Annotated in this window: 403 protein-coding genes, 7 tRNA genes and 4 pseudogenes (2 of these 414 cut by a window edge); 225 read left to right on the top strand and 189 right to left on the bottom strand. The window is 63.5% G+C overall.

What is annotated here, in order from left to right; all coding sequences use genetic code 11:
• From GEV37_RS03370 to GEV37_RS03345, 7 genes and pseudogenes are all read left to right on the top strand, one after another.
• Positions 1-249: the final stretch of a glycosyltransferase gene (locus GEV37_RS03370; protein WP_227388752.1), read on the top strand. Its footprint begins 2,823 nt before the window's first position; the window shows 249 of its 3,072 coding nt (coding positions 2,824-3,072); its start codon lies off the left edge, out of view; its stop codon occupies positions 247-249.
• A gap of 242 nt (positions 250-491) precedes the next feature.
• On the top strand, positions 492-1,586 hold the full coding sequence (locus GEV37_RS03365; RefSeq protein ID WP_227389203.1) for a DegT/DnrJ/EryC1/StrS family aminotransferase: 1,095 nt from the start codon (positions 492-494) through the stop codon (positions 1,584-1,586).
• Positions 1,570-1,905: pseudogene (locus GEV37_RS17060) on the top strand (hypothetical protein); the annotation flags it as partial. The gene GEV37_RS03365 and the pseudogene GEV37_RS17060, both read left to right, overlap by 17 nt.
• A gap of 57 nt (positions 1,906-1,962) precedes the next feature.
• On the top strand, positions 1,963-3,603 hold the full coding sequence (locus GEV37_RS03360; RefSeq protein ID WP_227388751.1) for an NAD-dependent epimerase/dehydratase family protein: 1,641 nt from the start codon (positions 1,963-1,965) through the stop codon (positions 3,601-3,603).
• A gap of 78 nt (positions 3,604-3,681) precedes the next feature.
• The gene (locus GEV37_RS16990) at positions 3,682-4,239 is read left to right on the top strand and encodes an acyltransferase (protein WP_275951395.1); all 558 of its coding nucleotides are present in this window, start codon (positions 3,682-3,684) and stop codon (positions 4,237-4,239) included.
• A 121-nt stretch (positions 4,240-4,360) separates the two neighbouring features.
• Positions 4,361-4,810 (top strand): DUF1153 domain-containing protein, encoded by a 450-nt coding sequence (locus GEV37_RS03350; protein ID WP_227388750.1) that lies wholly within the window; start codon positions 4,361-4,363, stop codon positions 4,808-4,810.
• 111 nt (positions 4,811-4,921) lie between these two features.
• Positions 4,922-5,485 carry an IS3 family transposase gene (locus GEV37_RS03345; protein ID WP_338035099.1) on the top strand — a complete coding sequence of 188 codons (564 nt, stop codon included), beginning with the start codon at positions 4,922-4,924 and terminating at the stop codon, positions 5,483-5,485.
• 30 nt (positions 5,486-5,515) lie between these two features.
• Here GEV37_RS03345 and GEV37_RS16925 read toward each other — a convergent pair whose 3' ends face one another.
• Positions 5,516-5,641 carry a hypothetical protein gene (locus tag GEV37_RS16925; RefSeq protein WP_264477651.1) on the bottom strand — a complete coding sequence of 42 codons (126 nt, stop codon included), beginning with the start codon at positions 5,639-5,641 and terminating at the stop codon, positions 5,516-5,518.
• A 285-nt stretch (positions 5,642-5,926) separates the two neighbouring features.
• On the opposite strand from GEV37_RS16925, the gene GEV37_RS03340 reads away from it, so the two are divergent.
• The 7 genes from GEV37_RS03340 (at position 5,927) to thpD (ending at position 12,123) form a co-directional block, all read left to right on the top strand.
• Positions 5,927-6,703, top strand: a complete 777-nt coding sequence (locus tag GEV37_RS03340) for an amino acid ABC transporter substrate-binding protein (protein WP_227388748.1) — start codon at positions 5,927-5,929, stop codon at positions 6,701-6,703.
• An 81-nt stretch (positions 6,704-6,784) separates the two neighbouring features.
• Positions 6,785-7,453 (top strand): amino acid ABC transporter permease, encoded by a 669-nt coding sequence (locus GEV37_RS03335; protein WP_227388747.1) that lies wholly within the window; start codon positions 6,785-6,787, stop codon positions 7,451-7,453.
• Positions 7,450-8,205 carry an amino acid ABC transporter ATP-binding protein gene (locus GEV37_RS03330; RefSeq protein ID WP_227388746.1) on the top strand — a complete coding sequence of 252 codons (756 nt, stop codon included), beginning with the start codon at positions 7,450-7,452 and terminating at the stop codon, positions 8,203-8,205. Before GEV37_RS03335 ends, GEV37_RS03330 begins: the two co-directional genes overlap by 4 nt.
• Positions 8,206-8,361: 156 nt before the next feature.
• Positions 8,362-8,898 carry a type IV toxin-antitoxin system AbiEi family antitoxin gene (gene abiEi / locus GEV37_RS03325; RefSeq protein ID WP_227388745.1) on the top strand — a complete coding sequence of 179 codons (537 nt, stop codon included), beginning with the start codon at positions 8,362-8,364 and terminating at the stop codon, positions 8,896-8,898.
• A complete protein-coding gene (locus tag GEV37_RS03320) occupies positions 8,888-9,808 on the top strand; it encodes a nucleotidyl transferase AbiEii/AbiGii toxin family protein (RefSeq protein WP_227388744.1) in 921 nt (306 codons plus the stop codon). The genes abiEi and GEV37_RS03320 overlap by 11 nt, the downstream gene beginning before the upstream one ends.
• Positions 9,809-10,187: 379 nt before the next feature.
• Positions 10,188-10,796: a hypothetical protein gene (locus GEV37_RS03315; protein ID WP_227388743.1), complete on the top strand. Its 609-nt coding sequence runs from the start codon at positions 10,188-10,190 to the stop codon at positions 10,794-10,796.
• A gap of 358 nt (positions 10,797-11,154) precedes the next feature.
• Entirely contained in the window at positions 11,155-12,123 is a 969-nt protein-coding gene (thpD, locus tag GEV37_RS03310; protein ID WP_227388742.1) for an ectoine hydroxylase, read from the top strand.
• A 195-nt stretch (positions 12,124-12,318) separates the two neighbouring features.
• On the opposite strand, the gene GEV37_RS03305 is transcribed toward thpD, so the two are convergent.
• The gene (locus GEV37_RS03305) at positions 12,319-12,636 is read right to left on the bottom strand and encodes a hypothetical protein (RefSeq protein WP_227388741.1); all 318 of its coding nucleotides are present in this window, start codon (positions 12,634-12,636) and stop codon (positions 12,319-12,321) included.
• A 521-nt stretch (positions 12,637-13,157) separates the two neighbouring features.
• Here GEV37_RS03305 and GEV37_RS03300 point away from each other — a divergent pair.
• From GEV37_RS03300 to GEV37_RS03290, 3 genes are all read left to right on the top strand, one after another.
• Positions 13,158-13,661, top strand: coding sequence for a ferritin-like domain-containing protein (locus GEV37_RS03300; protein WP_227388740.1), 504 nt, complete (start codon positions 13,158-13,160; stop codon positions 13,659-13,661).
• A gap of 548 nt (positions 13,662-14,209) precedes the next feature.
• Positions 14,210-15,016, top strand: coding sequence for a Crp/Fnr family transcriptional regulator (locus GEV37_RS03295; RefSeq protein WP_227388739.1), 807 nt, complete (start codon positions 14,210-14,212; stop codon positions 15,014-15,016).
• 213 nt (positions 15,017-15,229) lie between these two features.
• Complete coding sequence (locus tag GEV37_RS03290) at positions 15,230-15,895, top strand: fumarylacetoacetate hydrolase family protein (protein WP_227388738.1); 666 nt, start codon at positions 15,230-15,232, stop codon at positions 15,893-15,895.
• An 80-nt stretch (positions 15,896-15,975) separates the two neighbouring features.
• Here the strand turns inward: GEV37_RS03290 and speA are convergent, their stop codons facing one another.
• Both speA and GEV37_RS03280 read right to left on the bottom strand, forming a co-directional pair.
• Entirely contained in the window at positions 15,976-17,895 is a 1,920-nt protein-coding gene (gene speA, locus GEV37_RS03285) for a biosynthetic arginine decarboxylase (RefSeq protein WP_227388737.1), read from the bottom strand.
• Entirely contained in the window at positions 17,892-18,854 is a 963-nt protein-coding gene (locus GEV37_RS03280; RefSeq protein ID WP_227388736.1) for a homoserine kinase, read from the bottom strand. Before GEV37_RS03280 ends, speA begins: the two co-directional genes overlap by 4 nt.
• 169 nt (positions 18,855-19,023) lie before the next feature.
• Here GEV37_RS03280 and polA point away from each other — a divergent pair, with 169 nt between their 5' ends.
• Positions 19,024-21,783, top strand: coding sequence for a DNA polymerase I (gene polA / locus GEV37_RS03275; protein WP_227388735.1), 2,760 nt, complete (start codon positions 19,024-19,026; stop codon positions 21,781-21,783).
• A gap of 61 nt (positions 21,784-21,844) precedes the next feature.
• Here the strand turns inward: polA and GEV37_RS03270 are convergent, their stop codons facing one another.
• Positions 21,845-22,858 carry a Fe(3+) ABC transporter substrate-binding protein gene (locus tag GEV37_RS03270; RefSeq protein WP_227388734.1) on the bottom strand — a complete coding sequence of 338 codons (1,014 nt, stop codon included), beginning with the start codon at positions 22,856-22,858 and terminating at the stop codon, positions 21,845-21,847.
• Between the two features lie 227 nt (positions 22,859-23,085).
• On the opposite strand from GEV37_RS03270, the gene GEV37_RS03265 reads away from it, so the two are divergent.
• On the top strand, positions 23,086-24,186 hold the full coding sequence (locus GEV37_RS03265; protein WP_227388733.1) for an ABC transporter ATP-binding protein: 1,101 nt from the start codon (positions 23,086-23,088) through the stop codon (positions 24,184-24,186).
• On the opposite strand, the gene GEV37_RS03260 is transcribed toward GEV37_RS03265, so the two are convergent.
• The 3 genes from GEV37_RS03260 to hisD form a co-directional block, all read right to left on the bottom strand.
• Complete coding sequence (locus GEV37_RS03260) at positions 24,164-25,858, bottom strand: ABC transporter permease (RefSeq protein ID WP_386111088.1); 1,695 nt, start codon at positions 25,856-25,858, stop codon at positions 24,164-24,166. The two genes, GEV37_RS03265 and GEV37_RS03260, sit on opposite strands and share 23 nt — an antisense overlap.
• 106 nt (positions 25,859-25,964) lie before the next feature.
• The gene (locus tag GEV37_RS03255) at positions 25,965-26,717 is read right to left on the bottom strand and encodes an SDR family NAD(P)-dependent oxidoreductase (protein WP_227388732.1); all 753 of its coding nucleotides are present in this window, start codon (positions 26,715-26,717) and stop codon (positions 25,965-25,967) included.
• A complete protein-coding gene (gene hisD / locus GEV37_RS03250) occupies positions 26,714-28,024 on the bottom strand; it encodes a histidinol dehydrogenase (protein WP_227388731.1) in 1,311 nt (436 codons plus the stop codon). The genes GEV37_RS03255 and hisD overlap by 4 nt, the downstream gene beginning before the upstream one ends.
• A 225-nt stretch (positions 28,025-28,249) precedes the next feature.
• Between hisD and GEV37_RS03245 the strand changes: the two genes are divergently transcribed.
• Both GEV37_RS03245 and GEV37_RS03240 read left to right on the top strand, forming a co-directional pair.
• Positions 28,250-29,182, top strand: coding sequence for a 3-hydroxyacyl-CoA dehydrogenase (locus tag GEV37_RS03245; RefSeq protein WP_227388730.1), 933 nt, complete (start codon positions 28,250-28,252; stop codon positions 29,180-29,182).
• 55 nt (positions 29,183-29,237) lie between these two features.
• A complete protein-coding gene (locus tag GEV37_RS03240) occupies positions 29,238-30,236 on the top strand; it encodes a LacI family DNA-binding transcriptional regulator (protein ID WP_227388729.1) in 999 nt (332 codons plus the stop codon).
• Positions 30,237-30,261: 25 nt separating this feature from the next.
• Here GEV37_RS03240 and GEV37_RS03235 read toward each other — a convergent pair whose 3' ends face one another.
• Genes GEV37_RS03235 through dctP form a run of 3 tightly spaced genes read right to left on the bottom strand, consistent with a single transcriptional unit; the run spans position 30,262 to position 33,245 of the window.
• Positions 30,262-31,596: a TRAP transporter large permease gene (locus tag GEV37_RS03235; RefSeq protein ID WP_227388728.1), complete on the bottom strand. Its 1,335-nt coding sequence runs from the start codon at positions 31,594-31,596 to the stop codon at positions 30,262-30,264.
• Positions 31,580-32,095 (bottom strand): TRAP transporter small permease subunit, encoded by a 516-nt coding sequence (locus GEV37_RS03230; RefSeq protein WP_227388727.1) that lies wholly within the window; start codon positions 32,093-32,095, stop codon positions 31,580-31,582. Before GEV37_RS03230 ends, GEV37_RS03235 begins: the two co-directional genes overlap by 17 nt.
• 55 nt (positions 32,096-32,150) lie before the next feature.
• Positions 32,151-33,245 carry a TRAP transporter substrate-binding protein DctP gene (gene dctP, locus GEV37_RS03225; protein ID WP_227388726.1) on the bottom strand — a complete coding sequence of 365 codons (1,095 nt, stop codon included), beginning with the start codon at positions 33,243-33,245 and terminating at the stop codon, positions 32,151-32,153.
• 295 nt (positions 33,246-33,540) lie between these two features.
• Between dctP and GEV37_RS03220 the strand changes: the two genes are divergently transcribed.
• Both GEV37_RS03220 and GEV37_RS03215 read left to right on the top strand, forming a co-directional pair.
• Positions 33,541-35,694, top strand: coding sequence for a GNAT family N-acetyltransferase (locus GEV37_RS03220; protein WP_227388725.1), 2,154 nt, complete (start codon positions 33,541-33,543; stop codon positions 35,692-35,694).
• 27 nt (positions 35,695-35,721) lie between these two features.
• Positions 35,722-37,188, top strand: a complete 1,467-nt coding sequence (locus GEV37_RS03215; RefSeq protein WP_227388724.1) for an aminoacyl-histidine dipeptidase — start codon at positions 35,722-35,724, stop codon at positions 37,186-37,188.
• Between the two features lie 78 nt (positions 37,189-37,266).
• On the opposite strand, the gene GEV37_RS03210 is transcribed toward GEV37_RS03215, so the two are convergent.
• Positions 37,267-37,743: a Dps family protein gene (locus GEV37_RS03210; RefSeq protein WP_227388723.1), complete on the bottom strand. Its 477-nt coding sequence runs from the start codon at positions 37,741-37,743 to the stop codon at positions 37,267-37,269.
• A gap of 159 nt (positions 37,744-37,902) precedes the next feature.
• Entirely contained in the window at positions 37,903-39,039 is a 1,137-nt protein-coding gene (locus GEV37_RS03205) for a glycerate kinase (RefSeq protein ID WP_227389201.1), read from the bottom strand.
• A gap of 142 nt (positions 39,040-39,181) precedes the next feature.
• Here GEV37_RS03205 and GEV37_RS03200 point away from each other — a divergent pair, with 142 nt between their 5' ends.
• Genes GEV37_RS03200 through GEV37_RS03185 form a run of 4 tightly spaced genes read left to right on the top strand, consistent with a single transcriptional unit; the run spans position 39,182 to position 41,863 of the window.
• Positions 39,182-39,724: a hypothetical protein gene (locus tag GEV37_RS03200; protein ID WP_227388722.1), complete on the top strand. Its 543-nt coding sequence runs from the start codon at positions 39,182-39,184 to the stop codon at positions 39,722-39,724.
• Positions 39,721-40,083, top strand: coding sequence for a hypothetical protein (locus tag GEV37_RS03195; protein ID WP_227388721.1), 363 nt, complete (start codon positions 39,721-39,723; stop codon positions 40,081-40,083). The genes GEV37_RS03200 and GEV37_RS03195 overlap by 4 nt, the downstream gene beginning before the upstream one ends.
• Before the next feature lie 20 nt (positions 40,084-40,103).
• Positions 40,104-40,760, top strand: coding sequence for a DUF1007 family protein (locus GEV37_RS03190; RefSeq protein WP_227388720.1), 657 nt, complete (start codon positions 40,104-40,106; stop codon positions 40,758-40,760).
• Positions 40,761-40,762: 2 nt separating this feature from the next.
• Positions 40,763-41,863: a nickel/cobalt transporter gene (locus GEV37_RS03185; RefSeq protein WP_386111080.1), complete on the top strand. Its 1,101-nt coding sequence runs from the start codon at positions 40,763-40,765 to the stop codon at positions 41,861-41,863.
• 7 nt (positions 41,864-41,870) lie between these two features.
• Here the strand turns inward: GEV37_RS03185 and GEV37_RS03180 are convergent, their stop codons facing one another.
• Positions 41,871-42,290, bottom strand: coding sequence for an HIT domain-containing protein (locus GEV37_RS03180; protein WP_227388719.1), 420 nt, complete (start codon positions 42,288-42,290; stop codon positions 41,871-41,873).
• A gap of 162 nt (positions 42,291-42,452) precedes the next feature.
• On the opposite strand from GEV37_RS03180, the gene GEV37_RS03175 reads away from it, so the two are divergent.
• On the top strand, positions 42,453-42,584 hold the full coding sequence (locus GEV37_RS03175; protein WP_227388718.1) for an entericidin A/B family lipoprotein: 132 nt from the start codon (positions 42,453-42,455) through the stop codon (positions 42,582-42,584).
• A gap of 98 nt (positions 42,585-42,682) precedes the next feature.
• Positions 42,683-43,051, top strand: coding sequence for an I78 family peptidase inhibitor (locus GEV37_RS03170; protein ID WP_227388717.1), 369 nt, complete (start codon positions 42,683-42,685; stop codon positions 43,049-43,051).
• Between the two features lie 15 nt (positions 43,052-43,066).
• Here GEV37_RS03170 and GEV37_RS03165 read toward each other — a convergent pair whose 3' ends face one another.
• The 8 genes from GEV37_RS03165 to GEV37_RS03130 all read right to left on the bottom strand — a co-directional run bounded on the left by GEV37_RS03165 (position 43,067) and on the right by GEV37_RS03130 (position 50,690).
• The gene (locus GEV37_RS03165) at positions 43,067-43,678 is read right to left on the bottom strand and encodes a LysE family translocator (RefSeq protein WP_227388716.1); all 612 of its coding nucleotides are present in this window, start codon (positions 43,676-43,678) and stop codon (positions 43,067-43,069) included.
• Positions 43,671-44,675, bottom strand: a complete 1,005-nt coding sequence (locus tag GEV37_RS03160) for an ion transporter (RefSeq protein WP_227388715.1) — start codon at positions 44,673-44,675, stop codon at positions 43,671-43,673. The genes GEV37_RS03165 and GEV37_RS03160 overlap by 8 nt, the downstream gene beginning before the upstream one ends.
• A 30-nt stretch (positions 44,676-44,705) precedes the next feature.
• Positions 44,706-45,227: an acyl-CoA thioesterase gene (locus tag GEV37_RS03155; RefSeq protein WP_227388714.1), complete on the bottom strand. Its 522-nt coding sequence runs from the start codon at positions 45,225-45,227 to the stop codon at positions 44,706-44,708.
• A 55-nt stretch (positions 45,228-45,282) separates the two neighbouring features.
• The gene (locus GEV37_RS03150) at positions 45,283-46,593 is read right to left on the bottom strand and encodes a short-chain fatty acid transporter (RefSeq protein WP_227388713.1); all 1,311 of its coding nucleotides are present in this window, start codon (positions 46,591-46,593) and stop codon (positions 45,283-45,285) included.
• Between the two features lie 63 nt (positions 46,594-46,656).
• Positions 46,657-47,982, bottom strand: coding sequence for an MATE family efflux transporter (locus GEV37_RS03145; protein ID WP_227388712.1), 1,326 nt, complete (start codon positions 47,980-47,982; stop codon positions 46,657-46,659).
• Between the two features lie 7 nt (positions 47,983-47,989).
• Positions 47,990-48,238, bottom strand: coding sequence for a YfhL family 4Fe-4S dicluster ferredoxin (locus tag GEV37_RS03140; protein ID WP_227388711.1), 249 nt, complete (start codon positions 48,236-48,238; stop codon positions 47,990-47,992).
• Positions 48,239-48,315: 77 nt separating this feature from the next.
• The gene (coaD, locus tag GEV37_RS03135; protein WP_227388710.1) at positions 48,316-48,807 is read right to left on the bottom strand and encodes a pantetheine-phosphate adenylyltransferase; all 492 of its coding nucleotides are present in this window, start codon (positions 48,805-48,807) and stop codon (positions 48,316-48,318) included.
• Positions 48,804-50,690 (bottom strand): beta-ketoacyl synthase, encoded by a 1,887-nt coding sequence (locus GEV37_RS03130; RefSeq protein WP_275951398.1) that lies wholly within the window; start codon positions 50,688-50,690, stop codon positions 48,804-48,806. The genes coaD and GEV37_RS03130 overlap by 4 nt, the downstream gene beginning before the upstream one ends.
• Positions 50,691-50,894: 204 nt before the next feature.
• Between GEV37_RS03130 and trmB the strand changes: the two genes are divergently transcribed.
• From trmB to GEV37_RS03105, 5 genes are all read left to right on the top strand, one after another.
• The gene (trmB, locus tag GEV37_RS03125) at positions 50,895-51,575 is read left to right on the top strand and encodes a tRNA (guanine(46)-N(7))-methyltransferase TrmB (RefSeq protein ID WP_227388708.1); all 681 of its coding nucleotides are present in this window, start codon (positions 50,895-50,897) and stop codon (positions 51,573-51,575) included.
• 79 nt (positions 51,576-51,654) lie between these two features.
• Positions 51,655-53,121 carry a D-alanyl-D-alanine carboxypeptidase/D-alanyl-D-alanine endopeptidase gene (gene dacB / locus GEV37_RS03120; protein ID WP_386111073.1) on the top strand — a complete coding sequence of 489 codons (1,467 nt, stop codon included), beginning with the start codon at positions 51,655-51,657 and terminating at the stop codon, positions 53,119-53,121.
• Positions 53,122-53,161: 40 nt separating this feature from the next.
• Entirely contained in the window at positions 53,162-53,533 is a 372-nt protein-coding gene (locus GEV37_RS03115; RefSeq protein ID WP_227388707.1) for a diacylglycerol kinase, read from the top strand.
• Between the two features lie 51 nt (positions 53,534-53,584).
• Positions 53,585-56,545: a bifunctional [glutamate--ammonia ligase]-adenylyl-L-tyrosine phosphorylase/[glutamate--ammonia-ligase] adenylyltransferase gene (glnE, locus tag GEV37_RS03110; protein WP_227388706.1), complete on the top strand. Its 2,961-nt coding sequence runs from the start codon at positions 53,585-53,587 to the stop codon at positions 56,543-56,545.
• Positions 56,542-57,435 carry an AEC family transporter gene (locus GEV37_RS03105; protein WP_227388705.1) on the top strand — a complete coding sequence of 298 codons (894 nt, stop codon included), beginning with the start codon at positions 56,542-56,544 and terminating at the stop codon, positions 57,433-57,435. Before glnE ends, GEV37_RS03105 begins: the two co-directional genes overlap by 4 nt.
• Here the strand turns inward: GEV37_RS03105 and GEV37_RS03100 are convergent.
• Positions 57,432-57,782, bottom strand: a complete 351-nt coding sequence (locus GEV37_RS03100; protein WP_227388704.1) for a hypothetical protein — start codon at positions 57,780-57,782, stop codon at positions 57,432-57,434. The two genes, GEV37_RS03105 and GEV37_RS03100, sit on opposite strands and share 4 nt — an antisense overlap.
• Between GEV37_RS03100 and GEV37_RS03095 the strand changes: the two genes are divergently transcribed.
• The 3 genes from GEV37_RS03095 to GEV37_RS03085 all read left to right on the top strand — a co-directional run bounded on the left by GEV37_RS03095 (position 57,781) and on the right by GEV37_RS03085 (position 60,984).
• Complete coding sequence (locus GEV37_RS03095; protein ID WP_275951394.1) at positions 57,781-58,974, top strand: methyl-accepting chemotaxis protein; 1,194 nt, start codon at positions 57,781-57,783, stop codon at positions 58,972-58,974. The two genes, GEV37_RS03100 and GEV37_RS03095, sit on opposite strands and share 2 nt — an antisense overlap.
• A gap of 183 nt (positions 58,975-59,157) precedes the next feature.
• Positions 59,158-60,789 carry a BCCT family transporter gene (locus GEV37_RS03090; protein ID WP_227388703.1) on the top strand — a complete coding sequence of 544 codons (1,632 nt, stop codon included), beginning with the start codon at positions 59,158-59,160 and terminating at the stop codon, positions 60,787-60,789.
• A 48-nt stretch (positions 60,790-60,837) separates the two neighbouring features.
• Entirely contained in the window at positions 60,838-60,984 is a 147-nt protein-coding gene (locus GEV37_RS03085; RefSeq protein ID WP_227388702.1) for a hypothetical protein, read from the top strand.
• Positions 60,985-61,039: 55 nt separating this feature from the next.
• Here GEV37_RS03085 and GEV37_RS03080 read toward each other — a convergent pair whose 3' ends face one another.
• The 3 genes from GEV37_RS03080 to GEV37_RS03070 are packed head-to-tail and all read right to left on the bottom strand — an operon-like array spanning position 61,040 to position 63,805.
• Positions 61,040-62,305: a GGDEF domain-containing protein gene (locus tag GEV37_RS03080; protein ID WP_227388701.1), complete on the bottom strand. Its 1,266-nt coding sequence runs from the start codon at positions 62,303-62,305 to the stop codon at positions 61,040-61,042.
• A complete protein-coding gene (locus GEV37_RS03075) occupies positions 62,302-63,009 on the bottom strand; it encodes a substrate-binding periplasmic protein (protein ID WP_227388700.1) in 708 nt (235 codons plus the stop codon). Before GEV37_RS03075 ends, GEV37_RS03080 begins: the two co-directional genes overlap by 4 nt.
• Complete coding sequence (locus GEV37_RS03070; protein WP_227388699.1) at positions 63,002-63,805, bottom strand: substrate-binding periplasmic protein; 804 nt, start codon at positions 63,803-63,805, stop codon at positions 63,002-63,004. Before GEV37_RS03070 ends, GEV37_RS03075 begins: the two co-directional genes overlap by 8 nt.
• Positions 63,806-63,956: 151 nt before the next feature.
• Here GEV37_RS03070 and GEV37_RS03065 point away from each other — a divergent pair, with 151 nt between their 5' ends.
• The 3 genes from GEV37_RS03065 to GEV37_RS03055 all read left to right on the top strand — a co-directional run bounded on the left by GEV37_RS03065 (position 63,957) and on the right by GEV37_RS03055 (position 66,117).
• Positions 63,957-65,300, top strand: coding sequence for an MFS transporter (locus GEV37_RS03065; RefSeq protein ID WP_227388698.1), 1,344 nt, complete (start codon positions 63,957-63,959; stop codon positions 65,298-65,300).
• 10 nt (positions 65,301-65,310) lie between these two features.
• Positions 65,311-65,826, top strand: a complete 516-nt coding sequence (locus tag GEV37_RS03060) for a retropepsin-like aspartic protease family protein (RefSeq protein ID WP_227388697.1) — start codon at positions 65,311-65,313, stop codon at positions 65,824-65,826.
• Between the two features lie 111 nt (positions 65,827-65,937).
• A complete protein-coding gene (locus tag GEV37_RS03055; protein WP_227388696.1) occupies positions 65,938-66,117 on the top strand; it encodes a PLDc N-terminal domain-containing protein in 180 nt (59 codons plus the stop codon).
• A 115-nt stretch (positions 66,118-66,232) separates the two neighbouring features.
• Here the strand turns inward: GEV37_RS03055 and GEV37_RS03050 are convergent, their stop codons facing one another.
• Positions 66,233-66,373 carry a hypothetical protein gene (locus GEV37_RS03050; RefSeq protein ID WP_227388695.1) on the bottom strand — a complete coding sequence of 47 codons (141 nt, stop codon included), beginning with the start codon at positions 66,371-66,373 and terminating at the stop codon, positions 66,233-66,235.
• Between the two features lie 268 nt (positions 66,374-66,641).
• On the opposite strand from GEV37_RS03050, the gene GEV37_RS03045 reads away from it, so the two are divergent.
• A complete protein-coding gene (locus GEV37_RS03045; RefSeq protein WP_227388694.1) occupies positions 66,642-67,349 on the top strand; it encodes a winged helix-turn-helix domain-containing protein in 708 nt (235 codons plus the stop codon).
• A 48-nt stretch (positions 67,350-67,397) separates the two neighbouring features.
• The gene (locus GEV37_RS03040; protein ID WP_227388693.1) at positions 67,398-69,005 is read left to right on the top strand and encodes an ATP-binding protein; all 1,608 of its coding nucleotides are present in this window, start codon (positions 67,398-67,400) and stop codon (positions 69,003-69,005) included.
• Here the strand turns inward: GEV37_RS03040 and GEV37_RS03035 are convergent.
• From GEV37_RS03035 to hemB, 3 genes are all read right to left on the bottom strand, one after another.
• Positions 68,968-69,906 (bottom strand): LysR family transcriptional regulator, encoded by a 939-nt coding sequence (locus GEV37_RS03035; RefSeq protein ID WP_227388692.1) that lies wholly within the window; start codon positions 69,904-69,906, stop codon positions 68,968-68,970. The two genes, GEV37_RS03040 and GEV37_RS03035, sit on opposite strands and share 38 nt — an antisense overlap.
• A gap of 122 nt (positions 69,907-70,028) precedes the next feature.
• The gene (gene ppk1, locus GEV37_RS03030) at positions 70,029-72,215 is read right to left on the bottom strand and encodes a polyphosphate kinase 1 (RefSeq protein WP_386111264.1); all 2,187 of its coding nucleotides are present in this window, start codon (positions 72,213-72,215) and stop codon (positions 70,029-70,031) included.
• A 104-nt stretch (positions 72,216-72,319) separates the two neighbouring features.
• The gene (hemB, locus tag GEV37_RS03025; RefSeq protein ID WP_227388690.1) at positions 72,320-73,333 is read right to left on the bottom strand and encodes a porphobilinogen synthase; all 1,014 of its coding nucleotides are present in this window, start codon (positions 73,331-73,333) and stop codon (positions 72,320-72,322) included.
• Between the two features lie 163 nt (positions 73,334-73,496).
• Between hemB and elbB the strand changes: the two genes are divergently transcribed.
• The gene (gene elbB / locus GEV37_RS03020; RefSeq protein WP_227388689.1) at positions 73,497-74,168 is read left to right on the top strand and encodes an isoprenoid biosynthesis glyoxalase ElbB; all 672 of its coding nucleotides are present in this window, start codon (positions 73,497-73,499) and stop codon (positions 74,166-74,168) included.
• Between the two features lie 79 nt (positions 74,169-74,247).
• Here elbB and tatC read toward each other — a convergent pair whose 3' ends face one another.
• The 13 genes from tatC to GEV37_RS02955 form a co-directional block, all read right to left on the bottom strand.
• Positions 74,248-75,024 carry a twin-arginine translocase subunit TatC gene (gene tatC, locus GEV37_RS03015; RefSeq protein ID WP_227388688.1) on the bottom strand — a complete coding sequence of 259 codons (777 nt, stop codon included), beginning with the start codon at positions 75,022-75,024 and terminating at the stop codon, positions 74,248-74,250.
• Complete coding sequence (tatB, locus tag GEV37_RS03010; protein WP_227388687.1) at positions 75,021-75,506, bottom strand: Sec-independent protein translocase protein TatB; 486 nt, start codon at positions 75,504-75,506, stop codon at positions 75,021-75,023. Before tatB ends, tatC begins: the two co-directional genes overlap by 4 nt.
• A gap of 3 nt (positions 75,507-75,509) precedes the next feature.
• On the bottom strand, positions 75,510-75,779 hold the full coding sequence (gene tatA, locus GEV37_RS03005) for a Sec-independent protein translocase subunit TatA (protein ID WP_227388686.1): 270 nt from the start codon (positions 75,777-75,779) through the stop codon (positions 75,510-75,512).
• 52 nt (positions 75,780-75,831) lie between these two features.
• The gene (locus GEV37_RS03000) at positions 75,832-76,182 is read right to left on the bottom strand and encodes a phosphoribosyl-ATP diphosphatase (RefSeq protein WP_227388685.1); all 351 of its coding nucleotides are present in this window, start codon (positions 76,180-76,182) and stop codon (positions 75,832-75,834) included.
• A gap of 73 nt (positions 76,183-76,255) precedes the next feature.
• A complete protein-coding gene (gene ubiB / locus GEV37_RS02995) occupies positions 76,256-77,878 on the bottom strand; it encodes a ubiquinone biosynthesis regulatory protein kinase UbiB (protein WP_227388684.1) in 1,623 nt (540 codons plus the stop codon).
• Complete coding sequence (locus GEV37_RS02990) at positions 77,875-78,522, bottom strand: ubiquinone biosynthesis accessory factor UbiJ (protein ID WP_227388683.1); 648 nt, start codon at positions 78,520-78,522, stop codon at positions 77,875-77,877. Before GEV37_RS02990 ends, ubiB begins: the two co-directional genes overlap by 4 nt.
• Positions 78,523-78,559: 37 nt before the next feature.
• Complete coding sequence (gene ubiE, locus GEV37_RS02985; RefSeq protein WP_227388682.1) at positions 78,560-79,315, bottom strand: bifunctional demethylmenaquinone methyltransferase/2-methoxy-6-polyprenyl-1,4-benzoquinol methylase UbiE; 756 nt, start codon at positions 79,313-79,315, stop codon at positions 78,560-78,562.
• Positions 79,316-79,433: 118 nt separating this feature from the next.
• Complete coding sequence (locus tag GEV37_RS02980) at positions 79,434-79,817, bottom strand: gamma-butyrobetaine hydroxylase family protein (protein ID WP_227389198.1); 384 nt, start codon at positions 79,815-79,817, stop codon at positions 79,434-79,436.
• 106 nt (positions 79,818-79,923) lie between these two features.
• Positions 79,924-81,246, bottom strand: coding sequence for an ATP-dependent protease ATPase subunit HslU (gene hslU / locus GEV37_RS02975; protein WP_227388681.1), 1,323 nt, complete (start codon positions 81,244-81,246; stop codon positions 79,924-79,926).
• A gap of 10 nt (positions 81,247-81,256) precedes the next feature.
• Positions 81,257-81,790 (bottom strand): ATP-dependent protease subunit HslV, encoded by a 534-nt coding sequence (gene hslV / locus GEV37_RS02970; RefSeq protein ID WP_227388680.1) that lies wholly within the window; start codon positions 81,788-81,790, stop codon positions 81,257-81,259.
• Between the two features lie 177 nt (positions 81,791-81,967).
• Entirely contained in the window at positions 81,968-82,705 is a 738-nt protein-coding gene (locus tag GEV37_RS02965; RefSeq protein WP_227388679.1) for an SPOR domain-containing protein, read from the bottom strand.
• 3 nt (positions 82,706-82,708) lie between these two features.
• The gene (gene argS, locus GEV37_RS02960; RefSeq protein WP_227388678.1) at positions 82,709-84,394 is read right to left on the bottom strand and encodes an arginine--tRNA ligase; all 1,686 of its coding nucleotides are present in this window, start codon (positions 84,392-84,394) and stop codon (positions 82,709-82,711) included.
• Between the two features lie 138 nt (positions 84,395-84,532).
• Entirely contained in the window at positions 84,533-86,779 is a 2,247-nt protein-coding gene (locus GEV37_RS02955; protein WP_227388677.1) for a primosomal protein N', read from the bottom strand.
• Positions 86,780-86,924: 145 nt separating this feature from the next.
• Between GEV37_RS02955 and rpmE the strand changes: the two genes are divergently transcribed.
• Both rpmE and GEV37_RS02945 read left to right on the top strand, forming a co-directional pair.
• Positions 86,925-87,140: a 50S ribosomal protein L31 gene (rpmE, locus tag GEV37_RS02950; RefSeq protein ID WP_227388676.1), complete on the top strand. Its 216-nt coding sequence runs from the start codon at positions 86,925-86,927 to the stop codon at positions 87,138-87,140.
• 300 nt (positions 87,141-87,440) lie between these two features.
• Positions 87,441-88,712 (top strand): malic enzyme-like NAD(P)-binding protein, encoded by a 1,272-nt coding sequence (locus tag GEV37_RS02945; protein ID WP_227388675.1) that lies wholly within the window; start codon positions 87,441-87,443, stop codon positions 88,710-88,712.
• A gap of 90 nt (positions 88,713-88,802) precedes the next feature.
• On the opposite strand, the gene GEV37_RS02940 is transcribed toward GEV37_RS02945, so the two are convergent.
• Entirely contained in the window at positions 88,803-89,621 is an 819-nt protein-coding gene (locus tag GEV37_RS02940) for an acyl-CoA thioesterase (RefSeq protein ID WP_227388674.1), read from the bottom strand.
• Between the two features lie 65 nt (positions 89,622-89,686).
• Here GEV37_RS02940 and tadA point away from each other — a divergent pair, with 65 nt between their 5' ends.
• Both tadA and GEV37_RS02930 read left to right on the top strand, forming a co-directional pair.
• Complete coding sequence (tadA, locus tag GEV37_RS02935) at positions 89,687-90,139, top strand: tRNA adenosine(34) deaminase TadA (protein WP_227388673.1); 453 nt, start codon at positions 89,687-89,689, stop codon at positions 90,137-90,139.
• A 15-nt stretch (positions 90,140-90,154) separates the two neighbouring features.
• On the top strand, positions 90,155-90,706 hold the full coding sequence (locus GEV37_RS02930) for a sterol desaturase family protein (protein WP_227388672.1): 552 nt from the start codon (positions 90,155-90,157) through the stop codon (positions 90,704-90,706).
• On the opposite strand, the gene crtB is transcribed toward GEV37_RS02930, so the two are convergent.
• From crtB to mltF, 7 genes are all read right to left on the bottom strand, one after another.
• The gene (crtB, locus tag GEV37_RS02925; RefSeq protein ID WP_227388671.1) at positions 90,621-91,556 is read right to left on the bottom strand and encodes a 15-cis-phytoene synthase CrtB; all 936 of its coding nucleotides are present in this window, start codon (positions 91,554-91,556) and stop codon (positions 90,621-90,623) included. The genes GEV37_RS02930 and crtB overlap by 86 nt on opposite strands.
• Complete coding sequence (locus GEV37_RS02920) at positions 91,553-93,049, bottom strand: phytoene desaturase (RefSeq protein ID WP_227388670.1); 1,497 nt, start codon at positions 93,047-93,049, stop codon at positions 91,553-91,555. Before GEV37_RS02920 ends, crtB begins: the two co-directional genes overlap by 4 nt.
• Positions 93,042-94,214, bottom strand: a complete 1,173-nt coding sequence (gene crtY, locus GEV37_RS02915) for a lycopene beta-cyclase CrtY (RefSeq protein WP_227388669.1) — start codon at positions 94,212-94,214, stop codon at positions 93,042-93,044. The genes GEV37_RS02920 and crtY overlap by 8 nt, the downstream gene beginning before the upstream one ends.
• On the bottom strand, positions 94,201-95,490 hold the full coding sequence (locus GEV37_RS02910; protein ID WP_227388668.1) for a glycosyltransferase: 1,290 nt from the start codon (positions 95,488-95,490) through the stop codon (positions 94,201-94,203). Before GEV37_RS02910 ends, crtY begins: the two co-directional genes overlap by 14 nt.
• Before the next feature lie 17 nt (positions 95,491-95,507).
• Positions 95,508-96,413, bottom strand: coding sequence for a polyprenyl synthetase family protein (locus GEV37_RS02905; RefSeq protein WP_227388667.1), 906 nt, complete (start codon positions 96,411-96,413; stop codon positions 95,508-95,510).
• A gap of 208 nt (positions 96,414-96,621) precedes the next feature.
• Positions 96,622-97,179, bottom strand: a complete 558-nt coding sequence (locus tag GEV37_RS02900) for a YtfJ family protein (RefSeq protein WP_227388666.1) — start codon at positions 97,177-97,179, stop codon at positions 96,622-96,624.
• 19 nt (positions 97,180-97,198) lie between these two features.
• A complete protein-coding gene (gene mltF / locus GEV37_RS02895) occupies positions 97,199-98,629 on the bottom strand; it encodes a membrane-bound lytic murein transglycosylase MltF (protein ID WP_227388665.1) in 1,431 nt (476 codons plus the stop codon).
• 163 nt (positions 98,630-98,792) lie between these two features.
• Here mltF and purL point away from each other — a divergent pair, with 163 nt between their 5' ends.
• Positions 98,793-102,725, top strand: a complete 3,933-nt coding sequence (purL, locus tag GEV37_RS02890) for a phosphoribosylformylglycinamidine synthase (protein WP_227388664.1) — start codon at positions 98,793-98,795, stop codon at positions 102,723-102,725.
• An 80-nt stretch (positions 102,726-102,805) separates the two neighbouring features.
• Here purL and GEV37_RS02885 read toward each other — a convergent pair whose 3' ends face one another.
• Entirely contained in the window at positions 102,806-103,054 is a 249-nt protein-coding gene (locus tag GEV37_RS02885) for a transposase (protein ID WP_227388663.1), read from the bottom strand.
• A gap of 113 nt (positions 103,055-103,167) precedes the next feature.
• Here GEV37_RS02885 and radD point away from each other — a divergent pair, with 113 nt between their 5' ends.
• The 11 genes from radD (at position 103,168) to GEV37_RS02830 (ending at position 119,454) form a co-directional block, all read left to right on the top strand.
• Complete coding sequence (gene radD / locus GEV37_RS02880; protein ID WP_227388662.1) at positions 103,168-104,958, top strand: DNA repair helicase RadD; 1,791 nt, start codon at positions 103,168-103,170, stop codon at positions 104,956-104,958.
• Between the two features lie 66 nt (positions 104,959-105,024).
• On the top strand, positions 105,025-106,014 hold the full coding sequence (locus GEV37_RS02875; protein ID WP_227388661.1) for a segregation and condensation protein A: 990 nt from the start codon (positions 105,025-105,027) through the stop codon (positions 106,012-106,014).
• Positions 106,011-106,799, top strand: a complete 789-nt coding sequence (gene scpB / locus GEV37_RS02870) for an SMC-Scp complex subunit ScpB (RefSeq protein WP_227388660.1) — start codon at positions 106,011-106,013, stop codon at positions 106,797-106,799. The genes GEV37_RS02875 and scpB overlap by 4 nt, the downstream gene beginning before the upstream one ends.
• Positions 106,786-107,655 carry a 23S rRNA pseudouridine(2605) synthase RluB gene (gene rluB, locus GEV37_RS02865; protein WP_227388659.1) on the top strand — a complete coding sequence of 290 codons (870 nt, stop codon included), beginning with the start codon at positions 106,786-106,788 and terminating at the stop codon, positions 107,653-107,655. The genes scpB and rluB overlap by 14 nt, the downstream gene beginning before the upstream one ends.
• 563 nt (positions 107,656-108,218) lie before the next feature.
• Positions 108,219-109,055 carry an OmpA family protein gene (locus GEV37_RS02860; RefSeq protein ID WP_227388658.1) on the top strand — a complete coding sequence of 279 codons (837 nt, stop codon included), beginning with the start codon at positions 108,219-108,221 and terminating at the stop codon, positions 109,053-109,055.
• A gap of 35 nt (positions 109,056-109,090) precedes the next feature.
• Positions 109,091-113,971 carry a BapA/Bap/LapF family prefix-like domain-containing protein gene (locus GEV37_RS02855; RefSeq protein WP_227388657.1) on the top strand — a complete coding sequence of 1,627 codons (4,881 nt, stop codon included), beginning with the start codon at positions 109,091-109,093 and terminating at the stop codon, positions 113,969-113,971.
• Positions 113,972-114,473: 502 nt separating this feature from the next.
• Positions 114,474-115,706 carry a TolC family outer membrane protein gene (locus GEV37_RS02850; RefSeq protein WP_227388656.1) on the top strand — a complete coding sequence of 411 codons (1,233 nt, stop codon included), beginning with the start codon at positions 114,474-114,476 and terminating at the stop codon, positions 115,704-115,706.
• Positions 115,703-117,898 carry a type I secretion system permease/ATPase gene (locus tag GEV37_RS02845; RefSeq protein WP_227388655.1) on the top strand — a complete coding sequence of 732 codons (2,196 nt, stop codon included), beginning with the start codon at positions 115,703-115,705 and terminating at the stop codon, positions 117,896-117,898. Before GEV37_RS02850 ends, GEV37_RS02845 begins: the two co-directional genes overlap by 4 nt.
• Positions 117,895-119,163 (top strand): HlyD family type I secretion periplasmic adaptor subunit, encoded by a 1,269-nt coding sequence (locus GEV37_RS02840; RefSeq protein WP_227388654.1) that lies wholly within the window; start codon positions 117,895-117,897, stop codon positions 119,161-119,163. Before GEV37_RS02845 ends, GEV37_RS02840 begins: the two co-directional genes overlap by 4 nt.
• Before the next feature lie 76 nt (positions 119,164-119,239).
• A tRNA-Lys gene (locus GEV37_RS02835) sits at positions 119,240-119,315 on the top strand.
• Positions 119,316-119,378: 63 nt separating this feature from the next.
• Positions 119,379-119,454, top strand: a tRNA-Lys gene (locus tag GEV37_RS02830).
• 107 nt (positions 119,455-119,561) lie between these two features.
• Here GEV37_RS02830 and GEV37_RS02825 read toward each other — a convergent pair.
• Entirely contained in the window at positions 119,562-121,022 is a 1,461-nt protein-coding gene (locus GEV37_RS02825; protein WP_227388653.1) for a M48 family metalloprotease, read from the bottom strand.
• Positions 121,023-121,188: 166 nt separating this feature from the next.
• Between GEV37_RS02825 and GEV37_RS02820 the strand changes: the two genes are divergently transcribed.
• Together GEV37_RS02820 and GEV37_RS02815 are read left to right on the top strand one after the other, a co-directional pair.
• Positions 121,189-121,464, top strand: coding sequence for a sulfurtransferase TusA family protein (locus GEV37_RS02820; RefSeq protein WP_227388652.1), 276 nt, complete (start codon positions 121,189-121,191; stop codon positions 121,462-121,464).
• Entirely contained in the window at positions 121,461-122,579 is a 1,119-nt protein-coding gene (locus GEV37_RS02815) for an AI-2E family transporter (protein ID WP_227388651.1), read from the top strand. The genes GEV37_RS02820 and GEV37_RS02815 overlap by 4 nt, the downstream gene beginning before the upstream one ends.
• On the opposite strand, the gene GEV37_RS02810 is transcribed toward GEV37_RS02815, so the two are convergent.
• Entirely contained in the window at positions 122,576-123,064 is a 489-nt protein-coding gene (locus tag GEV37_RS02810) for a peroxiredoxin (RefSeq protein WP_227388650.1), read from the bottom strand. The two genes, GEV37_RS02815 and GEV37_RS02810, sit on opposite strands and share 4 nt — an antisense overlap.
• A gap of 301 nt (positions 123,065-123,365) precedes the next feature.
• On the opposite strand from GEV37_RS02810, the gene dapA reads away from it, so the two are divergent.
• The 3 genes from dapA (at position 123,366) to purC (ending at position 126,037) form a co-directional block, all read left to right on the top strand.
• The gene (dapA, locus tag GEV37_RS02805; protein ID WP_227388649.1) at positions 123,366-124,250 is read left to right on the top strand and encodes a 4-hydroxy-tetrahydrodipicolinate synthase; all 885 of its coding nucleotides are present in this window, start codon (positions 123,366-123,368) and stop codon (positions 124,248-124,250) included.
• 64 nt (positions 124,251-124,314) lie between these two features.
• Positions 124,315-125,295, top strand: coding sequence for a lipoprotein, NlpB (locus GEV37_RS02800; RefSeq protein WP_227388648.1), 981 nt, complete (start codon positions 124,315-124,317; stop codon positions 125,293-125,295).
• Positions 125,296-125,320: 25 nt separating this feature from the next.
• A complete protein-coding gene (gene purC / locus GEV37_RS02795; protein ID WP_227388647.1) occupies positions 125,321-126,037 on the top strand; it encodes a phosphoribosylaminoimidazolesuccinocarboxamide synthase in 717 nt (238 codons plus the stop codon).
• 3 nt (positions 126,038-126,040) lie between these two features.
• On the opposite strand, the gene tsaA is transcribed toward purC, so the two are convergent.
• Positions 126,041-126,760, bottom strand: a complete 720-nt coding sequence (gene tsaA / locus GEV37_RS02790; protein WP_227388646.1) for a tRNA (N6-threonylcarbamoyladenosine(37)-N6)-methyltransferase TrmO — start codon at positions 126,758-126,760, stop codon at positions 126,041-126,043.
• 125 nt (positions 126,761-126,885) lie between these two features.
• On the opposite strand from tsaA, the gene GEV37_RS02785 reads away from it, so the two are divergent.
• Positions 126,886-127,413, top strand: a complete 528-nt coding sequence (locus GEV37_RS02785; protein WP_227388645.1) for a GNAT family N-acetyltransferase — start codon at positions 126,886-126,888, stop codon at positions 127,411-127,413.
• Between the two features lie 8 nt (positions 127,414-127,421).
• On the opposite strand, the gene nadC is transcribed toward GEV37_RS02785, so the two are convergent.
• Complete coding sequence (gene nadC / locus GEV37_RS02780) at positions 127,422-128,276, bottom strand: carboxylating nicotinate-nucleotide diphosphorylase (protein WP_227388644.1); 855 nt, start codon at positions 128,274-128,276, stop codon at positions 127,422-127,424.
• Between the two features lie 73 nt (positions 128,277-128,349).
• Between nadC and ampD the strand changes: the two genes are divergently transcribed.
• From ampD to GEV37_RS02745, 7 genes are all read left to right on the top strand, one after another.
• Positions 128,350-128,940: a 1,6-anhydro-N-acetylmuramyl-L-alanine amidase AmpD gene (ampD, locus tag GEV37_RS02775; protein ID WP_227388643.1), complete on the top strand. Its 591-nt coding sequence runs from the start codon at positions 128,350-128,352 to the stop codon at positions 128,938-128,940.
• Positions 128,941-129,326: 386 nt separating this feature from the next.
• Positions 129,327-131,999 (top strand): pyruvate dehydrogenase (acetyl-transferring), homodimeric type, encoded by a 2,673-nt coding sequence (aceE, locus tag GEV37_RS02770; protein WP_227388642.1) that lies wholly within the window; start codon positions 129,327-129,329, stop codon positions 131,997-131,999.
• A 56-nt stretch (positions 132,000-132,055) separates the two neighbouring features.
• Positions 132,056-134,101: a pyruvate dehydrogenase complex dihydrolipoyllysine-residue acetyltransferase gene (gene aceF / locus GEV37_RS02765; RefSeq protein ID WP_227388641.1), complete on the top strand. Its 2,046-nt coding sequence runs from the start codon at positions 132,056-132,058 to the stop codon at positions 134,099-134,101.
• 196 nt (positions 134,102-134,297) lie between these two features.
• Complete coding sequence (gene adk, locus GEV37_RS02760) at positions 134,298-134,951, top strand: adenylate kinase (protein ID WP_227388640.1); 654 nt, start codon at positions 134,298-134,300, stop codon at positions 134,949-134,951.
• Between the two features lie 83 nt (positions 134,952-135,034).
• Positions 135,035-135,733 carry a tRNA (adenosine(37)-N6)-threonylcarbamoyltransferase complex dimerization subunit type 1 TsaB gene (tsaB, locus tag GEV37_RS02755; protein ID WP_227388639.1) on the top strand — a complete coding sequence of 233 codons (699 nt, stop codon included), beginning with the start codon at positions 135,035-135,037 and terminating at the stop codon, positions 135,731-135,733.
• Entirely contained in the window at positions 135,730-136,434 is a 705-nt protein-coding gene (locus GEV37_RS02750; protein ID WP_227388638.1) for a class I SAM-dependent methyltransferase, read from the top strand. The genes tsaB and GEV37_RS02750 overlap by 4 nt, the downstream gene beginning before the upstream one ends.
• 28 nt (positions 136,435-136,462) lie before the next feature.
• On the top strand, positions 136,463-137,581 hold the full coding sequence (locus GEV37_RS02745) for a phospholipase D-like domain-containing protein (RefSeq protein WP_227388637.1): 1,119 nt from the start codon (positions 136,463-136,465) through the stop codon (positions 137,579-137,581).
• 3 nt (positions 137,582-137,584) lie between these two features.
• On the opposite strand, the gene GEV37_RS02740 is transcribed toward GEV37_RS02745, so the two are convergent.
• Complete coding sequence (locus tag GEV37_RS02740; protein WP_227388636.1) at positions 137,585-138,250, bottom strand: YecA/YgfB family protein; 666 nt, start codon at positions 138,248-138,250, stop codon at positions 137,585-137,587.
• A gap of 85 nt (positions 138,251-138,335) precedes the next feature.
• On the opposite strand from GEV37_RS02740, the gene GEV37_RS02735 reads away from it, so the two are divergent.
• The 3 genes from GEV37_RS02735 (at position 138,336) to GEV37_RS02725 (ending at position 141,909) form a co-directional block, all read left to right on the top strand.
• A complete protein-coding gene (locus GEV37_RS02735; RefSeq protein ID WP_227388635.1) occupies positions 138,336-138,884 on the top strand; it encodes a SprT family zinc-dependent metalloprotease in 549 nt (182 codons plus the stop codon).
• Positions 138,885-139,052: 168 nt separating this feature from the next.
• A complete protein-coding gene (gene acs, locus GEV37_RS02730) occupies positions 139,053-141,002 on the top strand; it encodes an acetate--CoA ligase (protein ID WP_227388634.1) in 1,950 nt (649 codons plus the stop codon).
• 244 nt (positions 141,003-141,246) lie between these two features.
• Complete coding sequence (locus tag GEV37_RS02725) at positions 141,247-141,909, top strand: response regulator (protein WP_227388633.1); 663 nt, start codon at positions 141,247-141,249, stop codon at positions 141,907-141,909.
• Positions 141,910-141,982: 73 nt separating this feature from the next.
• Here GEV37_RS02725 and GEV37_RS02720 read toward each other — a convergent pair whose 3' ends face one another.
• From GEV37_RS02720 to GEV37_RS02705, 4 genes are all read right to left on the bottom strand, one after another.
• Positions 141,983-145,924 carry a hybrid sensor histidine kinase/response regulator gene (locus GEV37_RS02720; protein WP_227388632.1) on the bottom strand — a complete coding sequence of 1,314 codons (3,942 nt, stop codon included), beginning with the start codon at positions 145,922-145,924 and terminating at the stop codon, positions 141,983-141,985.
• Between the two features lie 84 nt (positions 145,925-146,008).
• Positions 146,009-146,512 (bottom strand): hypothetical protein, encoded by a 504-nt coding sequence (locus GEV37_RS02715; RefSeq protein WP_227388631.1) that lies wholly within the window; start codon positions 146,510-146,512, stop codon positions 146,009-146,011.
• A 111-nt stretch (positions 146,513-146,623) separates the two neighbouring features.
• The gene (locus GEV37_RS02710) at positions 146,624-148,420 is read right to left on the bottom strand and encodes a sodium:solute symporter family protein (RefSeq protein ID WP_227388630.1); all 1,797 of its coding nucleotides are present in this window, start codon (positions 148,418-148,420) and stop codon (positions 146,624-146,626) included.
• A gap of 3 nt (positions 148,421-148,423) precedes the next feature.
• The gene (locus GEV37_RS02705; protein ID WP_227389197.1) at positions 148,424-148,684 is read right to left on the bottom strand and encodes a DUF4212 domain-containing protein; all 261 of its coding nucleotides are present in this window, start codon (positions 148,682-148,684) and stop codon (positions 148,424-148,426) included.
• A gap of 609 nt (positions 148,685-149,293) precedes the next feature.
• Here GEV37_RS02705 and GEV37_RS02700 point away from each other — a divergent pair.
• From GEV37_RS02700 to ttcA, 3 genes are all read left to right on the top strand, one after another.
• Positions 149,294-151,111, top strand: coding sequence for a putative nucleotidyltransferase substrate binding domain-containing protein (locus tag GEV37_RS02700; protein WP_227388629.1), 1,818 nt, complete (start codon positions 149,294-149,296; stop codon positions 151,109-151,111).
• A 4-nt stretch (positions 151,112-151,115) separates the two neighbouring features.
• Entirely contained in the window at positions 151,116-151,760 is a 645-nt protein-coding gene (locus tag GEV37_RS02695; RefSeq protein ID WP_227388628.1) for a 3'-5' exonuclease family protein, read from the top strand.
• A gap of 85 nt (positions 151,761-151,845) precedes the next feature.
• On the top strand, positions 151,846-152,742 hold the full coding sequence (ttcA, locus tag GEV37_RS02690; RefSeq protein WP_386111261.1) for a tRNA 2-thiocytidine(32) synthetase TtcA: 897 nt from the start codon (positions 151,846-151,848) through the stop codon (positions 152,740-152,742).
• Here ttcA and fnr read toward each other — a convergent pair.
• From fnr to ccoN, 11 genes are all read right to left on the bottom strand, one after another.
• Positions 152,739-153,479 carry a fumarate/nitrate reduction transcriptional regulator Fnr gene (gene fnr, locus GEV37_RS02685; protein WP_227388626.1) on the bottom strand — a complete coding sequence of 247 codons (741 nt, stop codon included), beginning with the start codon at positions 153,477-153,479 and terminating at the stop codon, positions 152,739-152,741. The genes ttcA and fnr overlap by 4 nt on opposite strands.
• 42 nt (positions 153,480-153,521) lie before the next feature.
• The gene (gene hemN, locus GEV37_RS02680) at positions 153,522-154,928 is read right to left on the bottom strand and encodes an oxygen-independent coproporphyrinogen III oxidase (protein WP_227388625.1); all 1,407 of its coding nucleotides are present in this window, start codon (positions 154,926-154,928) and stop codon (positions 153,522-153,524) included.
• Between the two features lie 109 nt (positions 154,929-155,037).
• On the bottom strand, positions 155,038-155,733 hold the full coding sequence (locus GEV37_RS02675) for a sulfite exporter TauE/SafE family protein (protein WP_227388624.1): 696 nt from the start codon (positions 155,731-155,733) through the stop codon (positions 155,038-155,040).
• Positions 155,730-155,924: a cbb3-type cytochrome oxidase assembly protein CcoS gene (gene ccoS, locus GEV37_RS02670; protein ID WP_227388623.1), complete on the bottom strand. Its 195-nt coding sequence runs from the start codon at positions 155,922-155,924 to the stop codon at positions 155,730-155,732. Before ccoS ends, GEV37_RS02675 begins: the two co-directional genes overlap by 4 nt.
• Positions 155,921-158,323 (bottom strand): heavy metal translocating P-type ATPase, encoded by a 2,403-nt coding sequence (locus tag GEV37_RS02665; RefSeq protein ID WP_227388622.1) that lies wholly within the window; start codon positions 158,321-158,323, stop codon positions 155,921-155,923. The genes ccoS and GEV37_RS02665 overlap by 4 nt, the downstream gene beginning before the upstream one ends.
• Complete coding sequence (locus GEV37_RS02660; protein WP_227388621.1) at positions 158,320-158,835, bottom strand: FixH family protein; 516 nt, start codon at positions 158,833-158,835, stop codon at positions 158,320-158,322. The genes GEV37_RS02665 and GEV37_RS02660 overlap by 4 nt, the downstream gene beginning before the upstream one ends.
• Before the next feature lie 3 nt (positions 158,836-158,838).
• Entirely contained in the window at positions 158,839-160,188 is a 1,350-nt protein-coding gene (gene ccoG / locus GEV37_RS02655; protein ID WP_227388620.1) for a cytochrome c oxidase accessory protein CcoG, read from the bottom strand.
• 93 nt (positions 160,189-160,281) lie between these two features.
• Positions 160,282-161,226, bottom strand: a complete 945-nt coding sequence (gene ccoP, locus GEV37_RS02650; RefSeq protein WP_227388619.1) for a cytochrome-c oxidase, cbb3-type subunit III — start codon at positions 161,224-161,226, stop codon at positions 160,282-160,284.
• The gene (locus GEV37_RS02645) at positions 161,223-161,399 is read right to left on the bottom strand and encodes a cbb3-type cytochrome oxidase subunit 3 (RefSeq protein WP_227388618.1); all 177 of its coding nucleotides are present in this window, start codon (positions 161,397-161,399) and stop codon (positions 161,223-161,225) included. The genes ccoP and GEV37_RS02645 overlap by 4 nt, the downstream gene beginning before the upstream one ends.
• Positions 161,399-162,007: a cytochrome-c oxidase, cbb3-type subunit II gene (ccoO, locus tag GEV37_RS02640; protein ID WP_227388617.1), complete on the bottom strand. Its 609-nt coding sequence runs from the start codon at positions 162,005-162,007 to the stop codon at positions 161,399-161,401. The genes GEV37_RS02645 and ccoO overlap by 1 nt, the downstream gene beginning before the upstream one ends.
• On the bottom strand, positions 161,997-163,439 hold the full coding sequence (ccoN, locus tag GEV37_RS02635) for a cytochrome-c oxidase, cbb3-type subunit I (RefSeq protein ID WP_227388616.1): 1,443 nt from the start codon (positions 163,437-163,439) through the stop codon (positions 161,997-161,999). The genes ccoO and ccoN overlap by 11 nt, the downstream gene beginning before the upstream one ends.
• Before the next feature lie 277 nt (positions 163,440-163,716).
• Here ccoN and GEV37_RS02630 point away from each other — a divergent pair.
• From GEV37_RS02630 to GEV37_RS02610, 5 genes are all read left to right on the top strand, one after another.
• A tRNA-Val gene (locus GEV37_RS02630) sits at positions 163,717-163,792 on the top strand.
• 43 nt (positions 163,793-163,835) lie between these two features.
• Positions 163,836-163,912 (top strand) — tRNA-Asp (locus GEV37_RS02625).
• A gap of 34 nt (positions 163,913-163,946) precedes the next feature.
• Positions 163,947-164,023, top strand: a tRNA-Asp gene (locus GEV37_RS02620).
• A 40-nt stretch (positions 164,024-164,063) separates the two neighbouring features.
• A tRNA-Val gene (locus GEV37_RS02615) sits at positions 164,064-164,139 on the top strand.
• 43 nt (positions 164,140-164,182) lie between these two features.
• Positions 164,183-164,259, top strand: a tRNA-Asp gene (locus tag GEV37_RS02610).
• 153 nt (positions 164,260-164,412) lie between these two features.
• On the opposite strand, the gene GEV37_RS02605 is transcribed toward GEV37_RS02610, so the two are convergent.
• The 5 genes from GEV37_RS02605 to GEV37_RS02585 form a co-directional block, all read right to left on the bottom strand.
• A complete protein-coding gene (locus tag GEV37_RS02605) occupies positions 164,413-164,814 on the bottom strand; it encodes a heme-binding protein (protein ID WP_227388615.1) in 402 nt (133 codons plus the stop codon).
• Positions 164,815-164,890: 76 nt separating this feature from the next.
• Positions 164,891-166,120, bottom strand: a complete 1,230-nt coding sequence (gene glcF, locus GEV37_RS02600; protein ID WP_227388614.1) for a glycolate oxidase subunit GlcF — start codon at positions 166,118-166,120, stop codon at positions 164,891-164,893.
• A gap of 12 nt (positions 166,121-166,132) precedes the next feature.
• Entirely contained in the window at positions 166,133-167,230 is a 1,098-nt protein-coding gene (glcE, locus tag GEV37_RS02595) for a glycolate oxidase subunit GlcE (RefSeq protein WP_227388613.1), read from the bottom strand.
• A 45-nt stretch (positions 167,231-167,275) separates the two neighbouring features.
• Entirely contained in the window at positions 167,276-168,775 is a 1,500-nt protein-coding gene (glcD, locus tag GEV37_RS02590; RefSeq protein ID WP_227388612.1) for a glycolate oxidase subunit GlcD, read from the bottom strand.
• 110 nt (positions 168,776-168,885) lie between these two features.
• Positions 168,886-169,566, bottom strand: a complete 681-nt coding sequence (locus GEV37_RS02585; RefSeq protein ID WP_227388611.1) for a GntR family transcriptional regulator — start codon at positions 169,564-169,566, stop codon at positions 168,886-168,888.
• 192 nt (positions 169,567-169,758) lie between these two features.
• Between GEV37_RS02585 and GEV37_RS02580 the strand changes: the two genes are divergently transcribed.
• From GEV37_RS02580 to GEV37_RS02540, 9 genes are all read left to right on the top strand, one after another.
• A complete protein-coding gene (locus GEV37_RS02580; protein WP_227388610.1) occupies positions 169,759-170,217 on the top strand; it encodes a GlcG/HbpS family heme-binding protein in 459 nt (152 codons plus the stop codon).
• Positions 170,218-170,514: 297 nt separating this feature from the next.
• On the top strand, positions 170,515-171,495 hold the full coding sequence (locus GEV37_RS02575; protein WP_227388609.1) for a TRAP transporter substrate-binding protein: 981 nt from the start codon (positions 170,515-170,517) through the stop codon (positions 171,493-171,495).
• Positions 171,496-171,547: 52 nt separating this feature from the next.
• Positions 171,548-172,108 carry a TRAP transporter small permease gene (locus GEV37_RS02570; RefSeq protein WP_227388608.1) on the top strand — a complete coding sequence of 187 codons (561 nt, stop codon included), beginning with the start codon at positions 171,548-171,550 and terminating at the stop codon, positions 172,106-172,108.
• Positions 172,109-172,112: 4 nt separating this feature from the next.
• The gene (locus GEV37_RS02565) at positions 172,113-173,396 is read left to right on the top strand and encodes a TRAP transporter large permease (protein ID WP_227388607.1); all 1,284 of its coding nucleotides are present in this window, start codon (positions 172,113-172,115) and stop codon (positions 173,394-173,396) included.
• 21 nt (positions 173,397-173,417) lie between these two features.
• Positions 173,418-174,221 (top strand): enoyl-CoA hydratase, encoded by an 804-nt coding sequence (locus tag GEV37_RS02560; RefSeq protein ID WP_227388606.1) that lies wholly within the window; start codon positions 173,418-173,420, stop codon positions 174,219-174,221.
• A 15-nt stretch (positions 174,222-174,236) separates the two neighbouring features.
• Positions 174,237-175,424 carry a CaiB/BaiF CoA transferase family protein gene (locus GEV37_RS02555; RefSeq protein WP_227388605.1) on the top strand — a complete coding sequence of 396 codons (1,188 nt, stop codon included), beginning with the start codon at positions 174,237-174,239 and terminating at the stop codon, positions 175,422-175,424.
• 104 nt (positions 175,425-175,528) lie between these two features.
• Positions 175,529-176,752 carry a pyridoxal-phosphate-dependent aminotransferase family protein gene (locus GEV37_RS02550; protein WP_227388604.1) on the top strand — a complete coding sequence of 408 codons (1,224 nt, stop codon included), beginning with the start codon at positions 175,529-175,531 and terminating at the stop codon, positions 176,750-176,752.
• Between the two features lie 13 nt (positions 176,753-176,765).
• Positions 176,766-179,765, top strand: coding sequence for an FAD-binding and (Fe-S)-binding domain-containing protein (locus GEV37_RS02545; RefSeq protein WP_227388603.1), 3,000 nt, complete (start codon positions 176,766-176,768; stop codon positions 179,763-179,765).
• Between the two features lie 50 nt (positions 179,766-179,815).
• Positions 179,816-180,340, top strand: a complete 525-nt coding sequence (locus GEV37_RS02540) for a gamma carbonic anhydrase family protein (protein ID WP_227388602.1) — start codon at positions 179,816-179,818, stop codon at positions 180,338-180,340.
• A gap of 117 nt (positions 180,341-180,457) precedes the next feature.
• Here the strand turns inward: GEV37_RS02540 and GEV37_RS02535 are convergent, their stop codons facing one another.
• Positions 180,458-182,152, bottom strand: coding sequence for an L-lactate permease (locus GEV37_RS02535; RefSeq protein WP_227388601.1), 1,695 nt, complete (start codon positions 182,150-182,152; stop codon positions 180,458-180,460).
• A 354-nt stretch (positions 182,153-182,506) separates the two neighbouring features.
• On the opposite strand from GEV37_RS02535, the gene GEV37_RS02530 reads away from it, so the two are divergent.
• Both GEV37_RS02530 and GEV37_RS02525 read left to right on the top strand, forming a co-directional pair.
• Positions 182,507-183,199 (top strand): glutathione S-transferase N-terminal domain-containing protein, encoded by a 693-nt coding sequence (locus GEV37_RS02530; protein ID WP_227388600.1) that lies wholly within the window; start codon positions 182,507-182,509, stop codon positions 183,197-183,199.
• Positions 183,200-183,342: 143 nt separating this feature from the next.
• On the top strand, positions 183,343-183,699 hold the full coding sequence (locus tag GEV37_RS02525) for a phasin family protein (protein ID WP_227388599.1): 357 nt from the start codon (positions 183,343-183,345) through the stop codon (positions 183,697-183,699).
• Between the two features lie 51 nt (positions 183,700-183,750).
• Here the strand turns inward: GEV37_RS02525 and uraD are convergent, their stop codons facing one another.
• Positions 183,751-184,299, bottom strand: a complete 549-nt coding sequence (uraD, locus tag GEV37_RS02520; RefSeq protein WP_227388598.1) for a 2-oxo-4-hydroxy-4-carboxy-5-ureidoimidazoline decarboxylase — start codon at positions 184,297-184,299, stop codon at positions 183,751-183,753.
• A 113-nt stretch (positions 184,300-184,412) separates the two neighbouring features.
• On the opposite strand from uraD, the gene uraH reads away from it, so the two are divergent.
• Positions 184,413-184,766, top strand: a complete 354-nt coding sequence (gene uraH, locus GEV37_RS02515) for a hydroxyisourate hydrolase (protein ID WP_227388597.1) — start codon at positions 184,413-184,415, stop codon at positions 184,764-184,766.
• Positions 184,767-184,806: 40 nt separating this feature from the next.
• Positions 184,807-185,523, top strand: coding sequence for a GntR family transcriptional regulator (locus GEV37_RS02510; protein WP_227388596.1), 717 nt, complete (start codon positions 184,807-184,809; stop codon positions 185,521-185,523).
• Positions 185,524-185,573: 50 nt separating this feature from the next.
• Here GEV37_RS02510 and GEV37_RS02505 read toward each other — a convergent pair whose 3' ends face one another.
• The 3 genes from GEV37_RS02505 to GEV37_RS02495 all read right to left on the bottom strand — a co-directional run bounded on the left by GEV37_RS02505 (position 185,574) and on the right by GEV37_RS02495 (position 189,380).
• On the bottom strand, positions 185,574-187,049 hold the full coding sequence (locus tag GEV37_RS02505) for an NCS1 family nucleobase:cation symporter-1 (RefSeq protein ID WP_227388595.1): 1,476 nt from the start codon (positions 187,047-187,049) through the stop codon (positions 185,574-185,576).
• A 74-nt stretch (positions 187,050-187,123) separates the two neighbouring features.
• Entirely contained in the window at positions 187,124-188,485 is a 1,362-nt protein-coding gene (locus GEV37_RS02500) for an NCS1 family transporter (RefSeq protein ID WP_227388594.1), read from the bottom strand.
• Between the two features lie 139 nt (positions 188,486-188,624).
• Positions 188,625-189,380, bottom strand: coding sequence for an aspartate/glutamate racemase family protein (locus GEV37_RS02495; protein WP_227388593.1), 756 nt, complete (start codon positions 189,378-189,380; stop codon positions 188,625-188,627).
• Between the two features lie 260 nt (positions 189,381-189,640).
• Between GEV37_RS02495 and puuE the strand changes: the two genes are divergently transcribed.
• Both puuE and GEV37_RS02485 read left to right on the top strand, forming a co-directional pair.
• The gene (gene puuE / locus GEV37_RS02490; protein ID WP_227388592.1) at positions 189,641-190,591 is read left to right on the top strand and encodes an allantoinase PuuE; all 951 of its coding nucleotides are present in this window, start codon (positions 189,641-189,643) and stop codon (positions 190,589-190,591) included.
• Positions 190,592-190,636: 45 nt separating this feature from the next.
• Positions 190,637-191,509: a MurR/RpiR family transcriptional regulator gene (locus GEV37_RS02485; protein WP_227388591.1), complete on the top strand. Its 873-nt coding sequence runs from the start codon at positions 190,637-190,639 to the stop codon at positions 191,507-191,509.
• Here GEV37_RS02485 and GEV37_RS02480 read toward each other — a convergent pair.
• The gene (locus tag GEV37_RS02480; protein ID WP_227388590.1) at positions 191,506-192,945 is read right to left on the bottom strand and encodes a YfcC family protein; all 1,440 of its coding nucleotides are present in this window, start codon (positions 192,943-192,945) and stop codon (positions 191,506-191,508) included. The two genes, GEV37_RS02485 and GEV37_RS02480, sit on opposite strands and share 4 nt — an antisense overlap.
• A 300-nt stretch (positions 192,946-193,245) precedes the next feature.
• On the opposite strand from GEV37_RS02480, the gene GEV37_RS02475 reads away from it, so the two are divergent.
• The 8 genes from GEV37_RS02475 (at position 193,246) to GEV37_RS02440 (ending at position 204,007) form a co-directional block, all read left to right on the top strand.
• Complete coding sequence (locus tag GEV37_RS02475; protein ID WP_227388589.1) at positions 193,246-194,073, top strand: bifunctional allantoicase/(S)-ureidoglycine aminohydrolase; 828 nt, start codon at positions 193,246-193,248, stop codon at positions 194,071-194,073.
• An 18-nt stretch (positions 194,074-194,091) separates the two neighbouring features.
• Positions 194,092-194,580, top strand: coding sequence for an ureidoglycolate lyase (locus tag GEV37_RS02470; RefSeq protein WP_227388588.1), 489 nt, complete (start codon positions 194,092-194,094; stop codon positions 194,578-194,580).
• Positions 194,581-194,668: 88 nt separating this feature from the next.
• Positions 194,669-196,144, top strand: a complete 1,476-nt coding sequence (pyk, locus tag GEV37_RS02465; RefSeq protein WP_227388587.1) for a pyruvate kinase — start codon at positions 194,669-194,671, stop codon at positions 196,142-196,144.
• Between the two features lie 11 nt (positions 196,145-196,155).
• On the top strand, positions 196,156-196,677 hold the full coding sequence (locus tag GEV37_RS02460) for a DUF192 domain-containing protein (RefSeq protein ID WP_227388586.1): 522 nt from the start codon (positions 196,156-196,158) through the stop codon (positions 196,675-196,677).
• Positions 196,678-196,839: 162 nt separating this feature from the next.
• On the top strand, positions 196,840-198,921 hold the full coding sequence (locus GEV37_RS02455) for a type VI secretion system Vgr family protein (RefSeq protein WP_227388585.1): 2,082 nt from the start codon (positions 196,840-196,842) through the stop codon (positions 198,919-198,921).
• Complete coding sequence (locus GEV37_RS02450; protein WP_227388584.1) at positions 198,906-199,727, top strand: DUF4123 domain-containing protein; 822 nt, start codon at positions 198,906-198,908, stop codon at positions 199,725-199,727. The genes GEV37_RS02455 and GEV37_RS02450 overlap by 16 nt, the downstream gene beginning before the upstream one ends.
• On the top strand, positions 199,724-202,978 hold the full coding sequence (locus tag GEV37_RS02445) for a hypothetical protein (protein WP_227388583.1): 3,255 nt from the start codon (positions 199,724-199,726) through the stop codon (positions 202,976-202,978). The genes GEV37_RS02450 and GEV37_RS02445 overlap by 4 nt, the downstream gene beginning before the upstream one ends.
• A gap of 24 nt (positions 202,979-203,002) precedes the next feature.
• Positions 203,003-204,007 (top strand): tetratricopeptide repeat protein, encoded by a 1,005-nt coding sequence (locus GEV37_RS02440; RefSeq protein ID WP_227388582.1) that lies wholly within the window; start codon positions 203,003-203,005, stop codon positions 204,005-204,007.
• Positions 204,008-204,268: 261 nt separating this feature from the next.
• Here the strand turns inward: GEV37_RS02440 and GEV37_RS02435 are convergent, their stop codons facing one another.
• On the bottom strand, positions 204,269-205,129 hold the full coding sequence (locus GEV37_RS02435; protein WP_227388581.1) for a DMT family transporter: 861 nt from the start codon (positions 205,127-205,129) through the stop codon (positions 204,269-204,271).
• A gap of 173 nt (positions 205,130-205,302) precedes the next feature.
• Here GEV37_RS02435 and GEV37_RS02430 point away from each other — a divergent pair, with 173 nt between their 5' ends.
• The 7 genes from GEV37_RS02430 (at position 205,303) to exaC (ending at position 214,279) form a co-directional block, all read left to right on the top strand.
• Positions 205,303-206,313 (top strand): DctP family TRAP transporter solute-binding subunit, encoded by a 1,011-nt coding sequence (locus GEV37_RS02430; protein WP_227388580.1) that lies wholly within the window; start codon positions 205,303-205,305, stop codon positions 206,311-206,313.
• 57 nt (positions 206,314-206,370) lie between these two features.
• Positions 206,371-206,850, top strand: a complete 480-nt coding sequence (locus tag GEV37_RS02425) for a TRAP transporter small permease (protein ID WP_227388579.1) — start codon at positions 206,371-206,373, stop codon at positions 206,848-206,850.
• Positions 206,840-208,144 carry a TRAP transporter large permease gene (locus GEV37_RS02420; protein WP_227388578.1) on the top strand — a complete coding sequence of 435 codons (1,305 nt, stop codon included), beginning with the start codon at positions 206,840-206,842 and terminating at the stop codon, positions 208,142-208,144. The genes GEV37_RS02425 and GEV37_RS02420 overlap by 11 nt, the downstream gene beginning before the upstream one ends.
• Positions 208,145-208,433: 289 nt before the next feature.
• Entirely contained in the window at positions 208,434-209,414 is a 981-nt protein-coding gene (locus tag GEV37_RS02415; protein ID WP_227388577.1) for a TAXI family TRAP transporter solute-binding subunit, read from the top strand.
• 162 nt (positions 209,415-209,576) lie between these two features.
• Entirely contained in the window at positions 209,577-212,171 is a 2,595-nt protein-coding gene (locus GEV37_RS02410) for a TRAP transporter permease (protein WP_227388576.1), read from the top strand.
• An 11-nt stretch (positions 212,172-212,182) separates the two neighbouring features.
• On the top strand, positions 212,183-212,611 hold the full coding sequence (locus GEV37_RS02405) for a universal stress protein (RefSeq protein ID WP_227388575.1): 429 nt from the start codon (positions 212,183-212,185) through the stop codon (positions 212,609-212,611).
• 147 nt (positions 212,612-212,758) lie between these two features.
• The gene (exaC, locus tag GEV37_RS02400) at positions 212,759-214,279 is read left to right on the top strand and encodes an acetaldehyde dehydrogenase ExaC (RefSeq protein WP_227388574.1); all 1,521 of its coding nucleotides are present in this window, start codon (positions 212,759-212,761) and stop codon (positions 214,277-214,279) included.
• Between the two features lie 117 nt (positions 214,280-214,396).
• On the opposite strand, the gene GEV37_RS02395 is transcribed toward exaC, so the two are convergent.
• On the bottom strand, positions 214,397-214,789 hold the full coding sequence (locus GEV37_RS02395; protein ID WP_227388573.1) for a hypothetical protein: 393 nt from the start codon (positions 214,787-214,789) through the stop codon (positions 214,397-214,399).
• Between the two features lie 149 nt (positions 214,790-214,938).
• Between GEV37_RS02395 and GEV37_RS02390 the strand changes: the two genes are divergently transcribed.
• The 5 genes and pseudogenes from GEV37_RS02390 (at position 214,939) to GEV37_RS02370 (ending at position 220,061) form a co-directional block, all read left to right on the top strand.
• The gene (locus GEV37_RS02390) at positions 214,939-215,859 is read left to right on the top strand and encodes an alpha/beta hydrolase (protein ID WP_227388572.1); all 921 of its coding nucleotides are present in this window, start codon (positions 214,939-214,941) and stop codon (positions 215,857-215,859) included.
• A gap of 139 nt (positions 215,860-215,998) precedes the next feature.
• Positions 215,999-217,012 (top strand): Bug family tripartite tricarboxylate transporter substrate binding protein, encoded by a 1,014-nt coding sequence (locus GEV37_RS02385; RefSeq protein ID WP_227388571.1) that lies wholly within the window; start codon positions 215,999-216,001, stop codon positions 217,010-217,012.
• A gap of 49 nt (positions 217,013-217,061) precedes the next feature.
• Positions 217,062-217,514: a tripartite tricarboxylate transporter TctB family protein gene (locus GEV37_RS02380; RefSeq protein ID WP_227388570.1), complete on the top strand. Its 453-nt coding sequence runs from the start codon at positions 217,062-217,064 to the stop codon at positions 217,512-217,514.
• Between the two features lie 9 nt (positions 217,515-217,523).
• Positions 217,524-219,029: a tripartite tricarboxylate transporter permease gene (locus GEV37_RS02375; protein WP_227388569.1), complete on the top strand. Its 1,506-nt coding sequence runs from the start codon at positions 217,524-217,526 to the stop codon at positions 219,027-219,029.
• 3 nt (positions 219,030-219,032) lie between these two features.
• A pseudogene (locus GEV37_RS02370) lies at positions 219,033-220,061 on the top strand (AbrB family transcriptional regulator).
• On the opposite strand, the gene GEV37_RS02365 reads toward GEV37_RS02370, so the two are convergent.
• From GEV37_RS02365 to GEV37_RS02340, 6 genes are read right to left on the bottom strand one after another with little or no spacing between them, the layout of a single operon-like run.
• Positions 219,994-221,415, bottom strand: coding sequence for a sensor histidine kinase (locus tag GEV37_RS02365; RefSeq protein ID WP_227388568.1), 1,422 nt, complete (start codon positions 221,413-221,415; stop codon positions 219,994-219,996). The pseudogene GEV37_RS02370 and the gene GEV37_RS02365 overlap by 68 nt on opposite strands.
• A gap of 18 nt (positions 221,416-221,433) precedes the next feature.
• Positions 221,434-222,135 carry a response regulator transcription factor gene (locus GEV37_RS02360; RefSeq protein ID WP_227388567.1) on the bottom strand — a complete coding sequence of 234 codons (702 nt, stop codon included), beginning with the start codon at positions 222,133-222,135 and terminating at the stop codon, positions 221,434-221,436.
• A gap of 32 nt (positions 222,136-222,167) precedes the next feature.
• Positions 222,168-222,887 carry a response regulator gene (locus tag GEV37_RS02355; RefSeq protein ID WP_227388566.1) on the bottom strand — a complete coding sequence of 240 codons (720 nt, stop codon included), beginning with the start codon at positions 222,885-222,887 and terminating at the stop codon, positions 222,168-222,170.
• A 15-nt stretch (positions 222,888-222,902) separates the two neighbouring features.
• Complete coding sequence (locus GEV37_RS02350) at positions 222,903-224,321, bottom strand: ATP-binding protein (RefSeq protein ID WP_227388565.1); 1,419 nt, start codon at positions 224,319-224,321, stop codon at positions 222,903-222,905.
• On the bottom strand, positions 224,318-227,419 hold the full coding sequence (locus GEV37_RS02345; protein ID WP_227388564.1) for an efflux RND transporter permease subunit: 3,102 nt from the start codon (positions 227,417-227,419) through the stop codon (positions 224,318-224,320). The genes GEV37_RS02350 and GEV37_RS02345 overlap by 4 nt, the downstream gene beginning before the upstream one ends.
• Positions 227,416-228,618, bottom strand: coding sequence for an efflux RND transporter periplasmic adaptor subunit (locus GEV37_RS02340; RefSeq protein ID WP_227388563.1), 1,203 nt, complete (start codon positions 228,616-228,618; stop codon positions 227,416-227,418). Before GEV37_RS02340 ends, GEV37_RS02345 begins: the two co-directional genes overlap by 4 nt.
• Positions 228,619-228,849: 231 nt before the next feature.
• Here GEV37_RS02340 and GEV37_RS02335 point away from each other — a divergent pair, with 231 nt between their 5' ends.
• Positions 228,850-229,452 (top strand): TetR/AcrR family transcriptional regulator, encoded by a 603-nt coding sequence (locus GEV37_RS02335; protein WP_227388562.1) that lies wholly within the window; start codon positions 228,850-228,852, stop codon positions 229,450-229,452.
• 90 nt (positions 229,453-229,542) lie between these two features.
• Here the strand turns inward: GEV37_RS02335 and GEV37_RS02330 are convergent, their stop codons facing one another.
• Positions 229,543-230,397 carry an SDR family oxidoreductase gene (locus GEV37_RS02330; RefSeq protein ID WP_227388561.1) on the bottom strand — a complete coding sequence of 285 codons (855 nt, stop codon included), beginning with the start codon at positions 230,395-230,397 and terminating at the stop codon, positions 229,543-229,545.
• Between the two features lie 534 nt (positions 230,398-230,931).
• On the opposite strand from GEV37_RS02330, the gene GEV37_RS02325 reads away from it, so the two are divergent.
• Genes GEV37_RS02325 through GEV37_RS02315 form a run of 3 tightly spaced genes read left to right on the top strand, consistent with a single transcriptional unit; the run spans position 230,932 to position 233,271 of the window.
• Complete coding sequence (locus tag GEV37_RS02325; RefSeq protein WP_227388560.1) at positions 230,932-231,606, top strand: hypothetical protein; 675 nt, start codon at positions 230,932-230,934, stop codon at positions 231,604-231,606.
• 49 nt (positions 231,607-231,655) lie between these two features.
• Positions 231,656-232,093: a phage holin family protein gene (locus tag GEV37_RS02320; protein WP_227388559.1), complete on the top strand. Its 438-nt coding sequence runs from the start codon at positions 231,656-231,658 to the stop codon at positions 232,091-232,093.
• Positions 232,090-233,271 carry a DUF3618 domain-containing protein gene (locus GEV37_RS02315; protein WP_227388558.1) on the top strand — a complete coding sequence of 394 codons (1,182 nt, stop codon included), beginning with the start codon at positions 232,090-232,092 and terminating at the stop codon, positions 233,269-233,271. The genes GEV37_RS02320 and GEV37_RS02315 overlap by 4 nt, the downstream gene beginning before the upstream one ends.
• 68 nt (positions 233,272-233,339) lie before the next feature.
• On the opposite strand, the gene xseA is transcribed toward GEV37_RS02315, so the two are convergent.
• Positions 233,340-234,680 (bottom strand): exodeoxyribonuclease VII large subunit, encoded by a 1,341-nt coding sequence (gene xseA / locus GEV37_RS02310; protein WP_227388557.1) that lies wholly within the window; start codon positions 234,678-234,680, stop codon positions 233,340-233,342.
• Between the two features lie 153 nt (positions 234,681-234,833).
• Between xseA and guaB the strand changes: the two genes are divergently transcribed.
• From guaB to GEV37_RS02285, 5 genes are all read left to right on the top strand, one after another.
• Entirely contained in the window at positions 234,834-236,303 is a 1,470-nt protein-coding gene (guaB, locus tag GEV37_RS02305) for an IMP dehydrogenase (protein WP_227388556.1), read from the top strand.
• A gap of 106 nt (positions 236,304-236,409) precedes the next feature.
• Positions 236,410-237,987 carry a glutamine-hydrolyzing GMP synthase gene (gene guaA, locus GEV37_RS02300; RefSeq protein WP_227388555.1) on the top strand — a complete coding sequence of 526 codons (1,578 nt, stop codon included), beginning with the start codon at positions 236,410-236,412 and terminating at the stop codon, positions 237,985-237,987.
• 94 nt (positions 237,988-238,081) lie between these two features.
• Complete coding sequence (locus tag GEV37_RS02295) at positions 238,082-238,876, top strand: DNA adenine methylase (protein WP_227388554.1); 795 nt, start codon at positions 238,082-238,084, stop codon at positions 238,874-238,876.
• 12 nt (positions 238,877-238,888) lie between these two features.
• Positions 238,889-239,410 (top strand): AEC family transporter, encoded by a 522-nt coding sequence (locus tag GEV37_RS02290; RefSeq protein ID WP_227388553.1) that lies wholly within the window; start codon positions 238,889-238,891, stop codon positions 239,408-239,410.
• A gap of 2 nt (positions 239,411-239,412) precedes the next feature.
• On the top strand, positions 239,413-240,600 hold the full coding sequence (locus GEV37_RS02285) for a DGQHR domain-containing protein (RefSeq protein ID WP_227388552.1): 1,188 nt from the start codon (positions 239,413-239,415) through the stop codon (positions 240,598-240,600).
• A gap of 353 nt (positions 240,601-240,953) precedes the next feature.
• Here the strand turns inward: GEV37_RS02285 and GEV37_RS02280 are convergent, their stop codons facing one another.
• From GEV37_RS02280 to GEV37_RS02270, 3 genes are all read right to left on the bottom strand, one after another.
• Positions 240,954-241,565: a pseudouridine synthase gene (locus GEV37_RS02280; protein WP_227388551.1), complete on the bottom strand. Its 612-nt coding sequence runs from the start codon at positions 241,563-241,565 to the stop codon at positions 240,954-240,956.
• A 15-nt stretch (positions 241,566-241,580) separates the two neighbouring features.
• Positions 241,581-241,844 carry a hypothetical protein gene (locus tag GEV37_RS02275; protein WP_227388550.1) on the bottom strand — a complete coding sequence of 88 codons (264 nt, stop codon included), beginning with the start codon at positions 241,842-241,844 and terminating at the stop codon, positions 241,581-241,583.
• A gap of 406 nt (positions 241,845-242,250) precedes the next feature.
• Entirely contained in the window at positions 242,251-243,195 is a 945-nt protein-coding gene (locus tag GEV37_RS02270; RefSeq protein WP_227388549.1) for an SDR family oxidoreductase, read from the bottom strand.
• A 2-nt stretch (positions 243,196-243,197) separates the two neighbouring features.
• Between GEV37_RS02270 and GEV37_RS02265 the strand changes: the two genes are divergently transcribed.
• Entirely contained in the window at positions 243,198-244,100 is a 903-nt protein-coding gene (locus GEV37_RS02265; protein WP_227388548.1) for a LysR family transcriptional regulator, read from the top strand.
• A 27-nt stretch (positions 244,101-244,127) separates the two neighbouring features.
• On the opposite strand, the gene GEV37_RS02260 is transcribed toward GEV37_RS02265, so the two are convergent.
• From GEV37_RS02260 to GEV37_RS02245, 4 genes are all read right to left on the bottom strand, one after another.
• On the bottom strand, positions 244,128-244,379 hold the full coding sequence (locus GEV37_RS02260; protein ID WP_227388547.1) for a type II toxin-antitoxin system Y4mF family antitoxin: 252 nt from the start codon (positions 244,377-244,379) through the stop codon (positions 244,128-244,130).
• Between the two features lie 168 nt (positions 244,380-244,547).
• Positions 244,548-244,754, bottom strand: a complete 207-nt coding sequence (locus GEV37_RS02255; protein WP_227388546.1) for a YrhK family protein — start codon at positions 244,752-244,754, stop codon at positions 244,548-244,550.
• Positions 244,755-244,798: 44 nt separating this feature from the next.
• Entirely contained in the window at positions 244,799-245,254 is a 456-nt protein-coding gene (locus GEV37_RS02250; RefSeq protein ID WP_227388545.1) for a carboxymuconolactone decarboxylase family protein, read from the bottom strand.
• Between the two features lie 52 nt (positions 245,255-245,306).
• On the bottom strand, positions 245,307-246,101 hold the full coding sequence (locus tag GEV37_RS02245; protein ID WP_227388544.1) for a helix-turn-helix domain-containing protein: 795 nt from the start codon (positions 246,099-246,101) through the stop codon (positions 245,307-245,309).
• A 346-nt stretch (positions 246,102-246,447) separates the two neighbouring features.
• Between GEV37_RS02245 and GEV37_RS02240 the strand changes: the two genes are divergently transcribed.
• The 8 genes from GEV37_RS02240 to GEV37_RS02205 all read left to right on the top strand — a co-directional run bounded on the left by GEV37_RS02240 (position 246,448) and on the right by GEV37_RS02205 (position 254,941).
• Positions 246,448-247,443 (top strand): DUF1852 domain-containing protein, encoded by a 996-nt coding sequence (locus GEV37_RS02240; RefSeq protein WP_227388543.1) that lies wholly within the window; start codon positions 246,448-246,450, stop codon positions 247,441-247,443.
• A gap of 66 nt (positions 247,444-247,509) precedes the next feature.
• Positions 247,510-248,526: a methionine synthase gene (locus GEV37_RS02235; RefSeq protein ID WP_227388542.1), complete on the top strand. Its 1,017-nt coding sequence runs from the start codon at positions 247,510-247,512 to the stop codon at positions 248,524-248,526.
• Between the two features lie 102 nt (positions 248,527-248,628).
• Positions 248,629-249,573: a DUF808 domain-containing protein gene (locus GEV37_RS02230; protein ID WP_227388541.1), complete on the top strand. Its 945-nt coding sequence runs from the start codon at positions 248,629-248,631 to the stop codon at positions 249,571-249,573.
• Between the two features lie 202 nt (positions 249,574-249,775).
• Positions 249,776-250,786 carry a TRAP transporter substrate-binding protein gene (locus GEV37_RS02225; protein ID WP_227388540.1) on the top strand — a complete coding sequence of 337 codons (1,011 nt, stop codon included), beginning with the start codon at positions 249,776-249,778 and terminating at the stop codon, positions 250,784-250,786.
• 51 nt (positions 250,787-250,837) lie between these two features.
• Positions 250,838-251,341 carry a TRAP transporter small permease gene (locus tag GEV37_RS02220; RefSeq protein ID WP_227388539.1) on the top strand — a complete coding sequence of 168 codons (504 nt, stop codon included), beginning with the start codon at positions 250,838-250,840 and terminating at the stop codon, positions 251,339-251,341.
• On the top strand, positions 251,338-252,624 hold the full coding sequence (locus GEV37_RS02215) for a TRAP transporter large permease (RefSeq protein ID WP_227388538.1): 1,287 nt from the start codon (positions 251,338-251,340) through the stop codon (positions 252,622-252,624). Before GEV37_RS02220 ends, GEV37_RS02215 begins: the two co-directional genes overlap by 4 nt.
• A gap of 24 nt (positions 252,625-252,648) precedes the next feature.
• Positions 252,649-254,253 (top strand): gamma-glutamyltransferase, encoded by a 1,605-nt coding sequence (ggt, locus tag GEV37_RS02210; protein ID WP_227388537.1) that lies wholly within the window; start codon positions 252,649-252,651, stop codon positions 254,251-254,253.
• Between the two features lie 22 nt (positions 254,254-254,275).
• On the top strand, positions 254,276-254,941 hold the full coding sequence (locus GEV37_RS02205) for a TetR/AcrR family transcriptional regulator (RefSeq protein ID WP_227388536.1): 666 nt from the start codon (positions 254,276-254,278) through the stop codon (positions 254,939-254,941).
• On the opposite strand, the gene GEV37_RS02200 is transcribed toward GEV37_RS02205, so the two are convergent.
• From GEV37_RS02200 to GEV37_RS02185, 4 genes are all read right to left on the bottom strand, one after another.
• A complete protein-coding gene (locus tag GEV37_RS02200) occupies positions 254,938-255,684 on the bottom strand; it encodes a YoaK family protein (RefSeq protein ID WP_227388535.1) in 747 nt (248 codons plus the stop codon). The two genes, GEV37_RS02205 and GEV37_RS02200, sit on opposite strands and share 4 nt — an antisense overlap.
• A 171-nt stretch (positions 255,685-255,855) precedes the next feature.
• On the bottom strand, positions 255,856-256,170 hold the full coding sequence (locus tag GEV37_RS02195; RefSeq protein WP_227388534.1) for a DUF6482 family protein: 315 nt from the start codon (positions 256,168-256,170) through the stop codon (positions 255,856-255,858).
• A 13-nt stretch (positions 256,171-256,183) separates the two neighbouring features.
• Positions 256,184-256,399 carry a hypervirulence associated TUDOR domain-containing protein gene (locus GEV37_RS02190; protein WP_227388533.1) on the bottom strand — a complete coding sequence of 72 codons (216 nt, stop codon included), beginning with the start codon at positions 256,397-256,399 and terminating at the stop codon, positions 256,184-256,186.
• Positions 256,400-256,542: 143 nt separating this feature from the next.
• On the bottom strand, positions 256,543-256,827 hold the full coding sequence (locus GEV37_RS02185; protein WP_338035097.1) for a Rid family hydrolase: 285 nt from the start codon (positions 256,825-256,827) through the stop codon (positions 256,543-256,545).
• On the opposite strand from GEV37_RS02185, the gene GEV37_RS02180 reads away from it, so the two are divergent.
• The 3 genes from GEV37_RS02180 (at position 256,828) to GEV37_RS02170 (ending at position 260,585) form a co-directional block, all read left to right on the top strand.
• Positions 256,828-257,328: a LysR substrate-binding domain-containing protein gene (locus GEV37_RS02180; protein ID WP_227388532.1), complete on the top strand. Its 501-nt coding sequence runs from the start codon at positions 256,828-256,830 to the stop codon at positions 257,326-257,328.
• A gap of 267 nt (positions 257,329-257,595) precedes the next feature.
• Positions 257,596-259,608: a TRAP transporter permease gene (locus GEV37_RS02175; protein WP_227388531.1), complete on the top strand. Its 2,013-nt coding sequence runs from the start codon at positions 257,596-257,598 to the stop codon at positions 259,606-259,608.
• On the top strand, positions 259,605-260,585 hold the full coding sequence (locus tag GEV37_RS02170; protein WP_227388530.1) for a TAXI family TRAP transporter solute-binding subunit: 981 nt from the start codon (positions 259,605-259,607) through the stop codon (positions 260,583-260,585). Before GEV37_RS02175 ends, GEV37_RS02170 begins: the two co-directional genes overlap by 4 nt.
• Before the next feature lie 76 nt (positions 260,586-260,661).
• On the opposite strand, the gene GEV37_RS02165 is transcribed toward GEV37_RS02170, so the two are convergent.
• From GEV37_RS02165 to GEV37_RS02135, 7 genes are all read right to left on the bottom strand, one after another.
• The gene (locus GEV37_RS02165; protein WP_227388529.1) at positions 260,662-262,164 is read right to left on the bottom strand and encodes a tripartite tricarboxylate transporter permease; all 1,503 of its coding nucleotides are present in this window, start codon (positions 262,162-262,164) and stop codon (positions 260,662-260,664) included.
• Complete coding sequence (locus GEV37_RS02160; protein ID WP_227388528.1) at positions 262,164-262,616, bottom strand: tripartite tricarboxylate transporter TctB family protein; 453 nt, start codon at positions 262,614-262,616, stop codon at positions 262,164-262,166. The genes GEV37_RS02165 and GEV37_RS02160 overlap by 1 nt, the downstream gene beginning before the upstream one ends.
• A gap of 49 nt (positions 262,617-262,665) precedes the next feature.
• Positions 262,666-263,637 carry a Bug family tripartite tricarboxylate transporter substrate binding protein gene (locus GEV37_RS02155; protein ID WP_227388527.1) on the bottom strand — a complete coding sequence of 324 codons (972 nt, stop codon included), beginning with the start codon at positions 263,635-263,637 and terminating at the stop codon, positions 262,666-262,668.
• 94 nt (positions 263,638-263,731) lie between these two features.
• Complete coding sequence (locus GEV37_RS02150; RefSeq protein ID WP_227388526.1) at positions 263,732-264,433, bottom strand: RraA family protein; 702 nt, start codon at positions 264,431-264,433, stop codon at positions 263,732-263,734.
• Positions 264,430-265,401, bottom strand: a complete 972-nt coding sequence (locus GEV37_RS02145) for a hydroxyacid dehydrogenase (protein ID WP_227388525.1) — start codon at positions 265,399-265,401, stop codon at positions 264,430-264,432. The genes GEV37_RS02150 and GEV37_RS02145 overlap by 4 nt, the downstream gene beginning before the upstream one ends.
• Positions 265,398-266,234, bottom strand: a complete 837-nt coding sequence (locus GEV37_RS02140) for a citryl-CoA lyase (RefSeq protein ID WP_227388524.1) — start codon at positions 266,232-266,234, stop codon at positions 265,398-265,400. The genes GEV37_RS02145 and GEV37_RS02140 overlap by 4 nt, the downstream gene beginning before the upstream one ends.
• Positions 266,231-267,490 (bottom strand): CaiB/BaiF CoA transferase family protein, encoded by a 1,260-nt coding sequence (locus GEV37_RS02135; protein ID WP_227388523.1) that lies wholly within the window; start codon positions 267,488-267,490, stop codon positions 266,231-266,233. The genes GEV37_RS02140 and GEV37_RS02135 overlap by 4 nt, the downstream gene beginning before the upstream one ends.
• A 232-nt stretch (positions 267,491-267,722) precedes the next feature.
• Between GEV37_RS02135 and GEV37_RS02130 the strand changes: the two genes are divergently transcribed.
• Positions 267,723-268,406, top strand: a complete 684-nt coding sequence (locus tag GEV37_RS02130; protein ID WP_227388522.1) for an IclR family transcriptional regulator — start codon at positions 267,723-267,725, stop codon at positions 268,404-268,406.
• 49 nt (positions 268,407-268,455) lie between these two features.
• On the opposite strand, the gene GEV37_RS02125 is transcribed toward GEV37_RS02130, so the two are convergent.
• Both GEV37_RS02125 and GEV37_RS02120 read right to left on the bottom strand, forming a co-directional pair.
• Positions 268,456-268,752 carry a DUF1330 domain-containing protein gene (locus tag GEV37_RS02125; protein WP_227388521.1) on the bottom strand — a complete coding sequence of 99 codons (297 nt, stop codon included), beginning with the start codon at positions 268,750-268,752 and terminating at the stop codon, positions 268,456-268,458.
• Between the two features lie 32 nt (positions 268,753-268,784).
• Entirely contained in the window at positions 268,785-269,729 is a 945-nt protein-coding gene (locus GEV37_RS02120) for a LysR family transcriptional regulator (protein ID WP_227388520.1), read from the bottom strand.
• A 185-nt stretch (positions 269,730-269,914) separates the two neighbouring features.
• On the opposite strand from GEV37_RS02120, the gene GEV37_RS02115 reads away from it, so the two are divergent.
• The 3 genes from GEV37_RS02115 (at position 269,915) to lldD (ending at position 273,821) form a co-directional block, all read left to right on the top strand.
• Entirely contained in the window at positions 269,915-271,039 is a 1,125-nt protein-coding gene (locus tag GEV37_RS02115) for a M20 family metallopeptidase (protein WP_227388519.1), read from the top strand.
• Positions 271,040-271,131: 92 nt separating this feature from the next.
• Positions 271,132-272,496: a YfcC family protein gene (locus GEV37_RS02110; protein ID WP_227388518.1), complete on the top strand. Its 1,365-nt coding sequence runs from the start codon at positions 271,132-271,134 to the stop codon at positions 272,494-272,496.
• A gap of 164 nt (positions 272,497-272,660) precedes the next feature.
• The gene (lldD, locus tag GEV37_RS02105; protein ID WP_227388517.1) at positions 272,661-273,821 is read left to right on the top strand and encodes an FMN-dependent L-lactate dehydrogenase LldD; all 1,161 of its coding nucleotides are present in this window, start codon (positions 272,661-272,663) and stop codon (positions 273,819-273,821) included.
• Here lldD and GEV37_RS02100 read toward each other — a convergent pair.
• The 6 genes from GEV37_RS02100 to GEV37_RS02075 form a co-directional block, all read right to left on the bottom strand.
• A complete protein-coding gene (locus GEV37_RS02100; protein ID WP_227388516.1) occupies positions 273,805-274,623 on the bottom strand; it encodes an ABC transporter ATP-binding protein in 819 nt (272 codons plus the stop codon). The two genes, lldD and GEV37_RS02100, sit on opposite strands and share 17 nt — an antisense overlap.
• Positions 274,620-275,663, bottom strand: a complete 1,044-nt coding sequence (locus GEV37_RS02095) for a FecCD family ABC transporter permease (protein WP_227388515.1) — start codon at positions 275,661-275,663, stop codon at positions 274,620-274,622. Before GEV37_RS02095 ends, GEV37_RS02100 begins: the two co-directional genes overlap by 4 nt.
• Positions 275,660-276,727 carry a FecCD family ABC transporter permease gene (locus GEV37_RS02090; protein ID WP_227388514.1) on the bottom strand — a complete coding sequence of 356 codons (1,068 nt, stop codon included), beginning with the start codon at positions 276,725-276,727 and terminating at the stop codon, positions 275,660-275,662. The genes GEV37_RS02095 and GEV37_RS02090 overlap by 4 nt, the downstream gene beginning before the upstream one ends.
• A complete protein-coding gene (locus GEV37_RS02085; protein WP_227388513.1) occupies positions 276,687-277,679 on the bottom strand; it encodes an iron-siderophore ABC transporter substrate-binding protein in 993 nt (330 codons plus the stop codon). The genes GEV37_RS02090 and GEV37_RS02085 overlap by 41 nt, the downstream gene beginning before the upstream one ends.
• A gap of 64 nt (positions 277,680-277,743) precedes the next feature.
• Positions 277,744-279,882 carry a ferric-rhodotorulic acid/ferric-coprogen receptor FhuE gene (fhuE, locus tag GEV37_RS02080; RefSeq protein WP_227388512.1) on the bottom strand — a complete coding sequence of 713 codons (2,139 nt, stop codon included), beginning with the start codon at positions 279,880-279,882 and terminating at the stop codon, positions 277,744-277,746.
• 145 nt (positions 279,883-280,027) lie between these two features.
• Positions 280,028-280,429 carry a MerR family transcriptional regulator gene (locus GEV37_RS02075; RefSeq protein WP_227388511.1) on the bottom strand — a complete coding sequence of 134 codons (402 nt, stop codon included), beginning with the start codon at positions 280,427-280,429 and terminating at the stop codon, positions 280,028-280,030.
• A gap of 70 nt (positions 280,430-280,499) precedes the next feature.
• Here GEV37_RS02075 and GEV37_RS02070 point away from each other — a divergent pair, with 70 nt between their 5' ends.
• Positions 280,500-281,516, top strand: a complete 1,017-nt coding sequence (locus GEV37_RS02070; protein ID WP_227388510.1) for an SO_0444 family Cu/Zn efflux transporter — start codon at positions 280,500-280,502, stop codon at positions 281,514-281,516.
• Between the two features lie 12 nt (positions 281,517-281,528).
• Here the strand turns inward: GEV37_RS02070 and GEV37_RS02065 are convergent, their stop codons facing one another.
• Both GEV37_RS02065 and GEV37_RS02060 read right to left on the bottom strand, forming a co-directional pair.
• Entirely contained in the window at positions 281,529-282,059 is a 531-nt protein-coding gene (locus tag GEV37_RS02065) for a hypothetical protein (RefSeq protein ID WP_227388509.1), read from the bottom strand.
• 80 nt (positions 282,060-282,139) lie between these two features.
• Positions 282,140-283,042, bottom strand: a complete 903-nt coding sequence (locus GEV37_RS02060) for a LysR substrate-binding domain-containing protein (protein WP_227388508.1) — start codon at positions 283,040-283,042, stop codon at positions 282,140-282,142.
• A 191-nt stretch (positions 283,043-283,233) separates the two neighbouring features.
• Between GEV37_RS02060 and GEV37_RS02055 the strand changes: the two genes are divergently transcribed.
• A complete protein-coding gene (locus GEV37_RS02055; RefSeq protein ID WP_227388507.1) occupies positions 283,234-283,812 on the top strand; it encodes an NAD(P)H-dependent oxidoreductase in 579 nt (192 codons plus the stop codon).
• A 15-nt stretch (positions 283,813-283,827) separates the two neighbouring features.
• Here the strand turns inward: GEV37_RS02055 and GEV37_RS02050 are convergent, their stop codons facing one another.
• The gene (locus GEV37_RS02050) at positions 283,828-284,559 is read right to left on the bottom strand and encodes a FadR/GntR family transcriptional regulator (protein WP_227388506.1); all 732 of its coding nucleotides are present in this window, start codon (positions 284,557-284,559) and stop codon (positions 283,828-283,830) included.
• A gap of 147 nt (positions 284,560-284,706) precedes the next feature.
• Here GEV37_RS02050 and GEV37_RS02045 point away from each other — a divergent pair, with 147 nt between their 5' ends.
• The 4 genes from GEV37_RS02045 to GEV37_RS02030 are packed head-to-tail and all read left to right on the top strand — an operon-like array spanning position 284,707 to position 288,701.
• On the top strand, positions 284,707-285,672 hold the full coding sequence (locus GEV37_RS02045; RefSeq protein ID WP_227388505.1) for a sialic acid TRAP transporter substrate-binding protein SiaP: 966 nt from the start codon (positions 284,707-284,709) through the stop codon (positions 285,670-285,672).
• The gene (locus GEV37_RS02040; RefSeq protein ID WP_227388504.1) at positions 285,672-286,241 is read left to right on the top strand and encodes a TRAP transporter small permease; all 570 of its coding nucleotides are present in this window, start codon (positions 285,672-285,674) and stop codon (positions 286,239-286,241) included. Before GEV37_RS02045 ends, GEV37_RS02040 begins: the two co-directional genes overlap by 1 nt.
• Positions 286,238-287,509, top strand: coding sequence for a TRAP transporter large permease (locus tag GEV37_RS02035; protein WP_227388503.1), 1,272 nt, complete (start codon positions 286,238-286,240; stop codon positions 287,507-287,509). Before GEV37_RS02040 ends, GEV37_RS02035 begins: the two co-directional genes overlap by 4 nt.
• A gap of 16 nt (positions 287,510-287,525) precedes the next feature.
• Positions 287,526-288,701, top strand: a complete 1,176-nt coding sequence (locus GEV37_RS02030; RefSeq protein ID WP_227388502.1) for a mandelate racemase/muconate lactonizing enzyme family protein — start codon at positions 287,526-287,528, stop codon at positions 288,699-288,701.
• Positions 288,702-288,817: 116 nt separating this feature from the next.
• Here the strand turns inward: GEV37_RS02030 and GEV37_RS02025 are convergent, their stop codons facing one another.
• On the bottom strand, positions 288,818-290,188 hold the full coding sequence (locus tag GEV37_RS02025) for a PQQ-dependent sugar dehydrogenase (protein ID WP_227388501.1): 1,371 nt from the start codon (positions 290,186-290,188) through the stop codon (positions 288,818-288,820).
• On the bottom strand, positions 290,185-290,622 hold the full coding sequence (locus tag GEV37_RS02020; protein ID WP_227388500.1) for a DUF2231 domain-containing protein: 438 nt from the start codon (positions 290,620-290,622) through the stop codon (positions 290,185-290,187). Before GEV37_RS02020 ends, GEV37_RS02025 begins: the two co-directional genes overlap by 4 nt.
• Positions 290,623-291,039: 417 nt before the next feature.
• Here GEV37_RS02020 and GEV37_RS02015 point away from each other — a divergent pair, with 417 nt between their 5' ends.
• The 4 genes from GEV37_RS02015 to GEV37_RS02000 all read left to right on the top strand — a co-directional run bounded on the left by GEV37_RS02015 (position 291,040) and on the right by GEV37_RS02000 (position 296,139).
• Positions 291,040-291,762, top strand: coding sequence for an MIP/aquaporin family protein (locus GEV37_RS02015; protein WP_227388499.1), 723 nt, complete (start codon positions 291,040-291,042; stop codon positions 291,760-291,762).
• Between the two features lie 58 nt (positions 291,763-291,820).
• Positions 291,821-293,326 carry a glycerol kinase GlpK gene (gene glpK, locus GEV37_RS02010; protein WP_227388498.1) on the top strand — a complete coding sequence of 502 codons (1,506 nt, stop codon included), beginning with the start codon at positions 291,821-291,823 and terminating at the stop codon, positions 293,324-293,326.
• 159 nt (positions 293,327-293,485) lie between these two features.
• Positions 293,486-294,667, top strand: a complete 1,182-nt coding sequence (locus tag GEV37_RS02005) for a M24 family metallopeptidase (RefSeq protein ID WP_227388497.1) — start codon at positions 293,486-293,488, stop codon at positions 294,665-294,667.
• A gap of 56 nt (positions 294,668-294,723) precedes the next feature.
• Positions 294,724-296,139, top strand: coding sequence for a YfcC family protein (locus GEV37_RS02000; protein WP_227388496.1), 1,416 nt, complete (start codon positions 294,724-294,726; stop codon positions 296,137-296,139).
• A 3-nt stretch (positions 296,140-296,142) separates the two neighbouring features.
• Here the strand turns inward: GEV37_RS02000 and GEV37_RS01995 are convergent, their stop codons facing one another.
• From GEV37_RS01995 to GEV37_RS01970, 6 genes are all read right to left on the bottom strand, one after another.
• Positions 296,143-297,075, bottom strand: a complete 933-nt coding sequence (locus tag GEV37_RS01995; protein WP_227388495.1) for a LysR family transcriptional regulator — start codon at positions 297,073-297,075, stop codon at positions 296,143-296,145.
• A 63-nt stretch (positions 297,076-297,138) separates the two neighbouring features.
• Positions 297,139-297,762, bottom strand: coding sequence for a protein-methionine-sulfoxide reductase heme-binding subunit MsrQ (gene msrQ, locus GEV37_RS01990; protein ID WP_227388494.1), 624 nt, complete (start codon positions 297,760-297,762; stop codon positions 297,139-297,141).
• A gap of 46 nt (positions 297,763-297,808) precedes the next feature.
• Complete coding sequence (msrP, locus tag GEV37_RS01985; protein ID WP_227388493.1) at positions 297,809-298,825, bottom strand: protein-methionine-sulfoxide reductase catalytic subunit MsrP; 1,017 nt, start codon at positions 298,823-298,825, stop codon at positions 297,809-297,811.
• 138 nt (positions 298,826-298,963) lie between these two features.
• Entirely contained in the window at positions 298,964-301,039 is a 2,076-nt protein-coding gene (locus GEV37_RS01980) for an FUSC family protein (protein WP_227388492.1), read from the bottom strand.
• 4 nt (positions 301,040-301,043) lie between these two features.
• A complete protein-coding gene (locus GEV37_RS01975; protein ID WP_227388491.1) occupies positions 301,044-301,916 on the bottom strand; it encodes an efflux RND transporter periplasmic adaptor subunit in 873 nt (290 codons plus the stop codon).
• Positions 301,916-302,134: a DUF1656 domain-containing protein gene (locus GEV37_RS01970; protein ID WP_227388490.1), complete on the bottom strand. Its 219-nt coding sequence runs from the start codon at positions 302,132-302,134 to the stop codon at positions 301,916-301,918. The genes GEV37_RS01975 and GEV37_RS01970 overlap by 1 nt, the downstream gene beginning before the upstream one ends.
• Before the next feature lie 167 nt (positions 302,135-302,301).
• On the opposite strand from GEV37_RS01970, the pseudogene GEV37_RS16920 reads away from it, so the two are divergent.
• Together GEV37_RS16920 and GEV37_RS01960 are read left to right on the top strand one after the other, a co-directional pair.
• Positions 302,302-303,958 (top strand): annotated as a pseudogene (locus GEV37_RS16920) (FMN-binding glutamate synthase family protein).
• A 112-nt stretch (positions 303,959-304,070) separates the two neighbouring features.
• Positions 304,071-305,807, top strand: a complete 1,737-nt coding sequence (locus GEV37_RS01960) for a mechanosensitive ion channel family protein (protein ID WP_227388489.1) — start codon at positions 304,071-304,073, stop codon at positions 305,805-305,807.
• Positions 305,808-305,885: 78 nt separating this feature from the next.
• On the opposite strand, the gene GEV37_RS01955 is transcribed toward GEV37_RS01960, so the two are convergent.
• Both GEV37_RS01955 and GEV37_RS01950 read right to left on the bottom strand, forming a co-directional pair.
• Positions 305,886-306,485, bottom strand: a complete 600-nt coding sequence (locus GEV37_RS01955; RefSeq protein ID WP_227388488.1) for a nitroreductase family protein — start codon at positions 306,483-306,485, stop codon at positions 305,886-305,888.
• 119 nt (positions 306,486-306,604) lie between these two features.
• Complete coding sequence (locus GEV37_RS01950; protein ID WP_227388487.1) at positions 306,605-310,072, bottom strand: acyl-[ACP]--phospholipid O-acyltransferase; 3,468 nt, start codon at positions 310,070-310,072, stop codon at positions 306,605-306,607.
• Positions 310,073-310,205: 133 nt separating this feature from the next.
• On the opposite strand from GEV37_RS01950, the gene GEV37_RS01945 reads away from it, so the two are divergent.
• On the top strand, positions 310,206-310,937 hold the full coding sequence (locus GEV37_RS01945; protein WP_227388486.1) for a helix-turn-helix transcriptional regulator: 732 nt from the start codon (positions 310,206-310,208) through the stop codon (positions 310,935-310,937).
• Positions 310,938-311,085: 148 nt separating this feature from the next.
• Complete coding sequence (locus tag GEV37_RS01940; protein WP_227388485.1) at positions 311,086-311,955, top strand: putative RNA methyltransferase; 870 nt, start codon at positions 311,086-311,088, stop codon at positions 311,953-311,955.
• Positions 311,956-312,035: 80 nt separating this feature from the next.
• Here GEV37_RS01940 and GEV37_RS01935 read toward each other — a convergent pair whose 3' ends face one another.
• Both GEV37_RS01935 and GEV37_RS01930 read right to left on the bottom strand, forming a co-directional pair.
• On the bottom strand, positions 312,036-312,242 hold the full coding sequence (locus GEV37_RS01935; RefSeq protein ID WP_227388484.1) for a cold-shock protein: 207 nt from the start codon (positions 312,240-312,242) through the stop codon (positions 312,036-312,038).
• Positions 312,243-312,478: 236 nt separating this feature from the next.
• Positions 312,479-313,255: a GntR family transcriptional regulator gene (locus GEV37_RS01930; RefSeq protein ID WP_227388483.1), complete on the bottom strand. Its 777-nt coding sequence runs from the start codon at positions 313,253-313,255 to the stop codon at positions 312,479-312,481.
• 236 nt (positions 313,256-313,491) lie between these two features.
• Here GEV37_RS01930 and GEV37_RS01925 point away from each other — a divergent pair, with 236 nt between their 5' ends.
• The 4 genes from GEV37_RS01925 to GEV37_RS01910 all read left to right on the top strand — a co-directional run bounded on the left by GEV37_RS01925 (position 313,492) and on the right by GEV37_RS01910 (position 317,973).
• Complete coding sequence (locus GEV37_RS01925) at positions 313,492-314,532, top strand: Bug family tripartite tricarboxylate transporter substrate binding protein (RefSeq protein WP_227388482.1); 1,041 nt, start codon at positions 313,492-313,494, stop codon at positions 314,530-314,532.
• Between the two features lie 60 nt (positions 314,533-314,592).
• Positions 314,593-315,060, top strand: coding sequence for a tripartite tricarboxylate transporter TctB family protein (locus GEV37_RS01920; protein WP_227388481.1), 468 nt, complete (start codon positions 314,593-314,595; stop codon positions 315,058-315,060).
• Between the two features lie 11 nt (positions 315,061-315,071).
• Positions 315,072-316,565 (top strand): tripartite tricarboxylate transporter permease, encoded by a 1,494-nt coding sequence (locus tag GEV37_RS01915; protein ID WP_227388480.1) that lies wholly within the window; start codon positions 315,072-315,074, stop codon positions 316,563-316,565.
• 127 nt (positions 316,566-316,692) lie between these two features.
• Complete coding sequence (locus GEV37_RS01910) at positions 316,693-317,973, top strand: dicarboxylate/amino acid:cation symporter (protein ID WP_227388479.1); 1,281 nt, start codon at positions 316,693-316,695, stop codon at positions 317,971-317,973.
• 77 nt (positions 317,974-318,050) lie between these two features.
• On the opposite strand, the gene GEV37_RS01905 is transcribed toward GEV37_RS01910, so the two are convergent.
• Positions 318,051-318,224, bottom strand: a complete 174-nt coding sequence (locus GEV37_RS01905; RefSeq protein WP_227388478.1) for a YqaE/Pmp3 family membrane protein — start codon at positions 318,222-318,224, stop codon at positions 318,051-318,053.
• A gap of 197 nt (positions 318,225-318,421) precedes the next feature.
• Between GEV37_RS01905 and GEV37_RS01900 the strand changes: the two genes are divergently transcribed.
• Positions 318,422-320,473 (top strand): TonB-dependent receptor family protein, encoded by a 2,052-nt coding sequence (locus tag GEV37_RS01900; RefSeq protein ID WP_227388477.1) that lies wholly within the window; start codon positions 318,422-318,424, stop codon positions 320,471-320,473.
• 91 nt (positions 320,474-320,564) lie between these two features.
• Here the strand turns inward: GEV37_RS01900 and GEV37_RS01895 are convergent, their stop codons facing one another.
• From GEV37_RS01895 to GEV37_RS01885, 3 genes are all read right to left on the bottom strand, one after another.
• On the bottom strand, positions 320,565-323,126 hold the full coding sequence (locus GEV37_RS01895; protein ID WP_227388476.1) for a glucose/quinate/shikimate family membrane-bound PQQ-dependent dehydrogenase: 2,562 nt from the start codon (positions 323,124-323,126) through the stop codon (positions 320,565-320,567).
• A 267-nt stretch (positions 323,127-323,393) separates the two neighbouring features.
• Entirely contained in the window at positions 323,394-324,398 is a 1,005-nt protein-coding gene (locus GEV37_RS01890) for an NADP-dependent oxidoreductase (protein WP_227388475.1), read from the bottom strand.
• A gap of 206 nt (positions 324,399-324,604) precedes the next feature.
• Entirely contained in the window at positions 324,605-324,982 is a 378-nt protein-coding gene (locus GEV37_RS01885) for a septal ring lytic transglycosylase RlpA family protein (protein WP_227388474.1), read from the bottom strand.
• A gap of 311 nt (positions 324,983-325,293) precedes the next feature.
• Between GEV37_RS01885 and GEV37_RS01880 the strand changes: the two genes are divergently transcribed.
• The 3 genes from GEV37_RS01880 to GEV37_RS01870 all read left to right on the top strand — a co-directional run bounded on the left by GEV37_RS01880 (position 325,294) and on the right by GEV37_RS01870 (position 328,192).
• Positions 325,294-326,730, top strand: a complete 1,437-nt coding sequence (locus GEV37_RS01880) for a hypothetical protein (RefSeq protein WP_227388473.1) — start codon at positions 325,294-325,296, stop codon at positions 326,728-326,730.
• A gap of 142 nt (positions 326,731-326,872) precedes the next feature.
• Positions 326,873-327,652: an RsiV family protein gene (locus GEV37_RS01875; protein WP_227388472.1), complete on the top strand. Its 780-nt coding sequence runs from the start codon at positions 326,873-326,875 to the stop codon at positions 327,650-327,652.
• A gap of 99 nt (positions 327,653-327,751) precedes the next feature.
• On the top strand, positions 327,752-328,192 hold the full coding sequence (locus GEV37_RS01870; protein WP_227388471.1) for an NUDIX domain-containing protein: 441 nt from the start codon (positions 327,752-327,754) through the stop codon (positions 328,190-328,192).
• On the opposite strand, the gene GEV37_RS01865 is transcribed toward GEV37_RS01870, so the two are convergent.
• Entirely contained in the window at positions 328,175-329,053 is an 879-nt protein-coding gene (locus GEV37_RS01865; protein ID WP_227388470.1) for a DMT family transporter, read from the bottom strand. The two genes, GEV37_RS01870 and GEV37_RS01865, sit on opposite strands and share 18 nt — an antisense overlap.
• 118 nt (positions 329,054-329,171) lie before the next feature.
• On the opposite strand from GEV37_RS01865, the gene GEV37_RS01860 reads away from it, so the two are divergent.
• From GEV37_RS01860 to GEV37_RS01850, 3 genes are all read left to right on the top strand, one after another.
• On the top strand, positions 329,172-330,044 hold the full coding sequence (locus tag GEV37_RS01860; protein ID WP_227388469.1) for a LysR substrate-binding domain-containing protein: 873 nt from the start codon (positions 329,172-329,174) through the stop codon (positions 330,042-330,044).
• Between the two features lie 51 nt (positions 330,045-330,095).
• Positions 330,096-330,653 carry a cytochrome b gene (locus GEV37_RS01855; protein WP_227388468.1) on the top strand — a complete coding sequence of 186 codons (558 nt, stop codon included), beginning with the start codon at positions 330,096-330,098 and terminating at the stop codon, positions 330,651-330,653.
• A 99-nt stretch (positions 330,654-330,752) separates the two neighbouring features.
• Positions 330,753-332,414 carry a multidrug ABC transporter permease/ATP-binding protein gene (locus GEV37_RS01850; protein WP_227388467.1) on the top strand — a complete coding sequence of 554 codons (1,662 nt, stop codon included), beginning with the start codon at positions 330,753-330,755 and terminating at the stop codon, positions 332,412-332,414.
• Between the two features lie 12 nt (positions 332,415-332,426).
• Here GEV37_RS01850 and fhuF read toward each other — a convergent pair whose 3' ends face one another.
• Positions 332,427-333,194 (bottom strand): siderophore-iron reductase FhuF, encoded by a 768-nt coding sequence (gene fhuF / locus GEV37_RS01845; protein ID WP_227388466.1) that lies wholly within the window; start codon positions 333,192-333,194, stop codon positions 332,427-332,429.
• Positions 333,195-333,415: 221 nt separating this feature from the next.
• On the opposite strand from fhuF, the gene GEV37_RS01840 reads away from it, so the two are divergent.
• Positions 333,416-335,581: a TonB-dependent receptor gene (locus GEV37_RS01840; RefSeq protein ID WP_227388465.1), complete on the top strand. Its 2,166-nt coding sequence runs from the start codon at positions 333,416-333,418 to the stop codon at positions 335,579-335,581.
• Here GEV37_RS01840 and GEV37_RS01835 read toward each other — a convergent pair.
• The 5 genes and pseudogenes from GEV37_RS01835 to GEV37_RS01820 all read right to left on the bottom strand — a co-directional run bounded on the left by GEV37_RS01835 (position 335,578) and on the right by GEV37_RS01820 (position 338,815).
• The gene (locus GEV37_RS01835) at positions 335,578-336,438 is read right to left on the bottom strand and encodes an ABC transporter substrate-binding protein (protein ID WP_227388464.1); all 861 of its coding nucleotides are present in this window, start codon (positions 336,436-336,438) and stop codon (positions 335,578-335,580) included. The genes GEV37_RS01840 and GEV37_RS01835 overlap by 4 nt on opposite strands.
• Positions 336,435-337,202: an ATP-binding cassette domain-containing protein gene (locus GEV37_RS01830; RefSeq protein WP_227388463.1), complete on the bottom strand. Its 768-nt coding sequence runs from the start codon at positions 337,200-337,202 to the stop codon at positions 336,435-336,437. The genes GEV37_RS01835 and GEV37_RS01830 overlap by 4 nt, the downstream gene beginning before the upstream one ends.
• 68 nt (positions 337,203-337,270) lie before the next feature.
• Positions 337,271-337,420, bottom strand: coding sequence for a cytochrome b/b6 domain-containing protein (locus GEV37_RS16910; RefSeq protein WP_264477648.1), 150 nt, complete (start codon positions 337,418-337,420; stop codon positions 337,271-337,273).
• Positions 337,421-337,550: 130 nt separating this feature from the next.
• Positions 337,551-337,859, bottom strand: a pseudogene (locus GEV37_RS16905) (cytochrome b); the annotation flags it as partial.
• A 29-nt stretch (positions 337,860-337,888) separates the two neighbouring features.
• A complete protein-coding gene (locus GEV37_RS01820) occupies positions 337,889-338,815 on the bottom strand; it encodes a siderophore-interacting protein (protein ID WP_227388462.1) in 927 nt (308 codons plus the stop codon).
• A 174-nt stretch (positions 338,816-338,989) separates the two neighbouring features.
• Here GEV37_RS01820 and fhuB point away from each other — a divergent pair, with 174 nt between their 5' ends.
• Entirely contained in the window at positions 338,990-340,990 is a 2,001-nt protein-coding gene (gene fhuB / locus GEV37_RS01815) for a Fe(3+)-hydroxamate ABC transporter permease FhuB (protein WP_227388461.1), read from the top strand.
• Positions 340,991-340,997: 7 nt separating this feature from the next.
• Here the strand turns inward: fhuB and ltaE are convergent, their stop codons facing one another.
• Positions 340,998-342,002, bottom strand: coding sequence for a low-specificity L-threonine aldolase (gene ltaE / locus GEV37_RS01810; RefSeq protein ID WP_227388460.1), 1,005 nt, complete (start codon positions 342,000-342,002; stop codon positions 340,998-341,000).
• A 172-nt stretch (positions 342,003-342,174) separates the two neighbouring features.
• On the opposite strand from ltaE, the gene GEV37_RS01805 reads away from it, so the two are divergent.
• The 29 genes from GEV37_RS01805 to GEV37_RS01665 all read left to right on the top strand — a co-directional run bounded on the left by GEV37_RS01805 (position 342,175) and on the right by GEV37_RS01665 (position 376,055).
• Entirely contained in the window at positions 342,175-343,425 is a 1,251-nt protein-coding gene (locus tag GEV37_RS01805; RefSeq protein WP_227388459.1) for an NAD(P)/FAD-dependent oxidoreductase, read from the top strand.
• Positions 343,394-343,912: a spermidine N1-acetyltransferase gene (gene speG, locus GEV37_RS01800; RefSeq protein WP_227388458.1), complete on the top strand. Its 519-nt coding sequence runs from the start codon at positions 343,394-343,396 to the stop codon at positions 343,910-343,912. The genes GEV37_RS01805 and speG overlap by 32 nt, the downstream gene beginning before the upstream one ends.
• A 365-nt stretch (positions 343,913-344,277) precedes the next feature.
• Entirely contained in the window at positions 344,278-345,990 is a 1,713-nt protein-coding gene (locus GEV37_RS01795; RefSeq protein WP_227388457.1) for a thiamine pyrophosphate-dependent enzyme, read from the top strand.
• A 367-nt stretch (positions 345,991-346,357) separates the two neighbouring features.
• Positions 346,358-347,413, top strand: a complete 1,056-nt coding sequence (locus GEV37_RS01790) for a type 2 periplasmic-binding domain-containing protein (protein WP_227388456.1) — start codon at positions 346,358-346,360, stop codon at positions 347,411-347,413.
• Positions 347,414-347,484: 71 nt separating this feature from the next.
• Positions 347,485-347,919, top strand: a complete 435-nt coding sequence (locus GEV37_RS01785) for a tripartite tricarboxylate transporter TctB family protein (protein WP_227388455.1) — start codon at positions 347,485-347,487, stop codon at positions 347,917-347,919.
• Between the two features lie 17 nt (positions 347,920-347,936).
• The gene (locus GEV37_RS01780; RefSeq protein WP_227388454.1) at positions 347,937-349,499 is read left to right on the top strand and encodes a tripartite tricarboxylate transporter permease; all 1,563 of its coding nucleotides are present in this window, start codon (positions 347,937-347,939) and stop codon (positions 349,497-349,499) included.
• Entirely contained in the window at positions 349,480-351,048 is a 1,569-nt protein-coding gene (gene garD / locus GEV37_RS01775) for a galactarate dehydratase (protein ID WP_227388453.1), read from the top strand. Before GEV37_RS01780 ends, garD begins: the two co-directional genes overlap by 20 nt.
• Before the next feature lie 61 nt (positions 351,049-351,109).
• The gene (locus GEV37_RS01770; RefSeq protein WP_227388452.1) at positions 351,110-352,435 is read left to right on the top strand and encodes a glucarate dehydratase family protein; all 1,326 of its coding nucleotides are present in this window, start codon (positions 351,110-351,112) and stop codon (positions 352,433-352,435) included.
• Positions 352,436-352,576: 141 nt separating this feature from the next.
• Positions 352,577-353,551, top strand: a complete 975-nt coding sequence (locus GEV37_RS01765; RefSeq protein ID WP_227388451.1) for a Bug family tripartite tricarboxylate transporter substrate binding protein — start codon at positions 352,577-352,579, stop codon at positions 353,549-353,551.
• Positions 353,552-353,631: 80 nt separating this feature from the next.
• Entirely contained in the window at positions 353,632-354,078 is a 447-nt protein-coding gene (locus GEV37_RS01760; RefSeq protein WP_227388450.1) for a tripartite tricarboxylate transporter TctB family protein, read from the top strand.
• On the top strand, positions 354,078-355,583 hold the full coding sequence (locus GEV37_RS01755) for a tripartite tricarboxylate transporter permease (RefSeq protein WP_227388449.1): 1,506 nt from the start codon (positions 354,078-354,080) through the stop codon (positions 355,581-355,583). The genes GEV37_RS01760 and GEV37_RS01755 overlap by 1 nt, the downstream gene beginning before the upstream one ends.
• Positions 355,584-355,833: 250 nt before the next feature.
• Positions 355,834-356,751: a 5-dehydro-4-deoxyglucarate dehydratase gene (kdgD, locus tag GEV37_RS01750; protein ID WP_227388448.1), complete on the top strand. Its 918-nt coding sequence runs from the start codon at positions 355,834-355,836 to the stop codon at positions 356,749-356,751.
• 105 nt (positions 356,752-356,856) lie between these two features.
• Positions 356,857-358,197 (top strand): enolase C-terminal domain-like protein, encoded by a 1,341-nt coding sequence (locus tag GEV37_RS01745; RefSeq protein ID WP_227388447.1) that lies wholly within the window; start codon positions 356,857-356,859, stop codon positions 358,195-358,197.
• Positions 358,198-358,268: 71 nt separating this feature from the next.
• Positions 358,269-359,207, top strand: a complete 939-nt coding sequence (locus tag GEV37_RS01740; RefSeq protein ID WP_227388446.1) for a tripartite tricarboxylate transporter substrate binding protein — start codon at positions 358,269-358,271, stop codon at positions 359,205-359,207.
• Positions 359,208-359,296: 89 nt separating this feature from the next.
• Entirely contained in the window at positions 359,297-359,803 is a 507-nt protein-coding gene (locus GEV37_RS01735; RefSeq protein WP_227388445.1) for a tripartite tricarboxylate transporter TctB family protein, read from the top strand.
• A gap of 34 nt (positions 359,804-359,837) precedes the next feature.
• Entirely contained in the window at positions 359,838-361,352 is a 1,515-nt protein-coding gene (locus tag GEV37_RS01730; RefSeq protein WP_227388444.1) for a tripartite tricarboxylate transporter permease, read from the top strand.
• 142 nt (positions 361,353-361,494) lie between these two features.
• Positions 361,495-363,072, top strand: a complete 1,578-nt coding sequence (locus GEV37_RS01725) for an aldehyde dehydrogenase (NADP(+)) (protein ID WP_227388443.1) — start codon at positions 361,495-361,497, stop codon at positions 363,070-363,072.
• Positions 363,073-363,217: 145 nt separating this feature from the next.
• The gene (gene yiaK, locus GEV37_RS01720; RefSeq protein WP_227388442.1) at positions 363,218-364,228 is read left to right on the top strand and encodes a 3-dehydro-L-gulonate 2-dehydrogenase; all 1,011 of its coding nucleotides are present in this window, start codon (positions 363,218-363,220) and stop codon (positions 364,226-364,228) included.
• Between the two features lie 679 nt (positions 364,229-364,907).
• A complete protein-coding gene (locus tag GEV37_RS01715) occupies positions 364,908-365,900 on the top strand; it encodes a TRAP transporter substrate-binding protein (protein WP_227388441.1) in 993 nt (330 codons plus the stop codon).
• A gap of 60 nt (positions 365,901-365,960) precedes the next feature.
• The gene (locus GEV37_RS01710) at positions 365,961-366,497 is read left to right on the top strand and encodes a TRAP transporter small permease (RefSeq protein WP_227388440.1); all 537 of its coding nucleotides are present in this window, start codon (positions 365,961-365,963) and stop codon (positions 366,495-366,497) included.
• A 3-nt stretch (positions 366,498-366,500) separates the two neighbouring features.
• The gene (locus GEV37_RS01705; RefSeq protein WP_227388439.1) at positions 366,501-367,781 is read left to right on the top strand and encodes a TRAP transporter large permease; all 1,281 of its coding nucleotides are present in this window, start codon (positions 366,501-366,503) and stop codon (positions 367,779-367,781) included.
• A gap of 19 nt (positions 367,782-367,800) precedes the next feature.
• On the top strand, positions 367,801-368,940 hold the full coding sequence (locus GEV37_RS01700) for a mandelate racemase/muconate lactonizing enzyme family protein (protein ID WP_227388438.1): 1,140 nt from the start codon (positions 367,801-367,803) through the stop codon (positions 368,938-368,940).
• Between the two features lie 462 nt (positions 368,941-369,402).
• The gene (locus GEV37_RS01695) at positions 369,403-370,266 is read left to right on the top strand and encodes an amidohydrolase family protein (RefSeq protein ID WP_227388437.1); all 864 of its coding nucleotides are present in this window, start codon (positions 369,403-369,405) and stop codon (positions 370,264-370,266) included.
• Between the two features lie 45 nt (positions 370,267-370,311).
• Positions 370,312-371,109 carry an NAD-dependent epimerase/dehydratase family protein gene (locus GEV37_RS01690; RefSeq protein WP_227388436.1) on the top strand — a complete coding sequence of 266 codons (798 nt, stop codon included), beginning with the start codon at positions 370,312-370,314 and terminating at the stop codon, positions 371,107-371,109.
• A gap of 106 nt (positions 371,110-371,215) precedes the next feature.
• A complete protein-coding gene (locus GEV37_RS01685) occupies positions 371,216-371,935 on the top strand; it encodes a FadR/GntR family transcriptional regulator (RefSeq protein WP_227388435.1) in 720 nt (239 codons plus the stop codon).
• Positions 371,936-371,983: 48 nt separating this feature from the next.
• On the top strand, positions 371,984-373,561 hold the full coding sequence (locus tag GEV37_RS01680; RefSeq protein ID WP_227388434.1) for an aldehyde dehydrogenase (NADP(+)): 1,578 nt from the start codon (positions 371,984-371,986) through the stop codon (positions 373,559-373,561).
• Between the two features lie 97 nt (positions 373,562-373,658).
• Complete coding sequence (locus GEV37_RS01675; RefSeq protein WP_275951393.1) at positions 373,659-374,672, top strand: Ldh family oxidoreductase; 1,014 nt, start codon at positions 373,659-373,661, stop codon at positions 374,670-374,672.
• Positions 374,673-374,801: 129 nt separating this feature from the next.
• The gene (locus GEV37_RS01670; RefSeq protein WP_227388433.1) at positions 374,802-374,990 is read left to right on the top strand and encodes a hypothetical protein; all 189 of its coding nucleotides are present in this window, start codon (positions 374,802-374,804) and stop codon (positions 374,988-374,990) included.
• 3 nt (positions 374,991-374,993) lie between these two features.
• The gene (locus GEV37_RS01665) at positions 374,994-376,055 is read left to right on the top strand and encodes a PQQ-dependent sugar dehydrogenase (RefSeq protein ID WP_227388432.1); all 1,062 of its coding nucleotides are present in this window, start codon (positions 374,994-374,996) and stop codon (positions 376,053-376,055) included.
• Between the two features lie 96 nt (positions 376,056-376,151).
• On the opposite strand, the gene GEV37_RS01660 is transcribed toward GEV37_RS01665, so the two are convergent.
• Together GEV37_RS01660 and GEV37_RS01655 are read right to left on the bottom strand one after the other, a co-directional pair.
• Positions 376,152-377,150 carry a phosphotransferase enzyme family protein gene (locus GEV37_RS01660; RefSeq protein WP_227388431.1) on the bottom strand — a complete coding sequence of 333 codons (999 nt, stop codon included), beginning with the start codon at positions 377,148-377,150 and terminating at the stop codon, positions 376,152-376,154.
• Between the two features lie 142 nt (positions 377,151-377,292).
• Positions 377,293-378,225, bottom strand: coding sequence for a cation diffusion facilitator family transporter (locus GEV37_RS01655; RefSeq protein ID WP_227388430.1), 933 nt, complete (start codon positions 378,223-378,225; stop codon positions 377,293-377,295).
• Positions 378,226-378,395: 170 nt separating this feature from the next.
• Here GEV37_RS01655 and GEV37_RS01650 point away from each other — a divergent pair, with 170 nt between their 5' ends.
• Positions 378,396-379,235: an alpha/beta fold hydrolase gene (locus tag GEV37_RS01650; RefSeq protein WP_227388429.1), complete on the top strand. Its 840-nt coding sequence runs from the start codon at positions 378,396-378,398 to the stop codon at positions 379,233-379,235.
• 74 nt (positions 379,236-379,309) lie between these two features.
• Here the strand turns inward: GEV37_RS01650 and GEV37_RS01645 are convergent, their stop codons facing one another.
• The 3 genes from GEV37_RS01645 to GEV37_RS01635 form a co-directional block, all read right to left on the bottom strand.
• The gene (locus tag GEV37_RS01645) at positions 379,310-381,238 is read right to left on the bottom strand and encodes a TRAP transporter permease (protein WP_227388428.1); all 1,929 of its coding nucleotides are present in this window, start codon (positions 381,236-381,238) and stop codon (positions 379,310-379,312) included.
• Between the two features lie 72 nt (positions 381,239-381,310).
• A complete protein-coding gene (locus GEV37_RS01640; RefSeq protein ID WP_227388427.1) occupies positions 381,311-382,339 on the bottom strand; it encodes a TAXI family TRAP transporter solute-binding subunit in 1,029 nt (342 codons plus the stop codon).
• A gap of 64 nt (positions 382,340-382,403) precedes the next feature.
• On the bottom strand, positions 382,404-383,189 hold the full coding sequence (locus tag GEV37_RS01635) for a GntR family transcriptional regulator (RefSeq protein WP_227388426.1): 786 nt from the start codon (positions 383,187-383,189) through the stop codon (positions 382,404-382,406).
• Between the two features lie 118 nt (positions 383,190-383,307).
• Here GEV37_RS01635 and GEV37_RS01630 point away from each other — a divergent pair, with 118 nt between their 5' ends.
• On the top strand, positions 383,308-385,101 hold the full coding sequence (locus GEV37_RS01630; RefSeq protein ID WP_227388425.1) for a gamma-glutamyltransferase family protein: 1,794 nt from the start codon (positions 383,308-383,310) through the stop codon (positions 385,099-385,101).
• A gap of 37 nt (positions 385,102-385,138) precedes the next feature.
• Here GEV37_RS01630 and nirD read toward each other — a convergent pair whose 3' ends face one another.
• The 3 genes from nirD to GEV37_RS01615 are packed head-to-tail and all read right to left on the bottom strand — an operon-like array spanning position 385,139 to position 389,345.
• Positions 385,139-385,510, bottom strand: coding sequence for a nitrite reductase small subunit NirD (gene nirD, locus GEV37_RS01625; protein WP_227388424.1), 372 nt, complete (start codon positions 385,508-385,510; stop codon positions 385,139-385,141).
• Between the two features lie 23 nt (positions 385,511-385,533).
• Positions 385,534-388,038 carry a nitrite reductase large subunit NirB gene (gene nirB, locus GEV37_RS01620; protein ID WP_227388423.1) on the bottom strand — a complete coding sequence of 835 codons (2,505 nt, stop codon included), beginning with the start codon at positions 388,036-388,038 and terminating at the stop codon, positions 385,534-385,536.
• A 2-nt stretch (positions 388,039-388,040) separates the two neighbouring features.
• On the bottom strand, positions 388,041-389,345 hold the full coding sequence (locus GEV37_RS01615; protein WP_227388422.1) for an NAD(P)/FAD-dependent oxidoreductase: 1,305 nt from the start codon (positions 389,343-389,345) through the stop codon (positions 388,041-388,043).
• Positions 389,346-389,978: 633 nt separating this feature from the next.
• Between GEV37_RS01615 and GEV37_RS01610 the strand changes: the two genes are divergently transcribed.
• Positions 389,979-392,708 (top strand): nitrate reductase, encoded by a 2,730-nt coding sequence (locus tag GEV37_RS01610; protein WP_227388421.1) that lies wholly within the window; start codon positions 389,979-389,981, stop codon positions 392,706-392,708.
• Positions 392,668-393,564: a uroporphyrinogen-III C-methyltransferase gene (gene cobA / locus GEV37_RS01605; RefSeq protein ID WP_227388420.1), complete on the top strand. Its 897-nt coding sequence runs from the start codon at positions 392,668-392,670 to the stop codon at positions 393,562-393,564. Before GEV37_RS01610 ends, cobA begins: the two co-directional genes overlap by 41 nt.
• Here the strand turns inward: cobA and GEV37_RS01600 are convergent.
• The gene (locus tag GEV37_RS01600) at positions 393,529-394,767 is read right to left on the bottom strand and encodes an MFS transporter (RefSeq protein WP_227388419.1); all 1,239 of its coding nucleotides are present in this window, start codon (positions 394,765-394,767) and stop codon (positions 393,529-393,531) included. The two genes, cobA and GEV37_RS01600, sit on opposite strands and share 36 nt — an antisense overlap.
• A 158-nt stretch (positions 394,768-394,925) precedes the next feature.
• Between GEV37_RS01600 and dkgB the strand changes: the two genes are divergently transcribed.
• The 3 genes from dkgB (at position 394,926) to GEV37_RS01585 (ending at position 398,572) form a co-directional block, all read left to right on the top strand.
• Complete coding sequence (gene dkgB, locus GEV37_RS01595) at positions 394,926-395,738, top strand: 2,5-didehydrogluconate reductase DkgB (protein WP_227388418.1); 813 nt, start codon at positions 394,926-394,928, stop codon at positions 395,736-395,738.
• 139 nt (positions 395,739-395,877) lie between these two features.
• On the top strand, positions 395,878-396,372 hold the full coding sequence (locus GEV37_RS01590) for a putative pterin-binding protein (RefSeq protein WP_227388417.1): 495 nt from the start codon (positions 395,878-395,880) through the stop codon (positions 396,370-396,372).
• Between the two features lie 22 nt (positions 396,373-396,394).
• Entirely contained in the window at positions 396,395-398,572 is a 2,178-nt protein-coding gene (locus GEV37_RS01585; protein ID WP_227388416.1) for an ATP-binding protein, read from the top strand.
• On the opposite strand, the gene GEV37_RS01580 is transcribed toward GEV37_RS01585, so the two are convergent.
• From GEV37_RS01580 to GEV37_RS01545, 8 genes are all read right to left on the bottom strand, one after another.
• A complete protein-coding gene (locus tag GEV37_RS01580) occupies positions 398,533-399,720 on the bottom strand; it encodes an EAL domain-containing protein (protein ID WP_227388415.1) in 1,188 nt (395 codons plus the stop codon). The genes GEV37_RS01585 and GEV37_RS01580 overlap by 40 nt on opposite strands.
• A gap of 93 nt (positions 399,721-399,813) precedes the next feature.
• Complete coding sequence (locus GEV37_RS01575) at positions 399,814-401,652, bottom strand: ABC transporter ATP-binding protein (protein ID WP_227388414.1); 1,839 nt, start codon at positions 401,650-401,652, stop codon at positions 399,814-399,816.
• A gap of 110 nt (positions 401,653-401,762) precedes the next feature.
• Positions 401,763-403,367: a gamma-glutamyltransferase family protein gene (locus tag GEV37_RS01570; RefSeq protein ID WP_227388413.1), complete on the bottom strand. Its 1,605-nt coding sequence runs from the start codon at positions 403,365-403,367 to the stop codon at positions 401,763-401,765.
• A gap of 29 nt (positions 403,368-403,396) precedes the next feature.
• Positions 403,397-404,899: a tripartite tricarboxylate transporter permease gene (locus GEV37_RS01565; protein ID WP_227388412.1), complete on the bottom strand. Its 1,503-nt coding sequence runs from the start codon at positions 404,897-404,899 to the stop codon at positions 403,397-403,399.
• Between the two features lie 16 nt (positions 404,900-404,915).
• Entirely contained in the window at positions 404,916-405,386 is a 471-nt protein-coding gene (locus GEV37_RS01560; RefSeq protein ID WP_227388411.1) for a tripartite tricarboxylate transporter TctB family protein, read from the bottom strand.
• A 63-nt stretch (positions 405,387-405,449) separates the two neighbouring features.
• Entirely contained in the window at positions 405,450-406,442 is a 993-nt protein-coding gene (locus tag GEV37_RS01555; protein WP_227388410.1) for a Bug family tripartite tricarboxylate transporter substrate binding protein, read from the bottom strand.
• A 110-nt stretch (positions 406,443-406,552) separates the two neighbouring features.
• Complete coding sequence (locus tag GEV37_RS01550; RefSeq protein WP_227388409.1) at positions 406,553-407,083, bottom strand: chromate transporter; 531 nt, start codon at positions 407,081-407,083, stop codon at positions 406,553-406,555.
• Positions 407,080-407,637 (bottom strand): chromate transporter, encoded by a 558-nt coding sequence (locus GEV37_RS01545; protein WP_227388408.1) that lies wholly within the window; start codon positions 407,635-407,637, stop codon positions 407,080-407,082. The genes GEV37_RS01550 and GEV37_RS01545 overlap by 4 nt, the downstream gene beginning before the upstream one ends.
• Positions 407,638-407,832: 195 nt before the next feature.
• Between GEV37_RS01545 and GEV37_RS01540 the strand changes: the two genes are divergently transcribed.
• Both GEV37_RS01540 and GEV37_RS01535 read left to right on the top strand, forming a co-directional pair.
• Entirely contained in the window at positions 407,833-408,501 is a 669-nt protein-coding gene (locus GEV37_RS01540) for a GntR family transcriptional regulator (RefSeq protein ID WP_227388407.1), read from the top strand.
• A gap of 10 nt (positions 408,502-408,511) precedes the next feature.
• On the top strand, positions 408,512-409,108 hold the full coding sequence (locus GEV37_RS01535; protein ID WP_227388406.1) for a DUF1415 domain-containing protein: 597 nt from the start codon (positions 408,512-408,514) through the stop codon (positions 409,106-409,108).
• Here GEV37_RS01535 and GEV37_RS01530 read toward each other — a convergent pair.
• The 8 genes from GEV37_RS01530 to GEV37_RS01495 all read right to left on the bottom strand — a co-directional run bounded on the left by GEV37_RS01530 (position 409,101) and on the right by GEV37_RS01495 (position 418,064).
• A complete protein-coding gene (locus GEV37_RS01530) occupies positions 409,101-410,756 on the bottom strand; it encodes a sensor domain-containing diguanylate cyclase (protein WP_227388405.1) in 1,656 nt (551 codons plus the stop codon). The genes GEV37_RS01535 and GEV37_RS01530 overlap by 8 nt on opposite strands.
• A gap of 100 nt (positions 410,757-410,856) precedes the next feature.
• Positions 410,857-411,351 (bottom strand): GNAT family N-acetyltransferase, encoded by a 495-nt coding sequence (locus GEV37_RS01525; RefSeq protein WP_227388404.1) that lies wholly within the window; start codon positions 411,349-411,351, stop codon positions 410,857-410,859.
• A gap of 3 nt (positions 411,352-411,354) precedes the next feature.
• A complete protein-coding gene (locus GEV37_RS01520) occupies positions 411,355-412,353 on the bottom strand; it encodes an LLM class flavin-dependent oxidoreductase (RefSeq protein WP_227388403.1) in 999 nt (332 codons plus the stop codon).
• 137 nt (positions 412,354-412,490) lie between these two features.
• Complete coding sequence (locus GEV37_RS01515; protein ID WP_227388402.1) at positions 412,491-413,180, bottom strand: SDR family oxidoreductase; 690 nt, start codon at positions 413,178-413,180, stop codon at positions 412,491-412,493.
• A 78-nt stretch (positions 413,181-413,258) separates the two neighbouring features.
• Entirely contained in the window at positions 413,259-414,527 is a 1,269-nt protein-coding gene (locus tag GEV37_RS01510; protein ID WP_227388401.1) for a nitrate regulatory protein, read from the bottom strand.
• Positions 414,528-414,580: 53 nt separating this feature from the next.
• Positions 414,581-415,933 (bottom strand): MFS transporter, encoded by a 1,353-nt coding sequence (locus tag GEV37_RS01505; protein ID WP_227389195.1) that lies wholly within the window; start codon positions 415,931-415,933, stop codon positions 414,581-414,583.
• Between the two features lie 289 nt (positions 415,934-416,222).
• Complete coding sequence (locus GEV37_RS01500) at positions 416,223-417,242, bottom strand: patatin-like phospholipase family protein (protein WP_227388400.1); 1,020 nt, start codon at positions 417,240-417,242, stop codon at positions 416,223-416,225.
• A gap of 84 nt (positions 417,243-417,326) precedes the next feature.
• Positions 417,327-418,064, bottom strand: a complete 738-nt coding sequence (locus tag GEV37_RS01495) for a murein L,D-transpeptidase catalytic domain family protein (protein ID WP_227388399.1) — start codon at positions 418,062-418,064, stop codon at positions 417,327-417,329.
• A gap of 185 nt (positions 418,065-418,249) precedes the next feature.
• Here GEV37_RS01495 and GEV37_RS01490 point away from each other — a divergent pair, with 185 nt between their 5' ends.
• Positions 418,250-419,902, top strand: coding sequence for a L,D-transpeptidase family protein (locus tag GEV37_RS01490; protein WP_227388398.1), 1,653 nt, complete (start codon positions 418,250-418,252; stop codon positions 419,900-419,902).
• Between the two features lie 76 nt (positions 419,903-419,978).
• Here the strand turns inward: GEV37_RS01490 and GEV37_RS01485 are convergent, their stop codons facing one another.
• Positions 419,979-421,640, bottom strand: coding sequence for a peptidoglycan DD-metalloendopeptidase family protein (locus GEV37_RS01485; RefSeq protein WP_227388397.1), 1,662 nt, complete (start codon positions 421,638-421,640; stop codon positions 419,979-419,981).
• Positions 421,641-422,382: 742 nt separating this feature from the next.
• Here GEV37_RS01485 and GEV37_RS01480 point away from each other — a divergent pair.
• Together GEV37_RS01480 and GEV37_RS01475 are read left to right on the top strand one after the other, a co-directional pair.
• Complete coding sequence (locus GEV37_RS01480; protein WP_227388396.1) at positions 422,383-423,303, top strand: LysR family transcriptional regulator; 921 nt, start codon at positions 422,383-422,385, stop codon at positions 423,301-423,303.
• Between the two features lie 76 nt (positions 423,304-423,379).
• The gene (locus GEV37_RS01475) at positions 423,380-424,384 is read left to right on the top strand and encodes a glutathione S-transferase family protein (RefSeq protein WP_227388395.1); all 1,005 of its coding nucleotides are present in this window, start codon (positions 423,380-423,382) and stop codon (positions 424,382-424,384) included.
• Between the two features lie 96 nt (positions 424,385-424,480).
• Here GEV37_RS01475 and GEV37_RS01470 read toward each other — a convergent pair whose 3' ends face one another.
• The gene (locus GEV37_RS01470) at positions 424,481-424,987 is read right to left on the bottom strand and encodes a PRC-barrel domain-containing protein (RefSeq protein WP_227388394.1); all 507 of its coding nucleotides are present in this window, start codon (positions 424,985-424,987) and stop codon (positions 424,481-424,483) included.
• Positions 424,988-425,143: 156 nt separating this feature from the next.
• Complete coding sequence (locus GEV37_RS01465) at positions 425,144-425,341, bottom strand: CsbD family protein (RefSeq protein WP_227388393.1); 198 nt, start codon at positions 425,339-425,341, stop codon at positions 425,144-425,146.
• 548 nt (positions 425,342-425,889) lie between these two features.
• On the opposite strand from GEV37_RS01465, the gene GEV37_RS01460 reads away from it, so the two are divergent.
• Positions 425,890-427,596, top strand: a complete 1,707-nt coding sequence (locus tag GEV37_RS01460; protein WP_227388392.1) for a DEAD/DEAH box helicase — start codon at positions 425,890-425,892, stop codon at positions 427,594-427,596.
• Between the two features lie 107 nt (positions 427,597-427,703).
• Entirely contained in the window at positions 427,704-428,423 is a 720-nt protein-coding gene (gene nfi, locus GEV37_RS01455) for a deoxyribonuclease V (protein ID WP_227388391.1), read from the top strand.
• Here the strand turns inward: nfi and GEV37_RS01450 are convergent.
• Positions 428,407-429,120 (bottom strand): glutamine amidotransferase, encoded by a 714-nt coding sequence (locus GEV37_RS01450; RefSeq protein ID WP_227388390.1) that lies wholly within the window; start codon positions 429,118-429,120, stop codon positions 428,407-428,409. The two genes, nfi and GEV37_RS01450, sit on opposite strands and share 17 nt — an antisense overlap.
• A gap of 116 nt (positions 429,121-429,236) precedes the next feature.
• Here GEV37_RS01450 and tpx point away from each other — a divergent pair, with 116 nt between their 5' ends.
• A complete protein-coding gene (gene tpx, locus GEV37_RS01445) occupies positions 429,237-429,743 on the top strand; it encodes a thiol peroxidase (RefSeq protein ID WP_227388389.1) in 507 nt (168 codons plus the stop codon).
• A 3-nt stretch (positions 429,744-429,746) separates the two neighbouring features.
• Here tpx and GEV37_RS01440 read toward each other — a convergent pair whose 3' ends face one another.
• Both GEV37_RS01440 and GEV37_RS01435 read right to left on the bottom strand, forming a co-directional pair.
• Entirely contained in the window at positions 429,747-430,415 is a 669-nt protein-coding gene (locus GEV37_RS01440; protein ID WP_227388388.1) for a gamma-glutamyl-gamma-aminobutyrate hydrolase family protein, read from the bottom strand.
• Positions 430,416-430,437: 22 nt separating this feature from the next.
• The gene (locus tag GEV37_RS01435) at positions 430,438-431,445 is read right to left on the bottom strand and encodes an amidoligase family protein (protein ID WP_227388387.1); all 1,008 of its coding nucleotides are present in this window, start codon (positions 431,443-431,445) and stop codon (positions 430,438-430,440) included.
• Positions 431,446-431,578: 133 nt separating this feature from the next.
• Here GEV37_RS01435 and GEV37_RS01430 point away from each other — a divergent pair, with 133 nt between their 5' ends.
• Complete coding sequence (locus GEV37_RS01430; protein ID WP_227388386.1) at positions 431,579-433,984, top strand: mechanosensitive ion channel domain-containing protein; 2,406 nt, start codon at positions 431,579-431,581, stop codon at positions 433,982-433,984.
• Here the strand turns inward: GEV37_RS01430 and GEV37_RS01425 are convergent.
• Together GEV37_RS01425 and GEV37_RS01420 are read right to left on the bottom strand one after the other, a co-directional pair.
• Positions 433,901-434,332, bottom strand: coding sequence for a hypothetical protein (locus GEV37_RS01425; protein WP_227388385.1), 432 nt, complete (start codon positions 434,330-434,332; stop codon positions 433,901-433,903). The genes GEV37_RS01430 and GEV37_RS01425 overlap by 84 nt on opposite strands.
• Positions 434,333-434,346: 14 nt before the next feature.
• Entirely contained in the window at positions 434,347-435,270 is a 924-nt protein-coding gene (locus GEV37_RS01420) for a J domain-containing protein (RefSeq protein WP_227388384.1), read from the bottom strand.
• 157 nt (positions 435,271-435,427) lie between these two features.
• Between GEV37_RS01420 and GEV37_RS01415 the strand changes: the two genes are divergently transcribed.
• Positions 435,428-436,852 (top strand): hypothetical protein, encoded by a 1,425-nt coding sequence (locus GEV37_RS01415; RefSeq protein ID WP_227388383.1) that lies wholly within the window; start codon positions 435,428-435,430, stop codon positions 436,850-436,852.
• A 41-nt stretch (positions 436,853-436,893) separates the two neighbouring features.
• On the opposite strand, the gene GEV37_RS01410 is transcribed toward GEV37_RS01415, so the two are convergent.
• The 8 genes from GEV37_RS01410 to GEV37_RS01375 form a co-directional block, all read right to left on the bottom strand.
• Positions 436,894-438,021, bottom strand: coding sequence for an aminotransferase class V-fold PLP-dependent enzyme (locus GEV37_RS01410; RefSeq protein WP_227388382.1), 1,128 nt, complete (start codon positions 438,019-438,021; stop codon positions 436,894-436,896).
• 97 nt (positions 438,022-438,118) lie between these two features.
• The gene (gene cdd / locus GEV37_RS01405) at positions 438,119-438,523 is read right to left on the bottom strand and encodes a cytidine deaminase (protein ID WP_227388381.1); all 405 of its coding nucleotides are present in this window, start codon (positions 438,521-438,523) and stop codon (positions 438,119-438,121) included.
• Positions 438,520-439,260, bottom strand: coding sequence for a purine-nucleoside phosphorylase (gene deoD / locus GEV37_RS01400; RefSeq protein ID WP_227388380.1), 741 nt, complete (start codon positions 439,258-439,260; stop codon positions 438,520-438,522). Before deoD ends, cdd begins: the two co-directional genes overlap by 4 nt.
• A 29-nt stretch (positions 439,261-439,289) precedes the next feature.
• A complete protein-coding gene (locus GEV37_RS01395) occupies positions 439,290-440,528 on the bottom strand; it encodes a phosphopentomutase (protein ID WP_227388379.1) in 1,239 nt (412 codons plus the stop codon).
• Positions 440,528-441,862, bottom strand: a complete 1,335-nt coding sequence (gene deoA / locus GEV37_RS01390) for a thymidine phosphorylase (RefSeq protein WP_227388378.1) — start codon at positions 441,860-441,862, stop codon at positions 440,528-440,530. The genes GEV37_RS01395 and deoA overlap by 1 nt, the downstream gene beginning before the upstream one ends.
• Before the next feature lie 2 nt (positions 441,863-441,864).
• Positions 441,865-442,650, bottom strand: a complete 786-nt coding sequence (gene deoC / locus GEV37_RS01385) for a deoxyribose-phosphate aldolase (RefSeq protein ID WP_227388377.1) — start codon at positions 442,648-442,650, stop codon at positions 441,865-441,867.
• A gap of 116 nt (positions 442,651-442,766) precedes the next feature.
• Positions 442,767-444,050, bottom strand: coding sequence for a NupC/NupG family nucleoside CNT transporter (locus GEV37_RS01380; protein WP_227388376.1), 1,284 nt, complete (start codon positions 444,048-444,050; stop codon positions 442,767-442,769).
• Between the two features lie 36 nt (positions 444,051-444,086).
• Positions 444,087-444,932 (bottom strand): outer membrane protein OmpK, encoded by an 846-nt coding sequence (locus tag GEV37_RS01375; RefSeq protein WP_227388375.1) that lies wholly within the window; start codon positions 444,930-444,932, stop codon positions 444,087-444,089.
• Between the two features lie 193 nt (positions 444,933-445,125).
• On the opposite strand from GEV37_RS01375, the gene GEV37_RS01370 reads away from it, so the two are divergent.
• The 6 genes from GEV37_RS01370 to cyoE all read left to right on the top strand — a co-directional run bounded on the left by GEV37_RS01370 (position 445,126) and on the right by cyoE (position 450,981).
• Positions 445,126-445,887 (top strand): DeoR/GlpR family DNA-binding transcription regulator, encoded by a 762-nt coding sequence (locus tag GEV37_RS01370; protein ID WP_227388374.1) that lies wholly within the window; start codon positions 445,126-445,128, stop codon positions 445,885-445,887.
• Between the two features lie 286 nt (positions 445,888-446,173).
• Positions 446,174-447,163, top strand: a complete 990-nt coding sequence (gene cyoA, locus GEV37_RS01365) for a ubiquinol oxidase subunit II (RefSeq protein WP_227388373.1) — start codon at positions 446,174-446,176, stop codon at positions 447,161-447,163.
• 3 nt (positions 447,164-447,166) lie between these two features.
• The gene (gene cyoB, locus GEV37_RS01360) at positions 447,167-449,143 is read left to right on the top strand and encodes a cytochrome o ubiquinol oxidase subunit I (RefSeq protein WP_227388372.1); all 1,977 of its coding nucleotides are present in this window, start codon (positions 447,167-447,169) and stop codon (positions 449,141-449,143) included.
• Positions 449,143-449,772: a cytochrome o ubiquinol oxidase subunit III gene (gene cyoC, locus GEV37_RS01355; protein ID WP_227388371.1), complete on the top strand. Its 630-nt coding sequence runs from the start codon at positions 449,143-449,145 to the stop codon at positions 449,770-449,772. The genes cyoB and cyoC overlap by 1 nt, the downstream gene beginning before the upstream one ends.
• 1 nt (position 449,773) lies before the next feature.
• The gene (cyoD, locus tag GEV37_RS01350; protein ID WP_227388370.1) at positions 449,774-450,103 is read left to right on the top strand and encodes a cytochrome o ubiquinol oxidase subunit IV; all 330 of its coding nucleotides are present in this window, start codon (positions 449,774-449,776) and stop codon (positions 450,101-450,103) included.
• On the top strand, positions 450,061-450,981 hold the full coding sequence (gene cyoE / locus GEV37_RS01345; RefSeq protein ID WP_227388369.1) for a heme o synthase: 921 nt from the start codon (positions 450,061-450,063) through the stop codon (positions 450,979-450,981). Before cyoD ends, cyoE begins: the two co-directional genes overlap by 43 nt.
• Before the next feature lie 78 nt (positions 450,982-451,059).
• Here cyoE and pta read toward each other — a convergent pair whose 3' ends face one another.
• Positions 451,060-453,246 carry a phosphate acetyltransferase gene (pta, locus tag GEV37_RS01340; RefSeq protein ID WP_227388368.1) on the bottom strand — a complete coding sequence of 729 codons (2,187 nt, stop codon included), beginning with the start codon at positions 453,244-453,246 and terminating at the stop codon, positions 451,060-451,062.
• Positions 453,243-454,427 (bottom strand): acetate/propionate family kinase, encoded by a 1,185-nt coding sequence (locus GEV37_RS01335; protein ID WP_227388367.1) that lies wholly within the window; start codon positions 454,425-454,427, stop codon positions 453,243-453,245. The genes pta and GEV37_RS01335 overlap by 4 nt, the downstream gene beginning before the upstream one ends.
• Before the next feature lie 191 nt (positions 454,428-454,618).
• Between GEV37_RS01335 and GEV37_RS01330 the strand changes: the two genes are divergently transcribed.
• From GEV37_RS01330 to GEV37_RS01320, 3 genes are all read left to right on the top strand, one after another.
• Positions 454,619-455,536: an EamA family transporter gene (locus GEV37_RS01330; protein WP_227388366.1), complete on the top strand. Its 918-nt coding sequence runs from the start codon at positions 454,619-454,621 to the stop codon at positions 455,534-455,536.
• Between the two features lie 77 nt (positions 455,537-455,613).
• Positions 455,614-456,123, top strand: coding sequence for a porin family protein (locus GEV37_RS01325; RefSeq protein ID WP_227388365.1), 510 nt, complete (start codon positions 455,614-455,616; stop codon positions 456,121-456,123).
• A gap of 235 nt (positions 456,124-456,358) precedes the next feature.
• Positions 456,359-457,229 carry the 5' portion of an HlyD family secretion protein gene (locus tag GEV37_RS01320; RefSeq protein ID WP_227388364.1) on the top strand. 191 nt of this gene lie beyond the right edge of the window, so the window shows 871 of its 1,062 coding nt (coding positions 1-871); its start codon is at positions 456,359-456,361; the stop codon falls past the right edge of the window.

Here is a 457,229-nt window from a genome sequence, read left to right as displayed (position 1 = left end):
AATAATGGTGACAGCTTCTTGATCGCTTTGCTGGGGCAGTATGGTAAAAGTTACTACATGGAGAATATAACACCTGCAGCTTACAGGCTTCATGGCAATTCGATATGGTCGAGCAAGAGTGTCAAGGAAAAGAATAAGATGCAGGCCAATACGTTCAAGTGGATGTCGCGGTACTATAAGCGGATGAAAAAAAAGGATCTCGCGGATTATTATGCTTGGCAGGAAAACAATTTCTTAAAAAAAAGCTAGCATCTGCTTTTACTGTTTGTGAAAGCCCCGCCGAATGGTGGGGTGTATTCATAGATAGTGACGGAAATATTTTTGGATACTGGCGATTGCTGCTTACTTTAGGCGGATAACGACACATGAAAAATCGTCAATGTCGATGAGAGGTTTGTTTGAAATAAGTAGGATGGTACTTATCTACAACAATTCGCATACGGCTTTCAACCAAGTCGTGGCGATTTATTTCGCTTAATAGAAGGCCTGTGATGATACCTGTAACAAAGCCTTATTTACCTTGCCGTGAAAAGTTTGACCGGTATATAGACGGCATCTACGATCGCACTTGGCTCACTAATAATGGTAAGTTGGTTCAAGAGCTTACTCAGCGTCTAGAAGAATACTTAGAAGTAGAAAATCTTCTTCTTGTAGCGAACGGCACTCTGGCACTACAAATTGCTTATCGAGCGTTGTGTGTTACTGGTCGTCATGAGCCTATTGAAGCTATCACCACTCCTTTTACCTTTGTAGCTACTGCCAGCTCACTCAAATGGGAAGGCGTAGAGCCGGTATTTGCTGATATTGATCCGAATAGCTGGTGCCTGAATCCTTCAAATATTGAAGACAAGATCACCGCCAATACACGCGCTATCGTTCCGGTGCATGTATTCGGCAACGCCTGTGATGTAGAAACTATTGTTACTATTGCAAAGAAAAATAATATTAGCGTTATTTATGATGCCTCCCATGCTTTCGGCGTAAAATATAAAGGGCAAAGTTTGCTCAAGTATGGAGATGCTGCTACCCTCAGCTTCCATGCAACTAAGCTTTTTCACACCGGCGAAGGCGGTGCAATTATCTTTAAGCGAAAGGAAGATTTAGAGCGCGCTAAGAAGATGATCAACTTTGGTATTACCGGCCCTGAGACAATAGAAGAATTGGGTATCAATGCCAAGATGAGCGAGCTGCAGGCCGCGATGGGGCTCTGTGTACTGGATGAAATGGAAGAGAATTTGCAAGCCAGAGCAGGGGTCTGGATAAGATATGAGCAAGCATTAAGTGATTTATTACAGCTTCAGACCAAACCTGAGGCGCTTGGCTACAATTACGCCTATTTTCCGGTGGTATTTGAAAACGAAGAGCAGGCCATACGAGTAGAAGCCATACTTAAGGAAAATGGTGTACTAGCAAGGCGATACTTTTACCCGTCACTAGGGTCATTGAAGTATTTAGATGTCCACCTAGACCAACCAGTATCAAAAGATATTGCCAGCCGAATTCTGTGCTTACCTATCTTTGCGCAGTTGAAGAATTGTACACAAGATAAAATTATCGAGATTATTACTCATGAGCTCAGGCGCTAATGCAAATAATACACAGCATTCGTTACGGCGGATTGTTGTAGGTATATGTTCCATTGGTAGTGGCGTCGGCCAATCTATCATAGACTCATGCCGTCTATCCCGTCTTCCCTTACGAACAATAGGGCTAGGCAATACACCCTTAGCCTATGGGCTGTACGAGTGTGATGATTACGCATACTTACCAAGCTATTATGACTCAGAATATATTGATCATCTACTGAGTATATGCTCAATAAAGTCTATTAATGTTTTGACCCCTGGTCATGATGATGAAGCGCTAATCCTTGCGGAAAATATCGATAAGTTCAAGGAGAGGGGAATAGACGTTATTGTCTCCCGGGCAGACCTCATTAGAGCTTGTCGCGCAAAGGAGACTATGGCGGAGTCTTTTCCTACTGTAGCAGATTTATTTGTTAAAAGTTTTACGCTTGTCGAAGCGCGTGATCTAGCAGCTAGTGGAAAGCTTCTATATCCTTTAATCGCCAAACCTAGAAATGGCTATGCTTCAAGGGGGATCGCCATTGTCAACACTGCCAGTGATCTCGAAAAGATTGATGAACCACTAATGCTTCAAGAAGTAGCTATTCCACATTCTGACGATCCATTTCATATCGATTACGTCAAAAGCCTGCAGGACGGGAAAAATTTGCAAGCGGCTGAAATATCAGTACAGTTATTAGCCGACAAAAGAGGTCAAATCAAAGCACAGTGCATTACCTACAACAAGCTTAATAATGGCGTACCCATTGAGATTCTTCCATACGAAAATAATACAGTGAATGGTGCTATATTACGATTGGTACCATTTCTACAGAAAAAGGGTTTGCAAGGGCCAATCAATATACAAGGCAGACTCACCGACAAGGGTTTCAAAGTTTTTGAAATCAACCCGCGATTTACTGGAATTACAGGTCTACGGGCAGCCATGGGTTTTAATGAGGTCGAAAGCTGCATTCGGCATTGGAGCTTCGGTAAATCCTTGGAAGGGTCTGCTTTGAACCCGCGTATTTTTGGCATACGGCAAACAGCAAATAAAGCCATACACATATCGAGAAATAAAAGAGTAGAGAGGTTGTATCGGAAAATTCATGGCGATAAAGAATATAATAAAGAAAAGCCTATAGTATTGGTTACCGGCAGTACAGGAACCATTGGCCGGAACCTTGTAGAAACCTTACTGCAACAAGGTGAGTTTGAGGTTTGGACATTAGACCGATCAAAAGAAACAGCAAGGAATATTCATTATGCGGTAAATAGCGTATTTGACTGGCACGACTTTGAATCAGGAGTGCTGAATTTTGGTGCTATAGACAAGATTGTTCACTTGGCATCAGCTCGTCCATTCCACGAAGCAAAAGAGATTGCGGATAGCCTAACTAAAGGCATGCAAATATTTTCAGAATATGCCGCACATGGCTCCGGTGAAATTATCTATGCCTCATCGCAAAGCGTTTATGGCAACCAGCCCGGCACACCTTGGACAGAAGACCTGACTCCGCAACCCACAACGCTTTACGGCCAACTCAAATTTGCCCTTGAGCAGCACTTGGAGGGGCTTAGGAAAGTCCATCCTGGTATTTCTACTGTTATTTTAAGAATTGGAGCGGTAACTGGAGATGATACGACGATATGCCAGCATGAGGCGTTAGCCCGTTTAACTCTCAGAGCTATCCAAGAGCAGGTAGTTGAGATATACGGCGGTAGACAAGTTCTTGCGCGAATTCACTACCGCGATGTGGTCAGTGGAATTCTTCAGGTCATCAATCAGCATTCGTATGAAAATCATTCCGTTTATAATCTTAGTATGAAAGAAGCTCACACATTACACGATATAGCAGTTAAAGTTATTGAGATTGTTGAGTCATCGAAGCCAGAAAAATCTATTTCTTTCATCAAACACGACATAGAAGAAGATAAGCTTAAAAGTTATGCAATAGATCCGACATGTTTTATGAGTAAATACAACTGGAGGCCAAAGTATTCCTTGTCTGATATAATCAAAGAGCTAGTAAGCTAAATGCTTTAAATAATTTTTTTTAAACACTATAGTTAATTAATCGAAGTGTTTGTCATCAACTATTTGTGATAATAATCAATGAGCTATAAACGACATCAGCTATGGCTAAGATTTATGCAAAATTTTTTTGGCTCTAAGTGGTTTAGCTACCCACTTTTATTCAGAGCTAGAATAGCACTTTATAGAAAGTCTTTTAACATGGGAGATTCATCTGTTATTGAAAATAATGTTTGGATCTATTGTACTCATGGAAATCAAGGGTGTATCTCAATGGGTCAAAGAGTTCTGTTGGCGAGAAATGTTCAAATAGATTATACAGGTGAGGTTGAAATTGAAGATGATGTTTGGTTCTCAGAAGGGGCTTCCGTTCATTCGCATCAGCATACAGTAACTAGAGATAGACTATCTCGTGGAGCAGCTACTCTGAAAACTACCAAAGTAGTTTTTAGAGCAGGTTGCTGGATTGGTAGTCGTGCTATTATTCTACCTCAAGTCAATGAAATAGGTGAAGGTGCGATTGTTGCAGCTGGTGCTGTTGTTACCAAAAACGTTCCTGCTTTTTCAATTGTTGCAGGGAATCCTGCAAAAATAATCCGGATGATTGATGACCGACATCAAGATAGCAGCGAGGTTTGATTTTAAGTATTTATTTCCGAATAGATCAAATGTCAACATCCCGGTTTAGTTGCATCTGTAATGACCCAGTGAATTTCTGCTCAGGGTATTATCCCAAGAAGAGACACCTGTAAGTATCGAGATGAACGAAGACATCAAGCGTTGGACTGCCAAGCGGAAATCGGCCCGGGTGATGGAGATTATCCAAGGCAAGCAAACAGTGACGGAAGCCAGCCGTGCGTTCGATCTTACCCCTTCCGAGATCGAAGAGTGGGTCGATCAAGCCAAGGCTGGCATGGAGAACGCGCTGCGCGCCAAGCCTAAAGATGTCCGCCAACAATACGAGCGCCAGTTGAAGGATCTTCAGGGAGCTTACGGCGAAGCCATACTGGAGCTACGCGCCCGAAAAAAAGTTGGCGTCCCTGCTGGGAAAGGACGAGTAGTGATCGACACGGTCCGTCAGGACCTGCGGGACGAAAGGTCCGATGTTTCTATCAGCAAGCTCTGCTGCTGGTTCGGCTTTCTTCGACGCACATGGTATTACCGATCCGTTGAATCTACCCTACGGGTGAAGCCCGAGCTGGAGACCTAAATCAAGGCGCTTATCGAGCAGGAGCCCTCCTTTGGCTACCGTACGGTGGCGCACCTGCTGGGCATGAACAAGAACACCGTTCAGCGCATCTTCCAGTTGCGAGATTGGTAGGTGCGCAAGCGAGCCGTCGGTTTCCGGCCTCGTATTCGAGCGTTGCCTTCCGTGGCGACGGCACCCGATCAGCGCTGGTCGACCGATCTCTGCCGAGTATGGGGCGGTCGCGATGGGTGGCTGACGTTGGCGCTGGTCATTGATTGCCATACGCGACAACTGCAGGGCTGGCACCTGTCTCGTTGCGGCAAGGCGAGCACAGCCGCCAGCGCTCTCGAGCAGGCCTTGAACAGCCGTTACGGTTCCTTGGGACGGGTTCCCGAACCCTTCCTGCTGCGCTCCGATAATGGGCTGGTTTTCACGAGTCGACGCTACACGAGCCTGGTTCGGAGTTACGGTCTGCAGCAAGGGTTCATCACACCGCATTGTCCGCAGCAGAATGGCATGGTCGAACGCGTGATCCGAACGTTAAAAGAGCAGTGCGTGCATCGCCATCGCTTCGAGAAGCTGCAGCATGCGATGCGCGTCATCGGGGACTGGATCCAGTTTTATAACCACCGTCGCCCTCATCAGGCGCTGGGCATGAAGACACCCGCTGAAGCGTACGCTCGTGCGTATGAATGAGCGGCCTGACCTGCTGAAACCGCTGGATCATTACAGGCATTTGTTAAGATCACCGCCGCGGGGCAGGATGTCGTCCAGCGCGGCTTTGAGCGGGCGGGTGATGCTGCGGATGATCATGAACGAGAGCGCCAGTGTCAGCAGCGTGACGTCGGGCAAGGAATTTGCCATGCTTGATGAGGAGCGACCGCCAGTTTCACATATAACCTGCAACAATAGGCTGGTCGTTGATACGGCTGTGGCGACATTTATTCCAGCGCTGTTACCACGTACCTGGCTGACGTTAAAGGGACTGTTCGAAACTCTAATAACCCTTATGCATAAAAAACTATTTTTAATATTCTTTTTTGTGTTTATGATGGACGTACCAGTGACGCGGTTTTGCCCCGCCAGGCCCACACACTATATAAGGCAATGTGTCTTTGCCGACGAGGAGGCTCAAAGATGACCCGAACACGCCGTTTAAATACAGTCATCGCGGTACTTTCATTAAGCCTTGCCAGCGGTTTTGCCGCGGTGCAGGCTCAGGCGGATACGCTGCGGGTGGGCATGTCCGGTGGCTACTTTCCGTTCACGTTTGTCGAGCGCGACCAGTTGAAGGGCTTCGAAGTCGACGTGATGAACGCGGTGGGCGAGGTAACCGGTGACGATATCGAGTTCGTGACGGCCAGCTTCTCCGGGTTGGCGGGTCTTCTGGATTCTGGTCGCATCGATACCATTGCCAACCAGATCACCATTACCCCTGAGCGTGAAGCCAAGTATGTGTTTACCGCGCCCTATGTGTATGACGGCGCTCAGGTCGTGGTACGTGCCGGTAACGAGTCGATCAATGGGGTGGAAGATCTTTCCGGTAAAAGTGTGGCGGTCAACCTGGGCTCCAATTACGAGCAGTTGTTGCGCGAGCTGCCCAATGCCGATGAGATCGATATCCGTACCTACGAATCCAACGTGGAGCAGGATGTCGCGCTTGGCCGTACCAACGCCTTCATCATGGATCGAGTCAGCGCCACGCAGGTAATCAAGGAGCGTGGGCTGCCGCTGGAGCTGGCCGGCCAGCCGTTCACGGTGATCGAAAATGCCTTGCCATTTCGTAACGATGCGGCAGGCCAGGCCCAGCGTGATCGGGTAGAGGCAGCGCTGGCAGAGCTTCGTGAAAACGGCACGCTGCAAGAGATCTCAGAAAAATGGTTTGATACCGATATCACCCAACAGCCAGAATAATCACTACGCTAGATAGTAAGCGTCATGTACTAGAACCGGCCGTGGATAAACCACGGCCGTTTGCTTATAAGCGAAACTGCCATGCTGAATCTGGGTTACATGTGGGAGCTATTGCCGGTCCTTCTAAGCTATTTGCCGCTGACGCTACAAATGGCGACCATCGCCATGCTGCTGGCACTGGTGCTGGCCTGTTTGCTCGCTGTCATTCGCGTGACGCGTGTGCCGGTGCTGAACGGTCTTTCTCTGCTGTTTATCTCGTTTTTTCGCGGCACACCGCTTCTGGTGCAACTTTTCCTGTTCTATTACGGGTTGCCTCAACTGGTGGAGGCGCTGGTATCGATCAACGGTATTACCGCCGCGGTGTTGGGCCTGACCCTTCACTTCGCTGCTTACATGGCGGAGTCCATTCGGGGGGCCATCCTGGGGATTGACCGCAGCCAAACCGAGGCAGCGCTTTCGATTGGCATGACCCAGTCGCAGCTGATGCGGCGTATTATTCTTCCTCAGGCGACCCGCGTGGCTACCCCTACGTTGATGAACTACTTCATCGATATCATCAAGGCGACCTCGCTGGCCTTTACGCTGGGCGTTACAGAGCTGATGGGTGCTACCCAAAAAGAGGCCGCCAGCAGCTTTCTCTATCTGGAGGCTTTTTTACTCGCGGCGATGATTTACTGGATCGTTGTGGAAATTCTCTCCTGGGGGCAACGTCGCCTGGAAATCTACCTGAATAAGGCGTACCAACGATGATCTCGCTCGAGGCCGTGACCAAGCGCTTTGGTCAGCAAGACGTCTTCACCAACATTGATTTGTCGCTTGAGCGGGGTGAGATCATTGTCATCATTGGACCCTCAGGCACCGGCAAGTCCACGCTATTACGCTGTATCAACTTTCTGGAGCGGCCCGAGTCTGGGCGTATTACCGTAGGTGATGTCAGCGTGGATGCGCAGCAGGCCAGCCGCGCCGATATTTTGAAGCTGCGGCGGCGTACCGCGTTCGTGTTCCAAAACTATGGCTTGTTCGCCAACAAGACGGCGCTCGAGAATATCAGCGAGGGCATGATCGTGGTTGATAAAATGCCCAAAGAGCAGGCCCATGCCCGTGCCCGGGAGATTCTCGAGCGAATTGGGCTTTCGGATAAAGCCGATGCGTACCCGGCCGCACTGTCCGGTGGGCAACAGCAGCGTGTGGGCATTGGCCGAGCCATGGCCGCGAACGCCGATGTCATTTTGTTCGATGAGCCCACGTCATCACTGGACCCGCAATGGGTAGACGAAGTACTAAGCCTGATGAAGCAGCTAGCCGCCGAACAGCAAACCATGATGATCGTTACCCATGAGATGCAATTTGCGCGAGACGTGGCCGACCGCGTGATCTTCATGGATGAAGGGCAAATCATTGAGCAAGCCCCGCCGGAGGAGCTGTTCACCGCTCCTAAAGACCCTCGCACGCAGCGCTTTCTGCGCAAGATTCTTGCGCCAACGGGGCTATCCTTGCCTTGAGATCATGCGACTATCGGCCCATACGTCACGCCATCGATATGTCTTCTTGCATGAGAATAAATCCGCTCATATTATGTGGACATAAACCGCTCTTTTTTGTGTGGTTGCTGGTGCTATAGCGCCATGGTGCCAAGTTAGTGCGTTAGTGAGGCGATGATGAAGCAGAGCGAAGCGGTCAAGCGTCTAAGCCATTTCGATCAGCAGGGACGATACGTTTTCTCCACACGTGATATGGCGCGGGTTTTTTCAGGGGAGTCTTCCCGTAGCCGAGAAGCCACCTTGAAGCGCCTGAGCGAGGCCGGCATTCTGGAGCGACCTTCGAAGGGGGTGTATGTCTATGCGTTGTCTCGGCACAAGGGCCCAGACACCCTGGAGCTGATTGCCCGAACATTGCGGCGAGGGGCGTATAACTACGTGAGCCTAGAGTCGTCGTTATCGGAGTACGGCGTCATTTCCCAAGTGCCGGTAGGCAGGCTGACCGTAATGACCACCGGGCGAAAGGGCGAGTACCGAACGCCTTACGGGGTGATCGAATTCACGCACACCCGGCGCGGCGTCTCGGACATTCTTGCCTCCACGCAGATGCGCCAGCGCCCGCTGCGCGTGGCTACCCCCAACACCGCGCTGCGAGATATCAAGCGGGTGGGGCGCAATACCCATTTAATCGATGAGAGGGCGCTGCATGATGATTGAAACGGCAGATTTCAACGCGCTCGTCGACCAGGCCATGCGAGAACCGGCGCTAGCACGGCTAAGGCCGGTCATCGAGAAGGAGCTTCTGCATTACGACTTGCTCTTCGCGCTGGATAAAGAAGGATTGCTGGAAGGGTTGGTCTTTCAAGGTGGCACCTATCTTCGGCTTTGCCATGGAGGGAGCCGGTTTAGCGAGGATCTCGATTTTGCTGGCGGGCCCGACTTCTCCTCGCGTGGACTCATGGAGATAAAAGGCTGCCTCGAGGATTATCTGACTAAACGCTACGGACTGGAGGTGAGTGTCAAGGAACCCGCATCGCTTAAAAGAGATGTCCGGTACGCGGAGCTCAATATCGAGAGATGGCAGATTGCCATCACGACGTCACCCCAGCGACGCGATCTTCCCAAACAGAAAATCAAGCTGGAAGTCGCCAATATACCGGCCCATACCCAAGAGGCGAGGCCACTGCTGCGCAATTATGAGTTCTTGCCCGACGGCTATGAAGATCTGTTGATCATCGGCGAGACGCGCAATGAGATCATGGCGGACAAGCTCTTCTCGCTGCCCGCGACCGAAAAGTATGTACGCCACCGCGATATTTGGGATCTGGTCTGGCTTACACAGCGGGGCGCCGAAGTCGATACTGACCTGGTGAAACGTAAGATGACCGACTACCGGCTTGAGGACTACCCGGCAAGGCTCGAGCGCATGATGACTCGACTGCCTCACATCATCGCCAGTAAAAGCTTTCATGATGAGATGGGGCGCTTCCTGCCCGTTGACGTATACGCACGAACGCTCGAGCAGGATAAATTCCACTCTTACATGACGGCTACGCTGATACAGCTACTGACAACGGTGAAGGCGGCCCTGAAAACGTCGCCAGAAAAGCCGCCTTTCCAGATGTAGTTCTCTTTGATTGGTTAACAACTTGCTGCTCGCTGGAGAATGCCAGTGATGTAGGCATTGAACTCACCGAGTTCCTGGTCGGCTCGACGGCGCTGGTCGGGAAGTTCGGCGCGAAAGTTCTGCCCGCCGCTGCGCAGGAACGCGGCAGACATCCCGCGAACGTCTCGTCTTGAATTCATGAGGCTTTTATTCAAATGAAACGTTTGATTTATCATGAGCATGTAAGCCACTGCACCAGTCATCATGCTATCGAGGCGCGCGGAACCGTTTGGTCCGCGAGCCTGCCCGTCATTCTCGTTTGACGTCACAAGGGGTACTCATGAGCGCATGGTGGGCCTATCATGTCGTCACCCCACGCCTTGCTATTCGAGAGACTTTCATGGATGCACTCACGCTCACCCTCGTCATGGCCATCGTCGCCATCTGGCTCAGCCTGACCTGCGGGCTGGTGGTGGTGTATCTACTGCTCAGTGGCCCTACACTGGAAGGAACCCTGACCCGCAAGCGAGCAGACAAGAAGGCATCGACGAACGATACGCCGACCGAGGGCCTTCAGGATGCCCCCGTGCTGGTAGACGATAGTGGTGCCGCCTGGGGCGTGCAGGTGCTCTTCAACGAACCATCGCTTGCCAACAACGCGCGGCTGGCCACCGTGCTGGCGGCGCTGGGCGCGGTGTACGAAGGCAGCCTCAAGGCGTATACGGTGGCGGGGGAGTCGTCGCGCACACCCATCATCGTCGAGAACGGCGCTTCCTCTCTCCCCCTACCGGCGCCGGACGATAGCGAGAATCTCTATGTGATCAATGCTCTGGGTATCAAGATCACCGCCCAGAACGAAGCCCTCAAGCCCAGCAAACTGCAGCTGGCGCGACTGGTCAAGATCGCCAAGGCCATCACCAAGGTGGGGGGAACGGTGGTCGATGCCCAGAAGGTACCCATCACCAAGGCGGGGTTCAACGCCGTGATCGCCGGCAAGGCACGAGTGTGAGCCCATCGCCATTTTGCATTCTCTGAATTCGATTCGAGTACTCGTTGCTCTCTACCATCTCTCGCTGTCTATTTATCATTAACGTTTATTAAATAATAAGCGGACATCGCCTTGATCGACGTCAGTGCACTTGATCTTTATCGATTGATATAACAAGAACTGCGTTAGGAATATCGGTAAATTACAGCTAAGTGCATTAAAAGAGCGACTTGCGGCTGTCATCATAACGCAGGTTAGTTATTGACGCTTCTCGGGTTGCAACCCGTTTTAGATTAGCTACTTTGACTACTACGCATGGAGTAGCTCTTTTTTGAGTACCATGTCGACCTGAAATTTAATCATACAAGGAGTGGATTAGATGACAGTCAGCAACACACCTCTCAATGTTGTGACCGCTCATAAACAGTTCAGCGAAATGGGCGATACGCCCTCGGCGCAGAGCGTGAAAAGGCAGGATGCCTACCCCACGCGCTTGACCGAAGCGCCTGCCGCGCTTACCCAGCCCCGTCAGGATGCGGTGGTGAAAGGGCGCGAATTGAGCGGTCCGCTCTCCCGGGAACAGCTCGACGAATTCGAGCGCAAGGGGTTTCTGTTCATCCCTAATCTGGTCAGCGGAGCCGAGCTCGACGAGCTGTGCGACGATATCAACGCGCTGATGAACAACGACGAGTACCGCAACCAGGAGTTCAGCATCACCGAGCCCGAAAGCAACGAGATTCGCTCGCTGTTCGCGGTACACAAGTTGTCCAATCGCCTGGGCGAGCTCGCTTTCGACGAGCGGGTGGCGGGGGCGGCGCGCCAGATCATCGGCGATGATCCTTACGTGCACCAGTCGCGTATCAACTACAAGCCGGGGTTTGCCGGCAAGGGATTCAACTGGCACTCGGATTTTGAGACCTGGCACGCGGAAGATGGCATGCCGCGCATGCACGCGGTGAGTGCCTCGTTGATCCTGACCGACAACCACGAATTCAACGGCCCCTTGATGCTGATTCCCGGATCGCATAAGAAGTTTGTACCGTGCCTGGGGGAAACGCCGAAGGACAATCACAAGAGCTCGTTGAAGGCGCAGGAAGTGGGCGTGCCCAGCCCCGAGGCGCTCACGGAGCTAGTGGCCAAGTACGGAATCGAAGCGCCCAAGGGTAAGGCGGGCGGGCTCTTGCTGTTCGATTGCAACACGCTGCACGCCTCCAACGCGAACCTGTCGCCGGACCCGCGCAGCAACGTATTCTTCGTGTTCAACCGGCCCGACAACCGCTGTGGCGAACCCTTTGCGGCACCCCAACAGCGCCCCGATTTCCTGGCCCACGGCCTGGAGGGCGACTAGTCTCTCGAACAGGCGGGCACGAGCGAAGTGTTCAGGGCAGGCGCTATCGAGGGCGCTTGCTCCTTGGCCTCTTCCCTAAAGCCTCCTTTGTTACTGACACCGCCCCCTGCAAGGTATCTTGCAGGGGGCGGTGGCATTATGGGCAAGGTTTTACCCCTCGAGCTGTCATGGGCAAGCGCGTGTGAAGAGGGCGTATCACTCGCTTCCCTTGGGATCCGCCTCGTCGCTTTGCCGGTCGATATTCTCCTTATGCGCTTTTTTCTCCTTGACGACTTGAGCGCCAGGGAAGGGCGCGGACTTCATCGACGTATTGTGGGCAGGGGTAGATGAATGCTTCTTCTGGTTGTCGACGTTTTCGTCGGGCCGGTAAGGCGCCGGTGCACCGGACGTGGCGCCTTTTCTCGATGGTGCACTGCTATCGGTATCGCGATCGACGAGTTTCTTGGCCTTGGAAGCCTCATCGCTTTTTTTCTGATCGTGTTCATTGCTCATCATATGCTCCTTTTCGTTCATGAGGCATGCCTTTAAAGCGTAGTCTTCAACAAGTTTTTAGCCATCTTCATCAAACAAAAAAGTTAATTTTTAAAGTCTGTTTATCTGTTTCGTTAATCTTGGTTATCTTTTCTTGATATATTAATTATAAATAAAGATCGTGTATTGAAATCGATGTAATAAGTACTACCATGGTGATTATACGGTCTCAGTAAAGATCTAGTTATTACTCGGATGTTTCTGAACGAAATAGATTTTAAGGTTGCAAAGAGTGGTTGAGAAAGGCTCTTAAATTCATGCTTCAAGTGCCTGTTAATATTGAATAGCTACCAATTATTAAGGAAGAATTCTCACGGAAGAGTGTCCTTGGCGAGGGTAAGGGAGTTTGCCATCTCGCCAGGGGTCACACCGCTCATGGATGAGCGAAAACTCTCTGCCGGTACAGGGACGGGCCGGCAGTTTTCAAGGTTGCATTCAGGTCGAGGCAGCTCGTGCCTGCACTGTGCGAGCCAATGCCACGACCATCGATTGAGGAGAGCGCAATGGAAAGCAAGCATCTGTTGGATTGGTTGCGGGACGCTCACGCCATGGAAAAGCAGGCCGAGAAAATGCTTGGCGCTCAAGCCAGCCGGCTCGAAAGCTATCCCGAGCTGCAGCAGCGTATCAAACAGCATCTGGAGGAAACCAAAGGGCAACTCGACAAGCTCGAGCATTGTATCGGCCTTCTTGATGCACACGCATCAGCCCTGAAGGATCTTGGCGCCGAGCTTACTGCATTCGGTCAGGCCATGGGCGGCATGATGGCAGGAGACGAAGTGATCAAGGGAAGCGTTGCCTGCTACACTTTCGAAAACTTCGAGATCGCCAACTACAAGGTCATCATCAGGGCGGCGGACCTGGCGGGCGAGGCAGAGATTTCGCAGATATGCCATGAAATTCTCCAGGAGGAGCTCGCCATGGCCCACTGGCTGGACAAGCATATTGGCGAAACCACCCAGGCATTTCTCGAGCGTGATCAGGCCGATCACCTGCGTTCCAAGACCTGACGACCCATTACCCACGTTGATACGATATGCGTAGGCTTGCCCGGGCCCCGGCTTCTGGCCGGGGCCTTGCATTTTTATCGGCTAACACTTTTTTATTCTTCAAGCGTTTTGCTAAAGGCTTAAATGGCGCCTGGAGTATTATTTCCTAAATTTATGATAAATCTTAACCTGTGTTCTTACAGCTAGTAGCAACCTCCGCTAAGCTTGTTTTCGCCTTTGCCAAGGGCTTATTGAAGATAAAGAATATCCCTTGTTTTCAATAACATAGGTTATGGTTTTGGCGTGCTTTATTCTTTGACAAAAAAAGCTTTTCTGTTTAATCATTTGTAGGCAAGCGCATAAAGACATGATTTTACATACGTAGGTTGGCCATTGAGCTCAATATTTTAATATTTGTTAAGAGCACTCTTGTGGTAGCGCGGGAAATTGGATTGTCAAATCCTTACTGCCATGTTTTGCCTTTCGGCTTTTTATTGTGCGTGTACATGGATTGTATTCTTTCTTTCTCGGGCATAGTTTTTGTATAGCGGCAATGGAGTGTTGAAAAAATGCGTGACGAGTATAACGCCGATAGGAAAAGTTTGATGAAAGAGAGTAGTTATACTCCGTTGCCAAATAACTCTTCACTACAAGATAGAAAAAGAAGTATCGCTAAAGTGCTGAGCCGCTATAGTGCCATCAGTGATCACTCGATGGAGCTTTTGTCCCGGGTGGGCGTCAAGAACGTCGAGTTGAAAAGACATCAGAAACTTTTTTTTCTGCACGAGGGAAAGCCGAAGATATTCATCGTCAAGAGAGGGTGGGTAAGTATCTGCCAGTCCGTGAAAAGCCACGGCCAGGATATCTGCAACGTCTATATGCCGGGCGATATCGTGGGGTTGCGGGAGAGTTTTTTCGATAATAGCGACGTCGCCATTCTGGCACTGCAGAACTGCGTGCTGGAGCGTATCTCCGCCGATGATATTCATGCGCTGCTGGCCGAGCACGATGATATAAGAAAGGCGATATTTTCTTATATCATGGTGAACGACAATATCTCCATCGTCCGGCTGAGAAGCTGCACCCATCACAAGGCCGAAGAGCGCGTGGCCCATTTTCTCCTCGAGGTCTACGCGCGCTATCGCTTCAAGCATATGATCGATTCGGACTTCTTCACGCTGCCCGTGACCCAGGAGGTGATCGGCGAACTCTTGGGCATCACCAGCGTGCACGTCAGTCGCTGCATGACGGCGCTCGAGCAAAAGAAGTTGATCCGCAAGAGTCGCACGGTGATCAAGCTGCTCGAACCCGAGCGATTGAAGGAAAACACCGGATTCGACGAACGCCTGGTTTACGGCCATATCTATCTGGCTTGATCGCCGTGCGATGAAGCGCGGCGCGCCCTTTCTCAGTCGCACTCTCGTTTTCCCCTCTCACGCATCGAAGCATCCTTGCCTTCGTCGCCCAAGGCGTGCGCTAGGGTGTTAAAAAAGCCGCCGCGGGGTTGCCGTGGCGCCGTCGAGGTGGGGTAGACTAGGGCGCCGATCGTTTCGAAGACGGCACGTATTATTAGAAGGAGAATGCCCGCCATGCGTTTTGTTCCACAGTTTACCGATGGTCAGGAGTTTCCCCACGCACTGGGCAAAGTCGTTTGCGTTGGCCGCAACTATGCCGATCATGCCAAGGAGCTGGACAATCCGGTTCCCACCGAGCCGCTACTGTTCATCAAGCCCGCCACCAGCGTGGTGGATCTGGCCAAGCCCCTCGATCCACCCTTTTCCCGGGGCGAGGTGCATTTTGAAGCCGAGCTTGCGCTCTTGATCGGCGAAACGCTGACCCACGCAACCCTCGAGGAAGCCGAGCGCGCCGTGGTCGGCATCGGCCTGGCGATGGATTTGACCCTGCGTGACCTGCAGACCAAGCTCAAGCAAAACGGTCACCCCTGGGAGACCGCCAAGGCCTTCGACGGCGCCTGTCCGCTCTCGGCCTTTCTGCCGCTTTCCCGCGTGCCCAACTGGAACGCGCTGACCTTTACCCTCGAGATCGACGGCGAGCTGCGCCAGCACGGCGAAGGCGCCGACATGCTGTTCGCGATTCCCTCGCTGGTGGCGGAAATGAGCCGCCACTTCACTCTCGAGCCCGGCGACGTCGTGCTGACCGGCACGCCGTCGGGCGTCGGCGAGCTGCCCCGGGGGGCGGCGCTCAAGCTGACCTTGACCGGCGGGCTCGAGGTGAACACCTCCGTTGTCGAGTAGCGTGCTGTCAAAATAGAGCACTACCAAAAAGCCGCCGGCTGGGGGAGCCGGCGGCTTTTTCGCGTCTGGCGAGCGATGACTCACTCGAGGTAGGTGTAACCCTCCAGTCCCTCGTGGAGGCTGGCCGCGAAGCGCTCCTGCTCCTGTTCAGAGAAGCCGCTGCGAGCGAGCTGATCGAACAGCTTGCGCTGCAGCACCCGGGCGTCGAAATTCACGTAGCCCAGCACGTTGGCCACGGTGTCGCCGGCCTGGAGGTTGGAAAGTACCCAGTCGCCGTTCTCGCCGAGCGCGGCGTCGATGGAGTCGGTGTCGCCGAACAGGTTATGCAGATCACCGAGAATCTCCTGATAGGCACCTACAAGGAAGAAGCCCAGCCAGCGTTCCTCCTCCTGCGGCCACTCGGGCAGGGGCAGCGTGCTCTCCACGCCCTGGCCGTCGACGTAGCTGTCGATACGCCCGTCGGAGTCGCAGGTGATGTCCTGGATCACCGCGCGGCGCGTGGGCGGGGCGTCGAGGCCGGTCAGCGGAAGCACTGGGAAGATCTGCTCGATGCCCCACACGTCCGGCACCGACTGGAACAGCGAGAAGTTGACGAACAGCTTGTCGGCGAGCTTTTCAGCCAGCTCGTCGAGGATCTCGCGGTGGGCGCGGTTGCGGCTGTCGAGCTGCGCCTTGAGCCGCACGCAGGCGGCCATGTAGAGCCGCTCGCCCTGGGCGCGGGCGTCGATGTCGGAAAGCCCGAGCACGAAGCGCTCGTGCAGCTCGCTGACCGCCTGCAGCACGTCGTGCCACGCCTCGACCAGCATGCGCGGCTCCTGGGGCGTTTCTAGCTGGTCGAACACCCGCCACAGCGCCTCGACCTGCGGGTCGTCCTGGTCGCTGCGCTCAGGGGGCGTATCGTCGATGCGCTCCTCGCCGATCACGTTGGTGATCAGCACCGCGTGGTGGGCGGTCAGCGCCCGGCCGGATTCGCTGATCAGGTGCGGGGCGGGCAGGCCCGCCTCCTGGCAGAGATGGGCGAAGGCGTTGACCACGTTGCGCGCGTATTCGCGCATCGAGTAGTTGACCGAGCAGTCGCTCCTGGAGCGGGTGCCCTCGTAGTCGATACCGAGGCCCCCGCCCACGTCGACGGTGTCGACCGGCGCGCCGAGGGCGATCAGGTTCTGGTAGAAGCGCGCGCACTCGCGCAGCCCGCGCTGGATGTCGCGGATGTTGGCGATCTGCGAGCCAAGGTGGAAATGCACCAGCTGCAGGCTGGCAAGCGCATCCTGGCGTTTGAGCGTCTCGACCACCTCGAGAATCTGGCTAGCGGTGAGGCCGAACTTCGATTTCTCGCCGCCGGTGTTCTGCCACTTGCCCTTGCCCACCGAGGCGAGCCGGGCACGCAGGCCGATGCGCGGGGTGACGTCGAGCTCGCGGGCTTCCTCCAGAATGAGCGAGAGCTCCGAGAGCTTCTCGACCACCAGATACACCTTGTGGCCGAGCTTCTCGCCGAGCAGCGCCAGGCGCACGTACTCGCGGTCCTTGTAGCCGTTGCACACGATCAGAGACGAACCGGCATCGGAGAGCGCCATCACCGCCAGAAGCTCCGGTTTGCTGCCCGCCTCGAGGCCTACACGGCCGCTGCCGCGCTCGGCGGTGGCGAGAATCTCCTCGACCACGCGGCGCTGCTGGTTGACCTTGATCGGGTAGACCGCGGTGTAGCCGCCGGTATAGTCGGCTTCCTGCATTGCACCATCGAAGGCGCTGCAGAGCTGCTCGACCCGGTCGTGAAGAATGTCGCTGAAGCGCACCAGTACCGGCAGGCGCAGGCCGGCCTCCTGAAGCTTGCGCGTCAAGCCGTTCAGGGCCAGTGCCGGGCCTTCGGCGTCGCTGCCCAGCGGGCGAACCAGCGCCTGGCCCTGGTCGTCGACGTCGAAGTAGCCGCTGCCCCACTGGTCGATGTTCCAGGTACGGCGGGCGCGCTGGGCGGCGCTGGGGGCGGTCAGCGATTCACTCATCGAGTAGTCACCTCGGGTAGCGGCAGCGCGCCGTGGTCGATGCGCGCCTTCAAGATGGTACGAAAACGCTCCGGGTCGTGGGGCGTCAGGTCATGGGCCGGCGGGTCGACGTAGACGACCAGCAGCCTTGAAAGCCAGTAGCGAAGCGCCGTCATGCGCAGCATCGCCGGCCACAGCGCGCGCTCGGCCTGGGTAAACGGGCGCCGCGCCAGATACGCGTCGAGCACGGCGTCGTGGCGCTTGGCGTCGAGCCTGCCATCGTCGTCTGTGGCCCAGTCGTTGATCACGATGGCCACATCGAACAATAGATCTCCGGTACAGCCGTTGTAGAGATCGATGATCCCACCCAGGGTATCGCCTTCGAACAGCGTGTTGTCGCGAAACAGGTCGCCGTGCAGCGCGCCGCAGGGAAGCTCTCCCGCTTCGGCGAAGGCGGCCTCGAACTCGTCGACCTGGTTTTTCATCAGCGTCTGGTCATCCGGACTCAAATAACCCAGCACCTTGTGATGGACCGCCTGCAGCCAGTGAAGATCCCGCGGGTTGGGACGCTGCCCGGGAAAGTGCTGGGAAACGAGGTGAAGCCGCCCCAGCGCGTCGCCCAGCGCCCGGCACTGGGCCAGGTTCGGGCTTTCCGGGTGGCTGCCCGGCATGCGCGGGAACAAGAGCGCCGGTTTGCCCGCCAGACTCTGCAGCGCCGTGCCTTCCCGGTCATGCACCGGGCCGGGCACCGGAATGCGATGCTCGTCCAGGTAATCCATCAATTCGACGAAAAACGGCAGCTCCTCGTGCTCGCCCTGCTCGAACAGGGTCAGCACCAGCTCACGCTGGTCGGTGGTGACGAAAAACGTCGAGTTTTCCGTGCCGCCGGCCACGCCCTTGAGCGCTTTGAACGCGCCCACGTCGAATCTTTCCAGAAAGGTGGCGACCTGCGCGTCGCCAAGCGGGGTGAATACTGCCATCGTTTTCTCGCCCGGATTTTTGAGCGCCCATTGTAGCGGCTTGTTTTACCACTTGGCAGCGTTAAGGCGATTTCCTCGCCCCAGGATTCGGCACCCGGGCCCGGGTGCGCGTATCATGAAGCGATACGCTCACGCGCTCTTGCGCCCAGTCACATCAGGAAACATGGTTATGGCCCGCGCTCCTATCGTGCTTGTCGACGGCTCGTCGTACCTGTACCGCGCCTTTCACGCGCTGCCCCCGCTCAACGCCTCCAACGGCCAGCCCACTGGCGCCGTGAAGGGCGTGCTGAACATGCTAAAGCGCCTGATCAAGGACTACCCGAGAAGTCCCATGGCAGTGGTGTTCGACGCCCCGGGCAAGACCTTTCGCGACGAGATGTACAGCGAATACAAGTCCCACCGCCCGCCGATGCCCGACGACCTGAGAAGCCAGGTGCAGCCGTTGCACGACTGCGTGCGTGCGCTCGGCCTTCCGCTTCTATGTATCGAAGGCGTCGAAGCGGATGACGTGATCGGCACGCTCGCCTTCCACGCCACGCAAGCCGGGCGCGACGCAGTGATCTCCACCGGCGACAAGGACATGGCCCAGCTGGTCAACGCCCATATCACGCTGGTCAATACCATGAAGGACGAAACCCTGGATGAAGCCGGGGTGGAGGCGAAGTTCGGTCTGCCGCCCAGCTTGATCATCGATTATCTGGCGCTGATGGGTGACAAGGTCGATAACATCCCGGGTGTGCCCGGGGTGGGGGAGAAGACCGCCATCGGCCTGCTTCAAGGCATGGACGGCGGGCTCGACACCATCTATGGCGATCTCGACAGGGTGAAGACGCTCGGCTTTCGCGGCGCCAAGACGCTGCCGAAAAAGCTCGAGGAGCATCGCGAGCAGGCGTATCTGTCCTACCAGCTTGCCACCATCAAGACCGACTGCGAGCTGCCGGTGGGTCTCGATGATCTCGAGATCGCCCATCCGGATCGCGAAAAGCTCACCGAGCTCTACCAGGCGCTCGAGTTCAAGCAGTGGCTTTCCGAGCTGCTCGATGGCCGCGACGAAGGCGTCGACGACGTGAAGGGCGGCGAGCCGGTGGCGGATGAGGCGGTGGAACCCGCCGCAAGCGCCGCGCGGGAAGATCACGTCATCACCGACCAGAAGACATTGGGTGCGTGGCTTGCGCGGCTCAGAAAGGCCGAGCGCTTCTGTTTCGATCTCGAAACCACCAGCCTCAACTACATGGAGGCGGAAATCGTCGGTGTGGGGCTTTGCCTCGAAGCAGGGGAGGCGGCCTACATTCCGCTGGCGCATGACTACCTCGACGCGCCCTCCCAGCTCGACCGTGGCGAGGTACTCAAAGCCCTTAAGCCGATTCTGGAGGACGCGAAAGCGGTCAAGATCGGCCAGAACCTCAAGTACGACATTTCCGTGCTGGCGAATTACGACATAACGGTGGCCGGGCCGCTTGCCGATACCATGCTGGCGTCCTACGTGCTCAACTCCACCGCCACGCGCCACGACATGGACTCATTGGCGCTCAAGTACCTGGGCGAGAAGACCATCTCGTTCGAGGAGATCGCTGGCAAGGGCGTCAAGCAGCTCACCTTCAACCAGATCGCGCTGGAACAAGCCGCGCCTTACGCCTGCGAGGACGTCGACATCACCTTGCGCCTGCACGACACGCTGCGCCCGCTGGTCGAGAAGGAGGGGCGCCTGGCTGACGTGCTCGATCACCTGGAGCTGCCGCTGATCAAGGTGATCTCGCGCATCGAGCGCAACGGCGTGGCGATCGATGACGAGCGCCTGCACCGGCAGAGCCAGCAGTTGGAAGCGCGCATCCGCGAGCTCGAGAGCGAGGCATATGAGCTTGCCGGGCGCGAGTTCAACCTCGGCTCGCCCAAGCAGCTCGGCGAGATTCTGTTCAACGAGCTGAAGATTCCGGTGCTCAAGAAGACCCCCAAGGGCGCGCCTTCGACCGCCGAGGCGGTGCTCGAGGAGCTGGCGCTGGATTACCCGCTACCCAAGGTGATCATGCAGCACCGCGGGCTCTCGAAGCTCAAGTCGACCTACACCGACAAGCTGCCACGCTTGATCGACAAGGCGAGCAAGCGGGTTCACACCAGCTACCACCAGGCGGTCACCGCCACCGGGCGGCTTTCATCATCTGACCCGAACCTGCAGAACATCCCCATCCGTACCGAGGAGGGGCGCAAGATACGCCAGGCGTTCGTGGCCCGGCCCGGCTACAAGATCGTCGCCGCCGACTACTCGCAGATCGAGCTGCGCATCATGGCGCATCTTTCTGAAGACAAGGGCCTTTTGGAAGCCTTCGCCGAGAACCGCGACATCCACACCGCCACCGCCGCCGAGGTGTTCGGCACCGCGCTCGACAAAGTGACCAGCGACCAGCGCCGCAGTGCCAAGGCGATCAACTTCGGGCTGATTTACGGCATGAGCGCCTGGGGGCTCTCGCGCCAGCTGCACATCGATCGCGGCCAGGCGCAGACCTACATCGACCGCTACTTTGACCGCTATCCGGGGGTCGCGCGCTACATGGAGCGCATCCGCACCCAGGCCGCCGAGGACGGGTACGTGGAAACCGTGCTCGGCCGGCGCTTGTACCTGCCGGAGATCCACTCCCAGAACCGTGCTCGCCGCCAGGGCGCCGAGCGCACCGCGATCAACGCCCCCATGCAGGGCACCGCCGCCGACATCATCAAGCAGGCGATGATCGATGTCGACGCCTGGCTGGAGGAAGGTGAGTTCGATGCGCTGATGGTCATGCAGGTGCACGACGAACTGGTGTTCGAGGTGAAGGAAGCTCAGGTCGAGGCGTTCATCAAGGAAGTGCAAAAACGTATGCAGGGCGCGGCGGAGTTGAAAGTGCCGCTGATCGTCGAGGCGGAAACCGGCGACAACTGGGACGAGGCGCACTAGCGCACCCCCGCCAACGAAACGGCCCGCCGAATGGCGGGCCGTTTCCGTTCTAGCGAAAGGCTTAGCGCCAGCCCACGCGGTCGAAGATACGCACCGCTTCCGGGTTGTTCTCGCCCAGAAGACTCATGTTGATGTCGTCGCGCTTGAAGTCGCCCCAGGAGTCGAGCAGCGGGTCCTTGGCCACGCCGTCGACTACCGGGAACTCGTAGTTGCGCTCGGCGAGAATTTCCTGGGCCTCGTTTGATGCGAGGAACTCCAGGAAGCGAATGCCGTTTTCCGGGTTCTGGGCATTGGCCACCAGGCCCGCGCCGCCCACGTTGATGTGGGTGCCGCGGTCGTCCTGGTTGGGGAACAGGATCTCCACGCGCTCGGCGGCTTCACGCTCGGCGTCGTTGTCCGAGTTCAGAAGGCGCGTGTAGTAGTAGTGATTGGCCACCGCCACGTCGCACTCGCCGCTGGCCACGCCCAGAATCTGGTCGGTGTCGCCGCCTTCCGGGTCGCGTGCCATGTTGTTCACCACGCCCTGAGCCCAGGCCTCTGCGTTCTCGGCGCCGTCGTGCTCGATCAATGAGGCGAGCAGCGACTGGTTGTAGATGTTGTTCGACGAGCGGATGCACACGCGGCCTTCGAGGCCGGGTTCGGCCAGCGCCTCATAGGTGTCGATCTCGCTCGGGTCGACGTTTTCCGGGTTGTAGAAGATCACCCGCGCGCGCTGGCTGAAGCCGAACCACATGCCGTCCGGGTGGCGCATCGTCTCGGGCAGGCGCTCGTTCAATACCTCGGAATCCACGCTCTGGAACAGGCCGTCCTCCTCGGCGCGCCACAGCCGGCCCGCGTCCACGGTCAGCATCACGTCGGCGGGGCTGGCGATGCCCTCACGCTGCATGCGTTGGATCAACTGGTCGGAATCACCCTCCAGTACGTTGACCTCGATGCCGGTCTCGTCGGTGAAGGCCTTGTAGAGAATCTCGTCGGAGTCGTAGTGGCGCGCCGAATAGATGTTGACCTGATCGGCCAGGGCGCTGGCGCTGAACAGGGCGGCTGAAACGGCCAGGGCGACGGGAGCTTGTTTCATGTGCGGTTTCCTTAAGGGCATTGATTAGCTTGCTACTTTTTGATAATGGTTTTCATTCGCTTTTATATTTAACGGGTCAGCGCCGTGTGCGTCAAGGTGAACGATAATCGAACTCACGCGCAAACGTTAATGGATGAAAGTGGCGGCGATAGAAAATACACTGTGGCCTTTCCTGGGCGGCCTGCCGCTTCATCGATTCAAAGCTCAATCGATTCAAAGAGTGATCCATGACGTCTACCACGCCCGTGACTCCGCAGAGCGCGCAGGCCTTGTCGCTGCAAGGTATCGAGCATCGTTTCGGCGCGAATCGCGTCGTCAAGGGTATCGATCTCGAGATCGCCCCGGGCGAGGTGATGTGCCTTCTGGGACCTTCCGGCTGCGGCAAGACCACGCTGTTGCGCATCGCCGCCGGGCTTGAGCCGGTGCAGCAGGGGCGGGTGGCGCTTGATGGCCACGAGGTCGCCGGGCCCAATCGGGCGCACCTGCCGCCGGAAAAGCGCAGCGTCGGCCTGGCGTTTCAGGAGTCGGCGCTGTTTCCGCACCTGAGCGTGCTGGAGAATGTCACCTTCGGGCTCAAGCACCTGGCGCGCCGCGAGCGCATACCTCGGGCGATGGAACTGCTGACCCAGCTGGGCATGGCGGACTACGCCGAGCGCTACCCGCACATGCTCTCCGGCGGGCAGCAGCAGCGCGTGGCACTCGCCCGGGCGCTGGCGCCGTCACCCCGGCTGATGCTGCTCGACGAGCCGTTCTCGAGCCTGGACGCGCGGCTTCGCGACCGCATTCGCGACGATACGCTGCACGTGTTAAAGACCCTGGGCACGGCGACGCTGCTGGTCACCCACGACCCGGAAGAGGCGATGTTCATGGCCGACCGCATCGCGCTGATGCGCGATGGCCGTATCCTGCAGGTCGGCACCCCCTTCGAGCTCTACTGCCTGCCGACGGACCCGTTCGTGGTGACCTTCTTCGGCGAGGTGAACGAGCTTTCCGGCGTGGTGAAAGGCGGTGAGGTGGCAACACCCATGGGCATGGTCAAGGCCGACTGGCTGGAAGACGAGACGCCGGTGCGGGTGATGATCCGGCCGGAGGCACTGAGCGTGCGCCAGCGCGCGCGCGCAGGTGTAGAGCCTCACCGCCATAGCCACGTCATCATGGCGAAGCTTCTCGGCCGCTCGAGCCTTCTGCACCTGTGCGCTCACGGCAGCGACGGCGAGGAGGCGCACCTTCACGCCCGCGTGCCCGGCGTTTACCTGCCGGCGCCGGGCGAGGAGGTCGACATCGCCCTTGATCACTCCCAGGTCTTCATTTTTCCGTGTCGCGACTAGGCTTGGCCCGACGCATCGCCAGGCTCAACAGAATCACCGGCACGATCCCTACCAGCACGATCGCAAGCGAGGCGGTCGAGGCCTCGGCCAGACGCTCGTCGGAGGCGAGGCTATGGGCGCGCACCGCTAACGTGTCGAAGTTGAACGGGCGCAGGATCATGGTGGCCGGCAGCTCCTTCATCACGTCCACGAACACCAGGATGCCGGCGGCGAACAGACTCGAGCGCATCAAAGGCGTATGCACGCGCTTGAGCGTGCTGCCTGCGCTGTGGCCCAGGGTACGCGAGGCGGCGTCCATGCTCGGCGTCACCTTGCCAAGGCTCGCTTCCACCGCGTTGAACGACACCGCCAGAAAGCGCACCACGTAGGCGTAGACCAGAATGAAGGCAGTGCCGCTGAACACGAGCCCCACGATCACCCCGTAACGTGCATGCAGCCAGGTGTTCAAGGTGCTGTCGAGCCAGGCGAAGGGAATCAGGATGCCCACCGCCACCACCGAGCCCGGGATCGCGTAGCCCATCGCCGCCACGCGGGTAAAAAGCCGCGCGGCGGGGGTATCGTTCAAGCGCACGCTGTAGCTCAGCACCACGGCGAGCGCCACGGCGATCAGCGCCGCGATGCTCGCAAGTCCCAGGCTATTGAGCGCGAAGCGCAGAAACCGCGTGCCCAGCAGCGCATCGCCCTGGCGGAGCGCCAGCTCGAGCAGGATGCCGCTCGGTAATAGAAAACCGATGAATACCGGAACGAAGCAGGCGAGTGCCGCCGCCACGGCGCGCGGGCCGGTCAGCGCGTACTCCGGCAGCGCCTGATAGCGGCTGCTGGCGTGGAAATAGCGCCGCTTGCCGCGCGAGAACTGCTCCAGCAGCACCAGCACGATCACGAAACTCAGAAGACACGCCGCCAGCTGCGCGGCGGCCACCGGCTCGCCAAGGCCGAACCAGGTGCGATAGATCCCGGTGGTGAAGGTATCCACGCCGAAGAACTGCACCGCGCCGAACTCGTTCAACGTCTCCATCAAGGCAAGCGCCACCCCGCCGACCAGCGCCGGGCGTGAAAGCGGCAGCGCCACGCTGAAAAACAGCCGCCAAGGCCCGCGTCCCAGGGTGCGCCCCACGTCCAGCATGCCGACGGACTGCTCCAGAAACGACGCCCGCGCCAGGAGATACACGTAGGGGTAGAGCACGAAGGTGATCAGGGTGGCGGCCCCACCCAGCGAGCGAATGTTGGGAAAGTAGTAGTCGCCATACTGCCAGTCGAACCACGCCCGCAGCGCGCTTTGAAACGGCCCCGCGACCTGGAAGAAATCCGTGTAAGCGTAGGCGATCACGTAGGTCGGCACCGCCAGTGGCAACAAGAGCGCCCACTCGAACACACGCTTGCCGGGAAAGCGGCACATCACCACGAGCCACGCGCAGCCGGCGCCCAGCACCAGGGTGCCGAGCCCCACGCCCACAGTCAGCCACAGCGTATTGACGAGATAGCGCGGCAGCACCGTGCTGGCCAAGTGTTCCCAGATGCCCTGCGTCGGCACGACGACGTGGCCCAGCACGATCAGAATCGGCAGCGCCACCGCCAGGGCCACCCCGAACAGCGCCACCGACCAGGGCGAGAACGAGAACCGGAACCTGGAAAACGCGCCGGTCGGCAAGAAAGGGTGGGTGGGAGGCGACACGACGAATCTCCTGATAGCGATCGGCTGCAAACGAGTCGAAACGCAAAGAGTATCATTCGCCGCCCGTGGGGGCAGCCCACGTATGGGCCTTGCCGCACTGGCGTGCCTAACGTGCCGTCCAGCCTCCGTCCACCATCAGGGCGCTCCCGGTGACCAATGCCGCAGCGGGGGATGCCAGAAAGACGACCGGCCCCATCATGTCCTCGACCTGACCGAGCCGGCCCAGCGGAATGTTGGCGAGAACGCTCTCGAGAAAGCCGGGCTCCTCGAAGAAGGGGCGCGTCATGGCGGTTTCGATGAATGTAGGGCAAAGGGAGTTGACGCGAATGTGGCGTGGCCCCAGCTCCACCGCCAGGGCGCGGGTCATGCCCTCTACCGCGGCCTTCGAGGCGCAGTAGAGGCTGCGGTTGGCCGCCCCCACGTGGCCCATCTGAGAGGACATGTTGATGATGCTGCCCCCGGCGGGCATGTTCGCCACGACGGCCTGGGTCATGAAGTAGCAGGCGCGCACGTTAAGATCCATGACCGCGGCATAGTCCCCGGGGCCGACCTCTTCCAGCGGCCGTGGGCGGTTGGTCCCGGCGTTGTTCACCAGGATGTCGAAGTGTTGTCCTGCCAGGTGCCGGGTGACCGCCGCGTGATCGTGGACATCCAGCGCCAGTGCCGTTGCCTCGTGCCCGGCGGACGTCAGGGCTGCTACCGCTTCATCGAGCAGGGCCTGCCCGCGTGCCACCAGCGTGACGTGAGCACCGGCCTGGGCCAGCGCACAGGCGGCGGCAAGCCCGATGCCTTGGCTTGCCCCGGTGACCAACGCCCGCTTGCCCTCCAGACGCTGGCTGGGTGTCTGGGGCAGGTTCATGACGTGACGGCCGAGGCGTAAGGTACTTCTTGGCGACCGTAGCGGCGTACCCGCTCGTTGGCCTGCTCACCGTGGCCGACAAAGCCTTCGAGAGCGCAAAGCCTTGAACAGTAGCGGCCGATTTCCGCCGAGGCCTCGTCCGTCAGGATACGTTGATAGGTGCAGGTCTTGAGAAACTTGCCCACCCACAGCCCGCCGGTATAACGCGCGGCTTTTCTGGTTGGTAGGGTATGGTTGGTGCCGATGACCTTGTCACCGAAGGCAACGTTGGTGCGCGGGCCTAGAAAGAGCGCGCCGTAATTGATCATCCGCTCGAGATAGAACTCCGGATCCTCGGTCATCACCTGAACATGCTCGTAGGCCATCTCGTTGGCCACCTCGAGCATCTCCTCGTGGCTATCACAGACGATGATCTCACCGTAAGTGTCCCAGGCCTTGCGAGCGATGTCCGCGGTGGGCAGCTTCTGCAGCAGTGCGTCGATAGCTTCCTGGGTCTGTTGGGCCAGCGCCGGGGAGTTGGTCAGAAGCGCTGCGGGAGAGGTAGGGCCGTGTTCGGCCTGGCCGAGAAGGTCCGTGGCGCACAAGAGCCCGTCCACGCTGTCATCGGCGATGACCAGGGTTTCGGTCGGCCCTGCGAACAGATCGATACCGACTCGGCCGAAGAGCTGACGCTTGGCTTCGGCGACGAAAGCGTTACCCGGGCCCACCAGCATGTCGACCGGGGCAATGGTGTCGGTACCGATCGCCATCGCGCCGACCGCCTGCACGCCTCCCAGCACCAGAATCTCGTCGGCCCCGGCCAGGTGCATGGCCGCCACAATAGCCGGGTGAGGCTTGCCCTTGTAGGGCGGGGCAGCGGCCACCACACGCTTGACCCCCGCCACCTTCGCGGTGAGGACACTCATATGGGCCGAGGCCACCATCGGGTAGGCACCTCCGGGGATATAACAGCCCACGGAGGCGATGGGCACGTGCTTGTGCCCCAGCCACACGCCAGGGCGGGTCTCGATCTCCACTGGCTGCATCGAGGCCAGCTGCGCCTCGGCAAACCGACGAATCTGCGCCTGAGCAAAACGGATGTCCTCCAGATCACGCGGGGATACCTCGCTCATCGCCTGTTCGATCTCCTCCGGGCTCAGGCGAAAGGAGGCGGGTGACCAGCGGTCAAAAGTCTCGGACAACCGGCGCACCGCCTCATCGCCCTTCGCTTCAATATCAGCGAGGGTCTGCTCGACGGTTTCACGCACGTGGCGATCCGCCTCGGCGCGGGTCGCAAGCGAAGCACCGGATTTCAGGTAACGCACCATGTGAAGCTCCTTGTTGAATTTATTGGCATTCTTGTGATGATTCTCGGTGCATGCAACGCGTCCGAGTCGAAGGAACAAAACAAGGCTAGACTTTTTTGCATACGAATGCAAAATGTTTGGAAAGCGCTTGAGCAATCGTTATAAAGCGCTTGATCAGGGCGCATCGGCAACACGATCCACGATGCCATGACTCACAACGTTATGACCCACAACAAGAGGTAGATCATGACCCATAAGATTGCAGTGGTTGGCGCAGGGCTCATCGGGCGTGCTTGGGCCATCGTCTTCGCCCGCGCCGGGCTCGAGGTACGCCTTTTTGATATCGATATCCAGCAGCTCGATCAGGTTCGCGGCCTCATCGACGAATCGCTCGATGACCTGAAAAGCGCCGGGTTGATCGAGGCGCCGTCCCAGGTGGCCTCGCGTATCGCGGTAGAAGTGGATCTGACCGTCGCTCTGGCCGGGGTCGGCTATGTTCAAGAGTGCGGCCCGGAGAACGTGGCCGCCAAGCAGGCTCTGTACACGCAGCTAGAAGCGGTCTGTGATGCACACACCATCCTTGCAAGCTCGACGTCGGGGATCGTGGCCTCGCACTTCAGTGGCCATTTGCGCCATCCCGAGCGCTGCCTGGTGGCGCACCCGGTCAATCCACCCTATCTCATTCCACTGGTGGAAGTGGTGCCCGGGCCCCGAACGAGTTCGACGGTGGTGGAGCGTACGCTGGCGCTGATGCGCAAGGTGCGCCAGGAGCCGATCCTGGTACGCAAGGAGGTGCAGGGCTTTGTTCTCAATCGCCTTCAAGGGGCGCTGCTCAACGAAGCGTTACGGCTCTATCGCGACGGCTACGTATCGGCGGAGGATCTCGATAAAACCGTCAAACATGGGTTAGGCTTGCGCTGGTCCTTCATGGGACCCTTCGAGACCATCGACCTGAACGCCCCGAACGGCGTCGTGGACTACGCTGGCCGCTACGGGCCTCTCTATTACGATGTCGATACCCAGAGAAGCGAGGCCAACCCGTGGGCGGCGCCGACTCTCGAGCGTCTGGAGCAAGAGCGACGCGAGGTGCTGCCCGTTCATCAGTTGCTGGATCGGCAGGCTTGGCGCGACCGGCACTTGATGGCGCTGATGGCCCACAAGCAGCGAATGGCAAACTGACGGGCGGCGAACCTGGCTCGGCCCACCTACTCACGAGCAAGCAGACGAGGTAAGCATGAAAAAGCGGCCGGTGACCTCCCGACAGGTGGCGGAATTGGCGGGGGTGTCCCAGTCGGCGGTCAGTCGGTGCTTTTCCCCTAAGGCCAGCATCGCGCCGAAAACCCGCGAGAAGGTGCTGGCGGCGGCCCGAGAACTCGGGTATCGACCCAACAGCATCGCCCGCTCGCTCATCACCCGCTCGTCTCGCACCATCGCGGTGGTCATGTCCCAGCTCGACAATCCCTTCTACGCCCAGATGCTGGATTGCGCCGCCCGGCAGCTTCAGCAGCACGGGTATCATCTGCTGCTGTTCATGAGTCGCGACGACGAGCAATCGAGCGCCATCATGGCGGATATCCTGCAGCGTCAGGCTGACGGCATCCTGATGTTGGCCGCAAGACTCTCCTCTTCCTTTGCCCAAGAGTGCGTCGAGCGCGGCATACCGGTCGCCTTGATCAACCGCACCGTGACCTTCGAGGGCGTGAGTCAGGTGGCCAGCGACAACCATCGTGGCGGCTACTGGGCCGGAGAGTGGCTGATCGCACGCGGCTACGAGCGCATCGCGTTCGTTGCCGGGGTCGCGCAATCCTCCACGAGCAACGAACGCCGGGAGGGGTTTCTCGCCGCACTTGCCGACCATGGCCACCACTGCTGGGCCGAAGAGTCCGGCGACTACCAGCGCACCGCCGCCCAGGCCGCCACGCGGGCGCTCTTCACGCGTACCCCCCCACCGGACGCCATCTTCGCCGCCAATGACCATATGGCCGTCGCCGTCATCGATACCCTTCGAGCGGAGCTTGGACTACGGGTGCCCGAGGACGTGGGCGTGGTGGGTTTTGACAACATGCCCGTGGCGAGCTGGCCAAGCTACCGGCTCACCACGATTCAGCAGCCGCTGGAAGAGATGGTCACTCACGCCACCCAGCGGCTGCTGGAGCAGATCGAGACCGGCATCGTCACCGGGGAGCGCAAGCGTCTCCCCGTCGTGCCGATCGTGCGTGGGAGTACCCGGTAGCCGGCATCATCGTTTTCAACGCCGATCAATAACCCACCATCACGCTGGGAAGCCCCGTCACTAGCACGGGGAAGAAGGCCATCAGCACGCAGGCGAGCAGGATCAGCGCGCAGAAGGGAATGACCGCACGGTACAGGTCGATGGTTTCCACCCCGGGCGGTGCCACGCCTTTCAGGTAGAACAGCGCGTAGCCAAACGGCGGGGTCAGAAACGAGGTCTGCAGCACCACGGCGACCATCACCACGAACCACAGCGGGTCGACCCCCATCTGCTGGATGATCGGCAGCATGATGGGGAAGCTCAAGAGCACGATGCCGGTCCAGTCCAGGAACATGCCCAGCACGAAGACCAGCAGGAACATCATGATCAGCGCACCCGTGGTGCCTCCGGGCATGGCCAGCAACAGATCCTGGATCACCTGCATGCCGCCGCCCCGGGAAAACACCCCGGTGAAGGCGGTTGCGCCTACCAGCACCAGCATGACCATGGTGGTGGTCTTGCCTGCATCGATCAGGGTGCGATAGCAGGTGGCGAGCTTGCGATCACCGAAGATCAGAAACAGGATGAAGGCGATCAGTACGCCGATCGCTGAGGCCTCGGTCGCGGTGGCGATGCCGGCGAACAGTGCCCCCAGGACGCCCAGAATCAGTGCCATCGGCGGCACCACGTACTTGGCCAGCATGATCAGCAGCTCCGCGGTGCTGACCCGGGCACGCTCCTCCTTGGGCACCGGCGGCCCGAAGTCTGGCTTGAAGTGACATACGATCAGCACGTACAGCGCATACATCACCCCGAGCATCACCCCGGGCACCATGGCACCGGCAAAAAGTGCGCCTACCGAGACCGGCGAGTAGCTCGCCATCAAGATCAGCATGATGCTCGGCGGAATCAAAATCCCCAGGCAGCCGCTGGCCATGATCACTCCGGTGCTGAGCTCCTTGTTGTAGCCGTACTTCAGCATCGGTACCAGCGCGATCATGCCCATTACCGCGATCGAGGCGCCGACAATACCGGTGGTGGCGGCCAGCAGCACGGAGACGATAACCACGGTGAGCGCCAGGCCCCCGCGTAGGTTGGCAAGCAAAAGCCGCATGGCGTCGAACATTCGCTCGGTGACGCCGGAGTCGTTGAGAAACCGCGCCATCAGCACGAACAGCGGGATTGCCACCAGCACGTAGTTGTCCATGGCGTTGCCATAGATGTTGTTGATCAAGGTGCCCAGCACTCGCTCGCCGGGGCCGAGAAAGGCGCCGACCACCGCCACGCCGCCAAGCACGAAGGCGAGCGGATGGCCCATGAAGAGCCCCAGCAGCAGCCCGCCGAACATCGCAAGCGCCAGTAGCTCAGGACTCAAGTTCATAGGAGCGCTCCTCACGCAGGATGATCACGGCGCGCAGCACGATCGCGATCGCCTGGAGTAGAATCAGTGCGGCGGCGAGCACGATTACCCCCTTGATGGGGTAGACCGGCAGCGCCACCATGCCGTAGGTGGTTTCGCCCCGGCTGAAGGCGCGATCAAAGAACAGCCAGCCGTACTTCAACAGCATCCAGATGAAGGGAACGAAGAAGATCAGGTAGCCCGCAAGCGTCAACAGTGCCTGGCGCTTGAGCGACAAAAGGCGCTTGATCACGTCGACCTCGACGTGGGCGTGGTGCTTGAGCCCGTAAGCGGCCATCAGCATGAAATGGGCGCCGAACAGCATCTTGGTGACATCGAAGGCCCAGTCGCTGGGGCGGCCCAGAAAGAAGCGCGCGCCGATGTCGTAAAGCACGATCAGGGTGATGACGGCGATCAACGGCGCGATCAGACGCCCGAACAGCTCGTTGAAAGCGTCGATTGCCTTGGCAATGGCATGCATGGTGACTCTCCGCGGTCAGCTGAGGCCCCGGCCGGGCCGGGGCGACAAAGGCGCCTTAAAGGCAGGCTTCGATCTCTTCAAGCGACGGCAGATTGTCCATGGTGCGGCTCATGTTGAAGGGGTAGGAGACGTCGCGCCAGGTGGCGTAATCCTGCAGGTAGCTCACCATCGACTGGTAAACTTTTGCGTGGTCCGGGTTCTCGCAGGCGCCCTGGACGATCACCTCGTTGGTCACCTGCTGTATCTGCGCCAGGTCCTCGTCGGAGAACTGGTTGATGGTGACGCCATCCTCGACGAACTGACGGGTCGCCTCGTTGGACTCGCGCTCGGACCAGGCCAGCGACCAGGCCATGGTAGCGTCGGCGGCGATGCGCAGCTTCTGTTGAGTCTCCTCGGAAAGCGCGTTCCAGGCGTCCATGTTGATCATCACGCCGAAGACGCTGGCGGACTGGTGCCAGCCCGGCGTCGCCCAGTTGTCGGCGACTTCCGAGAAGCCCGCCTTGTAGTCGACGCCGGGGGTGGAGAACTCGCCCGCGTCGATCACGCCGCGCTCGATGGCCTGGTACACCTCGCCGCCGGCCAGCGTCACCTGGGAGCCGCCGAGCCGTTCGAGCACCCGGCCCTGGTCGCGCCCGGAAAGGCGCAGGCGCTTGCCGTCGAGATCGGCGATGCTGGCGATCGGCGTGCGGCCCATGAAGCCGGACTCGTTGTTGGTGATGCCGTAGGGCAGATACATCATGTTGAACTGGCCGTAGATCTCCTCGTAGAGCTCGCGCCCGCCCCACTGCTGGATCCAGTTCAGGTAATCCACGGCGTTGAACAGGCTTGTGGTGGTGGCCAGCGGCGAGAACGCCGGGTTGAGGCCAGCCCAATAGCCGGGCCAGTCCCCGGCGGCCTCGATGCTGCCGGTCTCGGTGGCGTCGAACACCTCGGTGCCGGGCATCAGCGTGCCCCCGGCGCGGAAGTTGATCTGCAGCTCGTCTCCGGCGAGCTGGTTGACCAGCTCCACCCAGTGGCGATCGATCTGGATCAGGTCCAGGTTGTCCGCCCAGGTGGAGGTCATGGTCCACTGCTCTTGGGCCTGTGCGGTGGAGGCGAGCAGCACGCCGGTGGCCAGGGTGCTCAGGGCGAAACGCGAAAGGATTTTCATGGTGGGTTTCCTGTTAGCGTGGTGGTCGTTATTGATTGTTGGAACCGGTCAGGAAAACGAGCGCCCGGTTGACGTTAACGTCAATTCGTCGGCGCTACAGCGATAAGCTAGCACACCCCATGCGGCGACGCGCTTTAGCTCTTAGTGGTAGATGCAGGTCCTCCCTGCCTGCCCGCTCGCCCCGGATAAAGGCTTCGACGACAAGACGTTGGCGCTATACTCTGGCGCCTGGATACGCCACGCGTTTAATCGGGCGTTGACGATCGTTCGCCTTGTCGCCGCGCCAGGAGCCGCCATGCCGCCACGTCCGCTCGACTTCTCTCCCGCGCCCACCGAGCGCGCCGTCGCCGCGCTGATCATTCACGCCCGGCGGCTGGCACGGCGGCACTGGCGGCGGCTCGTGTGGCTCAGCGGCGAGCCGGCGGCGGCTCGCCAGGCGGCAGCGGCGCTGTGGCAAGCGCAGGCGTGGCGCTCGCCGCTGTGGGTAGGCAGCGCCAGTGACTCGCCAAGCCTTGAGGCGCTGGCGCCGCGCAAGGCGCGCAGTCGGCTCGGCGGCGAGCACCAGCTGGTGGTGCTTGACGCCAGCGGAAAGCACGGCTTCGACCCGGACGCCCTCGGCGTGCTCGCGGGCACGCTCACCGCCGGCGGGCTCTGCGTACTGATCACCCCCACCGACTGGGGCACAGCGCCGGACCCGGACTATGCCCGCCTGAGCGACCACCCCTGGACCTGGCAGGGTCTCGAAGCGCGCTACCTCGCGCGGCTGGCGGGCATTCTGAGCGCCTCACCGGCGGTGGCGCGCTGGCCGCTGGAGGGGCGTCTCTACCTGCCGCGCCTCGGGCGCGCGCCACGCGTCGAGCCGGATGCCGAGCAGGCTCGCGTGGCCGCGCTGGTCGGGCGACTCAAACGCCGCCGGCCGCTGGTGATCACCGCCGACCGCGGCCGGGGCAAGAGCGCGGCGCTGGGCATGGGCTGCGCGCGGCTGCTGGAGGCCGGCGTCTCGAACGTCACGGTCACCGCGCCGTCGCCGGCAGCGGTGGCGAGCCTGTTCGAACGCCTGGCAGCACTCTGCCCGAGCGCGCAGCGCGAAGGCCCGACGAGCCTTGTACTGCCTAGCGGCCAGCGGGCGGCGTTTGTATCGCCCCAGGCGCTCGACGACGCCTTGACGGAAGGCTCGCTCGGCGGCGACGGCAGCGTCCTGCTGGTCGACGAGGCAGCGGCCCTGCCGGCGGCGGCGCTCGCCCGTTGGCTGGCGGCGTTTCCGCGCATTGCGTTTGCTACCACGGTGCACGGCTACGAGGGCTCCGGGCGCGGCTTCGCGCTGCGCTTTCGCGCGGTGCTCGACCGGTGCACGCCGTTGTGGCGCGAGGTAAGCCTCGAAACCCCCATTCGTTTTGCCCCCGACGACCCGCTCGAGGCTACCCTCGAGACACTTCTGCTGCTCAAGGCGCCGCTGCCGCGCGTCATGCCGGGCGCGGTTTCGCCCCGCGCCATCACCCAGGCGGCGCTGGCCCGGCGTCCGGCGCTGCTCGAGCGCGCCTTTGGCCTGCTGGTGCAGTCGCACTACCGCACCACCCCGGCGGACCTGCGCCAGCTCCTCGACGGGCCGAGCACCGCCCTCCGGCTGATCGAGACCAACGACGAGCCCCAGGCGGTACTGGTCACTCGTGAGGAGGGGGGCTTCGACCACGCGCTCGCCGACGCGGTGGCCCGAGGCGAGCGCCGCCCGCGCGGGCACCTGCTGGCCCAGTCCCTGGCCGCCCACGGCGGCAGCCGCGCCGCGCTCACCGCCCGCTGGCGGCGGGTGGCGCGGGTGGCGGTTCACCCGGAGCGGCGCCGCGAAGGGCTGGGGCGGGCGCTGATCGAGGCGGATATCGAGGCCGCCCGCGCCGCCGGCGTGTCGCTCTACGGGGCCACCTTCGGCGCCGAGGCGGGGCTTCTGCGCTTCTGGCGGGCGCTGGACTTCACCCCGGTGCGCCTCGGCGTCACCCGGGAGGCCGCCACCGGCGAGTACGCGATCATGGTGGCCCGGGCGCTGGACGCCGAGGGCGCGGCGGTGCTCGAGGAGCTCTCGGCGGCGTTCGGCGCGGCGCTGCCCGGGCACCTGGCCTTCGAGCTTGCCGGATTGGACGCCGACGTGGTGACCCTCGTGCTGGCGGCGCTGACCGACGCGCCGCTGGGCGCGCTCCGGTGGCGCGATGTGGAGGATGTCGCCTACGCCCACCGCGACCCGGCGCTGGCTCGCCCAGCCCTGCAGGCGCTGGTGCGCGCGGCAGCCCGGCATGCAGGGCATGAAGAGATGCCCGCAGGGCTTGGAACCCTTGCCGCCTGGGCGTTTCAGAACGCGCCGCCGGTCAAGGCGCCGCGCGAGGCCGTCGGCGTGCTGCGCCAGGCGCTGCGTGCGGTACTGGCGCACTCTTTTCCCGGGCGGCCCGGAGCGGTAGAGTAGGGCGGTTACGAATCACGAAGAGCTACCATGAACGAACATCTCGATACGCTGGAACCCTCGCTGGTATGGCGCCATTTCCGCACGCTGTGCAACACGCCGCGGCCCTCCGGCTGCGAGGCTGCCCTGGTCGAAAAGCTCGAAACCTGGGCCGACGGCCTGGGCCTTGCCCACGACCGCGACGCCTTCGGCAACCTGCGTATCAAGAAGCCGGCGAGTTCGGGCTGTGAAAGCGCCCCCGGCGTGATTCTTCAGGGCCATCTGGACATGGTCGCTCAGGCCAACGCCGACACGCCGTTCGATTTCGAGCGCGACCCGATCCGCACCTGCGTGAAGGATGGCTGGCTGCACGCCGACGGCACTACGCTCGGCGCCGACAACGGCCTGGGCGTGGCGGCGATTCTTGCCGTGCTCGAGGACGACACCCTGACCCACGGCCCGCTGGAGGCGCTGTTCACCCTCGAGGAGGAGACCTCCATGGGCGGGGCGCTGGGGCTTGCCGAGAGCTGGCTCGAGGGCTCGCTGCTGCTGAATCTGGATAGCGAAGACCGCGGCGAGGTCTACATCGGCTGCGCCGGCGGGGCGGACGTGCTGGTGGACGCCCAGCTTCCCGGCAAGGCGCTTGGCGACGACGAGGTCGTGATCGAGCTCGCCCTGACCGGGCTCAAGGGCGGCCACTCCGGGGTGGATATCCACCAGCCCCTGGGCAACGCCAACCGCCTGCTGGTGCGGGCACTGCGGGTGCTGGACATTCTCGATGCGCGGCTGATCGACTACCAGGGCGGCACGCTGAGAAACGCCATCCCCCGCGAGGCCTTCGCCCGGCTGGCGCTGCCCGCCGATGACGTCGATACCGCCTTCGAGAAAATCGAACGGCTCGAAGGCGTGCTGAAGGCGGAGCTCGGCAGCGGCGATCCGGGGCTTTCGCTCAAGGCGCGCCGCCTCGAGGCCGCCCTCGATGCGGAGCCCTTGACTCGTGACGCCAGTGCCATGCTGATCGCCGCACTGCTGGCCGCACCCTGCGGTGTGGAGCGCATGAGTGCCGATGTCGATGGCGTGGTGGAAACCTCCAACAACCTGGGCGTACTGCGTCTGACCGATGGGCGCTTTCATCTCTGCGCTTTGGTGCGTTCGCTGCACGATAGCGCGGTACAAGCGCTCGCCGACCGGTTCAGCGCGCTGTTCGGCCTGATGGGCGCGCGGGTCAAGGTTGAGAACGGCTATCCGGGCTGGGCGCCGAACCCGCAAAGCGCCCTGCTTTCGACGTTCAAGGCGCAGCATGCCGCTCTCCTGGGCAAGGAGCCTGCGGTCAAGGTGATCCATGCCGGGCTCGAATGCGGGATTCTCGGCGCCAAGTACCCTGAGCTCGACATGATCTCCTTCGGTCCCTTGATTCGCGGCGCCCACTCGCCCAACGAGCGGGTCGAACTCGACTCGGTCAGCGAGTTCTGGGCGATGCTGCGCGTGCTGATCGAGGCGCTGGCAACGCCGCGCTGAGCCCGCTTCAACCGACAACGGCGCCCGAGGGCGCCGTTGTCGTCGAGACTCCTGATGATTCGAGCTGCCTGGCGAGGCTCACTTGCTCAGGTAGGCGTTGAGCATCCACACGGTCTTTTCCTGCTCGCGGATGTAGTCGCCAGCCTGGGCAGCGGTGCCTTCGTCGTCGGCATCGGACGCCAGTGCCAGCACTTCGCGCTGCAGGGCGATCAGGGTCTGGTAGCCGTCGAGCACACCCTTCACGCAGGCGCGACCGTCCGAGACGTCCTTGTCTTCCTGAATGCGCGAGAGCTTGGCGTAGTCGCTGTAGGCGTGGACCGGCTGGTGACCCAGGGTCAGGATGCGCTCGGCTACTTCGTCGACCTTTGTCAGAAGGTCGGTGTAGAGCTCTTCGAACTTGTCGTGCAGCTGGAAAAAGTCGCTGCCCTTGACGTTCCAGTGGTAGCCGCGCACGTTCATGTAGAAGATCTGGTAATTGGCCAGCAGGTGGTTGAGTTTCTCGGCCAGCTGGCTTGCGCTGCTTTCGTGCAAACCGATGCTGTTGAATTCGGACATCGTGACTCCTCCTTGGTGAACCGCCGGGCGGCATCAATTCGTTTGATCCAGAGTACCGGGCGAGCCGCGCGCAATGAAACGAGTTTTATGTATCGCCTTCATAGCGTCGCGGTATCGCGTATTCGTCGTTTCAGTAGATGCAGGCGGTGGCGACGCTTTTCAACCGCCTCGATGGCTCCATAGCCGCACCACGCTCTCGCTTTTCGCACCGAGCAGCTCGGCGGTGCGCGCCAGCGCCTCGTCCAGGCTCATCGGCCCGTCAGCCAGGGCGAAGGCGGCGGTGACGCCCTCGTCGAGACACGCCTGCCACCCTTGCCCGAGGCTGCCCGCCAACACCACCACCGGCGTGGCCAGCTTCTTCGCTGCCCGGGCGACGCCGATAGGCGTCTTGCCCGCCAGGCTCTGGCCATCGAGGCGGCCTTCGCCGGTGATCACCAGGTCCGCGTCCTTGATCAGCGCCGCCAGATGGGTCTGGGTCATGATGAGCTCGATGCCCGGCTTGAGCGTGGCGCCGAGAAAGCGCGCGGCGGCGAAGCCCATGCCACCGGCCGCGCCGGCGCCGGGCAGCATGCGCAGATCTGACCCGAGCACGGCGGCGCTGACATCGGCAAAGCGGGAGAGCGCCGCGTCCAGTGTGGCGATGTCGGCCTCGCTTGCGCCTTTCTGCGGGCCGAAGACCGCGCTTGCGCCGCGGCTTCCCAGCAGCGGGTTGTCCACGTCCACCGCCGCCTCGACGCGAAGCGCCTCCAGGCGAGGGTCGAGCCCGGAAAGATCCAGCGTCTCGAGCTCGGCCAGTGCCGCGCCGCCGGGGGCAAGGGCATTGCCGCGCCTGTCTGTCAGGCGTGCACCGAGTGCCGTGAGCATGCCGGCGCCGCCATCGTTGGTGGCGCTGCCGCCGAGCAGCAAGAGCGCGCGCTCGGCACCGGCATCGAGCGCGGCAAGAAACAGCTCGCCGACCCCGAAGGTGGTGGTGTGCAGAGCGTTGCGCTCGCTGGGGCCGAGGTGCTGAAGACCGCTGGCTTCGGCCAGTTCGATGAAGGCGGTGCGCTCGCGCGCAAGCCAGCCCCAGCTCGCCTCCCGGGGACGACCGAGGGCATCATGAACCCGGGCGGTGCGGCGCTCGGCGCCGGTGGCGGCGATCAGCGCCTCGAGACTGCCCTCGCCGCCGTCCGCCAGCGGGCAGGTGTGAACGCGGGCATCCGGCAGGGCGTTGAGCACGCCTTTGGCCATGGCATCGGCGGCGCTCTGGGCATCGAGCGCATCCTTGAAACTATCCGGGCACAGCACGACCTTCATCATGCATCCTCCATAAAACCTTGTGATTGAGTTATTGTCTTGGGAGTGGGCCAGCAGCGTCGAGCTTAGCGTGGCGGCTCGGCCCGCACCAGCGACTTGCGACCCACGCTTTCGAGCCGACCTGCCATCACGGGGACTCTCCATGAAATCACTACCGATCAGTATCGCGTGCATGATGGCGCTGGCGGGCTGTCAGATCGCGCCCGACCGGCTCCCCCGCGCCGAACCCGCGCCGTCGCCGGCGTGCTACTTTACCGTAGGCGACGACCCGCGCGAGGTCATCGAGCAGAGCGTGGCGCTGCTCGAGAACTGGGGCTTCGAACTCGACAGCACCGATACCGACCTGGGGCTGGTCAGCGCCAGCAAGGAGCGCGAGCTTCCCGGCTACAACGACCCCTACGACGGCTACCGCTACGCCAGCGGCATGCGCCTTTTCGGCGGGTTCGGCATCGGTCGGGGCGCCGGTTTCGGGGTGGGCATCGGGGGCGGCATCGGGCGTGCGCCGGTCGAGAGTGAGCGGGTGAGCGTGCTGGTCCAGAACGGGCATGTCCGCCTCTCCCGCGATCTGCGCCGCTTCGACCAGCTGCGTGACATGCGCGAGGCGCGCAGTGCCAGCGACGACGATTTCTGCCGACGCTTCCAGTCGGCGCTGCCCGGGTTCGGCAGCGGGGAGGGGCGCCCATGAAGGCTCTCGTTCGACTTGGCGGCGTGGCACTACTGCTGGCGCTTGCCGGCTGCGCCACCACCGCGCCGCTCGAACCTCGCGAGCTGCGCTTTCAAGCCTCCTCGGAGCGCACCTTTCGCGAGGCGGTGGATCTGATGGTGGCCCAGGGCTACGTGATCCGTCACGCCGATCTGGCCTTGGGGCGCGCCGAGGGGGCGCTTGCCCGCTGGCCGGAGTACCGCCTGCTGCTGCAGGTCGATGATCAGGGCGGGGCGAGCCGGGTCAGCGTCTCGGCGCTGCGCGGCTCGACGGCGCTTGCGCCCTACCTGCTCGACCCGTGGCTGGTCGAGCTGCAACAACGCCTGGGAGAGGCCCCTTGAGTAAAACCGTAGGGACTACGATGCGCGCCGCTCCCCTGGCGGCGTTTGCGGTGCTGGCGCTTCTGGCCAGTGGCACTGCCAAGGCCCATCCGCACGGCTGGATCGACATGAGCGTTCGCGTCGTCACCGACGACCAGAACCGGGCCGTGGCGCTGGACCAGACCTGGCGGATGGACCCGTTCTACAGTCTGATCGTCTTCGACGAACTCTCCCGGGTGACGGACGCCACCTTCGAACAGGGGCTCGACCAGCTGGGCCACGACATCCGCGACAATCTCGCCGTTCAGGGCTACTTCACCGAGCTGCGTCTCAACGGCGAGCCGCTGGCACTCGGCGAAGTGAGCGACTACACCACCCTCGAGCGCGACGGACGACTGGTCTACATGTTCACGCTGCCGCTGGCGGAGCCAGCAGCACTCGACGGTGCGACCCTGGAGTACCAGATATTCGATCCGACCTACTATATCGAGGTGGTGCACGAAGAGAAGGACGGCGCCCCCGACCCGAGCGCGCTCGCCCTGCAGGGCGATCTGGCGTGCCGGCTTTCCATCACCCCGGCGGATCCGGACCCGGAGCTCGTCCTGCAGGCCGCGCTGCTCGACGAGGACGAGCAGGGCGAACCTGGACTGGGTCGCTTTTTCGCCGAAACCGGCCATCTGCGCTGCGGGGAGGAGTGATCGTGCGGCGTACCTTCTCGAGCGCTGGCGCAGCGCGTTTTGGCGGCGGGCTGGGGTTCACGGTGCTGGGTACGGTGCTGCTCGCCACGCTCGGCTACCTGATCTACACCCAGTTCCAGGGCGTAAGCCTGCAGATCCTCGTCTGGCAGCGCGAGCTGCACCGGGCGTTGACGCTGGCGATCACCGAGCTTGCGCAAACTCCTTCGCGCACGGCGTGGCTATCGCTTCTGGGCATCAGTTTCGGTTACGGCGTGTTCCACGCTGCGGGGCCGGGCCACGGCAAGGCGGTGCTGGCCACCTACCTCGCCTCGCACGGTGGCGCCATGAAGCGTGCGTTGGGGCTCTCCTTTGCCGCATCGCTCTTGCAGGGCGTGACCGCCATCGCCATGGTGGGTGTTTTGGTCATCGGGCTCGGCTTCGTCACCCGCCGGGCGATGGGGCAGGTGGTGTGGGTGGAGCAGGCGAGCTTCTTGCTGGTGGCGCTGCTCGGGGCGTGGCTCTGCGTGCGGGCGCTGCGCACGCTCTGGCGCCTCTACCGGCCGGCGCCCCTGCCCGTGTTCACGCCGCTTTCTCCCGGCCCAGGCGAGGGTTCGCCGCTCTCGCCTCGCGCTCATTCCCAGGATCACGCTCACTCTCACGATCATTCTCACACCCACGCGCACGGCCACCACTGCTGTGGCGGCGCGCACCACGTCGAGCCGGACCAGGCGCTCGATTGGCGCACGGCGCTGATGACCGTCGTCGCGATCGGCCTGCGGCCCTGCTCCGGGGCGGTGCTGCTGCTGGGCGCGGCGGGACTTCTGGGCCAGTTCATGGTCGGCGTCACGGCGGTGGTGGCGATGTCGCTGGGCACCGGTATCACCGTCTCGGCGCTGGCGCTGGCCAGCGTCTTCGCCCGGGACTGGGCCACGCGGCGCCTGCAACGCCAGCGACGCCAGAGCGTGCTCGAGAAGGGGGCCGCCTGGGCGGCGCTGGCCGGCGGCGTGCTCATCGTCTGCTTGGGGGTATCGCTGTCGGTAGCCGGCTTCAATCAGCCGGCGTCGCCGCTGTTCGACACGCCCGCCTCGCGGCCGGCCACGACGCCCTTTGGCCCGGGCGGGTGAGCGTGCTCTAGAGCGCGAGCTTGTCCATGTGGGCGAGAATCAGCTCGCGGCGTTCGCGCTGCTGCTCCGGTGTATAGGGCTCGGCCTCGCCCTTGCCCCATACCGGCCCCGGCCAGGCGGCATCGCGCTCAAAGCGTACCACCAGGTGGAGGTGAAGCTGGCCGACCACGTTGCCGAGGGTGGCGATGTTGAGCTTGTCGCCTTGGAATGCCCGGTTCAGGGCCTCGCCCAGCGCCGTGGCCTCGCGCCACAGCTGGGCCTGGTCGACCGCGTCGAGCTCGTACACCTCGCAAACGCTCTCCCGGCGCGGCACCAGAATCACCCAGGGGTAGCGGGCATCGTTCATCAGAAGCGCACGGCACAGGGGCAAATCGGCCAGCGACAGGGTGTCGGCGGCAAGGCGTGGGTCCAGGATCAGGGTGGTCACGAGGTTCTCCAGAATTCGAGGTCGAAGGCCATCATAGCAGTACCAGCTGCGCCCTGGGCACGTTAAGCGAGCACGATTCTCAAAAGCTGTTACGCTGAAAGAGCACCTGTCTCATGACATAGAGCAAGGGCGTCCACGATCATGATTGTTAAGGAGAACACGATGAAAAAACTACTTGCGGCAAGCTTCGTTCTGCTGGTCAGCGCCTCCGTGCTCGCCGGCTGCAACACCGTATCCGGTGCGGGTCAGGACGTTCAGGCCGGTGGCCGTGCGGTGCAGGAAGCTGCCGAATAACACTGCCGTGTCATGAAAAAGCAGGCGAGCTCCTCGCCTGCTTTTTTGTGGACAACCATTACTCGTTCTCTGCTGGCTCTTTCAAGGAAAACCAAGGCATGCCTACCGTTTCACGATCGTCGACCCTTCGTTTCGCCGCTTTGACCCTGGCCGCGCTGCTCGGCGGCTGCGCCGCCCAGACCGGGACGCTGAGTGCCCCCAGCTCGCCGGACGTCAGCGCGCCGCCGCCGCCGGGCGTGGCCGGCGGCGCGCAAGAGAATGAGGGCACCTGCCAGGCGGGGACGCTTGCGTCCGCCGTGGGCGAGACCTTGAGTGACGAGCGCGCCCAGGCGCTGCGCGCGGACAGCGGCGCCCGCGACGTGCGCGTGCTCGCCCCGGACAGCATGGCGACCATGGACTACCGCGAGGATCGCCTCAACATCGAGGTGGACGAGCAGGGGCGCATCACCGGCCTGCGCTGCGGTTAGCGCAAGACTAGAAGACTAGCGCAGGATCAGCACCACGCTGGCGGCGGTCAACAGTCCCATGGTGACATTGAACGCCCGCCAGCCGGCGTCGTTCTTAACCAGGCGACCGATCGCCACGCCAAAGCCCGCCCACACCAGCAGGCACGGCAGTGCGACGAGCTCGGCGAACCCCACCAGCACGGCGGCGTTGAGCAGCGCCTGACCACCCTGGGGGAGAAACCCCGCGATCAGCGCAAGCCCGAGTATCCAGGCCTTGGGGTTGGCGAGCTGAAAAAGCGCCGCCTGCAGAAAGGTGAGCGGCTGTCCGCGCTCGTCTGTCCCCTTCACGTTGGGTGACGGGGCCGTGGCGATCCTGTAGGCCAGATACAGGAGATAGGCGCTCCCCGCCCAGCGCAGCGTGACCTGCAGTAGCGGGGCGCGCTCGAACAGCACCCCGAGCCCCAGGGCGATGGCCAGGTACAGAAAGAAGCAGCCTCCCACGATGCCGAGCATGTGCGGCATCGTTCGGCGAATGCCGAAATTGGCGCCGGAGGCGGTGAGCATCAGGTTGTTCGGCCCCGGTGTCAGCGTCATCGACAGCATGAACACGGCCACCGGCCCCAGCATCAACAGCCACTCGTCACTCATAGCGATCTTTCCAGCGCTGGCGGCGCACCTGCTCCTTGAGCATTTCGATGATGTCGTAAAGCACCTGCTCGGTGACGTGGGCGCTGGTCTCGTCCACCGTGAGCCAGCTGTCGAAGCCGCTTTCGGCAGTGCGCTCGATCACGCGGCGAAACTCCGGTGAATGAATGCCCAGCGCCAGCTCCTCGACCAGACGCTGGGCTACGCCGCTGAGCGATGCCTGCATGGCGTTGGAGGCAGCAAGCCCCATGGGCAGGCGGTTGAGCTTCTGGATCTCGGGGCTCTCGTTGAGGGTGCGGGTGACCAACGCGTCGATCGAGCGCATGATCTCCTCGCGGTTCTTGCGGTAGGCCTTGCCCACGGTGGCCTCCAGGCGCTGGGTGATCTCCTGGATCAGCGCCTCCTCGCGCGGCATGATGACCCGGTCCACCACGCGCTGGGTGAGCGAGTCCGCCGCTATCACCTGCTGCTGGACATTACTCATCAGGCGCAGGGCGATGCGGTCGGAGAGCTCCTCGAGCAGGATGTCGTAGTACTTGGCGAAGAACTGGAAACTCGACCAGCGGCGCACATCGATCAGCCCGAGTCGGTGCAGGCGATGGAGCAGCGACAGCACGCGCAGCGCCCGCAGCCAGCGAAAGCCCGCCAGCGGGATGCAGCCGAGCACGTCGTACCAGTGCACGAAGGGGTAGAAGAACCAGCGGTGGTAGCGCCGCTCGATGATCGCCGCCGCCCAGCCAAAGAGCACGTCCACCACGAAAATGGCGACGAAGATCAGGTCGATGCGCGCAAAGCGGCTGTGGATCTTTGATGCGTAAACGTCGTGAAAGGCGGGGGAGGCGCTCTGCACCAGGTTCTCGAACCAGGTGAGCAGAAATAGTGAATCGAACAGCAGAAGCGCCAGGTTGACGATCACCGCGACCAGGATGAAGAAATCCCAGCCGATGTGGGCGTACTCCACGGGCTTGGGCAGTTGGGGGTGGCGCTCCCTGAGGAACATGACGACTCCTTTCGTGGGTGGGCGGTGGGCCTAGCGTTCTTCCGTGAGGTGCTGCTGGGCGAGCCGCTCTTCCTGTTCGGCCTGCTTTCGAAGCTTCTTGCGCAGTGCCGCCTTCTCGAAGCGCAGCTTCTCGAGCGGGGTCTCGAGGGTCAGCGGCGGTACCCGGGCCGGTTTGCCCTCGCGGTCCACCGCCACCATGGTCAGATAGCAGCTGTTGGTGTGGCGAATCAGCTTCTCGCGGATGTCCTCGGCCACCACCTTGATGCCGATCTCCATCGACGAGCGGCCCACGTGGTTGACGCTGGCCAGAAAGGTGACCAGCTCGCCCACCATGATCGGCTGCTTGAACAGCACCTGGTCCACCGAGAGCGTGACCACGTAATGACCGGAGTAGCGGCTGGCGCAGGCGTAGGCCACCTCGTCGAGCTTTTTCAGAATAGCACCGCCGTGCACCTTGCCGCTGAAGTTGGCCATGTCCGGCGTCATCAGCACCGTCATGGAGAGTTCGCGCTGGCCGGGCAGGGGAGCGTTGTCGGCGCTGGTCTGGGTCATGTCGAAACCTTGCAAAGTCGAAAGAGAAGCGCCCGCCTCGGCGGGCGCGTCGGGGTCAGAACCACGTGAGCCCGACGGAGATGATCAGGCCGGTCAAGAATAGCTGCACCAGGCAAAAGCCCATGATGTCCTTGGCCTTGAGCCCGGCGATCGCCAGTACCGGCAGCGCCCAGAACGGCTGCAGCAGGTTCGTCCAGGCGTCGCCCCAGGCCACCGCCATGGCGATGCGTGCCACGTCCGCCCCCAGCGCTTCGGCGGCGGGCAGCATCACCGGCGCCTGGACCGCCCACTGGCCGCCCCCGGAGGGCACGAAGATATTGACGAGCCCGGCGCTGATGAACGACCAGAACGGCAGCGACGCGGCGCTGGCAAACGACACCAGCCATTCGGACAGGCTCTGGGCCAGCCCCGACTGTACCATGATCGCCATGATACCGGCGTAGAAGGGGAACTGGATGACGATGCCGGCGCCACCCTTGATCGCCTCGTTGAGGCTGGTCAGCAGGTTGTGCGGCGTGCGGTGCAGCACGATGGCCACGAACAGAAACAGGAAGTTGACCACGTTCAGGTTGAGGCTGCCGCCCCGCAGCAGGAAGTGATCGAGCAAGAATAGAAGCCCCGGCACCCCCACCAGCAGCGACAACGCCAGGCTGTTCTCGAGCTTTTCGGCCGGGCGTGTGGTGCGGGTGAGAGGAGCCGGCTCGTCGTCGAGCAGCTTGGGATCGATGTAGATGCTCTCCTTTTCCGACGGCAGCATCAGCCGGTTGATCAGCGGAACGGCGACGAACAGGCAGACCACGATGGCCAGATTGAAGAAGGCGAAGATGGTCGAGCCGGTGCCGATCACGCCGATCTGGTCGAAAGCGAAGTGGCCTTCGGTGGCGATGGTCAGCGGAATCGAGCCCGCCAGACCCCCGTGCCAGACCACGAAACCCGAGTAGGCGCTGGCCACCAGCAGGCGATAGTCGACGCGCACGAGCCTGGCAAGCTCCTTGGCGAACAGCGCCCCCACGACCAGCCCGAAGCCCCAGTTGATCCAGCTCGCCGCCAGCGACACCAGCGTGACCAGCACGATTGCACCGCCGGCGCTCTTGGCGGTGCCCGCAAGCTTGGCCAGCAGGCGCTTGACCGGCGGCGAGCTTGCCAGCATGAAGCCGGTCACCAGCACCAGAAGCATCTGCATCGAGAAGGTCAGAAGCCCCCAGAAGCCGTCGCCCCACATGCGCAGCACGGTGAGCGGCGTCTGGCGCTCCACGGCGATGGCCGCTACGGCGGCGACCAGCGTGAGCAGCAGCACGAAGATGTAAGGGTCGGGCAGGTAGCGCTCGACCAGCTTGACCGCGGGGCGGGAAATGAACCGTAGCATAGGGGGGCTCGCCTTGATCGTTGTTGGAGTGCGACATCAATATACGAGCCCGAGGCGTTTATTTCACCCCCCACCAAAGGGGCAGGGCGCGGCGTGGCCGGGACGCCAGCAGGTTCGGCGGTAGTGAACGTAGTAGGCGGCAAGCATCGTCGAGCGGGTGAGCATGAACAGCGTGAAGGCGAGCCACAGCCCATGGTTGCCCAGGCCCTGGCCGAGCCACCAGGCGGGCAGATAGACGGCGAGCCCGGCGAAGATGCTGTTGCGCATCTCGCGCACCGCTGTGGTGCCGATAAACACGCCGTCGAGCAGGTAGCTGCCCACCGCGATCAAGGGCATCGCCACCATCCAGGGCAGGTAGAGCGCGGCGGTGGCGCGCACGTCGTCAAGCCCGGTGAGCAGCGCGACCAAAGCATTGCCGAACAGCGCGAAGCCAAGCGCCGCCGCCGCGGCGGTATAGAACGAAAAGCGTGCGCAGCTGCGCACCGTGGCGGCGAACGCTGCCCAGTCGCGGCGGCCGAACGCGCGCCCGACCAGGGACTCGGCGGCGTGGGCGAAGCCGTCCAGGGCGTAGCTGGTCAGCATGATGAACTGCAAAAGCACCGCGTTGGCGGCCAGTACCGTGTCACCCTGGCGCGCGCCCTGAGCGGTAAAGAAGGCGGTGGCGAACAAAAGCCCCAGGGTGCGCACGAACAGGTGACCATTGACGCTGAACAGCGCCCGGTAGGCGGCCAGCGTGAACAGCCGCGCTCGATGGATGCGCCCTTCCAGACGGCGCAACTGGCGGGCTGCCAGCCAGCCACCGACGGCCAGAGCGGTGTAGTCGGCGATGACGCTGGCCAGCGCCACGCCGTCGACGGTCATCGAAAGTCCCACCACGAAGAGAAGGTCCAGCGCGATGTTCACGCCGTTGGTGATCAGCATCAACAGCAGCGTCACGCGCGCGTTCTGCTGGCCCAGAAACCAGCCCAGCAGGGTGTAGTTGGCGAGCACCGCCGGCGCCGAATAAAGCCGGATGCGGGCGTACTCGAAGGCCAGCGCCCGGGCGTCGGGGCTACCGTCGAGCAGCCACAGGCCCGCGTTGATCAAGGGGGTGCCGACGACCAGCAGCAGCGTGCCGATCGCCCCGGCCATCAGCAGCGACTGGCCGAGCAGGGCACGCACCTCGCCCGGGTCGTCGCGGCCCACTGCCTGGGCGACCAGCCCGGTGGTGCCCATGCGCAGAAAGCCGAAACCCCAGTAGAGAAAGCCGAACAGGGTGGCGCCGAGGGTCACCGCAGCGAGATAGCGCGCGTCCGGCAGGTGGCCCACCACGGCGGTATCCACCAGCCCCAGCAGGGGCACGGTGACGTTGGAGAGAATGATCGGCCAGGCGAGCGCCCAGATACGCACGAAGGACTCAGGCGGCGGTGATGAGGTGGTACTTCTTCAGCAACTGCTCTTTGGTTTCCGGGCGTTCGGGGTCGAGCGGGATGCAGTCCACCGGGCAGACCTGCTGGCACTGGGGCTCGTCGAAGTGGCCCACGCACTCGGTGCAAAGGCCCGGGTCGATGATGTAGATCTCCTCGCCCGGGGAGATCGCGTCATTGGGGCACTCCGGTTCGCAGACGTCGCAGTTGATGCATTCGTCGGTAATCATCAGGGCCATGGCTATTACCTCGTGAATGGCGAATACGCAGAAGAATCGCTGCTCAAGCAGGAACGGCGCTCAAGTAGAAACGGTGCTCAAGTATAGTGCTCGCGCAGCGCCTTGACGACCGGCGGCGCCACGAGCCGTGTGACGTCGCCGCCGAGCTTGGCGATCTCGCGCACGATGGTCGACGAGATGTAGGAGTTCTCCACCGCCGGGGTGAGGAACACGCTCTCGAGCTCCGGCGCCTGGGCGCGGTTCATGTTGGCCAGCTGCAGCTCGTACTCGAAGTCCGAGGCGGCGCGAATGCCACGCAGGATGATCCGCGCGTTCTGGTCGCGCATCAAGGTGGTCAGAAGCGACGAGAACCCGATCGTCGAGACGTTGGCAAGTCCGGCGCAGACCTCGTCGGCGAGCGCGATGCGCGTCTCGAGCGAAAGCAGAGGTTTCTTGCCCGGGCTCTCGGCCACGGCGATCACTACCCGATCGAACATCTTCGCGGCGCGCTCGATCAAGTCGACATGGCCGTTGGTGATCGGGTCGAAGGTGCCCGGGTAGACGGCGATGGTCGGGTGGCTCGCACTCATGCGTCCTCCTCGTCGTCGAGACGGCCGAAGGGGTTGTCGACGCGCAGCGACACCGGCTGGGCGTAGCCGGGAATATGGATGCGTTCGGCCTCGATGCCGAGTTCCGGGCCCTCGAGCACCGCCTCGCCGAATTGGTAGCGCGGGGCGTAGTGGCCCTGGTCGGCGCGGGCAAGATAGGCCCGGGCGCTTTCGCGTACCGCCTCGCGGCGCGTTTTCCACTCCTTGATCGCCGCCGCGCCGTGGCGCTTGACCAGAAGCCGCTCGGTGACCTGGGGCGAAAGCACCACGCCCGTGGCGTTGTTGCCGCCGAAGCCCTTGGCGTTGATGAAGCTCGCGTCGGCGCGAAACTCGATCGTCTTGCGCGAGAAGCGCAGCCGCTCGGCGAAAACGTCGCTTGCCACCGCGTCGAGGGTGGGAATGCCCGGCAGTAGCCCGTGCTGAAAGCTGCCCAGTGCGCTTGCCAGCTGGTCACCGGCAGCCGACCCCTGGGAGTGGCCGATGAACGCCTTGATCGCCACTACCGGCCAGTCATGGATGCCATTGGCGCAGGCGATCTCGTGGAGCACGTGGGACTCGGTGGTGCGGTTCTTCGGCGTGCTGGTGCCGTGGGCATGGACGAAGGTGCGCTCGGTCAGCGCCTTGTCACCGAGCATCTCGCGCACCAAGGAGGCTGCCTTGCCGAGCGTGATGTAGTTGCCGATGCCGGGTGCCGAGATCGAGCGTTTGAAGCCATCGGCGTTGACGAACACGTTGGGCACTGCGCCGAGGATGTCGGCGCCCACTTCGAGGGCCAGCGCGTCGTCCATCAGCAGCACGAACTGGCTCGCCTCGGCCATGGTGAAGCCGCAGTTCTGGGCAAACGGCCGGCAGGCGCGCTGGTAGTCCGCATCGGTGAGAAGCTCGAGGGCATCGAGCGCCTTGAGGCTGGCATCGTCCGCCAGTGCCCCCATGGCACGAAAGCCTTCGATGATCTCCGGAGTGATCGGCGCATCGGAGGTGCCCACCATGACCACCCGGGCGCGGCCTTCACGGATGTCGTTGATGCCCAGACGCAGGTTGTAGAGAAAGCTCGCGCAGGCGCCGAGTGCCGCGCCGGTGGCACCGACGCTGCCCAGCACGTAGGCGTTGAGGAAATCCGCCGGCATCTGGCCGTAGCCCAGCGGCATCTGCTTGGAGGTGGCGCGGTTGCCGCTGACCAGGCTCTTCATGAGCCCGCCCCAGCCCTCGTCGTCGAGCTGGCCGATGGAGTTGCCGGCGTAGACGGCGATCTGGTCCGGGTCGAGCCGCGCGCGCAGGGTTTCCCACTCGAGGCCGCTGGCCCCCAGGCAGTCGCTGGCGGCGAAGATTGCCATGGAGAGCCCGCGCGGGTGGTGCACGCTGCGATACAGGCTCGCCGGATCGAAGCCGCTCGGCAGCTGGGCGGCGGCGATGACCTTGGGCGTCTGGGCGTCGGGCAAGAGCGTCTCGAACGCCCCCCCCGGCACGGTGACCTGGACGTGGCGCTCATCGTGGCCCGGGCTCACCTGCCAGTCGGCGGGCAGGTTTTCCGGCAGCTGGCGCCGACGCAGGGTGAAGCGCAGGGGCGCTTCGAGCGCGAGCGTGGCCTGACGCGCGGCGGGCATGCCCGGAGCAAGAAAGCGCGGGTCCTCGTTGCGACGAATCAGGGTGTGATTAAGTACCCGGTCGCCAAGCGCCTCGCTGGGGGCGTCGAGCGGGGCGCCGTCGGCGTCCTGCCAGCCCTGCTCGGTGTGAACGGCCAGGCGCATCAGGGCCGCCAGGCTCTCCAGCGTATGGCGCTTCAGATCGGTGGGGAGCGCATCGAGCACGGTGCGGCGAAAGGCCTGGTGGCCCGAGGTTCTGCCAGCAGGATTGATGCCGCCCATGCCGACAATCACCGGTAAATGTGACAAGCCGGATTCCTCGTGGTGCGATAGTTGGGTAACGTTTGGCTCAGTGGCGCCACGAACACGGCCCGGGGCTGAGCGCCATATAACTCTTGGACGTGATCATAGCATCGGGGGCGCAATGGCGTCATGCCGCGCGCGCTCGAGACTGATAGAATCACGCTTTTTCCATCAGGGGATGGCATGCAGCAGGCGTCTCGAATCGTCACTTCCAATCAGAGCGGCCCGCACCGGGATCTCGCCCGGCGCCTCGAACGGGCGCTGGCGCATCCGCTCAAGAAGCCCGTGGCGGCGCACAACCAACGCGCTTTCGACGCCGCCTGCGCCTGGTACGCGGCCCGCCGGGCACCGTTGATCCTCGATGCCGGCTGCGGCGTGGGGCTTTCGACACGGCGCCTGGCGGCCCGGTTCCCGGACCACGCCGTGATCGGCGTGGATCGCAGCGAAAGCCGGCTCACCCGCGAGCACGGCGCACTGCCCGACAACGCCTTGCTGGTGCGCGCGGACCTGGTGGATTTCTGGCGCCTGGCCCAGGCGGCGGGGTGGGCGCCTGTGCGCCACTACGTGCTCTACCCGAACCCCTACCCCAAGGCCTCGCACCTCAAGATGCGCTGGCACGGGCACCCGGTGTTTCCTACCCTTCTGGCACTCGGCGGACGCCTGGAGGTACGCTCCAACTGGCCGCTGTACATCGAGGAGTTCGCCGAGTGCGTGCGGCTTGCCGCCCGGTGCCCCGTCCGGGTCGAGCCGATCCTGCCCGAGGGCGACTACCTGACGCCCTTCGAGGCCAAGTACGACCAGAGCGGCCAACCCTTGTGGCGGCTGGTATGCGAGCTGACGACACCGAGCGAGGTCCTGTCGTGAGCGCCGCGCGGGTGAGTGCCGTCGACGCCGGTCGCCCGCTGCTCCCTTTTCCCATCAACGCGTATCGAGGCAGGTGAACGTGAGTCGTTGCAACGTCCTTTCAAAGCCCCTTTGGCTCGTCCGTACCACGGGCGTGGCGCTGGTGGCGCTCCTGGCGAGCCAGCCGCTGCTGGCGGATTTCAGCCGTCTTGGCCAACTGCGCGACCAGGGGTTCGCGATCAGCGCCGAGGCGCGTCTGCTCGGACCGGATTCGAGCGAGGTGCTCGGTAGCCTCGAGCCCGGACGCGCGCTCTCGCCGGCCTCGGTCACCAAGGCCTACATGAGCGCGGCACTGCTGAACCGTTTCGGCCCGCAGCACCGCTTCACCACGGCGCTGGTCAGCAGCGCCCCGGTCGACGATGGCGTGCTGCGCGGCGATCTGATCTTCGAGGGCGGCGGCGACCCGGGGCTCACCAGCGAGGATCTCTGGCGCCTGGTGCAGCGGCTGCAGCTTTCCGGCGTGCGCGAAGTGGATGGCGCGCTGGTCGTAAGCCAATGGCGCTTCGGCCCGGTGACCTGCGTGACCACCGACCGCTGCAATGCCCAGACCCGAGTGACCAACGCCTACAGCGCGCCGCTCACCTCGGCGGGCGTGAACTTCGCCACCTGGTGCGTCAACGTCGCCCCGGCGGCGCAGGCCGGCGCGCCCGCCCGCGTCGGGCTGTGCGATAGCCCTCTGCCGCTGATCACGGTGGAGAGCCAGGTGCAGACCGTACCCGCCAACAGCGGCACCGAGATCAGCGCCGAGCGCATCTCCGACGAGCGCGGCGACGTGATGCGCCTGACCGGGCAGATCTCCACCAACGCCATGGCCCAGGACGTCTACCGCGGCGCCGGCGACCCCGCCGAGCAGACCGCTCAGGTGCTGCTCGGCATGCTCAATCAGGCCGGCATCACGGTGCGCGACCCGTGGCGGGTGACCTCGGCGCGCCCCACCGGGGCGAGCCGGCTGGCGGCGGTGGACGGCAAGCCCCTTCAGGAGCTTTTGCTGCGCACCATGAACTACTCCAACAACTACATGGCCGACGTGCTGGCGCTGAACCTGGTCGAGACGCCCCAGGCGCAGCTCGACCAGGCGGGCCGGGCGATCGAGGCCTACGCCGGGGCGCTGCCCGGCCACGGCCCGCTGACGCTCGAAAGCGGCAGCGGCCTGACCACGGCGAATCGCACCTCCGCCCACGGCGTGACGGTGATGCTCGAGGACATGTTCCGCCAGAGCGCGCTCTTCCCGAGTTTCGTGGCGTCGTTCCAGTCGCCGGCCAACGGCGTGATGCGCTTCATACGCCGCGGCTCGCCGACGTTCCAGAACAACGTGATGCTCAAGACCGGCACCCTCAACCAGCCGTTTGCGGTGCGCGCCGCGGCGGGCTACTTTCGTACGGCCCAGGGCCGCTGGGGGGTGTTCAGCGTGCTGGTCAACGGCACCGGCTCCACGCCGTACTTGAGCTGGCCGGAAGTGCTCGACCCGCTGTCGCTGGATCTGGACGCCATGATACTGGCCAACTGACGCCGGAGTGAACGGCGCGACCGACGAGATGGATGAGGCAATGAAGCCAAGGCATACCGGAATCACCCACCTGATACACTCCACGCGCTACTCGTGGAAGGGGCTCAAGGCAGCCTTCGCCAACGAGGCCGCCTTTCGCCAGGAACTGGTGATCTGCGCCATCATGCTGCCGCTGGCCTGGTGGCTGGCGGACACCGCACTCGCCTGGCTGATGCTGGTGGGTAGCCTGTTCATGGTGCTGATCGTCGAACTTCTCAACAGCGCCGTGGAGAACGTGGTGGACCGCATCGGTACCGAGCATCACGAACTCTCCGGGCGGGCCAAGGACATCGGCTCGGCGGCAGTCATGCTGTCGCTGATCGTGGCGGGGCTGACCTGGGGCGTGCTTGGCTGGGTCAAGCTGTTCGGCTAGGCGCTTTTTTCACACCGCGCCGCCTTGCCGGCGCCGGGCAACGAGGTGGCTATGCAGTGGGATGACAAGGTGTACCGGCAGGCGCTTCCCGAGGCGCTCTGGACGAATGGCCGGCAGGCGCTCGAAGCACTCTCAAGCGCCCTCGACAAGGCGGACAACGTCGCCTCGATGACCGACCGGCCGCTGCCTTCGCGCTATTACCAGGCGCTCGACCCCGAAACGACCCGCGCGCTGTGCCGGGTCGTGGGGATTTCCCGCTTCGCCGGTGATACGCTCGCCCGTTTTCCCGACTGGCTCGAGGCGCTGGCGGCGCGCGGCGAGCTCGACGCCACCCCGGCCAGGGCCGAGCTTCGCGCCTGGCTCGAGGCACTGCTCGAGGGCATCGAGGACGAGGAGGCCATGCACCGCGTGATCCGCCGCTTTCGTCGCGCGCGGATGCTCGGCATCGTCTGGCGCGATCTCGAGCGCCCCGCGGGGCTTGGCATGTGGGACACCGCCCGGGCGGTCACCGAGCTGGCCGAGGTGTGCCTCGATGCCGCCCTTGGCTGGCTCGAGGCCTTCTACGCCCCGCGCTGGGGCCGCCCTGCTTTTTGCGCCGACGGTCAACCCCAACGGCTGGTGGTGCTGGGCATGGGCAAGCTCGGCGCCGGCGAGCTCAATCTCTCCTCGGACATCGACCTGATCTTCGCCTTCGCGGAGAAGGGCGAGACCCAGGGCGGGCGCAAGCCGTTGGCCCACCAGGAGTATTTCACCAAGCTCGGCCAGCGTCTGATCGCCGCCCTCGACGCGGTCACCAAGGATGGCTTCGCCTTTCGCGTTGACATGCGCCTGCGCCCGCTGGGCGACGGCGGGCCGCTGGTGGGCAGCTTCTCGATGTTATCGAGCTACTACCAGGACCAGGGGCGCGAGTGGGAGCGCTACGCGATGCTCAAGGCGCGCCCGGTGGCCGGCGATATCGAGGCGGGGCAGGCGCTTCTGGCGAGCCTTCGCCCTTTCGTCTACCGGCGCTATCTCGACTTCGGCGCGATCGAGTCGCTGCGCGAGCTCAAGGCGATGATCAATCGCGAAGTGAAGCGCAAGAGCATGGAGGGCAACATCAAGCTCGGCTCCGGCGGCATTCGCGAGGTCGAGTTCGTCGTCCAGGCGTTCCAGCTGATTCGCGGCGGGCGCGACACCGAGCTCCAGGTCGCCTCGCTCCGGCAGGCGCTCGAACGGCTGCCGGCGCTCGGACTCTTGCCGGAGACGGTGGTCGAGGAACTCGAAGAGGATTACGTGCTGCTGCGCGACGTCGAGCACGCGCTGCAGGCGCTCGACGACCGCCAGACCCAGACGCTGCCCGAGGACGAAAGTGAGCGCGCGCGCATCGCCTGCGCGCTGAACGCCGCCGACTGGCCGGCGCTTGTCGAGCGGCTGGAGGCGGCGCGAGCGCGCGTGCGCCGCCACTTCGACGCGGTGATCGCCGAGCCCGAGGAGGAGCTCGACGGCGAGAGCACTGCAGGCGTCGGGCTCGACGAGTGGCGCCTGCTGTGGCGCGGCGAGCTCGAGGAGGAGGAAGCGCTCGCCAAGCTCGAGGCTGCCGGTTTCGGCGAGCCTGCGGCGGTACTCAAGCGTCTGACCGGGTTCTATCACTCGCGCGCGGTGCAGAGCATGCAGCGCATCGGCTTCGAACGCCTCGATGCCTTGATGCCGCTGCTGCTCGACGCCGTGGCCGAGCATGACGCCCCGAACACCGCGCTCGAACGCGTACAGCCCTTGATCGAGGCGGTGCTGCGCCGCACCGCGTATCTGGCGCTGCTGCGCGAGAATCCCCAGGCGCTCACGCACTTGATCGCGCTGTGTGCGCCGAGCCCGTGGATCGCCCGCCAGCTCGCGCGCTACCCCCTGCTGCTCGACGAGCTGTTGACGCCGGAAACGCTCTATACCCCGGCGGACAAGGCCGCGCTCGCCGACGAGCTGCGCCAGACCCTGAGCCGCCTGCCCGAGGAGGACGAGGAAGCCCAGCTCGAGGCGCTGCGGGTCTTCAAGCACGCCAAAACCCTGCACGTGGCCGCCTCGGACATCGCCGGCACCCGCCATCTGATGAAGGTGAGCGACTATTTGACCTACATCGCCGAGGTGATTCTCGACGCGGTGCTGGCCATGGCCTGGAAGCACGTGGCGAAAAAGCACGGCGTGCCGCCGGGGGCGAGCGAGTTCGAACCGGCGTTTCTGATCGTCGGCTACGGCAAGCTCGGCGGCATCGAACTCGGCTACGGCTCCGACCTGGACCTGGTGTTTCTGCACGACAGTGACGGCAAGGGCGCGACCGACGGCGCCCGGCCGCTGGATACGCCGGTGTTCTATACGCGCCTGGGGCAGCGCATCATCCACCTTCTGACCGCCACCACCCCGGCGGGCAGCCTCTACGAGGTGGACATGCGCCTGCGCCCGTCCGGCAACGCCGGGCTTCTGGTCACCTCGCTCAAGGCCTTTGGCGACTACCAGCGCCAGAACGCCTGGACCTGGGAGCATCAGGCGCTGGTGCGCTCGCGGGTGGTCGCGGGCCCTTCTGCGCTTGCCGAGAAGTTCGACGCGCTGCGTCTCGCACTGCTCGCCCGGCCTCGCGCGCTCGAAACGCTCAAGGCGGACGTGGCGGGCATGCGCCAGAAGATGCGCGATCATCTGGGTACCCGGCCTGTCGACCAGGCGGCGCGCTTCAACCTCAAGCACGACGCCGGCGGCATGGTGGACATCGAGTTCCTCTGCCAGTACGGGGTGCTGGCGCTGGCCGAGAAAACCCCGGCGCTGACCACCCATTCCGACAACATCCGCATTCTGGAATCGCTCGCCGAGCACGGCTACCTGAGCGACGAGGAAGCGCACGCCTTACGCGAGGCGTACCTGGCCTACCGCAGCCGCACTCACCGCGCCGCGTTGACCGGTGACAAGCCCGTGGTGGAGGCGGATCAGCTCGTTGAGCAGCGTGAAACGGTCTCCCGGCTCTGGAAGCGTTTTCTGGGACACGGGGCGTGACCGGCCACATTCTCGCCACGCTCTTGCCGGTGTTTCTAATCGCCGGCGCAGGTGCGCTCTACGGGCGTCTTCGCACGCCGGACATCGGCACGCTCAATACGCTCAACATGGAGCTGTTCGTGCCGCTGCTGGTGTTCGCCGTGTTGGCGGATCGTCAGGCGCCGTTGTCGGACTATGCCTGGCTCGCCGGGGCGGCGGCGGCCGTGGTGCTGGGCTCCGGCGTGGTGCTCTGGCCGCTTGCCCGGTGGCTGGCACTCGATCTTCGGGTCTTCTTGCCGTCGATGATGTTCAACAACTCCGGCAACATGGGCGTACCGCTTTTGCTGCTCGCCTTTGGCGAGGCGGCGCTGCCGGCGGCGGTGGTGGTGTTCATCGTCGAGATGCTGCTGCATTTTTCGGTAGGGCTTTACATGCTCGATCCGCGCACGCCGCTCTGGCGTCTGCTGCGCATGCCGATCGTGGCGGCAAGCATTGCCGGACTTGCCGTCAACATGGGTAACGTGGCGTTGCCGGGGTGGCTGCTGGAGGCGATGCACCTGCTGGGCGGGGTGTGCATTCCGTTGATGCTGTTTGCGCTCGGGGTGCGGCTTCTGGAGGTGGATTTCGGTGACTGGCGCACCGGGCTTCTGGGAGCGCTGCTCTGCCCGTTGTCGGGGCTGGTAGTGGCCTTGCCGCTGATGCTGTGGTTGCCGCTGGACGCCTTGCAGCAGGCGACCCTGCTGATCTTCGCTGCACTCCCACCGGCGGTGCTCAACTATCTGGTGGCGGAGCAGTATGACCTCGCCCCGCAGAAGGTGGCGTCCATCGTGCTGATCGGCAACCTGGGAAGTCTCGTCGTGATGCCCATAGTGCTAGTCGCCACCTTTAGCTGGATACTGGCGCCGCTCTAGCGCTCGTTCTTCACCTCAAAGCTGCCTTCGAGGGTCACATGCTCACCTTTCGCAGGTGAGGCGTGCTCGTGGACATTGCCACCGATATCCTGGGCACGGTCGGCGCGCATCTGCTCCATGCGCTTTTTCATCTTATGGCGCATGAACGGCATCATGGCCCAGCCGACCAGCAGAAAGATCAGCCCGAACACCACTCCGACGATCATCAGGGCACCGAAAGCAAGCCAGACCAGCATAAGCTTCAATGCTCCGAAAAGCCCGGTGGGCTGGGTGTTGGCGGCCCTGGCTCGCCATTGATGGGCGGCCTGCCAGGCTGCGTTTCTCGAGTCGCGGTTCGGGTGTGGCATGAGTGCCTCCGTTGGACGTTTGCCCTCATTGGAACACGGCTTGCCAGATGAGTTCATTATGGCGGCAATCTTGCTGGCCCGTATCTTGCTTTTATTCTTCATAAAAAAAAGGGCTGGCAGTGAAGTCGGTCCAGCACTCAAGGGGATTTGCATGCGCGACAATACCGTTTTGAAACTTGCCCTCGATATCGCAACCATTACGCGTGAAAAGATCGGCATGATCGAGAAGATCATGCAGCAAACGGAGATACTGGCGCTCAACGCGCGAATCGAGGCTGCTCGGGCGGGCAGCAGCGGCGCAGCATTTTCGGTGGTCGCACAGGAGATGGGGCGGGTCTCCGGCGGCATCAATACTATCGCTCGCGACTTTCGACAGCAGGTCGAGGCACATACTGAGAGCATCGAGACTGTCGGGGCGACCATGCTCGAGGAGCTCACCGGGCAGCGCTTCACCGATATTGCTCTAAACGTTGTCGAAATCATCGACCGCAATCTTTTCGAGCGCTCTTGCGACGTACGCTGGTGGGCTACCGACAGCGCGGTGGTGGAGGCTGTCACAATGCCCGATGAGGGTCGCCGTGCTTACGCCAGCCAGCGGCTGGCTACTATCTTGCGCTCATACACGGTGTATCTCGATCTCTGGGTAGTGGATAAGGAGGGGCAAGTGATCGCCAGCGGACGCCCCGAGCGCTATCCCGGCGTACAGGGGAAAAACGTGGCGGGCGAGGCGTGGTTCAAGCGCGCGTTGGCGACCTTGGATGGCGATGCCTTCGCCGTGGCCGACATCGCGAACAATCCGCTACTCAATGAGGCGCCGGCGGCGACTTATGCAGCGGCGATTCGCCAGAGAGGGGAGCGAGATGGCGAGCCTTTGGGGGTGTTGGGTATTTTCTTCGACTGGGCGCCCCAGGCCCAAGCCGTGGTGGAGGGTGCACGGTTCGACGAGCAGGAGAAAGCTCGTAGTCGAGTCATGCTACTCGACGCCGAGGAGCGCATCATTGCCGATACGCGGCCGGACGGCCTGGGCCACCGCTACTCTTTAAAACGTGATAGTCGTATCCGAGGCTACTATGCTGAGGGCGATAAGCTTGTTTGCTTTGCCCGAACGCCGGGTTACGAGACGTATGAGGGGCTCGGTTGGTTCGGCGTGGTGGAATACGATCCAACGCGTCTTGACAAGACTGCATCATAATGAGGCATTCAGCGCCTTGTAATAAAGCATGGAGCGTTCAGGTTTCGCAGCCGCTACGGGGGATTAACTTGGGGTTGTCAAGCGCCTTGAGGAAAAGGGAGGTCTTGCGCGAGACCGTTCGACGAGCGGTGAAAGGCCGCGAACGCGTATAGATGATTCAACGAGGGACAACAGGGAGAGAGCATGTCCAATCATGGCGGCAAGACGGTCTTCATCGCGTCCGCGGTCATCATCTTTGCACTGGTGGTGGTCGGCGCGATATTTCCGGACAATTTCGGCGCGGGTGCCGAGGCGGCCCTCGGGGCGATCACTCACTACATGGGGTGGTTCTACCTGATTTCGGTATTCGGTTTCGTGGTCTTTCTGTTCGCGCTCGCGTTCAGCAAATATGGCAAGGTGCGCCTCGGCCCACAGGACAGTCGTCCCGACTACAGTTTCTTCTCCTGGGTAAGCATGCTGCTGGCGGCAGGCTTCGGGGTGGGGCTGGTGTTCTACGGCATGGCCGAGCCCATGAGCCACTACATCGAGCCGCCCTACGGGGATGTCGAGGCTGAGACCGAAGCGGCGGCGCGCTACGCCATCCAGTACAGCTACTTCAACTGGGGCATTCATCAGTGGGCGGCGTTTTCGGTGGTCGGACTGATCATCGCCTACTTCCAGTTTCGCAAGGGACGCGCGGGGCTGGTCTCCTCGGTACTGTCGTCGATGACCGCCAAGAAGCCCTGGCTTCGCCCCTACAGCGCCTGGCTCGACGTGTTCGCCGTGGTGGCGACGGTCATGGGGGTCGCGACCTCGCTGGGCCTTGGCGTCTTGCAGATGAACGGCGGGCTGAACGCGGTGTTCGGGCTGCCGGAAAGCACGCTCTGGCAGTTCATCATCCTCTCGGTGATGTTCTGCGCCTACATGCTTTCCACCTGGTCGGGACTCGATAAGGGGATCAAGCGGCTTTCGAACTTGAACCTGTCGCTCTGTATTGGCCTCATGGTCTACATCCTCGTCACCGGTCCGACGGTCGCCATTCTCGAAACCATCACAATGGGTATCGGCGACTACCTGCAGAACTTCATCGGCATGAGTCTGCGCATATCACCCTACAGCGGCAACGAGTGGGCGAGCAGCTGGACGATCTTCTACTGGGCCTGGGTGATTGCCTGGTCGCCCTTCGTCGGCACTTTCGTTGCCCGCGTGTCGCGCGGGCGCACCATCAAGGAGTACGTGTTCGGCGTGCTGATCATGCCGCCGCTGCTTGCTTGCCTGTGGATCGGCGTGTTCGGTGGTGCGGCGCTCAACATGGAACTCAACGGCGATAGCGTCGGTCTGGCTGCCGCCACCGAGGAGAACATCACCGTGGCGCTGTTCAGGATGTACGAGCTGATGCCGTTCACCAGCGTCATCTCGCTGGTGTCGATTCTCTTGATCTTCATTTTCCTGGTGACGTCAGCGGACTCGGCGTCCTATATCGTGGCGCAGATGACCGACAACGGCTCGATCAACCCACCGCTCTACAAGCGGGTCATCTGGGGGGTGCTGATCGCGGCGATCTGCCTGACCCTCATCGCGGCGGGTGGCTTGACCGGCCTTCAGTCGGCGGCGGTACTGGCGGCGCTGCCGTTCACGTTCATCTTGTACCTGATGGTGTACGTGTTGATGCGCGAGCTGCGCGCCGATCGCAAGGCAATGCTCACCCAGCTCTATCGTCGTCATGGCGACACGCCCGTCGGGGCAGATGCCTTCGAGGCCGAGGAGTTGAGCGAGGAAGAGCAGGAGCGCCTGCGCCGTGCGCCGGTCGTGGTCAACCGCCGCATCAGGGGCTAAACTTTGTTTTTCGCTGGCTCGCTAGAGCGCTCACAGGAGTACGCGCCCATGGCACGACAACGCCACGGCGCCACGCGGAGGCAGCCCAAGGGGGCCGCCTTCGACCGCTGGCTGGATCTGGTGGTCATCGTGGCCGTGATGACGGCGATGGTCGTCGGGCTGTCCGCCGTTCTTGCCCACTGGCTACTGACCTGAAACGCCGGGATTGAGGTGCTCGATCCCGGCGTCCTTCTCTGGGCCATTCCCCGCTCTACACCGATATGAACGCCTCTATACGGTTGCGACCGCGATTCTTCGCTTCGTAGAGCCGGGCGTCCGCCTCGTTCAGGAGCCGATCCGGACTCTCGCCAGGGGTGGGGCGGACACTGGCTACCCCCATGCTAATGGTCAGGACGCTGTCTGCCGCGCCTCGCGCATGGGGGATCGCCAGCGCCATCACTGCCTGGCGCATATGGTTGGCGCGCGAGAGCGCCCCGTGTATGTCCTTGCCCGGCAGCACGCAAACGAACTCCTCGCCGCCGTAGCGCGCCAGCAGATCGCTTTGTGAATCGATGCAGCGATCGAGCGCTTTCGCCACGCGCTTGAGCGTATCGTCGCCCAGAGTGTGGCCGTAGTGGTCGTTGAAGGCCTTGAAGCTGTCGATATCGATGAAAATTACCGCGATGGGGGCATGGGTCGCCGCTGCCTGCTCCCACTGGTGGGCCAGGAAGGTGTCGAAGTAGCGCCGGTTGGCGATGCCGGTGAGCCCATCGTGGCGCGACAGCCGGTGCAGGTGGTCGCGCTGCTCCAGGCCACGCTGGAACTCGTGCAGCAGGTGATCAACGCTCTCGACGAGATGGCCCAGCTCGTCGTCGCGATGCCCGCGCAGGGTGGGCTTGGGCCAGCGGGCCGGATGCGCCGGATCGGTCTGGCTGATGGCAGCGTGCACCTTGAGCAGCGGCCGCGTGATGTAGACGTGAAAGAAGGCGATGAACAGGCTGCTCAGCAAAAACGCCTCGACGATGCTGACGCCGACCACGCTGTAGCCGCGGGCAAGAAACTGCGCGGTGAGGTAGCGCTGGTCGAGCGTCAGCTGGATATCGCCCACCCGCGAGGTGGGCAGGGTATCGTCCAGGTGATAGCGAAGCGGCGTCCGGTAGTCGAGGATGTCGCCGAACAGCGCCTCGGCCAGCCAGCTCGGCGGCGGGGTAGGGGACTCGAAGGTGGCCAGCGTGCGGCCGAAGTCGTCCTGAATCGCCACGAAAGCGATGTCGTCGTCGTTGAACAAACCCAAGGCGATCTGCTCCGCCAGTTGCGGGTTGAGCTGGAAGGCGGCCTCCGCCGCCGCGCCGTTGATGATCGCCAGCTGCTGCTGGGTGCGCTGCTCGATGCTGGCGCGCATGCTCTTGGCATGGCTGAGCAACTCGAGACTGCCGGCGACCAGGCTGATCAGCGTGGCGATCAAGAGCGTCAGTAGCGCCTGCTTGAGCGTCAAACGGCCCTTTATCAGCGCGCCCCGAGGCAGCCTTGAACTCATGGGGGGGCCTCGAGCGCCGTTTGCAGGCGCTCCATCACCTCGCCGGGAACGTCAGCATGACAGGCGAGATAGAGCGGCGTGCGGGCGAAGGTGAAGCGATGGTCGATGGCGACGTTCTGCTCGGCGGCCAGGAACGTTGCCGTTGCCCGACCGGAGACGAGCACGTCGATCAGCCCCGCCTTGAGACGGGCCATGTTCACTCGCTCGCTGGGCGCACGCAGCACCCGGATGCCTTGCTCTTCCACGTAGTCGCCGATGGCGTCCTCGAGAAACCCGCCGACGCGAAGCCCGTCCAGCTCCTCGAGTCGCGTCAGATCCTCGAAGCGCCCCGCCAGGGTGAGCACCGACCATTCGTTGATCACCAGTGGCCCTGCCCAGCGAAACAGCGCCTCGCGCGCCGGTGTCCGCGTGGTCGAGTAAACGCAGTGGTCGGGCCTGAACCGGGCCTCGGTATAGGCGCGCGCCCAAGGCAGGATGACGAAGCGAGCATCGATGCCGGCGCTTGCCACGGCGTGGCGCAGGCGCTGGGTGGCGAGTCCCGCGATCTTTCCGTCGCGTTCGTGATTGAACGGCGGATACTCCTCGGTATTGAGAGTCAGGAAATGGTAGGCGGGTGTCGACTGGGCAGTCACCTGTGTACTCGCAAGCATCATGGTCATCATCAAAAGCACAGGTGAAAGGATACGGGCGCTTGGGCTACTCATCCTGATACACCGCTTGGTGAATATCAAGTCCACTTAGCTCCTCGATCGCCTGCTTGAAGCGGGCGATCAGCGCCGGGTCGCTCTCCTTGTTGATGGCGAAGTAGAGCGGGTAGTCGCTCAGGAGGTAGACCGACTCGAGGACGGAAGACGAGTAGCCGGCGCGCTCGGCAATCCAGTCGGCGACCCGGCCGCTGTAGGCCCACAGGTCGACGCGCTCGTTCATCAGCATGAACAGCGCGCTCTGGTTGTCCAGCGCCCGGTGGATTAAACGTTCGGGGTAGCCCGCCTCTGCTAGACTGGTGTCACCGATATCCTCGCGAATGACCACCACGCTCAGGTTCTGCAGGATGGCCTCCTCGAGTGTCTGGATGTCGATGGCCGCTTCGCGACGGGCAAGCAGCGCCACGGGATCGATATCGATGGGGCCGGCCCAGTGAAAAAGTGCCTCGCGCGATGGCGTCTTGGTGGTGGAAAAGAGCACGGTGTTCGGCGTCTGCAGGGTAAGGTTGTAAGCCCTGACCCAGGGGTAGCTATGGATGTGGGCGTTCTCGAAGGGTGCCTGGGTATGGTGGAACAGCCGCTGCAGCAAATCGATCGTACGGCCCTTCACGATGCCCTGCTGGAGGTAGTTGTAGGGGGGATACTCCTCGGTGACATAGGTAAAGGCGGAAAGCGACAGGGGCTCGGCTCGGGCGGGCACGTCGGCAAGCGCGCCCGTTGCCAGTGCCAGACCGATGACGACGCGCGATGTCCGCTGGAAAAACCGGTTCGTTCTTATGTCGAGCCCACGCGTCATCAAGTAGTATCCCGGTCTGACCCTCTTGAAAAAAGTTAGAGCAACTCGCCGACCCTGTCATCTCCTTTTTGCCGGCCGGTGATCCACCGATTGCACGAGAGTTTCTATGTCCGTAGAACCAGTGTCCGCAGAACCTGTGTCCGCAGCGCCTATGTCCGCAGAGCGAGCTGAAAAAGCGCCCAGGCGCGCCTCGCGCCGCGAGATATTCGGCTGGGCGATGTTCGACTTCGCCAACCAGGCCTATACGCTGTTGATCATCACGGTGGTCTTCGGCGAGCTTTTCACCACCGTCATCGTCGGTGACCGGGGCGATGGCTTTCGGCTGGCCAACTTCCTGTGGAGCCTGGCGCTGGCAGCGAGCTATTTGATGGTGGTGGTCTCGGCGCCCTTGTGCGGTGCCATCATGGACTATCGCGCCGAGAAAAAGCGCTTTCTCTTCGCAAGCTATATGGCGACGGTGGCCACCACCGCCATGCTCTACTTCGTCGAGCCCGGCTTCGTCGTGGCGGGGCTTTTGCTGATCGTGCTTTCCAACTACGCCTACTCCATGGGCGAGTCGTTCATCGCCGCCTTCCTGCCCGAGCTCGGCCCGCCGGAGTCGCTGGGCAAGATCTCCGGGTTCGGCTGGGCGCTTGGCTATATCGGGGGGCTGTTCGCCGCAGGCTTCACGCTGGTGGCCCTGGGCGAGGCGACGGCGGCCAACTTCGAGCGCATTCGCTGGGTCGGGCCCTTTGCCGCGGGGTTTTTCCTGGTCGCGGCGATCCCCACGTTTTTGTGGCTGAAGGAGCGCGGTACGCCCAGGCCCGGCGGCGTCTCCTACCGTGCCATCGCCAAGCGTCAGGTGCTGGGCACGCTCGACGAGCTTCGCCACTTCAAGGACCTGACCCGCTTTCTGGTGTCGCTGCTGTTCTCGATGGCCGGGGTCTACATCATCATCGCCTTCGCCTTCATCTACGGTGCTCAGGTGATCGGCTGGGACGAGAGCGTGCGCAACATCATGTTCATCGTCGTGCAGGTGACCGCCGCCGCCGGGGCGCTGGGCTTCGGCTTTCTTCAGGACCGGATCGGCGCCAAGCGCACCTACCAGATGACCCTGGCGCTCTGGGTGCTGGCGATCCTGGCGATCTGGGCGACGCCGGAGCTGACCGCCTGGGCCAACGCCGCCTTCGGCTGGCAGTGGCAGGCTCAGTACGTATTTCTTTACGTGGGGTGCCTGGCCGGGCTGAGCCTGGGCTCGAGTCAGTCCGCCAGCCGCGCCCTGGTGGGCGTGTTCTCGCCGCAGCCCAAATCGGCCGAGTTTTTCGGCTTCTGGGGGCTCTCCAACAAGCTCGCGGGGGTGCTGGGCATCGTCATGCTGGGCGTGCTGCAGGCGCTGGTCGGCCTGCAAGCGTCTATTCTTCTATGTGCGGGACTGTTCATCATCGCCATGCTGATCTGTGTCGGGGTCGACGAGCGCCGGGGTCGACGAGCAGCGCTTGACTGGGAAGGCCCCTGAGGAGGGACGAATGAGATCGCTCGATGCCCAGCGCGGCGGGATCGTGATGATGCTGCTGTTCTGGATCGTGCTGCTGGGCGCGGGAACCTGGCTGATCGACGGCGGCTTCACCAAGCTCAGCACTCCCAATGCCCACGTGGTGAACGCCTCGCCCGATGGCGCGCCGGTGACGCTCAAGCGCAACCGCTCCGGGCACTTCGAGGCGCCCGGCGAGATCAATGGCGAGCCGGTGACCTTCTTGCTCGATACCGGCGCGACCTACGTCAACGTGCCCCAGGAGCTCGCCGCTCGCCTAGCGCTGGTCCCTGGGCGCAGCGCCTGGTTCAATACCGCCAACGGTCGGGTGCAGGGCAACCTGACCGAGCTCGACGAAGTGGTGCTGGGCGGTCTGCGTGCGCAGAGCGTGCAGGGGTCGATTAGCCCCGGCATGGAGCATGATACGGTGCTGCTGGGCATGAGCTTTCTGAATTTGTTCGCCATCGAAATGGCCGACGGCGAGATGCGCCTGCGCCTGCCCGCGCCGTGAGGCTCGCATGTCGTCGAGGAAGTGCTATGCTGTTCGACGTAAGGATACCAACCCATCGATGTCGAGGTATGGTTAACCCCTATCGATGTCGACCGATCAAGGAGAACGATTATGGGTATTGAAGTCGGCGGATTGCTGGGACTCATCTGGCTCGTCATTGTCATCTGGGCCATCGTCAAGGTCGCCAAGAGCCCGGCGAGCAGCCTCGCCAAGCTGGTCTGGATTCTGGTGCTGCTGATCTTCCCGCTCGTGGGGTTGATCGCCTGGTTCCTGTTCGGTCCCAAGGGATAGCGCGAGCGAACGCACGAAATACTCGCCATACATGAGAAAACGAGAAAGCAGGCCTTCGGGCCTGCTTTCTCGTTGGTGCTTGTCCTTGGCGTATGACCGCGCCGCGAGCGCTCGATCAGTGCTGAGAGCCGCTCTCTTCATTAGGCGGCGCCTTGTAGTGCCCTGGAATGGTCAGTTTTTCACCGTTGGGTAGATCCCGCACCTGGGTGGGTACGTAGACACGCTTGATGACGCTTTTGGCCTTCTGATTGCCCATTGCCTCCTCCTGCCGCTTCAGAAATCACGGTTGACAGCTTGCCCGGTCAACATTAGACCTCAATAAAACAAGAATCAAGCGTCGAAAAGTGGCGCATGACGGGCGACAGGGGCGCCATTTGTCGTCGTGGCGCCACCGGATCTTGCAATTTCGCTCGCCAACGTTAATAAAGAGTAAGCAAGTGTTACTATTGATCGTTTGGCGATATCGCCGAGCCATCATTCGACCACTGGGAGCATCACCATGACCGAGGGAACGGGAGCCGACCATGATTGACCATCCCGATCAAGACCACGTGCTGATCATCGAAGATGACAAGCGCCTGGCCGAGCTCACCCGGGACTACCTGGAGAACAACGGTTTCCGGGTGACCATCGAGGCCGACGGCGCCAAGGGCGTCGAGCGCATCATGGAGCTTGCGCCGGACCTGGTCATCCTCGACCTGATGCTCCCTGGCGAAGATGGACTGTCGATCTGCCGTCGGGTGCGACCCAATTTCGCAGGCCCCATCATGATGCTGACCGCGCGCACCGACGATCTCGACCAGGTGCTGGGGCTCGAGATGGGCGCCGACGACTACGTGCCCAAGCCGGTGCAGCCTCGGGTGCTGCTGGCGCGCATGCGGGCACTGTTGCGCCGCGCCGACGCGCCGGCTGCCCCCAACGGTGAAGTGCGCCTGCAGTTCTCCAACCTCGAGATCGATAGCGCCACTCGCGAGGCGTGGCTCGACGGCGAGCGCATCGACCTGACCAGCGCCGAGTTCGACCTGCTCTGGCTGCTGGCCCGCAACGCCGGCACCGTCTTGACCCGCGAGGAGATCTTCAACGACCTGCGCGGTATCAAGTACGATGGCCAGGATCGCTCGATCGACGTGCGCGTCTCGCGCATTCGGCCGAAGATCGGCGACGACCCCCACCAGCCCCATCGTATCAAGACGGTGCGCAGCAAGGGCTATCTGTTCGTCAAGGATAGCTAGGATGCGAGTGCGTTCGGCGGTTTTCGCCGCATCGAAGAGGTAAGCGAGATGTCGCGCGTGCTCGGCCATGGCTCCTTTCTGCGGTTCTACGTCCTGCTGGGGCTTTCGCTGTGCGTGGTGTTCTTGCTGACCATCGGCGGGCGCACCTTCATCGAGCAGGTGCGCCGGGAAGAGTTTCGCGAAAAGATGGCGAGCCTTCCGATGACGCTGATGACCGAACAGCTCGCTGCACTGCCGCCTGCGCGCCGCGAGGCGCGCCTGAACATCTTTGCCCAGCAGCTCGGCATGCAGCTGGCGCTGCGACCCTTCGATGGCGCCGAGCTGAACTACTTCGAGAAGGCGCGCCTGAAGCGCGGCGGCATCCTGATCGACGAGGAGCCCTGGCAGTTGCGCCAGCGCCTCCCCGACGACGGCGTGTCACCGAGCAGCGTGTTGAGCGCGACCTTCGTCGGCTGGAGCGAGCGGCAGTGGCAGGGCAGCCTGGTCGCGCTCGGCGAGTGGCTTTCGCGCACGCCCTATGCCGAGCGGCCCGAGCTGCTCTCACGCCTGCACTCGACTGGCTGGCCTTTGACCTTACTCACCGCGCTTCCCGAGGATCTGACACCCGCCCAGCGCCAACAGCTCGTTCGCGGTGAGGTAGTGATGCGTCTGGTGACCGAGCAACTGTCGCTGGCATTCTTCTATCAGGTGCCGGGCAACGAGCAGTGGCTCAAGGCCGGACCCATCGCCCGGCGCGAGACGCTGCCCTTGAGCCTTCATCTGCCGCTGCTGATCGGCGTGATGGTGGTGCTGAGTCTGATCATCTATCTCATCATGCGCAGCATCGAAGCGCGCATGGCGCGCCTGGAACTTGCCGCTACGCGCATCGCCAGCGGCCGGCTGGAGACCCGGGTGAAGGTCGAGAGCGGCGACTTCCTGGGCCGGCTGGGCATGGCATTCAACGCCATGGCAAGCCAGGTGCAGACGCTGCTCAAGGGGCAGCAGGAGATGATCCGCGCGGTCTCCCACGAGCTTCGAACGCCGGTGGCACGGATTCGCTTCGCGGTGCAGATGGTCGAAGACATGACCGAGGAGCCGGCGATTCGCCGCCAGCTCCAGGGCATCGATGCCGATATCGCCGAGCTCGACGACCTGGTCGACGAGATCCTGACCTACGCCCGCCTGGGCGGCGGGCCGGGCCACGGCGACGAACTCGACATGGCGCCGGTAGAGTGCTGCGCCATGGCCCACCGGGTGATCGACGCGCTCACCCCGCTCCACAAGTCGCTGACGCTCAAACTCGAGGCCGATGGCGAGGTCGAGCTTCTGGCCGAGCCGCGCTACCTGCAGCGTGCGCTGCAGAATCTGGTGAGCAACGCCTGCCGCTACGGACGTACTCAGGTCGTCATCCGCCTCTGGGACGAGCCGCACCTGGTGCGCATCGACGTCGAGGACGATGGGCCTGGCATTCCGATGGAGGCGCGCGGCGATATCTTCAAGCCCTTCGCGCGGCTCGATGACAGCCGTGCGCGCAGCTCCGGCGGCTATGGGCTGGGGCTCTCCATCGTCCACAAGGTGATGAGCGGCCACGGCGGCAGTGTCACCATCGACGAGAGCCCGACCCTCGGCGGGGCACGCTTTACGCTTCTGATTCCTCGTCGTGACCCGCCGGCTTGATGCCGCTGAGCACCGCAAACGACGTTTCCCGCGCAGTGCGCAGGAAATCCTTCATCCAGGGCGTATGGCGCGTCTCCTCGCGAATCGCGGCGAACAGCGTGCTCCAGATCCCCGACTCGCCGAGCTTCACGGCGCTCACGTAGGCGCGCTCAAGATACTCGGTCAACGCCCAGTTGGGCAGCGCGCATACCCCGCGACCGCTGGCCACCAGCTGCATCATCATGATGGTCAGCTCGGCAGTGCGAATCTCCTTGGGGCGCACCTCGGCCGGGGTCAAAAACTGGGTGAAGACATCGAGGCGGGTGTGCTCGACCGGGTAGGTGATCAGCGTTTCGCCGGCCAGTGCCTCGGGCTCGATGAACGCCTTCTGGGCAAACGGGTGTTGACGGGCCACGGCCAGCAGCCCCTCATAGCGAAACAGCGGCGCGTAGTGGATGCCCTCGATGGGCTGCGGGTCGGCGGTGATCACCAAGTCGAGCTGCTCGCGGGCCAGCGCCGGCAGCGGGTCGAAGTGGTGGCCGCTGGGGATGTCGATCTCGATCTCCGGCCAGTGATCGCGAAAGTAGTCCACTGTCGGCATCAGCCACTGGAAGCAGCTGTGGCACTCGATCGCCATGTGCAGGCGCCCCTGCTCGGTACCGGCCAGGCGGGCCAGGTCGCGCTCGGCGCGGCGCACCGATGGCAGCAGTTCGTCGGCCAGGGCGAGAAGACGAAGACCCGCCCGGGTGAACTCGACCGGGCGGGTCTTGCGCACGAACAGCGGCCCCGCCACGCGGTGCTCGAGATCCTTCAACTGGTGAGAGAGTGCCGACTGGGTCAGATGGACGCGCTCGGCGGCCTCGACCAGCGAGCCGGTTTCGCGCAGCGCAACCAAGGTGCGCAGGTGACGTAGTTCGATCATGGGCAAGGTTCACGGTTCGAACCGGCTCGGGGCCGGTTCATGACGGGGCAAGGCGCGCGGTGTCGGTCGCCGCGATGACAAGCGGATAGCTTCTCATACTCCCGAGCGCTTGCCCACGCGCGTCAGCTCTTCGAGGCGAAGGCGTAGAGCAGGGTCTCCTGGGCGCTGATCGCATCGCCCGCGCCCGGCGACTGCAGCTGGTAGCTGCCATCGCTTTGCAGGAGCCAGCTCTGGCAGTTGTCCACCAGGTAGGTCTCGAGGTCCTTGCGTACCCGGTTGGCGAGTTTCTTGTCCTTGAGCGGGAAGCAGGTCTCGACGCGGTGGAACATGTTGCGCGGCATGAAGTCGGCGCTCGAGCACCAGATCTCGGGTTTGCCGCCGTTGTGGAAGTGGAACACTCGGGTATGCTCCAGAAACCGCCCGATGATCGAGCGCACGCGGATGTTCTCCGACACGCCCTTCACCCCTGGACGCAGGCAGCACATGCCGCGAATGATCAGGTCGCACTTCACGCCCGCTTGGGAGGCGCGGTAGAGCGCCTTGATCAACTTGGGCTCGGTGAGCGAGTTGCACTTGATGATGATGTGGCTGCGCTTGCCCTTGGCGGCGAACTGAGCCTCGCGGTCGATCATCTCGATGAGCTTCGGATGCAGCGTGAAGGGGGCGTGCAGGAGAGTGTCGATGCGGCGCGCCTGACCCATGCCGGAGAGCTGCTGGAAGACCCGGTGCACGTCGGCACACAGCGTCTGGTTGGCGGTCAGCAGGCTGTAGTCGGTGTAGAGCTTGGCGGTCCTGGCGTGATAGTTGCCGGTGCCGAGATGGGCGTAGTGGCGCAGCTCACCCTTTTCGCGGCGCACGATATGCAGCATCTTGGCGTGGGTCTTGTAGGCCATGATGCCGTAGATCACGATGGCGCCGGCCTCTTGCAGGCGCGAGGCGAGCTGCAGGTTGTCGGCTTCGTCGAAACGTGCGCGCAGCTCGATCACCACCGTGACCTCCTTGCCCTGGCTCGCCGCATCGACCAAGGCGCCGACGATCGACGAGTCCCCCCCGGTGCGATAGAGCGTCTGCTTGATCGCCAGCACGTCCGGGTCGCGTGCCGCCTCACGCAGGAGCTCCTCGATAGGGGAGAACGACTGGAATGGGTGGTGGAGCAGGAGGTCCTGCTTGGCGATGGCATCGAACAGGCTGCCTTCCTTCAGCGCCTTGGGCACGCTCGGCGTGAAGGGTCGATACCGGAGCTCGGGCCGGTCGACGTCGCCCAGTACCGACATCATGCGCGTCAGGTTCACCGGGCCCTCGACCCGGTAGAGATCCTCCTGGCCCAAGTCGAACTGGCGCAGCAGGAAATCGGTCAGCCCCTCGGGGCAGTTGTTGGCCACCTCCAGGCGTACGCCGCTGCCGTAGCGCCGGGCGAGCAGCTCGCCCTTGAGCGCCGAGGCGAGATCCGAGACTTCCTCGGGGTCGACGCTCAAGTCCGCGTTACGGGTCAGCCGGAACTGGTAGCAGCCGAGCACGCGCATGCCGGGAAAAAGCTCCTCGGCGTGGGCATGGATCATCGACGACAGGAACACGTACTCGGCGAAGCTCTCGGCGCACAGCGCCCGGGGCAAGGCGATCAGGCGCGGCAGCGAGCGCGGCGCGGGCAGGATCGCCATGCCGCCGGAGCGCCCGAATGCGTCCTTGCCCTCGAGCTCGACGATGAAGTTGAGGCTCTTGTTGACCAGACGCGGAAACGGGTGAGAAGGGTCCAGGCCGATGGGGCTGATCACCGGCATGATCTCGGTATCGAAGAACGTGCGTACCCACGCCTTCTGCGCCTCGGTCCACTGATCGCGGCGGCGAAAGCGCAAGCCCTGGGCCTCCAGCGCAGGCAGGAGGGTCTCGTTCAGAATCTGGTACTGGCGGGCGATCTGGCGGTGGGCGATGTCGGAAATGTCGGCCAGTACCGCCTTGGGCAGGCGGCCATCCACCGAGGTGGTGTCGTCGTTGAGAGCGATCTGGTGCTTGAGACCAGCCACGCGGATCTCGAAGAACTCGTCCATGTTGGAGGAGAAGATCAGCAGGAACATCAGCCGGTTCAGAAGCGGGTGAGCGTCGTCCAGCGCCTGTTCGAGCACCCGGATGTTGAACTGCAGGTGGGAAAGCTCGCGGTTGAAGTAGAGCTCCGGGTCGTCCAGGTCGGTCTGCGCCAGGGCCTCCTTGGCCTGCACGCCGGTCGGGGTGCGGTTGATGCGCAGCGCCGGAAGATCACCCTCGATGCCGGCGCCCTCGACGCCTTGAAGCGGTGTGGACTCCGACGTGTGCATCTCCATGGCCTTACCCCCTGCAGAGTGGCTGTCGCGCCGGCGGCGCTTATCTTGAACGTAGTGCGAAACCTCGCATTCTGCAGGGGGAATATGACACTTCGGTGTCAGCGCGCGGGGCGCTCGGTGAGCAGGCGCGCGGCGTCGAGGGCGAAGTAGGTGAGAATGCCGTCGGCGCCGGCGCGCTTGAAGCACATCAAGGATTCCAGGATCACCGCATCGGCATCGAGCCAGCCGTGGTCGAAGGCGGCGCGGTGCATGGCGTACTCGCCGCTCACCTGGTAGGCGAAGGTGGGCACGCCCAGTTCGCTCTTGACCCGGTGCACCACATCGAGATACGGCATGCCGGGCTTGACCATCACCATGTCGGCGCCCTCATTGAGATCGAGCGCGACCTCGTGAATCGCCTCGTCGGTATTGGCCGGGTCCATCTGGTAGGTGCGCTTGTCGGCTTTACCCAGGTTGCCCGCCGAACCCACCGCGTCGCGAAACGGGCCGTAGTAGGCGGAGGCGTACTTGGCGCTGTAGGCCATGATGCGCACGTTGTGCAGGTTGTCCTGCTCGAGCACCCGGCGAATGGCGCCGATGCGCCCGTCCATCATGTCGGACGGCGCCAGCACGTCGGCGCCGGCCTCGGCGTGGGAGAGTGCCTGCTTGAGCAGCGTGTCCACGGTGCGGTCGTTCTGCACGTAGCCGTACTCGTCGAGAATGCCGTCCTGGCCGTGGCTGGTATAGGGGTCGAGCGCCACGTCGGTGATCAGGCCAAGTTCCGGCAGCGCGGCCTTGAGCGCGCGCACGCAGCGCTGGATCAGGCCATTCGCGTTGTAGGCCTCCTCGGCGAGTTCGCTCTTGTGCTCCGGGCCGACCACCGGGAACAGCGCCAGCGCCGGAATGCCGAGTTCATATGCTTCGCGGGCCTGCTCGATCAGAAGATCGATGGAAAGGCGCTCTACACCGGGCATCGAGGCCACCGCTTCGCGCTGGTTCTCGCCCTCGAGCACGAACACCGGCAGGATCAAATCGGACGGGGTCAGGTGGGATTCACGCATCAGGCGGCGCGAGAAGTCGTCGCGGCGCATGCGGCGCATGCGGGTGGCGGGAAATTGACGGGGTGTGCTCATGAACTCTCCGCTTGGCTCGTATGAGTAAGGCCTTTTCAACACGAGTATATCAGCCACGGCCTGCGGCGAAAGCCGCCTTGTGGCGCTCGTCGAGAGTGACTAGAGTGTCGACTCGACTATGACGCTGGCTTCGCGCTCATAGACATAACCAAGGGAGTGAGGCATGGGCAAACAAGTAGCAGTGATTCTGGCCGGCTGCGGCGCTTATGACGGATCGGAGATTTACGAAACCACGCTGACGCTTCTGCGCCTGGACCAACTGGGGATCGGCTACCGCGCCTTCGCGCCGGACATCGAGGCGCACCACGTCATCGACCACCGCACCCAGGACGTGGCCGAGGGCGAGACGCGCAACGTGCTCACGGAGTCCGCGCGGCTGATGCGTGGCGACATCTGGCCGATCGACGAGCTCGACGCCGACGCCTTCGATGCCGTGATCGTCCCCGGCGGCTTCGGGGTGGCCAAGAACCTTTGCGACTTCGCCGAGAAGGGCGATGCCATGGAAGTGCTCGAAAGCCTCAAGCCCGCGCTTGCCGCCTTCAAGGAGGACGCCAAGCCCATTGGTCTGATGTGCATCGCGCCGGTGCTGGTACCGAAACTGCTGGGCGACGGCATCGCGGTGACCATCGGCCGCGACCCTGGCGTATCCGGGGCGATCAGCGCCATGGGCGGGCTGCACCGTGGCTGCGACGTCGACGACATCGTGGTGGACCTCGAGCACCGGGTGGTGACCACGCCGGCCTACATGCAGGCCAAGCGCATCAGCGAGGCGGCCAGCGGCATCTTCAAGTTGGTCGAGCGGATCGACGAGATGATCGACCAGACCCGTGACTGATACTTGGTTATCTCGCCATGAAATGAAAAAGCCTCTGCACATTGCAGAGGCTTATTTCTTTTTGATCGACGGGCCGGCGCTAGTCGGTGGCGTCTTCGGCGGCCTGCCGGCGACGGCGTACCAGCCGGCCGAACAGCAGGCCCACCTCGTAGAGCAGGTACATGGGAATCGCCAGAAGGCTCTGCGAAATCACGTCCGGCGGGGTCAAGAGCATGCCGATCACGAAACATCCCAGGATGATGTAGGGGCGCTTCTGCGACAGGCTCTCCACGGTGGTCGCCCCGGAGAGGATCAGCAGAAACGTCGCGATGGGAATCTCGAAGGCCACGCCGAAGGCGAAGAACAGCTTCAGCACGAAGTTCAGGTACTGGTTGATGTCGGTCATCACCGCCACGTTGGCCGGGCCCGTCTGGGTGAAGAACTCGAACAGCAGCGGGAACACCACGTAGTAGGCGAAGGCCGCGCCGGCATAGAACAGCGCCACGCTCGAGACCAGTATCGGTATCGCCAGGGCCTTCTCGTTGTCGTAGAGTCCCGGGGCGATGAATGCCCAGGCCTGGTGCAGCACGAAGGGAATCGCCAGGAATACCGCGACCACCAGGGTCAGCTTGAACGGCGCCAGAAAGGGCGAGGCCACTTCCGTGGCGATCATCTGCGAGCCCGGGGGCAGCATGGCCATCAGGGGATCGGCCACGAAGGTATAGAGATCGTTGGCGAAGGCGTACAGCGCCAAAAAGATGACCACGATGACCACCACCGCCTTGATCAGGCGCGAGCGCAGCTCGATCAGGTGCTCGATCAACGGGGCCTGGGTCTGCTCCTCGCGCGCCTTGTCTGAATCGCCCGGCTTGCTCATGGGGAGGTACTATCCTTCTTCGGATCGGCCTTCTTCGGATCGGCCTTCTTTGGGTCGGCCTTCTTCGGGTCGGTGTCGGCGGGTACGTCGGTGGTCGGTGCCGGCGAGACCACGGGCTCCTCGTGAACCGTCTTCAACGCGTCGTCGAGGTGGGTTCTGGCCTCTTCCACGTACTGGTCGGCCTGTGCGGGGCTTCCGCCCGGGCGCGAGGTGACGCGCGTGACATCGGCGATACGTTCCACGTCGCGTTTGGCCTGGGAGAGGCTCTCGTCGAGCTTCTTCTGCTGGTCGCTGAGCTTCTGGCGAAGCTCCTCGGCCTCGAGCTGAGCGGTGATTTCGCGCTGCATGCCCGATACCGTCCGCTTGATCTTGCCGATCCACATGCCAGCGGTACGCGCGGCCTTCGGCAGCCGCTCGGGGCCGAGCACCACCAGCGCCACGATACCGATGAGCACGAGTTCGAGAAAGCCGATATCCAGCATGGCTTACGGGCGCTCCTCGAAGCGCTTCTCGTCCGCCTTGCGCTTCTCTTCAGCCTGGACATCGAACGTGTTGCCCGGCTCCTCGTGGGCGACGCGGGCGGCGTCGTCACGCTCGGCGCTTTTGTCTTTTTCGTCTTCGCTCATGGCGCTCTTGAACCCTTTGACCGCGCCGCCGAGATCGGTGCCGACGTTGCGCAGCTTCTTGGTGCCGAAAATCAGGATGATGATGCCCAGAACGATCAAGAGCTGCCAGATACTGATGCCACCTAACATAGTCGTTTCCTCATGAAGAAGGATCAAAGAACGGGTGATTTCTTATTCGGGATCAGCGCTGCCGGGACGCCTTTTCGTCGTGGCCCGAGACCCCGAAGCGGCGGGCGAGCTCGTCGAGCACGCCTTCATGATCGAGCCCAAGATGCGAGAGCATGACCAGGCTATGAAACCACAGATCCGCGGTTTCGGCGATAACCGCCTGACGCTCGCGCTCGCCGCCGTGCTCGGCATCCTTGGCGGCGAGCACGACCTCGACGGCCTCTTCGCCCACCTTCTCGAGAATCTTGTTGAGCCCCTTGTGATGCAGGGAGGCAACGTAGGAGTCCTCCGGTGCGGCGTGGCGGCGCTGGTCAAGCACCCGGGCGAGATGGTCGAGAACGGGCGATGTGTCGGCGGTGCTCATCGAAATCCTTGGGTCAATGCGCTTGAAATGAAAGGGGCCCAGATGGCATGAGTGTAGCGTAGCTTGGGCGCCATTACTGCCATAAAAGCAGGATCAGGCCGGCGCCTGCCGCGGCGAGCAGCGGCCAGGGCTGGGCCAGCGCCCACTCGCTCAGAGGCTGCCAGGCCAGGGCCACGGCCACCAGCGCCACGCCGATACGCAGGCGGTGATGGCGCTTTCTCTGCTGGGCGTACTTCGCCTCGAGCTCGGTGATGGCGTTGGCCTGGGCGTGGCGCTGGCGATGCTCTTGCTCCATGCGACCCAGCGCCTGATGGGCGAGCACCGGAAGCTCGGGCAGTTGACGCGAAAGCTCCGGTGCCTGGCGCTTGAGCGACTCCCAAAGCCCCCCGACCCCGGCGCGCTCCTTCATCCACTGCTCGAGATACGGCTTGGCGGTGCTCCACAGGTCGAGCTCCGGGTAGAGCTGGCGACCCAGACCCTCGATGTTGAGAAGCGTCTTCTGCAGCAGCACCAGCTGCGGCTGCACTTCCATGTTGAAGCGCCGCGCGGTCTGGAACAGTCCCAGGAGTACCTGGCCGAAGGAGATGTCCTTGAGGGGCTTTTCGAGAATCGGCTCGCACACCGTACGAATGGCGGCGGCGAACTCGTTGGCGCGGGTATTCTCGCCGACCCAGCCGGACTCGATGTGGAGTGCGGCCACCTCATAGTAATCCTGGTGGAAGAAGGCCAGCAGGTTGCGCGCCAGATAGTCCTGGTCTTCCCGGGTGAGGCTGCCGACGATCCCGCAGTCGATGGCGATGTACTGCGGGTCCTGCGGGTTATCGGCGTTGACGAAGATGTTGCCCGGGTGCATGTCGGCGTGAAAGAAGTTGTCGCGAAACACCTGGGTGAAGAACAGCTCGACCCCGCGCTCGGCGAGCTTCTTGAGGTTCACGCCCTTTTTCATCAGGGTATCGAGATCCGCCACCGGCACCCCGTGGATGCGCTCCTGGACCATGACGTGGCGCCGGGTGAAGGGCCAGTAGATGGTCGGCACGAACAACAGCGGCGAATCCTTGAAATTGCGCTTGAGCTGGGAGGTGTTGGCGGCCTCCTTGTAGAGATCCAGCTCGTCGAACAGCGTCGACTCGTAGTCGCGGATCACCTCCACCGGGCGCAGCCGACGCGCCTCGGGTACCCGAGCCAGCAGCTTGGCGACGCGGTACATCAGCGCCATGTCCTGGCGCATGATCGCATCGATACCGGGGCGGATGATCTTGACCACCACTTCCTCGCCGCTGTGCAGGGTGGCAGCGTGGACCTGGGCGATGGAGGCCGACGCCAGCGGCGCGCGATCAAAGCTCGCAAAGGCCTGATCCAGCGTCATCTCGAGCTCTTTCTCGACCCGCGCGACGGCCCGGTCGCCGGGGAACGGCGGCACCTGATCCTGAAGCCTTCTGAGTTCGTCGGAGATGTCGTCCGGCAGCAGGTCGCGGCGGGTCGAGAGCATCTGGCCGAACTTGATGAAGATCGGCCCCAGCGACTCCAGTGCCAGGCGCAGGCGCTCGCCACGTGAGCGCTGGCCGACGGGAATCAGGCGCAGCGGCATGAACCACATCACGAAACGCGACCACAGCGGCAGGCGTTCGATGGGGATCAGCGTATCCAGACGGTGGCGTGCGATCACCCAGAGGATCTTGAACAGCCGCAGGCTCATGAAGCGCGCTCCGTGGCCAGCGCCTTCAGGCGCCGCTCCAGGCGATGAAAGCGCGCCTCTAGCCGGTCGGTAGCCTCGTCGAGCTCGGTGAGGGCGTCGCGCAGCACCTCGCGCTGGGCGCGGCCAGGTAGAAGTTTGGCCTCCTCGAAGACATACTCGGAAACGTCCTGGAAGAGCTCCTCCTTGGCGCGCAGGCCAAAGCGGCCCAGCCGGCGCATGCCTTGGGCGAGTGAGTGAGCGGGGGTCGCGCCGAGCCAGGTGGCGAGCTCGCCTTCCCAGTCGAGATCCAGGTCGAAGAACAGCTCCCGAGTGGCTTCCAGTACACCGATGCGCCCGCGCACCGCCAGCTTGCCCTCGAACATCAAGCGCTCGAGCGAAGCGCCGCCAAGCCACTCGGAGAAGGTTTCCGGAGTGAGCTCGACGACGGCGTCCGCCTCGGATTCATCGACCTCGTCGCCGGGCAGCAGGTCCACCCCCGCCGCGTGGTAGGCGAGCAGCAGGGCCAGGTGAGGTTGCTCGAACCGGATCAGCAGCCGGCTGCCCGAAAGCGCCGCGAGCCGGTTGGGGGCTGCCGGATCGCGGGCGAGCAGCGCGTTGAGTGTGCGTTCACAACCGGCCAGCAGCAGGGTCGGGGTTAACAGCATGACCACCTCGGGGCCGTCGGCGTCGGTGTCCGCCGCGTCATAACTTGATGCCGCGATGCAGCGCGACGATGCCGCCGGTCAGGTTGGTGTACTCGACGCGCTCGAGGCCGGCGGCCTCCATCATCGCCTTCAACGTTTCCTGGTCCGGGTGCATGCGGATCGACTCGGCAAGATAGCGATAGCTCTCGCCATCCTTGGCCACAAGCTCCCCGATCCTGGGCAAAAAGCGAAACGAGTACTCGTCGTAGGCCTTGGTCAGCAGCGGGTTATCGGGCTTGGAGAACTCCAGCACCAGCAGGCGCCCACCGGGCTTGAGCACGCGCGCCATCGAGCGCAGCGCGGCGTCCTTGTCGGTGACGTTGCGCAGGCCGAAGGCGATGGTGATGCAGTCGAAGTGGTTGTCCGGGAACGGCAGGCACTCGGCATTGGCCTGAACGTACTCGACGTTGCCGCCCACGCCGTTGTCGATCAGCTTGTCACGGCCGACATTGAGCATCGAGGCGTTTATGTCGGCCAGCACCACCTTGCCGCGTGGGCCGACCAGGCGCGAGAACTTGAGCGTCAGATCGCCAGTACCGCCGGCGATATCCAGCACCCGATGGCCCGGGCGCACCCCGGCGCGCTCGATGGTCAGGCGCTTCCACACCCGATGGATGCCGAAGGACATCAGATCGTTCATCACGTCGTAGCGCGCGGCCACCGAGTGGAAGACATCGGCCACGCGAGAGGCTTTCTCGTCGAGCGGAACTTCCTGGTAGCCGAAATGGGTAGTGCGCTTTTCCGTGGGGCTCATGAGGCGGCGGGCTCCCGAGTTCGAGGCGGAGGTCGATGGCGCGGCGGCCATCGCTTGAATTGGGTTGGCTGTATTGTAGCCTTCTCTTGGCCGCTTTGTCTGCGCCGTGGCGCAATCGTCACAGCTCCTTGAACAGAATGCCCTTGGGCTCGCGCGAGGCGCCGGCGCTGGCCAACTGATCCAGGTATTCCGCCCAGTAGGTATCCTGGTGGGTGGCGATCTCGTAAAGGTAATCCCAGCTGTAGAGGCCGCTGTCGTGGCCATCGTCGAAGTGCAGCTTGAGCGCGTAGTGGCCGGTCTGGGTGATGTTCAAAAGGCCCACGTCGCGCTTGCCGGTCTGCAGCACGGCGCTGTCGGCGCCGTGGCCACGTACCTCCGCCGAGGGCGAGTAGACGCGCAAGAGCTCGATCGGCACGCGGTAGTGAAGATCACCCGGGTAGGTCAGCTCCAGCAGGCGGTTCTTCTTGTGGTAGTGCACGTGAGTGGGAATCGGGCTGTCCATGAGGCTCTCCTTGAGCGAGCGGTGAATGGACGACAGGCGGGCGCGAACGCCCGCCTGCAAGGCGTGGATCATCGGTTCGAGGCCTCGGCCTACATAATGCTTCAGCCTACAGAATATAGCGCGACAGGTCCTCGTCGACAGCGAGCTCGCCAAGCTGGGCGTTGACGTAGTCGGCGTCGACCACCAAGGGGCTATCCATGTCGCCGCCCTTGAAGGAGGCCTCTTCGAGCAGACGCTCCATCACGGTGTGCAGGCGCCGCGCGCCGATGTTCTCGGTGCCTTCGTTGACCTGCCAGGAGATCTCGGCGATACGCTCGATGCCGTCCGGGGTGAACTCGACGTCGAGCCCTTCGGTGGCGAGCAGCGCCTGATACTGCTTGGTGAGCGAGGCCGAGGGCTCGGTCAGGATGCGCTTGAAGTCGTGGGGCGTGAGCGCATCGAGCTCGACGCGGATCGGCAGGCGGCCCTGGAGCTCCGGAATCAGATCAGAAGGCCGCGACAGGTGAAACGCGCCGGAGGCGATGAACAGGATGTGGTCGGTCTTGACCATGCCGTACTTGGTCGACACGGTGGAGCCTTCGATCAGCGGCAGCAGATCGCGCTGCACGCCTTCGCGGGAAACCTCGCCGCCGCTCGACTGGCCGCTCCCCTTGGCGACCTTGTCGATCTCGTCGAGAAACACGATGCCGTGCTGCTCGACCGCCTCGACGGCGCGCGCCTTGATTTCCTCCTCGTTGACGAGCTTTCCGGCCTCCTCGTCACGCAGCAGCACCAGTGCCTCCTTGACGGTGACGCGGCGGTTCTCGCGCTTTTGCTGGCCCATGCTGGAAAACAGGCTCTGCAACTGGTTGGTCATTTCCTCCATGCCCGGCGGGGTCATGATGTCCACGCCTTGGCCCTGGGAGGTGACCTCGATATCGATCTCCTTGTCGTCGAGCTGGCCCTCGCGCAGTTTCTTGCGAAACGACTGGCGGGTGGCGTTCTCTTCGCGCGGCTTGTCTTCCTGGCCGCGGGGCGGCGGCAGCAGGGCGTCGAGCACGCGATCTTCCGCGGCGTCCTCGGCGCGGTGGCCGACCTCCTCCTTGGCGTGCTCGCGTACCATCTTGATCGCCGCTTCCATCAGGTCGCGAATGATCGACTCGACGTCTCGGCCGACGTAGCCGACCTCGGTGAACTTGGTCGCTTCCACCTTGATGAACGGCGCGCGGGCGAGCTTGGCCAGGCGCCTGGCGATCTCGGTCTTGCCCACGCCGGTCGGGCCGATCATCAGGATGTTCTTCGGCGTGACTTCCGGACGCAGGTCGGCCTCGAGCTGCATGCGCCGCCAGCGGTTGCGAAGCGCAATGGCCACGGCGCGCTTGGCGTCCTTCTGGCCGATGATGTACTGATCGAGGGCGTGAACGATTTCGCGGGGGGTCATCTGGGTCATGAAAAAGGCCTCAACGGTCGTCGATGTTCAGCTCTTCGAGCGTGACGTGGTGGTTGGTGAATACGCAGATGTCGCCCGCGATTTGCAGGGATTTCTCGGTGATCTCCCGCGCGCTGAGTTCGGTGTTTTCCAAAAGTGCCCGGGCGCTGGCCTGAGCGAAATTGCCGCCGGAGCCGATGGCGATGATGCCGCGCTCCGGCTCGACGACATCGCCGTTGCCGGTGATGATCAAGGAGGCGCTGTGATCCGCCACGGCCAAGAGTGCTTCGAGGCGGCGAAGCGCGCGGTCGGTGCGCCAGTCCTTGGCCAGCTCCACGGCGGCCTTGGTCAGGTGGCCTTGGTACTTCTCGAGCTGGGCTTCGAAGCGCTCGAACAGGGTAAAGGCGTCCGCGGTGCCGCCGGCAAAGCCAGCCAGCACCTTGCCCCGATAGAGGCGGCGCACTTTGCTGGCATTGCCCTTCATCACGGTATTGCCAAGCGAGACCTGGCCGTCGCCGGCGAGGGCGACCTGGTGTCCGCGGCGTACGGATACGATCGTGGTCATGGAGGTGACTCCTTGAGGGAGCGAGGCTCCCGATGACGTGTCGGTCGCCAGGCGACCGCAACTGGGTTGAGCGCCGGATGAACGGGCGCATCGATAAAGCGAATGACAACAAAATGCGGGCGGTCGATGAAAAATCAACCGCCCGCAGCGTGGGGAGGGGCAGATTGTCGCAGCGCGTCAGTTCTGCAACTGGATCAGTAGCGGCTCGATGCCCTGGGTAGTCATCAAATCCTGAGCGCGGTTGAGCTCGCGGGTGTCCTCGTAAGGTCCGACCTGAACGCGATGCCAGGTGTCGCCGCTGGCCTGCACTTCGGTGATCTGGGCCAGCAGACTCAAGTTTCGAAGCCGCGAGCGCAGCTGCTCGGCATCGGCGAGGTCCTTGAAGGAGGCTGCCTGGAGCATGTAACGCCCCGGCGCGGCAGCAGGCGCCTGTGCCGGGGGCTGCGCCTGCGCGCTCGGCTGCTCCTCGGAGCGGGTGTTGGCGGCGATCACCTGGGCGATCAGGTCGTCGCCCCCGGCGCCTTCGGCGGCGGGCTCATCCGGCGTCTCGGCCACCTCGGGGCGGTTGACCGTCGAAGGCAGCGCCACGCCCGGCGCGATGACCTCGGTTTCCGGCAGCAGCGTGTAGAACTCGAAGGTCGGCATCGCCGGTTCGGACGGGTTCTCGCTCTGGCGGGCCGCGCCGCGGTCATCGCCGCCCTGGGAAGACTTGGGCAGTACCGTGGCCTGGGGCGTATCGTCCTGTTCCTGCCACGGGGCGGTGCCGTGCTGGTGCTGGGCGAGAAAGAAGCCCGCCACAATCCCGGCCATGCCCCACAGCCAGCCGGGCAAGCGAAAGCCGCTGCCGGGTTCTCTCGGCGCCTTGCGCTGAGTGGTGGCGCCGCGGCGAGAAGGGCGTTTGCGTGCGCGGGCCATGGGTTACATCTCCTCGGGGGCGCTGACGCCCATCAGGTCCAGGCCGTTGCGCAGCACCTGGCGGGTAGCGATGCCGAGCGCCAGGCGAACGTTTCGAAGCGCGTCGTCGTCGACCATCACTTTCACCGCGTTGTAGCAGGTGTGGAAGTCGCCGGCCAGGTCGAGAAGGTACTGGGCGACCTGTTGCGGCTCGCGGGAGCGCGCGGCCTGCTCGACCACTTCCGGGTAGCGTGCCAGGCGGTTGAGCACCGCCTTCTCCTGGTCGCTGTCGAGGCTGGCCAGGTTTGCCAGGGCCTGGGTGTAGTCGAAAGCGCGCGACTCCGCCTCGGCCTTTCTGAGCATGCTGCACACCCGGGCGTGGGCGTACTGGACGTAGTAGACCGGGTTATCGTTGGACTGCGAGCGGGCCAGGTCGATGTCGAAGGTGAGCTGGGAGTCCGCCCGGCGCGCGGCAAGGAAGAAGCGCGTGGCGTCGCGCCCTACCTCGTCGATCAGATCGCGCAGCGTCACGTAGCTGCCGGCGCGCTTGGAGAGCTTCACCTCGACGCCCGAGCGGGTCACCATCACCATCTGGTGCAGCACGTAGTCCGGGTAGCCCTTGGGAATGCCGGCTTCCAGCGCCTGCAGCCCGGCGCGCACCCGGGTCACGGTGGAGTGGTGGTCGGCACCCTGCTCGTTGATCACGGTCTTGAAGCCGCGGTTCCACTTGTCGAGGTGGTAGGCGACGTCCGGCAGGAAGTAGGTGTAGCCGCCATCGCGCTTTCTCATCACGCGATCCTTGTCGTCACCGAAATCCGTGGTGCGCAGCCACATCGCGCCGTCGTCCTCGTAGGTGTGGCCGTTTTGCGTCAGCCGCGCGACGGTGTCCTCGACCTTGCCCTGTTCGTAGAGCGAGGACTCCAGGAAGTAGACGTCGAAAGCCACGCCGAAGGCCTTGAGGTCCAGGTCCTGCTCGCGGCGCAGCCACGCCACGGCGAACGCCTGAATGGCGTCCAGGTCGTCGGCATCGCCCTGGGCGGTCACTTCGCGGTCGTCGGCGGTGACGGTCTTGCCGGCCAGGTAGTCCTTGGCCACGTCGATGATGTAGTCGCCGCGATAGCCATCTTCGGGCCAGGAGGCGTCGTCCGGACCGAGGCCCTTGGCGCGTGCCTGCACCGAGCGCGCCAGGTTCTGGATCTGGGCGCCGGCATCGTTGTAGTAGAACTCGCGAGTGACCTCAAACCCGGTGGCTTCCAGCAGTCGGCACAGACAGTCGCCGATCGCCGCCCCCCGGCCGTGGCCGACGTGCAAGGGACCTGTCGGGTTGGCAGAGACGAATTCGACCTGCACCTTCTCGCCCTGGCCGACCAGGCTGCGCCCGAAGGCGTCGCCCGCGTCCAGGATGTTGGCGACGATCTGGGCGGCGGCGTCGGCGGCGGCGAAGAAGTTGATGAAGCCGGGGCCGGCGATCTCGGTCTTGGCAATGGCGTCGCTTTCGGGCAGGGCCGCGGTGAGCTTCTCGGCCAGCTCGCGCGGCTTGAGACCGGCAGGCTTGGCCAGCATCAGGGCCAGGTTGGTGGCGTAGTCGCCGTGGGCCTTGTCCTTGGTCGGATCGATCTTGATGGTCGCGGTCAGGTCATCGGGCAGCACGCCTTGGTGCTTCAGCGCATCGATCGCGCTCTGGAGCAGGGAAGTGATCGTCTCTTTCATTTGAATATCCGAAATTCTGGTGGCGGCGTGCGCAGATAAACGCGTCGTGCAAAATGCAAAAACGCCATTATCGGCATTTGGCGCCGAGTTTCAAAGCCGTATCGCGTTTCGAACGGTCGGGTTCGAGTGAGCGCTCACTCAGGAGAGCGTCTGTGGGTCGATGTCGATCGACCAGCGCACGCGGCTCGCCTCGCGGTTGGCGTCGAGCCACTGCACCAGGTAGTTCGCCGCCGCATGGCGCTGGCTGCGCTTGTCGGCGGCGAGCAGCAGATGAACGTGATAGCGGTTCTGACGCCGCTCCATCGGCGCCGGCACCGGGCCCAGGCAGCGCGCCTGCGTGCCAGAGTGCGCAAGCCAATGGCGAAGCGCCTGGGCCGCTGCCTGGGCGAGCGCCAGCGCCGCCTGCTCCTTGGCGCTCTCCAGGCGCAGCAGCGCCATGTAGCCAAAGGGCGGGAGCTTGGCGAGCCTTCGCTCCTCGAGCAGGTCACGAGCGAGTGCCCCGTAGCCGTGCTCGGCGAGCTTGCCCAGGTGCGGGTCGTCCGGGTGCAGGGTTTGCACCAGCACTCGGCCGGGGTGGGCGGCTCGCCCGGCGCGCCCGGCCACCTGTTCGAGCAGCTGGGCGCTGTGCTCGAGCGCGCGAAAGTCCGCGCTGTAGAGCCCGCCGTCGGCGTTGACCACCACCACCAGCGTGACGTGGGGCAGGTGGTGGCCCTTGGCGAGCATCTGGGTGCCGACCAGAATGCACGGCTCGCCGCGATGGACCTCCTTGAGAATCGCATCGAAACTGTCCTTGCGCCGGGTGCTGTCGCGGTCGATGCGGTGGATCGGGGTGTCCGGAAAAAGCCCTTGGAGAGTCTCTTCGCTGCGCTCGGTGCCCGAGCCGAGCGCGCGCAGGTCGCCGCTTCCGCACTCCGGGCAGGCGTCCGGCAGCGCTCGGCGGCTGTCGCAGTGGTGGCAGGCCAGAAGCGGTGGCTGACGGTGCAGCGTCATGCGCGCATCGCACTGGTCGCAGTCCGCCATCCAGCCGCAGGCGTGGCAGGCCAGGCGCGGGGCGAAGCCGCGCCGGTTGATGAACACCAGCGCCTGCTTGCCGGCCTCGAGGGTCGCGGTGATCGCCTTGATCGCCGAGGGCAGAAGCCCCCCTTGGCGGCGCTGGTGGCGAAGGTCCGCAAGTTCGAGCTTGGCCGGCGGGTGACGGCTGGGGCGCTGGGTAAGGCGCAGGTGGCGGTAGTCGCCGGAAAGCGCGCGGGAAAGGCTCTCCAGCGACGGCGTGGCGCTGCCCATCAGAAGCGGGATGGCGTGGTGATGGGCGCGGGCCACGGCGAGATCGCGTGCGTGGTAGCGCAGCCCGTCGTGCTGCTTGTAGGAGCCATCGTGCTCCTCGTCGACGATGATCGCGCCAGGGCGGGCGAGCGGAGTGAAGATCGCCGAACGGGTGCCGATCACGATCAGCGCGCGGCCATCGGCGGCGGCTTCCCAGGCGTCCATGCGCTCGGCATCGTTGAGCCCGGAGTGCAGCGCCACCACCGGCACCTTGAAGCGGCTCTTGAAGCGTGAAAGCGTCTGCGGGGTCAGGCCGATCTCCGGTACCAGTACCAGTGACTGCTTGCCCTTGGCGGCAATGGCCTCGATCAGTTGCAGGTAGATCTCGGTCTTGCCGCTACCGGTCACGCCCTCGAGCAGGCAGGGGTGGTAGCCGTCGAGGTTCTCGTGCAGCGCAGAAAGCGCCGTTGCCTGCTCGCGATTGAGCGGCAGCGCCGGCGAGGCGAGAAGCCCCGAGGGTGTGTGACCTGCCTGGCGGGCGACCTCGGTGGCGAGGGCGAAGCCCTTGCGCGCCAGCGCCTCGAGCTGCGCCCGGGTATAGCCGTGGGCGCTGATCGCCTGGGCGGGAAGGCCATGAGCGTGCTGGCGCAAAAGCGCATGGAGCGCGGCCTGACGGGGGGCGTTTCTGAGCTCGGTCGCATCCCGCTCGGTGACCGCCTGCCACTGCAGGTAAGTGCGCCCGGCCAGGGGATGGCCCTGGCGGAGCCTGGCCGGCATGGCGATCTGCAGGGTATCGCCCAGGCCGTGCTGGTAGTAGCGCGCGGTGAAGCGGCAAAGCCACAGCCAGTCCTCGGGCAGCGGCGCATCGTCGAGCACCTCGGCGACGGGTTTCAGTTTTTCCCGGGGCAGCTCGCTTCTTGCCAGCAGCCCGACCACCACGCCGACCACGTCGCGCCGGCCGAAGGGCACGCGCACGCGAAGCCCCACCTGCCAGCCGCCGGAGGGAACCCGATGCGCCGGAAGATAGTCGAACAAGCGACGAAGCGGTGAGGGCAGCGCCACCTGCAGCGCCCCCGGCGATGCCGAACCCGGAGCGACGCGGGAAGAAAAGGAGTCTGACAATTGGCCTCCGCCGTTAAAGTTGCTAGAATATGCGCCCGCTCGGCGCTTTGCCAATGAAGCGGGCAATCCGGTTAGCAGTTATTTCAAACCCCTATGCGGTGCCTGGCAGCAGATCAGGTGGCGGCATGAGTATGCGAGGTTCACGATGAAACAAGGTATCCACCCGAATTACAACATGGTCACCGCTACTTGCTCTTGCGGCAACAGCTTCCAGGTAGGTTCGACCTCTGGTCAGGACTTCTCCCTGGACGTGTGCTCCAACTGCCACCCGTTCTACACGGGCAAGCAGAAGCAAGCGTCTACCGGTGGTCGTGTAGAGCGCTTCAACAAGCGTTTCGGCGCTGCCATCAAGCGCGGCTGATAGCCCCCGCTTGCCGGTGCCTCGGTGCCGGGTGCGAAAAACCCACGCGATTGCGTGGGTTTTTTTATGGCTAAAAAATGAAACGAATTTCCATTAATTGCTGCGATGCATCAATAAGCAATGCATTATGGCTGAATCTGTTTGCTATAAGTTGCAGCAAATGACTGCTAAAATCATGGAAAAGTTTTTAAAGCGGCCTAATATCTCCTTTTTTCAATCAGGTTGACGGCCTCCTTGAGTGATCATCGCTTTTTCTATATTCTGATGCGACATATCTACTTTAGGATAATGGATCTCCTCATGACGGACGCCAACAAGCAGGCCGCGCTCGATTACCACGCCTATCCCATTCCCGGAAAGCTGTCGGTCGAACTGACCAAGTCCACCGCCTCCGCGCGCGATCTGGCGCTGGCCTACAGCCCGGGCGTGGCCGAGCCGGTACGCGAGATCGCTCGTGATGCCGAAAACGCCTACCGCTACACCGGCAAGGGCAACCTGGTGGCGGTGATCTCCGATGGCAGCGCGATCCTGGGGCTTGGCAATCTGGGGCCGCTGGCCAGCAAGCCAGTCATGGAAGGCAAGGGCGTGCTGTTCAAGTGCTTCGCCGGCATCAACTCGGTGGACGTCGAGGTCGACGCCGAGACACCGCAGGAGTTCATCGACACCGTGGCGCGCATCGCCGATACCTGGGGCGGCATCAACCTCGAGGACATCAAGGCGCCGGAGTGCTTCGAGATCGAGAAGGCGCTGATCGAGCGCTGCAAGGTCCCGGTCTTCCACGACGATCAGCACGGCACCGCCATCGTCACTGCCGCCGGCATGCTGAACGCCCTCGAGATCGCCGGCAAGCGCATCGAAGACGTCAAGATTGTCTGCCTGGGGGCGGGCGCGGCGGCGATCGCCTGCATGCGTCTTTTGATCTCCTGTGGCGCGCAAGCCGAGAACCTCGTCATGCTCGACCGGCGCGGCGTGATCCATACCGAGCGCGAAGGCATCAACGAGTACAAGGCCGAGTTCGCCCGCGACACCGACATGCGCACTCTTGATGACGCCATCGACGGCGCCGACGTGTTCATCGGGCTTTCCGGTCCGGGGCTGGTGAGCGCCGACCACGTCAAGAAGATGGCCGCCGACCCGATCATTTTCGCCTGCACCAACCCGGACCCGGAAATCCACCCGGACGTCGCACGCCAAGCGCGCCCGGACGTGATCATGGCTACCGGACGCTCGGACTTCCCCAACCAGGTCAACAACGTACTCGGTTTCCCGTTTATCTTCCGCGGCGCGCTCGACGTGCGTGCCACGCGCATCAACGAGGCGATGAAGCTCGCCGCGGTGCACGCGCTGAAGGATCTAGCCCGCGAGCCGGTGCCGGAAGAAGTGCTGAACGCTTATGAAGGCCGCGAGATGAGCTTCGGTCGTGACTACATCATCCCGACCCCGGTCGACGTGCGCCTTCTGGAGCGCGTCTCCTCAGCCGTCGCCCAGGCCGCCGTGGACTCCGGCGTTGCGCGCAAGCCGTACCCGGCCCACTATCCGCTCAAGACCATCGACAACGTCTACGGCGGCTAGAAACGTCTCGCTCGGATAGCCGTTGTGCCTATAGCAAGAAGCCCGTCATCGACGGGCTTCTTTGCGTTCAAGGCTTCTGCGTTCAGGGCATCACGCCTGCGGGTAGCGCGTCAGCCCCTCCTGGGCGGTAGAGGCCACAAGCCGCCCGTGGCGGTCGAAGATGCTGCCGCGGGCAAGGCCGCGAGCACTGCCTGCCCAAGGCGAGTCGATTGAGTAGAAGAGCCACTCGTCGATGCGGGTGTCCTCGTGCAGCCACAGCGCGTGATCGAGGCTTGCGATACGCAGTTGCGGGTCGCGGAACTTGACACCATGGGGAATCAGCCCGGTGGTCAGAAGGTTGAAGTCCGACGAGTAGGAGAGCAGATGGCGGTGCAGCGCGGGGTCGTCCGGAAGCTCGCCCTTGATGCGAAACCACAGGCCCCGGCCGGCCGGGGCGGCGGGGGTCGGGTTATTATCCAAGTGCAGGAATTCGATCGGGTGGCCGGGGAAGCGCTCGTGCTTGACGTTGCCCTCCTCGATCAGCGACTCGGGGCTCTGCACGTCGGGCATGGTGAGCTGGTGCGTGAAACCTGGCTCGCGCAGCTGGAACGAGGCGCTGCAGAAAAAGATCGGTCGCCCCTTCTGGATCGCGGTGACCCGGCGGGTGGTGAAGCCCCGGCCGTCGCGCACGTTGTCGACCTGATAGACCACCGGGCGATGCGGGTCACCCGGGCGCAGAAAGTAGCCGTGCTGGGAGTGGGGCAGGCGGTCGGGCTCCACGGTGCGCGCCGCCGCCGCCAATGCCTGGCCGAGCACCTGCCCGCCGTAGAGCTGGGGAAAACCCAGGTCCTGGCTCTGGCCGCGAAACAGCGTCTCTTCCAGGGTCTCGAGCTCGAGCAGATTCACCAGTGTCTTCAGCGCGTCGTTCATTCTCGGTATCCTGTGACGTTTGGCCGCTCTAGAATCGGCTAGCTACCTTAACGGAGTTCGCCTCGATGCGCAGCGACGAATTTTACATGCACCGGGCGCTCGACCAGGCGCACCGGGCCGCCGCCGCCGGCGAGGTACCGGTCGGGGCGGTGGTGGTCGACCCGCAAGGCGAGATCATAGGCGCCGCCCACAATGCGCCGGTCGAAAGCTGCGACCCTTGCGCCCACGCGGAAGTTCGCGCGCTGCGCGAGGCGGGCCAGGCGCTTGGCAACTACCGCCTTGACGGCTGTACCCTGTATGTCACCTTGGAGCCCTGTATGATGTGTGCAGGTGCCATGATTCACGCGCGCATCAAGCGGCTCGTCTACGCCGCCGCCGAGCCGCACACCGGCATGGTCGAATCGAAGGCCAACCTTCTCGCCCAGCCCTGGTTCAACCACCGGGTCGACATCGAGGCGGGCGTGCTGGCGCCGGCCTCCAAAAAGCTCTTGAAGGCGTTCTTCGCCCGGCGCCGCTAACCCGAAGGAGACACGATGTCCGTGCTGCTCAATACGCTGATCGTGGTGCTGACCGTGGCCGTCATGGAGGTGGTGGCAACGCTTGCCCACCGCTACATCATGCACGGCATTGGCTGGGGCTGGCACCGCTCCCACCACGAGCCGCGCACCGGCTGGTTCGAGCGCAACGACCTGTATGCGGTGGTGTTCGCGCTACTTGCCATCGTGCTGATCGCCTTCGGCACCGCCGGTGCCTGGCCGCTTCAATGGATCGGCGCTGGCATGACCGCTTACGGGGCGATCTACTTCGTGCTCCACGATGGGCTGGTGCACAAGCGCTGGCCGTTTAGCCTCATCCCACGGCGCGGCTATATGAAGCGCCTCTACAAGGCCCACCGGCTGCACCACGCGGTGAAAGGGCGCGAGGATGGGGTATCGTTTGGCTTCATCTACGCCCCGCCGGTGGAAAAGCTCGAGGCCGAACTCAAGCGTCGCCAGGCCGCTAGCGCGGACGCTGCCAAAGGCTCGACGAGCGCGGTGGCGAACCGCGCCGAGCGCGAGACCCCAGCGCCCCCGCGCCGCCGCTGAGCAGAAGCGCAAGCTTCTCGCCGCGCCCGGTGCTCTGGCGCTCGTCCCAGGCTGCGCTGCCTGCGCGATTCACCTTCACGCCGATTCTGCGATACACCCCGAGCGCGGTGGCGATCGCCCAGGCCGAGCGCAGCGGAAGCCTCGCGATGCCGATGCGCGCCGAGGCGTAGTAGGGCTCCGCCGCCTGGATCAGGCGCGCCGCGATGCGTGCCAGCGCCTCGCGGTGCGCCGGGTCGGGAAGCTCCTCGACGCTCAATCCCTCCTCGCGCAGCCACTCACCGGGCACGTAGCAGCGCCCCGCCTCGGCGTCCTCGACGATGTCGCGGGCGATGTTGGTCAGTTGAAACCCAAGGCCCAGGTCGCAGGCGCGATCAAGCGTCGCCTCGTCGCGCACGCCCATCACCCGGGCCATCATCAACCCCACCACGCCGGCCACGTGGTAGCAGTAGCGCAGCGTGTCCTCAAACGTTTCATAGCGCTCGTCGCGCACGTCCATGGCGTAGCCTTCCAGGTGATCGAAGGCCTGGGAGGGCGGAATGGCGTGGGCGAACGCCACTTCCTGAAAGGCGGCGAAGGCGGGCTCTGTCATGGGCGCGCCCTCGAAGGCGCGGGCGGTCTGGGCCTCAAGTTCGGCGAGGCGCGCTTGCTGCACCTCTTGTTCGCTCTTTGCAGGGGCGTTATTGAAGCCCAGGGTCTGGTCGTCGATCACGTCGTCACAGTGGCGACACCAGGCGTAGAGCATCAGCGCGGCCCGGCGGGTTGGCCGGTCGAACAGCTTCGAGGCGCTGGCGAAGCTCTTCGAGCCCGCCGCCATGGTCAACGTGGCGTGGTCGAGCAGCGCTTCGCTCATGCGCTTTTCTTTTTTGAGGTGAGCCGCTCCACCATCAACCCGGCGGTCGCCTTGGCGGAGCCGATCACGCCGGGAATGCCCGCGCCCGGGTGGGTGCCGGCGCCGACCAGGTACAGGTTGTCGATCTGGCTGTCCAGGTTGTGGGGGCGAAACCAGGCGCTCTGGGTGAGAATCGGCTCCACCGAGAACGCCGAGCCCAGGTGGGCGCCGAGCGTGTCGCGAAAATCGAAGGGCGTGAACGTGCGGTGGGTGACGAGCTGGTCTCTCAATCCCGGCATGTAGTGCTTTTCCAGGTAGTCGAAGATGCGCTCGCGCAGCTTCGGCCCCTCGACCTCCCAGTCGAGCGCCGCGGTGCCCAGGTGCGGCACCGGCGCCAGCACGTAGTAGCTGCCGCACCCGTCAGGGGCGAGCGACGGGTCGGTGACACACGGTGCGTGAAGGTAGAGCGAGAAATCCTCGGCCAACCCGTCGCTATTGAAGATCTCGTCGATCAGCTCGCGGTAGCGCGGCCCGAAACAGACCGTGTGATGGGCGAGCTGGGTGTGGTTGTGATCGAGGCCAAAATAGAGCACGAACAGCGAATTGCTCATGCGCTTGCCCTTGAGCTTTCTGGCCCGCTTTTCGCCCACCGGGTGGTGGCCGAGGAGTTTCTCGTAGGTGTGCACCACGTCGGCGTTGGAGGCCACGGCGCGCGCCGGAATCTCGCGGCCATCGTGTAGCGTCACGCCCCGGGCGCGGTTGCCCTCCATCTCGATGCGCTGGACCTTGGCGTTGACCTGGATCTCGCCGCCGAGATCCTCGAACAATCGGGCCATGCCCTTGACCAGCGCGCCGGTGCCGCCACGCGGAAACCACACGCCCCACTTGCGCTCCAGCGCGTGGATCAGCGTATAGATCGACGAGGTGGCGAACGGGTTGCCGCCGACCAGCAGCGAGTGAAACGAGAACGCCTGGCGCAGGTGCTCGTCCTCGATGTACTGGGAAACTTTCGTGTAGACGCTCTTCCAGGCCTGCAGTTTGGCCAACTGCGGCGCGGCGCGCAGCATATCGCGAAAGGAGAGAAACGGCACCGTGCCGAGCTTGACGTAGCCCTCGTCGAACACCGCCTTCGAGTAGTCGAGAAAGCGGTGGTAGCCCTCGACGTCTTTTGGGTTGAAGTGCTCGATCTGGCGCTCGAGGTTTGGCTGGTCATTGTCGTAGTCGAACACCTCGCCGGACTCCCAGCAGAGGCGATAAAAAGGGGTGACCGGCAACAGCTCGACATAATCGGCGATATTCTTGCCGGCAAGTTCGAACAGCTCCTCGATGGCGCTGGGGTCGGTGATCACCGTGGGGCCGGCGTCAAAAACGAAGCCTTCGTCTTCATACACATAGGCGCGCCCGCCGGGCTTGTCGCGGCTCTCCAGCAGCAGGGTCGGGATACCCGCGGCCTGCAGGCGGATGGCGAGCGCCAGTCCGCCGAAGCCCGCGCCGATTACGATCGTTTTACTCATCTTTGAAGGCTCGCAGCCGAGGGGTTTGTTTGAGCACGGCCGGAATGGCCTCGCGCACCGGCACCGGCGGCTTGCCGGAGAGGATGCGCGCCTTGTCGAAAAGCGTGGGCTGGCCGGCGTAGAAGCGCTCGATCAGGCCGTCGTTCAGGGTGTAGAAGCGCTGCATGACCTGCCAGCGCCGATCCGGTTGGCCTGCCAGAAACAGCATGCGGTTGAGCATGCGAAAAAAGCCAAGCTGCCGCCAGCGCCGGCGGGCGAAACCCTCGATTACCTCGAACAGCGAGGCGGCGTCGAACCTGTCCTGGGCGGCGATCGCGTCCGCCAGCGCCACCGCCTGGGGCAGCGAGTAGCCGGTGGTGGCGTGAAAAAGCCCGGCGCGCAGCCCGCTCGTCGGCTGGTTTTGGGCCGCCTGCCAGAAGGCGTCGATATCGCCGTCCAGGGTGATCGGCAGGTGGCCGTGCTCCTCGCGCTCGAGGGTGTCGAGCAGCCAGCCCTGGCGCTTGGCGTAGGCGGCGATGTTAGCTCGCGCCCGCGAGGGTTCCAGGTCCGCCGCGTCGACGTAGTGGGTGTCCTCGATCAGGAGCGTGCGCTCGTCGAGCGGCAGGCTGTAGACGAAGCGGTAGCCGCCCTGCTGGTCGACGGTGGCATCCATCATCACCGGCCGGGTCAGCCCGTGGGGGGCGCCAAGGCGCCACTGCTGGCCGACGAAGGATTGAAAGCCGACGGTGAGGTGCGGCGTTCTTTCCGGGCCGCGCCCGTCGATCACCGCGGCTGCGGTCAGCTCGGTGCCGTCTGCGAGGGTGACGCCCTGGGGGTTCACCTGGCTCACCGGCGTATTGGTCACGAGCCGCTCGCCGAGTTCGCGGCGCAGCACTTCGGCGAAACGCTCGGAGGTAATACTCAGATAGCCGCTGTCGAGCCGGCGGGTGAAGCCTGGAAAGCGCACCTCGTAGCCGGGCCAGCGGTGGGCCACCAGCGGCGCGATCCAGGCGTGCTGATCGGCGCTGAGATCCCCTTGGTGGAACGACCAGGTGTGGTTGCCGCCGGCGTGCGGGCCCGCTTCGATCACCCGCACATCGAGGGTCGGGTGGCACTTGGTGAGCCTAAGCGCGATCAGCCCGTTGGCGAGCCCCGCGCCGACGAGAATCAGGTCATGGCGTTTCATGGGGGCTCTCCGTAATGACGGGGCGGTGGGTGGTCAGCGCCTGCTCGACGATGACGGCGGCGCGCTTCGCCCCGCCGGCCAAGCGAAGCGGTGCCTGAAGGGCGGTCAGCCGCTCACCATAATCTGGCGCCTCCAGCCGGGCGAGCTTTCGTGCCAGGGTGGCCGAGCGCGAAAAGGCGAAGGCGCGCTCGCCAAGGCCGTGGTGAAGTACCCGCGCCGCGACACCTGGCTGATCGAAGGCCAGCGGCACGACCAGCATGGGCGTGGCGGTATCGATGGCGTCGACCACGGTGTTGAGCCCGCCATGGGTGATCACCGCCTGAGCGCGCGCCAGCGCTTCGCGCTGGTCGACGAAGTCGACCGCTGCCGTGGCCCCGGCGCGAACAAGCGCCGCCTCCTGGGCCTCACTCAGCTTGCCGCAGTGGGCGATCAGCAGCGCCTTGCCCTGGCGCCTGCACGCCCGGGCGATCTTCTCGAAGAGATGGAAGCGGTGGCCCTGCAGCGTACCGAGCGAGGCGAATACAAAGCGCTCGGGAAGTGGAAGTTCCGCGAGGCGCCGGTGGCTTGCGCCGGCATTTGGCAAGCGCAGCGGGCCCACGGCGTGAAAGGTATCGGGAAGCGCTTCGCGCGGGAAATCGAAGGCGAGCGGCGTCTGGCTGATCTGGGCAAGCGTCGAGAGGCACTCGTGGAGCGCGCGGCGCGGCGTGAGCCCGAAGGCGCGGGCGTGGCGCTCGACCACCTGTACGTGGCGGCCCATCAGCCGGTCGTAGATGCGCTCGCTGGTGGCATACATGCCTTGGGCGCGCTCAGACTCGGCATAACGAAACGGCATCACCGGCAGCGGAAGGTGAGGCTCGCGGTTGACCGGTAGCGCGCAGGCAACGGACACGAAGGGAAGATTCAGCCCCTCGGCGACTAAAGCGCCCGCAGGCTCCATCTGGTCGGCGATCACGCCATCGATGGAAAGCGTTTGAAACGCGGCGGGAAGCTCGCGGCAGAGCATGTCGGTCGTCTCGGCCAGATCGCGAATCATGGCGAAAAGGCCAAGCCCTGAGGGGCTGGCCAGCCGCGAAAGCGTTCGCGCCTGGCGCCCCTGTGGGTGGGTGGCGTGGCCCACGGCGAAAAATCCGATGCTCGGCTCCTGGATCAGCGCCTTTGCGTCTACCTGATGAACAAAGGTGACGCGGTGGCCGCGCGCGACAAGGCACACGGCCAGCGCCTCGAGGGCCTTGGCATGGCTGTAGAGCGCCGGGGCAACGACCGCGAAATGGCTCATTGAGCTCCTTTGCTTGATCAGCCGATCAGATCGAGCTGCTGGGTAAACCAGGCCGCGACGAAGTGGCGGGTGTGCTCGCCTTCCGGGCAGGCGGCGGCCAGGTGCGCATCGGCACGGGCCAGGTGCTCGGAGAGGCGCTCGCGCACCGCGCTCTCCCCGAGGGTGGCCACCAGCGTCGACTTGCCGACGTCCTGGTGGGTGTCCTTGCCGGTGCCGCTCACGCCGTCGGCCAGATCGTCGATCAACTGAAACGCCTGGCCGAGCTCCTGGGCGAAGTTCGAAAGCGCCTCGGTTGCGCGAGCGTCGGCGTCGGCGGCCAGCGCCGCAAGCTCGAGGGTTGCGCCGAACAGCACGCTGGTCTTGAGCTCGTTGGTGGCAAGAATCGCCTCGACGCTGCGTGCGCCACTGCCTTCGCTGACGTCCAGAAACTGCCCCTGCACCAGCCCCTGCAGGCCTACCGCCCGGGCCAGTGTCGTCACCGCCGCCGCGCGCTGCTCGCCGGGAAGCCCCGGGGCCTCGGCGGCGACAGCGTAGGCGCGGCTCAAGAGCGCCACCGCCGCGAGGATCGCCACGCTCTCGCCGAACTGGCGGTGCAGGGTAGGGCGGCCGCGGCGCAGCTTTGCGTCATCCATGCAGGGAATGTCGTCGAGGATCAGCGAGGCGGCGTGGATTATCTCTACCGTGCAGGCCAGGTCGAGCAACGCGGGGTCGCGATCGCTCGCGCCCAGGTCGGACGCGGCGAGCAGCATCAGCAGCGGGCGGATGCGCTTGCCCGGGGCCAGGGTCGCCTCGCGCATGGCACGGGCGACCACATCGCTTTCGCACCCGGCGGGCAAGAGCTCCCCGAGGCGGCGCTCCAGCGCGTCGCGCAGCACCTGCAGGGCGTGTTGGTGGCTCAACAGCGGGTCGGCATCGGCGTTCATCTAGGCGGTCCCTGGCATTTCATTGTTCGTCACGCATTAGTCATCGCACATCGTTCGTCGCATATCGTTCGTCGCACGTCGTTCGTCGAGCCTGTTCATCGAGCACGGTTTTTCGCGGCGTCGTCGAGGCCGCACCTTGCCGAATGCACGTCGAAAGGGTTCAACATCAACGCATAGCACTTGAAAGTCAATGTCGCTCCGCGTGCGCTCATTCGAGCATGGCGTGGAGCAGCTCCACGACATGGTTGACCTCATAAAGCGTCAGCGGTCCATCCTTGGCGAAACGCACCCGACCTTCGTCGTCCAGCACCACAACGGCGGAGCCTCCGCGCTCCAGGTTCCAAGCGCTCTGCACGGCGCCTTCGTCATCCACCACGAACTGTACGCTCGGCACATCGCGCTTGCTGCTCTCGATGCTGCGCCGCACGAAGGGGGTGCTGCCGAACACCGCGTCGTCGGTATTAACGATGGTGGTGGTGCGAAGGCGCTCGACGGGGAAATCGGCCGCCTCGATCGCCTCGATGACCGGCGCATTCAAGTCCTTCGCCGAGAGGCGCCCGGCCACGTGCAGCACCACGCCGACGCTACCGGCGAGCATGCTGGTGTCCCAGCTCTGGTAATGCACGGCGCCGTCCTCCAGCACCACTTCTCCGCGGTCGGCAACGCGCACCGGGGTGACCGGCTCGCCCTGTTCGAAGGCGGCGGCGGGGGCGAAGGCGCCGAGCAGCCAAAGGGCGGTGACGATGAGGGGGGAATGTCGCATCATGCTCTTCTCCGGCGGGGCCTCAGTCGGTCGTGGCCAGCCCGCTCTGGTCGAGGTGGAAGAACTGCTGACGGCTGCGTTCGACGTAGCTCAGCATGTCGTAGTAGCGGCGAATGTTGCGTACGTAAATCACCGGCTCACCGCCGCGGGCGAAGCCGTAGCGGGTCTGGCTGTACCACTGGCGCTGCTGTAGAAGCGGCAGCGCCTCGCGCACGTCCTCCCAGGCGTTGGGGTCGCCGCCGCGGCGCTTGGTGATGTCTCGGGCGTCGAACAGGTGGCCAAGGCCCACGTTGTAGGCGGCCATGGCCATGAAGAGGCGATCCTCGCCGACGATGGCGTCCGGCAGGCGCTCCTTGAGGCTTCTCAGGTAGCGAGCGCCGCCGTCGATGCTCTGGGCCGGATCGCGGCGATTGCGTACGCCCATGTCGCTGGCGGTGGGCTGGGTCAGCATCATCAAGCCGCGCACGCCGGTAGGCGAGACCGCGTCCGGGTCCCAATGCGACTCCTGGTAGCCCACCGCCGCCAGGAGCTTCCAGTCGAAGCCGGTCTCCAGGGCGGCCTGCTTGAACAGCGGCGCGTAGCGCGGCAGGCGCTCGTCGAGATGGTCAAGGAAGGTGCGCGTACCGACATACTCGAGATAATCGTCGTGGCCAAAGTAGCGCCGTGTCAGCCGCTCGAGTTCGCCGTTGGCCTGCTGCTCGTCCAGAAAGCGGTTGATGGCGTCCAGCAGCGCCAGGCCCTGGCCAGTGGGCACTGCCCAGGCGAGCGACAGCGGCTCGCCCACGGAGAAGCCGCGCTCTACGTTGGGAAAGAACAGTCGGTTGACGCGAAACTGGTGGTCGAAGATCACCGCGGCGTCGAGCTCGCCATCCTCCACCATGGCGAGGAGCTCGGCGATCTCGATCTCGCGAAAGGCGTGCCATTCGAGCCCCGGCACGCCGGCGGCGAGGGTCTCGAGCGTTCGTTCGGTGCCGGTGGCGCGCAGCGTGCCGACCTTGAGGCCCATCAGATCCTCGACGGTATTGATGCCGTTGAGACCGCGGCGGTACACCACCAGCGGCTGCATCTCGAGAATCGGCCGTGAGTAATGGATGCCGGGCGTGTCCGGGTAGAGCGGCAGCGCCGAGGCGCCCATGTCACCCTGTTCGCGTACCGCGTCGAGCACCTCTTCCGGGGCATGGCGGGCGTTGAGATTGAGGCTCACGCCCAGGTGCTCGGCGAACTGGTGCATCAGCTCGTACTCGAAGCCGGTCGGCCCCTGGCGCCCTTCGTAGTAGGTGGTGGGCGTGGTGCGGGTGTGAACGGTGATGAAGTCCTTGTGCAGGACGCGCGCCAGGTGCTCGTCCGGCGTCTGGCGCGATACCTGGGGCACCATGACCAGCCAGAATACGCTGATCAAGGCCCAGTAGCGGCGGTAATAGGCAAGGAAATGGCGGCGTTCGGATGTCGGCATGGGGCGCGGTCGAGGCAAAACAGGCAGTCACCATACCCAGCCTGCCGGGGGCTGTCACCTTGTGGATTTCGTATCGCTGGCGCTTTCCAGTATCATGGCCGCCATCGTCGCACTGCGACCTGGCCATTTCCCGCTCGAACTCTCTTCCTAGAGGCTCCCTGATATGCTCGAACTGCGAGGCGCGCCCGCCCTTTCCGCCTTCCGTCACGACCGGCTCATGAAAGCACTGCGTGAACGCGTTCCCGAGGTGACGGCGCTGTCCGCCCATTACGTCCATTTCGTCGACGGCGACGACTCCCTGGACGACACGGCGCGCGCACGCCTCGAGCAGCTTCTTGACTACGGCAGTTTCGATGGCGGCGACAACGTCGAAAGCCCGATCAGGCTTCTGGTGGTTCCGCGCCTGGGCACCCAGTCGCCCTGGTCCTCCAAGGCCACCGACATCGCGCGCAACTGCGGGCTCGGCTGCGTTCGGCGCATCGAGCGCGGCATCGAGTACCGGGTGGCGGCCAGCGCCCTCGACGAGCAGGGCCGCGAGACGGTCGCCGCCGTACTTCACGACCGCATGACCGAAACGGTGCTGTGGGACGACGCCGAGGCCGCGCGACTTTTCGTGCAGCTCGACCCGGCACCGCTGGGCACGGTGGACGTGCTCGACGGCGGGCGCGAGGCGCTGGTCGTCGCCAACCGGGAACTGGGCCTGGCGCTCACCGACGATGAGATCGACTATCTGGTCGACGCCTTCAACGAGCTTGGCCGCAACCCGAGCGACGTGGAGCTGATGATGTTCGCCCAGGCGAACTCCGAGCACTGCCGCCACAAGATCTTCAACGCCGACTGGATCGTCGACGGCCAGGCAACGCCCCAGTCGCTGTTCAAGATGATCAAGAACACCTTCGCGAGCTCGCCGGACAACGTGCTCTCCGCCTACAGCGACAACGCGGCGGTGATCAAGGGTAGCCAGGCCGGACGCTTCTTCCCCACACCGCTGACCGGCGGTAACGGCGAGCGCGCGACCTACGGCGCCCACCAGGAGCCGATCCACATCCTGATGAAGGTGGAGACCCACAACCATCCGACGGCGATCGCACCGTTTCCGGGGGCGGCCACCGGCTCCGGGGGCGAGATTCGCGACGAAGGCGCCACCGGTATCGGCGGCAAGCCCAAGGCAGGACTTGCCGGCTTCACCGTGTCGAACCTGCGCATCCCCGAGTTCGTTCAGCCCTGGGAGGCGTTCGATTACGGCAAGCCCGAGCGCATGCAGTCGGCCCTTCAGATCATGCTCGACGGTCCCATCGGTGGCGCGGCGTTCAACAACGAGTTCGGTCGCCCGAACCTGACCGGCTACTTTCGCACCTATGAGCAGGACGTGCTCAGAGGCGACGCCATCCAGCGTCGCGGCTTCCACAAGCCGATCATGATCGCCGGCGGGTACGGAAACATTCGCGCCCAGCACGTCCAGAAGGGCGACATCCCGGTCGGCGGCAAGCTGATCGTGATGGGCGGGCCTGCGATGCTGATCGGCCTCGGCGGCGGAGCGGCATCGAGCGTGACCTCCGGCACCTCGAGTGCGGATCTCGACTTCGCCTCGGTGCAGCGCGAGAACCCGGAAATGGAGCGCCGCGCCCAGGAAGTGATCGACCGCTGCTGGGCGATGGGCGACAAGAACCCGATCCGCTTCATCCACGACGTCGGCGCCGGCGGGCTCTCGAATGCCCTGCCGGAGCTGGTCAAGGATGGCAACCGCGGCGGGCTTTTCGACCTGCGCGCGGTGCCCAATGCCGAGCCCGGCATGAGCCCGCTGGAGATCTGGTGCAACGAAGCGCAGGAGCGCTACGTGCTGGCCGTGGCCCCCGAAGACCTCGATACCTTCGATGCCTTCTGCAAGCGCGAGCGCTGCCCCTACGCGGTGGTCGGCGAGGCACTCGAAGAGCACCACCTCGAGGTGCGCGACGGCCACTTCGAGAGCCAGCCCGTTGACCTTCCGATGAGCGTGCTGTTCGGCAAGGCGCCGAAGATGCAGCGCGAATTCACCCGCGAGCGCCCGGCGCTTTCCGGGGTGATGCTCGACAACCTGGATCTTCGCGAGGCGCTCGACCGAGTGCTGCGTCTGCCGGCGGTGGCCTCGAAAAGTTTCTTGATCACCATCGGCGATCGTTCGATCACGGGCCAGGTGGCGCGCGACCAGATGGTCGGCCCCTGGCAGGTGCCGGTGGCGGACGTCGCCGTCACCACGGCGAGCTTCGACACCCACGCCGGTGAGGCGATGGCGATGGGCGAGCGCGCACCGGTGGCGCTGATCGACCCGGCGGCGAGCGCCCGGCTCTCGGTGGCCGAGGCGATCACCAATCTGGCTGCCGCGCCGATCGCCAAGCTCTCGGACATCAAGCTCTCCGCCAACTGGATGAGCGCCGCCGACCAGCCGGGCGAGAACCAGGCGCTGTATGACGCGGTCTATGCCGTGGGCATGGAGCTTTGCCCGGCGCTTGGCATCGCCGTACCGGTGGGCAAGGACTCGATGTCGATGCACACCGCCTGGCAGGGCGAAAGCGCGAAGGGCGAGGCGGAGGAGAAGAGCATCACCTCGCCGCTGTCGCTGATCGTGACGGGCTTTGCGCCGGTCACCGATGCACTCGCCACGCTCACCCCGCAGATCGACATGGAGCAGGATGAATCCGACCTGATCCTGATCGACCTGGGCGGCGGCAAGAACCGCCTCGGCGGCTCGGCCCTGGCCCAGGTGTACGGCCAGCTCGGCGACGAGTGCCCGGACGTCGACGACCCGGAGGACATCAAGGCGTTCTTCGAGGTGATCCAGGGGCTCAACCGTGACGGCAAGCTTCTGGCTTACCACGACCGAAGCGACGGCGGCCTGCTGGTAACCCTTCTCGAGATGGCGTTCGCCGCCCACGCGGGCCTGGAGATCAAGCTCGACTGGCTGATCGACGAGCCGGTCCAGGCGTTCAACGCGCTGTTCTCGGAAGAGCTGGGTGCAGTGATCCAGGTCAACCGAGCGCACACCGAAGAGGTGCTGACCCAGTTCGCCGTGGCCGGGATCGAGACCTGCGGCGTGATTGCGCGTCCGCGCTACGACGACCAAGTGCGCGTCACGCTGTTCGAGGAGCCGCTTCTGGAAACCACCCGCCAGCTCACCCAGCGTACCTGGTCCGAGACCAGCTACCGCCTGCAGGCGCTGCGCGACAATCCCGAGTGCGCCAAGAACGAGTTCGACAACCTGATGGACCTGCGCGACCCGGGCCTCTCCGCCGCACCGAGCTTCAATGTGAACGAGGATATCAGCGCGCCGTTCGTCAACACCGCCAAGCCTGCCGTGGCGGTGCTGCGCGAGCAGGGCGTCAACGGTCAGGTCGAGATGGGTTGGGCGTTCGACAAGGCCAACTTCGAAGCCGTCGACGTGCACATGAGCGACATTCTCGAAGGGCGGGTTGCGCTCGATGAGTTCAAGGGGCTGGTCGCCTGCGGCGGCTTCTCGTTCGGTGACGTGCTCGGCGCCGGCGGCGGCTGGGCGAAATCGATCCTGTTCAACGAGCGCGCCCGGGAGCAGTTCCAGGCGTTCTTCACCCGCGAGGACACCTTCAGCCTGGGCGTGTGCAACGGCTGCCAGATGCTCTCGCAGTTGAAGCCCTTGATCCCCGGCGCCGAGAACTGGCCGGAATTCCTGCGCAACGAGTCCGAGCAGTTCGAGGCGCGCGTGGCCATGGTGCGCGTCGAGAAGAGCCCGTCGATCCTGCTCTCCGGCATGGAGGGCTCGACGCTTCCCATTGCGGTTGCCCACGGTGAAGGCCGTGCGGCATTCCGCGACAGCGCCCACCTGCGCCAGATGCAGTCATCAAGCCAGATCGCGCTGCGCTACATCGACAACTACGGCCAGGTCACCACGCGCTACCCGGCCAATCCCAACGGCTCGCCCTCGGGCATCACGGGCCTGACCACGCTGGACGGCCGCGTCACCATCATGATGCCGCACCCGGAGCGCGTCACCCGCGCGGTGACCAATTCCTGGCGGCCGAAGGAGTGGCGTGAAGATGGCGCCTGGCTGCGGCTGTTCCGCAATGCTCGCGTCTGGCTAGGCTAAGCCGTCGACCCGGCCGATCGCCCGGTACTAAAAAGCGGTGGCAGAACATGGTTCTGCCACCGCTTGGCGTTTCAAGGCGATTATCGGAGCGGGCTCCAGTGGTGAGGCTGCGACGAAGAGCTCTTTTCGCCTGCCCCGGCGCTGATGCCGAGATCCGCTTCCAGGTCGGTCAGCGTCTGGCGATAGCGCTGGACCATGGTTTCGTAGCGGCCAAAATCGTGACCACAGTCCATGCAGTAGACATGGATGTTGTTGCGCCGAGTGGCGGGCAAGCGCTTGAGCCGGCTGCCACACGTCGGGCACTCGGAGCTGAAATGGTTGGTCGACATGGCATACTCCTTGTGTGCTCCCCGCTTGGCGGGGACGTGAACTTCAGCTAAAACCCGTGCTCCCTATCCGTGTGATGGCATCCTTCTTCAAAGGTTCAAGAACAGGTTGATCATTGTTATATAACGCTTGTGCGCCCCTTCCGACGCTTCGCGACTACCAGCAGCAGGCGGTCGTTCGCGTGGTCGAGCATTTTCGCCGTGGCAGCGACCCCGCCGTGGTGGTGTTGCCGACCGGCAGCGGAAAATCGCTGGTGATCGCCGAGCTTGCCCGCCTGGCCCGGGGCCGCGTGCTGGCGCTGGCTCACGTGCGCGAACTGGTCGAGCAGAACCACGCCAAGTACCAGGCCTATGGCCTCGAGGCGGATATCTTCAGCGCCGGGCTCAAGCGTCGCGAATCAAGCCGTCAGGTGGTGTTCGGCTCGGTGCAGTCGGTGGTGCGCAATTTGGCGTCCTTCGCGGACGAGAACTTTACGCTGTTGGTGATCGACGAGTGTCACCGGGTGTCGCTGGAGAAGACCTCGAGCTACCAGAAGGTGATCGCGCACCTCAAGCGTCACAATCCGTCGCTCAAGATACTGGGGCTGACCGCGACCCCTTATCGGCTGGGCCTGGGCTTCATCTACCACCGCCATTACCACGGCATGGTGCGCGGCGACGCCGAGAGCTTCTTCACCGACTGCGTGTTCGAACAGCCCCTGCGCCTGATGGTCAAGCAAGGCTACCTGACCCCGCCCGAGCGCCTGGACATGGCCATCGAAGGCTACGACTTCTCGCGCCTGGTGCCGGCGCCGACGGGCCAGTTCGTCGAGCGCGAGCTCAACGAGGTGGTGGCGAAAAGCCGCGCAACGCCGGGCATCGTCGAGCAGATCGTCGAACGGGCCAGAGATCGCCAGGGCGTGATGATCTTCGCCGCGACGGTCGCCCACGCCGAGGAGGTCATGGGCTATCTGCCAGCGGGCGAGGCGGCGCTGATCACCGGCGACACCGATAGCCAGGAGCGTGAGCGGCTGATCGATGCGTTCAAGGCACGCGCGCTCAAGTATCTTGTCAACGTCTCGGTACTGACTACCGGGTTCGATGCACCCCACGTGGACGTGATCGCGATCCTGCGCCCCACCGAGTCGGTGAGCCTTTACCAGCAGATCGTCGGGCGCGGGCTTCGCCTGTCGCCGGGCAAGGAGAACTGCCTGGTGCTCGACTACGCCGGCAACCCCTGGAATCTGTATGCGCCGGAGGTCGGCGAGCCCAAGCCCGATAGCGACTCGGAGCCGGTGCAGGTGGTGTGCCCGGCCTGCGAGCACGCCAACCTGTTCTGGGGCAAGCGCGACGGCGAGATCGTCCTCGAGCACTTCGGCCGTCGCTGCCAGGGGCTGGTCGAAAGCGATCAGGGCAAGCGCGTGCAGTGCGACTTTCGCTTTCGCTTCAAGGTGTGCGATCAGTGCGGCGCGGAGAACGACATCGCCGCACGACGCTGCCACGGCTGCCAGGCGCTGCTGGTCGACGCCGACGACAAGCTCAAGGACGCGTTGAAGCTCAAGGATGCCAAGGTGCTGCGGGTCAGCGGTATGGAGCTCGTCGCTACCGTCAACGGGCGCGGGCTTCCCCGGCTCAAGGTCACCTATCATGATGAGGATGGCGAAAGCCTTTCCGAGTGGTTTGCGCTCGAGACCGGCGCTCAGCGCCACGCCTTCTACCACGCCTTTCTGAAGGACCACGCCCGCGCGCCGGGCATCGAGTGGAAGCCTGCCAGCGCCGAGGAGGTGGTGGGGCAGCGTCAGCGGCTGCGCCGGCCGGACTTCGTGGTCGGGCGCAAGGTGGGGCGACACTGGCAGCTGCGCGACAAGCTCTTCGACTACCAGGGGCGCTTTCGCAAGGCGGCCGATGCCGGCGGCGATGCCCCCTGAGCCCGGCGCTGTTACACTGACACCTGATTGAACCACCGCCTGCGAGCCGACGAGGAATCCCCCCGCGTGAGTGAGACGCTCGACCCCGCCAACGAAATCGAATCCGCCATCGAAGAGCCGATGGTGGAGGCGCTCGGGCGGCTGTTCGATGAGCCGATCACGAAGCTCCCCGAGGATCTCTACATTCCACCGGAGGCGCTGAAGGTATTTCTCGAGACCTTCGAGGGACCGCTGGATCTGCTGCTCTACCTGATTCGTCGCCAGAACCTGGACATCCTCGCGATCAATGTCGCCGCCATCACCCATCAGTACATCGAGTACGTGGAGCTGATGAAGGCGATGCAGATCGAGCTTGCCGGGGAGTACCTCTTGATGGCCGCGATGCTCGCCGAGATCAAGTCGCGCACGCTGTTGCCGCGACCGCCCAAGGCCGAAGGCGAGGAGGAGGAGGACCCGCGCGCCGAGCTGATCCGGCGGTTGCAGGAGTACGAGCGGCTGAAAGAGGCTGCCGAGACGCTGGATACGCTGCCCCGGGTGGGGCGCGACTGGTTCAGCGTGCAGGCCGGGCTTCCGCCGATCGAGACCCGTGTGATCCACCCGGACGTCGAGCTCGACGAACTGCTCGGCGCGCTTTCAGGAATTCTCAAGCGCTCTGAGCTGACCCAGAGCCACCAGATCAGCCGCGAGGTACTCTCGACCCGCGAGCGCATGCTCAAGATCATGGAGATCCTGGCCGGCGACGAGGCCCAAGGACGCTACACGCCGTTCGAGGCGTTGTTCACGCTTGAGGAGGGACGCGGCGGCGTGGTGGTCACCTTCATGGCGATTCTCGAGCTTGCCAAGGAGGCGATGATCGAGATCGTGCAGAATGCGCCGCTCTCGCCGATTCACGTGCGCGCAAGGCCGGCGGCACTGGCCGACGAAGAGAGCGCTTTCGCTTTTGAGGAGCAGGAAAGCGACGCCTTCGAAGACGTCGATGCTTCTTTCGACACCGACGCTTATTTCGACACTGACGCTTCTTTCGATACCGACGACCCCGGCGAGGACGAGCCGTGAACAGCCCCCCTTTGGACGACATCATCGAAGCCGCCCTGCTCGCCGCCGGTGAGCCCTTGAGCGTCGAGCGCCTGGAAACCCTGTTTCTGGACGGCGAGAGCCCCGGGCCGCGCAGCCTGCGCGAAGCGCTGGGCCGGCTTTCCGAGCGCCATGCTGCCGGGTCGCTGGAGCTCGTGGAGAGCGCCTCCGGGTTTCAGCTGCGCATTCGCCCGCGTCTGTCGCAATGGGTATCGCGGCTCTGGGACGAGCGCCCGCAGCGCTACTCTCGGGCGCTTCTCGAGACCCTGGCACTGATCGCCTACCGCCAGCCGGTCACCCGGGGTGATATCGAGGAGGTGCGCGGGGTGAGCGTATCGAGTTCGATCATTCGCACGTTGATGGAGCGCGGCTGGATTCGCGTGGTCGGCCACCGCGACGTGCCCGGCCGACCGGCGGTCTATGCCACCACTCGCGGCTTTCTCGATGACTTCGGCCTCAAGACGTTGAACGCGTTGCCGCCGATGCACGAGCTTTCGAGTCAGGAGGAGCTCTCCATCGACGATGAGGCGTTCGCCGCCGACAAAAATCGTGGCGAGGCACTGGACGCGCCGCCGGAAACCGGGCAGGATGCGCCCCCCGACCCGGGCGTGCGCTCCGACGACGACGCCCAACACCACGCCGAGACGGCGTTAACCCCGCCGCTGAGCTTTGCCGATCTGGAGGCACGGCTCGCGGCCCGTGCGGCGGAAAAGCAGGACCCGCCCACGTCGACAGAAAAGAGGTCCGATGACCATGAGTCAGAATAGCCAAACACCCCCTCCCGGCAGCGAAAAACTGCAGAAAGTGCTGGCCCGCGCCGGTTTCGGCTCCCGCCGCGAGATGGAAGCCGTGATCAGCGACGGCCGCGTCAAGGTCAACGGCCAGGTCGCCAAGCTCGGCGACCGGGTCGAGGAGCGCGACCGCGTCAGCCTCGACGACCGGCCGATTTCGCTGCGCCCGGAAGCCGAAGTGCCGCGCCGGGTGCTGATGTACAACAAGCCCGAAGGCGAGCTGTGCACCCGCAAGGACCCGGAAGGGCGGCGCACGGTGTTCGAACGCCTGCCGCGCCTGAAAGGCGAGCGCTGGATCGCGATCGGGCGCCTGGACATCAACACCAGCGGCCTTTTGCTGTTCACCACCGACGGCGAGCTCGCCAACCGCCTGATGCACCCCTCCACTCAGGTGGAGCGCGAGTACGCGGTGCGCGTCATGGGCGACGTCAAGCTCGAGCATGTCAAGGCGATGGTTGACGGCGTGATGCTCGAAGATGGCCCGGCGCGCTTCACCGACGTGCAGGAGTTCGGCGGTGAAGGCATCAACACCTGGTTCCACGTGGTGATCCTCGAAGGCCGCAACCGCGAAGTTCGCCGCCTTTGGGAGTCCCAAGGGCTGACCGTCAGCCGCCTGAAGCGCGTGCGCTACGGCAATATCTTCCTCGACAAGCGCGCCAAGGCCGGCGAGTGGATCGAGCTCACCCAGGATGAGATCGACGACCTGGCGACCCTTGCCCAGCTCGAGACGCGCAAGGTACCCGAGCTCACCCCGGACGAGAAGAATCGCTGGAGCCGCGACAAGCACAAGCGTCGCCCGGTGCAGGCAATGCGCAAGCCCAAGCGGCGCTGACAGCGCAGCAGTCCTCGCATTCAACTCTACCTTCGGACCGGAGGCGTGCTAAACGCCTCCGGTCTTTTTTATATCGAGCGTTCGATAAAGCCCTTAACGTATTGTCCTTTGGCTTTTTTTTGATGTAAGAAAAAAATAATTAAAATTTATTTACAAAAGTTCAAAGTTTTCTATTTGCCTATCTTTGAAAATCTGCCCTATGTTCCTTTAAGTACAAAATAAATTTTGTTTAGCATTTTCTTTATTAAGCCGTTAACGTATCTAGCGACCGGTAAAAACAAAAGTTAATAAGCTAATGGGTCGATAATTAGTGCAAGAGCCATTTTAAACGATTTGTGCGCGGTGAATACCGTTTTACCTGCCGTGTGGCGCCGGCGCGTATCTGGCTACAGATGCAGTCGGCACCGGCGCTGGACGTAATGACATCTCCGCGCCCAATAAAATAACGCGTATAGAACGTCTATTCGAATGACATTTTTCCGGCGTCGCATCGGCGATCCGGCGCCTTGCCAGCTGTTTAAACAACGCAGTCATCGACACGCAGTTTAAATAAGGGGTGCATCATGGGAATGTCCGGTCGGCCAGTAGCGTTTTTTCTCTCGTCTAAAGAATCGCTCTACGCCATGCGTAAGCGAAGATCGTTCGCGCGCCTTTCGGCGTACCTTCTGCTTTCGGGGATGTTCTTGACTCCCTTGACGATGGCTTACGAATTCAACGATGTCAGCGAAGATTTCAGCGCCCTCGATGGCGTCTTCATCCGCCTCGGCGTCACCGTGCCGGTGGCAGAGCTCGCCCGGGTTGAAGAAGGCATTGGCCGATTGAGCAAACCGGACATCGTTGCCTTGATCGGTCCTCCCAACGAAGCGGGATCGACCTACCAGGACGATCACTGGCTCTACAACATCGACCTCGCGCTGACCGATGACGACGTGCTGGTCTGTCAGTACCGCGTCTCGTTCGCTCAGGAGCGCCTTGCCGGCACGCAGTGGCGCCGGCCCCAGTGCGAACGACTCTATGATGAACAAAAACCCACCGGCTACAGTCTCTCCGCCGACCTGCTGTTCGGCTTCGATAGCGCCACGATTTCACCGGCGGGGCAAGAGGCGATCCGCGAGGTCGCCACTGCCGTACAGCAGCGGGGTACTCCATCAGCGGTCTCGGTGATCGGTCATGCCGACCGGATCGGCAACCCCGCCTACAACATGACCCTGTCACAGCGCCGCGCCGAATCGGTAGCCGCAGCACTCGGCCAATTCGGTGTTTCTCCTTCTTTGATCACCCCGGTGGGCCGAGGCAGCAGCCAGCCTATTGCCTCCTGCGATGGGGTTGAGGGAGAGGCTCTGAAAACCTGTCTGGCGCCGGATCGGCGCGTTGATATTTCGCTTAGCGGGTCGCTATAGCCCTGGCCTTCGGTCAAGTACAGCAAAGGTGAATCATGAACAACGAAACGATCGCCATCACCGGTAAAGCCTCCAGCCAGACCACCGAAGAGGCATGGGCCGGAGTTGTCACGCTCGACGCCCCCAGCACCGTGACTCTTCCCGTAGGTCCTGAAGAGATCGCCGCGTTCAGCCAGTCGGGCATGGACCTTGTGGTCACGCTGCAAAACGGCGAGCAGATCGTGCTCGCCGATTTCTTCGTTCAAGTCGACGGCATGCGCAGCGAATTGGTTCTCGAGGATGCCAACGGCGTGCTCTGGCTGGGCCAGTACCAGACACCTTGGCAGGAGTTCGCCTTTGCCGAAGTGAACGAGGAGGCCATGGCTGCTGGCGGCGGCGGCATCCCCCCCTGGGTGTTCCCGTTGGCGGCGCTCGGCGTTGCCGGTGCTGCAGTGGCCGCGAACTCCTCCTCCAGCGATGACAGCCCCGCCGACTCCACCCAGCCCGGCGTCGGAGATCCGAATGATCCCGATGAGCCTGGTGTTGGCGATCCGATAGATCCTGATGATCCTGATGACGGCGATGCCGATGCCGATGCCGATGCCGATGCCGATGCCGACGCGGATGCAGATGCAGACGCTGATGCAGATGCAGATGCAGACGCGGACGCGGACGCCGATGCAGATGCGGACGCCGATGCAGACGCCGACGCGGATGCAGACGCCGATGCGGATGCAGACGCCGATGCAGACGCCGATGCGGATGCCGATGCAGATGCAGATGCCGATGCGGACGCGGATGCGGATGCAGACGCCGATGCGGATGCCGATGCAGATGCAGATGCCGATGCGGACGCGGATGCAGACGCGGATGCAGACGCAGACGCCGATGCGGATGCAGATGCGGATGCAGACGCCGACGCAGATGCAGATGCAGATGCCGATGCCGATGCCGATGCCGATGCCGATGCAGACGCGGATGCAGACGCAGATGCAGATGCCGATGCCGATGCAGACGCGGATGCAGATGCAGACGCGGATGCTGACGCCGATGCAGACGCGGATGCCGATGCCGATGCCGATGCCGATGCTGATGCCGATGCCGATGCAGATGCAGATGCAGATGCAGACGCCGACGCAGATGCCGATGCAGACGCAGATGCAGATGCCGATGCCGATGCCGATGCCGATGCCGATGCCGATGCGGATGCGGATGCAGACGCCGATGGCGATGGACTACTAGATCCAGCTCAAGCAGCGGTAGCCGCTCTACTGGGCAGCCTCGAAACCACGTTGGGTATCGAAGCAGGTTTGCTCAGTGACTTGGTGGATAGCACGGAAGGCTTGAGGGACCTGTTGAACGATGCCTTGAGCCCGCTCCTGGGCCGCGAGTTCACACCCGATGACCCCAATGGCCTGGACGAACTCGATGGGCTGGTGGGTGAAGTGGCCGACCAACTGGGGGTGCTGCTCGACCCGGTTATCGCGCCACTGCTCGGGGAAGGACTGTCGGAAGCGGTATTCGACGCCATCGGCCTGCAGGTGGATTACGCTACCGACAGCATCACCAACCTGCTTCAGGACGGCCTGTTGGGTGGCGTGTTGGCGGGGCTAGGGCTTGCCGGAACCATGGAAGGGCTGATCGGTGAAGATGGCCAGCTCGATGCGCTTCTACAAACGCTGCTGGGTGACGGCAGCCTGATTGCTGGAACGCTCACCGAGCAAGGGCTGATTGGCGGGTTGCTGGCAAGCGACGGAGCACTGGGAAGCGCATTGGCCGAAAATGGGCTCTTGAACCTTCTACTAGCCGAGGAGGGGCTGGTAGGTGGCTTGCTGGTCCAAGGCAGCGTGCTCAATAGCCTCCTCTCTGCACTGCTCGATGACCAGGAAGTGCTGGGCAGCCTGCTCTCCGGCGTGCTGGGCGACGATGGCGGTGCGCTGAGCGGGCTGCTGCGCAATGGTGCCATGGAAGGATTGCTGGATGAATCAGGGCTGCTGGCCATGATACTGGGCTCCCAAGGCGTGCTAGGGGAAGTGATCGACACTCTCGAGGTTTCGCTGGGTGAGCTGGCCGCTAGCCTGGGGCTCGATCTAGGTGACCTGCTGGGCGGTGAACTCTTGCCTGGGTTACTCAACGAGGGCGGCGCCGTCGATAGTCTGCTGGAAGCTCTGGTGGGTGAAGGCAGTATCGTGACCCAACTGCTGGGAACCGAAGGAGCCGGAGGCGCCGTCGCCGGGGAGTTGCTGGGTGCCGAGGGGCCGTTGGCAACGCTGCTGGATAGCCTGGTCGGCGAAGCGGGCCTGTTGACGGCCCTGTTGGGAGATTCCGGGCTCGATGGCGACTTGACCAGCGAGCTTCTCGACGGCCTGCTGGGAGAGGATGGGCTTCTCGCTGGCCTGCTGGGTGAGGGTGGCCCACTAGACGGTTTGTTCGGCGATGCCGATTTACTCGACGGCCTGCTCGGCGATCAGGGTCTGTTGGCGGGCTTGGTGAACGGCCAGCTTGGCAGCGGCGGTCTGCTCGACGGCGTCGCCTTGGACAACACCGTCTTCCTGAACGAGCTGCTCGACAGCATCGTCGGACCCACGGGGCTGCTGGCGGGGCTCTCGATCTCGGCAGAGGTGGCGCTGGAGCTCCAGGCGGAGCTTCTAGCCAACCTGCTGGGGCCGGACGGTTTGCTGGCCGGCGTGCTGGGTGAGGGCAGCCCGCTGGGCACAAGCCTGGGTGAGGCGGGCATCATCGCCACGCTGCTCGGCGAAGACGGCGTCGTCGATAACCTGCTCGAGACCCTGCTGGGGGATGGCGGCCTGCTGGCCGGAGTGGATCTCGGTGAAGGGGCGGGGCTGCTCGGTGCACTGCTCGAGCCGCTGATCGGCGAACAGGGCCTGCTGGTCGCGCTGCTGGGTGATGGCGCGCTCGACGGCGATCTGGTGACCGACTTGCTCGACGGCCTCTTGGGCCCGAACGGCCTGCTCTCCGGGCTGTTGGGTGGCGATGGCGCGCTCAATGGCCTGCTGGGCGGCGATACGCTCGACAGCGTGCTGGGCGAAAGCGGCCTGATTGCCACGGTGCTCGCGCCCTTGACCGCCCCCGGTGGTTTGCTCGGTGGGCTGGGTGAGGCGGACCTGCTCGGCGGTGCTGGTGGACTGCTCGGCGAAACCGGTCTGGTCGGAAGCGTGCTAGATACCGTGGCCGGCCCCGACGGGCTGCTGAGCGGCCTGCTTGGCGGCGCATCGGTGGAGGCTGGTCAGGTCGACGGACTGCTGCAGGGACTGCTAGGTGAAACCGGCTTGCTGGCAGGGTTGCTCGACGGCCAGGGGCTAGAAGGAGAATCACTGCTCGATGGCCTGCTTGGTGAGCAGGGCCCGCTGGCAAGTCTGGTGAATGGGCTGCTTGGCAGCGGCGGCCTGCTCGACGGCGTCGCCTTGGACGACACCGTCTTCCTGAACGAGCTGCTCGACAGCATCGTTGGCCCCACGGGGCTGCTGGCGGGGCTCTCGATCTCGGCGGAGGTGGCGCTGGAGCTCCAGACGGAGCTGATGGCCAACCTGCTGGGGCCGGACGGTTTGCTGGCCGGCGTGCTGGGTGAGGGCAGCCCGCTGGGTACAAGCCTGGGTGAGGCGGGCATCATCGCCACGCTGCTCGGCGAAGACGGCATCGTCGATAACCTGCTCGAGACCCTGCTGGGGGATGGCGGCCTGCTGGCCGGAGTGGATGTCGGTGAAGGGGCGGGGTTGCTCGGTGCACTGCTCGACCCGCTGATCGGCGAACAGGGCCTGCTGGTCGCGCTGCTGGGTGATGGCGCGCTCGACGGCGATCTGGTGACCGACCTGCTCGACGGCCTGCTGGGCCCGAACGGCCTGCTCGCCGGGCTATTGGGGGCGGATGGCGCGCTCAATGGCCTGCTGGGTGACGGTGATGGCGAACTGTTCAGCAACTTGCTGGGCGAGGGTGGACTGGTCACGACTGTTCTCGCGCCTCTGACCGCCCCCGACGGCCTGCTCGGCGGACTCGGCGAGGCGGACCTGCTCGGGGGTGAAAGCGGCCTGCTGGGTGAGACTGGGCTGGTCGGCAGCGTCCTGGCAAGCGTTGCTGGGCCTCAGGGTCTCTTGAGCGGTTTGCTGGGCGGAGCCGTGATCGGTGAGAGCGACGCCGCCGGGCTTCTGGACAGCCTGCTGGGCGAGACGGGGCTTGTGGCTAGCCTGTTGGGTGAACAGGGACTTCTGGCGGGACAGCTACCCGCCACGTTGAATGAAGAGTCTGCGGGCGATCTCCTGACCAGCCTACTCGGTGAACAAGGTTTGATAGGTGATCTGTTTGGCGGGCAGGGGCTACTGGCAGGTGGAGGCCTCGGTGAATCCGATACCGTGGCCCAAACGCTTGACAATCTGCTGGGAGGCCTGCTGGGCGACGGCGGTGCATTGAGCAACGTGCTCGAGGTAGTGAGCGACAATGACAGCCTGCTCGAGGGTCTACTAGGGGAGGACAGCCTGGTTGGGGGACTGATCGGTGACGGTGGCCTGCTAGGTTCGATACTCGACGGGCTGGGACTGGGCGGGCTTCTTCCTGGCCTACCTATCTTCGGGCTGGCGTTGTCCGACGAAGGGCAGGACGCAGCATTCTCCATGGCGGATAACGGCGAGCTGGGCGAATCGGTGCCGTCGGCGGGAGACGATGAAGGCGCGTTTATAGAGTCCGGCGCCGGAATAGAGTTGGTCGAGGAGCTTCTGCAGTCGCCCTCGCCCTTCGAGATGTCGTTGCAGGAGGAGGAGATCGCTGAGTTGATCGACGATCAGAGCGAGGCGGAATCGATGCCGGTCGATAGTGCCTTGGAGGTGGAAAACGATCCGATCGAGCCCATTGATGCCGTGGTGGAACTCAACGTATCGGAGAGGGATGTGCTCAACAGCGAGTTTGAACAGCAGCAAATACTTTGATGTATTAGTGATGTAGTGAGGTAACCAGCCAACTACCGGATCTCGTTTAACGGAATCCGGTAGTTGGCTTTTCTTGGCAAAAATAATCAATCCACCCTCTATTAGCCAACATGCCGTTGGCGTATTGACTGTTCAAGAGAATCGTTTATCCAACAATGAGTGATGTGACCAATGAACGAGATTATAAAAAACACGTGATGTTCTATAAATAAGCTACGTTGTAAATGAGATGCGGCCCACATAACGGCAAAAAAACAATAGTGGCGTTGACGTTATGGTCGAAGTCGTCCCGGAGTGAATTTAAAGCCAACGAGATTGGTAATGTCGATAGATAACTAAAATATATAAGCGCTCATCTGGAGAATGAATGAAAAAGATGACCTGGCTGGTGGGCTTCGCAAGTTATGTCTTGACGGGAAATATAGCAACATTGGCTCAGACGGGCGGTGCGCCAGCGAGGGGGGAGGGTTTCTCCAGCACTTCGGGTGCTCGCACGTTCGAGATGTTCGAGGCCAGGGTAGACGAAACGCTGAGCATGGAAGAGGCGGTGCGTCGCGCCCATGCCTGGCACCCTTCCCTTGTCGAGGCGCGGGGGCGCCTTTACCAGCAAAGCGAGCAGGTCAATGTCGCCAAGGCGGGCTACTACCCGCAGGTGGGAGCAGGATTTTCCATCGAACACCGCAGCGCCACCGGGCGCTCCGAAGATGCCTTCACGGTCAATGCATCACAGATGCTCTACGATTTCGGCAACGTCTCGAGTCAGGTCGAGGCCGCGCGGTACGGTGTCGACCGCGACCAGGCTCGCGTCTGGCTGGCGGTGGATCAGCTCGCGCGTGATACCGCGCAGGCGGTGATCGAGGTCCAGCGCTTCTTGACCCTGATAGAGATCGCTCAGGCGCAGATCGAAGGCATCAGCGAGTTGCGCGAACTGGCCGAGCGGCGCTCGGCGCTCGGCGCCAGCACCCGCTCCGACGAGATCCAGGCGCAGTCACGGCTCGAAGCCGCTGCCGCCACCCGTCAGCAGCTCGAGGCGGAGCTTCGTACCTGGCAGGATACGCTCGGCTCGCTGGTCGGCGCCGGGGGGGCGGTCAGCGTCGAGCGCGCTTTTCCCGCGCCGCTGGGGCAAGCCTGTGCCAACGCCGCAGAAAATTTCGACGACGCGCCGGAGCTTTTGGTGGCGACCGCCCAGCAGGCCGAAGCGCGCGCGCGCATCGAGCAGGCTCAGGCGGCCTTCTACCCCACGGCCTCCGTTGATGCCGGCTTCAACCAGTTCCTCAATAGCGACCTGGTGGAGGATGATTCCGAATTCACCGTCCAGCTCAACCTGACCAGCAACCTCTACCAGGGCGGGGCGACCAGCGCTCAGCGCCGCGCTGCCGACTACGGCCTGGAAGCTAGCCGGGCCGCGCGTGACAGTGCCTATCTGTCGCTGTCGCGAAATCTGCGCCAGGCCAAGCAGCAAACCGTCAGTTTCGGTCAGCGCCTGCAAACGCTGGACGCTCGCGTGCGTAGCATCGAGGCCACGCAGGAGCTCTACCGCCAGCAATACCTGTCGCTCGGCACGCGCTCGCTGCTCGATCTTCTCAACGCCGAGCAGGAGATCCATCAGTCCCGCTTCGACCAGGAGAACACGCGCTTCGATCTCTATCGCCTGCAGATCGAGTGTCTGTACAGCGCGGCGGACATTCGGGATGCCTTCAACCTCGCCGAGACGGCGAGCAGGGGGATGCCGTGACCCACCATTCACGCCCTGCCCAGGCCAGGCTGGAAACGCCCGACAATGCCGACATCGATCCAGGCCACGCCGCGGCCTTCGACGGCTGGGTCGAGGCGTTGGTCGCCATCGCCAAGCACTATCGGCTCGATTACTCCGACGAGCATGCCAGGATCGCTGCCGCCTGGCGTCGTGATCGGCCTACCAGTGACGTGCTGCGCGGGCTTGCCCGCCAACTGGGGCTGACCTTCAGGACCGAGCGGCTCGAGGCGCGCCGTCTGACTCCCTGGCGGCTGCCGATGGTGGTGCAATTTCACGATGGCCAGGTCGCGGTGCTCCAGAGCCTCGACGCCGAGGGGGCGCTGGCCATCGTCTACAGCGGCGACCAGGGACTTGTCAGCCGGATCGACCAGAAGACGCTTCTCGAGAGCGTCGCCGTGGCCGTCGTGCTGCGTCCGGCCAAGGCCGCGCCGGATGCGCGGGTCGACGAGTACATCAAGCCCTTCGAGAAGCACTGGCTGCGCAAGATCGTGCTGCGCGACTGGAAGCCCTACGGCCACGTCATGCTGGCCTCGCTGGTCGCCAATACGCTGGCGCTGGCCGGGGTGATCTTTTCGCGCCAGGTGTACGACCGGGTCATCCCGGCAGAGTCGGTGCCTACCCTGTACGTGCTCTTCGGCGGCGTGCTGCTGGCGCTGGTGTTCGATTTCCTCATGCGCCGCACGCGGGTGCGCATCACCGACCTGCTGGGCAAGCGTGCGGACCTGCGTGCCTCGGACCGGGTCTTCGGCCACGCGCTGCGCATCAAGAACACCGCACGGCCCAAGTCGACGGGCACCTTCATCGCCCAGATTCGCGAGCTCGAGTACGTGCGCGAGCTGTTCACCTCGACCACCGTGACCGCCTTCGCGGACATGCCGTTCTTCATCCTGTTCTGCGTGGTGTTCTGGACCATCGCCGGCGAACTGGTACTGGTGCCCATCGGCGCGCTGCTGCTGATGGTGGTGCCGGGGCTTCTGGTCCAGCGCCGGCTGCGTCGTCTGGCCAACGACTCGATGCGCGAGTCGTCGCTCAGAAGCGCCATGCTGGTGGAGAGCGTTCAGGGGATCGAGGACATCAAGACGCTGCAGGCCGAGGCGCGGTTCCAGGATCAGTGGAACCACTACAACGCGGTCATCGCGGACATGAATCTGCGTCTTCGCTACGTGACCAACTCGCTGGGCGCCTGGAGCCAGACGGTGCAGTCCGGCGTGTTCGCGACCGTGGTGTTCTTTGGTGCCTTCGCCGTCATGGAGGGTGACTTGACCACCGGCTCGCTGGTCGCCGCCTCGATTCTCGCCTCGCGCATGATGGCGCCCATGACCCAGCTGACCCAGGTACTCAGCAAGTGGCAGCAGGCGAAGGTGGCGACGCAAAGTCTCGATGGCATCATGAGGCAGCCGGTGGACGACGCCCCGGGCACCACGCGCCTGCAGCGCGCCGCGCTCGACGGTCACTATGTCTTCGATCGCGCGAGCTTCTCCTACGGCGGCGAGGAGAAGACGCCGGCGCTCGATGTGGCCCGGCTGGAGCTTGAGCCCGGCGAGCGCGTCGCGCTGCTGGGGCGCAACGGCGCGGGCAAGTCCACGCTGTTGCAGGCGCTTTCCGGGCAGCTCGAGCCCGCCGCCGGCGAGGTGCTGCTCGACGGCGTGTGCCTGGCGCATATCGACCCGGCGGACGTGCGCCGTGACGTGGCGCTGCTCAGCCAGACCTCGCGACTGTTCCACGGCACGCTGCGCGACAACCTGGTGCTCGGTGCTCCCGGCGCGACGGACCAGGCGCTGCTCGACGCGCTGAAGACGAGCGGTGCCCATACGCTGGTGCGCAAGCTCACCCGCGGACTCGATCATGTCGTGCTGGAGGGCGGGGTGGGGCTCTCCGGCGGGCAGAAGCAGGCGCTGCTGCTGGCGCGGCTGTTGCTGCGTGACCCGCGCGTCGTGCTGCTCGATGAGCCGACGGCCTCGCTCGACGAGGCGAGCGAAAAGTGGGTCATCGAGCGCCTGAAGGGCTGGCTGGCCGAACGGACGCTCGTCGTCGCCACGCATCGCCTCAGCGTGCTGGCGCTGGTCGAGCGTATCGTCGTGGTCGATCAGGGGCGCATCGCGATGGACGATGCCAAGGAAGCGGTCATGGCGAGGCTGTCGCAGCGTCCCCGACGGAGCGAGCGAGCATGAGCGCGCGTCGTCGCGAAGAGGGAGCGCTGCCGGCGCTCCCTGCGCGCAATACCGATGAGCCTGACCGCGATACGCGGGTGCTCGATCTCGACGAGGATGAAAAGCGCTTCGAGCCGGACGCGGACGAGGCCCGGGTGATACGCTCCGGGCGCGTGGTATGGCTTTGCTTCGCCATCCTGCTGGGGCTCGGCCTCTGGGCCTATTTCGCCGAGCTGGTCGAGGTCTCGACGGGTAGCGGGCGCGTCATTCCCACCTCGCGCGAGCAGGTCGTTCAGTCGCTCGAAGGCGGGATCCTGGCGGATCTGCGCGTACGCGAAGGCGATATCGTCGAGCCGGGGCAGATACTTGCCCAGCTCGACCCGACCCAGAGCCAGTCGAACGTCGAGGAGAGCGCCGTTCGCCGCCGCGCTGCGCTGGCCCGGGTCGCTCGGCTCGAGGCCGAGGTCAACGATGCCGAGCTGGTCTTTCCTGCCGAGCTCGACGACTATCCGGAGCTCGTCGAGCTGGAGCGGCTCTTGTACCAGACCCGCCGCCGAGGACTCGAGCAGTCGTTGGCCGGCGTCAACGAATCGCTCGCCCTGGTACGCGAGGAGCTCGGCATCACTCGCTCGCTGATGGAGATCGGCGCGGCCAGCAACGTCGAGGTGCTGCGGTTGCAGCGCCAGGCCACGGAGCTTCAGCTTCAGGCCGCGGACATTCGCTCCGAGTACCTGATTCTCGCCCGCGAGGAGCTGTCCGAGGCGAAAGCGGAGGTCGAAGCGCTGTCGTCGGTCATCCGCGGGCGTTCGGACACCCTTACGCGGCTCACACTGCGCTCACCGGTACGCGGTATCGTTAAGGACATCGAGGTCACCACCACCGGTGGGGTGATACCGCCCAACGGGCGGCTGATGGCGATCGTTCCGCTCGACGACCAGCTGCGCATCGAGGCGCGCATCTCCCCTCGTGACATCGCCTTCATCTATCCGGGGCAGCCCGCCAAGGTCAAGATCACTGCCTACGATTACGCCACTTTCGGTGGACTCGACGGCGAGGTGGTATTGATCTCGCCAGACACCTTGCAGGACGAGACCCAGCCGGATGTCTTCTACTATCGGGTGATCATCCTGACCGACCGCGACGCGCTGATCAGCGAAAATGGCACGCGTTATCCGATCGTGCCGGGCATGGTGGCCACGGTGGACATTCGCACCGGCAGCAAGACCGTCTTCGACTATCTGGTCAAGCCCATCAGCCTGGCCCGGGAGGCGCTGCGCGAGCGCTGAGCACCTATGATACGGAAAAGACAAAAAAAGGTTGCTAAAGCCATCGTCCATCCGTACTATATGCATCCGTTCGAGGGGGTCGTTAGCTCAGTTGGTAGAGCAGTTGACTTTTAATCAATTGGTCGTAGGTTCGAATCCTACACGACCCACCACCGACACCGCTCATGGCGCGCGTTGGCCCCACGAAATCGAACGCCAATTGCCTCAGGCAATTCGGGTCGTTAGCTCAGTTGGTAGAGCAGTTGACTTTTAATCAATTGGTCGTAGGTTCGAATCCTACACGACCCACCAATCCCAGCGCCCCGGCAGTCTCTGCCGGGGCGCTTTGGCGTGGGCGGTGCGCCACAAGGCCCTGGCACCGCTGGAACGGATGCTCGCCTTCAACGCCCGTTAGGTGGCTAGTTGAACGAAGAGAGCGCTTCGCGATAGTCCACGAAGGCCTCGCGGCGCTGGTCGATCAGCGCGACGAGCGAGGAGTCGTTCTCCTGCTGAGCGGCGCTCTTGGCGATGGCGAGCTGCTGGATGCCGCGATCGACCCGCCCGGTCAACTGCAGGTACTCCGCCTGGGCCAGATGCCCCCAGCCGTCGTGGCCGCTGCGGCCGGCGGCGGTCGCCAGCAGGTTGAAACCCTGCGGGTTCTCCGGGTAGCGGTCGGTCACGCGGCGCAGTGCGTCAAACGCCGCCTGCGGGTCGCGCTGCAGCTGTGCCTCGGCGAGAATCAGCTGGGCGGGCAGGTAGCCCGGCATGAAGCGCAGCCAGCGCCGGGCGCGGTCGATGGCGTCGTCGATCCGGTTGGCCTGCAGCGCCACTTCGGCGGCGGAGACGGGGAGCACCGCGTAGTCCGGATTCTCGACAGCCAACTGGTCGAGCACCTGCAGCGCCGTGTCCACCTGGCCGCTGCGCGCCGCGATCAGGGCATCCAGGTAGCGCTGGGCGGCCTCGTCGGCGCCGCCCTGGGCGAGCCGCGAGCGCGCCTGGCCCGGGTCGTTGTGGTAAATGCTCAAAAGCGCCCGGGCGCGCATCAGGTCGTAGAGCGTGTCGCTTTGGTAACTGTCCGCCACGGCGAGCTGGGCGGCGCGACCCTGGGCGTCGCTCAGGCGGCTGTCCGAGACGGGGTGGGTGAGCAGAAACTCCGGCGGCGCGCCACCCTGCAAGCGCGCCATGCGCTGCATGGCGGAGAACATGCGCACCATCGCCTGGGGATCGTAGCCGGCATCTGCCATGGCCTGCAGCCCTACCCGGTCGGCTTCCTGTTCAAAGCGCCGTGAGTAGGAGAGCTGGTCCTGGATCAGCGCGGCCTGGGAGCCCATGGCGGCGGCGATGCCCGCCTCGCCGCCGCCGCTGGCCGCAATCAGCATGCCGGCAAGCATGCCCGCCATGGCGGGCAGCTGGGTCTGGCCCGCGCGGTCGCTGCCGCGTGCGTAATGGCGCTGAGAGAGGTGGCCGAGCTCGTGCGCCAGCACCGACACGAAGGCGCCTTCATCGTCGGCGAAGGCAAAGAGCCCCGAGTTGATGCCGACCACGCCACCGGGTACCGCGAAGGCATTGAGCGCGCGGTGATCGACCATCACCGTGGTGGTGCTGATGCCGCCCAACTGGCTGTAGGGCGCAAGCCTTGCCACCAGGCCGTCCAGGTAGTCGTTGACGATGGCGTCCTGCCACTGCGGCGCCTGGGCGCGAAACTGCCGAAGCCAGGCGCGGCCCAGGCGGTACTCCTCGTTGCTCACCGAGGGCGCCGCGCCGCCCAGGCTCGGCAACCGACTGTTGTCGAACCCCTGGCTCTGGACGGGCGGGGCGACGCTTGCCAGCAGCAGGGTGAAGGCCAGCGCCCAGCGTGGCAGGAAGCGAACGTGCGGCATGGCGTCCTCATGGTTGTCGTCAAGACGGCCGGGAAAAGCCGGCGACCGGCAGTGTGACATTGATTCGTGCCGGTAAGTGCCGTTAAATCAACAGCGATCGATCATCAGTGATAACCGAGTTTATGCCACAATGCCAGCTTTAGGCAGGCATTTTAAGGGAGCCGTCATGTCTGATCAGAAAGGGCGCGAGTGCGGGATGCCCGTGCCGGATGCAGCGCTCGACGCCCGTGGACTCGCCTGTCCGTTGCCACTTCTGAAGACCAAGCAGGCACTGGCCACGCTCGAGAGTGGCCAGCTTCTGGAGGTGGCAGCGAGCGACCAGGGGTCGTGGCGGGACATCGCCACCTTTGCCGAGCACAGTGCTCACACGCTCGTCCATCGCGAACAGCGCGCGGACGGCTTTCATTTCTGGATACGCAAAGCAGAGAGCCTTCGCCCATGACCGTGCGCAGCATTCTGAAAAGCTGGGTGGAACGCTACTTCTCCGACGAGGAAGCGCTGATCCTTCTGGTGATCCTGGTGGCGGGTTTCGCCGCCATCATCTGGTTCGGGCGCATGCTCGCGCCGTTCTTCACTGCGCTGGTGCTGGCCTTTCTGCTCCAAGGCGTGGTCAATGTCTTCACCCGGCGCGGAGTGCCGCATCTGCTGGCGGTGATCATCGTCTTCCTGGCCTTCGTCGGGGCGCTGTTGACGCTGGCGTTCATCCTGATGCCGTTGATCTGGCATCAACTGGTCGGGCTGGTGCAGGAATCACCGCGCATGTTCGCCAGTGGCCAGGCGTTGCTGGACGAGCTACAGGCGCGCTATCCCAATCTGATCACCCCGGACCAGATGCAGAACTGGATCAGCGTGGCCAGCCGAGAGATCAGCCAGCTCGGCCAGCGGGCGCTGACGCTGTCGCTGGCATCACTGGGTAACGTGATGTCGATCATCATCTACCTGGTGCTGGTGCCGATCCTGGTGCTGTTCATGCTCAAGGATCGCGAGGAACTCGTCGGTTTCGTCCTGTCGCTGCTGCCGCAAAAGCGCACGCTGATGACGCGTATCTGGCGCGAGATGGATGACCAGATCGCCAACTACATCCGCGGCAAGTCGATCGAGATCATCATCGTCGGCACGGTGACGTTTATCGTCTTCACCCTGTTCGGGCTACCCTACACCGCGCTGCTCTCGGTGCTGGTGGGCTTCTCGGTGCTGGTGCCGTTCATCGGCGCCGCAGTGGCCACGCTCCCGGTCGCTGCGGTCGCGGGCTTTCACTTCGGCATCAGCGAGCAGTTCGCCTACGTGCTGATAGCCTATGCCATTCTCCAGGCGCTGGATGGCAACGTGCTCTCGCCGATCCTGTTCTCCGAAACCAACAACATCCACCCGGTTTCGATCATCGTGGCGGTGCTGTTCTTCGGCGGCATCTGGGGGCTCTGGGGGGTCTTCTTCGCCATTCCGCTGGCCACCCTTCTGAAGGCGCTGGCCTACGCGTGGCCTCGCGGTATAGCGACGCGCTCGCCCCAGGAGGGCGAGCGCGTGATCGTCACCGACGATACCCCGCCGCTGCGTTAGTCGGCCGAGGCGCTCGCAGCATCGAGCGCCTGCGCTTTCTCCAGTACCTCCTGCGCGTGGCCGGCGACCTTGACGCCGCGCCATTCGTGGGCAAGCTTGCCCGCCTTGTCGATCAGGAAAGTGCTGCGCTCGATCCCCAGGTGTTCCTTGCCGTACATCTTCTTGAGCTTGATGACGTCGAACAGCCGGCACACGGTTTCGTCCTTGTCGGAAATCAATGCGAAATTGAAGTCCTGCTTGGCCTTGAAGTTCTCCTGGGCGCGCAGGCCATCGCGCGAGACGCCGATCACCACCGTGTTGGCGGCCTCGAACGCTGCCATGCGATCACGGAAGTCGCCGCCTTCGGTGGTACAGCCTGGCGTGCTCGCCTTGGGGTAGAAGTAGATCACCACCTGTTGGCCCTTGAGTGCTGACAGCGTGACGGTGGTGTCGCCGGTGGCGGGGGCGCTGAAGTCGGGGACGGGCTTGCCTGATTCCACGGCCATGAACATGCTCCTTGTCGTGAGGTGAGTGTCGTGAAGTGAGTGTCGTTAAGTAAGTATCGTGAGGTGAGCACTCGATTACACGCAACCCGGCGCGCCGTGTCAAAGCCCTGGCGGGCCGACAGGCGGGCCCGCGAGTAAACTCGGCGCGCTTTACGCTGTACACGCTCGAATCCGCTGAGTACCATTTGGCCCTTGAGCGCGCCGGTTGGCGAGAGGGTGAGTCGACCGGCGCCGCGCGCCGCTTTTGCAATTGGGTGCCGCATCTACCGGGTGCCACCGCTATCAGGTGAGGAATTAACGGATGATCACAGGCAGCATAGTCGCCCTGGCGACGCCGATGAAGGTCAATGGCGACATCGACTGGGAGGCGCTTCGCCGCCTGGTGAACTTCCATCTGGACAATGGCACCGACGGCATCGTCGCCGCAGGTACCACCGGCGAGCCGACTACCATGTCGTTTGCCGAGCATTTCGACGTCATTCGCGCGGTGGTCGAGGAGGTGGGCGGGCGCATTCCGGTCATCGCCGGCACCGGCGCCAACGCGACTTCCGAAGCGGTAGAGCTTGCCCGCTACGCCAGCGAAGTGGGGGCGGACTACTGCCTGTCGGTGTGTCCCTACTACAACAAGCCCACCCAGGAAGGCCTCTATCAGCACTTCAAGGCCGTGGCCGAAGGCAGCAAACTGCCGGTGATCATGTACAACGTACCGGGTCGCACCTGCTCGGATCTCTACAACGAGACCGTGGTGCGCCTGGCCGAAGTGGACAACATCATCGGCCTGAAGGACGCCACCGGGAACCTTGAGCGCGCCGAGGATCTAATTGCACGCTTGAAGGGCAGCGACTTCATGCTCTACTCCGGCGACGACGCGACCGCTTGCGACTTCATGCTGATGGGTGGCCACGGCGATATCTCGGTCACCGCCAACGTGGTGCCCCGGGCGATGCACGACCTGTGCGCGGCGGCGATTTCCGGTGATACCGAGAAGGCCCACCAGATCAATACCCGCCTGATGCCGCTGCATACCAACCTGGGGATAGAATCCAACCCGATCCCTGTGAAGTGGTCGCTCAACCGGATGGGCTACATGGAGGCGGGCATCCGCCTGCCGCTGACCTGGCTTTCGGAAAAATACCACGCCACTGTCAGTGAAGCGCTGCAGTTGGCCGGCGTCGTCGAGCAGTAGTGGCGATTGTCCCCGAGTGCCCGGCCTGTGCCGGGCGACTGAACTGTTGACTTAAGGTGGCTTGATGAGCTCTGTGCTTGAACAACCTGCGCTGAAATGGGTTCCGCTGGCGCTGGCCGCGGGGATCGCGCTGAGTGGCTGCGCCCGCGACGGGTTTTACGACGATCGCAACCTGGACTACACCGAGGTCGCGCCCGCGCCACCGCTGGTGCTTCCCGAAACTCGCAATGTGCAGCGCTATCAGGACGCCATGCCCGTTCCTCAGGCATCGCTTCAGGGCAGCCGGGTCGAGCGCGCCGCCGAGGTTGTCCCGCCGCCGTCGATGTCGATCGGCAGCGGCCTTGAGCCCGAGTTCGTCGAACGCCGCCAGGTCGGCAGCGACGCCTGGTTGGTGGTGGCCGCCGATACCGGCGCGGTGTGGCCGCAGCTCGAAGCCTTCGCTCAGAGCCGGGGGCTTGGCATCGTGCAAAGCGACGCCAATCGCGGCGTGATCGAAACCACTCAGGCAACACTTTCCCTGCAAAGCGCGCTGCGCGCCGGCAGCAGCGAAGTGCGCTGCGAGCAGGGCGGTCGGACCGTGACCAACTGCCTGGACGCGCTCGAAGAGTACCTGGGCGCGCGCAGCGCCACTGCCAGCGCCTCCTCCTGGAATGCCCAGCGCCTCTCCGGCGAGCGCTCCTTGCAGATTCGCCAGCAGGACGGCGAGTGGCAGGTCGTCATCCCGCAGTCCGCCGAGCGTGTCTGGGCCGAACTCGACCACTACCTGACCCTCGACTTCACCGTCGAGAACCGTCGCGAGCTGATCGAGAAGTCGCCCGGAGAGTATGCCTTCCTGGTGAACTACATGACCGCCTCGGAAGAGGGCCGCAATCCGATTCAGGTGGTGTTCAGCCGTGACGTGCGTCGCATGAGCCAGCAGATACGCCTGGTGCTCGAGCCGCGGGGCGATCAGAGCGTGCTGCGCGCGATCAATGCAAGCGACCGCGAGCTCACTGCCAACGACCAGCGCGAGCTGCTCGAACGCGTTTCCGGCTATTTGCGCTAACGTTTCACTATCTTTCGGAGCCCCCATGGAAAAGCGCCAAGAACTCTACGCTGGCAAGGCCAAATCGGTCTACACCACCGACGATCCGAACCTGCTGGTTTTGACCTTTCGCGACGATACCAGCGCCTTCGACGGCAAGAAGATGGAGTCGCTGGCTCGCAAGGGCATGGTCAACAACATCTTCAACGCCTTCATCATGGAGCGCTTGCAGGAGGCGGGGATTCCCACCCACTTCGAGAAGCAGCTCTCGCCCAACGAGAGCCTGGTCAAGAAGATGAAGATGATTCCAGTGGAGTGCGTGGTGCGCAACGTCGCCGCCGGGGGCCTGGTCAAGCGCCTGGGCGTCGAGGAGGGCACCGAGCTCACCCCGCCCACCTTCGAGCTTTTCCTGAAGAACGACGAGAAGGGCGACCCGATGATCAACGAGTCGCTCGCCGAGACCTTCGGCTGGGCGACCCCCGAGCAGCTCGCTACCATGAAGACGCTGACCTTCAAGGTCAACCACGTGCTCAAGCAGCTCTTCGCTCAGGGCGACATGCTGCTGGTGGACTACAAGCTCGAGTTCGGTATCTTCGAGGGCGAGGTCGTGCTGGGTGACGAGTTCTCGCCGGACGGTTGCCGTCTGTGGGACGCCAACACCCGCGAGAAGATGGACAAGGACCGCTTCCGCCAAGGGTTGGGGGGCGTCATCGAGGCCTACGAGGAAGTGGGTCGTCGGCTCGGCATCACCTTCCCCGCCTGAGTCTCATTCGCCCCGCGCTTCGATTGCCACCACCTCCAGGGTGGTGGCGTCGTTTTCGAGCGAGCGAAAGCGCACGTTCACGTCGCGCAGATGCACACCGTAAACCCGCGCGTCGCTTTGGTGGTAGGCCGGGCGAGGGTCCTGACCAAGCACCTGTTCGATGAGCGTGGTGAGTGAGGCGGCGTCGTCGCGTTGCATCAGCGCCTCGACGACGGCGGGGGTGAACGCCACCCGCTTTAGTGCCGGCGCCTCGGGGGCGAAACCCGCCCGCGCCTCGGGGCGCGCCTCGGCCCAGGGCAGGTAGGGCTTGATGTCCACGACCGGCGTGCCGCTGACCAGGTCGCACCCGGTCAGGTGCAGGCGCACGCCGCGAGTGCAGTCGATGCCGGCCAGGCCCACCAGCGAGAGCCCCAGGCGATTGGGACGGTGAGTGCTGCGGCTGGCGAACACGCCCACCTTGCGATTGCCGCCAAGGCGTGGTGGGCGCACCAGCGGCGTCCAACGCTCGGGGCTTTGATGAAACACGAAGTGCAGCCACAGGTGGCTGAACGCTTCCAGCCCGCGTACGGTGTGGGGATCGTCGAAGGGCGGGGCCAGCACCAGCGTGGCGTGGGCGGCGTCGGCCAGCCCCGGCTGGCGGGGAACGCCGAACTTGTCCGGGTAGTCGCTTGTCACGTGGCCGATCGGCTGCAGCGTGAAACGTTGATCGCTTGGTGAGGACATGGCGCGGCCTTGCAGTCAGAATGAGCCGAAAAGATTCCCGGGCGGCCTGGGCTGTCCGGGGCGTGGGGAGTATACCCCGGGCCGCGCGTGAATCCGATGCGGCCGCCACACGATAGAGGGACGACATGAACCATCGAGACAACGCCCGCGAGCGGCCGCCGGCGGCACGAGTGACGTACCGCGCGGCACTGGCGCGCGACGCCGCAGATCAGGCCGAGGTGTTCTATCACGCGGTGATGCAGGGAGGCGCCAGCCACTATTCGCGTGACGAGCGCGAGGCCTGGGCGGCGGCGCTGCCCCGAGAAGCCAGCGCCTGGGCCGCGCGTCAGGCGCTCTATACCACGCTCGTGGCAGTGTGCGACGGGCGCTGCGTGGGCTTTCTGGAGCTCGACCCGGCCGGCGCGCGCATCGTCACGCTCTACGTCTGGCCGTCGCTCGCCGGGCGAGGTATCGGCAGCACCCTGTTGATCCACGCCGAAAGGCTGCTGCTCGAGCAGGGCATCGATCGTGTCGAGATCGAGGCGAGCCTGGTGCTGTTCGAGCGACTCGAGCGGCGCGGTTTCGAGAACCACGGCGAGCAGTGGGTCGAGCGCGGCGGGCAGTGCCTCAAGCGCTACCGGATGAGCAAGGCGCTCAGCGCCGTCGAGACCTGAGTGCTGCGCTAGACAGTGAAGGTCTGGGTGATGCGCATGGAAAGATCGATCGAGGCGACGTCCTTGGTCAGCGTGCCGCTGGAGATGGTGTCCACCCCGGTGTCGGCGATGGTCCGAAGGGTGGTCGCATCGACGTTGCCCGAGGCTTCGAGCGTCGCCCGGCCGCCGTTGATCTCCACCGCCACGTGCAGATCCTCGACATCGAAGTTGTCGAGCATGACCACGTCGGCGCCGGCGGCCAGCGCCTGGTCCAGCTCCTCGAAGGTTTCCACTTCCACCTCGACCGGAATGCCCGGCGAGAGCTTGCGCGCCATGGCCACGGCGGCCTGGATTCCCCCGCAGGCAGCGATGTGGTTCTCCTTGATCAAAAACGCGTCCCACAGGCCCAGCCGGTGGTTGTAGCCGCCGCCGCAGACCACCGCGTACTTCTGCGCCAGACGCAGCCCCGGCAGGGTCTTGCGGGTGTCGAGCAGCCGCGCCTGGGTGCCTTCGAGCAACTGCACGAAGGCGCGGGTGGTCGTTGCCGTCGCGCTCAGGGTCTGGAGCAAGTTGAGCGCCACCCGCTCGCCGGTCAGAAGGCTGCGCGCCGGCCCCTCGAGTTCGAGGAAGTGGTGCTCCGGAGTGATGGCGTCGCCATCGGCGGCTTCCCAGCGCAGGGTCACGCGAGCGTCGAGCTGGCGAAAGATCTCCTCGACCCAGGCCACCCCGCACAGCACCGCGTCCTGGCGGGCGCTCACCCGAGCAGTGGCCCACTGGTTGGGGGGAATCAAGCCGGCGGTGATGTCTCCCGCGCCGATGTCTTCGGCGAGCAGGCGGGTGACGCTTGCGCGGATCTCGTCGGTTAGAGCGTTCTGGTAATCCATGGCGGTATCGTCTCGGCACAGGGTATGAGCCGCATTATAGTGAAATCGAGCCTTGAACCTAGAGAAGACGCGAATGATCGATTCCAACAGCGGCGGATACTGGCCCCTGGCCCGCCAGGTCACCTCGCCCAATGCCGATGCCCGCGCCCACGGCGAAGTGTCGCTTCTGGTGCTGCACGCCATCAGCCTGCCGCCGGGCGTGTTCTCGGGTACTGCGATCGAGGCGCTGTTCACCAATACTCTCGACCCCGGCGCGCACCCTTACTTCGAGCGTATCGCGGCGCTCAGGGTCTCGGCGCACCTGTTGATTCGCCGCGACGGCGAGTGCGTGCAGTTCGTCGATACCGACCGGCGCGCCTGGCACGCCGGTCGCTCGCGCTGGTTCGATCCGCGTCTGAATGATGCGCGCTGTGCACTCAACGACTTCTCCATCGGCATCGAGCTAGAGGGCGACGGCGATACGCCGTTCACCGCGGAGCAGTACCGCTCGCTGGTCGCGGCCACCCGCTGGCTGCTGGCCCGCTATCCGCTGCTCGATACTTCGCGCATCACCAGCCATGCCAAGGTGGCGCCGCTGCGCAAGGAGGACCCGGGGCCATGCTTCGACTGGGCCTACTACCGTCAGTGCCTGGCAAGGACTGAGGTGACGTCGGTCGGGAAGTGATTCTTTCGCTTGAAGATCAAACGGTAGTTTGACTACACGAGGCGCCGCAACCACAGTGGAAATGGATTCCAGTGCTTCTATGTTGCAGTGCAATATGCTGTTTTGGATAGAATTTCCATTGCGTGAGAATTGGCAGACTAGCCACTTTGCGGTATCTTCTCTATACAAAAGGCTAACCCCAAAGGCAGCTGTGTAGCCCAACTACATTCTCGAACCTGTGCTTGGTCAAAGGGCTTATCGAATCAGCTCGTTGAATGTAAACAAAAACCCTGTCAGACACGCAAGCTCGGCTCGATACCGGCCTTGGTGCGGCTCAACGTCGCAGCCGCCCCAGCCCCAAAAGGGTAGCGGGCGTATTGTCATTTATCGTCATTCGGAGAGACTTTATGAGTCTGGAGACAAGAGAAGATCTCGATCCGGTCGAAACCACGGAGTGGCTTGAATCCCTGGAATCGGTTCTGGATCGTGAGGGCGAAGATCGCGCCCGCTACCTGATGACCCGCCTGGCGGATCGCATGCGTCGGGACGGGATGAAGGTGCCCTTCTCGGTGACGACCCCGCACCGCAACACCATTCCGGTCCATCGCGAAGCGCCAATGCCGGGCGATCTGTTCATGGAGCGGCGCATCCGTTCTCTGATCCGCTACAACGCCATCGCCCAGGTCATCCGCAACAACCGTGCGAACCCAGGGCTTGGTGGTCATATCGCGAGCTTCATGTCCTCGGCAACGCTCTATGACGTAGGTTTCAACCACTTCTTCCGCGCGGCTAAAGACGACTTCGCCGGAGACCTGGTTTACATCCAAGGCCACGTGGCACCGGGCATCTACGCCCGCTCCTACCTCGAGGGGCGTCTCTCCGAGGAGCAGATGGACAAGTTCCGCCAGGAAGTGGACGGTGATGGCCTCTCGTCCTACCCGCACCCCTGGCTGATGCCGGACTACTGGCAGTTCCCGACGGTCTCCATGGGCCTGGGACCGATCCAGGCGATCTACCAGGCGCACGTGATGAAGTATCTGCATCATCGCGAGCTCAAGAACATGTACGACCGCAAGATCTGGTGCTTCATGGGCGACGGCGAGTGTGACGAGCCGGAATCCCTGGGCGCGATTTCGCTGGCCGGTCGCGAGAACCTGGACAACCTGATCTTCGTCATCAACTGCAACCTGCAGCGTCTGGACGGCCCGGTACGCGGCAACGCCCGCGTGATAGACGAGCTTGAAGGCGTGTTCCGCGGTGCCGATTGGAACGTCATCAAGGTCGTCTGGGGTCGCCACTGGGATACCCTGTTCGAGCAGGACAAGAAGGGCATCCTGCAAAAGCGCATGGACGAGGCGGTCGACGGCGAGTACCAGAACTACAAGGCCAACGGCGGCGCCTACACCCGCGAGCATTTCTTCGGCAAGTACCCGGAAACCGAAGCGATGGTCAAGGATCTTTCGGATGAGGATATCTGGAAGCTCAACCGTGGTGGCCACGACCCGTTCAAGGTCTACGCGGCCTACCACGAGGCGGTGAACACCCAGAACGGCAAGCCCACCGTGATCCTGGCGCACACCGTCAAGGGTTACGGCATGGGCGCAGGCGACGGCGAAGCGGCCAACGAAGCGCACCAGGTCAAGAGCATGGAGTATGAGGCGCTGAAGAAATTCCGCGACCGCTTCGGCATCCCGCTCTCGGACGAGCAGTTGAAGGACGTGCCCTACTACAAGCCCGAGGATGACTCCCCGGAGCTCAAGTACATGCACCTGCAGCGCGAGCGCCTGAACGGCTACCTGCCGGCGCGCCAGAGCGATTTCGAGTCCCTCGAGATCCCGAGTCTCGAAGACAAGACCTTCGCCTCGCAGCTCGGCGGCTCCAAGGGTCGTGAAGTCTCCACCACCATGTCCTTCGTGCGTGTACTGAACGGCCTGGTCAAGGACAAGAAGCTTGGCAAGTACGTCGTGCCGATCATCCCGGACGAGGCGCGCACCTTCGGCATGGAAGGCATGTTCCGTCAGCTCGGTATCTACTCCGCGGCGGGGCAGAAGTACGAGCCGGTCGACAAGGGCCAGATCATGTACTACCGCGAGGACCAGAAGGGTCAGGTCCTCGAGGAAGGCATCACCGAGGCGGGCGCGATGTCGGCCTGGATGGCGGCCGCGACCTCCTACAGCAACAACCACGTCACGCTGTTGCCGTTCTACATCTACTACTCGATGTTCGGCTTCCAGCGAATCGGCGATCTGGCCTGGGCGGCGGGTGATCTTCAGGCGCGCGGCTTCATGGTCGGCGGCACCGCCGGGCGCACCACGCTCAACGGCGAAGGCCTGCAGCACCAGGATGGCCACAGCCTGATCCAGGCATCCACCATCCCCAACTGCCGAAGCTATGACCCGACCTACGGTCACGAAGTGGCGGTCATCGTTCAGGACGGCCTGAAGCGCATGTTCACCGACAAGGAGAACTGCTTCTACTACCTGACCGTGATGAACGAGAACTACGAGCATCCGGAGCTTTCCGACGTGCCCGCAGACGACATCATCAAGGGCATGTACCTGCTGCGCGAAACCCAGGGTGACAAGGGCCGCGTTCAGCTCTTGGGCTCCGGCACCATCCTGCGCGAAGTGGAAGAGGCCGCCGAGCTTCTGGCCAGCGACTGGGGCATCGGCGCCGACATCTGGAGCGTGACCAGCTTCAACGAGCTGCGCCGTGAAGCGCTCCTGCTCGAGCGCGAGGCGTTCCTGAACCCGGACGCCGAGGCCGCCAAGCCCCACGTCACGAAGTGCCTGGAAGGGCGCGACGGGCCGATCATCGCCTCGACGGACTACATGAAGCTCTACGCCGACCAAGTACGTGCCTGGGTACCGGGTGACTACACCGTGCTGGGCACCGACGGCTTCGGCCGCTCGGATACCCGCGCGAAGCTGCGCTACTTCTTCGAGGTGGATCGTCACTTCGTCGTGGTCGCCGCTCTGCGCTCGCTCGCCGAACGCGGCGAGATCGATCGCAAGGTCGTCGGCGAGGCGCTGAAGAAGTACAACATCGACGCCAGCAAGCCCAACCCGCTGACAAGCTAAACCGCAGCCCGGCGGGCATGCCCGCCGGCTCGAGCCGATTTGGAAGGAGCGCGACCTTGAGTAGCGAAATCATCAAAGTTCCCGATATCGGTGGCGATACCGATGTCGAAATCATCGAGATTGCGGTGTCTGAAGGCGACGTCATCGAAGCGGAAGACGCCCTGATCACCCTGGAATCCGACAAGGCCAGCATGGACGTGCCCTCGCCCAAGGGCGGCAAGGTCGTCAAGGTGCTGGTCAAGGAGGGCGACAAGGTCTCCGAGGGCGACGACATCGTCGAGCTCGAAGTGGAAGGCGAGGAGGGCGACGATGCGTCCGCCGAGCAGGACGCCGAACCCGAAAAGACCGACGAAGCCCCCCGTGAGGAGAAGCGCGAGGAGCCCAAGGCGCCCGCCAAGAAGGCCTCGGGTGGCAAGAAGACCGTCGATATCACGGTACCGGATCTGGGCGGCTCCGAGAACGTCGAGATCATCGAAGTCGCGGTCGGCGAAGGCGACGAGGTCAGTGCCGAAGACGCCCTGATCACCCTGGAGTCCGACAAGGCCTCCATGGACGTGCCGAGCCCGCACAGCGGCAAGATCGTCGCGTTCACCGTCAAGGAGGGCGATACCGTCTCCGAAGGCGACGTGATCGGCCAGATCGAGATCGATGGCGACGGTGAAGGCGAAGATGAAAGCGACGACGCCCCGGCCGAGCAGCCGACGGCCGACGCCCAGGACGACGCCGCCGAAGAGCAAGACGACGTCGAAGAGCAGGACGACGACGAGCAGGGCAGCGGTGAGCCCGAGCGCAAGGAAGTCCGCGTGCCGGATCTCTCCGGTGCCTCGGACGTGCCGATCATCGAGATCGCCGCTACCGTCGGCGACGAGATCGAGGCAGAAGACGCGCTGATCACGCTGGAGTCCGACAAGGCCTCGATGGACGTGCCCAGCCCCTTCAAGGGCAAGCTCCTCGAGCTGACCGTGAAGGAGGGCGACACCGTCTCCGAAGGCGATCTCATCGCCTACATCGAAGTGGCGGGAAGTGCCAAGGCCAAGAAGCAGGCCGACAAGCCCGCGCCGAAGGCGCAGAAGAGCGACGCGCCGAAGGCCGAGCAGAAGCAGGAGACTCGCAAGAGCGAAACGCCTGCCGGCTCGCCCAGCCCCGAAGCGGCCATGGCCGCGCACAAGCCGCGTGACGGCAAGCTGGTGCACGCAGGCCCCGCGGTGCGCATGCTGGCGCGCGAGTTCGGAGTCGACCTGGGGCTGGTCAAGCCCAGCGGCCCGAAAGAGCGTATCCTGAAAGAGGACGTACAGGCCTACGTCAAGCAGGCGCTGTCGCAAAAGGCCAGCGCACCGGCCCAGGGCGGCGCGGCAACCGGTGGGGCCGGCATTCCGGCGGTGCCGGAAGTCGACTTCAGCCAGTTCGGTGAAGTGGAAGAGAAGCCGATGGGTCGCCTGCTCAAGATGGGCGCGACCAACCTGCATCGCAGCTGGCTCAACGTGCCCCACGTGACCCAGTTCGACGAAGCCGACATCACCGAGCTCGAGAACTTCAGAAAGTCGATGAAGGCCGAAGCCGAAGCCCAGGGCGCCAAGCTCACGCCGCTGCCGTTTCTGGTCAAGGCCTGCGCCTTCGCGCTCAGGAAGTTCCCGCAGTTCAACGTCAGCCTCAAGGGCGACGGCGACACGCTGGTGTGGAAGAAGTACGTCCATATCGGTATCGCGGTCGATACGCCGGACGGCCTGATGGTGCCGGTACTGCGCGACGCCGACAAGAAGTCCTTGATCGAGATCGCGAAAGAGATGGCGGAACTCGGCAAGAAGGCGCAGGGCAAGAAGCTCAAGCGCGACGAGATGACCGGCGGCTGCTTCACCATTTCGAGCCTTGGCTCGATCGGTGGCACGGCATTCACGCCGATCGTCAACGCGCCGGAAGTGGCGATCCTCGGGGTATCGAAAGCGCAGATGAAGCCGGTCTGGGATGGCGCCGCCTTCCAGCCACGGCTGATGATGCCGCTGTCGCTCTCCTATGATCACCGCGCGATCAACGGGGCGGACGCGGCGCGCTTCACGGCATTTCTGGCCGATGTGCTGACCGATATTCGTCGCCTGCTGCTCTGACGCACAGCGACGCATCGCTCACGGCGCCCATTTTCATGGGCGCCGTTTGCGTTTTCGCGCACATGATCGAAAACGAGTGCCGGGCTGGATGAAAAAAACCGCGTCCATGCGGCGTTTGGGGTGTTGTGCCGCCTGGGTGGCCCGGTTATTGTCCCTCTATTCACTTTGACGAATCTATGACATTAGGAGCAGTGCCATGCGTTTGATCCTGTTGGGTGCCCCCGGCGCGGGCAAGGGAACCCAGGCCCGATTCATTTGCGAGCGGTTCAAGATCCCGCAGATCTCTACCGGCGACATGCTGCGTACCGCGATCAAGGATGGCACCGAGCTCGGCCTCAAGGTCAAGGAAATCATGAACAGCGGCGGGCTGGTCTCCGACGATATCATCATCGACCTGGTCAAGGAGCGCATCAGCCAGCCGGACTGCGAGAACGGCTTCCTGTTCGATGGCTTCCCGCGCACCATTCCCCAGGCGGATGCCATGAAGGAGGGCGGCGTGAAACTCGACCACGTGCTCGAGATCGCCGTGCCCGACGAGGAGATCGTCAGTCGTCTGGCCGGTCGGCGCGTGCATCCCGCCTCCGGGCGCGTCTACCACGTCGATCACAACCCGCCGAAGGAGCCGGGCCGCGACGACGTCACCGGCGAGTCCCTGATTCAGCGCGAGGACGACCAGGAGTCCACCGTGCGCAACCGTCTCTCGGTCTATCACGACCAGACCGCGCCTCTGGTCGACTACTACCAGCAGTGGGCGGCCGAAGAACCCGAGGCGGCGCCGCAGTATCACCGCGTCGAAGGCGTGGGCAGCGTGGCTGACATTACCCGCCAGGTGAAAGAAGCACTGAGCTGACACCCTTTCTCTGAAGCGTCCGTCGCCGCGGGCCTCTAACCCCGGCGCGGCCACGCCCTCTCTTTCTGGAGTAACGAGTCGCTATGCCGTCATACCTTCTCGCCCTGGACGCCTCGTCGAGCGAGTGTTCAGCGGCGTTGATTCGCGCCGAGGGCGAGGCTCGCGAGTGCCTGGCCCGCTGCGAGCATACCCCCCGCGCCCATACCCAGCGGCTGCTGCCCATGGTGGACGAGGTGCTGGGCGAGGCGGGTATCACCCCCGCCGCCTTAGACGCCATTGCCTACGGCCACGGACCGGGGTCGTTCACCGGGCTGCGCATCGCTGCCGGTGCCGCCCAGGGGCTGGCCTTCGGGCTCGATTGTCCGCTGGTCGGGGTGTCGACGCTTGAGGCGCTGGCGCTGCAGGCACACCGCCGCTTCCACTTTCGCCATCTGGTGACCGCACTCGACGCGCGCATGAGCGAGGTCTACGTCGCCGCCTGGCACTGCCAGGACGACGTGCCGACGCTGCTCGACCAGGAAGCGGTGGTGGCTCCGGCGCGGGTGGCGCTGCCCGGCTACGAGACCGACTGGGTCGGCGTAGGCTCGGGATTCACCCTGTGGGAGCAGTTCGACGACGTGGTGCGGGCCAGCATGAGCCAGCACCTATGTGATCTCGAGCCCCGGGCCGAGGAGATGGCCTGGGTCGGCCTGCGCGCCTTTGAAGCGGGGACGGGCCAGGCACCCATCGATGTGCAGCCTGTCTACCTGCGCAACGACGTGGCCTGGAAAAAGCCCGCATGAGCGAGGCCGTCGCGCTGCCAAAGGGCCTTGTCCTGCGTCGGGAAGAGGGCCGGCTATCGCTTGCCGGCGATCCGCGCGAGTTCGGAAGCCCGCTGTTCGTCGATTTCATCGGCGGCAAGGCCGGCCATCGGCGTCAGTTCGGTGGCGGGCGCGGCCAGCTCGTCGCCAAGGCCTGCGGGCTTGCCCAGGGCGTGACGCCGAGCATCGTGGATGCCACCGCCGGCCTTGGGCGCGACGCTTTCGTGCTGGCAAGTCTCGGCGCGCCGGTGCTGTTGATCGAACGGGTGGCGGCGATCGCCGCGCTGCTCGAGGATGGCCTTGCCCGGGCACGGCTCGACCCCGAGACCCGTGAGATCGCCGCACGCATGCGGCTTTGTCAGGGCGATAGCGCCTGGGCGCTTGCCGCGCTGGTCGAGCAGGCGGATGTCGCCCCCCAGGTGATCCATCTCGATCCGATGTTTCCCCACCGCGAGAAGTCGGCGCTGGTGAAAAAGGAGATGCGCCTTTTTCGCCTGCTGGCCGGCAGCGACGATGACGCCCCGCGTCTTCTCGAGCAGGCGCTAGCGGTGGCCACCCATCGGGTGGTGGTGAAGCGCCCGCGCAAGGCACCGCCCATCGACGGGCCGCCCCCCAACCACGTCGTCGAGGGCAAGACCAGCCGCTACGACCTGTACGTGCATCGGTCGCTCAAGGAGCGTTGAGTCCTGCAAGCTAAGCCAAGGAGTCGCTATGTCGCCGATGTGGCGAGACGGTAACCGTTTCACGCTGCTGCCTGAGGCCGCGCGTTTCTTGCCCGCCATGTTGGAGGCGATCGAGGGCGCCCGCCATTACGTGCTGATCGAACTCTACCTGATGGAGTCCGGCGAGCTCGCCGACCGGTTGAGCCGGGTATTGATCGATGCCTGCGCGCGCGGGGTCAAGGTCTACCTGCTGCTCGATGGCTTCGGTGCCATGGGACTCTCCCGAGAAGATCGCACGCGGCTTCTGGAAGGCGGCGTGGCGCTGCGCTTCTTCAACCCGCTGGGGCTTCATTCGCTGGCGCGCAACCTGAGTCGTGATCATCGCAAGATCGTGGTGGTGGATGGCCAGGTCGCCTTCACCGGCGGCTTCGGCGCGGTGGACGAGTTCCTCGAGGCCTGGTACGAGATCGCCGTGCGCGTGGAGGGCCCGGCAGTCACCGACTGGGAGGCGCTGTTTCGCCGGCTGTGGCGCTCGAAGCTCACCCGTCGCGCCCGCCAGAGCCCGAACCAGGCGCTGGTGCCCCGGCGTGCGCCGGCGGACTTCGCCGACGGCGCCCTGGGACGAGTGATGCCGGCGCGGGGCTACCGCTACCAGGCCATTCGCCACTCGCTTCACGAGCGGGTCGGCAGTGCCGAGACCCGGCTGTGGCTGTGTACGCCTTACTTCGTGCCGACCTTCGCGCTGCGCCGGCGCCTGGCCCGGGCGGCCCGGCGCGGGGTGGACGTGCGCCTGCTGCTGCCGGGCCAGAAACACGACCATCCCGGTGTGCGCTACGCCGGGCAGCGCTTCTACCAGGCGCTGCTGAAGTCCGGCGTGCGTATCTTCGAGTTCAACCCCACCTTCATCCACGCCAAGTTCGTGCTGGCGGACGAGTGGGTGAGCATCGGCTCGTGCAACTTCGACCACTGGAACCTGCACTACAACCTCGAGGCCAACCAGGAGATCGAGTCGCCGGCCATGGCGTGTGAGGTGCAGGCACTGTTCGAGCGCAACTTCGCGGAAAGCAGCGAGGTCGACGCCGCGCGCTGGGCGGCGCGGCCCTGGCACCAGCGCGTCAAGGAGTGGCTCTATGGCCTGCTCGACGCGGTGGTGACGCGCTTGAAATAGTACCTAGCGTTTCTTGCCCTTGCCGGGTTTCTTCGCCTTGGCGGGGCTCTTGGGGCGTGGCTTGGGCTTGGGGGTTTCCGGCGGCACGCGGTAGTTGAGGTAAAGGTCGAGCACCAGCTCCGGCAGCTGGGCCACCAGCTCCTCCTGACGCGCGGTGTCGCCGGCCAGTTCCACCATATCCGGCTCGTCGTCGAACAGTCCCGACAACAGCATGAAGGGCAGCAGCAGGGTGGCCGCGGCCTCCTCATCGTCCTGGAACCAGGCGGCCTCGTCGCTGAACACCGCCTCCATGAAGCCGGCACACCAGTCGCCGATCGGCGTCTCTTCGGCGGGCAGGCCGTCGAGGGTCAGTTCAAAAGGCAGCTCCGGAAGCCCCCCCTGTTCAAGCACCTCGACGGCGTTGTCACGCAGCGCCTTCAAAAGTCCCGTGATCTCCTCGCGCTCGGCCTCGCTCTGGTAGGCGGGCTCGCCCTGGAACAGCTCCTCGAGCCAGGCCTCCACGGGCTGCTCGCTGGGCGCGACGGCCAGCGCCACCAGAAAACCGTGGGCGGAGATCAGATCCAGCGCGTCCTCGCCGACCCGGTCGGAGTCGAGGAAGTCGTCCAGCCGGTCGAGCGCCTCGTCGTCCAGCAGCGGTTCGGGCGGGCGCGGTTCAGCGTTGTCTGCCATGCAAGGCCTCGTTCGATACGTTTTTGAGAATTGCCGCGCGATCACGCACAATCGCACGCTCCACATCGCGGCCAGTCTACCACCAATGCGCTCTTCTCCACTGCCCGAATGGCCCGCGCGGCACCTGGCCGCGCTGACCTTTGATGCCCTTCTCGACGCCGCCTTGGCGCGTGTCGACGAGACCCTCATGCTTGCCCGCGAGGTGCACCCGGGGCTTCCCGCGCCCCGGGTGTGGTTCGATCTCAAGGGCGCCGGCGCCGGGCAGGCGCACCTGGGCCGGGGCGGGCTGCGCTTCAACCCGGTACTGCTCGCTGACAACCGAGCGGCGTTCTTCGACGAGGTCATTCCTCACGAGATGGCCCACTGGCTGGTGTTCCATCTCGACGGCGGAACGCGACTCAAGCCTCACGGGCGCGAGTGGCAGACCGTGATGCGCGAGCTCTTCGGCCTGGTGCCTCGGGTAACCCACCGTTTCGACATCGCCCAAAGCCAGCGTCGCCCCTACCGCTACCGCTGCGACTGCCGCGAGCATCTCTTCACCGCCCAGCGCCACGCCCAGGGCGCGCGGGGGCGGCGCTATCGCTGTCGCCAGTGCGGTCAGGCGCTGCGCTTCATTGATGACAAGGCCTGTTAATTGTTATTTAAGGTCATGTTTTTAATGGAAAATTAGATAATACCAATGTCTAAGATGAAGGCGTGCCCTGGCGGTTTATGCTAGGTAAATATTAGCCCTGCTGGCACGGGACGTGTGAGGCCGGCGCCCTTTTCGAATCATTGCACTTTCACGGACAGAGGCAACGTCATGAGCGAGCACAAGAACGTCCATCCGGTACGCGACGAGATCGCCGCCAACGCCTGGGCCGACAGGCAGACCTACGAGACGCTCTACCAGCGCTCGATCGACGACCCGGAAGGCTTCTGGGCCGAGCAGGCCAAGCGGCTCGAGTGGATCAAGGCGCCGAGCAACATCAAGAACACGTCCTTCGCCCGTGACAATGTCGATATCCGCTGGTTCGAGGATGGCCAGCTCAACGTCGCCGCCAACTGCCTCGACCGCCATCTGGAGACGCGCGGCGATCAGACCGCCATCATCTGGGAAGGCGACGACCCGGCGGATTCCAAGCACATCACCTACCGTGAGCTATACGCGCGCACCAATCAGCTCGCCAATGCGCTGAAGTCGCTGGGCATTCAGCGCGGCGACACGGTGACGCTCTACATGCCGATGATTCCCGAAGCCGCCATGGCGATGCTCGCCTGTGCGCGTATCGGCGCCGTGCACTCGGTAGTGTTCGGCGGCTTCTCGCCGGACGCGGTCGCCCAGCGCGTCATCGGCGCCGACTCCAAGCTCGTGATCACCGCCGACGAGTCCGTGCGCGGTGGCAAGCATGTGCCGCTCAAGGAGAACGTCGATGCCGCGCTGACCCGCGACGGCACCGAGGTGTGCAAGAACGTGCTGGTGGTCAAGCGCACCGGCGGCGACATCGATTGGCAGGAAGGCCGCGATCTCTGGTTCCATGATCTGGTCGACGGCCAGTCCACCGAATGCGAGCCCGAGGCGATGAACGCGGAAGATCCGCTGTTCATCCTCTATACCTCCGGTTCCACCGGCGCGCCGAAGGGACTCAAGCACACCACCGGCGGCTATCTCGTCTATGCGGCCATGACCCACCAGTACGTGTTCGACTATCAGGAGGGCGAGGTCTACTGGTGCACCGCCGACGTCGGCTGGGTGACCGGGCACAGCTACATCGTCTACGGGCCGCTGGCCAACGGCGCGACCACGCTGATGTTCGAGGGGGTGCCGAGCTACCCGAGCCACGGCCGCATCGGAGAGATCGTCGACAAGCACCAGGTCAACATCCTCTACACCGCACCCACCGCCGTGCGCGCGCTGATGGCCCACGGCGACAAGGTGATGGAGTCGAGCTCGCGCGATTCGCTGCGCATCCTCGGCTCCGTGGGCGAACCCATCAATCCGGAGGCCTGGGAGTGGTTCTACCGCGTGATCGGCAACGAGCGCTGCCCGATCGTCGACACCTGGTGGCAGACCGAAACCGGCGGCATCATGATCGCGCCCCTGCCCGGAGCAACGGCACTCAAGCCCGGCTCCGCGACCCGGCCGTTCTTCGGCGTGAAGCCTGCGCTGGTCGACAACGAAGGGAATATCCTCGAAGGCGCCACCGACGGAAACCTGGTAATCCTCGATGCCTGGCCGGGCCAGGCGCGCTCGATCTGGGGCGATCACGAACGCTTCGTGCAGACCTATTTCTCGACCTACGACGGCATGTACTTCACCGGTGACGGCTGCCGGCGCGACGAGGACGGCGACTACTGGATCACCGGCCGTGTCGACGACGTGTTGAACGTCTCCGGCCACCGCATGGGCACCGCCGAGATCGAGTCGTCGCTGGTGGCACATAGCGCCGTGGCCGAGGCGGCGGTAGTGGGCTTCCCCCACGACATCAAGGGGCAGGGCATCTACATCTACGTCACCGTGAACGACGGCGTCGAGCCCAGCGACGAGCTTAGAAAGGAACTGGTCCAGTGGGTGCGCAAGGACATCGGGCCGATCGCCTCGCCGGACGTTATCCAGTGGGCGCCGGGGCTGCCCAAGACCCGCTCGGGCAAGATCATGCGCCGCATCCTGCGCAAGATCGCCGCCAACGAGTGCGACGGGCTTGGCGACACCAGCACGCTTGCCGACCCGTCGGTGGTCGACGATCTGATCGAGCACCGCGCCAATCAGTAAGGGCGCACAGCGAAGGCGTATAAGGGCGTACACGATGCGCCTGGCTATGTTAAGTTAAGCGCACGTTCTGAATGCAGCGATGCCGGCTATCCGCCGGCATCGCCGTTTTCAGCGTCCACTGAAACGATAACAAATTGTGCATGGTGAAGCTTTTGCATCCCGAAGCCCATGGGGTACCATGCTGTGACCGTATGTGCGAGCCGTCGCGGCGCAGCCACCGCGCTCGAGGAACCGGAGGAGTATCATGGCAGTAGCCCACAAGTTTATCGTCGCAGACGATCATCCGCTGTTTCGAGCAGCGCTTACCCAGGCGTTGCGTCAGTTGGCCCCCCAGGCCGAGATCGTCGAAGCCGATACCATGGAGGCTACTACCGAGGTGGTCAATCGCCACCCCGACGCCGATTTGATCCTGCTCGATCTGCACATGCCCGGCGCCCACGGTTTCTCCGGGCTGATCCAGCTGCGCGGCCAGATGCCGGACGTGCCGGTGGCGGTGGTCTCCGGCAGCGACGAGCCCTACGTGGTGCGGCGCGCCATCGACTACGGTGCCTCCGGTTTCATTCCCAAGTCCTCGTCGCTTGCGCGAATCGCCGAGGCGGTCGGCGAGATCCTCCAGGGCGAGGTGTGGCTGCCCGAGGCGATGGCGAGCATTCTGGACGAAACCAGCGAAGAGGAGTCGCGCTTCGCCGAAGCGATCGCCTCGCTCACCCCGCAGCAGTTTCGCGTGCTCAACATGCTCACCGAAGGGCTACTCAACAAGCAGATCGCCTTCGAGCTCAACGTGTCGGAGGCCACCATCAAGGCCCACGTCACCGCGATCCTGCGCAAGCTCGGCGTGCACTCGCGCACCCAGGCGGTCATCGCTGCCCAGAAACTCGAGGTCGAGCCGCCGAAAGTCGAATCCTGATCCCCGCCTTCCGGTTTTGAAGCCCCGCTCGTGCTATCCACCAGCGGGGGCTTCTCGTTCTGGGCCACTAGATTTATGTTCTAGCGCGGCTAGCCTGCAGGGTCCGGGTGAGCAGCGCTCGCAGCGCCGCCGGCTTGACCGGCTTCAAAAGCAGCTGGTAGCCCGCGCGCTTGATCAGCTCTGATACGTCCTCGGTACGGTCGGCGGTGATCACGATGCCCGGCACTGCGCCTTCGAGTCGCTCGTCGAGCGCTTCCAGCGCCATCAGCCCGGTCACTTCGTTGTCCAGGTGATAGTCCGCGAGAATCGCGTCCGGGTCGCCGTCCATGTTACGCAGGATGGACTTCGCCCCGCCGATGCTGGTGGCGGTGAACACCTCGCACCCCCAGCCGCCGAGCATCGCGCTCATGCCCTCGAGAATCAGCGTCTCGTTGTCGATGCACACGATGCGCGCACCGGCGAGCTTGTTGCCGCCGCGCCGGGTTGGCGCCTCTTGGGTGGCAGGGGCCGCCTCGCGGGACGCCACGACCGGCACGCTCACCGAGAAGACCGTGCCGCTGCCCTCCTTGGATCGCACCTTGATCGGATGATCCAGCACCCGGCTCATGCGGTCGGCGATCGACAGCCCCAGGCCCAGGCCCTTCTCGCTCTCCTTGTGGCGCGAGACCTGGTCGAGGCGGCGAAACTCCTGGAAGATTTCGGTGAGCTTCGATTCGGGAATGCCCGGGCCGCTGTCCCACACCTCAATGGAGAGCCGTTCGCCCTGGCGCCGACAGCCCAGCAGCACGCGACCCTGCTGAGTGTAGCGCAGCGCATTCGACAGGAAGTTCTGCACGATGCGCCGCAGCATCTGTGGGTCGGAGTCGACCCACAGGGAGGTTGCCACCACGTTCAGATCGAGCCCGCGCTCGTCGGCCATCACGTCGAACTCGGCGCGCAGCGGTCGCACGATATCGGAAAGCGCAAAGTGGCTGCGCCGGGGCGTGAGCGCGCCGGCGTCGAGCTTGGAGATATCGAGCAGCGTGCCGAGCAGCTCCTCGGCGGCCTGCAAGGAGTTGTCGATATGGCCGATGGTGCGCTGGTTGGCGCTCTCCGGCTCGTTCTGCATCAGCGCCGAGGTGAACAGGCGCGCCGCGTTCAAGGGCTGCAGCAGGTCGTGGCTCGCCGCAGCGAGAAAGCGTGTTTTTGATGCGTTGGCATCTTCTGCCAATTGCTTGGCTTGGCGCAGCGCCTGTTCGGCTTCAGCGCGCACCCGGTTCTCCTGACGCAGGGCGGCGTTGGCCTTGGAGAGCGCCTGGGTACGCTCGCGCACTCGCTCCTCCAGGGTCTCGTTGGTCTCCTGGAGGGCGATCTCCGCCTGGCGGCGCTCGGTGATGTCCTGGTAGAGCGCGAAGAAGCCCAGAATCGACTGGCTGTCGCCGAAGTGCGGCGTGTAGGTGACCAGCATGTAGCGCATGCGTGAATCCACCCGCATGGCGACCTCGAAGCTCACCCGCTCGCCGGCGAGCGCCCGCTTCACCCAGGGCAGGCGCTCTTCAGCCTGCTTGACCGGCAGCACGTCCTCGAAGCGCCGGCCGATCACCGCGTTGCGGTCGATGGCGAAGGCCTGCTCGTAGGCGCGGTTGGTGAAGAGATAGCGGCTCTCCTTGTCGAAGTAGGCGATCAAGGCGGGCACGTTGTCGGTGTAGATACGGATGTTGTTCTCGGAGCGGATCAACGCCTCTTCGATGCGCTTTTGCTGAGTGATGTCCTGGTAGGTGTAGACGAAGCCGCCGCCGGGCATCGGCGTGCCCTGCACCTCGAGCACGCTTCCGTCCTGGCGGTAGCGCACGTAGCGGTGGGGCTGGCCCTGTCTGATGTTGTCGAGCAGAAGCTCCACGTGCTCCTCGGGGTCCCCCGGGCCGTACTCGCCGTTGTGGGCGTTGTAGCGGAAGATGCGATCGATCGGGGCGCTGACGCGGATCAGGTGATCGGGGAAGCGGAAAAGCTCCAGATAGCGCTGGTTCCACACCACCAGGCGCAGGTTCTGATCCACCACGCTGATACCTTGGTTGATGTTCTCGATGGTCGCCTGCAAGAGCGCCCGGTTGAACTCGAGTACTTGGGAGGCTTCGTCGACGATCGAGATCACGTCCGAAATGCCGATGCCGCGCCCCTGCAGCGCCGAGTTGACCACGATGCGCGCGGACGAGGCGCCGAGCACCGAGGCGAGAAAGCGCTCGGTGAACTGAATCACGTCGATCGAGGCGCGCGCCCCGTCGTCGAGCGGCTTGGCGGTGCGCCGGGCGTAATCCTCGAAGGCGCGATCCACTTGGCCTGCGCCCAGAAAGCGCTCGCACAGCACCTTGAGATCGCCCACGGTGGTGGCCCCGGTCCAGGGGCGGTTCACCGAGGTCTGGCGGGTCTCGACGCTGTCGACGAACAGTGACGCCTGGATGCGTTCGACCACCCGCTGGGAGCTGATCTGGGAGACGAAGATGTAACAGAACAGGTTCACCCCGAGCGACAGCATCACGCCGTGGGTGAAACTGTCACCGCCAAGGTTCAGGTTGAAAAGCGCCGTCGGGGAGAGCCAGCCGATGCCCAGCGGCCCGCCGGCAAGCCAGGCCGCGGGCAGCACGCCGGCGTTGATCATGGCGGGCATCAGAAGGCTGTAGGCCCAGATCGCGAAGCCCGCGTTCATGCCCACGATCACGCCCAGGCGATTGCCGCGCTTCCAGTAGAGCCCGCCGATCACCGCCGGAGCGAACTGGGCAGCGGCGGCAAACGACAGCATGCCGATGGAGGCCAATGATGTGAACTCGGCGATCAGCTGGTAGAAACCGTAGGCCAGCGCCAGCACCGCGACGATGGTCAGCCGGCGGGCGCGCAGCACCAGCCGCCCGTAGTCGCGCGCCTTGGTGTCGAACCAGCGCAGCCGGAAAAGCGCCGGAATGACGATCTCGTTGGAGATCATGATCGATACCGCCACCGCCGCGACGATCACCATGCCGGTGGCCGCCGAGAAGCCCCCGATGAAGGTCAGAAGCGTCAGCCACGTGTGGCCGGACTCCATCGCCAGCGCCAGTACGTAGGTGTCCGGCTCGATGGCGGTGTCCGAGAACAGCCAGAGCCCGGCAGCGGCCAGCGGCACGACGAAAAACGCGATGGCCAGGATATAGAGCGGGAACAGCCAGCGCGCCTTGGTGGCGTCGTCCGGGTGGATGTTCTCGACCACCGTGACGTGGAACTGGCGTGGCAGGCAAATGATGGCGAGCATCGCCAGAAGCGTCTGGGCCCAGAAGCTCTGGCCGAAATCCTGATTGGCGAGCTGGCGCTGTAGCGCCAGCTCGCTTTCGGCGTGGGCCATCAAGGCCCCCAGTCCGTCAAACATGCCCCAGGTGACGAAGACGCCCAGCACCACGAAAGCGAAGAGTTTCACCAGCGACTCGAAGGCGACGGCGTGGATCAGCCCCTCGTGGTGCTCGGTGGCGTCAGTGTGGCGGGTGCCGAACAATATCGCGAACACTGCCATGACGAGCGCCACGTAGAAGGCCGTGTCGTTGAACAGCGCCCCGCCCCCGGTGTCGTTCTCGGTCAGCACGCTGAAGGTGGTGGAGACCGCCTTCAACTGCAGAGCGATGTAGGGCAGGGTGCCGATCAGCGCCACGAGACTCGCGAAAGCGGCCAGCGACTGGGTCTTGCCGTAGCGCGAGGCGATGAAGTCGGCGATCGAGGTGACGTTCTGATGCTTGGCCACTCGAATCATCTTGGCCAGTACCGGCCAGAACAGCAGGAAGGTCAATACCGGGCCGACGAAGATACTGGCGAACGACCACCCCGCGGTGGCCGCCTGGCCCACCGCGCCGTAGAACGTCCAGGAGGTGCAGTAGATCGCCAGCGCCAGGCTGTAGATCAGCGGCCGGCGGCGGCTGGCGCCCCGGGTGCGCGCGCGGCGATCGCCGAACCAGGCAATGCCGAACAGCACCGCGATGTAGAGTAACGAAACCGCAACGAGAAGCCCGCCGTGGAACATGCCTGTCTCCTGCCGTGAGCCCGTGAGGGCCCGCCCCTTGAAGTGGCCCAGTTTAAGTCAATCACGCCCGGGCGTCAGGGCGGTTCAGGCGCTTTCGCAGGCGCCGTGCAAAAGCTCGGAGGCGTCTCGCAGGGTGCGGATGCCGGCCAGATCCGGCTCGCGGCTGTCGGCGTCCATCGGCACGAGCTCGCGGGTCTGGCAGTTGAGCGCGTAAGCCCTGGGAATCACCAGGTCGGTGTGGTGGCGCTCGAAGTGGTAAAGCATGAACTCGGCAACGCCGTCCTCGCGGGAGAGGCTATCGCGGTCGAGCACCGTGAAGCGCGTGATCATCGGGAAGGCGAAGGTCCAGGGTCGCCAGACCTCGGTACCCGTGGCGGTATCGACGACTTCAGCGGAGGCGGGCAACTGGGCCCTCTTGTGGTCGAACCAGCTGTACTCCACGTGGATCTGGTAGCTCAGCATGCCAAGCCCGGCCATCACCGGCACGATCCACTTGGGCAGGCGGTTGCGCGACAGGTGGCGCAGCATCAAGCCGATACCCGCCGCGGCCAGCGCCGCGAACACTGCGGCAATCAAGTGCCAGATCATAAAGATATTTCCTGCTCGTTAGGGTCTAAAGAGGTTGGCAAACGATACGGGCTTCCCTGAGGAAGCCCGCTCGTTACGCTGAAGGCCCAAGGGGTCTTCATGGATTATGACCTAGTGGTCGATGGCGGCACCAGCCCCTTTGGGGTAGCGCACGCTCTCCACCAGCTCCTGGATTTCACGGGGCGGCGGCGCAGTGACGCTCGACACCGCGAAGGCCACCGCGAAGTTGATCAGCGCACCCACTGCGCCGAAGGAGAGCGGCGAGATGCCGATGAACCAGTTGTCCGGCGTGTTCGGCAGCATGTTGGTGCCGGGAATGAAGAACCATCCAAGATAAGTGAAGATGTACAGCAGTGTGCAGGTCAGGCCGGCCAGCATGCCGCACACCGCGCCGGCACTGTTCATGCGGGTGGAGAAGATCCCCATCATTAGCACCGGGAACAGCGATGCCGCCGCGATACCGAAGGCCAGTGCCACGGTCTGTGCCGCGAACCCGGGCGGATTCAGCCCCAGGTAGGTGGCCAGCAAAATCGCCCCGCCCATCGAGATCCGTGCCGCCAGCATCTCCTTTTTCTCGCTGATGTTGGGATTGATGGTGTTCTTGATCAAGTCGTGGCTGATCGCCGAGGAGATGGCGAGCAGAAGCCCCGCCGCGGTGGAGAGCGCCGCCGCGATACCGCCCGCCGCGATCAGACCCACGACCCAGCCGGGCAGGTTGGCGATTTCGGGGTTGGCCAGTACCAGAATGTCGTTGTTGACGGTCAGTTCGTTGCCTGCCCAGCCGCGTTCGGTGGCCGTGCCCTCGAAGCCGGCATTGGCATCGTTGTAGAACTGGATGCGGCCATCATCGTTGAGGTCGTTGAAGGTGATCAGGCCGGTCTCTTCCCAGGTCTGGAACCAGGCCGGGCGGTCCTCGTAGAGGATCGGCTCGGCGGCCGCCGCCTCGTAATCCTCGACCTGGCCGGTCATTTCCGGGTACACCGTGGTCATCAGGTTGAGGCGCGCCATGGAGGCCACCGCCGGTGCTGTCAGGTACAGCAGGGCGATGAACACCAGCGCCCAGCCTGCGGACCAGCGCGCATCGGCCACTTTCGGCACGGTGAAGAAGCGAATGATGACGTGGGGCAGACCGGCGGTACCGATCATCAAGGACAGCGTGAACAGCAGCATGTTGAGCTTGTTGTCCACATCCGCCGTGTAGTCCTGGAAGCCCAGCGCCACGACCACGTCATCGAGTTTTTGCAGAAGCGGCACGCCGGATTCCGAGTGGGTGCTGAACATGCCGAACATCGGGATCGGGTTGCCGGTGAGCTGCATGGCGATGAACACCGCCGGAATGGTGTAGGCCACGATCAGAACGACGTACTGGGCCACCTGGGTGTAGGTGATGCCCTTCATGCCACCGAGCACCGCGTAGAAGAAGACGGTCAGCGCCGCGATCCAGATACCCCAGGTGCTGGGCACTTCCAGAAAGCGCGAGAAGGCGACGCCGGCACCGGTCATCTGACCGATGACGTAGGTCACCGAGGCAATGATCAGACACACCACCGCGACCACTCGAGCGGTGGGGCTGTAGAAGCGCTCGCCGATGAAGTCCGGCACGGTGAACTTGCCGAACTTGCGTAGATAGGGCGCGAGCAGCATGGCCAGGATCACGAAGCCCCCGGTCCAGCCCATCAGGTAGGTGGAGTTGGCGTAGCCGCCGGAGGCGATCAGGCCCGCCATGGAGATGAACGACGCCGCCGACATCCAGTCCGCGGCGGTGGCCATGCCGTTGGTGATCGGGTGAACGCCGCCGCCGGCGACGTAGAACTCCTTGGTGGAGCCGGCCCGTGCCCATATCGCGATGCCGATATAGAGCGCGAAGGAGGCCCCGACGAACAGCAGGTTGATGGCAAACTGGCTCATGGCTTATTCCCCCAGGCCGTATTTCTTGTCGAGCTGATTCATTCTCCAGGCGTAGAAGAAGATCAGCGCGATGAAGGTCAGAATCGAGCCTTGCTGGGCGAACCAGAAGCCCAGATCCGTGCCGCCGATGGAGATCGACGCCAGCAGCGGACGAAACAGGATGGCGCAGCCGTAGGACACGAACGCCCAGACGACTAGGCAGCCGAAGATCAGGCGGACGTTGGCCTTCCAGTACGCAGCCGCATTGGATTTATCATCTGCCATCATGATGGTGCTCTCCGTTTATGTTGTTCAAGATTGGAAAGTGGACGCGATGCGGATGACCTGTCAGGGAGTGTCCCCGACACGTCGCTTGTTTGAATAGTGCTCGTGGCTCTCGTCTTTGCGGCGTAGTGTTCATCGATGTCCCTTGTTGTTGTCTTTTTAAGCGCCGAATAGGGGTTTAAGGCAATATTGCCTCAATGGACTCGAAGTAATACTGGCCAATAAACGCAAAAAAAGAATCCCGACTTTGGTATCAGGCGACGACGATGCGAAAGAGACAGAGATTTATACAGCGAAGGCGTTCTATTTACTAACCTTTTTGGGCCGCAAGACTACGACTTTTGTCCCGATAGGACGATAGTCTATAGCTCTCCCTGAAAGCGGATTTGCTACTTTTAAAGAGTTGCTTTCGACACTTATAAAAAAGATGAAAAGCACCGTTAAACGAACTCCGACTCTATAGACTTTAGTCCGGTAGTTCTGCGTGCAAGGGTGTCGAGAACCGATAGGAATAGTTTTTTACTCGCGTCGATGAGACCTTTGCTTCATGGCTTGAAGTAGCGCCTTCACGTGGTCGGTACGTTGTCGCATGATCAACCGGAGTGACTCATGATCGAGGTCGATCTATCCAGATTGCCCTTTTCCCTGCTCGATGAAGCCGGCCGCGAGCGCGTGCGCGGCACTCTCGATCTGGCCTATTTCGACAGCGGCGACATCATCGTGGAAATGCAGCACGCCGTCGATGGCGTGTTCATCATCCATCGCGGCGAAGTCGCCGAGCTCGACCCCACCTTGCCCCAGGCGCAGGCGCGCATCGCCCACTACACCGCAGGTGATCTGTTCGGCGCGATCAGCCTGCTCAACGGCAAGAGCCGCTATCGCTTCGAGGCGGAGCAGGAGACGCTTTGCTACGTGCTTCCCGGCGCCGAGTTCATGGCGCTGTGTCGCGACTACCCGGACTTCGAAGGCTTCTTTCGCCAGTCGCTCTCGCACAAGGCGCGGCTTCTGACCGAGCGTCGGGCGGCGGGCGGGGTCACCATGGCCGGGTTCATGCTGGCCCGGGTGAGCGAGTGTCTGCGCGGGGCGATCGTGCTCGAGGGCGAAGCGGACATCCACGCGGCGGTGGCCACCTTGTTCGATCATCACGCCGATAGCCTGCTGGTGCGCACCGACGGGCAGCTTGGGATGATCACCAAGACCGATCTGCTGGGCGCGCTGGTGCTCGATGGCAAACCCCAGGCGACGCCGCTTGAAAGCCTTGCCCGCACCACCCTGGTGGTGGTGCAGCCCGGTCAATACCTGTTCGAGGCGCTGATCACCATGACCCGCCAACGGGTGGCGCGGGTGGTGGTCATGGAAGGCGACACCCTTCATGGCGTCGTCGAGCTCACCGACGTGCTGAGCTACTTCTCGAGCCGCAGCTACGTGGTCGGCCTGCAGATCGAGAAGGCCGCCGATCTCGAGGCGCTTGCCGAGGCGAGCCGGCGCACGCCGGAGCTCGTCCAGGCGCTGATGGCCCAGGGCGTGAAGCTGCGCTTCGTCATGGAGCTTCTGGCCGCGATCAACGGGCGCATCATTCAAAAGGCATGGCACTTCAGCGTGCAGGACCCACCGGAGAACCAGTGCTGCCTGGTGGTGATGGGCAGCGAAGGGCGCGGCGAGCAGATCCTCAAGACCGACCAGGACAACGCCCTGATCCTCGCCGACGACGTGGACTGGGAGGACGCACCCGCCCAGATGCAGGGCTTCACCCGTACGCTGATCGAACTCGGCTACCCGTCGTGCCCCGGCGACATCATGGTCTCCAACCCCGCCTGGGTGGGCAGTGTCGCGACCTGGTGCGAGCGCATCGAGGGCTGGGCACGGCGGCGCGACGGCGACAGCCTCATGAAGATCGCGATCATGCTCGATGCCCACGCGGTCGCCGGCAACCCAAGCCTTGCCGAGCGTGTGCAGGCGGCGCTGTTTCGCCGCTGCGCCGATGACGAGCTGCTGCTGAGCCATTTCGCCCGGGCGGCGCTGCGCTTCTCGACGCCCTTGACGCTGTTCGGCTCGCTCAAGAAGCGCGAACACGGCATCGATATCAAGAAGGGCGGCATCTTCCCACTCGTCCACGGCGTGCGCACCATGGCGCTGGAGCGCCGCATTCCGGCGACCGGCACCTTCGAGCGTCTCGAGGCGCTGGCCGACGATGGCCGCCTGGAGCGGCGCTTTGCAAGCGATGTGGGCGAAGCGCTGGCGCTGTTCACCGAGCTTCGCCTGCGCGGCCAGCTCGGCGAGGCTGGCAAGAGCGCCGCCACCCCGACCAACCGCGTGGTGGTTCAGTCGCTGTCGTCGCTCGAGCGCGACCTGCTGCGAGAGGCGCTGCACATCGTCAAGGAGTTCAAGGCGCGCCTGAGCCATCGTTACCATCTGGAGTATTCATAGCGGCATGCGTTTCATGGATCGACACTTCGCCCTGTTCGGCGGCTCGCTGCGCACGGTGTTCAAGCGTGAAAGCGACCGGCGCCGCTGCATGGGCACGCCCTTCGAGTGGCTGTTTCACCCCTACCTTGGCAAGGAGCTGGTGGCGCTGGCGTTGCGCACCGCCGACGCCGACGCCGACGCCGACATCCTCAGCGTGGCGGCAGTGGTCTTCGACGAGCGCCGCGTGCATACCCGCAGCGCCTGGGTGGTCACCCTGGCCGACCCGGGCCGCACGCGGCACGCGACGCTCCAGCGCCACGGCACCGCGTCGCTGCTGCCGTCGAGTCCGGAAAACGTCGGCGCGCTGACCGAGTTCATCGGCAATCGTCCGGTGGTGGGGTGGGGGCTTTGCGACGCCATGGCGCCCATCAATCGGCTGTTGAGCGACCGGCTCGGGTTCGAGCTGCCCAACACCCAGGTGGACGTCGCCAAGCTCTACCAGCGCACCCTGCGTCGCTCCCACCTGGAGCCCGTGGGCCCGGCAAGCTTCGGCGAGGCCCTCGCCCGCTCCCGGCTGCCCGCGCCCGGCGGGGCGTCGCTGCTCGGCGAGGCGAGCGCCTGCGCGCTTCTCTACATGCGCCTGCAGCGCGACGCCGCCCTGCACGCCTAGCGTATTGGGTGACACGGGCAGACTTGCTAAAATGGCGCCCTTCATCTCCACCACCGGCAGTGCCCATACCATGCAGCAGTCCGACATGCAGCAGCCCGATCATTTCGATCCCGTCGTTGCCGACCCCGCCTTCGTGAGCGCGTCGGCGGACCACGACGCCAAGCAGAAGCGCGAATTCAACAAGTTGCAGAAGCGGCTGCGTCGCGAAGTGGGCAACGCCATCCTCGATTACAACATGATCGACGAGGGCGACCGGGTGATGGTGTGCCTGTCCGGCGGCAAGGATAGCTACACGATGCTCGAGATCCTGCGCAACCTGCAGCGCAATGCGCCGGTGAACTTCTCGCTGGTGGCGGTGAATCTCGATCAGAAGCAGCCGGGCTTTCCCGAGCACGTGCTGCCGCGCTACCTCGACGCCCAGGGCGTGGAGTACCACATCCTCGAGCGCGACACCTACTCGGTGGTCAAGGAGAAGACGCCGGAGGGCAAGACCACCTGCGCGCTCTGCTCGCGGCTGCGTCGCGGCTCGCTCTACGGCTTCGCCGAGGAGATCGGCGCGACCAAGATCGCGCTGGGCCACCACCGCGAGGACATCCTCGAGACGCTTTTTTTGAACATGTTCTTCGGCGGCTCGCTCAAGGCGATGCCGCCCAAGCTCTTGTCCGACGACGGCAAGAACATCGTCATCCGGCCGCTTGCCTACTGCAAGGAGGCGGACATCGCCGAGTTCTCGCGGCTGATGGCGTTTCCGATCATTCCCTGCAACCTGTGCGGTTCGCAGCCCAACATGCAGCGCCAGAACGTCAAGGCGATGCTCGCCGAGTGGGACAGGAAGTACCCGGGCCGGCTCGAGAGCATGTTCAAGGCGGTCACCAACGTCTCCCCCTCGCAGCTCGCCGACCGCGCGCTGTTCGATTTCCAGCGGCTTGAAGAGCGTCAGGCCGAGCTCATGGCCGGGCGCATTCAGGCCTTCAACGTCTAGGTCGGCGTCTCTTCGTCCGCCAGGGTGATCAGTCTCGGCATGTCGAGGATGTTCACCTCGCGACCGGAAACCGCCACCACCTGCTGGCTCTGCAGCCGGCTCAGGATACGGCTGACGGTTTCCACGGCGAGCCCCAGGTAGTTGCCGATGTCCGCGCGCGCCATCGAGAGCCGGAAGCTGTAGGGCGAGTAGCCGCGGCGGCGAAAGCGATCCGACAGCGTTGTGAGGAAGGTGGCCAGGCGCTGGTCGGCGGTCTTGCGCGATAAAAGGCGCATCATGCGCCGGTCGTCGCGCAGCTCCTTGCTCATGCTGCGGTAGAGCTGGCCTCGAAGCTCGGGAAGCTGTTCGGAAAGCGCATCCAGATGCTTGAAGGGAATCTCGCACACCGTGGTGGTCTCGAGGGCCACGACGCTGCCCGGGTAGCACTCGTCGTCGATGCCGTCGAGGCCCACCAGTTCGCTCGGCAGGTAGAAATTGGTGAGCTGGTCCTCCCCGTTGCCCTCGCTGGTCACCTGCTTGAGGCTCCCCGAACGCACCGCGAAGACGCTCGAGAAGCGCTCGCCCTGGTGAAACAGCGCTTCGCCCTTCTTCAGCGGGGCGCGGCGGCGGATGATCGCATCGAACTGGCTGATATCCTCGATCTGCAGCGCCAGGGGCAGGCACAGCGAACTCAGGCTGCAGGTCTGGCAGCGCGGCGCTTGGGCAAGCGAGCGGCGCTGGCTGGCGGAAATCGGCATCACCTTCTCCTTTTTTATACCCGCGACGTGATCGAACCCAGGCTATAAAATCCTAGAGTACCGCGCGGGGGACTGCTGTGTCAGGGTGGTATCAAACGCCATCGCCAGATGGCGGATCAAAAGCCGGCCCACCGGGGTCGCTTCGAGGACAAGCCCGTCGCGGGTGAGCAGGCCGTCACGCTCGGCCTCTTCCAGGGCGGCGAGCGATGTCTCGAAGTAGCTCGCCGCATTGATCGCGAAGCGCTCGCCGATAGCGGCAAGATCGATGCGCATGTCGCACATCAGCCGCTCGATCACCTCGCGCCGGATCAGGTCGTCGTCATTCAGGCGCAGACCCTTGCAGATCGCCAGACGCCCGTCGTCGAGGGCAGCAGCGTAATCGTCCAGGCGTACCGGGTTCTGGGCGTAGACGTCGTCCACGCGCGAGATCGCCGAGACCCCGAGACCGATCAGGTCGCACTGGGCGTGGCTCGAGTAGCCCTGGAAATTGCGCTGGAGCGTACCGTTTCGCTGGGCGATGGCCAGGCTGTCCTCGGGGCGGGCGAAGTGATCCATGCCGATATGTACGTAGCCCGCCCGGTCGAGCATCTCGATGCTCCTGCGCAGAATGGCGAGCTTCTCGTCGGCGCCGGGCAGCTCGGCCTCATCGATGCGCCGCTGGGGGGCGAAGCGCGTCGGCAGGTGGGCGTAGTTGAACAGCGAAAGCCGCGCCGGGGCGAGTTCGATCACCTGGGTGAGGGTCGCCGCGAAGCGCGGCTCGCTCTGGCGCGGTAGGCCGTAGATCAGATCCACGTTGAGCGAGCCGAAACCAAGCCGATGCGCCTCGTCCATCAGGGTCTCGGTCAACTGTTTCGGCTGAACGCGGTTGATCGCGCGCTGCACGTCGCGGTCGAGATCCTGCACTCCCAGACTCAGCCGGTTGAAGCCCAGCGACTGCAGGTGGCGCAGGGTAAACACGTCGGCCTCGCGCGGGTCGATCTCGATGGCGTAGTCGCGGCCCGGGTCGCTCGAGAGCCCGAAACGGGCGTCGAGCCGATCGATCAGGTCACCCATCTGGGCAAGCGTCAGGAAGGTCGGCGTGCCGCCGCCCCAGTGGAGTTGCTCCACCGGGCGCGAGGTATCGACGTGGCGCGCGGCGAGCACCATCTCGCGGTCGAGGCGCGAAAGGTAGGGCTCGGCGAGCTGGCGATTCTTGGTAGCGATCTTGTTGCAGGCGCAGTAGAAGCAGATCTTCTCGCAGAACGGAATGTGCACGTAGAGCGACAGCCCCCGGCGACCTGTATTGCTGCGCGCCAGCGCCTGAGTGAAGTCCGCAGGCGTGAACGCCTCGTGAAAGGCCAGCGCCGTCGGGTAGGAGGTGTAGCGCGGCCCGCTCTTGTCGTAGCGACGCAGAAGCGCCTCGTCCCAGACGGGGGCAAAGGACGACATGGCGTGAGCGCGGTTGGGCATGAAGGCTCCCGGGCAGATGGCAGGCACCGGCGGTTTTCGACGGTGACGTGCCATGCTAGCGCGAAGGCGATGAGGCCGGATTGAGCTGGGTCAATAAAGCGGCGAGACGCTAGTGGAGCGCGTGGAGCACCAGCGCCCAGAGCTGGTAGAGGGCGAAAGCGATGATCGAAAGGGCTGCCAGCGTGCGCGTGGCGGGGTGGCGAATGAGCCCGGAAAGCGAGCGGGCGGCCACGCCGGTGGCCAGTACCGCCGGCAGCGTGCCGAGCCCGAAGGCGCCCATCAGCAGCGCCCCCTGGGCCGGTGCGCCGCTTGCCAGGCTCCAGGCGAGCATCGAGTAGACCAGCCCGCAGGGCAGCCAGCCCCACAGTGCCCCCAGCGCGAACGCCTGGGGCAGGTGAACCACGGGCATCAGCCGTCGCCCGACCGGCTCGACGTGGCGCCAGAGCCGCCGCCCGAGGGCTTCGAGTGCCAAAAGCCCCTTCCACCAGTGGGCGATGTAGAGTGCCATCAGGATCAGCATCATGGCGGCGAGCGCCTGTAGCGCCGCCCGGGCAGCGGGGGCGAGCGACACCAGCGTGCCGAGCCCCGCGGCCAGCGCCCCGGCCACCATGTAGCTTGCCACGCGCCCGGCGTTGTAGCCGAGCAAAAGCCCCGCCAGGCGGGCAGGACTGCGCATGCTCGGCGGCACGGCGAAGGTCAGCGCGCTCATGATGCCGCCGCACATGCCGATGCAGTGCGCCCCGCCCAGCAGGCCGAACACGAAGGCGGCGAGCAGGGGCGGAAGATCCAGACCGACGGGATTCATGGCGGTGGCTCCTCGGTGGCGTCCGGGCGGCGCCTGACCGGCGGCGCGGGCAGGTCGTCGTCGAACAGGATGCGGTGGGCGGGGCTCTCCAGGTCCTCGAACTGGTCGTTGCTCACTGCCCAGAAGAACGCCCAGACCGCCAGGCCCAGCAGCACCAGCGACAGCGGTATCAGAAGATAGAGGATCGTCATGCGTTCACCCGACGCCGGGTCAGGCGCAAGGCGTTGCCCACCACCACCAGCGAGCTCAGCGACATGCCGAGTGCGGCGAGCCATGGCGCCACGAGCCCGAGGGCGGCCAGTGGCAGCGCCACGGCGTTATAGGCGACCGACCAGGCCATGTTTTGGCGCATCACCTGTCGGGTGGCCCGGGCGATCTCGACGGCCTCGCTCACACGCATCAGTCGCGGACTCAGCAGCAGCGCATCCGCCCGGGTACGGGCCAGGTCGGTGGCGCCGTTCATGGCGATGGCGACATCGGCGCCGGCCAGTACCGGCACGTCGTTGATGCCGTCGCCCACCATCAGCACCCGTGCGCCCTCGGCCTGCAGGGCGCGCAGCCGGTCGAGCTTGCCCTCGGGCGTCGCCTCGGCCTGCCAACGCGAAATGCCCAGCGCCTCGGCCAGCCTCTCGACGGCGGACGCGGTATCGCCGGAGAGAAGCTCCACGGAAAGCCCCTGAGCCTTGAGCCTGGCGACCGTCTCGAGCGCGTCCTCGCGGGGAAAGTCCTCCAGGGCGAACCAGGCGCGCGGCGCACCGTCCTCGCTCAGCAGCAGCCACAGGCCGGGCCCTTCGGGCGGGGTGAGTTCGTGCCCGGCGGCGAAGCTCGCCCGTCCCAGGCGCCAGATGGCCCCTTCGAGGCTCGCCTCGAGTCCGAAGCCCGGGTGGCGCGTCACGCGTTCGGCGGCAAGCGCGGGCGTCTTGAACGGGCGAAACGCCGTGGCGATGGTATGCTCCGAGTGCGCCTCGAGGGCGGCGGCGATTGCCCGCGCCCGCGGGGCTTCGAGGGTGTCGTCGACGGCAAGGGTGGCTTTGAGGCGCATCTCGCCTCGGGTGAGCGTGCCGGTCTTGTCGAACACCACGTGGGTGATGCCGGCCAGCGCTTCCAGAGTGTCCGCCCGGGTGATCAGCACGCCGCGCCGCTTGAGCTGTCCGTGGCCGGCGGCCAGCGCCGTCGGGGCGGCCAGCGCCAGGGCGCAGGGGCAGGTCACCACCAGCACCGAGAGTGTCACCCAGAACGCCCGGCCAGGGTCGATCACGCTCCAGGCCAGCGCCACCAGGAGGCTCACCAGCAGCAGGCGCAGCACGAAGCGGTGGGCCATGCGCTCGGCCAGGCGCGCCAGCGCCGGGCGCGCGGCGAAGGCGCGATCGGTCACTTCCAGAATGGCGGAGATCGTCGTCTCGCCCCCCGCCTGGGTGACGCGTACCGTCAGCGCGTTCTCCATGTTGTGGCTGGCGCCGGTGACCCGTTCGCCCGGGCGCCGAGTCACCGGCAGGTGCTCGCCGGTGAGCATCGACTCGTCGAGGCTTGATTCGCCCTGCTCGATGACGCCGTCGGCGGGCACGCTGGCCCCGGGCTTGACCAGAATGCGGTCGCCGCGTTTCAGGTGGCTCGCCGGCACGACCTGCTCATGGCCGTCGGCGTCGAGGCGCAGCGCGGCGGCGGGCAGCGCCCCGGCCAGGGCGTTGCCGCTCTGGCCGCTTTTTCTGCGCGTGCGCGCCTCGAGGTAGCGGCTGAACAGCAGAAAGAAGGTGAACATGGCGATCGAGTCGAAATAGACCTCGCCGTGGCGGGCCAGTACCGCGTAGAGGCTCGCCAGGTACGCCCCGCCGATGGCGAGCGCCACCGGCACCTCCATGGTGAGGCGGCGATGAAAAAGCGCCCGCCCGGCCTCGCGAAAGAAGGGCCGGGCGGAGAACAGCACCACCGGCGTGGTGAGCGCGAGCGACAGCCAGTGAAACAGGGCGTTCATCCCCGCGTCGAGCTCGCCGGGGCCGGCGACGTAAAGCGGGATCGAGAACATCACCACCTGCATCATGCCCACCGCGGCAACGATCAGCCGGCGCACGGTCATGCGCTCCTCGCGCTGCTGGCGCCGGTAGGCGCTGTCCGGCTCGAAGGGCAGGGCGTCGTAGCCGATGGCGGCGAGCTCGGCAAATATCCGCGAGGGCGACAGCACCGTCGGGTCCCAGCTCACCCGCAGGCGGTGCTCGGCCAGGTTCACCGCGCTCTGGGTGATACCCGCCAGGGCGTTGAGACGGTGCTCGATCAGCCAGGCGCAGGCGGCGCAGGTGATGTTCTCCACCGCAAGCGTGGCGCTCGCTTGGCCGTCGCCGGCGTGCACGAACTGCGCTTGAAGGTCCGGGTGGTCGAAGGCCGCCCAGGTCTGGGGTCGAGCCTCGTCCACCGCCGGGCGCGGCGAAAGCTCGGTGCGGTAGCGGTAGTAGTTGGCAAGCCCGCCCTCGACGATGGCGTGGGCCACCGCCTCGCAGCCCGGGCAGCACAGCGGCTCCGGGGTCTCGTCGATCACGATGCGCCAGGGGGCGCCGTCGGGTACCGGCGTGCCGCAGTGATAGCAGGGAGCACTCATGGCGCCTCGCTCCCGCCGGGGGTGAGCGCCACGGCGGCATCACTTGGCAGGGTGATCTCGCCGCGCAGGCGCCAGTCCGCCGAAGCTTCCGGGGTGAGGGTCAGGTACCAGCGGTGGCGCAGCCGGGTCTCGAGCTGGCCGACGTAGCGTCCGTCGCGGCGGTGGGTGAGCACCACCTGGGCGTCGCGGTCGTCCTGAGTGGGAAATATCAAGGCGAGCACGAGGCGTTCGGGGCGCGCCTCGCCGCTCAAGTCGAGCACCACGTCGCCGGTGACCGAATCGATGGCCAGCGTCGCGGCAAGCCCCAGCGCCCGGGCGCGCTCGTCCTTGGCCAGGCGCGTGTTGATCGCCTTGCCGTGCTCGTAGTAGTCCTCCTGCACCACCATGCCGTCGAAGCTTCGCGTGGCGATGATCGCGAAGCCCGTGCTCACCAGCATCGACGAGAGCAGAAGCCCGAGCAGAAACCAGGGCCAGAACTGGCGGTACCAGGGTGGCGGCGTGGAGGCGTTCATGGGCTATCTCCTCTCGCCGCCGAGAAAGCGCGTCTCGCGCTCGGCCTGCAGGTCGCCCTGTTCGGCGCTCAGGCGCAGGGAGAGCGGCTGGCTCGGCGCGAGCCCCTCGGCGGGGGCGGTGACGTTCACCACCTGGCTGCGGCTTTCTCCCGCCGGTACGTCGATGGCCTGGACATCCAGGCGCGCGCCGTCGATGCCCGTCGCGCTCAGCCGAAAGCGGTGCGCGGTGGTGTCGAGGTTACGTACCGTCAGGCGGTAGACGTTGCGAATCTCGCCGGCGTCGGTGGTGGTGTAGAGCGACGCCCTCGGGCGCTCCACCTCGAAGCCGACCGGCACCCGCTGGCCGAGCAGCACGACGAGCGCGACCAGCACCACCGCGAGTGCCCCGAGATAGCCCAGAAGGCGCGGGCGAAGGTGCTTGCCGGCCCGGCCCTCGAGACGGCTCTGGGTGGTGTAGCCGATCAACCCCGTGGGGCGGTCGAGCCGTGTCATCACCGCGTCGCAGGCGTCCACGCAGGCGCCGCACTGCAGGCAGGCATACTGCAGCCCGTCGCGGATGTCGATGCCGGTGGGGCAGACCTGCACGCACACCTGGCAATCGACGCAGTCGCCGGTCGCATGATTACGAGGCTCGCCGCGGGCCGCATCATAGGCGACGATCAGCGTGTCGCGCTCGTACATCACCGCCTGAAAACGCGCGTAGGGGCACATGTAGAGGCATACCTGCTCACGCAGCCAGCCGGCGTTGAGATAGGTGAACAGGGTGAAGAACCCGACCCAGAAAAACGCCCAGCCGCCGGCCTCGAACGTGACCAGCTCGACAAGCAGGGCCTCGATCGGCATGAAGTAGCCCACCACGGTGACGGCGGTGCCCAGCGCCAGGGCAAGCCAGATGGCGTGCTTGAGCGCCTTGCGGACGCGATGGACGGCGGTCGAGTGGCGGTCGCGGCGCAGGCGCCGGTGGCGCGCGCCTTCCAGGCGGTGCTCCACCCACATGAAGGCGAAGCTCCACACGCTCTGGGGGCAGGCGTAGCCGCACCACACCCGCCCCGCCAGGGCAGTAACGGCGAACAGCCCGAAGGCGGCGGCGATGAGTGCAAGCGCCAGCACGACGAACTCCTGCGGGTGGAAGGTGGCGCCGAACAGGTGAAATTCGCGCCCGGCGATGTCCAGCCAGACCAGCGCCTGGCCCCGCCAGGAGAGCCACGGCAACAGCAGAAACGCCGTCATCAAGACGCCGTTCAGGGCCCGGCGCAGGCGCTGGAAGCGCCCCTTGCTCTCGCGCACGTAGAGCCGCCCGCGCGGTGGCGCGGTAGCAGAGGGCGTGATGTCCTGGGCGGGTATCGGCTGCATTGGCTCCGGATCGTCTCACAAGGGGTGCGGGTGTGGGCTAGCATAGCAACGATCGCGCCGGGCTTCGTTGCCTCGGGTTACGTCAGGGCCCGCTCACTCGACGCTCGGTGCTTCGCCTGGCGAGCGTAGACGCAGGCTGTAGACGTAGGCGGCCACCAGGTGCACGCGCTGCTCGCCGATGAACGGCGCCTGGGGCGGCATGTGACCACGGCGCCCCTCGGCCAGTGTCTGGTGGATCGCCTCTGCCACGCGCTGCCCGGGCGCCCGGTAGAGCCAGATGTCGTTGGTCAGGTTCGGCGCGCCGAGCATCTGGTTGCCGGTGCCGTCCGCGCCGTGGCAGGCGACGCAGAAACGGGCGAAGTGTTCACCGCCGCGTGCGGCGAGATCGGTCTCGTGGTCGCGCCCGGCGAGCGCCAGCACGTACTGGGTGAGTGCCTCGAGGGTCTCATCGCCGAGCTGCGCCCAGGCAGGCATCACGCCGCGCCGGCCTTGGGCGATCGAGGTGACGAGCGCCTCGGGGTCGCCGCCGTAGAGCCAGTCGTCGTCGGTCAGGTCGGGAAAACCGTCGCCGCCCTGGGCGCCCGCGCCATGGCACATGGCGCAGTTGTTGGCAAAGATGCGCCCGGCGATCTGCATCGCCGCCTCGTCCCGGGCAAGTTCGGGAATCGGCACGTCCTGGTAGCGGGCGAAGATCGGTCCGAAGCGCTCGTCGGCCCTGGCCATCTCCTCTTCCCACTGGGCCTCCTGGGTCCAGCCCAGCAAGCCCCGAAAATTGCCGAGCCCCGGGTAGAGCAGCAGGTACGCCAGGGCGAAGACGACGGTAGCCACGAACAGGTAGAACCACCACCTCGGCAGCGGATGGTCGTACTCCTCGATGCCATCGGCCCCGGTGTCGGCGGGCGCGTCCTGGCTTGCGCCGGGGGCGCGCCCGTCGTTGGCCACCACGATCCACACCACGAGCCCGAGGGTGGTCAGCGTCAGCACGATGATCCAGGCGCTCCAGAAACCGGGCAACGCGTCGTCCCACAGGGCGTTCATGGGCGCTCCTCGGGCTCATCCTGATGGGCATCGTACTCGTCGTCGGCGAAGGGCAGGTTGGCCGCCTCGTCGAAGGCCTCTCGGCGCCGCCGCGAGTAGGCCCAGACGACGATGCCGAGAAACGCGAGCAGCAAGATGAACGTGATCACGCCGCGCAAGGTGCCGGTATCCATCAGCGCGCACCCTCCAGCACCGTGCCGAGCTGCTGCAGGTAGGCGATCAGGGCGTCGATCTCGGGTACACCTTCGACCTCGCCCCGGGCGGCGGCGATCTCCTCCTCGGCGTAGGGCACGCCCAGGCGCTTCAAGGCGCGCATCTTGGCCGGCGTCGCGCGGCCATCGAGCGTGCGCTCGAACAGCCACGGGTAGGCGGGCATGATCGATTCCGGCACCACGTCGCGCGGGTCGTACATGTGCCGGCGATGCCACTCGTCGGTGTAGCGCCCGCCCACCCGGGCAAGATCCGGCCCGGTACGCTTGGAGCCCCACAGGAAGTTGTGCTCGTAAAGCCCTTCGCCGGCCACGTTGTAGTGACCATAGCGCTCGGTTTCGGCGCGAAACGGGCGAATCATCTGCGAGTGGCAGCCCACGCAGCCTTCGCGGCGGTAGATGTCGCGCCCCTCGAGCTCCAGGGCGGTGAGCGGCCTGAGGCCCTCCACCGGTTCGGTGGTGTCCTTCTGAAAGAACAGCGGCACGATCTCGGCGAGCCCACCGAAGCTGATCGCCACCAGGATCAGCGCGCCCAGAAGGCCGGTATTTCTCTCGACCAGCTCATGCTTCATGGCGGCCTCCGGCGGGCTCGATAGCGCGCTCTGGCGTCTTCTGGCGCTCGAGGGTGCGGTAGACGTTGTAGGCCATCACCAGCATGCCCGCCAGAAACAGCGCGCCGCCCAGAAGGCGCACCACGTAGCCCGGATGGCTCGCCTCGACGGCGTCGACGAAACGGTACGTCAGGGTGCCATCGGCGTTGATCGCCCGCCACATCAGCCCCTGAACGACTCCGTTGACCCACATGGCGGTGATGTAGAGCACCGTACCGACGGTGGCGAGCCAGAAATGCAGCGAGACGAGCGCGGTGGAGTGCATTCGGGTGCGCCCGTAGAGGCGCGGAATCATGTGGTAGAGCGAACCGATGGTGATCATCGCCACCCAGCCAAGCGCCCCGGAATGGACGTGACCGATGGTCCAGTCGGTGTAGTGGGAGAAGGCGTTGACGGTCTTGATCGCCATCATCGGCCCCTCGAAGGTCGCCATGCCGTAGAAGGTGAGTGCGGTGACCAGAAAACGCAGGATCGGGTCGGTACGCAGCTTATGCCAGGCCCCGGAAAGCGTCATGATACCGTTGATCATGCCGCCCCAGGAGGGCAGCAGCAGGATGATCGACATCACCATGCCCAGCGACTGGGCCCAGCTCGGTAGCGCCGTGTAGTGCAGGTGGTGAGGACCGGCCCACATGTAGATCATGATCAGCGCCCAGAAGTGGACGATCGACAGCCGGTAGGAGTAGATCGGCCGCTCGGCCTGCTTGGGCACGAAGTAGTACATCATGCCCAGAAACCCGGCGGTGAGGAAAAAGCCCACCGCGTTGTGGCCGTACCACCACTGCACCATGGCATCCACCGCGCCGGCGTAGAGCGAGATGGAGTACATCGGCGTGACCGGAAGGGCGGCGTTGTTGACGATGTGCAGCACCGCCACGGTCAGGATGAACGCGGCATAGAACCAGTTGGCGACATAGATATGCGAGGTGGCGCGTCGCTTGAGCGTCATCAGGAACACGATGGCATAACTGATCCACACGACCGCCAGCAGGATGCTGATCGGCCACTCGAGCTCGGCGTACTCCTTGGTGGTGGTGTGGCCCAGGGGGAGCGACACCAGTGCGGCGACGATCACCGCCTGCCAGCCCCAGAAGGTGAAGGCGGCGAGTCGATCACTGTAAAGTCGCGTCTGACAGGTGCGCTGCACCACGTAGTAGGAGGTGGCAAAAAGCGCCGAGCCGCCGAAGGCGAAGATCACGAGGTTGGTGTGCAAGGGCCGCAGCCGGCCGAAGCTCGTCCAGGGAAGTCCCAGGTTGAGTTCCGGCCAGACCAGCTGGGCGGCAAGCCATAGCCCCACCGACATGCCGACGATGCCCCACACCACGGTCATCAGCGCGAACTGGCGCACCACGGTGTAGTTATAGGCGGGAAGGTTTGACAAGGTCGTCTCCATGACGCGGTGATCGAGGGCGGCACAGGTGCAGGCCCTGGGCGAGTCTAGCCCAGCGGAACGCCAAGCTAAATAGCCTGTGGCAGGAAACCGCGCCGGGCTTTGTGTCACGCGCTTTGTGACAGTTTTGATTGACGCGACGAGGCGGTTGCGGCATTCTGCGTCGGCGCTCGGGCAGTGGATCGTGCGAAGGCGGCAACACGCTAATTTGAATCAAAAATTCAACGAGCGTATTGACACCCGGACCGAACCCTGTAGAATGCAGCGCCACGTGACCAGCGGGTGGTTAGCTCAGTTGGGAGAGCACCAGCCTTACAAGCTGGGGGTCACTGGTTCGAACCCAGTACCACCCACCATGCAATGAGTTGGACACGTATCAGCAGTAACCGTGAATGTAGTGGACCGGTAGTTCAGTTGGTTAGAATGCCGGCCTGTCACGCCGGAGGTCGCGAGTTCGAGTCTCGTCCGGTCCGCCATCATCACGTTTGTTGCCCCGTATCGTCGCCAAGTGGACCGGTAGTTCAGTTGGTTAGAATGCCGGCCTGTCACGCCGGAGGTCGCGAGTTCGAGTCTCGTCCGGTCCGCCACGATGATACACACCGACCCAGCATCCTCGATGCGGTCATCGGGTGGTTAGCTCAGTTGGGAGAGCACCAGCCTTACAAGCTGGGGGTCACTGGTTCGAACCCAGTACCACCCACCATTTGAAAGCGCCTGAACCGCGATCAAGTGGTCGATTTTAAAGTGGACCGGTAGTTCAGTCGGTTAGAATGCCGGCCTGTCACGCCGGAGGTCGCGAGTTCGAGTCTCGTCCGGTCCGCCATCGATTTTCCTTCCTGCAGTATTTTCCCTCTATCTATCTATCTATCTATCTATCTTCTTCGAGCCATCTTCGCTCGAACGTTTTGCGTTCTTTTCGATCGTGCATGCGAAAACCCCGGGCCTTCGCCCAGGGCTTTGTCGACGTACCTGACGCTCAGTCGATGACCGCGACGCCGGCCTTGGCGATCTGCACGTCCTGTTCGGGCTTGACGCCGGAAACGCCGACGGCGCCGATCACCTGGCCGTCCATCATGACCGGGACCCCGCCGGTGAGCATGCCCGTGAGCGGCGCCGAGACGAAGGCCGTGCGCCCGCCGTTGATCATCTCCTCGAACACCTGAGTCTCCTTGCGCCCGACGGCGGCGTTGCGCGCCTTGTGAGTGGCCACCTCGGCGCTGAAGGGGGCGGCGCCGTCGAGACGGCGAAGGCCGAGGAGGTGGCCGCCATCGTCGGCCACGGCGATGGTGACCGCCCACTGCTGGCGCTCGGCCTCCTGCTGCGCGGCGTCGAGCATGGCGATCACATCGGTGTGGCTCAGTATGGCTTTGGTTTTCATCGTGGTTTCCTTTTGTCGTTATCGTTATCGTTATCGTTATCGTTATCGTTGTCGTTGCCTGGCACCGGTAAATGTTTCAGCCGAGCGCAGCGTCGACGATTTCCACCCAGTGGCGCACGGCGGTACGCCGGGCACTCGCCAGGTGGGTCTGGCAGCCGATATTGGCGGTGACGATCATGTCCGGGTCGCCGGCCTCCAGCGCATTGAGCTTGTTGTCGCGAAGCTGCGTGGCGATTTCCGGCTGGGTGATCGAGTAGGTACCCGCCGAGCCGCAGCACAGGTGCGCATCCTGGACCGGGCTCAATTGGAAGCCGAGCCGAGTCAGTACACCCTCGACCGCGCCACCGAGTTTCTGAGCGTGCTGCAGGGTACAAGGGCAGTGAAACGCCAGGCGCTTGTGCGCATTGACGCCGAGTGTTTCCAGCGGCTCCTCGCGCAGTATCTCGACGATATCCTTCGCCAGGGCGCTGACGCGTTTTGCCTTCTCGGCGTAGGCCGGGTCATCCTTCAGCATCTCGGCGTACTCCTTGACGAAGGCGCCGCAGCCGCTGGCGGTCTGCACGATCGCTTCCACACCGCTTTCGATATGCGGCCACCAGGCGTCGATGTTGGCGCGCATGCGCGCGCGGCCCGCCTCCTGGGCATTCAAGTGAAAATCGATCGCCCCGCAGCAGCCGGCCTCGAAAGCCGGCGTCAGGCCGATGCCGAGCCGATCGAGAAGCCTGGCCGTGGCGGCGTTGGTGTTGGGCGAGAGCCCGGGCTGCACGCAGCCTTCCAGAATCAGCATCTGGCGGGAATGGCGGGTGCTGGGGCGATGACCTGCCTCCACCGGCGCCGGGGGCATCTTGCTCTTGAGCTTGGCAGGTACCAGGGGCTTGAAGGTCTGGCCCAGCTTCAAGAGTGCCTGAAAGCGCTTGGGGTCGACCATCATCTTGCGCAGGGCGAAGCGCTCGGCGCGCTCGGCGGCGGAGCGGGGCACCCGGCGCTCGATCTCTGCCCGGCCGATGTTCAGAAGCTTGTGGTACTCCACGCCGGAGGGGCAGGTGGTTTCGCAGTTCTGACAGGTCAGGCAGCGGTCGAGATGAAGCCGCGTCTCCTCGGTCACCTCGGTATCGCCCTCCGGGCTCTCCAGAAGCTCTTTCATCAGGTAGATGCGACCGCGAGGGCCATCGCGCTCGTCACCCAGCAGTTGATAGGTGGGGCAGGTGGCGTTGCAGAAGCCGCAGTGCACGCAGGTGCGCAGAATGCGCTCGGCTTCCTGGATATGCGGCTTCTGGCGGTCGGCGTCGGTAAAGTGCGTCTGCATGAAAAGCTCTCCTTATAGCCCCGCGTAGAGCCGGCCCGGATTGAAGATGCCGTGCGTGTCGAGCTCGGCCTTGAGCCGCTTGTGATACTTCTCGAGCACGGGGTCAAGCGGCGTGAAGGGCGACGGCGCACCGCCGCGAGCGGCAGGCGTGAAGCAGGTGGCGTGGCCGCCAACCTTCTGGCAGGCATGACGCAGCGCCTCGCCGTCCCGGGTCTTGATCCAGCGCTGGCTGCCCGCCCAGTCGTAGAGGGTTGCCAGGCCAACGTCGGGTGCGAGCGGCGGCGTGTTGGGTGGGAGTGAGGCACGCCACAGCGTCTCGCCGTCGTCGAGGGTGAAGAAATCGAGGCGATGATCGCGAAGCGCGTCCCAGAACGCAGGTGCGAGCGGCTCGCCGCCCAGGCGATCACGAGTCGCCTTCACCGAGCTTTCGCCGCCTTCCAGGCGAAGGAGCAACGCGTTTTCGTGCCAGGCGGCGGCGGTGATCGGCAGCGGCTCACGGCCGAGCGTGGCCAGCAGTGAAAGCGCCTTGTCGATGGCGATATCGTCCAGGCGCAGGCTGTGAGTCGCGGCGGGCTTGGGCAGCACCTTGAAGGAGATGTCGGCGAGCACGCCAAGCGTGCCCTGGGCGCCGACCATCAGCCGCGAGACGTCGTAGCCGGCGACGTTCTTCATCACCTCGCCGCCGAAGCGCAAGCGCTTGCCCTCCTGGGTGATCACGCGGGTACCCAGCACGAAATCCCGCGTAGCACCCGCCCAGGGGCGGCGCGGGCCGGAAAGCCCGGTCGCAACGGCCCCGCCAATGGTGCTGCGCGTGCCAAAGCGTGGCGGTTCGAAAGGGAGTCGCTGCTGCTCTGCGTCGAGCGCGGCTTCCAGTGTGTCGAGGCGCGTGCCGGCGCGCACCGTGACGATCAGCTCGACCGGATCGTAAGAGACGATGCCGCTGTGCTCACGGATATCGAGATCGATGCCCTCGACCGGGCGGCCGTAGAAGTCGCGAGTGTCGCCGCCGACGATACGTAGCGGCGCGCGGGTCCGATGGGCGTTGGCGACCTGCTGGCAAAGCGCCTCGCTGATGTCGCGATCCGGCGCCGGTGTGGCGGGTTCGGTCATGGTCGTTCCTTTCTCCTGTTCACGCTCTCGTTCGCGGCGGCCTTTCTAGAAGCGCGGCAGCTCCGGGTGGGGCAGTTCGTTATTGTGCACATGCATGACGCCGAACTCGGCGCAGCGGGCGAGCGTCGGGATGTTCTTGCCCGGGTTGAGCAGGCGCTTGTCATCGAAGGCCGCCTTCACCGCGTGGAACACGGTGATCTCGTCCGCCTGGAACTGGCTGCACATCTGGTTGATCTTCTCGCGGCCCACGCCGTGCTCGCCGGTGATCGAGCCGCCGGCGGCGACGCACAGCTCGAGAATCCTGCCGCCCACATCCTCGGCCAGCGCAAGCTCGCCCTCCTTGTTGGCATCGAACAGGATCAGCGGGTGCATGTTGCCGTCACCGGCATGAAAGACGTTGGCGACTCGCAGGCCGCTCTCCTCGGAGAGCGCCGCGATCCCCTTGAGTACCCGGGGCAACTCCTTGCGCGGGATGGTGCCATCCATGCAGTAGTAGTCCGGCGACATGCGCCCGACCGCGGGAAAGGCGTTCTTGCGCCCGGCCCAGAATTTGGCCCGCTCGGCCTCGTCGCGGGCCTGGGAGATAGCGGTGGCGCCAGCCTTCTCCAGCACTTGGCGCACGGTCTCGCAGTCGTCGTCCACGTCCGCCTCGACGCCGTCGAGCTCGCACAGAAGGATCGCCTCGGCCTCCAGCGGATAGCCTGCGTGCACGAAGTCTTCGGCGGCCTCGATGGCGAGCTTGTCCATCATCTCGAGCCCGCCGGGCACGATGCCGGCGGCGATGATATCGCCGACCGCGCGACCGGCCTTCTCGACGTCATCGAAGCTCGCCATCAATACCTTGGCGACGGTCGGCCTGGGCAAGAGCTTCACCGTGATCTCGGTGATCACGCCGAGCATGCCTTCCGAGCCGTTGAACAGCGCCAGCAGATCGAACCCCGGCGCATCGAAGGCATTGGATCCCAGCGTCATATGCTCGCCCTCGATGGTCAGCACGTCGACGCGCAGCACGTTGTGCACGGTCAGCCCGTATTTCAGGCAGTGCACGCCGCCGGCGTTCTCCGCCACGTTGCCGCCGATCGAACAGGCGATCTGGGAGGAGGGATCCGGGGCGTAGTAGAGCCCGTAAGGCGCGGCGGCCTCGGAGATCGCCAGGTTGCGTACCCCGGGCTGGACGCGGGCGATGCGCGCGTCCGGGTCGACCTCGATGATCTTGTTGAAGCGCGACATCACCAGCAGAACGCCTTGTTCCAGCGGCAGCGCCCCGCCGGAGAGCCCGGTGCCCGCCCCACGGGTGACCACCGGCACGCCGAGCGCGAAGCACGCTTTCAAGAGCGCCTCGACCTGAGCGAGGTCTTCCGGCAGCGCCACCAGCATCGGCAGCACCCGGTAGGCGGCCAGGCCGTCGCACTCGAAGGGGCGCAGATCCTCCTCGCGATGGAGCAGGGTCAGGGTCGGGGCGGCGCGCCAAAGCGCCTCTAGGACCTCGTGCTTGTCGCGCCCGACCAGCTCGCCGTCGAGGCGCGGATCGAAAAGAATATTCATGTCCCATCCTGTGATTGGCGTACTTGTTGTGTCGTGATGGGCGGCTTTTCACCGCTGATACCGATCAATCTGGGCCTTTTTCGTGGGGCTGTCCAGTCTACGCCGGGGCGCTAGGCGCGCGCGGCCCCGGGGTCTTCCTCCTCGATCACCCCGGCAAGGGTGGCGATCTCGATCTTGTTGCACAAATGCTCGCGCAGCACCTGACCGAGTTTCTGGCCGTCGCGTTTTTCGAGTGCGTCGATCATCTGCTCATGATCCTCGACGGCGCGTTTCCAGAAGGTGTCGGTCATCTGTTTCGAGTAGCGTACGCGCTTCACCCGCTGGCTGAGATTGCTGTACATCTCCTGCAGCACCGGGTTGTCGGAGGCGGCCAGGATGCGTTCGTGAATCTGCCGATTCACTTCGAAGTACCTGGTCAGATCGCGCGCCTCGTAGTGAGCGAGCATCGCATCATGCAGCGCGCGGATGCTGCGGATGTCGGCGGTACTGATGTGCTGGCAGGCGAGCTCTCCTGAGAGTCCTTCCAGGGCGGCCATCAGGTCGTAGGTGTCCTTGACGCTCTTGAAGGTCAGTCGCACCACTCGGGCGCCGCGATTGGGGAGAAGCTCGATCAGCCCTTCGGCGGCCAGCACCTTGAGCGCTTCGCGAAGCGGCGTGCGTGAAACGCCGAATCGTTCACACAGTTCTCGTTCGGAAATCCGCTCGCCCGGCGCCAGCTCGCCATGCTCGATCAAGTCGCCAATTCGGTCGGCCACCTCGCGATACAAGTTGCGCTGCAAAATCTTGGTCATGGAACTGTCCTTTCAACATGGCGCTCACGTTCCGTGCCCTTCTGGCGGCGGTCAACGCTCGATGACAGACTGGCGTCACGCTCAGTCCTCTGCAAATATAATTATGAATTCAAATCGTGGCGGTTGACAAATCCTTCCGCCGGCAAGAATTCGAGTTCCTCCATCCAATCATAACGATAAAGGAAAGTTTTCATGCCTAGCAACGTCTATCATGCCAGCGTTCAACTGACCCGTAGTCAGGCCCGGCGCCTTCTGGAAGGCGCCGTGGAGAAGGCTCGCGAGTTCGATCTGCCGCCGCTCACCCTGGTGGTACTGGATGCAGGCGGACACCTGATCGCCGCCGAGCGCGAGGATGGCTGCGGCCCGTTACGCTTTCCCGTCGCCAAGGGCAAGGCCTTTGCGGCGCTCGGCATGGGGATCGCCAGCGGCGTCATCGGCGAGCGCAACCAGGAGCGGACGGCGTTTCTGGCAAGCGTGGCCGCCGCCTCACAAGGGCAAGTGGTGCCGGTGGCGGGCGGTGTTCCCATTCTCGACGATCGCCAATGTGTCATCGGTGCCGTGGGCGTCAGCGGCGCCTCCTCGGAGGAGGATCAGCAGGTGGCGATTGCGGGCATCGAGGCTGCGCAGCTGGATTATGGGCTGGCACCCTGACCACAATTTGATGGTTTTTTGGAAGCGGCGCCCCATTGGCGCCGCTTTTTTTCGTCTCGAGTTCGACAGCGAATCAGCGAGTTAGCCTTGCAGCAGAGGTGCAAAGACGAAAGTTTAATACCTAATTTTGAATTTTGAATTCAAATTGAAGCGGTGTCACGGCAAGGACTCACAACAATATCGAGATCGACGGGGTTGGCTTGCAGGGCGAGCTTGCTCACGTTCGACGGGCGCCATCCGGCCCCATGCTGCGATGGTGACGAATCAACAACAACAAGTGTTCACCTGGAGTGCTCTATGACTTTCTTCAAACCTGCAATCGTGGCGGCCGCCATCTCCCTGGGCCTGGGCGCCCTTGGCGCCAGCGCCAACACCGAAATACGCCTGGGTCACGTCGGTGGGCCCGGGTCGCTTTTCGAGATCACCGCCAACCGCTTCGCCGAGCTTGCCAACGAGCGCCTGGAAGGCGTGGCAGAGGTGAGCGTGTACGGCAACAGCCAGCTCGGCGGGGACGAATCGATGCTACGTCGACTGCGCCTGGGTTCTCTCGATCTGACTATCCCCTCCACGGTGATGAGCTCCGAAAACGAGCAGTTCGCACTGTTCGAAATGCCCTACCTGATCGAGGACCGGGAGCACATGAAGCGGGTGCGCGACGAGGTGGTGCACGGCCCGCTCGCGGATGCCGCCGAGGCCCGCGGCTTCCATCTGCTCGGGGTGTGGGAGAACGGCTTTCGCCAGATCACCAACAACGTGCGACCCATCAACGTGCCCCAGGATCTCGAGGGCATAAAGCTGCGTACCCCGAGCGGGGTCTGGCGTATCGAGATGTTCCGAAGCTATGGCGCCGCCCCCTCGCCGATGTCGCTTTCCGAGGTGTTCGTGGCCCTGCAGACTGGCGCGATGGACGGTCAGGAAAACCCCTTGATCCAGACCTACTCCTCGCGCTTCCAGGAAGTGCAGGAGTATCTCTCCATGTCGAACCATGTCTATACCCCGGCCTATCTGGTCGCCGGCGCGAGCTGGAACCGTCTGCCCGACGAGGTGCGCACGGTACTCGAGGAGGTAGCGCTCGAGCTCGAGGACTTTGCTCTCGAGGAGGGCGCGCGGCTGGACGATGAGCTCCTGGCGCGGATGGAAGAAGAGGGCATGACCGTCAACGAGGTGGACTTCCAGGCGTTTTCCGATGCCTCCCAGCCGATCTACGAGAAATTCGCCAGCGAAGTGGACGGTGGACAGGCGCTGATCGACCAGGTCAACGCGCTACGCGGCGAGTAATCACCTTCGTGTCGGGCGCCCTCCCGGGTGCCCGTCGGCTCGGGAGAGTTCAATGAGTACTTTCAACAGGTTCAAGACGGCGTACTTCGCCTTTCTTGAAGCGATCGTGGTCGTGCTGGTCATTGCCCTGGCGGCGGTGGTGACCATCGGATTCGTCACCCGCTATCTCGGTTCGCCGCTGAGCTGGTACGACGAGCTCGCGGCGGTGCTGCTGGCCTGGGTGACCTACTACGGTACGGCCCTGGCTGCGGCGAAAGGCGCGCACATCACCTGCCCCAGCGTCTTGAACATGTGCCCGCCCTCGGTACGCGTGCCCGTGGCGCTGCTGGCGGAGGCCATCACCATCGGTTTCTTCGTCTTTCTGGGGCTGGCGAGCTACCAGGTCATCCTGATTCTCGACGGGGTGAACATGGTGAGCCTGCCCTCCATTTCCATGCAAGTGACCCAGTCCGCCATCCCCGTGGCATCGGTTCTGTTCATCATCGCCGAAATCCTGCGCCTGCCCGAGGTCGTCAAGCACGCCCGCGGCCGAGGTTTTATCGACCACGAGCTCGAGGAAGCCGGCATCGATGCCGAGGAAGTCGAAGCCGTCAGCACACAGCAGCGAGGATAATCCCATGGTCATCTTGTATATCTTTCTGGCGCTGATCGTGCTGATTCTGATCAACGTCCCCGTGGCGGTCGCGCTCGCGCTGGTCGGGACGGTGGCCACCTTCATGACCTACGGCAGCATGGCCATGCCCACCGTCGGCATGACCATGTTCGAAGGCGCGACCAACTTCCCGCTCATCGCGATTCCGCTGTTCATCCTGGCCGGTGCGATCATGAACGCCTCGAGCATCTCCCGGCGGCTGATCGATCTGGCCATGGCGATGGTGGGGTTCATCAAGGGCGGGCTCTCGATGGTGACCATCGGCGCCTCGGTCTTCTTTGCCGAGATTTCCGGCTCCTCCGTGGCCGGGGTGTCGGCCATCGGCAGCATCCTGATTCCCGCCATGCGCAAGAAGGGCTACTCGAAAGAGTTCGCCGCCTCGATCTCCTCCTCGGCGGCGAGTCTGGCGATCATCCTGCCGCCCTCGATTCCCATGATCCTCTACGCGGTCATGTCCGGGGAATCCGTGGTGCAGATGTTCGTCGCGGGGATCTTCCCGGGGCTTCTGGGCGCCATGGGCCTGGCGGCGATGTGCTACTACCTGGCGCGCAAGTACGATTTCCCCTCGGAAGGGCGCTTTCGCGTCTCCCAGCTCTGGCTTGCGCTGAAGGAAGCGGTCTGGGCGCTGTTGATTCCGGTCATCATCCTCGGCGGTATCTTCGGCGGTTTTGTCACCGCGACGGAGGGCGCGGCGCTCGCCGTGTGCGTGGCCATCTTCATCAGCGCCGTGGTGTATCGCGAGTTCACCATCAAGAACTTCATCGACTCCTGCAAGAGCGCCGGGGTACAGACCGCGGTGGTGATGCTCCTGGTGGCGGCCTCGGCGGTGGTGGGCGGCTATCTCACCGAGACCCGGGTGCCCCAGGCCATCGCCATGCAGATCAGCGACTGGACCAGCAACAAGTACATCATCCTGGCACTCTTGAACATCATCTTCCTGATCCTGGGTATCTTCCTGCACTCAGCGGCGGCCATCATCCTGGTGGTGCCCATCGTGCTGCCGCTGGTGATCGAGGTGGGGATCGATCCGCTGCACTTTGGCCTGATCGTGACGTTGAACCTGGCCATCGGCCAGCAGACGCCGCCGGTGGCCAGCGTACTGATCGCCTCGTGTTCGATCGCCAAGTCGGACATCTGGGCGACCTCGAAGACGAACCTGTGGTTCATCGCGGTGCTGTTCACGATTCTCATGATCAATACCTACATTCCCGCGTTCGCCCTGGCGCTGGTGAACTTCATCTACGGGTAGAGCCCGTTCAGGAGAAATCCCATGGCGCAGACATCGCGACCGACCACGGACAGCGTGCGCTTTTCCATCGATGAAGGCGTGGCCTGGCTCGGGTTCAACCGCCCGCAAAGCCGCAACGCCATGACCTGGGAGATGTACAACGCCCTCGAGTACTACTGCGACACCCTCGCCGACGACAGCGGCGTGCACGCCCTGGTGCTCTACGGGGTAGGGGGCGAGGCCTTCGTCGCCGGTACCGACATCACCCAGTTCGCCCACTTCGACAAGCGCGAGGACGCCATCGACTACGAGCGGCGCATCGACCGGGTGGTGGGCAAGCTCGAACGCTTTCCCAAGCCCACCCTGGCGATGATCGAGGGTGCCTGCGTCGGCGGGGGCGCGGCCCTGGCCCTGGTATGCGATTTTCGCTACGCCACCGCATCGATGAAGTTCGGCGTGCCCATCGCCAAGACCCTGGGCAATACGCTGTCGATCACCAACGTGTCGAGACTCCTCGAGATGCTCGGCACCGCCCGCACCAAGGAGGTGCTGATGATGGCCCGGCTCGTCAACGGTGAGGAGGCCCTGGCACTCGGGTTGGTGAACGCCCTGTTCGACCAGGACACGATCGCCTTCGAGGTGAAGGCGTTGGCCGGCGCCTTTCTCGCCCGGGCGCCGCTGACCCTGCAGGCGAGCAAGGCGCTGATCAACCGCGTGCGCGAGGCCGGGCGTCTGTCGCCGGATGCCGGGGACGATTGGGTCGGCATCTGCTACACCAGCGAAGACTTCGGCGCGGCCGTGCGGAAGTTCGTCGACAAGACCCCCTTCGAGTGGTCCGGTCGCTAATTCAAGGAGAAATCCATGTCCGCGTTAGACAACCTCAAGATCCTCGACGTCTCCCAGATCATGGCCGGCCCCTACTGCACCATGGTGCTGGCCGACATGGGCGCCGAGGTCATCAAGGTGGAGAAGCTCAACGGCGGTGACGACAGCCGCCAGATGGGGCCCTACGTCAACGGCGAGTCCACCTGCTTTTCCCAGATCAACCGCAACAAGAAGAGCATCTCGCTGAACCTGAAGGAAGCTCGCGGCCGCGAGATCTTCTACGAGCTCGCGGCCAGCGCCGACGTCATCGTCGAGAACTACCGCCCGGGGGTCACCCAGTCGCTGGCCATCGACTACGACACCATCAAGGCGATCAACCCCGCCATCGTCTACTGCTCGATCTCCGGGTACGGCCAGACCGGCCCCTACAGTCACAAGGGGGGCTTCGACCTGGTAGCCCAGGGCATGACCGGGCTGATGTCGATGACCGGCGAGCCCGGGCGGCGCCCGCTCAAGACAGGTATCGCGGTGTACGACATCGGTGCCGGCATCACGGCCGTGTACTCGATACTGGCCGCCTACATCCACCGCATGAACACCGGCGAAGGCCAGCATATCGATATCGCCATCACCGAGTGCGGGCTGCCCTGGTTCACCTGGGAGGCCGCGGCCTATTTCGCAGAAAACACCGTGCCGGCGCCCACGGGCTGGCGTCACCGGGTCTCCGCCCCTTACCAGGCCGTGAAGGCGAGCGACGGCTACCTGATGCTGGGCTGCGCCAACCAGCGCACCTGGGAGCGCTTTTGCACCGACGTGCTGGGCGAGCCGGCGCTGATGGAGGACGCGCGCTTTCTGACCAATTTTGATCGCGGCCAGCACGTCGACGAACTCGAGGCCCTGCTCGAGGACTTGATGGCGAGTCGCACGGTGGATGAGTGGCTGATCCTGTGCGACAGCGCAGGCGTCCCCGCCGGGCCGATCAACGATTTCGCCCAGGCCCTGAACGACGAGCACTACCTGGCCCGGGGAATGGTGCAGGAGATGGAGCATCCGGTCATCGGGCGCATGAAGACCATCGGCTTTCCCAGCAAGTTCTCGCGTACGCCCTCGGCCATCCACACTCCGGCGCCGCTGTTCGCCCAGCATACCGATGAGGTGCTCGGCACCCTCGGCATCGAGCGCACGGAAATCGACGCCCTGCGCGAGGCGGGCTGCATCAAGTAGGCAACGGTTTTTTTAAACCCGCAAATTGCATTCATTATACAAATTGCGTCAATAGCCAGTTTCACCAATCAGCTTCAAGAACAACCAATAAAAGGACACGACCCATGCTGAACCTCGACTTCCACCCGACCGGTCGCCACTTCCTGCAGATCCCCGGCCCTTCGCCGGTGCCGGATCGCATCCTGCGCGCCATGAGCCTGCCCACCATCGACCACCGCGGCCCGGAGTTCGGCGCCCTCGGCCGGGAGCTTCTGGAAAAGATCAAGCAAGTGTTCAAGACCGAGCATCCGGTGGTGATCTATCCCGCCTCGGGCACCGGCGCCTGGGAAGCGGCGCTGGCCAATACGCTGTCTCCCAACGATCGGGTGTTGATGTTCGAAACCGGCCACTTTGCCACCCTGTGGGAGAAGATGGCCAGGCGCCTGCAGCTCGAGCCCGAGTTTCTCGGGCTTCCCGGCTACGAGGGCTGGCGCCAGGGCGTACAGGCGGATTTGATCGAGAAGCGCCTCAAAGAGGACGGTGAGCACGCCATCAAGGCGGTGTGCGTGGTGCATAACGAAACCTCCACCGGGGTTACCAGCGACATCGCCGCGGTGCGCCGGGCAATCGATGCAGCCAACCACCCGGCGCTTCTGATCGTCGATACGATTTCCGGTCTCGCCAGCGCCGACTATCGCCATGACGAGTGGGGCGTGGACGTGACCGTGTCCGGCTCCCAGAAGGGCCTGATGCTGCCGCCGGGCATCAGCTTCAACGCGCTCTCGCCCAAGGCCATCGAGGCCAGCCGCCAGGCGATGCTTCCCAAGAGTTTCTGGGCCTGGGACGAGATCCTGGAGGCGAACAAGAACGGCTACTGGCCCTACACGCCGAGTACCAACCTGCTCTACGGCTTGAACGAGGCCCTCGACATGCTGCTGGAAGAGGGTATGGAACACGTCTTCGAGCGCCACGCGCGCTGGGGGGCGGGGGTGCGCGCTGCCGTCGAGGCCTGGGGGCTCGAGGTGCAGTGCCAGGACCCGGCCCTCTACTCTCCGGTGCTGACCGGCGTGGTGGTACCCGAGGGCGTGGATGCGGACGTGGTGCGCAAGATCATCTACGAGCGCTTCGATCTGTCGCTGGGGATGGGCCTTGGCAAGGCCAAGGGCAAGATGTTTCGCATCGGCCACCTGGGTGACTGCAACGACCTGACCCTGATCGCCACCCTCGGCGGCTGCGAGGCGGGATTGAAGCTTGCCGGCGTCACGCTCAAGTCGAGCGGCGTGAGTGCGGCGCTCGAGTACTTCGCCGATCATCCGCACCGCTTCGCCCAGGCCGAGTCCACCCAGTAAGCGAGGAGTTCCCATGACGTCACTCACCCCGCAACACCGCTCACGGGATGCCCGGATCGCGCCGGTCGGGGCCTTCGCCGACCGGCTCACCCGCGAGATCGAAGGTGACGTGCTTTTCGATCGGGCCAGTCGGGGGCGCTACGCCACGGACGCCTCGATCTATCAGGTGACCCCGGTGGGCGTGGTGATCCCCCGCCATCAGGAGGACCTGACCCGGGCGCTCGCCATCGCCCGGGCCGAGGGAGTGCCGGTGCTGGCCCGCGGCGGGGGCACCAGCCAGTGCGGCCAGACCGTGGGAGAGGCCCTGGTGATCGATACCACCCGGTGGCTCAACCAGGTGGTGGCGTTCGACGAACAGGCCCGGACCGTGGTGGTCGAGCCGGGCATCGTGCTCGATCATCTCAATGCCTGGCTCAAGCCCTACGGCCTCTGGTATCCGGTGGACGTCTCCACCAGTGCTCAGTGCACCCTCGGCGGCATGGCGGGCAACAACTCCTGTGGTTCCCGCTCGATCTACTACGGCAACATGGTGCACAACGTGCTGGGGCTCGACGCGGTGCTTGCCGACGGCGACGAGGTGAGCCTCGGTTTCGTCGACGCCATGGCCAAGGGCTCCCGGGAGGCCGCGTTGGCCCGGCGGGTGCGGGCCATCGCCGAGCGGGTGGGTCCGGAAATTCGCAGCCACTTCCCCAAGGTGCTGCGCCGGGTGGGGGGCTACAACCTGGATCTCTTCGACTGCCAGAACCCGATTCCCTACGACGCCATCCATCGCGCCAACCTGGCCCACCTGCTGGTGGGCTCCGAGGGCACCCTGGGGGTGAGCCGGCGGCTGACCTTGCGGCTCTCGCCGTTGCCGGAACACAAGGTGCTGGGGGTGGTGAACTTCCCGACCTTCTACCAGGCGATGGACCTGACCCAGCATATCGTCAAGCTCGGCCCCATGGCGGTGGAGCTTGTCGATCGCACCATGATCGAGCTCTCGCTGGAAAATCCTGCCTTTCGTCCGGTGATCGAGAAAGCGCTGATCGGCCGGCCCGAGGCGATGCTGCTGGTGGAGTTCGCCGGCACGAACCAGGACGAGCAGCTTAAAAAGCTTGAGGAGCTCACGGCACTGATGGGGGATCTGGGGCTGGCCGGGAGCGTGGTCGAGATGGCCGAGGCCCAGGAGCAGAAGGCGCTATGGAACGTACGCAAGGCCGGGCTCAACATCATGATGAGCATGAAAGGCGACGGCAAGCCGGTGTCCTTCATCGAGGACTGCGCGGTGCCGCTCGAGCACCTGGCCGAGTACACCGACAAGCTCACCGAGGTGTTCAACCGCTATGGGACCGAAGGCACCTGGTACGCCCATGCCGGGGTCGGCACGCTGCACGTGCGTCCGATTCTGGACATGCGCCGGGGGGGCGCGGCGAAGATGCGCGAGATCGCCGAGCACGCCTCGCGTCTTGTGCGCGAATACAAGGGCGCCTACTCCGGCGAGCACGGCGACGGTATCTGCCGCGGCGAGTGGGTGGCCTGGCAGTTCGGCGAGACGGTCAACGATGCGTTCAAGGAGATCAAGGCGCTGTTCGACCCCCACAACCTCTACAACCCGGGCAAGATCGTCGATACCCCGAAGATGGACGACGAACGCTACTTTCGCTTTCCCGCGAGCTATCAGCGCATTCCCATTACCCCGGTGTTCGACTGGTCGGCCTGGAACGTCGAGCGCGACCCCCTCACCGGTGAACAGAGCCCGCCAGGCAGCGCCGGGGATGCGACCCACGGCCTCGCCATGGCGGTGGAAATGTGCAACAACAACGGGCATTGCCGCAAGTTCGATGCCGACACCATGTGCCCGAGCTACCGGGCTACCCTGGAGGAGAAGCACCTGACCCGGGGCCGGGCCAATACCCTGCGCCTGGTGCTCTCCGGCCAGCTCGGCGAGCAGGGATTGGCCAGCGACAGCGTCAAGGAAGCGCTGGATCTGTGCGTTTCCTGCAAGGGCTGCAAGCGCGACTGCCCCACCGGGGTGGACATGGCCAAGTTCAAGATCGAAGCGCGTACCGCACGGGCCCGGCTCAAGGGGCTATCGCTTCGCGACCGCCTGGTAGGAGAGATGCCGCGCTACGCGGCCTGGGCGCATCGCCTTCGCGGAGTCACCCGGGCGGTGGAGCGTACACCGTTTCTCGCCCGACCGCTCAAGGATGCCCTTGGCCTTGCCCGGGCCCGGGCGTTTCCGGTCTTTGAAGGCAACTTCCTGGCCGGCGCCCGGGCCTCTTCTCCCTCGAACGGGGAGCGTGAGGTGATGCTGTTCGTCGATACCTTCAACAACTACATGGAAAGCGACAACGCCCGGGCGGCCAAGCGGGTACTGGAGGCGGCGGGCTACCACGTGCACGTGAACGTGCGCCCAGGGCAGCGCCCACTGTGCTGCGGGCGTACCTACCTGTCCGCGGGTCAGTTCGACAAGGCCAAGGCGGAGGCCAGGCGCACCCTCGATCACCTGATGCCTTTCGTCGAGCGCGGCGTGGCCATAGTGGGCCTCGAGCCTTCCTGTCTTCTGACGTTGAGAGACGAGTTCCTGCAGTACGGCTATGGCGACGAGGCCCGGGCCCTGGCCGAGGCCGCCTATCTTTTCGAGGAGTTTCTGGTCAAAGCGAAGGCGGCGGGGGAGCTCGACCTGCCCCTTGGCCCGCTTCCCGCCGCCCGGGCGTTGCTGCACGGCCACTGCCACCAGAAGGCCTTCGATGCGCTCAGGCCGGTTCAGGAGGTGCTGGGCTGGATTCCCGGACTCGAGGTGAAGACCATCGAATCCTCCTGCTGCGGCATGGCGGGAAGCTTCGGCTATGAGGCGGAGCACCACGACGCCTCGCTCAAGATGGCGGAGCTTGCCCTGCTGCCCGCGGTGCGCGAGGCCGAGGCCGATACCCTGGTCGTCGCCGACGGCACGAGCTGTCGTCATCAGATCCACGACGGGGCCGGGCGCGAAGCGCTTCACGTTGCCCGGGTGCTGGAACAGGCGTTAGCCTAGCGGTGGATACTCCCAGAACAACAACGCAACATCTCTGACAGGAGGTTTTCGTGGCCATCTATCAATTTGGAGAGCACCGCCCGGCGATCGGCGATGACGTCTATATCGCCGAGACCGCCGACGTGATGGGGCGAGTCACCCTCAAGGCCCGTGCGAGCGTCTGGTATCGGGCCGTGCTGCGGGGCGATACCGAACACCTGGAAGTGGGCGAGGAGAGCAACATTCAAGACGGCGCCGTGCTCCACGCGGACCCGAGCTTTCCGCTCAAGATCGGCAAGGGCGTGACCGTCGGGCATCAGGCGATGCTGCATGGCTGCACGGTGGAGGATGGCTGCCTGATCGGGATTCAGGCGGTGGTGCTCAACGGCGCGGTGATCGGCGAGAACAGCCTGGTCGGCGCCTGCGCCTTCGTGAAGGAGGGCGCGGTGTTTCCCCCCAACTCCCTGATCGTCGGCTCCCCGGCCCGAGTGGTGAAGACCCTGCCAGAAGGCGCCATCGAAGGACTCAAGCTCAACGCCCAGAGCTACGTGGCCCGCGCCAAGGAGCACGCCCGCACCCTCAAGCGCCTGGACTGAGCCCGCTGCCCTCAACGAAAAACCACCCCGGCGGGGTGGTTTTTTTTCGTTAAGCGCCCATCTCTGCAGGTCAGGACTCTCTGGTTCAGGACGCGCCCGGTTCAGGACATTCGCGGGTCACGAGACCAGCGGGTCCGTTACCCCCAGCACATAGAAGGCGATCAGCGCGATGATGCCGGTGGCGGTCAGATAGTAGATCGTCGGCAGGATGGTGATACGGATGGTCGCGCCTTCACGCCCCAGAAGCCCTACCGTGGCCGAGGCCGCCACCACGTTGTGGATGGCGATCATGTTGCCCGCCGCCGCGCCCACGGCTTGAAGTGCGATCATCATCGCGGTGGAGATCCCAAGGGTCTGGGCGACGCTGAACTGGAACTCCGCCAGCATCAGGTTCGAGACCGTGTTGGAGCCCGCGATGAAGGCGCCCAGCGCCCCGACCGCCGGCGCGAAGAAGGGATAGATGTCACCCACCCCGTTAGCCACCGCCTGAGCCATCATCACCGGCATGGAGACGAGATCCGCCCCGTTGACGCCGGAGTTGATCAGGATGCGCACCATCGGCACGGTAAAGATGAGCACGAACCCCGCCCCGAAGATGGTCTTGGTGGATTCCGACACCGCCGCCTTCAGCTGCGCACCGTTCATCTTGTGCAGGAAGTAGGTGATCGACACCACCGCCAGGATGATGCCACCGGGCAGGTAGAGCGGTTGAACGCCCCCGCTCACCCCGGTCTCACCCAGAATATTGGCCCAGTTGAGGTTGATCGAGGTCAGCGCGGCCTGAAGTGGTTCGATAGTGCGAGAGGCGACCAGAAACAGCGCCAGCAGCACGTAGGGAATCCAGCCTCGCAGGGTAGACATCGGCGCCTTGCCCGCCACGTCCTCGAGCTTGATCTGCAGGTTGCCGATCCACTCGTCCGGCCAGGCGGTGGCCTCCGGAAAGTCCCAGGTGTCCTTGGGCAGCAAGAAGCCCTTGCGCGCCGCCGGGACCACGATGGCGAGCCCCACCATGGCGCCGATCATCGACGGGAACTCCGGGCCCAGCAGCACGCCCACCAGCATGTAGGGAATGACGAAGGCGAACCCGGTGAAGAGCGCGAAGGGCGTGATCGAGAGCCCCTCCTTCCAGGATTTGTTCGCCCCGAAAAAGCGCACCATCACGGTGACCAGGATCAACGGCATCAGGATGCCGACAATGCCGTGGGTGATAGCCACTTCGCTGGTGATGGTCTGAAAGAACACGTCCCAGCTCGAGCCTGCGGCCTCGAGCTCTGCGGTGATGCCTGCCCGGTCCACCCCGGTGCCGACGCCGACGATGATCGGGGTGCCCACCGCGCCGAAGGAGACCGGCGTGGACTGGATCATCATGCCCACTACCACGGCGGCGAGTGCCGGGAAGCCAAGCGCTACCATCAAGGGGGCCGCCACCGCCGCCGGCGTGCCGAAGCCCGAGGCCCCTTCGATGAAGCAGCCGAACAGCCAGGCAACGATCAGCGCCTGCACCCGGCGGTCCGGGCTGATGCCGGAAAAGCCGTTGCGGATCGCGGTGATGCCGCCGGAGTGCTTGAGGGTATTGAGCAGCAAGATCGCCCCGAAGATGATCCATAAAAGTCCCGCGGTCTGGATCAACCCCTGGATGGTGGAGGCTGCCACGCGGGTAAAACTCATGTCCCACACCGTCAGGCCGATGACCGCGGCGGTCAGGAAGACGATCGGCATGGCGATCTTGGCGGGTATCTTGAAGCCAATCAGCAAGACCCCCGCCAACAGCAGCGGCAGAAATGCCAGTAAGGCAAGTATCGTGTCACTCATCGAAAAACGGCCCCTTGTTGTGTTGGTCGGCTACGCTTTTTTCATGGCAGGCACCAAGGCTTGAGTGACCTGGCACCGTCCTATGCACGATACGACCCGCACCGCGCGGTGACCACCGAGAAGGCAATGCCTTGCCCGTACAAGGCAGGGGAAATCATTGAATCCATGCTGAAGACCGGCTCCAAGTGATTGTATTGAATTGATTTAAAGAGGGTGGAAATCCCGGAGGGCGGTTCAACGCATTAGACTAATAGACAGGGCAGGGGAAAGGGGCTGGCCTCGACGACGACGCTTGCGCCGAACGGGTACGAAAGCGCATGCTAAAGCGGTGCTTAACGTCGATGAGGTGGCTTGATGGATCGTATCGTGTATGACCTTTACGGGCGCGACGAGCGCCTGCGCTTTTCGCCTTACTGCTGGCGCGTGCACCTTTCCATGGCTCACAAGGGGCTGGCCTATCGCACCGAGCCCTGGCGTTTTCAGCAGAAGGAGAAGCTCGCCTTCGCCGATCACGACAAGGTGCCGGTGCTGGTGGATGGCGAGAAGGTGGTCACCGACAGCTTCGAGATCATGCGCTATCTCGACGCCACCTACGCCGAGGCGCCGCTGCTAGGCGACGGGCTCGCCTGCCAGCGGGCGTTGCTGTTCAAGCTGTTCGTCGAGCGCAGCGTCAGCCCGGCGCTACTGCGCATCGTGGTGATGGATCTTCTGGCGGCCATCCACCCCGACGACCGCGACTACTTCCGGCGCACCCGGGAGGCGGCGATCGGGATGCGCTTAGAGGAACTGCATGACCCGGTTCAGGGGCGCGAGCAGCTCAAAAAGGCGCTGGTGCCGGTCAACGCGCTGCTCGAGCAGAGCCCCTTTCTCGATGGCCAGGCGCCCGCCGGCACCGATTACCTGCTGTTCGGAAGCTTCATGTGGGCCCACGTGGTTTCCCGGGAAGTGCTCGTTGATGACGCCACGCCGGTGGCGCGCTGGTTCGAAAAAATGCTGGCCGTTCATGACGGTATGGCCGGGCGCGCGCCTACCGTGCGCGACGTGTAGGCAAGGCGATGGAAAAGTGTCACGAAATTCATGTTGCACTGCACAAAATGCGCTGCTAGCTTACAGGGAGTCAAGGCAAACGCTTTGCTGTCGACCGCTGAGACCAGTGCGTGTCGAATCGCTGACGACCAGGAGGTTATGTGATGGACAGGACCGCAGAGAACACCAAACAGCAGTTTGAATCCGTTTTCGTCTCGCCCATGCGTTCGTACACGCTGGCCGCGCTCGACTACTACGAGCGTCTGCTGAGCGCCCAGATCGACGCCGCGCGCGCCTACTCGGACATGAGCATCGCCCAGGCGCGCACCTGGCTCGACGTCAAGGATGCCGAGAGCTTCAAGAAGGCGATGCAGACCCAGCAGAAGACCGCTTCTGATTTCATGGAGCGCATAAAAGGTGATTCCGAGAAAGTCACCTCGATCGGCCAGGACTTCATGCAGGACAGCCAGAAGATGGCCGAAGAGAACACCCAGAAGGCGGCCAACAGCCTGAACAAATAGGTTCTGCCGCACTGCAAAGCCGCGCCCCCGGGCGCGGCTTTTTCGTGGGCGCTAGTCGCGCTCGCTCATCGCGATCAGCCGAAAGCGGGCGATGCACACGATCTGTTCGATGGCGGTGGCGCGCTCGACGGCCGGGGCGTTGTCAAGGCGCGCCGCGAAGGCGTCGAGAATCGCGTGGCGATCGAGCCCCTTGACCGCGATCACGAAGGGAAAGCCGAATGTCTCACGATAGGCGTCGTTGAGCGCTTCGAAGCGCGTGTACTCTTCCGGCGTGCACTGGTCGAGCCCGGCGCCGGCCTGCTCGCTCTTGGACGACGCGGTCAGGTCCCCGGCAAGCGCCGCCTTGCCCGCCAGATCTGGATGCGCGCGGATCACCGCCAACTGCTCCTCCGGGGTCGCCTCGCGCAGCGCCTGGCCCATCTTCTCCGCCAGTACCGACGGGTCGTCGTGAGTGGCATCCAGCCCCGACTCCCAGGCGTGGCGGGCGACCCAGGGCGAATGCTCGAAGACGTCGCCGTAATGGTCGAGAAACGCTTCGAGTCCGCACTGGCTGGGCCGCGGCGAGAGGCGGTGTGGGGCGTTGCTTGAAGAGAGGGGCACGGCGCATTCTCCTTAACCTGCGTCAACGGCATTGGCGTATACAATCGATGGTATCACCAGTACTCTTTGACCTATAGGTCAAACGACATCGAGCGCAACGCCAAGGAGACGCTATGGGATGGCTCACAACCCACGTACTGGACACGGCCAAGGGGCAGCCCGGCGAAGGCATTACCATCGAGGTCTTTCGGGTCTGTGCCGGCAAGCGCGAGCACCTGGGAAGCGTCGTTACCAACAGTGACGGTCGCTGCGACGAACCGGTGCTGCAGGGAGAGGACTTCACCCCGGGCGAGTACGAGCTGGTGTTCCACGCCGGCGACTACCTGCGCACCCACGGGATCGAGGCCACGGAACCACGGTTTCTGGACGTGATTCCGCTTCGCTTCGGCGTGGCGGACGAAAGCCAGCACTATCACGTGCCGCTGCTGCTGTCGCCTTTCGGATACTCCACTTATCGCGGCAGCTGAGCGGCGCGTCGGGCGGTGACGACAACCAGAAGGAGCGGCAATGAGTGACGAGCGAGCGGCCATCAAGCGCCGTGTGATGGAGCGCGACGGTGACGAGCGCCACGAATCGATCTACCGCGCGGTGAGCGATGCCATCGTGGAGCAGCGGCTCAAGCCCGGCGCGCGCCTGCGCGAGGATGCCCTGTCGGAGGTGTTCGGCATCAGCCGCACCGGGATTCGCAAGATTCTCCAGCGCCTGTCGCTGGAGCAGCTCGTCACGCTGACGCCACGGCGCGGAGCCAGCGTCACCCGGCCCACCGCCGAGGAGGCCAAGGACGTGTTCGACGCCCGCCAGCTCATCGAGTGCGGGCTGATGAAGGACGTGGCGCGCCGGCTGACGCCCGACGATGTTCAGGCGCTGCGTTCCCTGGCCGCCGAGGAGCGCCAGGCGCTGCGCGGCGGTCGCCAGAGCGCAGCGATTCGCCTGTCGGCGGATTTTCATGTCCAACTGGCCAGGCTTTCCGGCAACGCCACGCTCACCGAATTCGTCGAACGGCTCTGCTCGCGCTCTTCGCTGATCCTCGCGGTCTACGGCCATCGCGGTCATCTGGGCTGCGAGTCCCACGACCATGACGATCTGATCGGCTACCTGGAAGCCGGCAACGCCGAGCGTGCCACTGCCTTCATGAGCCGCCACCTGAAGGCCATCGAGGCGTCGCTGTCGATGGTGGAAGAAGAAGAGGACGCCCCGGACCTGCAGCGGATCTTCGGGCGCTGACGAAAAACGCCACCGGGGTCACCGGTGGCGTCTTGTCTACTCATCCAATACTAAGTGCCCTGGTGGTTCATCGCCGGGGTCGCCTTGAACTCGCGCATCAGCGCGTAGTAGATCAGCCCACCAAGCCCCGCGCCGATCAGCCAGCCGTAACCGCCCAGCACGGCGAGTGCCGGTACCAGCACGGTGGCGAGCGAAAACAGCGCCGCGCCGGCGAAGGCCATCAGCGCGCGCCGGTTCCAGCCCTTCACGTAGTAGTAGGCGCTGCCCGGCTTCGAGCTGAAGAGCTCCTCCATGTTCAGGTGCTGGCGCTTGATCAGGTAGTAATCCACCACGATGATGCCGTAGAAGGGCGCCACCACCGCGCCGAGGGCGTTGACGAAGCCCGGCACGCCGATCTGGCTGATCACGGAAACCCACAGCGCGCCGACGAAGAACGCGATGATCGCGGTGATCAGACCGCCGGTCTTGAAGCTGATCTTGCTGGGGAACAGGTTCGCCAGGTCATAGGCCGGGGGAATGAAGTTCGCCACCAGGTTGATGCCCACGGTGGCGGCGAAGAAGGTGAGTGCTGCGACGATGGTCAGCGGCAGCGAATCGACCCGCTCGACGATGTCCGCCGGGTTGGTCAGCGCCTCGCCGAACAGCACCAGGGTGCCGGCGGTGATGATCAGCGCGATGAAGGAGAAGAACGCCACGTTCAGCGGCAGACCCAGAAGGTTGCCGAGCTTCATCTGGCGCTCGGTCTTCACGAAGCGGGTGAAGTCGCCGAAATTGATCACCACCGCGGCGAAGTAGGCCACCATGGTGCCGACGATGGCGAAGAACGCCGCGATCGATCCCGTGCTCGCCTCACCACTGCCGCTGAAGATCGACCCCACCGCCGGCAGCAATTCGTCGCCGGCCTGGTACCAGACCACGCCCATCAGCACCACCATCACCAGGTAGACCAGCGGCCCCGCCCAGTTGAGAAAGTGCTTGATGCGCTCGATGCCCTGCCAGAAGATCGCGATCTGGAACACCCAGACGATGAAGAAGGAGAGCCAGGCCACCGGCGAAAGCCCGAGGAAGGTGGCACCGCTGCCCGCGCCGACGAAGGCAGTGATCAGAAGCGCCACCGCGGTGGAGGCGAAGTAGGTCTGCACGCCGTACCAGAAGATGCCCACGATGGCGCGCAGCATGGCCGGAAGGTTGGCGCCGCGCACGCCGAGGCTTGCGCGCACCATCACCGGAAACGGAATGCCGTACTTCACGCTGGGCTTGCCGGTCAGGTTGACCAGGAACATGACCACGACGCCGGCCAGGATGATCGCCGCCATCACCGCCCAGCCGTTGAGCCCGTAGCTCAGAAACAGCGAGGCGGCCAGGGTATAGCCGAACAGGCTCTGTATGTCGTTGGACCAGACGTTGAAGATCTCGAAGGCGCCCCAGCTGCGTGCTTCGGGCTTGAGCGGGGCGAGGTCCTCGTTGTAGAGACTTGGATCGATTCGTTGGATATCGAGCTCACTGACCGGTGGCTGCTCGTGCATTGTTGAATCCTTGCGTCTGAGGGAGTGATCGTGACGTTAAAAGGCCGCCCGAAGGCGGCAAGGGGAACGAAGGCTCACGAAGTGAAGCGACGGCAGTGCGCCCAGTGGCGCATCAGCAGGTAGTAGGTCAGCCCCGCCGGCACGAGGCTTGCGTACCAGGAGATGGCCGAGAACGCGAGAGCGGCCACGATGCCCACCGCCATGGCGATCACGGCGGCCAGGTTGACGCCCTGATAAGGGCCCTGCGGGTCGTAGAGCTTGCCGAGATCCAGCGTGCGGCGGCGAATCAGGTAGTAGTCCACCACCAGAATGGCGAAGATTGGCCCCAGGAACGCGGAATAGGTCTGCACGAACAGCTGAAGCCCGGCGGCGGATTCTGGCTGCACCAGCTTCCAGGGGAAGGTCAGAAAGGCCAGAAGGCCGACCACGATGGTGGCGGTGGAAAAGCGCATCTTGAACACGTCCATCAACACGTAGGTCGGCGGCACCACGTTGTTGAGCACGTTGGTGGTCACCTGGGCGAAGGCGATGAACAGAAGCGTGGTCATCAAAAGCGGGGTGTTGTCCACGGCGTTGGCGAACACCTGGATGGGGTCGGCGGTGCCGGTCGCCTCGGACACCATGAAACCGATCAGCCCCATGAACAGCGTGCAAGGCAAAATTGACATGGCGTAGATGGTGGTCAAAAGCCCGCCACCGGTGCCTTTTTCATGTTCGCGGGAGTAGTCGCTGACATTGAGCATCATGGTGCTGTAGATGCCCAGAAACAGCATCGTCGCGCCCCAGAACGGCAGCCCCCAGGAGCCTTCCATGGTGAACAGGCTCGCAGAGAGCTCGTCGCCGTAGCGCTGCACGGTGGCGTAGAACATGTAGGTCAACGACAACAGGATGAAGGCGCTGCCGATGTTCTCCAGCCACTTGATGCCCTGGAAGCCGGTCACGGAGAGCGCGATCTGCAGCAACTGGAAGGCGATGAAGTAGAACACCAGATTGTCGAAGCCAAAGAGGGTGGTCGACACCATGTTCAGCGCGCCCGCGCCGATCCAGCTCTGGAAGCCGTACCAGACGATCGCCGGCACCGCGCGAACGAGCCCGGGAATGCGCGTCCCCGTGAAGCCGAAGGCCGGACGCGCCTGGACCATGAAGGGGATGCCGTACTTGTAGCCGGCGGCGCCGTTGATCGCCAGCGCCACGCCGATGATGAAACAGCCGATGGCGATGGCGAGCGTGGCCTGTATGAGGTTGAGCGTGCCGACCACGCTCGAGCCCATGGCGAAGGTGCCGATCGACACGCAGCCGCCAAACCAGGCCAGAAAGTAGGAGCCGCGCCCCATGATGCGCGTCTGCTGCGGTGCCAGGCTCTCATCGCCCAGCGCCTTGTTGCCGGAGTCGACCGGCGGGCTTGCGGCCTCTGTCGTCAGTCCAGAAGTGCTCATCGTACCGTCCTCGCAAGATTTATAGACGTTGTAGTTGTGCCCGGTGGTGCCGGGCGACGCTTGCGGCGTGGCGTGCTAACGGTGCTGTTTAACTATCGTTGTTATGAGTGTCGCGATGATCTCTCGGTTATGGGCGGCCTCAGTGGCCCGGCGGCAGGCGAAGCTCGGAGAGCTCGGCGAACTTGCCGGTAAAGGGTTTCGGGCGCGGATAGTCCAGGTCGCCGTGCTTGCTGGTCTGAAGGCCCAGCCCCACCAGCGACTCGGCGAGCTTGAGGGCCGCCCCCACGCCCTCCACTACCGGCAGGCCCACCTCGCGGCTGATCGCCTCGGTCAGGTTGGCCATGCCGCCACAGCCCAGCACGATGGCGCCGATGCCATCCTCGTCACGCGCCCGGCAGCACTCCGCGACGATACGCTTGAACGCCGCATCCGGGTCGTGCTCGAGATCGAGCACCGGGATTTCCGCGGCGCGAATGCGCCGGCAGTGGTGACGAAAGCCGTACTGCTCGAGCAGATGCTCGGCGATGATGCCGGTACGTCCCAGGGTGGTGACGATCGAGAAGCGCGTGCTGATCAGGGTGGCCAGATGAAAGCCCGCCTCGGCGATGCCGATCACCGGCGCCCGGGTCAGTTCGCGGGCGGCCAGCAGCCCCGGGTCGCCGAAGCAGGCGACGATGTAGGCGTCGATGCCGCCTTCGCGCTCGCCCTTGAGCACCTCCTCGGCCACGCCGACGGCGCTCACTGCCTCGTCGAAGTGGCTCTCGATGGAGACCGGCCCGGCCTCTGGCTGGGTGGCGCTGATATGCGTGTCGGCACCGGCAAGCGCGCGGGCGGCCTGCTCGATCACCCGTGTCATCGACGCGGTGGTGTTGGGGTTGATGATGCGTATATGCACGGCAGGCGACTCGCGATGGAAAAAGGAATGTTTCTTGTATACAAAAATAGGGCGCTTTTCAGGGCGGTGCAACCCCTTTGGAATTGGACTATCGTGGTAGACGAAACGGTCTAGAGCATAAACCTGAACGCCATGACGGCAGGCAAGTTAGGCGCCTTGGGCGAGAATCCGAGCACGTTGCCAGGCGGGTTCCGTATCATATATTTTGTATACAGAAGTAAGTTTTCATTTGCTGCTTCCCACTATAACAAGGAGATGCCATGGCTTCCGGCAAAGAGCAGACCAGCCCGTTCTATCCGCGCGACCTCATCGGCTACGGCCCGACCCCGCCCCACGCCAACTGGCCGGGCAAGGCAAGGATCGCCGTGCAGTTCGTGCTCAACTACGAGGAAGGCGGCGAGAACTCGGTGCTCCACGGCGACCCCGGCTCCGAGCAGTTTCTCTCCGAGATCATCGGCGCGGCGAGCTACACCGATCGTCACCTCAGCATGGAGTCGATCTACGAGTACGGCTCCCGGTCCGGCGTCTGGCGCATCCTGCGCGAGTTCGAACGCCGCGGTTTTCCGCTGACCGTGTTCGGCGTGGCCATGGCACTGGAGCGCCATCCGGACATCGCCCGCGCCTTCAAGGAATTGGGCCACGAAATCGCCTGCCACGGCTACCGCTGGATCCACTACCAGGAGATGCCGGAGCACATCGAGCGCGATCACCTGCAAAAGGCCATGGCGATCTTCGAGCGTCTCTATGGCGAGAAGCCCGAGGGCTGGTACACCGGCCGCGACAGCCCCAACACGCGGCGGCTGGTCGTCGAGGAGGGCGGCTTTCTCTACGACAGCGACTACTACGGCGACGACCTGCCGTTCTGGACCCGCGTGACCGATAGCCAAGGCAGCGAGCACGACCACCTGATCGTGCCCTACACCCTCGACACCAACGACATGCGCTTCGCCTCGCCCCAGGGCTTCAACACCTCGGATCACTTCTTCAGCTACCTGCGCGATGCCTTTGATGTACTCTACGCGGAAGGGGAAGACGCGCCGAAGATGCTCTCCATCGGCATGCACTGCCGGTTGCTGGGTCGTCCGGGCCGGTTTCGTGCCCTGCAGCGCTTTCTCGATTACATCGAAGCGCACGACCGCGTCTGGGTGGCGCGTCGCGTGGACATCGCCCGCCACTGGGCCGAGCACCACCCGGCGCCTCGGCGCGCGTGAGCTGACCCGACCGCCTAGCTTGACAGTCTAGCCCGACAGGATTTCATGACGCCTCATATAGGACAGCGCATCACCGCCCAGTTCGACGCGCTCAGCGCCCAGGAGCAGCGGGTGGCAAGTTTCATCCTCGATCACTTCGAGGACTTGGCCGTCTACAGCGCGGCGGATCTGGCCCGGCTGACCGGCGTGTCGAAGTCGACCGTCAGCCGGCTGTTCAAGCGCTTGGGCTTCGAGAGCTTTCGCACGGTGAAGACCCACGCGCGCCAGCTTCGCAACCTGGGCGTACCGCTGGTGATCGACGAGAATGCGCTGCAGGAAAACGATGGCGTGGCGTTTCAGCGCCATCTTCTGCGCGAGCAGGAGAACCTTCGCCAGTGTCTCGCCACGCTCCCACCTCAGCGCTTCTCCACCCTGGTAGAGCAGCTGGACACGGCCCGGCGGGTGGTAGTGATCGGGTTTCGCAATAGCTACCCGCTGGCGCTGCACTGTCGCCAGCAGTTGATCCAGGCGCGTCCGGACGTACGCCTGGCCCCCCAGCCGAACCAGTCGCTCGCCGAGGAGATCGTCGACCTGCAGGCCGAGGATGTCGTGGTGCTGTTCGGCTTTCGCCGCCGCCCCGCTGCCTTCGCATCGCTGGTCGAGGCACTTGAGCGCTCATCGGCCAAGGTGGTGTTGATTGCCGACCCGACGGCGGTCGCGTTTGCCCCCAAGGCCACTTGGTTTCTGGAAACGCCGCTAGAGAGTCTCTCCGCCTTCGACAGCTACGCCACCGCCAATAGCCTCATCTGCCTGATCGCCAACGCCGTGCTTCACCAGCGTCTGGCGACAGGGCGAGCGCGCATCGATGCGATCGGCGATCACTACGGGGCGCTCGATGAGCTCGAATCTCTGTCGGAGGAGGGAGCGGCGCACTTCTAGCCGGTCCACTGGGTCGCCTGGGCGAAGATCAGAAACGCCAGGGCGATCGCCACCCACACGCAGAACAGCGGAAAGAAGAACTTCACCCACTTCTGCCAAGGCACGCCGGCCAGCGCCAGGGTCGCCATGAAATAGCCGGAGGTGGGGTAGAAAATGTTGCCGAGGCCGTCGCCGAGCTGGTAGGCCAGCACTGCGGTCTGGCGGGTCACGCCGAGCATGTCCGACAGCGGCGCCATCAGTGGCATGGTCACCAGGGCCTGGCCGCTGCCCGAGGGCACGATGAAGTTGAAACCGAGCTGGGCGAAGAACATGCCGATCGCCGACAGCAATGTCGGAAGCCCGCCCACCAGGTTGCCCAGCCCGAACACCAGGGTGTCCATGATCTGACCATCCTCGAGCATCACCGCGACCCCGCGAGCGATGCCGGCGATCATCGCGCCCACCAGCACGTCGCGAAACCCCTGGTTGAAGCCCGCGCAGATCTCGTCGGTGTCGAGCCCGGCGATGAGCCCGACGGCGATGCCCATGATGATGAACAGCCCCGCCATCTCCATCATGAACCAGCCCTGGTACAGCACGCCGTACACCAGCAAGGCGAAGAAGGCGAAGGTGGCCAGGGCGGCGAGCCGTTGGCGCGGGCTTGCTGACAGCGCCGGGCGCTGGCTTTCGAGGCGATAGAGCGCGCGCTTGTCGTCCTCCGCCGGGTCCCGGGCCATCAGGCTTGCCGCCTCGTCTGCCTGAACGCGGCCGGCGTAGCGCATCACGAAGGCGATCGCCACGACCAGCAAGACGATGAAGGCGAGGATGCGAAGCCCGTAGCCGGAGTACAGCGGTAGCGCCGAGAGCTGCTGGCCAAGGCCCGTGTTGATCGGGTTGAGCACCCCCGTGGTGAAGCCGACCGTGGTGGCACATAACGCCACGGCGGCGGCGGTGACCGAATCGAAGCGCAGGGCGATCATCAGCGGCAGAATCACCGGCACGTACACCAGCGCAAGCTCCTGGGTACCGATGATGGTGGCGATCACCGCGAACACGGTCATCAGCACCGGAATGGTCAAAATGCCCCGACCCGCGAAGCGCCGGGTCAGCTTGTCGACTCCGATCTCGATGATGCCGGTACGGCGCAGCACCATGAACATGCCGCCGATCATGAAGGTGAAGAAGACCACTTCCCCGGCGCCCATCAAGCCGTTGGGAATCGCCAGCATGAAGTCGGTCAAGCCCACCGGGGTGGGGTCGATCTGCTGGTAGGAAGTCGGGTCGATGGTGATGCGCCCGGCAGGGCCCGGTACCCGGTCGAATTCGCCGGCGGGCACGAAGTGCGTGGCGATCGCCGCCAGGGCGATGAAGACGAACAGCACCACGTAGATATCGGGGATTCGGCACCAGCTCTTCTTCTTGGGGGCCGCGGGGCGGGGAGCGTCAAGGTGATCCATGGGGGCCTCTTGCAGGTGGGCCGCTCGGGGCAGCCTCTATTGTGTCATTAAGGTTCAAAGTCGTTATTTTTTTACATTGGTAATCGTTCTTTTACGTCGGCAATCGTTGTGTTCGACGGCTTTGATACTGGAAAACGCCGTCGGGGATTGAAACGAAAGTTGTCATCGACGTTACTATTGGGAGAAACGTTTCACAAGCGTTTTGGCGGGAGGCGCTTCAAAGCGTCGGCCGAATCTTGTATACACGAAGAGCGTTCTCACTTTCGACGCTCCATATTCTGACTCTCCACAAGGCCAACAATGTCGACTTCCTACTATGCTCCACAGGGCGGTCATCCGCCGCAGACCCAGCTCACCGCTGATCGCGCCGTGTTCACCGACGCCTTCGCGCTGATCCCCAAGGGCGTGATGCGCGACATCGTCACCAGCCAGCTGCCATTCTGGCAGGGCACTCGGGCCTGGGTGCTGGCGCGCCCGCTCTCTGGGTTCGCCGAGACATTCTCCCAGTACATCATGGAAGTGCAGCCCGGCGGCGGCAGCGACAAGCCGGAACCCGAGGCGGAGGCCGAGGCCGTGCTGTTCGTGGTCGAGGGCGAGCTGACGCTGACCCTCGATGGGGTGCGCCACGTCATGGCGCCGGGCGGCTACGCCTTCATACCGCCGGGGGCCGAGTGGCGGGCGCGCAACGATTCCCAAGCGCCCGTACGCTTTCACTGGATCCGCAAGGCGTACGAGTTCGTCGACGGGCTCGAGGTGCCGGAAGCCTTCGTCACCAACGAGCAGGCGATCGTGCCCTCCGAGATGCCGGGCACCGAGGGGCGCTGGTCGACCACCCGCTTCGTCGACCCCACGGACGTGCGCCATGACATGCACGTTACCATCGTCAACTTCCTGCCCGGCGGCGTGATTCCGTTCGACGAGACCCACGTGATGGAGCACGGCCTCTACGTGCTGGAAGGCAAGGCGGTGTACCACTTGAACCAGCAGTGGATCGAGGTGGAAGCGGGGGATTTCATGTGGCTACGCGCCTTCTGCCCCCAGGCCTGCTACGCCGGCGGCCCGGGGCCGTTTCGCTACCTGCTCTACAAGGACGTCAACCGCCACGCCAAGCTCAAGCTGTTTCGCTGATCGCCAAGGGAAAATGCCATGCTGACACTGACCGCCGAACCGCTCACCGCCGAGGCCTTCGCACCCTTCGGCGAGGTGATCGATGCACGCGTATCCTCTTCGTTTGCCATCAACGCCGGGCGCACCCAGCGTCATCACGACCTGGCGCGGGTGGAAACGTATGGCGAGAACGCCCATACCCTGATCAACATCTTCGTCAGCCAGCCGGTGACGCTGCCGCTCACACTGACCTTTCTGGAGCGCCATCCCCAAGGCAGCCAGGCCTTCATGCCGCTGCACGGCGAGCGCTTCATCGTCGTGGTGGCCCCAAAGGGTGAGGCGATCGAGCCGGGGGCAGTGCGCGCCTTTTTAACCGACGGCCGCCAGGGAGTGAACTACGCTGCCGGCACCTGGCACGCCATCAACTCGGTGCTGGAGCGCGAGGGTGAGTTCCTGGTCGTCGACCGGGGCGGGGAGGGCGACAACTGCGACGAGTACCCGCTCGACATCGAAGTGCGGCTCGCATGAGCCGGCCTCGATGTTGCGTCACACTCTTTTGCCCGGCTTTTTGCTAAGCTAGGCGCGACCGACCCGTTCACTACCGATCAGGATGCCCATGAGCCTTCAAGCCGCTACCCGCCTTCGTCGTACCAAGATCGTCGCCACGCTCGGCCCCGCCAGTGACCGGGAGGGCGTGCTCGAAGCCATGCTCGAGGCGGGGGTGGACGTGGTGCGTCTCAACTTCTCCCACGGCACTGCCGACGACCACCGCGCAAGACTCGAGCGGGTGCGCGAGATCGCCGCACGGCTCGGTCGAAGCGTGGCGGCGCTGGGTGACCTGCAGGGGCCGAAGATTCGCATTGCGCGCTTCAAGGAGGGCGCGGTCAAGCTCGCCGAGGGCCAGGACTTCGTGCTCGACATGGGCCTCGATCCGGACGCCGGCGACATCGCCTCCGTGGGCTGTGACTACAAGACCCTCGCCCAGGACGTCGCCGCCGGCGACCGGCTGTTGCTCGACGATGGCCGCGTGGTGCTCGACGTCACCCGCGTCGAGGGGCAGAAGGTACATACCCGGGTGGTGGTGGGCGGCAAACTCTCCAACCACAAGGGCATCAACAAGCAGGGCGGCGGGCTTTCGGCGCCAGCGCTGACCGACAAGGACAAGGCGGACCTCAAGACCGCCGTGGCGATCGGCGTCGATTACCTGGCGATCTCGTTTCCGCGTTCGGCGGCAGACATGCAGGAAGCCCGGCGCCTGTTGGGCGAAGAAGGCGCCGAGATCGGCCTGGTCGCCAAGGTGGAACGCGCCGAGGCGGTGGCGGACGACGAAACCCTCGACGGTATCATCGAAGCCTCGGAAGCGGTGATGGTCGCCCGGGGCGATCTGGGCGTGGAGATCGGCGATGCCAAGCTGGTCGGCGTGCAAAAGCGCATGATCAAGCGCGCCCGCAGCCTCAACCGCGCGGTGATCACGGCAACGCAGATGATGGAGAGCATGATCTCCGCGCCGCTGCCGACCCGCGCCGAAGTGTTCGACGTGGCCAACGCGGTGCTCGACGGCAGTGACGCGGTGATGCTCTCCGCCGAGACCGCCGCCGGCGACTACCCGGTCGAGACCATCGAGGCGATGGCCCGGGTGTGCCTTGGCGCCGAGCGCGAGCGCACCGCTCAGGAGTCCGGCCACCGCATCCACGAAGGCTTCACCCGCGCCGACGAGACCATCGCGCTCTCGGCGATGTACGCCGCCAACCACATGGAGGGCGTGGTCGCCATCGCCTGCATGACGGCGTCGGGCTATACGCCGCTGATCGCCTCGCGCATTCGCTCGGGCCTGCCGATCGTGGGCCTGGCTCACAACCCCATTGCCCAGCGGCGCATGGCGCTCTATCGCGGCGTGGTCTCGCTGCCCTTCGACACCAGCGCCATGCAGGCCACCGAGCTCAACGACCGTGCCCTTGAGCTTCTGGTGAAGCAGGGCGTGGCCAAGCCCGGCGATCACGTCATTCTCACCCGGGGCGATCACATGAACGCCCACGGCGGCACCAACACCCTGAAGGTGATGACGATCACCGACCAGCACGCCCGCGCCTGAAGGAGACCACCATGACCCTGTCGCGTCGTCAACTGATCAAGGCCGCCCTCGGCACGTCGCTGCTGGCCAGCGTCCCGCTCCTGTCGACGAGCGTGTTCGCTACCGACAGCGAGGCGGCGACGCTGCCGCTGACCATCCACACCAAGCAGGGCCCGCACCGCCTCGACGTGGAGGTGGCGGAAACCGTCGCTCAGCGCCAGCAAGGCCTGATGGGCCGCGAGCACCTGCCCGAGGCGCGCGGCATGCTGTTTCGCTTCGAGCGTGAACAGCCGGCGAACAACGCCTTCTGGATGTACAAGACCTTGATCCCGCTCGATATTGCTTTCATCGACGGCGAGGGGCGCATCGTCGCGATCAACACCATGCCACCGTGTGAATCCGACAGCCCCCGAGAGTGCCCGGCTTACCCGGCCGGCGCGGCCTACCGCTCGGCTCTCGAGGTCAACGCAGGCTACTTCGAGGCGCGCGGCATCCAGGTGGGCGACTGCGTGTCGGTACCGGCGCTGGCGGGGTTCTGTCGAGGCGGTGACTGATCGTAATCGAGCGCTTTTGGCAAGTTTTACTTCGATAATGTAAGTGATCTCCTACTTTCATGTAAGCCATTTGCGCTTCGTGCTTCTCTGAATTGAAGTGTGTGCCCAGATCATTATTCTTGTCGTTTTCAATCGATGAGTGGATGACCAGGGAGCAGCACGATGGCAAACGGAGCGGGGCTACGGTTCACCCTGACGCTACCCGGCGTCGACGATGTCGCGGTGGTCGACTTCACCCACCGCGAGGCCCTCTCCGAACCCTTCGCGCTGACCGCCACCCTCGCCAGCCGTGATGGTGATCTGGACGCGGCCGAGCTACTCGACCGCGAGGCCACGCTCACCGTGTGGCAGGACGGCGCGCCGCTGCGCCGGGTCCACGGTATTATCAGCGAGTTCGGTCGGGGCGATCGCGGCCACCGGCGCACCTTCTATACCCTCACGCTGCGCCCGGCGCTGTGGCGCACGTCGCTGCGTCACAACTCGCGCATCTTCCAGAAGGTGGACCCGCTTACCATCATCAACACCCTGCTGGACGAGCGCGGCATCACCGATGTGGCCTTCGCGGTCAGCCGCGAGCCCGCCGAGCGCGAGTACTGCGTGCAGTACCGCGAGACCGATCTCGCCTTCATCGAGCGCCTCGCTGCCGAAGAGGGCCTGTTCTATTTCCATGAATTCGAGGACAGTGACGGCGGCGCCCACCGGCTGGTGTTCTCCGACGACCCGCAGGCGCTGACGAATCTGGGCGAGCGCACCTACCACGGCCGCGCCGGCGGCACGCCGCCCGCGCGCCACGTGCGCAAGCTCAGCCACACCGCCCGGGTCGCCGCCGCCAGCGCCCAGCTCAAGGACTACAGCTTCAAGAACCCCGCCTACGCCCAGCTCCACGATCATCTGGGCGATGACGTGGAGGCCCACGGCCAGCAGAGCGACTACGAGCACTTTGACTACCCCGGCCGCTACAAGCAGGACGCCTCCGGCAAGCCCTTCACCCGGATTCGCCTCGAGCACCTGCGCCGCGACGCCACCACGGTGAGTGCCGAAAGTGATCTGCCGGAACTCGCTCCGGGCGCGCGCTTCACGCTCACCGACCACGATACCGCAAGCCTCAACCGCGACTGGCAGGTGGTGGCGGTGGAGCACACCGGCGAGCAGCCCCAGGCGCTGGAAGAGGACAGTATCAGTAGCGATACCGGCGGCATGACCCGCTATAGCAACCGGGTCACTCTCATCCCTGGTGACACTCCCTGGCGCGCCACCCCCAACCCCAAGCCCCGCATCGACGGCCCCCAGGTGGCGTTCGTGGTCGGCCCCGAGGGCGAGGAGATTCACTGCGATGAGCACGGCCGGGTGAAAGTCCAGTTCCCCTGGGACCGCTACGCTGAACCCAACGACACGGCGAGTTGCTGGGTGCGCGTCTCCCAAGGCTGGGCCGGCGGCGGCTACGGCAGCATCGCCCTCCCCCGTATCGGCCACGAGGTGATCGTCTCCTTCCTGGAAGGCGACCCGGACCAGCCGCTGGTCACCGGGCGAACGTACCATGCGGCCAACATCCCGCCCTACACGCTGCCCGAACACAAGACGCGCACCGTCCTCCGCACCCAGAGCCACAAGGCTGAGGGCTTCAACGAACTGCGCTTCGAGGACGAAGCTGGCGAAGAGCAGATCTGGCTCCACGCCCAGAAGGATTTGGAGCTGCTGACCCTCAACGACCGTGTTGAGGAGATCCGCAACGACAGCTTTCTCAAGGTGCACAACGACCGCATCAGTGAGATCGATAATGACGACCACCACACGGTGCACGGTAACCGCTTCGAGCGCACCGAGGGCGATCAGCACCTGCAGGTCGACGGCACCCTGCACGTCAAGGCCGGCCAGGCCTGGCTGAGCGAAAGCGGCCGTGAGCTTCACGTGAAGACGGGCCACAAGGTGGTGCTGGAGGCCGGCAGCGAGATCACCCTGAAGGCGGGCGGCAGCTTCCTCAAGCTCGACCCCAGCGGCGTCACCATCGTCGGGCCGCAGGTGAAGATCAATTCGGGCGGCAGTCCGGGTAATGGGAGCGGGCAGTCGGTGCAGGGGCCGTTGCTGCCGGGGCGGGCCATGGCGGAAGTGCATGACGCCATACCACCAACGGCCCTACCCAGGCTCAAGGATTATCAGCTCAGCGAGGCGGCCATCATGCCGCTGTGCGGCAAGATCAATGACACCCAGTGCACGCGCGAGGACTGCCCATGTCTGGCTGGTTGAGCCTACTCGCTGAGCGCTCCAGAAGCGCTGAGAGCCTGTCAGGTATGGTCACTGTCAAGCATGGTTACGTGCTGCTGGATCAGCGCCGCGCGCCGGAGCAATGTCGTGCAATCCTTGAACGTGATGGGCAGCAGGACTTCCTGACGCTCTTTGCGGGTACCCCACTTTCGCCATTGATTGAGGCCAGCCCCTGGCTTGTGGAAGTCGATGTGGGGAGTTCGGCCTGGTATTACGCTGAAACGCTTTGCCAAAAGCGTCTGGGATGGCTGTGCCTACCCCGGCCAGACCAAACCCTACAAAGCCTCGCCGATCATTTACGACTCTTGTTCGTGTTAGCCGACCCGCATGGCGGAAGGTCGCTCATCAACCTGCAGCAGCCCGCGGCATGGATGGCGCTACTCGCCAGTGCTCCCTCCAGTGTTTACGAACACGTGATGAGCCCGTTTCAGCTGGTAGCCACGCCCACGCCACAAGGTCAATGGCTTGTTTGGCAAGTTCGAACCGAAACATCAAGTACCCACGATGAAGGCCATCTAACCACCGAGATGGAGGCGGCATTGAAGGACAGCCAGCAGGTCTGGTGGTTGAGCCGTATGACGAATAGGCCATTGAGTGATGTACGAGCCTATTGGTTAATTAAAATGAATGCTCTGATGGCGGCCGGTATTACTCGCTCCGATCATCTAAAACGGCTATTGCCTGTAATGACAGGTGAGAGCGAAGCGTTTGATACTCAAATAGAAGATGTACTGAATAAGCCAATTCCATCACGTCAGAAGGTAAAGCAACTGGAGCGTTTTCTATGAGTGCCTCGCAATCTTCAAAACGCCGTCTGGACCCTGCCGTGGTCAATATATTCGAGCCACCCGTCTCGGAGGGAGAAAGCCCAGGAGAAAATGCCTCGCATGTGTGCGAAGAAAATTGCTGGGCCGATATTATTTACATTCCCGGCACGCGAACATTTTGGCTTTTGACCGAAGAAGTCTCGGATGCCTTGATGGAAGCTTCTGAAACACTTCACGAATGGGCCAGTACCGAGGATAAGGAAGCGCGTCTTGAGCTGCTGACCAATGAGGCGGGCTTGATGGAGTGCCTGCTGCCTAGCCGGGCCGAAAGTTTTCTGAACGAGTCAGAACGGCAGCGCTATATCGAGAACTTCAATCGGTTAGTGGCACTGACCTCCGAGGACATGCAGTCTGTAGAACAGCGAATTGCTCATGAACAAGGCCTGCTGGATGTACTTTGGGATCTGAGTACGCCAGGTATGTTGCTTCATATTGCTGATTACTTATCGGGTAGTGAAATCAGCGATATTGAAAGTCAACTTCGCACACTCTACCAGCAGGGCGTAGCGCGGGCGGAAGAACAGGGTTACTCCCTTGAAGGCGAGGCATATTACGGTCCTTGGGAGGAAGAAATCGCACAAGCCCTGGAGACGTATCGTGTATGCCGCGAGCAGGCTCAGCGTCAGTACCATTTCAATCCGGGCAGCCAAGGGCCTGCTACTCCCTTTTCACTTCAGGAGGTCTTGGCAGAGTATCAGCGTTTCATTCAACTATGCGAATCCAACCCGCCCGTCGAGGCCGCCCAGGCTTGCCAATTTGTAGGGTATGTACAGCAGCTGAGCGAACAGCAAACAGAGAAGTATCACGATTATCTCGAAAGCATTTTAAAACTCGCTGCACTTGGCATTGCCACGCCAGAGCTTTCTCTCTCCAGCGCCTCCGCTGGAGGCTTAAATATGCCGGATGGCATAAACGGTTTCGATACCTATTGCCGTTTATTGAGAGAAAGCGCTGAGCTTAATGAATCGGTAGAGCAAAAGCTGCGCGAATGGGAGCTCGGAACAGCAGGTCGTACCCAACTGCCCGTTTTTCTCTTCGAACAAGAGCGCCAGCAATACGCAAGTCTGCATGATCAGCTGGATGAGCTGTTTGAAGCCGCTAGCGAAGCCGTCAAGCAGATGGAACCGGGGCGGGTCCTGATATGGAACACGAACCTGAACGACGACCGACACTCGCTAGGTTACGAAAAGCGTAAGATCGAGCGGCTCGTACGCCGCGAATTTCCGCTTCGCGAGTTCAGCTCGCCGCTGGGGGCAAAATCGCTAAGCCATATCAGTTTATGGCAACTGGCGCCTCTGATGTCAGAAACCGAACGCGAACGTTTGAATCAGTCGCTCAGCGCCGACGGCGTACTGCCCGCCACTTTATGGGAAGCGCCTGAAACGGCATTGAGTCAGTGGTTGGCCTCGCGTGGCTGCGAGAGAATCGAGCATCAGCTCGGTTGGCACGAAGATACCTTGGGCTTTTTCCAGCCGGACGACCTTTTCTCCTATTTGGAACATCGCCATTACGAGGTGGCGTCACTCACGGGGGGTAACAAAACCCGCTGGGGGGAAGCCCTCCAGAAGATACTCTTTACCGGCCCTGGGCGTGAATCGTTGAGGCTTTTTGATGCCAGTGCACAAGCACAAATGCTGCGACTGGTCGGAATGACGCAATTTGACCTCAACGAGGAGCGGTCAGAAAATGAGCGCGATGCCCCCTGGAACGCTGAGGCACAATCCGGCAGCCTGACGTTTTTTGATGGTGAGCTGACGTTCGAGGAAACATCAGGTGCCAGCGTCACGCGCAACAATCAACGGGAGCTTGCACGGGATACGGCCGGTGAGTGGTCCTTGAATGACAATGATAAGACCGCGGCAAAGCTTTCTTACGGGTGGGAAGGCAAAGGCACCATCAGCCTGGCACGAGGCGAACTCCCGTTGGGGCGGTTGGTGCTTCCTCAAAAGTCTCAGGCACTGCCAATCAGTATTGAACTGGCTGAACGTAATGAGACGCGTAACCTGGGGCGCTATACCGTTGTGCTCGATGCGGTGGCCAAAGGGTTTGCTGGAGCAAGCGCAGTACTTTCCAGCGAGCTGGGCTTTGATTTCGATAAAGATGGGCTAAGCATCACCGGGGTCGATTGGGCCAAGCGCGAAGCTCAAGGCGCAGAGTTCGATGCGTTTGCGGGCGCCAAGCTGGGCATCGAGACACGCTGTGCCTTGCATTGGGAACCACCGGAAAATCTGCGGCGCCTGCTGCCGACACGCGCCGCGTTATCAGATCTTGCCATTCAGGGGTCGAGCCGATCACTCACAGGGTGGCGCAGTCTCGGCAATGCCAAGCTGGGGGGCGAGGTATCCATCGGTATAGGGGCGAAGGCCGGTTTTCTTTTACGTATGCAGGGCGGTAAATTCACGCTCGTCATGAGTGCTCGGCTGGTCGTGGGCAAAGGCGTGGGCGGGTCGCTAGCCATCGACCTGGACGTAGACAGCCTCGATTTATGGCTTACCATGCTTCACCGCGCCATGGTGGACAACAACTACGTTCAGCCCGAGTGGGTCGACGAAGAAGCCTACGAAACCCTCGGCTTTCTCGGCTATCTTGCCGCCACGACATTGCTAAACGTAGGTCTTCTTGCTTCACGCGGCAAGGCCGGCATCGAGCAGATCTACCGTGCAATGACGGGGGGGCAGAATGCGGGGCCGATTGCTTATGAGATAGTTAATGCGGCTGATAGAGGGCAAGGTGATCAATTAGCTAGCTGGATTCAGCAATTAACGCCTGAAGCGTTAGGTGCTTTGTTGTACTTACTAATCAGTGAGCCGCGCGCGTTTGAAGTTGAAGCGCCTGGAAGAGGTAGAAGCCGCGGTAGCGTGGAGTCATTTAATTCCAGGCAAGCATTGGACTTTCAACAGATCGCTATTGCCAACTGCCTGGGCTGGATCGTAGGGGGAGTAACGACGGGCGTTTACGGCACGTTATGCCGTTTTAGTCAGCAAGACCCCACCCCCTCGCAGTACCTGTTCGCTAAGGCACTTATACGAATGAGCGAGAACGGCCATCAATGGCATGAGGATATAAGACATGCGTACGAGCGTCGTAAACGTGATTTAGAATTTTTTATGGAGCGGACTTCTGGCACGGATAATACTGATGTGCCGATTGCAAAACGGAACTATCGCCGTTATTCAGCAGGTTTAGCGACCGAAGTGTGCGCTACTCAGTAAAGGAATCGACTAAGGAATAATGATATGCGACCAACCCTTTTAACTGCACTAGCCAGCTTGCTTCTAGTACCGCTAATTCTGTCGCCTGCCTGGGCCTTGGATGACGAAGCGCAAGCCGCCAAAGAAGAAGGGATGCGGCTTTACGGGATTAGAAGGGCAGATTCAGCTATTCCATTTCTTGAGCAAGCTGCTGAAGAGGGCGATGCAGAGGCGATGTACTACTTGGGTGAAGCCAACCGCCGCTTGGTAATGGGCAATATGAACCAGGCCGCACTAGACTGGTACTACCAAGCCGCCCAGCATGGTGATCCCTACTCTATGCTGCGCCTCTTCGATGGCGGCGCCTGCGAGCTGGGCGACGTTTGCCCGGAAAACGGCGATGACTGGCCGCAGGAGGCGCTTGAGCTCACGCTGCCTCAGGCAGAAGCTGGCGATCCGGATGCCATGGCGGCGTTGTATTACATCTATTACTACGTGGAAGACCCGGATGAAGAAGAAGCGCTGGTTTGGTTGAATCGTGCCGCTGAGGCGGGCAACGCCTGGGCCATGAACATGCTGGGCAAACGCGCACGCGATGATGAGGATGCTTACAGTAGCGATACAGAGCGTTTAGAGGCTGCGGAGGTATGGTTTCGTCGGGCAGCCGAAGCGGGATATGCGCCGGGCATGAATAACCTCGCTTCTATATTGAATCATCTGGACCACCCTGAAGAGGCTTGGGAGTGGATGACCAGGACGTCCGAGGCAGGCCATATGAACGGACGTGGCTGGTTGGCTGCTTGTAATATCGCACCTAACGAAGGCGGTCGTGAACTCTGCCGTGGAGCGCCCGAGCCAGATCCTGCTGAAGGATGGGCCATTTTTCTGGCTATTCACGAAGAAGTCCCTGGCACGTCGTCAGAAAACGCATTGCGTGCGTATCGGGATATCCTCACGCCCGAACAGCGAGAAGAAGGCGAGCGCATGAAAGACGATTGGCTGGGCCTGGAGCCGCCGCTTTCCTACTTCCCCGAGAAGTTTGGCCCCTGATGATATTGCTCCCTCGCACCGGCCTGCTGGCGACACTAGCCGGCTTGCTTTTAATGCCGTTAACGCTAGTGTCTGCCTTGACATTGAACACCGAAGCGCAAGCCGCCAAAGAAGATGGCACGAGGCTTTACACTGCACACCAAGGTTATGTTCATAATTCTGTGTCATGTCTTTAGTCTGAATCGAAAAGAAATGACTCATGAAATCGCCTGCACTCGACTGGAATGCGGCCCTTCGAACCCTGCGTGAGGAGGGCTCAAATCACTGCGCCAACCGACGCTTTCTAAAACGAATCAGGATCAGCCCGATCCCGGCGACCACCAGCCCGCCCCCGGCCAGCTTGTGCACGCCCAGGCTGTCGCCCATCAGAAGCGCTCCTAGCCCTACCGCCAGTACCGGAACCAGCAGTGTCATTGGTACCACCTTGTTGACCGGGTGGCGGCGCAGCAGCGCGTACCAGATGCCGTAGGCGACGATCGACGACATCACGGCGGTGTAGAACACGGCCCCCCAGCCGGCGAGCCCCGCCGTGCGCATTGCCTGCCACTGGCCGCTTTCGAACAGCCAGGAGCCGAGCGCGACCTGGGGGAGGGCGAGAAGCGCGATCCAGCCTGCCAGCGCCAGCGGTGCGATGTGGGGGCCGCGCTTGATCAGAAGCTGCGACACCGCCCAGCCCAGCGCGCTCAACAGCAGAATGCCAAGCGGCAGCGGCGCGGGTAGCGTGGGGCCGCCGGCCAGTACCACCACGCCCGCGAACGATAGCAGAAGACCCGCCAGGCGCTTGGGCCCGAGCTTTTCCTTGAGAAAGATCACCGCCAGGATCGTGGCGAAGGGCGTGCCCATCTGCACCAGCAGCGCCCCGGTGCCCGCCTCGGACTGGCCAAGGCCAATGAACAGCAGAGCGAAGTGCAGCGTGCCGAAAGTGAAAGAGAGCAGCAGCAGAAACGGCCATTGGGCGCGAGGCACTGGGTGGAAGGGCACCAGCAGCAGGGCCACCAGGGCAAAGCGCAGCGTGGTCATCAAAAGCGGCGGAAGCTCGACGACGCCTACCTTGATGACAACGATGTTGAGCGCCCAGATGGCGATGACCAGAAGGCCCAGAAGCAAATCGCGTAGCGGCACGGCAAGATCCCTTGGTGAGTACGAGGTAACGGAGTGAGTCGCCCATCATATCAGCCTGGGTCTCTTCCCTTCGCCCGGTAAGTGCCTACAATGAGCAAGGCGCGGCGCGGCCCATGGGCGGTGTCGGCCACTATAAAAATCAGATAAAAAAGACACGCATAAAAGGACTCACCATGACGCTGACACGCCACCTCTCTCATGCTGCCCTGGGCCTTGCGGGCGCGGCCCTGCTGACGCTGACGGCCTCCGCCCAGGCGCGCGAACTGTCCGTTTCCACCGTGCTGTCGGACGCCTTCCCTTGGGGGCAGGCCGCCGAGAAGTGGGCGGAGCTTCTGGAGGAGCGCAGCGGCGGCGAGCTGACCCTGCGAGTCTACCCCAATGCCCAGCTCGTCTCCGGCGACCAGACCCGGGAGTTCTCCGCCATGCGCTCCGGGCTGATCGATGCCGCTGTGGGCTCGACTATCAACTGGTCGCCCCAGGTACCGGAGCTCAACCTCTTCTCGCTGCCGTTCTTCATCCCGGATACCGCCGCCGTGGATGCCGTCACCCAGGGCGAGGCCGGCGAGCTGGTGTTCGAGGCGATCGCCCGGCGCGGCATCATGCCGCTTGCCTGGGGCGAGAACGGCTTTCGCCAGATCTCGAACTCCAGCGGGCCGATCAGCGCACCGGAGGATCTCGAGGGGCTCAAGATCCGCGTGGTCGGCTCACCGTTGTTCCAGGATACCTTCGCCGCCCTCGGCGCCGACCCCACTCAGATGAGCTGGACCGACGCCCAGCCCGCGCTCACCACCGGCGCCGTGGACGGCCAGGAGAACCCGCTGTCGGTGTTCGACGTGGCGCGTATCGATCAGGTGGGCCAGGAGTACCTGACCCGCTGGAACTACATGAACGACCCCCTGGTGTTCGCGGTGAGCCAGCAGGTATGGGGCTCGCTGAGCCCGGAAGAACAGACCATGCTGCGTGAGACTGCGCAAGAGGCCGGTGCCTGGGAAATCGCGATGACCCGCGAGCAGGAGAGCGAGCGCCTGGCCGCCATCGAGGAGCGCGGCGTCACCGTCACTGAACTCGATGAGGCCGAGTACCAGGCCTTCGTCGAGGCGACCATGAGCGTTCACGAGAAGTGGGCCTCGCGCATCGGTGAAGATCTCATGAAAGCCGCCCAGTCGGCCATCGACGCGCGCTAGGCGCGGTGTCCCATCGGCGGCCGGCCTGTGCCGGTCGCCTTGTCGATTGAGGCCAACATGCAAGAGTATTTCGATGCGCGCCTCGAGCGCTGGCTGGGGGCGGCGTCGCTGATCGTCATCTCGCTGATCAGCCTGGGCAATGTGGTCACCCGCTATCTCACCGGCGGCTCGTTCTCGTTTACCGAGGAGTTCTCGGTGTTTCTGCTGGTGGTGTTGACCTTCGCCGGGGCGAGCGTGGCGCTCAGACGCAACCGCCATATTCGCATCAGCTTTCTGGAGCGCAGGCTGCCTGCTCGCTTTCGCGGTGCGCTGATCCTGTTTCAGGGGCTTTGCGGGCTGATCGTGCTGGGCCTGATCACCTGGTACGGCGGCAAGCTCGCCTTTCAGGAGTACCAGTGGGAGTCGCTCTCGCCCGGGCTCGGCCTGCCTCAGTGGTGGTACCTGGTGTGGCTGCCTGTGCTTTCGGCGCTGATGGTCTGGCGGCTCGTCCAGCAGACCCGCGAACGGCTGAACGGGAGACTGCGCGATGACCCCTGACCTGTGGATGATCCTCGCCTTCGCGGGGCTTCTGATCGCCGGCGTTCCGGTGGCGTTCTCGCTGGCGCTGGCGGGCTCGGTCGGCATCGTGGCGGGGCTTTCGCCTGAGATGCTCGCCACCTTCGGCACCAACACCTACAACAGCATCGCCAAGTACCCCTTGATCGCCATTCCGCTGTTCATCCTGACCGGGCTGATCTTCGAGCGCTCCGGCGTGGCGCTGCGCCTGGTGCGCTTCGCCCAGGCGTTGATCGGCCCGCGCCACGGCGGGCTCGCCCTGGTGGCGGTGCTGGTGTGCATGATCATGGGCGGCATGTCCGGCTCCGGGCCGGCGGATGCTGCGGCCGTGGCCATGGTGATGCTGCCGAGCATGACCAAGGCGGGCTATCCCAAGCCGTTTTCCGCCACGCTGATCGCGGCCTCGGCTTCCACAGCGATCCTGATTCCACCGTCGGTGGCGCTGATTCTCTACTCCATCGTGGTGCCCGGCGTGGATCTTCGCGCGCTGTTCGCCGCCGGGCTCTTTCCCGGCATTCTGGCCGGGCTTTCGCTGCTGGTACCGGCGATGTTGCTGGCCCGGCGCTACGGTTGGGAGGGCGGTGCGCCGGTAGACGGGGCCGAGCGGCTCAAGGTAGGGCCGGCCTTTCGCCAGGCGCTGCCCGCGCTGTTCGCACCGATCCTGATTCTGGGCGGGCTGCGCTCCGGGCTGTTCACGCCCACCGAGGCGGCAGTGGTGGCGGTGGCCTACGGCACGCTGGTCGGCCTGTTCCTGACGCGGGAGCTTTCGCTACGCGATCTCTGGGCGCTTCTGGGCGAGGCGGCGATCATTTCCGGCGTGGTGATGCTGATCATTGCGCTGGCCGGCGTGTTCGCCTGGGCAGGTACCATGCTCGGGACCTTCCGCCACCTGGCGGAGTGGATGATCGGGCTCACCGATAACGGCGCACTGCTGCTGGTGCTGGTCATGCTGGCGGTGCTGATCGCCGGGATGCTGCTGGATGCCGTCTCGATCTATTTGATCCTGATGCCGATCCTGATTCCGGTGATGCAGCACTTCGAGTGGAACCCGGTATGGTTCGGCATCCTGCTGGCCATGAACATCGCCATCGGCCAGTTCACCCCGCCGGTGGCGGTGAACCTGATGGTGACCACGGAAGTGGCCAAGATTCGCCTTGAGCATACCCTGGGCTGGGCGCTGGTGTTCGTGCTCGCCATGGCCTGCGCGATGGCGCTGGTGGCGCTGTTTCCGGGGATCGCGCTGTGGCTTCCCGGCGTGCTCGGCTACAACGTTTAAAGGCGCAAGGCGGCTAAACGTTCGCCGTTGAAAATAGCCTCTATAGTGAACGAGACGATGGAGATACGCTCGGGGGCAAGCGTCCCCCGTGCGCTGGCGGGCGGCGTTACGCATACTTCGCCAAGCGACGTTTTTTTCGCTAAAGTAACATCCTCGGCCGCCTGTCGGCAGAGTTAGTAGACGAGTTAACAGACTGTCTTCTCAACGTTTTGAACACCGGCACCCAGGGGATCGGTACAACGGGTGGTTCAAAGCGCATAACGCTCACAAAAGATAAAGAGGTGTGTCCATGAAACGCCATGTATTCTCCACCGCCGCCGTCTCCGGCGCGCTGATCGCCGCGGCAAGCTTCGCCACGCCAGCCGTGGCCCAGGAGCGCTACATCACCATCGGTACCGGCGGTCAGACCGGCGTCTACTACGTGGTCGGCCAGTCGGTCTGTCGCATGGTCAACCGTGGCAGCGAAGATCACAACATCCGCTGCAACGCGCCGTCCACCGGCGGCTCCGTGGCCAACGTCAACGGCATGAAGAGCGGCGACCTGGATATGGGCGTGGTGCAGTCCGACGTCCAGTACCGCGCCTACAACGGCGAAGGCAACTTCGAGGAAGAGGGCCCGTGGGAAGAGATGCGCTCGGTCTTCACCATGCACGGTGAACCGCTGACCGTCGTCGCTCGCGCCGATGCCGGCATCGAGAACATCAGTGACTTCCCGGGCAAGCGTGTCAACATCGGCAACCCCGGTTCCGGCCAGCGCAATACCATGGACGTCGTCATGGACGCCTTCGGTTGGGACGAAAGCACTTTCGCCCTGGCATCCCAGCTCGACGCCGCCGAACAGGCTTCTGCACTGTCGGACAACAACATCGACGCCATGGTCTACGTGGTCGGCCACCCCAACGGCTCCATCCAGGAAGCCACCACCACCATCGACGCCAAACTGGTCTCGGTCACCGGTGACGAGATCGATGGCCTGATCGAAGAGTATCCGTACTACACTCGTTCCGTGATCCCGGGCGGCCTGTATCGCGGTAACGACGAAGACGTCGAGACCTTCGGCGTGGCGGCGACCTTCGTCTCCTCCACCAACGTTGACGAAGAGGTCATCTACGAAACCGTCAAGGCGGTGTTCGAGAACTTCGATCGCTTCAAGCGTCTGCATCCGGCGTTCGAGAACCTGAACGAGGAAGACATGATCTCTGACGGTCTGACCGCGCCGCTGCACGCTGGCGCCGAGCGCTACTACCGCGAGCGTGGCTGGATCGAGTAAGCGGACAACCGGCGCCGAGGTGACAACCCTGGCGTAATAGAGTAAAACGCGAAGCGCGGGCGCCCTGGGTGTCCGCGCTTTCGTTGATTGTACTGGTAACCATAACTGGCAAGCGGTGGTAGTACGTACTGCTCGCCGGCGCCGACCTCAAAGGGCTAGCGTATGCAAGACGAGAAGAAGACCCCGGCCGCGGAGGCCGACCTGGAGGACATGGTCGCCTCCAGCGATACCGGCGCGAGAAAACCTATGGGGGCGCCCGGGAAGCTACTGGTGAGTATCGCCGCGGCCTGGTCGCTGTTTCAGCTCTGGATCGCCTCACCGCTGCCTTATCTGGTGGGCTTTGGCGTGTTCAGCGCCACGGAAGCGCGCTCGATCCACCTGGCGTTCGCGCTGTTTCTGGCCTTCATGGCCTATCCGGCCTTCAAACGCTCCCCGCGGGATCGTATCCCGCTTCTGGACTGGCTCTTCGCTGCCGTGGCAGCCTTCTGCGGTGCCTATCTCTTCGTGTTCTATGACGATCTCGCCGGACGCTCCGGGCGTCCCATCACCCAGGACATCGTGGTCGGGATAGTCGGTATCGTCCTGCTGCTGGAGGCAACCCGGCGGGCACTGGGGCCGCCCTTGATGGTGATCGCCGCCATCTTCATCGCCTATTCCCTGTTCGGGCCCTACATGCCCGGCATTCTCGCTCACCGCGGCGTGAGCCTCGGCGGGTTGATCAATCACCAGTGGCTCGGTACCCAAGGGGTGTTCGGGATTGCGCTGGGGGTCTCGACGAGCTTCGTGTTCCTGTTCGTGCTGTTCGGCGCGCTGCTGGACAAGGCCGGGGCGGGCAACTACTTCATCAAGGTGGCGTTCTCGATGCTCGGTCACCTGAAGGGCGGGCCTGCCAAGGCCGCCGTGGTAGCTTCGGGGTTGACCGGGCTGATCTCCGGTTCGTCCATCGCCAACACCGTGACCACCGGTACCTTCACCATTCCGATGATGAAGCGGGTGGGCTTCAGCGCCGAAAAAGCCGGCGCCGTGGAAGTTTCCTCTTCGGTCAACGGCCAGATCATGCCGCCGGTCATGGGAGCCGCCGCCTTTCTGATGGTCGAGTACGTGGGCATCCCCTACGTCGAGGTCATCAAGCACGCCTTCCTGCCCGCGCTGATCTCCTATATCGCGCTGCTTTACATCGTGCACCTCGAAGCGGTCAAGGCCGGCATGCAAGGTCTGCCTTCGAGCAACCCGCCACGGCCGCTTCTGAACAAGGTGATCGGCTTTCTGACCGGGCTGTTACTGCTGATGGGGCTTTCCATAGCGGTCTACTATGGCCTTGGCTGGCTCAAGCCGGTGCTCGGCGAATCGGCCCCCTGGATCATTTCCTTCGGCCTTGCCGTCATCTATGTAGGGCTTTTGAAGGTCAGCGCCCGCTATCCGGAACTCGAGATCGACGATCCCCGCTCCAAGGTGGTGACCCTGCCGCAAACCCGCCCGACGGTCATGGTGGGGCTGCACTACATCCTGCCGGTCATCGTGCTGGTGTGGTGCTTGATGGTCGAGCGGCTATCGCCAGGGCTGTCCGCGTTCTGGGCCACGGTGTTCATGATCTTCATCATGCTGACCCAGCGCCCGATCATTGCCTACTTTAGAGGCCGTAGCCGCCTGACCGACGACGTCAAGGAAGGCTTCATCGATCTATGGGATGGGCTCGTCACCGGCGCGCGCAACATGATCGGCATCGGTATTGCCACTGCCACTGCGGGCATCGTGGTCGGCGCGGTCTCCCAGACCGGCGTGGGCCTGGTGCTGGCGGACGTGGTCGAGATCCTCTCCGGCGGCAACCTGATGGTCATTCTGCTGCTTACCGCCGTGCTCAGCCTGATCCTCGGCATGGGGCTTCCCACCACCGCCAACTACATCGTCGTTTCCGCGCTGATGGCGCCGGTGATCGTGATGCTCGGCCAGCAAAACGGGCTGATCGTGCCGTTGATCGCGGTGCACCTGTTCGTGTTCTACTTCGGCATCATGGCCGACGTCACGCCACCGGTGGGCCTGGCCTCCTTCGCCGCGGCGGCGGTGTCCGGAGGAGATCCGATTCGCACCGGCTTCCAGGCGTTCTACTACAGCCTGCGTACCGCAGCACTCCCGTTCCTGTTCATCTTCAACACGGACCTTCTGCTGATCGACGTCACCGTCGTCCAGGGGGTGGTGATCTTCATCGTGGCCACCATCGCCATGCTGATCTTCGCCGCCGGCACCCAAGGGTACTTCCTGACCCGCAGCCGCTGGTACGAGTCGATTTTGCTGCTGCTGGTCGCCTTCACCCTGTTCCGCCCCGGCTTCTGGATGGATCGCCTCCACGACCCCTACGATTCCGTACCCCCAGCGCAGTTCGCCGAGGCCTTGGGGCAGGTCGATGAAGGCAGCAACCTGCGCGTCCAGATTCAGGGAGAAGACAGTTTCGGCTCGCCCATGAGCACTTACGTGCTGGTGCCGGTGCCGGATGGCGCCACCGGGGAGGAGCGGCTTGAAAACCTCGGCCTCGAGCTCTATACCGACGGCGACGAGACCCTGGTGGACTTCGTCGAGTTCGGAAGCCCGGCGGCGGAGCTTGGCTTCGATTTCGACCAGCAGATCGTCGAGGTGCTGGCGCCAGTAGATCGCTGGACGAAGGAGTGGATGTGGCTGCCGGCGCTCATGCTCTTCGCGCTGGTGGTGTTGATGCAGCGTAGCCGCCGTCGCAAGGAAGAGGCGATTACGGCCCAGGCCTGAGGAGAGTGCGCATGTACCAGAAGATTCTGCTGCCCGTGGATCTCAATGAAGAGAGCTCCTGGAAGAAGGCGCTGCCGGTGGCGACGACGCTGTGCCAGACCTTCGGCGCCTCGCTTCATCTGGTCAGCGTGCTGCCGGAGTTCACGATGCCGATGGTCGGTGCCTACTTTCCGAAGGACTTCTCGGAAAAGGCCCACGTGGCCATGAAGCAGGCATTGATCGACTTCACCGAGGCTCAGGTGCCCGACGGCATCCAGACCCAGAACGTGATCGTCGACGGCTCGCCCTGGGAGGCGATCATCAAGGTCGGCAAGAAGCTTGACGCCGACCTGATCGTGATGGCCTCGCACACCAAGCGCAAGTTCGCCGACTACGTGCTCGGCCCCAACGCCGAGCACGTGGTGCATCATGCCAAGGTATCGGTGATGATCGTGCGCTAGCGCGCCGGTTTACCCTCAAAGGCGGCTTCGGCCGCCTTTTTTCGTGCCTGTTCGAGCGATTTCGACGTTTGGCTAATGTCGTTTGCACGCCGGGTGACCAACACTGGATGAGCGGTTCAAAACAAGATAACGTCCAGGAGGCTCATCATGATCTATGCAAATCCCGGTGAAGCGAACGCCGTGGTCACCTTCGAGAAACGCTACGGCAACTACATCGGCGGCGAGTTCGTGGCGCCGGTGAAGGGGCAGTACTTCGACAACCTGAGCCCGGTGAACGGCCAGGTGTTCTGCGAAGTGGCACGCTCCACCGACGAGGACTTGGAAAAGGCCCTGGACGCCGCGCATCAGGCCGCCCCCGCCTGGGGCAAGACCTCCGCCGCCGAGCGTAGCAATATTCTGCTCAAGATCGCCGATCGCATCGAGCAGAACCTGGAACTACTGGCGGTCGCGGAAACCTGGGACAACGGCAAGGCGGTGCGCGAGACGCTCAACGCCGACATCCCGCTTGCCGTCGACCACTTTCGCTACTTCGCCGGCTGCATCCGCGCCCAGGAAGGCAGCGTGGCGGATATCGACGCCAACACCGTGGCCTACCACTTCCACGAGCCGCTCGGCGTGGTGGGGCAGATCATTCCCTGGAACTTCCCGATCCTGATGGCGGTGTGGAAGCTGGCGCCGGCGCTCGCCGCCGGCAACTGCGTGGTGTTGAAGCCCGCCGAGCAGACGCCGGCCTCGATGCTGGTGCTGATGAAGGTGATTGGCGACTTGATCCCGCCCGGGGTGGTCAACATCGTCAACGGCTTCGGCGAAGAGATCGGCCAGAGTCTTGCCACCAGCAAGCGCATCGCCAAGATCGCCTTCACCGGCTCCACCCCGGTGGGCTCGCACATCCTGAAGTGCGCCGCCGAGAACATCATCCCCTCCACCGTGGAGCTCGGTGGCAAGTCGCCGAACATCTACTTCGCCGACATCATGAACGCCGAGCCCGCCTTCATCGACAAGGCGGTAGAAGGCCTGGTACTGGCCTTCCTGAACCAGGGCGAGGTCTGCACCTGCCCGTCTCGCGCACTGGTGCAGGAGAGCATGTACGACGACTTCATGGTGAAGGTGCTCGAACGCACCAAGGCGATCAAGCGCGGAAACCCACTGGATACCGAGGTGCAGGTCGGTGCTCAGGCATCGCAAGAGCAGTTCGACAAGATCATGTCCTACATGGACGTGGCGCGTGAAGAGGGCGCCGAATTCCTGACTGGCGGCGACAAGGCGAGCATCGAGGGAGATTACGCCAGCGGTTACTACATCGAGCCGACGATCCTCAAGGGCAACAACAAGATGCGCATCTTCCAGGAGGAGATCTTCGGCCCGGTGGTGTCGGTCACCACCTTCAAGGACGAGGAAGAGGCGCTCGCGATCGCCAACGACACCGAGTTCGGCCTCGGCGCCGGCGTCTGGAGTCGTGACATCAACGTGGCGTTTCGCATGGGGCGCGGCATCCAGGCCGGGCGGGTGTGGACCAACTGCTACCACCAGTACCCGGCCCACGCCGCCTTCGGTGGCTACAAGAAGTCCGGCGTCGGCCGCGAGACCCACAAGATGGCCCTCGAACACTACCAGCAGACCAAGAACCTGTTGATCAGCTACGACATCAACCCTATGGGCTTCTTCTAGGCCCGCCTTCGGCACCTTGATGCCCCTTCCAACGCGAACACCCGGCCAATGGCCGGGTGTTCTTTCGATGCAAAGGTCAACGTGAAACCGATGCGAAAGTCGACGTGAAACGCGTGCTTACTGAGTGAGCGCTTCGCCTTCGGTATTGGACTCTTGCTGGCCTCGCTCGGCGCGTTTGTGCTCGCGATGCTCGCCGCGCACCTCGTGCATCGCGTCTCGCACTGCCTGCTGCTCTTCATCGGTCAGGATCTCGGCGACCCGGGCGTGATGATCGTCGCGCAGCGACTTCATGGCCTCGAAGAACTCGGTATTGACTTCATCCAGCGCCTGCTGCTTCTCTTCGTCGATGCCGGCGCGCTGGTAGACTTCCTGGCGCTGCTCCTGCCGGTGCTCGCGCATCTGGGCACGATCTTCGTCGGAGTGCGGGCCTGCCTGGGCGGTCAGTGCAACGGGGGCGAGCACGGCGGCGAGCAGTGCAGGGGCGGCGAGTTTGCGAATGACGTTTTTCATGATGTACCTCGTGGGTCGATACAGTGAATGACGCTGACAAGCCCAGTATCGAAGGCGTCGGTGTAAAGTCATTGCAGAAACTGTGCAACAACCGTGATCTTATGAAAGGTACGGTGAGGGGCGTACCCACCCAGGACAAGGAGTCATTAATGCAGGTTGTTCACGCGGTTCGCCGCTATCTCGGGCTTGGCGGGCTTTCGCTGATGCTGAGCGGCTGTGGGGCGATGCATCTGGCAAGCCCGGGAGAGCCGGCCCTGGGCCAGGTACGCCCGGCGCCGCCGGTCTCATCCACCGCCCTGGCGGCCGAGCGCTACACCCCCATGGACTGGCCCGCGCCCCTGGAGGCCCGGGTACGCCTGCCGGCGACCCCGGCGGGCACGCTTCGCCCGGCGGCGCTGATCGTGCACGGCGGTGGCTGGCGCCGGCGAAGCCCCGACGACATGGAGGGCATCGCCCGTCAGCTCGCCGGCCAAAGCTACGTGACGGTGAACGTGGCCTACCGCTTCGCGCCACGCTACCGTTTTCCCGCACAGCTTCAGGATCTGCAACAGGCCATGGCGTGGATTCATGCCAACGCCGAGCGCTTTCGCATCGATACCGACCGAATCGTCGGGATCGGATACTCCTCTGGCGCGCACCTGGTGAGCCTGCTGGCCCTGGCAAGCCAGACCGGGCCACTGGCGACGCCCTACGGTGGCGACCATACCCGGCTCAGAGCAGTAGCGGTGGGGGGCTTGCCAAGCGATCTGACGAAGTTCGACGACGGGCCGCTCGTGGTCGGCCTGCTGGGCGGCACCCGCCAGGAGCGGCCCGAGGCCTACGTGCAGGCGTCGCCGATTCATCATGTCGCGCCTCAGGCACCGCCGTTTTTCATCTTTCATGGCAACCGGGACCGGCTGGTGCCCGTGGACCAGGCCCGGGATTTCTATCTCGCCCTCCAGGATCAAGGCGTGCCGGCAGAGCTCTACCTGCAGCGCGGGCGCGGTCATATCGGCAGTTTTCTACTGCGCCGTGGGGCGATGAAAGCGGCGATAGCGTTCTTGAACCGCGAAGTTGGCGGTGGAGGTTAGACTTTAGTTGGCTTTTGCCGCCGTGCAAGGTTGGTGAAAGCTTCATGCCATAGCGTGTGCACTCCACAGGGCGTGCCCTGTTTCTAAAAAAAGCTATAAACCTATAAAAAGCTATAAACCTATAAAAAGCGAGACCGCTATGCCCAAGAATGTTGCTACTCCGTTCGGTTTGAAGATGAAGTCGCTGCTGGTCGGTGCCATCGTCGCCCTGACGAGTCTTTCGATGGCGCTGCCCGCGTTGGCCGACGACTACCCGGAGCGCCCGATCAACATGATCGTGGGCTTCGGCACAGGAGGCAGCGCCGATCGCCTGGCGCGGCTGATGTCCGGCTACCTGTCCGAGGAGATCGGCGTGCCGGTCCAGGTGACCAACCGTCCCGGTGCCGGCACCCAGGTGGCCTCCAACTACGTGCTGAACATGCCCGACGACGGCTACACCGTGTATGCCTCCACCTTCGCGCCCTACCTCACCAACTCGATTCTGACCGGTGGCGCCAACTTCAGCGTCGATGACTTCAACTACATCAACTTCCAGTGGTTCGACCTGGATTTGATCGCCGCCAACCGCGACAGCGGCTACGAGGATTTGCCGTCGCTGCTCGACGCCATGCGCGAAGGCGACAAGCAGGTGCGCGGCGCCGTGGTACAGGGCTCCGCTGGCCACCTGATGGTACGCCTGCTGCTCGACCGGGCCGGTATTCCCCAGGAAAACCTGAACCTTGTGACCTACAACAGCGGTGGCGAGGCGCGCTCGGCGGTGGCCGGCGGCCAGGTGGACTTCGTCTCCATCAGCGCCCAGGGCAGTGAAGGCATTCGCGAATTCCTGACGCCGCTGGCCATCGTCAGCGACGAGCGCATCGATCAGTGGGACGTCCCGCCGATCAACGAAGCCCTCGAGCCCGCCGGCGTGGAAGTGCCCATTCTTCAAGGGTCCATGCGCGGCTTCGCCGTGACCAGTGAAATGGAGCGCGAATTTCCGGAGCGTTTCGAGACGCTGACCAATGCCATCCAGAGCGCTTTGGCGCGCAAGGAAGTGCAGGATCACCTCGAGCGTAACGAAATGGGCGGCGCATGGATCGGACCGGACCGCGCCAACGAGCTGATGCGCGAGAACTTCGACGTCTTCGAGCAGTACGCCCACCTTCTGAAATAATCCCGTCTGACGTCCGGCCCCGCGGTAGGGGCCGGACTGGAGAACTCCCATGTCCGTACAACGACGCGACTATGGGGACCTGCTGGTCCTCATGGCGCTGGCGTGTTTCACGCTTTGGTATTTGATGGACGCGATCAGCGTGTCCTCCCAGGTCCAGAACCTGCTGCTGATCCTGCCGCTGTCAGTGCTGGTGCTGGCCATCATCGCCCTCGAGTTCGTGCTGCGCCTGAAACACGGCACCCTGTTTCGCGCAAGCGACGAAGAGGAGCCGCTTTACCGCACGTTGCCCGTGGTCGGGCTGTTCGCCGTCTATGTGCTTTCGCTGGAAACTCTGGGGTTCGATATCGCCACGGTGGCGTTCATCGCGCTGTTTCTGGTGCTCAAGGGCGAGCGCAACTGGCTGCTGCTGGCAGGTTTCAGCGTCGCCTTCGGCCTCGGCACGGCGTTCTTCTTCTCCCAGATGCTGCCGTACCCCATGACCTTGTTGCTGCTGCCCAGCTAAGGAACCGACATGATCGATTTTGACGCGGTCCAGCAGAGCATGGTTCTGCTGTTTTCCAGTTTCGACCCGTGGATAGTGGTCGTGCCCGGCATCGTGCTGGGTCTCATCTTCGGCGCCACCCCCGGGCTTCAGATCTCCATGGCCATGGCGATCTTCCTGCCCATTACCATGTACATGGACTTCGTCCAGGCCATGCTGTTTCTGACCGCCATCTTCACCGGCGGCTCCTTTGGGGCGGGGATTCCCGCGATCTTGATGAACATTCCCGGCACGTCCTCGGCGATCGCCACCGCCTTCGATGGCTACCCGATGGCGCGCAACGGCCAGCACAACCAGGCGTTGGGTATTGCGCTGGCCTCGTCGGTGATCGGCGTGCTGATGGGATACGTCATTCTTTTTATCATGATTCAGCCGCTGTCGGTCATGGTACTGAAGCTCGGGCCTGCCGAGATGTTCATCGTCATCCTCTGGGGCATGACCTTGATCGCGAGTCTCAAGGGCGAGCAGGTGCTCAAGGGACTGATGGTTGGCTTCGTCGGTCTTCTGGCGGGTACCATCGGTTTCAGCGAGATCGGCCTTGCCCGGGGCACCATGGGCCAGACCTACCTGCTCGACGGCATTCCGGTCATCCCTGCGATGATGGGCATGTTCGCCGCCTCGGAACTGTTCAAGCTGGCCAACAAGGGCTTCATCGTCGAATCCGAAGACTCGCGCAAGGTGCGCATCGGCGAAATCCTGTCCGGGTGCAAGATGGCGTTTCGCTACCCGGGCGTGATGCTGCGCGGCGGGTTGATCGGCGTGTTTGTCGGCGCCGTGCCCGGGGTCGGCTCGTCGGTGTCGAACCTGCTGTCCTACGTCGAGGCCAAGCGTCGCGACGAGGACCCGGAGTCGTTCGGCAAGGGCAACCCCAAGGGCGTGGTCGCCTCGGAATCCGCCAACAGCACCTCGGAAGCGGGCTCCATGGCCACCTTGCTGGCCTTGGGCATTCCCGGCGGCGGCGCCACTGCGGTCATGCTCGCGGCCTTCGCCATGCACAACATCACCGGCGGGCCGCAGTTCATCCGCGAGCAGACCGACGTGGTCTACGCCATCATCTTTGCCAACTTCGCCCAGGTATTCTTGCTGATCGTGGTGGGGCTGTTGTTCATCCCGGTGCTGGCGAACATCGTCAAGGTCCCCATGCGCTACTTGATTCCGTCGGTGCTGGTGCTGGCGGTGATGGGCTCCTTCGGGCTGACCGGCAACATGACCGGCCCGGTCACGGTGCTGATTTTCGCGGTGATCGGCTGGATTCTGCGCCACTACGGCTATTCGGTGCCGGCGGCGGTCATCGGTCTGTTGCTGGGCTCGCTCGCCGAGAAATCGCTGCTGCACTCCTACCAGATCAGCGGTGGCGACTTCACCTACCTGTTCGGCCGGCCGGTCGCGCTCGGCATCCTCGCGCTGCTGCTGCTTTCCTTGTTCGGTCAGCCGCTGATGAACCGCTTCAAGGCCTATCGCGCCGCCCGGGCGTAAGCCATGTCGAAAACGCTGAAAACGCTGGGTTTGGGTAGCTTGGGTGGCGCGATCGCCACCCTTTTTTCGCTACCGCTGGCCTGGATGCTGGGGGCGCTGTTTCTGGTCATGACCGCCTCGATCGCGGGGGTCAAGACCGGAGTGGACAAGCGTGTCCATGTCGTTGCCATCGCGCTGCTCGGGCTGTTCATCGGCAGCCGTATTCAGGCCCAGGAGCTTCTCGGGCTCGTTCGGTGGTACCCCAGCGTCATCGCCATGCTGGTCTACATGGTCATGATGCTGGTCGGGGGCTACTGGATCTTCACCCAAGCCAAGGTCGGGCGCATCAGCGCCATGTTCTGCGCCTACCCCGGCAGCATGAACTCGGCCCTGGTGCTGGCGGAGCCCGCCTAGGGCGATCTTCGCTGGATCGCCATTTCCCATTCGCTTCGCCTGGTGACCGTGGTCTCCGGCGCGGCGATACTGGCGAGTCTGTTCGTCGATGAGGTCACCCTTGAAAGCGACACCCATTGGCTCGCGCTTTCCGATATCGCCGCGTTGTTGCTGGCGCCTTGTTGCTGGTGGGTGCTGCGAAGGTGCCGCGCGCCGCTGCCGGAGTTTCTCGGGCCCATGGTCGCCGGGGCGATCATGGCCAATGCCGGGGTCGGGTTTTCCTTGCCCGCCTGGCCGGTGCTGCTGGCGTTCATGATCCTCGGTTCCTCCGTCGGGGCGCGCTTTTCCGGTACCCCCTGGCGTCAGATCTTGAGCGTGGGGCGCTTCGGCATCGCTTATGCGCTGTTCGCCCTGGTGGCGGCGATGCTGATGGCGTGGCTTGTGGCTTCGCTTACCTCGCTCGAGTTCGCCGCGGTGCTGCTGGCACTGATTCCCGGCGGGGTGGGGGAGATGGCGGTGATCGCCACGGTCATGGGGATCGATCCGGTCTACGTCGTCTCCCACCACGTGCTGCGCCTGCTGATCCTGATCTTCATGACGCCCTGGATGGTGCGTCTGGCAGGCTCTCTCGGAGCGCCGGAAACGCCACCGCCACCCTGAACCCGCCGCCTGGACGGTTGGCCAGATGCAGGGTCGCGGTGTGGGCGGTAGCGATCTGCTCGACGATGGCCAGGCCCAGCCCGCTCCCCGGGGCGTGGGGGTTGTCGCGGTAGAAACGCTCGGTGAGCCGGGACAGGGTAGCCTCGCTCACCCCGGTGCCCCGGTCGCTGACCGTCAGGACGACGGCGTCGCCTTCCCGAGCCAGGGCGAGATCGATGCTTCCCCGGTAGGGCACCTGGCCGCCGGCGTGAACGCTGGCGTTCTCGATCAGGTTGACGATGAGCCAAAGCAACATGATCGGGTCGCCCAGTACCTGATACGCCTGGCCCGGGGCCATGTCGAAGGCGAGCTCCTGGTTCTTCTGGTAGATGCCGGTGGCGGTCTGGGTGCAGGCCAGCTGGCAAATCTCGGTCAAATCCAGCGCCTCGAGCCGGGTATCGTCCAGAAGCTCGCTACGGGTCTTGGCGTATTTCAGCAGCTGCTGCACCGTGTGGCTGGCATGCTCGGCGATGCGGCGCATCTCCGCCAGGTTGGCCCGGGTCTCCGGCTCCTGGCTCGCCTTCAGGGAGAGCTCGGTGAGCGCGCGCAGCTCCGAAATCGGGGTTCTCAACTGGTGGGAGACATCGGCGTTGAGCTGTTGGGTGCTCTCGATACTGCGACGTATGCGCTGCATGAGCTGATTGATGCTCGCGATCAACGGTTGGATCTCCCTTGGCGCCTCCCCCTTGATCGGATGCAAATCGTTCGGCGAGCGCTGGCGCAGGGCCTGGCCCACCGCGTTGAGCGGCGCGAAGGCAAAGTAGATGGCCAGCAGCGCCAGCGTGATGGCCAGAAGCCCGCCCACCGCCATCAAGCCGCTCAGGGTCAGCATGAACTCGTTGGCCAGGATGTAGCGCGCCTCCTTGGATTCGGCGACGATGACCTCAATCTCCGTGCGTTGGCGGCTGCGCTCGAAGGGGAAGGTGAACGCCACGGCGCGCAGGTCGTTGCCGGCGTAGGCGACATCGAAAAAGCGCGGCTTCTCCAGGTGCCCCGGCGCGTCCCCCAGACCCGGAAACCCGGCGATCATCGGCCCCCCCACCTCGCGGATGCGATAGAAGATCTTGCCTTGGCCCCGGCTCCCCAGAGTGCTCACGCTGAAGTAGTGCATGTTGATGTGAAGCTCGCCGTCCACGGTGTAGATCCGGCGCTCCAGGCGCTTGGCGGCGTTGAGCAGCATGTCGTCGAAGGTATCGTTGATCTGGCGGGTCAAGAGCAGATGGCTCGATGCCAGGGCCAGCAGGGCCAGGGCCGTGAAGGGCAGGCCTATCCAGGCGAGCAGGCGGGCGCGAATCGAAGCAGGGCGTTTGAACATGGCAAGCGTCGGTGTCGTCTATTTTTTGCAGTCAAGATAGCTCTTGCCGTCGAGGTGGTTCTTGCATTCAAGGTAGTAGCCCAGGCCGCGCACGGTCTTGAGGCCGAACTCCCGGCCGATCTTCTTGCGGATACGCGAGATGTAGGTTTCCACCGCCGCGTAGGTGACCGGCTCGTCAAGGGTTGAGAGGCGCTCAATGATCTGATCCTTACTCACCAGCCGATTCTGGTTGATCATCAGGTACTCGATCACCTCCAGCTCGCGGCGGTGCAGTGCCACCGGCTCGCCCTCGAGGCGCAGCTCTCGCGCATCCGGGAAGAACTCGAGCGGCCCGCAGGCAAGGGAGTCGCCGCCGAAATGCTTGGCCCGGCGCACCAGGGCCCGGGCTCGGGCGCTCACCTCGTCCAGGGAGAACGGCTTGCACAGGTAGTCGTCCGCCCCCTCCTCGAGTCCCAGGATGCGTTGGTCCAGGCTATCCCGGGCGGAGGTGATCAGCACCGGGATCCTGTCGTTACGATGGCGAAGCCGCCGCAGCAGGCTGATGCCATCGAGTTCTGGCAAGCCCAGGTCCAGCACCAGCAGGTCGAAGCCACCCTGGGCGAGCGCATGATCCGCCGCCACGCCATCGTGAACCAGAACGATGGTGAAACCCGCCTCGCTCAGGGTCGCGGCGATCGAGCGCGCCAGATTATCGTTGTCTTCCACTATCAGCGCCTTCATGTGCGCTCCTGAACGAGCCGCGGCGGGGTGGGCTACCCCTCGGGCTGGTACTTGTAGCCGACACCGTAGACCGAGCGGATGATCTCCTGCTCGGGCAGGGCCTCGGTGATCTTCTTGCGCAGCTTCTTGATGTGGCTGTCCACGGTGCGCTCGGAGACGATACGGTTGTCGCGGTACATGTGATCCATCAGCTGCTCGCGGCTGAAGATGCGCCCGGGGGCGTTCATCATCACTCGCAGAAGCTGGAACTCCACTGCGGTCAGACCCAGGTCCCGGTCGCCGGCCAGGGCCTGCCAGCCATCGTCGTTGAGCACCACCGGGGCGGCGACGGGCTCCGGAGCCTGAAGGGCGGCCTGGCTGCGACGCAGCACCGCTTTCACCCGCGCCACCACTTCCCGCGGGCTGAAGGGCTTGCAGATGTAATCGTCGGCGCCCATTTCCAGGCCCAGCAGCCGGTCGACCTCCTCGACCTTGGCGGTCACCATGATCACCGGAAGCCGTGGCCAGCGCTGGCGGATATCGCGGCACAGCGTCAGGCCGTCGCGCCCCGGCAGCATCAAGTCCAGCAGCACCAGTGCCGGGGCGTGCTCCTCGAGCCAGGGCAGCACCGCGTCGCCGTGATCCAGAAGCGTCGGCGCGAAGTGGTGGCTTTCCAGGTAGTCGGCCATCAGCCGGGCGATCTTGGGCTCGTCCTCGACGATCAAGAGCGTGGCGTTGGCCGGGCCCGCAGTAGGCGTATCGGTCGATGACATCATGGCCTCGTGAGTCTAGCGTGAAGGCAGCAGCGCAAAGCGCAGCGTCCAGCGAAGCCCGCCCAGCGGCGATGCGCTGGCGGTGAGCGTGGCACCGTGGGCGCTGGCCAAGGCGCTTGCAATCGAAAGCCCCAGGCCGCTGCCGCCGCTTGCCCGGCTGCGCGAACCTTCCACGCGGTAGAGGCGCTCGGTCAGCCTTGAAAGCTCGCCTTCGGGCACGCCCGGGGCGCTATCTTGCCATACTACCACCGCCTGGTGCGCCTCGACGCGCAGGCTCACCTCGAGGGCGCCGGGGGCGGTGGTGTAGGCGCAGCTGTTGTCGAGCAGGTTGTTCCACAGCTGGCGAAGACGCTGGGCGTCGCCGCGAATCATCACCCCGGGGGCGATGTTGGTGGCAAGCGAAAGCCCGCTGTCCGCCAGCCAGCGGTCGGCGTCCGCCAGGCGCCCGGCAAGCGACTCGCTCAGATCGAGCGGGGCGAGGTGGATGTCCAGCGCCCCGGCATCGCTTTGCGACAGCAGGCGCAGGTCCGCCACCAGCCGCTCGAGATGGCCGACCTCCTGGGCGAGCGAGCCCAGGTTCTCCTGATCGAGGGCACGCACGCCGTCCTGCATCGCCTCGATCTCGCCGCGCAGCACCGCAAGCGGCGTTCTGAGCTCGTGGGCGGTGTCGGAGACCCAGCGCGCCCGGGCGTCGCGGCTCGCCTCCAGGGTTTCGGCCAGCCGGTTGAAGTCCTGGGCCAGGCGCGAGAGTTCGTCGCGACCCCGGGCGCGCAGGCGAATGTGGTAATCCCCCTGGGTGAGGCGGCGGGTGGCACCGGCCAGCGCCCTCGTGCGCCCGCCCAGCCACCAGGAAAGCCCGCCGGCCAGCAACAGCGACGCCACCACCAATGAAATCACGATGACAAAGAGATTGCGCTGCTGGCGCTCCAGAAAACGGTTCTCCATGTGCTCCATCATCTGCTGGGGCGAGCGAAAGCCGAGCGCGCCGATTTCCTCGACGCCGCCGCCGGTGCTCTCACTGTAGAGCGTGAGCCAGCGCCAGTCGCTCTCCTCGCCGACCGGACGCGGGCGTACCACGAAACGCCCTTGAGGGTCGCGCAGGGCGAAGTCGCGCGCCTCGCCCAGAGGCGAGGGGCGCTCCTGGCGCTCCTGGCCCAGCTCGAAGCGCACGATGCGCGGCCAGCGCTCCGGCGAGCGCGTGAGCCACTCCCAGTCGCCCTGGGTGTCGTAGCGCGTCACCAGCCCATCGGCCAGAAGCGCCGCCCGGCGCTCCTGGGCCTGGTTGAGGTACTCGAGAAAGCCGCGGTCGATGCTCCAGGAGACGGCCAGAAAGATGCTGGCGGCGATCGCCACGTTGACGCTCAGGATCACCACGAACAGGCGCAGCCCCAGGGTCGAGGGGCGCCAGGCGGCCAGCGTGCGCAAGCGACTCATGAGGATGCTCCTTCACTGCTCGGCGCCGACGGGGCGCTCAGCCGTTCGCGCACATTCTCCAGGCCCAGGTAGAGGCACGGCACGATGATCAGCAAAATGGCAGTAGCGAACAGCATGCCGAAGCCCAGCGAGATCGCCATCGGGATCATGAAGCGCGCCTGGCGCGAGGTCTCGAGAATCATCGGCGCCAGCCCCAGGAAGGTGGTGAGCGTGGTCATCATGATCGGACGCATCCGGCGCGTGGCGGCGGCGACGATCGCCTCGCGGGCCGCCATGCCCTCGCGGCGCTTGCGGTTGGCGTAGTCGATCAGCACCAGCGCGTCGTTGATCACCACCCCGGAGAGCGCCAGCATCCCGAGAAGGCTGATGATCGACAGCCCGAAGCCCATCAGCACGTGGCCTGCCACGGCCCCCACCAGCCCGAAGGGAATGGCGGCCATCACCAATAGTGGCTGCAGGTAGCTTCTGAAGGGAATCGCCAGCAGCGCGTAGAGTGCGGCCAGCATCAGCCACATGGCGGTTCGCAAGGTGGCCAGGTTGTCGGCGGTGTCCTGCTGGCGCCCGCCGAGGGTGACCTCGAGCCCGGGCCAGGTGTTGGTCAGGGTCGGGAAGACGTCTTCCTGCAGCGTCGAGAGCACCTGGTTGATCGCCTGGTCGCCCTCGGCATCGGCAGTCACGGTGATGATGCGCCGGCCGTCGATGCGCGAAAGGCTGCTGGACGCCTGGCTCAGGGTGATGTCCGCCGCCCGGGAGAGCGGAATGCTCAAGCCCTCCGGGGTGCGCACCGGCAGCCGATAGAGCGCGTTCAGGCTCGCCCGGTCCTGCTCCGGCAGGCGCACCTCGACGCTCACCTCCTGGCGGCCGATGAACTGCTCGATGGCGGTGGCGCCCTGCAGCGGGCCGCGCAGCGCCTGGGCGAGATCCGATCCGGTCAGCCCCAGCGCCCGACCCTCGGCGGAGAGACGCATCTCGAGCTGCGGCTTGCCGTCACCCAGGCCGCTGTCGATGTCCGTCAGCCCGTACTCGCCGAGCTGATCGGCCAGGCGCTGGGCGGCGGCTTCGAGCACCTGGGTGTTGGGGTGGGAAAGCCGCAGGCTCAAGGCGGCACCGCTTCCGGGCCCGCCCACGTCCGAGGCAAAGCGCACCGACTGCGCGCCGACCAGGTCGCCGACGAGCTCGCGCCACTCGGTGGCGATGCGCGACGGCGGCCAGGCATCGAGGCTGTCCCGGGCGATGTCGAGGGTCACTTCCAGGCTTTCGCCGTCGAGCCGGCTGCGGGTGCTCTCGAAGGCGAGGGTGGGTTCGCGCTCGCTGAGCGTCTCGGCGGCGTCCAGCAACTGCTGGCTGAGCTCGCGGCTGACGCTGATATGGCTCCCGATCGGCAGGGTGACGCTGGCCTGCACCTGGTCGGACTCGACCCGGGGCATCAGCGAGAAGCCCAGCCGCCCGCTCATCGCCCAGGCCAGTACCACCAGCAGCAGGGCGATACCGAGGGAAACGCTCAACAACCGCTGGTTCAGGGCACGCTGCAGAAAAGGTTCGAAGCGCTGATAGGTAAAGGCATGAAGCCCGCCCTGCAGGCGCTGTCGCAGGCGCTCCAGCGGGCGCTGCCAGGCCGGGGTCTGGCGCGGCTTGCGGCTGTGCGCCAGGTGCGCCGGCAGGATGAACAGCGCCTCCACCAAGGAGATCAGAAACACCGTGATGACCACCACCGGCACCACGGCAAATATCAGCCCGAGAAACCCGGGCAGAAACAGCAGCGGCAGGAACGCCACCACGTTGGAGAGGATCGCGAAGGTCAGCGGTACCGCGATCTCCTGGGCGCCCTTGACCGCCGCGTCGCGCAGCGAATAGCCCTGTTCGCGGTAGCTGTAGATGTTCTCGCCGACCATGATGGCGTCGTCCACCACGATACCGAGCGCGATGATGAAGGCGAACATTGACATCATGTTGAGCGACACGCCGATCCAGGGCAGAAACAGCATCGCGCCCAGAAAGGCGGTGGGGATGCCCAGCGTCACCCAGAAGGCGAGGCGCGCCTCGAGAAACAGCGCCATCAGGATCATCACCAGCGCCAGACCCATCCAGGCGTTCTTGAGCAGAAGCCCCAGGCGGTCCTCGTAGACCTCGGAGCTGTCGCGGGAGACATCCAGGAAAATGCCCTCGGGCAGGCTGGCGCGCAGGCGCTCGAGCTCGCCGTTGACCGCGTGGGAGATGCTGGTCGGGGTCTGGTCGCCCACCTGGTAGACATCCACGGAGAGCCCGCGCTGGCCGTTGTAGAACTCCTCGCGGCCGACCTCGGCGAAGCCTTCGCGCACCTCGGCGATCTGGCCAAGCTCCACCGGCGCGCCCTGGGCGGTGGTGAGAATCGGCAGCCGGGCAAACTCGGCGGCGCTGTTGCGCCGGCCCTGGTAGCGAATCAGCCACTCGCCTTCGGCGGTGGTGAGCTGGCCGCTGGCGAGATCGAGCGCCTCCTCGGCGATGCGCGCGGCAAGCGCCTGGTGATCGAGACCGAAGCGCTCGATGGCTTCCTCGTCGAGCAGCACCTGGATCTCGCGGTCGCGGTTGCCCGAGAGTTCCGCTCGCGAGATGCCGCTAGTGGCCTGAAGCTCGGCGCGCACGTCCTCGGCGGCGTCGTGAAGCGCGCCCAGGCTCGCATTGCCGTAAACCTGCAGGCGCATCACCCCGCGCGAGAATCCGGCCAGGGTGAAACGGGGCGGGTCGGCGGCGTTGGGGAAGGTGGTGATGGCGTTCACCGCCTGCTGGATCTCCTGGTAGACGCGCATCACGTCGACACCGTCGATCAGGGTTGCCTGCACCACGCCGCTGCCCTCGTTGGCGGTGGCGGTCAGCTCGTCGATGCCCTCGACATTGGTGACCGCCGCCTCCACCGGCAGCAGCAGGCTCTGCTCGATATCCTCCGGCGTTGCACCGGGATAGCTGATGGAGACCTGGACGGTCTCGCTCTCGAAGTCGGGGAATACCTCCTTCTTGATGGCCAGTGACGCCATCAGGCCCCCGACGATGAACAGCACCATCAGCAGGTTCGGCGCCACGCCGTGGTCGACCATCCAGGCGAGCGGACCCTTGCGCATCATGGGGTCTCCTCGCTCTGGGCCGGGGTGTCAGCGGGGCTGCGCGGGCGCACCTGCTGGCCCACTCGGGGCTGGGCGAGTCCGGCGGTGACCACACGCTGGCCCTCTTCCAGGCCGTCGCTGACCAGCGCCTGCTCCTCGCCGCGGTAGGCGAGCGTCACCGTGCTGCTCTGCAAACGGTCCTCGTCGTCGAGCCACCAGACCCGCTCGCCAGGGCGCAGCGCGGCGGAGGGCAGGGCGATCAGCGGGCGCCGGGCGGTGGTGTGGTAGCGCAGCCGCAGCACGTCGCCCAGGCGCAGCGCCGGCCCTTCATCGTCGAGCGCCAGCGGGTCGTCGACGCCGATCAGAAGCTGGGCTTGCAGCCCGTTCTCCTCGAGACTCGGCAGAATCGACACCAGCGTGCCCTTACGCTGCTCGTCCGCCGCCCAGCTCTGGCTGGTCAGCGTCACCTCGTCGCCGGGGGCGAGCCAGGAGAGCGTATCGCCGGGCAGCGACGCGCGCACCCAGAACTGCTCCACGCCGACCAGGCTCAGCACCTCGGTACCCTGGCTCAAGAGGCTGCCGGCGCCCACCGTGCGCTCGGCCACCATGGCGCGCCAGGGGGCAGTGAGCGTGGCGCGCTCCAGATTCAGCGCCGCCTGGTCGCGCACTACCTCGGCCTGGGTAAGCTGGGCCTGTGCCTGACGCAGCTGGGGCTCGCGCAGCACCAGCGCGCGGCGCTCGGCGGAAAGCTGCTGACCGAAGCGGGCGTAGTCGCCGCGGGCGCGCTCCTGCTCCGCCTGCTCCAGGGCGAGCACCGCCTGGGCGTTGCTCAGCTGGGCCTCGGCGTCGCGCAGGGCAAGCTCCAGGTCCGCCCGGTCGATGTAGGCCAGCGGCGCTCCCTGCTCGACCACCTCGCCCGGCACCACGTTTGGGGCGAAGCGTTCGAGCTGGCCGGCCACGCGGCTTGCCAGCATCGCGGACTTTTCCGCCTCGACGCGGCCGAAGCCGGTGAGCACCGGCGCCTGCACCCGCTCGGTTACGGTGATCACATCGACCACCGGCGCAGGCGTGGGCGGCGGCGGGCGACGCTCGACTCGCGGGGGTTGGGTGATGATCCACCAGGCCAGCGCCAGGCCCACCGCCAGCACCACGAGCGCCAGCAGGGCACCAAAACGTACCCGGCCAGATTGGCGAACCGGCGTTTTCTCAAGAAGGGTCATTGCCGCAGGTCATCCGTTGTAAAGACTGTCTTGAAGACCGTCGTGAAGACCGTCATGAAGACCGAAGTAAAAGAGGATAAGCGTAGTATGCTAGCATCTACGGTTGATAAGCAGTGATTAGGCAAGCAATGTGTAAAGAGCGTGCAACCGGGCGCTCCTGACACCCGACGACTTGCTCTCACGATAAAAATACCGTGTGAATACCGTATTCGATCGACAGGCCCGAACGTCATGAAAAACATCGCGACCCGAGACAAATTGATCATCACCGGCGCCGAGCTGATTGCCCAGAACGGCTACAACGCCACGGGAATCAATGCGGTGCTCAGCGCCTGCGGCGTGCCCAAGGGGTCGTTCTACCACTACTTCGCCAGCAAGGAAGAGTTCGGGCTGGCGGTCATCGAGCACTTCGCCAGCGACTACGCCGAGGCGCTCACCGCGCTGCTCGAAGACGAGGCGCTCGATCCCCTCGAGCGGCTGCGCCGCTACTTCGCCCAGGGGCGCACCCATATGCAGCAGTGCGACCACACCACGGGCTGTTTGATCGGCAACCTCGGCCAGGAGCTTTCCGGGCAGAGCGACGTGTTCCGCGATGCGCTGAACCAGGTGTTCCAGCGCTGGGAGCAGCGCTTCGTGACCTGTCTCGCCGCCGCCAGGGACCAGGGGCTGCTCGCCCCCGGCGCCGACATAGAGGCGCTGGCGAGCTTCGTCCTCACCGGCTGGCAGGGGGCGATGCTGCGCGCCAAGACGTTGAAGTCGCCGACGCCCATGGAGCACTTCGAGACGATCCTGTTCGAGTACGTGCTGGTGGGCTCGCCCAGCCAAGAAGCCTGAGCGGCCCGACCGAAGACGCCCCGCTGCCTTCGCGGGCACTGCATGAAAAGGGCGGCCTGCGGGCCGCCCCCTGTCTCCCTTCTTCGTATTTCAGGTATTCAGGATCACGCCACCGTTGAGGTGGATCGTCTGGCCACTCATGTAGGAAGAGTCCTCGCTTGCAAGATAGACATAGGCGGGGCCCATTTCGCTGGGCTGGCCGGCGCGCTTCATGGGTACCTGGCCGCCGAAGTTCGCTACCTTTTCATCATCCATGCTGGCCGGGATCAGCGGCGTCCACACCGGCCCCGGGGCCACGGCGTTGACGCGGATGCCACGCTCCACCAGCGCCATCGAGAGCGAGCGCACCAAGCCCTGGATCGCGCCCTTGGTGGCGGTGTAGTCGATCAGCGTATCGTTGCCCTTGAAGGCGTTGATCGAGGACGTGGCGATGATGGTGTCGCCTTCGCCCAGGTGCGGAAGGGCGGCCTTGACCAGGTAGAAGTGGCTGAACAGGTTGGTCTCGAAGGTACGCTGGAGCTGGTCGTCCGGGATGTCGGTGACGTCGTCCCAGTCGTACTGCTCGGCGGCGTTGTTGATCACCACGTTGATCTTGCCGAACGCTTCCAGCGCCGTTTGCACGATCTCGCGGCAAAATGCTGGTTTGCCCACGTCGCCCTTGATCAGCACGCAGCGCCGGCCTTCGGCCTCCACCAGGCGCTTGGTCTCTTCGGCGTCCTTGTCCTCCTCCAGGTAGGCGATCACGCTGTCCGCCCCTTCGCGGGCGTAGTGCACTGCCACGGCGCGGCCGATACCGCTGTCGCCGCCGGTGATGATCGCCACCTTGTCGCGCAGCTTGTCGGCGCCGCGATAATTGTTGCGAATGTACTCTGGCGCCGGGCGCATGGCGTGCTCGTCGCCGGGCTGCTTGTCCTGATGCTGCGGGGGCTGCTGTTGCTCGCTCATGGCCTTCACTCCTTGTGTCTGACGAGAGTCGGCCGTCTCCGGGCCGCCGTCTGTTCACCTTAGTCGAGAGTCACGAGAGGGGCCAAACCGGCCCAGGGCGATAAAGGCAGAGCGTGCGCATCGAATCGGGAACGGCGCGCTCGATTGTGCAAGCGAACCTCAGGAATTGATTGAACTATTAAGCAGGGTTAAACAGGATCTTAAAAAATATCAAAAATAATCGAAATAGAAAAAGAGGTATCAATAAAGTCGGTCAAGAAGTTTCAATATTAAATATGATTAATGTAACTAACTGATTTTTTATTATTTTTAAATCATTTTTTATAAATCGGTTTTTAAATTGACAGTTACCCGCGCGTCGCTATAGTTCATCAATGGCAGCATCATTTCATGCCGTACCATAATTAAAGCAGTACCATAATTAAAAAAGTCAGGTTTCGTACTCGACGTAGGGAGAGGCGGCGTCTTGGATAGACGCCAAACGTTCATGCTGCCCAGCAGGCCAGGGCGGATGACGCATGGAGGATCCCGTTGATGAACGACCAGGACAAGTACTCCCGCGATACCCACGGCGAGCGCCACGAACACGAGCGACTCGACACCCACCGATTGAAAGAGCAGGGCCAGGCCGCGGCGCGCGATGTCTACGACGCCGCCGAGCATCAGGCCGAGTACCTCTACGATAGCCAGCGCCAGAGATTTTCGCGTCAGGCGGCGACCTTCACCGAGGTGATGAATACCACCGCCGAGGCGTTCGACCGCCACCACCAGCCGTTCTTCTCCGAGCAGGCGCGCAAGGCAGCGCACTACGCCGACAGCGTCTCGCACCAGCTGCGCGACAAGGACCTCAAGCACCTGTGCCGCGATGCCGAGCGCTACAGCCGCCGCGAGCCCGCCATCTTCATCGGCGGGGCGATTGCCGCGGGCTTTCTGGTGGCGCGCTTTCTGCGAAGCTCGGCAAGCCACGATCACGGCCAGGCCAGCGAGTACGCCACCGACATCAACGCCGCCGGCTCGCGCTACGCCTCCCGGCACGCACCGGGCGAGCCGCCGGTCGCGCGCAGCGCCACGCGTCCCGAAAGCGCCGGCTACCCGTCGTTTGACGGCGTGCAGCCTGCCTACGGCGGCGCGCTCGAGCGCCCGTCGACATCGCCGCGCACCGGCAACGACTCCCTGACGCCCGACGACCCCGACCGGCCGATCCGCTAGGGCCACGTGGCCATTCGTCCCTCACCTTGTCAGCACGCACGAGGTTTCCATGGATACACAGCACGAAAGCACGACGCAGGGGTCGTCCGTCGGTACGCTTCTGACGACGCTCACCCGCGAACTCACCGGCCTGGTACGCAACGAGGCCGAACTCGCCAAGGCGGAGGTCTCGGAAAAGACCCATCAGGCGCTCACGGCCATCGCGGCCATCGCCATTGCCGGCGCGGTGATCTTCGCGGGCTTTCTGGTCCTGCTGGCCGCCGCGGTGTTTCTGCTCAACGACCTGCTCCCGCCGGAGATGACGCCCTGGCTTTCCGCCGTGATCGTCGGCGCGGTGGTAGCGCTGATCGGCATGATCATGCTCGGCACCGGGCTCAACCGCATCAAGGCGCAGAGCCTGGCGCCCCGACGCACCCTGCAGAGTCTCAAGGACGACAAGGCGCTGGCCGACGAGCACCGTCGCCACGTCAAGGAGGAGTTGAAATGAGCCATCACGACGAGCAGCGCAGCCCAGAGGAGATCGAGAAGGAGATCCATCGCTCCCGCGAGCGCCTGGACACCACCCTCAACGAGCTCGAGGAGCGCTTCTCCCCCCAGCGCCTGCTCAACGCCTCCTACGACTACCTGCGCCATGGCGGCGCCAACGAGTTTTTCTCGAATCTGGGCACCACCATCAAGGAGAACCCGGTGCCGTTTCTGGTCACCGGCGTGGGCCTTGGCTGGCTGTTGACCGCCCAGCGCGGCGACGCACGGCCGTCGGGCAACTTCGCCAACTCCGAAGCCTACCCGCACAGCGGCCCGACCGATGACGTGTTCCGGTCGCGCGACATCGGCGCCGGCCGCCATGCCGGTGACGACATCCATGCGCCCTTCGGCGGCGGGCACGCGGCGGGGCTGGACGCAGGCCTTGCCGCCGAGCCTTCGCGGCGGCCCCCGCCGAGCGCCTTCTCGCACCCGCCGGCCTTCGACGAACGCCACCACCGCGAACCCCCGGGGTTCGGCCACGGCATGGATGAGCACGGCCCCGGCCTCAAGGAGCGCCTGGCCGACAAGGCGCATCACCTCGGCGAGCGGGCGCACCACTGGAGAGACGACATGCGCGACGGTACATCGCATCTTTACCACGCCTCGCGTCACGGCGCGCAGGACGCTTCGCGCTGGGCCCGGGACGCCGGCCACCAGACCAGCCACTTCATTCAGGAGCACCCGCTGGTGGCCGGTGCGCTGGGCTTCGCGATTGGCGCCGCGCTCGGCGGCCTCCTACCTTCTACTCGTAGGGAAGACGCCGCCCTGGGTGAGTACCGCGACCGGCTGATGAGCGAAGCCGCCGAGCGCGGCCACGAGCAGGCGGACAAGATGCAGCACGCACTTCACGAAAGGACCGAGAAGATGAAAGACGACATGGACAAGACCCACAAGCAGGACGAGCACCGCCAGGAGCACGACCCGCGCCACACGCCCAGCGACACCGACAGCGAGCACATGCGCTACTCCGACGAGGCGATGCCGGGCCACAATGCCCCCTCCGGCCAGAGCGGCCACCCGGGCCACCAGCCCACGCCCCACGACAAGGACTCCCGGCGCAACGAGCACGGCCTGGCGAACTCCGACACCCCCTCCGGCAACACCCAGGGCGACGACACTCTGGAGCCGCCCAAGCGCTGATCTCAAAGCGCTGATCTTAAAACGCTGGCAAGATGCTTGCCCCCTTTGCGCCCGGCCTCTGCCGGGCGCTACTTTTGATAGCGACGCTTGACCTCGACGCTCAACCGGCCTTCTCCCAAGCGCAGCGATAGCGCCTGGCCTGGAGTCACGTCTTTGGCCCTGCGCACTACCTGCCCGGCCTCATCCTGAGCGATGGCGTAGCCCCGACCCAGCACCGCCAAGGGGCTTATGGCATTGAGCTCCCGCGCGGCGCTGCTCAACCGGGCGCGGTGATCGTGCAGGCCGCGCGCCATGGCGCCTTCCAGCCGCCGCGACAGCTGCGTCAGGCGCGCCTGCTCGCCCTGGTGAAGCCGCGCCATGTCCTGGCTTTCCATCCGCCGGCAAAGCTGGGCCACGCGGTGCTGCTGCTGGGTCAGGGCGAGCCGGGCGGCGCGGTGAAGGCGCTGAGCGAGGGTGTCCACGTGGCGGCGCTGCTGAGCCAGGCGCTCGCCCGGGTGGCGCAGCCGCGCGCGCAGGGTGTCCAGGCGCTGGCTGTCGCGTTCGAGCCGGGCCTGCATGGCGCGGGCCAGCCGCGCCTCGTGCCGGGCAAGCGCCTGCACCAGGGCCTGGCCATCCGGCACCAGCCGCTCCGCCGCCGCCGAAGGGGTAGGGGCGCGCAGGTCGGCGGCGTAATCGGCGAGCGTGGTATCCACCTCGTGGCCCACGGCGGACATCACCGGAAGCCGCGAGTGGAAGATCGCCCGCGCCAGGTGCTCGTTGTTGAACGCCCACAGATCCTCCAGGCTTCCGCCGCCGCGGGTGATCAGGATCGCATCCCGAGCCGGGTCGAGCCGCGCCTGGCGGTTCAGAAGCCCGAGGGCTGCGATCATCGCAGGGGCGGCCTCCGCCCCTTGCACCGGCACGGGAATCAGCGTCACGTCCGCCAGCGGCCAGCGCGCTTTCAGGACCGCCAGCACGTCGCGAATCGCCGCCCCGGTCGCGGAGCTCAGGATCAACAGCTTGCGCGGCGGGTAGGGCAGGGGGCGAGCGTTGGCGAACACGCCTTCGGCTTCGAGCTGCGCCTTCAGACGCTCGAAGGCGGCCAGCAGCTCGCCAAGCCCCGCCGCCTGCACCGCCTCGGCGATCAGCTGGTAGTCGCCACGCGGCTCGAACAGCGACACCCGGCCCCGTAGCTTCACCTGATCGCCATCGCGCAGGGGCGCGGCCACGAAGCGCGCGCGTTGGCGAAACAGCGCGCAGCGCACCTGGGCGCGGTCGTCCTTCAAGGTGAAGTAGATATGCCCGGAGGCGGGCTTGGAGACGTTCGAAAGCTCCCCCTCGACCCACACCTCGCCCAGGTCGCGCTCCAGCGCCTGGCGGGCATGCTTGTTGAGGTCGCTGACGGAAAGGGCTTTGGCTGCGTCTGACATGGGCTCGTCTCGGTTCGATGGCAAGTTGCGCTAGGTAAGTGGGGCGCAGAGGCCATGCCATGATGCCGCATTGCTGGCGCACCCCTCAAAACGCTATAATGGTCGATTAACTACCACGCCCCATCTTCCCACTTTTCCATGGGTGTTGCCGCTATGCTACGTATGGCCCAAGAAGCGCTTACGTTCGATGACGTTCTCCTCGTTCCTGGCTTCTCCGACGTTCTGCCCAAGGACGTCAGCCTCAAAACCCGCCTGACCCGCAATCTCACGCTCAACATTCCGCTGGTTTCCGCCGCCATGGACACGGTGACCGAAGCGCGTCTGGCGATTGCGATGGCCCAGGAAGGCGGCATCGGCATCATCCACAAGAACATGAGCATCACCCAGCAGGCCGCCGAGGTCCGCAAGGTCAAGAAGCACGAGAGCGTGATCGTCAAGGACCCGGTCACCGTGGGCCCCAACGCCAAGCTCGAAGACCTGCTCACCATGGCCCGCGAATACGGCTTCTCCGGCTTTCCCGTGGTGGAAGGCGAGACGCTGGTCGGCATCGTCACCGAGCGTGACATGCGCTTCCAGCCCAACGTGGGCGACAGCGTGGCGGACATCATGACCCCGCGCGAGCGGCTGATCACGGTCTCCGAGGGCACCGACCTCGAGACCAGCAAGGCCAAGATGCGCGAGCACCGCATCGAGAAAATGCTGATCGTCGACGATGCCTTCCACCTGCGCGGCCTGGTCACCTTCCAGGACATCGAGAAAGCCCGCACCTACCCCAACGCCGCGAAAGACAGCGACGGGCGCCTCTTGGTGGGTGCCGCCGTGGGTACCGGCCCGGAAACCCCGGACCGCATCGCCGCTCTGGCGGAGGCCGGCGTCGACGTCATCATCGTCGATACCGCCCACGGCCACTCCAAGGGCGTGATCGACCGCGTCAGCTGGGTGAAGGAGCACTTCCCGGACATCCAGGTGATCGGCGGCAACATCGCCACCGCCGCCGCCGCCAAGGCGCTGGCCGAAGCCGGCGCCGACGGCGTGAAGGTGGGCATCGGCCCGGGCTCGATCTGCACTACACGCATCGTCGCCGGTGTGGGCGTGCCGCAGATCACGGCGGTTTCCAACGTCGCCGCTGCCCTCAAGGAGTACGACATTCCGCTGATCGCCGACGGCGGCGTGCGCTTCTCCGGCGATCTGGCCAAGGCGATTGCCGCCGGCGCCAGTGCGGTGATGGTCGGCGGCCTGCTGGCCGGCACCGAGGAAGCCCCGGGCGAGGTCGAGCTCTACCAGGGCCGTACCTACAAGGCTTATCGTGGCATGGGCTCCATGGGCGCGATGTCGCAAAGCCAGGGCAGCGCGGACCGCTACTTCCAGGACAAGAACGCCGGCGCCGAGAAGCTGGTGCCGGAAGGCATCGAAGGCCGCGTGCCCTACAAGGGCTTGATGAGCGCCATCGTGCACCAGCTGATGGGCGGGCTGCGCGCTTCCATGGGCTACACGGGCTGCCGCGACGTCAACGAGATGCGCACCAAGCCGGAGTTCGTGCAGATCACCGGCGCCGGCTTCAACGAGTCTCACGTGCACGACGTGCAGATCACCAAGGAAGCCCCCAACTACCGGGTGAGCTGACCCCGGGGTTCAGAATCACGGCGGCGGGCACAGGCCCGTCGCTTGCTTTTTACAGCTCTTGTCAACGCCTTAGCGGCTGCGCCTACACTGCTTGAGAGATACCGCCATGACCGACATTCACGCCCACAAGATCCTGATTCTCGATTTCGGCTCCCAGTACACCCAGCTCATCGCCCGCCGCGTGCGCGAGATCGGCGTCTACTCCGAGGTTCGCGCCTTCGACATCAGCGAAGAGGAGATCCGCGAGTACAACCCCAACGGCATCATCCTCGCCGGCGGGCCGGAGTCGGTCACGGAGCTTGAGTCCCCGCGCGCCCCCGCGTGCGTGTTCGAGATGAATCTTCCGGTCTTCGGCATTTGCTATGGCATGCAGACCATGGCCGAGCAGCTCGGCGGCAAGGTGGAAGGCTCTCAGCAGCGCGAGTTCGGCTACGCCCAGATCCAGATCGACGCGGACAACGCCCTGTTCGACGGCATCAAGGATCACGTGGACGCGGAATCCGGCAAGGCACTGCTCGACGTGTGGATGAGCCACGGTGACAAGGTCGCCAAGGCCCCGGACACCTTCACCGTGACCGCCTCCACCCCGAGCTGCCCGATTGCCGCCATGGCCTGGGAAGAGAAGCAGTTCTATGGCGTGCAGTTCCACCCGGAAGTGACCCACACCCTGCAGGGCCAGCGCATCCTCGAGCACTTCGTGCTCAACATCTGTAAAGCCGAGAAGCTCTGGACCCCGGCCCAGATCATCGAAGACCAGGTACAGCGCGTACGCGAGCAGGTGGGCGACCGCCACGTGCTGCTCGGCCTCTCCGGCGGCGTGGATTCTTCCGTGGTCGCCGCACTTCTCCACAAGGCGATTGGCGATCAGCTCACCTGTGTGTTTGTGGATAACGGCCTGCTGCGCAAGGACGAAGGCAACCAAGTCATGGAAACCTTCGCCCAGCACATGGGCGTGAAGGTGATCCGCGTCGACGCCGAGGACCTGTTCCTGGGCAAGCTCAAAGGCGAGAACGACCCGGAAGCCAAGCGCAAGATCATCGGCAACACGTTTATTGACGTATTCGACGAAGAGGCCAGCAAGATCGACGGCGTCGAGTTCCTCGCCCAGGGCACCATCTACCCGGACGTGATCGAATCCGCCGCTAGCAAGACCGGCAAGGCCCACGTGATCAAATCCCACCACAACGTGGGCGGCCTTCCGGAAACCATGAAGCTCAAGCTCGTCGAGCCGCTGCGCGAGCTGTTCAAGGACGAAGTGCGCAAACTCGGCCTCGAGCTCGGCCTGCCCTACGACATGGTCTACCGCCACCCCTTCCCGGGGCCGGGCCTGGGCGTGCGGATTCTGGGCGAAGTGAAAAAAGAGTACGCCGACATCCTGCGCGAAGCCGACGCCATCTTCATCGAAGAACTGCGCGCCGCCGGCTGGTACGAGAAAACCAGCCAGGCGTTTGCCGTGTTCCTGCCGGTCAAATCCGTCGGCGTGGTCGGCGACGGCCGCCGCTACGAATGGGTCATCGCCCTGCGCGCGGTAGAAACCATCGACTTCATGACCGCCCGCTGGGCGCACTTGCCCTACGAGCTGCTGGAGAAGGTGTCCAATCGGGTGATCAATGAGCTGGAAGGGGTGTCGCGGGTGACTTATGATGTCAGTAGTAAGCCGCCGGCTACTATTGAATGGGAATGACTGTTAGTATATAAGATTATTCAAAGCCCGCTTAGGTGGGCTTTTTTACAAAAAAATCAAATTCAATTAAAGCCAAGTTTTGTAGGGACTTATTTTGGAACCATTCATTAAATGGGCTGGAGGTAAAAGATGGCTTGTTTCGGACTCTGCTTTTTCGCTTCCACGCTTTTCCGGTAGATATATCGAACCTTTTTTAGGTGGTGGAGCAGTATTTTTTCATTTGCAACCTGATGCAGCGATTTTATCAGATCTGAATGTTCGACTAATAGAAGTGTATCAGGCAATTCGTAATGATTGGAAAAAAGTTCAGAATGAACTTTATAGATTACAAAAAAAGCATTCTAGAGAATTTTATTATCAAGAGAGGTCACGGAAGAGGCTAACAAAACATACTAGGGCAGCTCAATTTATATATTTAAATAGAACTTGCTGGAACGGTTTGTATAGAGAGAATAGTAAAGGGCAGTTTAACGTGCCTATTGGCACGAAAAATAAAGTTATTATGGATAATGATGATTTTAAAATGGCTAGTGATATTTTGAGCCGTGCTGATGTTTCTGCTAATGATTTTGAGCATACTATGAGTCAAGCTAGAGATGGTGACTTAATATTTTTGGATCCTCCATATACAACTGCTCATAATCTAAATGGTTTTCTAAAATATAATCAAAAAATTTTTAGTTGGGACGATCAAGTAAGATTGAAAAAATGTATTTCTTTAGCTTTAGATAGAGGAGCTAAAGTGATTTTAACTAATGCCGATCATTCCAGCCTGCATGAGCTTTATAACGATATTGCTAAGATAAAGTCTTTGGAAAGATTTTCAAGGATTTCTGGGAAGTCAGCATTTCGAAAAATTACAAGTGAGTCCCTTTTTTTGTTTGAGTAAGTAGAGGAGTTTATGTCAAAAACAAATTTTTTAAAAAAGCTTCAAATAAATCCTATTTGGCAATCTCTGTCAGAAGCTATTTTTATGGTGCTCTTTACCTTCTTACCAGTAGCATTAATTGCTATTCCTCTAGCTGATCGAAATGATCAGTTTCAAAACTATAGTTTTACGAGTGTTTTTTTATCATATTGGAGCTCTGGGCAAATAACTTTACCAGTATTAGGTTTGTGTGGAGCAATTGCAGCACTTTTGGTTACTAATTTTAAAAAGCTAAATGGATGCTGGTTTTTTTGCGCTATAATATTGTGTGCTTTGCCAAGTTTGATTTGTGGTTATATACTTTCTGAAAGTAACGGTTTTTCAAAAGAGCTGTATTCAAGTGTTACTACTTTTGGCTTTTTTTTATACTTTATCGTTTTGCTGTTTTGGCTTTTTTTGCTAATTAAATCTAGGGCTAGTATTCCAAAAAACAATTTTGAGGACAGAGCTAAAAATATATTGAACGAAAGAAACAAAATGGCTCAAGGAAATTAACTATGAAAATTTTAAAAGTTTTACGAGTACAGCAGCCTATAGGTGAATTCTATATTGGCGCAATAGATAGTAGAGATCTTTTGGAAATTGCCACCGTAGATGTTAGAGAGTTTTCAGAAGGTAATCCGGGCAGTATTGCCGGAATTCAGCGTGAACTTTCTCCTAGTCGTCTTAAATCTTTAAGAGAATACGTAAATCTTGATTACGCCACCTTTCCAACTTCAATAATATTAGCAGTAGATGAGCGTTGTGTTTCACTAAGGGAAATAGCTAATTGCCCCAGCCTTTTAGAATTGCTTATTGATAAGTATGAAGGTGGTGAAGGTGAGAAATCAATTCCTTTAGAGGAGTCTGCTTTTGTTATTGACGGTCAGCACAGACTAGCGGGACTTGAAAAAAGAAGTGATGATAAAGAGCCGTTTGAAGTAAATGTTTCAATTTTTGTAGGCGCAGATGTCGCTGATCAGGCTGAAATTTTTTCTCGCGTAAATTTGGCTCAAACAAAAGTTAATAAGTCTTTGATGTATGATTTGTTAGACTATGCGAAAGAAGATAGCCCTTTTAAGGTTGCACATGATGTAGTTGTTGCTTTAAATAATGACGAACAAGTTCTTGAAAAAAAGTTAAACAAGTCTGGCCCTTTTTTTAGAAAAATAAAGAGGCTAGGTAAAAGAACTCCAGGGATTGATAATGAAACTTTAGCACAGGCTACTGTTGTTAATGGTATCTTAAGACATTTGCCTAGTGGCCAAGAAAAGGAAAGAAGTAAAAGTATTTTAGGGTTTTCGCACAAACGTGAACCTTCTGAGAACTGGAAAAATAGGATTTTTGTAACATTTTATAGAAATAAAAAACCAGTTTACATATTTTTAAATATTAGTAACTATTTTGATGCTGTTCGCTTGAGGTGGGGACAGGCTTGGGAAAGTAACGAACAGGGCATGATCTTAAACAAGACCACAGGTTTTAATGCTTTGATTAGGTTTTTAAAAGATGCTTTCTTGGAAATAGTTGAAGAACCTAGAGTTGTTTCTGTTGAAGAATATTTGGGTATCTTCAATCGTATTGATTTAGTAGATTCCGACTTTAATAGCGAGGTTTATTTGCCTGGTAGCTCAGGAGCTGGCTTGCTATACAAGCACCTGTTAGAAAAAGGAATAAAGAATAGAGATCAAAGAAAATTATTTTAATGAGAAATAAGGACGGCGGTCTCAAGAACCAAACGCATACTATTGAAGACTACCCGATCCTTCGGAATATCTCGATACGCTCATTGGTGCGTGAATAGCTCATTTTGGCTGCTCACGCTACATCTCTTTGGTTACGTCAATGGGCGTTTGACGCGCGTGCTGATGGATAGAGTATCGGCCCAAGCGGAGAGTAAGTCGGTACTCCCTTTAGTTTGCTTAGCGCCGCAATCATGGCGCGTCGCGAGGTTATGAGGCCCATCATGAAAGCGCGCAAAAGGCGGGCTTAACTGAACAACACGGGCTGGTTCGAGGCATACTGCGAAGAGTCAAGGATAGGGAGTAATAACGCCGCGCTATTCAAGCGTCAGGTCGCCATCGTATTCAATGCACCTATGCTCATGTGTTACGGGATCAGTGAACTCGAACCCCTTGGAGAGCAGCTGCAAAGGGCGCATATAGTCATCCGGCGAGAGCGGCTGCAGCACCGGGTAGTAGCGGTCATTCAAAATCGGCCAGCCGAGTGACTGCATGTGCAGGCGTAGCTGGTGGCGGCGCCCGCTGACGGGGTGTAATTCGAACAGTGCACGGGTGCCGTTTTGCTGCACGCAGCGGATCACCGAGTAGCTGTTGGCGTCGCCTTCGGTGATCCGCATGCGAAAGCGCTGCTCGCTTGGCTCGATGCGATTTCTTACTTCCCACTCTCGACCCACCCATGACGTAGCGCCGTCTACCTCGGCGATGGCCTGATAGGTTTTGTGAATCTGTCGTGACTTGAACAGCTGGTGATACAGCGCGCGGGTCTCGGGATTGAGCGAGCAAAGCACCAGCCCTGCCGTCACTCGATCCAGACGATGCACCGGCTGCAACGCTTCGATCCCCGTGCTTTGTCGCAGCCGCTGTTGCAGGCACTCGTTAACGTAGCGCCCGCCGGGCGTGACGGGTAGAAAGTGGGGTTTGTAGGCCACCAGAATGTGCTCGTCTTAATAGACAACATGCTCGGCGAAGGGAATGCGCGGCTCGCTTGCGACTTCGCGATAATAGAACACACGAAGATGGGGCTTGAAGAATGAGGCCGGCGTAATCCAGCTACCGTCATCGCGATGCACCTTGCCGCTGGCCATGCGCTCACGCCATGTCGCATCACTAATGGCCGGAAATTTGAGCAGCAGATACTCCAGCACCGTCGATACACCGGGATTGACCTGAGGCAGGCTCAACTTCGAAGGGTGTTGGGCAATGGACATGAGGTGCATCCCAGGTGGGGAAGGGGCTGGGTGTCAACGTGGTGAGAAAAGCTCATCCTAAAGGCGGTCGCGCTAGTGTAAACGAGCGAGGACTTCGTGTCGGGCTAAGCATGTCTCCTGTGTCAGCCTGGTTGTCCGGTTGGCGCTATCGCCTTCGTGAACCTGCCGGAAGCGATAGGGAAGGTGAGAGGCTCACCGCATCAGGATGCCCGCGCCACGCCGGGGCATATTCAAAGCGCAGTGGCGAGTACCTGATTGGTACACGTACCGGCTTCGCCCCTTTCTCACCTACGTTGTCAGCTCGCTGAGTCCCCTGCATGAGCTAAATACCAGCCTTGATCGGCTCATGGCCTGAGCCGATCAAGCATATCCAAAGGCTTATTTTCCCCTGCGTGGAAGGTACACGCTATTCGATGAACTCATCCTTGTCGGCCGACAGCGTTAGCGCTTTGTTCGCTTCCAGTTCACTCATCCGCTGTTCGAGCGCATGGTGGATGGAGTCGTAAGCCGTGCTGCCTAATGCCAGGCGCAGCGGGGGGGTTGCCATATCGGCGGCGTCGATGATGGCGTTAACGGTCTTGAGCGCATCGCCCTTGATGGTGAATTCGCCCGAGGCCAGGGCGCGGCGAAACTCGCCGACCGGGGTGTCTTCGTAAAGCGCCATGGGCGCTGTTTGGTCCAGCGAAGCAGCGAACGAGGTCGCGGTGGGGCCGGGCTCGGCCAGAATGAAGTCGATATTCCAGGGGGAGACTTCCTGAGCGACGGATTCGACGAATCCTTCGATACCCCACTTGCTGGCGTGATAAAGACTGAAGCAGGGGTAGGCGATCTGCCCACCTTCCGAGGACACCTGCACGATACGCCCGCCGCCTTGCCGGCGCAGATGCGGCAGCACCGCGCGAATGAACTGAATCGAGCCGGTCAGGTTGGTGGTGATCTGGCGCTCTATCTGCTCATCCGTCGCCTCTTCGGCGGCGCCAAACACGCCGTAGCCGGCGTTGCTGACCACTACATCGATGTGGCCTGCTTTAGCAAACGCTTGGGTAACGGCCTCTTGCATGGCGCGCGTGTCGGTCACATCGAAGTTGATGACCTGCAGGCGCTCACCGTGTTGGGCCAATAGATCATCCAGCGGGCCGTCACGCCGCAGCGAAGCGATCACGCGATCCCCGCGCTCGAGCAGTTGTTCGGTCAATAGGCGGCCAAAGCCGGTCGAGGTACCTGTAATGAGCCATGTTTTCGCCATGATGCTCTCCTGCTGATGAATGGGGCGTTGCAGGAGATAGGCTAGGCCAGCAATACTGGCAAGAGAATACTCAACAATCGGGACGAAGTAGTGAAGGTGATTCACCAATGAGCCAACCAACGCTGACCGATCTCAAGGCCTTCAGGGCCGTGGCCGAACATCAGAGCTTTCGCCGTGCGGCGGATTTGCTGGGTGTGAGCCGATCATCGTTAAGCCATACCCTGCGCAGTCTGGAGCGCCGGCTGGGCACGCGGCTTTTACATCGCACCACGCGCAGCGTCTCGGTGACCGAAAGCGGTGAGCGCCTGCTGCTACGCCTGGGACCACTACTGGGAGAGCTGGATACCCTGCTGGAAGAGGCCGCAAGCCATGGAGGTAAGCTCACGGGCAGACTGCGCATCAACGGCAGCGAAGCGGCCATCCGCCTGCTGTTACAGCGAGTGGTGCCGGCATTCTTGGCGCGTTATGACGGTGTGGAACTGGACCTGGTGGCCGAAGGCAAGTTGGTCGATATTGTCGAGCAGGGCTTCGATGCAGGCGTCAGACTGAGAGAGACGGTACCCAAGGACATGGTCGCCATGCCGGTTGGGGAGTCAATGCGGTTTTTAGCGGTGGCTTCGCCTGGTTATTTAGAGGGTAAACCGGCCCCCTTCACACCCGATGAACTCGCCCAGCATGACTGTATACGCCAACGGCTGCCTAGCGGAAAACTCTACCGCTGGGAATTCCAGAAAAACGGTCAGGAGATAGCGGTCAACGTATCCGGCGCGCTTACGCTGGACAACAGCCAGTTAATGGTGGAAGCCGCCGCGGATGGGCTGGGGATTGCCTATGTACCCGAACCTTATGCGCAGCCCTACCTGCAGAATGGAACGCTGCTCACTGTGTTAGAGGAGTGGTGCCCCAAGATTTCCGGGTTACACCTTTACTATCCCAACAACCGTCACGTGCCGCCCTGCCTGCGGGCGTTTATTGATTTAATGCGCGAATTAGGCGCCTCTAATAAATAGATTGAAGAAGAGCCAGCCGATCAGACATCACTCGCCATGGCGATTAGCTCCTTTGCGCTTCACGATTACCTCGAGCCCCATCAGATCCAATACATCCAGCACCTTTTGCAGCTGAAGGGTAGGCTTATCCCGTTCCAGGTCGACAATAAAGCGGTTGCCAGTGCCCGCAAGGCCGGCTAAATCCATCTGCAACAAGCCTTGTTCATTGCGTAGTTGACGGACTAACTCGCCCAGCTCTTCGCTTTGACGAATGATCCTTTGGGAAGGGAGCGTAGCCATGGTCGCGAGCCTATTATTGGTTACCGTTCGGTAATTCTATGCCCGATAGTGGCAACACATGCCCGTCGATTGCGCCCGACACGAAAGGCCGTTCTCAGCGGTGCCAGCGTTGCCCGTGAGGTGGCGCCTACGTCAAACCGTGAATACGGACATCAAGCCTTGGTTCAATTAATCGCCGTGTTTGCTAGAACCTATGATAAGCATTAAATAAATGACGAACATGATCAGTGAGCCCATGACAAAACACCATACACCCACAGTGGCATAGCTTGAGAAGGCGGGAAGGAATAAAAAGCTACCGAAAAAGAAGCATAAGCTCGATAAAAGGCCGAGCAGATTGGGAAGCTGAGAGGGTCGCACTTTTTCTTTATTCATTGGTATTCCTTGTCCAATAAAGTTGTGTAAGCGGCTTTCAAACCTCAAATATCGATGTCCGGTGAAAACTGAAAACCGACTGATATACGATTCCAGCTATTCATCTGTACAACGATGGTGGTGAGGTCGATAAGTCCTTGCTCACCAAACGCCGCTAGCGCATTTTGATAGTCGTCGTCACTCACCGGGTGTTGGCTAACCAGGGTCAGCGCTTCTGCCCAGGCCAGGGCAGCGCGTTCCTGGGTGCTGAAGCAAGGAGCCTCACGCCAGGCAGGCAATACGTCCAGGCGAGCCTGATGCTCGTTATCGTCTCTCGCCTCTTGGGAATGCATGTACTGGCAAAAGCAACAATGATTGATCTGTGAAATCCGCAGGTTGACTAGATGGATGATCGAGGGATTGACCGTGGAATCTGAAGCAACATCGCCTAATGCCGTTAGATGCTTGACCAGGCGAGGACCCAGGCGATAGACCGAGGATTGAGATATACGAGTAGTCATGCGGCGTACTCCAATGAATAAGTGGAGAACCCAGCTTAATCTCGAGGTCTATCTATGCCTTGTAAATTTGCGACAACTTGCGCTTGCGATACGCGGCAGGTGTTTCATAGGTGAGTGATTGAAAGGCATGGGTAAAGTGCGCCTGATCGTAGTAGCCGCAGTGCAGGGCAATGTCCGTGAGGGGGAGCGTCGTGGAAAGTAGGGCATGGCGGGCGCGGTCCAGTCGGGCATAGGCCACTAGTTGGCCAGGGGTAACGCCTACCTCACGCTTCAATTGACGCTCCAGCGTACGCCGAGTCAGCCCTAGCGTTGCGCCTATCTCTTGGGGAGGAAGATGAAGTGCTCCAATGGCTTGAACAATTCTGGTGATACGGCCATTGAGAGGTGGCTGATGCTCAAGACGATGCAGCAGCCACGTTTCCAGCAAATTCAAACCTTGTTGAGCATCCAATGAATAGAGTCGTTCCACGACAGGGACTAACCCTAGCGGTACCAGCTCGTTATCCAGGTGGCACTCTATATCGGTGAATGCCTCCGGGGATAAGCCCAGCAAGGAGTGAGCGCCGGCGGCCCTGAAGCGAATACCTAGGCAAGGAACGGTGGTATCGAGGGTGTCTATCAGGGTGGTTGTGTTGAAACAGAGTGTAACGACAGGACGAGAACGGGCCAGCTTGATACTCAGGCTGGCCCCGGCATCAGGGTAAAACTTCTCGGTTTGGGGATCGGTTAAAGATATTGCCCCGCCCACTGACCAAAGGCACTGGACCCATGACTCCAGGCGCTTGTCTGGTGAGCGATACCGCAGATTGAGAGAGCGAGCGTTGCTCGGCAAGATGAACTCGGTCATGGCGTTAACCACTGATGTGTCTTGATGATGACTCGTCAACGTACCCGCCTATAGCGTTAGAAGAGTCGTTTAGTGCCAGGTTGAAGGATGTCGATCCCGTCAGGGCTGGCAGGGTAAAAGCTGAAGTCGACGTGCTTTGCCCTGACTCGGACCTTAGACCAGAAACGCCACCCGAACACCCACAATCGTGAATATGAGTTTCTCTCATCATGAGGTGAAATAAAGACATTTTTGTTCATGGTTAGGTTCCGGTATAAACCCTCTACACGCTCGCCGACTGCCCCAACGGTAACGACGGCACGAGGCGAGCAGCAATATCGGACTTAACGACGGGAGTCAGGTGACCATGAGCAGTGATCTCGCCTTCAGCATCAAGCAGATTCGCTTCGACGAGGAGTACCGCCCGTCGAGCAATACGCGCATTACCACCAACTTCGCCAACTTGGCTCGGGGCGACAAGCGCCAGGAAAACCTGCGCAACACCCTTGAGATGATCAACAACCGCTTCAACGCGCTGGTGCAGTGGGACAACCCGGAAGGCAACCGCTACCGCGTCGAGCTGGATATCGTCTCCGTGGACATGGCCGTAGGCGGCGAGAGTGACGCGGAAAGCGCAGGTGCGCCGTTCCAGATCATCGAGATCCTCAAGACCCGCTTCGTGGATACCCGCACCGGCCGCCACATCGAGGGTATCGTCGGCAACAACTTCTCTTCTTACGTGCGCGATTATGACTTCAGCGTGCGCCTGCCGGCTCACAACAGGGATCGGGCGGGCTTCAGCGTGCCGGAGGACTTCGGCGTGCTGCACGGCAACCTGTTCAAGCGCTTCGTGGGCTCCGCCGAGTACCGGGCGCAGTTCGAAAAGCCGCCGGTGATCTGCCTGAGCGTGTCGGACACCAAGGTGTACCACCGCACCGAGAACCGCCATCCGGTGCTGGGCGTGGAGTACCGACCCAACGAGTCGTCGCTCACCGAGCAGTACTTCAAGAAGATGGGCCTCGAGGTGCGCTACTTCATGCCGGCGGGAAGCGCGGCGCCCTTGGCGTTCTACTTCGCCGGGGACCTGCTCAACGACTACACCAACCTGGAGCTTGCCGGCACCATCGCTACCATGGAGTCGTTCCAGAAGATCTACCGCCCGGAGATCTACAACGCCAACGCGGCGGCAGGCAACGTCTACCAGCCGAACCTGAAGAATCCGGACCACTCGCTGACCCGGATCGTCTACGACCGCGAAGAGCGCAGCCAACTTGCTGCCGAGCAGGGCAAGTTTGCCGAAGAGCACTTCATCAAGCCCTACCAGGCGGTGCTCGAGCGCTGGACCGCCGGCGCCCCGGTATGAACCGCGCCGGCACTGACGGCACCTGTTACACGACCCTGATTTGAAACCGCTGACGGACTGACGAACATGAGCAAACTTCTCCCCACTTCCTCTGCGGGCAGCCTGCCCAAACCCACCTGGCTCGCCGAGCCGGAAACCCTCTGGTCGCCCTGGAAGCTCGAAGGCGAGGCGCTCGTCGAGGGCAAGCAGGATGCGCTTCGCGTGGCGCTGCAGGAGCAAGCGGGTATCGATATCGTCAGTGACGGCGAGCAGACCCGCCAGCACTTCGTCACTACCTTCATCGAGCACCTGAGCGGGGTGGATTTCGAGAAGCGCCAGACCGTGCGCATCCGTAATCGTTATGATGCCAGCGTGCCGACGGTGGTCGGGGCGGTCGAGCGCCACCAGCCGGTGTTCGTCGAGGACGCCAAGTTCTTGCGCAGCCAGACCGACAAGCCGATCAAGTGGGCGCTGCCGGGGCCGATGACCATGATCGATACCCTGTATGACGATCACTACAAGAGCCGCGAGAAGCTCGCCTGGGAATTCGCCAAGGCGCTGAATCAGGAGGCGCGGGAGCTCGAGGCCGCCGGCGTCGATATCATCCAGTTCGACGAGCCCGCCTTCAACGTCTTCTTCGATGAGGTCAACGACTGGGGCATTGCGGCGCTGGAGCGCGCCATCGAGGGCCTCAAGTGCGAGACGGCGGTGCATATCTGCTACGGCTACGGCATCAAGGCCAACACCGACTGGAAGAAGACCTTGGGCTCCGAGTGGCGCCAGTACGAAGAGGTCTTCCCGAAGCTCCAGCAGTCCAACATCGATATCGTCTCGCTGGAGTGCCAGAACTCCCACGTGCCGATGGAGCTGATCGAGCTGATTCGCGGCAAGAAGGTGATGGTGGGCGCGATCGACGTCGCCAACCACGCCATCGAGACGCCGGAACAGGTCGCCGCCACGCTCAAAAAGGCGCTGCAGTTCGTCGATGCCGACAAGCTCTACCCCTGCACCAACTGCGGCATGGCGCCGCTGCCGCGCTCGGTAGCGCGCGGCAAGCTTCAGGCGCTCCGCGCCGGGGCCGAGCTTCTGCGCCGCGAGCTTTGATGCGCTAGCCTTCGCTCACGCCACCCGAGCGCGTCCGTCCGGGCTATGCTTTACTGATCGGGTTTGATTGATCGCATAGCGCAGGTTCACGGAGGACGCCGCATGGGTGGCTTGTTGGGATTGCTTGATGATATCGCCGCACTGGCGAAGCTTTCCGCCGCGTCGCTGGACGACGTCAGCGCCGCCGCCGGGCGGGCCACGGCGAAGGCCGCGGGGGTCGTGGTCGATGACACGGCGGTGACCCCCCAATACCTGCAAGGGGTGAGCCCCGATCGCGAGCTTCCGATCGTCAAGAAGATCGCGCTGGGCTCGATTCGCAACAAGCTGCTCATCATCTTGCCGGTGGCGCTGCTGCTCAATCACTTCTTGCCCTCCCTGCTGCCGATCATTCTGATGATCGGGGGCACCTACCTTGCCTTCGAAGGCGCGGAAAAGGTCTGGCACAAGCTCTCGGGTCACCGCGACGACACCCCGGCGGTCGTCAAGGGGCCGGAGGCGGAAAAGCGCATTGTCAGCGGCGCCATCCGCACCGACTTGATCCTTTCCGCCGAGATCATGGTCATTGCGCTTTCCTCCGTGTCTCACCAGGGATTCTGGTCTCAGTTGATCAGCCTGGTGGTGGTCGCCTTCGTGATCACGATTCTGGTCTATGGGGTGGTGGCGCTACTGGTGCGCATGGACGACATCGGCCTGCGACTGGCCAAGCGCGACGGCGCCGGCATGAAGGCCCTGGGCCGGGGCATGGTATCAGCCATGCCCAAGGTGTTGGCGTTCATTGCCTTCGTGGGCACCATCGCCATGCTGTGGGTGGGCGGGCATATCCTGCTGGTCAACCTCGGCGCCGAAGGCGTGGGATGGCTCGATGTCCCCTATGCCTGGGTGCATCACCTGGAGCTCAGGATTGGCGAAGCCACCGGGGCCCTGGGGGGCATTCTAGGCTGGAGCTTCAACACCCTGTGCTCCGCGATAGTCGGCCTGGTGGTGGGCTCGGCGGTGGTAGGGGCCGTCAACGCCGTCTCCTCTCGATCCTCCAAGGCCCAGGTGTAAACTCACCAATTCGACCCACGCGGGGTCTGAACGGCACCGCGATGGTGCGCGGGCGTTGCCTGCGCTGACAAGACCCCGCCTGCTACGGCGCCCGCTGAGTTGGCACGTTCCTTGCTTTATCCTGATCGTTAAGTAAACGGTTACTTAATACGCTCGCCCGGGCGAGCGCTCGATCACACGGCGTATTGGCAAGGATCACACCATGAAAAAGCAGTTCATCGGCGGCAAGCTGAAGGCATTGGCGGTCAGTATCGCACTGGGCACCCTGGCGCACACGGGTATGGCCAGCGCCGAAACCTTGATCAAGTTTCATCACGACCTGCCGGAAGACAGCGCCCAGCACCTGGCGGCGGAGCGCTTTCGGGATGCCGTGGCCGAGCGCAGCGGCGGCGAACTCAGGGTACAGCTTTTTCCCAACAACACCCTGGGCGATGATGTGGAAGTGACCCAGCAGATGCAGCTGGGCGCGGTGGAGGCGGCCATCATCCCCACCGCCAAGCTCTCCGGGTTCGTACCCGCCATGCAGATCGTCGATCTGCCGTTTCTGTTTCCCTCGCCTGACGTGGCCCACACCGTGCTGGATGGCCAGGCCGGGGACGACCTGCTGGCCACCGTCGAGCAGGTGGGCCTGAAGGGCGTGACGTTCTGGGAGAGCGGCTTCAAGCAGTTCACCTGCGACCAGCCGGTCACCGGCCCGGAAGACTTTGCCGGCCAGAAGGTCCGGGTGATGCAAAGCCCGATCATCATGGAGCAGTTCCGGGCCATGGGGGCGAACCCGGTGCCCATCGCCTTCGGCGAGACCTACAACGCCCTTCAACAGCGCATCGTCGACTGCCAGGAGAACCCGCTGGTCTCCATCGCCCAGATGAAATTCTATGAAGTGCAGTCTGACGTGATCATCAGCAATCACGCCTACCTCGGCTACGCCTTCCTGTTCAGCCAGCGCTGGTTCGATGCCCTGAGCCCGGAGCACCAGGCGCTGTTGACCGAGGTTGCCCGAGAGACCACCACCTTCCAGCGGGAAGAAACCGCGCGCCGGGAAGCGGGTTACATCGCCACCATCGAAGATAGCGGCACGGCGGTAAGCACCCTGGACGACGAACAGCTGGCCGCGTTTCGCGACGCCACCGCCTCGGTGCATGACGAGTTCGCAAGCGTCATCGGGGCCGGGCTCGTCGAGGAGTTCAATGCCGCGATTGCCGATGCCCAGTAGTCAGGCCCGTAGCCTGGCCCTTTTCGATGTCCGTTTCAGGTAACACCCGCCATGCGCAAACTTGACGCTTTGATCTCCCGCAGTGAAGAGGTGGTGATCGGTCTGCTGATCCTTTCCGCCTCGTTGATTCTCTTCGCCAACGTCGTGGCGCGCTACGTGTTCAACGATGGCTTCTCCTGGGCGGAGGAGCTGGTGCGCTACCAGATCGTCTGGATGGTGCTGCTGGGGGCGAGCGTGGCCGCGCGCCAGGGCATTCACATCGGCGTGGATATTCTGCGCCGGTTCAGCCCGGCCCCGGTGGCCAAGGCGCTCACGCTACTGGTCCATGGCCTTTCCATCGTGTTCTGTGCCTTCCTGGTGTTCTACGGCATCGAACTCACCGAGCAGACCCATCGCTTTGGCCAGGTCAGCTCGGCGCTGCAGGCGCCCATGTGGGTGGTGCAGCTGGCCATTCCCGTGGGGGCGCTGCTGATGGGGCTGCGCTTCACGCAGCATTTTCTGCGCACCCTGCGCGATCGCGAGCAGGGCAGTGCCCGGCTCGACCGGATTGGATGACGACCATGGTAATCATGTTTCTCGTGCTGTTGGCGGCGTTGATGCTGGTGGGCGCGCCCATCTTCATCGCCCTGGCCGGCTCCGTCATGGCGGCGATGGGCAGCTTCAGCCACATTCCCCTGGCCATCGTGGTGGAGCGGCTGTTTGCCGGGCTCGACAAGTTCCCGCTGATGGCCATTCCGTTCTTCATTCTCACCGGCAGCCTGATGAGCGCGGGTGGGCTTTCCCGGCGCATCATCGGCTTTGCCAACCTGCTGGTGGGCCGCTTCACCGGCGGCATGGGCATGACCGCCGTGTCGTCGAGCATGTTCTTCGGCGCCATTTCCGGCTCGAGCCCGGCCACGGTGGTGGCGGTCGGCTCGTTGATGTATCCGGCCATGTGCAAGGAAGGTTATTCCCGCCGGTTCTCGATCGGCCTTCTGGTGGCTTCCGGGTCGCTGGGCATCATCATTCCGCCCTCGGTGGTGATGATCGTCTACGCGGCGGTGACCGGGGTGTCCGTGGGGGCGCTGTTCATGGCCGGGGTGGGGGCGGGGCTCTTGTATGCGGCGTGCCTTTTGCCTTACTGCTGGTACCGGGCCAAGAAAGATGGCGTGAAACCCACGACGCCGCCCACCTGGCGGGAAGTATTCACCGGGCTCAAGGAGGCCTCCTGGGGGCTCGGGGTGCCCGTGGTCGTGCTGGGCGGCATTTATCTCGGAATCTTCACCCCGACCGAGGCCGCGGCGGTCTCGGTAATCTATGCGCTGCTCGTATCGGCGCTGATCTATCGCGAGAAAAGCCTCAAGGCGCTGTTCTACAGCATGGTCGAGGCGGCCACCACCACCGCCCAGGTCATGATCATTCTGGCCTCCGCTTCGGTACTGGCCTGGTTTCTGACCAGCAACGGCCTGGCCACGGCCCTGGCCGGCGCCATCCTGTCGCTGTCCGAGAACCCGTACCACATCTTCTTGCTGATCAACGTCACCGTGCTCATCGCCGGCATGTTCCTCGATGCCTCCTCGATCATGGTGATCCTCGCGCCGCTGTTCTACACGGTGGGGCTTCGCATCGGCATCGACCCGGTCCATCTGGGTGCCGTACTTACCGTCAACGGCGCGATCGGCATGTTCACCCCGCCTTTCGGGCTCAACCTGTTCGTGGCGGGCACGCTCAAGGGCGTCGACTACGTCCAGGCGGTGCGCGGCGCGCTGCCTTTCATCGCGATCGCCCTGTTCGCACTGATTCTGCTGACCTACGTTCCGGCAATCAGCATGTGGCTGCCTCAGGCGGTTTACGGCTAGCCCGCCAGCACAAGGAGTTGCAATTTGGTCTTTTCGACGCGAAATGATTCACCGGCGCTGGCCCACTCCTTCGACGGCGTGGTGACCAGCCCGCATACGCTGGCCACCGACGCGGGGCGCGAAGTGTTGCGCCGGGGTGGCAACGCGGTGGAGGCTGCGATCACCATGGGGGCGTGTCTTGGCGTCACCTACCCGCACTTCACCGGGCTCGGTGGCGACGCCTTCATGATCATCGCCGATGCCGATGGCGGCGTGCGAACGCTTTCGGGCATTGGCCAGGCGCCCAAGGCGCGGCTCGATCTTTCCGGCACCTTGCCGGCCCGAGGGGCGGGCTCTCTGCTGACCACCGCTGCCACAGTGGATACCTGGGGACAGGCCCACGCGATTTCGCGCCGCCAGTGCGGCGGCACGATGAGCTGGCAGGCGCTGCTGGAGCCAGCCATCGAGCTTGCTCGCGACGGCTTCGCGGTCAGCCCGTCGCAGCGGTTCTGGCTCGATTTTCGCCGCGACGAGATGGCAGAGCTGCCCGGCGTGCGCGCGCTCTTCATGCCTGGTGGCCGACTGCCGCAAGAGGGCGATACCCTTTGCCAGCCACGGCTTGCCGACTCCCTTGAGGCGATCGCCACGCGCGGCCATCGGGAGTTCTACGAGGGCGAGCTCGCCGCGCGTATCGCCAAAGGGCTTCAGGAGGCCGGCTCGCCGCTCACCGCAGCGGATCTGGCGGCCACCCGGGCGCGCATCGAGGCGCCGCTGTCGGTAGCCTACCGGGGCGGGGAGCTTCTTGCCCATCGCCCACCCACCCAAGGCATGACCACCCTCGAGATCATGGGCATGCTCGAGCGCTTCGACGTAAGCGGCATCGAGGAGGGCAGCGCCGACTACTACCACCTGCTGGCCGAGGCGGTGAAGCGCGCCTTCCTCGATCGCAACGCCCACCTGGCAGACCCGGATTTCGCCTCGGTACCCGTCGAGCGGCTGCTGGACACCGCGCACCTCGACGCCCAGGCCGCAAGCATCGATCCGTCTCGTGCGCTGGCCTGGCCACATCCTTATCAGCACGGCGACACGGTCTACCTCGCGGCGGCGGACCGGTTCGGCAACGCCGTCTCGATGCTGCAGACGATCTACTACGATTGGGGCAGCGGCGTGGCGGCCGGCGATACCGGCATCCTCTGGCACAACCGCGGGGCGGCGTTCAGCCTCGACCCCAGCCACCCTAATGTGCTGGCACCGGGCAAGCGGCCCTTTCACACCTTGAACCCGGGCATGTACCGAGTGAACGGTAAGCCGCGCCTGCTGTATGGCACCCAAGGCGCCGATGGCCAGCCGCAGACCTTGGCGGCAGTGCTCACTCGCTTGATAGACTACGGCCTGGACCCGCTCAGCGCGCTCAAGGCACCGCGCTTTCTATTGGGGCGTACCTTCTCCGATGGCCGCGATACTCTGAAGCTCGAAGAGGATGCCGGGGCCGAGGTGGTCGCCGAGCTGATTCGGCGCGGCCACCAGGTGAGCCTGCTACCCGCGCAAAGCGCGTTGGCGGGCCATCCCGGGGCGGTGCTCCTCCACCCGGAAAAGGGGGCCTTCGCCGCCCACGACCCGCGAAGCGACGGTATCGCGCTGGGTCTCTAAAGCCAGCAAAGATGAGGAATGGATGAGCCAGAACGAGACGACGAGCCCTCGGCGCCGCGACGCCCGGGAAACCCGCGAACGCCTTTTGCAGGCCGCCACGCGGGAGTTCTGTGAGTGCGGCTACGATGGCGCTCGCATGCAGCGCATCGTGGCCGGCGCCGGGTGCAACGTGCGCATGGCCTATCACTACTTCATCGACAAGGAGGGGCTTTACCTCGCCGTGCTCGAGCGGGTCTATGAGGAGCTTCGCACCAAGGAGCAGGCGCTCAACCTGGCGGGGCTCGAACCCGTGGCGGGCATGCGGGCGCTGGTGGAATTCACCTTCGATCACATGGCCGAGCATCCGGAATTCACGAGCCTGGTACGTAACGAGAACCTGCTCGGCGGGCGCATGTTGCGAAAATCCAGCCGCGTGGTGCAACAGACCACCCCGTTGGTAGGGATGATCCGAGAGACCCTGGCGCGCGGGGAGCGCGCGGGGGACTTTCGCTCGGCGGTGGACCCGACCCAGCTCTATATCTCGATTCTTTCGCTGGCAATCATCCACATCAACCAGCGCGACACGCTGTCGATCATCTTCGAGCAGGACCTGGCGGCCCCGGCCTGGCTGGCGCAGCGCCGGGCTCACGCAGTGGAAGTGATTCTTTCCTATCTGTGTATCGTCCCTCGGGCAACGCCCCCCGGCTAGAGCGAGGGCGCCCGCCGTGCCACCATGAGTTTGCTCGCGGTGCGCACCGTGATCACGATGGCGCTTACCGCCACGATGATCAGAAACACGCCGAGCGCCAGCATGGCTTTGAAACCGAACAGATTGAACAGCAAAAGCCCCGCGATACATCCGGTCAGGAACGAGAAGATCGTGGTCAGGTGAGTGTGGAGCTGCTTGCGGAAAAATCGCCGGTCCAGGGCCTTGTGGCGGGAAAAGAACGAAGAGAGAAACGATCCCAGCGCGATGCCTGCGTCGGTCAGAGTCCCGGTCACGTGGGTCGAGCGGACGCGTCCGTTGGAAAGCTGGGTCGAGGTCGAGTTGTGCACCCCCATCAGAAAGCCCAAGGCCAGCAGTACCTCGGAATTGAAGCGCGGGGAGTACATCAAGATCTCGAATAAAGAGATGCCCACCAAGGCCACTCCTTCCGCCAGCAGGATCAGACAGAAGATGGTACGGATCTTCTCCCCCAGTACTACGGTCATTCGGGCCAGCATTCCACCGGTCACGAAGGCCAGCAACAGCAACGCCAGAAACAGAAAGCCGAAGGTATCGGCACTGGCCACCTCGTCAGATATCTGAGAAACGTTGCCGCTCATATGAGAGGGGAGAAAACCGAAAGCCCCCAGGGCCATGGCATTGAGTACCCCGGCGGCGGTGGCCAGCACCAGCGCGAGATAGCGGTCTTCGGTATGGGACCGAGCCTTCTTCCGTTTGATCAGCAAAATACATCTCCAGCGTCCTTGTCGAGTCGATACTTGGGATACCTCCGGGGAAGAATAGTTCTCATCTAATGTAGGGATCAATGAAGGATTGTTCGAGTCGGCTGCCATCGCTAACCCAAAAAAACCTTTCACCAGGAAAGGGCTTTTTCATTCAGAAGCGTCGCTGCTGGTTTACAGCCCGGCGTGGAGCGTCAGCGGCGTTTTGTGAGCTTCCTGGCGAGCGTCGAGGCCAATCATCTCGTCGTAGGGCACTTGTTGAACCAGAAACAGGGGTAATTCCTCCAAGCCCCCGGCATCGATCAGCATCTTTCGTGCATCCCCCAATGACTGGGGCCGAAGGGGCTGGCCGTGGGCGTCCTCGAGAACATCCTCTTCACCGCTTTGAGTCACCGCCCGTAGAACGAACACATCGCCCTCGTGGGACTCGATATGCAGCTCCTTGATGGCAGCATCCGCTGTTAGTTGTTTGAACCGATCAAATTTCATGATGCCCTCTTGGCTAAGCCTTCTTGATCTCGGTATGAAGTTTCAGCACGCGGCTGCCGTCTTCCTGCTTGATCAGGTAGGCCGGGTTCTTCTCGCTTCCCTTGCGGGTCACCTCGCTGCCCTGAAGCTTGCGGGTGACCTCCTCGTGATACTTCTTGGTGACCTGACCCTTGGCCCAGTGGTCTCCCCACTTCCATTTCACCCATTCGCGCTGCCGGTAGTCCGCCATGATCCTGCTCCTGTCGTACAAACTTTATCGTACATATATTTTACAATAGTTGTACAGTTTGCGGATTTTGGCAATGTCGACCCGAGAAACCCGAGAAACCCGAGAAACCCGAGAAACCCGAGATTGGCGCGAAAGGGTGGATGTCAGTCCGCCAGGCGCACGATGACCTTGATCTCGAAATCGAAGCCAGCGAGCCAGTTCACCCCCACTGCCGTCCAGTTGGGGTAGGGCTTTTGGGGAAACGCTCGGGCCTTGGCCGCCAGTACGGTCTCGAATTGAGCGTCCGGGTCGGTATGGAAGGTGGTGACATCGATGATGTCATCGAAACTGGCGCCGGCGGCCTTCAGCACGTTCTCGAGGTTGTCGAAGGCGAGCTGTACCTGGTCGGCGAAGTCTGGCGCTGGCGAGCCGTCCTCACGGCTGCCCACTTGGCCGGGCCGTTGGCCCGCCAGATCCTGATTCCAGCGCTGCCCGCTTTCTACGCCCGCTACCCGGATATCCAGCTCGACCTGGGCGTAAGCGACCGGGTGGTGGACATGATCGGCGAGAGCGTCGACTGCGTGATACGCGGCGGCGAGCCCCGGGATCTTTCCCTGGTGGCTCGTCATCTGGTGGATCTCCCCTTGGGCATCTACGCCGCCCCGGCTTACCTGGAGCGGGTAGGGCGGCCGGACCACCCCCGGGCACTTTCGGTATCGCCGCATCAAGTGGTGGGATTTCGCTGGCGCGACTACGACATGACCTCTGCCTACACCCTGCACCGGGGCTCGGAGACGGTCAGCGTCCGTGGGCGCTACGTGATCTCGGTAGATGATGGCAGCGCCGGGCTCGCGGCAGGGCTCGCCGGGCTCGGCGTGTTGTGGTTGCCGGACTACATGGCCAATGAGCATGTCCAGCGCGGCACGCTCGTCCGGCTGTTCGAGGCCTGACACGTCACGCCCATACCGCTGTATTTGGCCTTTGCGCCCAACCGACACGTCAGCGCCAAGCTTCGTGTCTTCATCGACTGGGTCGTGGCGCTTGTCGGCCATCACGCCCCTTTGGGCGGGTCATCACCCGACATCCAGGACGGTAGATAAAAGGCTCAAAGCGGCGGAATCGGTTGCTTTTGTTAGGTGATTGACCTTTCATAATTGCGAGATAATTCAAACAGCAATGTCGCCTGCCCCCCTGCGCCCAGTCGAGCCTTTGATTCTATGACACGCCAGCCACACACAAGCCCCTTGCCCGGTCAGCCCCTCGAGGCCGCTGCCGGCAATACGATCCACGACGCCCCTGGGGAAAGTCCTCCCCCGGCGGCCCGCCCGGGGGTGGTCGAGAAGTACGCCGAGGACTCGGGCAAGCGGCGCCTGGTGGGCGCCTGGTTCTTCATCCTGCGCGCCGTCGCCATGACCATGGCGATCTTTCATCTGTATACCGCCCTGACCGGGCCCTTGAACACCCAGAACGCGGTGCATCTGCTGTTTGCGCTGCCGCTGATCTTTCTCGCCTACGGCGCCCGGGCGCGCGACGCCCGGCGCGTGCCCTGGTACGACCTGGTGCCCTTGGTGCTGAGTATCTGGGTCAATGCCCATTACATCCTCAATTTTGATCGCATCATCTACGACATGGGCTACCTGATGCCCACCACCACGGACATCGTCTGCGGCGCGCTGGCCATCGTGCTGTTGCTCGAGGCGTGTCGACGTGCCATCGGCCTTGCGTTTCCTGTGCTGGTGCTGATCGCCCTGGCCTATGCGGCATTCGGCCAGCACTTGCCCGGGGTGTGGGGCCACGGCGGCTTTCGCTGGGACGATCTGGTGGCCACGTTCTACATGGGGCCGACGGGCATCTTCGGTAGCCTCATGCGCACCTCCTCCACGGTCATCGTCATCTTCATCATGTTCGGGGCGCTGCTGGTCACCACCGGCGGCGGTGACACCTTCATGCGCCTTTCCAACGCGGTGACCGGGCGCATGGCGGGCGGGCCCGCCAAGGCGGCAACCCTGTGCAGCGCCCTGTTCGGCAGCATCAGCGGCAGCACCGCCGCCAACGTGGCTACCACCGGTATCTTCACCATTCCCATGATGAAGCGAAACGGCTACAGCCCTCGGTTCGCGGCGGCCACGGAGGCCTCCGCCTCAACCGGCGGTCAGATCCTGCCCCCGATCATGGGGGCCGCGGCCTTCGTCATGGCGGACGTGATCTCGACCAGCTACCTGGAGATCATCGGCGCGGCGCTGATTCCGGCGCTGCTGTTCTATCTCGCCATCTGGATGAGCGTGCACTTCGAGGCCAAGCGCCTGGGGCTTGCGCCGATTCCCAAGGCCGAGCGACCCACCCTGCGCCAGGGGCTTTTCAACATCGAGACCCTGGTATTGCCCCTGATCGTGCTGATCGGTCTTCTGGTGATGCGCTACACCCCGACCACTGCAGCGGTGGCGGCCTACTTCACGGCGCTTTTGCTGTATCTCGTCTCGCCGCGCAGCCCCGGCTCGTTCGTGAATCGGCTGAAATCGCTGCCGGCGGCTCTCGAGGCCGGGGCCATGACCGCCGCCATGATCGCGGTCATCGTCGGTAGCGTCGCGATCATCGCCTCGGTGATCAGCTTGACCGGGCTTGGCCTCAAGGTGTCGTCGGTGATTTTGCTGGTGGGCGGCGGTGATGTGCTCATCACGCTGCTGCTGGCCATGGTGGTGGCGATCATCCTCGGCATGGGGCTACCCACCGTGGCCGCCTACATGCTGGCGGCCTCCGTGGTGGCGGCGGCCTTTGTCGAGGCGGGGCTTCCGAGCCTTGCCTCGCATCTGTTCATCCTGTACTTCGCCATCTTGTCCGGGGTGACCCCGCCGGTGGCCCTGGCGGCCTACATCGGCAGCGCCATTGCCGGTGCCCACTGGTTCCGCACGGCGCTGACCGCCACCAAGATTTCCCTGGGCGGCTTTCTGATCCCGTTCATGTTCATCTACCATCCGCCGCTGCTGGGCCAGGGGAGTGCGCTGGAGGTGGCTCTGGCAATCGGCTCCGGGGTGCTCGGCATCGTCGCTCTGGCGGCCTCGACCATCGGCTATTTTCTGAGACCCTGCCGCCTGCTTGAGCGCGGCCTGCTGCTGGGCGCTGCGCTGATGCTGATCAACGGCCAGGCGCTGACCGATGCCTTCGGGATCGTGCTGATCCTGGGGGTGCTTGGCTGGCAATACCATCGAAATAAAACAAGGAGTGACTCATGACCCGCAACTCACTGACCCGCGCCGCCACCTGGCTCTCGTCGAGCGTGCTGGCGGCCGCCCTGGCCACCCCCGCCCTGGCGGACGAGGCGATCAGCATCGGTGTCGCCCCGGCGGCCTCGGGCTGGTACTTCGGCTATTCGGAGCTTTCGCGCATCATCAGCGCCGATGCGCCGGTGGAAATCTCGGTGCGCGAAACCGGCGGCTCCCGGGAAAACACCATTCGCCTCAACCGTGGCGAGATCGACCTGGCGCTGGTGGATGCTCCCGGCGCCTACGAGGCCTATAACGGCGAAGGCCGCTACGCCAACGGCGCCATCGACCAGATGCGCATGCTGCTGTGGGTAGCCCCCTCCACCATGCATTGGGCCGTGCGTCAGGACAGCGGCATCGAGACTTTCGAGGCGCTCGACGGCGAGCGCTTCAACCCCAGCAGCATCGGTGGCGGCGGCGAGTACATCACCGAGCTCGTGTTCGACGCCCTCGACATCACCCCGGATTACCAGCGCATGAGCATGGGCGACGCCGCCGATGCGGTGGTCGACGGGCGTATCGTGGGCTTCAGCTACAACGGCATCGCCCCCATTCCCGCCTTCACCGAGGTTCACTCCGCCCGGCCGCTGCGCATTCTGTCCTTGAGCGACGCCCAGGTCGAAACGGCCACCGAAGCGCTGCCGTTTCTCTCCCGCGCGGTGATTCCGGCGGGCACTTACCGTGACATGGAAGAGGCGACCACCCTGGGCTCCTACATCGGTATCGCCGCCACCGAGGCGCTCTCCGAGGAAACCGGTTACGAGATCACCCGGGCCTACTGGGAAAACATCGAGCGCCTGGGCCAGACCTTCGGTCCCGCCGAGGGCATGACCCCGGAGATCGCCGTGGAGAACACCACCACCCCGCTGCACGCGGGTGCCCTGCGCTATTACCGCGAAGTCGGCGTTGACGTGCCGGATGCCCTGGTGCCGCCCGAAGCCGAGTGATGCCTTGACACCGTTCGCCCAACGAAAAAGCCCCCGCTTGAACGCGGGGGCTTTTTTTCGAAGGCGCTTCGACGGTTCACTGGCTAGTCGAACGACGCCGGGCGCGTAGCGCCGACAGCGTACTCCAGAGTACCAGCGCTGCCGTGATCGCCAAGAGCGTCGCGCTGATGGGGCGCTGGACGAACGTGGCGAACTCACCGGACGACAGCAGCATGGCGCGGCGAAAGTGGTCCTCCATCATCGGCCCCAGCACGAAGCCCAGTATCAAGGGGGCAGCGGGGAACGCGAGCTTGCGCATTCCCACTCCCAAGGCGCCGAACACCATCACCAGCAGGACATCGAAGGTGCTGTTGTTGACGCTGTAGGTGCCCAGGCAGATGAACATCAACACCGCCGGGAAGAGCAGATGGTAGGGCACGGCCAACAAGCGTACCCAGATACCGATCAAGGGCACGTTGAGAATCACGAGCAGGACGTTGCCGATCCAGAAGCTCATCACCAGCCCCCAGAACAGGCTCGGCTGTTCCGTCATCAGACCCGGGCCTGGCGTGATGCCGTGAATGATCAGCGCCCCCAGCATCAGCGCCATGGTGGGGCTGCCGGGAATGCCAAGTGCCAGGGTAGGAATGAAGGAGGTCTGGTCTGCGGCATTATTGGCAGATTCCGGTGCGGTGATGCCTTCGATGGCCCCCTTGCCGAAACGGGACGGATCCCGGGCGGTGCGCTTTTCGATGGCGTAAGCGATAAACGCTGCCAGTGAGGGGCCGGTACCCGGCAGCGCGCCGAAGAAGGAGCCGATGCCGGAGCCTCGCAGCATCGGCCGCCAGGAACGTTTCATGTCGTCCCGGGTGGGCTTCATCGCCCGCAGGGTCAAATCGGAGGATTCGAAGCGCTTGCCCTTGACGCTGCCGACGCTGATGATCAGCTCGGCCACACCGAACACCCCCATGGCGAGGGCCACCAGGCTGATGCCATCGCCCAGTTCGGGAATGCCGAAGGCGAAACGCTGGGTGCCGGTATACACGTCGGTGCCGATACCGCCGAGAAAGATCCCCAGCATCACCATGACGAACCCTTTCACCGCAGAGCCATCGGCGATACCGGTGGCGGCGACCAGTCCCAGGAGCATCAGCGAGAAGTACTCGGCGGAGCCCATGCTCAGGGCGTACTGGGCGATCACCGGCGCGAACAGGGTCAGGATCACGATGCCGATGGAGCCGCCGACGAAGGAGGCCACGGTGGTCATGAACAGCGCCACCGCCCCCCGGCCCTGCTGGGCCATGGGGTAGCCGTCCAGGCAGACCACCGCATTGGCCGGCGTGCCGGGAACGTTGAGCAGAATCGAGGCCGTGCTGCCGCCATAACTGGTGCCGTACCAGATGCCGGCGAGCATGATCAGCGCCGAGGTCGGCTCCATGTGAAAGGTGATGGGGAACAGCATGGAGATGGCGGCCAGCACGCCGATGCCGGGAATGACCCCGAGCAGGGTGCCGAGAAACACCCCCACGAAGCAGTAGAAGACGTTGGTGAGGGACAGGGCGGTTTGCAGGCCAAGTCCGAGGTTGCCGAAGAAATCCATTAAAAGGCCCACCTGACAATCGGGATGTTCATGCCCAGCGCCAGGCGAAAGATCACGATGGCGGCGAGGACCAGAAAGACGATGAGAAGTGCCACCGTTTTCAGGCGCAGTTGGCGGTCGGCCAGGCTAGTCACCAGCGTCATGGTGGCAATGGCCGGGGCGAGCCCCACCCGAGGAACGGCGATGGCGAAGGTCAAGATGCCGCCGAGAATAGCCAGAAGCGGCCGCCACTCGATGCCGGATAGCGCAACCCGGGGTCGCAGCGCTCCCCCGCCGGCAAGCAACGCCCCCAGCAAGGCGGTGATCGCGCCGATGCCCATGGGCACCATGCCCGGGCCCATGCGCTGAAGCGTGCCCAACTGATAATGGCTCGACGCGTAAAGGGCGATGACGAGACCGAACACGGCCAGCGCCAGGCCTGTGAAGATATCGACGATATCGCGGTTCAGCATGACAAGGTCTCCCGTCGGGTCGGGTGGCGCACCACCCGACCCGGAATGATCACTGAACGGTGGCACCCGAGGCCGTGACGGCGTCGGCCCAGCGTGCATGTTCGGCCTGCAGGAAGTCAGCGAACTCCTCAGCGGTGCCGCCTTCCACGGTGCTGCCTTCGTTCTCGATCGTGGTACGCAGACGCTCGTCCTGGAGCGCTTCGTTGACCGCCGCGTTGAGGGTGGCAACGATGTCCTCCGGCAGCTCTGCCGGGCCGACCACCGCCTTCCAGTCCGAGGCCTCGAAGCCTTCGTAGCCAAGCTCGGCCACCGACGGCGTTTCCGGCAGGGCGTCGTTACGTTCGCGGGAGGTGACCGCCAGCGCCTTGAGCGATCCCGAGCGAAGGTGGGAAAGCACGCTTGGCAAGCTCGCCGCCACGAAATCCACGTGGCCGCCGATGGCGTCCGTCACCGCCTGGGCGGCGCCAGGGTAGGGGATATGCATGAACTCGATATCCGCCTGGTTGCTGAAGACTTCCATCGCCAGGTGGCTCACCGTGCCGGCCCCGGGGGTGCTCATGGAGACCTTGCCCGGATTCTCCCGGGCGGCCTCGACCAGCGCGGCGAAGTCGTCGTAGGCGGACTGCTTGGACACCGCCACCACCATGGGCTGGGAGCTGACCAGAGCGATGGGGGTGAAATCGGTCAACGCGTCGTAGGGAATGTTGGCGTAAAGGGTCGGGTTGATGGCCATGTTGGAGGTCTGGCCCATGGCCAGCACCTGGCCATCCTTCGCCGCCCGGGTCAGCTGGGCAAGCCCGATGTTGCCCCCGGCACCGCCGCGGTTCTCGATGACGAAGTTCCAGCCCTGCTGCTCGGCCATCTTTTCCGTCAATACCCGAGAGGCAAAGTCCGTACCGCCCCCGGCGGAGAAAGGAACGATGAACTCGATCGATCCTTGCGGGTAGTTCTGGGCCGAGGCCACCGCGGGAAGGGTGACAAGCAGAGCGCAGGCGAGTTTTTTCAGCGTATTGTTTTTCATGGCGTGTTCCTCGAAAAGCGTTAAGGGTCTTTGTTGTTCTAAAACGTGGTCGTGAGTGAGCGTCGTTCAGGGCCAGGATCCAATCGGAGCCGTGTCACACGGGACAGCCCTTCTGGCGCAGGATCAGATCGAAGCGTTCGCGGTCCACCGCGCCGGTTTCGTTCTGGGCACGGATGCGATCCTCCTTTTGGGCATGGGCCTGGCACAGAGCCAGTACCGCCTCGGCCTCGTGAGCAGGAATGGCGATGACCCCATCCGCGTCGCCGAGGATCAGATCCCCCGGCATCACCGTCATGCCCGCGCAGGCGATGGGCACGTTGATCTGGCCTGGGCCATCCTTGCTCGGCCCACGGTGGACATGCCCCCGGGCATAGACGGGCAGTCCACCTTCGGCCCACTCCGCGACATCGCGAAGCGCGCCGTCGATCACGAACCCACCCAGCTTGCGTGCCACGGCGGTGGTGCGCATCAGCCCGCCGATCACGGCGGTGGAAAGATCGCCACCACCGTCGATGACGATGACATCACCGGGCTGGGCGCGCTGCATGGCGACATGAACCATCAGGTTGTCTCCTGGCCGCGTGCGCACGGTGATCGCGCTACCGCACAGGGTCAGGCCCAGGTCGTTGTGATAGGCCTTGAGCCCCACTGCACCGGTGTGACGCCCCAGGACGTCCCCGGCGTGGGCCACGGGTATCGATGCAAAGGCCTCGAGCAAACGCGAGGACAGCGTGGCTTGACGCGGTTGAACGTCAAAGCCGCTGGGCCAGGCGGTCGGTGTGGAAGAAGCGGTCATGAGGTGCTCTCCAGTAAATGGGCGTTGACGATTCGGCCATGGGTCGGGGGCTTGCCCGCCAGCATGGCCAGAGCGTTTTCCGCGGCGGCGCGCGCGGTGGCGGCGAGGGCCGCGTCGCTATTCCCCCCTACATGCGGGGTAAGCACAACGCCGGCCATGTTCAAAAGCGGATGATCAAACCGGGGGGGCTCCATCTCGAGGGTGTCGAGCCCGGCACCGGCGATATGGCCTGAGGTGATGGCCTGGGCCAGCGCCTGTTCGTCGATCAACCCGCCCCGCGCCGTATTGATCACGAACGCCCCGGCGGGCAGCGTGGCCAACGCCGTGGCGTCGATCACGTGGCGGGTGGCAGGCAGTAGCGGACAGTGCAGGGAGAGCACATCGCTCATGCCCAGCAGTGTTTCCAGACTCGCGATTTTCTCGATGGGGGCGGGCAGCGCCGAGCGCCCTGGGTCATAGCCCACCACACGCATGCCCAGGGCCGTAGCGATGCGCGCCACGTGGGTGGCGATCGTGCCGCAGCCCACCAGCCCTAACGTCCGCCCGGCGAGCTGAACCCCCGGGGTCTGACGCGGCCACTCGCCCAGGCGAATGCGTTCGTGGGCGTCCGGAAGGCGGCGAGCGCAGGCGATCATCAGGCCGATGGCAAGCTCCGCCACCGACTGGGCGTTGGTCTCCCCCACGACCGAGACGGGGATGCCCCGCTCGGCGGCGGCGTCGAGATCCACGGCGTCGTGGCCGACCCCATGGCGAGAGATCGCACGAAGCCCCGGGCAGGCAGCGATGGCGTCCCGGTCGAGCGTCAGAGTACGCGCGATGATCGCATCGATGGGCCGGCTCGCCAGCACCTGCTGGAGCCGATCCTCCTCGCCCTTGGGAACGAACAGCACCTGGCACCCGGCATCTTCGAGCACCCGGCGGCCCTCGTTCGCCAGCCGAGGCGCCGTCACCAGAATCGTCGGACTCATGGACGCTTACCTTCGGGCTCGACGGAGCGAGGCGGGTGGCCGGTGTAGGTCCAGGTCTCGCTTCTGGGAAGCGGCCCCTTGTTGCGCTCTGGACGCTGCATCTGCTCCCAGGCATGGCTCATGACCCCGACCGACCGGGAGAGCACGAAGAGCCCGCGGCACAGGGCCGGGGCAAACCCGAGAGCGGCGTAGATCGCGCCGGTAGCACCATCCACGTTCATGGGGATGGGTCGGCTGCGTCCTTTAGAGATCTGGCGTTCCACCTCTTCGGCGATGTCGGCGAAACCCTTGTCGATACTTGCATCCGTGGTGGCTCTCAGTACCTCCATGAGCCGGGGGGCACGCGGGTCCCGGGGGTGAAAGCGGTGGCCGAAGCCGGGCACGTAGCGCACCCCGGAAGCTCGCAGCGCGTCGAGCTCCGCTCGGGTAGCGTCGGACAAGCTCTCGCCGGCTTTATGACGTGCAGCGATGGCGAGATAGAGCGTGACGCACTGCTCTCCCGCGCCGCCGTGCACGTCTCCCAGCGCATTCGTGGCCGAGGCCATGGCACTGTTGATGCCGACGCCGCAGGTGGAGGCGATACGGGCGATGGCGATGGAGGGCGCCTGGGGGCCATGGTCCACGGCGCTCATCAATACGGTGCTCAACAGCGTTGCCTGGGCCGCGCTCGGCAAATCGCCGCGCAGCATCAGCCAGATCATGTCGGGGAAGCCGATCCTGCCGATCAGCTCTTCGATGGCGTAGCCGCGGTAGCGGATCATGCCGGGGCGCATCTCGATGATCTCGGTGGACCACCAGTCTTCACCGGCGGTACGCGGGGTCTCTTCGGTCATTGTTCGGGCTCGTTGTTGTCGTGAGAAGAGGCGGCGGGGGAGGTCCCCGTCGGGCGAAGTGTCGGGCACGGCGCGCCAAAGGCGGCTCGGGCATCGGCGTCGTAGCCAAGCTCCTCGAGAATCGCGTCGGTATCCTGGCCAAGCGTGGGCGGCGGCGTGCGGGGGGCGGGGTCGCCGCTGGCCAGGCGAAAGCCCGAGCGCACCACGCTCAGCGGCGCACGGCCAGGGGTGGCCGCAAACGTGCGGGTCAGCTCCCGGGCCTGGATTTGCGGGTGACGCAGCGCCTGGGGAACGGTCAGGACCTCACCCGCGGGCACGCCCTTGGCGTTGAGTTTCAAGGCCCACTGCTCGGCGGTGGCGGCCTGTAGGGCGGCCTCGAGCTCTTCGGTGAGGGCCTGTCGATGTTGCTTTCGCGCCTCGCGCTTTTGAAAGCGCGGGTCCTCGAGCAGGTCCGGACGCTCGATGAGCGCGCACAGGATCTCGAACTGCTCTTGCTTGTTCGCCGCGATGTTCAAAAGCCCCTCTTGAGTGCGAAAGGTGCCTGACGGTGCCGCGGTGGTGTTCTGGTTGCCCATGGGGGAGGGCTCGATGCCGGCGGTCAGCCAGTTCGAGACCACCCAGCCCATGGTGCCCATCATGGATTCGAGCATGGAAACATCGATGACCTCCCCCTGGCCGGTGCGCTGGCGTCCGACCAGCGCACTCGAGATGGCAAAGGCCGCGGTCATGCCGCCAATGGTGTCGCAGACCGGGTAGCCCACGCGCAGCGGAGCGGAGTCGGCATCCCCGGTCACGCTCATCACCCCGGACAAGCCTTGGATGATCTGATCGTAAGCCGGGTTTTTCGCCAGCGGTCCGGTCTGGCCGAAACCCGAAATGGCGCAGTAGATCAGGCCTGGGTTCAGGGTGTGCAGGTAATCGTGACCGAGCCCCAGGCGCTCCATGACGCCGGGGCGAAAGTTTTCCACCAGTACGTCTGCCGTCTCCACCAGCTTGAGAAAGGCTCGTTTGCCCTCGCTGGATTTAAGATCAAGCGCGATGGAGCGTTTGCCCGCATTCTGGGCCAGAAACGAGACGCCCATCAGTTGTGCGTTCAAGGCCGGATCGGCGCCGAGCTGACGAGCCAGGTCGCCGGAACCGGGCTGTTCCACCTTGATGACATCCGCACCTTGCTGTGCCAGCTGATAGCAGCAGTAGGGGCCGGCCAGCACATTGGTCAGATCCAGTACGCGAATACCTGCAAGCAGCTCAGACATGGGCGGCGACCAGCGTTGAAAGTGGGGGGATGAGCATCGTGACTCCCTGTTGTTCTATGAAACGTTGTTCTATGAAGCATAGGTCTGTGAAACATGGTTCTATGAAACGTAATGTTCTGTCAGGCATAATAGTGTTCTGTATGACAGAACGTTTTTGCGCTGTCAAATTCGTTCTATTTTATTTTCATTGCGTTCTATCAGGCAGAACGGTAGCGACGCAGGGAGGTGAGGATTGACCCAGAAACAACAGCGGGTAGAGGCAGTGGAGCGAGCGCTATCGATCCTGGAGGCGTTCAACGAGCAGGAGCGGTCGCTGTCGCTGGGCGCCTTGGCAGAGCGAACGGGGCTCTACAAGAGCACCATTCTTCGCTTGATCGGCTCACTCGAGCGGTTTGGCTATATCGTGAAGGAGGAGGGGGGCGCCTATGCGTTGGGGCCGAGTCTCTGGCGGCTGGGGAACCTTTTCCGGCCTGCGGGGGACTTGGGGGATCTCGTGCGCCCGCAACTGGCCTACCTGGTGGAGCAGACCCAGGAAACCGCTTCGTTCTTCATTCGCCTGGGTAACCAGCGGATGTGCCTTTACCGGATGAACTCACCAAAACCCGCCCGGCATCATCTGGACGAAGGCGCCGTCCTGCCTATCGAACGAGGGGCGACCGGGCGCGTGCTGCTGGCGTTCACGGGCGAGGAGGGGGCGTTCTACGACGACATCCGGGCCAAGGGGTACGCCTTCTCCCAAGGAGAGCGGGACCCGGACGTGGCGGCCATCGCCCTGCCGGTACTCGACCGTCACAACGTGTTGCGCGGCGCGATCTCCGTTTCGGCATTGATCACCCGGCTGACCGAAGACAAGCTCGCACCGACCGTGGCCCTGCTCGAGAGAAGCCGTGACGCTTTGCGCGAGGCCTTGCCCTAGTCAGATTCGGCGGTCGTAAGCACCGCTGCCCGGCGCGAGGGGGCAAGGCTCAGGCGTTGTCCACGCCGTCCACCAGGAACACCCGGTAGTCGGCGCCCTGGAAGCGGTGGCGGCGCGCATCCTGGTAGGCATCGCTCTGGTACCAGGCGCGGGCGGCGGCCATGTCGGGAAAGCGCAGGATCACCGCGCCTTCCATGTCACTTCCCTCAAGTACCTCGAAGTCGCCGTAGAAGGCGAGGGGCTCTGGGGCGTGGCCTTCGCGGGCGGCCTTTGCCTTGGCACCATACTGCGCCAGTTCGTCGGCGTCGTGGGTGCGTTCGCGGGTCAGTACGACATAAGCGGGCATGAAATTCTCCTGGCAGGTTTGTCGGGTTGCGTTTACCGCGTAGGCGGATTGTCCTGTATGTCTGATTGCATCGAATTGATCAACACTTTCCACAGATGTTCCGCCGCCGGGGTGAATCGTCGGCCCTGGCCTCGCACCAGGTGAAAGGTCGCGGTGTGGGCCAGGGGGTGGTCGATCGGGACGGCGGCGATGTCGCCGCGGTCGACCAGGTATTGAGATGAGGTCTGGGTCATGAACGCCACTCCCATCCCCTCCATGGCCAGCGCCACCGCCGTGGAAAAATGGTTGCACTGAAAGGCGGGGAGCGGGGCCAGGCGGCGCTCGCGGAACATCTCGTTGATATAGAGCTGAATGCCGAACTGCTCTGCCATGAAGATCAACCGCTGGCGGGCCAGGCTTTCCAGAGAGATGCTGGGTTGCCGGGCCAGCGGGTGGGCCGGGGGAAAGAGCGCGCAGATAGGCCCGCGCTGAAAGCTTCTCACCGTGACCGGCGGGTCGCCCAACGGGCCGAAGCTGACCGCCATGTCCACCTTGCCCCGCAGGATCAGGCTGATGGTTTCACTCATGTTGCCCGAGTGAATGTCGACGAAGACATCCGGGTACTCGGCGCTGAACCGGCGAAGCGGCCCTGTGACGAACTCGTTGATGATGCCCTGGCCAACCCGCACGCTGACACTACCCCGGCGCAGGTGGCGCATGTCCTGCAGGGTTTCCGCCAGCCGCCGGCGCCGGTAGAGCATCTCCCGGTGATGGTCGATCAAGAGCTTGCCCGCCTGGGTGACGATGACGTTTCGCCCTTGCTTTTCGAGCAGCGGAATCTGCAGGTGGCGCTCCAGCAGCGCGATCTGGCGGCTCACGGCGGACGGGTTGACGTTCAAGGTGTCCGCCGCCGCCCGAATGCCTCCTTGCTCCGCCACCTCGTACAGGTAGGCGAGCCGGTACTCGGTGATCTCCTTGTCAATGCCCTGTTGCACCATGATCGGTGTCCTCCTGGTCTTCCCCTCGGGCGGCAAGTGTTGACATGAAGTCAACGATTCGGTCGCCCGCTTCTCATTCTTCAGCGATGTCGCTACTCACATACTGATGGTACCGGTGTTTTCCTGCGATGGCGTTGTTTGATTGCCGCGCACGATCATACCCACATCAACATTCGAGAGGCTTCATGAGCACGATTCACACCTACCTCGACACTCATCAAGAGCAGATTCTGGCGGATATCGAAACGCTGGTTCGGGCGGAATCGCCCTCCCTGGACAAGGCCGCGGTGGACGCCTGCGGCCAAGTGCTGGCAGGTCTGTTCGAGCGCCGTCTGGGCGCCACGCCCGAGGTGTTTCCCGAGCCGGACAAGGGCGATCACCTGGGCTTCACCGTGGGCCAGGGGCAAAAGCGCGTGCTGATCCTGGGGCACTTCGACACCGTGTGGGAGATCGGGCGGCTCGACATTCGCCGGGAAGCCGAGCGTTTCTACGGCCCGGGAATCCTGGACATGAAGGCGGGACTGGTTCAGGCCATCTGGGCAGTGCGGGCGCTTCGGGAAGTCAACCAGTGGCCGGATTGTCAGGTGCGCTTTCTGTGCACCAGCGATGAGGAGCTTGGCAGCCCCACCTCGCGCCAGCGCATCGAGAAAGAAGCCCTCGAAAACGATGTGGTGCTGGTGGTCGAGCCGGCCACGGCGAACCAAGGGGCGCTCAAGACCGCGCGCAAGGGTTCGGGTCGCTACTACATGAGCATCACCGGCAAGGCCGCCCATGCGGGCAATAACCCGGAAGACGGGGCCAGCGCCGTGGAAGAGATGGCGCACCAGATCCAGCGCCTGCACCGGCTGGCGGACCACGCCAAGGGCACCACGGTGAACGTGGGCTTCGCCGAAGGCGGTGGGCCGCTCAACGTGGTGGCGGAAAAGGCGCGGCTGGGCATCGATGTTCGCGTGAACACCCTGGAAGAGGCCAAGCGCCTGCAGCAGGCCATCTACGACTCGCACCCTTCGCTTGCGGGTACGCATCTGGAGATCAGCGGTGACATGACCCGCCCGCCCATGGCGCGCACCGACGCCACCCAGCGGCTGTTCGCCCTGGCATGCGCTGCCGGCGAGGAGCTTGGATTCAGCCTGGAGGAGGCCTCCGTGGGCGGGGGCAGTGACGGTAATTTCGCCGCGGCCAAGGGCATCGCGACCCTCGATGGGCTTGGGGCAACGGGTGCCGCCCCCCACGCGGAGTACGAGCATATTTTGCTGGCCAATGTGGTGCCGCGCACCGCGATGCTGGCCGCACTCATCGCACGGCTTTGAATCGGCGCTGACCCCAGCAACGATCAATGAATAACAAACGACAACGTTCGGGAAACTCTCACGTGAAACGCAAACCCTTATTTAAAAGGACGATGCCCGATGCCTTCGTCATCCTGTTCAGCTTGCTGCTGCTGGCGTGGCTTTCGAGCTTTTTCATTCCTGCCGGCCAGTTCGAGCGAACGACCGAAGGCCGGCCCACCGTCATCCCGGGAAGCTTCGAGCTGATCGAATCTCGCGGGCTGAACATTCTGGATATCTTTCTCTCGATCCAGCAGGGGTTCATCAGTTCCGCCAACCTGATCGCCCTGGTACTGGTCATGGGCGGGGCGATCATGGTGGTGGAGTCGACCGGGGCCATCAACGCCGGCATCAAGGGCTTGGTGGACAAGACCCGCGGGCGCAAGTACCTGCTCACCGTGGTCGTCTCCACCGCCTTTGGCGTGGTGTCCGCCATCGGGGTCGGGTCCAACGCGGTGATCGCCTTCATTCCGCTGGGCATCGTGCTTGCCCGGGCGCTTAAACTCGATGCCATCGCGGGTATCGCGATCGTCTACCTGGGCTATTTTTCCGGGTCGGCGGCGGCGGTGTTCGATCCGATCACCCTGGGAGTGGCGCAGTCCATTGCCGGGCTCCCGCTGTTCTCCGGCGCCGGGCTTCGCATCGCGGTGTTCTTCGTACTGCTGGGCATTACCGTGCTGTACGTATGCCGCTACATCAAGCGCATCGACAAGGACCCGACCCAGAGCCTGATGGGGGCGACGCCCTTCGGTGACAACGTGGCCACCGTCCAGGACGAACAGCTTCGCTTCACCCGGCAGCACCTGGTCATTCTTGGGTTCTTCGTGACATGCCTGGGGGTGTTCATCTACGGGTCGCTGCAGCGCGGGTGGGGCATCAACGAGCTGTCCGCGATCTTCATGATCAACGCCATCGGAAGTGCGGTGCTGGCGCGCATGGGTGCCAACGAATTCGTGCGGGTGTTCATGGAGGGTGCGAAGGGCATGCTCTACGGCGCCTTCATCATCGGCATCGCCAAGGGCATCACGGTGCTGATGATGGATGGCATGATCCTGGATACGGTGGTGAACTCGGTCTTCGTGCCGCTGAGCACCCTGCCGTCGATGCTCGGCGCCATCGCGGTGTTCTTCTTCAACCTGTTCTTCAACTTCCTCGTGCCCTCCGGCAGCGGTCAGGCCGCCGTCGTGATGCCAATCTTGACCCCCTTGGCGGACATGCTGGAGATCACCCGGCAGACCGCGGTCATCGCTTTCAAGCTGGGCGACGGCATCACCAACATCATCACCCCCACCTCCGGAGTGCTCATGTCGGTACTCGCCATCGGCGGGGTGCCCTGGGGCAACTGGGTACGTTTCGCCTTTCCTCTGGTCTGCCTCTGGACGTTGGCGGGCATCGCCTTCGTGGTGATCGCGGTGATGATCAACTACGGGCCTTTCTGACTGCCTCGACCCCTCCCGACCCGCGCCCCGCTCCCGGCGGGGCGCGCTCGCTAGACTAAAGTAGAGGCGAGCGGGCCGCTTCAGGACGGCGGAACCTTGGTACGCTAGCGAAGCGATCTATTGATCGTTTCTTCTTCGTTCGTGTCGGGAGTTCCAGCGAAATCATGATCATTTCAAGCCCGTCGGATTACCGGCAAGCCGCCAAACGGCGCATTCCACGCTTTCTGTTCGACTACCTGGACGGCGGCTCGGTGACCGAGAGCACGCTGCGCGGCAACGTCGAGGCGCTGCAGGCCATACCGCTGCGCCAGCGCGTGCTGAAAGGCGGCGGCACGCCCACGCTCGACACCGACATTCTGGGAAGCGCCTGGAAGTTGCCGGTCGCGCTCGCCCCGGTGGGTGCCACCGGCCTCTACGCCCGGCGCGGCGAGGTACAGGCGGCGCGCGCCGCCGAGAAGGCGGGCATTCCCTACACGCTCTCCACGGTATCGGTCTGCTCCATCGAGGAGGTCGCCCGCGAGGCCCACGGCGAGCAGTGGTCGCAGCTCTACGTGCTGAAGGATCGCGGCTTCATGAAGAACGCCCTGGAGCGCTCCTGGGCGGCGGGCATGAAGACGCTGGTCTTCACCGTGGATATGCCGCTGCCGGGCTCGCGCTATCGCGACCGGCGCTCCGGCATGTCCGGGCCCAACGCCAAGCTTCGCCAGTACGCCCAGGCGATCACCCACCCGCAATGGGCGTATGACGTGGGCCTCAAGGGCAAGCCGCTGTCGTTCGGCAACATCGAGGCCTACACCCAGCGCACCATGGGCATGGACGACTACATGGGCTTTCTGGCCAAGAATTTCGATCCTTCGATCAGTTGGGACGAGCTTGCCTGGATTCGCGAAAGCTGGAAGGGCAAGCTGATCATCAAGGGGCTTCTGGACAAGGAGGACGCCCGCGAGGCGCAGCGCATGGGCGCCGACGGCATCGTGGTATCGAATCACGGCGGCCGCCAGCTCGACGGCGCGATCTCCACCGCCCAGGCGCTGCCGCACATCGTCGAGGAGGTCGGCGACGAGCTCACGGTACTGGCGGACTCCGGCGTGCGCTCGGGGCTTGACGTGGTGCGCATGCTGGCGCTTGGTGCCAAGGGCGTGCTGCTCGGACGCGCCTACGCCTACGCGCTCGCCGCCCGGGGCGAGGCGGGCGTCACGCATCTTCTCGAGCTGATCGCCGCGGACATGCGCGTGACCATGACGCTGATCGGCGCCAATACGCCTGCCGAGATCAACCAGAGCCATCTCGACGCGGTGGTGAAAGAGCTCAAGATGAGCGAGTAGCGCTGCCCACGCCGCCATGGCGCCCCAACGGAATCATCATCGGCTTGCCGGTCACCGGGTCCTCGATGACCCGGCTTTCAAGACCGAAAACCTCCCGCACCGTGGCTTCGGTCAGCACCGTTTCTGGCGTGCCCGCGGCATACACGCGCCCGCCCGCCATGGCGATCAGGGTATCCGCGTAGCGGGCGGCCAGGTTCAGTTCGTGGAGCACCATCACTACCGTAGTACCGCGGGTGTGGTTGAGCTCGGTCAGCAGGTCCAGCACCTCGATCTGGTGGTTGATGTCGAGAAAGGTCGTGGGTTCGTCGAGCAGCAGGACGTTGGTCTGCTGGGCCAGCGCCATCGCGATCCACACCCGTTGGCGCTGGCCGCCGGAGAGCTCGTCCACCGCGCGCTCGGCAAGCGCCAGAAGGCCGGTGGCGGCCAGCGCATCGGCCACCGCCGCCTCGTCCGCCGCGCTCCAGCGCCTGAACAGCCCCTGGTGGGGGTGACGACCTCGGCTCACCAGTTCCAGCACGCTGATGCCTTCTGGGGCCATGGGCGACTGCGGCAGAAAGCCGATCCGGCGGGCCAGCTTGCGTGCGGCCATGCCATCGATGGCGCTGCCATCGAGCAGTACGCGCCCGCTCGCCGGGGCGATCAGCCGCGAGAGCACGCGCAAGAGCGTCGACTTGCCACAGGCGTTGGCGCCGACGATGGCGGTGAGTTGGCCGGGCGCGATGTCGACGCTTGCGTTGTCGAGCACGCGGCGCTCGCCGTAGCCGGCGGTGAGCGCCTCGGCCTGCAGGGAGGATGCGTTCATAAAGCGCCCTTGCGTTGGTTGTCGCGAACGATCAGGTAAACGAGGTACGGTGCGCCCAGCACGCCCGTGACGATACCCACCGGATAGCGGGCGGGCAGCAGGAACTGCCCGGCGTAGTCGCTTGCCAGCACCAGAAGCGCCCCTACCAGCGCTGCCGGTAACAGCAGCGAGCCGCTCTGGCCACTGATGCGCGCGGCGATCGGCCCGGAAAGAAACGCCACGAAGGCGATGGGCCCGGTCACCGCTGTGGCGAAGGCCACCAGGCCCACCGACGCCAGCACCACGACGATGCGGGTAACGCCAAGGCGCACGCCGAGCCCCGCGGCGAGCTCATCGCCCAGGCGCAGCGCGTCGAGATCGGCGCGCCGGCTCAGCAACAGCCCGCCCAGCAGCGCCAGCGCCAGGCTCAGCGGCAGCGCTTGCGTCAGGCGCACGCCGTTGACGCTGCCGGTGATCCAGCGAAGCGCCTCCTGCAGCGACCAGCTCGGCGCCTGCATCAGTAGATACGCCGTCACGCTTTGCAGCATGGCGGCAAGCCCTATGCCGATCAGGATCAGCCGCGCGCCGGTCACGCCGTCGCGCCAGGAGAGCAGGTAGATCAAAAGCGCCACGCCAAGCCCCGCGGCCACCGCGACAAGTGCCACCGCCGGCCCGCTCCAGGCGAGCGCGACGATGGCGAATACCGCACCGGCGCTGGCGCCGCTGCTGATACCGATGATGTCGGGGCTGGCCAGGGGGTTGCGCAAGAGCGTTTGAAAGGCCACGCCGCCCAGGCCAAAGCAGGCGCCAGCGAGCAGGCACGCCACCGCCCGGGGCAGGCGCAGCTCGCCCACGGTGAAGCTTGCCCCCGGCACGTCGACACCGACCAGCACCCGCGCCACCGTGGAAAGCGGGGTGTAGGACTGGCCAAGCGCAAGGGTCACCAGCACACCTACCAAAAGCCCGGCGGCGAGCAGCGCCAGCGTCCCCCGGCGCCGCCTAAACCGGCCACGGCGCAGTGCGCTCAGCTCTGCCCTTTGTGCAGGGGTCGCGTGGTTCATAGCGCGCCTACCTTGCGGCGGCGTACGATCCAGATGAAGACCGGCGCGCCGATGAACGCGGTGACGATGCCCGCATCGAGCTCCGCCGGATGCGCCGCCAGCCGCCCGGCCACGTCGGCAAGCAGCAGAAGAATCGCCCCGCCAAGGGCGGAAAACGGCAAGAGCCAGCGGTAGTCGGTCCCCACCAGCAGGCGACAGGCGTGGGGCACGACCAGGCCCACGAAGCCGATCGGCCCGCACACCGCGGTCGTCGCGCCGCACAAGAGCACCGCGCCGAGCGCCGACATCCCCCGCGCCAGCGCGACGTTCTCGCCAAGCCCGGCGGCGGTGTCGTCGCCCAGCGCCAAGAGGTTGAGCTTGCGCGCACAGGCCACCGACACGATGAACCCCACTGCCAGAAAGGGCACGACCGGTGTGATCTGGTCGTAGGTGGCCCCGCCCACGCCGCCGACGAGCCAGGACTGCACCAGTCCCGAGATATCGCCCCGGGGCAGGATGATGGCGGTGGTGAGCGAGGTGAGCGCGGCGGTGATCGCCGCCCCCGCCAGCGCCAGACGAAGCGGCGTGGCCCCGCCGCGGCCAAGGCTTGCGATGACGTAGACCGCCACCGCCGACAGGCTCGCCCCGGTCAGGGCGCTCATGATGAAGCCGAGGCTGGTCTGCAGGTTGAACCAGGCGATGCCGATCACCACGGCAAGTGCCGCCCCGGCGTTCACGCCGAGAAGGCCGGGATCGGCCAAGGGGTTGCGCGTCAGCCCCTGCATGACGCCGCCGGCCACGCCCAAGGCGGCGCCGGCGAGCAGCGCCAAGAGCGTGCGCGGCAGGCGGCTGGCCACGGCGGCGTCGCCCACGCTCTGCACCTGGCCTGTGAGCGCGGCGTGAATCTCCGCCCAGCCGACGCTGCGCGCGCCCAGTGCAACCGAGAGTGCCGCGGCCCCCAGCAGCAGCGTGATCAGTAGCGCCGCGCCGGTCAGGCGCCTGGCCAGGTACCGGCGATGGACGCTTGGGCGCGCGGGGGCCGCGTTACTCGGCCTTGCGCGCGGCGTCGGCGAGAAGCCTTGCATAGTCATCCAGTACCCAGTCAATCGACATCGGGGTCGGGTTGGCAGCGGTGCCCAGGGGGCTGTCGTCGAGCATCACGACCGCGCCGTTTTCCACGGCGGGCAGGCGCGAGGTGAGCGGGTTGGCCTCGAGCTCCTCGAGCAGCGACGCCCCACCGTAAGTGACCAGAATATCCACATCGTTGAGCGCGTCGATCAACTCGGCGCTGATGGCGCCGGAGAATTCGCCTTCGGCGGAGTGGTCGAGCACGACCTGGGGCGAGGCGAGGCCCAGGTCGTGGAAGAACTGCACGCGGGCGTCGTTATCCGAGTAGAAGGCGATCCGCCCCAGGTTGCCCGGGTCGAGGTGCGTGACGAACATGGCGGTCTTGCCGTCTAGTTCTGGGTAGCGCGCGGCGGTCTCGCGAATCCGCGTCTCGAGCTCACCAATCAGCGCATCGCCTTCCTTCGCCATGCCCATGCCGGCGCTGTTCAGGCGAATCATGTCGCGCCAGCTCGTCGCCCAAGGGCCTTCGCGGTAGCCCACCACAGGGGCGATCTGGCTGAGCGTGTCGTAGTCGCTCTGGCTGAGCCCGGAATAGGCGGCCAGAATCACGTCCGGGCGGCTCGCCGCCACGGCCTCGAAGTCGATGCCGTCGCCTTCATCGAACAGGGGCGGAGCGGGCTCATCCAACTCCTCCAGGCGCGCGGCGACCCAGGGCAGCAGGCCGCTTTGGTCGTTGACGCCGAAGTTGGCAGCGGCGAATCCCACCGGTACCACGCCGAGTGCCAGCGGCACCTCGTGGTTGGCCCAGGCGACGGTGGCGATACGCTCGGGCGCCTTTTCGAGCACGGTGGTGCCCAGCGCATGATCGATGCTCAATGGGTAGTCCGTGGCGCCGACCGGCGCAACCGGCAGGGCCGCCGCGGCCAGCGCCGTCAGGCCGAAGGCCTTGAGTCGTTTGAGGACGTGCATGGACGTTTCCTTTCAAAAAGCGGCCGCCCGGGACATGCCCGGGCGGCCAACAGGTGCGTGTCGCTTAGAAGTCGTAGCGCAGCGTCGTCGAAATACTGCGTGGCTCGCCGTAGACGCCGTAGCCCCCCACGTTGGTGTAGTACTTCTCGTCGAACAGGTTCTTGAGGTTGACCTGCAAGCTGAGATCCTCCGTGAACCGGTAGCGCCCGAACAGGTTGGCCAGGGTGTAGCTGCCTTCCTCGAAACGGGTCGGAATGCCGGCCGGCGTACTCAGGTTGTCCGCCACCAGTTTGCTGCTCCAGTTGAGCCCGCCGCCCAAGGTGAGTTCCGGGGTCTGGGGCACTGTGTAGCTGGCGAACAGATTGAACAGCGAACGCGGCTGGTTGACGTTGAAGTTGTCTTCATCGGATTTGGCGGTGAAGTGCGAGTAGCCGACGGTCATGTCCAGATCCTCGGTGACCGCGCCGCTGAGCTCCACCTCGAAGCCTTCGCTGACCACGCCTTCGACGGCTTCGTAGAACGTCTCCCGTTGGCCGGGAAGCCCGGGCAAGGCCGCGGCGACGTTGTCCTGCTCGATGCGAAACACCGAGAACGAGCCGTTCAGGCGCCCGTCGAGCCAGGCGGCTTTCACGCCGGTTTCATAATTCTTGCCTTGAACCGGGTCGAGATAACTTCCGCCCAGATCGCGATAGTTCTGCGGCTCGAAGATCTCGGTGTAGCTGGCGAACGCCGAGTAGGTATCGTCGAAATCGTACACCAGCCCGCCGTAAGGCGTGACTTCATACTTGCTCTGTCGATCGAGGCTACGAAACTGGGTCATGCCCTTCCACTCGGTGTAGCGGGCGCCCATGATCAGTGAAAGCGGGTCGGCAAGCGAGAACCGCGCCGCGGAGTAGATCGCCTTTTGACGGGTGCTGGAGGCCTCGGACGGCTCGAAGGGTGCCCAGCCTTCGTTGGGAGCCGCGCCGTTCCAGTTATTGAAGTCTGCGACCTCGAAGCCATCGATGAAGGTGTTCTCGTAGTCGTTGGTCTGGTCGCTGTAGCTGCCGCCGATGACCAGCTCGTGCTCGCGCCCGAGCAGAGAGAAGGGGCCGCTGGCCTGGGCGTCGACGGAGTCGACCTCGCGATGGCCGCGGTTCCAGCCGGTAAAGAAAGAGACGCCGCTGCCGTCCACGCGGTTGGGCAGGGTGCCCTCGACGTAGGGGTAGGCGAGCTTGCCGTCCATGTCGGTCTCTTCGTGGGTACCCACGATACGCGCCTGCCAACCATTGTCGAACCGGTGGGCAAGCTCGGCGAAGACCTTTTCGGACTCGAAGTCGTAGTAGGACCAGGTCGGCGCGACGCTGAACGAGCGCGAAAAGTCGGTCGGCGTGCCGTCGTCGAACCATAGCGGAAGCCCGCCCCAGGTGGGCGATGACGTGTGGCTGTCCTGGTAGTCGAAGCCCAGCGACACGGTGGTCGAGTCGGTGACATCGGCGTCGATCACGCCATAGCCGAAGGTGCGCCGCTTGTCTTCGCGATCCAGAAACGCACCGCCTTCCTCATAGCCGCCGATGAAACGCCCGCGCACATCACCCGAGGCAGAAAGCGGTGTTGCGAGATCCACCGTCGTGCCGCGCTGGTCCCAGCTGCCGAGCGTGCCGGAAACGGAGCCTTCGAACTCGCGGCTGTCGGCGCGCTTGCGCACGAAGTTGACCGAGGCGCCGGGGTTGCCGGAGCCGGTGGTCAGTCCGTTGGCGCCGCGAATGACCTCGACGCGATCGTAGATGGCGGTGTTCAATCGCCCTTCGCCGAAGTACCAGCGGCCGTCGCGGTTGAGCGTGGGGATGCCGTCGTACTGGAAGCTGTTGATGCGAAAACCGCGGGAGGAGAAGCTGACCCGCTCGCTGTCCACGTTGCGCGTCGAGATGCCGGTGGTGTTGGTCAGCACATCCTCGATGGTTCCCAGAGCCTGATCGCGAATGCGCTGCTCGGTGACGATGCTGATCGCCTGGGGCAGTTCACGTTGAGTGAGGGTCAAGCCCGTACCAGCGGTGGTGCTGCGGCGCGTGTAGCCGATGTTCTCGTAGAGATTGGCGCCGGTGACGGTGACGGTGTCGAGCGCTTGTGCGTCGCCCTGGGCTTGCGCGTTGGCATGGGCGGCGGCCATCAGGCAGGCGGAGGTCAACAGCGAGGCGCTGACGACTCGGGGTGCGGTTTTCATAGGATCCCTTGGGAAATAGACGTTATGCGCCCTGGGGACGAGCGTCATGTCGTTATGTTCCCGGCGATCATATAAAAATCATTCTTATATGTAAATGCGCATGAGAATGCATGTCATTGATGGTGTGCCTGCCAAGAGCGTCGTTTCAGTCCTGGAAGAGCGCTTGAATGATGCGGCAGTCGGCAGTCTTGCCGCCACGACATTGGGTAGTGACCAGACGCAGTTCGTCCGCCAACGCCGAGAGGGCGGCGATGCGCTCCTCCAGGTGGGCGAGATGACGACTGGCGATCTCGTCCACCGCCGCGCAGTCGGCGTTGGGCTGGTCGGAGAGTGCCAGCAGCTCCTGGATGGTGGCCAGGTCCAGGCCGAGATGACGGGCGTGACGAATGAAGTTGATGCGCTCGAGTGCCGCCTGGCCGTAGACGCGATAGCCCTGCTCGCCCCGGGCCGGAGCCGTCAGCAGGCCGCGCTTCTCGTAGTGACGAATGCTTTCCGGCGAGCAGCCGGTGCGTGCGGCGATCTCGCCGATGCGATAGCGGGGTTCCATGGCTTGACCCTGTAACGGTTACAGGGTTCAGGCTAGTCATGGTCTCTTTCCACTGCAAGCAGGTGTCGCGATGAACCTTATCGAATCGTTGTTGAGCGTGGCGCTGAGCGCCGCTCCCTGGCTGCTGCTGGGCCTGTTCGTGGCCGGGCTGGTCAAGGCGTATCTTCCCGAGCGGCTGTTGCAGCGTTGGCTGGGTGGCGCGGGCGTCAGCGGCGTGCTGCGAGCCTCGATCATCGGCATGCCGCTGCCGCTGTGCTCCTGCGGGGCGATCCCCACGGCGATGGCGCTGCACCGAGGCGGCGCCGGACGGGGGCCGACCACCGCCTTCTTGATCAGCACCCCAGGGGTGGGGGTGGACTCGATCTTTCTGACCAGCGCCCTGCTCGGGCCGGTGATGGCCTTGCTGCGGATGGCCGGGGCACTGGTCACTGCCATCGTGACGGGTATTCTGGTCGGGCTGACGAGCAAAACTCCGGCGCCGGTAGTGACGGCGCCGGCAACGGGCTGCTGCGCCTCGCAGGGCTGCGGCGCGTCCACGCCTGCCGAACCCGGCGGCCTGCGCGCCGGGTTGCGCTACGCCTTCAGCGACCTGCTGGACGATTTCAGCGTATGGATCTTCGTCGGGCTGCTGCTGGCGGGCGTGCTGATGGTCTGGGCATCGCCCCAGGCGCTGGCGAGCTTCTCGGGGCCCTGGGCGCTTGCGCTCATGGCGCTGGTGGGCATACCGCTCTACGTATGCGCTTCTGCCGCCACGCCTATCGCCGCCGGTCTGCTGCTGGCCGGCCTGTCGCCGGGCATGGCGCTGGTGTTCCTGCTGGCAGGGCCCATCACGAGCCTGGCGACGCTGGCGGTATTTCGTCGCGAACTCGGTACGCGGGCGCTGCTGATCTACATGGCGAGCGTGTTCACGGTCACCGTGGCGCTCGGGTGGCTGGTAGACGCCACCCTGACGCTGACCGGCTTCGACCCCGTGAGCCAGGCCGGGCAGGTGCAGGAACTTCTGCCTCACGGGGTGGAGTGGCTCGCGCTGGTGATGCTGGTGTTTTTCGCCCTGCGCCCGCTGCGCCATCGCGCGCTGGGGTTCTAGCCGCTCACAGGCTCAGTCTTGGCGGGGCGGGGGATCAGTCGGCGTCGGCGTGACGTCGATGGGTTCGGCGGCGTCGAAGTTGCGCTGCTCCAGCGCTTCGAGGGCGATCTGGTAACAGTCCTCGATGTGCTTGTTGCCCATGTACTTCATGGCGGTGTAGCTGATGCCGCCGGCCACGGCGCTGCCGATGAAGGGCACGAACTTCGAGGTGCCCTTGGCGGCAATCTTGAAGCCCATCTTCTGCAGCAGATTGACGATCAGCTTGCGGGTGATGTACTTGCCCGCCATCTTGCTGCCGACGTTGGAGATCGCGGTCATCACCATTATCTTGGATTCGGTGTCCAGCGCCTCGATCTGCTCCGGCGTCAGGCCGAACTTCTCGTTGATCTGCGGGATCAGGCGCAGCAGGATCGCAACGTCGGAGCCGATATCGACCCCGGGAATAGGAATGATGGCGGCGCCGGCGGACAGGCTCGAGCTCCGCGTCACCTTCTTGTGGCAAGCCAGTCGAATGCGTTCCAGCTCTTCGATAGAGTCGATCATGATACGGTCCTTGTGCATGACAAAAGCCACCTTCACGGTGGTATCACCGAAAGCCTAGCACCGAATCGCGCCGGGGGCCGTCACTCTTGCAGATATTGCCCTGCCAAGCGCTCGACGAGAAAGTCGATGAACAGTCGCGCCCGCTGCGAAAGCGTGGCCTGGCGGTAGTAGACGGCGTGAACCGCTTGTGCCGTGGGCACGCTGTGTTGAGGCAGTACCTCGACCAGCGCCTGGCTGCGGCGCGGGGTCAGGGTCATGAAGTCTGCCAGGCACACGATGCCCTCGCCTTTAATTGCAAGTTCCATCAGGGTGCTGCCGCTGGAAGCGAGCAGGGTAGGGGTGATGTGAACGTCGTCCCCATCGAGCCCGCGCAAGGGCCAGCGGTTCAAATGATCGAGCTGGCTGAACCCCAGAAGGCTGTGGTGAGCGAGGTCCTCCACCGTTTCCGGGATGCCGGCGCGGGCAAGATAACCAGGGCTTGCCAGCAGGCGAAGGGGGCTCTTGCCCAGCAAGCGCGCGTGAAGCGAGGAGTCGTCGAGTTCGCCGATGCGGATCGCCAGGTCAACACGCTGCTCCAGCAGATCAACGAACCGGTCGTGGGTATCGAGCTGCAGATGGATGCCCGGGTAGCGGGCACGAAACTCCCCGATCAGCGGCACGATCACGAACTGCATGAAACTCGGCGCCGCGTTGATGCGAAGTTGGCCCCGTGGCTGGCCGTGGTGGTCGCGAACCGACTCCTCAGCCACATCCACTGCACGTAGAATCCGCCGGCAGTGCGCTAGAAACGTTTCCCCCTCCTGGGTCAACTCCAGGCGCCGGGTGGTACGACGCAAGAGCGTGGCGCCCAGCTTGCGCTCTAGCCGGTTGAGCGCCCGACTGACGCCGGACACCGTCATGCCGAGCTGCTCGGCGGCCCCGGTGATGGAGGCGCAGTCCACGACGGTGGCAAAGGCTCGTTGCTCTTCCAGGGTGGTTTTCATGGGAGTCTCGCGTTCGACATCGATACCCGGCCAGTTCACGACGTTTGTTGATGAACCGTCAATAGTCTCTTGCAACCGCGTCGGTTTTTTCTACGCCGAGGTTCGCCCATACTGACGCCGCTGGCAATCAGGAGGACCCTTCGAGGTTCGTTCTATGCTCGCGATCATTTCCGTCAAAGGACGTCGTATCGATGAAGATTCTATTGATCAATGGTGGCAAGCCCTTCGCCCATTCTGGCGGTGAGCTCAACAATACCCTGCACGATGTGGCCTGGCGCACCTTGAGTAAACAAGGTCACGAGCTACGCGAGACGGTTATCGAGAGCGGCTACGAGCTTGATGTCGAGGTGGCGAAGTTTCTCTGGGCCGACGTGATCGTCTATCAAATGCCGGGTTGGTGGATGGGCGCGCCCTGGACGGTCAAGCGCTACATCGACGAGGTCTTCACCGAAGGCCACGGTTCGCTCTACGCAAGCGATGGCCGCTCTCGCCAGGACCCGAGCAAGCAGTATGGCAGCGGTGGGCTCCTGCAAGGGCGGCGCTACCTGCTGTCCTTGACCTGGAACGCGCCCGTGGCCGCCTTCGATGAGCCCGGCAACTTCTTCGAAGGCCGAGGCGTGGACGGCGTCTACTTCCCGTTTCACAAGTCCCAGGAGTTCGTCGGGCTGGCGCCACTGCCCACCTTCATCGCCAACGACGTGATCAAGGTACCAAACGTCGAGCGTGACATCGCCGCCTACGCCGCGCACCTGGCGCGGGAGCTGGCCTGACGCTAGGCCCGCGCATCACTCCATGATGCGGCCGAGCGAGGCGTGGATGTGGCGCCGCATGGCGGCGCGGGCCCGGGCGTCGCTTCGTTCGCGAAGCGCAACGACGATCTCGTCGTGCTCCTGGGTGACCTGCTGGGCGTGGAGAATGAGATCGCGCTCGGATTTCGGCTGACTGAACCGGGCGCCGAAGATCACCCCGGTCTGCAGGGCGAGAAGTGAGCTCAACAGGAACTTGTTGCCGGCGGTCTTGGCGATCTCGAGGTGAAAGTCGAAGTCCTCCTGGGTGCCCTGCTTGCCGTTTCTGAACAGCCGGCGAAGCGCCATCGCCTTCGCCTCGATGCGGTCGATGTCGCCGGGGCGCTGACGGGTGGCGGCCAGCGCCGCTGACTCGGTCTCGATCAGCAGGCGAAAATCGAACAGCGCGTCAAGGTCGTCGCGGCTATCGACGAAGCTCGGGGCGTCCAAGGCGGTGGCCGGGCGGGCGGCGACGAACAGCCCCGCGCCCTGGCGCGCGATCACCAGCCCTTCTTCCTTCAGCCGCGCCGTGACCTCGCGTACCGCGCTGCGGCCGAGCCCGTAACGCATCGAAAGCGCCGCTTCGGTAGGCAGCTTCGCGCCTCTCAGGTACTGCCCGCGCAGGATGGCGTGGTGCAGGTCGTCATACAGCGCCTTTATTCTTTCGACTTTGGTCTTGTCGACATTGGTCTTTTCAACTTTAGTCTTTTCAACGTTGGTCTTTGTTGTCATGCATTCAAACTCGGAAGTTGTCTTTTTATTGATTGTAAACAATTCCTTATGTTCAAGGGGGTTAGGTAAGCGACAAACAAATTGCTCGAGTTCGTGATTCCCAGTGTACTGCATGTGTTGGTCGAGAATTCCAATAAGGAGACAACAATGCGCGCACGTCATCAACTTTCAACGCTTGTCGCGGCTCTGGCGCTGGCTTCCACCGTTCATGCCGACGACTTCGTGTTCGGGCATATCTACGAGGCGAGCCACAGCCACCACAAATGGGCGCAGTGGGCCGCCGAAGAGATCGAGAAACGCAGCGACGGACGCCACACCGTCGAGGTGTTCCCCTCGTCGCAGCTGGGCAACGAGGTCGAGCTCAACGAAGGGCTGGACCTGGCCACCGTGGACCTCATCTACACCGGCAACGCCTTCGCCGGCAACGCCTATCCGCCCATTGCGCTGGGTAGCGCGCCGTTCGTGTTCCGCGACTTCGACCACTGGTTGGCCTATTCGCGCAGCGATTTGTTTCAGGAGCTCGCCCAGGGGTATGAGGAAACCACCGGCCACGTGCCGCTGGGTCTGATCTACTTCGGTCAGCGCCACGTTACCGCCAACGAGCCGAAGCTGGCGCCGGACGACATGCAGGGCATGAAGATTCGCGTGCCGGATGCACAGCTACTGCTGATGTTCCCCCGCGCCGTGGGCGCCAACCCGACCCCGATCGCATTCTCGGAGGTGTATCTCGCGCTTCAGCAGGGCGTGGTCGACGGTCAGGAGAACCCGCTGCCGATCATCCGCGCGATGAAGTTCGACGAGGTGCAGTCGGATATCTCGCTCACCGGCCACATCTTCGACAGCCAGCCGATCATCATGAGCGGCGACGCCTGGTCCCGGCTTTCCGAGGAGGATCAGGCGATGTTCCGCGACGTGTTCCGCGAGGCCGGCGAGCAGGGAAGCTTGGACATCCAGCAGCAGGAGCAGGAGCTGGTCACCTGGTTCGAGGACAACGGCACGAACGTTCATGAAGTGGACCGCGCGCCCTTCGCCGAACTGGTGCGGCCTTACCTCACTGCGGACGACGTGGGCTGGAGCAGCGAGCAACTGGAGCGGCTGGAGGCGATCGAGTAATGAACGACGACAAGGGCCGTCCCCTCGATCAGGTGACCCCTGCTGCCACCGGCCGCGATCCCGCGGCCGGCAACGCGATGCACGCCGCGCTCGACCCGACCCCGGCGCCCGCCCCGCGCTGGGTGTTCGAGGATCACGTGGCGCTGGGCGTGCTGATTGCGCTTGGCGGGGTCGTCTTCGCCCAGTTCCTGTCACGCTACGCCTTCAACCACTCGATCGGCTGGACCGAGGAGGGCGCGCGCATGCTGTTGGTGCTGCTGGTGTTCATCGGCGCCGCCGGGGCCGCCTCGCGCCAGGGCCATATCTACGTGGAGATTCTCGAGCTCGTGCTGCCCGGGCGGGCCAAACGCTGGCTCAAGGGCTTCAACCACCTGCTGAGCGCCGGCTTCTTCGCTTACGTGGCCTGGCTTGCCTGGCAGGTGGGCCAGCGGGTCTGGAACTCCAGCATGAGCACGCTGCCGATTTCGAAAGGCTGGATCTACACCATCGTGGCCGCCGCGCTGCTGCTGATGGCCTACCGGCTCGCACGCCAGGGCATTCACCACTGGCGAGGAGATACACCGTCATGATCATTATCCTGTTCGTAGCGCTTGCGGTGCTGCTGGTGATCGGCGCGCCGGTCGCGGTGGCGCTGGCGGGCTCGTCGCTGGTCTACCTGCTGGCCGCCGACCGCATTCCCGATATTATCCTGATCCAGCGCATGGTCGGTGGAGTAGACAGCTTTCCGCTTCTGGCGGTGCCGTTTTTCATCCTCGCCGGCAACCTGATGAACGTGTGCGGCGTGACCGAGCGGATCTTCAGCTTCGCCGACTCGCTGGTCGGGTGGATGCGCGGCGGGCTTGGCCACGTCAACGTGGGCGCGTCGGTGATCTTCGCCGGCATGTCCGGGGCGGCCATCGCCGACGCCGGCGGGCTCGGGGCGGTCGAGATCAAGGCGATGCGCGAAAAGGGCTACGACGTCGATTTCGCCGTGGGCATCACCGGCGCCTCCTCGACGGTCGGGCCGATCATTCCGCCATCGCTGCCGCTGGTGGTCTACGGCGTGGTGGCCGGCGCCTCGATCGGCCAGCTGTTCATTGCCGGTATTGTTCCGGGGCTTCTGATCGCGGGGCTTTTGATGCTGATGGTCGCGGTGATCTCGCACCGGCGCGGCTATCCTATCGGCGAGCGCTTCTCGTTGGTACGCCTGGCGTCCACCTTCTTTCATGCCGCGTTGTCGCTGCTGATCCCGGTGATCATTGTTGGCGGTATCGTGCTGGGCATCTTCACGCCCACTGAAAGCGCGATCGCCGCAGTGGGCTACGTACTGGTGCTGGCCACATTAGTGTATCGCAGCGCCGGCTGGCGCCAGATCATCACGGTCTTTCGTGAAACCATCGAGATGACTTCGGTGGTGCTGTTGATCGTCGCGGCGTCGTCGATATTCGCCTGGATCCTCACCCGCGAAGGCGTGCCGACGGCGTTTGCCAGCGCGGTGATGACGGTAGCGGACAACCCGATCCTGATTCTGATTCTGATCAACCTGATTCTGCTGGTAGTGGGCTGCTTCATGGAAACCGTGGCGGCGATCACGATCCTGACGCCGGTGCTGCTGCCGCTGGCGGTGCAGGCCGGGGTCGATCCGGTGCAGTTCGGCATCATCATGGTGCTCAATCTGATGATCGGGCTCCTCACTCCGCCGGTAGGGCTGGTGCTGTTCATCCTGGCCCGCGTCGCGGACATCTCGTTTCCCCGCGCGGTGCGCGCCACGCTCCCGTTCATCGCCGCACTTCTGGTCTCGCTGATCCTAATTACCTTCATCCCGGCGCTGACGCTCTGGCTGCCCAGCCTCATCTAGTTTGGAGTCTCTCTACATGAATCAACCGTTCAAGCAGGCCGGCGTCGTTCAGGATGCGCGCATCGAGGCGATCGACATGGTGCCGATCGGAAGCTTTCTGGCGGAAAACGGCGGCTACGGCAGCGCCCGGGAAATCGGCCACGCGCGCATGGCGACCCTGGTATTCGTGCGTCTGGCCTCGGGCATCGTGGGCATCGGCGAGTGCTACGGGCCGCCGAAGACCACGCTCGCCTACCTGGACATCCTGCGCGACAATTACCTGGGCCAGAGCGCCTTCGATCACCGCGCGATCTGGCGGCGCATGACCAACGTGCTCTACCACGTGCGCGCCCAGAGCCAGCTCGCCGCCGCCATTAGCGGGCTCGATATCGCCCTGCACGACGGCCTGGGCAAGCTCCTGGGCCTGCCGGTCTACCGGCTGCTCGGCGGCGAGGAGCAGGCCTCGATCCAGGTCTACGCCTCCGGCGGCTACTTCCACGAGCCGAAGGCGCTTTCGCTCGAGGCCCAGCTCGAGCGGGTGGCTGGCGAGTTCGACGGCTACAAGATCAAGATCGGCCGCGGCATTGAAAGCGATATCGAGCGGATGCAGAGCGCTCGGCGCATTCTCGGTGACGATGTGGCGATCATGGCGGACATCAACGGCGCCTACACCGCGGACATTGCGCTCGAATCCATGACCGCGCTGGCGCCTTACCGCCCCTACTGGATCGAGGAGCCTGTCGCTCCGGAAGATTTGCCGGGCTTTCGCCGCTTGGCCGCGCGGCGCTCGCTGCGCATCGCCGCCGGCGAGGCCTCGGTCAACGCGGTGGAGTTTCGCGAGCTGGCCGCCACCGGCAGCGTCGACGTGTTGATGCCGGATCTCAACCTGTGCGGCGGCTTCGTCGAGGCGCTGCGCATCGCCGATCTGGCTCACCTGGGCGGGCTGCGGGTTTCGCCCCACGTGTGGGGAAGTGCGGTGGGCATCATGGCGGCGGCCCACTTCGCCGCCGCGCTGCCGTCCCAGCCACACCCGGATCGCCGCCACACGCCGACCTGGGTGGAGTTCGACGTCTCTGCCAGCAACCCGCTGCGCGAGGCGCTCTTGACCGAGCCGCTGGCGCTCTCCAAGGGGCAGCTTGCGCTACCCACCGCCCCGGGCCTGGGCATCGAGATCGATGACGAGCGGCTCGCTGCGTTGAAGATCGAGATCTAGAAAGCTCAGGGCCCGAAAGAGAGGATGCAAAGAGAAAAGGGGCGCTGACCTGCCGGTCAGCGCCCCTTTTCAATTTTTCGATGATCTCCCGTTTTATCGCAATGCGCTGGCGGCAACTACTGCTCGGTCTCCTGCGTGTCAGACTCCTCGGTCGCCTCTGAAGACGACTCGTCGTCAGGCGCATCGTTTGAGGCGTTGACGGCTGGCGTATCTGGCGCGATGCGCCACACCACGTTGGTGAGATCATCGGCGACGATCACCGCGCCATCCGGGGCGACGGTAACGCCCACCGGGCGGCCGCGGGCGTTGCCTTCATCGGTCAAGAAACCGCTGGCGAAATCGACCGGGTCGCCGGCGGGGGCGCCATTCTCGAAGGGAATGAACACCACCTTGTAGCCCACCGGGTCGGCGCGGTTCCAGCTGCCATGCTCGCCGACGAACACGCCGTCGGCGTAGGCCTCGCCCACCGCGTCATTGGAGAACGCCACGCCCAGCGGCGCCACGTGGGAGCCGAGGCTGTAGTCCGGTGCGATGGCAGATTCGACCTTCTCCGGGTTCTGGGGCCTTACGCGCGGGTCGATGTGCTGGCCCCAGTAGCTGTAGGGCCAGCCGTAGAAGCCGCCTTCCTGAACCGTGGTGAGGTAGTCCGGCACCAGGTCCGGACCCAGCTCGTCGCGCTCGTTGACCACCGCCCAGAGCTGGTCGGTGCCGGGCTGGATGGCCAGCGCCGTGGGGTTTCTAAGCCCGGTGGCGTAGGGGCGGTGGGCGCCGGTCTCGACGTCGATCTCCCACACCTCGGCGCGGTCGATCTCGGCTTCCATGCCGCGCTCGGTGATATTGCTGTTCGAGCCGATGCCGACGTACAGGTACTGGCCATCGGCGCTGGCGGTCATCGCCTTGGTCCAGTGGTGGTTGATCTCGGCGGGGAGCGCCGTCACTTCCTCCGGCGCGCCGCTGGCTTCGGTCTGGCCCTCTTCGTAGTCGAAACGCACCAGCGCATCCTGGCTGGCGACGTACAGGCCATCGTCGATCAGCGCAAGGCCGTAGGGGGCGTTCAGGTTCTCGGCGAAGATGGATTGCTGGTAAGTGCCATCATTGTTGGGGCGTAAAAGCGTCAAACGGTCACCGCTTTCCACGGAGGTATTGCCCTGATCCTTGATGTAGCCGGCGATGACATCCTTGGGCTTGAGCTTGGCGGCGTTTCCACCGCTGCCTTCCGCCACCAGGATATCGCCGTTTGGCAGCACCAGGGTCTGGCGGGGCACTTTCAGGTCGGTACCGATGGCAGAGATCGTGTAGCCCTCGGGCACGGTGGGAAGCTGATCACCCCATTCGGCGGGCTCTGGAACCGTCATGTCCGGCAGCAGCCCCCGCTGGGGTTCCGGCAGCGTGGGGTCAGGGCCGTAGGGCCGCTCGACGGCCCCGGCACCGGTGGCGATCAGGAGCGCACAGAGCGCAGGCAAGGGCGTGATGCGCGAATGGCTCATGAGGTCACTCCTTCGGTGTCGACACGTTTTCTTGCAAAACCCAGAAACAGCGCCGCCAGGGTCAGGACGACGATGACCACCGAGAGCACCAGCCCCGTCGGCATCATCGCCCAGGCGTCACGGGCGTGTATCAAGGCGTTGATGAAGCCCAGTACCCAGGTCACCACCAGAAGCACCAGATAGGCCAGTGCCAGCGGCGAGCGGCGACCGGCGCGAAACAGGCCGACCACGGCGGCCAGGATCGCCAGGCCGTTGAACACTAAGGCGCCTGCGATCAGCCAGGAGGCGAAGGTGCTCCACTGGATGTGATAGCTCACCGAATAGGTGTAGTCGCAAAGCGCCGCGCCGAGATAGAGCGGCAGCATGCCGGCCAGAAGGACGGCGTGAAGCGGGTGGATATCGCTTCGGTAAATCGAGTGGGGGGACGCCAGCATGGGGCTTTCTCCTTGATCGGTGGACCGGCACGGTCACGGTCGCGTTCTATGCCTGAGCGCGGCAAAGACCAAAGCCATCGACGTGAGTATAGGAGAGCCTGAAGACATCGCGAACGAGCAGCGCTAAAAAACGCGTGTTCGTTATTTGACACTTTATTGCTTTTATGAGAGTGCATAAGTATCTGTTTAAGAAGTGAAACGATTTCTTGAACTAATGTCTATATGGGTTTTTATGCCACTTTAATCAATCACATAAGATTAATTTAGGCGGGTGGTCGGATTTTTATATTGTTTTTTTCAATTGCGCCGATAGGATGCCGAAAAAGAAAATGAGATTTTCGAAATGGAAAATGTGGCCGCGGCCGGGCCAGTGCTTGGGCCAGCGGACGAATCGGCATCTGACATAGTTGGGTAACAATGCTTGCAACGATTTTTCTGCACGAGATAGCGGGTACGGCCGTACTGACACTGCTGGGCTGCGGAGTAGTGGCGAACGTGCTGTTGAACGGCACCAACGGCAAGGGGAGCGACGGTATCGTCATCTTCTTCGGTTGGGGACTTGCGGTGTTCTGCGCGGTCTACGTGGCCTACGACACTGGCGCCCATATCAATCCGGCGGTGACGCTGGCGCTGCTCGTTAGCCCGGCCAGCGAGTACGCGCCGAACATTCCGATCACTGCGGCCACGACGCTTGCCTACTTGAGCGCGGAGTTCATCGGTGCCTTCATCGGTGCGCTGGTGTGCTATCTGGCCTACAAGAAGCACTACGACGCCACCGACGACGCCGGGGCCGTGCTCGCCACCTTCTCCACCGGCCCGGCGATTCCCGCCTATGGCTGGAACCTGGTGACCGAAATCATCGGTACCTTCGTGCTGATCTTTGTCATTATCATGTTCGGCAACACGCCTTCCGGGCTCGGGCCGCTGGCGGTGGCGCTTCTGGTGGTCTCGATCGGCGCCTCGCTCGGCGGGCCGACGGGCTATGCGATCAACCCGGCGCGGGATCTGGGTCCGCGCATCGCCCATGCGCTTTTGCCCATCAAGCACAAGGGTGGGAGCAACTGGGCCTATTCCTGGGTGCCCATTGCCGGGCCGGTGATCGGCGCTGTGCTTGCCGGGCTCGCCGCTCACGTCTACTAGTCTTTAATCACTCGTTCATTTGACATCTTTCATTACGCCAACGCTTGAGAGGCCGCTCATGAGCCAGAAAAAATACGTTCTCGCCATCGACCAGGGCACCACCAGCTCGCGGGCGATGCTGTTCGATCACGAAGGTCGGGTCGCCAGCATGGCGCAGCACGAGTTCGAACAGATCTTCACCCGGCCCGGTTGGGTCGAGCACTGCCCGCGCGAAATCATGACCAGCGTGCTGACCACCCTGACCGAGGTGATCAATCAAAGCGGCATCGACGCCGCCGAGATCGCCTCCATCGGCATCACCAATCAGCGCGAAACCACTGTAGTGTGGGACAAGAACACTGGCCAGCCGGTACACAACGCCATCGTCTGGCAGTCGCGTCACTCCGCCGAGATCTGCGACGCGCTGCGCGAGGCGGGCCATGCGGAAATGATTCGCGAAAAGACGGGCCTGGTGATCGACGCCTACTTCTCCGCCACCAAGCTCAAGTGGATCTTCGATAACGTGGCGGGCGTCAAGGAGAAGGCCGAGAAGGGTGAGCTGCTGTTCGGCACCATCGACAGTTGGCTGATCTGGAACCTGACCGGCGGCAAGGTGCATGCCACCGACGTCAGCAACGCCTCGCGTACCATGCTGTTCAATATCCGCGAGCGAAAGTGGGACCCCGAGCTTCTCGAGCTGTTCGGAGTGCCCGAGTCGATGCTGCCCGAGGTGAAATCCTCGAGCGAAGTGGTGGGCCATATCCTGCCCAAGTACCTGCTCGGCGAAGAGGTGCCGATCGCCGGCATCGCCGGCGACCAGAACGCTGCGCTGTTCGGCCAGGCCTGCTTCACGCCGGGCATGGCCAAGAACACTTACGGCACCGGCTGCTTCACTCTGATGAACACCGGCACGACCGCCACGCCGTCGAAAAACGGCCTTTTGACCACCGTTGCCTGGGAAGTGGACGGCACCCTCGAGTACGCGCTGGAAGGCAGCGTGTTCGTGGCAGGCTCGGTGATCCAGTGGCTACGCGACGGCATGCGCATGCTCGGCAAGGCCTCTGACTCCGAAGCTTACGCGGTGCGCGCCAAGGACAACGACGGCGTTTACATGGTGCCGGCCTTCACCGGGCTCGGCGCACCCTACTGGAACTCCAACGTGCGCGGCGCCACCTTCGGACTTTCCCGCGGCACGCAGAAGGAGCACTTCATCCGCGCGGCGGTGGAGTCGCTCGCCTACCAGAGCACCGACGTGCTCAAGGCGATGCAGGCGGACGCCGACATCGCCCTGACGGAGCTTCGTGCCGACGGCGGCGCGATCAGCAACGACTTTCTCGCCCAGTTCCAGGCGGATATCCTCGGCGTGGACGTGCTGCGCTGCGAGGTCAACGAGACCACCGCCCTGGGCGCTGCGTATCTGGCCGGCCTGGCGGTGGGCTTCTGGAAATCCCGTGAGGAGATCACCGAGCAGTGGGCGCTGGAGAAGCGCTTCACCCCGGAGATGAAAGAAGACAAGCGCGACGCGCTCTACGCCGGCTGGAAGAAGGCGGTCAACGCCACGATGGCGTTTCACGTCGACTCCTAGTTCAGCGATGACACCCTGAAGCGCCCCAGGTTTCGGCCTGGGGCTTTTCATGGGCATTCGACGATACTTTCAAGATATCAAACAACATCCACATAGTATTTTACCGTCTCTCGAAGGCGCTGATAGCTTCTTAAGCGTTACTGCATAAGGAGCAAAACCATGATCTTGTCGATCCCCGCCTCGGAAATCGAACAGCGCCAGCAGCGGTTCGTGGAAACCCTCTCGGCCCACGGATGCGATGCGGCGCTTATGTTCAGCGTCACCGATATCTTCTACCTCACCGGTTTCAATTTCCGCCCATCGGAGCGGCCGATCGCACTGATCGTCGATGCCCAGGGCGCGTTCAGCCTGTTCGTTCCGCGCATGGAGGTCGAGCACGCGCAAGCGTACGCGGTGATCAGCCAGACCCACGACTATCCGGAATACCCCGGTATGACCCACCCCATGGAGTACTTGAAGGACGTACTCCAGGTTAAGGGGTTCACCACACTGAGCGTAGGCGTCGATGCGGATGGCTACAGCTCGGCGAAAGGCTATGCCGGGCCTGCGGTGACGTCGCTTGTCCCGTTTGCCAACAAGGTGTCGATCAAGGGTCTTGTAGAAAGGCAGCGCTATATCAAGTCCTACCGTGAGATCGAGCTGATCAAGGAGTCGGCGCGCTGGGGAAACCTGGCTCATAGCCTGCTGGTGAAGTACACCCAGGCCGGGGGGCGGGAAATGCAGGCGGAAGGCCGGGCCACCCAGGAGGCCGCGCAAGCGATGTTCGCCACGTTGGGCGCCGGTTATCGTCCCTACGGCTCTCCCGCCCATGCGTTCTACCGGGGCCAGATCGGCCCGCACTCGGCATTTCCCCACTCCCAGAATCAGAATGCTCAGTTCAAGTCGGGATTCAACGTGGTGTCCCAGGCCGCCTGCGACGTGTGGGGCTACAAGAGCGAGCTCGAGCGCACCATGTTCATCGACCACGCCTCTTCCACCCAGGAGACGTTCTTCAACCACATGGTCCAAGCCCAGGACATCGCATTTGGCACGATAAAGCCCGGCATTCCCGCCTCTCGGGTCGAAGAGGAGGTCCAGCGTTATTTCAAGGACCAGAATCTGACCCAATACGTAAAGCACCATACGGGCCATAACCTGGGGCTCTTGAACCATGAGGCACCGTTCTTCGATTTGGGGGATCACACCGTACTGGAAGCCGGCATGGTCTTCTCGGTGGAGCCGGGGCTCTACGTCGAGGGGCTCGGCGCCTTTCGCCACTCCGATACCATCGTGATCACCGACAGCGGGATGGAAATGATCACGTACTTCCCGCGTGATTTCGAGTCGCTGATCATCGGATGACCGTCCATGGGGCAGTCGACACCTGCCCCTTTCAATAAAAAAACGGGAAGGTAAGAATGAAAAGAACAGAACCTGATACACCCACCGTCGACAAGAAGAAAAGCCTGCCGGATTCCTACGTTCTGCTCTTCGCGATGCTGATCATCGCCGCCGTGGCGACCTGGTTCGTGCCGGCGGGGAGTTTCGAGCGTACCAGCGATAGCGGGGTGGCAATGGTCATACCGGACAGCTATTCGTCGGTGCCGGCCAACCCGACCACGCTGTACGATTTCTTTATGTCCATACAGTCCGGGTTGATCGGCTCGGCAGGTATCATCTTCCTGGTGCTGACCATCGGTGGCGCGTTCGCGGTACTGGACCATACCGGTGCCATCCAGGCGGGCATCATGCAGCTGATCAAGCGAACCCGGAGCAAGAAGTATGCCTTGATCGTGGCGGTCTCCACCGTGTTTTCGATCGCCGGGTTCATCGGTGCGCTCCAGACCGCGGTGATTGCGTTCATTCCCATCGGCATCATCATCGCCCGGGCGTTCAAGCTCGATGCGGTAGCGGGGGTGGCAATCATCTATCTCGGCGCCTATGCCGGCTATACCATCGGCGGGCTCGATCCGATCACCACCGGTTTCGGCCAGGAGATTGCGGGACTTCCCATCTTCAGCGGGCTATGGTTTCGCTCGATCGTGTACGTGGCGATCCTGATCTCCACGATCTTGTACTTGTGCCGTTACATCTCGAGGATCTCGAAGGATCAAGGGCGCTCGGTGCTGGGTTCGACACCTTTCCCGACAGACGTCGACGCCAACACGAGCATTCCCGAGGTCTTCACCCGCCGGCACAAGATCGTTCTGGGCTATTTCACCCTCTGCATGGCCGGGTATCTGGTCGGCGTGTTCAAGCTGGGGTGGGGGCTCAACGAGATGGCGGGGCTCTTTCTGGTCATCAGCCTGGGCACGGCGCTGATCGAGCGGATCTCGGCGAACCACTACGTTCACCTGTTCGTCAAGGGCGCTCAGAGCATGCTCTACGCGGCGTTGATCGTGGGCCTGGCGCGAGCGATCGTGGTGGTGCTCGAGGATGCTTACGTACTGGATACCATCGTCAACTCGATCGCGGTCCTGCTGGAGCCCATGCCCCGTATCCTCGCGGCCTTGGGCATGTACGTGTTCAATCTGGGCTTCAACATCATCATCAGCTCCGCCAGCGGCCAGGCCGCGATCGTGGTTCCGGTGATGGCGCCGTTGGCGGACACCATCGGTCTGACCCGTCAGGTAGCGGTCTTGGCCTACAACTTCGGCGACGGCTTCACCAATATCATCACGCCGACCTCGGGCATCTTGATGGCCAGTATCGCCATTGGTGGCGTTCCCTGGATCAAGTGGCTCAAGTTCGTGATGCCGCTTTTGTGCATCTGGATCGCGATCGGCGCAGTGGCGCTGAGTGTCGCGGTCATGATCGACCTGGGGCCATTTTGACCCCTATCCCCCCAGGTGCGAACGATAAGGCTCGGTCGGCTGCTCGATCGTGCCTTCGTTCAGGCCGGTTTCGATATAGCGAATGAAATGGCGCGCCGTATCCGTCAGGTGGTCGGGGTTCCACGCCATGGCACTGACCTTTCGGATATCGGCGTCGATCTCCTTGTAGACCACGTGATCGTTCTTGATCGCTTGAGCAGAATAAGGCAGCACCGTCACCCCCATGTCCGCCGCCACGAGGGCCACCAGGGTTTGCTGCTCTTGGGCGGTTTGAACGACATGGGGAGTGAAACCACTGGCATCGCACAGCGCGATCACCGCATCGTAATAGCCGTGCCCGGCGCTTCGGGGCGTCAATACCCAGTGCTCGTCACGCAGCTCGGCAGCGTCGATGAGGGAGGTCTGCCGTGCCAGGCGATGATGCTTGGGCAGGCAGGCGACGAAGCGCTCCTCGAAGATGTCGAGAAGGGCTATTCGCGGGTCCGCGACCGGCGATACGAGAAACCCGACGTCGAGGGACTCATGGATCAAGCCGACAAGCTGATCCTGGGTAGTGAGCTGCTGCAGGTGTATGTCGACGCCGGGATGGTGTCGCTTGAACTCCTTGACGAGAGTCGGGATCAGGTGAAACGACAATGTGCCGCTGAAGCCGATCGACAGCGTACCTTCCTTGCCTTGAGCGATACGCTGGGTGAGTGCGATCTCCTTGTCCAGGTCGGCGATGCACTTCTTCGCTGCTTTGAGAAAGTGACGCCCCGCTGGCGTCAACCTCACTTCCTTGTTGTTGCGCACCAGTAGTTGAACCTGCATTTCCTCTTCGAGATTCTTGATCTGATTGCTCAAGGGCGGCTGGGAGATGTTGAGGAGCTTCGCCGCTCGCCCGAAGTGGAGCTGTTCGGCGACCACGATAAAGTACCGAAGATGTCTGAGTTCCATCGCGTTTTCGTCTCGCTCTCGATGACGCCACTGCGGCGCGCGTGTGAGTGCATCTTACCCGGCTCACCGGGTGACGACACGATATCGAAGTCGAGGCAGCGTCCGGGCGATGGGCGGCAGGCGAAGCGCAAGCAGCAGTGCCCCCACCGCAGCGTAGCCGGCCCACTCGGCCATATCCGCCCGCACTACCCAGAAAAAGTGCAGGAGAATCAGCGCGAGAATCGGGTAGGCGAGCTTGTGCAGGCTCTTCCAGCGCTTGCCGAGCTTTCGCATGGCGGCGCGATTGGAGGTGGCGCCGAGCAGGATCAGACCGAGCAGCGCGAGCATGCCGACGATGATGTAGGGCCGCTTGACGATCTCGGCGCCCAGAAGCGCCCAGTCAAGCCCCAAAATGAACAGCGCGTAGCAGCACAGATGAAGTACCGCGTAGGCCAGCGTCCAGAGCCCGAGCTGGCGGCGGATCAGCGCGAAACCCTTCCAGCGGGTAAGCTTGGAAAGCGGCGTGAGTGACAGCGTCAACAGCATCAGCCACAGTCCGCCGATGCCGATATTCAGGAGCAGGTAGCGCCCAGGCTCCGGGCCTGCCGCATTCTGGTAGACCTGAAAACTCCAGTAGACGAGCGGGGCGAGGGCGGCCAGAAAGACCGCCACGCGCCACAGCCGCCACTTGATTTCCTGCTTTGCCATGGTGACCTGCCTGGATCGTCGGTGCGTTTGAGAGTCTTTGATGCGGTCAATAGTGGACGCTGAGATCCATGCCGGCGTAAAGCTCGGCGACCTCGTCGGCGTAGCCGTTGAACATGCGCGTGTCGATGTTGTTCGGGCTGAAGAGGCTGTTGGGCAGGCGCCGCTCCGTCGCCTGGCTCCAGCGCGGGTGGTCCACTTCTGGGTTCACGTTGGCGTAGAAGCCGTACTCGTTGGGTGCGAGCAGCTGCCAGGAGTTGACCGGCTGCTCCTCGACCAGCGAGATACGCACGATCGACTTGATGCTCTTGAAGCCGTACTTCCAGGGCACCACCAGGCGTAGCGGCGCGCCGTTCTGGTTGGGCAGCTCGCGCCCGTACATGCCGAGTGCCAGAATCGTCAGAGGATGCATCGCCTCGTCCAGGCGCAGGCCTTCGACGTAGGGCCAGTCGATCAACGCGAACGACGAGCGCTGCCCGGGCATCTGCTCCGGGTCGACCAGGGTCTCGAAGCGCACGTACTTGGCCTTGCTGGTCGGGTCGGCGCGGCGAATGACCTCACTTAGCGAAATGCCGAGCCAAGGAATCACCATCGACCAGGCCTCGACGCAGCGCAGCCGGTAGATGCGCTCCTCGAACTGCGAGGGGCTGGCGAAGTCCTCAAGCGTAAATCGCCCGCCGTTGTTCACCTCGCCGTCGACCACCACGCTCCAGGGCTCGGTTTGCAGGCTGCCCGCGCGCTTGGCCGGGTCGCTCTTGCCGGTGCCGAACTCGTAGAAGTTGTTGTAGCCGCTGGCATCGTCGAAAGGCGCCAGCGCGTCCTTGTTCGGGTCCGCCGGGGTCACGGCGCGCCACCGGGTCTGGCTGATCTTGTCATCGAGCCAGGCCGGGGCGTCGCCGCTGGGTACATCGCTGTAGTCTTCGCTCGCCTTGACGCGTCCGGAGAGCGCAAGCCCGGCGCCAACGCCGGCTACGCCGCCTAGAAAGCGGCGGCGGCTCAAGTAGATGGATTCCGGGGTCACGTCGGATTCACGCAGGTCGCTGGGTTTGGCGATCTTGATCAGCATGGTCTCTCTCCCTGACGGCGGCCCCAGCGACATGCCGAAGGCGCGTTCTTCGTTTTGATGGGCGGGCTCTCAGCGGCGTCACGGCGCTTCTGGTATCGCTTTGAGCTTCGATGGACGAGCCGTCGAAAAGTTCGCCCGCTACCGGCTCGAGGCGACGGCCGGCGCCGCATCGCTGGCAGTCGCGGTAGGCCTCGTCGCCATGGTCTCCGCCAGTCGGTCGAGCGACAGTGACAGCCGCTCGACCAGGCCCTGCAGCAGCTCACGGCGCCTTGGCGGTAGACGATCGTGTGCCTGCAGCATCTCGTCTAGGCGGTTGCCAGCCTCGATCACCCCGTGCGGCGCGTGGCCGCGGGCGCTTTGCTCGAAGGCCTGGGCCAGCGCCCGGGCCAGCGCCTGATGGGCGCGCTGGACTTCCGGGTGAGGGTTGGCGTCGAGCTGGTGGCGCAGGCGCAGGATGGCGCTGCCCACGTCGAGCCCGGTCAGCCCCAGAATGAACAGGTGGCGCTGCTGCTCGGCCAACTGATCGTCGTGCTGGGCGAGCTGCAGGAGCCGGTCCGCCATGTGGCCGCTGAAACGGGCTTCGCTCTGGTTGATCGAGCGCCGGCGCAGGTGGTGAATATCGCGGGAGATGGCGTGAATCAGGCGCCGTCGGCGCAGCTTCGTGCCGAGCCCCGGCAACAGGCGAAACGCCGTGACCACCGTGGTCAGGCCGATCAACACGGCCACCACGCGGTTGGCGAAGCTGTCGAACGAGAAATCCATGTCGTTGCCGGGCATGGTGAGCAGAATGTTGAAGATGGTGAAGGCCAGGCAATACCCCATGGTGGCCGGGTTCGAGGCTCCGAGCAGCCCCAGAAACAGGGGCGTGCCGAACACCACCGCCAGCAGCGCGAAATCGTGGACCTGAGAGAGCAGCACGTGGCCGAACACAAAGGCGCTGGGAATCGCTGCCAGCATCCCCTTGTAGAACATCAACGTCACCGCTACCGGGTTGTCGCGACTGGCGAAGAACGCCGAGAACAGCGTGCCCAGCATCATCGCCACCATGGCGCTCTGCCAGGCGGTGACGATCCAGAACAGCGCAAGGGCCGCGAACACCAGCGCCGAGCGCAGCGCGTTGATGCCGGCGGCCAGGTGGTCGCGGTGCCAGGCTAGCGGCCCGGCGCGCAGCCGGTAGGTGCCCGGGGCGGCGATCGCTTCCCTGGCGTCGAGCATCACCAGGGCATGGCCGAGCACCTCGCGCAGCCCCAGGCGCAGGCGCCGGTCCAGTGGCGAAAGCGCGTCACTTTCCGCGTCGCGCTCGTGAAGTGAGGCGCGCAGCGCCTGCAGGTGGCGCCGCGCCTCAGGTACGCCCGTGACCTGCTCGGCGTCGCGAAAGCGGGCGGCCATCTCGCGAGCAATGGCGAGGCTCTCGGGGTCGAGGCGCTCGGCGTGGTCGTGAAGGAGCTGATGCAGCGCATGCAGGCTCGCCAGAAAGCGCAGCGAGCGGCGGGTGAGCACGTGGGAGGCACGAATGCGCCCCGGGCCTTCCGGGCCCTCGAAACGCGCCGCCTGGCTGTCGGTCTCGACCACCGTGAGCGCCCCCAGGCTTTCGCGCAGCGCCACCTGCATGGCGGGAATGTCGTCGCTCGCCTCCAGGCGCAGCGCGGCGTGGCTGAAGGCGCGGTTGATCACCGTGTCCGCCTGCCGGGCCAGGTGCCCGCCTACCCGTGAGGGCCACAACAGCGAGCTGACCAGGGTGGCGCAGATCGCGCCGAGACCGAGTTCGGTGAGCCGTGCTACCGCCACGTCGAAGATGCCCGCCGGGGTGCTGCCGCTCGAGATCACCACGATCAGCATCGCGGTCACCGCCGCCATCAGGCAGCCGTAGGTATAGTTGTTGCGCCAGAGCGAGCCCACGTAGGTGCAAAGCGCGATCCATAGCGTCAACGTCATCAGCGCAGGCACCCGCGCCTGGGCGAACAGTGCCATGATCGCGACCCCGGCCACGGCGCCGACGAAGGTGCCGCCGAGCTGGCAGATGCCTTTCTCGATCACCATGCCGCTCATCGGCCGCACCTGGAGAAAGGCCGCCGAGATCAGCGCCCAGTAGGGCCGCTCGAGATCGAAGTAGAAAGCGATGTAGAGCGCCAGCATCATCGCCACGGTAGTCTTGATGGCGAACTGCACTGCCGAGACGTCGGGCATCAGGTAGGTTTTGAGCAGCGGCGGCATCGGGCTACTCGGCGGTATCGGCGGGGCGGATGCGCACGGTGGCGGTCATGCCCACGCTCAAGAGCGTCTGGTCCGGTACCTCGTCGAGCGCGATGCGCACCGGGATGCGCTGGGCCAGGCGCACCCAGTTGAAGGTGGGCGCCACCTGGGGCAGAAGCTGGGCGTTGAGCGCGGTGTTGGCATCGGCGATACCGCGGCCGATCCCCGCCACGCGGCCTGCAAGCGGCGTATTGGCCTGCATCAGCGTCACATCCGCCGGGTCGCCGACGCGGATGTCGGCCATCTTGGTCTCCTCGAAGTAGCCCACCACGTAGTAGGAGTCGTCGCGGATCAGCGCCATGACCGGAGTACCGCGGTTGACGTAGTTGCCAGCGGTGAACTGGACGTTGAGGATGTGGCCGCTGGCGGGAGCGGTGGCGTTGGCACGCTCGAGATCGAGCTGGGCGGCCTCCAGCGCGGCCTGGGCCTGCTCGAGATCCGCCGCCGCCACCTGGGCGTCGATCTGGGCGATCTGCTGGTTCTCCTGGCTGATCGCCCGGCTGTTGCCCAGCTGGTTGCGTCGGTTGGCCTCGGCGCGGCTCAGCTCGAGCGTCGCCTGGCGATGGGTGACTTCCGCCTGGGCCTGGTTCACTGCCGCCTGGTAGCGGGCGGCGTCGATCTGAAACAGCGGGTCGCCTTCGTCGACGTGGTCGGCATCGGCGACCGAGAGCTCGCGCACCCAGCCCGCGACGTCCGGAGCGATGGTGATCACGTCGGCATGCACGCGGCCATCGCGGGTCCAGGGCGTGTAGAGGTAGTAGCGCCAGAGCCAGGTGCCCGCGGCGATGGCCAGCGCCACCACCACCAGGGTCAGCAGAATACGCAGGGAAGGTCGCATCAGGGATTCTCGAGCAAGACGGTGAAGACGAAGGTGATCAGCGCGGTCGCGATCACGAACAGCGAAACGTCGAACCACGCCTCGAACCAGAGCGGGCGGGTGGGCGCTAGAAAGTGCAGGAGCGTGCGCAGTAAAAGCGTCGCGATGAAACCCAGCAGGGCATAAAGTAGCAGCGGACTGATGAAGATGCCGCCGATGGCGATTTCCTGAAGACCCATGACAACCTTGCGTGAGTGAAGGGCGATGAGTAGTCATGGTAGTCGGTTATCTCGGTGGTGTCCGCTTGCCGCGCGCCAAGCGTCGCTGCGCCGGCGGGTTTGCGGCTATGCTGAGCGAGGCAGGCAGCATAGCCGCTCGAATTTCAACCCGGGGGAGAACCAAGGCCATGGTCAGGGCAATCGGATTGACACGTATCGCGCGGCGCAACGCCGTGTTCGTGACCTGCAGCGTGCTGCTGGTGGTATCGCTTGTCGGGGCCACCCGGGCGTGGCCCTGGTGGATCGGCGTGGTGGTGTTCGGGGCGCTGACGCTGGTGGGGATTGTCGATGTGTCCCAGAAGCGCCGCACGGTGAGCCGCAACTATCCGATACTGGCCCACTTTCGCTACTTTCTCGAATCGATCGGGCCGGAAATTCGCCAGTACTTCATCCAGTCGGATCTCGACGAGCGGCCGTTTTCCCGCGAGCAGCGTGCGGCGGTGTACCAGCGTGCCAAGAACGAATCCGACAAGAAGCCCTTCGGCTCGCTGCTCGACATGTATCACCCGGGCCATGAGTGGATCAACCACTCGCTGGCGCCGACTACCATCGACGGTCACGACTTTCGCGTCGAGATCGGCGGGCGGCACTGTCGCAAGCCCTATTCCGCCAGCATCCTGAATATCTCGGCGATGAGTTTCGGCTCGCTCTCCGGCAATGCCATCGAGGCACTCAACAAGGGGGCGAGTCGCGGCGGCTTCTACCACGATACCGGCGAGGGCTCGATCTCGCGCTACCACCGCTTGCACGGCGGTGACCTGGTGTGGGAGATCGCCTCCGGCTATTTCGGCTGTCGCCACGACGACGGCACCTTCAACGCAGAGCGCTTCGCCGAGAATGCGCGCGCCGATCAGGTCAAGATGATCGAGATCAAGCTCTCCCAAGGTGCCAAGCCCGGCCACGGCGGCATTCTGCCCGCTGCCAAGGTGACCCGCGAGATCGCCGAGGCGCGCGAGGTGCCGATGGGCCAGGACGTGATCTCGCCGGCGGCGCACAGCGCCTTCACCACGCCGCTCGAGCTGATGGCCTTCATCGGCCGGCTACGTGAGCTCTCCGGCGGCAAGCCCGTGGGGTTCAAGCTGGCGATCGGCCACCCTTGGGAGTGGTTCGCCATCGTCAAGGCGATGCTCGAGACCGGCCAGCGGCCGGATTTCATCGTCGTGGATGGGGGCGAGGGCGGCACCGGCGCCGCCCCTCTGGAGTTCATCAACCGCCTCGGCGTGCCGCTGACCGAGGCGCTCACGCTTGTTCACAACACCCCTGGTGGGGGCGGGGCTTCGCGAGGAGATCCGTATCGGTGCGGCGGGCAAGATCACCTCCGGCTTCCAGATCGCCCGAACCCTGGCGCTGGGGGCTGACTGGTGCAACGCGGCTCGTGGCTTCATGTTCTCGCTGGGCTGCATCCAGGCGCTCAACTGCCACTCCGACAAGTGCCCAAGCGGCGTGGCGACCCAGAACCCGCGGCGCAGCCGGCACCTGGACGTGGAGGACAAGAGCGCCCGGGTCTATCACTTCCACGACAACACGCTGCGGGCACTGGCCGAAATGCTCGCCGCCGCGGGGCTCAAGCATCCGCTGGAGCTGGGCCCGGAGCACATCATTCGCCGCGTCTCGGACAACGAGGTGCAGTCGCTGGATCAGATCTTCACCTTCCTCAAGCCCAACGAGCTGCTCGAGGGTGAACCCGAACATACGGTCTTCAGCCACTACTGGAAGCAGGCGCGCACCGACTCCTTCCAGCCGCCCGCGCAGATCGCGCGACTACGCATGACCAAGCTCGAATAGGCCCCGGGCGAGAGCGCGAGCGAGGCCGAAATGCGCTAACCTTGGCGCGATGCGAGACGCCCGGCCACGGCCGGGCGTCGTTACCGCTTGAGTACACCAGGGATGGACAGCAATGAGACGAAGTATCTGGCGAGTCGTCATGACGCTTGGCATGAGTTCCTGCCTGCTGCTGGGCATCGCCCAGGCCCAAGCGCAGACCGAAGGCGAAAGCGATGGCCTGTGGTTCAACGTCGATACCCTCAACGAGGGCTTGGGGGAGCCACCCGAGGAAGTGAGCCGCTCCACCCCGAGGGAGGCGATCAGAAGCTTTTTGACCCTCACCGACCAGGAGGAGTATGCCGATGCGGCGCATATCCTCAACCTGGCGGACATCGACGCCGTCGATCAGCGCGAGCGGGGCGCCGAACTCGCCAGGCAGCTCGCCGAGGTGTTCAAGCGGGGTGACTGGTTGACCGCCTCGAGCCTCTCCTCGCGCCAGGACGCGGCGATCGAGAGCACCGCCGGGGAGAATCCTCTGGCCGGCCAGCCGCGCCGCGACATCGAACTGACCGCCCTCGAGTCCGGCGGCGAGGCCTACGATATCCGCATGGGCCGCTACTCCCTCGAGGACGACGAACCGGTCTGGTTGATCATGCCGGAAAGCGTGGCGTCCATTTCAACGCTGTATGACGCCTACGGCCCCTCCTGGTTCGAGCAGCAGCTTCCCGAGCGTTTGAAGGTGTCGCTCGGGCCGCTCATGGTGTGGGAGTGGATCGCCATTCCGCTGTTCTTGCTGCTGATCGCAACGCTGGGCTGGATCATCATCAAGATCGTCGAGTTCCTGGCACACTTGCTGCCCTCGGGGGGCATCACGATTTTTGTCATGCGCATCAAGCTGCCCGTATCGCTGCTGGTGATCGCCTTCATCACGCGCACGATGCTGGACTACGTGGTGTCGTTTTCCGCCATGGCCACGACCACGTTCCGGGTGCTGCTGGTGATGATCATCGCCTGGAGTCTGGGTTCCATCGCGCTGCGCCTGGTCGATACCATCATGCTCAACATGGCGCGCAAGCTCGTGGGTGAAATCGACGACACCAAGTCCCGCGACGAGCGCCGTTTTCTGACCTCGCTCTACGCCGCGCGCCGGGCGATCATCCTGTTCACCGTGGTGGGCGTATCGCTCTACGTACTGGGCCAGATTCAGCTCTTCGAGACGCTGGGCCTCTCCATCCTGGCGTCCGCAAGCGTGCTGGCGGTGCTGGTGGGTATCGCGGGGCAGGCGGTGCTGGGCAACATTCTGTCGTCGTTTCAGCTGTCGCTGGCAAAGCCCATCCGCGTGGGCGATCTGGTCATGTTCGAGGGGCACTGGAGCTACGTCGAGGGGATCTTCTATACCTACATTCGCTTGCGGGTGTGGGACGAGCGGCGCCTGATCGTGCCGGTAACTTACTTCGTTTCCAAACCCTTCGAGAACCTCTCGGTCAAGAGCTCCAAGCTCTACCGCTACGTGGAGCTGACGCTGCATATCAGCGCCAACATCAACACCCTGCGCAAGAAGTTCATGGAGTACGCCGAGCAGCAGGAGCACGTGGTCGAAAACCACCGCTTGATGTGTGCGGTGACGGCGCAAAACGGTTCGCAGCAGACCTTGACCTGCTACTTCGTCACCGCCGAGCCGCTGCTGGGCTGGTACACCGAGGTCGAACTGCGCGAGAAGATGCTCACCTTCATCCGCGATCATCATCCGGAGTGGTGGCCGCGCGATATCATGGTGATGAGCCACGATGACATCGCCAAGGGCGAGGGTGCCAAGATGCAGAAGACCATCATGGCTACCTCCGAGCCGAAGCCGAAAAGCGACGACTGAGCATGAAAAAGCCCCGCCGGCAGGCGCCAGCGGGGCTCTTGGTGACGCGCGTGAGGCGTCGGCTCAGCTCATGGACGCTCAGGCAAAGACGCGAAAGCGCTCGCTGTCGTCCATGAAGGTCTTTTCGCCGAACTCGCCTTCATGGGAGCCGAACGGCATCTGTGCGCGCAGCGTCCAGGTGGCGGGCAGGTCCCACTCTTTTGCCACCGCCTCGTCGATGATCGGGTTGTAGTGCTGCAGGCTGGCGCCGATGCCAGCATCGGACAGCGCCGTCCATACCGCGAACTGGGCGATGCCGGTGGCGTGCTCCGACCATACCGGGAAGTTGTCGGCGTAGAGCGGAAACTTCTCCTGCAGGCTCTTGACCACGTCCTGGTCTTCAAAGAACAGCACCGTGCCGGCGCCGGCAGCGAAGCCAGCGATCTTCTTCTCGGTCGGCGCGAAGGCATCGGCAGGCACGATCTCGCGCAGGGTGTCCAGAACGATCTGCCAGAAGCGGTCGTGGTGATCGCCAAACAGAATCACCGCGCGCGAGCTTTGCGAGTTGAACGAGGTTGGCGCCAGCTTAACCGCCTTCTGGATCAGCTCGGCGGTCGCGTCCTGGTCGAGCGGGATGTCCTTGCCAATGGCGTATTGGCTACGACGGTTCTCGAATGCTTCGATGGCAGAATTGGCCACTGGATTCTCTCCTTGAGTAACGCGTGCGAATCGATGGGGACTCGTTGGTTCGCGAGTCCACTTTAGGTTTCAATAATCTACCCCAAGTCGCTGGTGCCATCCATGGCGAAAATTCAGCGCTACCCGTCGATAAAATCCTCCGTCTCGAGGCGCTCGCGGGCCAGCCGCTTGGCCGCCGCCACGTCGGGCTTTCCGGCCCCCAGGCGCGGCAGCGCCTCGACACTTAGCCAGTGCGAGGGAATCATCAGCGAGGAGACGCCCTGATCGCGCATCGCGCCCCGCACTGCCTGCGCCTCGAGCGGGCTCGTCGAGAGCAGCACGATACGCTCGCCCTTGGCGCTGTCCGGCAGGTTCACCGCCATCACCTCGATGTCCGGGTCGGGCAGGGCGGCCTTCACCGCGCGCTCTACTGCCGACAGGCTGACCATCTCGCCGCCGATCTTGGCCAGGCGCGAGTAGCGGTCGATCAGGGTCAGAAACCCGTCCTCGTCGAGCACGCCCTTGTCGAAGGAGACGTACCAGGTCTGGCCCTCGTGGGTGACGAGGACTTCCGCAGTGCGTTCGGGATCGTTCAGGTAGCCCTGCATCACTTGCGGGCCGCTGATCAGCACCATGCCCGGCTCGCCGGTAGGCAGCTCTGCAAACGTGTCCGGGTCGACGATCTTGACGCTGGTGCCGGGAAGCGGCATGCCGACGCTGCCCGCCTTGGCACCGCGCTGCACCTGCAGGTAGTTGAGATCCAGGGCGTCCGGCAGGTTCACCGCCGCCACCGGCGCGGTTTCCGTCGCGCCGTAGCCTTCGAAGATCGGCTTGTAGAACTTCTCCTGGAAGGCGCGGCGCACGTCGTCGTCGACGCGCTCGGCGCCGGCGACCACCACGCGCAAACTCTCCAGCATCAGCGGATGCACCTTGGCACTGCGATTGAAAAGCCGCAGAAAGGTGGAGGTGGCGCACATGATCGTCGCTCGGTGGCGCGCCACCGCCTTGGCGATGCCGGGAGCGTCGGTCGGGTCCGGGTGGCACACCAGCGGCAGCCCCTCGATCAGCGGCAAAAACTGGGTGACGGTCAGCCCGAAGGCGTGAAACAGCGGCAGCGATCCGAGCATCACGTCGTCATGTTCGGTGTTGAGCGCATCCGAGGTCTGCTGGATGTTGGCCATCAGGTTGCGGTGGTTGAGCATCACCCCCTTGGGAGCGCCTTCGCTGCCGCTGGAGAACAGGATCGCCGCGGTCTGCTCGGCGCCGCGTGCCCGGTCGAAGAGCGCGCACAGCGCTCGGGCAGGCAGCAGGCGCACGCCAAGCCAGGTCGCCACCTTGGCCACGCCGCTCATCTGCGCCTGCAAGGATTCGAGGGTCACCACGCGGGTGTCGGCCAGCAGCGCCCGGGTATCGAGCCCCCGTGCCTCGAGCTTCTCCATGAAGCGCTCGGAGGTGATCACGGTCGTGATTTCGGCCTGTTTCAGTGCCGAGCCCAGCGCCTCGAGGCCTGCGGTGTAGTTCAGGTTGACCACCGTCTTGCCCGCCAGCAGCGTGGCCATGTTGGCCAGCACCCCGGCGCTGCTGGTGGGCAGCAGAAGACCCAGGTTCTGCCTTGGGTCGAGGGCGCGAAAGCGTCGGGCGAGCAGCAGGCTGGCGCTGAGCGCCTTGGCCGCCGAGAGCGGACGGCTGATCGAATCGACCAGAGCGAGCTCGCCGGGGCGACGCTTGACGCTCTTGATCCACGCCTCGCCGAGAGTGGGAAGATCCTCCAGGGCGTGCTGCCAGGAGCGGGTGGCCTGCTCGAAGATGCGCCGCTTGAGCACGTCCGCCGGGGTGTCTTTGGACAGCGGCTCGCCGAAGGCGACGGTCACCGCGCGGTGCAGCGGGGCGTTGCGCAGGGTCTTGAGCTTTTGAGAGGAGCGCGAGAACTGGCTGCCCCACAGCCCTCGCAGGTAGAACGGCACGATGACCACGTCCGGGTTCGCCTTCTCGCAGGCGCGCTGGTAGCCGCGACGGAACTCGCCGAGCTGGCCGGTGCGGCTGATCGCACCTTCCGGGAACAGGCACACCACCTCGCCGGCGTTGAGCTGCTCGGCCACCGCCTCGAGGGAGGCCGCCGCGCTTTCGCCCCGTTCGATGGGAATGCAGCCCAGCGCCTTGAGAAAGCCGCGCAGGTACCAGCGATCGAACACGCTCTTGAGCATCACGAAGCGCACCGGCCGGGGCGAGGCGATCTGCACCATGGCCCAGTCGACGAAGCTGATGTGGTTGCCCAGCAGCAGCACGCCGCCCTGGGCGGGCATGTTCTCGAGCCCGTGCACCGCCACGCGGTAGTGGCGGGTGAGCAAAAAGCTCAGCACGAAGCGCACCAGGCTCTGGGGCAGCTTGACCACGGTGTAGGCGCCGCCCACCAGGGCCACGGCGGTGATCAGCCAGAGCAGGTAGCGGCTGTCCAGCCCCGCCAGCGCCACCAGTGCGGTGACAACGAGAAACCCGAGCATCGACAGGTTCTGGAACCAGTTGTTGGCGGCCAGCACCGTGCCCAGCGTACGCTCCTCGGCGTGAAACTGGATCAAGGCGTTGAGCGGGACGATGAACAGCCCGCCCATCATGCCGATGAACACGAAATTCAGCGCCTGGGCGAGCGGCGTCGAGAGAAACGACAGCGCGCCGAGCCCCAGCGCCACGCCCAGCGCCCCGACCGGAATCAGGCCGGTCTCGATGCGGTTTTTCGAAAAGCGGCTGGCGAGCATCGAGCCCAGCGCGATACCCACGCCACTGGCGGCGAGAATGCCCTGCAGCACCAAGGTATTGTCGATGGCAAGCGCCTGCTTGGCGTAGGCAGGAAACGCCGCCAGCAGCACCTGACCCACGGACCAGAAGGTCGCAAGCCCGATGATCGAGAGCCTCAGCACCGGCTGACGGGCGATGGCACTCAGCGTCTCGCGGGTGGAGCGGGGCGAAAGCGGCGCATCCGGCTCGGCGATGGGGGCGGCGTCCAGCGGCAGGCGGTAAAGCAGCAGCGCCTGGAGCAGGCTGTTGCCTACCAGCAGCCAGCCCAGCGGCGCGACCTGGTGCAGGAGAGCGCTCGGGTCGCCGTCACTGACGCCGAGCATGACCTCGAACAGCGCGGTGAACGCCAGGGTGCCGGCCAGGATCGACACGATGGTCACCGCCTGCACCAGCCCGTTGGCTTCCGCCAGGCGCGGCTTGCCGAACAGCGTCTTGACCAGCGCGTACTTGGCCGGCGAGTAGAAGGCCGATTGTACCGCCAGTGCCAGCGTCATGGCGAAGGCGAGCCAGAAGTGGCCGAGGTAGTAGGCCGCGGTGATCCCCAGCGAGATGCCCACCGCCCCCCAGGCGGCGGCGCGCAGCACGCGTACCTTGGGATAGGTGCTGGCGACGAACCCCGCCGGACGAAACAGCAGGATGAACGGCAGCAGGATCAGCCCGTTGACCACGGCGGTGAGCACCACCTGGGTCGTGCCGTCGAAGCTCTTGAAGATGGTGTTCTGGATGACAATCTTGTGGCCCAGGTCCACGAAGGCGTTGAGAAAGATCGCCGCCAGGTAGGGCCAGGCGCCCGGCATTCGGTAGAGTCGTTGCATGGGGTGAACCTTGTGTGTCCTTGTCGTGAAGCGACTGTCGGTGAGCGCTGCATATCGCGCAACCTTGGCGTGAGAAGTTGCGCCATGGGCCCGCTCGAGTATCCTTATACGCTACTTTCCTCGGGAGACCGGCATGTCACAGACCGCCTCGCTGCTCGCCACCCTGAAGCGCCAGCTGCGCGCCCAGGGCAAGACCTATGCTGACGTGGCCCGCTGGCTCGACCTGAGTGAAGCCTCGGTCAAGCGCCTGTTCGCCGAGCGCCACCTCACCCTGGCCCGGCTCGAGTGCATCTGCGGGCACCTGGGGATGGAGCTTTTCGAACTGACCCAAATGATGCAGGCCGAGATGCACCGTCTGCAGCAGCTCACTCATACCCAGGAGCAGCGTATCGCCGACGATCGCGAGCTCTTCCTGGTCGCCGTGTGCGTGCTTAACGGCTACAGCTTCGACGATATTCACCGTCAGTACCAGCTCAGCGAGGCGCAGTGCACGACGCATCTGCTCGTCCTTGAGAAGTTGGGGCTGATCGAGCTTCTGCCGGGCAATCGCATCAAGCGCCGGGTGGCGGCCAACTTTCGCTGGCGTCCCGGCGGGCCGATCCAGCAGTTCTTCCAGGCGCACATCGCCGGCGACTTCTTCCGCTCGCGCTTCGAGGCCGACAGCGAGAAGCTCGTGGTGCTCAACGGTCTGCTGTCGCGCGCCGGCAATCAGGAGTGGCAGCAGATCGTCCAGCGCCTGGCCAAGGAGTTTCACGCCCTGTGCGAGCGCGAGCAGGTGCTGCCCATCACCCAGCGCTTCGGCACCACCTCGGTGCTGGCGGTACGCCAGTGGCAGCACGGGCTGTTCCAGAACTATGCTCGTTAAAAGCATGCTCGTTAAAAGCATGCTCGTTAAAAGCGTGCTCGTTAAAAGCGTGCGCGCCAGCCGTGGGTACATTTGATACCCTGGCGCGGCTGCACGTCGATGGCGTGGGGTATCACCGCGACTTACCTCCTTTTTCCAGAGTTCTGCAATGTCGTTGACTTCCTTCCAGGCGCTGGCCTGCCCGCTGGATGGCCAGCCCCTCCATCGCCTCGAGTCGAACTGGCGCTGCCCGGCGGGGCACAGCTTCGATATCGCGCGCCAAGGCTACGTCAATCTACTGCCGGTGCAGAACAAGCGCTCCGCGGACCCCGGCGACAGCAAGGAGATGGTGGCGGCGCGCCAGCGCTTTCTGAATGCGGGACATTATCGAAGGGTCGCCGAGGCGGTAAGCAAAGCCGTGCTCGAAGGCGCCGCGAGTGCGCCAATGCGCTGCCTGGACGCCGGCTGCGGTGAGGGGTACTACCTGCGCGAGCTTGCCCAGCAGGCCGGTGACGTGCCGCTGGCGCTCGTCGGGCTGGACATCTCCAAGTGGGCGGTGCAACAGGGGGCGCGGCAGGCGCGGGCAATCGGCAACGATCACCTGAGGGAGGCCCACTGGCTGGTCGGCAGCAACGCCAACCTGCCGATTCAGGACCAGAGCATCGACCGCCTGCTGTGCCTGTTCGGTTTCCCGGTGGTTCAAGAGTTTTCCCGGGTGCTGGCCCCGGGCGGGGTGTGGATTCAAGCGGAAGCGGGAGGCGATCATCTTCGCGAGCTGCGCGAGATCATCTACCCTAGCCTGAAACCCGAACGCAGCGCGCCGCCACAGCCCCCGACGGGGTTCGCAGTCAGAGACGAGCAGCGTATTCGCGAGACCATCACCCTCGACGATCAGGCGGCGATTGCCGACCTTCTGGCCATGACGCCGCATCTTTACCGGGCGAGTGCCCGAGGCCGGGAGCGCGCGCAGGCACTCAAGACGCTGAGCCTCACGGTGGATGTGCGCCTGCAAACCTGGGTCAAGACCGCTCACGCATGAGGGCTTGCCCCAGACGCAACAAGGCCCGCATGAGCGGGCCTTGTGGTTGGGCTTGCGCCCGAGCAGGTTGCTAACGAATGTTAGGAAGTCTGCTTGATGTTGGACGCCTGCAGGCCTTTCTTGCCCTGGGTGACGTCGAAGGAGACGGTTGCGCCTTCCTGCAGAGTCTTGAAGCCGTCGGCTTGGATCTCGGAGAAGTGAGCGAACAGGTCATCACCGCCGTCGGACGGAGCGATGAAGCCGAAACCTTTGGAATCGTTGAACCACTTGACTGTGCCAGTTGCCATGTCTAAATCCTTTCGCGCCGAAGCGCTGTCGTGAAATTCCTGGTATTACCCAGATTGAAGTAGCGGGTGAAACAAGGAAGACGCTATCAGGCTGCCGAAAAGATCGTACGCTACTGAAACCATGCTGCTTGCTAACCAACTGGTTCCAACAGTGTCACGTTTGTTGCTGCGAAGCAAAGCTTTTCATCGTTTTTTGTCTTTACGAGGCTTCTTCAATGCGTAAGAGAGTCCGGTGATCAGGTGTCCCACACCTGCTGGTCGTTGTGCATCTTGACCCCCAGCGAGACCTGGTGCTCGTAGGTGTCCGGGCGATAGAACCCTTCGACGAACTCCAGGGGGCGCTGCCCGGCATCGAAGACGACCCGCCGGATGCACAGCAAGGCGTCGCCGGGCTGCATGTCAAGCAGGCGAGCCTGCTCAGGGGTGGCGAGCTTGGCGGTGATCGTCTGGCGCGCGTGGGTAGCCGGATGCCCGGCCCGGGCGAAGAGCAGCAAAAGAGGGTGGGTCGCCAGGTCCTCTCGAGTGAAGCATTGGCCCACGTCTTGCGGCACGTGGGTGATGAGCAAGGAGAAGGGCGTACCCCGAAGGCTTCGAATACGCACGGCTTTTTGTACCTGGGCGCCGGGCGCGAGCTCGAGGGTGGCGGCGATGTCCGCACTCGCGGCGACGTAGTCGAAGGCGTGCACCTCTACGTCGGTGTTGAGCCCCATGGCGATCAGGTTCTCGATGACTCCGGAAATGCTTGCCTGCACTGGCGAGTGAGGAGCCTGGACGGGAAAAGTGCCCTTGCCGCGATAGCGCTCGACGAGCCCCTCTCGGTTGAGCCGCTCCATTGCCTTGCGCATGGTAATGCGAGAAACCCCGAACTGTCCCGCCAGGGCGATCTCGTTGGGCAACGACTGGTCGAGGGGGTAGTGCCCGTCGAGGATCTCCTGACGCAGCACCAGATAGACCCGGTGATGCTTGGGCCAAGGGTCGTCGGCGTTTTCCTTGGCGGGTGACGTCACGTGCACGGCAACTCCTTGCTCGAAAAGGCGGGGGATGGCCCCTTTGTAACGTGTCCAGGCCGACCTTGAAACCACTTTGAGTCGAGCATTTGTCTTATTGACATGACAAAAGACGCATGCATCAATGCATCGGGTGGCAACCGATAACACAATACGCCGCCCCGGCCCTAAGGCCCGCAGGATCCTGCTAACGAGACCCAGATCTCGCCCGTTTCATAACAAGTAGACCGTTGGAGACGTCCATGCCCCTTGCTCTAGCCGCTTTCTCAGTATTCTCGCGTGGTACTTCCCCGCGTGCCTTCGCATCCCTGGGCGCCGCGTCCTGTCTTGCGCTCGGGGGGATGGCACTCGGCCTTTCGCCCCAGGCGAAGGCCGAGACATGGCCGGACCGGCCCATCGAGATCATCGTGCCCTTCGATGCCGGCGGCAGCGCCGACCGGCTGGCCCGGGGCCTGGCCGAGCACCTCTCGCCGCGTCTTGGCGTTCCGGTCACCGTGCTCAACCGCCCGGGCGGCGCGGGAGCCTTGGGAGCGACCTATTTCCAGCAGCAGCCCGCCGATGGCGATACGCTTCTGGTCATGCAGGCCGCACCGTATCTGGCCAGCGCCATCGAGGTGAGCGGCGCACCGGTGACCTGGTCGGATTTCGCCCTGCTCAGCGCCCAGTGGAACGACTACGGCATTGTCGCGGTTCATGACGAAAGCCCCTACGACACCCTCGAGCAGCTCATCGAGGCGATGCGCGAGCCGGGCCAGGTCAGCTCCGGCATCATCGTCGGCAACGGCGGGCATATCCAGACCCTGATGATGATGGACGCTCTGGAGATCGACCATGACAACGTGCGTTTTGTCACCTACAGCGGCGGTGCCCCGCTGCGCACGGCGCTGGCGGGCAACCAGGTGGACTTCGAGATTCTCGCCGCCGAAGCGGCGCTCACCATCGAGGAGGAGATCCGCCCACTTGCGGTAGTGCACGATCAGCAAAGCGATGACTGGGACGCGCCGCTTCTCAACGACGCACTGGCGGATCTTGGCGTCGAGGCGCTGCCGCTGGTGGGCGGCAATGTCACCGGCCTCATGGTCCACGCCTCTCTGGAGCAGGAGTACCCCGAACGCTACGCGCGCCTGCTCAAGGCCTACCGCGAGACCCTTGAAAGCGACGAGTTCACGACCTGGGCCGACCAGGCGGCCATCGGGGCAGACTGGGTGAGCCCGGAAGAGAGTCAGGCGCTGATCGATGCCGCCTACGAGGCCATCCAGCAGTACGCGCCGCTGATCAAGTAGTCCTGCCAAGTAGTCCTACTAAGTAGTCCTACCGTTCACCGTTTCAAGAGGCCGATGGACATGGCGTCGTCATCTCTTTCACGGACGTTTCCTTGGGGTAACGTCCTGTTTTCCCTGGCGCTTGCGGGCGCCTTTTTGTTCTACGCCCACGGCGTGTATGCCGACGCCCGGAGGGCGACGGACTGGATGCTGGTGATTCCCGTGGCCGGGATCGGAATCGCGGCACTGACCATCGGGGCGGGCACCAAGGTCATCGACTGGTATCGCCAGGGCGGTGAGGTCGTCGATGCCCATCAGGCCGTGACCCGGGAAACGCTGTTGTTCATCGTGCTGCTGGCGCTCTACGTGGCACTGTTACCCGTCACCGGGTTCGATCTGGGCAGTATGGTCTTCGTGGCCCTCGCGCTCTACCTGCAGGGCGAGCGCCGTGGATGGCGGCTTCTCGTGGTGGCCGCGCTGGTGGCCACCGGCGTGACCCTCGTCTTCGTGCATCTGCTCAACGTTCGTCTTCCTACCCTGCTTTTCTAGGAGCCCATGCCATGATCGATACCCAGGCTTTCCAGGGAGCGGTGGAGCTTCTCGCCAGTACGCCGGCAGCGTGGTGGGTGGTGCCGCCGGGACTGCTCATCGGCCTCTTCTTCGGCGCCATTCCCGGGCTTTCCATCTCGATCGCCATGGCGGTCTTTCTGCCCGCTACTCTCTACATGGATTTCTTGCCGGCGATCCTGTTTCTCACCGCAATCTTCACCGGGGGCGGCTTTGGCGGGGCGATTCCCGCCATCATGATGAACATTCCCGGTACCTCCTCGTCGGTGGCCACCGCCTTCGACGGCTACCCGATGGCTCGTCAAGGACGCCATGCCCAGGCGCTCGGCATTGGCCTGATGGCCTCGGTGCTGGGGACCCTGGTCGGCTACCTGTTATTGCTGCTGACGGTGCAGTCGGTGTCCCATTGGGTGTTGAAGCTGGGCCCGACAGAGATGCTGGTCATCGCGCTCTGGGGCATCACGCTTATCGCCGTGCTCAACGATGCCAGCGTCGCCAAGGGGCTGGCGGCAGGTACCCTAGGCATCTTGATCAGCACCGTGGGCTACAGCGACGCCGGGCAGATGCGCGGCACCTTCGGCAGCATGTACCTACTCGACGGCGTGCCGGTCATTCCCGCCCTCATCGGCTTCTTCGCCGCCTCAGAGCTTTTCAACCTGGTGGGGCGGCGCTACATCGTCGACGACCAGCAGCAGCGCACCGTGCGCTTTGGCGATATCCTCTCGGGCATGGGGCATGCCCTGGCGAGGCCGTTGCAGATGCTGCGAGGCGGCGCCATGGGGGCCTTGATCGGGGCCATCCCCGGGGTCGGCGCCAGTATCGCCAACCTGGCGGCCTACGCCACGGCGAAGCGCCAGTCCAAGGAGCCCGCGTCCTTCGGCCAAGGCAACCCGGACGGGCTGATCGCCGCGGAATCCGCCAACAGCAGCTCCGAGGGCGGGTCTATGATCACCCTGCTGGCGCTGGGACTGCCCGGCGGAGCGGGTACCGCGGTGCTCTTGAGCGCCTTCGCGTTGCACAACGTCACCGGCGGGCCGCGCTTCATTCGCGAGAACACCGATATCGTCTACGCCTTGATCCTGGGCAACATGGCCCAGGCGCTGTTGCTGCTGGTGGTGGGGCTGGGGTTCATCTTCGTGGCGGGGTATATCGTCAAGGTGTCTCTGCGATTGATGATTCCCGTGGTCATGGTGCTTTCCGTCGTCGGTGCCTACACCATCACCGGCAACATGGTGGGGCCGATCACCGTGGTCGCCGCCGGCATCGTCGGATGGCTGATGCGACTCTACGGCTTTCCGGTGGCCGCCACCGTGGTGGGGCTGCTGGTAGGCGGCATGGCGGAAGGGGAGCTCGTGCGCAGCATGCAGATCAGCGGCGGGAACCTGGCCTTCGTGCTGGACCGTCCCATCACGCTGCTCTTTCTGGCGCTGCTACTGCTCTCCATCGCCCCACGCCTGGTGCGAAGCTGCTGGCGCCGACGCGCCTGATACACGCCGAGGCGTTCGCCGGGCGGGCGCCCGGCGGCGCTTTTCGTTATCCTTTCTTCCTCGGCCCGCCTAGCGGCGGGCCTGCCTGGGCTCGAGCCAGGGGAACTCCATAGGAAGGATCAGCGACATGACCACTCTCGTGACGGCCCTCATGACGACCCTATTAAAGGGATATCTGCGCGCTTCATTGATACTGCGCATCACCCTCGCGCTCATGCTCGGCGTGGTGGTGGGACTCATCGGCGGCGAGTGGATCGCCACCTGGCTTGCCCCCTTGGGCGATTTGTTGCTGCGCCTCTTGACCTTCCTGATCGTGCCGATCGTGCTGTTCACCCTGATGGTGGGGGTGAACCAGACTCAGGAGGGAAGCGTCGGGCGTATCAGCGTCAAGGTACTGGCCTATTACCTGGCCTCGTCGGCCTTCGCGATCGTGGTGGGGCTTGCGGTGGCCACCCTCCTGAACCCCGGCAGCCGCACCGTACCGGACGAGAGCATGGACTTTTCGGTGCCCGACAACCCAGGGGTGGTCAATGCCCTCTTGAACATCGTGCCGGACAACCTGTTCGGCGCCTTCACCGAACTCAACATGCTGGGCATCATCTTCACGGCGCTGGTGTTCGGGATCGCCCTTGCCCGGATGCGTCGCACGCCTGCCCAGCAAGCGGCAGGGGAGCGCCTCTATGGAGTGGTCGAGGCGCTCAACGACCTGACCCTCAAGGTCATGGCCGGCGTGCTTCATTACGTGCCGATCGGGGTGTTCGCCATCGTCGCAGGCACCGTGAGCCAGCAGGGGCTCGCAACGCTACTGGCCTTGGGTGATATGGTGCTGGTGCTGTATGCGGCGCTGGCGGTGCAACTAATGCTCTACTGCGTGGCGATGCGCCTGTTCGGCGTGACGCTATCGAGTTTCTTTCGTGAGGCGCGGGCACCGGTGGTCACCGCCTTTGCCACCCAAAGCAGCTCCGGGACACTGCCGCTCACGGTGAACGCTGCCCAGCGCCTGGGCATTCCGAAAAGCATCTATGGCTTCAGCCTGCCCTTGGGAGCGACCATGAACATGGACGGTGCGGCGATTCGCATCGCGATCTCTGCAGTGTTCGCCGCCAACGTGATCGGCGTGCCGCTGGATTTCGCCAGTATGGTGCAGATCGTGCTGATCGGTACCCTGGTGTCCGTGGGGACCGCGGGTGTACCCGGGGCGGGCATCATCATGATCTCCACGGTGTTCACCCAGGTGGGACTACCCATCGAGGTGGTCGGGCTTCTGACCGCCATCGATGCCTTGGTCGGCATGGGGGCGACGGCGCTCAACGTGACCGGGGACCTGGTGGGCACCTCGATCATCGCCCGCAGCGAAGGCCAGCGCCTGGAAGAGGGAACGGAGCTCTCGCCCGGTGAACAGGGCTGATTCGAAAACGCCTCACGGCGCCGTCAAGGCGCCCCGAGGCGGGTGCAGACAGGAAATTGCTAGTACTTACTTCAGAATCAGTACTTCAGGATCACGTAGAAGGCATGGATGATGCCGGGCACGAAGCCAAACAGCGTCAGCAGGATATTGAGCCAGAAGTGGCCCTTCAATCCCACCTCCAGAAAGACGCCCAGCGGCGGCAGCAGAACGGCGAAAATCATCTTGATCGGGTCGGTGGCGGTCAGTGCCATAAAGCCTCCTTTGCTTGCGGCGAAATCACTACCTGTCGTCTGACACCTGAAAGTGTAGCTATTGGCCGCGCGCTGTGCGAGTCATTTGCATCTACGCGGCATCGACCTCGATTTGATCCAAGGTATCGTTCGAGGCGGCATTAAGGGCTACCCTTGAGCCACGGCTTTTCCCTTCATTGCTCACAAGACGAGATTCCATGGACAAGCGTTTGTCATCCTCCGTGCTGCTGCTCGGCGTCACTGCGAGCGCCCCGGCGCTGGCGCAGGCCCCCGCCACTGCCGATGCGACCGTACTCGCGCCTATCGAAGTGAGCGCCCCCCGCCTCTCGCGGGAGCTCTACGCGACGCCGGCGGCCATCTCGATCCTCGACGGGGAGGCGATCGGCCAAGGGCAGCAGCGGGTGCGTCTGGACGAGTCGCTGTCACGCGTGCCGGGGGTCTTTCTGCAGAACCGCGACAACTTCGCCCAGGGTCAGCGCATCGCCATTCGCGGCTTCGGCGCGCGGGCGCCGTTCGGGGTGCGCGGCATTGTCGTGCGCGTGGATGGCATTCCCTACACACTGCCGGACGGTCAGGCGGCGCTCGATGCCATCGATCTCGACAGCGCCGAGCGCATCGAGGTGATTCGCGGGCCTTCTTCGGTGCTATACGGCAACGCCGCCGGCGGGGTGATCGACATCACCACTGCCGACGGGCGCAGCGATCCAGGCTCCAGAGTGCGGGTCGAGGCGGGCAGCGACGGCTACCAGAAACTCTCGCTTCAAAACGGCGGTCAAAACGGCGAGTGGTCCCACCACGTGAGTCTTTCCGGCTTGAACGTGGACGGTTACCGCGAGCAGAGCTCCACCGAGAAGTACCTGCTCAACGCCAAACTTCGTCGCGAGCTTGGCAGCGAGCGGGCGTTGACGGCGATCGTGAATCTGCTGGAAAACCCGCGCTCGGAAGACCCCGGCGCGCTCAACGCTCGGGAAGTCGCCCGCGGCCGCGACCAGGCGGCGCCCAATTCGGTCGCGCTGGATGCCCACCAGAACGTGGACCAGCAGGTTCTCGGTCTGCAGTACGAAGATCTCAGTGCGGGCCCCGGCGAGCTCTACGTGAAAGGCTTCTATGCCCGCCGAAATTTCGAGCAGCAGCTGCCCTACGTGGGCGACAGCCGGCTGGGCTATGATCGCGACTATTTCGGGGCGAGCGGTGAGTATCACCAATCCATCGCGCTGGGGGCGCTGCCGCTAGATTACATCGTCGGCGTGGACGTCGCCCGCCAGCAGGACGACCGGTTTCGCAACGACGTCAGTGCGTTCGGGGCGGTCGGCGAACAGGTGGCGGATGAGAAACAGACCGCGACCTCTACCGGCGTGTTTGCCCAAGGGGATCTTGGCCTGACGGATCAGCTCACGCTGTCGCTCGGAGCGCGCTTCGACCGGGTCGAGCTCAAGGTGGATGATCGCTATTTCGACGATGGCGATCAAAGCGGCGACCAGACCTTCAACGAATGGAGCGGCTCTGCAGGCTTGAGCTATCGCTACCGGCCCCAGCATCAGGCCTACATCAACACCGGCACGGCCTTCGAGACGCCCACCTTTGCCGAGTTCGCCAACCCGGCTGGCGGCGGCTTCAACCCGGCCGTGGAGCCGCAGAAATCCTGGAATCGCGAGGTCGGGCTTCGCGGCTACGTAGCACCACTTGCGCTGGATTATGATCTGGCGCTTTTCTCGGTACGCGTGCGCGACGAGCTGGTGCCCTTAGATGAGGGCGGGCGCACCTTCTACCAGAACGCGGGCAATACCGACCGCGACGGAGTGGAGCTATCGCTTGGCTGGCAGTTCGCCGATGCCTGGCGACTGGACAGCGCCTTGACCCTGGCGCGCTACGATTTCGACGAGTTCCAAAGCGGCGAGGCGCGTTTCGACGGCAACCGCATTCCCGGGCTTGCCGAGCGAACCTGGATCAGCCAACTCACCTGGCAGGGCATGGGCGAGCGTTTCGCCACCCTTGAGACGCAGTACGTCGGGGATCTGCTGGCCGACAACGCCAACGAGGTTGAGGTGGAGAGCTACTGGCTGGTGAACCTTCGCGTGGGCGATGGCTGGCAGCTGAGCGAGGCGTCGAACCTGAGCGCCTACGTGGGGCTTCGCAACCTGTTCGATCGCGAGTACTACGACAATACGCGCCTCAACGGCACCTTCGGGCGCTATTTCGAACCGGCGCCGGGGCGCAGCGTCTACGCCGGCGTGGAACTTGCGTTCTAAGTCGCTTGAATGCAGTAAAACAAGACGGGCAGCCCAAGGGCTGCCCGTCTTGTTTTGAAGGCCATGCGTCATGCACGGCCAGGGAAGGGGATTACTGTGGCAGCGCGTAGCCGATCACGTAGTCGCCCATTTTGGTGCCGAAGGTGCCGTGACCGCCGGCGCTGATTACCACGTACTGGCGGCCGTCGGCGCCGGTATAAGTCATGGGCGTTGCTTGGCCGCCGGCGGGCAGGCGTGCCTTGAAGATCTCTTCACCGGTTTCATGGTTGTAGCCGCGCAGGTACTGATCCAGCGTGCCGCTCATGAAGGTGACGCCGCCCGCCGTGGTGAGCGGGCCACCCAGCGCCGGAACCCCGACCGGCAGGCCGATCGGCAGGCCCAGCGGCATGCTATCACGGGTGGTGCCGTTGGGATGCTTCCAGACCACCTCGGCGTTTTGCAGATCGATACCGGCCACGTCACCCCAGGAGGGCGCCTGGCAGGGCAGGTTGAAGATCGACAAGAGCGGGCCGAGTTCGACGGCGTAGGGGGCGCCGGCGTTGGGCTGAAGCCCCTGTTCGCTGGCCGAGCCCTGCTCGTCTTCCACTTCCTCGCGCGGTATCAGGCGGGAAACGAAGGCGAGATACTTGGCGCCGGTAAATAGCGTCTGACGCTCGGGGTCGACCGCAACACCGCCCCAGTTCATCACGCCGACGTTACCCGGGTAGATGATGCTGCCCTCGAGCGATGGCGGCGTGTACTGGCCTTCGTAGCGCAGCGAGTTGAACTGGATACGACACATCATCTGATCGAACGGCGTGGCACCCCACATGTCGCGCTCGGTGAGCGGGTCGGGCAACAGGTTCAGCTGTGATCGCGGCTGGGTTTCTGCGGTCCAGTCGCCTTCTACCGCGCCTTGGGGGACGGGCACTTCTTCGATCGGTACGATCGCCTCGCCGGTTTCCCGGTTCAGCACGTAGAGGCTGCCCTGCTTGGTGGGCTGGATGACCGCAGGCTGCACGCCTTCGGCGGTGTTTAGATCGATCAGCACTGGCTGGGCGGGCATGTCCATGTCCCACAGATCGTGGTGAACGAACTGGTAGACCCAGGCGACCTGGCCGGTCTCGAGCTCGAGCGCCACGAGCCCCGCGCTGTAGGTTTCATCGTCTTCGCTGCGGTTGGCACCGAACTGGTCCGGCGTGGCGTTACCCATGGGCAGATAGACGAGCCCCAGCTCCTCGTCGACGCTGATCGGCGCCCAGACGTTGGGCGAGTTGCGAGTGTAGGTTTCGTCGTCGGCGATGGGGGCGGTTTCATTCGGGTTGCCACTGTCCCAGTTCCAGACGAGCTCCCCGGTGCGCACATCGAACGCGCGAATCACCCCAGAAGGCTCGTCAACCGAGCTGTTATCGGTCACGTGACCGCCCAGGATCACCAGGTTCTCGGTCACGGTGGGCGGTGAGGTAGAGTAGTAGCCGCCCGGATCGAAGCCGCCGATGTTTTGCGTCAGATCCACTTCGCCACTTTCACCAAAGCCTTCGCAGGGCTTGCCGGTGTCGGCGTCGAGCGCGATCAGGCGGGCGTCCGCCGTGGGCAGATAGAGCCGGCGCGGGCACATCACATCGGTCTGGCTCAGCATCGGCGCGGCATCATCTTGGGTGGCCGTCGGGAAGCTCAGCCACTCGAGGATCGCCACGTCGATGGTGAAAGCGTCGCGCTCGGCGAACAAGAGCGAAGGTGCGGGACGCTCATCGTCGGCGACATTGCTGTTCGTGACGTCATTCGACTCGCTGTTGACGTTGTTATCGGCATCGTTATCGACATCGTTGCCGGAATAGTTGGCCGCGTCGAAGTAGGCGAGCCCGCGACAGGTCATGTGCGCCCAGTTGGAGAAGTTCTCGGCGCCTTGGGTGCTGATCTCGGGGTCGAACTCCCAGATCGTTTCGCCGGTTTCCGGCGACAGCGCCATGGCGCGGCTGTGCGAGGTGCATATATAGAGGTGGTCGTTGACCTTCAGCGGCGTGTTCTGATTGGTAATCTCCGGCGGCGCGTCGGGGCCGGGCTCATCGCCGGTCTGGATGCGCCAGACTTCCTCGAGCTTATCGATATTATCGAGCGTGATCTGATCGAGCGACGAGTAGTGGGTGCCAGCGTTGGTGCCGCCGTAAGCGGCCCAGTCGTCACCGGCGACCTGGGCGGGGTTGGCCTCGGCGTTGGCGCGGTTATCGGCAAGCGAGCCTTCGACCACACCAGGCGACGTGAATTGGCTGGCAATCGCCACCGCGATAGAGGCAATCACCCCAAGCCCCAACGCCAGGCTTCCGGCACGTGAATGCAGCGGCTTGCGCCACCAGGGCAGCAGCATGACGATGGCAATCAGACACGGGATGGCCACCCGTGGTACCAGCTGCCACCAGTCCAGGCCCACTTCCCACAGCGCCCAGACAAGGGTCGCCAGCAGGGTGGCAGCGTACAGCCAAAGTGCCGTGCCCTTGCGCAGCGCGAGCAGAATGCCCGTGGCCAGCACGGCGATACCGGCGATCAGATAGTAGGCGCTGCCGCCCAGGCTCAATAGTTTGCCGCCGCCCACGGCCAGCGCCAGACCCGCAAGGGCGAGCACGACCCCGAGAATCACGGCCGGCCAAGCGCTGTAGGCGCGTTTATATTCGTTCATACCATATCCCCGTTACCACGCATGATGGGCAAGCGACCCGTGAGGGTCCTCGCCCGCTTGATGCGCTAACCCATCGGCCAGGGCGCCGACAGGACGTTTCATTCGGTGGCCAGAGAGGGCAATGGGTTAGCGCACGCTCTTTAGAAGACATTTTAATCGTCAATAGGATATTGGTCGAACGGGTTTGAGATTTATCACGAAAAAAGCCGCCGTGGGTACGCGGCGGCCTGCTGGGTGTTGAAAAGGCGTTGTTAACGCGAGTGGCGGCTAGCCTTCGAGCTTGACCAGCATCTTGCCGGTATTGCCGCCCTCGAACAGCGCGAGGAACGCTTCCGGGGTACTCTCCAGCCCCTCCTTGACGGTTTCCTGGTAATCGAACTTGCCCGCGGCAACCTGGGGGGCGACCTCGTTGAGGAAGTAGCCGTAGTTCGACCAGTGGTCGGCGACGATGAAGCCCTGCATCTTCGCCTTGCGTACCACCAGTTGCGAAAGGTTGCTCGGCCCCGGGGCGGGCTTTTCGGCGTTGTAGCTGTCGATCATGCCGCATACCGCGATGCGCGCGCCTTCGTTGAGCTGGGAAAGTGCTGCCTCCAGGCAGATGCCGCCGACGTTCTCGAAGTAGACATCGATGCCTTCGGGACTGGCCAGCTGGATGGCGTCACTCAGTTCACCGGCGGTGCGATCCTTGTAGGTCACGGGCTCCACGCCGACGGACTCGAGCCAGGCGAGCTTGTGAGCGGCGCCGGCGATGCCGATCACGTGACATCCCTTGGCTTTGGCCAACTGTACGGCGAGCGAACCCACCGCGCCGCTCGCCGCACTCACCAGCACGTTGTCGCCGGGTTTGCACTCGGCGATGCGGTTGAGGCCGGTCCAGGCGGTCATGCCCGGCATGCCGAGAATGCCCAGGTACGCCTGCTCGGGCACGTCGTGGTCGGGAAGCACCGTGACGCCTTGGGCGGGAAGCTGGGCGATGTCGCGCCAGCCGCCCATATGGCTGACTCGGTCACCTACCTTGACCTTGGCGTCGGTCGATTCGATCACTTCTCCGATGGCGCCGCCTTCCATGGGCTTGCCGAGCTCGAAGGGCGTGACGTAGGTGCGAATACCGCTCATGCGACCGCGCATGTAGGGGTCGACCGAGAGCCAGTGGTTGCGAATGCGCACCTCGTTGGGACCAAGCTCGGGCAGCTCCTGGGTCTCGAGCGCAAACAGCTCGCGGCGGGGCAAGCCGGTGGGGTAGTCGGTCAGCGTGAAGTAGCGTGATTGCATCGTGGCCTCCTGCGTGATGATTCGATTCACTCCTTATCGAAGGTAATGACCCTGCGCGGTGAAGCAAGTTCGAGATACTCAACAAATAAAAAAGCGGCCCTCGTGAAGAGGGCCGCTTGGAGTATCGCGAGAACGGGCGGTGGCTCAAGGGGTATCACACGGGTATGTGTGCTAGCCGTTAAGTCCTGTTGCAGGCCGATCGGGCGCTAGTTGATCAGCGTCAGCATGACCGGGGCGGTGCCGCGACGAACCATGCCGAGTTGTCGTGCCGCGCTCTTGGAAAGATCGATGATGCGTCCCTTGACGAAGGGGCCGCGATCGTTGATCAGCACTTCCACTTCCTGACCGGTATCGGGCCGTGTCACGAGCACCTTGCTGCCGAAGGGCAGGCTTGGGTGGGCGGCGGTCAGCGCCTGCTGGTCGAAGGCTTCACCGCTGGCGGTGGTCGCACCCTGGAATCGGTCGCTGTAGAAGGAGGCCACGCCTTCCTGGAAATCGGTCTCTTGGGCAAATACGCCCGTCGACACTACACTCAATAAAACCGCGAACATGCTTGTCTTGATGCGTCTTCCATAGGCTCCCATTGGAGTACCTCGTTGAGTATCGAACCGGACTTCATTGGTGAGGTGCCCGACAAAGGCTTCGCGATGGTAACGTCCCGTTTGATGTTCGGCAAGCTTTGCGACGATCGGCGACGATGTACACCAAATCGCGATTTTAGTTCACTGGCCAACTCTTTTAGTCTGGTCAGTAAGTTAAAGCGATTTACTTGAAGCGCGGATCGCGGTGTACTTCACCGGATAAAGCGGGCCCTGTTCGATCGATAAGCAACTGCTGATAGAACGGTCGGCGTGCTAATATCTTGTTCGTTCAAGTGACGCGATAAGGATCTGCCATGACTAAAAGTTCTTCGTTAATGCTTGTCACTGGTGTCGCAGGCGGCGCCCTGATTGGCTTCATGATTGCCCTGTCCATACCCGATGCGGTCTCCAGCGACAAGGTTGGCGACCAGAGCGGCAAGACCGACGATACGCAGGCATCCAGCGCTTTGGAGGGGCTCGACTACCTGGCGCTCGACGAACGCACGCGCGGTGAGCTCACCTCGAGTGCTCAGCTCAACGGCAACAACGGCAGTCGCTTTCTCTCCTACGGGCTGAGTCTCGACGAGGACGCGCTGGTGGAACTGAGCCTGAGCGGCGCGCTCAACGGCGTCGTGTCACTGTTCGACGATCAGCTCCAACTGCTCGACAGCGCCGAGACCCTGCGCTATCGCATCGAGGAAGGGGGCGACTACCTGGTGACTGTGAGCGGCTACGACGCCAGCAGCTACGGCCCGTTCACTCTCTACCCTCGCCTGATGGAGCTCAGCGACTCGGATACGCTGACCCTCGATGAACCCATGGACAGCTGGCTGCAGGGCGATGAGCGCGCCGTGAGCTTTACCATCGAAGAAGCCGGCATGTACCAGATCGACATGCGCTCCGATGACTTCGATGCCTACCTCACCCTCGAGGGCCCAAACGGCTACCAGCGTGAGGACGACGACAGTGGCGGCAATCTCGACGCCCAGATTACCGATTTTCTCGAGCCCGGCGACTACACCGTTCGCGCCCAGACCTACGGCAGCGGCAACGGCGTATATACGCTGTCGGCACAGACCAAGGAGTTCCCCGGCGGCGAGTTACGCAACGACGGCCCCATCGCGTCGGGCGAATCGCTCAATGGCTGGTACAGCGGCCAGGCGCTCGAGTACACCTTCGAGGTAGAAGAGGCCGGCATGTACCAGATCGACATGACCTCCGATGACGTCGATGCCTTTCTAGAGCTCGAAGGCGACGACAACTACTACCGTGAAGACGACGACGGGGGCGAGGGCCTGGATGCGCGCATCGCCGACTTCCTCGCGCCGGGCACCTACCGCATCACCGCGCGTACCGCCTACGGATCCGGCGCCGGAATGTTCTCGCTCGGCGTGGCACAGCGGGAGCTTCCCGAAGGCGTGGAGCTGCAAAACGGCGGCGAGCTCGCCCCGGGCGACAGCGCCACCGGCTGGTATAGCGGCGAAGACGTCAACTACCAGCTCACCCTGGAGGAGAGCTCCGAGGTGACCATTCGCATGGATTCCACGGACTTCGACGCTTACCTCGAGCTTTCAGGCGAAGGCGTCTCCTTCTCCGACGACGATGGCGGCCAGGGTTCCAACGCGCTGCTAAGCGCGCCGCTTTTGCCCGGTACCTACACCATCCACGCCCGGGGCTATGGCTCCTACGGCAGCGGCCTGTTCGAGGTCGGCGTCGAGGCCGAGCCGACCCAGATGGAGCCGGACGCCTGAGTTGTTGAACGCTTCAGCGTCTTGATCGACCACGCCCTTGTTCGCTTTGTGCGGCAAGGGCGTTTACATTTAAAGCCGACACCCGGGCGGCGAAAGAGCGTCCGGGGCCGTTCAAGGACGAACATCGACAAGAGGAGGCGTTATGCAACCCATTCAAGCGAGTGCCCTGGGCGTGGTGGCCATCATGCTGGCGGGCTGCCATAGCATGGAAAGCCGGCCCGTCGAACCCTACGCCATGGTGACGCTGGCTGAGGAGAAGTACTTCGTCGCGCCCGGCTGCCAGGACGAACAGTGCGATGACGTGCGCGTGTCGTCGCTCGAGTTTCCCACGTCCGAGGCGCTGACCCGCGAGCTGCGCGCCCGGCTCGTTGCCCTGGCGGGGCTGGATGGAGGCGATGAAGGTGTGGAAGCGAGGCGCGTCACCTGGGAGCGCTTCGCCAATGACTTCTTCGCCCAGGCCCGGGAAAGCGGGGTATCCTCGCCCCAGGCGGGCGCGAGCAGCGCCGTGCTCGAGGCGGACGTGGTTTCCCGTCACGACGATCTGCTGGTGCTCGAACTCAACAGCTACACCTACTTCTCGGGCCAGGCACACGGCCTGCCGGCAACGCGCTATCTGGTCATCGACGAGCGCGAGGCGCGCATCGTCGAGCCCGGCGAGATGATCACCCCGGGGCGCGAAGGCGATTTCCAGGCCGCGCTTCGCGAGGCGCACCAGCGCTGGTCGCGCGAGTCGGACAGAGAGGCGGGCTTCGCCGCCAACTGGCCGTTCACCCCGAGCGACAACATCGCTCCCATGGAAGAGGGTTGGCAGGTGAAGTACGACGTCTACGACATCGCGCCCTACGCCGAGGGCCAGCCGGTCCTGACGATTCCCCGGCAGGCCTTGAACGGCATCGCCAAGCCACGTTTCGTGGCGCGGTAAGGGGATCGACGTCTACGCTTTGAAGGCGGCGCAAGCCGCGAGCACGCCAAAGGCAGCGCCTTCGCCCGGTGCTGCCGCTCTTCAAGGAGTGGGACGTCTATGGATACCGATAACAACACGCGCCAATGGGCACAGCTTTTCGTGGTCAGCGCCGACCATCGCCTGCTGCTGATTCATCACCCGAATGCCTCCGCCCCCTGGCGACCCGCCGGGGGCGAACTGTGCCTGGAGGAGGGGTTTGGCGAGGCCGCCCGGCGCACACTCGAAGCCTCCACCGGCCTTGCGGGGCCGCTTGGCCCGCTGCTGCACGAGTGCGAGGTGCCCGGCGAGCAGCTGCCCGGGCGATGGCGCGAGCGTTACTTTCTGGTGCGCCACGACCCGGCAAGCCAGGCGCGACGCGAGATGCCGGGGCGGTGGTGGTCGCTCGACGAGCTTCGCAAGGCGCCGGTCGGGCAGCTCAAGCCAGCCTGGCTGCCGGAGCTTCTGGAGCGTGTGATCGCCAGTGACGGTCACACGCCGTCATCAGCGGCCCGCCTTTAGGCAGCCCACGACCACCAGGATCGCCGCGGTGGGCAGGCGCCAGTCGAGTACGCTCATGCCCGCCAGCACCAGCAGCAGCCCGGCCAGGATCGGCACGCCGTAGGCGAGGCTGCCCACCAGGCTCGACGGGCCAAAGCGCAGCGCCTTGTCCCAGGCCACCATGGCGATACCGTAGGGCCCTAGGCCCAGCGCGATACCGGCCATCAGTGCGTTGCCGCTGGGAAGTTCAAGACTTGGTTCGAGCACGAGGCTCGCGCCGGTCGCCACGGCGCAGGCAATCAGCAGAAGGCGCGGCAGCAGCGGGGTAAGGGCGACCGGCGCGGTCTGGCCGAACCAGGAGTAGAGCGCCCAGCAGCACGCCGAGAGAAGGGCAATCCCGTAACCGATCATTTCACCGCTGAAACCGCCGGAAAGTGCCTGGGGCAGCATCAGAAGCGATGCGCCGGCGAAGGCGATCAGCGCGCCGATCACCCCCTCGATGCGCAGCCGGCGAAAGCGGCTGTACTGGCTCAGCAGCACGAACAGCACCGGCCAGGTATAGGTGATGAGCGCCGCTTCTGCGGCGGGGGCCAGACGCATGCCGATGAAGTAGCTGCTCACCGCGCCGAAGATCAAAAGCGGCACGCCCAGCCAGATGCTGAACTGCCAGCCCCGGCTCAAGCGCTCGACGCCGGTACGCCGGCTCAGCGGCAGGGTGGCCAGCGCCCCGGCCAGAAGGGTCAAGGCGGTCAGTTGCAGGGGCGTCGAGGTGTGCGCCATCTCGGCCAAAAGCGGCGCTGCGCTCCATAACATCACCGCCACCAGCGCAGCGCCCACACTGTACCAACGCGATGACACCAACGGGGAGTGAACGGGATGCATGACACCTCTCCTTCTATAAAAGCGAACCTTGCTTTGTGTGAGTGATGCCAAGCATACTCAGAAAGTACTCATCACGATATTGATCTTTTGTGATGTAACCTATCAACATTGGTGATATATGCGCGCGCCGACCTTCGACCTGACCCTGCTGCGCACGCTCGTGGCCATCGCCGATACCGGCAGCGTCACCGCGGCTGCCAAGCGGCTGGCCTATACCCAGTCCACGGTCAGCATGCAGCTTCAACGCCTGGAAGCGCAGCTCGAGTTGAGCCTGCACGAACGCGAGGGGCGGCGGCTGCGCTTCACCCCGGAAGGCGAACGGTTGCTGGCTCACGCCCGGCGGTTGCTCGCCCTCAACGATGAAGCCTTCAGCGACATGCAGGCGCGCCAGGTCACCGGCGATCTGGTACTGGGCATCCCCGAGGACTACGCCTCGCTCTTGCCGTCGGTGTTCGCCTACTTCCACCAGCTCTACCCGGCGGTGGGGCTGACCGTGATCTGCGGCACCAGCGCGCACCTGGTCGAGCAGGTCAAGGCCGCCGAGATCGATCTGGCGCTGGTCACCCGCCAGCGCAACTCACCCGGCGGCGACGTGATCCGACGCGAGCCGCTGCTCTGGGCGGTGGGCATCAATCAGCAGCCGCTTTTGAGCGACCCCATTCCCCTGGCTCTCTATTCGCCCGGGGCGGACGTGTTTCGCGAGGTGGCGGAGCAGGCGCTGCAGGCGGCGGGGCGCGACTGGCGCGTAGCCTACACCAGCCAGTCGATGGCGGGGCTTGCACCCATCGTGACCGCTGGGCTGGCGGTGGTGGTGGTCACGCGCAGCATGTTGACGCCGTCGCTGCGCCCGCTGGATGAATCGAGCGGGCTGCCGGCGCTGCCCACGATCGAGCTGGCGCTGCATCGGGCACCGCATCGGCCCACCGAACCCGCGCGCCGGCTGGGGGAATTGATTCGCGAACAGCTAGCGGCGATCGGCGAAGCGTTATAAGGTGAATGGACGGGTAAAATTCACAACGCAGCAGGGCGTTAGGAGCGATCGATGCACGAGCTGGACCACTACATCTACCCCCACCGGGTTCTGCACTGGCTGGTGGCGGGCGCGGTGCTCGTCTCGTTGGCCACGGGCCTCACGCTGGGCACCCTGGGGTTCGAGCGCACCGCCGAGATGGTAGGGAGCGCGACGACCAACGTGATGTACACCACTCACAAGACGATGGGCGTACTGATCCTTTTGCTGATGACGCTGCGCATCCTCACGCGCCTGGCCTTCGTGGTGCCGGATCACGATCCGCCCCTGAACCTCTTCGAGCGTATCCTCAGTACCAGCGTTCATCATCTGCTCTATCTTGCGCTGGTATTGATGCCGCTGCTCGGCTGGGCGGCCACCGCCACCGGCGGCTATCCGGTCGAGTTTTTCGTCTGGCATCTGCCGGGGCTCGTGGGTCGGCATCCCGAGCTCTCGAGCACATTGTTCGCCTGGCACGGTTTTCTGGGCTGGGCGATCGTCGTGCTTCTGGTACTGCACCTGCTCGGCGCACTCTATCACTGGCGTATCAAGCGTGATGGCGTCATGACCCGCATGAGCCTGTTCGACTGACAGCGCCCCGAGCCACGGTCTGAATGCAAATCACTCTCTTTATTGACTTGGGCGGTGAGTGCGTCACAATTCGCCGCCTAAGTCGATAGGGAGTGGAGCATGGAACTGTTGCGGGTGGTCTTTACGCACTACCGCTGGCCTTTTCTGGGGGCCATCCTGCTGAGTCTTGTCAGCGCCGGGCTCGGGGTGGGGGTGATCGCCTTCATCAACCAGCGCTTGATAGAGGTGGGTAGCCCGCTCTCGGCGCTTCCCCAGTTTCTCGGCCTGCTCGCGGTGCTGCTGGCGGTGACGCTCGCCACCCAGGTGTCGCTCACGCTGCTGGGCCATCATTTCGTCTTCGATCTGCGCGCCAGGCTCGTCAAGCGCATCCTGGACACGGATATCGAGCGTCTGGAGCGGCTGGGCAATGCAACGCTTCTGGCGAGCCTTTCAAGCGACGTGCGCAACATCACCGTCGGGTTCGTGCGCCTGCCCGAGCTCGTGCAGGGGGCGGTGCTGACCCTGGCATCCATCGCCTATCTGGCCTGGCTTTCCCCCTCTATGGTCGCGGTGACCGTGGTCTGGATCGCCAGCACCATGACCGTGGGCTGGGTGCTGATCTCGAGGGTGTACCGTCACTTTCATCTGGTGCGGGCAAGCGAAGATCATCTTTACAAGGATTTTCAGTCCGCCATCGAAGGCCGCAAGGAGCTCGCCCTCAACCGGGACCGGGCACGGCGCTTTTTCGACGAGAGCTTCACCAAGAACGCCCGGGCGTATCGCCATCACATCATTCGCGCCGACTCCTACCACCTGAGTGCCGGCAACTGGTCGAACATCATGATGCTGGGGGCGATCGGGGTGGTGTTCTTCATGGCCAACGGACTTGGCTGGGCGAGCCCGGCAGTGGCCACGACGTTCGCGCTGGCGCTGCTGTTTCTGCGCACGCCGCTGATCCAGGCGATCGGCGCCTGGCCAACATTGATCAGCGCCCAGGTCGCCTTCGACAAGCTGGCAAGCCTCGAGCTTGCGGCGTTCGAGCCGGGTTTTGAGGTCGATGACGCCTTTGCCGGCTGGCAGCGCCTCGAACTCGTCGGGGTGAGCTATCACTACCCCGCGAGCGGCGCGCAGGAGGGCTTTCAGGTCGGGCCGGTGGATCTGGTGCTCGAACGCGGCGAACAGGTCTTCTTGATCGGCGGCAACGGCAGCGGCAAGTCCACCCTGGCGCGGCTGCTCACGGGGCTCTATCAGCCCCAGAGCGGCCAGATCAAGGTCGACGGCCACCCCTTGACCCCGGCGCAGTGGAAAAGCTTTCGCGCACGCTTTGCCAGCGTGTTCACGGATTTTCATCAGTTCGATACCGCCATGGGCCCCGGGGGCGCACCGGCAAACCCGGCCTTGGTGGATACCTGGCTCGAGCGGCTGCACATGACGCAAAAGCTTCAGTGGGAAGGGGAGCGGGTGATCAATACCCAGCTGTCCCAAGGCCAGCGCAAGCGCCTGGCGCTGTTGCTGGCAATCTGCGAGGAGCGGGACATCCTGATGCTGGACGAGTGGGCCGCGGACCAGGACCCGCAGTTTCGCCGGCTGTTCTACCGGGAGCTGCTGCCGCTTTTACGCGACATGGGCAAGACGGTGTTCGCGATCAGCCACGACGATGGCTACTTCGTGCACGCCGACCGGCTGCTCGAAATGTCGAAAGGCCAGCTCAAGGAGCTGACCGGCGCCCAGCGCGAGCGGGCAAGTGAAGACGCAGTGGCACAGATCAGCGCCCAGGATTAAGGGGCCGGTGGCTCAACGCGACCGGCGTGCTTGTCGGTCGCACCCTTCCAGAGGACAGTTGCTGCAAACGCTGAACTCGTCCAGCAGATAGCGCAGGCAGCAAAGCTTGCGTACCCGTTTCACTTCGTCACTGCCCTTCGGGGTATAGGTGCGCACCGGCTCGAACAGCGGATTGCGTTTACCGCCCAGTTCCCGAGATTCCAGCAGGGCCCGGGCGGCCTGAAGCGCGCCCGGATTCACGTCCGGATGCCCGGCCAGTTCGTTGACGTAGTAATGCAGATAGCCGCCGGCATTGCTCCAGAATACCCGGGGTGCGACGCCGGAAAGAGCGGCCAGGCGCTCGATCAGCGGGGCCCAGTGGTGCTCGATCAACTTGGCGAAGCGCTTGTGGGTACTCTGGCCATGCAGGTGCGTGCCCTCTTCAGGCAGCCAGAGCTGGCGCGTGCAGCCGTCGTCGTTGAAGAGGACGTACACGTCGTCCAGAGCCACCGGCAGGTCCCGGTCGAGCAGCAGGTGAGCGGCCAGGGTCGGTACGGTGAGCGCAATGAAGTGCCATTTCGACCAAAGTGAAGCAATGGCGCGCTTGTCGCCCCCGGGGTAACGGGCAGCGTAGCGCTGCATGTCCTGCTCGAGCAGCGCCGGGTTTCGCCAGCGGGATGCCTTGATCGCCCCGACGGGAGGAGTGCCGCCGATCAACGGCGGGGTGAACAGAACCAAGGCGCCTTGATAGCAGTCCGCAAGCGACGAAGGGGTCGTCGTTCGTTCTACCGCAAGAGACATGGCAAGCTCCAGGATCTGACACGAAAGGGGCGAATTGAAAGTGTAAACGATAATGCATATCAGTAAAATAGGCTTTTGGCGATAAATAGGTTCATGTTTTAAATGAAAATGATTCTTTTTTGATGTAGTATGCGGGACCCTGTGCCTCGCATATCAGACCCCTCCGCCCAAGACACGGTTCTCCCTCCGGTATCAAGGCGGTCATCGAACAAGGAATTTTCATGTCGCTGCCTTTCTCCTGTGGATGCTCTCTCACCCTTGCGCTGCTCGGCGCCTCGATGCTGCCGGCCACGGCCTATGCACAAGCGCCGGAAGGTGAAGCCACGCTCGATACCGTGACCGTCATCGGCGAGGCCGTAGCCCAGGGCGATACCCTGGCCCCGGCCTTTGCCGGAGGGCAGGTGGCCGCCGGCGCGCGGGTCGGTACCTGGGGGCAACGTCAGGCGATGGACGTGCCCTTCAACGTGATCGGCTTCACCTCGACATTGATCGACAACCAGCAGGCCCGCACCCTCGGGGAGGTGCTCACCAACGATGCCTCGGTACAAAGCGGCTTCGGCTACGGCAACTTCGCCGAGAAGTTTCAGATCCGCGGGTTCGAGCTCGATGGCGACGATATCGCCTACGGGGGGCTTTACGGCGTGTTGCCGCGCCAGATCGTGGCGACCAACATCGCCGAGCGCGTGGAGCTGTTCAAGGGGGCCAACGCCTTCGCCAACGGCGTCTCGCCCAGCGGGTCGGGCATCGGCGGCGCGATCAACATCGAGCCCAAGCGCGCTGCGGATGAACCGCTCACCCGCTTGACGACCTCCATCACCGATAACGGCTATGTGCAAAGCGGTGTGGATCTCGGGCAGCGCTTCGGCGACGACCACCAGTTCGGTCTGCGCGCGAGTGTCGAGCGTGGCCGGGGAGACAGCGCCATCGACCACGAGCAGCGCCGCGCCACCTCGGCGGTGGTAGGGCTCGACTACCGGGGGGAGCGAAGCCGGGCGTCGCTGGATATCGGTCATCAGGCGCATGACATTCAAAACGGCCGGTCCGTGGTTCATGTGGGGGCCGGGGTAGGCAGCGTGCCGAAGGCGCCGTCGTCCAGTACCAACTACGCTCCTTCCTGGGCGACCACCTCCCTCGAGACCAACTTCGTCATGCTGCGCGGGGAGATCGACGTGACCGATACCTGGACCGCCTACGCCGCCCTGGGCGCCAGCGACACCCGGGAGAGCGGTATCTATGGCTCGCCCACGGTGAGAGACCTGGACGGCTCGGCCACGGTCGGGCAGATGAGCGTGCCTTATCGCGCCGAAGGGGTGGGCAGCCAGCTCGGCCTGCGTGGCGCCTTCGATACCGGGGTCGTGAGTCATCAGCTGGATCTCGGTTACTCCAGCGCCTACCGCACCACCCGGTCCGCCTACACCATGGCGTCTCCGGCGCTACCGACCAACCTCTATCGTCCGGCGGACATCGCCTTTCGCGAGCCGGTCTTCGCCGGGGGAGACATGGGAGACCCGAATCTGAGAAGCCGAACCCGCAACAACGGCGTCTCGCTCTCGGATACGCTGGGCGTGTTCGATGATCGGCTGCTGCTGACCTTCGGGGCGCGCTATCAGGACGTCGAGGTCTCCAACTTCGACTACGACGGTGATTTCGACAATCGCTTCAGCGATACCCGGCTCTCACCGGTGTACGGGCTCGTGTTCAAGGCAACGGATGCGCTCGCGCTCTACGCCAACCGGGTCGAGGCGCTCCAGCCCGGAGAGACGGCACCCACCACGGCGGTAAATGCCGGTCAGAGCATCGGCCTGATCGAGGCCCGCCAGGACGAGATCGGCGCCAAGCTCGACCTCGGTACCATCGGCGGCAGCCTGAGCCTGTTCGACATCGAGCAGCCCAACGCCTTCACCGATGCCGACAGCGGTGTCTACGGCTACTTTGGTGAGCAGCGCAATCGCGGCGTGGAGCTCAGCGTCTACGGCGAGCCGGTGGACGGCTGGCGGCTTTTGAGCAGCGCCACCTGGATGGACCCCGAGCTGACTCGCACCGACGACGGCGCCTTCGAGGGTAACGACGCGGTCGGGGTGCCGGGCTATCGTCTCGTGGTGGGCAGCGAGTGGGATATTCCCCAGGCGCCGGGCTGGACGCTCAGCGGCCGCGCAATACGCAACGGCCATCAGTACCTGGATGCGGCCAACCAGCTCGAGGTCGAGCCCTGGACCCGTTGGGATCTGGGGGTGCGTTACTCAACGGACCTCGATACGACCACGCTGACCCTGCGGGCCAACCTCGAGAACCTCACGGATGAAAACTATTGGGCCTCCGCGACCGGGGGATATCTGAGCCAGGGCGAGCCGCGTACGCTCAAACTGTCTGCTGCGCTCGACTTCTAGGTCGCGTCGGACGCCGTCAACGCGTCGCCGAGAAGATCGGCGAAGCGCGCCGCCGATGGAAAACCGCCGAAGCTCCACACCGCCGGCAGCTGGATGACGCGCTGCTGGCGTACTGCGGGCAGATGCTGCCATAGCGCATTACCGGAGAAGCCCGCCTGCAGGCTGGCGGGTAGCGGCTCGACCACCACCAGGGTCGCTTCCGGATGGTGCAGAAGTTCCTCCAGCGCCACCGTCGAAAATCCCCACTGATTGGTCGGTTCGCGCCAGGCATTGACCAGCCCCATGCGCTCCATCACTGCCTCGAACAGGCTCTGCTCGCCGAAGACGCGCAGGTGGCGAGCATCGATGAACTGCAGCACGATCAAGGGAGGCTGCTCACCCAGCGCGGCCCTGTGGCGTGCCAGGGACGCTTCCACATCCTGGATCAGCGCGCTCGCCGCGTTCTCGTCGCCTCCGAGGGCGGCCAGGGTATGCGTGGTTCGGGCCAGGCGCTGCCAAAGCGAGCCCCCGGGCGCGTAGGTCGAAAGCCCCGTGACCGGCGCAATGCCACCTAGCTGGTCGCTGAGGCGCATGAACAGCGGCGATAACAGGATATGGTCCGGGGACTGCTGGGCGATCAGCTCGCGATTGGGTTGGGCCCGAAGGCCGATGTCCCGAGTGACGTCGGGAACCGCCTCGGCGCCGGTCCAGCGCTGGTACTGGGGAAGCTCCGCCAGCCCCACGGGCGGAGTGCCAAGGGCGGTCAGGGTTTCGGCGACGGTCCAGTCCAGGGTCACGAGCTCGTTTGCCGTGACGTGAAGCGGGGCGAGGGCGGCAAGCCATGCCAGCGCCCACCAAGGCCTACGAGCGCGACTCATTGGGCAACGGCGATGGCGTGTTGCCCGTTGGGGTGGGTCATGACCTGCATGGGCAGGCCGTAGATCGCTTCCAGAGTGGTGTCGCGCATCATTTCCCGGGGCGCCCCGTGGGCGAGCAGGCGACCGCTGTGCAGCGCCATCAGCTCGTCGCAGTAGCGCGAGGCCATGTTGATGTCGTGCAGCACGATGATCACGCCCAGGTCGAGCTCGTCGCAAAGCTTGCGAATGAGCGCGAGCACCTCCATTTGATGAGCGATGTCCAGCGCGGCCAGGGGCTCGTCGAGCAGCAGAAAGCGGCTGCCCTGGGCCAGGAGCATGGCCAGCCACACCCGCTGGCGCTCGCCCCCGGAGAGGGTATCGACCAGTCGGTCGGCGAACGCTTCGGTGTGGGTCAGCGCGATGGCCCGCTCGATCGCTTCCTTGTCCTTTACCGTATGCCGGCCCAGAAGCCCGTGCCAGGGGTAGCGGCCGAAGGCGACCAGTTCGCGCCCGGTGAGGTTTTCCGCGCCGGGCAGGTGCTGGGGCAGGTAGGCTACCTGACGCGCGAACTCGCGATTGCCCCAGTCATCGAGAGGGCGGTGATCGAAGTGAATATTCCCCTGACTGATCGGCTGCTGCTGGGCGAGCAGCTTGATCAGGGTCGACTTGCCGGAACCGTTGTGGCCGATCAGCCCGTAGACCTTGCCTTGGTGAAAGGTGTGCTCGATAGGCTGGAGAAGGGGCTTGCCATCGATGGCGAACGTGGCGCCTTTAACCTCGAACATGGGGAGCTCCTGGTGACCCGAGGACGTACGACGCCGGGATTGTATCGTGAATAATTATCATTTGACAGCTAGCGCCGGTTCAAGGGGCCGGCCATGCGCGACAGCGTGTCATCCTTGAGCCCGATGCGATGGACCAGTGCCATGGCGGCGTGACCCAGCACCAGTACCAGAAGCAACCAGGCAAGCGGACTGTGCAAGGCGTTGGCCAGCGTGACCATCCAGGGGGATGTCACGCTCGGCGGCTTCGAACAAAGGCTGGCCATAGACCCGCAGCGCACCACCTCGCCCGTACTGGCGCAGGATGGCGAGGCTGGGCAGCGCGATCAAGAGCCCGTAGAGCGTCAAATGGACGATGCGGGCCAGCGCGTTCTTGGCCGGCGGGCGCCGGTGGCGATTGAAAAAGGCCCAGCCTGCGCGCAACACGCTGGTGACCAGCAGCAGCACGCCCAGTGAGCCATGGGGGCCGAGGGTGGAAAGCGTCAAGGTCAACGGCGTTTCCCCCAGAGCACGCCAGGACAGCACCACGGTGAACTGAAAGAGCACGAGGGCGGCGGTTGCCCAGTGCAGAACCCGGCTGACGATACCGTAGGCAGTGGGCGTGTCCCGAAGGCGGCATCGAGTGGGCAGGCCAGCGTCAGCGAGAGGCGTGGAGGTCATGAGCGGCTATCTTCTTGTCAGTGGCAGGGTCAGGTACTTGCCTTGCCCAGGCGCCAGTAGCCCATGCTGGCCACATAGCGTTTGGGAAGGCCGCGCTCCTTGACCAGGTAGCGTCGCAGGCGCATGGCGACCTTGGTTTCCGCGGCGATCCAGGCGTAGAAGGGGGCGCTATCGTCGGCGTCGGCGGGCTCCCAGAAGGGCTCGTCGCCAGGGTCACGATCGTCGATATCGCCTGGGGCTTCCAGCGCCGCCGGGGTGGCGATCCCCGAGGGCAGGGTGATCTGGCGCAGGGCGTCGAGCAGAAGCTCGCCGTGATCCCGGGCGCCGGTGTCTCGGGCCAGCCAGCAAAGCCGCGCCTGGGAGGAGAGCGCTTGGGCGTCGTCGTGGCAGGGCACTTCGAGCAGGGCCTCGACCTCCACCGGGTTGCTCTGTTGCTCGAGCGCTTCCAGAATACCCGCCACCGCGGGTACCGCGGTTTCATCGGCGATGAGCAGCACCCGCTTCACCCCCCGGGGCGGTTTCCATTCGAACCCGAGATGCGGCGGCGGGGCGCCGAACACCGGCGCGACCATGGCCAGGCGATCGCCGGGGCACGCGGTCATCGCCCAGCGAGAGGCAGGGCCACTGTCGCCGTGCAGGACGAATTCGACGTCGACCTCGCTTTGCTCCCGACGCAGGGCGCGTATGGTATAGGTCCGCATGAACGGCCTTGTCGCGTCGGGCAGGGCGAGGTAGGCGCCGTACCAATCCTTTGCTGACGGCTCGGCAAGCGCGAGCAGCTCGTCCAGGGTGGCGCCGGGGCGAGAGAAGAAGAGCTTGATGCGCTGGTCCGGGGCGTAGGTGTCCATTTGATGGACCAGAGGACCGGTGAAGGTCAACCGGACCAGCGATGCGCTGACCTGGGTGCGCTTGACCAGCGTGATGTCGAAAAGCCGATAGGCCTGCTTGCCTGCCATGGTTTCGCGTCTCGTCGTATCGAAGGCTCAATTGTAGTGCTAATGGTTATCATTTAAAATACCCCGCCGCTACGCGGCAGCAAAGCGGTCGATGAACATGATCGGCCAATTTCGCGAGTCGCCCGGGCCAGGCTACAAGCGCTCTGGGCGGGTCGATACAGTAAGGTAGTGACTATGCCGGGCAATGCGCCGTGGGCTAAGAAAAGAGGGGGCGTCTCCCCCGGAACAGCGTGTCTACTGCTCAGCCTGCCGCTGGCAGTGCTGGTGATACTCGGCCTTCAGGCCCAGGGCGGCGTGATCGATGCCATCAGCGTTCTGATCACCCCGACCTTCGCTGACCCCCAGGAACTGCTGCTCTATTTCGCCTGGTGGCCTCGGCTGGTGGTGGCGCTGCTGGCCGGCGGCGGGCTGGGGCTTGCCGGGGTCTTGATGCAGCAGGTACTGCGCAACCCGCTTGCCTCGCCCACCACCCTTGGCGTCGCCTCCGGGGCGAACCTGGCGCTGATGGTGGCCACCGTGCTGACGCCGGGGTTGCTGGTCATCGGGCGGGAGTGGATTGCCCTGGCCGGCGGGGCCCTGGCGGTCGGGCTGGTGTTTCTGCTCTCCTGGCGGCGAGGGCTTTCGCCTATCGTTGTCGTGCTGGCGGGATTGGTCGTCAATCTGTATCTCGGCGCGCTCGCCACGGCGCTTTTGCTGTTCAATCACGAAACCCTGGCGGGGCTCTTGATCTGGGGGGCGGGGTCGCTTGCCCAGAACGGTTGGGACGGCGCTGCGATGCTCGCGCCCAGGCTCGCCATCGGCACGGTGCTCGCCTGGTGGTTGCTGCGCCCGCTGGCGGTTCTCGAGCTCGACGATGCCAGCGCCAAGAGCCTCGGGGTCTCGCTGTCGGGGCTGCGCTTTGCGGGCATGGGGCTGGCGGTCTTTCTGACCGGCAGCATCGTGAGCGTGGTGGGCATCATCGGATTCATCGGCCTGGCCGCGCCCAATATCGTGCGCATGGCCGGCGCTCGCCGACTCGGCGCGCGGCTGGTGTGGTCCACGCTTCTGGGGGCGGTGCTGCTGGCCACCACGGATCAGCTGCTGCAATTCTTCTCTGGCGCGACCGCCGCCTTCATTCCCACTGGCGCCATCACCGGCGCACTTGGCGCGCCCTTGCTGCTATGGCTGATTCCACGCCTGCGCCTGTCAAGCGGCCAGCCCCCCAAGGGCGCCGGCGTGTTCGCAACGCGTCATCCAGCGCCTGGACGCCTGGCGGTTAAGCTCTCGCTGGGGCTTGTGGTCCTTGCGCTTCTTGGGCTGCTGCTGGGGCAAGGGGTGGATGGCTGGTACTGGCTGGCTCCCACCCAGTGGGAAGTGGTCGAGTGGCGCCTGCCCCGGGTGCTCGCCGCCGCTGCCAGCGGCATCATGCTGGCCATGGCCGGCACTATCTTGCAGCGACTTTCCGCCAACCCCATGGCGAGCCCGGAAGTACTGGGCGTCAGCGGCGGCTGCGCCATCGCCCTGATTCTGGGCATCTACCTGCTGCCCAGCCCCACCCAGCCCCTGCTGGTGGCGATGGGCACCCTGGGGGCGATGATCACGCTGCTGGTGCTGGTCGGTATCAATCGCAAGAGTGGATTCGTGCCGGAGCGGCTGCTGCTGACCGGGGTGGCGATCACGGCGCTGTTCGATGCGGTGAGAAACGTGATGCTGGCCGGCGGCGATCCGCGCGGTCAGCAGGTGATCGCCTGGCTTGCCGGCTCCACCTACTACGTGGACGTGACCAGTGCCCTGTGGATCGGTGCGATCGCAGCGTTCTTGACGGTGCTGATTCTGCCTTTCACCCGCTGGCTCGACATCCTGCCCTTGGGGGCGCCCACGGCGCAGGCGCTGGGGGTGACCCTGAACCGGGCCCGGCTGGTGCTGCTCCTGCTGGTGGCGCTGTTGACCGCTTGCGCGACGCTGGTAGTGGGCCCGCTCTCGTTCATCGGCCTGCTGGCGCCGCACATGGCGCGCCTGGCCGGGTTTTCCCGCGCCCGCCACCATCTCGTGGGCGCCGCGCTGATCGGCATGCTCTTGATGGTGTTGGCGGACTGGGTAGGTCGGCAGGTGATCTTCCCTTACGAGATACCGGCGGGGCTGGTCGCTTCGTTGATCGGCGGCGCCTACTTCATGTGGGGGCTGCGCCGCCTGTAAGCGGGAGCTAGCGCGCGAAGTAGTCGGTCATCACCTCGATGACGCGCTCGATGTCCGCGTCATCGAGGTCCCGGTGCACCACGAAGCGGGTGTTGTCGACCAGGTTGAGCAGGATCTCGTGCTCCTCGAGCCACCGGGCGAGCGGTGCCACGTGGGCCTGGTCCACGCGTACGAACACCATGTTGGTGGCCTGTGAGGTGACCTCGAGGCCGGGCAGGGCGGAAAGCCCTTCGCCCAGCCGCGCCGCCCGACGATGATCGTCGGCCAGCCCCGCCACATGGTGATCCAGCGCGTGCTGGCAGGCCGCGGCGATGATGCCGGCCTGGCGCATGCCGCCGCCGACCACCTTGCGCCAGCGGCGCGCCTTGTCGATGAGCGCGTGCGAGCCCACCAAGGCCGAGCCGATCGGCGCGCCGAGCCCCTTGGAGAAACACAGCGACACGCTGTCGAAGGGCTGGCACATCGCCTCCAGAGAAGTGTTCGTGGCCACCATGGCGTTGAACAGCCGAGCGCCGTCGAGGTGGGCGGCCAGGCCGTGCTGACGGGCCAGGGCAACGGCCTGGGTCACGTACTCTTCGGGCAGGACCTTGCCGCCGATGGTGTTCTCCAGCGCCAGCAGGCGGGTGCGAGCGAAGTGGACATCATCGGCCTTGATGGCGGCAGTGATCTTCTCGAGCGGAAGCGAGCCGTCCGGCGCGTTCTCGAGAGGCTGAGGCTGGATGCTGCCCAGCACCGCCGCGCCGCCGCCTTCATAACGATAGGTGTGGGCGTTCTGGCCGACGATGTACTCGTCACCGCGCTCGCAGTGGGCCATCAGGGCCACCAGGTTGCTCTGGGTACCGCTGGGGAAGAGCAGGGCGGCTTCCTTGCCAGCGCGCTCGGCCAGGGTGTCTTGAAAGGCGTTGACGGTAGGGTCGTCGCCCCAGACATCGTCGCCGACGGGGGCGGCCAGCATCGCCTCGCGCATGGCGGTGCTTGGCCGGGTGACGGTGTCGCTGCGTAAATCGATCACGGGGTGGGCTCCTGTGCTTTCTTGACGTACTTTCTCGACGTACTTTCTTAACGTTCTTTCTTAACGTTCTTTAGTTTCTTGGCGGCCCGGTCTGATGGGCGAGCAATATGATGGCGAACCGCTATGTTTACAGGAGGGTCGGCTCTCTGGACAACCTTTAGAAGGCAATTAAATGGATCTTAAAAGCGGTTATCCGTTCTGGGCGGTGAAAAACGGCCTGCTCGTCTCCTTTCCTCAGCTGACCCACGACCACCGGTGCGACGTCGTGGTGATCGGCGGCGGCATCACCGGCGCGCTGATCGCCGACGAACTTGCCCGCCACGATCATCACGTGGTGGTACTGGAGCGCCGCGACATCGGCTGGGGGAGCTCCGCGGCGAGCACGGCACTTTTACAGTACGAGATCGATACCCATCTGGTGGAGCTCGCCCGGCGCTACGACGAGCCCCGCGCCGTGCTGGCCTACCAGGGGTGCGCCGAGGCGATCGGCGCGCTCGAGACCTTGGCCAGTGAGCTCGGCGATGTCTCCTTCGAGCGTCACGAGAGTCTCTATTTCGCCTCCAATGACGAGGATGCCGTCTCTCTCGAGGCCGAGTACGCGCTGCGCGACAAGCACGGTTTCGACATGCAGTGGCTGGATCGCGAGGCGCTGTCGGCGCGCTACGGGATCGAGGCACCTTGCGCGATCCTGTCGAAGCTCGCGGCAAGCCTCGACCCTTACCGCATGGCCTACCGGCTGTTCGAGCGGGTGCTCGAGCACGGCGGCGAGGTGTTCGATCGCACCGAGGTGGCGGACATCGAATCCCATGATGCGGGCGTGACCGTCACGCTGAAAAACGGCGCCACGATCAGCGCCGGCAAGGTGGTGATGGCCGCAGGCTACGAGTCCCAGGCGTGGCTGCCCGAGCCGGTGGCGAAAAATCGCAGCAGTTACGCCTTCGTCACCGACCCCCTCGCGCCAGAGGTGCTCGGCGAGCTTCGCCATACGCTGGTGTGGGAGTCTGCGCGCCCCTACCTTTACATGCGCTCCACCGACGAGGGACGCTTGCTGGTGGGCGGTGACGACGATGACCATGACGATCCCAAGCGCCGCGACGCGCAAGTGATGGACAAGGCCCACGGGCTTGCCCGCAAGGTGGAGTCGATTTGGCCTTCGCTTTCCATTAACCCGACCTTCAGCTGGGGCGGCACCTTCGCCGAGACCGATGACGGGCTGCCGTTCTTCGGCCCTCATGAGAGCCAGGGGCCGCATGTCCACTTCGCCATGGCCTACGGCGGCAACGGCATCACCTACTCGATGATGGGGGCGGGGCTGTTGCGCGCCTTGATCGAAGGGCGCGATCATGAGCTTTCAGAGTTCTTCTCCTTTCACCGCTTGAGCGAGCCCTCCCATGAGCCCGACACTGTATCTGCGCGCGCTTGAGCGCAGCGACCTGCGCTTCGTTCACGAACTCAACAACAACCAGAGTGTGATGTCCTACTGGTTCGAGGAGCCTTATGAATCCTTTGACGAACTCGAGGAACTTTACAACAAGCATATCCACGATAACGCCGAGCGCCGCTTCGTCGCCCAGGACGCCAATGCCTGCGCCATCGGCCTGGTCGAGCTGATCGAGATCGACTACATCCACCGTAGCGCCGAGTTCCAGATCATCGTCGCCCCGGAGCACCAGGGGCGGGGCTTCGCCCGCTCGCTGATCCACCAGGCGCTCAACTACTCCTTCACCATATTGAACCTGCACAAGGTGTATCTCATCGTCGCCGTGGAGAACATCAAGGCGGTGCATCTCTACAAGGAGTGCGGCTTCATCGAGGAGGGGCACCTGGTCGAGGAGTTCTTCATCAACGGCCAGTACCGCGACGTGAAGAGAATGTACGTGCTTCAGTCGGCATACTTGGCTGCCCTTTAGCGCTGAAAGCACCGTGTGGGCAAGAACGTGTGGGCAAGAAAAAGCCAGCGCAGGGCGCTGGCTTTCGGTGGCGTCGTACATCGATTCGAGGTGGGTTTCAGCCGACATGCGCGGCGAACTGCTCCGCTGCCAGACGCTGCCACTGGGCCTGCAGGCCCCAGAAGCACCACACCTCTTCTTCGCGTTGACGCGCGACTAGGGGTTGGGTCATCGCATATCCTCCTGTACGAACCGCCCTAGTATAGCTGTTTTCTTGTTGCGGTGCAGCATGCGCTTTTTTGCATGAAGCAGCGATCAAGTTCGGCAAGGCCCGTGACAGCAGCTAGGCTTGGATGATCTGTCATCGCTTGCGAAGGGAGTCGCTCATGAGCAAGAACGTCGCCGAGATTCTGGTCCATACCCTGCAAAATGCCGGCGCCAAGCGCTGTTACGGGGTGGTAGGAGATTCACTGAACCACTTCACCGATGCGCTCAGGAAAAGCGAGATCGAGTGGGTGGGCGTGCGCCACGAGGAGGTGGGCGGTTTTGCCGCCGGCGGTGAGGCGTACATGACCGGCGAGCTCGCGCTGTGCGCGGGCTCCTGCGGGCCGGGCAGCCTGCACTTCGTCAACGGGCTGTTTGACGCCCACCGCAACAATGCCCCGGTGGTGCTGATCGCAAGCCATATCGCGCTTGGCGAGATCGGCAGCCAGTTCCCCCAGGAAGTGGATCAGACCGACATCTTCAAGCAGTGCAGCGTGTTCTGCGAAACCATCGTCTCCCCGGAGCAGGCCTCGCGCATGGCCGCCATGGCTGCCCAGGCCGCGCTTGCCAAACGTGGCGTGGCGGTGCTGGTGGTGCCCGGCGATGTCATGACGCAGACGCCGCAGAGCAAACTCGACTTTCAGGCCCACACCTTCGATTACTCTATTCGCCCCGGCGCCGAGGCGCTGGTACCGGCGGTGCGCGAGCTCAACAAGGGCGGCAAGATCACGATCTTCGCCGGTGCCGGCTGCGAAAACGCCCGCGAGCAGGTGATCGCCCTGGCAGAAAGGCTCAATGCGCCGATTGCCTGGACCTCACGGGCCAAGAACTACATCGAGTACGACAACCCTTACCAGGTCGGCATGACCGGCGTCTATGGGCTCGAGGGCGGCTATCACGCGGTGGCGGAGTGCGACACGCTGCTGCTGCTGGGCTGCAGTTTCGCGTTTGCCCAGTTCTACCCGGATGGCGCGAAGATCATCCAGGTCGACCATGATCCCGGCCAGATCGGCAAGCGCTATCCGGTGGACGTGGGTATCGTCGGTAGCGTCGCCGAAACCTGCGAGGCGTTCCATCAGACCGTCAAGCCCAACGAGCACACCGGCTGGCTCGAGAAGTGCCTGAAGCGCTACAAGAAATCACTCGAGAAGTCCGCCCACGACACGAAGAGCAATACGACGATCCATCCCCAGGAGCTGACGCTCGCCATCGATCGGCTGAGCGACGAAGATGCCTTTTTTACCGCCGATACCGGTAGCGTCAACGTCTGGATGCTGCGCCATATCCATGCCGGGGCCGAGCGCAAGACGCTTTCGAGCCTGCAGCACGGCACCATGGCCAACGCCTACCCCCAGGCGCTGGGTATTCAGATCGCCTACCCGGAGCGCCAGGTAATCGCGCTGTGCGGCGACGGCGGGCTCTCGATGCTGATGGGTGATCTTCTGACCTTGGTGCAGCGCAAGATCCCGCTCAAGATCGCGGTATACAACAACCAGTCGCTGAGCTTCGTCGAGCTCGAGCAGAAGGTGGAGGGCATGCTCGACGCCTACACCGAGCTCGAAAACCCCGATTTCGGCGAGGTGGCCAGCGCTGCAGGGCTTTGGGGCAAACGCGTCGAGCGCGAAGACGAGCTCGAGAGCGCGATCACCGAATGGCTCGCCCAGCCGGGGCCTGCGCTTCTGGACGTGATGACCAACCCGATGGAGCTGGTCATGCCGCCAAAGGTGGAGGCCGGCCAGATCGGTGCCACCGCGCTCTATTCCGCCAAGGCGGTGCTGAGCGGGCGCATGGATGAGGTCGTCCATCTGGTGAAAAGCAATTTCTTGAAGCGTTAGACGATACGACTGCTCTTGTCTCAGCGCCTTTACAGGTGAGCAGGCAAGAGCAGTATAGTTTCATGATTACTTATATAAGTACAACGTATTTGTTACGTATTACTGCATATAAAAACTTATCGTTTCAACCAACAATACCTGCTTTCCTACTTTAACTTTGATCAAGTATAGAACTTTGGTCGCGTTTTGACTGTTTAACCTTGCTCGCTCTCGCGCTTCTTCTTAACCTCTAAATGTATGATGTATTACCAATACCTGAGCAGGGTAATACGCGAACCGCCAGCAATCGGTTGCCGTCTTTGCGAGTCGCGCGCCGAAAAGTCGTTCCGAAAGGCTATAACTCACAATGAACGCTAAAGGTAAGCTTATGCTGCTATCCAGAAAAACGCTGATGAACGTCAGTGTCGCCGCTGCCATGATGGGGGCCACCCTAGGCTCCAGTGTCGCCATGGCCCAGGACGCCCAGCTTCGCGGCAACGTTCGCGTCGTGATCGGCTCGACCTCTACCGGTGGCGATACCTATCAGAACGCCAGCATCGTGGTCGACCGCCTGGCCGAGCACCTGGGTGTCAACATGAAGGTCGACGCCGTGGGCGCAAGTTCCGCGTTTCGCACGCTGGATCGGGACTCTCGGGGCAATACTCTGATGATCTTCCACGACCAGTCTTACCTGGGGCATCTGTACGGCGTTCAGGGCTACGACGACATCTTTGAGAAATACACCATCGGCCCGACCATCGCCATCAACCCGGGCAACGCTTATCTGGTGCCCATGGACTCCCCGTACCAGAGCCTGGATGACATCATAGAGGCGGTGGGCAGCGGTGAAACCGTGCGCGTTGCCATACAGCCGGGTGGGGTGTCGGAAATCGGCTTCAGTGCGCTCAAGAACGCGATCGCTATCGAGCATCCGGGCCAGGAGGACAATCTGGTCGCGGTCAACACCGGCTCCCAGTCCGACAAGAACCAGCAGCTCTTCGACGGTCAGGCCGATGTCATCAACGGTAGCGTGCAGGCCAACGAGCAGTATACCCGCCTGCCCGAAAGCGACCAGAAAGCGATGCGTTTCGTCTGGTTGACCGCGCGTCAGGACACCATCGAGCAGGCACCGGAAGAGGGGCTGGGTCAGACCACTCGCGATCAGCTTCTGGAGTACGTCGAGCCCAACGTCACCGTCACCATGGGCGATGACGAGAACTTCACCTTCGATAAGGAGTTCTTCTTCCTTTACAACAAGGAGATGGATCAGGGCATTGTCGATCAGATCGACGAGGCGCTCGAGGCGATCTACGCCGAGGGCGATATCCAGGAGGCCCAGTTGAGCGCGTTCTTCATTCCTGATTTCAAACCCTCTCAAGAGGCTTCCGATTACCTCCAGGAAAAGATGTCTCGCTATCAAGAGATCATCGACAACATCAACTAAGCGTCCGGCACGCCCGCCCCGGTGTTCAGGCGGCAACGAGGGCGTGCCACGTCACTATTTCTGGAGCGGATATGGCGTCTGATCTGTTTGACGTTTCGATCGACTTCGAAACGTCACATCTGTTCTTTCCCACTCTCGTGCACTGGATCCTGGGAGGCTTGCTGGCCTTGATCCTGATCACCAAGGTCGCCCCTTTCCTGGCAGCGGTCAAACGCGGCGAGCGTGCCTTGCCTATCGTCTCGGAGTCCCGGGACAACCTGCGCTTTTTCGCCACCCTGGCCCTGATCCCGGCGTACTTCGCCTTGATGGCGATAGTGGGGGACCTGTTTCCCTACACGGGCTACGGCTTCTTGTTCGTCTCGATGGCCTTCGTGCTCTGCATGTCGCTGCTTTACCTGCATGATTGGACGAAGAAAGCACTGGTCATCGTTGTCGTCAACGCCGTGGTCGCGCCAAGCCTTGCCTGGTTCGTGCTCGCCAAGCTCTTCACCATCACACTGCCGTAACCGAGGCGGGTACCGCTATGGAATTTCTGTCTGTTCTCGATGTTTCGTTTTTCCTGCTCGTAGGCTTCGGCACGCTGGTTGGCATCATCTTCGGCGCGATTCCCGGCATGACGGCCACCATGGCAGTGGCGGTGTGTTTGCCGCTGACCTATGCGCTTGGCCTGAATAACGGGCTGGCGCTGCTGCTGGGGCTCTATGTCGGGGGTATTTCCGGCGGCATGGTGCCGGCGGTGCTGCTCAATATTCCCGGTACGCCGTCTTCCATCACCACCACCTTCGATGGCTACCCCATGGCGCGTCGGGGCGAGGGAGAAAAGGCGCTGCGTATCTGCGTGATCGCCTCGGTCATCGGCGGGCTCATCAGCGCTGCGGTGCTGTTTCTGTTCGCACCGCTGCTGGCGGATTTCTCGATCAAGTTCTCCTATGTCGAGAAATTCTTGATCATCCTGCTCGCCCTGAGCGTCATCGCCTCGCTGTCCAACAGCATGCTGATTGGCATCTTCAGCGGTGTCATCGGCATCTGGCTCAGCCTGATCGGGGACTACAGCATTTCCGATGGTGGCAATGGTCATACCCGTTTGATGTTCGACTTCATGGAGCCGTACCTGTTCGAGGGCTTTTCGCTGCTGCCGGTGCTGATCGGTATCTTCGGGATCTCCACCATCTTGCTGGAGGCGGAGAAGGGCGTGAAGCGCGACGTCGCCGGCGAACGTGTCAAGATCGGCGCGTCCGGTCGATTTTCCTTGTCCACGTTCAAGGGCAGTCTCACCAACCTCACCCGATCCTCCTTCATCGGTACCTTCGTCGGCATGCTGCCGGGCGTGGGGGGGAGTGCGGCGTCGGTACTCGCCTATACCCAGGAGAAGAACCTGGCGAAGGACTCCTCGCAAATGGGCAAGGGTGCCCCCCAAGGGCTGATCGCCTCGGAATCCGCCAACAATGCCTTGACCGGTGGGGCGCTCATTCCCTTGCTGTCGCTGGGGATCCCGGGGGATGCCACCACCGCCGTGCTGATCGGTGCCTTTACCCTTCAAGGGATACAGGTGGGGCCGCTGTTCATTCCGGAAAACCACGAGACCTGGTACATCATGATGACGGCGCTGGTGCTGGCGAACTTCGTCATGTTCGTGCTGATGTTCTTCGCCATCAAGCATATCGCCAAGGTGGTCATGGTACCCAAGCACATCCTTTATCCGCTTATCGTCATGATGTGCGTGGTAGGGGCCTACGCGATCAACTACGGCATCATGTTCGATGTCTGGACGCTGCTGATCTTCGGCGTGCTGGGCTATCTGATTCAGAAGATCGGCCTGGAAGTCGCGCCGCTGATCATCGGGTTCATCCTGGGAAGCCAGGCAGAGGTCTACTTCGTCAAGAGCCTCGAATCCTTCGGCACCTATTCCATCTTCTTCACCAAGAGCCCGATCGCCCTGGTGCTCTGGGCGCTGATCGCCGCGTCGGTGCTGTTTGCGATCGCCATGGGGTTCAAATCGCGCGCTCGCCAGAAAATGGAGTTGAGCCAGATGCATACCCCTTCGAACACCACTGCAGGAAAGCGTCATGACTCAACCAACGGCTAACTCACGCGTCATTCAGGTTCACCCAAGCGATAACGTCGCCATCGTGATCGAGCACGACGGTCTGGCCGAAGGGGTAAAAATCAACGAGTCGTGCACGACGCTGATGCCGATCCCTCAGGGGCACAAGGTGGCCCTTGAGCCGATCAAGGAAAACGATGACATCCTGCGTTACGGCGAGGTGATCGGCACCGCGGTCACCGCCATCGAGCGAGGCGCGCACGTGAACGAGCACAACGTGCGCCTGCCGACGGCCCCGGCGCTTTCCGAGCTTCCGCTGGCGACTCGCCGGCCGCCGGCCCAGGCGCCGCTCGAAGGCTACACCTTCGAGGGCTTTCGTAATCCGGACGGCAGTGTAGGCACCAAGAACGTGCTGGGAATCACCACCAGCGTTCAGTGCGTGGCCGGCACCGTGGAGTACGTGGTCGCACGCATCAAGCGCGAGCTGTTGCCGCGTTTCCCCAACGTCGACGACGTGGTCGGGCTCAACCACAGCTACGGGTGCGGGGTGGCGATCAACGCGCCGGCGGCGATCGTACCCATCCGTACGCTCAGGAACATCGCGCTGAACCCGAACTTCGGCAACGAGATCATGGTGATCGGCCTTGGTTGTGAAAAGCTCCAGCCGTCGACACTGCTCGAAGACCGCCCGGTGAAGATTTATGAAAACACCGAGGCCGCCGACCCGGATGCCAACGTGCTGAGCCTGCAGGACGAGAGCTTCGAGGGTTTTGGCGAGATGGTCGAGGGCATTCTCGCCATGGCCGAGCGCCACCTGGAGCGCTTGAACAAGCGACGCCGCGAAACCTGTCCGGCCTCGGAGCTGGCCGTGGGCATGCAGTGCGGCGGCAGCGACACTTTTTCCGGCGTGACCGCCAACCCGGCGGTGGGCTTTGCCACGGACCTGATCGTGCGTGCCGGCGGCAGCGTCATGTTTTCGGAAGTCACCGAGGTACGCGATGCCATCCATCTGCTCACGCCGCGCGCCGTCGATCGTGAGATCGGCCAGGCGCTGATTGACCAGATGTCCTGGTACGACGACTACCTGCTTCAGGGCCAGGCGGATCGCAGCGCCAACCCGTCGCCGGGCAATAAGAAGGGGGGCTTGAGCAACGTGGTGGAAAAGGCGCTGGGCTCGGTCATCAAGTCCGGCAACTCGCCGATCGTCGATGTCATCGGCCCGGGTGAACGGCTGCGCCGCAAGGGGCTGACCTTCGCCGCCACACCGGCCAGTGATTTCATCTGCGGCACGTTGCAACTGGCTGCCGGCATGAACCTGCAGGTCTTCACCACCGGGCGGGGCACGCCTTACGGGCTTGCCATGGTGCCGGTGCTCAAGGTCGCGACCAACTCGCATCTGGCCAAGCGCTGGCATGACATCATCGATCTTGACGCCGGGCGCATCGCCACCGGCGAGGCCACCATCGAGGATCTGGGTTGGGAGCTTTTCCACCTGATCCTCGACGTTGCCAGCGGGCGCAAACAGGCCGCCGCGGACCGGCTCGGCATCCACAACGACCTGGTGCTGTTCAATCCCGCGCCGGTGACCTGAGCTGCCGCCTTTAAAACGCATCAACAACGCAAAAGCGCTAAACGACAAGAGAGCTATCGCCATGTTTCCCAAGATTACGTCGATGAAAGTGGTGCCGGTTGCCGGCTACGATGGGTTCCTGCTCAACCTAAGCGGCGGTCACGCGCCCTGGTTCATTCGCTGTGTCGTGATTCTGGAAGACAGCGCCGGCAATCAGGGCGTCGGTGAAATCCCCTCAAGCGAAGGGATTCTCAAGGGGCTGGAGCAGTGCCGCGCTATTGTGGAAGGCTCTACCATCAACGCATTCAAGCACACGCTGAACAGCGCCCGCGTGGCGCTTTCGAAAAACGGACGCGAAGAGCGCGGCCGCCAGACCTTCGATCTGCGCGTGGCGGTTCACGTCATCACCGGGCTCGAGTCGGCGCTGCTGGATCTTTACGGCCAGACGGTTGGCCTTCCTGTGGCGGACCTGCTGGGCCAGTACGGTCGCCAGCGCGACGAAGTCGAAGCACTTGGCTATCTGTTTCTGCTCGGCGACCCGGACAAGACGGATTTGCCCTACCCTAAGGCGAGCGACCCGGTCGATGCCTGGGACGAGGTGCGCTACCAGAAGGCGCTGACGCCGGAGGCGGTGGCCAATCTCGCCAAGGCCGCGTTCGATCGCTACGGCTTCAAGGACTTCAAGCTCAAGGGCGGGGTGCTCAGAGGCGAGGAGGAGGCCGACTGCATCCGCGCGCTCAACGACGCTTTTCCCGAGGCGCGCTTGACGCTCGACCCCAACGGTGCCTGGACTCTCGACGAAGCGGTGCGCGTACTCGAGCCGATCAAGCACCTGCTCAGCTACGCCGAGGACCCCTGTGGCCAGGAGGAGAGCTACTCCGGGCGCGAAACCATGGCCGAGTTCAAGAAGCGCACGGGGCTGCCCACCGCGACCAACATGATCGCCACCGACTTCAAACAGCTGCAGTACGCCACCCAACTCAACGCGGTCGATATTCCGTTGGCGGACTGCCACTTCTGGACCATGCAGGGCGCGGTCATGGTCGGGGAGCTTTGCAACGAGTGGGGCATGACCTGGGGGTCTCACAGCAACAACCACTTCGATATTTCACTGGCCATGATGACCCACGTCGCCGCGGCCTGCCCGGGAGAGATCACCGCGATCGACACCCACTGGATCTGGCAGGACGGCCAGCGCATCACCCGGGATCCGTTCCAGATTCGCGAGGGCACGCTGAAGGTGCCGACCACCCCGGGCCTGGGCGTCGAACTCGACGAGGCCAAGCTCAATCAGGCGCATCAGCTCTATAAATCGTTGGATGTGACCCAGCGCAACGACGCCATGGCGATGCAGTACCTGATTCCGGACTGGACCTTCGATCCCAAGCGTCCTGCACTGGTGCGCTAGGCGACGCCGGTAAACGAGTGGACTTATGTCGTATGTTCAAGGCGTGGAACGGCCGCTAACGTGTATATGTATGATTAAATACATATGACCTTTAATAAGCTTTTCTGAACCCGATAACATCAATAACTTGGGGTAATAATAGTGAACAAGATCAATACGTTTCTCGTCAGTGCCACCTCTCTTTCACTGCTGCTGGCAGGCAATGTGGCCCTGGCCCAGGAGTTCAGAGGCCCGGTGCGTATCGTCGTTCCATTCGCGCCGGGCGGCACGTCCGACATTCTGGCCCGCTACATAGCGCCGGAGCTTTCCGACGCGATCGGCCAGCCGGTCATCGTGGAAAACAAGGCCGGGGCGGGAGGTAATATCGGCGCGGACTTCGTGGCAAAGGCCGACCCCAATGGACATACGTTGCTGCTGTCCGATCTCACCGCGCTACTGGCGGCCCCGAGCGTACTGCCTAGCGTCGCCTACGATATCGAAAATGATCTGGCCCCCGTCACGATGGTGTCCTACTCCCCTTACGTATTAGGCGTTTCGCAGAACAACGACTTCTCGAGCTTCGACGAACTGGTGGCGTTTTCTCGCGAAAACCCCGGCCAGCTCTCGATGGCGACCTCCGGGGTCGGGGCCAACAATCACATCACAACGGAGCGATTGATTCAGGACCAGGATCTGGACTGGACCGTGATTGCCTACCGCGGTGGCTCCGATGCCACGCGAGCCGTCGTGTCCGGGGAAAGCGACATGCTGCTCAACGGCACCACGGCATCGCTGCCTTTCGTGCTGAGCGGTCAGATGAACGCGCTGGCCGTAACCGGCGAGGAGCGCCTTGACGAGCTGCCCGACGTACCCACGTTTCGTGAGTTGGGGCTTCCCGGCGATCTCGATGGCACCTACCAGGGCATCCTGGTGACCGCCGGCAGCCCGCCCGAGATCGTCGAGCGCCTGCAGACGGAACTCGCCACCGTGCTTGCCAATGAAGAGATCCGGGCGCGGATTGCAGAGCAGGGTGGTCAGGCCCGGCCCTCCGCCTCCCCGGATGAGCTCAAGGCCTGGATGAGCGAGCAAAAGAGCGAGCTTGCAAGCTTCATCGAAAGCGCGGGTATTCGTCAGTAACGATGGTCTCGAGCATGAATCCACCGATGCCCTGCCTTGCGAAGGTAGGGTGCTGTCCTCCGTGATGCGAGATATACACCATGTACACGAGAGTCAACCGGGATTTCCTGGCAGGACTGGCATGCCTTCTCATAGCGTCGCTGGTGCTTTGGCAGGCCTACGCTTATGACATGGGCACATTGAGAAACATGGGGCCAGGCTATCTGCCCCGGTTTCTCGGTATTTCTCTGGCCGTGCTCGGCGTGATCACCATGGTCTTCTCCGCACGAACGGCCATGGCGTTCCCGTCGCTGAATTACCGGGCCCTGATCTGCATCACAACGGGCATCGTGGTGTTCGCCCTGCTGATGCGCCCGGCGGGCCTTTTCCTGGCGACGATCTCCCTGGTCTACCTTTGTGGTCTCAGCGAACGTCGATTCCAGCCGGTAAGGCTTGGTATGCTGGCCCTGGCACTGTGTGGCATGTCGTATCTGGTGTTCATCCTGAGCCTCAACATGCCCATACGCCTTTTTCCCTGGAGTTTCTGATGGAAATTCTCAATAACCTGGCACTGGGGTTCTCGGTCGCGTTCACGATCGAGAACCTCATGTACTGTGCGCTGGGCGTGACGATCGGCATGCTGATCGGCGTGATTCCCGGGGTAGGGCACCTGGCCGCCATTTCCATGCTGCTTCCGCTGACCTATTACGTACCGGCGACGACGGCGCTGGTCATGCTGGCGGGGATCTATTATGGCGCCCAGTACGGGGGCTCCACCGCGGCCATATTGCTGAATCTGCCGGGCACTCCGTCGTCATCGGTGGTCTGCCTGGACGGCTACCCGATGACCAAGCAAGGGCGTGCCGGCGTTGCGCTGTTCATGACCACCATCGCATCCTTCGTGGGAAGCCTGATCACGGTGGTCGTACTGGCGGCCTTTGCTCCCCCCCTGGCGGATTTCGCGGTCGCGTTCAACTCCGCCGACTATTTCTCCATGATGCTGCTCGGGCTCGTGGCGGCGGCCATCCTCGTTCAGGGAAACCCCGCAAAAGGCCTGGCCGCCGTCGTGTTCGGCCTGTTGCTGGGTATCGTGGGTACCGACGTGAGCACCGGCATTCAGCGCTACACCTTCGGTTTGACGTTTCTTTACGACGGCCTCAACATCGTGGCAATCGCCATGGGCATTTTTGGCGTCACCGAGGTCATGGCCAACGTGGGCAAGGTCATCCAAGTCAAAAGTGATCAGAAGATCACGTTCAGGTCGCTGTTGCCCACTCGGAGCGACCTCAAGCAGAGCATTTTTCCCATGTTGAGAGGGACGGGTATCGGTACGGGCATCGGCATATTGCCGGGCACGGGCACGTCCATCGGGTCGTTCATCGCCTACGCAGTAGAGAAGAAAGTATCGAAGAACCCGGAAAAATTCGGCAAGGGCGCCATTGAGGGCATTACCGCTCCTGAAAGCGCCAACAACGCCGCCGCTCAATCGGCATTCATTCCCACCTTGACGCTCGGCATACCGGGGGATGCGGTCATGGCCCTCATGCTGGGGGCGCTGCTGATCCACGGTATTACCCCGGGGCCCAACGTGATTTCCGATAACCCGGACCTGTTCTGGGGGCTGGTGATCAGTTTTTTGATCGGTAACGTACTGCTCTTGATTCTCAACATTCCGATGGTGGGGCTTTGGGTGCGACTGCTCAGGATCCCCTATCCCATCTTGTACCCCTCGATCATTCTGTTCATCGTCATCGGCGTGTACAGCATCAATTATTCCGATCTGGACATCATGCTGGTGGCCCTGTTCGGTGTTGTCGGTTGCGTGTTCTTGCTATTGGGATTCGAGCCCGCGCCCTTGCTTCTGGGCTTCATTCTCGGGCCAATGATGGAGGAGAACTTTCGTCGCGCCATGCTGCTCAGCCGAGGGGATCTGATGGTTTTCCTGGAGAGACCAGTAAGCGCGGCCTTCTTTGCCATGATAGCAGCGCTAATCGTCTGGTCGATTATCTCCGCCGTGCGAAAGAAGCGGGTTGCGGTCACCAAGGAGTTTTGACACACATCGATACGTGAAAACCCTCCTGATCTGAACGATCAGTGTTCCTCCTCAGTACTCACCCCACAACCTCTCCTGCGAAGGACAAGTTGTGGGGTACTTCGAACGCTTAGTCTAAAGTCTAGAGGTTTATTTGTATGATGTATGACAATATTGTCGGGATATCCCTATCGATGCTTTCGGCGAGTGCCCAGGCGGTCATGGGCTTGCCGGTCTTGATGGTCCGTTAATCGAACAAGAGGAGTTTCCAATGCATTTTTCCAAACCAGAGCTCAAAGCCTCCATCACAGACGGGCTGCTGTCGTTCCCCGTGACCGACTTCGATGCCAACGGCAAGTTCGACGCCGAAAGCTATCGCAAGCGCCTGCTCTGGTTGAAGGGTTACGAGGTTTCCGCACTGTTCGTCGCTGGCGGCACGGGTGAGTTCTTCAACCTGACCCTCGACGAGTTCCGCGAGATCGTGAAGGTGGCCGTTGAGGCGATCGGCGGTCACGTGCCGATCATCGCAAGTGCCGGTCAGAGCGCCGAACTTGCCAAGGAGCACGCTCGCATCGCGCAGGAAGAAGGCGCCGACGGTATCCTGCTGATGCCTCCTTACCTGACCGAGTGCTCGCAAGGGGGCATCGTCGAGTACGCGGCGAGTGTCTGCCAGTCCACAGATCTGGGCGTCATCTACTATAACCGCGCCAACGGCTATCTCAACGTCGATGCGGTCAAGTCACTGGCCGATCGTTGCGACAACTTGATCGGTCTGAAAGATGGCAAGGGTGACATGCAGGCGCTCAACATCACCATCAAGACCCTGGGCGATCGCCTAGGCTACGTGGGCGGTGTGCCGACGGCCGAGATCATCGCAGAAGCGTATCTGGCGATCGGTGTAAGCACCTACTCCTCGGCAGTGTTCAACTTCGTACCGGATATGGCGGTGAAGTTCTACAAGGCGTTGCGTCAGGGCGACAGCGACTTCGTCTCCAAGGCCACGCGTGAGTTCTTTATTCCCTTCGTGACCCTGCGCGACACCATGCCGGGCTACGCGGTTAGCCTGGTCAAGGCGGGTGCGGGCATTGTGGGCTACTCAGGGGGCGATGTACGTGCTCCGCTGACCATGCCCAGTAACGAACAGCTCATCCAGCTGAAGGGTCTGGTAGAGAAAGCCAAGTCGCTCTAATCGTTCTTTCTCGAGACCTTGCAAGTCGAGCCCGCACGCGTGCGGGTTCCACTTGAGTGTTCTGATAATAAGGGCCTATGTGTCGATAGACTGATGGAGACGTTCATGCCAAGCCACAACACGCCCACCATCACTGAAATGCGCGTCATCCCGGTTGCCGGGCGCGACAGCATGTTGCTCAATATCGGCGGCGCGCACTCTCCGTTCTTTACTCGTAATCTGGTCATTCTCAAGGACAGCGCCGGAAACGTTGGAGTCGGTGAAGCGCCCGGTGGCGATACCATTCAGCAATCCCTCGAGCAGGCCCGCGAATTGGTGATGGGCCAACCCATCGGCAAGCTGCGCGCAATGGTTAATACCTTGAACAAGGCCGGTCGCAGCGCGGATTTCGAGGATTTCGGCAAGGGTTCCTGGACGTTCGAGCTGCGCGTCAACGCCGTGGCGGCACTCGAAGCCGCGCTGCTCGACCTGATGGGCAAGTTTTTGGGCGTGCCGGTGGCCGATTTGCTGGGCGACGGTCGTCAGCGCGATCACGTGGACGTGCTGGGCTATCTCTTCTTCATCGGTGACGGCCACGCCACCCCGATGGAGTTTCGTCGCGGCACCCAAGGGCTCGATCACGACTGGTACCGTCAGCGCGACGAAGCCGCGATGACCCCTCAGCGTATCGTCGAGCTCGCCCAGGCGGCCCAGGATCGCTACGGCTTCAAGGATTTCAAGCTCAAGGGCGGGGCGCTACCCGGTGAGCAGGAGATCGAGGCGGTCAAGGCGCTGCACAAGGCGTTCCCCGAGGCGCGCACGACCATCGACCCCAACGGCGCCTGGTCGCTGCAGGAGGCGATTGCGCTTTGCAAGGATCTCCGTGGCGTGATCGCCTACGCCGAGGACCCGTGTGGTGCCGAGCAGGGCTTTTCCGGACGCGAAGTTCTGGCCGAGTTCCGCCACGCCACCGGCTTGCCCGTGGCCACCAACATGGTCGCGACCAACTGGCGTGAAATGGCCCATGCGCTGATGCTGCGCTCGGTCGATATCCCGCTGGCGGATCCACATTTCTGGACCCTGTCCGGCGCGGTTCGCGTCTCGCAGCTGTGCCAGGATCATGGCATGACCTGGGGGTCCCACTCCAACAACCATTTCGATATTTCGCTGGCGATGTTCGCCCACGTAGGTGCTGCCGCCGTGGGCCGTACAACCGCGTTGGATACCCACTGGATCTGGCAGGAAGGCGATGCGCGTCTGACCCGCAATCCGCCTCAGATCAAGAACGGCCAGGTAGCGGTGACCGATGCGCCCGGGCTCGGCGTCGAGATCGACATGGCCGAGATAGAGAAGGCGCATGAGCTCTATCGCAGCCTGCCTGCCGGCGGACGCAACGATGCGACTGCCATGCAGTATCTGATCGACGGCTGGACCTTCGATCCCAAGCGCCCCGCGCTTGTTCGCTAGACTTTAAGTTCGGCCGGGCATTGCGTGCGCGGTGCCCGGCTTCTAAAGCCCGAGTAAGAGGTAGATCAATAATGAAAAAGCTACTAGGTGGTTTCACGCTCGCTATTGGTTGCATCGTCGCTGGTCAAGCTTTCGCTGAGTACCCGACGAAGAACGTCGACATGATCGTGCCTTTCTCGGCCGGCGGCGGTAACGACACGTTCGTTCGTGCACTTCAGCCGCTGGTGGAAGAGCAACTGGACACCACGCTGGTCATCCGCAACATCGCCGGTGGCGGCGGGGCGGTAGGCATGTCGCGTGCCGTGGCATCACCGGCCGATGGCTACACGCTGCTGGCCGCGAGCAACGCGATGCTGACCCTCGAGGCGATGGGCACCGTACCATTTACCCACGACGACTTCGACTTCATCGCCAAGCTCATCGAAGAGCCCTACCTGATCGCGGTAAGCAGCGAAAGCCCCTATCAGGATATCGAAAGCCTGGTCGAGGCTGCTCAGTCGGGCTCGGTCCGCGTGGGGGCCTCAGGCGTAGGTTCATCGGCCCACATCGCGGCCAATGCGATTGCTAACCGCACCGAGTCCACCTTCAATCTGATTCCGTATCCTGGTGGCTCGGAGGCGATGTCGGCCGCGATGGGCGGACACGTCGAAGCCGTCGTGCTGGGTGGTGCCGAACTGCGCTCTGCGCTGGAATCAGGTCGACTCAAGGCGCTGGCCACCACCTACGCCGAGCGTAGCGACAGCCTGCCCGACGTACCGACGTTTCAGGAGTCCGGCTACGACCTGACGCTGACCGTATGGCGTGGCATCGCCGGTCCGAAAGGCCTGCCTGACGAGGTGAAAAAGGAGTGGGTCGCCGCTATCCAGCAGATCGTCGAGGATGGCTCCTACGAGCAGACGGCGAACAACCTGGGGACTGAGCTTGCACCGCTTTACGGCGATGAGCTCGAAGCCTTCATCGACGAGTCGGCCGCTACCATGCGTGAAGCGGCGGGCGATTTGGCGAACTAAGTCTAGCTCTCTCGTGCTGTCTGGCAGGTCTTGCCGGCAGCGCGATTGTTTCGGAGGCTACTCATTTGGCTAGGGAGTGACCAGCTAACATGACGCAACGCGATATCGGTAAGCCTTTATTCAATGTTGTGCTGATCATCGTATCGGCGAGTGTATTTGTCGCGGCATCAGCGTTTCCCGACGTCAATATTCCGGGCGACCTATCGGCTGCCTTCTTTCCAAAGTTTCTTTCGGGGCTGATCTTCATCTTGGCCATCCCGTGTCTGATCAAGGATTTCCAAGAGTGGCGAAAGGGCGGCCAGGCCGTGTCGTCATCCTCTATCAGCCTCGTTCGCGGCGCGAGCCAATGGCTTTTTGTCATCCTGTTGTTGATCGCTTATGTCTACGCCTTCGAACGGCTTGGCTACATGATCAGTACGGCGCTGTTCACCTTTTCCTGCGTCGTTGGACTTACAGTACTAAGCGGTACCTGGGGCACGCTTTCCACCGCCGTAAAGAGCAAGGCGCTCGCGGGAGCACTGGTTTTTTCGGTCGTGCTTGCCGTGACGATTTTTTACGTCTTCACCGACCTTTTCAAGATTCCGCTCCCGACGTGACCGTATAACCTAATTTGAGATTCAGGAGGCTTACATGATTTCCGGTTATCTCGACGGCCTGGGAATGGTGCTGCAGCTGAGCACTCTGCTAGCGATCGCGGGCGGAACGCTCTTGGGTATCGTCATGGGCGCGCTGCCGGGGTTGACCTCGGCCATGGCCATCGCGCTGCTTTTGCCGGTGACCTTCGGCATGCCGCCAGTAGCGGGTATCGGCATGCTGCTGGGCGCTCTATGCGGCGCCGGTGCCAGTGGCTCGATCCCCGCCATTCTTTTGAATATTCCGGGAACGCCTTCGTCAGTGGCGACCACTTTCGATGGTTTCCCGATGGCGCAGAAAGGCGAAGCCGGACGGGCGCTAGGCCTGGCCATCGTGGCATCCTTCTTCGGCGGTGTTGCCAGCATGGTCATTCTCAGCTTGCTGGCACCGCCCATTGCCGAATTTGCGCTACGCTTTGGCCCGGCAGAGTACTTCTCGCTGAGCATTTTCGGCCTGGTCATCATCGCGTCTGTGGCAGGCAAGTCGCTGCTCAAGGGGCTGATCGCCGGCATGATCGGCTTTCTTGTCTCGACGATCGGTACCGACCCGATCACTGGCGTGGGACGTTTCACGTTCAACGAGCTATCGCTTTTGACCGGGGTCAACCTGTTACCCGCGCTCATCGGCCTTTTCGCGGTTTCTCAGGTGCTCAAGGATACCTTCGAATACGATCCCAACGAGCGATTGAAAGAGAGTGGTCATCGGATCGATATTGCGCGTCCCCGCTTTATCGAAACCCTGAAACACTGGAAAGCCGTCATGATGGGGGTGATCTCCGGCTCGATCGTGGGCCCCATTCCCGGCGCCGGCGGGAGCATCGCTTCGCTGGTCGCTTATGACCAGACACGACGCTTCTCGAAAACGCCGGAGAAGTTCGGTACCGGTCACGCGCCAGGTATCGTGTCCGTCGAAAGCGCCAATAACGCACTGCTGGGTGGGGCACTCATTCCGACACTAGCACTCGGTATTCCGGGGGAAGCGGCCACGGCAGTATTGCTGGGTGGTCTTATGATCCAGGGAATCACACCGGGCCCCTTGCTGTTCGCTGATCAAAGCGGCACCGTTTACGGCATCTTTTTAGCCTACCTGCTGGCTAACGTGTTCATGCTCTTGATCATGTGCTTGGGCATCAAGCTGTTCATTCGCGTGCTGATGGTACCGCGTAAACAGCTCCTGGCCGCCATACTGGTATTCTGTTTCATCGGGGTCTACGGTGTCGATGGGGATGTCTTCAACCTCTACCTGATGCTTGGCTTCGGGGTGCTGGGCTATTTCCTCAATCGTTACAACTTCGGTACCGCGCCTGTCATTCTCGGGCTCATTCTAGGGCCGATCGCCGAGTCCAATCTGCGTCGAGGCCTTCAATCCTTCGAAGGCGACTGGACGCCGTTTTTCACACGACCGATCAGCGTCGCCTTTCTGATCGTAGCGATCGGCTTACTGGCACTAACCTTGTGGCAGAACTATCGCTCAAACCAACAAAGCACACCCGCCGGCGACGACAGCGTTTGATCGCCATCACGGCACCTGACAGTGTGCGGTGTCACTGTCGATATCGGCAACATGGCGTCAAGTGCAAAGTTGCTGATATTGATACGGGGTACCTGGCTGGGTAATCGTCCCGCCGGGCAACATTCTCATCGCAGGAGGCAAGATGAATCTAACAGGTGAAATGCTGATCGGACAGAAAGCCGTCAAAGGCTCTCGTGATCCCATTCATGCCATGAACCCGGCGACCAACGAGCGATTGGAGCCCGGCTATGCTGGCGGTACTCAAGCCGATGTGGAACAAGCATGTCAGCTTGCATGCGAAGCCTTCGATCGCTATCGCGAAACGTCGCTCGAAGATCGATCTACGTTTCTCGAAACCATCGCCGATGAAATCGAAGCGCTGGGCGATGCGCTCATCGAGCGCGCCGTAGCGGAGTCCGGGCTGCCCCAGGCACGCATCCAGGGCGAGCGCGGTCGTACCTGCGGCCAACTGCGCATGTTCGCCAAGACCGTACGCGCCGGCGAATGGCTGGATGTCCGCGTCGATCCGGCGATGCCCGACCGTCAGCCGATGCCGCGTGCCGATCTGCGCCAGCGTCACATCGCGCTGGGTCCGGTCGTGGTCTTTGGTGCCAGCAACTTCCCGCTAGCGTTCTCGGTGGCGGGTGGCGACACTGCGTCGGCATTTGCCGCCGGTTGCCCGGTGATCGTTAAGGCGCACGCAGCGCACCCGGGAACCGGTGAGCTGGTGGGGCGTGCCATCCAGGCCGCAGTCAAGAAGTGCGGTCTGCCGGAGGGCGTATTCTCGTTGATGTTCGGTTCCGGCCGTGAAGTAGGTACCGCGCTGGTGGGCGATGCTCGCATCAAGGCAGCTGGCTTCACCGGTTCGCGCAGCGGCGGCATTGCCCTATGGAAAGCCGCCCAGTCGCGTCCCGAGCCGATCCCCTTCTACGCCGAAATGAGCTCGATCAATCCGGTCTTTGCGCTGCCGGCAGCGCTGAAGTCGCGCGGTGAGGAAATGGGCAAGGCATTCGTGGGTTCGCTCAACATGGGGGCCGGCCAGTTCTGTACCAATCCGGGCCTGGTGATCGCCATCAAGGGCCCCGAGCTTGATGCCTTCATCAAGACCGCAGGCGAGGCCGTTGCGCAAAGTGGTGCTCAGACTATGCTGACGCCGGGCATTTTCGAAGCCTACGAGCAGGGCGTTCAAAGCCTCCAGGAGAGCGGCAAAGCGCAAGAAGTGGCGCGCGGCCAGAAGGGTGAAGGCCCCAATCAGTGCCAGGGAGGCCTGTTCAAGACCAGTGCCCCAGATTTCCTCTCCAGCGAAGCGCTGCAGGGCGAAGTCTTCGGCTCGACGTCGCTGGTGGTCGAATGTGTCGATGAGGCCGAACTCAAGAAGGTCGCCGAACATCTAGAAGGTCAGCTGACCGCTACGCTGCAAATGAACGATGCCGATCTTGACGCAGCGCGTGCGCTTCTTCCCACGCTCGAGCGCAAGGCCGGTCGCATTCTGGTCAATGGCTGGCCGACCGGTGTCGAGGTGTGCGACGCCATGGTTCATGGCGGACCGTTCCCGGCCACCTCCGATGCGCGCACGACGTCAGTGGGTACCGCCGCGATTTATCGCTTCTTGCGTCCGGTCTGCTACCAGGACCTGCCGGAAGGGCTGCTGCCCGAAGCGATCAAGAACGACAACCCCCTCAAGCTGCGGCGTCTGGTGGATGGCAAGCGCGAACAGTAATTCAGGCGCCTGCCCGACGCGTAGTTGATATCAAAGGCCGCCCTCGGGTGGCCTTTTTTGGGGACGCGCGGTCGCGATACTCTGGTCGGTTGCCTTCGACCAGATTTCATAGACAAGAAATGTTTACAAGATAAAGGAGGGTTTTATGGCAGAGGTCAGTTTCGATACCTTGCGCGATACGCTCGAAAAAGCGCTTTTGAAGGCGGGGCTCGAGGCCGAGGATGCTCGGGTATGCGCCCGGGTGCACGCTGAAAGCACACGTGACGGCGTGCATTCTCATGGTATCGGGCGTATTCCACGCTTCATCGAGTATGTCGAGAAGGGGTGGGTCGACGTGAAAGCAGTGCCGGAGCGCGTGCATGCGCTGGGCGCGATCGAAGTGTTCGATGGGCATATGGGCATCGGGATCATCAATGCGCTTCACGCTACCGAGCGCGCCATCGAACTTGCCAAAGAGCATGGTATGGGGCTGGTGGCGCTGCGTAACACCACCCACTGGATGCGCGGTGGCAGTTACGGCTGGCACGCCGCCGAGAAGGGAATGGCCACGATCATGTGGACCAATACCGAGTCGTGCATGCCGGCTTGGGGAGCTACTTCGCAATCCATTGGCAACAATCCCCTCGTGATGGGCGTGCCTCATGAAGAGGGGCCGCTGGTGCTCGATATGGCGATGTCGCAATTTTCCTACGGTAAACTGCAGACGCTGACATCCAAGGGTGAATCTCTGCCCGTAGACGGTGGTTTCGATATGCAAGGGGAGCTGAGTCGCGATCCGGCGGCGATCGCTGCCACGCGCCGACTGTTGCCGACCGGTTATTGGAAAGGCTCCGGTCTCGCCATACTGCTGGATGCGATGGCGGCACTGCTTTCAAGCGGGCGGCCGAGCCACGCCATCGATGAGGTAGAGAAGGGCAGTGGTGGTGGAAGCTGTCAGATATTCATGGTGTTCGATCCGTTGCAGATCGCCGGGCAAGCGACTTGCGACGCAATTGTGGAAGGAATCAAGCAGCATCTCGCAGCTGCTGAGCCCGCCACATCGGGGCAGCCCGTTCGGTATCCCGGCGAGTCCACCTACCGCCAGCGACATGGCCAGGGAGTGTTGAGGCTGGATGATACGCTGTGGGCGAGCGTGAGCCAGCTGGCCCATCGATAGAAGGGCGGGGGTTGCTGGATCAACGTCGAATTCTCGTCTTGACATCTGATGTCGGCAGGGCAGGTTAGGCGTTAGATAGTTGTTTCAAACAAGCAGACCGTTTTCGTATGCCGTGTCGCGCTGGTTGATTAGTGTGACACGGTTATTTATTCGAATTTAAATTCAGTGAAAATTTTTTCCACATAATAATTTCTCACTATGACTAATTTAAATCAATATCATCGACTACGATTCATCACTTTTAAAAATGCGGTGCTCAAAACTGAAGCAACCATCTTTATTGTTAAAAAATACATGGTTATTTATATATATACTTTAGTTTATGAAGTTTAGGTGTGACTTTGGTCTTATTAGACTTTTTATTGCTTGCTTCGCAAACGCTTGTTAGCTAATTTGACGATATTAGCTTGTATGATGTACGACAAAGGGCCAGCGCTCTTGATCCTGTTGACTAAAGAATAAAGCCATTAGGGCAATAGCTTCTTAAGCTGTTTCAGCCCGGTGAATAAGTACAGGGTCGAGGTTGACAAAAATAACAAAAACTCTCGCATGGTCACGTGAGCAAAAATGCCCTCTTTCCTTAACGACAGTGTTTCTTCAAACGCCAGTTCAAGCGGTGAGTGCAAGAGCCTGCGTTAGTGAAGCTGTAAAACCAACGATATAACAAGAGGTTTCAGTAATGAAAACAGTATCGATCCCGCGCCATGTCTTCACTGTCATTGCCAGCGTCTCTCTTCTTGCCGCGGCGGTCTCCGCCCAGGCCGCCAACTGGCGCGGTTGGAACATCCATCCGGACGGCTATCCCAATACCGAGGCACTCGAGGCGTTCTCCGAGGCGGTGGCCGAGCGAACCGACGGGCGCGTGACGCCGCGGGTCTACAACAATGCCGTGCTGGGCGATCAGTCCGACGCCATCGAGCAGACCCGTAACGGCGCGCTCGATTTCGCCAACTTCAACATGGGGCCGATGGGCCCGATCGTGCCCGAGACCGACGTCTTCTCGCTGCCGTTTCTGTTCACCGATATCGACCACATGCACCGGGTGATGGACGGCGAAATCGGCGAGCGTTTCGCGGATGCGCTCGAGTCCAAGGGGCTGGTGGTGCTCTCCTGGTTCGATTCCGGCGCCCGCAGTATCTACAACACCCAGCGCCCCATTCGTACACCGGAAGACGTTCGCGGCTTGAAGATTCGGGTCATGAACAACGACCTGTACGTGCAGATGATGGCCGCGCTGGGCGGCAACGCAACCCCCATGGCCTACGGCGAGGTATACCAGAGCCTGACCACCGGCGTGCTGGACGGTGCCGAGAACAACTTTCCGTCGTTCGAATCCAGCAACCATTACGAAGCGGCCGGCTACTTCTCGCTCACCGAGCACCTGATCATTCCGGAGTGCCTGTGCGTAGCCAAATCGAGCTGGGACGCGCTTTCCGAAGAGGATCAGGAGATCGTGCGTGACGAAGGCATGAAGGCCTCCGAGCTGCAGCGCGCGCTGTGGGTCGAAAGCTCCGAGGAGAGCCGCCAACTGGTGCTGGATGCCGGCGTCGAAATCAACGAGGTCGACGACAAGCAGGCGTTCCAGACCCTGATGGAGCCGATGTACGAGGAGTTCATCGCCAACAATCCCGGCACCGGCGAGCTGATCGAAGAGATTCGCGCCGCGCAGTGATCTTTCGTTTGAACGTTTCCCGGCGGCGGGCCGCCGTCGGGGAGTAAGAGGGTCGGTGACGTGAGTATAGAACTTGAAACCCCGGACGAGCAGAAGAGCAGGACCTCTCGCGGGGCGCTCGATCGCGTGTTGGACGCCGTGGCCGGTATGTGCGTCGGGATCGCCGGCATCATGCTGGTCGCGTTGATCGTGACCTTCGGCTGGCTGGTATTCGGGCGCTACGTGCTCAACGATACGCCCACCTGGGTCGAGCAAACCTCGCTGGTGCTGGTGGTGTACATCACCTGTCTGGGGGCCGCGGCCGGAGTGCGCTATCGCAGCCATCTCAATATCGATTTCGTTCGTGAAAGCCTTCCTCCACTACTGCGTGGACTGATGCACCACGTGTCTGATCTGTTCATCGTCGTGTTTGGCGTCTTCATGGCCTTTCAGGGATGGCAGTTGGTGATGACCAATATGCAGCGAGCGATTCCCATGATTGGACTGCCAGAAAGTGTTCGCGCCGCGCCGCTGGTGATCTGCGGCGTGCTGATTGCGCTGTTTGCCGCCGCCGATATTTTCCGGCGGCTCACGTCTCGCTCCACCGAGAGGGCCTAGGCCATGGGGCTACTCATTCTGTTTGGACTGTTCTTTCTGGGCCTGGTGGCCGGCGCGCCGGTCGCGTTCGCCGTGGGGCTGGCGGCGGTCGCCACCTTCATGTACGAGGGGCTCCCGCTGTTCGTTGCCTTTCAGCGAATCTTGTCGGGTATTTCGGTGTTTTCGTTGCTGGCGATTCCCTTTTTCATCTTCGCCGGTGAGCTGATGCTGCATGGCGGGATCTCGACGCGCCTGGTGCGTCTGGCTTCGGCCATGGTGGGCAAGATGCGCGGCGGGCTCGGCATGGTCAACATCAGCTCCTCGATGCTGTTCGGCGGTATCTCCGGCTCGGCGGTGGCGGATACCTCGGCGCTGGGCTCCATTCTCATCCCGGTGATGAAGGAGAAGGGCTACGACGCCGACTACGCGGTCAACGTCACGGTCACCTCCTCCATTGCCGGGGTGGTCATCCCGCCGAGCCACAACATGATCCTCTACGCGGTGGCCGCCGGTGGCGGTATCTCGGTGACGCAGCTGTTCATCGCCGGTATCGTGCCGGGCATCCTGATGTGTCTGAGCCTGGCGGTAGCGGCGTACATCGTCGCGGTGAAGCGCGGCTACAAGGGCGAGGCGTTTCCCGGCTGGCAGGCGCTGTTTCTGAGCCTGGTCGCGTCGCTGCCGGGATTGATGACCGCGGTGATCATCGTCGGCGGGGTGCTCTCGGGCATTCTCACCGTGACCGAGTCCGGCGCTTTCGGCGCGATCTACGCGATCATCGTCACCGGGCTCGTCTACCGTGAGCTGACCTGGGCCTCGTTCAAGGCGGCGGTTGTTCAGTCGGTCAAGACCACTTCGCTGGTCATGATCCTTGTGGGCTGCGCCTCGGCGTTCTCCTACCTGCTGGCGCTCTACAACGTGCCGGAGATGCTCACGACGGGGTTGATCGCCATTTCCGACAAGCCGCTGGTGATCTTTTTGCTGCTCAACATCATCCTGTTGATTCTGGGCATGATCATGGACATGGCGGCGCTGATCCTGATCTGCACGCCGATCTTTTTGCCGGTGGCCATGCAGTTCGGCATGGACCCGATCCAGTTCGGCATCATCATGATGATGAACCTGGGGCTAGGGCTTTGCACCCCGCCGGTCGGGGCATGCCTGTTCGTGGGCTGCGTGATCGGCAAGATCAAGATCGAGCACGCGGTGCGCACCATCTGGCCGTTCTTTCTGGCGCTATTCGTCGCCTTGATGCTGGTGACCTACGTCCCGGCGATTTCCCTGACCCTGCCCGGGCTATTCAGATAACGCGCCAAGGAGAGTGCAAATGAGAGTGATCGCCGTCAAGACGCACCTTCTTGACCACGTTTTGGAAACGGCCTTCGAGAGTGCCTCGATGTCGTTTGCCCGCCGCCAGCACTGCCTGGTCGAGGTCATCTGCGACGATGGTACCGTGGGTTGGGGAGAGTGCCTGGGCCCGGCCAGGGCCAATGCGCGGGTCGTCGAAACCTACGCCCAATGGCTGGTCGGCCAAGACCCGCTGGAAACCGAGAAGCTCTGGCTGGCGCTATACAACCGGCTGCGGGACCAGGGGCAGCGAGGCTTGACCATGACGGCGCTGAGCGGTATCGACATTGCGCTCTGGGACATCAAGGGGAAGCATTTCGGCGTGCCGGTCTCGACGCTGCTCGGCGGGCGCTTTCGCGGCAGCGTGCGCGCCTACGCCACCGGCTCGTTTCGCCGCGAAGGGGTTGATCGGATCAGCGATGTGGCCTCAGAGGTCGCGCGCTATCGTGACGAGGGCTTCCACGCCGTCAAGATCAAGATCGGCTTCGACGTGGAGGAAGACCTGCAGGTGATCGAGGCCGTACGCGAGGCGATCGGGCCGGACATGCGGCTGATGATCGACGCCAACCATGGCTACGACTATCTGGAGGCCATCGAGGTCGGAAAGCGCGCGGCGGCGTTCGGCATCGACTGGTTCGAGGAGCCGGTACTGCCCGAGCAGATAGGCACTTATGAGGCAGTACGCGCCGGCCAGCCGATTCCCGTGGCCAGCGGCGAGAACTGGCACGGGCGCTACGCGATGAACGAGCCGCTTGCGAGGCGGGCGATCGACATCGTGCAGCCCGATATCTGCGGGGTCGGCGGGTTCAGCGAGATTCGCCGCGTGGCGGACCTGGCGGCGATGCACGGTGTGCGCCTGGTGCCTCATGTGTGGGGAACCGCCGTGTGCCTGGCGGCCAGCCTGCAGTTCATGGCCGCCCTCCCGCCCAATCCGCCGCGCCGCACGCCGCTCGAGCCGATCATGGAGTTCGATCGCACCGAGAATCCGTTTCGTCAGGCCGTCGTCAAGACGCCGCTGGAGCACCAGGAGGGCAGGGTAGTGATTCCCGAGGCGCCCGGCCTGGGTATAGAGATCGATCGTGAAGCACTCGTCGAGTACGCATTGAAAGAAAATACTTGAAATAGATTAGCTTTGTTCGAGTAATTCTTGAGGAAATATTTTTTTACATCACAAGACCTACAAAGAGTTAAAAGCGATACATAAGGTTCAGGTATGAGCTTTACCGAACTCTTGTGAGCTGTTTAATAGCTGCTTAATCATTAGTGGATGAAAATTTAAACATTGAGAATGTATATCGATAAAAGTAATAACGTGGGTTAATAGTTGAACTGATGGATCGTGAAAAGTATTTATGGAAGAGAAGTATTCGTCTAATTTTTTTCGATATCTTAGTGTTGCCGTCCATCAATGGTTTTAGTGATCAAGAAATGGTAATCACTATAAAATAATAGTGTCGGCGTAGCATAGTGTTTTGAACAGAGGTTTGGTCGGACGGCTATCAATGTGCCTAATCACGGATATCAATACCGATACGTCGAGCGATTAACTAATCATCGTTCTGATTCATTGACAGGAGCCACGATGTCGATTCCAGAAAACACCCGTCCGTTGACCGGCCCGGCGCCGCGCTTGAAAGCGCCGGCGGGAGCGACGGACTGCCATACCCATATCTTTATGCCGGGTTTCCAGCCCCAGCCCGGCGGTCCACCGATCGCGGAGCTGGCGACCGTCGATGATTATCGAGAGCTGCAGGCATGGCTTGGCCTTTCGCGGGTCGTCGTGACTCAACCCAACGCCTACCAGACCGACAACGCCGCGCTGATCGAGGCGCTCGAGCAGTTCGGCACCGATGTCGCGCGCGCCATTGCCGTCGTCACGCCGGATACCTCTCACCAGGAGCTCGCTCGGCTTCACGAGAAAGGCGTTCGGGGCGCGCGCATCATGCAACTGCCCGGTGGCGCAGTAGGCATCGATCGCATGCTGGCCGTCGAGAAGAACATTCGTGACCTGGGCTGGCATCTCATGGTGCAGTTCAACGGTCGTGACCTGCCCGACTACCACGACGAGCTGCAGAAGATCGAAGGGCGCTACATCATCGATCACATCGGCAAGTTCATCGACCCGGTGGCGGCGAATGATTCCCGCGTCGATGACATCCTGCGCCTGATCGACAAGGGCAACGCCTGGTTCAAGATCTGCGGCGCCTACGAGACCAGCCTGACCGGTGCGCCCGAGTTCGCCGACGTGGCCCCCATCGCCAAGCGTGTGATAGAGCACGCCCCTGAGCGCATCCTGTGGGGATCCAATTGGCCACACGTCGGCGTACAGCGCGCCCGGTACCCAAGCGATGTCGAACAGCTCGACATCCTGCTCGAGTGGGCAAGCGAGGAGGACCGCCAGAAGATACTGGTCGACAATCCGGCGTTTCTTTACGATTTTCGGTAGTCAGGCGCGTTGACGCCCAACGGCAAGAACGACAAGGAGACAGACATGCTCAACAGACTACTGGTGACCGGCGCCGCGGGCGGTGTGGGCAAGGCCATCCGCCCTTATCTGGGCAAGCTGGCCAAGCACGTGCGCCTGTCGGATATTTCCGATATCGACAGCCCCGCCGCGCACGAAGAAGTCATGAAGTGCGACCTTGCCGATTACGAAGGCGTCAAGGCGCTTCTCGAGGGCTGCGACGGCGTGATCCACCTGGGTGGCGTGTCGCTCGAGAAGCCTTGGCAGAGCATTCTGCAGGCCAATATCGTCGGCACCTACAACCTGTACGAGGCGGCGCGTCACTCGGGCAAGCCGCGGATCGTGTTCGCCAGCTCCAACCACACCATTGGCTTCTACGAGCGCACCCAGAAGATCGATACCCGGGTCGTGCATCGCCCCGACTCCGTCTACGGCCTCTCGAAATGTTTCGGCGAGGATCTCGCCAGCCTCTATTTCGACAAGTTCGGCATCGAGACGCTGAGCGTGCGCATCGGCTCGTGCTTCCCCGAGCCTCGCGACACGCGCATGCTGGCGACCTGGCTGCACGTCGAGGATTTGATGAGCCTGTTCGAGCGCGCCTTCCTGGCACCCAAGCTTGGCAATACCGTCGTCTACGGGGTCTCCGACAACGCCGAGCAGTGGTGGGACAACCAGCAGGTGTCCTTTCTGGGCTGGAAACCCAAGCACAGCTCAGAGCGATGGCGCGAAGAGATCGAGGCGCGCGGCGACGTTCCCGCCGCCGATGAGCCGGAAGTGGTCTATCAGGGCGGCAAGTTCGCCTCGTCGGGGCACCCGGACGACTGATCGTCATATGTATGATAAGAAAGGGTATGGATACGCTATAGTGTTCGCTCCTTTGGAGGATATAAAACGCCTCTAAACTTTTAATTCCAGTGAGAGTTGGTCGAGTATGAAAAGCCTTGGCATACAGCCCCTAGTACACGGTGGAAGCCTGTCACGGCAGGTCTCCCAGCAGTTGGAGGGTATCATCGCCCGCCAGGAGATCCCGGTCGGCGACAAGCTGCCGCCGGAAGGGGCGCTTTGCGACATGTTCAGCGTCAGCCGCACGGTGATTCGCGAGGCCATCACTCACCTCAAGTCCCAGGGGCTGGTCGAGACTCGGCGCGGGATCGGAACACGGGTACTGCGCTCGTCGCCCGAATCCCGTAGCCCCGAGAAGAAGATTAGACTGAGTACCATCGAGGATATCCTGAACATCCTTGAGCTGCGCCTGACCATCGAGCCCGAAGTGGCGGCACTGGCGGCCACGCGGCACGATGAGCAGGACCAGCAGCGACTGATCACGCTGCACGAGGCGTTTCTCGAGGCCTGCAAGAACACGACGCAGGCGCGTGACGAGGATTTGGCGTTTCACGCCGCCATCGCCCAGGCGACGCATAACCCGGCCTTCGTCACCATCTACGAACAGTGGGATGTCGGGGCTATTCCTCGCGCCAAGTTGATGTCCGTCGCGATCGATTCGCAAACGACCGTCCAGTACCTCGAGAAGGTAGGGCAGGAGCACGCGGACATCCTCGAGGCGATTCTGGCGCGCGATGCCAAGGCGGCGAACGCCGCCATGTATCAACACCTGAAGCGTGCCTATAAGACGTACTACTCATACAAGTAAGGGCGTTGAAAGGTATCGCCCTACGCGAACTACCAGGAGAGATCGACCATGGCATTGGAAGGTAAACTCTTAATCGGCCAGCAGAGTGTCAGCGGTACACGCGCCAACATCCAGGCGACCAACCCGGCGACCGGCGAGACGCTCGACCCGGCCTACGTCGGCGGTGATCGAAGCCACGTCGAGCAGGCAGCCGCACTCGCCTGGGACGCCTTCGACACCTATCGCGAAACTTCTCTCGAGGCGCGCGCAAGCTTTCTCGAAACCATCGCCAGCGAAATCGAGGCCATCGGCGACGAGCTGATCGAGCGCGCTGTGGCCGAGTCCGGTCTGCCTCGGGCACGCATCGAAGGCGAGCGCGGACGTACCTGCGGCCAGCTGCGCCTGTTCGCCTCCGTGGTTCGCGCCGGCGAATGGCTCGATGTGCGCATCGACCCCGCGCTACCCGATCGTCAGCCGCTACCGCGTGCCGATCTGCGCCAGCGTCATATCGCGCTCGGCCCGGTCGCGGTATTTGGCGCGAGCAACTTCCCGCTGGCCTTCTCGGTTGCCGGCGGCGATACCGCCTCGGCGCTGGCGGCGGGCTGCCCGGTAATCGTCAAGGGCCACTCCGCCCACCCGGGAACCTCCGAACTGGTGGGGCGCGCCATCCAGAAGGCCGTCAAGGCGTGCAACCTGCCCGAGGGTGTGTTCTCGCTGCTGTTCGGCGCCGGCAACGAGATCGGCCAGGCCCTGGTCACCGATGCGCGTATCCAGGCAGTTGGCTTCACCGGCTCGCGCAGCGGCGGCATGGCGCTGGTCGAGGCCGCCCAGGCGCGTCCCCAGCCGATCCCGGTCTACGCCGAGATGAGCAGCATCAACCCGGTCTTCTTGCTGCCGGAGGCGCTCAAGGCCAATGCTCAGGGGCTCGGCGAAGCTTTCGTCGGCTCGCTCAACATGGGCGCCGGACAGTTCTGCACCAACCCGGGGCTGGTGGTCGCGGTCAAGGGCAGTGATCTGGAGGCGTTCACCCAGGCGGCGCAGAAGGCGGTCGAGCAAAGCGGTGCCCAGACCATGCTCACCCCGGGCATCCACCGCGCCTATGAGCAGGGCGTGACGGCGCTTGGCGGCGAAGCCGGCGTGCGCGAAGTGGCGCGCGGCCAGACCGGCGAGAACGGCTACCAGTGTCAGACAGGCCTGTTCGCGACGTCTGCCGAGGCGTTTCTGTCCTCCAAGGTCATGCAGGAGGAGGTCTTCGGTGCCAGCTCGCTGATCATCGAGTGCCAGGACATGGCGGAAGTGAAGAAGGTGGCCGAGCAGCTCGAAGGGCAGTTGACCGCAACGCTGCACATGAACGATGCCGATATCGATGCCGCCAAAGCGTTGATCCCGACCCTCGAGCGCAAGGCGGGGCGGATTCTCGCCAACGGCTGGCCGACCGGCGTTGAGGTGTGCCACGCCATGGTTCATGGCGGCCCATACCCCTCTACCTCGGATAGCCGCTCTACCTCGGTGGGTAGCGCCGCCATCAAGCGTTTCCTGCGCCCGGTATGCTACCAGTCGCTGCCGGAAGCACTTCTGCCCGAAGCGCTCAAGGAGTCCAATCCGCTCAAGGTGAGCCGCCTGGTAGATGGCAAGCGCAACGCCTGATGGCGCAAGGCTTCCTACCGATGACGTAGTGTCCAAGCAGGCAAGCGATTGCCTGCTTTTTTATCGCCTGTCGTCTGCCACCACAAAGGGAACCCGCATGAGTGAAATGACCATCCTGACCGTCGAGGAAGCCACTTCCCTGAGCCTCGACGTGCTTCGACACAACGGTTACAGCCTGGCCCACGCCGAAGCCATCACCCGCAGCGTGGTCGCTGCCCAGCGTGACGAATGTCACTCCCACGGCCTGTATCGGCTGATCGGCTGCGTGGAAACCGCGCGCAACGCCGGCGTGGACACCCAGGCGCTGCCGGTGCTGCACGACCAGTCGCCGGGCGTGGTGAGAGTCGATGCTCAGCGCGGCTGCTCGCTGCTTGCCTTCGAGACGGGGTTGCCGACGCTCATCGAAAAAGCGCGGCGCCACGGTCTGGCGGCCATGGCCATCAATCGCTGTTTTCACTTTTCGGCGCTGTGGCCGGAAGTGGAGGCGATCTCGAGCCAGGGACTGGTCGGTATCGCCATGACGCCGACTCACCCTTTCGTGGCGCCAGCCGGCGGCACACGGCCGCTACTGGGCACCAATCCGCTCGCGTTCTCCTGGCCGCGTCCGCAAGGCATGCCCTACACCTTCGACTTCGCGACCAGCGAAGTGGCAAGAGGCGAAATCGAGCTGCACCGGCGCGCCGGCAAGTCCATTCCTGCTCACTGGGCGATGGACGGCGAAGGCAACCCCACGACCGACCCCGCCGCAGCGCTGACCGGCGCCATGCGTACCTTCGGCGGGCACAAGGGCTCGGCGCTTTCCACCATGATCGGACTTCTTGCCGGGCCCTTGATCGGCGACGTGCTGGGGCACGAAACGGCACCGGCCAATGCCGAGGGAACCGGCAAGCCGTTTCACGGCGAACTCGTCATCGCCCTCAGCCCGCAAGCTTTTCTGGGGAGCGAGGCCGAGCATCACCTGCGCCATGCGGAAACCCTGTTCGATGAAATTCTTGATCAGGGAGCGCGGCTGCCTTCGCAGCGACGTTTCGAGGCGCGCGAGCGCACGCGTCGCGATGGCATGCGCCTGCCAAAGGGACTGGTCGACGAACTGAAAGAGCTAATGAGGTAAAAGCGCGCACGCCATCGGCAAAAGCTTTTATTAGCAATGCGTCATTTGTGGCCCTCGAACAGCTGGCCTATTCTTGGAGTTCATTAGGGATAACCCACTGAATTTCATGTTTTTCTAAAGGAGTAGAGCATGATGCACGCAAGCGATGTCGGGGCGCTTCGCCCTCTGCGCTGGGCCATTGGCGCTGCGTTTGTCGGGGCGAGCGGTCTGGCGTGGGGGGAGGTCAGCGTCACCGAGGAGCGCGTGGCCGAGAACGTCGAGAGTGAAGAAATCTCTTTCGACGTGGTGCAGATCGTCAGCGGTCTCGAGCACCCCTAGGCGGTGGCCTGGCTACCGGATGGGCGAATGCTGATCACCGAGCGGCCCGGACGGCTTCAACTGATCGATGGCGACAGTGTCACCGAGCTCGACAACCTGCCGAAGACCGACGCCGAAGAGGACGACGACTCCGCTGTCGAGGGCGGCAACCAGGGCGGGCTTTTGGATGTCGTGGTGCACCCGGACTACGCCGATAACGGCTGGGTCTACTTCACCTACTCGAGCCCGGGCGACCCGCGCGCGCTCAGCACTTACGAGCCGGGCTACGGCACCGGTACCGCCGTGGCGCGGGCACGTATCGACGCCGACAACGCCACCTTGACCGACCTGGAAACACTCTACACGCAGATCCCGCGCACCCATCCCGGCGCCCACTACGGCTCGCGCATCGTCTTTCCCGGCGATGGCTCGCTGTTCTTCCCGATCGGCGATCGCAACGTCCAGAACCTGCCCCAGGATCTGACCAACCCCGGCGGCAAGATGATCCGTCTGCAAGAAGAGGGCGGTGCTCACCCGGACAACCCCTTCATCGGCGTGGAGCCTGGCAACCTGCGCCCGGAAATCTACTCCTACGGCCACCGCAACAACCAGGGACTGGCGCTTGACCCGCAAACCGGCGAGCTCTGGGCGGTGGATCACGGCCCCAACGGCGGCGACCGCCTCTACCGCGTGGAGCAGGGCGCCAACTACGGCTGGCCGATGATCGCCCACGGCACCGAGTACACTACCGACGAGCACATTGGCCTTGGCCGCGAGGCGCCGGGCGTAACGCCGGCGAACCACATCTGGGAGGAATCCATGGCGCCTTCGGGGCTTGCGTTCTACACCGGCGACGTGGCCGCGTGGCAGAACAACCTGTTCGCCGGCTCGCTCAAGCGCGAGCAGCTCCACCGCCTGGTCGTGGATGAACAGGGTGAGGTCACGCATGAAGAGATGCTGCTGGTCAATACCCTGGGCCGCATCCGCGACGTGCGCCAAGGCCCGGACGGCTTTCTCTACGTGCTGACCGACGAAGAGGACGGCGGGCTTTATCGGCTCGAGCCGCGAAGCGACACCGATAGCTGAAATAGCTGAAGACGTCGCGCTGCAATGATCGGGCACCTTCGGGTGCCCGATGGCGTTTTGGGCGATACAGGAAATCCGCTTTCCTTGGCGTCTCACTCATTTCGAGGTGTGTGCGAGATTCAGATAGCCCCGCGCAAGCGTCGCGGTACCCTCGATGAACCCCTCCCCCAGCGAGCGGGCGGTGTGGCTCTCGGCGTGGGTGGCAAGCCAGGCGCTCAGCATGATGCGGCGAATCATGATGAAGGTATCGAGCATGGCGACGTCGTCGGCGTCGAACGCGGCCACTGCCCGGTAGCCGCGAATCCAGGCCTGGCGCAGTCGGGGGATCAGCGGGTCGAGTTCAAAAAAGCTGATGGCGGCGGCGAAGTCGAAGGCGTACCAGCAAAAGCCGCAGTCATCGAAGTCGATCACGGCGAGCTGATCATTCTCGACCAGCAGGTTGGCCAGGCGCAGGTCGGCATGCACGAGCCCGTAACGCCCGGGAAGTCGGTCATAAACGCCGATGACCCGGTGAATCCGCTCGATGGCGCGGGCGATGACCCGCTCGTCGGCGGCGGTGAGGCCATGTGCCCGGCGCCAGTCACCCCAGAGCCCGTGGGGACCGATCATCGAGTCCAGGTGCCAGCGCGTGCGCACGAAGTTTCCAGGTGGCGTCCAACGCCGACTGTGCTCGTGAAGCGTGGCGGTGAGGGCGCCGAGCTTTTCGAACCAGGCAACAAGCGTATCGTCCGCCTGCGGGGCCTGGCCTTCGATGAAATCGAAGCCTACTGCGTAGAAGCGACGGTCATCCAGGGCGAGTTCGACCACCGGGCTCGGGCCCGTCGTGGCAAGCGGTAAGGGTACTTGAAGGCGGGTATCGGCGCGCAGTGTTGCAAGCCAGGCAAGCTCCGATTCGATTTCTGCCCGAGTGTGGTAGTCCGGGCGGTGTAGGCGCAGCACGCGGCGGCGCCCGGTTTGGGGGCAGTGGGCCAGAAAAGTGGCGTTTTCCGAGGTGGTCAGAAGCTCGATGCGGGTATCAAAGGGGAGCTGCCAGTTGGGCAGCGCGGCGGTCAGATGCTGCTCGAGGCGGGCCAACAGTGCCGGGGTAAAGGTCACGACTTTTCAGGAACCTCTGGATACGTGTGAAGCGACTTGGCGATCTTTTTTACAGGCCCTGCAGTAGCGCGCTTCGCCTGATGTCAGATACGGCTTGCGCGACGCGGCCAGCACTGGAGCACCAGACGATAGTTTCACTGATTCAGTCCGACGTCTTCACCAGCAGCCCGCAGGAGGGCTCGGCCCAGCGGGTGTCCCGGGTAAACACGATGTCACAAACCACGGGGGCGTAGTGGCGGCGAATCTCGTCGTCCACCCGAGCGCGCAGTCGGTCCTGCTCGGAGAGGCCAAGCGCGGCATCATCGCTTGTCACCACGTGAACCAGCACGTAAAGAAGCCGCCCCGGGCGCACGATACGAACGCGCACCGCCTCCGTTGTCACTCCCTCGAGCCCGCGGGCCACGGCCTGGCGCACCGGCTCCGCCACCGCTACCGGCGGTGTCTTGTTGGTCAGTTCACCGAGTGCCTGGCCGGCGATACGCACCGGCACGCCTAAACACAGCAGTACCACCGCGATGACCAGTATCGAATCGACGTAAGGTACCAGGCGCGTCGACCCCAGCGCCTCGAGCGCGAGCATCAGACAGAACGCCGCCAGTACCCCGGCGGAGATGGCGCTGTTGACCACCCAGTTGAGCTTGTCCGCCGCGATCAGAGGGCTTGCAACGTGGCGCTGGCTCACGTGCATGACCCAGGCGGTCAGCGAGCAGGCAAGGGTGGCGAAGCCCGCGTAAAGCACCGCCAGGCCCGCCGCGATTTCGCGACCGCCGGTCAGAAGCGCCGCCACCGCGTCCACCAGCGCGAAGATGGAGACGCCCAGAATCAGAAGCCCCTTGCACAGGTTCACCAGCGACTCGAAGTAGCTGTAGCCGAACGGGTAGGCCTCGCTATCCGGTTGGCTCGCCAGCCGGCTCACCTTGAGCGTGACCAGTGCCACCACGAAGTAAACGAGGTTGAACAGTCCATCGAGCAGAATGGCCTGAGAGTTCGAGGCGAGCGTGGCAATGATGCCTACCACACCGATCAGAAGGGCCATGAAGGCGGAAAATCCCAGGGTACCGGCTTCGGTCTTCACTACGTGCGCTCCACAGGCAGGTTCAAGAGCGAGTAAGCATAGCAACTTTGGCGCCGCGCGGGCGCTTTGGAAAGCCCCGGGCAGATGTACTAGCCTTTAAAGCGTGTTTATCCACCCGTACGCGTCGTCCGTACGAGTAGTCGTTGGGCCAATCAACCAGGAGGGTAGCGATGCCGATGTTGAATGCAGGAACCGAACAGGGAACCCCGGTCGAGCTCTATTACGAGGTTCACGGAGCGGGCAAGCCCGTCGTACTGATTCACGGCTGGCCGTTGAGCTCTCGCTCCTGGGAACCCCAGGTCGCGCCGCTGGTCGAGGCGGGCTACAAGGTCGTCACCTACGATCGCCGCGGCTTCGGCAAGTCGACCCAAGCCGACGGCGGCTACGATTACGACACGCTGGCCTTCGATCTCAAGAAGCTGCTGGACGCGCTGGATCTCAACGATGCCACTCTGGTCGGTTTCTCCATGGGCGGCGGCGAAGTGGCGCGCTACATTGCAAGCTACGGCACCGAGCGGGTCAGCAAGGCGGTACTCGCCGCCGCTGTGCCGCCCTATCTCTACAAGTCTGCTGACAACCCGGACGGCGGGCTGGACGACGCCACCATCAATGAGTTTCTCGATGGCGTGCGTGGCGACCGTCTGGCGTTTCTCGAGGACTTCACGAAGAACTTCTTCGCCGCCGGCGACAAGAGCGATTTGATCAGCGAGCCCAACCGCCAGTATCACCACGATATCGCGGCGTTCGCCTCACCCAAGGCGACCTTCGACTGCATCAAGGCGTTCAGCTATACCGATTTCCGTGATGATCTGCCGAAGATGAAACTGCCGACACTGGTGATTCACGGCGACGCCGACGGCATCGTGCCGCTTGATGTCAGCGGCAAACGCGCCAGCGAAACCCTTCCCCACTCCAAGCTCGAAGTGATCGAAGGCGGTCCCCACGGGCTGAACGTCACTCACGCGAAAGAATTCAACAAGACGCTGATCGCGTTTCTCGATAGCGAATGAAGCCGACTTTAAATCCCGCTTACCTATAAAAACGCCGCCCGGATCAAGGGCGGCGTTTTTCATGGTTTACTTCCTCATTCAAGTGTCGGCCGGCGCTGGGCGCCGCGTTGCAGTACCAGAACGGTGATGATGACCCCGCAACCGAGCATCGTGCCATACGCGCCGGGTACCAGTGTCAGGGTCGCAGCCACCAGCAACAGTAGTCGTACGGCCCAGGGGGTGCGCACAAAACCGTGCCCTACCATGGCCACATTGAGGGCGGCGAGCGCCAGCACGCTGATCAGGGTGACGAGCAGTTGATCGTACCAAGTGCCTTCGAGCATCAGCAGCTCCGGTCTTGCCACGAAAAGGAAAGGCAGGAAAAATCCAGGCAACCCGATCTTCACGGCCTGCATGGAGGTGGCGAAGTAGGAGGCCTCTGCGATGCGTGCGGCGATGAGTGAGGCCACGGCCACGGGAGGCGTCAGTGCCGAGAACACGGCGAAATAGAGCACGAACATGTGGGCAGCCATCATGCTCAGGCCCATATCGATCAGCGCTGGCGCGGTGAGCAGGGCAACCAGGATGTAGGCGGCCGAGGTCGGCAGGCCCAGCCCGAAGATCAGACAAGCCACCGCTGCGATCAGCAGCAGAATGCCCAGGTTACCGCCGGCCAGGCCAAGCATCAGGTACGAAAGCTTCTGAGCGAAGCCGGTGGCGGTGAGCACCTCGACGAAGATGCCGATGACGGCCACGATCACCGCAATGGTCGCACCGCTGAAGCCGCCGTCGCGCAGTCCATCCACGATGCGCGCCGCCGCGCTGCCGATACCCGCCAGCGGGTTCTGGTAGTGACGCGCCGCGCTGCTGATGAGTTCCAGCACTACGATGGCCAGACAGCCATAGGCCGCCGCATAGGAAGGGGGCATGCGACTGACCAGCAGGTAGACAAGAATCGCGATGGCGACGAGCAGGTGCCCGTAGCGAACCAGTAGCGTTCTGGCCGGCAGAGAAGGCGTGCCCTCGGTGTCGTGGCGGGTCGGCAGAATACCGTCCCTTGCCGCTTGAAGGTGTACCGCCAGCAGTAGATAGAAGTAGTAGAGCCCGGCCGGGATGGCCGCGGCGAGTATCACCTGGTCGTAGGCAAGCCCCGTCACCCCTACCATCAAGAAGGCGGTCAGGCCCATGACCGGTGGTGTCATCTGTCCTCCGGTCGAGGCTACGGCCTCGACCGCCCCGGCGAACGAGCCTTTGAAACCGGTCCGCTTCATGGTGGGAATGGTCATGGTGCCGGTGCTGGCGATGTTCGCCACGGTACTGCCCGAGATCATCCCCATGAACGCGCTGGCCAGCACGGCGATCTTCGCCTGGCCGCCCTTGGAGTTGCCCGCCAGTTTAGTGGCGAACCCCATGATGAAATCGATACCACCGGTGGATTTCAAAAGCCCGGCGAACACCATGAAGATGAAGATCGTGCCGGCAGAAAGCTCTGTGAGCGAACCGAGCACTCCCTGAAAATTGGGAATCGAGGCGTAGGAGACCAGCCGCTCGAACCCCATGCCGCCGTGGTAGAGAAGCTCGACCGGAATTCGGTTTCCGAAGTAGCCGTACAATAGACCGATGATGCCAATCACCGGGATCGTGGCTCCCCACTGCTGCCAGGCGGCGATGAGGCATACCCCGATCAACAGACAGCCGACCACCACGTCGGCGGGCTCTGGTCCGAAAACGCGATCGGTGATGAGGCCTTGGTACTCGATCAGGACATAGCCCATCGTATAGCCGGCTACCGCGAAACCCGCAGCGTAGACCAGACGCATCCACCCGCGTGTCGTGTCGCCGAAGGCAGTTGCAAAAATGATCAGCAGTGCCAGCCCCAGGTGGAGCGCCTTGAACTGGCCCGACGGCAGGTAGTAATTGAAAACCTGGAACAAGTGCGTGGTAACCATTACCAGGGTAAGCACAAGCACCAGGTTGGCGGTATTGAAATACCCGCGCTTTTCACTGAGTAGCTTAGGAGTCATGGTGATGAGGATCACAAGATGGATTCGCGAAATACGTGTCGCCGATGTACGACGACACGCATGCAGGAAATGCTAAGCGGAGACAGGATCGGCGACGGTCAATTCGTCGCGCCAGACGCCCTGTTCCTGGAAGTAGCGCGCGGCACCTGCATTGACCGGGTACTCTGCCAGCAGGTATTCCACGGCGAAGTCCACGCTGACGTCCTGAAGCTGCGAGCCGATCCGACGTACCTGCTCGGCGTTGTCGAATATTGCCTTGCACACAGCGTAGGCGTCATCGTCGGAGACACCGGGATGAGTTGCCAGCAAGCCGGAAATCGCCGGCATGAGCATGTCATCTTCCACCTTGTTCCACTGCTCACTCGATACGGTGGTCGCCAGCAAGCCGGCGTTGATCTGCTGGGCGCGTTCGAGTACCTCGGGCTCGATGGGCAGCACGCGAAACTCGACGGTACTGTCGATTTCGGCCAGCGCCGGCGAGGGGCGCCCATTGGTCAGCGTAGCGGGAATGGCATCGACCGCACCGGATTGAAAGGCGCTGAAGGTGTCGTTCCATGAGCCGTAGGTCCAGTCCACCTCATCGGCGACGCCGGCCGCCTCCAGAATCGTCTGGTGCATGATGGCGGTCGCCCCGCCTGCGGTCGAAGGCATGACTCGCTTGCCTGCCAAGTCGGCCAGCGAATGAATATCGGAATCCGCGCGTACGATCAGCGGAATGTTCCAGACGGTATAGGCAAAGACCTGACGCGCGTCGATCGGTGCGCGGAAGGGGCGTTCACCCTTGGTGGCAGGCGGCCAATCGGTAGAGGTGGTCTGGCCGAAGTCGATCTCCTGACGGCTGGCCATCACCAGGTTTTCGGCGCCTCCCGAAGTAGCCAGGGTGGTCGAGCGCAAATCGCTGTTGCGCTGTACCGTCTGGGCCAGCGCTTCGATGATGATATAGCCCGTGGAGCCCAGACTTGCCGAGCCCCAGCGAAGCTCGCGGGTGGGCGCTGCCTGCAGAATACCCGGGAAAAGAGCGATGCCGACACCCAAGGCTCCTGCCTTGAGCAGCTGACGGCGGCGCAGGTCGATCAGTGAGGGAAGCTGTTTCTCTGTCATGTCATCACCTTTGTTCTAGATGGGAGGGCGCCTCTTTGAAGAGGTCTAGGGACGAAGTAGCCGTTCAAATGCGGTGATCTTGTACGGCGTGACTGCTGAGCTCGATGTCACGGTGGCCGGGTTGAATCTCGAAACGCTGATAGGTCGTGGGCTGGCCCGCCTGGGTATAGCCCCGCACTCGCCAGAGCATGCCCTGGCGCATCTTGTCGTCGAGTTCGAGTGCTGTGCGGGCATTCTGAGAAAAATCGTGCACTCCCATTTGATGCTCGAAACGAGAGGTCAAGATGCGCTTATGCTGAAAAAGGTATTCGTGTAGAGAGAGCCCATCGAACTCGCCGGGAGGCTTGTTCATCAGCGCGTCAGCGTAGGCCAGCGGCATGAAAAGCTCGTTGTAAGTCCAGGGCTCTCCCTCGACCTGAAGACGGCGCTTGATCAAGGCGCAGCGTGTGGCGTCATTCAGAAACCGTGCAATGTAGGGCTCGGGCGTGACTTCGACGATGCCCAGGCCCTGCAAGGTCAAATCCAGCGGGCGGCCTTGGTCCATGAAGCGAAAGACACGAATGTCTTCGAATTTGACTGCGGGATCTCGAATGAAGGTCCCGCGCCCATGTTCACGCACCACGATGCCGTCGTCGGAGAGCGCCTTCAGCGCCTTCTGCAGCGTACCGAGACTTGCCGGCAGGCGTGAGGAGAGCGCCTGCTCGGAAGGCAGCTTGTCTCCGGGAATCAAGACGCCTGCATGAACGGCGTCTTTTATCGCATTGTAGAAGCGGGCGTACTTCGGGACGCCCTTATTGAGCGTGTCACTGAAATGAGGCAGCGAAACCTGGACGATCTTTTCTAAGGTCATGAGCGATACTCAAGCCAAAATAGTTGTAAATAGCTATATAGCTTTGATGATCCTGCCTGCAAAACGTGATAGTTTCAAGCGCTCGTCTCGTCAATTTTATTGATTCAAGGATCTTTTTATGCCGCCCTTCACTACTCGTCCCGAGATCAAGGGGACGTTCGGTGCTGTCACTTCTACCCACTGGCTGGCCTCGAGCGTTGGCATGGCGATATTGGAAAAGGGCGGGAATGCTTTCGATGCGGCGGTCGCTGTCGGCTTCGTACTGCAGATCGTCGAACCGCATTTGAACGGCCCTGGCGGCGAGGTACCCATCATCGCCATGCGCCATGACGATGATGCACCCCGGGTGATCTGTGGGCAGGGCGTGACGCCCCGGGCAGCTACGCCGGAAGCGTTCGCAGCGCTCGGGTTGAAGATGGTGCCAGGTACCGGGCTTCTTCCCGCCGTGGTTCCCGGCGCCTTCGATGCCTGGATGTTGCTGCTGCGGGATTACGGCACCTTGAGCCTCGAAGAAGTACTCACACCCGCCATCGGCTACGCCGAGCAGGGCTTTCCGCTGCTGTCGCGCGCGGTGTCCTCGATCGTGCCGGTCATCGATTTCTTCAAGCAGCAGTGGCCCAGTTCCGCCGAGCAGTGGCTGGTCGATGGACAGGCGCCCAAGGCGGACAAGCTCTTTCGCTCACCGCGAATCGCGGCCACCTACCGGCGCATTCTCAGCGAAGCGCAAATGGCGGGGCCTGATCGCGAGGCACAGATCGAGCGCGCGCGTGAGGTGTTCTACAAGGGGTTCGTGGCGGAGGCCGTTGATCGCTTCTATCGTGAGCCGTTGATGGACAGCACCGGCAAGCGGCACGCGGGTCTTCTGACCGGCGACGACATGGCGCGCTGGTCGGCCACCCTCGAGCCGACGGTCAGCTATCGTTATCACGGTATGGAAGTGCACAAGGCCGGCCTCTGGACCCAAGGGCCGGTCTTTCTGCAGCAGTTGGCGCTCTTGAAGGAGACCGATTTCCAGGCCATCGGCCCGGAAAGCCCCGAATTCGTGCATTGCGTTGCCGAGGCGGCCAAACTCGCCTTTGCCGACCGCGAGGCTTGGTATGGCGATGGAGAGAGAGAGAGAGAGGGAGAGGGAGGTGTCTCGATCGAGATGCTGCTGAGCGACGAGTACAACCGGGCGCGTCGCCAGCTGATCGGCGAGCACGCCTCCGGAGAAATTCGCCCGGGCTTCGAGGGGGAGTCGCGCATCTCTTCCATCCTGGCGCTCGCCGGCAGCGAACCCACCATCGGCCCGGGCGGTGGCGAGCCCACCTTCGCGCCGCTGCCGAGCGTAGAGGGGGATACGGTCCACCTGGATATCGTCGACCGTTTCGGCAACATGGTGTCGGCAACACCGAGCGGCGGCTGGCTGCAAAGCTCGCCCAGCGTCCCGGAGCTCGGCTTTTCGATCTCGACTCGCGCTCAGATGACGTGGCTCACACCCGGGCTTGCCAGCACGCTCATGCCCGGCCGACGCCCGCGTACCACGCTGACGCCGACCCTGGTAACCCGAAGCGGCAAGCCCTATCTCGCCCTGGGTTCCCCGGGCGGAGATCAGCAGGATCAGTGGAGCCTCACCACTTTCTTGCGCATCGTTCATTACGGCTTCGATCTACAGCGCGCCATCGACGCGCCGCAGTTCCAGATTCGCCACTTCCCTGCCTCCTTTCATCCCCGTGAAAGCGCCGTGGGGCGATTGATGATCGAAGGACGTTTCAGTAAGGACACGCTCGAGGCGCTACGGGCGAAAGGGCACGACGTGACCGTGATGGACGACTGGGCCCTGGGGCGGGTCTGTGCGGTCGCCCGATGTGACGACATGGTGCATGGTGCCGCGTCGGCGCGTCACATGCAGGGCTACGCCGTGGGGCGCTAGGGCGGGCAGCAGAACGACGAGCCGACCCGCCTCGTTCTCAGGCTTCGATCAATACGTGATCGTTCTCAAACCGCACCGGCCAGGTGCGAAGCTGCACGCGTTCGTCCTCCAGACACTGGCCGTCGCTCAGGCGAAAGTGCTGCTTGTAGAGCGGCGAGGCGATGACCGGGGCGCCGTTCAGGTCGCCGACGATGCCGCGGCCGATCACACAGGCGTTCGAGAAGGGGTCGAAGTGATCCAGCGCGTAGAGCTCCGGGGTGTGCCCGGGCAGGTAGAACAGCGCGACCTGGGCGGCCGAGGTTTCGAGCCAGGCCACCACGCCGGAAAACGCCACCAGATCGGCGCGGCGGCAAAGCGGCTGCCAGCGCATGGCTGGCAAAGTGTTCGAGGCGACAGCGAATACGTTCATTAAAAGGGTCCTTGAGTGGCGAGTCAGGCCGGGCGCAGCTGGCCGCGCTCGGAGGTCATGATGATCGACGGGTCCGGGCGCTCGTCGTTGACGAAGCTTCTAAAGCGCTTGAGCTTCTCCGGGTCGCTCAGGGCGTTGGCCCACTCGCACTCGTAGCGCTCGATCAGCGTCTGCATCTGGCGCTCCAGCTCGTCGCCGAGGCTCAGGCTATCCTCGAGGATCACTTCCTTGAGGTAGTCGAGGCCGCCTTCGAGGTTTTCGCGCCAGGTGGCCGTACGCTGCAGCCGGTCGGCGGTGCGCACGTAGAACATCAAAAAGCGGTCAATGGTGCGGTAGAGCGCCTCGTCGTCGAGGTCGGTGGCGAAGAGCTCGGCGTGGCGCGGGCGCATGCCGCCGTTGCCGCATACATAAAGGTTCCAGCCGTTCTCGGTGGCGATGATGCCGATATCCTTGCTCTGCGCCTCGGCACACTCGCGAGTACAGCCGGAGACACCGAACTTGATCTTGTGCGGCGCGCGCAGCCCCTTGTAGCGGTGCTCCAGCGCAATCGCCATGCCCACGCTGTCCTGCACGCCATAGCGACACCAGGTGCTGCCGACGCAGGACTTCACCGTGCGCAGCGACTTGCCGTAGGCATGGCCGGTCTCGAAGCCCGCCGCGATCAGCTCGCCCCAGATCGCGGGCAGATCCTCGAGGCGCGCACCGAACAGGTCGATGCGCTGGCCGCCGGTGACCTTGGTGTACAGCTCGAACTTCTGCGCCACCTGGCCGAGTACCATGAGCTTTTCCGGGGTGATCTCGCCGCCGGCGATACGCGGCACCACCGAGTAGGTGCCGTTTTTCTGCATGTTGGCCATGAATGTGTCGTTGGTGTCCTGCAGCGGCACGTGGGCGGCGTCCATGATCGGTTCGTTGAAGCAGGAGGCGAGAATCGACGACACGGTGGGTTTGCAGATGTCGCAGCCCAGACCATGTCCCGGGCTTCCGTGTTTCTCCATCAACTCGCCGAAGGTCTTGATGCCTTCGACGCGCACGATGTCGTAAAGCGCCTGGCGGGTATAGGCGAAGTGCTCGCAAAGCGACGTGTCGACCTCCACGCCACGGGCTTCCAGTTCGAAATCGACCACGCTCTTCAAAAGCGTCGCGCAGCCACCGCAGCCGGTGCTGGCTTTGGTCGCGCCCTTGACCCCGGCCAGATCCTGCGCGCCGGCGTCGAGGGCGCGACAGATGTCGGCCTTGGTCACGTTGTGGCAGGAGCAGATCATGGCCGTGTCCGGCAGCGCGCCGGGGCCAAGCGCCGGTGCGGCGCCGCTTTGCTGGGGCAGTATGAGAGAGGCGGGCTCCTTGGGAAGCTCGAGGCTGTTGGCGTAGTACTGCAAGAGCGTGTCGTAGACGCCGTTGTCGCCGACCAGCATGGCGCCCAGGAGCTTCTTGCCATCGCTCGACACCACCAGCTTGCGGTAGAGCTGGGTGAGCGGGTCGAGATAGCGGAACATGCGCGCCCCGGGGGTGCGCTCGCCGTGGGCGTCGCCGATGGCGCCGACGTCAACACCGAGAAGCTTCAGCTTGGTGCTCATATCGGCGCCGCCAAAGCGCGCGTCGCCGCCGGTGAGCGTCGAGACCGCCACCTTGGCCATCTGGTACCCCGGCGCCACCAGGCCGAAGATGCTCTGGTTCCACAGCGCCACCTCGCCCACGGCGAGAATCGCCGGGTCGCTGGTGCGGCAATGATCATCGATCACCACGCCGCCGCGCTCGCCGATCTCGAGCCCGCAGTCGCGAGCCAGTTCGTCCTGGGGGCGAATGCCGGCGGAGAAGACGATCAGGTCGGTTTCAAGCACCTTGTCGTCCTGAAACACTATGCGCAGCCGGCTCTGTTCGCCTTGTTCGATGCGCTGGGTGGCGCGCTCGGTCAGCACCTGTACGCCCAGCGCCTCGATCTTCTCTTTCAAGAGCTCGCCGCCTTCCCGGTCGACCTGCATCGGCATCAGGCGCGGCGCGAACTCCACCACGGCGGTATCGAGATTCAGGCCGCGCAGGGCGTTGGCGGCCTCGAGCCCCAGAAGCCCGCCGCCGACCACCACGCCGTTGGTGGCGTTTCGGGCGGCATCGCGAATCGCATCCAGATCACTCAGCGTGCGGTAGACCAGACATCCCGGGCGCTCGCGCCCTTCGATCGGCGGCACGAAGGGAAAGGAGCCGGTGGCGAGCACCAGGTGATCGAAGGCGTAGCGGCCGCTTGCGGTCACCACGGTTTTCGCCGCGCGATCGATTTCGGTCACTTTCACATTGGAGTAAAGCGTGACACCGTGCTGGGCGTAGTAGTCGGCGTCGCACAGTGCCAGCGACTCCGCATCGCGCCCGGTAAAGTACTCGGAAAGGTGCACGCGGTCGTAGGCGCGGTGGCGCTCCTCGCCGAACACGGTCACATCAAAGCGTGCAAGCGCGCCGGCCTCGATGACCTGCTCGACCAGGTGGTGGCCGACCATGCCGTTGCCGATGATGATCAGAGTCTCTTTAGTCGCCATGGTTAAGCCGCCTCTTGGGTGGGGGAGTTTAAAAACGCTTCGACGTCCGCCTGGCCGAACAGCAGCGCCGAGCGAGCCGCGCTCAGGTCCGCGCCTTGCTGCGCCTGGTGGAAATACCAGGGGCCCTGGGCGGTGTCGCCGTAGAGCACCGCGCCTTCGATGCGCCCGTCCTTTAAAAGAAGCCTTCGGTACTCGCCGCTTTCCGGGTCGCTGTAGCGGAGCACCTCGTGATCAATAGCGGCCTCGACGGGGCCGAAGGCGTAAAGCTCGATGCCGCTGACCTTGAGTCGGGTGGCACTCGGGGCCTCGACGTAGCCCGCGCCTGGCTCGCCACAGAGCACCCGGGCGAGCACTTCGACCTGACGCCAGATCGGCTCGACCAGCCCAAAGGTGTGCTCCTCGAACTGGCAGCACTCGCCGAGGGCGTAAATGGCCGGGTGCGAGGTGCGAAGGTGATGATCCACCCGGACGGCGCGATCGCACGCGAGCCCGGCGCGGCGGGCCAGCAAGTCGTTGGGCGTGATGCCCGCCGCGACGACCACATGGCTCGCCTCGAGCACGCGACCGTCCTCGAGGGCCACGCCGGCCACCGCGCCCTGGCCGTCATCGATCAGGCCGGCAAGCCTGGCGCCGGTGTGAACATTGAGCCCGCGCGCTTCAAGTGTCTTCTTCAGCAGTGCGCCGGCGTGGGCATCGAGCTGACGGTTCATCAGGTGCTCGCCGCGCTGAAGCACGCTGACTGAAAGCGCGCCACGGCCGCGCTGATAAAGCCCCTGGGCTGCCTCGAGCCCTAAAAGGCCGCCGCCGATTACCACGGCCTGACCGCCGCGCCGGGCGATCTCGGTCAGCGTTTTGGCATCCTCCAGGTCGCGAAATCCGTGCACGCCTTGAAGCTCGATGCCCGGCACCGTCGGCCAGGCGGGCGTCGAGCCGGTCGCCAGCACCAGCGCATCAAAGTCCAGCCGGGCGCGCTCGGTGACCACGTGCTTTTTGCCGGGGTCGATCGCCAGCACCCGTTCGCCGAGGCGCAGGGTGATGCCGTGTTCGGCGTACCAGTGCGCTTCGCGCAGCGTCAGCGCCGCACAGTCGGTGTCACCGGCCAGCAGCGGCGAAAGCAGAATGCGGTTATAGGCCGGCACCGGCTCCTCGCCGATCACGGTGATGTGCGCAGGCCGCGCGGGGGATGTGACCAGCGCTTCGATCAGGCGGTGGCAGGCCATCCCGTTACCCACGATGACCAGGTGGCGCGTACGTTCTCGCGTGCTTTCTCGAGTACTCTGCGTGCTCTGTTGAGAAGAAGGGCGCATGGGGCCTCCCTGTTCGACGCGGCACCTGTTGGATGCCAAAAACGAAAAACGCCCCCAACGCCGCGTAAGAACGCGGTATTGGAGGCGTCGTTGCCCAAATGGTAGGGCGCGCGCTGCCCTCGTTGGCGGCGGGCCCTTTGCTACCCATTACGCAAGAAGCTCGCCACGGCTACCGTAAGGCATTATTACTCATTTCTTTTCAGAGGCTTGTGCACGAAATGAAAAGGCCCGAGTTCGCGCTTGCGATCCGCTTTCGGGCGATTCTGGTGCAGCTTCGCTCAGCGTGCACCTTCATCAAGCCGCAGTCCGGGGTACGGGTCGCGTAAAGGCCGCTGGATATTAAAGCCCTGTTTGAAAAAGTCATTGTTATAGAAGAGGTAAATAAACTCGATCGACCATTCTGGCCTGGGTGTTGCAGTGACCACAGGTAACAAACCTATAACCACTCATGAGCGTTTTTTGCTGACGACAATGACAAGAGACTTCGGCGACCAATAATCCCAAGCGCCACAAAAAACCGATGAGACCGACACCGGCTCGGTGTCCCTGAGACAACGGCGTCCAGGCAGGCCTTTCACGAGGCTTCCTGGACGCTTTTTGCGTTCTGGCCGACACACGCTCTGGAGACTACTCATGCACGAAGCGTCATGCCCCGCTCCTTCGACCAACACCACCTGCCCCTACTGCGGTGTCGGCTGCGGCGTTACCGCCACCGTGCGCGATGGGCGGGTGGAGGCGGTCGAAGGCGATCCCACGCACCCGGCCAACTTCGGGCGGCTGTGCGTCAAGGGCAGCGCGCTGCACGAGACCCTGGGCGAGCAGGGACGACTGTTGACGCCGCGCCTGGATGGAAAGCTCGCCAGCTGGGAAGCGGCGCTGGCAGCACTCACCGAGCGGCTGACCGCGCTTCAAGCCACTCACGGGCGGGAAACGGTGGCGGCGTATCTGTCAGGGCAGCTTTTGACCGAGGATTACTATGTGGCCAACAAGCTGTTCAAGGGCTTTCTCGGCACGCCGCATCTGGATACCAACTCGCGGCTCTGTATGGCCTCGGCGGTCGCGGGCTACAAGCGCGCCTTCGGCGCCGACGCGGTGCCTGGAAACTACGAGGATCTTGAAGAGGCGGAGCTGGTCGTGCTGGCGGGCTCGAACCTGGCCTGGAACCATCCGGTGCTCTATCAGCGCCTGAAGCTCGCCAAGGAGCGCAACCCCTTGATGCGAGTGGTGGTGATCGACCCGCGCGTTACCGACACCTGCGAGATCGCCGATCTCTACCTGGGGATCCAGCCGGGAAGCGACGCGACGCTGTTCAACGGGCTGCTCGCTTTCATGGCCGAGCGCGGCCACGTGGATACGCGCTATCTCAAGCGCCATACCGAGGGCTTTCTTGACGCGCTCGAGGCGGCCAGAAAGAGCGCGCCGAGCGTGGCGGCGGTGGCCGCGGCCTGCGATATCGACGCCGAGCGGCTGGAAACCTTCTACTACTGGTTCGCCCGCCACCTGCACGTGGTCACGCTCTACTCCCAAGGGGTGAATCAGTCCACCAGCGGCACCGACAAATGCAATGCCATCATCAACTGCCACTTGGTCGGCGGCAAGCTCGGCCTGCCCGGTGCCGGGCCGTTCTCGATCACTGGCCAGCCCAACGCCATGGGCGGGCGCGAGGTCGGCGGGCTCGCCAACCAACTCGCCGCCCACATGGACTACCACACCCCGGGGGCGATCGATCGCGTGACCCGCTTCTGGGCGACCGGGTCGCTCGCGCCCTGCCTTCCCGAGGCTCCCGGTCATAAGGCGATCGAGCTGTTCGAGGCGATCGAGCGCGGCGAGATCACCGTGCTCTGGGTGATGGCGACCAACCCGGCGGTGAGCCTGCCGGACGCCGCCCGGGTACGCCGGGCGCTTGCAAAGTGCCCGCTGGTGATCGTTTCCGAGTGCGTGGCGAACACCGATATGCTGGCCTATGCCGACATCGTACTGCCGGCGAGCGGCTGGTCGGAAAAGGACGGCACCGTGACCAACTCCGAGCGGCGCATCTCTCGCCAGCGCGGCTTATTGCCCCCGCCCGGCGAGGCGCGCCACGATTGGCAAATCATCTGTGAGGTAGCCACACGGCTCGGCTTTGGCGAGGCGTTTGGCTACAACCATCCCTGGGAAATCTTCGACGAGCACGCCAGGCTTTCGGGGTTCGAGAACGCTGGCGTGGGCAAACGGCTGTTCGATATCTCCGCGCTCGCCGGGCGAGGGCGAGCCGCTTACGATGCGCTCGCGCCCGTTCAGTGGCCGGTGACACGTGCTGCTGCGCGCGGCACCGCCCGGCTGTTCGAGGAGGGCGAATTTGCTACCCCAAGCGGCCGCGCCCGGCTGGTGGCGGTCACTCCCCGTGAACCGGAGCAGTCGCTCTCCGCGCGCTACCCGCTGCGGCTCAACACCGGGCGCATTCGCGACCAGTGGCACACCATGACCCGCACCGCCCGCGCGCCGCGGCTGATGAATCACCGCGCCGAGCCGTTCGTCGAACTTCACCCAGCGGATGCAGACAAGGCGGGCCTTGTCGATCAGGATCTGGCCCGGCTTACTGCGCCCGACGGCGAGTATCGGGCGCGGGTACGCCTTTCCAACGCCCAGCGCCGGGGCGAGGCGTTCATACCCATGCACTGGAGCGACCAGTTCACCGGCGCCGGGCGCAGCGGAGCTTTGCTTTCCGGGCGCACCGATCCCGTTTCCGGGCAGCCGGAAACCAAGCACGGCGCGGTAAGCGTCAGCGCACTGGCGCCTGCCTGGCAGGCGACGCTGATGATACGCGATGGCGCCGAGCCGGAAGGCGCCGCCTGGCAGGCGCTCGACTACTGGGCACGCATTCCCATGGCGGGCTGCACGCGTTGGCAGCTTGCGAGCACCCGGCCGGTCGACGACTGGCCCGCCGAAATCGAGGCGTGGCTGGGGGCGAGCGTCACTCTGTTCAGCGACGCCGCGGCGGGCAGGTTTCGCGCGGCGGGTGTGTATAATGGCCGCTTGAGCTGGTGGCTGATGGTCGGCCCGCCCCAGGAGCTTCCCGGCACTGGCTGGCTGCAATCGCGCTTCAACGAAGACGCGCTGAGCGCGAACCAGCGCCGACGCGTGCTGGCCGGCTGCGACAGCGGCGCCCGGGATGCCGGCCCGGTGGTGTGCAGCTGCCACCAGGTGGGGCGGCAAACGATCATCGAGGCGATCCACGCAGGCGACCAGAGCGTCGAAGCGCTGGGCGCGCGGCTTGCCTGCGGTACGCAGTGCGGCAGCTGCCTGCCGGAACTCAAATCACTACTGGAAGAGGAGCGGGGCCGTGCGCGTTCTGAACAAGCACCTGCGACACAATTGGCCTGAAGCGCTCGCGCGCGTTGGCCGCCACCTTTGGGCCTCGGTCACGCCCGCGAAGGAGCGGCTGTGCCTGACGATGCGCGGCGAGTGCGAGAAGGGCACGGTGTATCTGGTCGGCGCCGGCAGCGGCGATGTCGAGCTTCTTACCCTCAAGGCTGCCAGACTCTTGATGCAGGCAGACGCGGTAGTTTACGACCGACTGGTGGACGACGACGTGCTGGCCTTGATCCACCCTGGCGCCGAGCGCTACTACGTGGGCAAGAGCCGCGGCCACCACAGCGTGCCCCAGGCCGAGATCGGCGCGCGCATGGTCGCGCTCGCCCGGGCGGGCAAGTCGGTGGTGCGTCTCAAAGGCGGCGACCCGGGGGTGTTCGGGCGCATGGGAGAGGAGCTCGCGGCGCTTGGCGAGGCCAACATCCGGGCGTGCATCGTGCCGGGTATTACCGCCGCCTCGGCGGCGGCGGCGGGCATGGGCATTCCACTGACCGATCGCGGCCACGCCCAGCAGCTTCGCTTCATCACCGCGCAGCTCTGCCGTGAAGGCGGTGCGCCGGACTGGTCGGCCCTTGCCCGCAAGGATGAAACCCTGGTGTTCTACATGGGGTTATCGAAGGTCGAGGCGATCTGCCAGAGCCTGCGCCAGGCGGGGCTGCCGGACAACTGGCCGATCATGCTGGTCGCCAACGCCAGTCAAGCCCGGCAGCAGTCGCTTCTCGGCACGCTCGAAAGCATGCCTGCGATGCTCGCTGCCCACCCGCTGCCGTCGCCGTGTCTGATCGTGGTGGGCAGCGTGGTGCGGATGGTAGAGCGAAGCCCCGCAGCGCACTCAGCGGGCATCGTCGAAACGGTCGACTTGGCGTAGCGTCGGGAAGAGTTTCATCCAGGCGCCGACCACGGCGAGCGTGCCTACGCCGCCGATCAGCGCGGCGGGTACCACCCCGAAGGCCGAGGCCATGCTGCCGGCGCGAAACTCGCCAAGCTCGTTGCTCGAGCCTATGAACAGCATGTTGACTGCGTTCACCCGCCCGCGCATGGCGTCGGGCGTGGCCAGCTGGATCAACGTCGTGCGCACGTAGACGCTGACCATGTCCGCCGCACCCGCCACCAGCATGGCGAGCATCGAGACCCAGAACAGCGTCGAGAAGGCGAACACCAGGTTCGCCAGCCCGAACACCGCCACCGCAGCGAACATCACGTGACCTGCCCGGCGGGTAATACCCTTCACGCCCAGATAGAGCCCCATCAGCAGCGCCCCCACGGCGATCGCGCTGCGCAGTGCCCCGAGCCCCTGGGAGCCGACCTGCAGCACCTCCTGGGCGTAGATGGGCAGAAGCGCCACCACGCCTCCAAGCAGCACCGCGAACAGATCCAGCGAGATCGCGCCCAGAATGATCGGCTGATGGCGAATGTAGGCAATGCCGGCCGAGAAGCGCTGCCAGGCAGTGCTCTCGAGCGCCGCCACCTTTTCCACGTAGCGCACGGGTACCAGTATCAGCAGGGTCAGCGCCGCGACGAAGCAGCCCAGGCACACCGCGTAGGCCAGTCGCCCTCCACCGAGGGCGAAGAGCACCCCACCCAGCAGCGGCCCGCTGATCACGGCCACCTTCATGATCGAGCTGTTGAGCGCGATGGCCTGAGCCAGCTGCGAGCGTGGCACCAGGTTGGGCAGCATGCTCTGCAGGGTGGGCCCTGTGAACGCCCGGGCGCAGCCGAACAGTGCCAGCACCAGATAGATCGGCACGATGCTTTGCGGGTTCGTCTGGGTGATCACCAGCAGCAGCGCACTGCATAGTCCTTGGGCCGCCCAACTGAGCTGCAGGATGCGCTTGCGGGGAAAGCGGTCCACCACGTCGCCCGCCGGCAGCAGCAGAAGCACCATGGGGATGAACTGAGCAAGGCCGACGTAGGCCAGCGACATCGCATCGCGGGTGATGGCGTACACCTGCCAGGCCACCACGATCGCCTGAATCTGCATGGCGAAGACAGCGAACAATCGCGACAGCAGAAAACTCAGAAAACCGGGCTGACGATGAAGGGGCAGGGGGGCGTCGTCGAGTGGGAGCATGGCAGGCTTGTCGTTAGCAGGCGAAGGGGTCAGTCTACCCCAGCGGCACATCACGCGCCTTAGATGAATAAGCAAGGGTTGAAGTCTCGGTGGGCCGCCCCATATCCATTTGACGTTGATGGCACACCACGTGCCGCACTGGACAAGGAGGACGAACCATGGCCGCAAGCACTCTGCCCAACCCCGGTCTCGGCACTTACCGCCTGGAAGGCGACACTCTCAAGCAGGCCATTCATGCCGCGCTCGAGGCGGGCTATCGGCATGTCGACACCGCCCAGTTCTACGCCAACGAGGAAACCGTCGGTGAGGCGTTGCGTGACAGCAGCGTTCCCCGCAGCGATATCTTCCTGACGACCAAGGTGTGGTTTGATCGTCTGGCACCGAGCGATGTCAAGAAGAGCGTGGACGAGTCGCTGGCCCGCCTCAAGACCGACTACGTGGATCTGCTGCTGATCCACTGGCCGTCACCGAATGACGAAGTGCCGATGCGCGACTATCTCACCGCGCTCAAGGAAATGAAGGCCGAAGGCAAGGCGCGTCATATCGGCGTTTCCAACTTCACTATCGCCCAGATCGACGAGGCGGTCGGTATCCTCGGCAAGGGCGAGATTCTCACCAACCAGATCGAGGTGCATCCGTTCCTTCAGAACCGCCGTCTGGTGCAGCACTGCCAGGATCTGGGCATCGAGATTACCGCTTACATGCCGCTGGCGGTGGGCAAGGTGATGGAGGACCCGGTTCTCAAGCGGATCGCCGACAGCCACGGCGTGACGCCGGCCGAGATCACCCTGGCCTGGATCAAGGCGCGCGGGCTCGTCACCATTCCGTCCTCCACTAAAGCGCGCAACATCAAGAGCAACCTTGAGGCCTTCGATATCACGCTCAGCGAGGCCGACATGCGCGACATCGAAGCGCTGGACCGCGGCGAGCGCATCGCCAATCCGCAGATGGCGCCGAAGTGGGACGAGTGAGTCAGTCAGACTGGCCTGCAAGGCGTCTGCGGGGCGCCTTCATGAAGTTCCCACCAGAGCGTTCGAGCCAATAGGCCTGTACATTCTCCTGCTATATAATCGTCTTTCCTAAAGATAAATTGGCAGGAGTTTGTCGGTCATGCGCTACCTCATCGCCCTCCTGGCGGCTTTTTCGCTACCTTCGCTGTACGCCGAGACGCTCGAGTTGCCCCAAGGACCGGTCATTCTGACCGTGTCCGGCGAGCTCGAGAATACCAATGCCGGCGATCACGCGCAGTTCGATCGCGCCATGCTGGAGGCGCTGCCCCAGCACGAGACGGTGACCCACACGCCCTGGCACGACGGCGCGGTGAGTTTCGTCGGCCCGCTCGGTCGCACCCTGCTCGACGCGGTGGGCAGCGAAGGGCGCGAGCTGCGTATCTCGGCGCTGAACGACTATTCGGCCACGGTGCCGGTGCGCGATTTCTACAAGTACGACGTCATCCTCGCCATGAGCGCCAATGGTCAGCCGCTGCAGGTGCGCGACCAAGGGCCGCTGTTTGTCATCTACCCCTTCGATCAGGCGTCGTCGCTGATGAACGAAGTGACGCTCTCGCGCTCGGTGTGGCAGGTCAACCGCATCGAGATCGAGTGATCCTGTCGCGAGGCCGAGCGCGGTGCGACTAGCCTGGAAGCGTCTCCTGCCGCGCGGCGTCGGCATTGCCACGCTTCTGGCGCTGGTGCTGTTCTTCTCGACGCTGGCCACCGGCGGGGTGATCTACTATCGCCAGCAGGCGCTCGAGAATCGCCTGCTGGAGAACATGCTGTGGTCCGCCTACCAGTTCGACCGCGAGGTGCGCGAATTGCGCCTCGAGCTCGCCGAGTCGCCGATGTCGCGCTCGCTGGACGAGTTGCAGCTGCATCTGGAAATTCTCTTCAGCCGTCAACGCCTGTTCACGCAGGGTGACCTGGGCGCCGCCGTGGCCAGAATCGAGCGCCTGCGCCCGCTGGTCGCGGCCTCGACGGCGGGAGTGGAGCGCCTCGAAGCGTCGATGGACGAGCGCTTTCCAGGGCCCGGCGGGTTGACGGCTGAACTGATCGAGCGCCTCTCGCTGCAGGCCGCCGAACTCCAGGCGATCACCTCCTCCATTCTGGTCGAGACCAATGCAAGCGTGGCGCACACCCGCACCAACGAGCGGCAAAGTTTGATCGAGCTCTATGGCCTGGTGTTGGCGCTGATCTTGCTGCTGATGGGTACTGGCGGGCTGCTGGTGCGCTCGCTGGTGCTCGAGAACCGTGCCCAGCTCGGCAAGGCGCGGGCGGCCCAGACGGCCAGTCGCGCCAAGTCAGAGTTCATGGCCATCGTCAGCCACGAAGTGCGCACGCCCCTCAACGGCATCGTCGGCATGGCGGATCTATTGCGCGAAGAGGTGAAAAGCGATGCCGCCCAGCGCTACCTGAAGGCGCTCGAGGGGAGTGCCGCGAGCCTGCGCGGAACCCTCAACGACATTCTGGATCACGCCAAGATCGAGTCCGGCCGCCTGGAGCTCGACGCCCGCGACTTCGACCTGCACCGGCTGCTCGACGAACTATATGCGCCCTACACGCTGCAGCGCATCGCTTCCCGGGTCTCCTTCAGCCACGAGCGCGACGACGATCTTCCCCGCTACGTGAACGGTGACGCCGCGCGCATCCGCCAAGTGCTGACGAACCTGATCGACAACGCCTTCAAGTTCACCCATGAGGGCAGCGTGCGCTGCAGCGCCGACGTGGACGAGCACGGGCACGTTCGCTGGGAGGTGCGTGATACCGGCTGCGGAATCGCTACACCGGATCAGGCGCGCCTGTTTGCGCCGTTCTCCCAGGTGGATGGTTCCATCGCCCGACGCCACCAAGGGACTGGACTGGGGCTTGCGATCTGCAAGCGCTTGGTCGAGTCGATGGGCGGCAAGATCGGTGTCACCAGCATCGGTGGGGTGGGTAGCCGTTTCTGGCTGACCTTGCCGCTGCCGGAGGCCAGATCGTCCGGCGCGGGGCTCGAGCGACCCGGCCAGCCGTCACTGGCTGCCGGCCGCCATGTCCTGGTGGTCGAGGACAACGCCGTGAACCAGACCGTCGCCCGGGGGCTGCTCGAGCGTCTGGGGCTGCGCGCGAGCCTGGTCGATGACGGCGAAACGGCGCTTGGGTACCTGAAGGAGCATGCCGACGAGGTCGATCTGGTGCTGATGGACGTGCAGATGCCGGTGCTCGACGGCCTGGAGGCGACGCGGCGCTGGCGGCGCTTCGAGCGGCAGCGGCAGCAAAGGCCGCTGCCCATCGTCGCGATGACCGCCAACGTCATGCCCGAGGATCGGGAGCGCTGCCGGCAAAGCGGCATGGATGACATCCTCCACAAACCCTTTACGCGGCGCGAACTCCATCTCGTGCTTTGCCGTTACCTGACGGCCCTGACTCCGGCCTATGTTCCCGAGCCGTCGCGCGTCCCGCCCGTCGCCAACTCGCCGCAGGATTCGCTTCTGGAGCGGACGCTCTGCGCCGAGCTCAAGGAGACCTTCGACGCGCAGGCGCTGGACACGCTGCTGACGACCTTTCTACGCCGTCTTCCCGAGCGCCGCGCACGGCTGTCGGCACATCTGGCGCAGTCTCGGCGCGATGCCTTCGCCCAGGAAGCGCATGCGTTGAAGGGAGCAGCAGCGTCGCTTGGCTGTACGGCCATCGCCACCTGGGCCGCTCGGGCCGAGCGGAACGCGCCCTCGGCAAGCATCGCGGCGCTCGAAGAGGCACTGGTCCAGCTGGAAGCCCTGGCGCGCGCGACTCACACGGCCTTGACCGACGAGGGGCTCGTCGCCGGTTGAGTCGGGCTCTGGCGATGTTCGAGCCAGCCGGCGAGCGCGGCCGCCTCCATCGGGCGTGCGATGAAATAGCCCTGGCCGACGCCGCATCCCGCCTCGGCGAGCAGGTCGCGCTGGGCCGCGGTCTCGATCCCCTCTGCCACCACGCAAAGGCCCATGCGCTTGCCCAGGTCGATGATCGACAGCGCGATCGCTTGGGCGGCATCATCATGCTCCATCGACGAGACGAAGCTGCGATCCACCTTCAGTTCGCTGAACGGAAGGCGGTAGAGCTGGACCAGCGAGGAGTAGCCGGTACCGAAGTCGTCCAGCGACAGTTGGCAACCGCGCTCGCGTAGCGCCTCCAGAATGTGTCGCGCATAGCCCAGGCAGTCGATGCCCACCGACTCCGTGAGCTCGAGGGTCAGCAAGCGGTTGTCGATGCCGTGGTGCTCGGTCAGACGATCGAAGGCCTCGAGCACTCCTTCCGACTTGATGAAGTCCGCATCGACGTTGACGGCGATGCCGAGCGGCCAGCCTCGGGCGTGCCAGCGCGCCTGCTGGGCGAGCGCCAGCTCCAGCACGCGCCAGGTCAGTGGCACCATCATGTCGTGCTGCTCCGCCATGGGAATGAAGCTATTGGGGGGCAGAGTGCCGTGGGTCGGGTGCTTCCAGCGCACCAGCGCTTCGACGCCGACGATGTGGCCGCCCTCCAGCGCCTGCTTGGGCTGGTAGACCAGCAGCAGCTCATCGCTTTCGATGGCCGTGGCAAGCTCCGCCGGGGTTGGCATCTGAGGCGCGATATCGAGCGGGGTGAGAAAACCCGCAAGTCCGGTGAGCATGTCCGCCTTGGGCAGAAAACCGAGCATGCGCAGTCCCTTCGCGCGGCCCACCGCCAGCGCGTGCGTGGCCTGCTCTTGCGAGCAGCTGCTGATGAGCAGGATCGCCGTGTTGAGCCGCAAGTCGTGCAGGTAGTCGAGAATGTCGAGCCCTGTGAATTCGCCAAGCCCCAGGTCGAGCAGGATCAGGTCCGCCTCGAGAAGCGATGGGTGGCGTGCCAGCTGACCCAGGCTGCCGGCGGTCTCGACCTCGTAGCCGTGGCGGCGCAGCAGCATTTCGCACAACAGCTGAATGTCGATGTCGTCATCGATCACTAATGCATGGGAGGGCATCCTGTCTCCTCTAGAAGCTTATCCTTCAGGCGGTTCCCAGTATAGACGCGCGCGTTGACCAGGTACCGCTCAAAGGGTGCGCGGAAGGACTTTTTATCGATAGCCCTCGGCCTGCAGACGAAAGAGGTGAGCGTAGCGGCCGTTGGCGCGCAGCAGGCTGTCATGGGTGCCGCGCTCGATGATCCGCCCGCGATCGATCACCAGAATCAGATCCGCGCTGCGCACGGTGGAGAAGCGGTGCGAGATCAGAATCGTCATCTTGTTCCGGGCGTGGGCACGAAAGCGGGCGAACACATTCGCCTCGGCGGCGGCGTCCATCGCCGCGGTAGGTTCGTCGAGCACCAGAATGTCCGCGTCTTCGCGCATGTAGGCTCTCGATAGCGCGATCTTCTGCCATTGGCCGCCGGATAGCTCCTGACCGTTCTTGAACCAGCGCCCGAGCTGGGTCTGGTAGCCCTGGGGCATGCGCTCGATGAAGGTATCCGCCAGGCCGAAATGGGCCGCCTGGCGCCAGCGCTGTACATCCTCGAAGGCCTGAGTGTCGCCCACGCCGAGGTTCTCGCCCACGGGCAGCTGATAGCGCACGAAATCCTGGAAGATGACGCCCACGCGCCGGCGCAGGGTCTGGGCGTCCCAGTCGCGCAGGTCACTGCCGTCGAGCAGGATGCGGCCTTCGGTAGGAAAATAAAGCCGGGTCAACAGCTTGATCAAGGTGGTCTTGCCCGAGCCGTTTTCCCCCACCAGGGCCAGGCTTCGCCCAGGCGCCAGATGAAGCGAGATGTCGCTCAAGGCCGCGCGCCCACCAGGGTAGGCGAAGCTCACGTTCTCGAAGCGCAGGCCGTCCCCCGGCGATACCCCTTGGGTGAGGACGCCGCGCTCGTGCTGCGCGGGATGTTCGAGGTAGTCGTAGAGGTTGGACAGGTAGAGGTTGTCCTCGTACATGCCGCTGATGGCAGTGAGGATGGCGGACAGCGCCGCCTGGCCCTGCTTGAACACCATCAGGTACATCGTCATCTGGCCCAGGGTGATCGAGCCTACCACCGCCTCGAGCACGACCCAGGCGTAGGCCAGATAGAAGGTCAGGGTGCCCAGAAGTCCCAGCGCGAACCCCCAGCCTTCCCGACGCAGGGTCAGGCGCCGGTCCTCGCCGAAAAGCCGCTCGAAGATGGCCCGGTAGCGGGCGAGAAAAAGCCCCTCCAGGCCGAAGAGCTTGACCTCCTTGATACTGTCCTCCCGGGCGAGCACGGTTTCCAGGTAACTCTGCATGCGGGTTTCCGGTGAGCGGCGGCTGAACAGTCGAAAGGCGTCGCCGGAGAACTTCGCCTCGGATACGAACACCGGTACCGCCCCCAGGGCAAGGATCAAAAGCGCCCAAGGGGAGAACTGCACCAGCAGCACGCTGAAGCTGGCAAGAGAGATCGCGCTCTGGATCAGCCCGAAGGTCTTGGTTACCAGGGAAAGCGGTCGAGTGGACGCTTCTCGCCGGGCACGGGTGAGCTTGTCGTAGAGTTCTGCATCCTCGAACTGGGAAAGCGACAGCGTGCCGGCCTTTTCGAGAATCATGACGTTCACCCTTTGGCCCAGTATCGCCCGCAGCAGGGACTGCTGGGCGGAAAGCCCGCGCTGGGCCAGGGCGATCAGTCCGATGATCAGCGCCTCCAGCGCCACCAGTTGCAGTACCGGGGCCAGGATCACCGCCAGCACCGGCGCCTCGGCCTCTTCAAAAGCTTGCATGGCGCCGACCACGCCATCGACGATGAGCTGCCCCACCCAGGCGGCCAGCGCCGGTAGCACCCCTGCCACCAGGGTGCACAGCGCCAGCCCCAGCATCATCGCGCGCGAGGTGTCCCAGACCAGCGCCAGGGCACGGCGGCTGTAGCGAAAAACGCCGACGAAGTCGGCCATCGTCGAAGCGGCACGGGAAAATGGCATGAGGGCAAGGACACCTTGAGCATGGCGAGAGGCGCCATGATGCATTGCTTTGGCCGCCACCACCAAACCGGGAGCAGAACGCCGGCTCGGTGGTGGGGGGATAGGGGAGGTTAGAGCGGAAGCACGGCGCCGTCGGTGCGGGGTTCGGTACCGCCCTGGAGCACGCCGGTGGCCGCATCGCGCAGAATCACCTGGCCTCGGCCGAAGCTGAGGGAATCCGCCACCTTGACGATATGGTGGCCGCGTCGCGCCAGGGCCAGGGCGAGGTGGTTGGGAAAGTCGGCTTCGACCTCGATGGTCTTGCCCGACACCCACTTCCAGCGCGGCATGTCCAGGGCCGCCTGAGGGTTCAAGTGGTCATCGAGCAGCCCGGTCACCACCTGCACGTGACCCTGGGGCTGCATATAGCCCCCCATCACGCCGAAGGGGCCGACCGCCCGGTCGTCCTTGGTGATGAACCCGGGAATGATGGTGTGGTAGGTGCGCTTGCCCGGAGCCAGCGCATTGACGTGGTCCGGGTCGAGAGAGAACGACCAGCCACGGTTTTGCAGACTGATGCCCGTGTCCGGCACCACCATGCCCGAGCCGAAGCCTTTGTAATTGCTCTGGATGAAGGACACCATGTTGCCCTCGCCATCGGCGGTGGCGAGATACACCGTGCCGCCTTGCACGGGGTTTCCGTGAGTCGGGTCGAGGGCGCGGTCATTGATCAGCCCCGCTCGGGCCCCCAGATAGTCCTCGGCCAGCAACTGCTCGATGGTGTACTCCATGGCATCTTGCTCGGTCAGGTGCTTGAAGCCGTCCACGTAGGCGAGTTTGGTGGCCTCGATGCGCCTGTGCAGGGTCTCTAGTGCGTCTCCGCTGGCGCCGAGTTGGTCGAGCATGCCCAGCGCCTGGAGTACAATCAGACCGCTGCCGTTGGGCGGAATCTCCCAGATGTCGTGACCCTGGTAGCGCACGCTGACCGGGTCGACCCACTGGACCGCGTAGCCGGCGAGATCCTCCTTGCGCAGAAAACCGCCCTGGGCTCGGGAGAACGCATCCATCGCCTCGGCAAGCTCACCCGTGTAGAACGCTCGGGCCTGGGTCTCGGCAATCGCCTTCAGGCTTCGGGCATGACCCGGCGAAGCCCATATCTCACCGGGACGGGGGGCGTGGCCCTGAGGTGCGAAGGTATCGAACCAGGGTTTGAAGGCCTCGTCTTCATAGGCCGCGTAGGTATGAAACGCCTCTTCCCACATCTGGTGAATGACCGGCGTGACAGCAAAACCTTCCTCCGCCAGGGCGATGGCCGGGGCCAGAAGCTCGGCGAAGGGGAGCTTGCCGAAACGCTCTGAAAGCGCTGCCCAGGCGGCGGGGGTACCCGGAATGGTGACCGGCAGCATGCCGTGGTTAGGCATCGCGTCGTGGCCTTTCGCTTTCACGGCATCGATGGTCGCGCTCGCCGGGGCCTGGCCGCTGGCGTTGAGCCCGTAGAGCGCCTCGTTCATCCAGACGATGGCGAAGGCGTCGCCGCCGATCCCGTTGGAGGTGGGTTCCACCACGGTAAGCGCCGCGGCGGTCGCGATGGCAGCGTCTACAGCGTTCCCGCCCTGCTGCAGGATGGTGATGCCCACCTGGGCGGCAAGGGGCTGGGAGGTCGCCACCATGCCGCGCCGGCCAAAGGTGGCCATTCGACGAGAGGCGCTGGGGTAGTACAGAGCGTCGTGATGCATGTTCGAATCCTTGTGGTTGTAATGAGGGGTCAAGCGGTATTCGCCGCCCGGGCGCGGACCTTGCGGTCCTGGTAGAGCGAGAACAGGATGGAGGCGACGGCCAGGGCCAGAAACAGCGCCGAGAGCGGGCGGGTCAGAAAGGTGAGCCAATTGGCATCGAGCTCCAGCGCACGAAACAGCTGTCGCTCCAGGTTGTCCCCCAGGACCACGCCGAGTATCAGTGGCGTCAGCGGCATCTCGGCTTTCCACAGCAGATACCCCACCACGCCGAAGATGAACAGCACCCAGATATCGAACAGGTTGTTGTTCAAGGCGTAGGCGCCGATGGCACACAGCATCAGCACTACCGGCACCAGCACCTGCTGGGGAATCAGCGCGATCTTGGCGAACCAGCGCATCAACATCAGGTTGCAAAGCACCATCACCACGGCCCCGACCATCAGGCTCACGTAGATCGCCCCCACCAGCACCGGGTTTTGTTCGAACATCAAAGGGCCAGGGGTGATGCCGTGCAGGATCAAGACGCCCATCATGATGGCCATGGGCAGATCCCCTGGGATGCCCAGCGCCAGGGTAGGCACGAAGGCGCCACCGGCCACGGCGCTGTTGGACGCTTCCGAGGCAACGATGCCGCTGGGTGTGCCCTTGCCGAAGGTTTCCGGCTCCCGGGAGAACTTTCGCGCCTGGTCGTAGCTTACGAAGTTGGCCACGGTGCCCCCGGTGCCGGGCAGGGCGCCGATGAGGCTTCCGATCAACGACGAGCGCAGGGTATTGAGCTTCTGGGCGCCCATGTCCTTGAGAATGCGCCGGTAGGGAATGGCTACGTCGGTGTTGACCGGGGGCTTGCCGCCCTTTTCGTCACGCAGCTTCTCGATGTTGCCCAGCAGTTGGGAAAAGGCGAAGACGCCGATCATCACCGGCAGGATCTCGAAACCCGAGCTCAGCGCCGGCAGGCCGAAATCGAAGCGCAGGTTGCTGTTGCGATCGTAACCGACCGTCGTGATCAAAAGCCCGATGGCCGCAGCCAGCAGCCCCTTGAGCAGCGCCCCATTCGAGAGCCCCGCCACCAGGGTGAGCGCGAAGACGATCAGCGCGGTGATTTCCCAGGGGCGAAAGTTCATGCTGAAGCCAGCGATGAGCGGGCCGAAGAAGACCAGCACCGCCACGCTTATGAGCGTGCCCAGAAACGAGGCGACGATACCGATACCCAAGGCGCGACCGGGTTCGCCGCGCTGGGCCATGGGATAGCCATCGTAGACGGTGGTGATGGAGGAGGGCGTACCGGGAATGCCAAGCATGACCCCGGAGACGATACCGCCGGAGTAGCCGCCGACGAACACGCCGATCATCAGCGATACCCCGCTGACCGGGTCCATGGCGAAGGTGAACGGAAACACCACTAAAATGGCCATGGTAACGGTGAAGCCGGGGATGCTGCCCCCGATGATACCGAATAGCACGCCGACGATGATCAGCCCCAGTACCGAGGGGCTGCCCACTTCGGCGAGGGCCTGAAGAAAGAAATGGGTCATGGGAGTTACCTCGACGTTAGGGCAGCCAGACGTTCAGTCCGAAGCGAAAGACGACGTACAAGAGCGCCACCAGCAGCGTACTGATGCCGAGATTGATCGCCCACTTGCGCCGGGTATCGACTCCAAGAAGCAGGGCGAGCGAGCAAAGCAAAAACCCGGCAGTGGCCACGATGTAGCCCACTATCGGAAGCAGGGCCGCGTAGAGTGCGAACAAGGCGAACAGGGCCAGAATACTCATGCGCGCTCGAATCCAGCGCCGGCTCAACGCGAGAAGCGGCGCACTCGGGGTCGCCGCGACGAGCAGTGAGCGCATCAGCAGCAGAAGTGCCAGCACGCCGATGGTTGCCAGCAGAATGCGGGGAAACAGCGCGGAACCGTAGGGCTGCCACGAGGTGGGCGGGCGAATCGACCCGGATTCCACCCACATGACCGCCACCAGCAGCAAAAGCGCCAGCGCAAGCGCCCGATCTTTGGTCAGGGTCAGCATGATGCATGCCTCCAGCCGCCCCCGGGCGATCGCCGGGGGACGAGCGTTTGAAGTGACGAAAGGTTAGTTCTGGAAGTCGATGTTGGCCGCCGCGTCGCTGAGGGCGCGCTGGTTGTCGTCCAGAAACTGCTGGTAGTCGTCACCGGCCAGGTAGCGCACCACCGAGCCGAACTCGTTTTCGATGCGAGACTGGAGGTCGTCGTTTTCCAGCGCCTGGCCATAGGCCGTGGCGATCTGGTCGACGATATCTTGCGGGGTACCTTTGGGGGCGAAGATGCCGCGGCTGGTCGAGTGGTCCATCTCGATGCCCTGTTCACGCAGGGTCGCGACCTCCGGCATGCTCTGTAGCCGCTCCGGGTGGGCGATGCCCAGTGCGCGAAACGAGCCGTCCTCGAAGAAGGCGCCGCCGGAAGGCAGGTTGAACATGGCGAAATCCACTTCCTTGGCCATCAGCGCCGATACCTGCTCGCCGGTATCCGGATAGCCCACCAGGCGTACGTCCGCCATGTCGATCCCCGCCTCCTCGAAGAACTGGGCCCAGAAGAAGTGATCGGTGGAACTCGGAATCATGCTGAAATGCACCTGCCCCGGGTGTTCGCTGACGTAAGCGGCGATTTCATCGGCGCTTTGCACCTCGTGGCCTGCGTAGGTGGTGGCGATATTGATGGTCTGGGTGAGCAGTGCAACGGGTTCGAAGGCATCATAAGAGTAGTCCACCATGCCCGCCAGATTGGACAGGGCGATGGTGTCGTGGCTACCCAGCAGGGTGTAGCCGTTGGCCGGGGCGTCCTTGACGTTGCGCGAACCGAGGGTGGCCCCGGCGCCGGCCATGTTGACCGGAACGATAGACTCGCCCAGGTGCTGCTCCGCTTCCTGGGAGACCAGACGGAAGATGATGTCCGTCGCCCCGCCGGGACCGAAAGGAATGATCAGGCGAATATCCTGCTCGGGGTAGTCCGCCTGAACCGCGGCGCTGAAGGACAGCCCCGCCAAGCCGATTGCTGCCAGGGTGGTGGTGAAGGAACGAGGGCTTGGAGAGAAAGTGAAACGCGTCATTTTTTACACCTTTATGATTGAGTAGTGCTGTATCGACCGCGCCGGGCGGCCGGGGAGTGAGCGCGTGCATCCAGTTATTATTATTGGGTAATTCTTGTTACAGGGAACGATCAGCCGAGTAGAGTAGCGCCGTAGACGAGGGCTGCGATGACCACGAAAGCCGGGTGGACCTTGAGCCACACCAGCGCGACAACGGCGGCGACGCCGATGATCAGCGTATGAACAAGCCCGGCGCTATCCATGCCTTCCATGAAGAAGCCGAGCGTCAGCCAAGCCATCATGATGGCGATCACCGGGCGCACCCATTGGCTCATGCGCTTGACCCGAGGTGACTCGCGGTGGCGGTACAAAAGCCCCAGCGCGCAGAGCATCAGCAATAGCGACGGCACAACCGTGGCCAGCACGGCGACCACGGCACCCGCGATGCCGGCCACCTCGTAGCCGATATAGCCGGCCATCTTGGTCGCGATCGGGCTTGGCAGGGCATTGCCCAGCGCCAGGGTCTCGGCGAAGCCCTGGGAGGTCATCCAGCCGTAGCGGCCTACCACTTCTGCCTCCAGCAAGGGGATGATCGCCGGGCCACCGCCGTAGCCGACGATATTGGGAATGAAGAAGGCCAGAAACAGCTCCCAGTAGATCATGCGGAGGTCTCCACGGACTTTTTACGTTTAGGTGTCAGCAGAGCCGCCAGCAGAATCGCTCCGATGATGATTCCAGGGTGCACTCCGAGCCAGTAGATCAGCGCGCCGGACACGGCGGGGATCACGATGCTGGCGATCCAGCCGAGGGAGGCCTTGGACTTGTCGAAGAAGTCCCAGGTCAACTGACCCATCATCACCATGACCACGGGAATCACTGCCTGGCCCATGCCGCGGATCCAGGCCACGTCCCGGTAGCGGCTGAACACCCCCAGCATGATGATCATGGCGACGATCATGGGCCCAATCACTGCCAGTACCGCCGTGACACAGCCCGCGACCCCGCCCACCCGGTAGCCGATGTAACCCGGCATCTTGGTGGCGATGGGGCCGGGAAGCGTGTTGCCAATCGCCAGAATATCGGCAAACTCTTCATCGGTGAGCCACTCGTTGCGCTTGACCACCTCCGCATGTACCAGGGGAATCATCGACGGCCCGCCGCCAAAGCCGAAGATGCCGACGCGAAAGAACGCCCAAAACAGTGCCGGTAACGTCATGACAGAATGCTCGTGTTGTCGCCCGTGTACTCATCGTCGGGCGGTTCGCGGTAGTAGAAGAATGGTTTTATCATATTTTTTATAAAAAAATCGATTATTCTCGAAGCAGGATATAAAGCGGTAGCCTGGGGGTCAATGGCGGTGCTGACGTTCCCTCGTCAGGGCTCGAACCGGTTCATACATAAAGGAAGCAGGATGGATAATGTCAGCGAGATGCCCAGCGGCGCATCGTCAAGTCGTATCTACGAGACGCTGCGCAAGGACCTGGTGCGAGGCCGGTTCGTCGCCGGGGAGAAGCTTGCGATCAACGCCTTGAAGGCGCATTACGATGTCGGTCTGAGCCCGCTGCGCGAGGCGCTCAACAAGCTCGCCGCCTATGGATTGCTGGTTCAGGAGAACCAGCGCGGTTTCAGCGTACCCAGACTGAGTCGCGAGGAGCTCGAGGATATCGCCCACCTTCGTCTCGAGCTCGAGGGCATGGCCTTCGAGCGGGCGGTGGAGCGGGGCGACGATCGGTGGGAGGCGAGTCTGCTGGCCGCCGCTCACCGCCTGAAGCGAGCGGACAAGACCGTGGACAAGGGGGACGTCTGGGAGCAACTGCACACCCAGTTCCACCGTACGCTGGTGGCCCCTTGTGGCTCGGTGTGGCTGATTCGTTTTATCGAGCAGCTTCACGACCAGTTCGACCGCTACCGCCGGCTCGGGCCAAACCCGCCTTTGATCCGTCAAGCCCTGGACGACCAGCACCATGAGCTGGTTGAGCTCGCCTTGAAGCGCGATGCCCAAGCCGCCCGGGCGCTGATGGATGACCATATCCAGAAATCTTTCGAGGTGGCTCTGGCGCACTACCAGCAGCACACGTAGTCTGTGCGCCATGCTGGCCTGCGCCGGATGTCAAACCAACGCCAAACAGGAATTCGCCGTGACCGATGACGCCGTGATCAATCAAACTCGGGCCTGGATCGAGGACTTCATCGTCGCCGAGGATATCTGCCCCTTCGCCCGGCGGGAACTCGAGGCGGATCGGGTGCGCATTCAGGTGGTACGCTCGAAGAAGTTCGACGTGGCCCTCGAGGAACTCGCCGCAGAGCTTCAGTGGCTTGTCGATCATCCCGAGACCGAAACGACCCTGCTGGTACTGCCCACGTTGTTCAAGCATTTCGAGCACTACCTGGACTTTGTCGAGCTGGCCGAACAACTGGTCGAGGCGCTGGGGTTCGAGGGCGTGTTCCAGCTGGCGAGCTTCCATCCGGACTACTGCTTCGACGGTGCCGATCCGATGGAGGCGTCCAACTTCACCAATCGCTCTCCCTACGCCATGGTGCACCTGCTGCGCGAGGAAAGCGTCGAGCAGGCGATCGCCTTCTTTGGCGATACCTCGGTCATTCCCGAGCGCAATATCGCTCACCTCGACGCTTTGGGCAGCGAGGAAGCTCAGGCGCGTCTCGAGCGCTGCATGAAGGTCAGCTAGCGTTCGGGGTGTGAACCACCAGTTGGTGCTTGCCGCGGCTTTTTGCTTCGTAGAGGGCGCTGTCCGCCAGCTGAAGAGCGGTTTCGATATGCGGGGTATGCTCCGGCCACCAGGCCGCCCCCAGGCTACAGCCCACCTTGGCGGTTTTCTCCTCGGGCAGTGAGATCGGTTCAGAGATCGCTGTCAGCAGACGCTGACTCACTTCTCGGGTGAGCAGCTCCATGTGTACCGGCTGGGTCTTGAGTACCATGACGAATTCGTCGCCGCCAAGACGGGCGACGATGTCGCCGCTTCGCAGCGCGTTCTTCAGGCGCTGAGTGATCTCGATCAAGAGCAGGTCCCCTGCATGATGGCCCAGCTCGTCGTTGACCTGCTTGAAGCCGTCCAGGTCGATGAAGAATACGATCATACTCTGACCGTTACGCTGCGCCTCGGGCACGGCGAGCTGCAGGTACTGGTTGAGGAAGGCGCGATTGGGTAGCCCGGTCAACGGGTCGGTGTTGGCCAGATCCTCGAGGCGGCGGATCGTCTGGTGCTGGTCCACGAGCCGCATCACCATGTTGCGCATCGAGACCGACAGTTGCTTGAGCTCCGGTGCGCCGCGCTCCAGCGGAATGACGTCGGCGCCGTAGCCGTCCTGGATACGATCCGCCGCCCTCGCCAGGCGGCGCAGCGGCGCCACCATGCCGGAGGCCATGCGCCAGCCCAGCAGGGCGAACACCAGTGACAGCAGCAAGCCGATGCTCATGATCGCCGCCTGCAGGCGCTTGACTGTGGCGAAGGCGGTATCGACGGGCTGGCGGCTGATCGCCAGCCAGCCCAGGCCGTTGAACTCCTCGAAGCCATTGCTGCGCGCGTAGCCGGTCACGTAACGCTGCCCGTCGGGCCAGGTCTCCACCGCCCAGCGCGGACGGGTATTGCCGGCACGGGGGACATGGCGCAGCGTATCGAGGGTCTTGCCGAGCAGATCCTGGGGACCCAGCAGTACCGTGCCGTCGGCCGCGAGCAGCAGCATGTCCATGCCGCCCTGATCGGGCACCATCATCGAGCGCTGAATGTACTCCGCCCACTGCCAGCTCAGGTGAACGGCCAGCACACCTTTGAAGCGACCTGCGCTGTCGTGGACGGGTGTGGCGATATCCACGAACTTGAGCGGTTCGCCGCTGGGGTTGGGCAAAAGACTCGCAAGCAGCACGGCTTCATGGACATCGCCGACCCAGAAGCCGCGTCGGCCTTCGGTGTACACCGGTCGCTGGGCGATGGAGACACCTTCGAGAATGCTGTCGGTCGCTGCCACGACGACGCCTTCTTCATTGGTCAGGCCGATCCAGGAGACCACACTATAGGTATCCTGTAGACGCTCCATCTGACGCTGCAGAACATCGTTGCTGGCGTCGTTGTCGAGCGCCTGGATGGCGAGAAGGAGTTTCACCTCCTTGATGCGCGCATTCATGCTGCGGTTGAGCTTGTCGGTCATCTGGTAGGCGGCTTCCGCCGCCGAGCTTCCGATCTCTTCCTGCATCTGCTCGGCAGACTCGCGCGAGGCGACCCAGCCCAGCAGCAGCGTGGTGGCGAATACCAGCGTAGCGATCAGAATGGTGAAGCGTGAGCGCAGCGAAAGGTGCGCGAACAACCCGGTCTGAAACATAGTCGGCCGTCATCAACAAGGCGGGAGCTCGGCAACACCCACGGTTATCGGGGCCAGAAAAAATACCGCATTTCATCTTCTTTTGCATGTATACGCGAAATCAGAGCGCCTTGTGCATCACGTGGATATCGACCAGCCCATGACGTGCGTGGCAAAAAGCCGCCGGCACGGTACCGACGATTGCGAACCCCAGCTGCTGCCAGAGCGCGACTGCGACGGTATTGGTGGCGACAACGGCATTGAACTGCATGGCCTTGAAATCGAGCTCGCGGGCGATGCGCTGGGAGTGCTCGCACATCGCCCGGGCCACGCCCTTACCGCGGGCGGTCGCGTTGACCATGTAGCCGCAGTTGCAGACGTGCCCGCCCGGTCCCTGGGCATTGGCTTTCAAGTAGTAGGCGCCCAGTAGCGTACCGTCTTGATCCTTGACGGCGAAGGTCGCCTTTGGCGCCTGACACCACAGGGCGTAGGCGCTTTCGAAATCGATGTCCGAATCGATGGCGTAGGTCTCACGCGCCTCGACAATGGCCTTGAAATCCGGCCAGAAAAGCGTGAAGTCGGCGCGGGTCATGGGAGTGAAGACGAGTGACGACATGGTTCATGATCTCCCTGTCACGCTGGCGACGATCTCGTAGCTTCTCAAGCGATCCTCCTGGCTGTAGAAGTCGCTGTTGAGCATCAGCTCATCGGCACCGGTTCGAGCCTGAAACGCTTCGAGCTCGGCCTTGACCGTCTCGGGCCCGCCGATGATCGCCGCCCCGAGAAACTGACCCACCTGCGCTTGTTCCATGGGTGTCCAGTCGAGGGTTTCGACCGGCGGGCGAGATTGCGTGGGCCGGCCCCGGATCAGGTTGAGAAACTTCTGCTGGGCGGTGGTGGCCAGGTAGCGGGCCATGGCGTCGCTCTCAGCGGCGATCACCGGCAGGCCGACCATGGCGTAGGGCCTGGAAAGCACGCTCGAAGGACGGAAGTTATCGCGGTAGAGACGCAGCGCCTCATGCAGATAGCCCGGCGCGAACTGGGCGGCGAAGGCGAAGGGCAGCCCCAGGCGCGCGGCGAGCTGGGCACTGTAGCCGCTCGAACCCAGAAGCCACAGCGGTACGTGGGTGCCTTGCCCGGGCACTGCCTTGACCTGCTGGTCGGGCGTTTCATCGCCCAGGTAGCGGGTCAGTTCCTCGAGCTGGGCCGGAAAATCGTCGACCCCGGCGTGGGCACTTCGGCGCATGGCGCGCATGGTGGCGCCGTCGGAGCCCGGCGCGCGTCCGAGACCCAGGTCGATGCGACCCGGATAAAGGGTTTCGAGCGTACCGAACTGCTCGGCGATGACCAGAGGCGGGTGATTGGGCAGCATGATACCGCCGCTGCCCACCCGGATGGTCGAGGTGTGGCCGGCCACGTGGCCGATCAGGACGGAAGTGGCGGCACTGGCGATTCCAGCGATGTTGTGATGCTCGGCGAGCCAGTAGCGGGTATAGCCCAGTCGCTCGGCGTGCTGGGCAAGCGTTACGCAGTTATCGAAGGTTTCCCCGGCGCTGCCGCCTTCGCGAATGGGGGCAAGATCCAGCACCGAAAGTGCGGTGTCGGCGAGTTGGCTCATGAGTCACCTGCAGGTCAGTGAAAGGCGGCCAAGCGAGCGCGGAAGCGATGAACTTGTTAGCCACGTATCTATATCACCGTGTTATGCGGGCGAAGAAGGCCTAAAACAAGCCCCGGCGGCATGACCGGGGCATGGGTTCATCCCTCTCGCGGCGGCGTCGGGCGGATCAAGATCTCGTTGACATCGACGTGGGCCGGCTGGTCGAGGGCGTAGATCACCGCGCCCGCGATGTCCTTGTCTTCCAGAGCGTACTCCGGCGGCTCGTCGAAAAACGGCGTGTCGACCATGCCGGGTTCGATCAGCGTGACGCGCACGCCAGTGCCGCGCAGCTCCTCGCGCAGATTGTAGCCGATACCCGTCACCGCCCACTTGGTGGCGCCGTACATCGAGCCGGGAATGGTCGAGCGTCCCGCTGCGGAGCCGGTCAACAGCACATGGCCTGCCGAACGCTTGAGCGCGGGCAGGCAGGCCTGCAGGGTCAGCCCCACGCCGTATACGTTGGTCAGGATCATCTCGCGCCAGGTCTCGTGGTCGGCGCCGCTGAAACCGCCGGCGGTGCCGCCACGCCCGGCGTTGGCGAACACGCCGTCGAGACGGCCGAAGGTCTCCAGCACGTGATCGACCATGGCGCGCTGCTGCGCCATGTCGGTCACGTCGAGCTCGACGGTCAGCACGTTGTCGGTGCCGAGTTCGTGGGAGAGGGCGGCGAGCTTGTCCGACGAGCGGGCAGCGAGCACCAGTTTGTAGCCTTCGCGGGCGGCGGCACGGGCGGTGGCGGCGCCGATGCCGCTCGAGGCACCGGTGATCAGCAATACTCTCTCTTGCATGAACAGCACTCCTTGCCATTTGTTAAGGGGAAGCTTAAGAATGGCCAACCCCGGACGATGTTGCAAACCCGATGCGATTCAGCGCTCCCGACGGGCCAGCATGCTCGAAAGGTCGAGAATCGACTGGGCCATACTGGCCATGCTCTTGCTCTGATCCATCGAGGTCTTGCGCAGAAAGCGGTAGGCCTGCTCCTCGCTCATCGACTGATGGGCCATGATCAATCCCTTGGCTCGTTCGATCAGCTTGCGCTCGCGAAGCGTCTTGCGCGTATTCTCCAGTTCATCGCTCAAATTCTGCAGGCGGCTCGATTGGGCGTGGGTGAGCTCGATCAGCGAGCGGCCGAGCGGCGAAGTGAACGCACTTTCGGTCAGCTCGCCAAGCCCTGCGGTACCGCCCAAGCCCAGAAGCTGCTCGCCGGGAGCGCACGAAAGAGCGGGCGAGGAGGGTGCAGGCTTGCTGGCCTGCTCCAGCGCCGTATGGGCCTTGGCGATCTTGTCATGGCAAAGCCGGGTCAGTTCGTCGATCGCGGCGTCTTCCACCACCTTCAGCCGGTCGATGCGGCGGGTGGTGAGCTCGTACCAGCTCTCGCTCAGGCGGACGCAGTCGCGCGACGAGGCCTCGCTCGCGCGACCCGCGCTTTCACGCAGCGCCTCGATGTGCGCTTGGGTCTGTCGCGACAGGGCCTCTTGCCAGGCGGCGCGGGAGGCGTCGCCGGCGAACTCCATGAAGGTGTCGAAACAGCGCGCCTGATCGTGAATCAACTGCTCGAAGAGCTGGCGGTGCGCGTCATCGAATCGGCCTTGGGTAAACCCAAAGGCGCCGCAGGCGCGCTCCTGGCCGGCCAGTTCCTTGCCTTGCATCAAATGGAAGATGGCCACCAGCGTCCGGGTAATATCATGATCCGCCGAGGTATTCGCCGTCTCGAACACGATGGCGAGCAGCCCGCTGATCAACTGGTTGAAGGCATGGGTGGCCGCATCCGCTGACAGCGACAAGGTGGCGACGGCAGTGCGCAGCCTGGGTAGATCGTCAAGCGCCAGCCATACCGAAGCGATACGACGCAGAAGGTGTGGCGTGGCCTGCGGGCGCGCCTCTTCGCTCAGGGTTTCCAGGCGATGGCGCATCAGCGTGCCGGCCTGCTGGCTGGCGATCACGAATGCCTCGCACCGGTCGGCAAACTGTCGGCCTTGCGAGGCGAGATAGAGGGTCGAAGCGCCCCGTTCGCGCTGCAGCACATGGATGAAACGACTGATATCTCCCACCAGGTGGGCGGTGGCGGCCAGATGGCGCAGATTGTCGATATCGAGGCGTAGTGCCCTCAATAAAAGCGGGTGGCCCGACGTCATGGTGACTTTCCTCGAAGGCCCGGCGCCGTGGGGAGGCGCCGGGGAGTATCGGTTCAGCGCAGCGACAGGGCCCCCGCGCCGGTATGTTCGTTTGCGGCCTCTTTGTAGGCTTTCGCCTCTTCGGCTTCCGTGGCGTCGCTGAAGCGTACCACCAGCACGCTGGCCGCCAGCACCAGCACGCACAGCCCGAGATAGAAAAGGCCCTGCTGGTAGGTGAGGCCTTCGTTTCTGAACAGGAGCGCCGCCAGTACCGCCCCGGCATTGCCTCCGGCGCCGACGATGCCCGCCACGGCTCCCAGCGCCTTCTTGTTGATGAACGGCACCACACCGAAGGTCGCGCCCTCGGCCATCTGAACGAACAGGCTGAAGACCAGCATGATGCCGATGGCAAGGCTCAGCACGTGCATCTGCGAGAAAGCGATCAACGCGATGCCTTCGCACACCAGGGCGATGAACAGCCACCGCACCCGGCCCTTGAGCCCGTGCTGGGCGGCGAAGAGATCCGAGAAGACCCCGCCCAGGGTGCGCGCGAAGACGTTCATCAGCCCGAAGAGCCCGGCGATCAGTCCGGCGGTGGCCAGCGTCAAATCAAAACGGTCGAAGAAGTAGATGGCGGCGATGTTGTTGATGGTCAGCTCTACCCCGAAGCACAGGCCGTAGACGACGAACAGTGCCCAGACGCGAATGTCCCGGGCGGCGGCGAGAAAGCTTCGAAGCGCGCCGTACTCGCCGGCGGCCGGTGGCAGTTCGCCGCGCCGGCGCAGGTCGGCGAAATTGCCGTCCGGAGCATCCTGGGTGAACAGCCAGTAGCCGATGCCGGTGCAAAAGAGCACCACGCCCGGCACCAGCATGGCCAGGCGCCAGCCCAGGGTTTCGCTTGCGCCGAGCATCAGAAGGCCCGACAGGATCAGCGGCATGAGTATCTGGGTGGTACCGCCGCCCAGGTTTCCCCAGCCGGCGCTGGTGGCGTTGGCGGTGCCCACCACGTTGGGAGCAAACATCATCGAGGTATGGTACTGGGTGATGACGAAGGAAGCACCGATCGCGCCGATGGCGAGTCTTGCCAGCAAGAAGCTTTCGAAGCTGTCGGCAAGTCCGATGCTCATCACCGGAATCGACCCCAGTACCAGCAGGCTCGAGTAGGTCTTGCGCGGCCCCAGCCGGTCGCAGAGAAGGCCGATCAGAAGGCGCACGATCACGGTGATGGCGACCGAGGCGATGATGGTGTTGCCGATCTGGGTCTGGGTCAGCGCCAGGTCCTCGCGTACCACCACCATCAGCGGGGCAATGCCGAACCAGCCGAAAAAGCAGACGTGAAAGGCGAACCAGGAAAAGTGAAACGCGCGCATCTGCGGCGTCGAGAAACTGAGCAATCGAATACGAGTGGCTTTGTTGCGAATGTCCATGGAGACCTCACCGAGCGCGAACGAGTCGTTGTCGCCGCGTGCGCCTGCACGCAGGCCAACGAGATGATGCCTTCGCCATTGAAGGGCAAGCTCGACGCACTCGTACCCGGGGGCCTGGTCCACGCCTGTCACTGTCGATCGACTATGAAGCAATTATTTCGCCATATGGTCGTTTTCGTTTCAGCGACAGCGTTTTAGGTCGTTTTAAGAGCAGCGGGAAGGGGACTTCCCGGCGGGGATGCATCAAAAGGGGGCGCGGCCGCGCCTAGGGCCCTTCGATCGTGCGGGGTCATTCGTTCATGTAGACGGTATCGATGTCGAGCGTCGAACGCTGTCCCAGCGCCTCGAAGTGCTCGTCGAGCCAGCGCTGGGCGGCGGTGCGGCCCAGTTCGAACAGATGGCTCAGAAAGGCCCATTCGGCGTTCATCTTGCTCGAGACCGATAGCTCCTCGAGGGCGTGCTCGCCGCTGATGCGATGAAAAAGCGTCTGCTGGTAGCAGTTTTCGATGCCTTGCTCGTCGAGGGCGTGCTGGAGCAGGGCGATCATGCGGATCTCCTTGATCAGCGCGGCATTGAAAGTGATCTCGTTGAGCCGGTTCATGATCGCCGAGGCGGTGGTGGGCACCGTGTCACGGCTGATGGGGTTGATCTGGACCAGCATGATGTCTCGGGCGCTGCACTCCTCCATCAGCGGGAACAGCGCCGGGTTGCCCATGTAACCGCCGTCCCAGTAGGCTTCGCCTTCGATCTCCACCGCCTGGAACATGAACGGCAGGCAGGCCGAGGCCATCACCGCGTCCAGGGTCATCTCTTCGCGACGAAACACGCGCTGTTTGCCGGTGCGCACGTTGGTAGCGGCAACGAACAGCTTCAGCCGGTCGCAGCGGCGCACCCGCTCGAAGTCGACGTGCTTGTCGACGATGTCGCGCAGCGGATTGACGTTGAAAGGATTGAACTGATACGGCGAGATCAGCCGACTCATCAGGTCCATCGCGATGTAGCCCGGCGACTGGTCCAGGCTCCAGTTGCCGGTGAGCATGTCCAGCGGCGAGCGGCGGATCGGGCTTGCCATGCCGGCCAGGCTGACCGCCCGCCAGAAGTCGCGCAGCGCCTGGCGGGCGGTCTCGTGATCGCCGCGGGTCAGTGCATCCGCCATGATCACGCCGTTCATGGCGCCGGCGCTGGTGCCACTGATGCCCTCGATCTCGATACGTGGATCCTCGAGCAGCCGATCCACCACGCCCCAGGTGTAGCCCCCGTGGGCACCGCCGCCTTGAAGCGCCAGATCCAGCGTCTTCACCGTCGCCATATCGTCTTCCTCGCCGTGGTTCGTCCGGCTTTCAGCATGGCAGAAAAACCCTGGCGTGAAAGGGCGCCCTTCAACGCAGCCGCGCTAGCGCGACGCCGCCAACTGGTAGGGAGCCTCCACGGGGCAGCGCGCGCGCGCCGAACTCGCCAGCCACTCGGCGTCCGGGTAGTAGGCGAACACGTACTGGTTTTCCTTGAGGCTGTCGATCAGCGGGTAGGTGATGTCCTCGCGAACCGCCGGGCAACCGTGGCTGCGCCCTAGCCGTCCGGTCTGGGCGATGAACTCCTCGCTGACGTAGTTTGCCCCGTGAATCACGATGGCGCGGTCGAAGGCCAGGTCATTGACGTCGGCCTCCAGACCGTCCAGGCGCAGCGAGTAGCCGTTGCGTCCGTAGTAGCTGTTCATGGTACGAAACAGCCCCAGGCTCGACTGGAAGCTTTCCGGGGTATTGGAGAAGAGCCGCGCCTCGGCGTCGCCGGAGCCCCGCCCGTGGGAGACCAGCTCCTTGAACAGCAGCCGGTTCTGATGCAGGTCGAACACCCACAGGCGCTCCTCGGTGGAGGGTAGCGAGTAGTCGATCACCGCCAGGCGCTCGGCGCCGGGGTCAGCGCAGGCGAGCGCCTGGGCGGCCATCGCCAGTGCCTGGGGGGTCGCCGACGGCGCCAGTAGCTGCAGTTGATGGTTGAGCGGCGAGACGCCGGGCGGCGCCGAAGCGCCGAGCTGCGACAGGAAACTCGTCGGGGGAGCCGCATGAACAAGAGGGGCCGGCAGTAGCGGAATCGCGAGCAGTAGACCGGTCAGAAAGCGCCATCGAAGCCACATGTGAGAAGACCTACTATAGTTAATTGTACGTGAAGTGGGGGTATGCAGGTCGGTCGCGGGCGAGCCCACCTTGCAAAGGGCAGCACCGAGCCAACCGATGACCTCGGCCATCAACGATAGTCAGTGCGCATGTTTATCTTTACCGGGTTGTCATGCGCCACCGCATAGTAACCCAGGGAGGGGTTATGAACGAGAATCTGCCGATCAAGAAATGGGCGGTCAGCGCTGTCTTCACCCTGGCACTGATGCCGCTTCCCCAGGCGATCCAGCAGGCTCATGCCGATGCGCTGACGCAGCAGGCGCTGTCGCGCCAGATCAGCGCAACCGCCAGCGACGCCCTGCCCGTGGCGGAATTCTATCAACTGCGCGATGGCGAGCCCGTTTGGCAGGACACAGCGCAGGTCGAAGCGCTGGCGAGCGCTCTCGCGGCGCTCGATGCGGATGGGCTCACGCCGAGCGACTACCGCGCTGCCAGCCTGCTGGACGAGTACCGGCTCAGCCGTCAGGCGGGGAGCGATGCCGAGGCGCGCTTCGACGTCGACGCCACCCGGCGATTGCTGCTGGCGCTGGATCACCTGTCGCGCGGCAAGGTCGACCCGCTGAGTTTGAACACCCATTGGGACGGCGAGCGCCCGGGGCGCGGCTACAGTTTGATGCAGGTGCGCCATGCCCTGGAGCGCGGCGACGTCGCGGCCGCCTTCGAGGCGGCAAGGCCCGCCACGCCCGCGTATCGCGAGCTGCGTCAGGCGCTGGTGGAGTACCGCGCGTTAGAACGGCAGGGAGCCACGGCGCGTTACCTCGAGGGCCGAAGTGAGTCGCTCAGGCCCGGCGATCGCGGCGATGACGTGGTAGTGCTGCGCGAGCGTCTGGCACTGTGGGGGGAGGGCGGGCTGGTGGCAGCGGACGACGACGCCTATCCGATGATCGACGCCGTGGCACGCAGCACCGCGACGTCATCGGATTCGCGCTACTTCGACGCCGAGCTCGAGAGCGCGGTGAAGCGCTTCCAGCGCCGCCACCAGCTGCAGGCCGACGGCGTCGTCGGCAACAACACCCGTCTGGCGCTCAATGCCTCGATTCGCCAGCGCATCGACCAACTGCGTATCAACCTCGAGCGGGCCCGCTGGATGGCGCCCTTCGAGAACGAGGGCTCGCGGGTGTGGGTGGACATCGCCGGCTACACGTTGCACTACGTTCGCCCGGACGGCCAGCAGTGGGATGCCCGTGTTGTGGTCGGCTCCCCGGGGCGGGCCACGCCCATCATCCACTCCGCCATCAGCCACCTTACCATCAACCCGAGTTGGACGATTCCGCCGACCATTCTGCGCGAAGACGTGCTGCCCCGCGTGAGAAACGATGCAAGCTATCTATCCCAGCGCAACATTCAGGTGGTCAGTCCCGCCGGCGATCGTCTCGACCCGGCGAGCATCGACTGGCAGCGCCCCGGCGGCGTCATGCTTCGCCAGGTGGCCGGCAGCGGCAACCCGTTGGGGAGGGTCGTGGTGCGCTTTCCCAACAACGACATGATCTACCTGCACGACACCCCGGCGCAGGGCGCGTTCGGGCGCAGTCAGCGCGCGCTGAGCTCGGGCTGCATTCGCGTGGAAGGTATCGGCGAGCTTGCCCAGCTGCTGCTGCGCGACAGCGGAAGCCAGCACCAAGTGAGTACGCTGATGAGCCGCTCGGCGAGCGATCAGAACGTCAATCTGCCAAGGCGTATCCCGGTCATGCTGCACTACATGACCGCCTGGCCCAATGCGGCGGGCGAGGTGGAGTTCCGCGACGACATTTATCGCCACGACGCGGCGCTGTTGAGTGCCCTGGACCGGGCCGTGTAGGCCAGAATGGACGCATGAAAAAAGCCGCCCGGAGGGGCGGCTTTTTCGTCAGAGGGCTTTCTTCACCGAGGCGATCTCAGTCGCGCTCGCCGGCTTGGTAGTTGGCGACGTTGACGGTGCCGGTCTCGCCGCTTTCGAGCGCGGCCAGCATCGGCTCGGCCTGGCTCTGGAAGGCGATCAGGGTGTCGCCGGTCAGGCCCGTCGAATCCGGCAGCTCTACGGTCATGGCATTGACCGGCGAGTTGTTGACGATGACTTCGTAATGCAGGTGAGGGCCCGTGCTGCGGCCGGTGTTGCCGGAAAGCGCGATGCGCTCGCCCATGGTGACGCGCTCACCCACGCTGACCAGCGGGCGGGAAAGGTGCAGATAGCGGGTGCGGTAGCCGTTGTCGTGACGGATGACCACGTAGCGACCGGCGGCGGCATGGTTGGCGACGCGCTCGACGCGGCCGTCCGCCGGTGCCACAACGGGCGTGCCGATCGGCATGGCGAAGTCGGTACCGTTGTGCGGACTGATGCGCCCGGTCACCGGGTGCTTGCGACGCGGGTTGAACGACGAGCTCAGGCGGTAGCTGCCTTCGAACGGGTAGCGCGCGAAGCCGGGCTCGAGGCCGCTACCTTCGGGCGTATAGAACTTGCTGTCGGTGGCGTTGCGAACGATGGTCAAATCCATCCGCTCGCCCTCGTAGTGAACGGCCAGTACGCGCGCGTCGAGCTCTTCGCCGTCGATCATGTCGGACTCGACCAGCACGTTGAAGCGGTCGCCCCGGCGGCTGTCACGACGGAAGTCGAGCTTCTTCTCAAGCACGCGGGTGAGCTCCGTGACCGAGCCGCTGGACAGGCCCGTGGCCTGGGCCGAGCGGGCGAAGCTGCCGCTGACGGTGCCGGCGAACAGACGCTGGACCGGCTCGCCCTCGCGTTCGATGGCGGTCACGGCGAAGCTGTCGGTATCACGCTCGAGCATGACGCCGTCGCGGATGTTCTTCATCATGCGCAGCGACAAAAGCCGTCCATTCTCGTCGAGCTGGTAGTCGAAGCTGTTGCCGGCGCGCCAGTTGGTGAGAATGCGCGGATCCGACATGTCGTCCAGAAGCGCCATGACCTCGCTGTAGCCCATGCCCAGCTCGTCCTGGGCGATCGCGGCGAAGGTTTCGCCGGAGGCAACGATATGGGTTTTCCACTCGGGAACGTAGGGCTCTTCGGCGGCCAGCTCCATTTCGAGGAAGGAGATATCGTCGAACAGCTCGATACCGTAATCCTCGTAGGAAGTGGCATCGGCAATCTCGACCGAGGCATCGGCGCTCGGCTCGTCGATATTGAGCATGCCACTGGAAACCGTGCCGAAGACCACGGCCATGTGGATGGCGCCTTCATCGAGAACGGGTTTGGCATCGATTTCACTGGAGATCGACGCTTCAGCGCGCGAGATGACGTCGAGATCGATAATTTCGGTGGCAGCGAGATCGCTCAGGGGGATCTGCTCGCGGGTCGCGTCGAGGGCGCGGGAGGCGCGGTCGATCGCTTCGGCGACCGGTGCACGCTCCTGGCGAAGCGAAGGCACGGCGGTCACGCCGTCGCTGGGAAGCGGTACGAGCACGCTTTCCAAAGAGGTATGCGGTTGATTCAGGTCTTGGTAAGTCGTTAAAAGCTTCTGTGTGCCCAGCACGGTGACCATGGTGGCCACGGGTAAAAGTAACAATTTGTGCGTGCGGGGCAGCGAATGGAGGATTCGCAACATGAGTAAATGGGCCGCCGAGTTCTAGGTGAAAACGCAAGGTAAAAATGAATAAGCTCGGGAACCATACCCCAAGGTCTCTGGGGTGAATAGACTGTGTTTGCATACAGAAAATGGACTTTCGCTCGAAGGCGAAAGTATCGTTCGAAGAGGAATATTTTAGAACAGTGTTTGCTAACCTTCCTTTAATAGGGCAGGTTGAGTTCGAAGAGCTGACTTCATGTTGTACAAGGTTTTTTTCTTGTATCATTTCCTCGCGATCTAATGAAGCAGGCTAATAAAAAAGCTCATGAAGCATAAAATACTTACTTGAGTTCACGTGTATGGCAGCAGCTCCACTGTGGGAGCGAAAAGAAACGGCTTGCGGGATCGACCAGGCGGTCGGCGAACGCACTTACTCAATAACCTATACAAGGCGTATCGTCTTCAAGGTCAAACAACAGGGAAAAATTTATTATTCATCGATTCGAGATGTCGTGTAGCCGCATCGAAAACGGCTGTTTTTTTCAAAAAGTGTCTTTTGGTTATTTTTTGTAAAATTCTGGATTTTACCGCTTTTGGCATTGCGCCTCGGCAGGCTCTTGCACCTTATATACCTTTTTTTAAAAGTTCCCTACTATTTTTTATTTATGAGCTGAATTAATAAGGATTAAGGTAGTGATGTCTATTCGACACTACTACCCTTCTGGTAAGGTTTTTTCGAATTTAAGCGTTTTCACTCGCTTCTAGCGTCGAGGAAATCGAAATGTCACGGGTAACACTCGCACAGTGGCACATGTTGGCCGCCGTAGTGGATCATGGCGGCTTCGCCCGCGCCGCCGAAGCCATTCACAAGAGCCCTTCTACGCTCAATCACGCCGTTCACAAGCTCGAAGAGCAGCTCGGGGTTCAAGTGCTCGAACCGGTTGGCCGCCAGGTACGCCTGACCGAGGCTGGCGAACTGCTGCTACGGCGCGCGCGCCAGTTGATCGAGAGCGCGGCATCCCTTGAGGACGTGGCGTCACGCTTGGCGGAAGGATTGGAGGCGGAGGTGGTGGTCGCCATCGACCAGGTGTTCCCCGCGGATGCTCAGGCCAAGGCGCTGGAGCGCTTTTCTGCCGCCTACCCACAGGTAAGGGTGCAGCTTCATGAAAGCGTGCTCAATGGCGGGGTCGAAATGCTGCAGGACGGCCGCGCGGACCTGGTGATCTGCGGCCTGGACGTTCCGGGGTTTCTCGGCGAGCCCTTGGTCGGCGTGCGCTTCATCGCCGTCGCCCATCCGAGCCACGCGCTGCACAAGCTCGGGCGCTCTCTCGATCTGCGTGACCTGGCGCAATATCGCCAACTGGTGGTGAGGGATTCGGCAGTGCGCCAATCCGCCAATGCGGGCTGGCTCAAGGCCGAGCAACGCTGGACGGTGAGCCACCTCAATACCTCGCTCGACATGATCAAGCGCGGCCTGGGCTTTGCCTGGATGCCGATCACCCGTATCGCTCAAGAACTCGAGCGGGGCGATCTCAAGCCGCTGCCGCTGGTGGCCGGCGGCGTTCGCGAGGCGCCATTTCAGTTGATCTTCAAGGATCGCGATCGTGCCGGACCTGCCACCCATGCCATGGCGCAGGCGCTCAAGGAAGCGGTGATCGCCGAGTGTCCCCAGGATTCTATTTCATCGAACGAAACCGCGTAAAACATGCGCTTGAGGCTGCAGCGGCGCAAAGTATGCTGATTCAGTAAGTAACGATGAATGGCCAAGGAGACGCGACATGGGATTGCTGGTAGAAGGTGAGTGGGTCGATCAGTGGTACGACACCAAGAAAAGCGGCGGAGAGTTCGTTCGCGAGTCGGCCAAGCTGCGCGACTGGGTAGGCGAGGGCGCGCCCGCCGATCACGAAGGCAAGCGCTTTCCCGCCGAGAAGGGGCGCTACCATCTTTATGTATCGCTCGCCTGCCCCTGGGCGCATCGGACGCTGATCATGCGCAAGCTCAAAGGGATCGACGAGTTGATCGGCGTCTCCCACGTAAGCCCCTTGATGCTCGACAAGGGCTGGACCTACGACGAGGCGGAAGGCTCGAGTGGCGATCCCGTCAATGGCGCCCGCTACCATTACGAGCTCTATACAAAGACCGATTCGCACTACACGGGGCGCGTCACGGTGCCGGTACTGTGGGACAAGCAGCGCCAGGCCATCGTCAACAACGAGTCGGCGGATCTCGTGCGCATGTTCAACGGCGCCTTCGACGAGTTGACCGGCAATACGCTCGACTTCTACCCGCAGGACCTTCGCGCCACGATCGACGAGATCAATGCCGACGTCTACGATAACGTCAACAATGGGGTCTACAAGGCGGGTTTCGCGACCGAACAGTCAGTGTACGAGAAGCACGTCAAGGCGCTCTTCGCCGCGCTCGACCGTCTCGAGCAGCGTCTGGAGACCAATCGCTACCTGGCGGGCGAGTGGCTGACCGAGGCCGACATTCGCATGTTCACCACCCTGGTGCGCTTCGATGCGGTGTATCACGGCCACTTCAAGTGCAACGTCCGGCGCATCGAGGATTATCCGCAGCTCTCGAACTACCTGCGTGAGCTGTACCAGTGGCCGGGCGTGGCCGACACCGTGAACATGGACCACATCAAGCGCCACTACTATTACAGCCACGATAACATCAACCCCACTCGCATCGTGCCCGTCGGGCCGGCACTCGATTTCGATTGCCCTCATGACCGGGAGCGCCTTCCAGGAGCTGGCATTCGTTCACGGTCGGCATGAGCCAAGTCATGCCAAAACGCAGAAGGGCCGCCCGGTGGGCGGCCCTTCTGCATTCGCCTTCTGCATTCGGCGTGGCAAAGCTTGGTCAGCAAGCGCTTACTGCTGTTCGGGGGCGTCGTCGTCGCTGAACGCTTCCCGGGTACGCTGCCAGGCGCTTTCGGCACCGTCGCGGGTGGTCTGCCAGGCTTCGCGAGCATTGGCCTGGGTCTGCTCCCACCAATCGCGATCATAAGCGGGGAAATCTTCCACTTCTTCCGGAGTGGCCGAGAGCATGATGCGGTGCTCGGTTTCACCATCGCCTTCGGTGCTGGTCTCGAGGGTGAAGTAGTCGGTGCCGACCACGATCTCGCGACCGCCAAGGCCGAGTACCGCGCCACTTTCGATGACCAATGCGGTGATACGCATGTCGTCGTCGAAAAGAATGTCGTCAACGTCACCGATCTCTTCGCCCGAACCGTTGGCGAAATAGACGTCGGCATCGAGGATGTCCTCGGCCGAGTAGACGCCTTGCGGCTCCTGGGCGGTGGTCTGGGCCTGGGCATCGAGTGACAGTCCTGCCAGCAGGGCAGTGCTCATGGCCGTCAGTAGCAGTGATTTACGCATATTGAACTCCTTGTCACCAAAATGGCTTGTAACCTCGGCGGATCATTGGCAATGGCCTTGTTTGCCATCGATGCCTGTCCGGATACGACCGCCTCGTTCGTTGCGGGTCGATAGAGGCCGGGGCGGCGCGTCCTGCGCCAGACCCGGTCGTGAATTCTACAGGCCGTTGGCCCAGTCGTCGGCACGCTTTTCCGCTTGCTCGCGCTCGAGTCCATATTTCTGCTGGAGCTTGCCTACCAGCTGATCCTTCTTGCCGCCGATCTGATCGAGTTCGTCATCGGTCAGCTCACCCCAGCTGGCGCGCGCCTTGCCTTTCATCTCGGTCCATTTACCTTCGATCTGGTCCCAGTTCATGGCGTCACTCCTTGGTACATTCCTTGGTACATTCGTTAAGCTGCGGCCGGAAGCCGTAAATCGGTGTTGCCATAAAAATCTTAGACGATACATCGACAAGCGCAAGTTCGAAGGTGCATGTCGGTTAAAGCGAAAAGGCTAGCCAGTCAAGTGGTGAAGTGTTAGTATCCGCTCTCCTCGCATGTGTTGACCCCTCCATCAAGACGGTAAGCGTAAAAGCCCGTAGATGCTATGCACTATTGACTAAGCACTATACGGCTCCGCTTGCGGGAACATCCCAAGAGATGTTCATTGCTGTGAAGATGGCGCGTTTTTAGCATTTCACCAGTCGGGTGAAATCGACGCAGAAGGTCGCCACGACGGTTGGCAGATACGTTTCATTGTCATCGTTATCTGCTTCCGAATGCTGGGTGCGACCGGCGTCTTTGACTCCTTCAGTTGATCCTCCGCAGGGCGGAGTTCGTGAACAGCGCCTTGCGCTGCTTGACGTGTCGAAGACGCTCATGACGTTTTTTGCCGGCCCCTGCCGGCCTACCAAGGTGTGATTAATGACCTCGACTTCTGTCGCCTCGCCGAGCTTCGGCGATCTGGCTCTGCTGCCTGCCGTTCTTTCTGCTGTTGAAGCACAGGGCTACCAGACTCCTTCGCCTATCCAGGCGCAAACCATTCCTGCGCTGCTGGAAGGCCGCGACATGCTGGGCCAGGCCCAGACCGGCACCGGCAAGACCGCTGCCTTTGCACTGCCGCTTCTCTCTCGCCTCGATCTTGACCGTCGCGAACCCCAGGTGCTGGTGATGGCACCGACCCGTGAGCTCGCCCAGCAGGTGGCGGTCTCGTTCAGCAAGTACGGCCAGAACCTCAAGGGTCTGGAAGTGGCCACGCTGTGCGGCGGTCAGGAGTATCGCGAGCAGCTCGGCGCCCTGAAGCGCGGTGCCCAGGTCGTGGTCGGCACCCCCGGACGCATCATCGACCACCTGGATCGCGGCAGCCTGAAACTCGACGGCCTCTCCGCCCTGGTCCTCGACGAAGCCGACGAGATGCTGCGCATGGGCTTCATCGACGACGTCAAGCGCGTGGTCGCCGACACCCCGCAGAATGCCCAGCGCGTGTTCTTCTCGGCGACCCTGCCGGCGGAGATCGAGCGCATCGTCAACCGTTACCTGGTCGACCCGGTGAAGGTGGCCATCGAGTCCAAGACCACCACCGGCGACAACATCGAGCAGCGCCTGGTGCGTGTCGATGGCGGTGCCAAGCTTGAAGCGCTGGCGCGCATCCTCGAAGTCGAGCCCGTTGATGCGGCGATCGTCTTCGTGCGTACTCGCGCGGCGTGCACCACGCTGGTCGAGCAGCTCACCGCGCGCGGCGTCAACGCCGCCGGCCTGTCCGGTGATCTGGATCAAAGCCTGCGCGAGCGCACCATCACCCGCCTGAAGCGCGGCAAGGTGGACGTATTGATCGCCACCGACGTCGCCGCTCGCGGTCTCGACGTTCCGCGCATCACCCACGTGGTCAACTACGACCTGCCCCAGGACGCCGAAGCCTACACTCACCGCATCGGCCGTACCGGTCGTGCCGGACGCAGCGGTATCGCGATCACCTTCGCCGGCTTCCGTGAAGGCCGCAAGGTGGGCTGGATGGAGCAGGCCACCGGTCAGAAGATGACCGAAATGCCGCTGCCGGACGAGAGCGCCATTCGCGCCCACCGCGACGAGGTGTTCCATCACCGCGTGGTGGCGGCCCTGACCAAGGGCGCCGACGAACAGCGCGCGCTGGTCGAGCGTCTGGTCGAGGAAGGCCACGACGCCATTGAGCTTGCCTGCGCCTTCGCCGCCATGGCCCGTGCCGACGAAGCGCCGATCGGTCGTCTGCAGGCACCGCGCAAGGAGCGTCCGACGCGTGATGGCGGCCGTGACGCCAAGCCGCGTCGCGAACGTTCGAATACTCCGAGCGAAGGCATGACCCGCTACCGCGTCTCCGTCGGTCACAAGGACGGCGTCAAGCCGGGCCAGCTGGTCGGAGCGCTGGCCAACGAAGGCGGTATCGAAGGCGCGCGTATCGGCCGTATCGATATCCGCAACGCCTTCTCGGTGGTGGAACTGCCGAGCGGCCTGCCGGCCAGCATTCTAGCCAAGATGGCTCGCGCCCGGGTGGCCGGTCGTCCGCTGGAAATCAGCGAAGACAGCGCCCCCGAGCGCGCACCGCGCCGCCGCCGCAACGATGGCGATGCGCCGGTTCGCCGCCGCGAACGCGCCTGAACTTGAGCCTGAAGCTCAAGGCTTGATAAGACCCCGCTTTCGAGCGGGGTTTTTTATGCGCCGAGAAATCTTCTAGGCTTAGCGAGGCACCATAGACAGGAGGTGACATGGACGCACCGTTGCACGAATGGAATCTCGAGCCCGCCGAGGCCATCGCACTGCAAAAGCGCCTCGCAACGCGCCTGGAACTCGCCGACCGCATCGACGAGGTGGCGTACATCGCCGGAGTGGATATCGGCTTCGAGGAGGCCGGCGAGATCACCCGGGCGGCGGTGGTACTGCTCGAGTGGAATGAGATCAAGGCGCCGACGCTGGAGGTGGTCGAGCAGGTGATTCACCGCGAGCCCACGCGTATGCCCTACGTGCCAGGGCTTTTGTCGTTTCGCGAGATTCCCGCCGCCCTGGGCGCCTTCGCGAAACTCTCGCAAACGCCGCAACTGGTGATGGTCGACGGCCAGGGGATCGCGCATCCGCGAAAGCTCGGCGTGGCGGCGCACCTGGGACTATGGCTGGACCTTCCAACCATCGGTGTCGCCAAGTCGCGCCTTTACGGGCGCTTCGAGCCGGTGGGCGAGCAGCGCGGCGACTGGAGCGCACTGACCGCCCGGGGCGAGACCATCGGCGCCGTGCTGCGCTCGCGGGAGAAGGTGAAGCCGATCTTCGTGTCGCCCGGGCACCGGCTGTCGCTTGCCACCTCGCTTGACTGGGTCACGCGGTGCCTCGGGCGTACCAAGCTGCCCGAACCCACGCGGCTGGCCGACCGGCTCGCTTCGCGGCGCGACGAGAAGCGCCGCAAGGCCAGCGTCGAGCCTACAAGAGACGCGTGAAGCGCTCGAGCAGGCTGCTGGCGTGAGGGGTGGGCGCGATGCCCTGAATCAAGGCGCCAACGTCCTCGCCCTGCTCGATCAGTGCGTCGCTCACGCGATCGAGATAGGCGCGCATGATGTCGGTGTCGAACTCTGGATGGAACTGCACGCTCCATTGGCGCGTGCCGTAACGCAGCGCCTGGTGGCCGTCGTGGTCGTTGCAGGCGAGAATCACGGCATCGCTCGGTGCGCGCAGCACCGTTTGGCCATGGGTCAGGTGCGCCTTGAAACGCGAGGGCAACTGGCTGAACAGCGCATCACGGTCGGAGGCGTCAGTACGCTCGACCATGAAAGTACCCGCCTCGCGCCCCTTCGGGTGGTTGCCGGCCTCGCCGCCGAAGGCTTCCGCCATCAGCTGGTGACCGTAGCACACGCCGAGCATGGCGATATCGCGTGCACGGGCCTGCTTGAGCCAGGGCTTGAGCGCCTCGCTCCACGCTTCCTTGTCGCTGACCATGGCGTTTGAGCCGGTGATCACGATGGCATCGAGCCCGTCAAGCTCAGGTGCATGGGTGTCGCTGCGCGGGTCCCAGAGCGTGACGGTGATGCCGGGCACGGCGCGCTCGAGAGGCTGCGAGAACAGCCTGTCGAAGTCACCGTGGCGCTCGACGACTTCGGGAAAGGCGTCGCCGGTCTTGATGATCAGTACTGAGGGCATGAAAATCTCGTGTCGATGGATGCAAGCCGCCGGCTGCGTTATAAACGAGTCGCCCATGATTCGGCGACCGGGAACCGTGTTGCCGGATTGTCACCAATAACACGTAAGGAACTCTCATGCAGCAAATTACCCGAGGCGGTACACCGATGGACGTGGATGGCGCGATTCCCGAGGCGGGCGCCAAGGCGCCGGCGCTCACGCTGACCGACCGCGACCTCAATGACGTGACGCTTGCGGATTTCGCCGGCAAGCGCAAGGTGCTCAACATCATCCCCAGCGTCGATACGCCCACCTGCGCCACGTCCACGCGCCGCTTCAACGAGCTGGCCGCGGCGATGGAAGACACGGTGGTGCTGGTGGTCTCGGCGGACCTGCCGTTTGCAGCGGTGCGCTTTTGCGGCGCCGAAGGGCTCGATGACGTGGAGACGCTCTCCACCTTTCGTCACCCGGAATTTTTGAAAGCGTGGGGCGTGGCCCTCGTCAATAGCCCGATGCAGGGGCTCTGCGCGCGGGCGGTGGTGGTGCTCGATACCGATGACACCGTACTGCACAGCGAACTGGTGGGCGAGCTCAAGAACGAGCCCGACTACGACGCCGCGCTGAGCGCTCTGAAGGCGCGTTGACGTTCAGCCCTGACGGCGGGCCGCCTCCACCAGCGCGCGGATCAGACGCTGCTGGGGGCGGTTGAAGATCAGCCACTCCGGGTGCCACTGAACACCGATCACGAAATCGTGCTCGGTGGACTCGATCCCCTGCACCAGGCCGTCGCGGTCGCGCGCGACGATCTCGATTCCCCGGCCCGCGACGTTCACCGCCTGGTGGTGAAGGCTGTTGACCCGGCACCAGGTCACCTCGAGAAGCTCAAAAAGCTTGCTGCCCCCGACGATGTCGACGGTCTTTCTGGGCAGTACCGTGCGCCGGCGCTTCAATCCCTCGTGGGTGGTGTAGATGTCCGGATCGAGCGTGCCGCCGAGGTGGACGTTGATCAGCTGCGCCCCGCGACAGATGCCCAGTACCGGCGTATGGCGCGGGATGAAGTGCGCCAGCAGGTCGAGCTCCAGCGCGTCCCGGGCCGGGTCCAGGCGCACGCCAAGCTGCAGCTCGCCGCCGTAGAGCTGCGCCTGGATGTCGTCGCCGCCGCCGATGATCAGCCCGTCGAGGTCTGGCGGGCGCGGGCGCGAAGGCGACAGCCGCAGCGGGCGTCCGCCGTGGCGCCAGACGGCGAACCAGTCGAACCACCAGGCCAGGTGGCTCTTGTCATCGGAGGTGGTGATGCCGATCAAGGGGCGAGGCATGGGCGACGTCTCCTGGCAGGTATCAACGGTGCGCGAACAGGTGGCGCAGGTGCTCTTTCAGACGCGCCGGCCAGCGACGGGCGTGACGCGCCACGAATTCGTCGCAGCGCGCTTCTAGGCGCGGCGTATCGAAGGCCAGCTTTTCCACCTCGACCCAGCGATTCCACTCCACCACCGCTCCCCAGCCAGGGCGAGAGAGCTGCGCGTTGGGCAACCGGTAGTGAAAGGCGGGGCGAGGCTTGGTCAGGCGAGCGTGGACCAGCGCGTGCGGATGTTCCGGGCGCAGGTAGGCAAACAGCGGCAGCATGTCGAGCTCGCGATTGCGCGTGGGGTTGTGGTGCAGGTAGTCATCGATAAACTGGTCGAGCGTCGGCGCGTAGCGGCGGTCGAGCACCTTGCGTGCGTACTCCTTGGGAAAGGGGTTTGCATGGGGCAGCACCTCGCGGGTGATGTCCACCTTGATCTCGTCGCGCAGCCAGCCGGCCAGCAGCAGGTAGGCGCGCATCATCGCCAGCAGATGCGTGACCTCGAGGCTCGCCGTCTCGACGTTGAGATGCAGCCCGAACCCGTAGAGCAGGCTCGCATCGGTCCCTTTGGCGCCTTTCTCGCGCAGCGCCTGGAACAGCACGTCGAGTCTTTCGAGCTCGCTCCAGGCAAGCGGCGGACAGATGATCTCGGTCGGCACGAGCCCGGTGACCATGTCGCCGATCAGCGCCCGGGTCTTGCGGTGGAATTCGCGACGCCGCAGGCGACGGTGATCGTCCCATTCGCCGTCACCGGTACTTGCTTTTTGCTCGCGGCTGATGTCCGGGTGAGCGTACTGGGTGTCGAGCTCGATCTTGAAAGTACCGAAGTGGGGCGTGTGGACCAGCAGCCGATGCGGATTGACTCGCTCGACCTCGCCGTCGAACAGCTCGGCCACTCGTTGAGCGGTTTGCCGGGCGGGGAGGCCGGCGAATTCGATCTCCACACCGACGCAGCGCGTTTGGCCATCATGGTTCAAACGTTGGGGTGGCGCCTGCAGCGTCATCTCGGCATCCTTGCGGTGAACGTTTACGTTTTCAGCCTATCATAGTCACGCCACAGGCTAAGCGATATTCGCGGTGGCTCCATCAATGAACCATCCTCGGCAGCGACCAGGATGGCAAGTCCAGGAGGAGAGTGTGCGACAGCAGTGGTGGATCGGTTTCATCGTCAGTATCGCGCTGTGCCTGCTGACCGGCGCGGTGCAGGCCCAGGGCGTATCGCTGCCGAGCCTGGGGGGCGATCAGGGCGACACTCAGGAGCCCGCGGTCAGCAGCAACGAGTTCCAGAGCTCGCTCAACGACGTCATCACGCTCCTGGAGAACGAGGAGCAGCGAACGGCGCTGCTCGACTCCCTGCGCGAGCTGCAGGTCACAAGCGATGCCACCGAAGGCGATGGCGTAGTGCGCCAGGGTCTGCTCGGCGCGCTGGCGGATACCTTGAGCGATCTGGGCGATCAGGCCCAGGCGGGCAACTCGCCCATCGACGAGTGGTCACGCCAACTCGTTCAAGGGGCAGCGGACCTGCGTGCGCTCAACGAAGGCACCGATCAGGGCCAGGCGCTGCGCGAGGTGATCGATGGCGCGCTGTTCGCCACGGTCTGGGTATTGCTGCTCACGATCATGATCGCCTTCGGGCGCCTGGTAGCCACCCGGCGTGAATGGCCGCTGGACCTGCCACGCGATCCCAAAGCGTGGCTGCTGGTAGCGCACTTTTTCCGCCGCATGCTGCCCTGGGCGCTGTCCTTCGCCATCATCCTGGGCATCGGACAGCTGCTGGCCTATAGCCCCGGACGGGCGCTGGTGCTGGTCATCGCCTACGTCTGCCTGTGCGGGCGAGCGCTATCCGTGGTATTCGAGACGGTCATCGCGTTCTTCAGCCGCGGGCATCGCTTCACCGCGGTGCAGCAGCTCCAGCAGCAGGCGCTGCGCGGGCTGTTCGTGATCGGCGCGCTCATTGCGCTGGGCGATGCGGTCAACTCCATCCGGCTCATCGAGCTTCTCGGCCCCGAGCTTGCAAGCCTCATGTCGGTGCTGGCCAACATGCTGGCGGCGCTGCTGGCGGCGCGCTTCATCCTCAAGTTCAAGCGACCGATTCGCCACCTGATCTGCAACCGACCCTACAAGCAGCGCCGTGACGCCAGCGCGGCGGTCGAGATGGTGCGTACCCTCGGCGGGCTCTGGCACATACCGGCGCTTTTGATGGTGGGCGGCTCGCTGTTGGCGATCTTCATCACCGTGGGCGACGTGGGCACGGCACTTGCGCGCTCGATCATCTCGGCGAGCCTCTTGGTGCTGACGCTGGTGGTCACCGGGCTTCTGCGCCGCCAGGCCGAACGCTTGACCAAGCGCCGCCACCGCCGCCGCCATAGCCAGTACCGCAAGCGCCTGGAACGCTTCGGCTTCGTGCTGGCGCACATCTGTGCCTGGATGGTGTTCGCCGAACTCTCGATGCAGGTGTGGGGCGGCTCGCTCTTCGGGCTTGGCCAGCAGGCGGTGGCCAGCGCGCGCATCGGTCAGGCGCTGGTAAGCCTGGGGGCGACGGTGTTGCTCGCCTGGCTGGTGTGGATCTTCGCCGACACCGCGATCCAGCGGGCGCTTACTTCCTCGGCGCGCTCGCGCGGGCGCCGTGTCAACCAGGCTCGGGCGCAGACGATCACGCCGATGATCCGCAACGTCATCTTCGTCGCCATTCTGATCATCGCGGTGATTGCCGGGCTTGCCAATCTCGGGGTCAACGTCACGCCGCTGCTCGCCGGTGCCGGTGTCATCGGTCTGGCGATCGGTTTCGGCGCCCAGACCCTGGTACAGGACTTGATCACCGGTATCTTCATCCTGATCGAGGACTCGCTGGCGGTGGACGACTTCGTCCAGATCAACGGCCACATGGGCACCGTCGAAGGCCTGACCCTGCGCACCGTGAAGCTTCGCGACCTCGACGGCGTGGTGCACATCATCACCTTCAGCCGGATCGAGTCGATCCACAACATGTCGCGTCAGTTCGGCATCGCCCTGATGCGCATTCGCATACCCTTCGACATGCGTATCGACGATGCCATTACTCTGATGCAGGAGACCGCCCAGGCGCTTCGACAGGACCCGATGATGCGCCACTACATCTGGTCGCCGCTGGAGATGCAGGGCGTGCAGGGCTTCGAGGATGGCTGTCCGATCCTGCGCATGCGCTTTCGTACCGCCCCGGAGATGCAATGGGACGTGTCACGCGCCTTCAATTTGCTGCTCAAGCAGCGCATGGAAGAGCAGAAGATCGACCTGGGCGTGCCGCGTTTGAGCGTGAGCATGGAGCCGCGCTCCCAGGAGGAAGTGAACGAAAGCGCGGGGACCGACTTCTTCATCGATACCGCCGGCAGCGACAATGAGGCGCCGAAACGCCCGACGCCGCCCCAGCCCGCGCCTCGGCCGACACGCGCCGAGACGCGCCGGGACGAGCGCGAGCGGCACTCAGAGCACGCCGAGCCCCGCGGCCAGGGCGAGCCCGCCCACGAGGCCTACGCACGCGCCCAGAACGAACAGGGCGACGAGTAGCCAGCCTCCGCCCAGGCGCTTGAATCGGTCGAACAGCGATACCGCCTCGCTGACCCGTGAGGTCAGCGTATCGAGGCTCGAGGCGGGGCCGCTCGAGGGCTGCGAGAAGTCGTTGGCCGCCTCGCCCTGCCAGTGGGGGGCGTGGGTCAGCCCGAGCCGCGCCCGCAGGCTACCGATATCGCGCAGCACACGATGCGTCTCATCGTAGCGCTGCCGATGCGAGGCCACGACGAGCGTGGCCTCGGCGTCCTGGCGCAGCGCGCGGTTGGGACACGCCTCGATGGCGGCCTCGAGGGTGGGAGCGTCCACGTCGGGGGCGAGTGCCAGCCGTTGATAGAGATCGCGCATAGGGTGACACCTCGTCAGAGAGACGCCTTGATCAGGTAGTCGTAGGCGTTCTTGATCCGCTGGAAACGCTGGGAGGCCAGCGCCACATGATGATCGCTCTGGGTATAGAAGCGATCCGGATGATTGAGCTGGGCCAGGCGCCGGTAGGCACGGCGAATATCGGCACGGCTCGCGCCGGAGGCCAGGCCGAGAACCGCCAGGGCGCGGCGTGTCTTGTAGGCGTCCGAGGGTGCCGGGGTGGGGCCGGGGTCACGGCGCGCGCGTTCGCGCCGGGCCTTTTCTCGGCGCGCCTGGTCCTCGCGGGCCTGCTCGCGCTGGACTTCGTCGCGGCGAGCCTGCTCCTGGCGCTTGCGCTCCTGCGCGGCGGCCTCGGCTGCCTGGCGCGCTTCACGCTCTTTCGCCTCGCGCGCTTCACGCTCATTCGCCTCGCGCTCTTCGCGCGCTCGGGCCTCGCGGTAGTCGGCGTCATGCTCGAGCCAGTACGCCTGGCGGCTGATGTCCTCGGGCCTACCCAGTGCCACGCCGGTCAGCTCCAGAAACAGGGTCGCCAGCGTCGTCGGGGCGAGGGTGAGCACATCGGCGAGAAAACGCAGCACGTGATGGTTCTCCGTCGAAAGCGTGCCGTCGTCGGTGGCCAGGGTAATCGCCTGGTGCATCACCGCCTGGCGACGCTGGGCGTCGCAGTCACGGCGAATCACTTCGGCGGCCAGCTGCAGCGCGTCGATGTTTTGCTCCCTGGCGATCTCGAGCATCGCCGTCGGCGCGTGGCCGTGGCGAAAGTGGCCCGTCACCTGGGCGAGCCTCCGGCGGCGCTGGCTGTCCGAGACGCCCCGGCGCTTGACGAGCACCCAGGCCAGCAACAGCAACACTGCCGTGTCCACTTGGCTGCGGCTTTCGATCAGCACGCGCTCGAAGCTTGAAAAACCGCCGGTGGGCATTGCCGGGCTCCCGAAACGATAGGCGGTGGCAGGGCGGCGAGCCGCCGATGCCGCTTGGCTATCCTGGTTCTATAGTCAAAGATGTCCGCATGTCAAAGCCATGGGGGTTGCAAGTTTACCGTCAAGGGAAAATTAATGTCAGAGGGAGAAGCACCAGGTGATCAACGTCGAGCGCAAGAACAGCTTCCAGCTGCGCCTGACCCGGCGACTGAAGGAGGAGACCTCGCATACGCTGGACGTCTACCTCTTCGTGCCCGGGGAGTTGGGGCTGAGCGCCCAGCTCGTCACCGAAGAGGCGTTCTTTCACAGCGCGATCCAGGTGTCGCGCACCTACTACAGCGACCAGTATCACCTGCCGCTGGTGCACAGCCGCCTGGCGAGCCGTAACCGGCTGGGCAGCGACTCCTACCGACTGAGCCTGAGTCTCTACGCCTACCAGTACGTGGTCGCTCTCGAGCAGGCCACCCAATCGATCTTGAGCGATACCCGGGGGCTGCGCTTCGAAGCCAAGCGCGAGCCCACCGAGCAGGAGCACGAGAGCATCCAGGCGCTGCTTGAGAAGGTCGACGAGATGAGTAGCCTGAGCGAAGGCATTCTCAAGCGGCTGCGGCGCAACGAGCCCAGCGACGAGACGCTCTACAAGTACTTCGCCAACATCGACAACTACCTCTCCTGGCTGACCGAGCAGCAGCACCTGACGCTGCTCGCCCACCTGCCGCGCGGCGGCGTGTTCAATCCGCTGCGCAAGCAGCTCGTGGCGCTGTGCGAGGTGCAGAGTGACTACCGGCGCGAACGCGAGTACAACGCCGAGCGTGTCATGGCGGACCCTACGCGCATGTCGAACAAGATGCGCCTCTTGCGGCGGCTGATCGAGTATCCCATCACCTTGAAGCAGACCTCCCAGGAGCTCGGCCAGGGCGAGCAGAAGGCGGTGAAGGCGCTGGCGACCGCCGTGGTGATGGTGTTCGTGATGCTCGGGGTGCTGAGCCTGCGCGATGTGGTGGGCGACATTCCGGCGCTGTTCGTGCTGGCCATGGCGCTGCTGTACGCCCTGCGCGAGGTATTCAAGGACGACCTGCGCAATACCCTGTGGCGGGTACTGCGCAAGGGGCGGCCCAAGTGGCGGCGTCAGTACCTGGACCCCACGCGCAACGCCTTGGTGGGGCGCCAGCTCGAATGGTTCAACTACAAGCGCTTCTCCACGCTCGATGAGGAGATCCAGCAGCTTCGCCACCGAAGTGTGGTCCAGCGCGAAGAGCTGGTGCTGCACTATCGTTCGCGCTCGCGCATGTCGCCCACGCGCTTTCTGAGCGGCTACGAGCACACCCGGGAAACCCTGACGCTGGATATCTCGCTGCTCACTCGGCTGATGAGCAAGGGCAAGCACCATATCTACCGGCTCAAGGAGGGCCAGGCGGTGCGTGAAAGCGTCGAACGGCGCCATCTGTTCAATCTGGTGATCCGCGAAACCGGCAGCGAAGACGACCCCCACCTGGCGCGCTGGAAGGTCGTGGTCAGCCGCTCCGGCATCGTCGACGTCGAACGGGTCGATCGACATGCCGCCAATGAAAAGCGCCCCTGAGGGTGCTCACGCTTCACGACGTGCCATTCACCACTTGACCCTTATGCCTTCACCCGCTCGATCGCCTCTTCGAGCTTTTCGACGCTGCGCTCGGTATGGTGCAGCTTGTCCAGGCCAAAGAGGCCGATGCGGAAGGTCGGGAAGTCGTCGCCCTCGTCGCACATCAAGGGTACGCCGCCGGCGACCTGCACGCCGGCGTGGGCCAGCTTGCCGACGATCCCGCTATCTTCGGTGTAGCTGACCACCACGCCCGGCGCCTCGAAGCCTTCGGCGGCGACGCTGACAAAACCGTGGCGGGCGAGCATGGCGCGCACCTGCACCCCGAGGTCGATCTGCTCCTGCTTCACCTTGTCGAAACCGTACTCGCGGGTCTCCTGCATGATGTCTCTGAGCGTGGTGAGCGCGTCGGTGGGCATGGTGGCGTGGTAGGCGTGGCCGCCGTTTTCGTACGCCTGCATGATGGCGTGCCACTTGCCCAGATCGCAGGCAAAGCTGTTGCTCCGGGTGGTGTCGAGGCGCTCGACGGCGCGGCGGCCGAGCATCACCATGGCGCAGCAGGGCTGGCCGCTCCAGCCTTTCTGCGGGGCGCTGACCACCACGTCGATGTTCAGGTCCTGCATGTCGACCCACAGCGTGCCGGCGGCGATGGCGTCGAGCACGAACAGCGCCCCGACTTCGCGGGCAGCCTTGCCCACTTCGCGAATATAGGCATCCGGCAGCAGAATACCGGCGGAGGTTTCCACCTGCGGGGCGAAGACCACGGCGGGTCTTTCCGCACGGATGCGCTCGGCCACCTCGGCGGCGGGCACCGGGGCGAAGGGCGAGCGGGCATCGCCTGCGTCCACCCGGCGCGCCTTGAGCGCCTCGTGGTCATCGGTCAGCCGTCCGGTCTCGATGATCTGTGTCCAGCGGTAGCTGAACCAGCCGTTGCGCACCACCAGCACTTTTTCGTCGAGGGCGAACTGGCGCGCCACCGCTTCCATGCCGAAGGTGCCGCTGCCAGGCACGATCACGCTGGCCTCGGCGTTGTAGACCTCCTTCAGGGTAGCGGAGATGTCGCGCATCACGTGTTGAAAGCGCTTCGACATGTGATTCAGCGAGCGGTCGGTGTAGACCACGGAGTATTCGAGCAGACCAGCGGGGTCGACATCGGGCAACAGAGCCGCCATGGCGTTTCTCCTGAAAGAGGTGAAGGAAAGGGCCCACAGCATACGAGGATTGTGGAACCGGTGCCAGCCGGCCCCGCCAGGCGGCGGGGCGCGGGCGTCAGCGCGGCGGCAGCTGCTCGGGGCCGAAGGCGTCCGGCAGAAGCGTTTGCAGGGTGTAGCTCTTGAGAATCTCGCCGTCGCGGGCGATGACGTGAATCTCGGTCGTTGGGGTGGCGAACTCGCGAATGCGCTGGCGACAGTCCCCGCAAGGGGTGCACAAATGCTCTCCCGGGCCCATCACGAACACCCGGGCAAGCGTTCGGTGGCCAGATGTGACCATCGCCGAGATCGCCGAGCCTTCGGCGCAGACGCCCTTGTAGTGGGCGACCTCGACGTTGCAGCCCACGAACTGCTCGCCGTCCGGCGTCTCCATGACGGAGGCCACCGGGTGGTCCGAGTAGGGCACGTAGGCGTTGCCAAGCGCCGTGGTCAGTTTCTCGAGCAGGGCGTCGTCGACCTTCATGATGCCGCCTCGGCGCCAAGCGCCCCCTTGTCACGCAGCACCGCCTCGAGGGCGATGGTCATCATGTCGTTGAAGGTGCTCTGGCGATCGGCGCTGGAGAGCGAATCGCCCTTGAGGATGTGGTCCGACACGGTGCAGATCGTCAGCGCCCGGGCGCCGAACTCGGCGGCCACGCCGTAGAGCCCGGCGGCTTCCATCTCGACGCCGACGATGTTGTAGCGCTTCATCAGCTCGGCCATCTGCTCTTGGGGGTTGTAGAACAGATCCGCCGAGAAGAGGTTGCCCACCTTGACCGGCACGTTCTGCGCCTTGGCGGCGGCCACGGCGTGGCTTGCCCACTCGAAGTCGGCGATGGCGGCCAGGTCGTGGTCGTTGAAGCGCATGCGGTTGACCTTGGAGTCGGTGCTGGCGCCGAGGCCAATCACCACGTCACGCACGTTGACGTCGTCACGCACCGCGCCACAGGAACCGACGCGAATGATCGACGTGACGCCGAACTCGGTGATCAGCTCCTTGGCGTAGATCGACACCGACGGAATCCCCATGCCGTGGCCCATCACCGAGACCTCGACCCCCTGGTAGGTGCCGGTGAAGCCGAGCATGCTGCGCACGTCGTTGACCTGACGCACGTTCTCGAGATAGGTCTCGGCGATGTACTTGGCGCGCAGCGGGTCGCCGGGCATGAGCACGGTATCGGCGAAATCGCCTTTTTCAGCGTTGATGTGCGGCGTTGCCATGCAAGTTCCTCGATTATCCAGTCAGTGGGTCAGGCCACGCGGGGCAGAAAGCTTTCGCCGTCGTCCATTTCGCGCAGCACGAAGAAATCCGCCAGGGTCTGGCCGATGTCGGCGAAGGTATCGCGCTTGCCGATCGGCCCCGGCGTGAAGGTGCCGCCGCGCACCAGGATCGGCACGTACTCGCGGGTGTGCTCGGTGCCTTCCCAGCTCGGATCGCAGCCGTGGTCTGCGGTCAGGATCAACAGATCCTCGTCATCGAGGGCCTCGAGAAGCTGCGGCAGGCGGGCATCGAAGTGCTCCAGCGCCTCGGCGTAGCCGGGGACATCGCGGCGGTGGCCGTAGAGCGAGTCGAAATCGACGAAGTTGGCCATGATGAAGGTCGGCTTGTCGCGGCGGTCGGTACGCGCGATTTCACCGAGCGTTGCCTCCATCAGCGCGTCGTGGCCACTCGCCTTCACCTTGTGGGTGATGCCGCAGTGGGCGTAGATGTCGGCGATCTTGCCGATCGAGACCACCTCGCCGCCGGCCTCGTGAAGCTTCTGCAGCACCGTGGGCGTGGGTGGCTCGATGCTGTAGTCGCGCCGGTTGCCGGTGCGCGCGAAGGTTTCAAAGCTTTCGCCGACGAAGGGGCGGGCGATGACCCGGCCGATATTGTAAGGCTCGAGCAGCGCGCGCACGGTCTCGCACAGCGCGTAGAGCTTCTCGAGGCCGAAGTGCTCCTCGTGGGCGGCAATCTGGAACACCGAGTCCGCCGAGGTGTAGACGATCGGCTTGCCGCTCTCGACGTGCTCCTCACCCAGGCGCGCGATGATCTCGGTGCCCGAGGCGTGGCAATTGCCCAGCACGCCGGGAAGCCCGGTCTTTTCCACGATCTGCTTCAGGAGTTCCGGCGGGAAGCTTGCCTCTTTATCGAGGAAGTAGCCCCAGTCGAAGCGTACCGGCACGCCGGCGATTTCCCAGTGGCCGGACGGCGTGTCCTTGCCGCTGGAGATCTCCTGGGCGTGAGCGTAGGCACCGTCGAGCTCTTCCGGAAGCTCGACGCCTTCGGCGAGCGCGCCGGTGGCGTCCCGGTGAGCGTGGAACAGACCGAGTTTGCCCATGTTGGGCAGCTTCAAGGGGCCGCTTCTGGTGTCGGTGTCGGCCTCGCCGCGGGCGCAGGCAGCGGCGATGTGACCGAGCGTATCGGCGCCCTGGTCGCCGAAGTCAGCGGCGTCCGGCGCAGAGCCGATGCCGAAGGAGTCGAGTACCACCACGATGGCGCGTCGCATTACGCTTCTCCTCTGAAGGTATCCTGAATCAGCGTATCCGCCTCGACCGGCGACTGTCCAAGGTTGATCGCGGCCTTGAGCTGCTCGGCGGCGCGGCGTGCGGCGTCCTCATTAGCCGCGTGAACGAAGGCCAGCGGCGTATCGGCATCGACGCGATCACCGATCTCGGCAATCGCGCTGAAGCCGACGCTGTGATCGACCTTGGCGTCGTTACGCAGGCGCCCGCCACCGAGTTCGACCACGCTCATGCCCACCGCCCGAGTGTCGATGCGCGAGACGACGCCCGCGTTATCGGCGTAAACCGGCTGCACCACGTTCGCTTTGGGCAGGTAGTGCTCGCTTCGCTCCATGAAGTCCTTCGGCCCGCCGAGCTCGGCGACCATGCGCGCGAACACCTCGGCGGCCGCCCCGGAGGTCAGGGCCTTTTCGAGCTTGGCCAGTGCATCGTCGCGGCTCTGGGCGAGCTTGCCGGCTAGCAGCATCTCGACGGCGAGCTCGCGGGTGACCTGCATCACCCGGCTTTGCGGGCGTTCGCCACGCAAAAGCGAAAGCGTCTCGACGATCTCCACCGCGTTGCCGGCACACGGCGCCAGCGGCTGGCTCATGTCGGTCAGAAGCGCGGTGGTCGGCGTGCCGGCTTGAGTGGCCACGTTGGCGATGCTCTCGGCGAGCTCGCGGGACTTCTGCGGCGTCGGCATGAAGGCGCCGCTGCCGACCTTGACGTCCATCACCAGCGCATCCAGCCCCGAGGCGAGCTTCTTGCCCAGAATCGAGGCGGTGATCAGGGGAATCGACTCCACCGTGGCGGTGATGTCGCGCACCCCATAGATGCGCTTGTCCGCCGGCGCCAGGTTGCCGGTCTGGCCGATGATGGCAACGCCAGTGGACTGGACGATCTGGCCGAAGCGTTCCGGAGCGGGGTAGGGATCGTAGCCGGGGATCGACTCCAGTTTGTCCAGCGTACCGCCGGTGTGGCCGAGCCCGCGCCCGGAAATCATGGGAACGAAGGCGCCACAGGCGGCGACCCAGGGGCCGAGCACTAATGACACCAGATCACCCACGCCGCCGGTGGAGTGCTTGTCGACCACCGGGCCCGGCAGGTTCAGGGAGTCCCACTGCATGACGTGGCCGGAGTCGCGGGTGGCGGTGGTCAGCGCGACTACCTCTTCGCGAGACATGCCGTTCAAGTACACCGCCATGGTGAAGGCGCCGATCTGGGCGTCGCTGATGCGATCGTCCGCGATACCCTGGACGAAGTGCTTGATCTCCTCGAGCGGTAGCGTCTGGGCGTCGCGCTTGAGGCGGATGAATTCCTGGGGAAGCAGATGCGCCATGATTAGTAGCCTCCTTGTTGCGGGGCGGCGGCACCGCCGTTCAGGGTGACGAGCACGTCCCCCAGAAGGCTCGAGGCGCCGAAACGAAAGTGTTGGGGCGTGACCCAGTGCGGACCCATGATGTCGGCGGCGAGTTTCAGGTACTCGGCAGCCTCCTCGACGGTGCGAACGCCGCCGGCAGCCTTGAAGCCGACCTCCCGGCCGCTTGCCTTGATGGCACCGAGCATGATCTCGGCGGCTTCGAGCGTGGCGTTGGTGGCGACCTTGCCGGTGGAGGTCTTGATGAAGTCGGCTCCGCCTTCGATGGCGAGTTCGCTGGCGCGCTGGATCAGCTCAGGGGTCTTGAGCTCGCCGGACTCGATGATCACCTTAAGGATCGCCTGGTCGCCGCAGGCGGCCTTGCACATCTCGACGAGCTCTCGGCCGGTCTCTTCGTCGCCGGCCATCAGAGCGCGGTAGGGAAACACCACGTCGACCTCGTCGGCGCCGGAAGCCACGGCCTCGCGGGTTTCCCGCGCCGCGCTCATGATGTCCTCGCCGCCAGCGGGGAAGTTGGTGACCGAGGCGATCTTCACCTGATCCCTCAGGTTGTGAGCGGTCAAGGCACGCGCGGCGGTGACGATGAACTGCGGGTACACACAGACGGCGGCGGGGGTGCCAACCGGGGTCTTGACCATCTGACAAAGCGACTCGATGCGCGCGTCGGTGTCGTCGTCGTTCAGGCTGGTGACGTCCATCAGGGCGAGCGCTTGCTTGGCGGTGTGGGTCAGATCAGTGGAGGCGGTCATGGCGTTCTCGCGTTGGATGAAAGACAGTAATGAAAAAGAGCCCTTAAATGAAAAATAGCCCTTAAAAGCGAACGGGCACCCCTGCGGCGTGCCCGTTTCTCCGCGCGGCGGCGGGCTTACGCCGCCACGCTTCCCAGGGCGATGAAGAAGCCCGCGATCGAGGCCGACATCAGGTTGGAGAGCGTACCGGCCAGCACGGCCTTGACGCCGAAGCGGGCAATCTCGTTGCGCCGCGTCGGGGCGATGCTGCCAAGTCCTCCCAGCAAGATGGCGATGGAGGAGAGGTTGGCAAAGCCGCACAGCGCGAACGAAAGAACCGCTTGGGTGTGAGGCGTCATGGTTTGACCGGTTGCGGCCACCACCTGTTCCCCATCAATGTAGGGCGCGAGGTTGATGAAAGCGACGAACTCGTTGACCACGATTTTCTGGCCGATGAAGGAGCCGGCAAGCGTGGCCTCCGCCCAGGGCACGCCGAGCAGAAACGCCAGCGGCGCGAACAGCCAGCCGAGAATCATCTCCAGGCTCAGCGAGCCGAATCCGAACCAGCCGCCCACGCCGCCGAGAATCCCGTTGACCAGCGCGATCAGGCCGATGAACGCCAGGAGCATCGCGCCGACGTTGGCGGCAAGCATCAGTCCCGAGGTCGCCCCGGAGGCCGCCGCGTCGAGCACGTTGGCGGGCTTGTCCTCCTGAGCCTGCAGCTCCTCGTCCACCTTGGTGACGTCGTCGCCGTCCTGGTTGTCCTGGGTTTCCGGCATGATCAGCTTGGCGAACAGAAGCCCGCCCGGGGCGGCCATGAAGGACGCCGCCACCAGGTACTCCATGGGAATGCCGAGCTGGGCATAGCCCGCCAGCACCGAACCCGCCACCGAGGCGAGGCCGCCACACATCACCGCGAAGAGCTGCGACGGCGTCATGCGCGCGATGAACGGGCGCACCACCAGCGGCGCTTCGGTCTGGCCGACGAAGATGTTGGCGGTGGCCGAGAGCGATTCGGTGCGCGACGTGCCGAGCGCCTTCTGCAGCGCCCCGCCAAGGATGCGGATCACCCACTGCATGATGCCGAGGTAGTAGAGCACGGCGATCAGCGAGGAGAAGAAGATGATGACCGGCAGCACCTTCACGGCGAACACGAAGCCGACGTTATCGACGTCGCCGAGGCCGCCGAACAGAAAGCCGATGCCGTCGTTGGCATACACCAGCACCTGGCTCACCCCGTTGGAGATGGTTTCCAGGAATACCTGACCGAAGGGAATGTAGAGCACGAAGGCGCCGATGCCCGCCTGGATGGCGAAGGCGCCGAGCACCGTGCGCAGGCGAATGGACTTGCGGTCATAGGAGAACAGCAGGGCGATGGCGACCAAGGTGACCATGCCGACCAGGCTCATCAGGAGTGTCATAGGGAGATCCTTCGAGTTCGCGTGGCTCGCTTCGGGTTAGAGGACGTTGAGCTTGATCGAGTAGATCATGGCGTTCTGATAAACGTCCGGGGCGCCCAGCTTGTTGTTCGAGTAACGGTACTGCACGCCGGTGGTGATCAATGCCATCGGATGCCACCAGAGGCCCACGGCGCCGTTGGTGCCGGTGCTGCCTGCGGTGCCGTTGACGTAGTTCTGCTCGAGGTAGTCGCGATCGCGGTCGAACGTCTGCTCGTGCCAGTTGGTCACGCTGAAGTTCTGGTCGAAGGCATCGAAGTCGAAGCCCGCCACCCAGCCGGCCATGTAGCCGTTCATGCCGGTGTAACCGTCGCTTTGTACGCGTGCCGGGCCGATGAAGGGCTTGAACCAGAGGCCGTTGTCGAACGTGGTACGATAGCCAAGCCCCAGAATCTGATCCTGCTCGCGGCCATCGAAGCCATAGTCGCGGAAGTCGTAGACGTGAGCGTAGAGCGAGAAGGGCGTGTCGCCGAGGTAGAGGTGCGAGGTCACCTTGCCGGCGGTGCGGAAGTTGTCCTGGCCACCGCTCGACTCGTCGAACTGATCGTTGGTCGGGTTCTCGAAATCGAAGAAGCCGTAGAACTCGCCCCAGTGGAAACCCACTGCACCTTCGATCTCGACGTAGGTGAAGTCGCTCTTGGCAGCATTGCCGGCGGTGCGTCGTTCGGTGCCGCTGGACCAGTCGAGGTAGTTCACCGAGACGTTGCCGAAGGACCAGAGCGGGTCGAAGGTGCCTGCGGCCTCATCGCTTGCGAGTGCCGGTGTCAGCAAGGCGCCTGCCAGCAAGGTGCCGACCCCGCCTTGAAGGAGTGGGCGCGGGAATCGGGTAGAACGTCGAGTAGTCATTAAGGCCTCTAGGTAGTCGTGGCGCGACCGCAGTGTGATTGTTGTAAGCGGTTCCAACAGGAGCGCGCTGAAAATTGTGGGGTGCGGGCTGGCGAATGTTAAAATTATAACATTTGGTGCTAAGTTTTTAACACCGGTTTGCGGCGACCGTCGACATTTCGTGAACGGGGGCTCGAATAACGGGGGAGGGTGCATGAGCGAACGCCGGGAACAGCGTTTCGAACGGTTGAAGGAAGCGCTGGGCTGCCAGGGGGTGCTGCACCTTCGCGACGCGGCGAAGCTCTGCCAGGTGAGCGAAATGACCATTCGTCGCGATCTTCAGGCGTGCCCGGGGCCAATCGCGCTGATGGGCGGGCGCTTGTTCAAGGTGGCGCCGACGCCTCCGGTCTACGATCTCACCGAACAGGAGGCGCTGGGGCTAGCGGTGAAGCATCGCCTCTGCCAGCGCGCGCTGGATTTCATCGAGGAGGGCGACACGCTGTTCATCGACTGCGGCTCTACCCTGCAGCCGCTGCTTCCTTTGCTTGCGCGCTTTTGCGAACTCACCGTGGTGAGCTATGCCTTGAACGTCGCCAACCAGGTAGCGGCGTTGCCTGGCGTGCGACTCATCCTTCTGGGGGGGCTCTACTACGGCGCCTCGCAATCCTTTGGGGGCGACGGCGTGGCCGACGAAATCCGGCGGCTGGGCATCAACAAGGCGCTGATTTCCGCCGCGGGGGTGGACGCAAGGCAGGGCGTGAGCTGCTTTCACTTTCACGAAGTGGCGCCCAAGCGGGCGGCGATCGCCACCGCCGCGCGGCGAATTTTAGTCGTCGATGGGCGCAAAATGGGTGTCGTTCGACCAGCCTATTTTGCTACTCTTAGCGACTTCGATGTGGTGGTCACCGACGACGAGCAGATTTCAAAGCGATTTGAGATGGGCTTGCCGTGCGTGACGGACATCGCAATCACTTAGCCAAGGCGCGGTATCTAGCGGTTTTTTCGGGCAGGGTGCGGCAATGCGTCGCTTTCTGCGCGCAGCCGATCGGTAGAAAATATCGCTGCCTTTGTTTGTGCGTCAAGCGCACGCTAAGTTCGCTACCAACCCCATGCGGTAGCGCATATTTTTCCCGGTGTAATCAGGCGTTGCGCCTAGTGCTCTAGGAAAAATATGGGGTGCTAGTTGGTCCGCTACCATGGCCTGGCGTTTGACGCGCTGTGTAGTGACCGGTTTTGTAACGCAACTCTGACGAGATCGCACCATGCAACAACCCTCCAAATGGCGCAGGCGCGGCACGTTCTTCGTGCTCCTTGCGCTGTGCTTGCTGCTGGCAGGCTGTAGCTCGGCCCTGATGGATCCCAAGGGCGATATCGGTGAAGCACAGCGTTCGCTGATTCTCAGTGCCTTTGGCTTGATGCTCATCGTGGTTATTCCCGTCATTGTGCTCACGATCGCTTTCGGTTGGCACTATCGGCGCAATAACACCGTCGCGCAGTACCTTCCGGATTGGGCACACTCCAACGTGATCGAGGCCATCGTGTGGCTGGTTCCGGTCGTCATCGTCGGTATCCTGGCGGTCATCACCTGGCGCTCCTCCCACGAGCTCGACCCGCACCGCCCGCTCGAAAGCGATCAGCCGACCCTCGAGATCCAGGCGATCTCGCTGGACTGGAAGTGGCTGTTCATCTATCCGGAGCAGGGCATCGCCACGGTCAACGAAGTCACCATTCCGGTCAACACGCCGGTACGCTTTCGCGTAAGCTCCGGCTCGGTGATGAACTCGCTGTTCATTCCGCGCCTGGGTACTCAAATCTACGCCATGGCGGGCATGGACAATGACGTTCACCTGATCGGCAACGAGATCGGTACCTACTGGGGACGCTCGTCCAACTACAGCGGTGCGGGTTTTGCCGGCATGGTCTTCGACGCCTACGTCACGTCCGACGAGGATTTCGAGGCATGGGTCGCGGACGTTGCGGCGTCACCCAACGAGCTGACGTTCCCGGAAGGGTATTCTGAGCTCGCCGAGCGCTCCTCGTTCGATCCGGTCCAGTACTTCTCGAGCGTGACCCCGGAGTTCTACGAACGTCTGGTCAGCAGTTTCCATACGGGAACGGATCCTGAAACGGATACGCAGGACGCAGACCGTGCACCGGCCGTGGATAGCAATGAAGCCTATCAGACGACCGACAACCAAGAGGGTGAGGGGGCAGACAACGGCCAGCTCATCAGCAACGAGGCGGGAGGTTAAGCCGTGTTCGGTAAATTAGGTTTTGACGCAATCCCTTTGCACGATCCGATTATCGTGGTCGTGGGAATAGGGATGATCATCGGCGGTCTTGGACTGCTGGCGGCCATCACTTACTTCCGTAAGTGGGGCTGGCTGTGGAACGAGTGGTTCACCTCGGTGGATCACAAGAAACTCGGCATCATGTACTTCATCGTGGCGCTGGTCATGCTGCTGCGCGGCTTTGCCGATGCGATTATGATGCGGACCCAGCAAATGGTGGCCGCCGGCGGTTCCATGGGCTTTCTACCCCCGGATCACTACGATCAGATCTTCACCGCCCACGGCGTGATCATGATCTTCTTCGTGGCGATGCCGATGGTCATCGGCCTGATGAACCTGGTGGTACCGCTGCAGATCGGTGCCCGCGACGTTGCCTTCCCGTTCTTGAACAACCTGAGCTTCTGGCTGTTCGCGGTCTCGGCCATCCTGATCAACATCTCTCTGGTCGTGGGTGAGTTCGCGACTACCGGCTGGCTCGCCTACGCGCCGCTCTCGGGGATAGAGTACAGTCCCGGGGTCGGGGTGGATTACTGGATATGGGCGCTGCAGATATCCGGTATCGGTACGACCCTGACCGGTATCAACTTCTTCGTCACCATCCTGAAGATGCGCACCAAGGGCATGACACTGTTCCGCATGCCGATCTTCACCTGGACCTCGCTTTGCGCGAACGTCCTGATCATCGCCTCGTTCCCGATTCTGACGGCGACTATCGCGATGCTGACGCTGGATCGTTACTTCGGCATGAACTTCTTCACCAACGAGCTTGGCGGCAACGTGATGATGTACGTCAACTTGATCTGGGCGTGGGGGCATCCTGAGGTCTACATCCTGATCCTGCCGGCCTTCGGTGTGTTCTCCGAGGTCATCGCGACCTTCGCTCGCAAGCGTCTGTTCGGTTACCACACCATGGTGTGGGCGACCGTGGCGATCACCGTGCTTTCGTTCATCGTCTGGCTGCACCACTTCTTCACCATGGGGGCGGGCGCCAACGTCAACGCCTTCTTCGGCATCATGACGATGATCATCGCGATCCCGACGGGGGTTAAGGTCTTCAACTGGATCTTCACCATCTTCCGTGGCCGCCTGGAGATGACCTCTCCGGTACTGTGGACGCTCGGCTTCATCATCACCTTCACCATCGGTGGCATGACCGGTGTGATGCTGGCACTGCCGGCGGCGAACTTCGTGCTGCACAACAGCCTGTTCGTCATCGCGCACTTCCACAACGTGATCATCGGCGGCGTACTGTTCGGCATGCTGGCGGGTCTGACCTATTGGTTCCCGAAAGCCTTCGGCTTCACCCTCGACGAGAAGTGGGGCAAGCGCTCCTTCTGGTTCTGGATCATCGGCTTCTACACCGCGTTCATGCCGCTTTACGTGCTGAGCTTCTACGGTGCGGCGCGTCGCATGCAGTCCTACCCGAACGCCGAATGGCAGCCCTGGATGATCGTGGCCTGGGTGGGTGCGGTCCTGATCGCCTGTGGTATCGCCTGTACCATCATCCAGTTCTACGTCAGTGTCCGTGATCGCAAGAAGAACGCCGACGTCACCGGCGACCCGTGGGATGCTCGTACCCTCGAGTGGTCCACCTCGTCTCCGGCGCCGTTCTACAACTTCGCGCACGAGCCGACCGTGGGTGACATCGACAGCTTCTGGACCCAGAAGCAGCGCGGTCTCGAGCAGGCGGAGCAAAAGGCCTACCACGATATTCACATGCCCAAGAACACCCATGCCGGTCCGATCATCAGCGTCTTCGCCATGATCTTCGGCTTCGCGATGATCTGGCATATCTGGTGGCTGGCGATCGTCGGCGCCGTGGGGACGCTCGTGAGCTTCCTGGCCCGCGTGTTTAACGACGACATCGACTACTATGTGCCCGCCGCCGAAGTCGAGCGGATCGAACAGGCGCATCTCAAGCGTGTGGAGGCACACTCGTAATGGCGACAGATACATTGCACCACGGCGCCCATGCGGGTGACCACGACGATCATGAGCACCACGAGCATCACGATGTAGCGGGTACCAAGGTATTCGGCTTCTGGGTCTACCTGATGAGTGACCTGGTGATCTTCGGGACGCTGTTCGCCACCTACGCCGTGCTCATGAGGGGCACGGCGGGCGGGCCGACCGGCGCGGACATCTTCGAGCTGCCGCTGATCCTGTTCGGTACCTTTGCCCTGCTGATCAGTAGTTTCACCTTCGGCATGGGCGTTCTGGCCATGAACGCCAACCGTGTCGGCCAGTTGAAGATGTGGCTGGTGGTGACCTTCGTGCTGGGCCTGATGTTCCTCGGGATGGAAGTCTATGAATTCCATCACCTGATCCATGAAGGGTACGGTCCGGACCGCAGTGCCTTCCTGTCGGCGTTCTTTACGCTGGTAGGCACCCACGGCCTGCACGTGACCTTCGGCATGATCTGGATCCTGGTGATGCTGGTTCAACTCCAGACCAAGGGCATCAATGCCGCCACGCGTCCGCGTATCCTGTGCCTGAGCCTGTTCTGGCACTTCCTGGATATCGTCTGGATCTGCGTCTTCTCCTTCGTCTACCTGATGGGAGTGCTTTGAGATGAGCTCTGCTTCTATTGAACCGGCGAGCGCCCACGGTTCCACCAAGTCCTACGTACTGGGTCTGGTCCTGTCGCTGGTGCTGACGATCATCCCCTTCGGCGCCGTGATGATGGGTGCGTTCAGCACCCCCGTCACCGTCTGGATCATCGTCATCACCGCGGTCCTTCAGATGCTGGTCCAGCTGGTCATGTTCATGCACCTGAACACCAAGGCCGACGAAGGATGGAACATGATGTCCTTCGTGTTCACTGTCTCGATTCTCGCCCTCGTGGTAGGAGGCTCCCTGTGGATCATGCATCATCTGCACATCAACATGATGATCGGCTAACCACGATGCCCAGCCGGCGGCAGGATCTTCTGGAGCTCACCAAACCCGGTATCATCGGCGGCAATCTGATTGCCGCCATCGGGGGCTACTTCCTGGCCGCCCAGGGGCAGTTCGACCTGATGACCTTCGCCGCCGTACTGCTCGGTATCGCGCTGATCATCGGTTCGGCCTGCGCTTGCAACAACGTGATCGATCGCGATATCGATGCCCTGATGGCGCGCACGCGCCATCGCCCGCTGGTACGCGGCAGCGTATCGATCACCCAGGCGCTGGGGCTCTCGGCGCTTCTGGGCGTGTGCGGCGTGGTGTGTCTGGCACTCGGCACCAACGGCTTGACCGTGGCACTCGCCGTGATCGGCTGGGGCGTGTACGTTGGCATATACAGCCTCTACATGAAGCGTCACTCCGAGTACGGCACTCTGGTGGGCAGCCTCTCCGGGGCGATGCCGCCGGTGGTGGGTTACTGCGCGGTGACCGGTACCTTCGACAGCGGCGCGATTGCACTGCTGGTGATCTTCTGCCTATGGCAGATGCCGCACTCCTACGCCATCGCGATCTTCCGCTACGCGGACTATCAGCGGGCATCGATTCCGGTACTGCCGGTGGTGCGCGGCATCAAGACCGCCAAGCATCACATTCTCGGCTACATCGTGGCGTTCATTCCCGCGTCTCTGGCGCTGGGACTGGCGAGCCAGGCCGGCATCGGCTACCTGTGCGTGGCATTGGTGATGGGCTGCTACTGGCTCTACCTGGCACTGCGCGGCTATCGTCTCAATGATGATGTGCGCTGGGCCAAGCAGGTCTTCGGCGTCTCCATCCTGACCATCACGGCGATGAGCCTGGTGATGGTGCTCGAAGCGGTGGTGCCGCTGGTTTGATACGCAAGTGACCGCCAAAAAAAACGCCCCGAGGCCAAGCCTCGGGGCGTTTTTGGTTGAGCGCAATAAACGCGGTGATCAGCCGTTGCGCTGACCGGCCTGGATCGCCGTCAAGGCGATGGTGTAGACGATGTCGTCGACCAGCGCGCCGCGGGAAAGATCGTTCACCGGCTTGTTGAGGCCCTGAAGCATCGGGCCGACGCTCACCACCTGTGCGCTTCGCTGCACCGCCTTGTAGGTGGTGTTGCCGGTGTTCAGGTCCGGGAAGACGAACACCGTGGCCCGACCCGCCACCGGGGAGTCCGGCGCCTTCTGCTTGCCGACGCTTTCAATGGCCGCCGCGTCGTACTGAAGCGGGCCGTCGATGGCCAAATGCGGGGCCCGCTCGCGGGCGATGCGGGTCGCCTCGCGCACCTTGTCCACGTCCACGCCGCTGCCGGAATCCCCGGTCGAGTAGCTGATCATCGCTACCCTTGGCTCGATGCCGAAGGCCTCGGCGGAGCGCGCGCTCTGAAGGGCGATCTCCGCCAGAGTCTCGGCGTCCGGGTCCGGGTTCACCGCGCAGTCGCCGTAGACCACCACCTGCTCCGGCAACAGCATGAAGAAGATCGACGAGACCTGGTTGTACTCCGGCGCGGTCTTGATCAACTGGAACGCCGGACGCACGGTGTTGGCGGTGGTGTGGATCGCCCCGGACACCAGGCCGTCCACCTCGTCCATGGCGAGCATCATGGTGCCCAGCACCACGTTGTCCTGAAGCTGGGCCTCGGCGGTGAGCTCGTTGAGCTTGCCCCGGCGGCGCTCCACCATCGGGCCGACATAGCTTGCCCGGGTGCTTTCCGGATCGATGATGGCAAGCTCCTCGGGCAGGGTCAGCCCACGATGGCGGGCGACGTTCTCGATCTCCTCGCGCTGACCCAGGAGCACGCAGTCCGCAATGCCCCGGCGCTGACAGATGATGGCCGCTTCCACGGTACGGGGTTCGTTGCCCTCCGGCAGCACGATGCGCTTTTTGGCCTGCTGGGCTTGCTTGACGAGCTGAAAGCGAAACGCCGAGGGCGACAGCCGCCGGGTGTAGCCGCGGGAAAGGTTGGCCTTGAGCCAGTCCAGGTCCATGTGGGCGGCCACGTAGCGGGCCACCTGCTCGGCACGCTCGAAATCGTCCAGCGGGATTTCGCGATTGATCTGGGTCAGGTTCTGGGCGGTGGTGAGGCTATCGGTCTCGACCGCTAGTACCGGCAGGCCCGTGCGCAGCGCAGGCCGGCACATCTCGATCATGTTGTCGTTGGGCATGAAGCCGTTGGTGAGCAGCACCCCGGCAAGCTTGGTGCCGTTCATGGTGGCAAGGGCGGCAGCGAGGATCACGTCGTCGCGGTCCCCAGAGGCCACCACGAGGCTTCCCGGCGTGAAGATGTGCAGCGCATTCGCCGCGCTTCGCGCGCACAGGCTCGTCGACATCACCCGGCGCCCGGCGGCATCGCCCTCGTTGAGCAGCCGAGCGTCCAGCGCTCGAGCCACATCCAGGGTACGCGGGGCGGTCAGGGTCTTGCTCTGAGGCACGATGCCGATCAGATGGAAGCTTTCCGTGGCCAGAAACGGCGAGTAGCGACGAAGCTCCTCGAGCACCGGCTCCTCGAGCTGGGGCTTGACCGTGCCCGGGGCGGCGGAAAGCTCATCCTCGTGGCCGCCGTAGGGCAAATTCTTCATGCGCATCAGGATGCCGCCCAGGGTGCGCTTGGAACTCACGCCGCCGAAGCTTCGCGCATGCATGTCGAGCTCTTCCGCCAGGCGCTGTGGCTCGTGGAGATCCCCGGTGCCGACCAGGATGATGCGCGCGTTCAGGGCGTGGGCCAGCTGGGCATTGGTCTGGGTGGCGTAGGTAGTGTGCTGGGTAGGCACCACGCCCTCGACCACCACCAGGTCGAGCGCCGAGCCGTCGCGGTAGGCCTGACGGGTGACCTGGTCGAACAGCTCGATCACGTCCTCCATCAACTCGTCGGTCTGGTCGTCGCGCAGAAGACGCTCCAGGCGCGCCTGGGAGATCGGCGAGGGCGGGCGCTGGTTGAGGGTGCGCGATACCAGCGCCGTCGAACGGTCGAGCCCCGGCCCGTTGAGCTCGTTCTGCATGAAGGGCTTGAGAAATCCCGCCTTCAGGCCGATGGTATCCAGCGCCTGGATGAGACCCAGGCACGCCGAGGTGAGCCCGGCGCCGGCGCTGGTGGGCACCAGCAGGATGGCCTGCGGTTGATCGCTTGCGATGTTCATAGAAACGTCTCCAGGCACTGGCGGGTTTCCAGGGCGATGCGGCCCTCTTCATCGGTGGGGATCACCCAGGCCTCGGGGCCGGTGTGGCCGGCCTTGCCGATGGCGCCTTCGCCGCCGCGAATCGTCGCCTCGTTGGCGGCGTCATCGAGGGCGAAGCCGAAGTGGGGCAGAAGCTCGAGCACCCGGGCGCGTACGATGGGCGAGTTCTCGCCGATGCCGCCGGTGAAGATCACGCCATCGAGCACCGGCAGCGCACACGAAAGCGCGGCCAGCGACTTTGCGATACGGTAGCAGAAGACCTCCAGCGCAAGCGAAGCGCCGGCGTGGCCCTCGAGCGCTTTTTCCTCGATTTCGCGCATGTCGTTGGTCAGCCCGGAAAGCCCCAGGAGGCCGCTTCGCTTGTTGAGCACATCGTCGATCTCGTCGAGCGACCAACCGAGCTGCCGATGCAGGTGGGCGTGCAGGCCCGGGTCGACGTCGCCGCTACGCGTGCCCATCACTAGTCCCTCGAGCGGCGTCAGGCCCATGCTGGTATCCACGCTTTTGCCCTGCCATACGGCAGCGGTGGAGCAGCCATTGCCCAGGTGCGCGGTCAGCCAGCCGCCTTCACCGCGTTCGCTGAGTTCGGCGGCGCGACGGCTGACGAAGGCGTGGCTGGTGCCGTGGAAGCCGTAGCGGCGGATGCCGTGCTCGGTGTAGAACGCCTCAGGCAGGGCGTAGCGGTACGCCTTGGGCGGTAGCGTCTGATGAAAGGCGGTGTCGAACACCGCCACCTGAGGAAGCTCGGCGAAGACGGTTTGCGTTGCCTCGATGCCTGCCAGGTTGGCCGGATTGTGAAGCGGCGCCAGGGCGGCGGTGGCCTGGATGGCCTCCAGCACGTCGCCGGTGATCAGCGCGGCCTGGGTGAAGCGCTCGCCGCCGTGGACTATACGGTGGCCCACCGCCACGGGCAGGCGTCCCTCGAGCCGATCCAGTATGGCGTTCAGGGCCTTGGCATGGTCGGCGCCGGGCAGCGCCTGAATGAAGCTTTCACCGGCGCTGTTCTTGCCCTTGAGCCGCGCCTGGGGCGTGCCCAGGCGTTCTGCCAGGCCGGCCAAACGCGGTGTCTCGAGAGTGGAATCGATCAGCGCGTACTTGATCGAGGAGGAGCCGCAGTTGATCACCAGCACCGGTGCGTTCATATGAGCCTTCTTTGTGTTATGACGACGTGAAACGTCGTGGCGTCGAGGGAAATCCGCCTCTCTGGCGTCAGCGCATTAGACATTAGTATATCATTTCGATCGTTCGTCGATCAGCGCTCAAGTGCGTGGATCAACCGTGTAAAATGACCGTTCATGACCTCTTGTAAACTCAACGCGAGCCGATCCAACGCATGTCCACATCTGCCCCTTCCGCGCTGCCCCGCCCGCTGGCAATCGCCCTGCTGCTGACCGTGGGCAGCATGTTCGCGGCCAACCACGTTTCGGCGCGTCTGGCCTTCGACAACGGCACGGGGCTTTTGTTGGCCATTCTGACCCGTTCCGGCGTTGCGTGCGTGATCCTGCTCATGCTGGTGGCCCTGCAGCGCAAGCGTCTGTGGCTGCCTCGCGGCACCTGGCCCTGGCAACTAGCGGTGGGGCTATTGATCACCGTTCAGAGCCTGAGCCTCTACTCGGCGGTGGCGCGACTTCCCGTGGTCATCGCGCTGCTGCTGGTCAATACCTTTCCCATCCAGCTGGCGCTCTTGAGCTGGGCGCTGGGCGGGCCGCGACCGACGCTTCGCCAGTGCCTGGTAATGGGTACCATCCTGGTGGGGCTTCTGGTCGTGCTCGACATTCCCGCCTGGCTCTCCCAGCCCGAGGCCATGGGCCCGGAGTGGCTCACCGGGATCGGTTTCGGGTTGATGGCTGCCTTCGTGTTCGCAAGCGCGCTGTGGATCACCGAGCACCGCTTGGCTGGCGTGGGCAGCACGCTTCGCAGCCTGCTCACCATGCAGACGGTGTTCTTCGCCATGATAGCGGGAGCGGTGCTGGGCGCGGTGCCCGGCGGCATGGACCTGCCCGAGAACGCGGCGGGCTGGACGGGGCTCGGGCTTCTGGCGCTATTGTACGGCGCCGGGTTCTCGACGCTGTTCATCTTCGTGCCGCGACTCGACATGGCGCGCAACGCCCCGGTCATGAACATCGAGCCGGTGGCCTCGCTGGTGTTCGGTTATTTCGTGCTGGGGCAGATGCTCGAGCCGGTTCAACTGTTGGGTGGGGCGGTCGTGGTCGGGGGGATCGTGATACTCGGCCTTTCCCGGGTGCGCTGAGGATTTGCGTTTTCGAGCGTCTTGAGCCACACTTGGTCGGCGTAAGGAAACACTGTTTTTTAACTGAGGTTACCCCTATGAAGATGACCGTCTTGTCACTCACCTCCGCTGCCCTGTTGCTCGGCTCGGGTGCTTTCGCGGCATCCGCTCAAGCGCAGCAATCCTTTGGCTATCCGGAAGGCTACATCGGCGGCGATGCCATGTTCTGGAATCTGGACCCGGACCGCGGCTCCTCGCGCGACAGCACGGGCCTGCGCCTTCGCGGCGGCGCCCAGTTCAACGACTACTTCGCGCTGGAAGGCCACCTGGGTACCGGCGGCTCCGACGGCGGTGCCAAGCTTGACTACCTGGCCGGCGTCTATGCCAAGGGTATCGCGCCGATCGCCCCCAACGTTCGCCTCTACGGCCTGGCGGGCATGACCGAGGTCGATTTCGACATCGACCGTGAAAGCGGCTTCTCCTACGGTGCTGGCGCCGAGGTAGACATCGCACCCAACGTCGCCGTGGGCGCCGATTACATGCGCTATCTCGACAAATCCGCCTACGACTTCGACGCCGCAAGCGTTGGCCTGCGCTACCGCTTCTGAGACGCGAGCAGTCGTCTATTTAAAGCCCCGCCTAGTGCGGGGCTTTTTTCGTGTAAAGGCTTTCTCATCTAGGGGCTTTCTTGCATAGGGGCTTTTTTGTATAGGGGCTATGGAGTTAGAGGCTATCGAGTTAGAGGTAATGGGGTGCTTTATTGTTAGCTTGCTAATTGTTTGTTAGACTAACGTATTAACCCTGATGAAGCCGGCCCTGCCGGGTTTTGAACGAGTACCCCGTATGACCCCCGATCAGCGCTTTACCCGTTGGGTAAGGGTGGCCCTGGCCGCCTTTGCTCTCTTGTTCGTCTATTTTTTGGTGGCCGACAGCTTCATGCCGATCACGCCGGAGGCACGCATCCTGCGTCCGGTCACGCGCATCGCGCCGGAAGTGAGCGCGCCGGTGAGCGAAGTGGTGGTGCGCGATCACCAGCAGGTAGCCAAAGGGGACGTGCTGTTTCGTCTCAAGGCCGACCCGTTCGAGATCGCCGTAGCGGACGCCGAGCTCAAGGTGGAGCAGGCCGAGCAGGAGAATGCCCGTCTGAATGCCGAACTCGCCGCCGCCCGCGCCGCCTTGGCGGCGTCACAGGCCACCGCTCGGGAGCGCAGCGGCGAGCGCCAGCGCGCAGAGTCCCTGATCGGTCGACAGAGTATTTCCCGCCAGCAGTACGAACAGCAGGTGGCGGCGGCGAACACCGCCGAGGCCGACGTGCGCGCCGCCGAGGCGCAGATCACCAGTCTCGAGGTGCAGCTGGGCGAGGAGGGCGATGCCAACCTGCGCCTTCGTCAGGCGCGCAACGCCCTGGAAAAAGCCCGGCTCGACCTGGCGCGGACCGAGGTTCGCGCTTTTGAGGCAGGTCAGGTGACCAACCTGCAACTGCAGCCCGGCGACTACGTGCAGGCGGGCCAGCCAGTGCTGGCGCTGGTGTCCGATACCCTGGACATCGTCGCGGACTTTCGCGAGAAGAGCCTGCGCCACGTGCGCCTGGGCGACGAGGCCAAGGTGATTCTCGACGCGCTGCCCGGGCATATCTTCGAAGGCCGCGTCACGGCGCTGGACGCCGGGGTGCGCGAAGGGCAGATCGGTGCCGACGGCCAGCTGGCGGACATTC

The organism is Vreelandella malpeensis, from assembly GCF_020622355.1.
Taxonomy (GTDB): Bacteria; Pseudomonadota; Gammaproteobacteria; order Pseudomonadales; family Halomonadaceae; genus Vreelandella; species Vreelandella malpeensis.
This window is presented reverse-complemented; position numbering and strand designations above follow the sequence as displayed.

Excerpts from the sequence above, each read along its gene's own strand:
- GEV37_RS03365 (WP_227389203.1), top strand. The coding sequence starts at position 492 with ATGATACCTGTAACAAAGCCTTATTTACCTTGCCGTGAAAAGTTTGAC.
- GEV37_RS03360 (WP_227388751.1), top strand. The coding sequence starts at position 1,963 with ATGGCGGAGTCTTTTCCTACTGTAGCAGATTTATTTGTTAAAAGTTTT.
- GEV37_RS16990 (WP_275951395.1), top strand. The coding sequence starts at position 3,682 with ATGAGCTATAAACGACATCAGCTATGGCTAAGATTTATGCAAAATTTT.
- GEV37_RS03350 (WP_227388750.1), top strand. The coding sequence starts at position 4,361 with ATGAACGAAGACATCAAGCGTTGGACTGCCAAGCGGAAATCGGCCCGG.
- GEV37_RS03340 (WP_227388748.1), top strand. The coding sequence starts at position 5,927 with ATGACCCGAACACGCCGTTTAAATACAGTCATCGCGGTACTTTCATTA.
- GEV37_RS03335 (WP_227388747.1), top strand. The coding sequence starts at position 6,785 with ATGCTGAATCTGGGTTACATGTGGGAGCTATTGCCGGTCCTTCTAAGC.
- GEV37_RS03330 (WP_227388746.1), top strand. The coding sequence starts at position 7,450 with ATGATCTCGCTCGAGGCCGTGACCAAGCGCTTTGGTCAGCAAGACGTC.
- abiEi (WP_227388745.1), top strand. The coding sequence starts at position 8,362 with ATGAAGCAGAGCGAAGCGGTCAAGCGTCTAAGCCATTTCGATCAGCAG.
- GEV37_RS03320 (WP_227388744.1), top strand. The coding sequence starts at position 8,888 with ATGATGATTGAAACGGCAGATTTCAACGCGCTCGTCGACCAGGCCATG.
- GEV37_RS03315 (WP_227388743.1), top strand. The coding sequence starts at position 10,188 with ATGGATGCACTCACGCTCACCCTCGTCATGGCCATCGTCGCCATCTGG.
- thpD (WP_227388742.1), top strand. The coding sequence starts at position 11,155 with ATGACAGTCAGCAACACACCTCTCAATGTTGTGACCGCTCATAAACAG.
- GEV37_RS03305 (WP_227388741.1), bottom strand. The coding sequence starts at position 12,636 with ATGAACGAAAAGGAGCATATGATGAGCAATGAACACGATCAGAAAAAA.
- GEV37_RS03300 (WP_227388740.1), top strand. The coding sequence starts at position 13,158 with ATGGAAAGCAAGCATCTGTTGGATTGGTTGCGGGACGCTCACGCCATG.
- GEV37_RS03295 (WP_227388739.1), top strand. The coding sequence starts at position 14,210 with ATGCGTGACGAGTATAACGCCGATAGGAAAAGTTTGATGAAAGAGAGT.
- GEV37_RS03290 (WP_227388738.1), top strand. The coding sequence starts at position 15,230 with ATGCGTTTTGTTCCACAGTTTACCGATGGTCAGGAGTTTCCCCACGCA.
- speA (WP_227388737.1), bottom strand. The coding sequence starts at position 17,895 with ATGAGTGAATCGCTGACCGCCCCCAGCGCCGCCCAGCGCGCCCGCCGT.
- GEV37_RS03280 (WP_227388736.1), bottom strand. The coding sequence starts at position 18,854 with ATGGCAGTATTCACCCCGCTTGGCGACGCGCAGGTCGCCACCTTTCTG.
- polA (WP_227388735.1), top strand. The coding sequence starts at position 19,024 with ATGGCCCGCGCTCCTATCGTGCTTGTCGACGGCTCGTCGTACCTGTAC.
- GEV37_RS03270 (WP_227388734.1), bottom strand. The coding sequence starts at position 22,858 with ATGAAACAAGCTCCCGTCGCCCTGGCCGTTTCAGCCGCCCTGTTCAGC.
- GEV37_RS03265 (WP_227388733.1), top strand. The coding sequence starts at position 23,086 with ATGACGTCTACCACGCCCGTGACTCCGCAGAGCGCGCAGGCCTTGTCG.
- GEV37_RS03255 (WP_227388732.1), bottom strand. The coding sequence starts at position 26,717 with ATGAACCTGCCCCAGACACCCAGCCAGCGTCTGGAGGGCAAGCGGGCG.
- hisD (WP_227388731.1), bottom strand. The coding sequence starts at position 28,024 with ATGGTGCGTTACCTGAAATCCGGTGCTTCGCTTGCGACCCGCGCCGAG.
- GEV37_RS03245 (WP_227388730.1), top strand. The coding sequence starts at position 28,250 with ATGACCCATAAGATTGCAGTGGTTGGCGCAGGGCTCATCGGGCGTGCT.
- GEV37_RS03240 (WP_227388729.1), top strand. The coding sequence starts at position 29,238 with ATGAAAAAGCGGCCGGTGACCTCCCGACAGGTGGCGGAATTGGCGGGG.
- GEV37_RS03235 (WP_227388728.1), bottom strand. The coding sequence starts at position 31,596 with ATGAACTTGAGTCCTGAGCTACTGGCGCTTGCGATGTTCGGCGGGCTG.
- GEV37_RS03230 (WP_227388727.1), bottom strand. The coding sequence starts at position 32,095 with ATGCATGCCATTGCCAAGGCAATCGACGCTTTCAACGAGCTGTTCGGG.
- dctP (WP_227388726.1), bottom strand. The coding sequence starts at position 33,245 with ATGAAAATCCTTTCGCGTTTCGCCCTGAGCACCCTGGCCACCGGCGTG.
- GEV37_RS03220 (WP_227388725.1), top strand. The coding sequence starts at position 33,541 with ATGCCGCCACGTCCGCTCGACTTCTCTCCCGCGCCCACCGAGCGCGCC.
- GEV37_RS03215 (WP_227388724.1), top strand. The coding sequence starts at position 35,722 with ATGAACGAACATCTCGATACGCTGGAACCCTCGCTGGTATGGCGCCAT.
- GEV37_RS03210 (WP_227388723.1), bottom strand. The coding sequence starts at position 37,743 with ATGTCCGAATTCAACAGCATCGGTTTGCACGAAAGCAGCGCAAGCCAG.
- GEV37_RS03205 (WP_227389201.1), bottom strand. The coding sequence starts at position 39,039 with ATGAAGGTCGTGCTGTGCCCGGATAGTTTCAAGGATGCGCTCGATGCC.
- GEV37_RS03200 (WP_227388722.1), top strand. The coding sequence starts at position 39,182 with ATGAAATCACTACCGATCAGTATCGCGTGCATGATGGCGCTGGCGGGC.
- GEV37_RS03195 (WP_227388721.1), top strand. The coding sequence starts at position 39,721 with ATGAAGGCTCTCGTTCGACTTGGCGGCGTGGCACTACTGCTGGCGCTT.
- GEV37_RS03190 (WP_227388720.1), top strand. The coding sequence starts at position 40,104 with ATGCGCGCCGCTCCCCTGGCGGCGTTTGCGGTGCTGGCGCTTCTGGCC.
- GEV37_RS03175 (WP_227388718.1), top strand. The coding sequence starts at position 42,453 with ATGAAAAAACTACTTGCGGCAAGCTTCGTTCTGCTGGTCAGCGCCTCC.
- GEV37_RS03170 (WP_227388717.1), top strand. The coding sequence starts at position 42,683 with ATGCCTACCGTTTCACGATCGTCGACCCTTCGTTTCGCCGCTTTGACC.
- GEV37_RS03165 (WP_227388716.1), bottom strand. The coding sequence starts at position 43,678 with ATGAGTGACGAGTGGCTGTTGATGCTGGGGCCGGTGGCCGTGTTCATG.
- GEV37_RS03160 (WP_227388715.1), bottom strand. The coding sequence starts at position 44,675 with ATGTTCCTCAGGGAGCGCCACCCCCAACTGCCCAAGCCCGTGGAGTAC.
- GEV37_RS03155 (WP_227388714.1), bottom strand. The coding sequence starts at position 45,227 with ATGACCCAGACCAGCGCCGACAACGCTCCCCTGCCCGGCCAGCGCGAA.
- GEV37_RS03150 (WP_227388713.1), bottom strand. The coding sequence starts at position 46,593 with ATGCTACGGTTCATTTCCCGCCCCGCGGTCAAGCTGGTCGAGCGCTAC.
- GEV37_RS03140 (WP_227388711.1), bottom strand. The coding sequence starts at position 48,238 with ATGGCCCTGATGATTACCGACGAATGCATCAACTGCGACGTCTGCGAA.
- coaD (WP_227388710.1), bottom strand. The coding sequence starts at position 48,807 with ATGAGTGCGAGCCACCCGACCATCGCCGTCTACCCGGGCACCTTCGAC.
- GEV37_RS03130 (WP_275951398.1), bottom strand. The coding sequence starts at position 50,690 with ATGGGCGGCATCAATCCTGCTGGCAGAACCTCGGGCCACCAGGCCTTT.
- trmB (WP_227388708.1), top strand. The coding sequence starts at position 50,895 with ATGCAGCAGGCGTCTCGAATCGTCACTTCCAATCAGAGCGGCCCGCAC.
- GEV37_RS03115 (WP_227388707.1), top strand. The coding sequence starts at position 53,162 with ATGAAGCCAAGGCATACCGGAATCACCCACCTGATACACTCCACGCGC.
- glnE (WP_227388706.1), top strand. The coding sequence starts at position 53,585 with ATGCAGTGGGATGACAAGGTGTACCGGCAGGCGCTTCCCGAGGCGCTC.
- GEV37_RS03095 (WP_275951394.1), top strand. The coding sequence starts at position 57,781 with ATGAGTGCCTCCGTTGGACGTTTGCCCTCATTGGAACACGGCTTGCCA.
- GEV37_RS03100 (WP_227388704.1), bottom strand. The coding sequence starts at position 57,782 with ATGCCACACCCGAACCGCGACTCGAGAAACGCAGCCTGGCAGGCCGCC.
- GEV37_RS03090 (WP_227388703.1), top strand. The coding sequence starts at position 59,158 with ATGTCCAATCATGGCGGCAAGACGGTCTTCATCGCGTCCGCGGTCATC.
- GEV37_RS03085 (WP_227388702.1), top strand. The coding sequence starts at position 60,838 with ATGGCACGACAACGCCACGGCGCCACGCGGAGGCAGCCCAAGGGGGCC.
- GEV37_RS03080 (WP_227388701.1), bottom strand. The coding sequence starts at position 62,305 with ATGAGTTCAAGGCTGCCTCGGGGCGCGCTGATAAAGGGCCGTTTGACG.
- GEV37_RS03075 (WP_227388700.1), bottom strand. The coding sequence starts at position 63,009 with ATGAGTAGCCCAAGCGCCCGTATCCTTTCACCTGTGCTTTTGATGATG.
- GEV37_RS03070 (WP_227388699.1), bottom strand. The coding sequence starts at position 63,805 with ATGACGCGTGGGCTCGACATAAGAACGAACCGGTTTTTCCAGCGGACA.
- GEV37_RS03065 (WP_227388698.1), top strand. The coding sequence starts at position 63,957 with ATGTCCGCAGAGCGAGCTGAAAAAGCGCCCAGGCGCGCCTCGCGCCGC.
- GEV37_RS03060 (WP_227388697.1), top strand. The coding sequence starts at position 65,311 with ATGAGATCGCTCGATGCCCAGCGCGGCGGGATCGTGATGATGCTGCTG.
- GEV37_RS03055 (WP_227388696.1), top strand. The coding sequence starts at position 65,938 with ATGGGTATTGAAGTCGGCGGATTGCTGGGACTCATCTGGCTCGTCATT.
- GEV37_RS03050 (WP_227388695.1), bottom strand. The coding sequence starts at position 66,373 with ATGGGCAATCAGAAGGCCAAAAGCGTCATCAAGCGTGTCTACGTACCC.
- GEV37_RS03045 (WP_227388694.1), top strand. The coding sequence starts at position 66,642 with ATGATTGACCATCCCGATCAAGACCACGTGCTGATCATCGAAGATGAC.
- GEV37_RS03040 (WP_227388693.1), top strand. The coding sequence starts at position 67,398 with ATGTCGCGCGTGCTCGGCCATGGCTCCTTTCTGCGGTTCTACGTCCTG.
- GEV37_RS03035 (WP_227388692.1), bottom strand. The coding sequence starts at position 69,906 with ATGATCGAACTACGTCACCTGCGCACCTTGGTTGCGCTGCGCGAAACC.
- ppk1 (WP_386111264.1), bottom strand. The coding sequence starts at position 72,215 with ATGCACACGTCGGAGTCCACACCGCTTCAAGGCGTCGAGGGCGCCGGC.
- hemB (WP_227388690.1), bottom strand. The coding sequence starts at position 73,333 with ATGAGCACACCCCGTCAATTTCCCGCCACCCGCATGCGCCGCATGCGC.
- elbB (WP_227388689.1), top strand. The coding sequence starts at position 73,497 with ATGGGCAAACAAGTAGCAGTGATTCTGGCCGGCTGCGGCGCTTATGAC.
- tatC (WP_227388688.1), bottom strand. The coding sequence starts at position 75,024 with ATGAGCAAGCCGGGCGATTCAGACAAGGCGCGCGAGGAGCAGACCCAG.
- tatB (WP_227388687.1), bottom strand. The coding sequence starts at position 75,506 with ATGCTGGATATCGGCTTTCTCGAACTCGTGCTCATCGGTATCGTGGCG.
- tatA (WP_227388686.1), bottom strand. The coding sequence starts at position 75,779 with ATGTTAGGTGGCATCAGTATCTGGCAGCTCTTGATCGTTCTGGGCATC.
- GEV37_RS03000 (WP_227388685.1), bottom strand. The coding sequence starts at position 76,182 with ATGAGCACCGCCGACACATCGCCCGTTCTCGACCATCTCGCCCGGGTG.
- ubiB (WP_227388684.1), bottom strand. The coding sequence starts at position 77,878 with ATGAGCCTGCGGCTGTTCAAGATCCTCTGGGTGATCGCACGCCACCGT.
- GEV37_RS02990 (WP_227388683.1), bottom strand. The coding sequence starts at position 78,522 with ATGCTGTTAACCCCGACCCTGCTGCTGGCCGGTTGTGAACGCACACTC.
- ubiE (WP_227388682.1), bottom strand. The coding sequence starts at position 79,315 with ATGAGCCCCACGGAAAAGCGCACTACCCATTTCGGCTACCAGGAAGTT.
- GEV37_RS02980 (WP_227389198.1), bottom strand. The coding sequence starts at position 79,817 with ATGGACAGCCCGATTCCCACTCACGTGCACTACCACAAGAAGAACCGC.
- hslU (WP_227388681.1), bottom strand. The coding sequence starts at position 81,246 with ATGACCCAGATGACCCCCCGCGAAATCGTTCACGCCCTCGATCAGTAC.
- hslV (WP_227388680.1), bottom strand. The coding sequence starts at position 81,790 with ATGACCACGATCGTATCCGTACGCCGCGGACACCAGGTCGCCCTCGCC.
- GEV37_RS02965 (WP_227388679.1), bottom strand. The coding sequence starts at position 82,705 with ATGGCCCGCGCACGCAAACGCCCTTCTCGCCGCGGCGCCACCACTCAG.
- argS (WP_227388678.1), bottom strand. The coding sequence starts at position 84,394 with ATGAAAGAGACGATCACTTCCCTGCTCCAGAGCGCGATCGATGCGCTG.
- rpmE (WP_227388676.1), top strand. The coding sequence starts at position 86,925 with ATGAAACAAGGTATCCACCCGAATTACAACATGGTCACCGCTACTTGC.
- GEV37_RS02945 (WP_227388675.1), top strand. The coding sequence starts at position 87,441 with ATGACGGACGCCAACAAGCAGGCCGCGCTCGATTACCACGCCTATCCC.
- GEV37_RS02940 (WP_227388674.1), bottom strand. The coding sequence starts at position 89,621 with ATGAACGACGCGCTGAAGACACTGGTGAATCTGCTCGAGCTCGAGACC.
- tadA (WP_227388673.1), top strand. The coding sequence starts at position 89,687 with ATGCGCAGCGACGAATTTTACATGCACCGGGCGCTCGACCAGGCGCAC.
- GEV37_RS02930 (WP_227388672.1), top strand. The coding sequence starts at position 90,155 with ATGTCCGTGCTGCTCAATACGCTGATCGTGGTGCTGACCGTGGCCGTC.
- crtB (WP_227388671.1), bottom strand. The coding sequence starts at position 91,556 with ATGAGCGAAGCGCTGCTCGACCACGCCACGTTGACCATGGCGGCGGGC.
- GEV37_RS02920 (WP_227388670.1), bottom strand. The coding sequence starts at position 93,049 with ATGAGTAAAACGATCGTAATCGGCGCGGGCTTCGGCGGACTGGCGCTC.
- crtY (WP_227388669.1), bottom strand. The coding sequence starts at position 94,214 with ATGAAACGCCATGACCTGATTCTCGTCGGCGCGGGGCTCGCCAACGGG.
- GEV37_RS02910 (WP_227388668.1), bottom strand. The coding sequence starts at position 95,490 with ATGAGCCATTTCGCGGTCGTTGCCCCGGCGCTCTACAGCCATGCCAAG.
- GEV37_RS02905 (WP_227388667.1), bottom strand. The coding sequence starts at position 96,413 with ATGAACGCCGATGCCGACCCGCTGTTGAGCCACCAACACGCCCTGCAG.
- GEV37_RS02900 (WP_227388666.1), bottom strand. The coding sequence starts at position 97,179 with ATGATGCGACATTCCCCCCTCATCGTCACCGCCCTTTGGCTGCTCGGC.
- mltF (WP_227388665.1), bottom strand. The coding sequence starts at position 98,629 with ATGCCGACATCCGAACGCCGCCATTTCCTTGCCTATTACCGCCGCTAC.
- purL (WP_227388664.1), top strand. The coding sequence starts at position 98,793 with ATGCTCGAACTGCGAGGCGCGCCCGCCCTTTCCGCCTTCCGTCACGAC.
- GEV37_RS02885 (WP_227388663.1), bottom strand. The coding sequence starts at position 103,054 with ATGTCGACCAACCATTTCAGCTCCGAGTGCCCGACGTGTGGCAGCCGG.
- rluB (WP_227388659.1), top strand. The coding sequence starts at position 106,786 with ATGAGTCAGAATAGCCAAACACCCCCTCCCGGCAGCGAAAAACTGCAG.
- GEV37_RS02860 (WP_227388658.1), top strand. The coding sequence starts at position 108,219 with ATGGGAATGTCCGGTCGGCCAGTAGCGTTTTTTCTCTCGTCTAAAGAA.
- GEV37_RS02855 (WP_227388657.1), top strand. The coding sequence starts at position 109,091 with ATGAACAACGAAACGATCGCCATCACCGGTAAAGCCTCCAGCCAGACC.
- GEV37_RS02850 (WP_227388656.1), top strand. The coding sequence starts at position 114,474 with ATGTTCGAGGCCAGGGTAGACGAAACGCTGAGCATGGAAGAGGCGGTG.
- GEV37_RS02840 (WP_227388654.1), top strand. The coding sequence starts at position 117,895 with ATGAGCGCGCGTCGTCGCGAAGAGGGAGCGCTGCCGGCGCTCCCTGCG.
- GEV37_RS02825 (WP_227388653.1), bottom strand. The coding sequence starts at position 121,022 with ATGCCGCACGTTCGCTTCCTGCCACGCTGGGCGCTGGCCTTCACCCTG.
- GEV37_RS02820 (WP_227388652.1), top strand. The coding sequence starts at position 121,189 with ATGTCTGATCAGAAAGGGCGCGAGTGCGGGATGCCCGTGCCGGATGCA.
- GEV37_RS02815 (WP_227388651.1), top strand. The coding sequence starts at position 121,461 with ATGACCGTGCGCAGCATTCTGAAAAGCTGGGTGGAACGCTACTTCTCC.
- GEV37_RS02810 (WP_227388650.1), bottom strand. The coding sequence starts at position 123,064 with ATGGCCGTGGAATCAGGCAAGCCCGTCCCCGACTTCAGCGCCCCCGCC.
- dapA (WP_227388649.1), top strand. The coding sequence starts at position 123,366 with ATGATCACAGGCAGCATAGTCGCCCTGGCGACGCCGATGAAGGTCAAT.
- GEV37_RS02800 (WP_227388648.1), top strand. The coding sequence starts at position 124,315 with ATGAGCTCTGTGCTTGAACAACCTGCGCTGAAATGGGTTCCGCTGGCG.
- purC (WP_227388647.1), top strand. The coding sequence starts at position 125,321 with ATGGAAAAGCGCCAAGAACTCTACGCTGGCAAGGCCAAATCGGTCTAC.
- tsaA (WP_227388646.1), bottom strand. The coding sequence starts at position 126,760 with ATGTCCTCACCAAGCGATCAACGTTTCACGCTGCAGCCGATCGGCCAC.
- GEV37_RS02785 (WP_227388645.1), top strand. The coding sequence starts at position 126,886 with ATGAACCATCGAGACAACGCCCGCGAGCGGCCGCCGGCGGCACGAGTG.
- nadC (WP_227388644.1), bottom strand. The coding sequence starts at position 128,276 with ATGGATTACCAGAACGCTCTAACCGACGAGATCCGCGCAAGCGTCACC.
- ampD (WP_227388643.1), top strand. The coding sequence starts at position 128,350 with ATGATCGATTCCAACAGCGGCGGATACTGGCCCCTGGCCCGCCAGGTC.
- aceE (WP_227388642.1), top strand. The coding sequence starts at position 129,327 with ATGAGTCTGGAGACAAGAGAAGATCTCGATCCGGTCGAAACCACGGAG.
- adk (WP_227388640.1), top strand. The coding sequence starts at position 134,298 with ATGCGTTTGATCCTGTTGGGTGCCCCCGGCGCGGGCAAGGGAACCCAG.
- tsaB (WP_227388639.1), top strand. The coding sequence starts at position 135,035 with ATGCCGTCATACCTTCTCGCCCTGGACGCCTCGTCGAGCGAGTGTTCA.
- GEV37_RS02750 (WP_227388638.1), top strand. The coding sequence starts at position 135,730 with ATGAGCGAGGCCGTCGCGCTGCCAAAGGGCCTTGTCCTGCGTCGGGAA.
- GEV37_RS02745 (WP_227388637.1), top strand. The coding sequence starts at position 136,463 with ATGTCGCCGATGTGGCGAGACGGTAACCGTTTCACGCTGCTGCCTGAG.
- GEV37_RS02740 (WP_227388636.1), bottom strand. The coding sequence starts at position 138,250 with ATGGCAGACAACGCTGAACCGCGCCCGCCCGAACCGCTGCTGGACGAC.
- GEV37_RS02735 (WP_227388635.1), top strand. The coding sequence starts at position 138,336 with ATGCGCTCTTCTCCACTGCCCGAATGGCCCGCGCGGCACCTGGCCGCG.
- acs (WP_227388634.1), top strand. The coding sequence starts at position 139,053 with ATGAGCGAGCACAAGAACGTCCATCCGGTACGCGACGAGATCGCCGCC.
- GEV37_RS02725 (WP_227388633.1), top strand. The coding sequence starts at position 141,247 with ATGGCAGTAGCCCACAAGTTTATCGTCGCAGACGATCATCCGCTGTTT.
- GEV37_RS02720 (WP_227388632.1), bottom strand. The coding sequence starts at position 145,924 with ATGTTCCACGGCGGGCTTCTCGTTGCGGTTTCGTTACTCTACATCGCG.
- GEV37_RS02715 (WP_227388631.1), bottom strand. The coding sequence starts at position 146,512 with ATGATCTGGCACTTGATTGCCGCAGTGTTCGCGGCGCTGGCCGCGGCG.
- GEV37_RS02710 (WP_227388630.1), bottom strand. The coding sequence starts at position 148,420 with ATGAGCCAGTTTGCCATCAACCTGCTGTTCGTCGGGGCCTCCTTCGCG.
- GEV37_RS02705 (WP_227389197.1), bottom strand. The coding sequence starts at position 148,684 with ATGGCAGATGATAAATCCAATGCGGCTGCGTACTGGAAGGCCAACGTC.
- GEV37_RS02700 (WP_227388629.1), top strand. The coding sequence starts at position 149,294 with ATGATCGAGGTCGATCTATCCAGATTGCCCTTTTCCCTGCTCGATGAA.
- GEV37_RS02695 (WP_227388628.1), top strand. The coding sequence starts at position 151,116 with ATGCGTTTCATGGATCGACACTTCGCCCTGTTCGGCGGCTCGCTGCGC.
- ttcA (WP_386111261.1), top strand. The coding sequence starts at position 151,846 with ATGCAGCAGCCCGATCATTTCGATCCCGTCGTTGCCGACCCCGCCTTC.
- fnr (WP_227388626.1), bottom strand. The coding sequence starts at position 153,479 with ATGCCGATTTCCGCCAGCCAGCGCCGCTCGCTTGCCCAAGCGCCGCGC.
- hemN (WP_227388625.1), bottom strand. The coding sequence starts at position 154,928 with ATGCCCAACCGCGCTCACGCCATGTCGTCCTTTGCCCCCGTCTGGGAC.
- GEV37_RS02675 (WP_227388624.1), bottom strand. The coding sequence starts at position 155,733 with ATGAATCCCGTCGGTCTGGATCTTCCGCCCCTGCTCGCCGCCTTCGTG.
- ccoS (WP_227388623.1), bottom strand. The coding sequence starts at position 155,924 with ATGACGATCCTCTATCTTCTGATACCGCTGTCGCTGGTGCTGCTGGGC.
- GEV37_RS02665 (WP_227388622.1), bottom strand. The coding sequence starts at position 158,323 with ATGAGTGCTCCCTGCTATCACTGCGGCACGCCGGTACCCGACGGCGCC.
- GEV37_RS02660 (WP_227388621.1), bottom strand. The coding sequence starts at position 158,835 with ATGAACGCCTCCACGCCGCCACCCTGGTACCGCCAGTTCTGGCCCTGG.
- ccoG (WP_227388620.1), bottom strand. The coding sequence starts at position 160,188 with ATGCAGCCGATACCCGCCCAGGACATCACGCCCTCTGCTACCGCGCCA.
- ccoP (WP_227388619.1), bottom strand. The coding sequence starts at position 161,226 with ATGAACGCCCTGTGGGACGACGCGTTGCCCGGTTTCTGGAGCGCCTGG.
- GEV37_RS02645 (WP_227388618.1), bottom strand. The coding sequence starts at position 161,399 with ATGGATACCGGCACCTTGCGCGGCGTGATCACGTTCATCTTGCTGCTC.
- ccoO (WP_227388617.1), bottom strand. The coding sequence starts at position 162,007 with ATGAAGCATGAGCTGGTCGAGAGAAATACCGGCCTTCTGGGCGCGCTG.
- ccoN (WP_227388616.1), bottom strand. The coding sequence starts at position 163,439 with ATGGAGACGACCTTGTCAAACCTTCCCGCCTATAACTACACCGTGGTG.
- GEV37_RS02605 (WP_227388615.1), bottom strand. The coding sequence starts at position 164,814 with ATGAAAACCAAAGCCATACTGAGCCACACCGATGTGATCGCCATGCTC.
- glcF (WP_227388614.1), bottom strand. The coding sequence starts at position 166,120 with ATGCAGACGCACTTTACCGACGCCGACCGCCAGAAGCCGCATATCCAG.
- glcE (WP_227388613.1), bottom strand. The coding sequence starts at position 167,230 with ATGACCGAACCCGCCACACCGGCGCCGGATCGCGACATCAGCGAGGCG.
- glcD (WP_227388612.1), bottom strand. The coding sequence starts at position 168,775 with ATGAATATTCTTTTCGATCCGCGCCTCGACGGCGAGCTGGTCGGGCGC.
- GEV37_RS02585 (WP_227388611.1), bottom strand. The coding sequence starts at position 169,566 with ATGACCAAGATTTTGCAGCGCAACTTGTATCGCGAGGTGGCCGACCGA.
- GEV37_RS02580 (WP_227388610.1), top strand. The coding sequence starts at position 169,759 with ATGCCTAGCAACGTCTATCATGCCAGCGTTCAACTGACCCGTAGTCAG.
- GEV37_RS02575 (WP_227388609.1), top strand. The coding sequence starts at position 170,515 with ATGACTTTCTTCAAACCTGCAATCGTGGCGGCCGCCATCTCCCTGGGC.
- GEV37_RS02570 (WP_227388608.1), top strand. The coding sequence starts at position 171,548 with ATGAGTACTTTCAACAGGTTCAAGACGGCGTACTTCGCCTTTCTTGAA.
- GEV37_RS02565 (WP_227388607.1), top strand. The coding sequence starts at position 172,113 with ATGGTCATCTTGTATATCTTTCTGGCGCTGATCGTGCTGATTCTGATC.
- GEV37_RS02560 (WP_227388606.1), top strand. The coding sequence starts at position 173,418 with ATGGCGCAGACATCGCGACCGACCACGGACAGCGTGCGCTTTTCCATC.
- GEV37_RS02555 (WP_227388605.1), top strand. The coding sequence starts at position 174,237 with ATGTCCGCGTTAGACAACCTCAAGATCCTCGACGTCTCCCAGATCATG.
- GEV37_RS02550 (WP_227388604.1), top strand. The coding sequence starts at position 175,529 with ATGCTGAACCTCGACTTCCACCCGACCGGTCGCCACTTCCTGCAGATC.
- GEV37_RS02545 (WP_227388603.1), top strand. The coding sequence starts at position 176,766 with ATGACGTCACTCACCCCGCAACACCGCTCACGGGATGCCCGGATCGCG.
- GEV37_RS02535 (WP_227388601.1), bottom strand. The coding sequence starts at position 182,152 with ATGAGTGACACGATACTTGCCTTACTGGCATTTCTGCCGCTGCTGTTG.
- GEV37_RS02530 (WP_227388600.1), top strand. The coding sequence starts at position 182,507 with ATGGATCGTATCGTGTATGACCTTTACGGGCGCGACGAGCGCCTGCGC.
- GEV37_RS02525 (WP_227388599.1), top strand. The coding sequence starts at position 183,343 with ATGGACAGGACCGCAGAGAACACCAAACAGCAGTTTGAATCCGTTTTC.
- uraH (WP_227388597.1), top strand. The coding sequence starts at position 184,413 with ATGGGATGGCTCACAACCCACGTACTGGACACGGCCAAGGGGCAGCCC.
- GEV37_RS02510 (WP_227388596.1), top strand. The coding sequence starts at position 184,807 with ATGAGTGACGAGCGAGCGGCCATCAAGCGCCGTGTGATGGAGCGCGAC.
- GEV37_RS02505 (WP_227388595.1), bottom strand. The coding sequence starts at position 187,049 with ATGCACGAGCAGCCACCGGTCAGTGAGCTCGATATCCAACGAATCGAT.
- GEV37_RS02500 (WP_227388594.1), bottom strand. The coding sequence starts at position 188,485 with ATGAGCACTTCTGGACTGACGACAGAGGCCGCAAGCCCGCCGGTCGAC.
- puuE (WP_227388592.1), top strand. The coding sequence starts at position 189,641 with ATGGCTTCCGGCAAAGAGCAGACCAGCCCGTTCTATCCGCGCGACCTC.
- GEV37_RS02485 (WP_227388591.1), top strand. The coding sequence starts at position 190,637 with ATGACGCCTCATATAGGACAGCGCATCACCGCCCAGTTCGACGCGCTC.
- GEV37_RS02480 (WP_227388590.1), bottom strand. The coding sequence starts at position 192,945 with ATGGATCACCTTGACGCTCCCCGCCCCGCGGCCCCCAAGAAGAAGAGC.
- GEV37_RS02475 (WP_227388589.1), top strand. The coding sequence starts at position 193,246 with ATGTCGACTTCCTACTATGCTCCACAGGGCGGTCATCCGCCGCAGACC.
- GEV37_RS02470 (WP_227388588.1), top strand. The coding sequence starts at position 194,092 with ATGCTGACACTGACCGCCGAACCGCTCACCGCCGAGGCCTTCGCACCC.
- pyk (WP_227388587.1), top strand. The coding sequence starts at position 194,669 with ATGAGCCTTCAAGCCGCTACCCGCCTTCGTCGTACCAAGATCGTCGCC.
- GEV37_RS02460 (WP_227388586.1), top strand. The coding sequence starts at position 196,156 with ATGACCCTGTCGCGTCGTCAACTGATCAAGGCCGCCCTCGGCACGTCG.
- GEV37_RS02455 (WP_227388585.1), top strand. The coding sequence starts at position 196,840 with ATGGCAAACGGAGCGGGGCTACGGTTCACCCTGACGCTACCCGGCGTC.
- GEV37_RS02450 (WP_227388584.1), top strand. The coding sequence starts at position 198,906 with ATGTCTGGCTGGTTGAGCCTACTCGCTGAGCGCTCCAGAAGCGCTGAG.
- GEV37_RS02445 (WP_227388583.1), top strand. The coding sequence starts at position 199,724 with ATGAGTGCCTCGCAATCTTCAAAACGCCGTCTGGACCCTGCCGTGGTC.
- GEV37_RS02440 (WP_227388582.1), top strand. The coding sequence starts at position 203,003 with ATGCGACCAACCCTTTTAACTGCACTAGCCAGCTTGCTTCTAGTACCG.
- GEV37_RS02430 (WP_227388580.1), top strand. The coding sequence starts at position 205,303 with ATGACGCTGACACGCCACCTCTCTCATGCTGCCCTGGGCCTTGCGGGC.
- GEV37_RS02425 (WP_227388579.1), top strand. The coding sequence starts at position 206,371 with ATGCAAGAGTATTTCGATGCGCGCCTCGAGCGCTGGCTGGGGGCGGCG.
- GEV37_RS02420 (WP_227388578.1), top strand. The coding sequence starts at position 206,840 with ATGACCCCTGACCTGTGGATGATCCTCGCCTTCGCGGGGCTTCTGATC.
- GEV37_RS02415 (WP_227388577.1), top strand. The coding sequence starts at position 208,434 with ATGAAACGCCATGTATTCTCCACCGCCGCCGTCTCCGGCGCGCTGATC.
- GEV37_RS02410 (WP_227388576.1), top strand. The coding sequence starts at position 209,577 with ATGCAAGACGAGAAGAAGACCCCGGCCGCGGAGGCCGACCTGGAGGAC.
- GEV37_RS02405 (WP_227388575.1), top strand. The coding sequence starts at position 212,183 with ATGTACCAGAAGATTCTGCTGCCCGTGGATCTCAATGAAGAGAGCTCC.
- exaC (WP_227388574.1), top strand. The coding sequence starts at position 212,759 with ATGATCTATGCAAATCCCGGTGAAGCGAACGCCGTGGTCACCTTCGAG.
- GEV37_RS02395 (WP_227388573.1), bottom strand. The coding sequence starts at position 214,789 with ATGAAAAACGTCATTCGCAAACTCGCCGCCCCTGCACTGCTCGCCGCC.
- GEV37_RS02390 (WP_227388572.1), top strand. The coding sequence starts at position 214,939 with ATGCAGGTTGTTCACGCGGTTCGCCGCTATCTCGGGCTTGGCGGGCTT.
- GEV37_RS02385 (WP_227388571.1), top strand. The coding sequence starts at position 215,999 with ATGCCCAAGAATGTTGCTACTCCGTTCGGTTTGAAGATGAAGTCGCTG.
- GEV37_RS02380 (WP_227388570.1), top strand. The coding sequence starts at position 217,062 with ATGTCCGTACAACGACGCGACTATGGGGACCTGCTGGTCCTCATGGCG.
- GEV37_RS02375 (WP_227388569.1), top strand. The coding sequence starts at position 217,524 with ATGATCGATTTTGACGCGGTCCAGCAGAGCATGGTTCTGCTGTTTTCC.
- GEV37_RS02365 (WP_227388568.1), bottom strand. The coding sequence starts at position 221,415 with ATGTTCAAACGCCCTGCTTCGATTCGCGCCCGCCTGCTCGCCTGGATA.
- GEV37_RS02360 (WP_227388567.1), bottom strand. The coding sequence starts at position 222,135 with ATGAAGGCGCTGATAGTGGAAGACAACGATAATCTGGCGCGCTCGATC.
- GEV37_RS02355 (WP_227388566.1), bottom strand. The coding sequence starts at position 222,887 with ATGTCATCGACCGATACGCCTACTGCGGGCCCGGCCAACGCCACGCTC.
- GEV37_RS02350 (WP_227388565.1), bottom strand. The coding sequence starts at position 224,321 with ATGAGTCGCTTGCGCACGCTGGCCGCCTGGCGCCCCTCGACCCTGGGG.
- GEV37_RS02345 (WP_227388564.1), bottom strand. The coding sequence starts at position 227,419 with ATGATGCGCAAGGGTCCGCTCGCCTGGATGGTCGACCACGGCGTGGCG.
- GEV37_RS02340 (WP_227388563.1), bottom strand. The coding sequence starts at position 228,618 with ATGACCCTTCTTGAGAAAACGCCGGTTCGCCAATCTGGCCGGGTACGT.
- GEV37_RS02335 (WP_227388562.1), top strand. The coding sequence starts at position 228,850 with ATGAAAAACATCGCGACCCGAGACAAATTGATCATCACCGGCGCCGAG.
- GEV37_RS02330 (WP_227388561.1), bottom strand. The coding sequence starts at position 230,397 with ATGAGCGAGCAACAGCAGCCCCCGCAGCATCAGGACAAGCAGCCCGGC.
- GEV37_RS02325 (WP_227388560.1), top strand. The coding sequence starts at position 230,932 with ATGAACGACCAGGACAAGTACTCCCGCGATACCCACGGCGAGCGCCAC.
- GEV37_RS02320 (WP_227388559.1), top strand. The coding sequence starts at position 231,656 with ATGGATACACAGCACGAAAGCACGACGCAGGGGTCGTCCGTCGGTACG.
- GEV37_RS02315 (WP_227388558.1), top strand. The coding sequence starts at position 232,090 with ATGAGCCATCACGACGAGCAGCGCAGCCCAGAGGAGATCGAGAAGGAG.
- xseA (WP_227388557.1), bottom strand. The coding sequence starts at position 234,680 with ATGTCAGACGCAGCCAAAGCCCTTTCCGTCAGCGACCTCAACAAGCAT.
- guaB (WP_227388556.1), top strand. The coding sequence starts at position 234,834 with ATGCTACGTATGGCCCAAGAAGCGCTTACGTTCGATGACGTTCTCCTC.
- guaA (WP_227388555.1), top strand. The coding sequence starts at position 236,410 with ATGACCGACATTCACGCCCACAAGATCCTGATTCTCGATTTCGGCTCC.
- GEV37_RS02290 (WP_227388553.1), top strand. The coding sequence starts at position 238,889 with ATGTCAAAAACAAATTTTTTAAAAAAGCTTCAAATAAATCCTATTTGG.
- GEV37_RS02285 (WP_227388552.1), top strand. The coding sequence starts at position 239,413 with ATGAAAATTTTAAAAGTTTTACGAGTACAGCAGCCTATAGGTGAATTC.
- GEV37_RS02275 (WP_227388550.1), bottom strand. The coding sequence starts at position 241,844 with ATGTCCATTGCCCAACACCCTTCGAAGTTGAGCCTGCCTCAGGTCAAT.
- GEV37_RS02265 (WP_227388548.1), top strand. The coding sequence starts at position 243,198 with ATGAGCCAACCAACGCTGACCGATCTCAAGGCCTTCAGGGCCGTGGCC.
- GEV37_RS02260 (WP_227388547.1), bottom strand. The coding sequence starts at position 244,379 with ATGGCTACGCTCCCTTCCCAAAGGATCATTCGTCAAAGCGAAGAGCTG.
- GEV37_RS02255 (WP_227388546.1), bottom strand. The coding sequence starts at position 244,754 with ATGAATAAAGAAAAAGTGCGACCCTCTCAGCTTCCCAATCTGCTCGGC.
- GEV37_RS02250 (WP_227388545.1), bottom strand. The coding sequence starts at position 245,254 with ATGACTACTCGTATATCTCAATCCTCGGTCTATCGCCTGGGTCCTCGC.
- GEV37_RS02245 (WP_227388544.1), bottom strand. The coding sequence starts at position 246,101 with ATGACCGAGTTCATCTTGCCGAGCAACGCTCGCTCTCTCAATCTGCGG.
- GEV37_RS02240 (WP_227388543.1), top strand. The coding sequence starts at position 246,448 with ATGAGCAGTGATCTCGCCTTCAGCATCAAGCAGATTCGCTTCGACGAG.
- GEV37_RS02235 (WP_227388542.1), top strand. The coding sequence starts at position 247,510 with ATGAGCAAACTTCTCCCCACTTCCTCTGCGGGCAGCCTGCCCAAACCC.
- GEV37_RS02230 (WP_227388541.1), top strand. The coding sequence starts at position 248,629 with ATGGGTGGCTTGTTGGGATTGCTTGATGATATCGCCGCACTGGCGAAG.
- GEV37_RS02225 (WP_227388540.1), top strand. The coding sequence starts at position 249,776 with ATGAAAAAGCAGTTCATCGGCGGCAAGCTGAAGGCATTGGCGGTCAGT.
- GEV37_RS02220 (WP_227388539.1), top strand. The coding sequence starts at position 250,838 with ATGCGCAAACTTGACGCTTTGATCTCCCGCAGTGAAGAGGTGGTGATC.
- GEV37_RS02215 (WP_227388538.1), top strand. The coding sequence starts at position 251,338 with ATGACGACCATGGTAATCATGTTTCTCGTGCTGTTGGCGGCGTTGATG.
- GEV37_RS02205 (WP_227388536.1), top strand. The coding sequence starts at position 254,276 with ATGAGCCAGAACGAGACGACGAGCCCTCGGCGCCGCGACGCCCGGGAA.
- GEV37_RS02195 (WP_227388534.1), bottom strand. The coding sequence starts at position 256,170 with ATGAAATTTGATCGGTTCAAACAACTAACAGCGGATGCTGCCATCAAG.
- GEV37_RS02190 (WP_227388533.1), bottom strand. The coding sequence starts at position 256,399 with ATGGCGGACTACCGGCAGCGCGAATGGGTGAAATGGAAGTGGGGAGAC.
- GEV37_RS02175 (WP_227388531.1), top strand. The coding sequence starts at position 257,596 with ATGACACGCCAGCCACACACAAGCCCCTTGCCCGGTCAGCCCCTCGAG.
- GEV37_RS02170 (WP_227388530.1), top strand. The coding sequence starts at position 259,605 with ATGACCCGCAACTCACTGACCCGCGCCGCCACCTGGCTCTCGTCGAGC.
- GEV37_RS02165 (WP_227388529.1), bottom strand. The coding sequence starts at position 262,164 with ATGGATTTCTTCGGCAACCTCGGACTTGGCCTGCAAACCGCCCTGTCC.
- GEV37_RS02160 (WP_227388528.1), bottom strand. The coding sequence starts at position 262,616 with ATGCTGAACCGCGATATCGTCGATATCTTCACAGGCCTGGCGCTGGCC.
- GEV37_RS02155 (WP_227388527.1), bottom strand. The coding sequence starts at position 263,637 with ATGAAAAACAATACGCTGAAAAAACTCGCCTGCGCTCTGCTTGTCACC.
- GEV37_RS02150 (WP_227388526.1), bottom strand. The coding sequence starts at position 264,433 with ATGACCGCTTCTTCCACACCGACCGCCTGGCCCAGCGGCTTTGACGTT.
- GEV37_RS02145 (WP_227388525.1), bottom strand. The coding sequence starts at position 265,401 with ATGAGTCCGACGATTCTGGTGACGGCGCCTCGGCTGGCGAACGAGGGC.
- GEV37_RS02140 (WP_227388524.1), bottom strand. The coding sequence starts at position 266,234 with ATGACCGAAGAGACCCCGCGTACCGCCGGTGAAGACTGGTGGTCCACC.
- GEV37_RS02135 (WP_227388523.1), bottom strand. The coding sequence starts at position 267,490 with ATGTCTGAGCTGCTTGCAGGTATTCGCGTACTGGATCTGACCAATGTG.
- GEV37_RS02125 (WP_227388521.1), bottom strand. The coding sequence starts at position 268,752 with ATGCCCGCTTATGTCGTACTGACCCGCGAACGCACCCACGACGCCGAC.
- GEV37_RS02120 (WP_227388520.1), bottom strand. The coding sequence starts at position 269,729 with ATGGTGCAACAGGGCATTGACAAGGAGATCACCGAGTACCGGCTCGCC.
- GEV37_RS02115 (WP_227388519.1), top strand. The coding sequence starts at position 269,915 with ATGAGCACGATTCACACCTACCTCGACACTCATCAAGAGCAGATTCTG.
- GEV37_RS02110 (WP_227388518.1), top strand. The coding sequence starts at position 271,132 with ATGCCCGATGCCTTCGTCATCCTGTTCAGCTTGCTGCTGCTGGCGTGG.
- lldD (WP_227388517.1), top strand. The coding sequence starts at position 272,661 with ATGATCATTTCAAGCCCGTCGGATTACCGGCAAGCCGCCAAACGGCGC.
- GEV37_RS02100 (WP_227388516.1), bottom strand. The coding sequence starts at position 274,623 with ATGAACGCATCCTCCCTGCAGGCCGAGGCGCTCACCGCCGGCTACGGC.
- GEV37_RS02095 (WP_227388515.1), bottom strand. The coding sequence starts at position 275,663 with ATGAACCACGCGACCCCTGCACAAAGGGCAGAGCTGAGCGCACTGCGC.
- GEV37_RS02090 (WP_227388514.1), bottom strand. The coding sequence starts at position 276,727 with ATGCAAGGCTTCTCGCCGACGCCGCGCGCAAGGCCGAGTAACGCGGCC.
- GEV37_RS02085 (WP_227388513.1), bottom strand. The coding sequence starts at position 277,679 with ATGCACGTCCTCAAACGACTCAAGGCCTTCGGCCTGACGGCGCTGGCC.
- fhuE (WP_227388512.1), bottom strand. The coding sequence starts at position 279,882 with ATGAAAACCGCACCCCGAGTCGTCAGCGCCTCGCTGTTGACCTCCGCC.
- GEV37_RS02075 (WP_227388511.1), bottom strand. The coding sequence starts at position 280,429 with ATGGAACCCCGCTATCGCATCGGCGAGATCGCCGCACGCACCGGCTGC.
- GEV37_RS02070 (WP_227388510.1), top strand. The coding sequence starts at position 280,500 with ATGAACCTTATCGAATCGTTGTTGAGCGTGGCGCTGAGCGCCGCTCCC.
- GEV37_RS02065 (WP_227388509.1), bottom strand. The coding sequence starts at position 282,059 with ATGATCGACTCTATCGAAGAGCTGGAACGCATTCGACTGGCTTGCCAC.
- GEV37_RS02060 (WP_227388508.1), bottom strand. The coding sequence starts at position 283,042 with ATGAAAACCACCCTGGAAGAGCAACGAGCCTTTGCCACCGTCGTGGAC.
- GEV37_RS02055 (WP_227388507.1), top strand. The coding sequence starts at position 283,234 with ATGAAGATTCTATTGATCAATGGTGGCAAGCCCTTCGCCCATTCTGGC.
- GEV37_RS02050 (WP_227388506.1), bottom strand. The coding sequence starts at position 284,559 with ATGACAACAAAGACCAACGTTGAAAAGACTAAAGTTGAAAAGACCAAT.
- GEV37_RS02045 (WP_227388505.1), top strand. The coding sequence starts at position 284,707 with ATGCGCGCACGTCATCAACTTTCAACGCTTGTCGCGGCTCTGGCGCTG.
- GEV37_RS02040 (WP_227388504.1), top strand. The coding sequence starts at position 285,672 with ATGAACGACGACAAGGGCCGTCCCCTCGATCAGGTGACCCCTGCTGCC.
- GEV37_RS02035 (WP_227388503.1), top strand. The coding sequence starts at position 286,238 with ATGATCATTATCCTGTTCGTAGCGCTTGCGGTGCTGCTGGTGATCGGC.
- GEV37_RS02030 (WP_227388502.1), top strand. The coding sequence starts at position 287,526 with ATGAATCAACCGTTCAAGCAGGCCGGCGTCGTTCAGGATGCGCGCATC.
- GEV37_RS02025 (WP_227388501.1), bottom strand. The coding sequence starts at position 290,188 with ATGAGCCATTCGCGCATCACGCCCTTGCCTGCGCTCTGTGCGCTCCTG.
- GEV37_RS02020 (WP_227388500.1), bottom strand. The coding sequence starts at position 290,622 with ATGCTGGCGTCCCCCCACTCGATTTACCGAAGCGATATCCACCCGCTT.
- GEV37_RS02015 (WP_227388499.1), top strand. The coding sequence starts at position 291,040 with ATGCTTGCAACGATTTTTCTGCACGAGATAGCGGGTACGGCCGTACTG.
- glpK (WP_227388498.1), top strand. The coding sequence starts at position 291,821 with ATGAGCCAGAAAAAATACGTTCTCGCCATCGACCAGGGCACCACCAGC.
- GEV37_RS02005 (WP_227388497.1), top strand. The coding sequence starts at position 293,486 with ATGATCTTGTCGATCCCCGCCTCGGAAATCGAACAGCGCCAGCAGCGG.
- GEV37_RS02000 (WP_227388496.1), top strand. The coding sequence starts at position 294,724 with ATGAAAAGAACAGAACCTGATACACCCACCGTCGACAAGAAGAAAAGC.
- GEV37_RS01995 (WP_227388495.1), bottom strand. The coding sequence starts at position 297,075 with ATGGAACTCAGACATCTTCGGTACTTTATCGTGGTCGCCGAACAGCTC.
- msrQ (WP_227388494.1), bottom strand. The coding sequence starts at position 297,762 with ATGGCAAAGCAGGAAATCAAGTGGCGGCTGTGGCGCGTGGCGGTCTTT.
- msrP (WP_227388493.1), bottom strand. The coding sequence starts at position 298,825 with ATGCTGATCAAGATCGCCAAACCCAGCGACCTGCGTGAATCCGACGTG.
- GEV37_RS01980 (WP_227388492.1), bottom strand. The coding sequence starts at position 301,039 with ATGCCGCCGCTGCTCAAAACCTACCTGATGCCCGACGTCTCGGCAGTG.
- GEV37_RS01975 (WP_227388491.1), bottom strand. The coding sequence starts at position 301,916 with ATGCGACCTTCCCTGCGTATTCTGCTGACCCTGGTGGTGGTGGCGCTG.
- GEV37_RS01970 (WP_227388490.1), bottom strand. The coding sequence starts at position 302,134 with ATGGGTCTTCAGGAAATCGCCATCGGCGGCATCTTCATCAGTCCGCTG.
- GEV37_RS01960 (WP_227388489.1), top strand. The coding sequence starts at position 304,071 with ATGAGACGAAGTATCTGGCGAGTCGTCATGACGCTTGGCATGAGTTCC.
- GEV37_RS01950 (WP_227388487.1), bottom strand. The coding sequence starts at position 310,072 with ATGCAACGACTCTACCGAATGCCGGGCGCCTGGCCCTACCTGGCGGCG.
- GEV37_RS01945 (WP_227388486.1), top strand. The coding sequence starts at position 310,206 with ATGTCACAGACCGCCTCGCTGCTCGCCACCCTGAAGCGCCAGCTGCGC.
- GEV37_RS01940 (WP_227388485.1), top strand. The coding sequence starts at position 311,086 with ATGTCGTTGACTTCCTTCCAGGCGCTGGCCTGCCCGCTGGATGGCCAG.
- GEV37_RS01935 (WP_227388484.1), bottom strand. The coding sequence starts at position 312,242 with ATGGCAACTGGCACAGTCAAGTGGTTCAACGATTCCAAAGGTTTCGGC.
- GEV37_RS01925 (WP_227388482.1), top strand. The coding sequence starts at position 313,492 with ATGCCCCTTGCTCTAGCCGCTTTCTCAGTATTCTCGCGTGGTACTTCC.
- GEV37_RS01920 (WP_227388481.1), top strand. The coding sequence starts at position 314,593 with ATGGCGTCGTCATCTCTTTCACGGACGTTTCCTTGGGGTAACGTCCTG.
- GEV37_RS01915 (WP_227388480.1), top strand. The coding sequence starts at position 315,072 with ATGATCGATACCCAGGCTTTCCAGGGAGCGGTGGAGCTTCTCGCCAGT.
- GEV37_RS01910 (WP_227388479.1), top strand. The coding sequence starts at position 316,693 with ATGACCACTCTCGTGACGGCCCTCATGACGACCCTATTAAAGGGATAT.
- GEV37_RS01905 (WP_227388478.1), bottom strand. The coding sequence starts at position 318,224 with ATGGCACTGACCGCCACCGACCCGATCAAGATGATTTTCGCCGTTCTG.
- GEV37_RS01900 (WP_227388477.1), top strand. The coding sequence starts at position 318,422 with ATGGACAAGCGTTTGTCATCCTCCGTGCTGCTGCTCGGCGTCACTGCG.
- GEV37_RS01895 (WP_227388476.1), bottom strand. The coding sequence starts at position 323,126 with ATGAACGAATATAAACGCGCCTACAGCGCTTGGCCGGCCGTGATTCTC.
- GEV37_RS01890 (WP_227388475.1), bottom strand. The coding sequence starts at position 324,398 with ATGCAATCACGCTACTTCACGCTGACCGACTACCCCACCGGCTTGCCC.
- GEV37_RS01885 (WP_227388474.1), bottom strand. The coding sequence starts at position 324,982 with ATGGGAGCCTATGGAAGACGCATCAAGACAAGCATGTTCGCGGTTTTA.
- GEV37_RS01880 (WP_227388473.1), top strand. The coding sequence starts at position 325,294 with ATGACTAAAAGTTCTTCGTTAATGCTTGTCACTGGTGTCGCAGGCGGC.
- GEV37_RS01875 (WP_227388472.1), top strand. The coding sequence starts at position 326,873 with ATGCAACCCATTCAAGCGAGTGCCCTGGGCGTGGTGGCCATCATGCTG.
- GEV37_RS01870 (WP_227388471.1), top strand. The coding sequence starts at position 327,752 with ATGGATACCGATAACAACACGCGCCAATGGGCACAGCTTTTCGTGGTC.
- GEV37_RS01865 (WP_227388470.1), bottom strand. The coding sequence starts at position 329,053 with ATGCATCCCGTTCACTCCCCGTTGGTGTCATCGCGTTGGTACAGTGTG.
- GEV37_RS01860 (WP_227388469.1), top strand. The coding sequence starts at position 329,172 with ATGCGCGCGCCGACCTTCGACCTGACCCTGCTGCGCACGCTCGTGGCC.
- GEV37_RS01855 (WP_227388468.1), top strand. The coding sequence starts at position 330,096 with ATGCACGAGCTGGACCACTACATCTACCCCCACCGGGTTCTGCACTGG.
- GEV37_RS01850 (WP_227388467.1), top strand. The coding sequence starts at position 330,753 with ATGGAACTGTTGCGGGTGGTCTTTACGCACTACCGCTGGCCTTTTCTG.
- fhuF (WP_227388466.1), bottom strand. The coding sequence starts at position 333,194 with ATGTCTCTTGCGGTAGAACGAACGACGACCCCTTCGTCGCTTGCGGAC.
- GEV37_RS01840 (WP_227388465.1), top strand. The coding sequence starts at position 333,416 with ATGTCGCTGCCTTTCTCCTGTGGATGCTCTCTCACCCTTGCGCTGCTC.
- GEV37_RS01835 (WP_227388464.1), bottom strand. The coding sequence starts at position 336,438 with ATGAGTCGCGCTCGTAGGCCTTGGTGGGCGCTGGCATGGCTTGCCGCC.
- GEV37_RS01830 (WP_227388463.1), bottom strand. The coding sequence starts at position 337,202 with ATGTTCGAGGTTAAAGGCGCCACGTTCGCCATCGATGGCAAGCCCCTT.
- GEV37_RS16910 (WP_264477648.1), bottom strand. The coding sequence starts at position 337,420 with ATGGTCACGCTGGCCAACGCCTTGCACAGTCCGCTTGCCTGGTTGCTT.
- GEV37_RS01820 (WP_227388462.1), bottom strand. The coding sequence starts at position 338,815 with ATGGCAGGCAAGCAGGCCTATCGGCTTTTCGACATCACGCTGGTCAAG.
- fhuB (WP_227388461.1), top strand. The coding sequence starts at position 338,990 with ATGCCGGGCAATGCGCCGTGGGCTAAGAAAAGAGGGGGCGTCTCCCCC.
- GEV37_RS01805 (WP_227388459.1), top strand. The coding sequence starts at position 342,175 with ATGGATCTTAAAAGCGGTTATCCGTTCTGGGCGGTGAAAAACGGCCTG.
- speG (WP_227388458.1), top strand. The coding sequence starts at position 343,394 with ATGAGCCCGACACTGTATCTGCGCGCGCTTGAGCGCAGCGACCTGCGC.
- GEV37_RS01795 (WP_227388457.1), top strand. The coding sequence starts at position 344,278 with ATGAGCAAGAACGTCGCCGAGATTCTGGTCCATACCCTGCAAAATGCC.
- GEV37_RS01790 (WP_227388456.1), top strand. The coding sequence starts at position 346,358 with ATGCTGCTATCCAGAAAAACGCTGATGAACGTCAGTGTCGCCGCTGCC.
- GEV37_RS01785 (WP_227388455.1), top strand. The coding sequence starts at position 347,485 with ATGGCGTCTGATCTGTTTGACGTTTCGATCGACTTCGAAACGTCACAT.
- GEV37_RS01780 (WP_227388454.1), top strand. The coding sequence starts at position 347,937 with ATGGAATTTCTGTCTGTTCTCGATGTTTCGTTTTTCCTGCTCGTAGGC.
- garD (WP_227388453.1), top strand. The coding sequence starts at position 349,480 with ATGACTCAACCAACGGCTAACTCACGCGTCATTCAGGTTCACCCAAGC.
- GEV37_RS01770 (WP_227388452.1), top strand. The coding sequence starts at position 351,110 with ATGTTTCCCAAGATTACGTCGATGAAAGTGGTGCCGGTTGCCGGCTAC.
- GEV37_RS01760 (WP_227388450.1), top strand. The coding sequence starts at position 353,632 with ATGTACACGAGAGTCAACCGGGATTTCCTGGCAGGACTGGCATGCCTT.
- GEV37_RS01755 (WP_227388449.1), top strand. The coding sequence starts at position 354,078 with ATGGAAATTCTCAATAACCTGGCACTGGGGTTCTCGGTCGCGTTCACG.
- kdgD (WP_227388448.1), top strand. The coding sequence starts at position 355,834 with ATGCATTTTTCCAAACCAGAGCTCAAAGCCTCCATCACAGACGGGCTG.
- GEV37_RS01745 (WP_227388447.1), top strand. The coding sequence starts at position 356,857 with ATGCCAAGCCACAACACGCCCACCATCACTGAAATGCGCGTCATCCCG.
- GEV37_RS01740 (WP_227388446.1), top strand. The coding sequence starts at position 358,269 with ATGAAAAAGCTACTAGGTGGTTTCACGCTCGCTATTGGTTGCATCGTC.
- GEV37_RS01735 (WP_227388445.1), top strand. The coding sequence starts at position 359,297 with ATGACGCAACGCGATATCGGTAAGCCTTTATTCAATGTTGTGCTGATC.
- GEV37_RS01730 (WP_227388444.1), top strand. The coding sequence starts at position 359,838 with ATGATTTCCGGTTATCTCGACGGCCTGGGAATGGTGCTGCAGCTGAGC.
- GEV37_RS01725 (WP_227388443.1), top strand. The coding sequence starts at position 361,495 with ATGAATCTAACAGGTGAAATGCTGATCGGACAGAAAGCCGTCAAAGGC.
- yiaK (WP_227388442.1), top strand. The coding sequence starts at position 363,218 with ATGGCAGAGGTCAGTTTCGATACCTTGCGCGATACGCTCGAAAAAGCG.
- GEV37_RS01715 (WP_227388441.1), top strand. The coding sequence starts at position 364,908 with ATGAAAACAGTATCGATCCCGCGCCATGTCTTCACTGTCATTGCCAGC.
- GEV37_RS01705 (WP_227388439.1), top strand. The coding sequence starts at position 366,501 with ATGGGGCTACTCATTCTGTTTGGACTGTTCTTTCTGGGCCTGGTGGCC.
- GEV37_RS01700 (WP_227388438.1), top strand. The coding sequence starts at position 367,801 with ATGAGAGTGATCGCCGTCAAGACGCACCTTCTTGACCACGTTTTGGAA.
- GEV37_RS01695 (WP_227388437.1), top strand. The coding sequence starts at position 369,403 with ATGTCGATTCCAGAAAACACCCGTCCGTTGACCGGCCCGGCGCCGCGC.
- GEV37_RS01690 (WP_227388436.1), top strand. The coding sequence starts at position 370,312 with ATGCTCAACAGACTACTGGTGACCGGCGCCGCGGGCGGTGTGGGCAAG.
- GEV37_RS01685 (WP_227388435.1), top strand. The coding sequence starts at position 371,216 with ATGAAAAGCCTTGGCATACAGCCCCTAGTACACGGTGGAAGCCTGTCA.
- GEV37_RS01680 (WP_227388434.1), top strand. The coding sequence starts at position 371,984 with ATGGCATTGGAAGGTAAACTCTTAATCGGCCAGCAGAGTGTCAGCGGT.
- GEV37_RS01675 (WP_275951393.1), top strand. The coding sequence starts at position 373,659 with ATGAGTGAAATGACCATCCTGACCGTCGAGGAAGCCACTTCCCTGAGC.
- GEV37_RS01670 (WP_227388433.1), top strand. The coding sequence starts at position 374,802 with ATGATGCACGCAAGCGATGTCGGGGCGCTTCGCCCTCTGCGCTGGGCC.
- GEV37_RS01650 (WP_227388429.1), top strand. The coding sequence starts at position 378,396 with ATGCCGATGTTGAATGCAGGAACCGAACAGGGAACCCCGGTCGAGCTC.
- GEV37_RS01645 (WP_227388428.1), bottom strand. The coding sequence starts at position 381,238 with ATGACTCCTAAGCTACTCAGTGAAAAGCGCGGGTATTTCAATACCGCC.
- GEV37_RS01640 (WP_227388427.1), bottom strand. The coding sequence starts at position 382,339 with ATGACAGAGAAACAGCTTCCCTCACTGATCGACCTGCGCCGCCGTCAG.
- GEV37_RS01635 (WP_227388426.1), bottom strand. The coding sequence starts at position 383,189 with ATGACCTTAGAAAAGATCGTCCAGGTTTCGCTGCCTCATTTCAGTGAC.
- GEV37_RS01630 (WP_227388425.1), top strand. The coding sequence starts at position 383,308 with ATGCCGCCCTTCACTACTCGTCCCGAGATCAAGGGGACGTTCGGTGCT.
- nirD (WP_227388424.1), bottom strand. The coding sequence starts at position 385,510 with ATGAACGTATTCGCTGTCGCCTCGAACACTTTGCCAGCCATGCGCTGG.
- nirB (WP_227388423.1), bottom strand. The coding sequence starts at position 388,038 with ATGGCGACTAAAGAGACTCTGATCATCATCGGCAACGGCATGGTCGGC.
- GEV37_RS01615 (WP_227388422.1), bottom strand. The coding sequence starts at position 389,345 with ATGCGCCCTTCTTCTCAACAGAGCACGCAGAGTACTCGAGAAAGCACG.
- GEV37_RS01610 (WP_227388421.1), top strand. The coding sequence starts at position 389,979 with ATGCACGAAGCGTCATGCCCCGCTCCTTCGACCAACACCACCTGCCCC.
- GEV37_RS01600 (WP_227388419.1), bottom strand. The coding sequence starts at position 394,767 with ATGCTCCCACTCGACGACGCCCCCCTGCCCCTTCATCGTCAGCCCGGT.
- dkgB (WP_227388418.1), top strand. The coding sequence starts at position 394,926 with ATGGCCGCAAGCACTCTGCCCAACCCCGGTCTCGGCACTTACCGCCTG.
- GEV37_RS01590 (WP_227388417.1), top strand. The coding sequence starts at position 395,878 with ATGCGCTACCTCATCGCCCTCCTGGCGGCTTTTTCGCTACCTTCGCTG.
- GEV37_RS01580 (WP_227388415.1), bottom strand. The coding sequence starts at position 399,720 with ATGCCCTCCCATGCATTAGTGATCGATGACGACATCGACATTCAGCTG.
- GEV37_RS01575 (WP_227388414.1), bottom strand. The coding sequence starts at position 401,652 with ATGCCATTTTCCCGTGCCGCTTCGACGATGGCCGACTTCGTCGGCGTT.
- GEV37_RS01570 (WP_227388413.1), bottom strand. The coding sequence starts at position 403,367 with ATGCATCACGACGCTCTGTACTACCCCAGCGCCTCTCGTCGAATGGCC.
- GEV37_RS01565 (WP_227388412.1), bottom strand. The coding sequence starts at position 404,899 with ATGACCCATTTCTTTCTTCAGGCCCTCGCCGAAGTGGGCAGCCCCTCG.
- GEV37_RS01560 (WP_227388411.1), bottom strand. The coding sequence starts at position 405,386 with ATGCTGACCCTGACCAAAGATCGGGCGCTTGCGCTGGCGCTTTTGCTG.
- GEV37_RS01555 (WP_227388410.1), bottom strand. The coding sequence starts at position 406,442 with ATGACGCGTTTCACTTTCTCTCCAAGCCCTCGTTCCTTCACCACCACC.
- GEV37_RS01550 (WP_227388409.1), bottom strand. The coding sequence starts at position 407,083 with ATGATCTACTGGGAGCTGTTTCTGGCCTTCTTCATTCCCAATATCGTC.
- GEV37_RS01545 (WP_227388408.1), bottom strand. The coding sequence starts at position 407,637 with ATGACGTTACCGGCACTGTTTTGGGCGTTCTTTCGCGTCGGCATCTTC.
- GEV37_RS01540 (WP_227388407.1), top strand. The coding sequence starts at position 407,833 with ATGGATAATGTCAGCGAGATGCCCAGCGGCGCATCGTCAAGTCGTATC.
- GEV37_RS01535 (WP_227388406.1), top strand. The coding sequence starts at position 408,512 with ATGCTGGCCTGCGCCGGATGTCAAACCAACGCCAAACAGGAATTCGCC.
- GEV37_RS01530 (WP_227388405.1), bottom strand. The coding sequence starts at position 410,756 with ATGTTTCAGACCGGGTTGTTCGCGCACCTTTCGCTGCGCTCACGCTTC.
- GEV37_RS01525 (WP_227388404.1), bottom strand. The coding sequence starts at position 411,351 with ATGTCGTCACTCGTCTTCACTCCCATGACCCGCGCCGACTTCACGCTT.
- GEV37_RS01520 (WP_227388403.1), bottom strand. The coding sequence starts at position 412,353 with ATGAGCCAACTCGCCGACACCGCACTTTCGGTGCTGGATCTTGCCCCC.
- GEV37_RS01515 (WP_227388402.1), bottom strand. The coding sequence starts at position 413,180 with ATGCAAGAGAGAGTATTGCTGATCACCGGTGCCTCGAGCGGCATCGGC.
- GEV37_RS01510 (WP_227388401.1), bottom strand. The coding sequence starts at position 414,527 with ATGACGTCGGGCCACCCGCTTTTATTGAGGGCACTACGCCTCGATATC.
- GEV37_RS01505 (WP_227389195.1), bottom strand. The coding sequence starts at position 415,933 with ATGGACATTCGCAACAAAGCCACTCGTATTCGATTGCTCAGTTTCTCG.
- GEV37_RS01500 (WP_227388400.1), bottom strand. The coding sequence starts at position 417,242 with ATGGCGACGGTGAAGACGCTGGATCTGGCGCTTCAAGGCGGCGGTGCC.
- GEV37_RS01495 (WP_227388399.1), bottom strand. The coding sequence starts at position 418,064 with ATGTGGCTTCGATGGCGCTTTCTGACCGGTCTACTGCTCGCGATTCCG.
- GEV37_RS01490 (WP_227388398.1), top strand. The coding sequence starts at position 418,250 with ATGAACGAGAATCTGCCGATCAAGAAATGGGCGGTCAGCGCTGTCTTC.
- GEV37_RS01485 (WP_227388397.1), bottom strand. The coding sequence starts at position 421,640 with ATGTTGCGAATCCTCCATTCGCTGCCCCGCACGCACAAATTGTTACTT.
- GEV37_RS01480 (WP_227388396.1), top strand. The coding sequence starts at position 422,383 with ATGTCACGGGTAACACTCGCACAGTGGCACATGTTGGCCGCCGTAGTG.
- GEV37_RS01475 (WP_227388395.1), top strand. The coding sequence starts at position 423,380 with ATGGGATTGCTGGTAGAAGGTGAGTGGGTCGATCAGTGGTACGACACC.
- GEV37_RS01470 (WP_227388394.1), bottom strand. The coding sequence starts at position 424,987 with ATGCGTAAATCACTGCTACTGACGGCCATGAGCACTGCCCTGCTGGCA.
- GEV37_RS01465 (WP_227388393.1), bottom strand. The coding sequence starts at position 425,341 with ATGAACTGGGACCAGATCGAAGGTAAATGGACCGAGATGAAAGGCAAG.
- GEV37_RS01460 (WP_227388392.1), top strand. The coding sequence starts at position 425,890 with ATGACCTCGACTTCTGTCGCCTCGCCGAGCTTCGGCGATCTGGCTCTG.
- nfi (WP_227388391.1), top strand. The coding sequence starts at position 427,704 with ATGGACGCACCGTTGCACGAATGGAATCTCGAGCCCGCCGAGGCCATC.
- GEV37_RS01450 (WP_227388390.1), bottom strand. The coding sequence starts at position 429,120 with ATGCCCTCAGTACTGATCATCAAGACCGGCGACGCCTTTCCCGAAGTC.
- tpx (WP_227388389.1), top strand. The coding sequence starts at position 429,237 with ATGCAGCAAATTACCCGAGGCGGTACACCGATGGACGTGGATGGCGCG.
- GEV37_RS01440 (WP_227388388.1), bottom strand. The coding sequence starts at position 430,415 with ATGCCTCGCCCCTTGATCGGCATCACCACCTCCGATGACAAGAGCCAC.
- GEV37_RS01435 (WP_227388387.1), bottom strand. The coding sequence starts at position 431,445 with ATGACGCTGCAGGCGCCACCCCAACGTTTGAACCATGATGGCCAAACG.
- GEV37_RS01425 (WP_227388385.1), bottom strand. The coding sequence starts at position 434,332 with ATGCGCGATCTCTATCAACGGCTGGCACTCGCCCCCGACGTGGACGCT.
- GEV37_RS01420 (WP_227388384.1), bottom strand. The coding sequence starts at position 435,270 with ATGCCCACCGGCGGTTTTTCAAGCTTCGAGCGCGTGCTGATCGAAAGC.
- GEV37_RS01410 (WP_227388382.1), bottom strand. The coding sequence starts at position 438,021 with ATGGCGGCTCTGTTGCCCGATGTCGACCCCGCTGGTCTGCTCGAATAC.
- cdd (WP_227388381.1), bottom strand. The coding sequence starts at position 438,523 with ATGAAGGTCGACGACGCCCTGCTCGAGAAACTGACCACGGCGCTTGGC.
- deoD (WP_227388380.1), bottom strand. The coding sequence starts at position 439,260 with ATGGCAACGCCGCACATCAACGCTGAAAAAGGCGATTTCGCCGATACC.
- GEV37_RS01395 (WP_227388379.1), bottom strand. The coding sequence starts at position 440,528 with ATGCGACGCGCCATCGTGGTGGTACTCGACTCCTTCGGCATCGGCTCT.
- deoA (WP_227388378.1), bottom strand. The coding sequence starts at position 441,862 with ATGGCGCATCTGCTTCCCCAGGAATTCATCCGCCTCAAGCGCGACGCC.
- deoC (WP_227388377.1), bottom strand. The coding sequence starts at position 442,650 with ATGACCGCCTCCACTGATCTGACCCACACCGCCAAGCAAGCGCTCGCC.
- GEV37_RS01380 (WP_227388376.1), bottom strand. The coding sequence starts at position 444,050 with ATGACACTCCTGATGAGCCTGGTCGGCATGGTCACCTTGGTCGCCATC.
- GEV37_RS01375 (WP_227388375.1), bottom strand. The coding sequence starts at position 444,932 with ATGACTACTCGACGTTCTACCCGATTCCCGCGCCCACTCCTTCAAGGC.
- GEV37_RS01370 (WP_227388374.1), top strand. The coding sequence starts at position 445,126 with ATGAGCGAACGCCGGGAACAGCGTTTCGAACGGTTGAAGGAAGCGCTG.
- cyoA (WP_227388373.1), top strand. The coding sequence starts at position 446,174 with ATGCAACAACCCTCCAAATGGCGCAGGCGCGGCACGTTCTTCGTGCTC.
- cyoC (WP_227388371.1), top strand. The coding sequence starts at position 449,143 with ATGGCGACAGATACATTGCACCACGGCGCCCATGCGGGTGACCACGAC.
- cyoD (WP_227388370.1), top strand. The coding sequence starts at position 449,774 with ATGAGCTCTGCTTCTATTGAACCGGCGAGCGCCCACGGTTCCACCAAG.
- pta (WP_227388368.1), bottom strand. The coding sequence starts at position 453,246 with ATGAACATCGCAAGCGATCAACCGCAGGCCATCCTGCTGGTGCCCACC.
- GEV37_RS01335 (WP_227388367.1), bottom strand. The coding sequence starts at position 454,427 with ATGAACGCACCGGTGCTGGTGATCAACTGCGGCTCCTCCTCGATCAAG.
- GEV37_RS01330 (WP_227388366.1), top strand. The coding sequence starts at position 454,619 with ATGTCCACATCTGCCCCTTCCGCGCTGCCCCGCCCGCTGGCAATCGCC.
- GEV37_RS01325 (WP_227388365.1), top strand. The coding sequence starts at position 455,614 with ATGAAGATGACCGTCTTGTCACTCACCTCCGCTGCCCTGTTGCTCGGC.